General features: G+C 55.2%; 429 protein-coding genes, 4 tRNA genes, 1 pseudogene and 2 riboswitches (2 of these 436 running past the window's edge). Of the genes and pseudogenes, 209 read left to right on the top strand and 225 right to left on the bottom strand.

Annotated elements, in window-relative coordinates:
• Positions 1-761 carry the start of an antifreeze glycopeptide gene (locus tag J7395_RS08050; protein WP_247742064.1) on the bottom strand. Its footprint begins 1,225 nt before the window's first position, so only the first 761 of its 1,986 coding nucleotides appear in the window; its start codon is at positions 759-761; its stop codon lies off the left edge, out of view.
• Between the two features lies 1 nt (position 762).
• Positions 763-900, bottom strand: a complete 138-nt coding sequence (locus J7395_RS08055) for a hypothetical protein (RefSeq protein ID WP_167443535.1) — start codon at positions 898-900, stop codon at positions 763-765.
• Between the two features lie 395 nt (positions 901-1,295).
• Here J7395_RS08055 and J7395_RS08060 point away from each other — a divergent pair, with 395 nt between their 5' ends.
• From J7395_RS08060 to J7395_RS08085, 6 genes are all read left to right on the top strand, one after another.
• A complete protein-coding gene (locus tag J7395_RS08060) occupies positions 1,296-1,898 on the top strand; it encodes a shikimate kinase (protein WP_082824728.1) in 603 nt (200 codons plus the stop codon).
• Entirely contained in the window at positions 1,895-3,034 is a 1,140-nt protein-coding gene (aroB, locus tag J7395_RS08065) for a 3-dehydroquinate synthase (RefSeq protein ID WP_209221151.1), read from the top strand. The genes J7395_RS08060 and aroB overlap by 4 nt, the downstream gene beginning before the upstream one ends.
• 123 nt (positions 3,035-3,157) lie before the next feature.
• Positions 3,158-4,432 (top strand): HlyC/CorC family transporter, encoded by a 1,275-nt coding sequence (locus J7395_RS08070; protein ID WP_209221152.1) that lies wholly within the window; start codon positions 3,158-3,160, stop codon positions 4,430-4,432.
• A gap of 238 nt (positions 4,433-4,670) precedes the next feature.
• The gene (locus J7395_RS08075) at positions 4,671-5,120 is read left to right on the top strand and encodes a CBS domain-containing protein (RefSeq protein WP_062951555.1); all 450 of its coding nucleotides are present in this window, start codon (positions 4,671-4,673) and stop codon (positions 5,118-5,120) included.
• Positions 5,121-5,249: 129 nt separating this feature from the next.
• On the top strand, positions 5,250-5,840 hold the full coding sequence (locus tag J7395_RS08080) for a DUF2889 domain-containing protein (RefSeq protein WP_062958739.1): 591 nt from the start codon (positions 5,250-5,252) through the stop codon (positions 5,838-5,840).
• A gap of 74 nt (positions 5,841-5,914) precedes the next feature.
• Complete coding sequence (locus J7395_RS08085) at positions 5,915-7,249, top strand: transporter substrate-binding domain-containing protein (RefSeq protein WP_209221153.1); 1,335 nt, start codon at positions 5,915-5,917, stop codon at positions 7,247-7,249.
• Positions 7,250-7,257: 8 nt separating this feature from the next.
• Here J7395_RS08085 and J7395_RS08090 read toward each other — a convergent pair whose 3' ends face one another.
• The 3 genes from J7395_RS08090 to J7395_RS08100 form a co-directional block, all read right to left on the bottom strand.
• The gene (locus tag J7395_RS08090) at positions 7,258-7,839 is read right to left on the bottom strand and encodes a cytochrome c (RefSeq protein ID WP_209221154.1); all 582 of its coding nucleotides are present in this window, start codon (positions 7,837-7,839) and stop codon (positions 7,258-7,260) included.
• The gene (locus tag J7395_RS08095) at positions 7,839-9,092 is read right to left on the bottom strand and encodes a PQQ-dependent sugar dehydrogenase (protein WP_062958736.1); all 1,254 of its coding nucleotides are present in this window, start codon (positions 9,090-9,092) and stop codon (positions 7,839-7,841) included. The genes J7395_RS08090 and J7395_RS08095 overlap by 1 nt, the downstream gene beginning before the upstream one ends.
• Positions 9,093-9,242: 150 nt before the next feature.
• A complete protein-coding gene (locus J7395_RS08100) occupies positions 9,243-9,533 on the bottom strand; it encodes a BolA family protein (RefSeq protein ID WP_209221155.1) in 291 nt (96 codons plus the stop codon).
• 160 nt (positions 9,534-9,693) lie between these two features.
• Here J7395_RS08100 and J7395_RS08105 point away from each other — a divergent pair, with 160 nt between their 5' ends.
• From J7395_RS08105 to gluQRS, 4 genes are all read left to right on the top strand, one after another.
• Positions 9,694-10,338, top strand: a complete 645-nt coding sequence (locus J7395_RS08105) for a J domain-containing protein (protein WP_062951549.1) — start codon at positions 9,694-9,696, stop codon at positions 10,336-10,338.
• Positions 10,339-10,535: 197 nt separating this feature from the next.
• Positions 10,536-11,543 carry a cobaltochelatase subunit CobS gene (gene cobS, locus J7395_RS08110; protein WP_097051261.1) on the top strand — a complete coding sequence of 336 codons (1,008 nt, stop codon included), beginning with the start codon at positions 10,536-10,538 and terminating at the stop codon, positions 11,541-11,543.
• A gap of 55 nt (positions 11,544-11,598) precedes the next feature.
• Entirely contained in the window at positions 11,599-13,515 is a 1,917-nt protein-coding gene (gene cobT, locus J7395_RS08115; protein ID WP_209221816.1) for a cobaltochelatase subunit CobT, read from the top strand.
• A 20-nt stretch (positions 13,516-13,535) separates the two neighbouring features.
• A complete protein-coding gene (gene gluQRS / locus J7395_RS08120) occupies positions 13,536-14,375 on the top strand; it encodes a tRNA glutamyl-Q(34) synthetase GluQRS (protein WP_209221156.1) in 840 nt (279 codons plus the stop codon).
• Here the strand turns inward: gluQRS and J7395_RS08125 are convergent.
• Positions 14,353-15,294: a LysR family transcriptional regulator gene (locus J7395_RS08125; RefSeq protein ID WP_209221157.1), complete on the bottom strand. Its 942-nt coding sequence runs from the start codon at positions 15,292-15,294 to the stop codon at positions 14,353-14,355. The two genes, gluQRS and J7395_RS08125, sit on opposite strands and share 23 nt — an antisense overlap.
• A 105-nt stretch (positions 15,295-15,399) precedes the next feature.
• Here J7395_RS08125 and J7395_RS08130 point away from each other — a divergent pair, with 105 nt between their 5' ends.
• A complete protein-coding gene (locus tag J7395_RS08130; RefSeq protein WP_209221158.1) occupies positions 15,400-15,999 on the top strand; it encodes a short chain dehydrogenase in 600 nt (199 codons plus the stop codon).
• Positions 16,000-16,215: 216 nt separating this feature from the next.
• Positions 16,216-18,249, top strand: a complete 2,034-nt coding sequence (locus J7395_RS08135) for a bifunctional diguanylate cyclase/phosphodiesterase (protein WP_247742065.1) — start codon at positions 16,216-16,218, stop codon at positions 18,247-18,249.
• Positions 18,250-18,323: 74 nt separating this feature from the next.
• Here J7395_RS08135 and J7395_RS08140 read toward each other — a convergent pair whose 3' ends face one another.
• The 5 genes from J7395_RS08140 to J7395_RS08160 all read right to left on the bottom strand — a co-directional run bounded on the left by J7395_RS08140 (position 18,324) and on the right by J7395_RS08160 (position 21,390).
• Positions 18,324-18,512: a hypothetical protein gene (locus J7395_RS08140; protein ID WP_062951542.1), complete on the bottom strand. Its 189-nt coding sequence runs from the start codon at positions 18,510-18,512 to the stop codon at positions 18,324-18,326.
• 139 nt (positions 18,513-18,651) lie between these two features.
• The gene (locus J7395_RS08145; protein WP_348541216.1) at positions 18,652-19,554 is read right to left on the bottom strand and encodes a sigma-70 family RNA polymerase sigma factor; all 903 of its coding nucleotides are present in this window, start codon (positions 19,552-19,554) and stop codon (positions 18,652-18,654) included.
• The gene (locus tag J7395_RS08150; protein ID WP_062951540.1) at positions 19,532-19,996 is read right to left on the bottom strand and encodes a carboxymuconolactone decarboxylase family protein; all 465 of its coding nucleotides are present in this window, start codon (positions 19,994-19,996) and stop codon (positions 19,532-19,534) included. Before J7395_RS08150 ends, J7395_RS08145 begins: the two co-directional genes overlap by 23 nt.
• Positions 19,997-20,145: 149 nt before the next feature.
• Positions 20,146-20,568, bottom strand: coding sequence for a cupin domain-containing protein (locus tag J7395_RS08155; RefSeq protein WP_097051253.1), 423 nt, complete (start codon positions 20,566-20,568; stop codon positions 20,146-20,148).
• A 66-nt stretch (positions 20,569-20,634) separates the two neighbouring features.
• The gene (locus tag J7395_RS08160; protein WP_209221161.1) at positions 20,635-21,390 is read right to left on the bottom strand and encodes an SDR family oxidoreductase; all 756 of its coding nucleotides are present in this window, start codon (positions 21,388-21,390) and stop codon (positions 20,635-20,637) included.
• Positions 21,391-21,878: 488 nt separating this feature from the next.
• On the opposite strand from J7395_RS08160, the gene rpmB reads away from it, so the two are divergent.
• Together rpmB and J7395_RS08170 are read left to right on the top strand one after the other, a co-directional pair.
• A complete protein-coding gene (gene rpmB, locus J7395_RS08165; protein ID WP_062951537.1) occupies positions 21,879-22,172 on the top strand; it encodes a 50S ribosomal protein L28 in 294 nt (97 codons plus the stop codon).
• Positions 22,173-22,542: 370 nt separating this feature from the next.
• A complete protein-coding gene (locus J7395_RS08170; RefSeq protein WP_007089028.1) occupies positions 22,543-23,109 on the top strand; it encodes an HNH endonuclease in 567 nt (188 codons plus the stop codon).
• 63 nt (positions 23,110-23,172) lie between these two features.
• Here J7395_RS08170 and J7395_RS08175 read toward each other — a convergent pair whose 3' ends face one another.
• Complete coding sequence (locus J7395_RS08175; protein WP_209221162.1) at positions 23,173-24,096, bottom strand: MBL fold metallo-hydrolase; 924 nt, start codon at positions 24,094-24,096, stop codon at positions 23,173-23,175.
• Between the two features lie 220 nt (positions 24,097-24,316).
• Between J7395_RS08175 and J7395_RS08180 the strand changes: the two genes are divergently transcribed.
• Together J7395_RS08180 and J7395_RS08185 are read left to right on the top strand one after the other, a co-directional pair.
• The gene (locus tag J7395_RS08180; RefSeq protein ID WP_209221163.1) at positions 24,317-24,862 is read left to right on the top strand and encodes a helix-turn-helix domain-containing protein; all 546 of its coding nucleotides are present in this window, start codon (positions 24,317-24,319) and stop codon (positions 24,860-24,862) included.
• Between the two features lie 7 nt (positions 24,863-24,869).
• Positions 24,870-25,118, top strand: coding sequence for a hypothetical protein (locus J7395_RS08185; protein ID WP_209221164.1), 249 nt, complete (start codon positions 24,870-24,872; stop codon positions 25,116-25,118).
• Between the two features lie 62 nt (positions 25,119-25,180).
• Here the strand turns inward: J7395_RS08185 and J7395_RS08190 are convergent, their stop codons facing one another.
• The 4 genes from J7395_RS08190 to J7395_RS08205 all read right to left on the bottom strand — a co-directional run bounded on the left by J7395_RS08190 (position 25,181) and on the right by J7395_RS08205 (position 29,743).
• On the bottom strand, positions 25,181-27,361 hold the full coding sequence (locus tag J7395_RS08190; RefSeq protein WP_209221165.1) for a TonB-dependent siderophore receptor: 2,181 nt from the start codon (positions 27,359-27,361) through the stop codon (positions 25,181-25,183).
• Between the two features lie 109 nt (positions 27,362-27,470).
• The gene (locus tag J7395_RS08195) at positions 27,471-28,358 is read right to left on the bottom strand and encodes an AraC family transcriptional regulator (protein ID WP_209221166.1); all 888 of its coding nucleotides are present in this window, start codon (positions 28,356-28,358) and stop codon (positions 27,471-27,473) included.
• A 262-nt stretch (positions 28,359-28,620) separates the two neighbouring features.
• Complete coding sequence (locus J7395_RS08200) at positions 28,621-29,127, bottom strand: disulfide bond formation protein B (RefSeq protein WP_209221167.1); 507 nt, start codon at positions 29,125-29,127, stop codon at positions 28,621-28,623.
• 28 nt (positions 29,128-29,155) lie between these two features.
• Positions 29,156-29,743, bottom strand: coding sequence for a YqaA family protein (locus J7395_RS08205; protein WP_114111331.1), 588 nt, complete (start codon positions 29,741-29,743; stop codon positions 29,156-29,158).
• A 222-nt stretch (positions 29,744-29,965) separates the two neighbouring features.
• Here J7395_RS08205 and J7395_RS08210 point away from each other — a divergent pair.
• From J7395_RS08210 to J7395_RS08240, 7 genes are all read left to right on the top strand, one after another.
• Positions 29,966-30,051, top strand: a tRNA-Leu gene (locus J7395_RS08210).
• Positions 30,052-30,328: 277 nt separating this feature from the next.
• Positions 30,329-30,859 (top strand): sigma-70 family RNA polymerase sigma factor, encoded by a 531-nt coding sequence (locus tag J7395_RS08215; RefSeq protein ID WP_114111284.1) that lies wholly within the window; start codon positions 30,329-30,331, stop codon positions 30,857-30,859.
• A 165-nt stretch (positions 30,860-31,024) separates the two neighbouring features.
• Positions 31,025-32,059: a FecR domain-containing protein gene (locus tag J7395_RS08220; protein ID WP_209221168.1), complete on the top strand. Its 1,035-nt coding sequence runs from the start codon at positions 31,025-31,027 to the stop codon at positions 32,057-32,059.
• Between the two features lie 173 nt (positions 32,060-32,232).
• Entirely contained in the window at positions 32,233-34,530 is a 2,298-nt protein-coding gene (locus J7395_RS08225; protein WP_209221169.1) for a TonB-dependent receptor, read from the top strand.
• 78 nt (positions 34,531-34,608) lie between these two features.
• Positions 34,609-35,742, top strand: a complete 1,134-nt coding sequence (locus tag J7395_RS08230) for an ABC transporter substrate-binding protein (protein WP_209221170.1) — start codon at positions 34,609-34,611, stop codon at positions 35,740-35,742.
• On the top strand, positions 35,729-36,778 hold the full coding sequence (locus J7395_RS08235; RefSeq protein WP_209221171.1) for an iron ABC transporter permease: 1,050 nt from the start codon (positions 35,729-35,731) through the stop codon (positions 36,776-36,778). The genes J7395_RS08230 and J7395_RS08235 overlap by 14 nt, the downstream gene beginning before the upstream one ends.
• Complete coding sequence (locus J7395_RS08240; protein ID WP_209221172.1) at positions 36,775-37,572, top strand: ABC transporter ATP-binding protein; 798 nt, start codon at positions 36,775-36,777, stop codon at positions 37,570-37,572. Before J7395_RS08235 ends, J7395_RS08240 begins: the two co-directional genes overlap by 4 nt.
• Before the next feature lie 56 nt (positions 37,573-37,628).
• On the opposite strand, the gene J7395_RS08245 is transcribed toward J7395_RS08240, so the two are convergent.
• Both J7395_RS08245 and J7395_RS08250 read right to left on the bottom strand, forming a co-directional pair.
• Positions 37,629-39,377, bottom strand: a complete 1,749-nt coding sequence (locus J7395_RS08245; RefSeq protein ID WP_209221173.1) for an ABC transporter ATP-binding protein — start codon at positions 39,375-39,377, stop codon at positions 37,629-37,631.
• 275 nt (positions 39,378-39,652) lie between these two features.
• A complete protein-coding gene (locus J7395_RS08250) occupies positions 39,653-40,552 on the bottom strand; it encodes a LysR family transcriptional regulator (RefSeq protein ID WP_097052501.1) in 900 nt (299 codons plus the stop codon).
• A gap of 115 nt (positions 40,553-40,667) precedes the next feature.
• On the opposite strand from J7395_RS08250, the gene J7395_RS08255 reads away from it, so the two are divergent.
• Genes J7395_RS08255 through atzF form a run of 5 tightly spaced genes read left to right on the top strand, consistent with a single transcriptional unit; the run spans position 40,668 to position 47,732 of the window.
• Positions 40,668-42,296, top strand: coding sequence for an ABC transporter substrate-binding protein (locus tag J7395_RS08255; RefSeq protein ID WP_247742067.1), 1,629 nt, complete (start codon positions 40,668-40,670; stop codon positions 42,294-42,296).
• Between the two features lie 4 nt (positions 42,297-42,300).
• On the top strand, positions 42,301-43,326 hold the full coding sequence (locus J7395_RS08260) for an ABC transporter permease (protein ID WP_062951917.1): 1,026 nt from the start codon (positions 42,301-42,303) through the stop codon (positions 43,324-43,326).
• Entirely contained in the window at positions 43,323-44,261 is a 939-nt protein-coding gene (locus tag J7395_RS08265) for an ABC transporter permease (protein WP_209221174.1), read from the top strand. Before J7395_RS08260 ends, J7395_RS08265 begins: the two co-directional genes overlap by 4 nt.
• Positions 44,258-45,892 carry an ABC transporter ATP-binding protein gene (locus tag J7395_RS08270; protein WP_209221175.1) on the top strand — a complete coding sequence of 545 codons (1,635 nt, stop codon included), beginning with the start codon at positions 44,258-44,260 and terminating at the stop codon, positions 45,890-45,892. Before J7395_RS08265 ends, J7395_RS08270 begins: the two co-directional genes overlap by 4 nt.
• Before the next feature lie 49 nt (positions 45,893-45,941).
• Positions 45,942-47,732 (top strand): allophanate hydrolase, encoded by a 1,791-nt coding sequence (atzF, locus tag J7395_RS08275; protein ID WP_209221176.1) that lies wholly within the window; start codon positions 45,942-45,944, stop codon positions 47,730-47,732.
• Positions 47,733-47,945: 213 nt separating this feature from the next.
• Here atzF and J7395_RS08280 read toward each other — a convergent pair whose 3' ends face one another.
• Genes J7395_RS08280 through J7395_RS08300 form a run of 5 tightly spaced genes read right to left on the bottom strand, consistent with a single transcriptional unit; the run spans position 47,946 to position 52,542 of the window.
• Positions 47,946-48,989 carry an L-idonate 5-dehydrogenase gene (locus J7395_RS08280; RefSeq protein WP_209221177.1) on the bottom strand — a complete coding sequence of 348 codons (1,044 nt, stop codon included), beginning with the start codon at positions 48,987-48,989 and terminating at the stop codon, positions 47,946-47,948.
• A gap of 3 nt (positions 48,990-48,992) precedes the next feature.
• Complete coding sequence (locus tag J7395_RS08285; RefSeq protein WP_062951531.1) at positions 48,993-50,267, bottom strand: TRAP transporter large permease; 1,275 nt, start codon at positions 50,265-50,267, stop codon at positions 48,993-48,995.
• On the bottom strand, positions 50,264-50,773 hold the full coding sequence (locus J7395_RS08290) for a TRAP transporter small permease (RefSeq protein ID WP_097051247.1): 510 nt from the start codon (positions 50,771-50,773) through the stop codon (positions 50,264-50,266). The genes J7395_RS08285 and J7395_RS08290 overlap by 4 nt, the downstream gene beginning before the upstream one ends.
• A gap of 57 nt (positions 50,774-50,830) precedes the next feature.
• Complete coding sequence (locus tag J7395_RS08295; RefSeq protein ID WP_062951529.1) at positions 50,831-51,805, bottom strand: TRAP transporter substrate-binding protein; 975 nt, start codon at positions 51,803-51,805, stop codon at positions 50,831-50,833.
• A gap of 26 nt (positions 51,806-51,831) precedes the next feature.
• Positions 51,832-52,542 carry a GntR family transcriptional regulator gene (locus J7395_RS08300; protein ID WP_114111293.1) on the bottom strand — a complete coding sequence of 237 codons (711 nt, stop codon included), beginning with the start codon at positions 52,540-52,542 and terminating at the stop codon, positions 51,832-51,834.
• 127 nt (positions 52,543-52,669) lie between these two features.
• Here J7395_RS08300 and uxuA point away from each other — a divergent pair, with 127 nt between their 5' ends.
• From uxuA to J7395_RS08315, 3 genes are read left to right on the top strand one after another with little or no spacing between them, the layout of a single operon-like run.
• On the top strand, positions 52,670-53,893 hold the full coding sequence (gene uxuA / locus J7395_RS08305; protein WP_209221178.1) for a mannonate dehydratase: 1,224 nt from the start codon (positions 52,670-52,672) through the stop codon (positions 53,891-53,893).
• Complete coding sequence (locus J7395_RS08310; protein WP_209221179.1) at positions 53,890-55,341, top strand: mannitol dehydrogenase family protein; 1,452 nt, start codon at positions 53,890-53,892, stop codon at positions 55,339-55,341. Before uxuA ends, J7395_RS08310 begins: the two co-directional genes overlap by 4 nt.
• Positions 55,338-55,502, top strand: coding sequence for a hypothetical protein (locus tag J7395_RS08315; protein ID WP_348541217.1), 165 nt, complete (start codon positions 55,338-55,340; stop codon positions 55,500-55,502). The genes J7395_RS08310 and J7395_RS08315 overlap by 4 nt, the downstream gene beginning before the upstream one ends.
• A gap of 50 nt (positions 55,503-55,552) precedes the next feature.
• On the opposite strand, the gene J7395_RS08320 is transcribed toward J7395_RS08315, so the two are convergent.
• The 8 genes from J7395_RS08320 to J7395_RS08355 form a co-directional block, all read right to left on the bottom strand.
• Positions 55,553-57,337 (bottom strand): adenine deaminase, encoded by a 1,785-nt coding sequence (locus J7395_RS08320; RefSeq protein WP_209221180.1) that lies wholly within the window; start codon positions 57,335-57,337, stop codon positions 55,553-55,555.
• The gene (locus J7395_RS08325; protein WP_209221181.1) at positions 57,334-58,263 is read right to left on the bottom strand and encodes a nucleoside hydrolase; all 930 of its coding nucleotides are present in this window, start codon (positions 58,261-58,263) and stop codon (positions 57,334-57,336) included. The genes J7395_RS08320 and J7395_RS08325 overlap by 4 nt, the downstream gene beginning before the upstream one ends.
• Complete coding sequence (locus J7395_RS08330; protein WP_209221182.1) at positions 58,263-59,297, bottom strand: ABC transporter ATP-binding protein; 1,035 nt, start codon at positions 59,295-59,297, stop codon at positions 58,263-58,265. The genes J7395_RS08325 and J7395_RS08330 overlap by 1 nt, the downstream gene beginning before the upstream one ends.
• Complete coding sequence (locus J7395_RS08335; protein WP_037990613.1) at positions 59,290-60,069, bottom strand: ABC transporter permease; 780 nt, start codon at positions 60,067-60,069, stop codon at positions 59,290-59,292. The genes J7395_RS08330 and J7395_RS08335 overlap by 8 nt, the downstream gene beginning before the upstream one ends.
• Entirely contained in the window at positions 60,066-60,893 is an 828-nt protein-coding gene (locus tag J7395_RS08340; protein WP_037990615.1) for an ABC transporter permease, read from the bottom strand. The genes J7395_RS08335 and J7395_RS08340 overlap by 4 nt, the downstream gene beginning before the upstream one ends.
• Before the next feature lie 109 nt (positions 60,894-61,002).
• Positions 61,003-62,028, bottom strand: a complete 1,026-nt coding sequence (locus J7395_RS08345; protein ID WP_247742069.1) for an ABC transporter substrate-binding protein — start codon at positions 62,026-62,028, stop codon at positions 61,003-61,005.
• Positions 62,028-63,065, bottom strand: a complete 1,038-nt coding sequence (locus J7395_RS08350; protein WP_209221183.1) for a LacI family DNA-binding transcriptional regulator — start codon at positions 63,063-63,065, stop codon at positions 62,028-62,030. The genes J7395_RS08345 and J7395_RS08350 overlap by 1 nt, the downstream gene beginning before the upstream one ends.
• 276 nt (positions 63,066-63,341) lie before the next feature.
• Positions 63,342-64,931, bottom strand: coding sequence for a gamma-glutamyltransferase family protein (locus J7395_RS08355; protein WP_209221184.1), 1,590 nt, complete (start codon positions 64,929-64,931; stop codon positions 63,342-63,344).
• Between the two features lie 126 nt (positions 64,932-65,057).
• Between J7395_RS08355 and J7395_RS08360 the strand changes: the two genes are divergently transcribed.
• Positions 65,058-65,771 carry a GntR family transcriptional regulator gene (locus J7395_RS08360; RefSeq protein ID WP_062951512.1) on the top strand — a complete coding sequence of 238 codons (714 nt, stop codon included), beginning with the start codon at positions 65,058-65,060 and terminating at the stop codon, positions 65,769-65,771.
• Positions 65,772-65,817: 46 nt separating this feature from the next.
• Here the strand turns inward: J7395_RS08360 and J7395_RS08365 are convergent, their stop codons facing one another.
• On the bottom strand, positions 65,818-66,243 hold the full coding sequence (locus J7395_RS08365; RefSeq protein WP_209221185.1) for a nuclear transport factor 2 family protein: 426 nt from the start codon (positions 66,241-66,243) through the stop codon (positions 65,818-65,820).
• Between the two features lie 238 nt (positions 66,244-66,481).
• Here J7395_RS08365 and J7395_RS08370 point away from each other — a divergent pair, with 238 nt between their 5' ends.
• The 4 genes from J7395_RS08370 to J7395_RS08385 all read left to right on the top strand — a co-directional run bounded on the left by J7395_RS08370 (position 66,482) and on the right by J7395_RS08385 (position 72,412).
• Positions 66,482-67,672, top strand: coding sequence for an ABC transporter substrate-binding protein (locus J7395_RS08370; protein WP_062951510.1), 1,191 nt, complete (start codon positions 66,482-66,484; stop codon positions 67,670-67,672).
• Positions 67,673-67,765: 93 nt separating this feature from the next.
• The gene (locus J7395_RS08375) at positions 67,766-68,641 is read left to right on the top strand and encodes a branched-chain amino acid ABC transporter permease (RefSeq protein WP_247742070.1); all 876 of its coding nucleotides are present in this window, start codon (positions 67,766-67,768) and stop codon (positions 68,639-68,641) included.
• A 14-nt stretch (positions 68,642-68,655) separates the two neighbouring features.
• Positions 68,656-71,199: an ATP-binding cassette domain-containing protein gene (locus tag J7395_RS08380; RefSeq protein ID WP_348541218.1), complete on the top strand. Its 2,544-nt coding sequence runs from the start codon at positions 68,656-68,658 to the stop codon at positions 71,197-71,199.
• A complete protein-coding gene (locus tag J7395_RS08385; protein WP_062951508.1) occupies positions 71,192-72,412 on the top strand; it encodes an amidohydrolase family protein in 1,221 nt (406 codons plus the stop codon). The genes J7395_RS08380 and J7395_RS08385 overlap by 8 nt, the downstream gene beginning before the upstream one ends.
• Before the next feature lie 11 nt (positions 72,413-72,423).
• Here the strand turns inward: J7395_RS08385 and J7395_RS08390 are convergent, their stop codons facing one another.
• The 10 genes from J7395_RS08390 to J7395_RS08435 form a co-directional block, all read right to left on the bottom strand.
• Positions 72,424-73,665 (bottom strand): HAMP domain-containing sensor histidine kinase, encoded by a 1,242-nt coding sequence (locus J7395_RS08390; protein WP_209221187.1) that lies wholly within the window; start codon positions 73,663-73,665, stop codon positions 72,424-72,426.
• A 62-nt stretch (positions 73,666-73,727) separates the two neighbouring features.
• Positions 73,728-74,390 carry a response regulator transcription factor gene (locus J7395_RS08395; RefSeq protein WP_348541225.1) on the bottom strand — a complete coding sequence of 221 codons (663 nt, stop codon included), beginning with the start codon at positions 74,388-74,390 and terminating at the stop codon, positions 73,728-73,730.
• A 91-nt stretch (positions 74,391-74,481) separates the two neighbouring features.
• Positions 74,482-75,075, bottom strand: coding sequence for a nucleotidyltransferase family protein (locus J7395_RS08400; protein ID WP_114111308.1), 594 nt, complete (start codon positions 75,073-75,075; stop codon positions 74,482-74,484).
• Positions 75,072-76,067, bottom strand: a complete 996-nt coding sequence (locus tag J7395_RS08405; protein WP_209221188.1) for an XdhC/CoxI family protein — start codon at positions 76,065-76,067, stop codon at positions 75,072-75,074. Before J7395_RS08405 ends, J7395_RS08400 begins: the two co-directional genes overlap by 4 nt.
• 71 nt (positions 76,068-76,138) lie before the next feature.
• On the bottom strand, positions 76,139-78,307 hold the full coding sequence (locus J7395_RS08410; protein WP_209221189.1) for a xanthine dehydrogenase family protein molybdopterin-binding subunit: 2,169 nt from the start codon (positions 78,305-78,307) through the stop codon (positions 76,139-76,141).
• Between the two features lie 3 nt (positions 78,308-78,310).
• Positions 78,311-78,772 carry a (2Fe-2S)-binding protein gene (locus J7395_RS08415; protein WP_062951502.1) on the bottom strand — a complete coding sequence of 154 codons (462 nt, stop codon included), beginning with the start codon at positions 78,770-78,772 and terminating at the stop codon, positions 78,311-78,313.
• A gap of 106 nt (positions 78,773-78,878) precedes the next feature.
• Positions 78,879-81,599 (bottom strand): sensor histidine kinase, encoded by a 2,721-nt coding sequence (locus J7395_RS08420; RefSeq protein ID WP_062958701.1) that lies wholly within the window; start codon positions 81,597-81,599, stop codon positions 78,879-78,881.
• 2 nt (positions 81,600-81,601) lie between these two features.
• Positions 81,602-81,826 carry a hypothetical protein gene (locus tag J7395_RS08425; RefSeq protein ID WP_062958700.1) on the bottom strand — a complete coding sequence of 75 codons (225 nt, stop codon included), beginning with the start codon at positions 81,824-81,826 and terminating at the stop codon, positions 81,602-81,604.
• A gap of 24 nt (positions 81,827-81,850) precedes the next feature.
• A complete protein-coding gene (locus J7395_RS08430; protein WP_231858231.1) occupies positions 81,851-82,234 on the bottom strand; it encodes a response regulator in 384 nt (127 codons plus the stop codon).
• A gap of 68 nt (positions 82,235-82,302) precedes the next feature.
• Positions 82,303-83,886 carry a helix-turn-helix domain-containing protein gene (locus tag J7395_RS08435; RefSeq protein ID WP_209221190.1) on the bottom strand — a complete coding sequence of 528 codons (1,584 nt, stop codon included), beginning with the start codon at positions 83,884-83,886 and terminating at the stop codon, positions 82,303-82,305.
• A 201-nt stretch (positions 83,887-84,087) separates the two neighbouring features.
• Between J7395_RS08435 and J7395_RS08440 the strand changes: the two genes are divergently transcribed.
• From J7395_RS08440 to J7395_RS08465, 6 genes are all read left to right on the top strand, one after another.
• Positions 84,088-85,449: an ABC transporter substrate-binding protein gene (locus J7395_RS08440; RefSeq protein WP_062951498.1), complete on the top strand. Its 1,362-nt coding sequence runs from the start codon at positions 84,088-84,090 to the stop codon at positions 85,447-85,449.
• A 132-nt stretch (positions 85,450-85,581) separates the two neighbouring features.
• Positions 85,582-86,598 (top strand): branched-chain amino acid ABC transporter permease, encoded by a 1,017-nt coding sequence (locus J7395_RS08445; protein ID WP_062951497.1) that lies wholly within the window; start codon positions 85,582-85,584, stop codon positions 86,596-86,598.
• Position 86,599: 1 nt separating this feature from the next.
• The gene (locus J7395_RS08450) at positions 86,600-87,763 is read left to right on the top strand and encodes a branched-chain amino acid ABC transporter permease (RefSeq protein ID WP_062951496.1); all 1,164 of its coding nucleotides are present in this window, start codon (positions 86,600-86,602) and stop codon (positions 87,761-87,763) included.
• Between the two features lie 3 nt (positions 87,764-87,766).
• Positions 87,767-88,528: an ABC transporter ATP-binding protein gene (locus J7395_RS08455; RefSeq protein WP_062951495.1), complete on the top strand. Its 762-nt coding sequence runs from the start codon at positions 87,767-87,769 to the stop codon at positions 88,526-88,528.
• The gene (locus tag J7395_RS08460) at positions 88,525-89,277 is read left to right on the top strand and encodes an ABC transporter ATP-binding protein (RefSeq protein ID WP_062951494.1); all 753 of its coding nucleotides are present in this window, start codon (positions 88,525-88,527) and stop codon (positions 89,275-89,277) included. Before J7395_RS08455 ends, J7395_RS08460 begins: the two co-directional genes overlap by 4 nt.
• Before the next feature lie 217 nt (positions 89,278-89,494).
• Positions 89,495-90,277, top strand: a complete 783-nt coding sequence (locus J7395_RS08465; RefSeq protein WP_062951493.1) for a 4'-phosphopantetheinyl transferase superfamily protein — start codon at positions 89,495-89,497, stop codon at positions 90,275-90,277.
• 18 nt (positions 90,278-90,295) lie between these two features.
• Here the strand turns inward: J7395_RS08465 and J7395_RS08470 are convergent, their stop codons facing one another.
• Entirely contained in the window at positions 90,296-90,766 is a 471-nt protein-coding gene (locus J7395_RS08470; RefSeq protein ID WP_114111936.1) for an Lrp/AsnC family transcriptional regulator, read from the bottom strand.
• Between the two features lie 142 nt (positions 90,767-90,908).
• Between J7395_RS08470 and hppD the strand changes: the two genes are divergently transcribed.
• Entirely contained in the window at positions 90,909-92,021 is a 1,113-nt protein-coding gene (gene hppD, locus J7395_RS08475; protein WP_209221191.1) for a 4-hydroxyphenylpyruvate dioxygenase, read from the top strand.
• A gap of 470 nt (positions 92,022-92,491) precedes the next feature.
• On the opposite strand, the gene J7395_RS08480 is transcribed toward hppD, so the two are convergent.
• The 5 genes from J7395_RS08480 to J7395_RS08500 all read right to left on the bottom strand — a co-directional run bounded on the left by J7395_RS08480 (position 92,492) and on the right by J7395_RS08500 (position 96,319).
• Positions 92,492-92,677 (bottom strand): hypothetical protein, encoded by a 186-nt coding sequence (locus tag J7395_RS08480; protein WP_209221192.1) that lies wholly within the window; start codon positions 92,675-92,677, stop codon positions 92,492-92,494.
• Positions 92,678-92,795: 118 nt separating this feature from the next.
• Complete coding sequence (locus J7395_RS08485; RefSeq protein ID WP_209221193.1) at positions 92,796-93,077, bottom strand: hypothetical protein; 282 nt, start codon at positions 93,075-93,077, stop codon at positions 92,796-92,798.
• A gap of 337 nt (positions 93,078-93,414) precedes the next feature.
• Positions 93,415-94,728, bottom strand: a complete 1,314-nt coding sequence (locus tag J7395_RS08490; protein ID WP_209221194.1) for a TRAP transporter large permease — start codon at positions 94,726-94,728, stop codon at positions 93,415-93,417.
• Entirely contained in the window at positions 94,728-95,264 is a 537-nt protein-coding gene (locus J7395_RS08495; RefSeq protein ID WP_209221195.1) for a TRAP transporter small permease, read from the bottom strand. The genes J7395_RS08490 and J7395_RS08495 overlap by 1 nt, the downstream gene beginning before the upstream one ends.
• Positions 95,261-96,319 (bottom strand): TRAP transporter substrate-binding protein, encoded by a 1,059-nt coding sequence (locus J7395_RS08500; RefSeq protein WP_209221196.1) that lies wholly within the window; start codon positions 96,317-96,319, stop codon positions 95,261-95,263. Before J7395_RS08500 ends, J7395_RS08495 begins: the two co-directional genes overlap by 4 nt.
• 187 nt (positions 96,320-96,506) lie before the next feature.
• Between J7395_RS08500 and J7395_RS08505 the strand changes: the two genes are divergently transcribed.
• Complete coding sequence (locus J7395_RS08505; RefSeq protein WP_209221197.1) at positions 96,507-97,427, top strand: IclR family transcriptional regulator; 921 nt, start codon at positions 96,507-96,509, stop codon at positions 97,425-97,427.
• On the opposite strand, the gene J7395_RS08510 is transcribed toward J7395_RS08505, so the two are convergent.
• Positions 97,384-97,821 (bottom strand): MarR family transcriptional regulator, encoded by a 438-nt coding sequence (locus tag J7395_RS08510; RefSeq protein WP_209221198.1) that lies wholly within the window; start codon positions 97,819-97,821, stop codon positions 97,384-97,386. The genes J7395_RS08505 and J7395_RS08510 overlap by 44 nt on opposite strands.
• 79 nt (positions 97,822-97,900) lie before the next feature.
• On the opposite strand from J7395_RS08510, the gene hmgA reads away from it, so the two are divergent.
• From hmgA to J7395_RS08530, 4 genes are all read left to right on the top strand, one after another.
• Complete coding sequence (gene hmgA, locus J7395_RS08515) at positions 97,901-99,280, top strand: homogentisate 1,2-dioxygenase (protein ID WP_209221199.1); 1,380 nt, start codon at positions 97,901-97,903, stop codon at positions 99,278-99,280.
• A gap of 64 nt (positions 99,281-99,344) precedes the next feature.
• Positions 99,345-100,364: a fumarylacetoacetate hydrolase family protein gene (locus J7395_RS08520; protein ID WP_209221200.1), complete on the top strand. Its 1,020-nt coding sequence runs from the start codon at positions 99,345-99,347 to the stop codon at positions 100,362-100,364.
• Positions 100,361-101,011 (top strand): maleylacetoacetate isomerase, encoded by a 651-nt coding sequence (gene maiA / locus J7395_RS08525; protein WP_209221201.1) that lies wholly within the window; start codon positions 100,361-100,363, stop codon positions 101,009-101,011. The genes J7395_RS08520 and maiA overlap by 4 nt, the downstream gene beginning before the upstream one ends.
• 189 nt (positions 101,012-101,200) lie before the next feature.
• Entirely contained in the window at positions 101,201-102,454 is a 1,254-nt protein-coding gene (locus tag J7395_RS08530) for an SIR2 family protein (RefSeq protein ID WP_209221202.1), read from the top strand.
• Positions 102,455-102,549: 95 nt separating this feature from the next.
• Here J7395_RS08530 and J7395_RS08535 read toward each other — a convergent pair whose 3' ends face one another.
• Together J7395_RS08535 and J7395_RS08540 are read right to left on the bottom strand one after the other, a co-directional pair.
• Positions 102,550-103,704 carry an iron-containing alcohol dehydrogenase gene (locus tag J7395_RS08535; protein ID WP_209221203.1) on the bottom strand — a complete coding sequence of 385 codons (1,155 nt, stop codon included), beginning with the start codon at positions 103,702-103,704 and terminating at the stop codon, positions 102,550-102,552.
• Positions 103,705-103,781: 77 nt separating this feature from the next.
• On the bottom strand, positions 103,782-104,027 hold the full coding sequence (locus J7395_RS08540) for a hypothetical protein (protein ID WP_156484567.1): 246 nt from the start codon (positions 104,025-104,027) through the stop codon (positions 103,782-103,784).
• Positions 104,028-104,240: 213 nt separating this feature from the next.
• Between J7395_RS08540 and J7395_RS08545 the strand changes: the two genes are divergently transcribed.
• On the top strand, positions 104,241-104,678 hold the full coding sequence (locus J7395_RS08545) for an Lrp/AsnC family transcriptional regulator (RefSeq protein ID WP_209221204.1): 438 nt from the start codon (positions 104,241-104,243) through the stop codon (positions 104,676-104,678).
• 54 nt (positions 104,679-104,732) lie between these two features.
• Here J7395_RS08545 and J7395_RS08550 read toward each other — a convergent pair whose 3' ends face one another.
• Both J7395_RS08550 and J7395_RS08555 read right to left on the bottom strand, forming a co-directional pair.
• The gene (locus J7395_RS08550; protein WP_209221205.1) at positions 104,733-105,974 is read right to left on the bottom strand and encodes a saccharopine dehydrogenase family protein; all 1,242 of its coding nucleotides are present in this window, start codon (positions 105,972-105,974) and stop codon (positions 104,733-104,735) included.
• A gap of 51 nt (positions 105,975-106,025) precedes the next feature.
• On the bottom strand, positions 106,026-107,123 hold the full coding sequence (locus tag J7395_RS08555) for a carboxynorspermidine decarboxylase (RefSeq protein WP_062958678.1): 1,098 nt from the start codon (positions 107,121-107,123) through the stop codon (positions 106,026-106,028).
• Between the two features lie 521 nt (positions 107,124-107,644).
• Here J7395_RS08555 and J7395_RS08560 point away from each other — a divergent pair.
• The 3 genes from J7395_RS08560 to J7395_RS08570 all read left to right on the top strand — a co-directional run bounded on the left by J7395_RS08560 (position 107,645) and on the right by J7395_RS08570 (position 109,342).
• On the top strand, positions 107,645-108,118 hold the full coding sequence (locus J7395_RS08560; protein WP_062949580.1) for a nuclear transport factor 2 family protein: 474 nt from the start codon (positions 107,645-107,647) through the stop codon (positions 108,116-108,118).
• A 7-nt stretch (positions 108,119-108,125) separates the two neighbouring features.
• Complete coding sequence (locus J7395_RS08565; protein ID WP_209221206.1) at positions 108,126-108,728, top strand: TetR/AcrR family transcriptional regulator; 603 nt, start codon at positions 108,126-108,128, stop codon at positions 108,726-108,728.
• A gap of 128 nt (positions 108,729-108,856) precedes the next feature.
• Complete coding sequence (locus J7395_RS08570) at positions 108,857-109,342, top strand: VOC family protein (protein WP_209221207.1); 486 nt, start codon at positions 108,857-108,859, stop codon at positions 109,340-109,342.
• 13 nt (positions 109,343-109,355) lie between these two features.
• On the opposite strand, the gene J7395_RS08575 is transcribed toward J7395_RS08570, so the two are convergent.
• Positions 109,356-110,387 carry a LacI family DNA-binding transcriptional regulator gene (locus tag J7395_RS08575; RefSeq protein ID WP_209221208.1) on the bottom strand — a complete coding sequence of 344 codons (1,032 nt, stop codon included), beginning with the start codon at positions 110,385-110,387 and terminating at the stop codon, positions 109,356-109,358.
• A gap of 186 nt (positions 110,388-110,573) precedes the next feature.
• Here J7395_RS08575 and J7395_RS08580 point away from each other — a divergent pair, with 186 nt between their 5' ends.
• The 5 genes from J7395_RS08580 to J7395_RS08600 all read left to right on the top strand — a co-directional run bounded on the left by J7395_RS08580 (position 110,574) and on the right by J7395_RS08600 (position 116,579).
• Complete coding sequence (locus J7395_RS08580) at positions 110,574-112,127, top strand: sugar ABC transporter ATP-binding protein (protein WP_209221209.1); 1,554 nt, start codon at positions 110,574-110,576, stop codon at positions 112,125-112,127.
• Complete coding sequence (locus tag J7395_RS08585; protein WP_062958675.1) at positions 112,120-113,133, top strand: ABC transporter permease; 1,014 nt, start codon at positions 112,120-112,122, stop codon at positions 113,131-113,133. Before J7395_RS08580 ends, J7395_RS08585 begins: the two co-directional genes overlap by 8 nt.
• Before the next feature lie 64 nt (positions 113,134-113,197).
• Complete coding sequence (locus J7395_RS08590) at positions 113,198-114,166, top strand: ABC transporter substrate-binding protein (protein WP_209221210.1); 969 nt, start codon at positions 113,198-113,200, stop codon at positions 114,164-114,166.
• Positions 114,167-114,323: 157 nt separating this feature from the next.
• Positions 114,324-115,379 (top strand): sugar phosphate isomerase/epimerase, encoded by a 1,056-nt coding sequence (locus J7395_RS08595; RefSeq protein ID WP_062958673.1) that lies wholly within the window; start codon positions 114,324-114,326, stop codon positions 115,377-115,379.
• A gap of 36 nt (positions 115,380-115,415) precedes the next feature.
• On the top strand, positions 115,416-116,579 hold the full coding sequence (locus J7395_RS08600; RefSeq protein WP_062958672.1) for a Gfo/Idh/MocA family oxidoreductase: 1,164 nt from the start codon (positions 115,416-115,418) through the stop codon (positions 116,577-116,579).
• Between the two features lie 126 nt (positions 116,580-116,705).
• On the opposite strand, the gene J7395_RS08605 is transcribed toward J7395_RS08600, so the two are convergent.
• Complete coding sequence (locus J7395_RS08605) at positions 116,706-118,301, bottom strand: hypothetical protein (RefSeq protein ID WP_209221211.1); 1,596 nt, start codon at positions 118,299-118,301, stop codon at positions 116,706-116,708.
• A gap of 343 nt (positions 118,302-118,644) precedes the next feature.
• Here J7395_RS08605 and J7395_RS08610 point away from each other — a divergent pair, with 343 nt between their 5' ends.
• The 6 genes from J7395_RS08610 (at position 118,645) to J7395_RS08635 (ending at position 124,668) form a co-directional block, all read left to right on the top strand.
• Positions 118,645-119,610 (top strand): D-glycerate dehydrogenase, encoded by a 966-nt coding sequence (locus J7395_RS08610; RefSeq protein ID WP_209221212.1) that lies wholly within the window; start codon positions 118,645-118,647, stop codon positions 119,608-119,610.
• 202 nt (positions 119,611-119,812) lie between these two features.
• Positions 119,813-120,976 carry a TRAP transporter substrate-binding protein gene (locus J7395_RS08615; protein WP_062949560.1) on the top strand — a complete coding sequence of 388 codons (1,164 nt, stop codon included), beginning with the start codon at positions 119,813-119,815 and terminating at the stop codon, positions 120,974-120,976.
• Between the two features lie 97 nt (positions 120,977-121,073).
• Positions 121,074-121,646, top strand: a complete 573-nt coding sequence (locus tag J7395_RS08620) for a TRAP transporter small permease subunit (protein ID WP_062949558.1) — start codon at positions 121,074-121,076, stop codon at positions 121,644-121,646.
• Between the two features lie 44 nt (positions 121,647-121,690).
• Positions 121,691-123,112 carry a TRAP transporter large permease subunit gene (locus J7395_RS08625; protein ID WP_062949556.1) on the top strand — a complete coding sequence of 474 codons (1,422 nt, stop codon included), beginning with the start codon at positions 121,691-121,693 and terminating at the stop codon, positions 123,110-123,112.
• 12 nt (positions 123,113-123,124) lie between these two features.
• On the top strand, positions 123,125-124,486 hold the full coding sequence (locus J7395_RS08630) for an amidase (RefSeq protein ID WP_209221213.1): 1,362 nt from the start codon (positions 123,125-123,127) through the stop codon (positions 124,484-124,486).
• Positions 124,483-124,668, top strand: coding sequence for a hypothetical protein (locus J7395_RS08635; protein ID WP_062949552.1), 186 nt, complete (start codon positions 124,483-124,485; stop codon positions 124,666-124,668). Before J7395_RS08630 ends, J7395_RS08635 begins: the two co-directional genes overlap by 4 nt.
• Positions 124,669-124,721: 53 nt before the next feature.
• Here J7395_RS08635 and J7395_RS08640 read toward each other — a convergent pair whose 3' ends face one another.
• The 15 genes from J7395_RS08640 to J7395_RS08710 form a co-directional block, all read right to left on the bottom strand.
• A complete protein-coding gene (locus tag J7395_RS08640; RefSeq protein WP_209221214.1) occupies positions 124,722-125,909 on the bottom strand; it encodes a sulfotransferase in 1,188 nt (395 codons plus the stop codon).
• A complete protein-coding gene (locus J7395_RS08645) occupies positions 125,906-126,649 on the bottom strand; it encodes a hypothetical protein (RefSeq protein ID WP_062949548.1) in 744 nt (247 codons plus the stop codon). Before J7395_RS08645 ends, J7395_RS08640 begins: the two co-directional genes overlap by 4 nt.
• Before the next feature lie 30 nt (positions 126,650-126,679).
• On the bottom strand, positions 126,680-126,961 hold the full coding sequence (locus tag J7395_RS08650; RefSeq protein ID WP_062949546.1) for a hypothetical protein: 282 nt from the start codon (positions 126,959-126,961) through the stop codon (positions 126,680-126,682).
• Positions 126,958-128,355, bottom strand: a complete 1,398-nt coding sequence (locus J7395_RS08655; protein ID WP_209221215.1) for an arylsulfotransferase family protein — start codon at positions 128,353-128,355, stop codon at positions 126,958-126,960. The genes J7395_RS08650 and J7395_RS08655 overlap by 4 nt, the downstream gene beginning before the upstream one ends.
• A gap of 161 nt (positions 128,356-128,516) precedes the next feature.
• Positions 128,517-129,962 (bottom strand): hypothetical protein, encoded by a 1,446-nt coding sequence (locus J7395_RS08660; RefSeq protein WP_209221216.1) that lies wholly within the window; start codon positions 129,960-129,962, stop codon positions 128,517-128,519.
• Between the two features lie 73 nt (positions 129,963-130,035).
• Positions 130,036-130,461 carry an EamA family transporter gene (locus J7395_RS08665; RefSeq protein WP_348541226.1) on the bottom strand — a complete coding sequence of 142 codons (426 nt, stop codon included), beginning with the start codon at positions 130,459-130,461 and terminating at the stop codon, positions 130,036-130,038.
• Positions 130,462-130,518: 57 nt separating this feature from the next.
• Positions 130,519-131,010 (bottom strand): Lrp/AsnC family transcriptional regulator, encoded by a 492-nt coding sequence (locus J7395_RS08670; protein ID WP_209221217.1) that lies wholly within the window; start codon positions 131,008-131,010, stop codon positions 130,519-130,521.
• Positions 131,007-132,011, bottom strand: a complete 1,005-nt coding sequence (doeB, locus tag J7395_RS08675) for a N(2)-acetyl-L-2,4-diaminobutanoate deacetylase DoeB (protein WP_209221218.1) — start codon at positions 132,009-132,011, stop codon at positions 131,007-131,009. The genes J7395_RS08670 and doeB overlap by 4 nt, the downstream gene beginning before the upstream one ends.
• Before the next feature lie 106 nt (positions 132,012-132,117).
• Positions 132,118-133,299, bottom strand: a complete 1,182-nt coding sequence (doeA, locus tag J7395_RS08680) for an ectoine hydrolase DoeA (protein WP_209221219.1) — start codon at positions 133,297-133,299, stop codon at positions 132,118-132,120.
• 59 nt (positions 133,300-133,358) lie between these two features.
• The gene (gene eutC / locus J7395_RS08685) at positions 133,359-134,351 is read right to left on the bottom strand and encodes an ectoine utilization protein EutC (RefSeq protein WP_209221220.1); all 993 of its coding nucleotides are present in this window, start codon (positions 134,349-134,351) and stop codon (positions 133,359-133,361) included.
• Between the two features lie 5 nt (positions 134,352-134,356).
• Positions 134,357-135,346, bottom strand: coding sequence for a hydroxyectoine utilization dehydratase EutB (eutB, locus tag J7395_RS08690; RefSeq protein ID WP_209221221.1), 990 nt, complete (start codon positions 135,344-135,346; stop codon positions 134,357-134,359).
• A 10-nt stretch (positions 135,347-135,356) separates the two neighbouring features.
• Positions 135,357-136,139, bottom strand: a complete 783-nt coding sequence (locus J7395_RS08695) for an Asp/Glu racemase (RefSeq protein ID WP_209221222.1) — start codon at positions 136,137-136,139, stop codon at positions 135,357-135,359.
• Positions 136,140-136,235: 96 nt separating this feature from the next.
• Positions 136,236-137,519: a TRAP transporter large permease gene (locus tag J7395_RS08700; RefSeq protein WP_062949525.1), complete on the bottom strand. Its 1,284-nt coding sequence runs from the start codon at positions 137,517-137,519 to the stop codon at positions 136,236-136,238.
• 12 nt (positions 137,520-137,531) lie between these two features.
• Positions 137,532-138,116, bottom strand: coding sequence for a TRAP transporter small permease (locus tag J7395_RS08705; RefSeq protein WP_231858165.1), 585 nt, complete (start codon positions 138,114-138,116; stop codon positions 137,532-137,534).
• 154 nt (positions 138,117-138,270) lie between these two features.
• Positions 138,271-139,668 (bottom strand): PLP-dependent aminotransferase family protein, encoded by a 1,398-nt coding sequence (locus J7395_RS08710; RefSeq protein ID WP_062958660.1) that lies wholly within the window; start codon positions 139,666-139,668, stop codon positions 138,271-138,273.
• A gap of 237 nt (positions 139,669-139,905) precedes the next feature.
• Here J7395_RS08710 and dctP point away from each other — a divergent pair, with 237 nt between their 5' ends.
• Positions 139,906-140,925, top strand: coding sequence for a TRAP transporter substrate-binding protein DctP (gene dctP / locus J7395_RS08715; RefSeq protein ID WP_062949514.1), 1,020 nt, complete (start codon positions 139,906-139,908; stop codon positions 140,923-140,925).
• A 103-nt stretch (positions 140,926-141,028) separates the two neighbouring features.
• On the opposite strand, the gene J7395_RS08720 is transcribed toward dctP, so the two are convergent.
• The gene (locus J7395_RS08720) at positions 141,029-141,409 is read right to left on the bottom strand and encodes a hypothetical protein (RefSeq protein ID WP_209221223.1); all 381 of its coding nucleotides are present in this window, start codon (positions 141,407-141,409) and stop codon (positions 141,029-141,031) included.
• Positions 141,410-141,667: 258 nt separating this feature from the next.
• On the opposite strand from J7395_RS08720, the gene J7395_RS08725 reads away from it, so the two are divergent.
• Positions 141,668-142,279 carry a TetR/AcrR family transcriptional regulator gene (locus J7395_RS08725; RefSeq protein WP_097051185.1) on the top strand — a complete coding sequence of 204 codons (612 nt, stop codon included), beginning with the start codon at positions 141,668-141,670 and terminating at the stop codon, positions 142,277-142,279.
• A 75-nt stretch (positions 142,280-142,354) separates the two neighbouring features.
• Here J7395_RS08725 and J7395_RS08730 read toward each other — a convergent pair whose 3' ends face one another.
• Positions 142,355-142,720 (bottom strand): helix-turn-helix domain-containing protein, encoded by a 366-nt coding sequence (locus tag J7395_RS08730; protein WP_062958657.1) that lies wholly within the window; start codon positions 142,718-142,720, stop codon positions 142,355-142,357.
• Positions 142,721-142,844: 124 nt separating this feature from the next.
• Between J7395_RS08730 and J7395_RS08735 the strand changes: the two genes are divergently transcribed.
• Complete coding sequence (locus J7395_RS08735; RefSeq protein ID WP_097051183.1) at positions 142,845-143,429, top strand: glutathione binding-like protein; 585 nt, start codon at positions 142,845-142,847, stop codon at positions 143,427-143,429.
• Between the two features lie 243 nt (positions 143,430-143,672).
• Here J7395_RS08735 and J7395_RS08740 read toward each other — a convergent pair whose 3' ends face one another.
• The 7 genes from J7395_RS08740 to J7395_RS08770 all read right to left on the bottom strand — a co-directional run bounded on the left by J7395_RS08740 (position 143,673) and on the right by J7395_RS08770 (position 153,134).
• Positions 143,673-145,073: an aspartate aminotransferase family protein gene (locus J7395_RS08740; protein ID WP_209221224.1), complete on the bottom strand. Its 1,401-nt coding sequence runs from the start codon at positions 145,071-145,073 to the stop codon at positions 143,673-143,675.
• A 39-nt stretch (positions 145,074-145,112) separates the two neighbouring features.
• Positions 145,113-146,600 (bottom strand): NAD-dependent succinate-semialdehyde dehydrogenase, encoded by a 1,488-nt coding sequence (locus tag J7395_RS08745; protein ID WP_209221225.1) that lies wholly within the window; start codon positions 146,598-146,600, stop codon positions 145,113-145,115.
• A 176-nt stretch (positions 146,601-146,776) separates the two neighbouring features.
• Positions 146,777-147,025, bottom strand: a complete 249-nt coding sequence (locus J7395_RS08750) for a hypothetical protein (protein ID WP_209221226.1) — start codon at positions 147,023-147,025, stop codon at positions 146,777-146,779.
• A 26-nt stretch (positions 147,026-147,051) separates the two neighbouring features.
• On the bottom strand, positions 147,052-150,231 hold the full coding sequence (locus J7395_RS08755) for an ABC transporter transmembrane domain-containing protein (protein ID WP_062958652.1): 3,180 nt from the start codon (positions 150,229-150,231) through the stop codon (positions 147,052-147,054).
• A gap of 87 nt (positions 150,232-150,318) precedes the next feature.
• On the bottom strand, positions 150,319-151,098 hold the full coding sequence (locus tag J7395_RS08760) for an MBL fold metallo-hydrolase (protein ID WP_114111765.1): 780 nt from the start codon (positions 151,096-151,098) through the stop codon (positions 150,319-150,321).
• A gap of 133 nt (positions 151,099-151,231) precedes the next feature.
• Positions 151,232-152,047 carry an ion transporter gene (locus J7395_RS08765; protein WP_062949496.1) on the bottom strand — a complete coding sequence of 272 codons (816 nt, stop codon included), beginning with the start codon at positions 152,045-152,047 and terminating at the stop codon, positions 151,232-151,234.
• Between the two features lie 130 nt (positions 152,048-152,177).
• A complete protein-coding gene (locus tag J7395_RS08770; protein WP_114111766.1) occupies positions 152,178-153,134 on the bottom strand; it encodes an acetyl-CoA carboxylase carboxyltransferase subunit alpha in 957 nt (318 codons plus the stop codon).
• Between the two features lie 158 nt (positions 153,135-153,292).
• Here J7395_RS08770 and J7395_RS08775 point away from each other — a divergent pair, with 158 nt between their 5' ends.
• Positions 153,293-153,796 carry a GNAT family N-acetyltransferase gene (locus tag J7395_RS08775; protein WP_209221227.1) on the top strand — a complete coding sequence of 168 codons (504 nt, stop codon included), beginning with the start codon at positions 153,293-153,295 and terminating at the stop codon, positions 153,794-153,796.
• A gap of 12 nt (positions 153,797-153,808) precedes the next feature.
• On the opposite strand, the gene J7395_RS08780 is transcribed toward J7395_RS08775, so the two are convergent.
• Positions 153,809-154,174, bottom strand: a complete 366-nt coding sequence (locus J7395_RS08780) for a helix-turn-helix domain-containing protein (RefSeq protein ID WP_062949491.1) — start codon at positions 154,172-154,174, stop codon at positions 153,809-153,811.
• A 146-nt stretch (positions 154,175-154,320) separates the two neighbouring features.
• Between J7395_RS08780 and J7395_RS08785 the strand changes: the two genes are divergently transcribed.
• Positions 154,321-155,343 carry a zinc-binding alcohol dehydrogenase family protein gene (locus tag J7395_RS08785; protein ID WP_209221228.1) on the top strand — a complete coding sequence of 341 codons (1,023 nt, stop codon included), beginning with the start codon at positions 154,321-154,323 and terminating at the stop codon, positions 155,341-155,343.
• Between the two features lie 91 nt (positions 155,344-155,434).
• Here J7395_RS08785 and J7395_RS08790 read toward each other — a convergent pair whose 3' ends face one another.
• The gene (locus J7395_RS08790; protein ID WP_209221229.1) at positions 155,435-156,340 is read right to left on the bottom strand and encodes a LysR family transcriptional regulator; all 906 of its coding nucleotides are present in this window, start codon (positions 156,338-156,340) and stop codon (positions 155,435-155,437) included.
• Positions 156,341-156,440: 100 nt separating this feature from the next.
• Here J7395_RS08790 and J7395_RS08795 point away from each other — a divergent pair, with 100 nt between their 5' ends.
• Positions 156,441-157,271, top strand: coding sequence for an NAD(P)H-dependent oxidoreductase (locus J7395_RS08795; protein WP_209221230.1), 831 nt, complete (start codon positions 156,441-156,443; stop codon positions 157,269-157,271).
• A gap of 66 nt (positions 157,272-157,337) precedes the next feature.
• On the opposite strand, the gene J7395_RS08800 is transcribed toward J7395_RS08795, so the two are convergent.
• Entirely contained in the window at positions 157,338-158,324 is a 987-nt protein-coding gene (locus J7395_RS08800) for a CoA ester lyase (protein ID WP_209221231.1), read from the bottom strand.
• A gap of 411 nt (positions 158,325-158,735) precedes the next feature.
• Here J7395_RS08800 and J7395_RS08805 point away from each other — a divergent pair, with 411 nt between their 5' ends.
• Together J7395_RS08805 and J7395_RS08810 are read left to right on the top strand one after the other, a co-directional pair.
• Positions 158,736-159,896, top strand: a complete 1,161-nt coding sequence (locus tag J7395_RS08805; protein ID WP_209221232.1) for a GGDEF domain-containing protein — start codon at positions 158,736-158,738, stop codon at positions 159,894-159,896.
• Between the two features lie 148 nt (positions 159,897-160,044).
• Positions 160,045-161,901, top strand: a complete 1,857-nt coding sequence (locus tag J7395_RS08810; RefSeq protein ID WP_209221233.1) for a calcium-binding protein — start codon at positions 160,045-160,047, stop codon at positions 161,899-161,901.
• A gap of 12 nt (positions 161,902-161,913) precedes the next feature.
• Here J7395_RS08810 and J7395_RS08815 read toward each other — a convergent pair whose 3' ends face one another.
• On the bottom strand, positions 161,914-162,435 hold the full coding sequence (locus J7395_RS08815; RefSeq protein WP_062949479.1) for a hypothetical protein: 522 nt from the start codon (positions 162,433-162,435) through the stop codon (positions 161,914-161,916).
• Positions 162,436-162,689: 254 nt separating this feature from the next.
• On the opposite strand from J7395_RS08815, the gene J7395_RS08820 reads away from it, so the two are divergent.
• Positions 162,690-163,178, top strand: a complete 489-nt coding sequence (locus tag J7395_RS08820) for a fasciclin domain-containing protein (protein ID WP_209221234.1) — start codon at positions 162,690-162,692, stop codon at positions 163,176-163,178.
• A 71-nt stretch (positions 163,179-163,249) separates the two neighbouring features.
• Here the strand turns inward: J7395_RS08820 and J7395_RS08825 are convergent, their stop codons facing one another.
• Positions 163,250-164,002 (bottom strand): tellurite resistance TerB family protein, encoded by a 753-nt coding sequence (locus tag J7395_RS08825; RefSeq protein ID WP_209221235.1) that lies wholly within the window; start codon positions 164,000-164,002, stop codon positions 163,250-163,252.
• Between the two features lie 219 nt (positions 164,003-164,221).
• Positions 164,222-164,298 (bottom strand) — tRNA-Arg (locus J7395_RS08830).
• Between the two features lie 335 nt (positions 164,299-164,633).
• Here J7395_RS08830 and J7395_RS08835 point away from each other — a divergent pair.
• The 3 genes from J7395_RS08835 to J7395_RS08845 all read left to right on the top strand — a co-directional run bounded on the left by J7395_RS08835 (position 164,634) and on the right by J7395_RS08845 (position 166,525).
• Complete coding sequence (locus tag J7395_RS08835) at positions 164,634-165,755, top strand: hypothetical protein (protein ID WP_062949475.1); 1,122 nt, start codon at positions 164,634-164,636, stop codon at positions 165,753-165,755.
• 110 nt (positions 165,756-165,865) lie between these two features.
• Positions 165,866-166,240 carry a DUF4169 family protein gene (locus J7395_RS08840; RefSeq protein ID WP_209221236.1) on the top strand — a complete coding sequence of 125 codons (375 nt, stop codon included), beginning with the start codon at positions 165,866-165,868 and terminating at the stop codon, positions 166,238-166,240.
• Positions 166,241-166,318: 78 nt separating this feature from the next.
• Positions 166,319-166,525, top strand: coding sequence for a hypothetical protein (locus J7395_RS08845; protein ID WP_209221237.1), 207 nt, complete (start codon positions 166,319-166,321; stop codon positions 166,523-166,525).
• On the opposite strand, the gene J7395_RS08850 is transcribed toward J7395_RS08845, so the two are convergent.
• The 3 genes from J7395_RS08850 to lipB form a co-directional block, all read right to left on the bottom strand.
• Entirely contained in the window at positions 166,522-167,061 is a 540-nt protein-coding gene (locus J7395_RS08850; RefSeq protein WP_209221238.1) for a hypothetical protein, read from the bottom strand. The genes J7395_RS08845 and J7395_RS08850 overlap by 4 nt on opposite strands.
• 345 nt (positions 167,062-167,406) lie before the next feature.
• Entirely contained in the window at positions 167,407-168,426 is a 1,020-nt protein-coding gene (locus J7395_RS08855) for a diguanylate cyclase (protein WP_209221239.1), read from the bottom strand.
• The gene (gene lipB / locus J7395_RS08860) at positions 168,419-169,084 is read right to left on the bottom strand and encodes a lipoyl(octanoyl) transferase LipB (protein WP_209221240.1); all 666 of its coding nucleotides are present in this window, start codon (positions 169,082-169,084) and stop codon (positions 168,419-168,421) included. The genes J7395_RS08855 and lipB overlap by 8 nt, the downstream gene beginning before the upstream one ends.
• A 117-nt stretch (positions 169,085-169,201) precedes the next feature.
• Between lipB and J7395_RS08865 the strand changes: the two genes are divergently transcribed.
• The 3 genes from J7395_RS08865 (at position 169,202) to mgtE (ending at position 173,438) form a co-directional block, all read left to right on the top strand.
• A tRNA-Leu gene (locus tag J7395_RS08865) sits at positions 169,202-169,288 on the top strand.
• Between the two features lie 308 nt (positions 169,289-169,596).
• Positions 169,597-171,888: an NADP-dependent malic enzyme gene (locus tag J7395_RS08870; protein WP_114111776.1), complete on the top strand. Its 2,292-nt coding sequence runs from the start codon at positions 169,597-169,599 to the stop codon at positions 171,886-171,888.
• Positions 171,889-172,031: 143 nt separating this feature from the next.
• Entirely contained in the window at positions 172,032-173,438 is a 1,407-nt protein-coding gene (gene mgtE / locus J7395_RS08875; RefSeq protein ID WP_209221241.1) for a magnesium transporter, read from the top strand.
• Between the two features lie 71 nt (positions 173,439-173,509).
• On the opposite strand, the gene J7395_RS08880 is transcribed toward mgtE, so the two are convergent.
• Positions 173,510-176,107 (bottom strand): EAL domain-containing protein, encoded by a 2,598-nt coding sequence (locus tag J7395_RS08880; RefSeq protein WP_062958640.1) that lies wholly within the window; start codon positions 176,105-176,107, stop codon positions 173,510-173,512.
• A gap of 409 nt (positions 176,108-176,516) precedes the next feature.
• Here J7395_RS08880 and J7395_RS08885 point away from each other — a divergent pair, with 409 nt between their 5' ends.
• Positions 176,517-177,914, top strand: a complete 1,398-nt coding sequence (locus tag J7395_RS08885) for a methyltransferase (RefSeq protein ID WP_209221242.1) — start codon at positions 176,517-176,519, stop codon at positions 177,912-177,914.
• A 169-nt stretch (positions 177,915-178,083) separates the two neighbouring features.
• Positions 178,084-179,151: a hypothetical protein gene (locus tag J7395_RS08890; RefSeq protein WP_209221243.1), complete on the top strand. Its 1,068-nt coding sequence runs from the start codon at positions 178,084-178,086 to the stop codon at positions 179,149-179,151.
• Between the two features lie 40 nt (positions 179,152-179,191).
• Here J7395_RS08890 and J7395_RS08895 read toward each other — a convergent pair whose 3' ends face one another.
• Positions 179,192-179,704 carry an SH3 domain-containing protein gene (locus J7395_RS08895; protein ID WP_209221244.1) on the bottom strand — a complete coding sequence of 171 codons (513 nt, stop codon included), beginning with the start codon at positions 179,702-179,704 and terminating at the stop codon, positions 179,192-179,194.
• 202 nt (positions 179,705-179,906) lie between these two features.
• On the opposite strand from J7395_RS08895, the gene J7395_RS08900 reads away from it, so the two are divergent.
• A complete protein-coding gene (locus tag J7395_RS08900; protein ID WP_209221245.1) occupies positions 179,907-180,893 on the top strand; it encodes a D-glycerate dehydrogenase in 987 nt (328 codons plus the stop codon).
• A 91-nt stretch (positions 180,894-180,984) separates the two neighbouring features.
• Here J7395_RS08900 and J7395_RS08905 read toward each other — a convergent pair whose 3' ends face one another.
• Positions 180,985-183,660, bottom strand: coding sequence for a cation-transporting P-type ATPase (locus J7395_RS08905; RefSeq protein ID WP_209221246.1), 2,676 nt, complete (start codon positions 183,658-183,660; stop codon positions 180,985-180,987).
• 241 nt (positions 183,661-183,901) lie between these two features.
• Here J7395_RS08905 and J7395_RS08910 point away from each other — a divergent pair, with 241 nt between their 5' ends.
• From J7395_RS08910 to J7395_RS08930, 5 genes are all read left to right on the top strand, one after another.
• Positions 183,902-184,588: a fumarylacetoacetate hydrolase family protein gene (locus tag J7395_RS08910; RefSeq protein ID WP_209221247.1), complete on the top strand. Its 687-nt coding sequence runs from the start codon at positions 183,902-183,904 to the stop codon at positions 184,586-184,588.
• 71 nt (positions 184,589-184,659) lie between these two features.
• Positions 184,660-185,457 (top strand): exodeoxyribonuclease III, encoded by a 798-nt coding sequence (gene xth / locus J7395_RS08915; protein WP_209221248.1) that lies wholly within the window; start codon positions 184,660-184,662, stop codon positions 185,455-185,457.
• A gap of 178 nt (positions 185,458-185,635) precedes the next feature.
• Positions 185,636-186,475 carry a hypothetical protein gene (locus J7395_RS08920; RefSeq protein ID WP_097051503.1) on the top strand — a complete coding sequence of 280 codons (840 nt, stop codon included), beginning with the start codon at positions 185,636-185,638 and terminating at the stop codon, positions 186,473-186,475.
• A gap of 480 nt (positions 186,476-186,955) precedes the next feature.
• Positions 186,956-187,810, top strand: coding sequence for an OmpA family protein (locus J7395_RS08925; protein WP_114111784.1), 855 nt, complete (start codon positions 186,956-186,958; stop codon positions 187,808-187,810).
• A gap of 26 nt (positions 187,811-187,836) precedes the next feature.
• Positions 187,837-188,034, top strand: coding sequence for a YqaE/Pmp3 family membrane protein (locus tag J7395_RS08930; RefSeq protein WP_007088905.1), 198 nt, complete (start codon positions 187,837-187,839; stop codon positions 188,032-188,034).
• 84 nt (positions 188,035-188,118) lie between these two features.
• Here the strand turns inward: J7395_RS08930 and J7395_RS08935 are convergent, their stop codons facing one another.
• The 4 genes from J7395_RS08935 to htpG form a co-directional block, all read right to left on the bottom strand.
• Positions 188,119-188,349 (bottom strand): hypothetical protein, encoded by a 231-nt coding sequence (locus J7395_RS08935; protein ID WP_062949437.1) that lies wholly within the window; start codon positions 188,347-188,349, stop codon positions 188,119-188,121.
• A gap of 50 nt (positions 188,350-188,399) precedes the next feature.
• Positions 188,400-189,725 (bottom strand): deoxyguanosinetriphosphate triphosphohydrolase, encoded by a 1,326-nt coding sequence (locus tag J7395_RS08940; protein WP_209221249.1) that lies wholly within the window; start codon positions 189,723-189,725, stop codon positions 188,400-188,402.
• A gap of 128 nt (positions 189,726-189,853) precedes the next feature.
• Positions 189,854-190,633 carry an SDR family oxidoreductase gene (locus tag J7395_RS08945; protein WP_209221250.1) on the bottom strand — a complete coding sequence of 260 codons (780 nt, stop codon included), beginning with the start codon at positions 190,631-190,633 and terminating at the stop codon, positions 189,854-189,856.
• 121 nt (positions 190,634-190,754) lie between these two features.
• Entirely contained in the window at positions 190,755-192,638 is a 1,884-nt protein-coding gene (gene htpG / locus J7395_RS08950) for a molecular chaperone HtpG (RefSeq protein WP_209221251.1), read from the bottom strand.
• Between the two features lie 276 nt (positions 192,639-192,914).
• Here htpG and J7395_RS08955 point away from each other — a divergent pair, with 276 nt between their 5' ends.
• Entirely contained in the window at positions 192,915-193,241 is a 327-nt protein-coding gene (locus J7395_RS08955; RefSeq protein WP_062949429.1) for an HPF/RaiA family ribosome-associated protein, read from the top strand.
• 405 nt (positions 193,242-193,646) lie between these two features.
• On the opposite strand, the pseudogene J7395_RS08965 reads toward J7395_RS08955, so the two are convergent.
• Positions 193,647-194,071: pseudogene (locus J7395_RS08965) on the bottom strand (transposase); the annotation flags it as partial.
• 279 nt (positions 194,072-194,350) lie between these two features.
• Between J7395_RS08965 and J7395_RS20870 the strand changes: the two are divergent.
• The 8 genes from J7395_RS20870 to J7395_RS09005 all read left to right on the top strand — a co-directional run bounded on the left by J7395_RS20870 (position 194,351) and on the right by J7395_RS09005 (position 203,983).
• Positions 194,351-194,680 carry a hypothetical protein gene (locus J7395_RS20870; RefSeq protein WP_231887048.1) on the top strand — a complete coding sequence of 110 codons (330 nt, stop codon included), beginning with the start codon at positions 194,351-194,353 and terminating at the stop codon, positions 194,678-194,680.
• A gap of 217 nt (positions 194,681-194,897) precedes the next feature.
• Positions 194,898-196,613 carry a tetratricopeptide repeat protein gene (locus tag J7395_RS08975; RefSeq protein ID WP_209221253.1) on the top strand — a complete coding sequence of 572 codons (1,716 nt, stop codon included), beginning with the start codon at positions 194,898-194,900 and terminating at the stop codon, positions 196,611-196,613.
• 28 nt (positions 196,614-196,641) lie between these two features.
• The gene (locus J7395_RS08980) at positions 196,642-197,568 is read left to right on the top strand and encodes a 4-(cytidine 5'-diphospho)-2-C-methyl-D-erythritol kinase (RefSeq protein ID WP_209221254.1); all 927 of its coding nucleotides are present in this window, start codon (positions 196,642-196,644) and stop codon (positions 197,566-197,568) included.
• A gap of 78 nt (positions 197,569-197,646) precedes the next feature.
• Positions 197,647-197,721, top strand: a tRNA-Gln gene (locus J7395_RS08985).
• Between the two features lie 202 nt (positions 197,722-197,923).
• Positions 197,924-199,378, top strand: a complete 1,455-nt coding sequence (locus J7395_RS08990) for an N-6 DNA methylase (protein WP_209221255.1) — start codon at positions 197,924-197,926, stop codon at positions 199,376-199,378.
• Positions 199,378-200,583, top strand: coding sequence for a restriction endonuclease subunit S (locus J7395_RS08995; protein WP_209221256.1), 1,206 nt, complete (start codon positions 199,378-199,380; stop codon positions 200,581-200,583). The genes J7395_RS08990 and J7395_RS08995 overlap by 1 nt, the downstream gene beginning before the upstream one ends.
• Positions 200,580-202,955, top strand: a complete 2,376-nt coding sequence (locus J7395_RS09000; protein ID WP_209221257.1) for a type I restriction endonuclease subunit R — start codon at positions 200,580-200,582, stop codon at positions 202,953-202,955. Before J7395_RS08995 ends, J7395_RS09000 begins: the two co-directional genes overlap by 4 nt.
• A 26-nt stretch (positions 202,956-202,981) precedes the next feature.
• A complete protein-coding gene (locus J7395_RS09005; RefSeq protein ID WP_209221258.1) occupies positions 202,982-203,983 on the top strand; it encodes a restriction endonuclease in 1,002 nt (333 codons plus the stop codon).
• A 49-nt stretch (positions 203,984-204,032) separates the two neighbouring features.
• On the opposite strand, the gene J7395_RS09010 is transcribed toward J7395_RS09005, so the two are convergent.
• From J7395_RS09010 to coxB, 14 genes are all read right to left on the bottom strand, one after another.
• On the bottom strand, positions 204,033-204,752 hold the full coding sequence (locus J7395_RS09010) for a copper homeostasis protein CutC (RefSeq protein ID WP_209221259.1): 720 nt from the start codon (positions 204,750-204,752) through the stop codon (positions 204,033-204,035).
• Entirely contained in the window at positions 204,749-205,693 is a 945-nt protein-coding gene (locus J7395_RS09015; RefSeq protein ID WP_209221260.1) for an ROK family protein, read from the bottom strand. Before J7395_RS09015 ends, J7395_RS09010 begins: the two co-directional genes overlap by 4 nt.
• A gap of 124 nt (positions 205,694-205,817) precedes the next feature.
• The gene (locus J7395_RS09020; RefSeq protein WP_209221261.1) at positions 205,818-207,077 is read right to left on the bottom strand and encodes a pitrilysin family protein; all 1,260 of its coding nucleotides are present in this window, start codon (positions 207,075-207,077) and stop codon (positions 205,818-205,820) included.
• Positions 207,078-207,123: 46 nt separating this feature from the next.
• Positions 207,124-208,521, bottom strand: a complete 1,398-nt coding sequence (gene thrC / locus J7395_RS09025; protein ID WP_209221262.1) for a threonine synthase — start codon at positions 208,519-208,521, stop codon at positions 207,124-207,126.
• Positions 208,522-208,695: 174 nt separating this feature from the next.
• Positions 208,696-209,112 (bottom strand): cyclic nucleotide-binding domain-containing protein, encoded by a 417-nt coding sequence (locus J7395_RS09030; RefSeq protein ID WP_062948355.1) that lies wholly within the window; start codon positions 209,110-209,112, stop codon positions 208,696-208,698.
• Between the two features lie 120 nt (positions 209,113-209,232).
• The gene (locus J7395_RS09035; RefSeq protein WP_209221263.1) at positions 209,233-210,720 is read right to left on the bottom strand and encodes a carboxypeptidase M32; all 1,488 of its coding nucleotides are present in this window, start codon (positions 210,718-210,720) and stop codon (positions 209,233-209,235) included.
• Between the two features lie 112 nt (positions 210,721-210,832).
• Complete coding sequence (locus J7395_RS09040; RefSeq protein WP_062948357.1) at positions 210,833-211,555, bottom strand: SURF1 family protein; 723 nt, start codon at positions 211,553-211,555, stop codon at positions 210,833-210,835.
• A 9-nt stretch (positions 211,556-211,564) separates the two neighbouring features.
• Positions 211,565-211,933, bottom strand: a complete 369-nt coding sequence (locus J7395_RS09045) for a DUF983 domain-containing protein (RefSeq protein ID WP_209221264.1) — start codon at positions 211,931-211,933, stop codon at positions 211,565-211,567.
• Between the two features lie 17 nt (positions 211,934-211,950).
• On the bottom strand, positions 211,951-212,751 hold the full coding sequence (locus tag J7395_RS09050; protein WP_062948361.1) for a cytochrome c oxidase subunit 3: 801 nt from the start codon (positions 212,749-212,751) through the stop codon (positions 211,951-211,953).
• A gap of 82 nt (positions 212,752-212,833) precedes the next feature.
• Positions 212,834-213,424: a cytochrome c oxidase assembly protein gene (locus J7395_RS09055; RefSeq protein ID WP_114109556.1), complete on the bottom strand. Its 591-nt coding sequence runs from the start codon at positions 213,422-213,424 to the stop codon at positions 212,834-212,836.
• 7 nt (positions 213,425-213,431) lie between these two features.
• Positions 213,432-213,569: a hypothetical protein gene (locus J7395_RS09060; RefSeq protein ID WP_167443599.1), complete on the bottom strand. Its 138-nt coding sequence runs from the start codon at positions 213,567-213,569 to the stop codon at positions 213,432-213,434.
• Entirely contained in the window at positions 213,566-214,492 is a 927-nt protein-coding gene (gene cyoE / locus J7395_RS09065; protein WP_170954139.1) for a heme o synthase, read from the bottom strand. Before cyoE ends, J7395_RS09060 begins: the two co-directional genes overlap by 4 nt.
• A gap of 86 nt (positions 214,493-214,578) precedes the next feature.
• Complete coding sequence (ctaD, locus tag J7395_RS09070; protein ID WP_062948365.1) at positions 214,579-216,165, bottom strand: cytochrome c oxidase subunit I; 1,587 nt, start codon at positions 216,163-216,165, stop codon at positions 214,579-214,581.
• Positions 216,166-216,176: 11 nt separating this feature from the next.
• Positions 216,177-217,028 carry a cytochrome c oxidase subunit II gene (coxB, locus tag J7395_RS09075; RefSeq protein ID WP_062948368.1) on the bottom strand — a complete coding sequence of 284 codons (852 nt, stop codon included), beginning with the start codon at positions 217,026-217,028 and terminating at the stop codon, positions 216,177-216,179.
• 988 nt (positions 217,029-218,016) lie between these two features.
• Between coxB and J7395_RS09080 the strand changes: the two genes are divergently transcribed.
• Positions 218,017-218,835, top strand: coding sequence for a hypothetical protein (locus J7395_RS09080; RefSeq protein WP_062948370.1), 819 nt, complete (start codon positions 218,017-218,019; stop codon positions 218,833-218,835).
• Between the two features lie 259 nt (positions 218,836-219,094).
• On the opposite strand, the gene J7395_RS09085 is transcribed toward J7395_RS09080, so the two are convergent.
• The 4 genes from J7395_RS09085 to J7395_RS09100 all read right to left on the bottom strand — a co-directional run bounded on the left by J7395_RS09085 (position 219,095) and on the right by J7395_RS09100 (position 222,925).
• Positions 219,095-220,279 (bottom strand): M20 aminoacylase family protein, encoded by a 1,185-nt coding sequence (locus J7395_RS09085; RefSeq protein ID WP_209221265.1) that lies wholly within the window; start codon positions 220,277-220,279, stop codon positions 219,095-219,097.
• 105 nt (positions 220,280-220,384) lie between these two features.
• Positions 220,385-220,873: a hypothetical protein gene (locus J7395_RS09090; protein WP_097052113.1), complete on the bottom strand. Its 489-nt coding sequence runs from the start codon at positions 220,871-220,873 to the stop codon at positions 220,385-220,387.
• Positions 220,874-220,875: 2 nt separating this feature from the next.
• Entirely contained in the window at positions 220,876-221,706 is an 831-nt protein-coding gene (locus J7395_RS09095) for a DUF3100 domain-containing protein (protein ID WP_062948322.1), read from the bottom strand.
• Between the two features lie 220 nt (positions 221,707-221,926).
• Entirely contained in the window at positions 221,927-222,925 is a 999-nt protein-coding gene (locus J7395_RS09100; protein WP_247742071.1) for a LysR family transcriptional regulator, read from the bottom strand.
• A gap of 178 nt (positions 222,926-223,103) precedes the next feature.
• On the opposite strand from J7395_RS09100, the gene J7395_RS09105 reads away from it, so the two are divergent.
• Positions 223,104-224,003 carry an NAD(P)-dependent oxidoreductase gene (locus J7395_RS09105; protein ID WP_348541219.1) on the top strand — a complete coding sequence of 300 codons (900 nt, stop codon included), beginning with the start codon at positions 223,104-223,106 and terminating at the stop codon, positions 224,001-224,003.
• Positions 224,000-225,529, top strand: coding sequence for an aldehyde dehydrogenase family protein (locus J7395_RS09110; RefSeq protein ID WP_209221266.1), 1,530 nt, complete (start codon positions 224,000-224,002; stop codon positions 225,527-225,529). Before J7395_RS09105 ends, J7395_RS09110 begins: the two co-directional genes overlap by 4 nt.
• A gap of 326 nt (positions 225,530-225,855) precedes the next feature.
• Here J7395_RS09110 and J7395_RS09120 read toward each other — a convergent pair whose 3' ends face one another.
• Positions 225,856-226,227 (bottom strand): transposase, encoded by a 372-nt coding sequence (locus J7395_RS09120; protein ID WP_209221268.1) that lies wholly within the window; start codon positions 226,225-226,227, stop codon positions 225,856-225,858.
• Between the two features lie 295 nt (positions 226,228-226,522).
• Entirely contained in the window at positions 226,523-227,110 is a 588-nt protein-coding gene (locus tag J7395_RS09125; protein WP_209221269.1) for an NAD(P)H-dependent oxidoreductase, read from the bottom strand.
• A gap of 123 nt (positions 227,111-227,233) precedes the next feature.
• Here J7395_RS09125 and soxR point away from each other — a divergent pair, with 123 nt between their 5' ends.
• The 16 genes from soxR (at position 227,234) to ftsY (ending at position 252,350) form a co-directional block, all read left to right on the top strand.
• On the top strand, positions 227,234-227,725 hold the full coding sequence (soxR, locus tag J7395_RS09130; RefSeq protein WP_062949423.1) for a redox-sensitive transcriptional activator SoxR: 492 nt from the start codon (positions 227,234-227,236) through the stop codon (positions 227,723-227,725).
• 130 nt (positions 227,726-227,855) lie between these two features.
• The gene (locus tag J7395_RS09135; RefSeq protein ID WP_209221270.1) at positions 227,856-230,708 is read left to right on the top strand and encodes a helicase-related protein; all 2,853 of its coding nucleotides are present in this window, start codon (positions 227,856-227,858) and stop codon (positions 230,706-230,708) included.
• Between the two features lie 75 nt (positions 230,709-230,783).
• A complete protein-coding gene (locus J7395_RS09140; RefSeq protein WP_062949420.1) occupies positions 230,784-231,188 on the top strand; it encodes an RNA-binding S4 domain-containing protein in 405 nt (134 codons plus the stop codon).
• A gap of 175 nt (positions 231,189-231,363) precedes the next feature.
• Positions 231,364-233,079 carry an ABC transporter transmembrane domain-containing protein gene (locus J7395_RS09145; protein ID WP_209221271.1) on the top strand — a complete coding sequence of 572 codons (1,716 nt, stop codon included), beginning with the start codon at positions 231,364-231,366 and terminating at the stop codon, positions 233,077-233,079.
• Positions 233,076-235,214 (top strand): ATP-binding cassette domain-containing protein, encoded by a 2,139-nt coding sequence (locus J7395_RS09150; RefSeq protein WP_209221272.1) that lies wholly within the window; start codon positions 233,076-233,078, stop codon positions 235,212-235,214. The genes J7395_RS09145 and J7395_RS09150 overlap by 4 nt, the downstream gene beginning before the upstream one ends.
• Complete coding sequence (locus J7395_RS09155; RefSeq protein WP_097051146.1) at positions 235,211-236,563, top strand: HlyD family type I secretion periplasmic adaptor subunit; 1,353 nt, start codon at positions 235,211-235,213, stop codon at positions 236,561-236,563. The genes J7395_RS09150 and J7395_RS09155 overlap by 4 nt, the downstream gene beginning before the upstream one ends.
• Positions 236,564-236,708: 145 nt before the next feature.
• Entirely contained in the window at positions 236,709-244,280 is a 7,572-nt protein-coding gene (locus tag J7395_RS09160; RefSeq protein ID WP_209221273.1) for an Ig-like domain-containing protein, read from the top strand.
• Between the two features lie 158 nt (positions 244,281-244,438).
• Positions 244,439-244,573: a 50S ribosomal protein L34 gene (rpmH, locus tag J7395_RS09165; RefSeq protein ID WP_007091264.1), complete on the top strand. Its 135-nt coding sequence runs from the start codon at positions 244,439-244,441 to the stop codon at positions 244,571-244,573.
• 16 nt (positions 244,574-244,589) lie between these two features.
• A complete protein-coding gene (gene rnpA, locus J7395_RS09170; RefSeq protein ID WP_309471143.1) occupies positions 244,590-245,036 on the top strand; it encodes a ribonuclease P protein component in 447 nt (148 codons plus the stop codon).
• Entirely contained in the window at positions 245,033-245,335 is a 303-nt protein-coding gene (gene yidD / locus J7395_RS09175; protein WP_062950731.1) for a membrane protein insertion efficiency factor YidD, read from the top strand. The genes rnpA and yidD overlap by 4 nt, the downstream gene beginning before the upstream one ends.
• Before the next feature lie 60 nt (positions 245,336-245,395).
• A complete protein-coding gene (yidC, locus tag J7395_RS09180) occupies positions 245,396-247,111 on the top strand; it encodes a membrane protein insertase YidC (RefSeq protein WP_097051142.1) in 1,716 nt (571 codons plus the stop codon).
• A 58-nt stretch (positions 247,112-247,169) separates the two neighbouring features.
• Entirely contained in the window at positions 247,170-247,832 is a 663-nt protein-coding gene (gene yihA, locus J7395_RS09185; protein ID WP_007091260.1) for a ribosome biogenesis GTP-binding protein YihA/YsxC, read from the top strand.
• A 37-nt stretch (positions 247,833-247,869) separates the two neighbouring features.
• Positions 247,870-248,799, top strand: coding sequence for an acetylglutamate kinase (gene argB / locus J7395_RS09190; RefSeq protein ID WP_062950729.1), 930 nt, complete (start codon positions 247,870-247,872; stop codon positions 248,797-248,799).
• A gap of 153 nt (positions 248,800-248,952) precedes the next feature.
• Complete coding sequence (locus J7395_RS21060; RefSeq protein WP_209221274.1) at positions 248,953-249,978, top strand: GGDEF domain-containing protein; 1,026 nt, start codon at positions 248,953-248,955, stop codon at positions 249,976-249,978.
• 192 nt (positions 249,979-250,170) lie between these two features.
• A complete protein-coding gene (gene mtaB, locus J7395_RS09200; RefSeq protein ID WP_209221275.1) occupies positions 250,171-251,418 on the top strand; it encodes a tRNA (N(6)-L-threonylcarbamoyladenosine(37)-C(2))-methylthiotransferase MtaB in 1,248 nt (415 codons plus the stop codon).
• Positions 251,415-252,350, top strand: a complete 936-nt coding sequence (ftsY, locus tag J7395_RS09205) for a signal recognition particle-docking protein FtsY (RefSeq protein WP_209221276.1) — start codon at positions 251,415-251,417, stop codon at positions 252,348-252,350. Before mtaB ends, ftsY begins: the two co-directional genes overlap by 4 nt.
• On the opposite strand, the gene J7395_RS09210 is transcribed toward ftsY, so the two are convergent.
• A complete protein-coding gene (locus J7395_RS09210; RefSeq protein WP_209221277.1) occupies positions 252,347-253,705 on the bottom strand; it encodes a diacylglycerol kinase family protein in 1,359 nt (452 codons plus the stop codon). The genes ftsY and J7395_RS09210 overlap by 4 nt on opposite strands.
• Positions 253,706-253,821: 116 nt before the next feature.
• Entirely contained in the window at positions 253,822-254,325 is a 504-nt protein-coding gene (locus J7395_RS09215; RefSeq protein WP_062950713.1) for a DNA starvation/stationary phase protection protein, read from the bottom strand.
• Between the two features lie 221 nt (positions 254,326-254,546).
• Between J7395_RS09215 and J7395_RS09220 the strand changes: the two genes are divergently transcribed.
• Positions 254,547-255,014: a hypothetical protein gene (locus J7395_RS09220; protein ID WP_062950710.1), complete on the top strand. Its 468-nt coding sequence runs from the start codon at positions 254,547-254,549 to the stop codon at positions 255,012-255,014.
• A 102-nt stretch (positions 255,015-255,116) separates the two neighbouring features.
• The gene (locus J7395_RS09225; RefSeq protein ID WP_209221278.1) at positions 255,117-255,716 is read left to right on the top strand and encodes a VTT domain-containing protein; all 600 of its coding nucleotides are present in this window, start codon (positions 255,117-255,119) and stop codon (positions 255,714-255,716) included.
• 84 nt (positions 255,717-255,800) lie between these two features.
• Here the strand turns inward: J7395_RS09225 and J7395_RS09230 are convergent, their stop codons facing one another.
• Positions 255,801-255,974: a hypothetical protein gene (locus J7395_RS09230; protein WP_181850077.1), complete on the bottom strand. Its 174-nt coding sequence runs from the start codon at positions 255,972-255,974 to the stop codon at positions 255,801-255,803.
• A 395-nt stretch (positions 255,975-256,369) separates the two neighbouring features.
• Between J7395_RS09230 and J7395_RS09235 the strand changes: the two genes are divergently transcribed.
• The 4 genes from J7395_RS09235 to chrA all read left to right on the top strand — a co-directional run bounded on the left by J7395_RS09235 (position 256,370) and on the right by chrA (position 261,331).
• Positions 256,370-256,882: a sigma-70 family RNA polymerase sigma factor gene (locus tag J7395_RS09235; protein WP_247742073.1), complete on the top strand. Its 513-nt coding sequence runs from the start codon at positions 256,370-256,372 to the stop codon at positions 256,880-256,882.
• Positions 256,882-257,124, top strand: coding sequence for a hypothetical protein (locus J7395_RS09240; protein ID WP_062950704.1), 243 nt, complete (start codon positions 256,882-256,884; stop codon positions 257,122-257,124). Before J7395_RS09235 ends, J7395_RS09240 begins: the two co-directional genes overlap by 1 nt.
• 470 nt (positions 257,125-257,594) lie before the next feature.
• Positions 257,595-259,064 carry an AMP nucleosidase gene (locus J7395_RS09245; RefSeq protein ID WP_114111643.1) on the top strand — a complete coding sequence of 490 codons (1,470 nt, stop codon included), beginning with the start codon at positions 257,595-257,597 and terminating at the stop codon, positions 259,062-259,064.
• Positions 259,065-260,101: 1,037 nt separating this feature from the next.
• Complete coding sequence (gene chrA / locus J7395_RS09250; RefSeq protein WP_209221279.1) at positions 260,102-261,331, top strand: chromate efflux transporter; 1,230 nt, start codon at positions 260,102-260,104, stop codon at positions 261,329-261,331.
• A gap of 15 nt (positions 261,332-261,346) precedes the next feature.
• On the opposite strand, the gene J7395_RS09255 is transcribed toward chrA, so the two are convergent.
• From J7395_RS09255 to J7395_RS09280, 6 genes are all read right to left on the bottom strand, one after another.
• Positions 261,347-262,798 carry a serine hydrolase gene (locus tag J7395_RS09255; RefSeq protein WP_209221280.1) on the bottom strand — a complete coding sequence of 484 codons (1,452 nt, stop codon included), beginning with the start codon at positions 262,796-262,798 and terminating at the stop codon, positions 261,347-261,349.
• Between the two features lie 104 nt (positions 262,799-262,902).
• The gene (locus J7395_RS09260) at positions 262,903-264,072 is read right to left on the bottom strand and encodes an MFS transporter (RefSeq protein WP_209221281.1); all 1,170 of its coding nucleotides are present in this window, start codon (positions 264,070-264,072) and stop codon (positions 262,903-262,905) included.
• A gap of 114 nt (positions 264,073-264,186) precedes the next feature.
• A complete protein-coding gene (locus J7395_RS09265) occupies positions 264,187-264,762 on the bottom strand; it encodes a helix-turn-helix transcriptional regulator (protein ID WP_209221282.1) in 576 nt (191 codons plus the stop codon).
• A 66-nt stretch (positions 264,763-264,828) separates the two neighbouring features.
• Positions 264,829-265,404 carry a 16S rRNA (guanine(966)-N(2))-methyltransferase RsmD gene (rsmD, locus tag J7395_RS09270; protein ID WP_209221283.1) on the bottom strand — a complete coding sequence of 192 codons (576 nt, stop codon included), beginning with the start codon at positions 265,402-265,404 and terminating at the stop codon, positions 264,829-264,831.
• A 6-nt stretch (positions 265,405-265,410) separates the two neighbouring features.
• The gene (locus J7395_RS09275; protein ID WP_209221284.1) at positions 265,411-266,709 is read right to left on the bottom strand and encodes a pseudouridine synthase; all 1,299 of its coding nucleotides are present in this window, start codon (positions 266,707-266,709) and stop codon (positions 265,411-265,413) included.
• Complete coding sequence (locus tag J7395_RS09280; protein WP_209221285.1) at positions 266,706-267,428, bottom strand: gamma-glutamyl-gamma-aminobutyrate hydrolase family protein; 723 nt, start codon at positions 267,426-267,428, stop codon at positions 266,706-266,708. Before J7395_RS09280 ends, J7395_RS09275 begins: the two co-directional genes overlap by 4 nt.
• 263 nt (positions 267,429-267,691) lie before the next feature.
• Here J7395_RS09280 and J7395_RS09285 point away from each other — a divergent pair, with 263 nt between their 5' ends.
• Positions 267,692-268,144: a nucleoside deaminase gene (locus J7395_RS09285; protein WP_037991063.1), complete on the top strand. Its 453-nt coding sequence runs from the start codon at positions 267,692-267,694 to the stop codon at positions 268,142-268,144.
• Between the two features lie 49 nt (positions 268,145-268,193).
• Here J7395_RS09285 and J7395_RS09290 read toward each other — a convergent pair whose 3' ends face one another.
• Entirely contained in the window at positions 268,194-269,795 is a 1,602-nt protein-coding gene (locus J7395_RS09290) for a glucan biosynthesis protein D (protein ID WP_209221286.1), read from the bottom strand.
• Positions 269,796-269,981: 186 nt separating this feature from the next.
• Between J7395_RS09290 and J7395_RS09295 the strand changes: the two genes are divergently transcribed.
• Complete coding sequence (locus tag J7395_RS09295) at positions 269,982-271,343, top strand: adenylate/guanylate cyclase domain-containing protein (protein WP_209221287.1); 1,362 nt, start codon at positions 269,982-269,984, stop codon at positions 271,341-271,343.
• 114 nt (positions 271,344-271,457) lie between these two features.
• Here the strand turns inward: J7395_RS09295 and J7395_RS09300 are convergent, their stop codons facing one another.
• Together J7395_RS09300 and J7395_RS09305 are read right to left on the bottom strand one after the other, a co-directional pair.
• The gene (locus tag J7395_RS09300) at positions 271,458-271,805 is read right to left on the bottom strand and encodes an Atu4866 domain-containing protein (RefSeq protein WP_062950683.1); all 348 of its coding nucleotides are present in this window, start codon (positions 271,803-271,805) and stop codon (positions 271,458-271,460) included.
• A gap of 24 nt (positions 271,806-271,829) precedes the next feature.
• A complete protein-coding gene (locus J7395_RS09305; RefSeq protein WP_181850075.1) occupies positions 271,830-272,576 on the bottom strand; it encodes an SDR family oxidoreductase in 747 nt (248 codons plus the stop codon).
• Positions 272,577-272,744: 168 nt separating this feature from the next.
• Here J7395_RS09305 and J7395_RS09310 point away from each other — a divergent pair, with 168 nt between their 5' ends.
• The 4 genes from J7395_RS09310 to J7395_RS09325 all read left to right on the top strand — a co-directional run bounded on the left by J7395_RS09310 (position 272,745) and on the right by J7395_RS09325 (position 277,007).
• Positions 272,745-273,662 carry an AraC family transcriptional regulator gene (locus tag J7395_RS09310; RefSeq protein WP_209221288.1) on the top strand — a complete coding sequence of 306 codons (918 nt, stop codon included), beginning with the start codon at positions 272,745-272,747 and terminating at the stop codon, positions 273,660-273,662.
• Between the two features lie 68 nt (positions 273,663-273,730).
• Positions 273,731-273,928: riboswitch (cobalamin riboswitch) on the top strand.
• 210 nt (positions 273,929-274,138) lie between these two features.
• Positions 274,139-275,179 carry an ABC transporter substrate-binding protein gene (locus tag J7395_RS09315; protein ID WP_247742074.1) on the top strand — a complete coding sequence of 347 codons (1,041 nt, stop codon included), beginning with the start codon at positions 274,139-274,141 and terminating at the stop codon, positions 275,177-275,179.
• 8 nt (positions 275,180-275,187) lie between these two features.
• Complete coding sequence (locus tag J7395_RS09320; RefSeq protein ID WP_209221290.1) at positions 275,188-276,228, top strand: iron ABC transporter permease; 1,041 nt, start codon at positions 275,188-275,190, stop codon at positions 276,226-276,228.
• Complete coding sequence (locus J7395_RS09325; RefSeq protein ID WP_209221291.1) at positions 276,225-277,007, top strand: ABC transporter ATP-binding protein; 783 nt, start codon at positions 276,225-276,227, stop codon at positions 277,005-277,007. The genes J7395_RS09320 and J7395_RS09325 overlap by 4 nt, the downstream gene beginning before the upstream one ends.
• A gap of 23 nt (positions 277,008-277,030) precedes the next feature.
• On the opposite strand, the gene purD is transcribed toward J7395_RS09325, so the two are convergent.
• Positions 277,031-278,314, bottom strand: a complete 1,284-nt coding sequence (gene purD, locus J7395_RS09330; protein ID WP_209221292.1) for a phosphoribosylamine--glycine ligase — start codon at positions 278,312-278,314, stop codon at positions 277,031-277,033.
• A gap of 113 nt (positions 278,315-278,427) precedes the next feature.
• On the opposite strand from purD, the gene xseA reads away from it, so the two are divergent.
• From xseA to J7395_RS09345, 3 genes are read left to right on the top strand one after another with little or no spacing between them, the layout of a single operon-like run.
• Entirely contained in the window at positions 278,428-280,071 is a 1,644-nt protein-coding gene (gene xseA / locus J7395_RS09335) for an exodeoxyribonuclease VII large subunit (protein WP_209221293.1), read from the top strand.
• Positions 280,071-280,931, top strand: a complete 861-nt coding sequence (locus J7395_RS09340; protein ID WP_209221294.1) for a M23 family metallopeptidase — start codon at positions 280,071-280,073, stop codon at positions 280,929-280,931. Before xseA ends, J7395_RS09340 begins: the two co-directional genes overlap by 1 nt.
• 29 nt (positions 280,932-280,960) lie before the next feature.
• Entirely contained in the window at positions 280,961-282,508 is a 1,548-nt protein-coding gene (locus tag J7395_RS09345; RefSeq protein ID WP_209221295.1) for a gamma-glutamyltransferase, read from the top strand.
• A gap of 16 nt (positions 282,509-282,524) precedes the next feature.
• Here J7395_RS09345 and J7395_RS09350 read toward each other — a convergent pair whose 3' ends face one another.
• From J7395_RS09350 to J7395_RS09380, 7 genes are all read right to left on the bottom strand, one after another.
• Positions 282,525-283,010 (bottom strand): MarR family transcriptional regulator, encoded by a 486-nt coding sequence (locus J7395_RS09350; RefSeq protein ID WP_209221296.1) that lies wholly within the window; start codon positions 283,008-283,010, stop codon positions 282,525-282,527.
• 95 nt (positions 283,011-283,105) lie between these two features.
• Positions 283,106-283,711, bottom strand: a complete 606-nt coding sequence (locus J7395_RS09355; protein WP_209221297.1) for a hypothetical protein — start codon at positions 283,709-283,711, stop codon at positions 283,106-283,108.
• Between the two features lie 93 nt (positions 283,712-283,804).
• Positions 283,805-284,704 (bottom strand): lauroyl acyltransferase, encoded by a 900-nt coding sequence (locus J7395_RS09360; RefSeq protein ID WP_209221298.1) that lies wholly within the window; start codon positions 284,702-284,704, stop codon positions 283,805-283,807.
• The gene (gene lpxK / locus J7395_RS09365) at positions 284,697-285,668 is read right to left on the bottom strand and encodes a tetraacyldisaccharide 4'-kinase (RefSeq protein WP_209221299.1); all 972 of its coding nucleotides are present in this window, start codon (positions 285,666-285,668) and stop codon (positions 284,697-284,699) included. The genes J7395_RS09360 and lpxK overlap by 8 nt, the downstream gene beginning before the upstream one ends.
• Positions 285,655-286,941, bottom strand: a complete 1,287-nt coding sequence (locus J7395_RS09370; RefSeq protein ID WP_209221300.1) for a 3-deoxy-D-manno-octulosonic acid transferase — start codon at positions 286,939-286,941, stop codon at positions 285,655-285,657. Before J7395_RS09370 ends, lpxK begins: the two co-directional genes overlap by 14 nt.
• The gene (locus J7395_RS09375) at positions 286,938-287,711 is read right to left on the bottom strand and encodes a lysophospholipid acyltransferase family protein (protein WP_097051112.1); all 774 of its coding nucleotides are present in this window, start codon (positions 287,709-287,711) and stop codon (positions 286,938-286,940) included. The genes J7395_RS09370 and J7395_RS09375 overlap by 4 nt, the downstream gene beginning before the upstream one ends.
• Positions 287,712-287,731: 20 nt before the next feature.
• Positions 287,732-289,468: an ABC transporter transmembrane domain-containing protein gene (locus J7395_RS09380; RefSeq protein WP_209221301.1), complete on the bottom strand. Its 1,737-nt coding sequence runs from the start codon at positions 289,466-289,468 to the stop codon at positions 287,732-287,734.
• 258 nt (positions 289,469-289,726) lie between these two features.
• Between J7395_RS09380 and J7395_RS09385 the strand changes: the two genes are divergently transcribed.
• Positions 289,727-290,560, top strand: coding sequence for a hypothetical protein (locus J7395_RS09385; protein WP_114111622.1), 834 nt, complete (start codon positions 289,727-289,729; stop codon positions 290,558-290,560).
• A gap of 14 nt (positions 290,561-290,574) precedes the next feature.
• Here J7395_RS09385 and J7395_RS09390 read toward each other — a convergent pair whose 3' ends face one another.
• Both J7395_RS09390 and J7395_RS09395 read right to left on the bottom strand, forming a co-directional pair.
• On the bottom strand, positions 290,575-291,684 hold the full coding sequence (locus J7395_RS09390; RefSeq protein ID WP_097051110.1) for a glycosyltransferase family 1 protein: 1,110 nt from the start codon (positions 291,682-291,684) through the stop codon (positions 290,575-290,577).
• Positions 291,681-292,598 carry a UDP-2,3-diacylglucosamine diphosphatase gene (locus tag J7395_RS09395; RefSeq protein ID WP_007091217.1) on the bottom strand — a complete coding sequence of 306 codons (918 nt, stop codon included), beginning with the start codon at positions 292,596-292,598 and terminating at the stop codon, positions 291,681-291,683. Before J7395_RS09395 ends, J7395_RS09390 begins: the two co-directional genes overlap by 4 nt.
• Positions 292,599-292,815: 217 nt before the next feature.
• Between J7395_RS09395 and J7395_RS09400 the strand changes: the two genes are divergently transcribed.
• Positions 292,816-293,778, top strand: a complete 963-nt coding sequence (locus J7395_RS09400) for a diacylglycerol kinase family protein (RefSeq protein ID WP_097051109.1) — start codon at positions 292,816-292,818, stop codon at positions 293,776-293,778.
• A gap of 9 nt (positions 293,779-293,787) precedes the next feature.
• Here the strand turns inward: J7395_RS09400 and J7395_RS09405 are convergent, their stop codons facing one another.
• A complete protein-coding gene (locus J7395_RS09405) occupies positions 293,788-295,137 on the bottom strand; it encodes a TldD/PmbA family protein (RefSeq protein ID WP_209221302.1) in 1,350 nt (449 codons plus the stop codon).
• A gap of 240 nt (positions 295,138-295,377) precedes the next feature.
• Between J7395_RS09405 and J7395_RS09410 the strand changes: the two genes are divergently transcribed.
• The 3 genes from J7395_RS09410 to J7395_RS09420 all read left to right on the top strand — a co-directional run bounded on the left by J7395_RS09410 (position 295,378) and on the right by J7395_RS09420 (position 296,526).
• Positions 295,378-295,932, top strand: a complete 555-nt coding sequence (locus J7395_RS09410; RefSeq protein ID WP_209221303.1) for a hypothetical protein — start codon at positions 295,378-295,380, stop codon at positions 295,930-295,932.
• Between the two features lie 61 nt (positions 295,933-295,993).
• Complete coding sequence (locus J7395_RS09415; RefSeq protein ID WP_062950642.1) at positions 295,994-296,236, top strand: type II toxin-antitoxin system CcdA family antitoxin; 243 nt, start codon at positions 295,994-295,996, stop codon at positions 296,234-296,236.
• Positions 296,236-296,526, top strand: coding sequence for a CcdB family protein (locus tag J7395_RS09420; protein WP_209221304.1), 291 nt, complete (start codon positions 296,236-296,238; stop codon positions 296,524-296,526). Before J7395_RS09415 ends, J7395_RS09420 begins: the two co-directional genes overlap by 1 nt.
• Here J7395_RS09420 and J7395_RS09425 read toward each other — a convergent pair.
• Together J7395_RS09425 and J7395_RS09430 are read right to left on the bottom strand one after the other, a co-directional pair.
• The gene (locus J7395_RS09425) at positions 296,523-298,049 is read right to left on the bottom strand and encodes a UbiD family decarboxylase (RefSeq protein ID WP_062958585.1); all 1,527 of its coding nucleotides are present in this window, start codon (positions 298,047-298,049) and stop codon (positions 296,523-296,525) included. The two genes, J7395_RS09420 and J7395_RS09425, sit on opposite strands and share 4 nt — an antisense overlap.
• A gap of 168 nt (positions 298,050-298,217) precedes the next feature.
• Positions 298,218-298,682, bottom strand: a complete 465-nt coding sequence (locus J7395_RS09430; protein ID WP_062950634.1) for a hypothetical protein — start codon at positions 298,680-298,682, stop codon at positions 298,218-298,220.
• 262 nt (positions 298,683-298,944) lie between these two features.
• Here J7395_RS09430 and J7395_RS09435 point away from each other — a divergent pair, with 262 nt between their 5' ends.
• The 3 genes from J7395_RS09435 (at position 298,945) to J7395_RS20880 (ending at position 302,103) form a co-directional block, all read left to right on the top strand.
• Positions 298,945-299,301, top strand: a complete 357-nt coding sequence (locus J7395_RS09435; RefSeq protein WP_007091209.1) for a hypothetical protein — start codon at positions 298,945-298,947, stop codon at positions 299,299-299,301.
• A gap of 29 nt (positions 299,302-299,330) precedes the next feature.
• Positions 299,331-300,086: a hypothetical protein gene (locus J7395_RS09440; RefSeq protein WP_209221305.1), complete on the top strand. Its 756-nt coding sequence runs from the start codon at positions 299,331-299,333 to the stop codon at positions 300,084-300,086.
• Positions 300,087-300,405: 319 nt separating this feature from the next.
• Positions 300,406-302,103 (top strand): PAS domain-containing methyl-accepting chemotaxis protein, encoded by a 1,698-nt coding sequence (locus J7395_RS20880; protein ID WP_062950628.1) that lies wholly within the window; start codon positions 300,406-300,408, stop codon positions 302,101-302,103.
• A 13-nt stretch (positions 302,104-302,116) separates the two neighbouring features.
• On the opposite strand, the gene J7395_RS09460 is transcribed toward J7395_RS20880, so the two are convergent.
• Genes J7395_RS09460 through ubiA form a run of 3 tightly spaced genes read right to left on the bottom strand, consistent with a single transcriptional unit; the run spans position 302,117 to position 305,657 of the window.
• Entirely contained in the window at positions 302,117-302,827 is a 711-nt protein-coding gene (locus tag J7395_RS09460) for a 50S ribosomal protein L11 methyltransferase (protein ID WP_114111617.1), read from the bottom strand.
• Between the two features lie 37 nt (positions 302,828-302,864).
• Positions 302,865-304,709, bottom strand: coding sequence for a sodium:proton antiporter (locus tag J7395_RS09465; protein ID WP_209221306.1), 1,845 nt, complete (start codon positions 304,707-304,709; stop codon positions 302,865-302,867).
• A 51-nt stretch (positions 304,710-304,760) separates the two neighbouring features.
• Positions 304,761-305,657 carry a 4-hydroxybenzoate octaprenyltransferase gene (gene ubiA / locus J7395_RS09470; protein ID WP_247742075.1) on the bottom strand — a complete coding sequence of 299 codons (897 nt, stop codon included), beginning with the start codon at positions 305,655-305,657 and terminating at the stop codon, positions 304,761-304,763.
• A 104-nt stretch (positions 305,658-305,761) separates the two neighbouring features.
• Here ubiA and J7395_RS09475 point away from each other — a divergent pair, with 104 nt between their 5' ends.
• The 3 genes from J7395_RS09475 to J7395_RS09485 are packed head-to-tail and all read left to right on the top strand — an operon-like array spanning position 305,762 to position 308,317.
• The gene (locus J7395_RS09475) at positions 305,762-306,562 is read left to right on the top strand and encodes a 16S rRNA (uracil(1498)-N(3))-methyltransferase (protein ID WP_062950612.1); all 801 of its coding nucleotides are present in this window, start codon (positions 305,762-305,764) and stop codon (positions 306,560-306,562) included.
• Between the two features lie 11 nt (positions 306,563-306,573).
• Entirely contained in the window at positions 306,574-307,944 is a 1,371-nt protein-coding gene (locus J7395_RS09480; protein ID WP_062950611.1) for a glutamate--cysteine ligase, read from the top strand.
• Between the two features lie 10 nt (positions 307,945-307,954).
• Positions 307,955-308,317 carry a chorismate mutase gene (locus tag J7395_RS09485; protein ID WP_209221308.1) on the top strand — a complete coding sequence of 121 codons (363 nt, stop codon included), beginning with the start codon at positions 307,955-307,957 and terminating at the stop codon, positions 308,315-308,317.
• A gap of 14 nt (positions 308,318-308,331) precedes the next feature.
• Here the strand turns inward: J7395_RS09485 and glpD are convergent, their stop codons facing one another.
• The 5 genes from glpD to phnD all read right to left on the bottom strand — a co-directional run bounded on the left by glpD (position 308,332) and on the right by phnD (position 313,316).
• Positions 308,332-309,846 (bottom strand): glycerol-3-phosphate dehydrogenase, encoded by a 1,515-nt coding sequence (glpD, locus tag J7395_RS09490; RefSeq protein ID WP_209221309.1) that lies wholly within the window; start codon positions 309,844-309,846, stop codon positions 308,332-308,334.
• A 1-nt stretch (position 309,847) separates the two neighbouring features.
• Positions 309,848-310,672: a phosphonate ABC transporter, permease protein PhnE gene (gene phnE / locus J7395_RS09495; protein WP_062958579.1), complete on the bottom strand. Its 825-nt coding sequence runs from the start codon at positions 310,670-310,672 to the stop codon at positions 309,848-309,850.
• Entirely contained in the window at positions 310,666-311,478 is an 813-nt protein-coding gene (phnE, locus tag J7395_RS09500; protein WP_063093293.1) for a phosphonate ABC transporter, permease protein PhnE, read from the bottom strand. Before phnE (J7395_RS09500) ends, phnE (J7395_RS09495) begins: the two co-directional genes overlap by 7 nt.
• Complete coding sequence (phnC, locus tag J7395_RS09505) at positions 311,475-312,272, bottom strand: phosphonate ABC transporter ATP-binding protein (RefSeq protein ID WP_209221310.1); 798 nt, start codon at positions 312,270-312,272, stop codon at positions 311,475-311,477. The genes phnE (J7395_RS09500) and phnC overlap by 4 nt, the downstream gene beginning before the upstream one ends.
• Before the next feature lie 72 nt (positions 312,273-312,344).
• The gene (gene phnD, locus J7395_RS09510) at positions 312,345-313,316 is read right to left on the bottom strand and encodes a phosphate/phosphite/phosphonate ABC transporter substrate-binding protein (protein WP_247742076.1); all 972 of its coding nucleotides are present in this window, start codon (positions 313,314-313,316) and stop codon (positions 312,345-312,347) included.
• Between the two features lie 196 nt (positions 313,317-313,512).
• On the opposite strand from phnD, the gene J7395_RS09515 reads away from it, so the two are divergent.
• Entirely contained in the window at positions 313,513-314,364 is an 852-nt protein-coding gene (locus tag J7395_RS09515) for a DeoR/GlpR family DNA-binding transcription regulator (RefSeq protein WP_247742077.1), read from the top strand.
• A gap of 151 nt (positions 314,365-314,515) precedes the next feature.
• Positions 314,516-315,907 (top strand): class II fumarate hydratase, encoded by a 1,392-nt coding sequence (gene fumC / locus J7395_RS09520; protein ID WP_082832655.1) that lies wholly within the window; start codon positions 314,516-314,518, stop codon positions 315,905-315,907.
• Positions 315,908-315,956: 49 nt separating this feature from the next.
• On the opposite strand, the gene J7395_RS09525 is transcribed toward fumC, so the two are convergent.
• Positions 315,957-316,430 carry a DUF2867 domain-containing protein gene (locus tag J7395_RS09525; protein WP_170954067.1) on the bottom strand — a complete coding sequence of 158 codons (474 nt, stop codon included), beginning with the start codon at positions 316,428-316,430 and terminating at the stop codon, positions 315,957-315,959.
• Between the two features lie 120 nt (positions 316,431-316,550).
• Here J7395_RS09525 and J7395_RS09530 point away from each other — a divergent pair, with 120 nt between their 5' ends.
• From J7395_RS09530 to J7395_RS09545, 4 genes are all read left to right on the top strand, one after another.
• Positions 316,551-317,024 carry a DUF2946 family protein gene (locus J7395_RS09530; protein ID WP_209221313.1) on the top strand — a complete coding sequence of 158 codons (474 nt, stop codon included), beginning with the start codon at positions 316,551-316,553 and terminating at the stop codon, positions 317,022-317,024.
• 76 nt (positions 317,025-317,100) lie between these two features.
• Positions 317,101-317,607 carry a copper chaperone PCu(A)C gene (locus J7395_RS09535; protein ID WP_231858229.1) on the top strand — a complete coding sequence of 169 codons (507 nt, stop codon included), beginning with the start codon at positions 317,101-317,103 and terminating at the stop codon, positions 317,605-317,607.
• A 105-nt stretch (positions 317,608-317,712) separates the two neighbouring features.
• Positions 317,713-318,216 (top strand): cupin domain-containing protein, encoded by a 504-nt coding sequence (locus J7395_RS09540; RefSeq protein ID WP_062951474.1) that lies wholly within the window; start codon positions 317,713-317,715, stop codon positions 318,214-318,216.
• Positions 318,217-318,265: 49 nt separating this feature from the next.
• The gene (locus J7395_RS09545; RefSeq protein WP_209221314.1) at positions 318,266-318,913 is read left to right on the top strand and encodes a LysE family translocator; all 648 of its coding nucleotides are present in this window, start codon (positions 318,266-318,268) and stop codon (positions 318,911-318,913) included.
• A gap of 106 nt (positions 318,914-319,019) precedes the next feature.
• On the opposite strand, the gene J7395_RS09550 is transcribed toward J7395_RS09545, so the two are convergent.
• The 8 genes from J7395_RS09550 to tldD all read right to left on the bottom strand — a co-directional run bounded on the left by J7395_RS09550 (position 319,020) and on the right by tldD (position 328,788).
• Positions 319,020-320,012: a peptide ABC transporter ATP-binding protein gene (locus J7395_RS09550; protein WP_062961074.1), complete on the bottom strand. Its 993-nt coding sequence runs from the start codon at positions 320,010-320,012 to the stop codon at positions 319,020-319,022.
• Entirely contained in the window at positions 320,012-321,025 is a 1,014-nt protein-coding gene (gene dppD, locus J7395_RS09555) for a dipeptide ABC transporter ATP-binding protein (RefSeq protein WP_097051092.1), read from the bottom strand. The genes J7395_RS09550 and dppD overlap by 1 nt, the downstream gene beginning before the upstream one ends.
• Positions 321,026-321,028: 3 nt before the next feature.
• Positions 321,029-321,970: an ABC transporter permease subunit gene (locus J7395_RS09560; RefSeq protein ID WP_037991200.1), complete on the bottom strand. Its 942-nt coding sequence runs from the start codon at positions 321,968-321,970 to the stop codon at positions 321,029-321,031.
• Between the two features lie 13 nt (positions 321,971-321,983).
• Entirely contained in the window at positions 321,984-322,994 is a 1,011-nt protein-coding gene (locus J7395_RS09565) for an ABC transporter permease subunit (RefSeq protein ID WP_037991198.1), read from the bottom strand.
• Between the two features lie 116 nt (positions 322,995-323,110).
• Positions 323,111-324,718 carry an ABC transporter substrate-binding protein gene (locus J7395_RS09570; protein ID WP_209221315.1) on the bottom strand — a complete coding sequence of 536 codons (1,608 nt, stop codon included), beginning with the start codon at positions 324,716-324,718 and terminating at the stop codon, positions 323,111-323,113.
• A 400-nt stretch (positions 324,719-325,118) separates the two neighbouring features.
• Positions 325,119-326,144 carry a beta-eliminating lyase-related protein gene (locus tag J7395_RS09575; RefSeq protein ID WP_209221316.1) on the bottom strand — a complete coding sequence of 342 codons (1,026 nt, stop codon included), beginning with the start codon at positions 326,142-326,144 and terminating at the stop codon, positions 325,119-325,121.
• Between the two features lie 102 nt (positions 326,145-326,246).
• Positions 326,247-327,260, bottom strand: coding sequence for a beta-eliminating lyase-related protein (locus tag J7395_RS09580; protein WP_209221317.1), 1,014 nt, complete (start codon positions 327,258-327,260; stop codon positions 326,247-326,249).
• A gap of 94 nt (positions 327,261-327,354) precedes the next feature.
• Positions 327,355-328,788, bottom strand: coding sequence for a metalloprotease TldD (tldD, locus tag J7395_RS09585; RefSeq protein ID WP_114095566.1), 1,434 nt, complete (start codon positions 328,786-328,788; stop codon positions 327,355-327,357).
• Positions 328,789-329,013: 225 nt separating this feature from the next.
• On the opposite strand from tldD, the gene J7395_RS09590 reads away from it, so the two are divergent.
• Both J7395_RS09590 and J7395_RS09595 read left to right on the top strand, forming a co-directional pair.
• Complete coding sequence (locus J7395_RS09590) at positions 329,014-330,282, top strand: DUF3422 domain-containing protein (RefSeq protein WP_209221820.1); 1,269 nt, start codon at positions 329,014-329,016, stop codon at positions 330,280-330,282.
• A gap of 143 nt (positions 330,283-330,425) precedes the next feature.
• Positions 330,426-331,346, top strand: coding sequence for an FRG domain-containing protein (locus tag J7395_RS09595; RefSeq protein ID WP_209221318.1), 921 nt, complete (start codon positions 330,426-330,428; stop codon positions 331,344-331,346).
• Positions 331,347-331,421: 75 nt separating this feature from the next.
• On the opposite strand, the gene J7395_RS09600 is transcribed toward J7395_RS09595, so the two are convergent.
• Complete coding sequence (locus J7395_RS09600; protein WP_247742078.1) at positions 331,422-332,501, bottom strand: COX15/CtaA family protein; 1,080 nt, start codon at positions 332,499-332,501, stop codon at positions 331,422-331,424.
• Between the two features lie 245 nt (positions 332,502-332,746).
• Here J7395_RS09600 and J7395_RS09605 point away from each other — a divergent pair, with 245 nt between their 5' ends.
• From J7395_RS09605 to J7395_RS09625, 5 genes are all read left to right on the top strand, one after another.
• On the top strand, positions 332,747-333,304 hold the full coding sequence (locus J7395_RS09605; RefSeq protein WP_209221319.1) for an NAD(P)-dependent oxidoreductase: 558 nt from the start codon (positions 332,747-332,749) through the stop codon (positions 333,302-333,304).
• On the top strand, positions 333,304-334,047 hold the full coding sequence (locus tag J7395_RS09610; protein ID WP_348541220.1) for a phosphoadenylyl-sulfate reductase: 744 nt from the start codon (positions 333,304-333,306) through the stop codon (positions 334,045-334,047). Before J7395_RS09605 ends, J7395_RS09610 begins: the two co-directional genes overlap by 1 nt.
• A 267-nt stretch (positions 334,048-334,314) precedes the next feature.
• On the top strand, positions 334,315-335,646 hold the full coding sequence (locus J7395_RS09615) for a hypothetical protein (RefSeq protein ID WP_209221321.1): 1,332 nt from the start codon (positions 334,315-334,317) through the stop codon (positions 335,644-335,646).
• Complete coding sequence (locus tag J7395_RS09620; RefSeq protein WP_209221322.1) at positions 335,636-336,916, top strand: glycosyltransferase family 2 protein; 1,281 nt, start codon at positions 335,636-335,638, stop codon at positions 336,914-336,916. Before J7395_RS09615 ends, J7395_RS09620 begins: the two co-directional genes overlap by 11 nt.
• A 22-nt stretch (positions 336,917-336,938) precedes the next feature.
• Complete coding sequence (locus J7395_RS09625; protein WP_209221323.1) at positions 336,939-337,976, top strand: HlyD family efflux transporter periplasmic adaptor subunit; 1,038 nt, start codon at positions 336,939-336,941, stop codon at positions 337,974-337,976.
• Between the two features lie 714 nt (positions 337,977-338,690).
• Here J7395_RS09625 and J7395_RS09630 read toward each other — a convergent pair.
• Positions 338,691-340,130 carry a deoxyguanosinetriphosphate triphosphohydrolase gene (locus J7395_RS09630; RefSeq protein ID WP_209221324.1) on the bottom strand — a complete coding sequence of 480 codons (1,440 nt, stop codon included), beginning with the start codon at positions 340,128-340,130 and terminating at the stop codon, positions 338,691-338,693.
• 169 nt (positions 340,131-340,299) lie between these two features.
• Here J7395_RS09630 and J7395_RS09635 point away from each other — a divergent pair, with 169 nt between their 5' ends.
• The gene (locus J7395_RS09635) at positions 340,300-340,602 is read left to right on the top strand and encodes a helix-turn-helix domain-containing protein (RefSeq protein ID WP_209221325.1); all 303 of its coding nucleotides are present in this window, start codon (positions 340,300-340,302) and stop codon (positions 340,600-340,602) included.
• Between the two features lies 1 nt (position 340,603).
• A complete protein-coding gene (locus J7395_RS09640; RefSeq protein ID WP_209221326.1) occupies positions 340,604-340,999 on the top strand; it encodes a VOC family protein in 396 nt (131 codons plus the stop codon).
• 77 nt (positions 341,000-341,076) lie between these two features.
• Here J7395_RS09640 and J7395_RS09645 read toward each other — a convergent pair whose 3' ends face one another.
• Entirely contained in the window at positions 341,077-341,496 is a 420-nt protein-coding gene (locus J7395_RS09645; RefSeq protein WP_062959846.1) for a hypothetical protein, read from the bottom strand.
• Positions 341,497-341,609: 113 nt separating this feature from the next.
• The gene (locus J7395_RS09650) at positions 341,610-342,272 is read right to left on the bottom strand and encodes a LysE family transporter (protein ID WP_209221327.1); all 663 of its coding nucleotides are present in this window, start codon (positions 342,270-342,272) and stop codon (positions 341,610-341,612) included.
• Between the two features lie 163 nt (positions 342,273-342,435).
• Here J7395_RS09650 and gor point away from each other — a divergent pair, with 163 nt between their 5' ends.
• The 3 genes from gor to J7395_RS09665 all read left to right on the top strand — a co-directional run bounded on the left by gor (position 342,436) and on the right by J7395_RS09665 (position 344,787).
• A complete protein-coding gene (gor, locus tag J7395_RS09655) occupies positions 342,436-343,797 on the top strand; it encodes a glutathione-disulfide reductase (RefSeq protein WP_209221328.1) in 1,362 nt (453 codons plus the stop codon).
• A gap of 190 nt (positions 343,798-343,987) precedes the next feature.
• Positions 343,988-344,458 (top strand): hypothetical protein, encoded by a 471-nt coding sequence (locus J7395_RS09660; protein ID WP_209221329.1) that lies wholly within the window; start codon positions 343,988-343,990, stop codon positions 344,456-344,458.
• 68 nt (positions 344,459-344,526) lie between these two features.
• Entirely contained in the window at positions 344,527-344,787 is a 261-nt protein-coding gene (locus J7395_RS09665; RefSeq protein WP_209221330.1) for a hypothetical protein, read from the top strand.
• An 8-nt stretch (positions 344,788-344,795) separates the two neighbouring features.
• Here J7395_RS09665 and J7395_RS09670 read toward each other — a convergent pair whose 3' ends face one another.
• Positions 344,796-345,284, bottom strand: coding sequence for an Lrp/AsnC ligand binding domain-containing protein (locus J7395_RS09670; RefSeq protein WP_062952276.1), 489 nt, complete (start codon positions 345,282-345,284; stop codon positions 344,796-344,798).
• A 179-nt stretch (positions 345,285-345,463) separates the two neighbouring features.
• Here J7395_RS09670 and J7395_RS09675 point away from each other — a divergent pair, with 179 nt between their 5' ends.
• Positions 345,464-346,480, top strand: a complete 1,017-nt coding sequence (locus J7395_RS09675; protein WP_209221331.1) for a 1-aminocyclopropane-1-carboxylate deaminase — start codon at positions 345,464-345,466, stop codon at positions 346,478-346,480.
• Positions 346,481-346,643: 163 nt separating this feature from the next.
• Here the strand turns inward: J7395_RS09675 and J7395_RS09680 are convergent, their stop codons facing one another.
• The 4 genes from J7395_RS09680 to J7395_RS09695 form a co-directional block, all read right to left on the bottom strand.
• Positions 346,644-347,951 carry a TRAP transporter large permease subunit gene (locus J7395_RS09680; protein ID WP_114111600.1) on the bottom strand — a complete coding sequence of 436 codons (1,308 nt, stop codon included), beginning with the start codon at positions 347,949-347,951 and terminating at the stop codon, positions 346,644-346,646.
• Positions 347,952-348,100: 149 nt separating this feature from the next.
• Positions 348,101-348,736 carry a TRAP transporter small permease subunit gene (locus J7395_RS09685; RefSeq protein WP_082832751.1) on the bottom strand — a complete coding sequence of 212 codons (636 nt, stop codon included), beginning with the start codon at positions 348,734-348,736 and terminating at the stop codon, positions 348,101-348,103.
• A 183-nt stretch (positions 348,737-348,919) separates the two neighbouring features.
• Positions 348,920-349,948 (bottom strand): TRAP transporter substrate-binding protein, encoded by a 1,029-nt coding sequence (locus tag J7395_RS09690; protein WP_062952963.1) that lies wholly within the window; start codon positions 349,946-349,948, stop codon positions 348,920-348,922.
• On the bottom strand, positions 349,945-350,556 hold the full coding sequence (locus tag J7395_RS09695) for a gluconokinase (protein ID WP_062952962.1): 612 nt from the start codon (positions 350,554-350,556) through the stop codon (positions 349,945-349,947). The genes J7395_RS09690 and J7395_RS09695 overlap by 4 nt, the downstream gene beginning before the upstream one ends.
• A gap of 142 nt (positions 350,557-350,698) precedes the next feature.
• Between J7395_RS09695 and J7395_RS09700 the strand changes: the two genes are divergently transcribed.
• Positions 350,699-351,724, top strand: coding sequence for a LacI family DNA-binding transcriptional regulator (locus J7395_RS09700; protein ID WP_209221332.1), 1,026 nt, complete (start codon positions 350,699-350,701; stop codon positions 351,722-351,724).
• A gap of 25 nt (positions 351,725-351,749) precedes the next feature.
• Here the strand turns inward: J7395_RS09700 and J7395_RS09705 are convergent, their stop codons facing one another.
• Both J7395_RS09705 and J7395_RS09710 read right to left on the bottom strand, forming a co-directional pair.
• Positions 351,750-352,319, bottom strand: coding sequence for a YigZ family protein (locus J7395_RS09705; protein WP_209221333.1), 570 nt, complete (start codon positions 352,317-352,319; stop codon positions 351,750-351,752).
• Between the two features lie 48 nt (positions 352,320-352,367).
• Entirely contained in the window at positions 352,368-353,117 is a 750-nt protein-coding gene (locus tag J7395_RS09710; protein WP_209221334.1) for a sulfite exporter TauE/SafE family protein, read from the bottom strand.
• A gap of 409 nt (positions 353,118-353,526) precedes the next feature.
• Here J7395_RS09710 and J7395_RS09715 point away from each other — a divergent pair, with 409 nt between their 5' ends.
• The 5 genes from J7395_RS09715 to cysS all read left to right on the top strand — a co-directional run bounded on the left by J7395_RS09715 (position 353,527) and on the right by cysS (position 360,250).
• On the top strand, positions 353,527-354,912 hold the full coding sequence (locus J7395_RS09715) for a 3-deoxy-7-phosphoheptulonate synthase class II (RefSeq protein ID WP_062959853.1): 1,386 nt from the start codon (positions 353,527-353,529) through the stop codon (positions 354,910-354,912).
• 261 nt (positions 354,913-355,173) lie between these two features.
• Positions 355,174-355,659, top strand: coding sequence for a hypothetical protein (locus J7395_RS09720; RefSeq protein ID WP_062959854.1), 486 nt, complete (start codon positions 355,174-355,176; stop codon positions 355,657-355,659).
• 102 nt (positions 355,660-355,761) lie between these two features.
• Positions 355,762-357,438 carry an NAD+ synthase gene (locus J7395_RS09725; RefSeq protein ID WP_209221335.1) on the top strand — a complete coding sequence of 559 codons (1,677 nt, stop codon included), beginning with the start codon at positions 355,762-355,764 and terminating at the stop codon, positions 357,436-357,438.
• A 12-nt stretch (positions 357,439-357,450) separates the two neighbouring features.
• The gene (locus J7395_RS09730; RefSeq protein ID WP_209221336.1) at positions 357,451-358,803 is read left to right on the top strand and encodes a glutamate--tRNA ligase; all 1,353 of its coding nucleotides are present in this window, start codon (positions 357,451-357,453) and stop codon (positions 358,801-358,803) included.
• 67 nt (positions 358,804-358,870) lie between these two features.
• Entirely contained in the window at positions 358,871-360,250 is a 1,380-nt protein-coding gene (gene cysS / locus J7395_RS09735) for a cysteine--tRNA ligase (RefSeq protein WP_209221337.1), read from the top strand.
• A gap of 57 nt (positions 360,251-360,307) precedes the next feature.
• Here the strand turns inward: cysS and J7395_RS09740 are convergent, their stop codons facing one another.
• Together J7395_RS09740 and J7395_RS09745 are read right to left on the bottom strand one after the other, a co-directional pair.
• Entirely contained in the window at positions 360,308-360,703 is a 396-nt protein-coding gene (locus J7395_RS09740) for a carboxymuconolactone decarboxylase family protein (RefSeq protein WP_097051060.1), read from the bottom strand.
• Positions 360,704-360,730: 27 nt separating this feature from the next.
• Complete coding sequence (locus tag J7395_RS09745) at positions 360,731-361,096, bottom strand: MerR family transcriptional regulator (protein ID WP_062952946.1); 366 nt, start codon at positions 361,094-361,096, stop codon at positions 360,731-360,733.
• Positions 361,097-361,267: 171 nt separating this feature from the next.
• On the opposite strand from J7395_RS09745, the gene J7395_RS09750 reads away from it, so the two are divergent.
• Positions 361,268-362,206, top strand: coding sequence for an aldo/keto reductase (locus J7395_RS09750; RefSeq protein ID WP_085642034.1), 939 nt, complete (start codon positions 361,268-361,270; stop codon positions 362,204-362,206).
• On the top strand, positions 362,206-362,913 hold the full coding sequence (locus J7395_RS09755; protein WP_062959858.1) for a DUF6064 family protein: 708 nt from the start codon (positions 362,206-362,208) through the stop codon (positions 362,911-362,913). The genes J7395_RS09750 and J7395_RS09755 overlap by 1 nt, the downstream gene beginning before the upstream one ends.
• Positions 362,914-362,930: 17 nt before the next feature.
• On the opposite strand, the gene J7395_RS09760 is transcribed toward J7395_RS09755, so the two are convergent.
• From J7395_RS09760 to J7395_RS09770, 3 genes are all read right to left on the bottom strand, one after another.
• Entirely contained in the window at positions 362,931-363,584 is a 654-nt protein-coding gene (locus J7395_RS09760; RefSeq protein WP_062959859.1) for a LysE family transporter, read from the bottom strand.
• 146 nt (positions 363,585-363,730) lie between these two features.
• On the bottom strand, positions 363,731-364,417 hold the full coding sequence (locus J7395_RS09765) for a DsbA family oxidoreductase (RefSeq protein ID WP_209221338.1): 687 nt from the start codon (positions 364,415-364,417) through the stop codon (positions 363,731-363,733).
• 230 nt (positions 364,418-364,647) lie between these two features.
• A complete protein-coding gene (locus J7395_RS09770; protein ID WP_062952942.1) occupies positions 364,648-364,908 on the bottom strand; it encodes a hypothetical protein in 261 nt (86 codons plus the stop codon).
• A 281-nt stretch (positions 364,909-365,189) separates the two neighbouring features.
• On the opposite strand from J7395_RS09770, the gene cimA reads away from it, so the two are divergent.
• Positions 365,190-366,803 carry a citramalate synthase gene (gene cimA, locus J7395_RS09775; protein ID WP_348541221.1) on the top strand — a complete coding sequence of 538 codons (1,614 nt, stop codon included), beginning with the start codon at positions 365,190-365,192 and terminating at the stop codon, positions 366,801-366,803.
• A 59-nt stretch (positions 366,804-366,862) separates the two neighbouring features.
• On the opposite strand, the gene J7395_RS09780 is transcribed toward cimA, so the two are convergent.
• The 5 genes from J7395_RS09780 to J7395_RS09800 all read right to left on the bottom strand — a co-directional run bounded on the left by J7395_RS09780 (position 366,863) and on the right by J7395_RS09800 (position 371,570).
• A complete protein-coding gene (locus J7395_RS09780) occupies positions 366,863-367,387 on the bottom strand; it encodes a hypothetical protein (RefSeq protein WP_209221340.1) in 525 nt (174 codons plus the stop codon).
• Positions 367,388-367,391: 4 nt separating this feature from the next.
• On the bottom strand, positions 367,392-368,630 hold the full coding sequence (locus J7395_RS09785) for an agmatinase family protein (protein ID WP_209221341.1): 1,239 nt from the start codon (positions 368,628-368,630) through the stop codon (positions 367,392-367,394).
• A gap of 55 nt (positions 368,631-368,685) precedes the next feature.
• Positions 368,686-369,504, bottom strand: a complete 819-nt coding sequence (locus J7395_RS09790; protein ID WP_209221342.1) for an ABC transporter ATP-binding protein — start codon at positions 369,502-369,504, stop codon at positions 368,686-368,688.
• Positions 369,504-370,325 carry an ABC transporter permease gene (locus tag J7395_RS09795; RefSeq protein WP_209221343.1) on the bottom strand — a complete coding sequence of 274 codons (822 nt, stop codon included), beginning with the start codon at positions 370,323-370,325 and terminating at the stop codon, positions 369,504-369,506. The genes J7395_RS09790 and J7395_RS09795 overlap by 1 nt, the downstream gene beginning before the upstream one ends.
• 174 nt (positions 370,326-370,499) lie before the next feature.
• A complete protein-coding gene (locus J7395_RS09800) occupies positions 370,500-371,570 on the bottom strand; it encodes a putative urea ABC transporter substrate-binding protein (RefSeq protein ID WP_209221344.1) in 1,071 nt (356 codons plus the stop codon).
• A 106-nt stretch (positions 371,571-371,676) separates the two neighbouring features.
• A riboswitch (guanidine-I (ykkC/yxkD leader) is annotated at positions 371,677-371,784 on the bottom strand.
• A gap of 298 nt (positions 371,785-372,082) precedes the next feature.
• Between J7395_RS09800 and J7395_RS09805 the strand changes: the two genes are divergently transcribed.
• A complete protein-coding gene (locus J7395_RS09805) occupies positions 372,083-372,874 on the top strand; it encodes an RNA methyltransferase (protein WP_097051052.1) in 792 nt (263 codons plus the stop codon).
• Positions 372,875-373,069: 195 nt separating this feature from the next.
• Positions 373,070-373,687: a 30S ribosomal protein S4 gene (rpsD, locus tag J7395_RS09810; RefSeq protein WP_062952936.1), complete on the top strand. Its 618-nt coding sequence runs from the start codon at positions 373,070-373,072 to the stop codon at positions 373,685-373,687.
• A gap of 143 nt (positions 373,688-373,830) precedes the next feature.
• Here rpsD and J7395_RS09815 read toward each other — a convergent pair whose 3' ends face one another.
• The 4 genes from J7395_RS09815 to J7395_RS09830 form a co-directional block, all read right to left on the bottom strand.
• Positions 373,831-376,047: a mechanosensitive ion channel family protein gene (locus J7395_RS09815; protein WP_209221345.1), complete on the bottom strand. Its 2,217-nt coding sequence runs from the start codon at positions 376,045-376,047 to the stop codon at positions 373,831-373,833.
• A 224-nt stretch (positions 376,048-376,271) separates the two neighbouring features.
• Complete coding sequence (grxD, locus tag J7395_RS09820; RefSeq protein WP_007091305.1) at positions 376,272-376,607, bottom strand: Grx4 family monothiol glutaredoxin; 336 nt, start codon at positions 376,605-376,607, stop codon at positions 376,272-376,274.
• Positions 376,608-376,704: 97 nt separating this feature from the next.
• Positions 376,705-377,613 carry an EamA family transporter RarD gene (rarD, locus tag J7395_RS09825; RefSeq protein WP_209221346.1) on the bottom strand — a complete coding sequence of 303 codons (909 nt, stop codon included), beginning with the start codon at positions 377,611-377,613 and terminating at the stop codon, positions 376,705-376,707.
• Positions 377,614-377,811: 198 nt separating this feature from the next.
• A complete protein-coding gene (locus J7395_RS09830; RefSeq protein WP_062952934.1) occupies positions 377,812-378,045 on the bottom strand; it encodes a BolA family transcriptional regulator in 234 nt (77 codons plus the stop codon).
• Between the two features lie 328 nt (positions 378,046-378,373).
• Between J7395_RS09830 and J7395_RS09835 the strand changes: the two genes are divergently transcribed.
• Positions 378,374-378,880, top strand: coding sequence for a glyoxalase superfamily protein (locus tag J7395_RS09835; protein ID WP_209221347.1), 507 nt, complete (start codon positions 378,374-378,376; stop codon positions 378,878-378,880).
• A gap of 2 nt (positions 378,881-378,882) precedes the next feature.
• Positions 378,883-379,347, top strand: a complete 465-nt coding sequence (locus J7395_RS09840; protein ID WP_348541222.1) for a GIY-YIG nuclease family protein — start codon at positions 378,883-378,885, stop codon at positions 379,345-379,347.
• On the opposite strand, the gene J7395_RS09845 is transcribed toward J7395_RS09840, so the two are convergent.
• The 4 genes from J7395_RS09845 to J7395_RS09860 all read right to left on the bottom strand — a co-directional run bounded on the left by J7395_RS09845 (position 379,344) and on the right by J7395_RS09860 (position 382,889).
• Positions 379,344-380,480, bottom strand: coding sequence for an FAD-dependent monooxygenase (locus J7395_RS09845; RefSeq protein ID WP_209221349.1), 1,137 nt, complete (start codon positions 380,478-380,480; stop codon positions 379,344-379,346). The two genes, J7395_RS09840 and J7395_RS09845, sit on opposite strands and share 4 nt — an antisense overlap.
• 35 nt (positions 380,481-380,515) lie before the next feature.
• Positions 380,516-381,514 (bottom strand): GTP 3',8-cyclase MoaA, encoded by a 999-nt coding sequence (gene moaA / locus J7395_RS09850; protein ID WP_209221350.1) that lies wholly within the window; start codon positions 381,512-381,514, stop codon positions 380,516-380,518.
• Between the two features lie 191 nt (positions 381,515-381,705).
• The gene (locus J7395_RS09855) at positions 381,706-382,539 is read right to left on the bottom strand and encodes a hypothetical protein (protein ID WP_097051047.1); all 834 of its coding nucleotides are present in this window, start codon (positions 382,537-382,539) and stop codon (positions 381,706-381,708) included.
• Positions 382,540-382,703: 164 nt separating this feature from the next.
• Complete coding sequence (locus J7395_RS09860) at positions 382,704-382,889, bottom strand: DUF3553 domain-containing protein (RefSeq protein WP_007091313.1); 186 nt, start codon at positions 382,887-382,889, stop codon at positions 382,704-382,706.
• 303 nt (positions 382,890-383,192) lie between these two features.
• Between J7395_RS09860 and J7395_RS09865 the strand changes: the two genes are divergently transcribed.
• From J7395_RS09865 to J7395_RS21070, 6 genes are all read left to right on the top strand, one after another.
• Positions 383,193-383,801 (top strand): histidine phosphotransferase family protein, encoded by a 609-nt coding sequence (locus J7395_RS09865; protein WP_247742079.1) that lies wholly within the window; start codon positions 383,193-383,195, stop codon positions 383,799-383,801.
• A gap of 141 nt (positions 383,802-383,942) precedes the next feature.
• Entirely contained in the window at positions 383,943-386,633 is a 2,691-nt protein-coding gene (locus J7395_RS09870) for a chemotaxis protein CheW (protein ID WP_209221351.1), read from the top strand.
• 16 nt (positions 386,634-386,649) lie between these two features.
• A complete protein-coding gene (locus tag J7395_RS09875; protein WP_007091316.1) occupies positions 386,650-387,156 on the top strand; it encodes a chemotaxis protein CheW in 507 nt (168 codons plus the stop codon).
• 84 nt (positions 387,157-387,240) lie between these two features.
• Positions 387,241-387,606 (top strand): response regulator, encoded by a 366-nt coding sequence (locus tag J7395_RS09880; RefSeq protein WP_062952925.1) that lies wholly within the window; start codon positions 387,241-387,243, stop codon positions 387,604-387,606.
• A 69-nt stretch (positions 387,607-387,675) separates the two neighbouring features.
• Complete coding sequence (locus J7395_RS21065) at positions 387,676-389,391, top strand: chemotaxis protein CheB (RefSeq protein WP_209221352.1); 1,716 nt, start codon at positions 387,676-387,678, stop codon at positions 389,389-389,391.
• Between the two features lie 9 nt (positions 389,392-389,400).
• Positions 389,401-390,714, top strand: coding sequence for a protein-glutamate O-methyltransferase CheR (locus tag J7395_RS21070; RefSeq protein WP_348541227.1), 1,314 nt, complete (start codon positions 389,401-389,403; stop codon positions 390,712-390,714).
• Positions 390,715-390,825: 111 nt separating this feature from the next.
• Here J7395_RS21070 and J7395_RS09895 read toward each other — a convergent pair whose 3' ends face one another.
• Positions 390,826-391,524 (bottom strand): response regulator transcription factor CtrA, encoded by a 699-nt coding sequence (locus J7395_RS09895; protein WP_007091320.1) that lies wholly within the window; start codon positions 391,522-391,524, stop codon positions 390,826-390,828.
• A 403-nt stretch (positions 391,525-391,927) separates the two neighbouring features.
• Here J7395_RS09895 and fliI point away from each other — a divergent pair, with 403 nt between their 5' ends.
• Together fliI and J7395_RS09905 are read left to right on the top strand one after the other, a co-directional pair.
• Positions 391,928-393,427 carry a flagellar protein export ATPase FliI gene (gene fliI, locus J7395_RS09900; protein WP_097051043.1) on the top strand — a complete coding sequence of 500 codons (1,500 nt, stop codon included), beginning with the start codon at positions 391,928-391,930 and terminating at the stop codon, positions 393,425-393,427.
• A 54-nt stretch (positions 393,428-393,481) separates the two neighbouring features.
• Entirely contained in the window at positions 393,482-393,910 is a 429-nt protein-coding gene (locus J7395_RS09905; protein WP_062959878.1) for a flagellar FliJ family protein, read from the top strand.
• Between the two features lie 6 nt (positions 393,911-393,916).
• Here J7395_RS09905 and J7395_RS09910 read toward each other — a convergent pair whose 3' ends face one another.
• Together J7395_RS09910 and J7395_RS09915 are read right to left on the bottom strand one after the other, a co-directional pair.
• Positions 393,917-394,399 carry a YbaK/EbsC family protein gene (locus J7395_RS09910; RefSeq protein ID WP_209221354.1) on the bottom strand — a complete coding sequence of 161 codons (483 nt, stop codon included), beginning with the start codon at positions 394,397-394,399 and terminating at the stop codon, positions 393,917-393,919.
• Positions 394,396-395,133, bottom strand: coding sequence for a TerC family protein (locus J7395_RS09915; RefSeq protein ID WP_062952918.1), 738 nt, complete (start codon positions 395,131-395,133; stop codon positions 394,396-394,398). The genes J7395_RS09910 and J7395_RS09915 overlap by 4 nt, the downstream gene beginning before the upstream one ends.
• Before the next feature lie 208 nt (positions 395,134-395,341).
• Here J7395_RS09915 and J7395_RS09920 point away from each other — a divergent pair, with 208 nt between their 5' ends.
• From J7395_RS09920 to J7395_RS09935, 4 genes are all read left to right on the top strand, one after another.
• On the top strand, positions 395,342-396,571 hold the full coding sequence (locus J7395_RS09920) for an ABC transporter substrate-binding protein (protein ID WP_209221355.1): 1,230 nt from the start codon (positions 395,342-395,344) through the stop codon (positions 396,569-396,571).
• Between the two features lie 6 nt (positions 396,572-396,577).
• Positions 396,578-398,263 (top strand): ABC transporter permease subunit, encoded by a 1,686-nt coding sequence (locus J7395_RS09925; RefSeq protein ID WP_209221356.1) that lies wholly within the window; start codon positions 396,578-396,580, stop codon positions 398,261-398,263.
• Between the two features lie 7 nt (positions 398,264-398,270).
• Complete coding sequence (locus J7395_RS09930) at positions 398,271-398,948, top strand: ATP-binding cassette domain-containing protein (protein ID WP_209221357.1); 678 nt, start codon at positions 398,271-398,273, stop codon at positions 398,946-398,948.
• 136 nt (positions 398,949-399,084) lie between these two features.
• Entirely contained in the window at positions 399,085-399,639 is a 555-nt protein-coding gene (locus J7395_RS09935) for a 2OG-Fe(II) oxygenase (RefSeq protein WP_062959884.1), read from the top strand.
• On the opposite strand, the gene J7395_RS09940 is transcribed toward J7395_RS09935, so the two are convergent.
• From J7395_RS09940 to J7395_RS10060, 25 genes are all read right to left on the bottom strand, one after another.
• The gene (locus J7395_RS09940; RefSeq protein WP_062952913.1) at positions 399,640-400,041 is read right to left on the bottom strand and encodes a hypothetical protein; all 402 of its coding nucleotides are present in this window, start codon (positions 400,039-400,041) and stop codon (positions 399,640-399,642) included. It lies immediately after the preceding gene.
• Positions 400,042-400,144: 103 nt separating this feature from the next.
• Positions 400,145-401,743: a hypothetical protein gene (locus tag J7395_RS09945; protein WP_209221358.1), complete on the bottom strand. Its 1,599-nt coding sequence runs from the start codon at positions 401,741-401,743 to the stop codon at positions 400,145-400,147.
• A 4-nt stretch (positions 401,744-401,747) separates the two neighbouring features.
• Positions 401,748-402,536 (bottom strand): MinD/ParA family protein, encoded by a 789-nt coding sequence (locus J7395_RS09950; protein WP_062952911.1) that lies wholly within the window; start codon positions 402,534-402,536, stop codon positions 401,748-401,750.
• Positions 402,533-403,519, bottom strand: coding sequence for a GTP-binding protein (locus J7395_RS09955; protein ID WP_097051035.1), 987 nt, complete (start codon positions 403,517-403,519; stop codon positions 402,533-402,535). The genes J7395_RS09950 and J7395_RS09955 overlap by 4 nt, the downstream gene beginning before the upstream one ends.
• A gap of 24 nt (positions 403,520-403,543) precedes the next feature.
• Complete coding sequence (gene flhA, locus J7395_RS09960; protein ID WP_114121816.1) at positions 403,544-405,700, bottom strand: flagellar biosynthesis protein FlhA; 2,157 nt, start codon at positions 405,698-405,700, stop codon at positions 403,544-403,546.
• 87 nt (positions 405,701-405,787) lie between these two features.
• Positions 405,788-407,356 (bottom strand): sigma-54 dependent transcriptional regulator, encoded by a 1,569-nt coding sequence (locus J7395_RS09965; RefSeq protein ID WP_209221359.1) that lies wholly within the window; start codon positions 407,354-407,356, stop codon positions 405,788-405,790.
• Between the two features lie 58 nt (positions 407,357-407,414).
• A complete protein-coding gene (locus J7395_RS09970; RefSeq protein ID WP_062952907.1) occupies positions 407,415-408,209 on the bottom strand; it encodes a MotA/TolQ/ExbB proton channel family protein in 795 nt (264 codons plus the stop codon).
• A 22-nt stretch (positions 408,210-408,231) separates the two neighbouring features.
• On the bottom strand, positions 408,232-408,594 hold the full coding sequence (gene fliN / locus J7395_RS09975; RefSeq protein ID WP_007091338.1) for a flagellar motor switch protein FliN: 363 nt from the start codon (positions 408,592-408,594) through the stop codon (positions 408,232-408,234).
• Positions 408,584-409,702, bottom strand: coding sequence for a FliH/SctL family protein (locus J7395_RS09980; RefSeq protein ID WP_209221360.1), 1,119 nt, complete (start codon positions 409,700-409,702; stop codon positions 408,584-408,586). Before J7395_RS09980 ends, fliN begins: the two co-directional genes overlap by 11 nt.
• An 81-nt stretch (positions 409,703-409,783) precedes the next feature.
• A complete protein-coding gene (fliF, locus tag J7395_RS09985) occupies positions 409,784-411,433 on the bottom strand; it encodes a flagellar basal-body MS-ring/collar protein FliF (protein WP_082824835.1) in 1,650 nt (549 codons plus the stop codon).
• Positions 411,434-411,743: 310 nt separating this feature from the next.
• Positions 411,744-413,453, bottom strand: a complete 1,710-nt coding sequence (locus J7395_RS09990; RefSeq protein WP_209221361.1) for a flagellar hook-basal body complex protein — start codon at positions 413,451-413,453, stop codon at positions 411,744-411,746.
• Positions 413,454-413,504: 51 nt separating this feature from the next.
• The gene (locus tag J7395_RS09995; RefSeq protein WP_209221362.1) at positions 413,505-414,290 is read right to left on the bottom strand and encodes a flagellar hook capping FlgD N-terminal domain-containing protein; all 786 of its coding nucleotides are present in this window, start codon (positions 414,288-414,290) and stop codon (positions 413,505-413,507) included.
• Positions 414,291-414,311: 21 nt separating this feature from the next.
• Positions 414,312-415,910 carry a flagellar hook-length control protein FliK gene (locus tag J7395_RS10000; RefSeq protein WP_209221363.1) on the bottom strand — a complete coding sequence of 533 codons (1,599 nt, stop codon included), beginning with the start codon at positions 415,908-415,910 and terminating at the stop codon, positions 414,312-414,314.
• A 201-nt stretch (positions 415,911-416,111) separates the two neighbouring features.
• The gene (gene fliS / locus J7395_RS10005; RefSeq protein ID WP_209221364.1) at positions 416,112-416,618 is read right to left on the bottom strand and encodes a flagellar export chaperone FliS; all 507 of its coding nucleotides are present in this window, start codon (positions 416,616-416,618) and stop codon (positions 416,112-416,114) included.
• Between the two features lie 57 nt (positions 416,619-416,675).
• Positions 416,676-418,424, bottom strand: coding sequence for a flagellar filament capping protein FliD (gene fliD, locus J7395_RS10010; RefSeq protein ID WP_209221365.1), 1,749 nt, complete (start codon positions 418,422-418,424; stop codon positions 416,676-416,678).
• Between the two features lie 105 nt (positions 418,425-418,529).
• Entirely contained in the window at positions 418,530-418,907 is a 378-nt protein-coding gene (locus tag J7395_RS10015; RefSeq protein WP_209221366.1) for a flagellar protein FlaG, read from the bottom strand.
• Between the two features lie 86 nt (positions 418,908-418,993).
• Positions 418,994-420,265 carry a flagellin gene (locus J7395_RS10020; protein WP_209221367.1) on the bottom strand — a complete coding sequence of 424 codons (1,272 nt, stop codon included), beginning with the start codon at positions 420,263-420,265 and terminating at the stop codon, positions 418,994-418,996.
• 256 nt (positions 420,266-420,521) lie between these two features.
• The gene (locus J7395_RS10025; RefSeq protein ID WP_209221368.1) at positions 420,522-420,767 is read right to left on the bottom strand and encodes a hypothetical protein; all 246 of its coding nucleotides are present in this window, start codon (positions 420,765-420,767) and stop codon (positions 420,522-420,524) included.
• 635 nt (positions 420,768-421,402) lie between these two features.
• On the bottom strand, positions 421,403-422,677 hold the full coding sequence (locus tag J7395_RS10030) for a flagellin (protein WP_209221369.1): 1,275 nt from the start codon (positions 422,675-422,677) through the stop codon (positions 421,403-421,405).
• Between the two features lie 216 nt (positions 422,678-422,893).
• Positions 422,894-423,370, bottom strand: a complete 477-nt coding sequence (fliW, locus tag J7395_RS10035; protein WP_114121804.1) for a flagellar assembly protein FliW — start codon at positions 423,368-423,370, stop codon at positions 422,894-422,896.
• A gap of 80 nt (positions 423,371-423,450) precedes the next feature.
• Positions 423,451-424,680 (bottom strand): hypothetical protein, encoded by a 1,230-nt coding sequence (locus J7395_RS10040; RefSeq protein ID WP_209221370.1) that lies wholly within the window; start codon positions 424,678-424,680, stop codon positions 423,451-423,453.
• A gap of 27 nt (positions 424,681-424,707) precedes the next feature.
• A complete protein-coding gene (gene flgK / locus J7395_RS10045) occupies positions 424,708-427,119 on the bottom strand; it encodes a flagellar hook-associated protein FlgK (protein WP_209221371.1) in 2,412 nt (803 codons plus the stop codon).
• Between the two features lie 17 nt (positions 427,120-427,136).
• On the bottom strand, positions 427,137-427,598 hold the full coding sequence (locus tag J7395_RS10050; RefSeq protein WP_142994479.1) for a flagellar protein FlgN: 462 nt from the start codon (positions 427,596-427,598) through the stop codon (positions 427,137-427,139).
• Positions 427,599-427,603: 5 nt separating this feature from the next.
• Entirely contained in the window at positions 427,604-427,951 is a 348-nt protein-coding gene (locus tag J7395_RS10055; protein ID WP_062952893.1) for a rod-binding protein, read from the bottom strand.
• Positions 427,951-429,093 carry a flagellar basal body P-ring protein FlgI gene (locus tag J7395_RS10060; protein WP_209221372.1) on the bottom strand — a complete coding sequence of 381 codons (1,143 nt, stop codon included), beginning with the start codon at positions 429,091-429,093 and terminating at the stop codon, positions 427,951-427,953. The genes J7395_RS10055 and J7395_RS10060 overlap by 1 nt, the downstream gene beginning before the upstream one ends.
• Positions 429,094-429,446: 353 nt before the next feature.
• On the opposite strand from J7395_RS10060, the gene J7395_RS10065 reads away from it, so the two are divergent.
• Positions 429,447-429,890 carry a flagellar assembly protein FliX gene (locus tag J7395_RS10065; protein ID WP_209221373.1) on the top strand — a complete coding sequence of 148 codons (444 nt, stop codon included), beginning with the start codon at positions 429,447-429,449 and terminating at the stop codon, positions 429,888-429,890.
• A gap of 152 nt (positions 429,891-430,042) precedes the next feature.
• Positions 430,043-430,462, top strand: a complete 420-nt coding sequence (gene dksA / locus J7395_RS10070; protein ID WP_007092332.1) for an RNA polymerase-binding protein DksA — start codon at positions 430,043-430,045, stop codon at positions 430,460-430,462.
• A gap of 242 nt (positions 430,463-430,704) precedes the next feature.
• Here the strand turns inward: dksA and flgH are convergent, their stop codons facing one another.
• The 4 genes from flgH to flgF form a co-directional block, all read right to left on the bottom strand.
• Positions 430,705-431,478, bottom strand: a complete 774-nt coding sequence (gene flgH / locus J7395_RS10075; protein WP_082824833.1) for a flagellar basal body L-ring protein FlgH — start codon at positions 431,476-431,478, stop codon at positions 430,705-430,707.
• Positions 431,479-431,605: 127 nt separating this feature from the next.
• On the bottom strand, positions 431,606-432,490 hold the full coding sequence (flgA, locus tag J7395_RS10080; RefSeq protein WP_231858337.1) for a flagellar basal body P-ring formation chaperone FlgA: 885 nt from the start codon (positions 432,488-432,490) through the stop codon (positions 431,606-431,608).
• 223 nt (positions 432,491-432,713) lie between these two features.
• A complete protein-coding gene (gene flgG / locus J7395_RS10085) occupies positions 432,714-433,499 on the bottom strand; it encodes a flagellar basal-body rod protein FlgG (protein WP_062952889.1) in 786 nt (261 codons plus the stop codon).
• A 69-nt stretch (positions 433,500-433,568) separates the two neighbouring features.
• A complete protein-coding gene (gene flgF, locus J7395_RS10090; protein ID WP_062952888.1) occupies positions 433,569-434,330 on the bottom strand; it encodes a flagellar basal-body rod protein FlgF in 762 nt (253 codons plus the stop codon).
• 339 nt (positions 434,331-434,669) lie between these two features.
• On the opposite strand from flgF, the gene J7395_RS10095 reads away from it, so the two are divergent.
• The 10 genes from J7395_RS10095 to J7395_RS10140 all read left to right on the top strand — a co-directional run bounded on the left by J7395_RS10095 (position 434,670) and on the right by J7395_RS10140 (position 445,734).
• Complete coding sequence (locus J7395_RS10095) at positions 434,670-435,203, top strand: flagellar basal body-associated FliL family protein (RefSeq protein ID WP_062952887.1); 534 nt, start codon at positions 434,670-434,672, stop codon at positions 435,201-435,203.
• A gap of 69 nt (positions 435,204-435,272) precedes the next feature.
• Positions 435,273-436,400: a flagellar motor switch protein FliM gene (gene fliM, locus J7395_RS10100; RefSeq protein ID WP_209221374.1), complete on the top strand. Its 1,128-nt coding sequence runs from the start codon at positions 435,273-435,275 to the stop codon at positions 436,398-436,400.
• On the top strand, positions 436,400-437,047 hold the full coding sequence (locus tag J7395_RS10105; protein WP_209221375.1) for a DUF6468 domain-containing protein: 648 nt from the start codon (positions 436,400-436,402) through the stop codon (positions 437,045-437,047). Before fliM ends, J7395_RS10105 begins: the two co-directional genes overlap by 1 nt.
• A 151-nt stretch (positions 437,048-437,198) precedes the next feature.
• Positions 437,199-437,930, top strand: coding sequence for a hypothetical protein (locus J7395_RS10110; protein ID WP_062961027.1), 732 nt, complete (start codon positions 437,199-437,201; stop codon positions 437,928-437,930).
• A gap of 220 nt (positions 437,931-438,150) precedes the next feature.
• Positions 438,151-438,537 (top strand): response regulator, encoded by a 387-nt coding sequence (locus J7395_RS10115; protein WP_062952883.1) that lies wholly within the window; start codon positions 438,151-438,153, stop codon positions 438,535-438,537.
• Positions 438,538-438,572: 35 nt separating this feature from the next.
• Positions 438,573-439,220 carry a protein phosphatase CheZ gene (locus tag J7395_RS10120; protein ID WP_114111718.1) on the top strand — a complete coding sequence of 216 codons (648 nt, stop codon included), beginning with the start codon at positions 438,573-438,575 and terminating at the stop codon, positions 439,218-439,220.
• A gap of 11 nt (positions 439,221-439,231) precedes the next feature.
• Positions 439,232-440,080 carry a flagellar motor protein MotB gene (locus tag J7395_RS10125; protein ID WP_062952881.1) on the top strand — a complete coding sequence of 283 codons (849 nt, stop codon included), beginning with the start codon at positions 439,232-439,234 and terminating at the stop codon, positions 440,078-440,080.
• The gene (locus J7395_RS10130) at positions 440,080-440,802 is read left to right on the top strand and encodes a flagellar motor protein MotB (protein WP_062952880.1); all 723 of its coding nucleotides are present in this window, start codon (positions 440,080-440,082) and stop codon (positions 440,800-440,802) included. Before J7395_RS10125 ends, J7395_RS10130 begins: the two co-directional genes overlap by 1 nt.
• 2 nt (positions 440,803-440,804) lie before the next feature.
• Positions 440,805-444,329, top strand: coding sequence for a hypothetical protein (locus J7395_RS10135; protein WP_209221376.1), 3,525 nt, complete (start codon positions 440,805-440,807; stop codon positions 444,327-444,329).
• Positions 444,330-444,414: 85 nt separating this feature from the next.
• Complete coding sequence (locus J7395_RS10140; RefSeq protein WP_209221377.1) at positions 444,415-445,734, top strand: tetratricopeptide repeat protein; 1,320 nt, start codon at positions 444,415-444,417, stop codon at positions 445,732-445,734.
• A gap of 78 nt (positions 445,735-445,812) precedes the next feature.
• Here J7395_RS10140 and fliP read toward each other — a convergent pair whose 3' ends face one another.
• From fliP to csrA, 5 genes are all read right to left on the bottom strand, one after another.
• Complete coding sequence (fliP, locus tag J7395_RS10145) at positions 445,813-446,637, bottom strand: flagellar type III secretion system pore protein FliP (protein WP_209221378.1); 825 nt, start codon at positions 446,635-446,637, stop codon at positions 445,813-445,815.
• A complete protein-coding gene (locus J7395_RS10150; protein ID WP_247742080.1) occupies positions 446,634-447,053 on the bottom strand; it encodes a flagellar biosynthetic protein FliO in 420 nt (139 codons plus the stop codon). The genes fliP and J7395_RS10150 overlap by 4 nt, the downstream gene beginning before the upstream one ends.
• A gap of 118 nt (positions 447,054-447,171) precedes the next feature.
• A complete protein-coding gene (locus J7395_RS10155; protein WP_209221379.1) occupies positions 447,172-447,510 on the bottom strand; it encodes a hypothetical protein in 339 nt (112 codons plus the stop codon).
• Entirely contained in the window at positions 447,500-447,928 is a 429-nt protein-coding gene (locus J7395_RS10160) for an EscU/YscU/HrcU family type III secretion system export apparatus switch protein (RefSeq protein ID WP_209221380.1), read from the bottom strand. Before J7395_RS10160 ends, J7395_RS10155 begins: the two co-directional genes overlap by 11 nt.
• A gap of 276 nt (positions 447,929-448,204) precedes the next feature.
• Entirely contained in the window at positions 448,205-448,483 is a 279-nt protein-coding gene (csrA, locus tag J7395_RS10165; protein ID WP_062953011.1) for a carbon storage regulator CsrA, read from the bottom strand.
• Positions 448,484-448,764: 281 nt separating this feature from the next.
• Between csrA and flgB the strand changes: the two genes are divergently transcribed.
• From flgB to J7395_RS10205, 8 genes are all read left to right on the top strand, one after another.
• Entirely contained in the window at positions 448,765-449,166 is a 402-nt protein-coding gene (gene flgB, locus J7395_RS10170) for a flagellar basal body rod protein FlgB (protein ID WP_062952873.1), read from the top strand.
• A gap of 24 nt (positions 449,167-449,190) precedes the next feature.
• The gene (gene flgC / locus J7395_RS10175; protein WP_062952872.1) at positions 449,191-449,598 is read left to right on the top strand and encodes a flagellar basal body rod protein FlgC; all 408 of its coding nucleotides are present in this window, start codon (positions 449,191-449,193) and stop codon (positions 449,596-449,598) included.
• A 47-nt stretch (positions 449,599-449,645) separates the two neighbouring features.
• Entirely contained in the window at positions 449,646-449,972 is a 327-nt protein-coding gene (gene fliE / locus J7395_RS10180; RefSeq protein ID WP_062952871.1) for a flagellar hook-basal body complex protein FliE, read from the top strand.
• Between the two features lie 166 nt (positions 449,973-450,138).
• A complete protein-coding gene (gene fliQ / locus J7395_RS10185; protein ID WP_062952870.1) occupies positions 450,139-450,408 on the top strand; it encodes a flagellar biosynthesis protein FliQ in 270 nt (89 codons plus the stop codon).
• Positions 450,409-450,444: 36 nt separating this feature from the next.
• Complete coding sequence (fliR, locus tag J7395_RS10190; RefSeq protein ID WP_062952869.1) at positions 450,445-451,209, top strand: flagellar biosynthetic protein FliR; 765 nt, start codon at positions 450,445-450,447, stop codon at positions 451,207-451,209.
• A gap of 50 nt (positions 451,210-451,259) precedes the next feature.
• The gene (gene flhB / locus J7395_RS10195; RefSeq protein ID WP_209221381.1) at positions 451,260-452,330 is read left to right on the top strand and encodes a flagellar biosynthesis protein FlhB; all 1,071 of its coding nucleotides are present in this window, start codon (positions 451,260-451,262) and stop codon (positions 452,328-452,330) included.
• Between the two features lie 131 nt (positions 452,331-452,461).
• Complete coding sequence (gene bla / locus J7395_RS10200) at positions 452,462-453,343, top strand: class A beta-lactamase (RefSeq protein ID WP_209221382.1); 882 nt, start codon at positions 452,462-452,464, stop codon at positions 453,341-453,343.
• Between the two features lie 126 nt (positions 453,344-453,469).
• Positions 453,470-456,100, top strand: coding sequence for a PAS domain-containing sensor histidine kinase (locus tag J7395_RS10205; protein WP_209221383.1), 2,631 nt, complete (start codon positions 453,470-453,472; stop codon positions 456,098-456,100).
• Between the two features lie 38 nt (positions 456,101-456,138).
• Here J7395_RS10205 and J7395_RS10210 read toward each other — a convergent pair whose 3' ends face one another.
• Positions 456,139-457,035 (bottom strand): LysR family transcriptional regulator, encoded by an 897-nt coding sequence (locus J7395_RS10210; RefSeq protein ID WP_062952865.1) that lies wholly within the window; start codon positions 457,033-457,035, stop codon positions 456,139-456,141.
• A gap of 152 nt (positions 457,036-457,187) precedes the next feature.
• Here J7395_RS10210 and J7395_RS10215 point away from each other — a divergent pair, with 152 nt between their 5' ends.
• The 5 genes from J7395_RS10215 to J7395_RS10235 all read left to right on the top strand — a co-directional run.
• Positions 457,188-457,865 carry a hydrolase gene (locus J7395_RS10215; protein WP_062952864.1) on the top strand — a complete coding sequence of 226 codons (678 nt, stop codon included), beginning with the start codon at positions 457,188-457,190 and terminating at the stop codon, positions 457,863-457,865.
• A 188-nt stretch (positions 457,866-458,053) separates the two neighbouring features.
• Positions 458,054-459,916 carry an amidohydrolase gene (locus J7395_RS10220; RefSeq protein ID WP_209221384.1) on the top strand — a complete coding sequence of 621 codons (1,863 nt, stop codon included), beginning with the start codon at positions 458,054-458,056 and terminating at the stop codon, positions 459,914-459,916.
• 99 nt (positions 459,917-460,015) lie between these two features.
• The gene (locus J7395_RS10225) at positions 460,016-460,237 is read left to right on the top strand and encodes a DUF1427 family protein (protein WP_062952862.1); all 222 of its coding nucleotides are present in this window, start codon (positions 460,016-460,018) and stop codon (positions 460,235-460,237) included.
• A gap of 4 nt (positions 460,238-460,241) precedes the next feature.
• A complete protein-coding gene (locus tag J7395_RS10230; protein WP_062952861.1) occupies positions 460,242-460,406 on the top strand; it encodes a DUF1427 family protein in 165 nt (54 codons plus the stop codon).
• 12 nt (positions 460,407-460,418) lie between these two features.
• Positions 460,419-461,373, top strand: the 5' portion of a protein-coding gene (locus J7395_RS10235) for an MFS transporter (RefSeq protein WP_209221385.1). 650 nt of this gene lie beyond the right edge of the window; 955 of the gene's 1,605 nt are visible here — the first part of the coding sequence; the start codon lies at positions 460,419-460,421; the stop codon falls past the right edge of the window.

The following is a 461,373-nucleotide window of genomic DNA, read 5'->3' on the forward strand; positions in this document are numbered from 1 at the left end:
TTGTCGGTTTCACCTTCCATTTCGCGGACCAGATCGGTCGAGAACGAGGCCGATGCACGGTCATTGGCATGAAGGGCGCACATGACATTGGCCTTGAGCCAGAAAAGATCATCAAAACTGTTGCCGTAACCATCAATCGCGGCACAGGCATCGTCAAGTTTACCGGAAATCATTAGGGCATTGACTTCTGTCTGGGCCAGAAGCGAACCGCGTGCGCCTTGCGGAGTGGCACGAACAAGAGCAATTGCACCATCGAGTTCCCCCATATTGATCAGTTTGGCCGCACGCGTTTCGAGCATGCTGATTTCCTTGTGATCATCGGGAACTGCCGCGATGCTCAGTAGCAGGCGACGCGCAAGATCGCGGGCTGTGTGTGTGGCGGGTGTTGCCGGAAGATCCGTGAGCAGGCGCGCAGCAGTTTCACGGCTGGTGCCATTCCACATGTCAACGCCAAGTCCGCCACGTTCACGTCCCAGTGTGCCGACAGCTTCGGCATCGACCGCTTGGAGGGTTACTGTCTGTACGGCATCGGGGGCGCTGGGGAATGTTTCGGGTTGTGTCCCGTCACCCTGACCGAAATTGTTGTTTGTGGTGGGAGAGGACGGCGCAGATTGTGAATTTGCGTTCTGTTCTGCTTCCTGTTTCAAAAACAGTGGCACCGGTGCCTGTGCATTGGCAAAAGCCGCGGGCAAGGTGATTCCGGCGCCTGTCATCATGGTGATGAAACAGGATTGCATCAGCAGTCGAGAACGCAAGCGCATGTCAGTTAAACCTCGAATTCGGAATGGTTTCTTCCATCTGGGTTGTCGGTGACGGTATATCCCAGGTGACCAGAAATGTTGCGCCACCAACGATGACGGCAATGATCAGCAATAAAATGAGACGCGAAATTATCTTCATGGTTTCCAGACTTCAGTGCGTTGGTTCGATATGCGCAAAGATAAGTATGCGGAGCCCGGTACAGGATGCAAGACAGAGCCGAACCGATTTGGCCCTAGCCATGAATTCAGCCTGTGATTTCTCCAACCCCGTTCCCCGAACCTTTTCCCTGACATTCCAATTCGGCGATATAAAGGCAGTTTAGGGTCCGGGTCCTCACAGAGGGTTAACGCGATTGGCAAAAGTTTTCGGTCGGTATGCAAATGACCTGGCTACCCGATAGTGCGTAGATCCCCTGTGTGACGAAGGAATTTGTCGGTCAATAGCGCGGTTTGCTTGCGTTTAGACCTTAGCTGGCCTAAAGAAATGGGTAAATTGTGTGATAACCGGATTAAAGACAGGACTGCAAACCGATCATGGAGAGCAATATTGCCGAGTCGGGTTTGCGCGATGACGTGCTTGCAAATATCCGGACAAGCCTGAAAGGCAGACCGCTGGTGTTTATCGGTCTTATGGGGGCCGGAAAGAGCTGCATCGGACGGATGGTCGCCAAGGCGCTTGATCTGGATTTTGTCGATGCCGATCGTGAGATCGAGGAAGCCGCAGGCTGTTCGATCGCCGACATATTCAAACTGTATGGCGAAGAAGCCTTTCGCGACGGCGAGGAACGTGTGATCGCCCGATTGCTTGATGGCGAGCCGCTTGTACTTGCGACGGGTGGCGGTGCGTTTATTCGCGAAAAAACCCGTGCGCTTATTCTAGAAAAGTCGATCTCTGTCTGGCTGCGTGCCGACCTTGATCTATTGCTGCAACGTACCAGCGGGCGGACGCATCGCCCGCTGCTGAACAATGGTGATCCGCGTCAGATTCTCGCTGATCTGATCGAGGCGCGCTATCCGGTCTATGCCGGGGCTGACATCATTTTTGATTGTGACGAATCTTCCAAGGAAGAAACGCGCGACGGGGTTCTGGCCCTGCTCGCACGTTCATTTGATAAAGACGGGAATATAATCCGGTGAGCAATCAGACGCCCTCCGCTGCAAAAAGTCATGACGTCCTTCGCGTTGAACTTGGCGCACGCAGTTATGACATTCTGGTCGGCAGTAACCTTCTGGTAGATACAGCCGGTCATATTGCACCGTTCGTTAAAAAGGCCGGTGTCGTCATTATAAGCGATGCGACGGTCGCCGACCGTCATTTGCCAACGGTTCTGACATCGTTGAATGCTGCCGGGATTGCACATCGTGAAGTTATCGTTCCCGCGGGTGAAAAATCCAAAAGCTTTGCCGTGTTCGAGGATGTCGTTGAACAGATTCTTGCGATGGGGATTGAGCGTTCAACCCTGATCATTGCACTGGGCGGTGGTGTTGTTGGCGATCTTGCCGGTTATGTTGCCGCATCGCTTTTGCGCGGTCTTGATTTTGTTCAAATCCCGACAACCCTGCTGTCGCAGGTCGACAGTTCCGTTGGAGGCAAGACCGGCATTAATTCGAAATCGGGCAAAAACCTTGTCGGGGCGTTTCATCAACCGCGGCTGGTTCTGGCTGATACGGTGGTACTCGATACGTTGCCGCGTCGCGAAATGCTGGCCGGTTATGCCGAAGTCGTTAAATATGGCCTGATTGATGATCCGGAATTCTTCGACTGGCTTGAAAGCAATGCCGAAGCTGTTCTGAATAATGATGGCCCGGAACGCCGTGTTGCCGTAATGCGGAGCTGTGCGGCAAAGGCACGGATCGTTTCGCAGGACGAGCGCGAGTCCGGAAAACGTGCCCTGCTTAACCTTGGGCACACTTTCGGCCATGCGCTGGAGGCCGAAACCGGATACGGAGCAAAGCTTTTGCATGGCGAAGCGGTGGCGATGGGCATGGTCATCGCGCATGATGTTTGCGGTGCCATGGGGATGGCTCCGGCTGGTGAAAAAGACCGGATTGTCAGCCATCTTAAATCTGTCGGATTGCCGGTATGTGCGTCTGAAGTGCCCGGCATGCACTGGGACATCGACCGTTTGATCAGTCATATGTCACGTGACAAAAAGGTAAGCGACGGCGAGATTACGTTTGTGATGACGCGTGGAATCGGCAAGGCCTTTACATCCAAGGCGATGGATATCCAGAAAATGCGTGCAGCCATTACCCGGTCCTGCCACGCCTGATATCGGGCAGGGCTAAATAAATCGCTGTGAAGTCGATGACTTGCCGGATCGATGATTGACCTGATACCTCGCAACAGCACAATGTGATGATCTGTTGTGTGTACCCATTGGAGACGGACCTGAATGACAATCACGATTGTCGTGATTTTTATCCTGCTGATGCTTTCGGCTTTCTTTTCTGGCTCGGAGACTGCGCTAACGGCGGCATCAAAGCCTGTCATGCATCACAAAGAACAGGATGGGGATCCAAGGGCAGGTATCGTCAACCGGTTGCGTCAGTATCAGGAACGTCTGATCGGGGCGATTTTGCTGGGTAATAACCTTGTCAATATTCTGGCCTCGGCCCTGGCGACGTCGGTCATGATCGAACTGTTTGGCGAGCGCGGTGTGGTTTATGCAACTGCAGCCATGACAGCGCTTGTGCTTATATTTTCTGAAATCCTGCCGAAAACTTATGCGTTGCAACATGCAGACAGCATGGCGCTTCGCGTTGCGCGACCGATGAGTATTCTGGTCGTTGTCTTTGCACCCGTCACCCAGACCATTCAGGTGATTGTCCGTGCTACCTTGCGATTGTTCGGCAGTGGCGAAGGCCCGGGAACGGATCGCGAGCGTGAATTGCGCGGTGCGATCGAACTGCATGCAGATGATGTGGTTGTTGGCGATCACCATGCCGAACGCACAATGTTGCACGGGGTGCTTGACCTTGAAGATGTCGGGGTTTGGGAAATCATGGTGCACCGGCGCAAGGTGCAGATGATCGATATCACCCGCCCGATGGAAGAAATTCTTGATACGGTTCTCGCAAGTCCGCACACGCGTATTCCGATCTATGACAAGGACCCTGACAATATCGTAGGTGTCCTGCATGCGCGGGAGGCGTTAAAGGCGATTGTTCGCGGGGCCAAACCGAAAACTGCTGAAGATGTTCGCGCACTGAGTTCCGAACCATGGTTCATCCCTGACAGCACCACACTTGCCGATCAGCTTAAAGCGTTCAAGGAACGTCACGAACATTTTGCCATCGTCGTGGATGAATATGGTGCCTTCGAAGGCGTTGTGTCGCTGGAAGATATCCTTGAGGAAATCGTTGGCGATATCGCTGATGAAACCGATGTCGAGGTTGTCGGAGTCCAACCACAAACGGATGGCTCGGTAATCGTGCGGGGGGATGTAACCATTCGCGATCTGAACCGTCGGTTTGGCTGGCGCCTGCCGGATGAAGAAGCGGCCACCGTTGCCGGTTTGCTGCTTTACGAGACCCGTCGTATTCCCGATGTCGGGCAGCAGTTCCGTTTCCACGGGCTGGAATTCGAAGTATTGCGCCGTATTCGCAACCAGATCACCCGGATCAAATTGCGCGAAGTTCGCGAAGTCGCCACCGACGAACTGAACTAGCACCAAGCCCGCCAAAACAGACAGGCAGCACGGGAGGCCGTGCTGTCTGTTTTGCGTTATTTGGCGTAAAACTGTTCTGTTAAATCTACTTATCGGTTAAAATGATCATCAAAGGTCTTGATCGATGTGATTGCAGGGCCACTTGCAAATAAGGGCCCCAATGCGCGTTTGAAGCGCTGTTTCAGGCGATCTGATCGGGGCAGGGCACGTGGCAACAGCAACCCGCAGAGAGAAAAATATGGATACGAAAATCGTACCTGGTGTGGTCAAAGAGCAGTCGATCGCAACCTTGAATCCCGCAGACTCGGTTATGGATGCCGTCAATATGATGACCGAACGCAAGATCGGTGCCGTGATCATTGTTGATAACAGTGCCAGACTTGCCGGTATCTTTACCGAACGCGATCTTGTGAACCGGGTTGTGGCGAAGGGACTGGATGCGGCATCCACACCTCTTAAACAGGTCATGACGGCCAATCCCGATACGCTTGGTCCCGATGACACGGCAATGAATGCTCTGGAATTGATGAGTGCCCGGCGTTATCGCCATCTTCCGGTAATTGACGGAGAAACTGTTGTCGGCATGGTCTCCATTCGTGACCTTTTCAATGTCGTCAAGGCACAGCTCGAAGAGGATTTGCGGGAACGAGAGAAGTTTATTTTCGGTTCCGATTACGGCGTTGCGTAAATCAGAGTCTGTCGATGTATTATGCTTTATAGCGGCTGATGCGGGCTTGCGCGTCAGCCGTTTTGCATTTTTGAAGGTTGACAACGTAGCGGTTAATGTCTTTACGTTTACGTAAAGGAGAGATGCGCCATGCCCTTGTCCAGCCCTGCTGCTGAGCGTGAACATATCCACACCCGCAATGTCACCTGCACCGGATATCGCCGGAAGGACGGTCTTTGGGATATCGAAGGCCATATTACCGATACCAAGACATACGGGTTTGAAAATAACGACCGTGGGGAAATACCGGCGGGTGTGCCAATCCATGAAATGTGGCTGCGCATTACTGTTGGAGATGACATGGTGATTAACGCGGTCGAAGCCGTTACAGACCATGCACCATTCAATGCCTGCGATGAAATCGCCCCGAATTACGAGGCACTGGTCGGACTTCGGATCGGGCCAGGGCTGAAACAGCAAATCCGCGAGAGGGTCGGCGGCATTCACGGATGCACCCATCTGACGGAATTGATGGGACCGGTTGCAACAACTGCCTTTCAGACAATCTTTCCTATCCGTGCCCGAGAAGCCGAAGAACGGCGTAAGCAGCAGGAAAAGGACGGCACCGCATCGAACCCGCCTAAAAAACGCAGGTCCCCCTTGGTCAATAGCTGCCATGGCTGGCGCAGCGACGGTGCTGCGGTCAAGCGCATAGCCCCGGATATGTATACCGGCGACTGAACCGCGATCTTGTAACGACAATTACCAGCCACAATATCATCTGTGATGGGTTTTCGGTGAAGATCAGGTGTTGCATGGGACGCCACACGCAGTCATGGGAACGAAATATTTTCAGGCAATCGGCATTTGCCTGTATCAGCATTTCGCGACTTTGTCTGGCCGCATTCGGTTTTGCCTTAATCCTGAATAGTTCGTCCGCAGGGGCACAGGATTTCCCCGGTTCACCCGGAGAGGATGCTTTTCTGATCCTGCAAACCAATCTGCAACCCCCCTATCAGCAATTGCAGGATGGCATTCTTCAAGGCTATTCCATAACCGTATTGAATTGTGCGTTTGACCGGATCGGTGTGGGCTACGGAATTGCAATTGCACCCCGCCAGCGTAATCGGGAAATGGTTAGAAACGGGCAGGCGGATGGCTTTTTCCTAGCACGGATAAGCCCGATTATGGACGAATACGCCGATCCTACCTTGCCGCTAGCCCTTGAAAAATGGGTCTGGATTTCAGCAGCCGGGCAACAGGGCAGTTTCGCGGCAATCCCGGCACCTGAAAGCCTGCTGTCTGTTGGCGCCATCCTTGGTTCGAACGAGGCCGAGTGGCTAGTCGAACAGGGATATCATGAAATCGCCAAGGTGCCGTCGATTAACTCGCTGATCTCGCAGGTTCTGGCCGGGCGGGTGGAATATGCGCTGGTGGACAAGCAGACATTTGAAGCCGCACGCGACGACATGGGGCATCATGAAACCCAGTTCAATATTCAGTTCGAACGATATGCGCCGCTTGTTGTCTATTTTGGGCGCGAATATACCCGCCGCAATCCGGATCTGATTGCGGCCCTGAACACGGCACTTCGTACCTGTGAAACTTTGCCCATGCGGCTTGAGGATTGGGAACGCGACCTTATTACCCGCCAACAATTGCCGATGATCCGTTCGATGGCAGGTGATCCAAAGCTGATTGCAGCGGTCCGGACTGCATTGGGCGGGGCTGATGTGCGCGCAGGGGCACTTGCCGATCTGGATCGTGAATGGCGGCGGGACAGTGAACGCGGTGTCGCCAGTGCCAAGGCGGCCGAGATCCTTGAAAATCCTCTTTCCGATATGTTGCGTTCATTCCAAGAAGACGATGCCGACAATATCGCGGAAATATTTGTCTTCAACACCAAGGGCGCGGTGATCGGCATGAACCGCCTGACATCTGATTTCGATCAGTCCGACGAACCAAAATTCAAAGTCATAATCCGGCAGGACCCTGATCTGAGCCAGATCGCCGATATCTATTTTGACGGATCGACCCGTACCTTCCTGTCGCAGGTGACAGTGCCGGTTATCGATCCCGATACCGGAAATATCATTGCGGCAATGACGGTTGGCCTTGATGTCTCGGGCGCTTTGCGTCCCGATAGCTGATCGTCGGTTCAGTTCTGCTTTGCCGGGTCGATGATTTTTATTTCAATGGAACTGTACCAGTCGGCCGCTGCCTGGATATCTGCATCCGTCAGGTCAGCCGCAATCGGCGACATGATTTCATTATTTCGTTTGCCGTTCCGAAACGCTTTCAACTGGGTTTCGATATAGATATTGGTTTCGCCCGCAAGGTTCGGGGCATCCGGCATTTCCGAGATGCCGTTCGCGCCATGGCACGCCACGCAAAGTTCTGGTGCATTGTCGCCGGGTTTTCCGGTGGGGAATGTGGTGGTAATTTCAAAATGGCTGTACCAGTCGGCCACGTCTGAAATCTGCTGATCTGACAGGCCTTTGGCGACGACGGTCATCATTTCGTGTTCCCGGCTGCCATCGCGAAAGGCGCGTAACTGGGCTTTGATATATTCCGAAGGTTCGCCACCGATGTGGGGCGCAATAGGGACGCGGGCAAAACCGTCCAGCCCGTGACAGGTGCGGCACATTCCCGCAACTTTTCGACCAGCATCAAGATCCTGCGCCAAGGAGACCCCGGCGGGCAGAAGCCCGCCGAGGATCATGAAAAGCACTATCCGCATCAGGAGCCCTCGTACCAGATGCGGTAAAGTGCACCGGCAAGGTCATCGGACACGATCAGCGATCCATCCCGAAGTTGTGCGACATCGACCGGACGGCCAAGATATTCGCCATTTTCATCAATCCAGCCTTCGGCAAAGGGTTCTGTACTCGCATTGCCGTCGCTGTCGATAAAGGTCACCATTACCCGCGCGCCGACCGGTGTTGTTCGGTTCCATGAGCCGTGCTGGGCTGAGAAAATGGCATTGCTGTATTTGGCGGGAAACATCTTGCCGGTATAGAAGCTCATGCCAAGGTCAGCGGCGTGTGCCACGGTTTCCACAGCCGGCATCACGACGTCATAGGGGACTTCTTCACCGGCATATTCGTTGGTGCGAACGTCGCCACCACCATACCAAGGATGACCGAAATGCTGACCGGCTGCGGTTTGTCGGTTGATCTCACCCGGGGGAATATCATCGCCCATGCCGTCAACCTGATTATCGGTCCACCAAAGTTCACCTGTTTCAGGGTGAAAATCATGTCCGACCGAGTTGCGAACACCATAGGTGTAAACTTCGCGACCGCTTCCATCGATATTGATCCGGATGATGCCACCGATCCCGTGTTCCCGATACAGTTCCAGCTTGTCTTTGGGAGCAACGTTGAACGGCTGCCCAAGCGAGATATAAAGTTTGCCATCCGGGCCGATTTTGCAAACACGTGCGGTGTGATTGTAACTTTCTTCGGATGGCGGGACCAGTTCACCCTCTTTAACGACATTGAATGCCGCAACATCCGGGCTTTCATAGAAAAACTCGGCTGCGGGGAATGTCAGAACCCGGTTCTGTTCTGCGATATAGAGCATGCCATCTGGTGAGAAGCATGGACCGTTTGGAATGGAAAATCGTAAAGACGGGGCGAAGTCTTTTACTTCGTCCGCAACGCGATCCTTGTTGCGGTCAGTCACCGACCAGACTTTATCCTTCCGCGTGCCTACAAATGTTACGACCCCCTGCGGGCCAACCGCGATATGGCGGGCATCGGGCACGACAGCATAAAGGGCGATCTTGAAACCGGCCGGCAGGGTAATGCGTTCAAGAGTCTTTTTGATGCCGTCGGCATAGTCTCCGGTTTGTTCAATCCTGGTGAATTCAGTGGTTCCGGTCGACTGGAAGTTGGAAAGCTTTTCGAGATTGTCCGGGGCAGGGGCCTGCGCGTAGGCCGTTCCGGACATAAACAGGGCGACGCTCGCCCCGACAAGGCGTGTTTTCATCACATAGTCCTCCCGTTTGTATCGGACGCAGATTTGACCGGCGCCCGTGTTGCATGTGCAGCGAACTGGACGTGCAACTTCTGGGCAGATATTGCGCCGAAAGATAGCGGTCGTCTAAGTTGATTTCACCATGTGGAATAAACGCAATGGTTATTTTGGGGCGGGGGCAGCGGCGTACTCGGCAGGCGTCATGGTCTTGAGCGCCAGTGCATGAACCCGGTCCTTGAGAAGCTGGTCAAGGGCGATATAAACCAGCCGCTGGCGATTGACGCGATTCTCGCCTTCGAATTTTTTTGACACCACTAGCACCGAAAAATGGGATTCGCCACGCGGGTCGGCCCCGGAATGACCGGCATGTTTTGACGAATCGTCGAGGATTTCGAGTTTCTCGGGGGAAAATTCCGTGGTCAGGATGTCTCGAATCTGCTGGGCTACCTGCATGACAATGGCCTCTTGTTTCGGTGTGTTTCACATTGATGAATGCGAAAATCTAACTGTTGGCAACGTTCTGGCATGCGATGGCAGTTTTTCAAGCCTTTTATCGCATTAAATCGGCCCGTATGATATTGCGAAGCCGGATGATCAGAACATATAGACGCAGATGAACCGAGGCCAACGCAACAAGCGCAAAACCCTTTACCACGAAGAACCAGACCTGCCCGAATGCGAGTGGCCGGGCTGTGAAGGTCATGGCGAATTTCGCGCACCCAAAGATCGCAAGCTGCGCGACTATTACAAATTCTGCCTCGACCATGTCCGGGAATACAACAAGTCCTGGAACTACTACGAGGGCATGAAGGCCGAAGACATTGAAAATGATGTCCGGCGCGATACCCATTGGCAGCGTCCGACCTGGCGGTTTGGTCATATTCGCGGTGCCAAAAAGCCGTTCAACTTCAAATTCAGCGACGGTTTCGGTTTCTTTAACGAAGATGGTGACCCGACACACCATGGCCCGGGTGGCGATCCGGCCGGTGACCGGAAACGCAGAAGTGAAGACGCCCAGCGCCGAGCAGGCGCGATGGGCATGCCATCCGAACAGCAGCAGGCGATGGCGACACTCGATCTTGGCTGGCCGTTTTCGAAGGATGAGTTGAAGTCCAAATACAAAACGTTGTCGAAGAAATACCACCCTGATGCTAATGGCGGGGACAAGGGAGCCGAGGAACGGTTCAAGAAAATCAGTGCCGCCTATTCATCATTGATGAGCTATATCCGCGATCTGGAAGCACGAGTTCCCCTTTGATCTGAATACGATGCCGGAACAGATTTTGATAAAATCTGTCTTGCAATTCACGCCCTGGACCTTTTCATTGTTCGATCCATTTGCGGCGATAGACGTTTTTTGCGCATCTTCCCTTTGTCACGCGCATCTTAGCCGCTATTAATGAGCTAGTTTCAAACGAGACCGCGTCACCGGTCCGATAAAATGCGCGAGTACTTATGAGCCAAGGTTACGAAGCGACAGGTGCAGCCGCCGAACATCCGCTGGATGCACCCGACATCAAAATATCCGTCCGCGAAGCGTTCGGAATTGATAGCGACATGAAAGTCCCGGCATTCAGTCAGGGCAGCGAACATGTCCCCATGATCGATCCAACCTACCGGTTTGATCGCGATACCACATTGGCCATTCTGGCGGGCTTCGCCCATAACCGCCGTGTGATGATCCAGGGGTATCATGGGACGGGTAAATCGACCCATATCGAACAGGTCGCTGCACGCCTGAATTGGCCATGTGTCCGTGTGAACCTTGATAGCCACATCTCGCGTATCGACCTGATCGGCAAGGACGCCATTGTGTTGCGCGATGGCAAACAGATTACGGAATTCCGCGAAGGCATTCTGCCCTGGGCGCTTAAACGCCCGGTCGCAATGGTGTTTGATGAATATGATGCCGGTCGTCCGGACGTGATGTTCGTGATCCAGCGTGTTCTGGAAGTCGATGGCAAGCTGACCCTGCTTGATCAGAATAAAGTCATCCACCCGCATCCGAATTTCCGCCTGTTTGCGACGTCGAACACGGTCGGGCTTGGCGATACCACCGGTCTTTATCACGGGACCCAGCAGATCAACCAGGCCCAGATGGACCGTTGGTCGATTGTGGCAACGCTTAACTATCTCTCGGTCGCGGATGAAACCAACATCGTCACGGCTAAGGTGCCGTCGTTCGATAATGCCGAAGGCCGCAAGAAGATCGAGGCCATGGTTGCCCTTGCCAATCTGACCCGTCAGGGGTTCGTCGCAGGCGACATTTCGACCGTCATGAGCCCGCGTACCGTTATTACGCTGGCCGAAAATGTCGAGATTTTCGGGGATATATCTTATGCCTTCCGCGTGACGTTCCTGAACCGTTGCGACGAGGTGGAACGCCCGATCCTGGCCGAATATTATCAGCGTTGCTTTGGCGAGGAACTGCCCGAAGAAGCCATCAATGTGATGGTCCGTTAAGGACCATCCATTGTTAAAGCAAATCGGCGACCTGATTCCAGAAGCGAGTAGTGCGATGAAGAATGATGAAGCGCTTTCCGGATTTTTGCGCGGCACAGCGGCGACGTTTCGCGCGCTTGCCGGACGCAATGATCTTGAAGTCGGCTTTGTCAAAGGCGGCCGGGCAGGTGGCTATGGCGAACATGTGCGCCTGCCGATGCCCAAACAGGCGCTGCCGAAGGACGAGGTTGCCGATCTGCGTGGTGTTGCCGATGGCTGGGCCCTGAAACTGCGTCACCATGACGTGGCCCTTCATGCCCGGCGCATGCCCGAAACGGCCGAGGCACAGGCCGTCTACGATGCGCTGGAAACGGCGCGTTGCGAGGCGGTCGGTTCGCGTTATTTCCCCGGTGTGCGCAAGAACCTTCGGGAACATGCCGAACAGGATTGTCGTGCAAAGAACTTCCATCGTCTGACCGCGCGCGAAGATGCGCCTTTTGCCGATGCGATCGGCATGCTCGCGCGCGAGATTTTTACCGGTGAACCGGCCCCGCAATCGGCCCGTCCGCTGATCGATTTGTGGCGCGCCCATATCGAAAAAAATGCCGGTACGGATCTGGCCGACCTGCGTGACGTGCTTGACGATCAGGACGCATTTGCCCGTGGGTTGCGTCGTCTTCTTGATCATCTTTCGCTGGAAGATGATATCGACGATGCTCCGCCTGAAAACGAAGGCGAGGACGAAGACGAAAAAGACGGCGAGACCGACCCGGACGAAGAACTCGACAGTCAGGGCGGTCAGCAGGGGCAGGCCGACGAGTCCGAACCGGATGGCGACGACCAGCAACAGGATGCCGGTACCGAAGAAGCCGAAGCAGGCGAAGGCGATATCGACGACCAGCAGCTTGAAGCCATGTCGCAGGAAGAACAGCCTGCCGGACCGGGCGAACAGCCAGAATTTGATGGCCGGAACGAACCGATTGAACGCGGCTATGAGCCATTTACCCGTGAATTCGATGAAATCGTCACCGCCGACGAGCTTTGCGAAGGTCTGGAACTGTCGCGTTTGCGCGCGATGCTCGATAAGCAGCTGGCGAATTTGCAGAATGTCGTTTCACGTCTTGCCAACCGCTTGCAACGCCGCCTGATGGCGCAGCAGAACCGCGGTTGGGATTTCGACCTTGAAGAAGGCATTCTTGACGCAGCAAAGCTTGCCCGCATTGTTGCAACGCCGTCAACCTCGCTGTCTTTCAAGCAGGAACAGGATACGGATTTCCGCGATACGGTCGTGACGCTGCTGATCGATAATTCCGGTTCCATGCGTGGCCGACCGATTACGATTGCCGCCCTTTCGGCCGATATTCTGGCGCGTACCCTTGAACGTTGCGGGGTGAAGGTCGAAATTCTTGGCTTTACCACCCGGCAGTGGAAAGGTGGGCAATCGCGTGAAAGATGGGTTGAAAATGGCAAGCCGCCGAAACCCGGTCGTTTGAACGATCTGCGTCACATCATCTACAAGGCAGCCGATACACCTTGGCGGCGCGCACGCAAGAATCTTGGCCTGATGCTGCGCGAAGGATTGCTTAAGGAAAATATCGATGGCGAAGCGCTGCTTTGGGCGCATGAACGACTTCTGGGCCGTTCGGAACAACGCCGGATATTGATGGTGATTTCCGATGGGGCACCGGTCGATGATTCGACCCTGTCGGTAAATTCCGGAAACTATCTGGAACGCCACCTGCGCGAGGTTATCGACTGGATTCAGACCCGTTCGCCGGTTGAATTGCTTGCAATCGGCATTGGGCATGACGTCACACGCTATTACCAGCGTGCCGTGACGATCAATGATCCGGAAGAATTGGGCGGTACCATGTTGCGCGAATTGTCCGATCTGTTCGATGAACAGGGCGCGCGCCAACCCAAACGCCCGATGCGTCATGTGCCTGCTGATAACGCAAAGGACAAGGCGACCGGCGATCGCGACCGCTGGTAGGTAAAGGGGATAGGGCCGTCATGACAGCCATTACCCGATTTGCCCCCAGTCCGACTGGCTTTCTGCATCTTGGCCATGCGGCTTCGGCCCTGTTTTCCGCAAAACAGGCCGGGCCGGATGGCCGTTTCCTTTTGCGGATTGAGGATATCGATCAGACCCGCTGTCGTCCGGGATATATCGATGCGATCTACGAAGATCTCGGCTGGCTGGGGCTTCAATGGGAAGAACCTGTTCGCATCCAGTCGCAACATTTCAGCGATTATCAGCAGGTGCTTCATCGTTTGACCGATGCCGGTCTGCTTTATCCCTGTTTTTGCACGCGAAAAGACATCCAGGCCGAAATTGCGCGGATTGGAAATGCTCCTCACGGCCCGGATGGGGCGCATTATCCGGGAACCTGTCGCGATTGCAGCGTGTCCGAACGTACGGACCGCATTGCCGCCGGTGAAAGCTATGCCCTGCGTCTGGATATGGGGCGGGCCCTCAGGCAGGTTGGTGGCCCATTGTCATGGTATGATCGCAAGGCCGGCAAGCAGGAGGCAACGCCGGAAATATTTGGCGATGTTGTGCTTGCCCGCAAGGATACACCGACCAGCTATCATCTGTCGGTGACCCATGATGATCATTTGCAGGGCATCAACCTTGTCACCCGTGGCGAAGATCTGTTTTTCGCAAGCCACCTGCATCGGTTGCTGCAGGGATTACTGGGGTACGACGTTCCTGAATATCACCATCACGGCTTGCTGACCGGGCCGGATGGCAAACGTTTTGCCAAACGTGACAAATCCAAAACGCTGCGTTCCATGCGCGACGAAGGCATGACCGCGGACGAGGTCATTACGATGACCGGCTTTGTCTGAGCGATGCGGTTCTGGTTTCCAGAAGGTCCGGCCGTTCAACAAACCAGTTGCGGATAAAATCGATCATCAGCCGGTTCTTGACCGGCAGGTTCGCCTGATACGGATAGACCAGATAGATCGGCCGCAAGGGCGATGAATAGCCATCAAGTGCTGTTTCAAGCAGTCCTTCGGAGATTGCCGGAAGGGCAACATAACGCGGCAGTCGGGCAACACCCAATCCGCGGATTGCGGCATTGCGCAGCAGCGGATAATGGTTCAGACGCAAATTACCGATTGCCGGGACGGATTGTGCGCCGTCATCGGAAAAGAAAACCCAGTTGCCATCCTTGTAATACTGAAAGTTCAGCAGGCAATTGTGGTTTGCCAGATCGGCGGGGGTTTCAGGTTTTGGGTGCTTTGCCCAATAGACCGGGCTTGCGCATACCAGTTCGGAAAGTTGTCCCAACGGAATGGCAACCTGTTCCGGATCGTTCGTCAGTCCCGCACGGATCGCGATATCGATATGGGCCGATTGCAGATCGCGAAATGTGTTTTCCAGCTCCATCTCGATCTGGATGCGCGGATGGGTTCTTTGAAACGCGACGATGATGTCATCAAGAAACATTTCCCCAAAGGAAACAGGAACCGTGATGCGTACGGTTCCCACCGGCTCGCCACGCAGGGCTTCGACGGCCTCGAATGCGGCGTTGGCACTTTGGGTGATGTTTTGGCAATACTCCAGAAAGGTCGTACCGATCTCGGTCGGTTCGACCTTGCGGGTGGACCGGAACAGCAATTGCGCACCCAGTTCTGATTCCAGTCTTTTGACATGCTGGCTGATCAGGCCCTTGGACACGCCAAGCACCTTGGCGGCCTGCGTAAAGCCACCATTTTCTATCACGGCCGCAAAGCTGCGCATTTCGCTAAGATAATCTTTCATTGTTTAGGATATTAAACAAAATGTTTGAAAATCACCAGATTAACATCACCATTGTCCTATGAGACGATCTCTCCATTACAACATATTCCGACGATGGAGGATTAAATGAAAGTTCTGTTGGTGGGCGCATCGGGAATTATCGGACGTGGAATTGATGCCGAATTATCCCAACGTCACGAAATCGTTCGTGCGTCCCGTTCAAGCGGGGATGTCAATGTTGACCTGACCGATATTGCATCAATCAGGGCAATGTTTACCAAGGTAGGCAAGGTCGACGCGGTTGTTTCAGCGACGGGTAAGGTTCATTTCGGTGACTTTTCTGAAATGGACGATGACAAATACCGCATCGGTATCAATGACAAGCTGATGGGGCAGGTCAATCTGGTGCTGGTCGGGCGTGACCATGTGGCGGATAGCGCATCATTCACGCTGACTACCGGTATCCTGTCCAAAGACCCGATCCGTTATGGCAGCTCGGCCTCGATGGTGAATGGCGCAATCGAGTCATTCGTGCGTGCCGCAGCGATTGAAATGAAGCCGGGCCTGCGAATCAATGCTGTCAGCCCCGGTGTGATCCTTGAGGCAATGGAAGGATATGCACCGTATTTCCGTGGGCATGATCCCGTTCCGGCAGCACGTGCAGCCCTTGGTTATGCAAAGTCAGTCGAAGGTCTTCAAACCGGTCAGGTTTTCGAGATTTTCTAACGGCAGTTGAGAAAACCGGTCGGGACATCATGTCTTGGCCGGTTTTGGGCATTACAAGGGGCCTTGCTCCGAAAAAACCATACTTTCTATCTGGAATTATGCAGGGCGACTGCTTACTATCCAAACAGCTAATGTTGCGCATCCGATGGTTGAGCGTGTAAACGGCTGTAACGGAAATACCGGATGGGGCAGTTAACGGCCAGGATGGCCAAAACCTTGAAACGGTTGCTTTTGGAACCGGGACACGGGAACGAAGCAGGGCCGGCACTGCAAAAGAAGGTTCGTGGGGACCTTCTTGACCTTGCCTATCGTAACAACTGGGCGAACGTTCTTGTCAATCTGGCGGCCGGAAGCGGCCTTGCAGGGACCCTGTGGTTTCAGGGCGAACTGTCATTTGGCATGAGCATATGGGTTGCCGTTATCATTATAACGACCGCGATCCGGTTGTTTGGTGGGTATCGTTATCATGCCGAACGGCGACTGGTTTCGGCGTTTGATGATACGGATTTCCACAAATGGCTTGTCCGATACGCCTTGGGTGTTTGTTCTGGGGCAACGCTTTGGGCGTTGGCAGCCATATTTGATCTGCCAGGACAAAGCAATGAAAGCCGGTTTGTCATGCTCATCATTCTTGCTGGGCTTGCCGGCGGGGCAACCGGTATTCTGGCCCCTGTTTTCCGGGTCGGGCGGTTTTATCTTGTGATGCTGCTGCTGCCAGCCTGCATTGTATTGATCGTCATGCCCGAACCGAACTATGTGCTGGCTGGACTGGGCTTCATATTTCTGACTGTCATGATGGTTACCCATCGCAACAATCATGTGATCCTCTATCGGTCGCTTGCGCTTAAACATGAAAATGACGGTCTGGTCGATGATCTGCGCGAACAGAACCGGATCACCCGGGACTGGAATGTGACACTGGAAACCCGCGTGGCGAAACGGACGCGGGAACTTCGCAATCTTCTGGTCCGTGACACTTTGACCGGATTGCTGAACCGCGACGGCATTGTGTCCTGGTTTGAAGAAGCCCGTGCAGGCCACGGTAATCGTGCTTATGCGGTTCTGTTCATTGATCTTGACCATTTCAAACAGATCAATGACGGGTTGAGCCATGCGATCGGCGATCTGGTGCTTAAGGAAGTTTCGGCCCGCCTGCGGGAATATGTTGATGAACGTCATGCGGTGGGGCGTTGGGGTGGTGATGAATTCATCATGATCCTGACCGACCAGCCCGAAAACCTGCATCAACTGGTTGATCAGACCATCGGTGAGGTTCGTGCGGCGGTCAACCGGCCCATCCATATTGCGGGACAGACATTGCATGTCGGTTTTAGTACTGGCGTTGCTTTCGGGATGACGGAAAACCCGCAAATTGCCGAAATGATCCACTGGGCCGATCTTGCCGCAGCGGAAGTCAAACGATCAGGACGTGGCAGCGTGCACAGTTATGACAGCAAATTACTGGTCGAACAGGAACGTCGGCTTGCCATAAATCAGGCCCTGCGTCAGGCGATGCCAAGCGACGAGCTGTATCTTGAATATCAGCCAGTGGTAAGTGCAAAAACTGGGGAAATCGAGGCCTACGAAGTTTTGCTGCGGTGGGAAAGTGGCGAACTTGGGCGTATACCGCCCGACGAGTTTATCCCGATTGCCGAGGAATCCGCGCTGATTGTCGATATCGGTGAATGGGTTATGCGCGAGGCCTGCAAAACCATTCTTGACTGGTCCGGTTTTGCAGGCGGGCCTAAGGTGGCGGTTAACGTCTCGGTCCGTCAGATCGTGGTTCCGCGTTTTGCCCGTATGGTGGAGAACCTTCTGCTTGAAACCGGGTTGCCAGCCAACCGTCTGATTATTGAGGTAACGGAATCGATCTTTGATATCCGGCGCACGCAACTGATTTCGGAAGTCCTGTCTGATCTGCATGATCAGGGGGTGGAAATCCATATTGATGATTTCGGCACCGGCTATTCATCCCTTTCACGGTTGCATCAGATCCGTGTCGACGCCGTAAAAATCGATAAATCTTTCATCCTGAACATGGATATCAATGCACGTGCGGTGATTGAAGGGGCGATTTTGATTGCGCACCGGTTCGGGCTTGATGTGATTGCCGAAGGTATTGAAACAGAGCAACAGCGCAGTGAACTTGCCGCGATGGGCGTGGACGCCTATCAGGGTTATTTCTTTGCCCGGCCATCCAGCAGCCCCTGTGATGATCCGCATTGGCAGAATACGGAATCAAACGTTTAATCCTGCGTCGGATAAACAAAACGGCCCGTCCGCAATGCGGCAGGCCGTTTGTTGTCAGCGTGCAGTGCAAATGCTTAGCGGCTGAAATCCAGAAGCACAAGAAAGCAGACAGGAACCAGCGCCAGGGCGACATAAATCCAGATCGATGCGACAGGAATACCGAAATGCGCAAGCACATACCCGGCCAGATACAGAACCAGACCAATTACAGCGACAAGTAAAATGCCCAAAAGGGGCAGGGATACCTTGGAATCGGTTTTCATCTTGCGCAATGCTCCCCAAGCGTGTGCGGAATAACTATGACAGTACGCTAACACCGAATGCGCGATGATGTTTTGACAAGGATCAATCTGTGCTTCGGCGACATGGAGCAAATTACAGAGTGATCGCTACGTAACCTGTTCATTGAGCATGTTGATCAGACATATTCAGCAATCTGGCCACATGCTGAAGCTTGTCCGGATTGCGGGTGATAAAGATGCGGGTGATTTTGCCGTCCCGAATTTCAAGGGCGGTGGTTTGCAAGACATTGCCGCGCTCCAGACTGGCAAATCCAGGCAACCCGTCGATCCAAAGAAAAGACAGCAGCTTTTCAGCTTCGCCATACCGTTTGCGGAACAGTCCGGCAAACAGCCGCATGATCCGGTCGGCACCACGGATCGGGTTAAGCCACGCGTGAACTTTGCCGCCCCCGTCAGCGTGCATTACAACATTATCGGCCAGCATGGTACTTAATGTGCTGATATCGCCTTGGGTCGCGGCCTTGAAAAAGGCCAGTGTGATTTTTTCGCCTTCGTCGCGTTCGACGCTATATCGAGGTTTTGCTGCCCGGACATGTTTTCGGGCGCGCACGGCAAGTTGCCGGATGGCCGCCGGGTCACGATCCAGTGTTTCGGCGACATCATTAAGCGAGACCGAAAAAACGTCATGAAGTAGAAATGCCGCGCGCTCTAGCGGTGACAACCGTTCAAGCACCAGCATTAATCCAAGGGTCAGTTCATCGGTTTTTGGTTCTTCCTCGACTTCGACCAAAGGTTCGGGAAGCCAGTTTCCGACATAAATTTCACGTTGGGCGCGAGCGGACTTCATTACATCAAGGCATAGATGGGTGACGATGCGTTTCAGAAAAACACCGGGATTCCGGACAACACTTTGATCGGTGCGTTGCCAACGAATCCAGGCGTCCTGCACAACGTCATCCGCCTCGGCCAGAGAGCCAAGCATTCGGTAAGCCAACCGTTTGAGTTGAATGCGGTGTTTTTCGAACACCGCAATTGCATCATCAGGCGGGTACATCGGACGCATTAACCGGATGAGATGCAGCAAAGCCGATCTGGAACCGGTTCCAGCTATTGATCGCACCGATAGCCATCGTCAGATAAACCTGTTCTTCAGGGGTAAATACGCTGGCAAGGGCGGTATATTCCTCGTCAGAGGTGGCGTTGTTGGCGATCAGGGTCAAGGTTTCGGTCCAGGCAAGTGCAGCCCGTTCCCGTTCGCTGTAAAGCGATGATTCCCGCCATGCATCAAGCATATAGATACGCATTTCGCTTTCTCCGGCAGCACGGGCATCGGTGGTGTGCATATGAAGACAAAATGCACATCCATTGATCTGAGACGCACGGATTTTAACGAGTTCAAGCAGGCGATGCTCAAGGCTGCTTTCCTGAATGGCATCTTCCAATGCCATCATCGGCTTTATGCATTTTGATGCAAGTTTGAAATGGTTTTCAACACGCAGTGTCATGGTTTGTTTTCCTTGTTTTCCTTGTTTTGCTAGGGGACCGGTTGGCAGGTTCTCGGTGCAGCCAACATGCCGGATAAGGATCGCCGCACCCGGGGCGGGGAAAACTGATGCGGCGATCCGTGCCGGTGGAGGGGTTCCCCGCCGACGGGTTATTTCTCAATCGGGGTGGTCAGGACGGTCTCGTTGGTATCGACAACAAACACGGCAAGCAGTTTTGCCGGTTCGGTGTCACTGGCATTTGCGCTGACACCGTGGTGGTCGCCTGGATATTCGGAGAAGCTCTCACCGGCGCGATAGGTAATGACCGGGCCATCATTCACCTGACTGTTGATCGCACCCTCAAGAATGGTTGCGTAGATGAATGCCGATTCCGGATGGGTATGTGCCGAGGAAAAGCCGCCAGGGCCATATTCGACCAATACCGCCTTCATACTTTTGCCCGGTACATTGGGCAGTTCGTGCTCATAGACAACGGTGACTTTGGCGTCTTTGTCGTCCGAATGGGCCGCGGCGGCTTGTGCAAAAGTGATGGTCGCAAGCAGGGCGGACGCGAAGAGAAATTTCCTGATCATTTTTGCCTCCTGTCGGGGATGGGTAAACAAGCAAAGGTGGTCGTAGGTTGTGGATGTATGGGGCATTCACTGGGCTGCAATTGAATGCCCGAGCCAGTCTTCAAACCGGTTCGTGCCAAGCCGCGCATCGATATCCGGGACAAGTGCCTTTTCGGAAAGTTCAACACCGAAATAGGGGGCTTTGGGATCGGCAATGACGGTGCGAGGGTCCTGCATGGCACGCAGATATTTCGCGACCAGTTCATGCATGCGGAAACGATCCGGTCCGGCGATTTCGGCAATGCCGTTCATCGGTTTGCCAAGCGCAAAGGCCGCCATTGCATCGGCAACATCGTCCGATGAAATTGGCTGGATAAAGGCTGTTGAAAGGCGAACATCGTTTCCGATGGTGCCGGCATTGGCAATGCCGCTGACAAATTCAAAGAACTGTGTTGAATGGACGATGCTAAAGGGAATGCCTGATGCCCTGATCAGGTCTTCCTGCGCCTTCTTGGCGCGGAAATATCCGCTGTCCTGCAACTGATCTGTACCGACAACCGAAAGGGCGATGTGATGGCGGATACCGGCAGCCTTTGCGGCCGACAGAAGGTTCCGCCCAGATGTCTGGAAAAATTCCATGACCGCCGCGTCTTCAAACGAGGGAGAGTTGGCAAGATCAATAACGACCTCAGCCCCCTCAAGTGCCTCCGCAAGCCCGTCGCCGGTGATTGTATTGATACCTGTATTGGGGGAGGCCGCGATCACGTCATGGCCCTGCGCGGCAAGACGCGCGACGGTTTTGGTGCCGATAAGGCCAGTGCCACCGATAATGACGATCTTCATGTCTGAACCCTTCAAGCTGGTCTCGAGCGCTCGGACATCGGAATGACATTCCGTCGACGCTCGTAAACAAGACGAGACGGATTTTGCAGAAGTGACATGGCCCGGCATTTTTTGTGAAAAAAAAATCGACTGGCCTGTTGGAGAAGTATCCGGAGGGCGACAGAGGGAAGCCCTCACCTTGATATTATATGTGCTTGGTCGCGATCTGTCAGAATCGGGTATCCCGCAGGTATACGGAGTACCAAACTGAACCGGAGGTATGGCGGCGTGTCGGGAAAATCGCTTGATTCCGTGTGGTTGAGATGGGAAAAGCCGTTCTTGCGCGATGCAATATGAACGGAATGTGCAAAACAGGTGTTTTTGTCGTGTAAAAGCGTGGATGAAGGCTTGACGGCATCTGCCAGAGGCGGTAATAACCCGGCTCCAAGCGCGGGCCTGCATGTCAGGCCAAGCGTCCTTTTGCGAATTATAGACCAGGAGATCAGGTCATGGCACGTCGCTGCCCGGTATCCGGCAAAGGCGTTTTGGTCGGCATGAATGTGAGCCACGCCCACAACCGCACCAAACGTCGTTTCCTTCCGAACCTGCAGCCGACCTCGCTGCTGAGCGAGGCGCTCGGTCGTTCGGTGCGTCTGCGTCTGACCACCAATGCGATCCGCACCATTGAAAAACGTGGTGGTCTGGATGCATATGTGCTCGGCACTGCAGCTTCCAAGCTGTCGGCAGAGCTGGTGAAAATCAAACGCCAGGTCGCCAAGGCTGTTGAAGCAAAAGCTGCCTAAGGTACGCTTTCTGCTTTAAGAATTACGAAGGCTCGCGATTGCGGGCCTTTCGTTTTTCAAAGAATTCAGATCGCCCTGTTCCGGGGCCATAAAAGGGTCGTGCATCACCGATGCGCGGCCTTTTTGTTTGTTCGGGCGGGAGGACGCAGATACGAGTCGTCTTTGTTCATGCCGGTTTTATGCAAATGTTCGCGACTCGGCTTCAAGCGGCATTTGCGCTTTGCGAAAATTGGTCTATACTTTGCTCTATCAGTGATTTACGCGACCGCGTCGCATGGCTTGATGAAACGTCACGATATGTTCATCACCCGCGATTCGCGAACCTGCTAAATAGTGGGTGCGACTCGGTAAACACGGTGGAGCGGATGGTATGCATTTATCGCCCAATGCGTGTCCGGCACTTGTTCTTAACGCCGATTTCCGGCCGTTAAGCTATTTCCCGCTGTCCTTGTGGTCCTGGCAGGATACGCTAAAGGCAGTGTTTCTGGAACGCGTTGATGTTCTTTCAGAATATGACCGTGAAGTCCATTCCCCGTCCTTCAAAATGAAACTGCCGAGCGTAATATCGCTGAAGGAATATGTTTCGCTCAAAAGCAGCCCGGCCTTCACCCGGTTCAACGTGTTCCTCCGCGATCAGTTTTCCTGCCAGTATTGCGGGGATCGTCTGCCAACCAGTGATCTGACATTTGATCACGTTATTCCACGGTCGCGGGGCGGTCGCACGAACTGGTCCAACATTGTAACGGCCTGTTCGGACTGTAATCTGTTTAAGGGCAGTCGATCGATCCGGGAAGCCGGACTTCGGCTGCGCAGGACCCCCGAACAGCCGAGCATGCACGAACTCCAGACCATCGGACGCCGCTTCCCGCCAAACTATCTTCACGAAAGTTGGCGGGATTTTTTGTACTGGGATACCGAACTGGAATACGATTTCTGATTTTCCAATTCTGACGGGGCGGCAAAAGCCGACGAATCTTCGTCGGCTTTTGCTTGGTGTGGATCAGAATACATCCAGATCGTTGGCCAGAACGACCTTGCCATCATAACGTTCGGTTATTTCATTCAACGTGCTTTCGATCGGAGCCGCATAGTGCAGCACATGATAAAGCACCAGCAAACCCGGTCTGGTTTCGTTAGCAAGTTTTGCCAGATCGGTTGAAAGAGTATGTGCCGAAGCGTGATAAGCCTGCCAGTTCTCGGGAAGTCCTGACCAGCCTTCATGGCTTATGGCCTCGTGAAGCAGGACATCGGCACCACGTGCAACTTCGCGCAGCTTTTCATTATAGGTCGTATCACCGGAAATGACGATAATGCGGTCGGGCGTGGTGACGCGATAGGCAAAGGCATTGTCCCAGTTGCCATGTGTGATGGCGAAGGCCTCGACCGTTACATCCCCGTCTTTGAGAATGACACCATCATCCGAAAATTCGGTAACGTCGGCATAGGCAGCGTCACGATTGACAACCGGCTGGTTGCCGCCAAGACGGGTCTGCGTATCGTCGGCAAGCATTTCATATACACCTTCGCTCATGGCTTTGGTGCCGAAGGGGCCGAAGACCTTTATCTGATTGTCTCGCCGCCACCAGTAAGTCGCAATCAGCTCTGGATAATCAAGGACATGATCGCTGTGCAGGTGGGTTAAAAACAGATGATCGATCTTGGTTGGATACAGGCCGGAGATATTCTTCTTCTGTGCTGCTGCGATGGCATGCTGAACTACACCACCACCAATATCGAAGACATATGCCTCGTCATTATAGACAACAGCGATCCCGGCACCTGCGCGGTCGGTATCTGGCACGGGGGTACCCGTACCCAGCATGACGATTTTGGTTTCGGCTTGCGCTGTCTGTGTGTCAAACATGGCGATGCAGGCAAAAAGAACGGCACTAACAATGCCCGAAGTTTTTACGGATTTGTGCATATGTTTCCTCCCGATGCGAATGGATCAATATCTGCGTGTTGTTGTTTTTATGCGCATCCCAAAGGCTACGGGTGATAGGCAGCAAACCCTAGAAATTGACATTGGGGGCTGTTCTATTTTGATATCATGGGCCGCATGGCGGCCCATATGACGAAACCATTATCGTAAGGATACAATAATGATATGCGAAAACACGCATGCAATGTTGGGACCGGACGACATGAGCGAACCTGCGAAGCGTGAAAAACGTGAAGAGTTGACCAACCGTGCCCTTGCGCGCGGATTAGAGGTTGTCCGCATTCTAGATCGGGCGGGTGGATGCAGAATTGCCGATCTGATGCGCCTGACAGGTTTGCCCAAAACCACGTTGCGGCGATTGTTGGCGGTTTTGCTTGATCAGCGTTTCGTACGGCGCAGCATGGGCGATGGCCGGTATCGGGCAAATGTCAGTTGGACATCACACCCATTGCAGAATGGCATGGCCGATCTTTCAGAGTTTCTAGACATTGCCTGTGATGTGATGCGTGATTTTACTGCCCGTGTGCAGTGGCCGTCCGATGTCTTGGTCCGCAATGGCAATCATATGCAGGTGATTGAAAGTACACGATCCATTAGTCCACTTTTTGTTGCACCCGGAAGGCTGGAAGCCGTCGTGAACATGATCCGGTCCGCAGCTGGGCCAGCCTATCTGGCATATTGTCCGGCCAAAGAACGTGAGGCGATCCTGTCGGGCCTCCGCATTTCGGGGGGGGGGCAGCCGGTTTGATGGTGTGTTGGCAGAAACCCGCAAACGCGGATATGCACTGCGTGATCCGGATTATTGGGGGGATAGTGTTGTCAATGATCGCCTGCGTGCCATCGCGATGGCAATTCCCGGAAGGCAGGGTATTGCTGGTGTCATCAATCTGGTCTGGACCGCAGGGATGATTGATGAAAACACGTTCGCGGCACGGCATGCCGCAGATCTTAGAATGGCGGTTAATACAATCAGTGAACGTTATTGTAGTTTGGTAAAGGTCTGAGCAAAATGAAAACGCCGCTTTGTTTGAGCGGCGTTTCCGTTATGGTTGTTTTGTGCTGTGACTTACCAGTTCACGGTAAGCTTCAGCAGGGCGCTGCGTCCTTCAGCGTAGCCGCAGGCGGTGATAGAGCTACAACCTGCGACATATTCCTTATCGAGAAGATTAGAGACATTCAGGCTTAGGTCCCACTGATCGGCAACGCCATAGCCAATGCCTGCATCAAACACAGTGGCCGATGGCACTTCATGTTCGTTGCTTTCATCGGCATAGGAAGCTCCCTGATACCTTACGCCGCCGCCCAGACGGACACCTTCAAGCATTCCCTGACGGAACGTGTAGTCAAGACCAAGGCTGGCCATTTCGGTCGGAACAGTGACCGGTTGTTTGCCGATAACGCTTTGATCTTCATCTTCTGTGACTTCCAGATCAAAAGCGGTGGCAGCAGCCGTTAGTCTCAGTTCTTCAGTCAGGTTTGCTTTGGCTTCAAACTCGATACCGCGGGAATTGACTTCGCCCAATTGGCGCTCGTTGTTGAAGGTTCCGGTAACAACATTCTGCCGGGTAAGATCAAAGACTGCCAAGGTGAACAAACCGTCGAAACTTTGCGGTTCATACTTCAGACCTGCTTCGTACTGTTCACCTGTTTCAGGTTGAAATACGCCAAGAGAGCTCGAGCCCAAAACCGGGTTGAAGAAGGTTGAGGCGCTGACATACGGCGTCAGACCGTTGTTGAAGGCATAGGCAAGACCGGCTCGGCCGCTCCATTCGCCTTCTGTATCGCTGAAGTTATGGTAAGTTGAAATCGGGTCATTGGCATTGATCCAGATGTAATCGTACCGACCGTTCAGGGTGGTTATCCAGCCATCACCAAAGCGAATTTGATCCTGCGCATAGAACCCGAACTGGTTCATGTCGATGTCTTGGTCCAAATAAGCGGTACGTGCAGCCTGGCTTGAACCATGTATAGGATTAAGCGGATCAACATTCGTGCCGGACGCTGAGAGCTCGAGACGATTCATGTCGAACCGTTTAATGTCGATCCCGCCGAGCAAGGTGTGGTCCAGGTCTCCGGTTGCGAATTTCTGTTCCAGCTGGTTATCCAGACCAATACTTGTTAGTTCGGTCCGGTGTTCAAAGCCCCAACGTACCAGATCGTTGCTGGCCGTGGTCGGGCTGGCGGCGCCACCAGCGACATAGCCGCTTGGGTAATAGTAGACTTCATGAATATCAATATGACTGACACGGGCGTTTTGGCGGAATGTCAGGTCATCATTTATGTCATGTTCCAGTTCATAACCGACAAGCGCCTGGCGACGAATATCCTTGTCCAAGCCCGGTTCGGTGAAGTTGGTTTCAGGGTCGATCTTGCCGTAACGCGCATCGACGACAGTGCCGTTGTAAGGCAAAAAGCCAAGTCCGCCATTATGCTGGCCGTCAACAAACGTGAAGCTGCTAAGTAGTGTCAGGCTAGTGTCCTCGTTGGGGGTCCACAGGAAGCTAGGTGCAATAGATCCCTGAAATCCTTCGTGCTCCTCGGCCTGTTCTTCACCTGCCGTGAACTGGCCGGTGACGCGATAAGCTGCCTCGTCGCTCATGCGGTCGCTGAAATCAATGCCGGTGCCAATTTTTCCGGTGTCTGTCACGGACAGTTCCAGACGTCGAAGAGGTTCGGCTGTTGGGCGTTTACTGACGTAATTTACCATCCCGCCGGGATTGGTACCCCCGTATAGAACCGATGCAGCGCCACGCAAAACTTCGATGCGTTCAAGGTTATAATCATTAACAAGGAACGAACCGAAACCAAAAGCCGGACTTTGCAGACCGTCAAGATAGACGCCGCTCTGTGTCGCGTTGAAGCCACGAATATAGAACCAGTTGGTATCAGTATCCGAGCCGTAGGGCTGAGTGAAAACGCCACTGGTATAGCGCAGAGCTTCATCAACCTTGTTAACGCCCCGATTATCCATTTCTTCCCGGCCAATGACCGAAACGGATTGAGGAATTTCACTGAGCGGTGTGTCTGTTTTCGAGCCCGTAGCGCTACGCTTTGCAACATACCCTTGTACAGGTGAAGTCGGCGTTTCAGGTTGTTCGGCATTAATCACAAGAGGATCGACAACGATTTCCTTGTTGGTTTCATCCGTGGCTTGCTGGGCGCGAAGTTGTGTGGGCAAGCTGGTGCATAGAATTGCAACGCTGCCGAGAAGGGCTGTTTTGAAGCGCGTTCGGGTCAAGAACGTCATTTGAGGGGTTTCCTGCATCGGTTGTCATGTGTGACAGTCCGATAGCACGATTAGGAAAACTGGATATTGAACCCTATTTGCCCGTATTGAACGGATTTTGGTTTAATTTTCAGGCGGATTGTTCGCGTCGCCATACGCCCGGTGTGGTGCCTGTGATGCGGCGAAATACGCGGGTCAGATGGGCTTGATCCGCAAAGCCGACATGTGCTGCGACACTGGCAAGCGGTGTTGTGTTGTCGCGCAGCATGGATTTGGCACGTTCAATGCGTGCCTTCATTTGCCATTGATGGGGCGGCATGCCGGTTGTTTCGCGAAATGCCGAGCAGAAATAGGATTGTGACAGACCAGTCAGTTCCGCCAGTTCATCCAGCCGGATAACGCGACCGCAATTCTGTTCAATAAATTTGACCGATTTGCGCAGGTGGTGCGGGGCAAGTTTGCCGCGTTTGCGTGATGTTTCGCTTTCGGGAAGTGGCGTCAGCAACGCACTGGTAAGAGCCGTTACCAGACTCTCTCCGTACAGGTCGGGCGAGGCGATATCGCTGGCGAGGTCGTCTGCGATCATGTGCACAAGTGATCTGATCCGGGGATCGCAAAAACCGATCCGAGGCGTTTCAAGGATTGAGCGATCAATCTCTTGATCAAGATGCTTTTCAAGGCTGTTGATATCGAGATGGATATCAAGGTGGCGTAACCGGCATTTTTCCCGAATTTCGGCCGAAATTTCCATTCCTGCCGGAATATATGACAGGCACCCCTGTTCGCGACGAGAAGATCCAAAAGGATCTTCGGGCGTTTTGACGCGGAAGTTCGATTGTCCGCTGCAATCAAGAATGGCGACCAGTCTTGGTGCACAGGAAACGTAGGTGCCCCCGGCCTTTTCACGGCATTCGACGTGCCACAGATCGGTAATCGCAGAATTCCAGCGACGAAAACGCAGATCGTCCAGAAGCGAGATGCCCTCGATCCTGCTTGTCATTTGGGGATGGAATGTCATGTCCGGCATTCCGGGGATCGTCCTTGTTGTGTTCTGGCAGAAGCCGGTTGCCTTCAATGCCCCGATCCTGCCTGATCAATTAATGGTTGGATTGGTGGACACTATAAGAAGAATTGCATGCAAACAAGAACAATTCGCATTATCAATCTGGAAAAGGCAGAAATGGAGCAGTTTTAATCGGGGTGGGTATTAGTCGTGTTAGGTATCGGTCTTCAAACCCGCCAGATCGTTACCGGCGGGTTCGTGGGGCAGATCGCGAATGTTATTGCTTCATCCAGCGCGACGGAGCGATAAAGCACAGGATGGCAAGAATGGCGGAGAAGAAGACATTGACCGTTGGCATCGTGATGCCAAACAGGGCCCAGTCAATCTTGTCGCAGCGAACAATCGGCTGCGCCATCAACTGTGCCTTAAGGTCCGCGACCGAAGCCGCACCACTTGTCAGGCCGCCGCACATTGCCGGGCCTTCCCACCATAGTTCCTGGACACCGACGTGATAGATCGCAATGCCGGTTCCGATGGCAAATGCCATGCCACACAGATAAACAAGAACGCGTGACGCGCCAGGTATCCTAAGCAAAAGCAGGGCAAGGATGGCAAGGCCGCCCGCTACATAAAACGGAACGCGCTGATACAGGCACAACACGCAGGGTAGAAGCTTCTGCACATACTGTGCATAGAAGGCAAAGCCGAGGCTTCCCGCAGAAATCAGGAAAATGGCAACCGGTGGCAGGGCCGGGGCATAATGTGCGCGAAGCAATTTTATCATCGGGTCGTTCCGTTATCGTTTTGCGGTATTAACCGTGCGGGATCAGCTTGATGGCGGCAAATCCACCGACAAGAACCACAACAAATATGGTAAAAACGAGGCCAAGCCGTTTTTCGATAAAGTCGCGAATAGCCGGGCCGAATTTCCAGATCAGGGCTGCAATGATGAAGAAGCGCAAACCGCGCGCCAGAACTGATGCAACCATGAATATTGCCGGGTCGAGCGCGGTCACACCAGACAGAATGGTAATGACCTTGTAAGGGAACGGGCTTACGCCGGCAATAAACACCGCCCATGCACCCCATTCATTATAATAGTCGCGGAATGTATCGAACTTTGCGCCATAGCCGTAAAGCTGCAATACCGGCTGGCCGATGCTTTCAAACAGGAAATAACCGATGCCATAACCAGCAATGCCGCCCAGTACAGACCCGACAAGGCAGATCAAGGCATAACGCCATGCTTTGGTTGGTGCTGCGATTATCATGGGAATCAGCAGGACGTCGGGCGGGATCGGGAAAATTGAACTTTCCACAAAGGCGATAATGAAAAGCGCAATGGCAGCGTGGCGATGGGCGGCCAGGCCAAGGGTCCAGTCATAAAGGCTGCGCAGCACGGAAACGCCCTTTGCGGTTAAGACGATCAAAACGATGCGGCGCGGTGGCCGATATGGGGGTGATGTAACCGCATTTGGCCTTGTGCCGCAATGACCTTTTCCCGCAGAGAGTCCCATCTGGTTGACAACGCAATTTTTGCGCAAAGCCCCATTGACCGGACGAAATTTACAGCTATTATCCGCCCCCACGATGGCGGGTGCGCAACGCACCCATATATGCCTGCCCCTGTGGCGGAATTGGTAGACGCGGCAGACTCAAAATCTGTTTCTCTTTGAGAGTGGGAGTTCGATTCTCCCCGGGGGCACCATCGATTTTTCCAAGGTTCAAAAATTTCGCAATCATTCTTGAACGCGAGAATAGTCAGGCCTTTTATAGGTCTGTGTGAAGTGTAACCTATTTGGAACTTGTCCATCGATCCGTGAAACGGATGGTGAAGCACAATGATTTCCCCTTGTTTTGTGGAGCTCGAACCCTGTTTACGGTTGAATGCCGTAGTGTCTGGGGATTTGACAGCATGAAAAATTCAAAGTAAATGCAAACAATTCGCAGTTGCTTTGCTGCGGGATGTGATCTGTCGGGGGCCCATGGTTGCAAGTTGGCGCGACGAGGAATTGCTCGCCCTGTTCGTGACCAGAAGGCGCGAACTGGTCAATTACGCGCGCGCAATTGTCGGAGATCGTGCTGCTGCCGAGGATGTCGTGCAGGATGCCTATTTCCGGCTGGAACGTGCCGGTGCCGTTAAAATGGATGATAGGCTTGATGAGCCGGTTGGCTATATTTTCCGGATCGTTCGCAACCTTGCTATAGATGGCCGTCGCAAGATGGTACGCGAAAGCAACCATGTTGGCATTGATGAAAACAGCATGACCGACGCCGTTCCCGAAGATCGGCCGGACCCTGAAGCACAAGCCATCGCACGAAGCGAACTCAGGCTGCTTGAGCAGATATTGGCGGAGCTTCCGGCCCGGTCGCGCATCGCCCTTGAAATGCACCGGTTTGGCGGGTGCAAATTTTCTGAAATCGCCGCAAGGCTTGATATTTCGGTAGGTACAGCGCACGCGCTGGTGACCGACGCGATAGAGCATTGCAAAACGCGTTTGGCAAGGGAGAGGTAAGCGTGCGCAATAAATGCTGAAAAATTGAAAATTCAGCAGACTGCCATCGTTTATTCAGTAAGGAAGCAACGCAATGTGTCAGGACATGAAAAATCCCGCAAAACGGACCGCAAAGGCGGCCCCTGTCCTGCGAAGCACATGGAGAGATGCGAAGCGATGAACGATATGACGAAACCAGAGTCGGCAAGCGAGTGGATCGCCTTGCTAAGCGACGATCCCGATAACCGGGATTTGCGCGCGCGCCATGACGCGTGGCTGGAAAACAGTATGGAAAACCGTGCCGACTGGAACGAGACACTGCGTGTCTGGCAGATGCTTGATATGACTGTGCCGGTCCATGTTGCGGAATGGCAGGACAGGATAGGACAAGTACAACCGACCGTTTCGCGCGAAGATCGCGTCGTTGCGAGGCCGGATACGGATGCCGGTCCAGTTGTCCCGGTGCGCGGGCGAGGCGGGCGTTCATTCTGGCCGCGGCAGCTGTCGCTGGGGCTGTCGGGATCTGCTCTGATCGCGTGCCTGCTGGTCTTTGCCTTGCCGGGCTGGATGATTGATCTGAATGCGGATTATCAAAGCCCGATCGGGGAGATACGCGTGGTCGAACTGCCGGATGGCAGCATGTTGCATCTTGCTCCAGATAGTGCGGTTGCGCTGGCTTTTGCCGGGGACAAACGACAGATTGAACTGCTGCGAGGTGAAGCGTTTTTCGACGTTGTACCAATGACGGATCGACCGTTTCGTGTGATTTCCGGCGAAGCGGAAACAACGGTTCTCGGGACGGCGTTTGATGTCCGTCGCGGTGGATACGGTGTTGATGTCGCGGTCGAACACGGGCGGGTTCGTGTGGAACATAGCCGTGGGAGCCAGTCGGACAATGTATCCGAACTTGGTGCCGGTGACATGGTGCATGTTGACCCGGATGGTTCATTTGTTCGTCAGACGATGGCGCCCGAACTGGTGGCGGCATGGCGTGGCGGACGACTGATTGCCAAGGATCAGTCGGTTGCCGAGGTCGTTGAAACGGTTGACCGTTATTTCGATGGCTGGATTTTGATCAGCGATGATGCACTCGGAAGTGAGCCATTGACCGGGATTTATAACCTTGAAGACCCCAAGGCGGCCCTTGCCGCGATTGCAGATGCGCAAGGTGCTGTGCTTCGCGAAATTTCGCCATGGATTCTTATGCTGTCACCCGAATAGCGCTTGTCTGAAATCGCCGTGAAAACACGGCGAAGAATGATATTGCGAAAAAATCTCAACTTTTTTTGAATATCGCCACGCCCCCCTTCGTTGCTTGGTTAAAGGGTGAACTTAATTCGCATTTGCAAATCACCCATTCTGCAAAACGTAAAACCAGGCGGAGACTGAACTTTATGACGGGGGTTAATTTGTCGATGGCTTCGGGGAAATGGCGTCGTACCTTTGCGATGTCGACAGCATTATCGGCATTTACGGTTTCGGGGATCGCATTTTCGGCCGGTGCGATGGAAAATACGATGCCGGCCACGCCGGCCCAAGCCGCAACCAGTGAACTGGCGCAGGCCAGCCAGCAAAATGATTTCGATATTGCCAGACAACCACTTGCCGATGCGCTTGCCCTTTTCGGGCAGCAGGCTGGTCTTCAGATTTCGGCCCATGGTGATCTGGTGCGTGATGTTGAAACCAATGGCGTCGTCGGTCTGATGAATACCGAGGCTGCGCTACAACGTCTTCTGGCCGGAACCGGGCTTGTGTACCGGATTGCTGATGACGGCTCGGTCACGATTACAAGTTCGGCGCAAAGCAGTGACGCATCCGAAACCATGGTCAGCCCGATCCTGATCGAAGCTGCCAGTGTGGCTGATGATCGTCCGGGGGCCGCAGATCGGGCAAACTCGGTCCGTGTTACGCGAGAAGATCTTGATCGTCGTAATCCACAAGACGTCAAACAGGTTTTTGCCGGTGAATCCGGTGTTTCGGTCGGTGGATCAATCCCCTTAAACCAGAAGCTTTATGTTAACGGGATCGAGGAAACCAATCTTGCGGTTTCCATTGACGGCGCGCGCCAGAACAACAAGGTGTTTCACCATAGCGGAACAAACCTGATTGACCCCAGCCTTCTGAAGGCGGCCCGGATTGATCCGGGTGTGGCCCCGGCGGATGCCGGGCCGGGGGCGCTTGGTGGTGCGATTGTCTATGAAACTGTCGATGTTGCCGATGTCCTGGAACCGGGCCGTTCACTTGGCGGGTTTGTCAAAGGTAGTTATGACACCGACAGCGAAACCTTCAGCAACGATCTGTCATCCTATGGACGAGCCGGTGCCTTTGAATTGTTGGGCTATTTCAAATGGGCCAAGGGTGACGATTACGAGGCAGGGAATGGGGAGCAGGTCCCTGGCACTGAAGCCGACATGCGTTCAGGTCTGATCAAAACTGCCTACGAAGCCCAAAACGGTCACCGTTTCGAATTTTCCGGGGAACAGGTTCGCGACCGCGCCCAGCGTCCGTATCGTGCCAACATGACCGATCTTACCAACCGGAACCAACCGGACGAACTTGGTTATGATATGCGTCGTCGTAACTTTGCGTTCAATTACGGACAGGCCGGTGCACAGGGGCTTTGGGATCCCAAAGCGGTTCTGGCCTATAGCGAGACATATCTGTACGCGCCGTTGACTGAACAAAGTCGTGGCACGACCAGCAGTTTTTCGGGAAAGTTCGAAAACGACTTCAATTTGACGGACCGCGATACGGTTACGACCGGCGTCGATTTTTATAATGACGTTGCCGAATACGATGGGCCGGATACCGATGTAGATGAAGAGGCAACCAATTTTGGTGCCTATGCGCAGGCACGTATCCAGCCGTTTGATCCTTTGCGTCTATCGTTCGGTATGCGTGGCGATACACAGAAATTTACAGGCATTGACGGTACCGAGTTTGAAAATGATGGACTGAGCGGCAACGTATCTGCGGCGGTTGACGTTACCGATTTTCTGACAGTCAATGCAGGTTATTCCAATGTCTGGGGTGGCATCGCACTGGCTGAAAACTTTATCCTGAACCCGGCATGGGATTACAGCGACGGTATCAAGCCGGTTCGTTCGGAAAACTACACCACCGGATTTGAAGTTCATCACGAAGGGTTCAGTTTTAATGCCGGTATTTTCCGCAGTGTATTTGACAATGCCCGTGATCCGGGCTGGACACCCGGTCCTTCGGTTGTCGTCGATTTCGAAACACGCGGCTACAATCTCGGTGCCGGTTATAATTGGGGCCCAGGTTTTATCCGGGTGTCTTATACCGACAGCGAAATCACCGTGAACGGCAACCCGGGTGATTCTGACGGTACCCAATATCTTGGTGCGCCGCTTGGTCGGATCATCGCGCTCGAAGCCGCCCACCGTATCGACACGATCAATCTGACCTTGGGCGGGACGCTTGATGCCGCCTTGAAAAATACCGATACGGCCGATGCGGGTGGAACGGCACAGGAAGCCTATGAGGTCGTCGGACTTTATGCCGAATATCAACCCGAAGCAGCTGACTATCTGACGCTTCGCATCGAAGCAAACAACATCTTTGATGAAGAGTATTCCGATCGTGCATCTTACGGGCAGGACTTCACCAACGTTGTCCCGCTTTACGAACCGGGCCGGTCTTTCCTGTTGATGGCGAAGGCGCGCTTCTAGGATTTTAAAGGATTTGGATGCATTGCCTGGGACCGGTTCGCCGTTCCCAGGCTTTTCTGTTAACGGAGGCAAAGTGGTATGCCGCATGTGATGCGCGCGCTTTTTCTGACGGGTCTGGCTTTGATGGCAAGCCTTCCTGTGCGGGCTGGAACGATTGAAATAACCGACCTTGCCGGGCGACAGGTGCGCATTGAAACGCCGGTCGAACGGCTGGTAATCAGCGAGGGGCGGTATATTCCGCTTTTGGCCATGCTGCGGCCATATGATCCGGTTGGCAGTTTGGTTGGCATGATGACGCCGCTTGGCTGGACTCAGCCCGACCTTGAACAGCAGCTTTTTGCCAGTTTCCCTGAAGCAAAAAACATCCCCTTATTTGGCGGGCGCAGCGAGGATAGCGTTTCGGTCGAAAAGATTATCGATCTGGCCCCGCAATTGGCGATTTTCGGGCTGAATGACCACGGTCCGGGGGCAAAAAATGCAGAAATGATTGATCAGCTGACCGCCACAGGTACGCAAATCATCTTTATCGATTTTCGGGCTGATCCATTGAACAACACCCTGCCTTCCATCGAAATTCTCGGTCGTGTACTGGGGGCGGAGGACCGGGCAGGCGACTATATTGCCTTTTACCAAAGCCGGCTTGAGACCATTCGACAACGGGTCGCGGATGTTGATATCCGTCCGACGGTATTTTTGCAGGCCCATCCCGGTCGTTTCGAATGTTGCTGGGGTATGGCAGAGGGCATGCTGGGACCGTTTGTTGGTGAGGCGGGCGGCCTTAATATTGCCGATGCCGTCGCCCCCGGACCAACGGCCCAGCATACGGCTGAGTTTCTGCTGACGGAAAATCCGGATGTCTGGATCGGGACAGCATCGGGTACGGCCAAGGAATATCGAGACGGGGCTTTGCCGGTTGCGCTGGGGGCAGGTATGACGGCCGAAATGGCGGCCGACAGTCTCGCACGCTATCTCGCCGCGCCGGAATTTGCAGCCCTTGATGCCGTTCGAAGCGACCGGGCACACAGCATCTGGCACAATTTTTATAACTCGCCTTTTAACATCGTGGCGCTCGAAGCCTTTGCAACATGGATCCATCCAGACCTGTTTGCCGATCTTCATCCGGAAAAGACCATGCAATATATCTACGACACCTGGTTACCGTTCGACCTTCATGGTGTTCACAGCGCGACGGTACATCATGGCGCCCGCTGATCTTTCGCTTCATGACCGGTTTGGAGCCATTCATCGTCGCAGGTTGTTGATCATATCCGTAATGGTTCTGGCGCTTTTTCTCAGCCTTGGTCTTGATCTGGCGGCGGGGCCAGCCGGGCTTGATATCGGCGATATTGTCGGGGGTATTCTTGATCCGCAATCGCTGGCGCTTCGGCATCGGATCATTCTTTGGGAAGTCCGGTTGCCTGATGCACTGATTGCGCTTGCGGTTGGGGCTGCATTGGGGCTGGCAGGGATCGAAACCCAGACCATTCTTGATAATCCGCTTGCCAGTCCCTTTACGCTTGGCGTGTCATCGGCTGCGGTTCTCGGGGCCAGCCTTGCAATCGTGCTTGTTCCGGTTCTGCCCTTCCTGCCCGAAACCGCGATCTTGCCGGTGATGGCACTGCTTTTCGCGCTGGGATCTGGGATATTGATCCTGTTGATTGTGCGGTGGAGCGGTGGCGCACGCGAGACCGTTGTTCTGTTCGGGATTGCATTGGTGTTCCTTTGCAATGCCTTGACCGCCGGGTTGCAATATCTGGCCAGTGCCGAGGCGGTTCAGCAGATCGTATTCTGGACCATCGGCAATCTGACCCGTGCCGGATGGCCTGAGGTCGGGCTGGTGACAGCGTGCTTCATGATTATTCTACCCTTTTCCCTGCGACAGGTCTGGATTATGACCCTTCTGCGCGGCGGGGAAGCTCATGCGCGCAGTATGGGGATTAATGTTGCCAGGCTTCGCATGTGGGTCATTCTGCGCATTTCTGTTCTGGCGGCCTTCGCGGTTTGTTTTGTCGGGGCAATAGGCTTTATCGGGTTGGTCGGGCCGCATATCGCCCGGTTGCTTCTGGGCGAGGATCACCGTTTGCTGGTCCCGGGATCGGCAATTTGCGGGGCATTGATCCTGTCGCTGGCGTCTTTCCTGTCGAAGGCACTTGTGCCGGGCGTTATTATTCCGGTTGGCATTCTGACCGCCGTTGTCGGTGTGCCGGTCTTTCTGGGGCTTCTTGCCGGGAGGAGGAAAGCGATATGACGATCTTTTCCGCCGCCGGTATTTCCGCATCTTATGGCCGGACCCGGATATTGCATGATGTCGATCTGCCTGAATTGCACGATGACGAGGTATTGGGGCTTCTTGGCCCGAATGCATCGGGTAAATCGACCCTGATGCGGTGCCTGACCGGCGAGAAGACCCATCATGGCCGGATCGTTCTGGATGGCAGTGACCGGAATGATATGGACGTTATGGCATGGCATCGCCGGGTGGCAACCATGCCGCAAACACCGCCCAATCCCAGCGTCCTGATGCCGACCGAACTGATGTGGAGTACGGCGCGCGCTCTTGATCTTGATTTTTCGGATCGCGAACTGGCTGATCGGATAGAGGATATCTTTAACCGGCTTGGGCTGGATGATTTTGCCCTGTCGCCGCTGCATGTTCTGTCAGGTGGCAAGCGACAGCTGGTCGGGCTTGCGCTGGCACTGCTGCGTGACCCGGATGTTTTGCTGCTTGATGAACCCACATCGGCACTTGATCTGCATTGGCGAATGGTGGTGCTGGATCTTGTGCGTGAACGATTGACTGAGCGCGGTGGGGTTGTGATTGCCGCCCTGCATGATCTTGATCTGGCGGCACGTTATTGCGACCGGATTGTATTGCTTGAAGCCGGTCAAATCGTTGCATCCGGAACCCCCGGCGAGGTGTTAACGCCTGATAATCTGGCGCGCGTCTATCATGTGGAAACATCGGTTTCGCGTGATGAGCAAGGGCGACCTGCGGTGCAGGTGATCCGGCCAATTCGCTCCGGCAAACGGGTTGCCCGATAACGGCAAACATAAAACGGCCCGGCTTTGTGATCGCTGGGCCGTTTCCTTTTTACGTCTCAGGCACAGTCGGTTTTATTGTTATCGGTCCTGATGCCAAGTGATTGTGCTTCATGCAGGCGCCGATAGGTGCCACCGGCGGCAATCAGGGCATCATGGGTACCTTCTTCGGCAATGCCGTCTTGCGTGATCACGACGATCCGGTCGGCATTGCGGATGGTGGCCAGACGATGCGCAATCACCAGTGTCGTGCGGCCTTCGGCCAGTTCATCAAGCGATTGCTGAATGGCGCGTTCGGTTTCGGTATCGAGTGCCGATGTTGCCTCGTCCAGAATAAGGATCGGCGGGTTTTTTAGGAAAATACGGGCGATTGCGACACGCTGTTTTTGTCCGCCCGAAAGTTTGACCCCACGTTCACCGATCACGGTATCAAGCCCGTCAGGCATGTCGGCGATCAGTTCCCGCAAACGGGCGCGATGGGCGGCATCAATGATTTCATCTTCGGTGGCGTCAAGACGACCATAGGCAATATTGTCGCGCAATGTCCCGGCAAACAGGAAAACATCCTGCTGGACGATGCCGATCTGACGGCGAAGCGATTTCATTTTGATGTCGCGAATATCGATCCCGTCGATTGTGATCCTGCCCGCTGTCACATCATAAAAACGCGGTACCAGCGAACAAAGTGTTGTTTTGCCTGCACCGGATGGCCCGACAAAGGCAACCGTTTCACCGGATTTGATCGAAAGAATGATGTCATTGAGTACAATGCGGTCCGGGCTGTATCCAAAGCCAACCTGGTCAAATGCGATATTGCCGGAAAGGTTTTCGATATCACGAGCACCATCGCGGTCGACAATATCGGGTTCGGTGGCCAGCAATGCCTGATAGTTTTTGAAACCGGCGATGCCCTTGGGATAGGTTTCGACAACAGCAGCGATCTTTTCAAGCGGTTGATAGAACACATTGACCAGCAGCAGGAAGCCGACAAACCCGCCAACCGTCAGCCCACCGGTCACAACGAAATAGGTCCCCGTCACCAGAATGACAACCTGGACAATCCGCATGCCGAGGTAATTGATCGCAAGGCTGATCGCCATGATGCCATAGGCCTGCAATTTCACATGGCGATAAAGCTCGTTATCCTTGTGAAACAGGGCACGTTCGTGATCCTCGTTGGCAAAGGCACGCACTACGCGTACGCCACCTACATTTTCCTCGATCCGGGCGTTGAAGGCGCCGACACGGCCAAACTGGCTTTGCCAGTTGCGTGTCATTTTCCCACCGAACCGGACGACCAGCCACATCACCAGCGGCGCAATCGTCATTGCAATCAGCGCCAGTTCCATATGCACGGTAAACATCAGGATCAGCGCCCCGACAAAGGTCATGACCGCCACAAACAGGTCTTCGGGGCCATGGTGGGCGACCTCGCCGATTTCTTCCAGATCCTTGGTGATGCGTGCCACCAGATGGCCTGTCTTCTGGTTGTCGTAAAAGCGGAAGGAAAGCTTTTGCAAATGGTCGAATGCGCGTTTGCGCATTTCGGTTTCGATCGTGATACCCAGAACATGGCCCCAATAGGTGACGACGGCCATCAAGCCGGTATTGGCAAGATAGACCAGAAGCAATCCGACAGCCGCCAATCCAATCAGCAGCCAGTCCTGTTTGGGTAACAGCACATCGACAAAACCGGCAACCGCAACCGGAAAGCCAAGGGACAAAATACCCGACAGGACAGCCGACCCGAAATCGAGCATGAAGAGCCGTTTATGCGGCAGATAGTAGGAAAAGAATTCTTTGAGCATGGGGCGGATCCGGTGGCAAAGGATTAATCGCGGCAACAGGGAAATTACCAGCACATGAGATAGCGAAATTGATTACTATTATCAATTGATACGATACGAATTTTAATTGTTATTGTGCCGGGCTGCCGGATAATTGTGATCTCGGGGCCGTAATTCTGACAGAGGTGACCCAAGCAGGAATGTTCAGGCCCTTTGATCGAGGCTTCAGCTATTTATAATCACCTCCTCTTTTCATTCTGAACTCGATAGCCCGGCAGCAAGTTTTGAGACAGGCATCAGGGTGACAACTCCCCCAGCGCATGTGCCAATTGCATTGCAAATCTGGCGGATGCCACGGGCAGGGTACGCCCACGCATCTGGCCGAGAATAAGACTGCCCGCTGGCAGGTCGCGTTCCGAGATCGGACGGTTTATCAGGATGCCATTTTCTTCCGTTCGAAGGCCGATCGGAATTTGGAATCCGATCACATTTTCATGCATTACATAGTGCCGGATCAGTTCAAAGCTCTCGGTTTCAATAACAGGCGACATCTGTCTGGAATTACGGCGGGCGGCAAAATCCAGCAAGTGGCGGACACCAAACCGGTGGGTCGGTGCGACGTGGGGAATGTTCAGGCAATCGCGCAAACGAATTTCCGGTTTGGTTGCCAGGGGATGATCAGAGCGCATCACCACGTTAACCGTTTGCGGGATCGTGTGGATGACTTCGAAATCGACAAGGTATACGGGCTCAAACACCAGCGCCAGATCGCTTGAATAACTTGCCAGTTCCTGTTCGGCTTGCGCCCGATCACGGATATTGACGCTGAATGTTACGCCTGGGTGATCCCTTCGGTATTCGGCGATTTGCCGGGGCAGGAAATAGGGCAAAAGAGCCTGAGAGCAGGCAATCGAGATATGGCCGCGCCGTTCCCCGGAAAGGTCGGCGACCTGCCCTTGCACGCGTTCCAGATCGGATGCCATTGCCCGATAATGGTGCAAAAGAAGTTCGCCCGCCGGATTAAGTCTCACCCCGCTGGGCAGTCTTTCAAACAGTTCTGTCCCAAATTCATCCTCGAACCCGTTAATCCGCCGGTTCAAGGCCGAAGCTGTGAGGTTCATATCTTCGGCAGCCTTGCGCATTGATCCTGCGCGGGCAACGGCCTCAATCAATCGGAAGGTTTGCAGATGCCGCATGAGTTGCATTTTCCTGATGATGCAAATGGTGGTGCATTTTTTGCAACGGATTGGTGAAATCATAGCAATTTTCGCGAACGCGAAAAACTGCAAACTATCAGGATTACATCCAATCATGCTGCTCATGGGGGTTTTGGCGATGGTTACGAGACGCAATTTTCTAAAAGCCGGTGCTGTAATTGCAGGCACATTGCCGTTCGCGCGTTCATTGTCCGCATTGGCGGCAGGAAGCGACACGCTGGTTGCCGTGTCCGCCCAGACGGTCAATAGTCTTGATCTGCATCGCACCGGGACCAACCGTGCCAGTTACCAGATTGCGGTGAACTGTTATGACCGTCTGGTGTCTTTTGGGTCGAAGCCTGCCGAAGGCGGTGGCCTTTCCTATGATTATTCCACCATTGTGCCGGAGCTGGCTGAAAGCTGGACCTTTTCCGAAGACGGCATGAAGATCACCTTCAAGCTGAAATCCGATGCGGTTTTCACCGATGGCAGCAAGGTAACGGCAGCAGACGTCAAATGGTCGTTTGATCGTGCCGTCAGTGTCGGCGGATTCCCGACAGTTCAGATGAAAGCCGGTGGCTTTGTTCGCCCCGAACAATTCGAGGCTGTTGATGACGAAACCTTTGTTGTCATCCTTGATCAGGCATCCAAGCTTGCACTTCCCGATCTGGCAGTGCCAGTACCCTTCATCATCAATTCGAAGGTGGCCAAGGAACATGCAACCACGGATGATCCGTGGGCAATGGAATATCTGCATACCAACACCATTGGTTCGGGTGCCTATACCGTTACCCGTTGGGATGCCGGTCAGCAGGTCGTCTTCGAGCGTAATGACAAATGGGTTGGCGGGCCGGTCCCGCCGGTGCGTCGTGTGATCATGCGCGAAGTTCCGTCTGCGGCCACGAGCCGCGCCCTGATCGAACGGGGTGACGTTCAGGTTGCCTTTGATATTCCCGACAAGGATGCCGCAGAACTGGCCGGTAAAGTCACGGTGCATTCAACCCCGATTGAAAACTGTATCCATTCACTTTGCCTGAACACCAAATTTGAACCGTTCCAGGACCCTGACGTGCGCAAGGCGATTGCCTATGCCGTACCGTATGAGGCGATCTTTAATGCGGCGGCCTATGGTCGTGGTGCGCCGCTTTGGGGGGGCGAGGCAAAGGCAACCGATATCGCGTGGCCGCGCAAGTCGCCCTATGACACCAACCTGGACAAGGCCAAGGAACATATGGCCAAGTCGGGCTTTGCCGATGGATTTGAAACCAAGCTTTCCATTTCAACCGATTTGTCTTCGTGGATGGAACCGACCGCCCTGCTTGTTCAGGAGGCGGTTGGCAAGCTTGGCATCAAAGTCGAGATTGAAAAGATCCCGGGTGCCAACTGGCGTACGGCGGCACTGGTGGAAAAGCGCCTTGATTTCCATCTGGAAAACTTCGGCGGCTGGCTGAATACGCCCGACTATTACTTCTTCTGGGCCTATCAGGAAGGACATCTGTTCAACTCGTCGAACTATTCCAATGCCGAGGTTGAACAGTTGACCAATGAAACCCTGCATATGGCCATGGATGATCCGGAATATGCGCCCAAGATCATGCGCATGATTGATATCGTCTTTGAAGATTTGCCGCGTATTCCGCTGTGGCAGCCAGCCCTTAACGTCGCACTGAACGGGGCGGGTGGTTATGAATTCTGGTTCCATCGTCAGCTTGATATCCGTGGCCTGACAACGGTGGAAAGCTAAAATCATGGCAGTCCGGGGAACCAGCATTCTGACACGCATCGCACAGGCCATTCCGGTCCTGTTCGGGGTCATCGTTATCAGCTTTGTCCTGACGCGTGCCTTGCCTGGTGATCCGGCCGTCCAGTTTGCCGGGATCATGGCAACGCCCGAAACAATTGAAGAAACCCGGGCAAAGCTTGGTCTCGACAAACCGCTTCCGGAACAGTTCGTGGTCTATCTTGGTCAACTGTTTCAGGGTGATCTTGGACAATCGGTTTCAACCGGGCGACCGGTTCTGACCGAACTTACCAGTCGCCTTCCGGCATCGCTTGAACTGACGCTAAGTGCGTTGCTGTTGTCTTGTCTGGTGGCGGTGCCGCTTGGCGTTCTGGCGGCAACGCGACCGGGAAGCTGGGTTGACCAGATTTGTCGATTGCTTGTGACAATGGGGGTGTCGCTTCCGACCTTCTTTACCGGTGTGATGCTGATTTACATCTTCTATTACCTGCTGGGTATCTCGCCGTCACCCTTGGGACGACTTGATTTTATCTATCTTGATCCTCCGCATGTGACGGGTTTCTTCCTGATTGATGCCGCACTGGTCGGCGATTGGGAAACCTGGTTTGGCGCGTTCAAACAACTCATTCTTCCGGCTGTGACATTGGCGCTTTTCACCCTTGCACCGATTGCCCGCATGACCCGTGCCGCCATGCTTTCGGCCCTCTCATCGGATTACATTCGAACGGCCCGTGCTGCCGGGTTGGGATCGGGTCGCATTCTTTACGGTTATGCGTTTCGCAATGCGTTGTTACCGGTGGTGACGACACTTGGCATGGTGTTTTCCTTTGTGCTGGGCGCGAACGTTCTTGTCGAAAAGGTTTTTGCCTGGCCGGGAATCGGATCATATGCGGTCGAGGCCCTGATTGTGTCGGACTATGCCGCGGTTCAGGGGTTTGTCCTGGCGATGGCGTTTCTTTTCGTATTCCTCAATCTGGTGATTGATCTGGCTTATTCGCTGATTGATCCGCGTTTCGGGACCTCAGGAAAATGAACAAGATTTTGTCATCCGCCTCCGAAACGTCTGCTGCGGAACCTGAACTGGCCGATGCAGTTACCGACGTTACCCAGCCAGCCAAATCAAGGTCCGGTGGCTTTGCCCATCTGGTTTATGTGCTGCGCGAAAATCCGGTTACGGCATTTGCGTTTGCAATGTTCGGGGTTCTGATTTTTGCCGCCGTATTTGGCCCGTCAATCGTGCCTTACGATCCGCTGGAAACCAATGCTGCAAGTGTCCTGCAGCCACCTTCCATGGCCCACTGGTTCGGAACGGACAATCTGGGCCGTGATGTTTTTAGCCGCGTGGTTGTCGCCACCCGCCTTGATCTGGTGATTTCGGTTGCGGCGGTGGCACTTTCATTTGTTATCGGTTCATTTCTGGGGGCGATTGCAGGTTATCGGGGCGGCTGGACAGACATCACGCTGAACCGCGTTCTTGATACCATCATGGCCTTTCCACTGTTTGTTCTGGCGATGGGCGTTGTTGCGGCCCTTGGCAATTCGGTTGCGAACATCATTTACGCAACTGCGATCATCAATATTCCGTTCTATGCCCGCCTTGTCCGGGCCGAGGTCAATATTCGTCGCAATGCCGGCTTTACCCTGGCTGCCAAGCTTTCGGGCAACAGTGATGCGCGCATTCTGGCGTTTCACATTTTTCCGAATGCCTTGCCGCCAATGATGGTGCAGGTGTCGCTGAACCTTGGTTGGGCAATCCTCAATGCCGCGGGGCTGAGCTTTATCGGCTTGGGGGTCCGTCCGCCGACCCCGGAATGGGGGATTATGGTGGCCGAGGGGGCGAACTTCATCGTGTCGGGTGAATGGTGGATGGCCCTGTTCCCGGGGTTGTCATTGATGATCGCGGTTTTGACATTCAATCTGATGGGCGATGGTCTGCGCGATATCGTCGATCCTCGACGGAGGACATGAAAATGCTATCCATCAAGGGACTAGGCGTAGCCTTCCGGACGCGAAACGGCGAAGTCAATGCGGTCAAGGGGATCGATTTCGAACTGGCAAAAGGCGAACGCCTAGGCATCGTTGGCGAAAGTGGGTCGGGAAAATCGGTTACGTCCTATGCCTTGATGCGCATCCTTGATGCTGGCGGGACAATCAAATCCGGCGAAGCGGTCTATGGCGGTATTGATCTGCGCCGCGCGTCCGAGCGCGACATGCGCGACATTCGCGGCCGCGAAATCAGCATGATCTTCCAGAACCCGCGTGCGGCACTCAATCCGATCCGTAAGGTTGGTCATCAAATCGAAGACGTTCTGCGTCGTCACAGCCGCGCCACCCGTCACAATGCCAAGATCAAGGCGATTGAAGCGCTTGAGGCGGTTAAAATCCGCGATGCGGCAGCACGCTATGAAGCCTATCCGTTCGAGCTTTCGGGTGGAATGTGTCAGCGAGTTGTCATTGCGCTTGCGCTTGCTTGCGATCCGAAACTGATCATTGCCGATGAACCGACCACAGGGCTTGATATCACCACCCAGAAGGCGGTTATGGACCTGGTGGATGATCTGGTGCGTGCACGGGGCATGTCATCAATCCTGATCACTCATGATCTTGGACTGGCATCGCAATATTGCGACCGGATTGTCGTGATGAAGGACGGCCTGATTTTAGAGGCTGGTGATCCGGTCAAATTGTTCACCAATCCCCAACATGCCTATACCCGAAAACTTGTCCATGCGACCCCGCGCCGGACGGGCACCATTCGATCCCTCTTGCCCGAAGGCGAGCGGCCGGACCTTGAACCGCACGTGGTTGGTAAAAAGCCACTGATTGACGTGATCAATCTTGCCAAAACCTATCAAGGCAAAAGCGGCCCGGTTCATGCGGTCAGGAAAATCAGCTTTACTGTCCATGAAGGTGAGAGTGTCGGGCTGGTTGGCGAATCAGGTTGTGGAAAATCAACCACTTCTTCGATGCTTGTGCGATTGCTGGATTCAACATCGGGCAGCATTTTCTATCGCGGCGAAGATATCGCGACATTGCCAGCAGCAGGTTTTGCCAAACATCCGTTGCGATCAAAAATCCAGATGGTGTTTCAGGATGCGACCGACAGCCTGAACCCCCGCTTTACCGCCCGTCAGGTCATTGCCGATCCGTTGCATCGCCTGATGGGAATGCGCGGCGATGCGGTGGTCACACGCACCGAAGAACTGGCGGAGATGACAGGCTTCCCGGCGCATCTTCTTGACCGGTTCCCGCATCAGCTTTCCGGTGGGCAGAAGGCCCGCGTCGGTATTGCCCGTGCGCTCGCGACTGAACCCGATTTCCTGATCCTTGATGAACCGACAGCCGCCCTTGATGTGTCCATACAGGCGCTTGTCCTGAACCTTCTGGCGGATTTGCGTGTGCGGCTAGGCATCAGTTACCTGTTTGTCAGCCATGATCTCAACGTCGTCAGGTTGCTCTGTGATCATGTGATCGTCATGCAAAATGGCAGCATCGTTGAATCCGGTCCTGTCGCAACCGTGATGGAAAATCCGCAACACCCCTATACACGCGAATTGCTGTCCGCGGCCCCACAGGCCCCGGAACGTGAAATCGCCTGACCTTCCGACTTTTCAGAACATTCAACAACGCCACAGACGGAATACCAAAATGATTGCTGATCTTCCCTTCACACTTGCTGCATTGCGGCAGGCATACGCATCCGGTTTGCGTCCAGAGCAGGTAGTAGAAGAAGCATTTCGTCGTCTGGATGCGACCGGTGACCCGGGTATCCTGATTTATACCGCGCGTGATGAAGCGTTGGCAGCGGCCGGGGAACTTGGTGCTTATGATGGTCGTCCCTTGTGGGGCATTCCCTATATTGCCAAGGACAATATTGACGTGATGGGGATGCCGACAACGGCGGCCTGTCCGGATTTTGCATATGACGCGCTGTCAGATGCTTTTGTTGTTGCCCAATTGCGGGCTGCCGGTGCGATCTGTCTTGGTAAGGCTAATCTGGACCAGTTTGCAACCGGTCTTGTCGGGGTACGAAGCCCCTATCCCGTGCCACTTAATGCAATTGATCCTGCGATTGTGCCGGGTGGATCGTCGTCGGGGTCTGCCGTGGCGGTCGCGCACGGGATCGCGAGTTTTTCCCTTGGTACGGATACGGCGGGGTCGGGCCGTGTACCTGCCGCGCTTAACAGCATTGTTGGCCTGAAGCCTACATTGGGAACCCTGTCTGCAACCGGCGTTGTTCCGGCATGCCGGACTTTGGATACGGTTTCAATTTTTGCCCTGAATGTATCGGACGCGTGGGACGTGTTTGATGTTGCAGCACAATTTGACGTCGCGGATGCCTATAGCCGGAATTTCGTCAAAAAGGGTGGATTGTCAAAAACGCTTCCTTTGCGCGTTGCGGTGCCGGATGCTCGAACTCTCGAGACGTTTGATGACGACATTCAGCGCGATCATTTTCATGGCGATGTCGCGAAGCTTGCAGCACTTGGTTGCGAAATTACAGAGATCGATTTTACGCCCTTCTATGATGTCGCAAGCATGCTTTATCAGGGCGCATGGCTGGCCGAACGTGTTGCCGCGGTCGGCTCACGGCTGACTGAAAAGCCGGAAACCCTGCATCCAACAACACGGGCCATTCTTGAGCCAGGGTTGGATTTGACGGCGGTCGATGCTTTTAACGGATTTTACCGGCTAAAAGCCCTGCAACGTCAGTGCGAGAATGCGTTGGCGGGGATTGATGCCATCTGTGTGCCGACCATTCCGTATTTCGTGACGGTGGACGACATCACGGCTGACCCGATCGGACCAAACTCGCGTTTGGGGACCTATACAAACTTTGTGAACCTGCTTGATATGTGTGGCATCGCGGTTCCGACTGGTCCCCGCAAAGACGGTCGTCCGGGTAGCCTGACAATTCTGGCAGGCAAAGGTGAAGATGCGAAAGTTGTATCCTTGGCAGCCTTGCTTGAGGCTGGTGATGTCGGCGCAACAGGATGGGCCCGCGACAAGATCCGCTATTCCGAACCGGTCATCGGTGAAGATGAAATCGGGCTCGTGGTCTGTGGGGCACATATGTCCGGCTTGCCGCTTAATGGTGAATTGACCGGACGGGCGGCCCGCTTGATCCGTAAAACAAGGACAGCCGCAAAATACAGCTTCTATGCCTTGGCCGGTGGCCCGCCCAAACGTCCCGGTATGTTGGTCAATACCGATACCGGCGGATCAATCGAGGTTGAGGTCTGGGCCGTTCCCAAATCGGCAATCGGCAGTTTCCTTGCCGGGATTCCGTCACCATTGTGTCTGGGTACCGTTGAACTCGAAGATGGCAGTCGCAAAAAAGGGTTCCTGTGCGAAGCCGCAGGTCTGGATGGCGCCACCGATATTACCGAGTTGGGCAGTTGGCGGACATATCTTGAGAAGATGGGCAAGACGGGTTGAATATTGATCTTCCAGCCTTTCGGCGGTTGTATTGATGGTATTGCTCTTGAGGACGGATATGTCGGGTCAGTCACTGCCTGCGAACCCAATCGTTGATGATTGGGTTTTCGGGTGGCATCAGTATTCTAAACTATCCGGATTGATCATGTAGAGAAGGCTGCGACATGTATAATGTCGCAGCCTCTTCGGCATCCGGATAAACAGGAAACAGGTTCAGTTGGCGAAAGACAACTGAACCTTGACCGATTTGCTGCGATCACGTGCCACGTCAAAGGCTTCTGTGGCGGTTTCAAGCGGAAAGGTTTGGGTGATGATCGGGCTTACGTCAATTTTACCGCTATCGATCATGCGAACGGCCTCGGCAAACTCCGTATGGAAACGGAAGGTGCCGGTGATTGTGATTTCCTTGGCGACTAGCGGATTGAACGGGACCGGGATTTCGCCGGCAACGCCGACCTGAACGAGGATGCCTTGCGGGCGCAAAACGCTGATGGCGGACCGCAAGGCCGCCGGGGCGGCTGAGCATTCCAGGCAAACGTCAAACTGGCCCTTATCCTGTTCATAAGGTTTAAGGTCATCAGCAGCCGTTGCGATGTTGATGGTGCGGGTTGCGCCCATCTGCTTTGCAACATTTAATGCAAAATCCTGCAAGTCGGTCACAACGATTTCGCTGGCACCGGCAAGTTTGGCGGCCGCCGCACAAAGGCTGCCAATCGGGCCGGCACCGGTAATCAGAACCTTTTTACCTGCAAGATCACCTGCGCGTGTAACTGCATGCAGGCATACGGCAAGGGGTTCGGCACAGGCGGCCTTGCCGATATCGGTTTGATCGTTGATGACGAAACACTGGCCTTCGCGCACATTGACCAGATCGCGGAACGCTCCCTGAATATGGGGCATTGGCATTGCCGACCCAAAGAACTTCATGTTCAGGCAATGCTGCTGCAGGTTCTGTTGGCAATAACGGCACGTGCCACATGGATGGCTTGGGTTGATTGCAACCTTTTGCCCGACGGCCAGACTGGTTGCATCCGGGCCAAGTGCAACGATGGTGCCCGCGGCTTCATGTCCAAGAATGATCGGTTCGCGCACGCGGATTTGACCAATGCCGCCTTCGAAATAGTAATGCATGTCCGAACCGCATACACCACCGGCACCAACACGGATAAGGACTTCGTCACCAACAGGGGCGGTGGTTGCTTCGGTGTCGATCCGAAGATCGTCTTGGCCATACAGACGGCAAACGCGTGTTTGCATTCATTACTCCATCAGGGACGGCAGCCAGGTTGACAGCGCCGGGATATAGGAAACAAGGAACAGGATCAGGATATTGGTCAGAAGGAACGGCATCAGCGCCCTGATAACCGTGGTCACCGGGGCTTTGGCGATGTTCGCACAGATGAACATGCAAATGCCTACCGGCGGAGTCGTCAAACCGATCATCAGGTTCAGAACCGCAAACACCGCGAAATGGATCGGATCGACACCGACATTGGTGGCAAGGGTCAGAAGCGGCACAAACAGGATGATCAATGCCGCAATCGTTTCCATGAACATGCCAACAATGAGCAGAACCAGATTGATCAGCAATATCACGGCATATTTGTTATCGGTGAACGATAGTACCGCGTTTGAAATCATCTGCGGGATGCGTTCGGAAACAAGGATCCAGCCAAACACGTTTGCCAGACCGACAAGCGCAAGGATGGCGGCGGCGGTCACCGCGCTATCGATGATGATTTTCGGAACCTTGCGCAGCGGCAGTTCGCGATAAATGAAACAGCCGACAATCAGGGCATAGATACTGGCAATGACTGCGGTTTCAGTCGGGGTGACGATGCCGCTCAGCAAACCGCCGACAATCAGGGCCGTCATGGCAAGTGCCCAGAAGGCGCCGACGAAGGATCGGGCCAGTTCACCAAATCCCTGCCACGGCTGGTGAGGGAAATTACGTCGGACCGCGATGATGTAGCAGGTGACCATCATTGCAAGACCCATCAGGATGCCGGGAATAGCACCCGCAATGAACATCTTGCCGACAGAAATGCCAGACAATGCACCAACGATGATCATGGGCATGCTTGGCGGGATGATCGGTCCGACCGTTGATGATGCCGCCGTAACAGCGGCGGAAAAAGCAGGCGTGTATCCGGCGCGGACCATGCCGGGGATCATCATGCCGCCGATTGATGCCGCGTCGGCAACAGCGGTTCCGGAAATGCCACCAAACAGCATGGAACCGGTAACATTGGTCAGGCCAAGGCCACCCCGCATCCATCCAACCATCGCATTGGCAAACCGCACAATACGCGGTGTAATTCCCCCGCCATTCATCAGGTTCCCGGCAAGGATAAAGCCGGGAATACAAAGCAGGACAAACACATCCATCCCGGCAAACATTTTTTGCGGGATCACAACAAGAGGAATGCCTTCCAGCAGCAAATAGCATAGCGAGGACAGACCCAGTGTCACGGCGACCGGAAGGCCGATGACGAGGCCGAGGGCAAAAACGCCAAGTAAAATTGCGAGGCTCATGGGAAGTCCTTCGTCGTATCTTCAGCTTTTCCGTCAGAAACCCCGGCGATGACACGTATCATCCGCAGGACCGCGAAAAGACCGAGAACGGCAAGAAGAATGAAAACTGTGGCGTGAATGAAGTCCATCCGGACGCCTAAAGCGGGTGAAGTTTGAAGAACGCCGATTGAAACAAACATCCACGCAGGGGATAGCAGTATCAGGCAAAATGCCGCAGTCAGCCCGGCCGAGATGAACATCAATGCCCGCTGAATACGCAAAGGCAGCATTTCGCAAACGATGTCGACATTAACCAGTTCGCCATTGCGAAAAGACAGCCCGACGCCAAAAGCCGCAAGAAACAGCAGCGCATGACGCGTAAGTTCTTCGGTCCATACCGGTGAACTGGTCAAAAAGGTTCGCGACACAACCTGTATCAGGACCGTGCCGATCAGAATGCCGAAAGCGGCACCGGTTCCGATCCGGCAAAGTGCAATGATGGATGCGTATAATCTGGCAGAAAGCACGTTACTTCCCCGTCGAAAAAAGGTTCGGTCACGCGTACGCAACCGAACCGGTAGCAATCAGTTTGCGAAAAGGTCTTCGACGACAGGACGGATTTCGTCGGAAACATTTGCAAGAACAGCGTCTTTTGCTTTCTGGGCAAAGGCCTGCGTGTCGACTTCAACGAAGGTCATGCCCTTTGCCTGAAGTTCCTTCGTCAGACGTTCTTCATCAGCGCTAAACAGGTCGCGCTCATATGCTTGCGCTCGTTTTGCGGCTTCCATGACGGCTTCCTTGTCGGCATCCGACAGTTTGCCCCAGGTGATTTCGGAAATGGTCAGATAAATCCATGAACGGACATGCTCGGTCTTGTTCACAAATTTCTGCACTTCGTTGAAGCTTGCCGAATCAATCAGCGCCAGCGGGTTTTCCTGTGCATCGATGGTGCCTGCCTGAAGCGAGGTAAAGACTTCCGAGAACGCCATCGGTGTCGGTTGCGCACCAAGCGATTTCCAGACATCAACAAAAAGCGGTACGTTCGGAACGCGCAGTTTCAGGCCGTTCAGATCGTCCGGGCTTTTGATTTCGCGATTTGATGTCAGGTTGCGCGGGCCACGGGCAAAATAGGCAATCGGGCGGATGCGGGCTTTCTCGACGATCTGCTGTTCGATTTTGTCGCCGATTTCGCCACTGGCAACCGCATCCATGTCTTCGAGCGTCTGATAGGCATACGGAACAGCCAGAAGGGCCGCCATCGGTGCCCAGTTCTGCAGGCTTTCACCGGTAATGGTCATGTCAACCGAACCAAGCTGCATGCCGTTGATCAGGTCGATTTCTTTGCCGAGTGTTTCGTTGGGGAAGACCTGCACATCAATACGGCCGTCAGTAAGGGTCGAAAGTTCTTCGCCGAATTTCACGGCAGCTTTGTGCCAGGCATTCTGTTCATTGGCGAGATGACCAAGTTTCAGGGTTATTTCTGCGGCAATCGCAGAGTTACCCATCATCATGGCGGCTACACCGGCGATCATCAGTTTCTTGGTCGTTTTTTTAAGCATCTTTTCCTCCCTGTTCGGTTGATGCCTTAGGGCGACAACGTGGAATTTGCGTTGTCAAAAAGCTCCGTTCTGGAGCGGGCAATATCAGGCAGCGTATGCAGAATCTCACGGAGGTGCTCACGCATGGCTGCGCTGGCTGCTTCGGGATCACGGGATGTGATCGCGGAAACAATTCGGATATGCTGTTCGATGATCTCGTTCATCGGAAACTGGAAGTAACTGAGGTAGCGCACCCGGTCGAGCTGGGCGCGAACATCCTCGACGACCTTCCATGCGTATGTCTTGCCTGCCGCTTCTGCGAGGCAGCGATGGAAATCATGATCCAGTTTCAGGAATGCACGCGCATCGCCTTCCATGGCCTTGCGCTGATCGGTGATCAGTTGTTCAAGGCGTGCCAGAAATGCATCATCGGGCTTGGTTGCGACGAAACGGGCAATGTCGGCCTCGATGGCTTCGCGGACAAAACGCGCATCAAGAACGGCGGCGACGGAAATCTTTCGGACATAGGTTCCGCGTTGCGGGCGAACTTCCAGAAGGCCTTCGTCGGCAAGCTTGATGAAGGCCTCGCGGACGGGTTGGCGACTGACATTGTAATGTTTGGCAAGTTCGGCTTCGGACAGGCGCACGCCGGGAAGCAGATCCGTGCACACGATCCGTTCGCGAATAATGCGATGGATCTGTGGGCCTACGGCCTGATCGTGTGTGATTTCCCAGTCATTTTGTTCGGGATCGCCCATCAATCTCTCCTTGCTTTTCTGAGTCATGATGCATACTACCATACTAGTCAACAAAATTATGACGTGATATTATTCCTAACCGTTATAGTCGGTGTTGAAGACACCACACCAATACAGAGAGAAACACATGAAGCAAACCTGGAGATGGTTCGGCCCGCGCGATCTGGTCAGCATTGACGATATTTGCCAGGCTGGCGCACATGGCGTGGTTTCCGCCCTTCATCATGTGCCAAGTGGTGCTGTCTGGACGCCGGATGAGATTGCCAAACGTCAGGCCGAAATCGCGACCATGAAGGATGGGGCGCCTTCGGGCCTTACCTGGGATGTCGTCGAAAGTCTTCCGGTTTCCGAATCGATCAAACGGCAGGTAGGTCCGTGGCGCGATCATATCGCAGCCTACAAGCAAAGCCTTCGCAACCTTGCCGATTCCGGGATCAGCATCGTTTGCTATAACTTCATGCCGGTTCTTGACTGGACCCGAACCCATCTGAGCTGGCGTCTGTCAAACGGCGCAACCTGCATGCGATTTGATCTGGTCGACTTTGTTGCATTTGATCTGTTCATTCTGAACCGCGATGGTGCTGCCGATGATTATCCGGCCGCAATTGTTGCGGATGCAAAAAGTCGTTTCGCACAAATGTCCGAAGATCGCCGTAGTGAACTTGAACGGACGGTTGCCTTCGGCTTGCCCGGTTCGGTCGAGAATCTCTCGCTGGATGATTTGCGCGTGTTGCTCGCAACCTATGCCGATATTGATGCCGATACGCTTCGTGGCAATCTGGTTGCCTTCCTTGAGGAAGTCGTACCTGTCGCACGCGAGGTTGGTATTCGCATGTGCTGCCATCCCGACGATCCGCCCTTTGCCCTTTTGGGATTGTCGCGGATCATGTCGACCGAGGCCGACTATGCCTACATCATGCAGGCGGTGGATCTTCCGGAAAATGGTATAACGCTATGTTCCGGGTCGCTGGGTGTACATCCGGAAAATGATTTGCCGGGGATGATGAAACGCTTGGGTGACCGTGTGCATTTCATTCATCTGCGCAATACAAAACGCGAAAGCGAAGGTCTGCCATGCAGCTTCCACGAAGCGGAGCATCTGGATGGCGATACCAACATGGTCGATCTGATCGAGGAAATCCTGCGCGAAGAGGCACGTCGCAAAGCAGCGGGACGCTTAGACTGGAACATTCCCATGCGTCCGGATCACGGGCAGGATATTCTTGATGACTTGAACCGCAAGGGGCAGCCGGGTTATCCGGCGATTGGGCGCCTCAAGGGCCTTGCCGAGTTGCGCGGTGTAATGACGGCACTTTCGGCAAGGTTTGATCTGCTTGGGGTCCCAAAATGACATCTTCCGATAGTTCCGCTGCTGCACCCGGCGCAGATAGGGCAACGGCCGGTATCGTTCATATCGGGATCGGTGCCTTCCACCGGGCCCATCAGGCGGTTTATACCGACGTGGCGATGCAGGCCAAAGGCGGGAACTGGCGCATTATCGGTGTCAGTTTGCGCAGCACTGACATTGTCGATGCCTTGAATGCGCAGGACTGCGCCTTTACGGTGATTGAACGTCATCCCGACGGCCCCAAAGCCCTTAGGGTCACCAGCCTTTCAAAGGCAATAGCGGCTTCGCGTGATATTGCACCGGTTTTGGACGCGCTTACCGATCCGGCAATCGGGATCGTGACCATCACGGTTACCGAAAAGGCATACGGCATTGATCGGGTGTCGGGGGCGGTTCAGGCGGAACATCCGGCTGTAAAACACGATCTGGCAAATTCCGCCACGCCAACCGGGCTTCTCGGGATCTTGGTTGCCGGGCTGAAGCGCCGCAAACAGGCCGGCATTCGACCGTTTACAATCGTTTCCTGTGATAACCTGCCATCGAATGGAGTGTTATTGCGCAACGGTGTGATTGACTTTGCCACGCGTGTCGACCCGGATCTTGCGGGTTGGATCGAGGAAAATGTTTCCTTCCCTTCGACGATGGTTGACCGGATTACGCCAGCGGCGACAGCTCGCACGTTTGAAGATGCCAAAAGTTTGACTGGCATGGACGATCCGGCTGCGATTGAAACCGAACCCTTTTCGCAGTGGGTTATCGAGGATGATTTCCCCGATGGCAGGCCCGCCTGGGAAGAGGCCGGTGCGATTCTGGTTCACGATGTCGAGCCATACGAACTTATGAAACTTCGTATGCTTAACGGTAGCCACTCCCTGATCGCCTATTTGGGGCAAGTCGGTGATTACCGCTATGTTCGTGACGCAATGGCAAATGAGGCCTTCTCGCAACTTGTTGCGCAACATATGGAAAATGCTGCCGCAACGATGGCACCGCTTGCCGGGATTGATTTTTCCGATTACGGGGTCGAATTAGTCGAACGTTTCCGCAATCCCGAAATCGCACACGAAACCCGTCAGATTGCCATGGATGGCACGGAAAAACTCCCGCAGCGGATTTTCTCCCCGGCCTGTGACCTGCCGCGGGAAAGCAAGAAGATCGGTACGTTTGCCCTTTGTTTTGCGGCGTGGATGGCTGTGATGCTCCAGCGCGTCAATACAGCGCCAGACAGAGCCGCCGAACTGCTCAATGATCCACGTGCAAACGAAATCATGGAAGCACTGGCGGATCATCAGGATGCAACCGCGATATACGAAAAACTTTCCAGTCTTAAGGGCTGGATGCCCAAACAGTTGCAGGATAGCTCGTTCTGGCGTGAAGCCGTGATTAAACGCTTGTCGATACTAATGTCGGACGGTGCCGATGCCGCCATCAGGCACGAGATCGACGCGTGACTTTAACCCAGTTCTTTGCAATCCAGCATATGCCAAATTGGTTCCATCCGGACCTGTTTCCTGACCTTGATCCCGACGAAACATTCCGCCAATTGCATGAACGCTTCCTGCCGATCGATTATCAGCCGGGCTATTTCGCATCATTGAACCGGGCAAAGTAACACCGCATTCCCCGCTATATCATGATGGATATAGCAGGGTATTTTGCGATCTAAATGATTTCTAGAACCGGTGTGCTCAAAAGCTGCCCGGTCGTGACATCGCCGATGCCGCGGTCGGTTTGATGCGGGCCGGGGTTGCAGGCCAATGTTGCGCCGAACAGGGCCTTGAAAACCAGATAGGGCGGTTGCCAGTCGACAATTGCATCTGTCGCGGTTCGGATATCGGCAAATTGCTGCGCAACATGATCCATCGGTGCGTCGGACACCAACCCACAAAGTGGCAACGGAAGAAGCGCATCAAGTTTGCCGTTTGATGCCACCGCCATACCGCCACCGGCACGGATGACGGCATTGGCCGCCACCATCATGTCGCGCGGGTTGCCACCAAACACCGTAACGTTGTGGCTGTCATGCGAGACGGTGGTGCAAACAGCACCTTTCCAGTCACCCCATCCGGTCAGGAAGCCGACGCGTGGTTTGCTGTCTGCCTCTCCGTGGCGATGGGCAACCGCGATCATGGTCGTGCCCGAAGGTGGCACAACATAGCCGTCTTTTACATCGGTGTCAGCCGTCGCCCAGCGGGTAAAGCGCGGTCGGTCGATGATGGCAATCCGGACGCGATCCCCGGACGCAGGCACGCGAAAATCATCAATGGTCAGGACATCCATTTTCATTGTGTCCGAAAGGGGGGCGGGATCAATCGAAACGGCTTTCGCCGTCATTTTACCGGCCTCGGAAACAGTCTCGCCATTTGCGATGACATGGCGCGCCTGAAAATCAGTCAGGTCGTCAAAGACGACAATATCGGCACGCCGTCCGGCGGCAATCAGACCAAGATCTGAACGGCCAAGGCGCATTGCGGCATTCAGGGTTGCCGCCCGCAACGCCCATTCTGGCTTCATGCCATAACGGACCAGCCGACGCACTACATCATCAAGCCCGCCGGCATAAAACAGGTCATCGGGGAATACGTCATCGGTACAAAGCGTGACGGTTTGCGGCAGGAAACCCAATACATTGAGCGTCTCGACAAAGCCCGGCAGAAGGTGGTCATGCGATCCGCGCATTTCAATCGAAAGACCGGCACGCAGTTTTGCCATCAGATCATCGCTTGAAACCAGTTCATGATCGGAACTGACCCCGGCGGTCATAAAGGCGGCAAGATCGGGTCCTTCGAGGCCTCGCGCATGACCGCAGACAGGTTTCCCCGATGCAAGCCCTGCCTGCATGATATTGGTCATGCGGGGATCGCGATCAATCACGCCGCGCATATTCATGACTTCGGCAACCCCGGCGATTTCTGGCCAGGACAGCATTTCGGCCATGGCATCACCGTCAAAATCAGCACCGGATATTTCAAGGCCGGGGGCGGCGGGAACGCAGGACGGTGCCAGAACCAGAACGCGTAATGGCAGGTCACGTGTCGCATCAATCGCCCAGCGGACACCATCAAGCCCCCGCACATTGCCAAATTCATGCGGATCCCAGACGATTGTGGTGACGCCGCGGGCAACGACCGTTTCGGCATAGACCGCCGGTGTGACCATCGAACTTTCAATATGCATGTGCGTGTCGATCAGGCCGGGGCTGACATAACCGCCCCGGGCACTGACGATTTTGCGGGCGTCGCTTCTGGTTGCCGGTTCATGAACACTTGCGATCATTGGTCCGATCAGGCCGATATCGGCCTTGCGAATTTCACCGGTCACCATATCGACAAGCTTGCCACCGGTAATCAGGATATCGAACGGTTCATCGCCGCGTGCGGCGGCGACGGCACGTGTGCGCAATTTATGGCAGGTCAGATCGCCGGGTTCTGTCGTGCGGTTATTCATTTCGCTGCTTCCGCCTTGAGAGCTGAAAAGATCAGGTTGCGCGCGCGTTCCGTTTTAACAGAAACGGCATATTGCGCGTTTTTGATCGCGGTCGAGCTTGGGTCAACAATGGTTTGCCCGCGCAAAGGACCGTGGCTGGTCACGACTTCGATATGTGCATCGGCAAAGCTGATCGCATCTTCATCAATCACCGCGACCGCCGCGCAAGGATCGAAAACCGCCATCGCATCGCGCCCGCGTGACAGGGCGATATTGATGTATCCTTCGGTCAGATCGGCCAGAAGTTCCGCATTTTTCCCACCAGCATTGCGTATAGGTGCAACATCATCCGGGGTGGCAAGCACCTGTCGGCAAAGGTCGAGATCAACCATGCGCAATTGCACCTGATGGGACAGGGTAATGGCGACCGCTTCGGGGTCGGCAAAGGCATTATATTCGGCGAGGGCGGTGTGATTGCCGCGCGTTACGGCACCTCCCATCCAGGTCACGCAGTCGATTTTGCGCGCCAGATCAGGCCGCGCCAGAACCAGCGATGCAATATTGCCAAGCGGACCAAGGGCCAGAATATGGCGTTCATCATCCGGTCCGGATTTGCTTTCAAGCCAGTTACAAAGACCGTCGAACGCGCTGCATTCTGCAATCGGGCGGCAATCGGGAAGATGTACGCCGCTTGATTGCATGCCAAGGGGCCCAAGAATCCGTTCGGCGGTTTCAAGCCCACCCATAACCGCCGTTTCGCGACCGGTATAGATTTTGAAATCCCAGTCAAACTGGCGCGCGGCACTGGCAGCATTAATGCGCACGCGCTCAAGAGGGGAGTTCCCGGCAATCAGCGACATCCCGTCGATATGCTTTCTGGCATGGATGACAACCAGCACGGCGACCAAGTCGTCAAAGCCCATATCGGTGTCGATCCACAGTCCCATCAGAGGCTCCCGACGCGCGATAGGGATGCGGCCCGCGATACAGGCAGATCGAATTTCAGGACAGAACCGAATTCATGGGCCGGAAGGCTGGCATCGCATTCCGCCTTGATCGGGCCAAGCGGGGTATCAAGCAGATATTCCCTTGTTCCTCCGGCAAAAGACGTACCGCGTATCGTGCCCTCGAACGGCCCATCGCCAAGGGTGACCATGGACGGGCGCCAGGCAAGGCCTTTGGCATCAAGAGGGGCCGTGCCCGACAGTTCGACAGTCCCGGTTGCGGTTTTAAGTTTGCCGTTTTCAAGCGCGAAGACATTTCCAAACCCGACAAAGTCCGCAACAAAATCGGAAACAGGGCGGTTATAGATATCTTCTGGTGTTCCGATCTGTTCGATATGACCATCAAGCATCACGATAATCCGGTCCGCCATCGCAAGGGCTTCGACCTGATCGTGGGTGACGAAGATCATCGTGACACCACTTTCCTTTTGCACGCGCTGCAATTCGGTCCGCATTTCAAGGCGCAGGCGGGCATCAAGGTTTGATAGCGGTTCGTCAAGAAGCAGCACCTTGGGTTCCATCACCATCGAACGCGCCAGCGAAACGCGCTGCTGCTGGCCGCCGGAAAGCTCGGCGGGTTTGCGGGTGGCGAATTTGGACAGCCCGACAGTACGAAGGCCTTCCTGAACCTTGTCGTCCAGTTCCTTGCCGCGAACTCCCATCAGCTTCAGGCCAAAGGCAACGTTTTCATAGACGTTAAGGTGCGGAAAAAGGGCATAGGACTGAAACACCAGCCCGACCGGGCGTTTGTTGGCGGGGGTCCGGGTGATGTCGACATTATCAAGGATGACTTTGCCCGATGATGGCTCCATCAACCCGGCAATGGCGCGCATGGTGGTGGTCTTGCCGCAGCCCGACGGGCCAAGCAGGGCAACCAGTTCTCCCTTGCCGATATCAAGATCCATTTCCGGTACGGCAACATTTTTACCGTAAGACAGGGTCAGTTTTTCAAGACAGAGAAAGCGGGCATCAGACATAGCGGGAAAATCCTAGGAAACGTTCGGCCAGAAAGACAATGCCCAGCGACATGAAGGCAAGCAGCGCGGATAGGGCTGCGACCGACGGGTCATAGGTGATTTCCATATAGGCGAGCATGTCGATTGGAAGGGTTCGGACACCGGGCCCGGATAAAAACAGGGAAACCGGCACCTGATTGAAGCTGGTGACAAAGCCCAGAATGAAGGCGGCGAGAATACCGCCACGGATATTTGGCATCACCACGCGGAAAAAGGCACCAATCCGCGACGACCCCAAAAGCACGGCGGCTTCTTCAATGTCGGATCGCAAATTGTTCAGGCTGGCCGACACCACGCGTACCGCATAGGGCAGGATCAGCGCTGTATGCGCCAGAAACAGTGCAAACAGAATGCCGAAATTGAAAGGTACGACGAAGTAACGCAGCAGTGCCAGACCGACAATGATGCCCGGCACAATGATCGGTGACGATACGATGGTCCGTATGGTTTCCGCACCGGGGACCTTGTAGCGCGATAGCGCATAACTTGCCGGAATGCCAAGGATCAGGGCGGCAAGCGTGCCGCCGATGGCAAGAAACATCGAGATGCCGAAACTCGCACGGAAGCTTTCGACCTCGAAGACTTTCAGCACCCAGCGCAGGGACAGCCCCTGTGGTGGGAAGGCGAGCGTTTCGCCGGCCGACAGCGATGCCGCGATAATGATCAGGAACGGACCAATCAGAAAGGCCAGTACCAGTAAAAGAATGATCGGAGAAAACAGCTTGTTGGTCATCGCTTGTTCCTCGCGGTGGCAAGGCGTTTGAGCAGAAGATTGGCCGCAAATGCCATGACGATCAGGATCAGGGCGATCACACTGGCCGATACGAAATCATTGGCAACAGTCACGCGCTGATACAGCAGGGTTTCAAGCATCAGAACCTTGGAGCCGCCCAGAATGGCCGGGGTGATATAGGCGGTCATTGATCCGGTGAAGACCAGCGTACCACCGATCACAAGGCCCTCTTTGGTTAGCGGCAGGATGACTTTGGTGAAAACCTGCAACCAGTTGGCGCCAAGAACGCGAGCAGCCGGCACCGCATCGCGCGGCATGTTTTCAAGCGCACTGATCAGCGAAATGATCATCAGCGGCAGAAACAGTTGCAGCAAGCCGATGAAAACGGCTGTTTCGGTGAACAGAAAACGGATCGGTTCATCCGATAGCCCGACGGCAACCAGTGCCTTGTTCACAAAACCGGTTCGGCCAAGGATCACCAGCCACGCATAGGTCCGCGCCACCGGTGAAATCATTAGCGGCAAGACAACAAGGCCGGTGATCCGGCCCTTGCCCTTCGGCGGCAGGTTCACGATTGCAAAAGCCGCTGCATAGCCGATCACGGCTGAGGCGGCCGTGACCAGTGCCGCAAGTTTAAGCGTGCGCAAAAAGACCGTCTGATTCAGTGACTGGGAGAAGAAATCGATATAGGCCTGTATCGTCCAACTGTCGCCCGATCGAAAACCTTCGGACAGAAGAATCAGAACCGGGGCCAGAAAGACCACAGCGGCAAAGATCGCGGCAGGGAGGACCAGCGCAAAGGCTTCGGCCCGGTTCTGAAACATCTCGGCAACCTTGTCGTCGGTTAAAGTCAATAAGTGGTGGCGCGAGCGAGGCTCGCCGGATCGGGGTAAATGGCGACATGCCCCGATCCGATAATGGGTTCGGTGTCGGTTACTGGCCGACCTTGTTGTTCCATTCCGACAGCCAGGTTTCCTGATTGTCGATGGCAACCTGTGACGGGATCAGATGCAGGTTGGCAACAGTATCGGCCCCATAGGTCAGATTTTCGGCAATCTCGTCGGAAACCTTGACGTCCTTGTTTGCCGGGCTGTCGACAAGGTTTTCTGCCAATGCCGTCTGGATTTCGGTCGAAAGCCAGAAATCCATGAATTCAAGCGCAAGATCGCGGTTCTTGCTGCCTTTGGTCAGGACCATGACATTCATGCCGCCGGACTGACCTTCCTTCGGGGTTGCCCATTTGATCGGCAAATCCATTTTCGAAAAACCGGACCATGCAAAACGCCCGATGGGTGCGGCCCAGATTTCTTCCTGCTGCATCAGTTGCACCAACTGGGAAGAACGGACATAGAAGGTGACGATCTCGTCCTTCTTTTCGCCAACGGCAGCAATCGGGGTTTTCAGCGACGGGTCTTCATCGCCAAGTGCCTTGCCCAGCATATAAAGGGTCAGCGGGCCCTGTGTGGTCGTGACGTTCGGAAGGGCGACATGATCAACCACGTCATCAGCCAGAAGGTCCGACCAGCTTTCGACTGTCATCTTGTCAGAACGATAGGCGATCGAGCTGGCATAGAAGGTGTAACCAACACTCATGCCATCGCCATTCGGGTCTTTGGCAATGTCGTAAAGCTTGTCAAAGTTCGACAGCTTCGACGTATCGATCTTGTCGGTCAGGCCATCCTTGGCAGCGGCCAGTGCATCGCGCATGGAAATAACCGCAAGGTCGATGACCGGATCGGCTTTGTTGGCTTCGATTTTAGCAAGACGTTCGACCGAGTTGCCGGTTTCAACAACCAGTTCGCAACCGCATTTTTCTTCGAACGGGTCGTACAGGAGTTCCTTGAATTCATCCTGTGCGAAACCATAGACCGAAATGGTCAGGGTCTTTTCCTGGGCCTTTGCCGCACTTACGGACAGCAAAAGGGCAGCAGAAGCCATAAGCAGTTTTTTGATCGGCATCACAGCGTTTCTCCGGTTGGGAAGGGTGCGTCAGGGGAAGCCGCCGGTCCGCTTGACGCGCGGACCATCAGTTTCATCGAAACCTTCGACGTATCGGCGGTGACGGTCTGTTTTGCCGTCTTGCCATTTTGAATGGTGGATTTGCCCTGTTCGATTTCACGGACAAGGGCGGCGATGGCCAGCTCGGCAATCCGGGCCATATCCATATGCACCGTGGTTAGCGAAGGGGTCACCACGGGGGAAAAAATCAGATCGTCAAAACCGGTCACGCTGACCTGCTGAGGGACCTTGATCCCGGCGGTCTGCAATTCGGTCAGAACGCGAAGAGCATGCAAATCCGAAACGGCGGCAATCGCGGTGACACCGTTTTTAACGTGGTCAATCAGGCCAAGCGATGCCCGTTCGCCACGTTCGTGCATCAATGTTTCAAGCCAGATCGTCGTATGACGGGTATTGCGACCAAGGGCCGACTTCATGCCGCCGATGCGGTCATTCTGCACATTTGATGCCGGATCATGCCCGATCAGAAGAAAATTCTTATGCCCCAGATCGACCAGATGGCGCGCAACCTTCGCCCCGCCTTCCCAATGGTCCGCCGAAACGGTGTTTCCCGGTGTGGACGGGGTATCAACCATTGCGACAGGACATCCAACATCACCGATCCGTGTGCCACGACGCGGAATGACGACCAGACCGTCAACGCCACGTTCGATCAGGCGGCTGATGGCCTGTGTCTGGGTGGTGACCTTGCCACGCGAGTCCGCAATCAGAACCCCATATCCGATATTTGATGCTGCCGCTTCCATGGCCTGCGCAATTTGCGGGAACAGCGGATTGGAAATATCGGGAAGGACAAGCCCCAGAACATTTGATCGACCTGTGCGCAGTGCGCGACCCGCATTACTGGGAACATAACCAAGTTCGTCGGCCTTCTTGCGGATTTTATCGACCAGATCGGTCGATACCCGGCCTTTCCCCGACAGTGCGTTCGATACGGTTGCCGAAGACACGCCCAAGGCGTCGGCAATCATGCTCATATTCGGTCCGGAACGCGGTGAAGCCACTTAATACCCCCGTCAAACATCCAAAAGATGTGATCTGGCAACATTGATTAACTGGTTAATCGATTAATCATACGCTACCGGACTCTTTTTAAAGAGTCGAGGGGTAAATTTATACAATATCCGGTGGCAGACCATGCCAAAGCAACGGCATAAATGCGAAGCCTTTGAAACAAGGCGAAAAACCCGGGCGCGGAAAATTTCCGGCCTGGACGTGGTCGGGATGCTTTTTAGAGGAGGGTTGCGGGGGAATTAAATGATGCCAATGGCAGCCCCATCGCTACGTGGATCATGGGCACCGTCAACATTGCCGTCAGGCGCGATCCGGATGATACCTGCCTGTCCGGCAAGTGCGCTTTGCGCCTCGATTTCACGCAGGATGTGCCCGCGATTTTCCAGTTCGGTAAAGACGGTTGGTCCGGCGTCTGCTTCGAGTTTCAGGCTGTCACGGGAATCAGAAAATGTTTTCCCCAGAAGGAAACGGGGGCGGGAAAGCGCATCGGCCGGGGATAATCCGAAATCAATCAATCGGGTTAATAGCATGGCCAGTGTCTGGGGTTGCCCGTCGGCGCCCTGCGTTCCGTAAAGCAGGCAGGGTTTGCCGTTCCGCAAAGCCAGACCGGGGTTCAATGTATAAAACGGTCGTTTGCCTGGTTTAAGCTGGTTGGGGTGACCGTTGATCGTGCTGAATGCGGCACCGCGATTTTGCCAGACAATGCCGGTATCGCCTGCGACAACGCCGCTACCCCAATCGAAATAGGTGCTTTGCAGGACACTGGCGCAATTCCCCTGTGCATCCGTTGCCGCAAGGAAAACCGTATCGCCGTGGCGGAACGGATAGGGCCATTCCATTGCGAGGTCTGTTGCAATATCGGCTGCATTTTTGCGCAGCATGTCAGTGCCGAGCATATCACTGAAATCAAGGTTCGTACCGTCGGGATCACCAATCCGATCACGTTCCAGAAAGGCGCGTTTGATGGCCTCTACCACCAGATGGAAATGGTCCGGATTGCTTTCGTCCCAATCCTTGATCCCCAATTCACGCAGGATGCCCATGGTCATCAATGTTGCCAGCCCCTGTGTTGGCGCAGGCGGGGCAAACAGCGTAACATCCCCATATTCAAGCGAAACGGCATCCGCCGTCCGGGTGCGGGTCATTTCCAGATCGCGGGCTTGGAGAGGGGAGCCGACATCGCCAAGCCCCTTGGTAATCCGGGCTGCCAGTTCGCCTTCGTAAAAATCACGTGCGCCGTTTCTGGCAATCAGTTTCAGGCTCTCGGCAAGGCGCGGTTGAACGAACCTTTCACCCGCTTTTGGCATCCGCCCGTTCGGAGCAAAGATATCGGCAAAGCCCGCCCAGTTGCGGTAATCATCTTTTCGGAAATCCAGCCAGAAACATTGTGATTTGCTGACAGGAAAGCCATTTTCGGCCAGCGTAATCGCCGGTTCGATCAGATCGGCAAGCTTGCGCGTTCCGCCCCAATTGCGCGCCGAATGATCAAGCGCGTGTTGCCAGCTATCGACCGTGCAGGCCGTGGTCAGGGTTGATGCCGGTCCGCGCAACGCAATGGGGACGCCTGCATCACATTTGGCATCAAGCGCGGCCTGTCCGATACCAAGGAACGATGAAACCTTGCCGGTTCTGTCGGCAACCATCCAGACAGCATCACCACCAATGCCGCAAAAATGCGGATATGTCACGGCGAGAACCGATGCGGTGGTCACAACAGCTTCGATTGCGGTGCCGCCATCACGCAGGATCTGGGCGCCTGCCTCGCTGGCGGCGATACTCGGACTTGTGACCATCGCGCGATAGGGTGTGGAAATGTTGGCAGCACTCATATCGGCATCTTTCGTAATGGATGGTTGGATGTAAATGAACGATCAGATTGTGTGGATCGGCGGTGGCGCAATTGCATGCAATCGACTATACAGAGTTGCATTCATCATCATTGTTGCCGGGATCTTATGAAGGCTTCTGATAAAGCAAAGCATCGCAATGAACTGATCAGTTCGGCATTGCGGTCCGCCATTCTTGAACGTGTTCTGCTGCCCGGTATGAAGCTGCCCGAAGATTCCCTTGGTGAACGGTTCGGCGTCAGTCGCACTTTGATCCGTCAGGCGCTTGAACGGCTTGCGGCCGAAGGGCTTGTGGAACTTCGGCGCAATCGCGGGGCGATGGTTGCCAAGCCAAGCCTTGAAGAAGCCCGCGATATATTCGAGTTGCGTACCCAGATCGAGGACCTTGTGATCAGCCGTGTGATCAAGGAAATGACCCCGGAAAAGCTTGCGGAACTTGAAGCCCATCTTGCCAAGGAAGTTGAAGCCGAACATGCGTCCGAGCCGATTTCGATCCGGCTTGCGACCGAGTTTCATATCCTTCTGGCAAAGCTGGCCGGAAGCCCGGTTTTGTTGCGTTATGTCGAAGAAATCGGATATCGCTGCGGACTGACATTGTCGCTTTATGCGCGGCCGCATTCCACCGATTGCGGCATTCAGGAACACCGCCAGATTATTGATGCCCTTGCTTGCGGGGACGAGGAAAAGGCGCGTGAGTTGATGCGATCGCATCTGACGGCGGTTGCTGACCGGGCGCTGATCACGCGCAAGGAAGCCGGGCCGCTTGTGTATCTTGATGCGCTTGAACCCTATGCACGCAAAGTGCGTGACGGTCAGGAATAGACCGTCACACGGAGGTGCATCCGACCGTAAAAGCTGTGGCACCCGATTAGGCCCTTGTACCCTGACGGATCAGAATGCGTTCCGCACTTTCATTCCAGACATCCATTTTGACGATCTTGCCGTTACGAATGACAAAGCGGTCAACATAGCGGTTGCCGTCGAACGATGTTCCATCCGGCCATTCGCCATATAGCGTGCCTACACTGTAAACCACGGTTTCGGTCTTTCCCGGTGCGACGTCGAACTGCCCGAACTTCTTTTTCACCCATTTATAACGTGCCGCGTTAAAGGCGGTTGTGCCTGACGGGTGGTCGTATTTGGCGCCGTCGGTAAACGTGATGACAACATCGTCCGACATATAGGTCGCGGCCTTTTCCGGATCGGGCTTCATCGATGCGTCCAGAAAATCGCGCACAATCTGAGCGTCGGGTGACAATAGTTCCGGAGCATCCGGAGCAAGAGTGGCGGTCATCTTGTATCCTCGTTTCGTGCGATTGATCTTTGATCAGCATAATACGGCGGCAGATTTTTTGCATGCACTAATTTTATGCAATAATTGCATGCAATTTGCGTATACATGAGGCAATCCAATTTGGAAGTCTGGGTTCAAATCTGATAATGCATTGAATTAAAACGATTTTGATTCTTGGCACATGGCTTGCTGCACTGCGAAGGCCAACAGGCACTTCAAAATAATCAGGGAGTCTCACATGTCTGCTTATTCGCCTATCCCGAAACTGACACGGCGTGCCGCGCTTTTGGGGGCAGCTGCTGTGCTGATGCTTGCCAGCGCATTGCCGGTTACCGCTGTACGTGCCGAGGATACCGTGAAGCTTGGTCTTGTCGCAGCCCTGAGTGGCCAGTCGGCCAAGTCGGGTGAGGCCATCACGCGTGGCATTACCCTTGCGATTGACAAGATCAATGCCGAGGGTGGGGTCCTTGGCAAGCCATTGGAACTTGTGTCGCGTGATGATGAAAGCAACCCGGGAAAGGGCCTTGTCGCGGCGCGTGAATTGGCGCAGCGCGAAGGGGTTGCTGCCCTGATTGGTGGTCTGGATACGCCTGTATCGCTTGCCATCGTGCCGTTTGCCAATCAGCAGAAAATTCCGTTTGTCGGCCCATGGGCTGCCGGTACGCCGATCACCAAAAACGGTGCGGAAGAAAACTATGTTTTCCGTGTCTCCGCCGTGGATGAATATGTCGACGAAGCGATCACCGAATATCTGGTCAAGAAATACGGTGCTAAAAAGCCTGGCATGATCCTGATCAACAACCCATGGGGCGAGTCCAACGAGAAGGGGCTTCTAAAGGCGCTAGAAAAACGCAGCATGCCCAATGCCGGGATTGAAAAGTTTGAATCAAACGATGTTGATGTTGTCCCGCAGCTGACACGCCTTAAGGAAAACGGGGCAGATTCCCTGTTTGTGGTTGCCAACGTGGCCCCGACCGCACAGGTCGTCAAATCGCTTGATCGCATGGGTTGGGATGTTCCGATTTCATCGCATTGGGGGCCGGCTGGGGGTCGCTTTACCGAACTTGCCGGTGCCAGTGGCGAAAAGGTTCATTTCATCCAGACCTATCTCTTTACCGATGCCTCAAGCCCGATGTTTGTAAAGCTTCAGGAAAAATTCCCGGAGATCAAAACACTGGCCGACGTTACCCCAGCGACCGGTATCGCCAATGCCTATGACGCGACCCTTTTGATTGCCGCAGCTATCGAAAAGGCTGGTTCGACCGAAGGCCCGGCTGTTCGGCAGGCAATGTACGAGATCAGCGGGATCGAAGGCATGATCAAAACCTATGACAAGCCTTTCACCCCGGATGATCAGGATGCGCTTGGTCCGGAAGACTACACCTTCGCGAAGTTTGTCGAAGGCGAAATCATTCCGATCACTGACTGATTCCGATTTTCCCTGCGGCCCTGCCTTGCCTGTTGTGGCCGCAGGGAAACCGCGCGCCATTTTGCTGCGGTTTCGTGCAAAGGATAATTTGCAATGACCTTGTTAATGGCCGCCCTTATTACCGGTATCGGTTTGGGCAGCATGTATGGCCTGATCGCGCTTGGCTTTCAGATCACTTATTCGGTTTCATCGAAAGTCAATTTTGCCCAGGGCAGCATGGTCATGCTTGGGGCTGTTTTGGGTTTTGTTTTCTGTCAGCAGTATGGAATGCCGGTGATTTTAGGTTATCCGCTGGCCATTCTGTGCTGTGGCGTGATGGGGGTTCTTGTTGAATTTTTCCTTGTCCGTCCGTTTGCGGTTCGCAATTCCGAAGCGTGGCTGATGGCAACCGTGGCAGGCGGTATTTTGCTTGATAACGCGGTGCTGTTTACCTTCGGAAATGAACCCAGAACCTTGCCATCGGTTCTTGTGGAAGACAGCTGGAATATTCTTGGCACCGGGGTTTATCCGCAACAAATCCTGATCCCGATTGCAGCAATTGGTGTCGCATTGGGATTGCATGCGCTGTTTCGTCATACCCGACAGGGCCGGGCGTTGCTGGCAGTCGTGCAAAACCAGACAGCGGCGAAGCTTATGGGGATCAACACCACGGTCATGGTGACCGGATCCTTTGCCATATCATCAATGCTGGCCGGGTGTGCCGGACTTTTGATCGCACCGCTTTTTTCCGTGCATTCAGACATGGGAACGCTGTTTGGCCTGAAGGCCTTTGCGGTTGCCATTCTAGGCGGCATGACATCGGCTTATAGTGTCATGCTGGCCGGGTTCATCTATGGGATGGTCGAGGCCGCTGTGACCACCTATCTCGGTTCGTCCTATACCTTCATCGTTGTCTTTGCACTGGTGATCGCGGTTCTGACGATCAAGCCAAGTGGCCTGTTTGGCCGTGCTGCCATCAAGAAGGTGTAGGGATGAAACTGTCCGTGAAATTCAAAAATCCGATCCCGAAACTGAACAAGCCGGTAGCACTCGACAGCGTCATTGTTGCTGCGATGGCCGGGGGACTTGTCGCCGTATTGTTCACTGGCGGCTATACGCAGTTCATTATCGGGCTGGTGGCGATGACCGTCATTCTGACGGTGGGCCTGAACGTGCTTTATGGTCTGACCGGGCTGGTGTCACTGGGGCAGGTTGGCTTCTTTGCCATCGGGGCCTATGCCAGTGCGATCTTGATGCTTGCCGGGCTTAACTTCTGGGTCAGTTTGCTGGCGGCCACCATCATTGCCGGGATTGCCGGATGTTTATTGGCGATTTCTGCCGTGCGGATGGCGGGACCGTTTCTGGCAATGGTCACCATTGCCTTTGCCTTTATCGTTGAACATGGGGCGATTGAATGGCGTGACCTGACCGGTGGACAAAACGGTCTGATGGGTTTCCCGATGCCACAGATCGGATCATATGTCTTTTCTGAACGTGATCTGGTGATGCTGTGTGTGTTGCTCGGCGGCATTGCACTTCTGGCATTCCGGCGTCTGGCGGTTAGTGGCTGGGGCATGGCAATGACCAGCATGCGGGATGCGGAAATCGCCGCAAGTTCGCTTGGTTATAATGCCTTTGTGGTCAAGGCATCGGGCTTTGCCATTGCGGCGGCAATGGCCGGATTAGCGGGGGCGTTGTTTGCACCGTTAATGATGTTTATCGCGCCTTCGAACTTCCCGCTCAGCCAATCCATCCTGTATCTGTTTGCGGTTATTCTGGGCGGAGCCGGAACCGTTCTGGGGCCGTTGGTTGGGGCGTCTGTTTCCGTCCTGCTGCCGGAGCTGCTTTCGGACTTCGCCGAATACCGGTTGCTGATTTTCGGTGCACTTCTTGTTGCGGTTCTGCTGATTGCGCCGCGCGGCATTGTCGGCACGATTGCCCGTTTCATACCGCTGGTGCGGCAGAAGGTGACACCGGTTCCCCCCGAAAAGATCGAAGCCTGGTTTGCTGATTATCCCAAATCCTATGGTTTGCTGGTCGATGATGTATCGATTGCCTTTGGTGGTGTTAAGGCAGTTAATCAGGTGTCCTTCACGGCCCGACCGGGGCAGGTGACATCAATCATTGGGCCCAATGGTGCCGGTAAAACGACGTTACTGAACATCATCAGCGGGTTTTACAAACCGACCGAGGGAGCCGTTCGCATCGGTGATCGTGATATCGCAGGCAAGGCCACCGATTTTGCTGCGCGTAACGGTATTGCACGCACCTATCAGGCGACCCGTCTTTTTGAAAACATGTCGGTGGTCGACAATGTGATTGCGGGCATTTCATTGGGCCGGTTCGGGGCGCCATTTTCACGCATCGCATCAGACGAAAATCGCGATTTTGCGGCAGGGCTTTTACAGTTTTGCGGATATCTTGGTGATCCTGATGCACGTGCGGGTGATTTGCCGCATGTGGATCGGCGTCTGGTCGAAATCGCCCGCTCGCTTGCGACCAAGCCCGGTGTCCTTCTGCTTGATGAACCGGCCGCGGGTTTGATGCATGCCGACAAGGTTGCACTTGCCAGATTGCTGCGCAAGCTGGCGGATGCCGGGATTGCGGTGGTTCTGGTCGAACATGACATGGAAATGGTCATGGGCATTTCGGACCTGATCCTGGCGGTTGATGCCGGAACACCGATTGCCCTTGGCAATCCGCAGGACGTTCAGAAAAATCCGCGTGTCATCGCTGCCTACCTTGGCGATGGCAACAGCAAGGCGCATCCAAGAGCGACACCACTTGTGACCAGCGAAACACCGGTTATCGCGTCACTGCGATTGACGGCCGGTTATGGGGCGGCCCCGGTATTGAAGTCGGTGGATATCAAGGTCCGGCAGGGGGAAATGGTGGCGTTGCTTGGGGCCAATGGGGCAGGAAAATCGACCTTCCTGATGGCGCTTTCGGGATTGCTGCGCCCTGTTTCAGGCAGCATCATTCTGAATGACGAATATATCCATAATCTGGCGCCACATCAGATCGTCGAACAGGGACTGATCCTTGTGCCCGAAGGACGGCAGGTTTTCCCCGAACTGACGGTGCGTGAAAACATCGAACTGGGGACTTACAAACAACCCAAACCGGTCAGCCGTGACGAACTTGAAGCTATCCTGACCCGTTTCCCGCGACTGCGTGACCGGATCAACAGTCAGGCTGGTCTTCTGTCGGGTGGGGAACAGCAGATGATGGCAATCGCGCGCGGACTTGTCGCCAAGCCAAAGGCGTTGCTTCTGGATGAGCCATCCCTTGGTCTGGCGCCGGCCATGGTCGAAGAACTTTATACCATTCTGGGTGAATTACGGGATGACGGGGTCACGATCCTTCTGGTGGATCAGATGGCGACCATGGCGCTGTCGGTTGCCGATTATGCCTATGTCCTTGAACAGGGGCAGGTCGTTGCCGAAGGCAACGCCAAAGACCTTCTGAAAGATGAACGATTGATTGATGCGTATCTCGGTGGTGCGGATCAGTCCAAAAATGAAAAGGTGATCAGCGAACATGCTTGATTATGTGGTGAGGAACGCCTGCCTGCATGGCGAAACCGGTCTTCTTGATATTGCGATAAAGGATGGAATAATCGCCGATATTGCGGCATCGATTGCGAGCGAGGCGCCGTCCTTTGACGCCGGTGGCAATCTTCTGACCGGTGGTTTTGTTGAAAGTCACCTGCATCTCGACAAGGCCTGCATTCTTGATCGTGCCAAAAACGAAAGCGGTACGTTGCAAGGCGCAATAAGTGCTGTTGCAAAGGCCAAAAGCGGCTTTACCGAAGATGATGTTTATGCCCGCGGGGCGAAAGTCATTGAGAAAGCCGTCACACAGGGTACGAACGCCATCCGGACCCATGTTGAAATCGATCCGGGTATCGGTTTGGCCGGCTTTCGGGCGATCAAACGCCTGAAGCACGACTATGCATGGGCGATGGATGTCGAGATTTGCGTTTTCCCGCAGGAAGGTCTTCTGAATTATCCGGGGACCGAGGAGCTTCTGCGTGAAGCACTTGATAACGGTGCGGACCTTTTGGGGGGCTGCCCCTATATGGATAGCGATCCGGTCGGACAGATCAAACGCCTGTTTGAAATGGCGCGCGATTATGATGTGGATCTGGATTTTCATCTGGATTTCGATCTCGACCCGACATGGCGACATCTGGATGAAGTCGCGCGTCAGACGATTGCCTTTGGCTGGCAGGGGCGGGTGATGATTGGTCATGTGACCAAATTGTCTGTTTTGCCCAAGGATCAATTGGCCAATACAACCGCCCTGATGCGACAGGCCGGGATTGGTTTGACGGTGTTGCCATCGACCGATCTTTTCCTGACCGGACGTAATTGCGAACATTCGGTCCCGCGGGGTGTCGCCCCGGCGCACAGTCTGGCGCGTGCGGGTGTGTGCTGTACCATCGCAACCAACAATGTCCTGAACCCGTTCACGCCGTTCGGGGATTGCTCGTTATCACGGATGGCAAATCTTTATGCCAATGTCAGTCAGCTGAGCACGACCGAGGAACTTGAAATGTGCTTTGCGATGGTTGCCGATAGCCCGGCAAAGCTTCTGGGGCGGCCAACCGAAATCATGATTGGCGGGGCTGCGACTTTTATTGCATTACCTGCGCAAAGCCGGGCACAGGTGGTTTCCGAAATCAGTCGCCCGGTCTGGGGCATGAAGGATGGACGGGTAACGTTCGAACATCCGGCGCCAAGATTGCTGCATCCATAAAGATGCAGCAATCACGCGTCTGAAAGGGTGAAAATTGCGCGCATGCCGCCAGAGGCAAGGAAAGCTGTCTCGCAATGCCAGTTGCAGCGTTCGCAAATACTGCGCACCAGATGCAGGCCGATGCCTTCACCCTGATCGCGGGCGCAATCCCCGGCACAGGTCATCAGGTTGTTTTCGACAACCAGTTTGTTGGCCTCAAGCCGGACCGTAACCTGCCCTTTGGGCGTATGTTCGAACGCATTACGGATCAGGTTGGATACGACAATCATCAGCGCTGCAGGTGATGCTTCGATCTCGCCGCTTTCTGCGTCAGCACTGAATTCACATGTCAGATTCTTGCCGTCGGTCAGATAGGCAAGATCAACGATGGCCTCGCGCACGAAAGCCGGATAGTCGATCTTTTCGTGTATGCCGTTAGGCGTTGCTTCGCGCCCGAGCCAAAGCAGGGTTTCAATCAGTTGCTGCATATTGCGGTTGGCGCGTTTGATCCGTGCGGCCAGACGAACCTGAATTTCGTTTAACGGAGTTTTATCAAGCAGTTCAACATTGCCGCTGACAATCGTTACCGGGGTTCGCAGTTCATGGCTGGCCTGACGCAGGAATTCGCGTTCGCGTGTCACGAACCTGTCGACCCTTACCAGTGACTGATGCAGTTCGCTGGCGACATCATTCAGTTCGGTAAAGCCAAAATCGGGTACCGGTTGGTCAAGGTTTTCGGGTGACAGGGTTTTCGCCCAGCTTTGCAGGTTTTCCGATGGCTGCGTCATGCGTTTGCCGATCAGCCAAAGCACATAGGCAAATATCGCCATAACTCCGAGTGCAAACGGGATGGAAAGAAGGGCCAGTTTGTGAAGGCGCGCAAAATAGACGCTGTCTTCATCCCCCGCGTGATAGGTCTGTAGCAGCATGATCTGCGTGCCGTCGGCAAGAATATGGGGGAACACCAGAAAGACCGGATTATCCGGATCTTTTTGCGCAGCATATTTATCGGTGTTCAGATAATAAAGCTCGCCCGGATCAATATCCTGGGGTTTGTAGCGGTTGCGCAGAAGCTCCGGCAATTCGTTGTAGTCTGTAAAGGTTTGAATGTTAAAGCCATTGGGAAGTGGGGCCGCCGGATCATTGCTGCGCATTTCATCATATTGATCGGCAATGGTCTGCAACTGGAAACTCGCGACCATCCATTTGCCGTACAGCATGTAGAAATTAACGACACCGGTATAGATCACCAGTGTAATGACAAGTGCCAGCAAAACGTAGTTCCGCACAAAGCGGGAAAAAGTTTTCTGGATTGGTGCGCAGGAATGCATTTCTTTTACTCGCGAAGGGCCACGCCCTGGCCGGCAACTGTATGTATCAGGTTTTGATCGAATGGTTTGTCGATGCGCATCCGCAATTTGTAAAGATGCGTTTTAAGCGCATTGGTATCTGGCGGATCGCCCTGCCACAATGCCATCGACAATCGTGACCGTGTCACGACATGCGGACTGTTCTGGGCAAGAACTTCCAGAATGGTCCAGCTTGTCGGGGACAGATTGATTGCCTGTCCGGATCGCGCAACATGTCTGTTTTCAAAATCAACGATCAGATCGCCAAGCGAAAAGCGTCGGATTTCGCCACTGCGGCGGCGCGACAGAACCCTTGTACGCATCAGAAGTTCTTCAAGCGCAAAAGGTTTGACCAGATAATCATCCGCCCCGGCACTGAAACCTTCAAGTTTGTCTGCGAGTGTATCGCGCGCTGTCAGCATCAGAACCGGGGTATCGATCCCCTCGTTGCGCAAGGCGTTGCAGATGCTGATGCCATCGCGAAACGGCAACATGATATCAAGCAATATCACATCATATTCGCCAGTCAGTGCGCGCTGAAAACCCGTTTCCCCATCAAAGGCGTGATCGCATTCGATGCCTTCTATTGTCAGGTAATCGCTTATTGTTCCGGCAATATCCATGTTGTCCTCGACCAGAAGGACCATGATGTTGGCGGTTGATTTCATGTGTTTGTGGTTCCGGTTTCGGCGTTTTTGCCAGATGCTGAAGATACCAGATTGCCCTAAAAGCGGTGAAAGGTCAGCCCGGTTCGAAAAGCCGGTTGGCAAACAGTTTCAGATCATCCTGAGTGTCGATGTCGAACGCTGCATTTGGCATGGCGATCGCACTGATATCGTGACTGCTGCTATTGAGCACCTGTTGTGCGCCGCGGGCGCCGTCCAACTTGGAAAGTTCCGGGAAATATGCGTCTGGAAACAGGGCGGGGACGCCGTTCATTTCCTTATACCGCGATGCTATGACGTGGCTTCCGTCAAAGGCATTAAGAAGTTTCTGATAGTCGTTGCCGGTTAACCCGATCTGATCCGAAAGGGAGATTAGAACACCGTCATATGTTCCTTCGGCGCAAATTCCGGCAATGCCTGCTGCAATCGATGATCCCATGCCAAATTGCCAATTATCATTCGTGATGGTTTTTGCGCGATTGCCGATCACCGAAAGGATTTCATCGCGAAATGCACCCAGCACGACATAAAGATCATCGTTGAAAATGGGGCGAAGCTGATCGATGGCGTGCTCCAGCATCGGCTTGCCATCGATATCTGCAAGCTGTTTGCGTCCGCCAAATCGTGTGCTTTCACCCGCTGCAAGGATAAGACCGGCAATTTTCATCATTCAGCCGCCTGAGCGAGTGCCGGGGCGGCATCAAATTTGTAAAGTGCCACATGAATACCCGATAACATTGAAAGTGCGATGCTTTCGGGCAGTTGTCCGCCAATATCGATCCCGGCGGGGCTGGCTACCGGGAAGGGCAGGGCAGGCTCGGCAATTTCCGCACGTTCAAGAACATCGACAAAACGATGCCGCGGACCGAGCATGGAGACATGACGCAGCTGGCTGGATTTCAGAATCTGAAGCGCCTTGGCATCGATATCAATGCTGTGCGACATCAGGATTGCCGCATCGACACGATGTTGCGCAACATAATCAACCATTGTTGTGTCGATCTGACGCAGGATGGTGTCTGTCTTGGGGAAATTTTCCGGGCGGGCATTTGCCGGGCGGGGGTCCACCAATGTGGTTTTCCAGCCCATTTCATGGGCGATGGAGACGACAGGCCGGGCATCCAGTCCACCCCCGACAATCAGGATATGTGGTTCGGGCACAATCGGGGTAACAAGCCAGTCACCATCCGATCGGTTTTCGATATAGGCATTGCGTTGACCGTTATGATCCGTGCGTTTGAAATATCCACGAGTGTCGCCGACTTTCTGAAAATACAGACCGCTTTGGCGCACCATCAAAGCATCGCACAGGTCGGAAAGCCCAAGATCGTTTGAGTGGTCAAGGGGTTGCAGCATGATAAACACCTTGCCGCCGCAACCAACACCAAGCCGGAATGACAGGTCGTCTTCGTCATTGCCATCATAAACCAGCATGACCGTTTTGCCGGTAACCATGGCGCGCCTTGCGTTACGAATGATATCGGCTTCAAGGCAGCCGCCGCTCAGTAGGCCAAACTGCTGGCCATTCCCGTTAATCAGCATCATGGCCCCGGCCTTGCGATAGGCCGAACCCTCGGTGCGATAAACCGTACCCAAAACCCATTCAGTATCTGTCTTGTTTTCCTGCCAGACGCGTAGCATGGCCGATAACTGGTTACTCATGATGTGCTCCCGCAAAAGGGGCTGCCCGGGGGACGGGTGGGGACCCGAAAATGCCCCCCGGGCAACATGCCTTACACGAAGTCGAAACCGGCTTTGGTCATCGGAAGATCCGTGATCCGTTTTCCGGTTTTGGCAAAAATGGCGTTGGCAACAGCCGGAGCGGTCGGGGGGACGCCCGGTTCGCCAACGCCCGTAGGGGCATTGTTCGATTGAACAATTGCCACTTCGATGGCAGGCATTTCGGCATTTCGAAGCAGTTCGTAATCCGGGAAGTTGAACTGGTCGACTTCGCCATCCGTCAGGGTGATTTCGTTGCGGAAGGCGGCACATAATGCATAACCAGCACCGCCTTCCATCTGTGCGCGGATGACATCGGGGTTAACAGCTACCCCGCATTCAACCGCCATGAACAGTTTGTTCACATGCACACTGGTGTCCTCGACCGTGACGTCGGCAACAACCGCAACGCAGGTATTGAACGAGAGGTGCGCGGCAAAACCACGTTTGTCGCCCTTTTCCCATCCGGATATCTCGCGGACAAGCTTGATGGCTTCGATCATGCGGGCCTGATTGGTGCCTGCCGGATCAAGCATCGCAAGGCGCATTTCGATCGGGTCCTGCCCCGTTTCGGTTGCGAGCATATCCATCAGTGTTTCCATGACATATCCGGTGTGGGTATGTCCCACCGAACGCCACCACAATATGGGGGTCGGGGTCTGGAAATCGCTTAACCCGATGCCATGGTTGGGGATGGTATAAAGACTTTCGGTGACCCCCTCGACCGATGTCGGGTCGATGCCATCCTGTACCATGCCTTCCATCGGCCCACCCTTCATGATGGATTTGACAGCCATCCGGTGATCCCAGCCAATAATCTTGCCATCACTATCCAGACCGATTTTTGCCCGGTGTACGGCCATCGGGCGGTAATAACCGCCGCGAATATCGTCCTCGCGGCTCCAGACCAGTTTGACCGGAACCTTGCGGCCCGAAACGGCAAAGGCCATGGCGGCTTCGACATTATAGTCGGAGGCGCCGTTGGCACGACGACCGAACGAACCGCCGGCATAAAGCGTTCTGATCTCGACCTGTGACGGTTCCAGTCCAAGGGCGGCTGCGACCATTGGGCGGGTCAGGGTCGGGAACTGGCAGCCATCATGGAGGCGAACGCCATTTTCGGTTGGCTCGATAATGCAGTTTTCCGGTTCCAGCGGGGCGTGAGCCAGGAACGGGAAGGTGAATTCTGCGTCAATGGTTTTGGTGGCATTGGCCAGAAGCGGTTCAACGGATGCCAGCGGGACTTCATGATTGGCGTCAAACTGCGGCGCATCAAGCAGTGCCTTGTGATCGGCAATCATGGCATCCGTGCTGCGTGTTTCGGCCTGGCTGAAATCCCATTCAACAGAAAGGGCATCACGTGCCTGAAACGCAGCCCAGGTGTTTTTGCCAAACGCCACAACTCCTGCCTTGTTCGGCAGAATTTGTGCAGCAATGAACCCTGCAACATCTTTGGACGCAGTGTCGTCAAAGGAGGTGACGGTGCCACCGAATTTCGGGCTGCGCATGATCGCGGCATAGATCATCCCCGGCAGATTGACATCCATTGCAAAGATTGCGGTGCCGTTCGTCTTGTCGGTGTTGTCCTTGCGATGCAGTTTGTCGCTGCCAATCAGCTTGAACTGATCCGGGGTTTTAACGGTTGGTTTTTCAACCGCCTCAAGGGTTGCTGCAATCGCAACAAATTCTCCGAAATGACCGGAATTGCCGCCGGATTTCAGCATACCGTTTTCAACGGTGATGCTGCTGGCATCGACACCCCAGTTCTGGGCAGCCGCACGGACCAGAAGATCACGCGCTGCAGCACCAGCTTCGCGATATTGCATGAAGGAATTGGCGATGGATGTTGAGCCACCGGTTCCCTGTGCATGGAAGAACAGGTTGGCATAACGTTCATTGTCGGCAGGGGCGAATGCCGTCTGAACCGTCGCCCAATCGGCGTCGAGTTCCTCGGCAACCAGTGTCGTCAGGCCGGTGGTCGTGCCTTGGCCCATTTCAAAATGTTTGATGATGACGGTTACCGTGCCATCGGCATCGATTTTGACAAACGGGTTAAGGTCGGTTGCAGCAGCCACACTGCTGCCTGCTGCAAGAACGCCCTTGGCATTGACGCCGACCAGAAGGGCGGCGGTACCGGCAGCTGATCCGATCATGAAGCCGCGACGTGATACATTGATTGTCATGACTTATGCCTCCAGCTTTTCAGACGCCAGTTTGATGGCTTCGTTGATGCGTACATAGGTCACACAACGGCACGCATTGCCGTACATGTATTCCTTGATTTCATCATCCGTCGGTTTCGGATTTTCGGTCAGAAGGCCGATGGCCGACATGATCTGTCCGGATTGACACCAGCCACATTGTACGACGTCCTTTTCGCGCCATGCGGCCTGGACCGCTTGGGCGATCTTGTCGGTTGCGCCTTCAATCGTCGTGATTTCGCTGTCGACAGCGTCTTCAATAAAGGTCTGGCAGGAACGGGTCGGGTACCCGTCAATGTGAACGGTACAGGCGCCGCAATAGGCAACGCCACATCCAAACTTGGTGCCGGTAAGTTCCAGTCCGTCACGCAGAACCCATAATAGCGGGGTGCCAGGTTCTGCTTCGACGGTACGGGATTCTCCGTTTATTTTTAGCTGATACTGCATGACCGCCTCATCTCTCTCGATAAACAGTGATTTATCTTCTGATGAGCGGGGGTAACCGATGGGTAAACGCCAATTGGAATGGTTAAAATGAGGGGTGGGCTGCTAATCAGGCGGCGGGAACAAACACCCTGAAGGTCGCACCACGACCCGGTGGACTCTCAACCCAGATCTTGCCTTTGCAGTGTTCCACGACATGTCTGGCGATAGCCAGACCAAGGCCGGAACCGGACGGGCGGGGTTTGTCATCGGGGTATTTGCCGCCACGGGCAAATTTATTGAAGATTACCGCCTGTTCGTCTTTGGTGATGCCGTTTCCGTTATCGGTGATCGAAACAAGATAACCGCCATCCATGACTTCACCGCGGACCTTTACGCTGGGATCACGGGCTGCGGAGAATTTTGCGGCGTTCGACAACAGGTTGATAAAGACCTGTGTAAGCCGGTCGCGATCCACATGCAGCGTGACAGTCGCGGGCGACAAGTCGAGTTCCAGATCAACCCCCTTGTTGTCGAGCAACCCTTTGATTGCTTCGACGCTTTCGTCAAGGACGGACCGCGGATCAACATTTTCCGGGCGCCAGTCGGAATGACCGGCCTCAAGCCTGGCAAGATCAAGATGGTCGTCAATCAGACGTGTCAGGCGTTCGCTTTCGCGCACGATAATTCCCATGAAATGTTCGGCGCGTTCCGGATCAAGTTCCGGTGTGTCGACAAGGATTTCGGAGAAGGACCGGATCGAGGTCAGCGGCGTTCTGAATTCGTGACTGACCATGGTCAGGAATTCGTCTTTCAGGCGATCAAGTTCCTTAAGCCGTTCATTGGCAGCGCGAAGTTCGGCTGCGGCACGTTCCAATTCGTGTGATTTCTGTTCAAGGCGCTGGGAATATTCGATCACATGTGATGTTTCCTCGAGAATTTCGAGGACTTCATCAAGACTGACCATTTCCCCCTTGGCGACCGAGGAAACCATTACGCGCGCCGACGCCGCCCCGATGGACCCGGCAAGCAGCCGTTCGGTAAAGGCGATCATGTCGGCATTGGCTTCGCCTTTGCCGCGCCAGGGCGTTTCGCGCGTCCAGCCGAAATCGCGAAAGGAATGAAACGCGCGTTCACGGCCCAGAAAACGTTCAACCAGTTCATACAGATCGTCAATCGTTGCTGATGACCGCCAGATGACGGTTTCCTGACCTTTGCGCAGAAACGCATCGACAAACAGGGTGGCCTGAATGCGTTCCAACGCGCTTGGCGATGTGAACAGGCTGATCAGGACATAGGCCGCTGTATTGAGTGTGATGGACCAGATCAGGGCATGGGTGAGTGGCTCGAACCCGGTTAAACCAAACAGGCTTTCAGGTCGAAGCCAAGGGTGACCAAATGCACCATGTTCGATCAGTGTCGGGTTCATCCAGCCGCTATCGGCAAGCGATGGCAGCAGCAGGGTATAGGCCCAGATGGCAAAGCCGATCACAAGGCCGACCTGCGCACCGGTTTTGGTGCCCCCCTTCCAATAAAGGCCGCCAATCATGATCGGGATGAATTGTGCGGTGGAGGCAAAGGATATCAGGCCAATTTCAGCCAATGCATCGCTGGCTCCGGCCGACCGGTAATAGGCAAAGCCCATAAATACCACCAGCACGATGGAAGCGCGCCGGATAAAAATCAGAAGACCGGTAAGATCATCGCGTTCGGTGACGCGCAGCCAGCGAATGCGCAGCAAGGCGGGAACGACAAGGTCGTTGCAGACCATGGTCGACAACGCAATCGTTGCAACAATCACCATGCTGGTGCTGGCGGATAATCCACCGACATAGGCAATCAGGGCCAGTAGCGAATGACCTTCAAAAAGGGGTACGGAAATCACGAAGAAATCCGGATCGGCCCAGCTTGGCAAAACGCCAAGGCCCGCCAAGGCAATTGGCAGGACGAACAAATTCATCGCCAGCAGATAAAGCGGAAAGGCCCAGCTTGCGGTCGACAGGTGGCGTTCATCGACATTTTCGACGATGATGACCTGAAACTGCCGCGGCAATGTCAGGATTGCCGCCATGGACAGCATCATCAACGTCATCCAGCGTGCGCTGCCGTTTTCGGGCAGTTGCAGCAAGGATGCGGTTTGTGGATTTGCCGCGGCCTGATCAAACAGATCGCCCAATCCGGCAAACATGAAAAAGCAGACAAAAATGCCGACAGCAAGCAGGGCGAACATTTTGACAAGGCTTTCAAAGGCGATGGCTGCGACCATGCCTTCGTGATGTTCATCCGCGTCAATAAACCGGGTGCCAAACAGAATGCCAAACAGGGCAAGACCAAGGGCCGCCCAAAAGCCGCTATCGGCAAGCATGGGCACCTGATTGACGACCGGGCCGGTCATCGCCCCGCCCCAGACGGTCAGAACGGTGTAACTGGTGGCAATCGCCTTAAGCTGGAGCGCGATATATGGCGTTGTTCCGATCACCGTGATCAGGGTAACCAGCATCGATAATTGCGTGCTTTTGCCATAACGCGATGAAATGAAATCGGCGATGGATGTGATGCGATGCGCCTTGGAGATGCGTAGCATCTTGCGCAGCAAAAACCACCATCCAAGGAAAATGACCGTCGGTCCGAGATAGATCGTCAGATATTCAAGGCCGTTCCGTGCAGCCGACCCGACCGCGCCATAAAATGTCCAGGATGTGCAATAGACCGCAATGGACAGGGTATAGACAGTCGGATTGCGCACCCATGATCGTCCGTCGCGTGCCCGTTTGTCCCCCCACCATGCGATAGCATAAAGCAATCCGACATAAGCAAGCGAAACCGTGATCACCAGTTCGGAGGACAGCATGCCTATTCCCTTTCCTCCGCCTGGATGCTGTGACGAAGGGCGCGTGTGATGAGCGCACAGCAGCCGATAAGCAAGGCCCAACCGGCAAAGAAATAAACGAACAGGATGGGTAACCCGAACAGGGTTCCTTCAAGAGAAAAGACCCCGACCAAAGGCGGGATCCATGCAAAGAACGCAACAAGGGCAAGAACAAAGGCGCGTTCGGTAAGTTTCCGGGGTGGGGTCATTGGCCAGCTCCCGCCTTTTTGCGCCTAGTTCCGGTCGCCAGCCAGCATGGCTTTGACGCGTGAAACCACATCGCGGGTGGAAAACGGTTTGGTGACAAAGTCGTCAACGCCAAGCTCAAGTCCTTTGCGTCGGTCGACTTCACGGGTTTTGGCCGTCAACATCATGATCGGAACGGGACGGGTTTGCGGATTTTCGCGAACGGCGCGGACAACATCAAAACCGTCACAGCCCGGCATCATGACATCAAGCAGAACCATGTCAGGAAGGTCGCGCACAATCATTGCGATGGCCATCTGGCCATCGGTTGCAACGCTGACGTCATAGCCTTCCTTCTCCATCAGAAAGCTAAGCGATTCGACGATGGTTTCCTCGTCCTCGGCTATCAGGACCTTCGGTCTCTCCGTCACGGACGTTCTCCCCAATATTCGAATTATTATATATTCGATCCTAACCGGTTATTGCGCGAGTTTTAATGCTACTTTGGGGTGGTATGGATCTCGTGCCCTGTATCGGCAACCGCATAGGCGCGCTGCATGCATTCTTCACGTGGGCATTGTCGGCACCCAATGCCAACCGGAACAGCTGCCTGCGGGGTATCAAGCGGCAATCCGTCTGCATAAACAATGTCACGGGCAAAGGCCGTGTCGCAACCGATCATAACGGAATAAACCGATTGCGGCACCCGATACCCTCCGGCACCAGTACGCACCGCACGCGCAATAAAAAGATATTCGCTTTCATCGGGCAGGCGAACAAATTGCGGTATTACCCGTTCTGGCGTCAAATAGGCTTCGTGGACCACCCAACGGGGGCAGGCGCCGCTGTAACGTGGCAATTGCAGGCCGGATGCCGAAAAACGTTTGGAAATGTTGCCGGCAATATCGGTGCGCATGAAATGGAAAGGAATGCCTTCTGAACCCGGGCGGCGCAAGGTCGTCAGGCGGTGGCAGACCTGTTCCCAGCTTGCGGCAAAGCGTTGCTGCAGCAATTCGATGTCATGCCGCAAAATCTGGGCCTCGGCCCGGAAGCTGTCATAGGGGAACAGAAGGGCCGCTGCGAAATAGGATATCAGGGCCTCGCCTGCGCGTTGGCGGGCGGCATCGGTGCCAAGGTTGGCGCGGTCCAGGATGTCATTGACCGTATCCTCGCCTTCCAGTCGGCAAATGATCCGTGCAGCATGAAAGCGTGTCGAGGTGATCGGCATCGCGCGCGAAAATCTGAGGTGGGAATCCGCGCGGTTCCAGTCGAACCCCGATGCGGGCAAATCTTCGGGGGGCAAACGATCAACCCGGATTTGATGACGTCGTTCCAGATGCTTGATCAGGTCGGTCAGAAACAATCCGCCTGCAGGATCAATGACAGCCCGCATTTCATCGGCCCGATCTTCGAGTGTCGGGAAATAGTTGGCATTGTCATAAAGCAGGTCGTCGACTTCCTCGGCGGGGCTGGCGGCAGGGCGTCCGGCATCACCGCGTTCAAGGAAGCTGAAAATCTCGGTTGCTGATTCTGCCAGTCTTTGGGATTCCCGGACCAGTGTGGCGTTGAAGCGCGCCCGTTGTTCGGCAGGCAGATCATCGTAATCGTCAAAGATTTCGGCAACTGTCCGGATTGACGTGATGCGGGTCAGGATTGAATGGCTGGCCTCGGCCAGGAACGGATCGTGGCTGAGCCGTTCGGACAGATTGTCAATTTCCTCAAGCCCGTTGCGATAGGCGCGATAAAGCGACAGGAAGGCGGAAATCATGCCCGGTGCTGCGGCGATCATTGCCGGAAATTCACAGGGGATCAGCGGTGTTTCGCGAAAAACCGGATCAGTTGCGGCTTCGCCAAGATCGGCAAGCAGTCGGCTTTCTTCCGACCCTGACAGGGCATGGGGCTGAATTTCAAGTGCGCTTGCCAAGCGCAGCAGTAATCCACCGCCAATCGCACGGCGGTTATGTTCGATCAGATTGAGATAAGAGGGCGAAATTCCCGCGGCCTTGGCCAGGGCATTCTGCGTCAGGCCGATGTCTTTGCGGCGTCCGCGAATACGGTGTCCGATGGGTGCCTGACGGGACATGGCGTGCCCTTTTCTTGACAAAATTTACAAATTTTCATTTGAGTTGTTCATATATTTACAAAAAAACTGTTCTTGTTCAATCACATATTGATTCATTTTCAACTAGTCCCCATTGTTTTGACAGGTCGACAAAAACATTAATCAAAAAACGCGGCCTCAGATTTTTCTGAAACGCATCCCAAGACATTGGGGAGGAAAACCATGTCGGAGACCAAGAACACCCGAAATGTATCTCGTCGTACGGTTCTTAAAGGAACGGCTGCGACGACAGGGGCTGCGCTGATCGGCGCATCATTCCCGATGCATTTCATCAAAAATGCACATGCACAGACTTTCCGGGGCGACCCGGGTAGCTCGGGCAGCGTCAAGTTCGGTTTTAACGTTCCGCAGTCCGGTCCGTATGCCGATGAGGGCGCCGATGAATTGCGCGCCTATCAGCTCGCTGTGAAACACCTGAACGGCGAAGGCGATGGCGGTATGCTCAATACCATCAAACCGCTGGAGCTTAAGGGGAACGGCGTTCTGGGCAAGAAGGTCGAATTCGTGACCGGTGACACCCAGACCAAATCCGATGCGGCGCGTGCTTCGGCAAAGCGCATGATCGAAAAAGACAATGTTGCAATGATCACCGGCGGTTCATCGTCCGGTGTGGCGGTGGCCGTTCAGGGGCTGTGTCAGGAAATGGGCGTGATCTTCATGGCCGGTCTGACGCACTCGAATGACACCACCGGCAAGGACAAAAAGCGGTATGGCTTCCGTCATTTCTTCAACGCTTACATGTCCGGTCAGGCGATTGCGCCGATCCTGAAGGAAGAATATGGCACCGATCGTCGTGCCTATCACCTGACGGCCGATTACACCTGGGGCTGGACCCAGGAAGAATCGATCAAGGCCGCAACCGAAAATATCGGCTGGGAAACCGTGAATACCGTTCGCACCCCGGTTGGTGCAGGTGACTTCTCGCAATATATCACGCCGGTTCTGAACTCGGGCGCGGATGTCCTGATCCTGAACCACTACGGCAAGGACATGGTCAACTCGCTAACACAGGCGGTTCAGTTCGGCCTGCGCGACAAGCAGGTAAATGGCAAGAACTTCGAAATTGTGGTTCCGCTGTATTCCCGCCTGATGGCACAGGGTGCCGGTGATGCCGCAAAAGGCATTCTGGGGACCACCAACTGGCACTGGTCGTTGCAGGATGCCGGTTCGCAGGCGTTTGTGAAATCGTTCGGTCAGGAATACGGCTTCCCGCCGTCACAGGCCGCACACACCTGCTATGTCCAGGCGCTGCTTTATGCGAATGCCTGCGAAATGGCCGGTACTTTCGCGCCTTGGGAAGTCATCAAGCAGCTTGAAGGTTTCGAGTTCGATGGTGCGGGCAATGGCCCGACCCTGTATCGCGCAGAAGATCACCAGTGCTTCAAAGACGTTCTGGTCGTGCGTGGCAAGCAGGAGCCGCAGTCCAACTTCGACCTTCTTGAAGTGGTCAAAGAGGTTCCGCGCGCACAGGTCGAATATCCGGCCGACATGTTTGGCGGGGAACTCGGTCCGTATCAGGTCTGATCCCCTTGTAACGTAACAGGCTGGGCCGACTGTCATCTGACGGTCGGCCCAACTGCCCCGATGGGCAATGCTTTTGGCAAATGCTTTGGCTTTCTGTTCGTTAAGCCCTTTTGAACACGCGGCGGATAATCAATGGACGCTATATTTCTTCAAATCCTGAATGGTCTGGACAAGGGGGGCGCTTATGCGCTGATTGCCCTTGGTCTGACCCTGGTGTTCGGCACGCTTGGCGTGGTGAACTTTGCCCATGGTGCCATCTTCATGATCGGCGCCTTTTGTGCGGTGACGCTGGAAAAAATCCTGACGCTTTCTGTCCGGGTCAAGGACGAGTCAGTTACCTTCTTTGACGCCTACAAGGAAACGCCTTATCTCGAAGTCTGGTTTGGCGATACCGGCACGGCGATTATTGACTGGTCTGTGCCGTTATCAATCATCCTTGCCATTCCGGTTATGCTGGCGATTGGCGTGATTATGGAACGCGCACTAATCCGGCATTTTTACAAACGTTCCCACGCCGAACAGATTCTTGTGACATTCGGTCTTGCGATCGTGTTGCAGGAACTGATCAAATCCTTCTTCGGGGCAAACCCGATCCCGCAAGGCGCACCGGAAATTGTTGCCGGTTCCGCCAATATCGGGGCATGGATCGGCCTTGGGGAATCCGTGGTTTATCCGTGGTGGCGTCTGATTTACCTGCTGTTTTCGGCAACAATTATCGGTCTTGTCTTCTCGTTCCTGCATTTCACCACTTACGGGATGGTGGTGCGTGCCGGCATGGCTGACCGTGCAACGGTCGAGCTGCTTGGCATCAATATCGAACGTCGTTTTACCATTGTGTTTGGCATGGCTGCAGTGGTCGCAGGGCTTGCCGGTGTGATGTACACACCTGTCTTGCCGCCTGATTACCATCTCGGGATGGACTTCCTTGTCCTGTCCTTTGTCGTCGTTGTTGTCGGCGGCATGGGGTCGCTTCCCGGAGCGGTACTGGCGGGTTTCCTGCTTGGTATTCTGCAATCCTTCTCGTCGATGACCGAAGTGAAAGACATCTTTCCCGGTATCGACCAGATCATCATCTACCTTGTCGCCGTCGTGATTCTGCTGACCCGTCCGCGTGGTCTGATGGGTCGACGGGGCGTGATGGAGAGCTGATATGTCAAATACTCAAATCGTCTCGCCCAAGCAGGACCTGATTTACATGGTGGTTCTGTCGGTTGTGGTCCTGACCATGCCGATCTGGTTGCAGCCTTTCGGTGCGGCCTATCCCGATCTGATGCAGAAATTTATGATCTTTGGCATTTTTGCCATCGGTTACAATGTCCTGTTTGGCCTGACCGGTTATCTTTCCTTTGGTCACGCGGCGTTTCTGGGCGTCGGGTCCTACACCGCCGTCTGGTCATTCAAGCTGCTGTCAATGAATGTCCTGCCGGCAATGATCTTTGCCGTTGCGCTTTCGGGGCTGTTTGCCCTTCTGATCGGCTATGTCTCGTTGCGTCGTTCGGGGATTTATTTCTCGATCCTGACGCTGGCTTTTGCGCAGATGTCCTACAATCTGGCCTATTCGGTTCTGACGCCGATCACGAACGGTGAAACCGGCCTGCAACTGACGCAGGGTGATGCAAGGGTTCTTGACCGGATGGCCGGGATCGAAGCATCGGCGGCATTGCCGACCCCGAACCTGTTCGGAATAGAGGGGATCGGATATTCCGGCTTTTACATCTGCGCGGTTCTTCTGATCATTTCGTTCTTTATCTATCTGCGCATCTTCCGGTCCGCCTTCGGGTTGAAGTTGCGTGCCATCAAGTCGAACCAGAACCGCATGGGGTATACCGGATATAACACCCGGCCCTATCTGATGACCGCCTTTGTCATTTCGGGCATGTATGCTGGGCTGGCCGGGTCGCTTCTGGCGGTGACCGATCCGCTGGCCGGGGCGGAGCGCATGCAGTGGACGGCGTCGGGCGAGGTTGTTCTGATCACCATTCTTGGTGGTGCGGGAACACTGATCGGGCCGCTTCTGGGTGCGGGGATCATCAAGTATTTCGAAAACATCTTTTCGGCCTTTAACGATCAGGTTCTGCAAAATGCGTTTTCCTTCCTGCCCGACTGGCTTGGCCATGCGGTGGCATCGGTTGCAGGTCTGTTCGTCGGGGACGGCTGGCACCTGACACTTGGTCTTGTTTTCATGCTGATCGTGATCTTCCTGCCCGGTGGGGTGATGGAAGGGATCAATCGCCTGTGGCGTCTGATCCGGAACCGTTCAACATCCTTCGAGAATAACGAAAAAGAACAACAACCTTCGACGAGGGAGGTCTGATCGATGTCCGAATACATTCTTGATGTTACCGATGTCGACAAGCATTTCGGCGGCCTGCGGGCCCTGTCCGACATCAATCTTCGGGTCAAGGAAGGCACCGTTCATGCCATCATCGGCCCGAACGGGGCGGGGAAATCGACCCTGCTTAACGTGATTGTCGGGCGTCTTGCGCCCAATCGCGGGCGGGTGTTGCTGGGGGACGAGGTTCTGACCGGCAAAAACCCGTATGAGATCAACCAGCTTGGTGTCGCACGTGTTTTCCAGACACCGGAAATTTTTCCGGAACTGTCGTTGCTGCAAAATGTGATGGTACCGGCACTGGCCAAGCGTGATGGCGAGTTTAACCTGAGCTTTCTCAAGAGCCTGTTCTCGGAACGCGAAATTCGCGATCAGGCGGAACACATGCTTGAGGATGTCGGGTTGATCGAACACAAGGATCATCTGGCAGGATCAATGTCGCGCGGGGATAAACGCCGTCTTGAACTGGCGATGTGCCTGAGCCAGCGGCCGAAACTGTTCCTGCTGGATGAACCGACTGCCGGTATGTCGCGACATGACACCAACCGCACGATTGATCTGCTTAAACGGATCAAGGAACGCGGCATGACCAAGGTGATCATCGAACATGACATGCATGTCGTGTTCAGTCTGGCAGACCGCATCAGTGTTCTGGCGCAGGGCGCGATCATCGCCGAAGGCACCCCGGAAGAGGTGCGCAACAATCCCAAGGTCAAGGAAGCCTATCTCGGAGGGGAAACTGTATGAACGCGGTCCCGCAAACCAAACCCGTCATGAAACAGGGCGGTGATCCGGCCTTCTTCTCGGTCTATGATCTGCATGCCTATTATGGCGAAAGCTATATCGTGCAGGGGGTCAGCTTTGACATTCGCGAGGGTGAAATTCTTGCCCTTCTGGGGCGTAACGGTGCCGGTAAGACATCGACCCTGCGTGCGCTTGCGCGGATGGCCGATCCGGAACTCAAGCATGGTGAAATCTGGCTCGATCATCAGCCGCTTCACACCATGAAGGCATGGCAGGCCGCCCGCCTGGGGCTGCAGCTTGTGCCCGAAGATCGCCGCATCATTCCGGGTATGACGGTTGAGCAGAATCTTGAACTGGCCCAGATTGCCGAGCCGATTGGCTGGTCGATCCAGCGCATTTACGAGCTGTTCCCCCGTCTTGGTGAACGTGCCGAGCAGGAAGCGATCACCCTTTCGGGCGGGGAGCAGCAGATGCTGGCGATCGGGCGGGCATTGGCGCGTGATATCAAGCTGCTGTTGCTTGATGAACCGTATGAAGGTCTTGCGCCGGTGATTGTCCAGGAGATTGAAAAGACGCTTCAGAATGTCAAAAAGCTTGGCATCACCACCATCATTGTCGAACAAAACGCGATTGCCGCACTCAAGCTTGCGGATCGCGCGATCATCATGGATAGCGGTCAGATCGTGTTTGATGGTACAGCCCAGGCGGTTCTCGATGATACCGAGTTGCGTGATCAGTATCTTGCGATCTGATTTTTGACCTGACAGGGGGAGGATCCCGGCATCTTTGGGTAAGGGTGTGCCGGGATGTCAAAAGGCCGCGCCATTGTGCGCGGCCTTTTCCGTATTCATGTATTGCCGATTATATGCCAACCGCAGATAGCCGGTTCACAATTGCGGGCTCCCGGTGCACAATGGATGCTGCAGACAGGCTTCATGACGGGCTGCCAAACAGCAAGCGGAAGCACGTATGGAAAATATTCGGGTCCTCGGAACCGGGCATATTGATCTGGCGCGTGATGATATGGGCGAAGTTGATATCGCCATCGGGCTGCTGCGTGCCACGCTTGCGCATGTGGCTGTGTGTAACGAAGGCGAAGCCGGCGAGGATGCTGAAAACTGGCTCCATCCCGAAGAACTGTCTTTGGCACGTCGTATGAGCCACGATGGCCGCCGTACCAGCTATATCGCCGGGCGGGTTGCCGCCAAAATTTCCCTGACCAGCTGGCTTGCGACCGATGAGCCGGATCGTTTCTGGGTGCGGCCGGGGGTGTTCGGGCAGCCCTTTATTGATGGCACATCGGCAATCGGTTCCGGGCTGGGGCATAAGCTTCCCTGTGTCAGTATCGCGCACAGCGAAGATGCTTCCATGGCGATGGCTTATCACCGGGCCCATCCGATGGGTATTGATCTTGCGCCCATTGACGAAGATGCGATGCCATTATTGCAGGCGGAACTGACCCGCGAGGAACTTGCGGTGATGGCAAAGCTTGACCTGCCGGAATGCGATGCGGCCCAGCTTCTCTGGAGCTGCAAGGAAAGCCTTGGCAAAACGCTTAATACTGCCTTGATGGTGCCGCTTCCGGTTTTCGAGGTGGCAGAGCTGATAGAAGAACCGCCCTTTATCACGATCCATTATCGTAATTTCGAGCAATTCCGCACCATTGCCTGCCGCAATCAAACTGGCTGGTTCACCCTGACCCTGCCACGTGAAACCGAAATTACCGATACGTCATGGCTTGAATGTATCTGATTGCGTCGGCGGACGTGCCTAGCCGGTTTCAACGGCCAGCCCTTCGAAGTCCTTGAGCACGTTAAGTACAATCGATGTTTTGACATGCTGCACGGAATCGTGGGGCAGCAAAACCTCGTTCACGAAATGAGAAAGGGCGGCAAGGTCCCTGGTCACGACCTTCAGGTGATAATCCATTTCCCCGGTCAGGGAATAGGCTTCCAGTACTTCGGGAAGGTTGGCCAGCAGTTCGGAAAACCGTTTGGCATTATCGCGATTGTGGGTGGCCAGGGTCACGGAAATTACCACCATCAGGCCAAGGCCCATTTTTTGCCGGTCAATGTCGGCGCGGTATCCGCGAATGAAACCTTCGGCCTCGAGCCGGGCGCGGCGGCGCGAACATTGCGACGGCGATAATGCGATCCGTTCTGACAGATCATTGTTGGTCAGACGCCCGTCGCGTTGCAATTCGGCAAGCAGTTTCAGATCAAGTTTATCAAGTTGCGTCATTCATGCACCATTTTGATAATCTGCGCATGATATGTGTATGAAATACCGAAAATCAACCGTGAATGCACGCACATTGCGGCCGATCTGGCGCAAGATAGGTTCATAACAAGAACCTTTCTAATTCCAGATCAAGGAGCCTTCGATGGGACCGTTTCCACATGATGCCCCCCGCGCAACGATCACTGCCGATAACCCGGCCGGAACGGATGGCTTTGAGTTCGTCGAATTCGCCCATGAAGAGGCCGAAAAGCTTGAAACCCTGTTTACGCGCATGGGCTATACGCCGGTTGCCAAGCACAAATCAAAAAACATCACTGTCTGGCGTCAGGGTGACATCAACTACATCCTGAATGCCAAGCCCGGTTCGCACGGCATGAAGTTTGTTGAAAAGCATGGCCCCTGTGCGCCGTCGATGGCGTGGCGTGTAGTGGATGCCAAATATGCCTTTGATCACGCGGTTTCCAAGGGGGCGGAGCCGTATCTGGGGGGTGACAAAACCCTTGATGTCCCGGCGATTGTCGGCATTGGCGGGTCGCTTCTGTATTTCATCGATGCGTATGGTGAAACCGGTTCGGCCTATGACGCGGAATTTGACTGGCTGGGCGAACGCGACCCGAAACCCGAAGGGGTTGGTTTTTATTATCTCGACCATCTGACGCATAATGTCTATCGCGGCAATATGGATAAATGGTGGGATTTCTATCGCGACCTGTTCAATTTCAAGCAGATCCACTTCTTTGATATTGCAGGTAAAATCACCGGTCTGGTCAGCCGCGCGATTACATCGCCCTGCGGCAAGATCCGTATTCCGTTAAACGAATCAACCGATGACAAAAGCCAGATCGAGGAATACCTCAAAAAATACAACGGTGAAGGCATCCAGCACATCGCGGTCGGTACGGACGGTATCTATGACGCGACCGACAGGCTTGCGGCGAATGACCTTAAATTCATGCCCGGTCCGCCTGATACCTATTACGAAAAATCCCATGACCGCGTGCAGGGGCATGACGAACCGATCGAGCGCATGAAAACCCATGGCATCCTGATCGATGGCGAGGGCGTTGTGGATGGTGGCATGACCAAAATCCTGTTGCAGATTTTCTCGAAAACCGTGATCGGCCCGATCTTCTTTGAATTCATCCAGCGCAAGGGCGATGAAGGCTTTGGCGAGGGCAATTTCCGCGCCCTGTTTGAAAGCATCGAAGAAGACCAGATCCGTCGCGGCGTTCTGAAAGTCGATGCGGCGGAGTAGGGCAGTTGAGCAGGGCAGGCGGATTAAATTGCGCCTGCCCAAGTTATTGAAAAAAATAACATTCTAGCCGTGCTGAGCTTTGGGTGGGAATTTTTTCCGGATTTTTGTAAAAAGTTCTTGATTTGTTCTTTTTGTTGTGGCATAAAGATAAGGTCAACAGGACAAATGGGTCCGGAGACAAAACCCGCAAAGCGTGATTCGCTTTTGCGGGTTTTTGCGTTTCGGGCGGCAAAACAGGAATGGGATGATGATGGGGCAGCGATCTGATCGTCTGAAAGGACGACGGCGGTATCGCCAAAGGGACGTCAATGGCGTATGGAAAAGTCATTACGGCGGTGGTGCATCCGGGCCGTGAGGGCGTCGGAAATTTACGAAAAACGGGTGTTTATCATGACGGGAGAGATGTGCCCTTAGGGCAAGGGTGTGTGTTTGGGGCAGCGGGGGCCGGGACCAACTTCGTCCGGTCCGGTTCAGTCCGGGGCCAGTCCGGTCGGTGAAGCGTGACAATGCCGAGAATCAGCGGGCCCGAATTGCGCCCGGATTGGATCGGCACGGGATCGGCTGGCCGGGGTGCCGGGATTGGTTGCCAGCGGGCCGATGGATTGTTCGGACATGCCAAGAGGCCGATCATCGATGGCGGGACGTGGGTCTGCCATGCGGCAACGTTCTTGCCTTTGGGGTGAGGTGCGTTTTCTGTGTTCATCGAAAGCCAGAGGTGTTTGTTTGGGGCGGCGGGGACTGGGGCAAGGCCGGTCTGGTGCTGCCCGGTTCAGTTCATTCCCGTCTCGTCCTGTCCGCTTTCGTCTGGCCCACCCGGTTGGTGGCGTTTGGCGATGCCGGGGGCTGCGGGGTGGCTGGATTGGTTTGGTGGTTGATCAAAATCGTCATGCCGGGCGAAGCGGAGCGCAGACCCGGAATCCGTGCCCGATTGAAAGAGACTGGATTCCCGCCTTCGCGGGAATGACGATCTTGTTGAAAGTGCTTTGTCAGCGGGCCGATGGTGCGTTCGGAGATGCCGAAACGTGGGTTATCGATGGCGGGATTTGTGTCTGCCATGCGACAACGCCGTTGCCCTTTGAGGTGCGTTTCGGGGGGGCAACCGAGAGCGGCGGGTGCTTGTTCGGGGCAGTGGGGGCCGTCCGGTCGGTGGCGTTTGGCGATGCCGGGGGCTGCGGGGGGGCTGGATTGGCTTGGTGATTGATCAAATCGTTATTCCGGGCGAAGCGCAGCGTAGACCCGGAATCCATGGCCCATTGAAAGAGGCTGGATTCCCGCCTTCGCGGGAATGACGATCCGGTTGGGTGTGTCCTGCCATCGATGATGCTGTTGTCCTTGTCCGGGGTTGGGGCGGGTTTCCGGCGTGGGTCGAAAGCGGTTACACCGGGGTGTGAGCCTAGTAAGCGCCAAACCCCAGAAGATGCGGCAGCCACAGGACCAGACCGGGGATGGCGACCATCAGGATGACGCGGATGAAATCGGCGGCGAGGAAGGGCAGGATGCCGCGGGACAGGGTGGTGATGGTCATGTCGGATGACACGCCCTGAATGATGAACAGGTTCATGCCAATCGGGGGCGTGATCAGGCCGATTTCAACGACCGATACCAGAACCACACCAAACCAGACCGGATCATAGCCGACGCCGGTAATCACGCCATATGCCGGCACCACCGTCAGAAGGATCATGGACAGGCTGTCCATGAAGCAGCCGAGTACGACGTAAAACACCAGAAGGGCGATCAGCACGACCAGCGGTGAGTACCCTTGCGTGGTGATCCAGTCCACCAGTGTCTGGGTCAGGCCGCTGGTTTCGATGAAGAAATTGAAAAGGGCCGCCCCGATCAGGATCAGGAAGATCATCCCGGTCATGCCGGCGGTTTCGCGAATGCCGGTGCGTAAAACCGTCCAGTTCAGCCGTTTGCGCAGGAACGCAAACAGCAATGCGCCACCGGCACCAACAGCCGCGGCTTCTGTGGGGGAGAACAGGCCGGCATAAATCCCGCCGATCACCAGAACGATCAAGACGATGGCATCCCACATGCGCAGCAAGGCGCCCCAACGCTGTGACCATGGGACATAGTCGCTGACCGGGGCCAATGAAGGATTTCGCATGACCTGAATGCGGATGGATATGATGTAAAGCACGGTTGCCAGAAGGCCCGGGATCATTGCACCGGCAAACAGCGCACCGATGGATTGTTCGGTCATGAGCGCGTAAATCACGAGCAGGATCGAAGGCGGGATCAGAACGCCAAGGGTTCCGCCCGCGGCAATCGATGCCCCGGCAAGGCTTTTGGCATAGCCGCGTTGGCGCATTTCAGGAAGGGCGACCCGGCCCATGGTCGCACAGGTCGCAAGCGATGATCCGCAAATCGCGCCAAATACCGCGCTTGCCCCGATACTGGACGCGGCCAGGCCGCCCGGACGATGGCCGGAAAATGCGGTGATGCCGCGAAACAGATTGCCCGAGAGACCGGAATGGGAGGCAAACACGCCCATGAAAATGAACAGCGGCACCACCGAAAGGCCATAGGGGAATATGGCCTCGAACGGGAGGCTTGCCATGACGTAGCTTGCCGACATCCAGTCGGTCAGAAGCAGGGTGCCGATGATGCCGACAACCGCCATTGCGACCGCGACCGGTACACGCAAAAGGGCCAGTGCGAGAGCCGTCACAAACCCGATCAGTCCCGCCCATTCCGTCGCCATCAGTTCTTCTCGTCCGTTAAAAGCAGTTTTAGAAATTGCACAAGACACACCAGTGTCGATATCGCCATGCCGGTCAGAAGGAAGGCCCAGAACAGGATCATCGGGATCGCAAGGTTTTGCGATACATCGCCATAGGTCCATTGTTCCATCGCGCGGCCCCATGACAGATAAAGCAGGAAGGCCATCAGCCCGGCGCATAAAAGCGGGATCAATCGATCAATGGTTTTAAACAGGATGCGAAGGCGGTTCTTGCCGATCAGATCGACGGTGACATGGGCATGCGCGCTAAAGGCATAGGGGATCGCCCATGATGCAGCGGCCATGACGCAAAACTGGGTCAGGTCGACTGCCCCCACCAGCGATTGCCCGCCAATGCGCCGCCAGATGATATCGATCACCACAATGGCAATCGCCCCGATCAGGGCCGCCATGCCGACAAAGGCCAGAATGTCGGTCAGCCGGTTCATCAAGTGATCCATTTGGTGAACCGCGGCATAAAGCCGCGATCCACCGGATTTTTCAGCGCGATGCGTCATTTGTCGCCAGCGTGATATTTGGCATCAAATTCCGCGATCAGTTCCTGCGCGCGTTTATAGATGGCGTCGGGGTCGGACACGCCCTTTTCCTTCAGCCCGGCCAGATATTCCTGGATCATCGGCTGGGATGCTTCCTGCCATTGAGCACGGGTGGCGTCATCAATCGTGATGATTTCATTGCCGTGCTGTTCGGCGTTGGCCTTGCCAACGGCTTCCCATTTGGTCCACCAGTCGCCAAATTTGCCGACCAGGACGTCGCCGGAAATTTCGTCAATCGCGGCACGGACATCTTCGGGCAGGCTGTCATATTTTTTCTGGTTCATCACGAAATAGAAGCCGGCGGTATAGGCCGCAGCATCGGTGTGATATTTCAGAAGTTCGTTGGCCTTGACCGCGTTGACCAGATCCCAGGTGGCAACCAGACCTTCGATATTGCCCTTTTGCAGGTTTTCGTAAATCGCCGATGGCGGCAGGCCGACCGGGGATGCGCCAAAGGATTCCAGCATCGCCGAAATCGCCGGGCTTGGCGTTCTGAGGCGCAGGCCCTTGAGATCGTCAAGGGATCGAACCGGGTTATCAAGGGTGTGGATCAGGCCGCCCGGATGGGTGAACAGGGCAAGGAGCTTGAAGTCTTTATAGTCGCTGCCAAGCAGGCCTTCCTTGTAAAGCGTCCAAAGGGTTTCAGACCCGGAATCGGCATATTTCACCAGAAACGGCAGTTCAATGATCGAGGCGGCCGGATAGCGGTCACGCGGGATACCGTTCAGGCCCACGGCCATATCCATCACGCCCGCGCGGACCTGATCGGCCTGACGGTCGATTTTGCCAAAGGCCGATGTCGCGTCATAAATTTCGACTTCGACCTTGCCGTTGGTTTTTTCCGACAGTTCCTTGCCCCAGCTTTCGAGGAAGTCTTTCTGGAAGCCGTGGCTTGGCGGCAGATAGTGGCTGACCTTCAGCGTGATGTCGGCGGCCTGGGCCATGCCCGCACCGGCCAGAATGGTTGCCCCGGCCAGAAGCCCAAGCAGTGTGTTGCGAAGTTTCATCGGTTTCATGTTCCTCTCCCTGTTTTCTGATCATGTGTTTGATCGTGCTTTTGATCGGTCCGGTGCCAAGGGCGCATCACGGCCGCTGATGGGCTTTCCACTTTCTGATCATCGGTGTGGAGTGCTGTTTTTTCTTTGAATTGGAATTATGATATATATAATCAATTACGCAATATGAAATTTATGCAGGTAAATTTTGACCAAAGCCCCATCGAAAAACATCCCGGTTGCCGATAGCGACATCGATATTTCGGACGCGGTTGATGCGGCGGATACGCGCAAGGGCATTCAGTCGGTCGAGGTCAGCGGCGTGATCATTGCGGCATTGTGCGACTTCAAATTCCCGGTGCCGTTAAAGGATCTGGCGGCGGCGGTGGATATGCCACCGGCGAAGGTTCATCGCTATCTGGCGAGCCTGGTGCGGATCGGTCTTGCCTGGCAGGATGATCTGACCGGGCTTTATGGCCTGGGGCCGATGGCGTTGCGGATGGGCATTTCGGCGATTGAACGCAATGATGTTGTCATGCGCGCCGGAAGGCTTTTGCGCAATCTGGCGATTGATTTGCGGTCGTCCGGGCATCTGGCGATCTGGGGTGAACGCGGGCCGGTCCTGATCCGGACCGAACATGGCGGGCCGCCGATCATATCGACCATGGGGCTTGGTACGGTGATGCCGTTATTGAGGTCGGCCACCGGGCAGGCGTTTTTATCGACCATGCCGCGTGGGGCGATTGAGCATGTCATCCGGGCCGAGCAGGATATCCTGCATTGGGATGATGCCACGGTGGATCGGTTGATTATCGAAACGCGCGAACGCGGTGCGGCGGTGATCGAAGGCGATATCGTGCCGGGTTTATCGGCGATCAGTGCGCCGGTCTATAATCTGGACGGGGCGGTGGCATGTTGTGTGACGCTGATGAATCCCAAGGCCAATTATTTTCAGCCGGGGCAACCGGCCTTTGACGTGTTTTTGCGCGCGATTGCCGATTTCACCCAAAGCTGGGGCGGACAGCCGCGCGATGAGGCCGACGACAGTCAAACAGCAACTGTCACAGGAAATGTCACAGGGACCATCAAAGATCGTTCAGCTTTGTCAGGAGGTCGGAAAGGCGTTTGAAATCCGCATCGCCCAGAAAATCGCGGACCTTTTTGTCATAGGCAATGCCCGCCTCGCACAGTGACTGAAAGGCCGATTGGCCCTGCGAGGTCAGTTCAAGGCGATGAACGCGACGATCATTTTCGTTCTGAACGCGTCGGAGCCAGCGGCGTTGTTCGATGGAAAAAACGGCACGTGATACCTTGGTTTTATGCAAGCCCGTATGGGTGACGATTTCGGTCGCGGTAAGTCGGCCATATTGCCCAAGGGTTGCCAGAACCCGCCATTCGGATCGCGTCATCCGGTATCGGTCGCGATAGATATCGCGGAAGCCAAGACTGACCTTTTCGCTGGCGTGATGCATCAGAAACGGCAGAAAGCGGTGCAGATCGAATTCGGATTTTTCGGATTTCATGGCTTTAAAAGGCTGTTTGATAGTTACAAAAATTACAGTTACGGATGTAACTATATCGAAGACTGGTAGGAAAAAGGCAATGACGGATCACAAGGTTACGACTGGAACCGCCGGAAATGCTGCAAACGGCGTTGCGAACGATCTGCGTTACATGCCCGGTTTTGGCAATGATTTTGAAACCGAAAGTCTGCCCGGTGCCTTGCCGCAGGGGCAGAACAGCCCGCAGAAATGCGCCTATGGCCTTTATGCCGAACAGCTTTCGGGGTCACCCTTTACCGCGCCGCGCGGCACCAATGAACGGTCGTGGCTGTATCGCATGCGGCCCAGCGTTCGCCATAACGGGCGGTTCAAATCCTTTGCCCTTCCGGAATGGAAAACGGCCCCGTGCGTGAATGACCATAGCCTTGCACTGGGTCAGTTGCGCTGGGACCCGGTGCCGATGCCAAGCAAACCCACCGATTTCATTTCCGGTATGCGCACGGTGACCACGGCCGGGGACGCCATGACCCAGACCGGCATGGCAAGCCACGTATATGTGTGCAACACCGATATGGTGGATGACTATTTTTTCAATGCGGATGGCGAATTGCTGGTGGTGCCCGAAAGCGGCACGCTTCGGATTTTTACCGAACTTGGCATCATGGATGTCGCGCCGCTTGAAATCGCGTTGATCCCGCGTGGCATGATGTTCAAGGTGTCGATCCTGACCCCCGGGATTCAGGGCGGTGCACGCGGTTATGTCTGCGAAAATTACGGGGCGAAATTCACCCTGCCGGAACGCGGGCCGATTGGCGCCAACTGCCTTGCCAATCCGCGTGATTTCAAGACACCCGTGGCGGCCTATGAGGATAAGGAAACGCCGTGCCGTATCCTGATCAAATGGTGCGGGCAGTTCCATGAAACCGGGATCGGGCATTCGCCGCTGGATGTGGTGGCGTGGCATGGCAATTACACGCCGTTCAAATATGATCTTCGGACGTTTTCGCCGGTGGGTGCGATCCTGTTTGACCATCCCGATCCGTCGATCTTTACCGTGCTGACCGCCCCATCGGGCGAGGCCGGAACGGCAAATATCGATTTTGTCATCTTCCCGCCGCGCTGGATGGTGGCGGAGCATACCTTCCGCCCGCCATGGTATCACCGCAATATCATGTCGGAATTCATGGGGCTGATTTGTGGTCAGTATGATGCCAAGGAAAAGGGTTTCGTCCCCGGTGGCATGAGCCTGCATAACATGATGCTGCCGCATGGGCCCGATGCGTTCGGGTTTGAAAAGGCATCAAACGGGGAGCTTGGCCCGCAGAAGCTGGATGGCACCATGGCCTTCATGTTTGAAACCCGTTTTCCGCAGCAATTGACGAAATTTGCCGCCGAGCTTGAGACCCTTCAGGATGATTATCTTGAGTGCTGGGACGGGCTGGAACGCAAATTTGATGGCACGCCGGAAGGTCGCCCGTAAACGGCGACCGGTAAAAAGAACATCACAGGACTTAACGACAGGAATGCCGGAGGCATAAAAACCGATGAAACTTGCAACCCTTAAAAACGGCACCCGTGACGGCCAGCTTGTTCTGGTGACCAAAGACCTTGGCGAATATGTCGATGCCAGTGCGATTGCGCCGACATTGCAGGCAGCGCTTGATAACTGGGATAAAGTTGCGCCGCGACTGAGCGAACTGGCCGATGAAATCGCCGCCGGATCGACGATTGCCAAACGTTTCGCGCTTGATGAAACCAAGCTGCATTCACCCCTGCCGCGGGCGTTTCAGTGGGCGGATGGGTCGGCCTATGTTAATCATGTCGAACTGGTGCGCAAGGCGCGCGGGGCGGAAATGCCCGAAACATTCTGGACCGATCCGCTGATGTATCAGGGCGGTTCGGACAGTTTCCTGGGGCCGCGTGATGATATCCGCATGGCCGATACGGCATGGGGCATTGATATGGAAGGCGAGATTGCCGTCATCACGGGTGACGTGCCGATGGGCGCATCGATTGATCAGGCGCGTGATGCGATCCGTTTGATCATGCTGGTCAATGATGTGTCTTTGCGGGGCCTCATCCCCGGCGAGCTTGCCAAGGGGTTTGGTTTCTTCCAGTCCAAGCCGTCCTCGGCCTTTTCGCCGGTGGCGGTCACGCCGGACGAACTTGGCGATGCGTGGGATGGGGGCAAGGTTCATCTGCCGCTTTGTGTTGATCTGAATGGCAAACCGTTTGGGCGCGCCAATGCCGGGGTCGATATGACCTTTGATTTTGCGCAATTGATCGCACATGCGGCGAAAACCCGCCCGCTTTGTGCCGGATCGATCATCGGGTCGGGCACGGTTTCCAACAAGCTTGACGGTGGGCCGGGCAAGCCGGTGGCACAGGGCGGGGCGGGATATTCCTGCATTGCTGAAATCCGCATGATCGAAACCATTGAAAACGGCAAACCGGAAACGCCGTTCATGCAGTTTGGCGACCGGGTGCGGATCGAGATGCTTGACGCCAGCGGCCAATCAATTTTTGGCGCGATTGACCAGAGCGTTGTGAAGTACGAAGCATGAGCGACGTCATCCTGTATGATTATTGGCGGTCTTCGGCCAGCTATCGGGTCAGGATTGCGCTTTCGCTGATGGATATGGCGTATCAATCCGTTGCGGTTGACCTTTTGGCGGGGGCGCATAAAGCGCCTGATTTCCGTGAGCGTAATCCGCAGGGGTTGGTACCGGCCCTTGAGATTGACGGGCTTGTGCTGACGCAGTCACTCGCAATCATCGAATATCTGGATGAGACCCGCAGCCATGCGGGTTTCCTGCCGAAGGATGCGGTGGGGCGGCAACGGGTGCGGGCGTTGTCACATGCGATTGCGATGGATATTCACCCGGTCTGTAATCTGGGTGTTGTCGGCAATATCATGAAGCAGGCCGAAGCCCACGGGGAAGACCCGGCGAAGGTGCGGCTGGCATGGATGGGGAAATATATCGGCGAGGGGCTTGAAGCGTTTGAACGGCTTCTGGACCATCCGGGCACGGGCAGCTTTTGCCATGGGGATCGGCCATCAATGGCCGATATCTGTCTGATTCCGCAGATTTATAATGCGCGGCGGTGGGAGGTCGATTTAAGCCACCTTCCGATGATCAACCAGATTGCCGAGCGCTGCCTTGCGATGGACGCGTTTGCACGCGCCCATCCAGACCGCTGCCCGCGATAACTTGTTCCAGTTTTAGAAATCTGCATTTCATCGGATAAGTGACATTTCACAGTATCCGTGATGAAGTACGCTGAATTGGCGCCACAGGTCGGGAGAACCAATTTGGCGAGACATCAGAAGGTATGCGATTGCGTTGAATGTCAGCGAAAGAAAGACGTTAGCCTCCCCGAAGACTTAGTCGAGGAAGTCTTGAGTGGAAAGGTAACTCTTTTTGCTGGGGCTGGTATTAGTACAGAATCTAAAAACGTTCTACCGTATAGCTTGTTCGAAAAAATTCGAAGTCAGCTTGGGCTAGAAGATGAAGAACTGAGCTTTCCAGAGGTAATGCAACGGTTTTGTCAAAAACCGAATGGAAGGATTAAGCTCCTTCAAGAGGTCCGAGATCGGTTCAAGAATGTTGATGCATTTCCAGAGATTCAGGGGTGTGCAACACGATTTCACAAGGAAACTGGTACGCTATTCACAATCTCAAATATTGTTACAACAAATTGGGATAGTTACTTCGAGCAATTCAGCCACGCTACGCCATTTGTACTCGATCAAGATCTAGCATTTTGGGAAGTAGCAGAACGGCGAGTGTTGAAAATTCACGGCTCGATTGAGAACCTCTCAACTATCGTGGCCACCGAAGATGATTACAAAGCGCGAGCAGAGTCTCTTGGTAAGGGGTTGATCGGTGGTTTGTTAAAGACCTTATTAGCGACCCAAACTTTTATCTTTGTTGGATACTCGCTGCGCGATAGCGATTTTCAAGAGCTATACGGCTTTGTAAAGAAGCAGATGGCTGATTTCCACCGTCAAGCATATGTAGTTACCCCGTTCGAAGATGAGGCTGAGAAGTTTCTCAAGGATGGCCTGATACCAATTGTGACTGATGGCACCTACTTCATTGAGCTTCTTAAAGAGCGGGCTATTGAAGAAGGGATTTTGATACCAGACGAACATTATTTATCGTCAGCAAATAATTTATACGAGTTCCTAGAAGAGCACGACAATGCATGTAAAAATGTTAAGCCATCAGTTCATCCGCAAATTATATACTCATTAACGTATCAAGATGGTGTGATTCATGCACTTCAGCGAATCATGAAAATGCGCTTTTCTGGTGAGTATTCTAACTTCGCAAGGGTGTGCTCCCTTGTTGAAAAGTATGAGCAAATACTCTTGGAAAATGAGGAGCATAACAACTTTTCAAATGTTGCTTACATCACAGGCTACATTAATGGTCTAGTTTCACATCTCGAAGCAGGAGACGAGGGGGTGAAAATCCCAAAGTATTTTGCTTTTGATTGTGAGAGAGAATTGCTTTTGCTGGATGATTTCTTGGATTTTGTGACGAATAACCCTGATGCCCATCCTCAATCCATGAGGGTTGCGAAACATCATCTCTCAGATCTAGAAGACGCTGACAGTGTCGTGTTCCACCACAGTCCATGGCTTTAGGTCACCTGACCATAATCAATCCCATTGCCGAACGGTGCCTGGCGTTTGCCCGCGCCCATCCCGATCTTGCAAAGCCGAAGGATTAGAGGCAGCCCCTAAAGAACGCGGGCGTAAATCGCGCGGGCATCGTCAAACGTGACCTCGCGCGGGTTATTGATCAGCAACCGTTCGACTTTCATCGCATCGGTCGCAAGCATATCAAGGTCGGATTGTGCGACACCGACATCGCGCAGTTTTTGCGCAAACGGCATGCGCGCGACCATTGCCGCGATAAAGGCGATGAAGGCGTCGCAGGCCTCGGCATCGTTGGAAAAACGCTGGTCCGGCATGACGGCAGTGGCGAGTTCGCCATAATGCTGCATCGCAGCATCGCGGTTGAATTTAAGGACCTCGGTCAGGACGAGGGCATTGGATAATCCGTGCGGCACGTGAAAATGCCCGCCCAGCGGATAGGCCAGCGCATGGACCGCCGCCACCGGGGCATTGGCGAATGCCATTCCGGCCATCATGGATCCCTGCAACATTGCCTCGCGCGCGGCACGGCCGGGATTGGCCGAAACCGCGTCGTCGATATGGGCTGTCATCAGTTGTAATGCCCGGATGGCGAGGCTGTCGGACAGGGGATTTTTTTTGTGTTTTGTCGTATAGGCCTCGATCGCATGGACCATGGCATCAATGCCCGTGGCCGCCGTGATCGGGGCTGGTAACCCCATGGTCAGTTCGGCATCAAGCAATGCAAGATCGGGATAAAGCAGGGGGGAGACGACACCCTTCTTTTCCGATGTCGGCGTGGTGACGATGGAAATCGGGGTGACTTCGGACCCGGTGCCAGCCGTCGTCGGGACCTGTATCAGACGCAGGCGCGGGCCTGTCGCCAGACCGATCCCGTAAATATCGGCAAGGTTTTGCGGTTTGCCGCATAGAAGTGCCACCAGCTTGGCGGTATCCATCGAACTGCCGCCGCCCAGCCCGATGATAATATCGGCACCGAATTCCTGTGCGTGGCGGGTGGCTTCAAGGATGCTTTCCTCGGGCGGGTCGGCCTGCACACCGGTCCAGAGGAGATAATCAATCCCGGCCTTGCGAAGCGACGCACAGGGGCCCGATGTCAGCCCGGCCTTTTCAAGGCCGGGGTCGCTTAGGATGAAGGCGCGTTTTGCCCCGGTTTCGGCACACAGTTTACCAAGTTCCTGTGCACCGCCAAACCGGCAGATCGCACGCGGGGTGGTTTCGAAGATGAAATCGGACATCTGGCTTCCCTAGCTTCCCTGACTGATCATTTATTTTGACAGCAAGGGTGCCGTGGATCCGGCCCGGCAGCAAGACGCTATTTCAGGCGGCCATGTCGGCAGGTCTGATCAATCTCGTCGCGATTGATGCCGATATCGCGCAGAATGGCGTTCGGGGACTGGCGCAGCCATGCGGCGTCACGCGCGATTTTGCGCTGTGTTGCGATATGGCGGATCGAAAGGACGAGCCAGCGCCAGACAACATTGCCGAACGACGCATTCGCGGTCGACCCGGCATGGGGGGCGGTGGCGGCGAGGGAGTTGGTCGTGATGTGCATTGTCATGATGCTGGCTCGCTAGTTTGCTTTGCTAATGAGGTTCGAAATCGGTTTCGAACACAGGTAAAAACTAGCCCGCCTTTGACGACTTCGGTGCGCAAAGATCGCAAAAGCGTGCGAAATTTCCGCAAATTTTGCGTAAAAACGATTTTTCTTATCGGCCCGGTTCGGTCATTGTTTCGGGCGTATTGACGACCATGCGTTTGGGGCAGGGGCATTTTGACTGAACTTGATAAATTCGACTATCGCCTGCTGGAACTGTTGCAGCAGAACAGTCGTCTGACGGGAACCGAATTATCGGCACAGGTGGGGCTGTCATCGGCGGCGTGTCTTCGCCGGGTGCAGCGTTTGCGCGAAACCGGTGTGATCGAACGCGACGTTGCGATTGTGTCGCCCAAGGTATTTGGCAAACGGATGATGATCATCGTGTTGCTGACCATGGATCGCGACCGGCCGGATCGCTATATGCTGATGCGCGAGGAATTCGGCAAAATGTCCGAAGTCGTGCAATGCCATCACGTGACCGGGGCGCATGATTTTGTCCTGCGCATTCAGGTTGCCGACATGGATGAATATAGCGCGTTCGTGGACCGGGTTTTTCATGAACCCTATATCAAGCGCTATGAGAGCCTCGCGGTTCTGGGGTCGCTTAAATAAAAACGGCGGGCATCAAAGCCCGCCGTTCGCATTTTGGATCATCAGGATTATGGCTTAGGCGAAATCAAGCGCACGGTCGCCATTGGCGTCCTTGATGCGGGTCGGAAGACCCATGTTGTTCAGAAGGTTCAGGAACGGTTTGGATGGCAGTTCTTCGACATTGGCCATCTTTTTCACATCCCATTCGCCGGTGGCGATCAGCATGGCGGCTGCGACCGGCGGAACGCCAGCGGTATAGGAAATGCCCTGGCTTCCGACTTCCTCGTACGCGTCCTTGTGGTCGGCAACGTTATAGATCAGGACTTCGGTTTCCTTGCCGTCCTTGCTGCCCTTCACCAGATCGCCGATGCAGGTTTTGCCGGTATAATCGGGTGCCAGCGAGCTTGGGTCCGGCAGGCAGGCCTTGACGACCTTGAGCGGCACGACTTCGAGGCCCTCGGCCGTTGTGACCGGTTTTTCCGACAGCAGGCCGATATTGTTCAGGACCGTGAAGACATTGACGTAATGATCGCCAAAGCCCATCCAGAAACGGACATTGGGGACGTCAAGGTTCTGTGACAGGGAATGAACCTCGTCATGGCCGGTCATGAAGGTCTGGCTTTCGCCGACAACCGGCATGTCCCAGATTTTCTTGACCTCGAACATCTTGTTTTCCTGCCAGGCGTTGTTTTGCCAGGAATAAACCGTGCCGGTAAATTCGCGGAAATTGATTTCTGGGTCGAAGTTGGTGGCAAAATATTTGCCGTGGCTGCCGGCATTGATGTCGATGATGTCAATCGAGTCAATCTTGTCGAAGTAATCCTCGACCGCCAGTTTGGCATAGGCATTGACCACGCCCGGGTCAAAACCGACGCCCAGAATCGCGGTGACACCGGCCTTTTCGCATTCTTCACGGCGTTTCCACTCGTAATTTGCGTACCATGGCGGGGTTTCGCAGATTTTGTCCTGTTCTTCGTGGATGGCGGTATCGAGATAGGCAACGCCCGCCTTGATGCAGGCCGACATGACCGGCATGTTGATGAAGGCGGAGCCGACATTGATGACGATTTCGCAGCCGGTTTTCTTGATCAATGCGACGGTGGCATCGATATCGGTTGCGTCAAGCGCATGACCTTCGAGCGTGCCGGCATTCTTCAGGTTTTTCTTTTCATGAATGCTGTCGATGATTTTCTGGCATTTTTCCGCAGTACGCGACGCAATATGGATATCGCCAAGCACATCATTATGCTGTGCACATTTATGCGCGACCACCTGTGCGACGCCACCTGCGCCGATAATCAGAACATTCTTCTTCATTTCGGGCCAAAAACTCCCTTTTTACGAATAGATGAAACCCAAAGCGCCTTTTTACGAAAGGCTCGAAACATAATCATCGAAGGTGAACTCACGTACAACGCGTTCGCTGCCGTCGAGTTCCTTGATCACGATGGACGGCATGCCGACACCGTTGAACCAGTTCTTTTTGACCATGGTGTAACCGGCGGCATCCTGTACCGAGATACGGTCGCCGACCTTGATCTCGTTTGCGAAATTGAATTCGCCAAAAACGTCACCGGCAAGGCAGGACTTGCCGCAGATCATATAGGCATGATCGCCCGTGTTCGGCTCAATCTTGGCGGTTTCGCGATAGATCAGAAGATCGAGCATGTGGGCTTCGATGGAGCTATCGACAATCGCAAGGTTCTTGCCGTTAAACAGCGTATCAAGCACGGTGACCTCAAGGGTGGTGCTTTTGGTGATCGAGGCTTCGCCCGGTTCGAGATAAACCTGAACGCCGTATTTTTCCGAGAAGGCCCTGAGGCGGGCGCAGAATTTATCAAGCGGGTAATTGTCACCGGTGAAGTGGATGCCGCCGCCGAGGCTGACCCATTCAACGCGCGAGAGAAGCGATCCGAATTTGGTTTCGATATCGCCCAGCATTTTGTCGAACAGATCGAAATCGGCGTTTTCGCAGTTATTGTGGATCATGAAGCCGGAAATGCGGTCCATGACGGCCTCGACCTTGGTGACGTCCCATTCGCCAAGACGCGAAAACGGGCGGGCCGGATCGGCCAGATCGAAGCTGGAACTTGAAACCTGCGGGTTCAGGCGAAGACCGCGCACGATGCCGGACGCAGCATCGGCAAAGCGGTTAAGCTGGCTGATCGAATTGAAGATGATCTTGTCGGCGTTTTCGATCACTTCGTCGATTTCGGAATCGGCATAGGCCACGCTATAGGCATGGGTTTCCTTGCCGAATTTCTTGCGGCCCAGTTTGACTTCGTGCAGCGACGAGGACGTCGTGCCATCCATATAGTCCGACATGAAATCGAAGACCGACCAGGTCGCAAAGCATTTCAATGCCAGCAACGCCTTTGCGCCGGAATGTTCGCGCACATAGGCGATCTTTTCCATGTTGCGCAGCAGTTTCGATTTATCGATCAGATAATAAGGCGTATGCGGCATCGTATTCTGGTTCCTCGACCGAAGGCCCTGTTTTCAGGGACCGAAAAGACAACACGGAAAACGTCCGTCGACCGGCAAACATTCCCCGCAAGGTTCGGCATTCAAGCCCGGTTTGCGCCAACGAATTTCATACCATCGATGCGAAGGCACTTTGTGCCTGTATCGCATGCGCCGCGACCCAATAGCAGCGGGGCGCATACGGGTCAACAGTGTGACCACATTGTCTGATCGCGTGGCCTTTAAATTACCGGGGCCTTTGGGCCTTTTGATGCAGGATTTGCAAGGGTAACAGTTTGATTCCATAGGGAAACAGGCGGCGATCAGATGCAGGTTTCCGTTTCGTGAAACTTGGGCCTGCCCGGTGGGGCTTTGCGCAAGCCGGATTTCCAACACTATCACCAAATCACGGATTTTGCATGGTTGCGGGGCAAAAAGCCCGCGATGGCATCTGTGCTATTGCTTTTTTGTACCGAATGGATAATTGTTTACCGATTGGTACAATAAAGCTGATGGAGCCGACGATGAGTGAGCTACGCCAACCCCTGCCGCCCTTTACGCGGGAAACCGCAATCCAGAAAGTCCGCATGGCCGAAGATGGCTGGAACAGCCGTGATCCGGCGCGGGTGTCGCTGGCCTATACGCCCGATACGATCTGGCGGAACCGTGCGGAATTTGCCAATGGTCGTGAGGAGGTCATTGCCTTTCTGACCCGCAAATGGAACAAGGAACTGGAATATCGATTGATCAAAGAGTTGTGGGCGCATGACGGCAACCGGATCGCGGTGCGTTTTGCCTATGAATATCGCGATGATTCCGGGAACTGGTATCGGGCCTATGGCAACGAGAATTGGGAATTTGCCGAGAATGGCCAGATGCATCGCCGGTTTGCCTGCATCAATGACATGCCGATCCGCGAAGAAGACCGCAAATTCTTCTGGGACCGTTCGGGGCCGCGCCCGGCCGATCATCCGGGCCTGTCTGATCTGGGATTATAAGTAAGCCATGCCAAAGATTATCGCGGAGCGTTCCGATGTTATTCCCGTCCTTGCGGAGATTTTCCGCGAGTATGGCTATGAAGGGGCGAGCCTTTCGCTGATTGCCAGCCGGACGGGTCTGGGAAAGGGCAGCCTTTATCATTTCTTTCCCGGTGGCAAAGAGCAGATGGCATCCGAAGTGCTTCGCGAGATCGATGGCTGGTTCGAGGACGCGGTTTACAAGCCGCTGCGTGACGGGGATGACCCACGGGCGGCGATTTTGGAAATGTGCCGTTCGGTTGCGACCTATTTCTGGTCGGGAAAGCGGGTATGCCTGATCGGGGCGTTTGCGCTTGATAATGTGCGTGACCGTTTTTCAGACGCAATCCGCGATTATTTTGCGGTCTGGCAGCGTTCGTTGCAGCAGGCGCTTGTGCGGATCGGGCATGATGCGGACCGGGCATCGGACATTGCCGAAGATGCGATTTTATCGATCCAGGGGGCGCTTGTTTTATCGCGCGCGCTGGACGATACGGCGGTGTTTGAGCGCACCATGGCGCGGGTTGAAACCGGGTTGCTGGCGGGGCCGGATCAGGGGCGCGATCTGGGAAACGGGCACACGGGATCCTGACGGGGTGTGATACCATCACGGTATCAAAAAATGACAAATTGCCGACCGTGCGGCCCTTGATCATCGGGATGCGATGACTAAGTTTTATAATGATTTAAATCACCCAAGCGACAAATGAGGAGGCGTCCATGCCTGCACCCGTCAGTGTCGATCACTTGGCCTTTCCGACCCGCGATCTTGCGGCGACGGATGATTTTTATTCCCGTGTTCTGAAGGCCCGGCTGGTTCATGCCGAAAGCGGTTACAGTCCGTCGTGGAAAAGCGATTTTCTGCTGATCACCTTTGCGCTTTCTGATGGAACGCGGCTGTCATTCTTTGACTGGCCAGCCGATACGGGACCGTATCCCGATGATCCCGACATGCCCAATGACGTGTTTCATATCGGGCTTCGGTGCGATACGCCGCGTGATGTGATTGCCTGGCAGAACCATTTGTTCCAGCACAAGGTGGTTTACCATAACGAGGATGACGGGAAATCGCGCCGGTTGTTCATCCGTGATCCGAACGGCATCCGGTTTGAAATCTTTGCCGCCGATCAGCCGAAATACAGTGACGATCACGAAGATCGGGCACGTTCGGTTTATGAAGAATGGCAGAAGATCGCCAATCGCTGATCCGGTTTTGTGATCAGGCGGGGCAGGGGCCGGTGCTTTGGCGGACGATCAGTTCGGTTGGCACAATGACCGGATTTTCCGCCGGTTCCGGGATGGTTCCGGTTTTATCAAGCCGGGCAAGCAGCAGCGAAATCGCCTGTTCACCCAATCGTCGGCGCGGCTGACGCACGGTTGTGAGCGGCGGGTCGTAATTGGCGGCCAGATGAATATCATCGAAACCAACGACGGATACATCGTGGGGCACGCGAAGGCCGAGTTCCTTGGCCGCGACAATGACGCCGATTGCCATACCGTCCGATGAGCAGAAAAATGCCGTCGGGCGGTTTTTGCTGTCTTTAAGCAGGGCACGGGCCGCCGAAATCCCCGATTCAATCGAAAAATCGCCGCGATAGATCAGGGACGGGTTGACTTCGATGCCACTGCTGGAAAGCGCGCGGCGATAACCGGCAACGCGGTCGGTCGTCAGGATGTTGCTGGCGGGGCCTGCGATATGAGCGATGCGGCTGTGACCAAGGTCCAGCAGATGTTTTGTCGCGCTATAGGCGGCCTTTTCATTGTCGATGATCACGGTCGGCAGGTTGCAGCCCGGAATGCGTTCGCAGGCAATGACCACGGGCGGAATGATCCCGCGCGGCGTATTGGCAAGCGGTGCCGGAAGGCGCCCGTTCAGCAGAATCATGGCGTCGGCCTGATTGCTGCGCAGATAGGCGGCATAGGTGGCTTCGCGTTCGGGTTCGTTCTGGGTATCGCCGATCAGGACGTTGTAGCCCGCCTTGCTGGCGCCCTGTTCGATTCCCGACAGAATTTCCGAAAAGAAGGGGTTTCCGATATCGGGGACCAGCAAAAGGATCATGCCAGACCGGTTCAGGCGGAGGTTTCGGGCCATGACATTGGCGGTATAACCGGTCGCGGCGATGGCGGTTTGCACTTTTTCGCGCGTGCTTTCGGAAACCACATGGGGTTTGTGCAAGGCACGGCTGACGGTGGCAATGGATACCCCGGCATGTTCGGCAACATCTTCAATCGTCGCGATTTTTTCGATCATTCTTCTTCCTACTCTGCCGCTTGCAAGCTGTCCAGCGGCATTGATGGCGCGGTAATGGCCCTGATAACCGGTGTGATTTTCATCACCATATGAAAAATGTAAAGGTTTACATAATGAATGAAAACGTTTACACAAGAGGCAATCAAAAGTTGATCGCATCAATGCGACGCTAGGGAGGCTACATAAATGACGGATGCGGCTGTTCATGCCGTTAATCCCGGTATCGGGGGCGAGGTACGTCTTTCCGGCCGGAAGATTTGCAAATCATTTGGCCCGGCGCAGGTGCTTTTCGATGTGTCCATCGATCTGCATGCGGGTGAGGTGCACGCGCTTTTGGGCGAAAACGGTGCCGGCAAATCAACACTGGTTAAAATCCTTTCGGGCTATCACGAACCGACCGAGGGCGAGCTTGTCCTTGATGGCAAATCCATCAGTTTTGCCGATAGCGAGGCGGGTGAAGGGCATGGGGTGATCCTGATCCATCAGGAGCTGAACCTTGCCGAGCAGCTTACCGTTGAAGAAAACATTTTCCTGGGTCGCGAAATCAAACGCGGCTGGTTCCTTGATAAAACCGCGATGCGCGCCGAGACCAAAAAGCTTCTGGAGCAGCTTCAATGCGATGTCGATCCGCGTACCCGTATTCGTGATCTTTCGGTATCTGATCGCCAGATGGTCGAAATTGCCAAGGCGCTGAGCAAAAAGGCCGATATCCTGATCCTGGACGAACCGACCGCGGTTCTGACCGGGCGCGAGGTTGAAATCCTGTTTGATCAGATCCGGCGTTTGCGCGAACAGGGTGTCGCGATCCTTTATATTTCCCACAAGCTTGATGAAATCAAAGCCATTGCCGACCGTGTCACCGTGCTGCGCGATGGCCGCCACATCGTGACCGAGCCGGTGGTTGACCTGAGCAAGGATGACATGGCGCGCCTGATGGTCGGACGCGACATCAAACAGATGTTCCCGCATCGGGTATCGGATACCAGCGCGCCGATTGTTTTATCGGTGCGCGATCTTTCGGTGCCCGGACAGGTGCGTGATGCGAGTTTCGACCTGCATAAGGGCGAGGTTCTTGGCTTCGCCGGGATCGTCGGGGCGGGGCGGACCGCCCTGATGGAAGCCATCATCGGCCTTCGCGAAAGATCGTCGGGGACGATTGAACGCGATGGCAAGCCGGTTCGGATCACAAGTTTGCAGGATGCCAAAAACAGCGGCATCGCCTATCTGACCAAGGACCGGAAAGGCAGCGGGTTGTTGCTGAATATGGATATGCGGCCCAACCTGACATTGCTGGCGCTGGAAAAATTCGGAAACGTGATCGTTGATCGCAAGGCGGAAGAAGCCGCGCTTGAAAAAGCGATTGAGGCGTTTGATATCCGGGCGGCGGATCGCAAGGCAAAGGTCGGTGATTTTTCCGGTGGCAATCAGCAAAAGCTTTTGCTGGCGAAGGTCATGGAAACCGATCCGGATATCGTGATTATCGACGAGCCGACACGCGGCATCGATATCGGCACCAAAAGCCAGATTTACCATTTTATTGGCGGTCTGACCGATCGCGGAAAATCCGTCATTCTTCTGTCGTCGGAAATGCCAGAAATGCTTGGCCTGTCGGACCGCATCGCGGTCATGGCGGCCGGACGCATTACCGGCATTCTTGAAGGAAACGACCGCAACGAACATGAAATCATGCGGCACGCGACAGGAATATCAGGCCAGGAGGGAGTGTCTGTTCATGAGTAGCCTTGAGCGCCGCGAGGCAAGTGCCTCGCCCCGTTTTTCCATCGATTTCAAGGCACTTGGCCCGTTTATGGCCCTTGTGGTGCTGTTTGTTCTGGGAACGGCGATCAATGACGCCTTCCTGAGTGGTGGCAACCTTTCGAATATTTTCACCCGTGCGGCTTTCATCGGCATTATCGCGGTCGGGGCGACCTTTGTGATCACGGCGGGCGGGATCGACCTTTCGGTCGGGTCGATGGCGGCGTTCATATCCGGTGCGATGATTGTCGTGATGAATACGCTGGTCGAAACGCTTGGACCGGGGCTTGAAACCGTTCTGATCGGGATCGTGTTAAGCATCATTCTTGGCATCGGGGCCGGGGCGGTCAACGGGCTGGTCAGTACCAAGGGCAAGATCGAGGCCTTTATCGTGACGCTTGGCACGATGGGGATTTACAGATCGCTTGTGACCTATATGGCCGACGGCGGCACGCTTTCGCTGGATTTCGAGGTGCGCGGGACCTATCGCCCGGTTTATTACGGCGAATTGCTGGGCATTCCGGTGCCGGTTCTGGTGTTCCTTGCGGTGGCGGTTGCCGGTTATGTGTTGCTGAACATGACGCCGTTCGGGCGGAAATGTTTTGCCATCGGCTCGAACGAGCAGGTTGCGCGTTATTCCGCGATCCATGTCGACCGGGTCAAGACGATGACCTATGTCATTCAGGGGCTTTGCGTGTCGATTGCGACCATCATTTATGTGCCCCGCCTTGGTTCCGCATCCAGTTCGACCGGTGTTCTTTGGGAACTTGAAGCCATCGCAGCCGTGATCATCGGCGGCACGATGCTCAAGGGTGGTTATGGCCGCATCTGGGGCACGGTGGTTGGTGCGATCATGCTGACCACGATTGGCAATATCCTTAACCTTACTGACGCGATCAGCAATTACCTGAACGGGGCTGTTCAGGGCTTGATCATTATCGTTGCCGTGTTCCTGCAACGCGGGGACTGGCGACGCAAGAAAAGCAAATAACCGGCGATCAACGTCCGGCTCAAGATGACGTACAGAATCATTTTTTGATCAGGAGGAAGCTTGAATGAAAACGATTACAAAGTTTCTCGGGGCGGCCTGCGTTGTGGGTCTTGGTCTTGCATCGACCTTGGCATCGACCACGGCACTGGCACAGGAAAAGGTAAAGATCGGGGTTTCGATCCCGGCGGCGACCCATGGCTGGGCCGGTGGTCTGAACTACCACGCGGAACAGGCCGAAAAGCGCCTTGAAGCGACCTATCCGAACCTTGATATCATCGTTGTTACCGCCAATGGTGCGGGCGAACAGGCCAACGATCTCGAAGATCTGGTATCAGTTCAGAATATCGATGCACTGGTGGTTCTGCCGTTTGAATCCGATCCGCTGACCGTGCCGGTCCAGCAGGTCAAGGAAGCGGGCAAGTTTGTCACCGTGGTTGACCGTGGTCTTTCCCTGCCGGGGATCGAGGATGTTTATGTTGCGGGTAACAACCCGGAACTCGGCCGTGTGTCGGGCGAATACATCAAGGATCGTCTGGGTGGCAAAGGCAAGATCGTTATCCTGCGCGGCATTCCGACCGTGGTTGACGAAGAACGCGTCGAAGGTTTCATGAAGGAAATCGAAGGATCGGATATCGAGGTCCTTGATATGAAGCACGCCAACTGGAACCGCGATGACGGGTATGAAGTCATGCAGGACTTCCTGTCGCGTTTTCCGGAAATCGATGCTGTTTGGGCGCAGGATGATGACATCGCGCTTGGCGTGATCGAAGCCGTCAAGCAGGCCGACCGGACCGATGAAATGTTCATCGTGGGTGGGGCTGGCATGAAGGACATCATCAAACGCGTGATGGATGGCGATGAACTGACCCCGATTGACGTTCTGTATCCGCCATCGATGATCGCAACCGCGATGGATATTACTGCGATGAAGTTCGTTTCCAATGCGGCGGTCGAAGGCCGTTACATTCTGGGCGCGACCGTCGTGACCCAGGAAAATGCCGAGAACTTCTATTTCCCGGATAGCCCGTTCTGATCCGGCCGTTCTGATGCGAATTGGCGTTGTTGAATAAACGCGAGCAAGCAGAAGGAACCCCGCCCTGTCACGACAGGCCGGGCGGGGTTCGAATTTTACATCACTTTCGTCACCAGATGACATCCGGGCCACCCGGAAAAAACCACACGAGGTCAGTATGAAAACGCTTAAGGGACCGGCGATTTTCCTTGCCCAGTTTGCCGGGGACGAGGCCCCGTTTGACAGCCTTTCCAATATCGGACGCTGGGCGGCGTCGCTTGGCTATAAGGGGGTGCAGATCCCGAGCTGGGACAAGCGCCTGTTCGATGTCGAAAAGGCTGCCCAAAGCAAGGATTACTGTGACGAGGCCAAGGGCATTCTGGCCGAGCATGGTATCGAGATTACCGAGCTTTCGACGCATCTGCAGGGGCAGCTTGTGGCGGTTCATCCGGCCTATGACGAGATGTTTGACGGTTTTGCCGCCCCCGAAGTGCGCGGCAACCCGAAGGCGCGCCAGGAATGGGCGGTCAATCAGGTCAAGGCCGCGATCCGGGCGTCACGCCATCTGGGCATTGGCGATCATGCGACATTTTCAGGTGCGCTTGCCTGGCCTTATGTCTATCCGTGGCCGCAACGCCCGGCCGGGCTGATTGAAACCGCGTTTGATGAGTTGGCAAAACGCTGGTTGCCGATCCTTGATGTGGCCGAGGAAAATGGCGTCAATGTCTGTTATGAAATCCATCCGGGCGAGGACCTGTTTGATGGCGTGACGTTCGAGATGTTCCTTGAGCGGGTCAAGAACCACGCGCGGTGCAACATCCTTTATGATCCGAGCCACTTTGTTTTGCAGCAGTTGGATTACCTGGATTTCATCGATATCTATGCCGACCGGATCAAGATGTTCCACGTCAAGGATGCCGAGTTCAATCCGACCGGGCGGCAGGGCGTTTATTCCGGTTATCAGGGCTGGGTCGGGCGTGCCGGGCGGTTCCGGTCGCTTGGCGACGGGCAGGTTGATTTTGGCGCGATCTTTTCGAAGCTTGCGGCGATTGATTTTGATGGCTGGGCCGTGCTGGAATGGGAATGCGCGCTTAAACATCCCGAAGACGGTGCCCGCGAAGGGGCGGATTTCATTCGCAACCACATTATCCGCGTGACCGAAAAGGCGTTTGACGATTTCGCCGATGGCGGTGCTGACGAGGCCACCAATCGGCGTCTGCTGGGGCTTGATTAAGTCGGGGGCAGAAAACCATTCAGGACGGAGATTGACATGACTGAGACGAAAAATCCGGCGCGGCGCATCCGCCTTGGCATGGTTGGCGGCGGGCAGGGGGCGTTTATCGGCGCGGTGCATCGCATTGCGGCGCGTCTGGATGACCGGTATGAACTGGTTGCGGGGGCGTTGTCGTCCAAGCCCGATATTGCGCGCGCGTCGGCGGCGGAACTGTTTATTGCACCGGACCGGTCCTATGACAGTTTTGCCGACATGGCCAAACAGGAAGCCGCGCGCGCGGATGGCATTGATGCCTGCGCGATTGTCACGCCAAACCACCTGCATTTCCCGGCCGCCATGGCGATGCTGGATGCCGGTATTCATGTGATTTGCGACAAGCCGCTTTGCCTGAATGTTGAAGAGGCCGAATTGCTGGCGGCCAAGGTGCGCGAAACCGGCCTTCTGTTCGCATTGACGCATAATTACACCGCCTATCCGATGGTGCGCGAAGCCCGTCAGATGGTGCGTGATGGCAAGCTTGGCGATATCCGTCTGGTGCAGGTTGAATATCCGCAAGGCTGGATGGCAACGCGTGTCGAGGATACCGACAACAAGCAGGCCCATTGGCGTGCCGATCCGGCCAAGGCCGGGATGGGCGGGGCGTTGGGTGATATCGGAACGCATGCCCATAACCTTGCCGATTTTGTCACCGGGCTTGAGATTTCGGAACTGTGTGCGGATATCGATGCCATCGTGCCGGGCCGCAAGCTTGACGACAATGTCCAGATCCTGCTGCGATACGACAATGGCGCGCGCGGGATGCTTTGGGCAAGCCAGGTGGCGATTGGCCATGAAAACGGGTTGCGGCTTCGGGTTTATGGCGACAAGGGCGGCATTGAATGGGCGCAGGAACATCCGAACCACCTGCATTTCCGCCCGCTTGATGGTCGCCCGGAGCTGATGACCCGCGGCGGGGCGGGAATCGGATCGGCAGGTTTGCGCGGCGTGCGTGTGCCGCCGGGCCACCCGGAAGGTTATCTTGAAGGCTTTGCCAATCTTTACACCGATTTCGCCGATCAACTGATCGCGCGGATTACCAATGGCAAGGCCGATCCGGCATCGATGCTGATCCCGGGCATTAATGAAGGTGTCAAAGGCATGAAATTTGTCGAGGCAGTGGTACGTTCTGCAAAGAGCGGCGCGGTCTGGACCAAGATTTAAACGGTTATTGCCCGGGTATTATCCGGGAAAATAAACCAGACATTCTGTTTCCGTTTTTGGGTTCTTCCCGTCTGATCCTGTGCCAGGCTATCGGGCCGCCGCCAGCATGGTAGCGGCCCATATTTTTCAGTTCTGCACAAATTCCTTGCCATCAATGGTCAGAATGCGGCCATTGAAGCTGCATCGTGCACTGCCGCCGGGGATCGAGGTGCGTTGCAGAACCGCGCCGCTTGATGCATCGCGATATATGCCCTCATCATATTGGAAGGTGATGCTGTCCGGGGTCGTATCAAATCGAAAATCGATATCAAATTGATACTGTGCTCCGCCGCCATAGGTGAATTGCCGGAAATGCCCGCTGCCGCTGCCCGATCCGTTCATGGTGTAGGTGGTCAGGTTGCCATCGGCGCTAAAGGTGCCGGTGGCGGTGGTGCAGTCATCAGCCTTTTGGGGCATGGCGGCTTCGCGCGCGGCCTGTTCAGCAGCGGCTTTGCGTTGTGCTTCTGCTGCCGCAGCGGCGGCGGCCATTTGAGCCTTGCGCTGTTCTTCGCGTTTCTGGCGTTCAATTTCGGCAAGGCGTTTGTCTTCGGCAATCTTTGCGTTGAGTTCGGCTTCTGATGCCAGTTCCTTGCCCTTGTAATATGGACAGGTTCCATCAGGCTGCGAGACCGAACCACAGGGCCGCAATCCGATGAAATTTTCTTTCATTTCATAATTGTCGTATTCAACCCAGTGACCATCGGGGGCGGTCATGCGGCCCTTGCCCGTCGGGTTGCCCTTGGCGATCTCGCCTTCCCAGACCGAGCCGCTTCGGCGGGTAAGTTTTCCTGATTTGGGCACAACAACATCAAATGTGCCTTCGAAAGTTTCCCCATTCTTCCATTTTACGATGGGGCTGGGGTCCAGCCTGAATTCTGACTGGTCAAAGCTTCCCTCAAACCTGCCGCCATCGGACAGTTCGAACGTGCCCGTGATGCTTTCGGGGGTGACTTCAGCCTCGATGATGCGGGCTTCTTCATTGCCATCCTTCGATATCCGAACGGGTCCGGGGCCGTTGACTTCACCATTGAGTTGCGGGCCGAAAAACTCGAACTTCCATTGCCCGCTCCAGGCAACGACGACAGGCAGAAAGATGTCTTCGGCCCTGTTGAGTACAGTGGCCAACAGGAGCTGGTTTTCGTTGTAAAACGGAAAGCGTTCGGATTCTACGGAGTTGGAGAAATAGCCGTATTCCCCGGTCAGGCGCAGCGTTTCTCCGGCCGAAATCGTAACGACCTTGTCGAATTTATCGACCGTATTATGTCGGACGATGACACGATAATCGCCGGGCCATAGTTGAACGCTATGCGTATTGGCGATGGTCAGCATTGGCCCGTTGACGCCAACAAAATTTTGGGTGTTGGCGGTGGGATAGACAAAAAGATACCAATCGTCCCCACTTGGTCCTCCCCCGCCAACGAGGAGGGTCAGTAATCCCCATTTGTATGGCGACTTTTTTATCGTGTTTTCAGGCGTTGCAGACGCGGCAGTCGATTCACCGGAGGCCGCCCGCTTTGTTGCAGGCGCAGTGCCTGAAGTTTCGCTCGCATTGGTGAGCGTACTGAAAAAGTCGCTGGTCGCAGTGGTGATGTCGGTCGTCTGGCAGCCGACAAGGGCAATGAGTGCGACAAGCAGGGTGCCTGCATGTGACATACGGCGTGCTTTGAAAACAGCTTTCTGCATAGATCCCCCCCAATGCAGATCGAACATATCAATATTTGTGCATAGAAGGGTGAATTGGGGAAGAGGCAAAGGCAAACACAACGACATGAAATTTGTCGAGGCCGTAGTGCAGTTCAGTTCAGCCAGTGATCCTTGTGATCGACCGCCTGCTTTTTTTGGGCCGGGTGCCGTTACGGAAAGGGGGCGTCCGGGGATTTTGCGATGACGGGCAAGGCGGTCTGGTATTCCATCTGGTGGAAAAGTCACCCTGTTGGGTTGATATGCTATTGTTCTATCTGCCGCGAAAGTGTTTCAATGCGGTATAAAGAAAACTGCAATCCATGCAGGAAACAGGGAGTAGACGATGGCGGAGAAGCCTGTGCTACTGATCACCCGGCGCCTGACCGATGCGGTCCAGGCGCGTGCGGCGCGTGATTATCAGGTCATTCTGAACGACGCGGATCACGTCTTTTCGCGTGATGAGCTGATTGCGCGCTGTCAGGATGTTGACGCGGTTCTTCCCTGCCATTCCGAACATTTCAGTGCCGATGTCATTGCCGATCTTGGTGATCGGTTGCGGATCATTGCCAATCATTCGGTCGGTGTTGACCATGTTGATCTTGAGGCGGCAAAGAAGGCCGGGATCACGGTCACCAATACCCCCGATGTGCTTTCCGATGCGACGGCCGAGATCGCCATGCTGTGCATGCTGGGTGCGGCCCGGCGTGGTGCGGAAGGTGATGCGATGGTGCGGGCCGGGAAATGGGATTTCTGGTCGCCGGCCTTTATGGTCGGGCGGCAGGTGACAGGCAAGCGGTTTGGCGTTCTGGGCATGGGCCGCGTCGGGCAGGTTGCCGCCGAGCGCGCACGCGGCTTTGGCATGGAAGTGCATTATCACAATCGCACCCGTCTGCCGGGTCACCTTGAAAAAGGGGCTGTTTTCCACGACACGGTCGAGGGGCTTCTGGCGGTATCGGATGTCTTGTCGCTGCATTGTCCGGCGACGCCCGATACGACCGGCATCATCAATGAGAAAACCATCGCATTGCTGCCGGATCGGGCCATTCTGGTCAATACGGCGCGCGGCAATCTGGTTGATGAGGATGCCCTGATCAAGGCGCTTCAAAGCGGGAAGCTGTTTGCGGCCGGGCTTGATGTGTTCCGCAAGGAACCCGGTGGAAACCCCGATCTGTCGTCGTTGAAAAACGTCTTCCTGTTGCCACATATAGGCTTTGCGACTGAAGAAACGCGTGATGCCATGGGCTTTCGGGCGCTGGATAATCTTGATGCCTTCTTTTCCGGCGGGCAACCGCAGGATCGCGTTGCCTGACGGCGCGCCAAAAACAAGAACTTGCTAAATTCCGGAACACGTCATGTTTCGGAAAATAATAATCGAAAAAAGTTTTCCACATGGTGGAAGGCCAAATATTCGATGTCCCTTGTATCAGGTCAGGGCCTATGTAAGGCTGAAAATCATCGCCTATTTTCCGCCAATTAGTTGTCGGGTGCGGCGATAATTCTGGGAGGAAGTAATGAAAAAGATACCTACGCCTGAAGACGTGAAGTCGAAGCAAGTGTCCCGCCGTTCGTTCCTTACCAAGGGTGCTACCGGTGTTGTTGCCGGTGGCGCTGCTGCTTCGGGGCTGTTCGCTGCCCCGGCAGTTCATGCACAACCTGCACCTTTGGTCGTCAAAATGCAGACGTCCTGGCCGTCATCCGATATCTGGATGACATTTGCCAAGCAATATGCGGATCGTGTCGAAGCCATGTCGGGTGGTCGCCTGAAGGTTGACCTTCTGCCAGCCGGTGCCGTTATCGGCGCGTTCCAGGTTCTCGATGGCGTCAATGACGGCGTGATCGATATCGCCCATTCCGTGCCGGTTTACTGGTACGGCAAGAACAAGGCGGCGTCGCTGTTTGGTACCGGTCCGGTGTTTGGTGGTTCTGCAACCACCATGCTGAGCTGGTTCTATGCCGGTGGCGGTGAAGAATTCTATCGCGAACTGACCCAGGACGTTATGGGGCTGAACGTGATTGGTCTTCTTGGCTTCCCGATGCCGGCCCAGCCGTTCGGCTGGTTCAAGGGTGAGGTCAATTCTGTCGCCGATATCCAGGGCTTCAAATACCGTACCGTGGGTCTGGCTGCCGATCTGCTGCAATCGATGGGCATGTCGGTCGCACAGCTTCCGGGTGGCGAGATCGTCCCGGCGATGGAACGCGGCGTGATTGACGCGTTTGAATTCAACAACCCGTCTTCGGATATGCGTTTTGGCGCGCAGGATGTGGCGAAGAACTACTATCTGTCGTCCTATCATCAGGCATCCGAAAGCTTCGAGTTCATCTTCAACCGTGATTTCTATGAAGACCTCGAACCTGATCTGCAGGCGATCCTGCGCTATGGCGTGGAAGCGGCTTCGACGTCGAACACCGCACTTGCGATGGACAATTATTCGTCCGACCTGCAGAAACTTGCAGACGAAGGCGTTACCATCCATCGTACCTCGAAGGAAATTCTGGCTGCCCAGCTTGATGCCTGGGACAAACTGATCCCGCAGCTTGAAGAAGATCCGTTCATGAAGAAGGTTCTTGATAGCCAGCGTGCCTGGGTTGAGCGCGTGACCTATTATGAACTGATGAACTCGCCTGATTATCAGCTTGCCTATGACCACTACTTCCCGGGCAAACTGAAACTGTAATGAAACCTTCTGGTTTCATACGGTTTGTCTGACCCAAAGGCTGCCCCGGAGGCCATATGGCCTCCGGGGCGGTTGCTACGGTAACGGAAAAGACTTCATGATCAGCTTTATTGAATTCGCGGACAAGCTTTCGGCCTGGTTTGCCAAGGCTTTCGGGTGGCTCATCATCCTGATGACGTTGGGAATGAGTTACGAAGTGATGGCGCGTTATGTTTTTAATGCGCCGACGACATGGTCGCTCGACGTTTCCTTCATCATGTATGGCTCGTTATTCATGATGGGCGGGGCTTATACGCTGTCGCGCGGGGGCCATGTGCGGGGTGATTTCCTTTACCGTCTCTGGAAGCCAAGAACACAGGCGACTGTCGACCTTGTGCTTTATATCTTCTTTTTCTTCCCCGGCATTACGGCCCTGATCCTGACGGGCTGGAAATATTCATCGCGGTCCTGGGGATACGGGGAAGTCAGTGTGAACAGCCCGGCGGGCGTTCCGATCTTTCAGTTCAAGGCCATTATGGTGGCTGCGGGGATTCTGCTGTTCATTCAGGGGATTGCCCAGGTCATGCGCTGCATCATGTGCATGCGCGAAGGATACTGGCGCGGTGCCGATGACGATGTCGAAGAAACCGAAGAATTGCTGATGAAGCAGCATGTCGCAAAAGACAACTAACCAAATCGAAACCCGCGATAACCGGTCCGAACGGAGCTGCAAACGTGATTGACGCACATGTCGCCCTGATGATGCTTGGCATCTTCATTATGCTTGTTTTCCTTGGCTTTCCCGTCGCGTTTACGCTGATGGCGCTGGGGATTGGTTTTGGTTACTACGCGTATTTTGACGCAGGACGCATGTGGCGTGCCTTTGACCGTCTGGCCGAGGACAGCGATACCCTGACATCGGCGATAACCTGGATCGAAGGGGCGGTGAATAACCGAATATTCGATCTGTTTATCAACCAGACATACACGGTGATGTCGAACGAGGTCCTGACCGCGGTTCCGCTGTTCCTGTTCATGGGGTACATCGTTGAACGCGCCAATATCGTCAACCGGTTGTTCTCGACACTGAATATCGCGGCGAAGAATGTCCCCGGGTCGCTTGGCGTTGCCGCCCTTGTGACCTGTGCGCTGTTTGCGACCGCGACCGGGATTGTCGGTGCGGTGGTGACCCTGATGGGGATGCTGGCACTGCCCGCGATGATCAAGGCCCGTTATGACAAAAGCTTTGCCACCGGCATCATCTGTGCCGGCGGGACGCTGGGCATTCTGATCCCGCCATCGATCATGCTGATTGTGTATGCCGCGGCATCGGGTGTGTCGATCGTGCGCCTTTATGCCGGTGCGCTGTTGCCGGGCCTGACGCTGGTCGGGCTTTATCTGCTTTATGTCGTGGGGCGTGCCTTGTTGCAGCCAAAAGCCGCACCGCGTCCGACATCCGATGAAATTCCTGATGTGCCGCTGCCCAAGGTTCTGTGGATGCTGGGGACGTCGTTCTTCCCGCTGGCGTTCCTTATTCTGGCGGTTCTGGGGTCGATCCTGTTTGGTCTGGCAACCCCGACCGAGGCGGCATCCATCGGGGCGCTGGGCGGGATGGTTCTGGCGCTGGCGTATCGTGCGCTGACCTTTGACCGGCTGCGCGAGTCCGTTTACCTGACGGTGCGGACATCGGCCATGGTGTGCTGGCTGTTTGTCGGGTCCTATACGTTCTCGTCGGTGTTCTCGTATCTTGGTGGCGAGCATGTCATTGCCGAGTTCGTTGGCGGGCTTGACCTGACGCCGCTTCAGTTCCTGCTGCTGGCGCAGTTGATCATCTTCCTGCTTGGCTGGCCGCTGGAATGGTCGGAAATCATCATCATCTTTGTGCCGATCTTCCTGCCGCTGCTGCCGCTGTTTGATATTGATCCGCTGTTCTTTGGTATCCTTGTTGCGCTGAACCTGCAGACATCCTTCCTGACGCCGCCGATGGCGATGTCGGCCTATTACCTTAAGGGGGTTTCGCCTCCGGGTATTTTGCTGACGGATATCTTCAAGGGGATCATGCCGTTCCTGTTCATGGTGATTGTCAGCATGGTTCTGATGTATACCTTCCCCCAGATCGTGTTCCATCTGCCGGATCTGTTCTATGGCGCACGTTAGGAGGCCGTCGGTATGACACTTAATCCCCTGCTTAACCTTGACGTGGTCGAACTGCGTGACCGGCTGGCATCCGGTGCCGTGAGGGCCGTCGAGTATGCCGAGGCCTGCCTCGAGCGGATCGCGGCACTTGAACCGGAAATTCAGGCGTGGGCGTATCTTGATGGTGACTATGTCCTGGCACAGGCACGTGCGCTTGACGCGCGCCGCCAGTCGGGCATGCCGATCGGCCCGTTGCATGGTCTGCCGGTTGGGCTGAAGGACGTTATCGATACGGCCCGGATGCCAACCGAAAATGGCACGCCGCTTGATAAGGGACGGGTGCCGACAGAGGATGCGGTACTGGTTGAAAAGCTGCGTGCGGCGGGCGCGATCATCATGGGCAAGACGGTTTCGACCGAAATGGCCTTCATGTGCCCGTCCAAAACACGCAACCCGCACAACACATCCCACACACCGGGGGGATCATCGGCCGGATCGGCGGCGGCAGTTGCCGCGGCAATGGTGCCGCTTGCCGTAGGAACACAAACAGGTGGGTCGGTTATCCGGCCGGCATCGTTTTGTGGTGTGGTCGGGTTAAAGCCGACCTTTGGCGCGATTTCGCGCACCGGGGTTCTGGCCCAGTCACCGTCGCTTGATACCATTGGTGTGTTTGCCCGTTCCGTCGAAGGGGCGGCGATGATTGCCGAAATCCTGTTCGGGCATGACGCGCGTGACCGGGCGACGACATTGCAACCCACCCCGCGTTTGCAGGAAGCGGCCAAATCGACGCCGCTGGTAACGCCAACATTGGCCTTTGTACGCCCGCCACAGTTTGACAGTGTGGCCGATGACGATACCGTCATGGCATTTCGCGAATTGACGAGTGTTTTGGGCGAACAGTGCTTTGAAGCACCCCTGCCCAAGGCATTTGATGATGCCGCCGACCTGCGGGCAAAGATCAATTTCGCCGAAATGGCGAAATGTTATTACAGCTATGAAAAGCGCGGACGCGATCAATTATCCCCGCAGATGACAGAGGCGCTTGACGCGGGGAACAAGGTCACGGCGCGGGACTATCTTGCCGCACTGGACTGGCGCGATCTTTACAATGTTGCGCTTGATGAAGTGTTCCAGCGTTGTGATGTGATCATCACCCCGGCGGCACCGGGCCCGGCCCCCGGAAACCTTGATACGACCGGGAATGCCATTTTCAACGGTCTTTGGACGTTGTGCGGGACGCCTGCGATTACGCTGCCGTTGCTTTGGGCGGAAAACGGGTTGCCGATGGGCGTGCAGCTTGTCGGGCGGCGCGGTGATGATGCCCGGTTGCTTCGAACGGCGCGCTGGCTCGTTGAATTTGTTACGAATTCTGAAAATGAAGGAGCATCGTCATGATACCGTCACGTCTTGATCAGGCAATGGCGATTTTGGCCTTTATCGTCTTTGGGGGCTTTCTTGGCATTCTGTTTGGCTATGTCACGCGCTGGGATCTTGGCATCATGGTAGGGATCACGCTGGCGCTGTGTGCGTGGGATTTCTGGCATATGGCCACAGGGCGAAAAAGCGACCATCACTGATCGCTTTTAATTCACGCCAATTGTTTCGGGACGCGCCGGGGATTTCAAAATCCCTAGGCGCGTTTTGTTTTGGCCATGTGGGCAGCTTGTTCCGGTTTGCTGTCATATCCGAAACGGGCGGCCGCAATTGCCGTGACATCACGGATCAGATCAATTTCTTCGTCGCTGAATTTCGGCCGGTAATAGGTCGGCGCGTGAATGGTCGGGGCGACTTCATTGATGATCGGTTCGGCGTCGGGCAGGTCGACATGATCAAACAGGCGGCGTAACTGATTTGCCGGGTCGGCGACGAAATCCTCGTAACGGACCACCAGCGTCGCATCGCCAAGCGCCTTGTTCACGGTCATGCGATCCGCGATGTAATGGTGAAGGTCGCTCCAGTAATGGGCCCAGCCGGCGACTTCGTCGCCTTCGTTCCAGTGTTTCATGATCTGGCGGGTGGCGTGCAGATCGCCGGTATTGATCGGACGGCGATCAAGGCCAAATTCGTAATGGCCGACACGCTGCATATGGGCAACTGCGCGCGGGTTATCCTGTTCGCCCTTGCAGAACAGGTCGTGCTGCTTGGCAAGGGATGCGATATGCCAAAGCGGATCACGCACCGGCAGAACGAACCTGGCATCGGGGAAAATCGACAGCAGATATTCCATCCGAGTGACCAGATAGTTCGCCTTGGAGATATAGCGTTTGCCGCCGCGCACATGGATCAGTTTGCGGATGTGATCGCGATAGAACTTCTCGAATGCCGGGTTGCTTATCTGACCGTCCAGGACGTTGCTTTCATTGACGTCATGCAGATGACGGAAAAACGCCATCCAGATCATTTCCTCGAACGCTTCGGGGCTTTCAGGCGTGATGTTGATGCCATCCGCATGGGTGCGTTCAACCGCAACTTCCTTGCCCTTGGGGGCAAGATCGACAAACTTGTTCCACAGATAGGGCGTGAAAACCGGCGGATAATCGCGGTAGCGATGGGTTGCCGCATCGGAATGCCGTGCAAGCGTTTCCAGAAGGATCGTGCTGCCGGATCGGGCGAGCCCTGCGACAAAGACCGGCTTTTCTATTTGGACATCTTCAATCGTATCACCGGCAAGTTTCGTTTCGAAATTGCCAAGTCTGATCCATTGCATCGGATGGCGGGCAATCAGGCCGCTTAGCCAGTTATCCCAGCCCGATACATGGAAGGCTGCGCCATTAGACGCGGGTGTGGTTGATTTTTCGGATGTCGTTTGGCCAGTCATTCGATGCGAAATCCTTTTTTGATCGCCAGCGACCCCAATACGAGGGCAAGGAAGAAAGTCAGTTCCCAGCCACGTGCCCAATCCGGGCCGGCGCTGATGATTTGTTGGGTTGGCAATTCGAAACGAAGCTGTGTTACCGGGCTGTCGTCGGGCAGATAGCCCGCCGGATTGCCGATAATCAGGTTCCACCACTGTTTTTGATGGATCACGGGAATGGCGGCGGCCGGTGCCACCAGATAGGTTTCTCCGTCACTGGCACCGGGCACCTGAACAACAGGACAGGCACCGTCTTCCAATCCGGTCGGATTGATGCCGACCTGTTCGATGGCGACATTTTCCGGCTGGGCGCTGATGGAGACCTGCTGCCCCGGTGCCGGGCAGCTATAACCGTATTGCCCGTCCAGCCAGACGATCATCGCAAGGGCGGGCAGGGATGCGACAACCGCCGGGCCGATGACGAAACCGACAAGTTTCAGCGACTGGGCAAGCTGTGCCTTGGCCAGCTTCATGCCTTCGCCGAAATCCTCGCCATCGTCTTCGGCCATGGCCTTGCGGGCTTCTTTCAGCCGTTCCTTGATCGCCTTGATGCGTGTTTGCGGCGACAGCACCTTATAAAGCAGCATCGAAATCACCGCACAGACCAGCGCCCAGATCAGGACGCGTCCAAACGGTCCGAGGGCATCTGCCATCAGGGCATCAAGGGTGCTAAAGGCGGGGGCGGGCCAATCGAGTATTCCCATGCGTCATCGTTCCTGTTGGTCGTTGACCGTTCAGGCTTTCGGCTGGTGCGAATGCGCCGAATGCGTTGAATGCGAGGTGGTGCCAGAGCCGTTTTGCTGCGCACGTTTGCGGTTGCGCATCATTTTGCGGATCGGCCACAGCAGGACAAAACCAACCGCGACAAATACGGCGGCCAGAACCGCCCACAAAGCAGACAGAAGGCTAAGACCGGCACCCGGTCCGACATATGCCTGTGCAGGCAGGGCCGTCAGAAGTGTTGCGGCGGCAATGGTCGCGGTTCCAATCGAAAGCAGTTTCATGTTCTGTTTCATTGCTTTTCTCCATCAGGGGAGGTCGGGGTGAAGTTGGTATCGCTGTAAAGGGCTGCGCGTTCATCGCTGATGCGCTCGGCCTGCGATACGACGGGGATCAGTTTTTGGCCGGGGTTGTCGGGATCATCACGGCGGATCGGGTTGTGGTATTCCCAGACAATCTCGCCTTCCGGGGTGACTTCGAAAAGGCGTCCGCCCGATGATTCGGTAATCAGCGTATTGCCATTGGGAAGGCGTTGCTGATCAGCACGGATGTTGCTGTCAAACCTGTGTTCGGCAGTGCCCTTGTATTCCCAGGTGATGCCGTTGGTTGCGGGATCAATCTGCAGCACGCGGGATTGACCGGCGTCCGGGTCGGCAAGCTGGCCCTGATTGTCAAACAGCAGGATGTCGCCGTTTGGCAGGACATCCGGGTCATGTTGCCCCAGCCAGGGGCCACGGGTTGCCCAGACGACTTTTTCGGCATCCATATCGAGCACGGCAATGATGCCAAGATCACGGAAGGACAGAACAACATCGCCCGCCTTGCCCTGTTCAAAGTTTTGCGCCGTTTCTTCGGTAATCAACTGGATCGTGTTGGTGTGCAACACATCCTCGTTCGAGAAATAGGGCGCGAAATCGACCATGTTGGCGTAGCTGGAATTGATCAGCGCATCGAGGATTGAGACACGTTTGATTTCCTTGCCTTCGGGCGAGAGGATCACCGCGAAATCATCAAGCCGCGGCGGGGTGAGCTGTTTGCGGTTGTCATATGTGTTAAAGCGGAATTCCTGGGTCAGGGCATAAACCCGGCCATCGGGCGCAATCGAAAAATCGTGATGTGCGGTTCCCAGATATTTCCAGACCGGTTTGGAATCCTGGTCGATCTTGGCCATGCCATAGCCATATGGCGTGTCGCCCGCCGCGGTATATTGCACGATCAGGTCACCATCAGGTGCCATCTTGGCGGTATGCCAATGCATGAAATCGTCTTTTTGCGGGTTGGGGATAGGCGATGTTTCATCGTGGATTTCGCTGAACGGCATGCGCCATTCATGGACGACGTTGCCGTCCATATCGACCAGCACCGCATGCGGCCCATCACCCGATGAATACAGGGTCAGACCTTTCTGGGTCTTGTCGGCTTTATTGATCGTGACACCGGTTTCTTCGGTCCGGGCGGGGGACCAGAAATCAAGCCGTTCGACACTGCTGTATTTGGTGCGTTGTTCCCACAGGGCCGTGCCCGCACGCCACGCGTTTTTCATCGACTGATAGGGCGGTACTTCGGCCAGTATGACAAACGCACCAATACCGAAGCTGATCGCGGCAACGCCGGTCATGAAGGCAGCAAAAAAGATTTTATCGCCGCGGTTGTTTTCCGCAGATTCATCTGTCTGTTGAGGTGCAGGCACGCGGTAATCTCCTTGTCATCTGACAAAAAGGTTACGCGGGCCTCCGGGCAAATTTACGGCCAGTATCAAGGGGATTGGGGCGGTTTGGCCGCTTTTCGCCTTTGTTTCGCCCAAGAGTTTAATTGTAAGTAGGGATGTTTTTCGGCGGTTTGTTTGTTTGATTACTGCCGGTATTCCACCCCGTCCATGACCAGAAGATTACCGTCAAACCGGCACGAAACAGTGCCTGACGGTGCACTCATGCGTTGCAGAACCTGTCCGGTTGCCGCATCGCTATAGGTCCCGTTGCCATAGGTGACCGAAATGCTGTCGGGCGTGGTGACATAGGTGAAGCCGATTTCGAACCGGAATTTTTGCGCGCTGCCATAGGTGTAACTGACGAAATTACCATTCCCCTGACCGGGCGAGTCGAGTTTAAGGGTGGAATTACCGGTATTGTCGCGGAATGTGCCACTGGCATTGCGGCAGCCGCTTTGGGCGGTGGCCTGCGGTTGGGTGGTTTCGGATACGGCTTTCCGGGCGGCTTCTTCGGCAGCGGCTTTTGCGGCAAGCTGGCGATCACGTTCCATCAGGGTGGCCAGTTCATCCGGCCCCGAAAGCTTTTTGCCGCCATAGTAATAGCAATCACCGGCCGCGACCGTTTCACCGCCGCAGACGAATTGGCCGGTCTGGCTTGGGAATACCGATCCTTCGGGCAATTCCATCCAGCCGCCTTCCCACCAGGTCAGGCGACCCTGACCGGCGGGCTTGCGTTCGCGTACCGGCCCCTGCCAGACATTGCCGTCCGCCATGCGTAATTCACCCTCACGCGGATCGAATACGCGATAGGTGCCGGTAAAGCTTGTGCCATCGGGCCATTTTGTCGTGCTGCCCGGTTCGATCTGGCGGCTGTCGCTTAGATATTCGCCGTTCACCTCGCGGCCATCGGCATATTCGATGTCACCGGTGATTTTGTCGCCGGTAATGTCGGCATTGTCGATTTCGGCAAAGGGCTGTTCGTTGCGGGTGATTTCGACCGTGCCGGTGCCGACCGGATTGCCGTTATTTTGCGGGCCGGTATATTCCGCTCGGTAGCCGTCATGGGCAAACATGACTTCGGGGCCATAGGTGGTGGTGATCGGTATGCGCCATATCGTGGTGTCGATATTGGGGTCAATCCGGGCGGGATCGGGTTCGCGGCTTATTTTGACGTCTTCGGAAAACAGGCCGTAATCGGCATAGACCACTGTGACCTCGCCGGGGAAGACATCGACCCAGCTTTCCGATTTCAATTCGCCCAGTCGAGAGACCCTGACCAGGTAGCTGTCTGGCCACAGGGTGTATTCCTTCATTTGTCCGGCGGAAAGCTGTTCGGTGGTGAAGGGCTTGAACCCCTTGTTGCGGGAGGCCTTTACGACCTGCATCTGCCAGCCGTAATAAGCGCCGTTACCTGATGGGTTGATCCGGAATGCGATGCTGCCGGGATCGGAAACACTGGCCGGGGCAAGGGATGTTTGCGATGGTGCGGGCGAGGGAGCGGGCGCTGTATTGACTGTCTGGCAGGCAGAAAGGCTTATGCCCAGAATGCCAATCGTCACGGTCCTGATCATGGTAACGCCCGGTTTCATCACCCATTCCCCCATAGGCCAAATGATAAAACCGATTTCGCCACAACTTTGGCAGGTTGGGAAGCGTTTAAATTTAGCCTTTCCAGGCAATAAGCGCGGCACCGGTGCCGATCATCACGACGCCAAGCCAGCTTGCGGGGGACAGTTTTTCACCAAGAAATGCTGCGCCGAAGATCGCAACCAGTACGACGCTGAGCTTGTCAATCGGGGCGACCTTTGCGGCCTCGCCAATCTTGAGTGCGCGGAAGTAACATAACCACGATGCCCCGGTCGCAAGCCCGGACAGGATCAGGAACCACCATGTTTTGGCCGATACGGTTGCCGGGTTTTGCCAGTGACCGCCAATCATCAGGATGGCAAAGACCATGATGAAAATGATTGCGGTGCGGATAAAGGTGGCAAAGTCGGAATTGATGTTTTCAATCCCGACCTTGGCAAAAATCGCGGTCAGTGCAGCAAAGCAGGCGGCAAGGGCAGCCCATAATTGCCAGCTTTCCATCACATCCTTCATGCCAATGACCCCCGTTTTGCCTTTCCGGATGCTGCCAGTCGGCCGTTATTTCCGGATCGAGGGATCCAAAAGGGCGTCGATTGGCGGGACCGGTGTGGTTTTGACCTTTTTTGTCACGATATAGGTAAAATATCGGTCAATACCGATGCCTGCGATCAAAAGTCCGTCGATCAGGCGTTGATAGGCATCGACATCACGACAGAGTATCTTGAGCATATAATCGACCCCGCCGCCAAGGGCATAGCATTCGACGATTTCGGGGATGTCCTGAACGGCCTTTTCGAAAATCGCGAAATCCTCGTGCTGGTGATGGCGCAATGTTACCTCGGTCATCACAAGGGTCGGTTTGACCAGCATTTCCAGATTGATATGGGCGTGATAGCCCGAAATGACACCAAGGTCCTCAAGGCGTTTGAGCCGTTCCCAGCACGGGCTTGGCGAGAGGTTCACCGCCTCGGCCAGTTTGACCTTGGTGATGCGCCCCTCGCGTTGCAGCGTGAGCAGGATTTTCAGATCCTGATCATCCAGCCTGATCATTTCCCGACCACCTCGGCAATGACGGCAAGACAATCACCGGTTTTGATCAGGCCGGGGAAATGGCGACAGGCGACGATGCCATCACGCGGTGCCTTGTATTCCGTTGGCACCCCGCCGGTCCGGTTGGCATCGTAAACGCGCGCAATCAGATCGCCGCGCGTGACCATCTGCCCCAGATTGACACAGGGTTCGAACAGGCCGCCTGAAACCGACGCAACGAAACAGTTGCCATCCGGCATATCCAGCATGATGCCGCTATCGTCGGGGACGTCCGGTTCACCGGTCAGAATACCGGCATGGATCAGAAGGTTGCGCACCCCGCGATCGGCAATTGCCACCCGTTCGGCCGTGGTCGACCCGCCGCCACCCAGTTCGGTGGTGACGAATGTTTTGCCTGCTTCCTCGACCACGGTGTCAAACATGCCGACCGAATCAAGTTCGAGCATCATCATCGAATAAGGGGCGGCAAAGGCCTTCATCGCGTTTACGCAACGGGCTTCCTGTTCCTTGTCGCCAAGGACGTGGACGGCGGCAAACGGGATGAAGTCCAGCGTCTTGCCGCCGGAATGCAGATCAAGGACGATGTCGGCTTCGGGCACCAGATGGCGCAGGACGTAATCGGCGATTTTCTGTGTCACCGTGCCATCGGCCTTGCCGGGGAAGCTGCGGTTAAGGTTGCCCTTGTCAATCGGGGATGTCCGCGACGCATTGAGGAATGCCGGGAAATTCATCGCCGGTAAAATGATGACCCGCCCGGTGATTTCAGCAGGCGACAGCTTCCCCGCCAGTTTGAACAGCGATACCAGACCTTCGTATTCGTCACCGTGATTGCCGCCGGTCAGAAGGGCGGTGGGGCCATTGCCGTTGCGAATGACCGTGATCGGGATCATCACAGCCCCCCACGCGGAATCATCACGCGAATAGGGCAGCTTTAAAAAGCCGTGATGAACACCATCCTGATCGAACGGGATCGTTGGCGTAATCGGGGATTTCTTTGTCATGGCCGTTTCCTTGCATAAAGGCAGGATACCGCGACCGTCGATATCCTGCGTGGCAGTCTTGCACCGGCATATATCTGCGATGCGATTTTGATCGGCGTTGTTTGCGTCAGTTTTTGACGAATAACTGCCTTGGATAACTGGTCAGTGTCTTGCTGCCGGTTTCCGTGATCATCATGCTTTCGGTGATCTCGATCCCCCAGTCATCAAACCAGAGCCCGGGCATGAAATGGAATGTCATGCCCGGTTCAAGAACCGTGCGATCACCGGGGCGCAGGCTCATGGTGCGTTCGCCCCAGTCGGGCGGATAGGAAAGCCCGATGGGATAGCCACACCGGCTGTCTTTATGGATGCCGTATTTTTGCAGCACGCCAAAGAAGGCAACGGCGATATCTTCGCAGACATTGCCGGGTTTGGCGGCTTCTAGCCCGGCCTGAAGGCCTTCGATCAGGGCACTTTCGGCATCAAGGAAACGCTGTTCGGGCTGCCCCAGATAAACCGTGCGCGATAGCGGCGCATGATAGCGTTTATAGCAACCGGCAATCTCGAAAAACGTCCCGGCATCGCCCGGTATCGGTTTGTCATCCCAGGTCAGATGCGGCGCACCGGCATCGGCACCCGATGGCAGCAACGGCACAATCGCCGGGTAATCCCCGCCGATCCCGTCAATGCCGGCAATCCCGGAGCGATAGATTTCGGCAACCAGTTCGTTTTTCTTCATGCCCGGTTCGACAACTTCGAAAATGCGTTCATGCATGTTTTCAACGATGCGGGCCGCCTGACGCATATAGAAAATCTCGGTCTCGGATTTTACAGCGCGCTGCCAGTTTACCAGTGCCGTGGCGTCATGGAACTTTGCATTGGGCAGATGGGCCTGCAATTGCGCATAGCATCTAGCCGAGAAATAGTAATTGTCCATTTCCACGCCGATATTGCGCGTGCCCCAATTGCGATATTCGATCACCTCGCACAGGTAATCCATCGGATGATGGGTGGTGGATTGCACATAATAATCGGCATAGGGGATGATGCGGTCATGGGTCATATAGACCGTGCGCTTTGCCCCGTTTGCATCCTGCGACCGGCCGAACCAGATCGGATCATCTTCGATCGGAACGAGGACGCATTGGTGAACATAAAACGACCAGCCGTCATAGCCGGTCAGCCAGGCCATGTTTGATGGATCGGTCACGATCAGAAGATCGAGCCCCTTTTCCACCATGGCTTTTTTTGTTTTTTCCAGACGCTCGGCATATTCCTCGCGCGTGAAATTCAATTCAACCTGGCTCATCGCAGGCCTCCAAAAAAAGGCGGGGTTTCAGTTTTTCCTGACCCTGTTTCCCTTTGTTATTACGACGTGATCTCGGTCCCGGCCTTGGCTGCGTCGCAGCGGGCGCGGGTGAGGGTGGCGATTGCGGTGTCCTGGACACCCGTACCGGTCAGATCGGCAACCGTGATCGCATCATCGGACGTACGTCCAGATGCCGATCCGGCGATAACCTGACCCAGTTCTGAAAATGTGCGGTCGGCCTTGATGATCCGGGCATCAATGGCGTGATGCAGTTCGCCCAGAATCCGGCATTGCGAAAGGCTGTCGCACACATAGAGGTCTGCCCGGCCAATCAATGCCGGGTCGATTTCGTTTTTATGTTCCGCATCCGACCCCATGGCGGTGATATGGGTACCGGGTTTGACCCAGTCCGACAAAAGGACGGGTTCGCGGGCAGGCGTGGTGGTGACAATAATGTCGGCATCCTGTGCCGCGGCCCGGCCATCTGGCGTTGCGGTTACGGAAAGGCCAAGTTCGCTGGCGCAGGCGGCGGCACAGAGTTCGGCCTTGGCCATGTCGCGTGCCCAGATGGTGGCCGATGTGATGCCGCGTACCAGTTTAAGCGCCTTGAGCTGCAATTTCGCCTGCACACCGGCCCCGAAGATCGCGGCATGTTTTGCATCCTTGCGTGCCAGATGTTTGGCGGCGACACCACCCGCCGCAGCCGTGCGCACATCGGTCAGATAACCGTTATCGAGCATCACGGCTTCGAGCAGGCCGGTTTTGGCCGAAAACAGGTTCATCAATCCGTTGACCGATGGCAGGCCGAGTTTCGGATTGTCAAAGAAACCGGGGCTGATTTTGATCGCAAAGCTGTCCAGTCCGGGGACATAGGCGGTTTTGACATCGACCTCGCCATTGTGGTCGTCGATATCAAGCCGAAGGATCGGCGGCATCCGCACATCCTTGGTCGCCAGGGCCAGAAAGGCATTTTCGATACAGGCAATCGCATCGGTATCAAGGGTGATCACGTTGCGAAGGTCGGTTTCGGTCAGAATTCTGATGTTGGGCATGATGATTACTCCGCCATCAGGTCGACGTCTTCGCCGCCGACAATGCGTTTATGCAAATCCATATCGATATTGCAGCCGGTCGACAAAACGACCGTGGTGCCCGGATTGTCGATCAATCCGGCGCGAAGGGCCGCGATACCAACGGCAGCGGCCCCTTCGATCACCTGCTGGTCATCGTGATAGGCCGCGCGAATGCCGTCCGCGATCTGGACTTCGTTCACCAGAACAAAGTCATCTGTCAGATCGGCACACATATCGAATGTGTATTGATTGTTTTGTCCGATGCCGCCGCCCAGACTGTCGGCCAGTGTCGGCAGTTCTTTAACCGCGGTCGGTTTGCCTTCCTGCAGGCTTGTGATCATCGCACAGCCGCGTTCCATCGAAATGCCGACAACCCGGATGGCCGGATTGATCGACTTCGCCGCCAGTGACACACCGGCCAGAAGCCCGCCCCCCGACAAGGGCACTAGAAGCGTGTCGGTTTCGGGAAGCTGTTCAAGGATTTCAAGGCCAAGGGTTCCCTGACCGGCGATGATGTCGGCATGGTCAAAGGGGGGCAGCATGGTCATGCCCTTTTCCGATACCAGACGGTCGACTTCCTTTTGCGCCTCGTCCTGAGAGGTGCCGGAAATGCAGATTTCAGCCCCTTGGGCGCGGATGCCTTCGACCTTGTTTTTCGGGACCAGTTCGGACATGCAGATGACGGCGCGCACCCCGGCATTGCGTGCCGCATTGGCAAGAGCGCGGCCATAATTGCCGGTCGATACGCCGACAACGCCCTTTTCCTTCTGTTCGGGTGACAGTTTCAGAACGGCGTTTGCCGCCCCGCGCAGTTTGAAGCTGCCGGTATATTGCTGGTGTTCGCATTTCAGCCACACGGGCGATCCGATCTGCTCAGACAGGCTGGCAGACGGGCGCAGTGGTGTATGGATCACGTGGCCCGCGATGGTTTTGCGGGCAGAAAGCACATCACCAAGCGTGATGGGTTCCTTCATGGCGACCTCGTTACGATTTGTGTGGGGCGTGGTCAAACAGGGTTCCGAACCCCGCGACCGGTTTGTCGTATTTCATCAGATGCAGCGCGTGCCAGATCATGGCCTGGTTGCTAGTAATCACAGGCTTGCCCAGAAGCTTTTCCGCACGTTCGGCAATCTCGGCAGACCGGATGGCGGTGCATGAAATGAACACGGCGTCGGCATCCGGGCTATTGACCTGCAGGGCCGCAGCCAAAAGGGCGTCGGGCGGGATTGCGGTCATATCAATATCGTTTTCAAGCCCGAACCCCATCAGCCGGGTCACATCGAAACCGCGCGCGATCAGTTGTTCGGCAACGGATCGGGTGACATCCAGAACATAGGGGGCGACCACGGCGATTTTTTGCGCACCGATTGTTCGCAATGCGACATCTGTTGCCAGCAATGGATTGGTCACGGCTGTGCTCGGCATTCCCTTGTTGATCAGGGCTTCGATCCGGTCCGATCCATTGACCGCCGTTCCCGACGTACAGCCAAAAATGGCGACATCCACGCCATAGCCCGGCAACAGTGTGCGTGCGGCACGCGGCAGATCGTCGGCCATGCTGCGCAGGGTGTCGACGGTGATGGGATTGGCATTTTCAATGCGGGTGGTGAACAGGCCAACATCATCGGGAATGATGCGGCGCAGGTCATCCTCGCTGTTGAAATCGGTGGCGAGCGTAATCAGCCCGATCCGCCCGGCCGGGGCAACCGGATCGGGCAAATAGGACAGGTCTACCGGCTCTGGCGTGACCGCGGGGGCAACGGACATCGTCCTGAACTCCTTGATGGGGCGGGGCAATGAATGCCCGCACCCCGGTTTGATATTGTGGTTGTTCTTTCCGGGACGATCCCGGTTACCTGCCGATTAACGGAAAGCCATGGTCGGCAGGAACAATGCGATCTGCGGAACAAAGACCAGAATCACGGCGGCCAGCAGAAGCATGAAGATAAAGGGCGGCGTTCCGCGGATGACCTCGTAATAAGGTCGCCTGAAGATCGCGATGGCGGTGAAAATATCGCAGCCAAATGGTGGCGTTGCCGACCCGATGGCGACCTGCAGGGTCACCAATGTACCGACCAGCACCGGATCAAGCCCGGCATCACGTACCAGCGGCATGAAGATCGGTGTCAGCACCAGAATGACAACAATCGGATCAACGAACATGCAGCCAATGAAGAAGGCGATGCAGATTGCGGCAAGGATCAGATAGCTGTTCGCGCCTTCAAGACCCAATGCCCCGATCACGTGCTGCGGAATCTGGGCAAAGGAAATCACGAAGGAGAAAGTTGTGCCCGCGCCGACAAGGATGAAGACCACAGCGGTAATCAGGCCGGTCGAACGGGCGATTTCCAGCATTTCCGACCATTTCACCGACTTGAAGATCAGAACCTCAAGAATGATGGCATAGACCACGGAAACGGCGGCGACTTCGGTCGGGCTGACCCAGCCGAGATAGATGCCGCCAACAATCAGAACCGGGAACATGATGGCCGGGCCGGCATTGATAACGGCCTTGCCGCGTTCCGCCCAGCTCATGCGCGGGATGGTCGGGATGTTGTTCTTTTTTGCGTAATAGACGCAATAGGCCGAAAACATCAGAAGGATCAGAATGCCCGGGCCGATCCCGGCCAGGAACAGTTCGCCGATGGATACCTTGCCGACCACGCCAAACACGATCATGCCGATGGAGGGCGGGATCAGAAACGCGATGTCACTGGCATTGATGATCAGGGCCATGGCAAAGCTGTCTTTGTAGCCTGCCTTAAGCATTTTCGGGCGCAATGGTCCGCCCATCGCCACCACGGTTGCCTGTGTCGAACCCGATACCGCGCCAAACAGCGTACAGCCAAGGGCGGTGGTAACCGCAAGGCCGCCGCGCACATGACCGACAAAGGTCATGGCAAGATCGATCAGCCGGTTGGCCGTATGCCCCTTTGTCACGATATCGGCGGCAAAGATGAACATTGGCACGGCAATCAGTGCCACCGGTGAAATCCCGGTCACCATTTGCTGGATCAGAATTTTGGGATCAATCGGCATGTAGAAGGTAAAGGCGACGACGCTGGCCATGGTCAGCGGCACCATCATCGGGAAGCCCAGTACCAGAAGGACGAGCATCACAATGAGAATTGTGGTTCCAAGATCCATTTTTCCGTCCCCCTACAGATGATGGTCGTCAGCTTCGGAGAACGTATCTTCAACCCGGTACGACAGATGCGTTCCGGGTCTGACGATATTCGTTACCGCGGCAAGTACGAACTGGATCCCCGTGACGGTCAGGCCAAAGGGTACGATGAGGACGGTCAGATAGTATGGGATGCGAAGGGCAGGCGTCAGGCGGTTGGACTGGATCAGCGATGAAACATAGCCGATAGAATACCATGCCAGAAGAAACAGAAGGGCCGCCGTGCCCAGCGTGATGATGATCATCATGATCTTGCTGGCCTGTGGGCCCAGCATATCGGTAAAGGCCGACATGCGGATATGGCGCCCCATGCGGGCGGCCTCGCTGATGCCGACGAATGTGACAAGAATGATCAGAAATTGATTGAGCTCTTCGGAAAAGAAGATGCTCGAACTGAAACCCAGACGCATGATCACATTGGCGACCGTATTGACGGCCATGATCACGATGCTCCACCCCAGCAACTGACGTTCGACGACAGATAATCCATCATCGAGCCGTTTCAGCACCGACAGCACCCCGCCTTTCGGCGCGGGAGCCTCCCCGTTAGAATCCGACATACGACCTCCATGATGCGCGTGCGAGACATTCTTGCTGAACGTTGTGTGTGGTTGTTGGTTCCCTCCCACACGTTTTCCTGCTCGCTTCACGCCAGACTGCCAGAATAAAAACGGTTTGTGACGGTTCAATCAGATTTTTGTCATGAGACAAAAATCAATACATAACGTCGAAGGCATGCACACCCGGCATCTGTTCCATCGTGTGACGGATCTGCATCAGGCCGTGATGCAGTGACGGGGTATCAACCGCCCCGCCAACACAAATCCGGATGGCATTCGGGCGGGGGACCTTGACGGTCATGAAGGGATCGGAAATCGTCACGGCAACCCCGTTTTTCCGCAGTTCCGAGGCAAACCATTCTTCCTGCCAGTGATGCGGAATACGCACCCAGGCGCTTAGCGAGGTGGGGTGGTGGCGAACCACGGCATCGCCCAGTATTTCCGCAACAAGGGTCTGTCTTTCGCGCATCAGGGCGCGTTGGACCGTTACGGCCTGATCGACGGTGCCATCGGCAATCCAGCGTGCGCCGATCTCGGCCATTAATGGTGTGCCCATCCAGCCGGTGACTCGCAGAACGCTGCTGGCACGGATCGACAGATGCTGCGGCACGATGAGAAAACCGGTGCGAAGCCCCGGCATGACAATCTTGGTCAGGCTGGAAACATGGAAGCCCAGACGCGGCAGGAAGCTTGTGATCGGCGGCAGGTTTTGTTCGAGAAGCGGGCGGTATACATCGTCTTCGATGACGTAAACGCCGTAATGTTCGGCGATCTCGGCGATTCGTTTGCGCCGTTCAAGCCCCATCAGGCAGTTGGTCGGATTGGTATAGATCGGCGTGACGACTAGGGCGCGGATATGGCGCGCGCGGCATTCGCGTTCGAACGCGTCAGGCAGGATGCCCTCGTCATCGGTGGGCAACGCGCCCAGCTTGAACCGCAGGATGCTGGCGGTGCCGATAACCCCATGATCGGTCAGGCTTTCGGTCAGGACGACATCATCTGGCTGAACCACCGTTGCGAGGGCGGTAAACACCCCCTGGGCGGCACCATTGGTGATCAGGATATTGGGAAGATCGGCCGAAATACCCATGGATTCCAGCCACTTGCTGCCGATTTCGCGGTGATATTCAAAACCGGCAACCGGGCGGCAGCTTTCCATCCAGTTATGGTGGGTTTCTTCGGCCAGTCTGCTGTGTATCTGGCGCGACAGATCATTGTGGAAATCGGTATAGGCCGTGCGCACGATCGACAGGTCGATCAGGTCGGGCTGACGGTTATCCAGAATAAAGGTCGATGCGCGATCTGTCAGGCGTGCCTGAACGAATGTGCCCCTTCTTCGTTCCGATCTGAGATAACCCTGTCGTTCTACTTCCTTGTAGGCCGCACTGACGGTTTGCACGCTGACATGCAGCCGATAGGCCAGTTCACGATGGGTCGGCATCCGGACATCGTGCCGAAGGCGTCCGGCCTCGATATCCGTGATGATTGCTTCGACAAGGGCCTTGTATTTAGGTCCCGTATCGCCGCTCAGGTCAATATTTGGCAGCCACATCCTGTCGATTCCTACCCTTGTCTACCCTCGTGCCCCTTGGGGGTTTTTCCGACCCTAACATGACCTGTGGGTTAATGTGTAGACGTCAATGTTATTTTGTCATGATACAAAACTAACATTGACCTGATGCAGGAACATTTCAACACTTTGCGCGTTCATGACATTGATGTGCCAACTAATCGCCGCCGGTCCAGGGTTCAATCCCGGTCGTCGCGGCATAATAAGGGAGACTTCGATATGAGTTTGAACAAGCTCTTCAAGGCGACCCTGTCTGCCGCCGCAATCTTTGCGGTTGCCGGGACAGCCGCCCATGCCGAAGAATGGAAATTTGCGCATGAGGAAAGCCCGGGCGATGTGCAGGATCTGTATGCACAGGAATTCAAACGCCTGGTTGAGGAAAAAACCGATGGTGAGGTCGAAGTCACCATCTACACCTATGGCCAGTTGGGTACCGAAAACGACATTACCGAGCTGACTGCGGCGGGGGCTGTCCAGTTCTCGAACGCGTCGCCGGGCCACCTTGGCACCTTTGTTCCGGAAATCCAGGTTTTCGGTGTTCCCTATCTGCTGTCGCAGGATAACGAGGTGAACAAGGAAGTCCTGTCGAGCAGCCCGACGATCTATGATGGTCTGGCGAAGGATTTCGAGTCCAAGGGGCTTAAGCTTTACACCATGTATCCGGAAGGCGAGATGGTCTGGACCACCAAGAAAAAGGTGACCCAGCCGTCCGAATTTGACGGGGTTAAATTCCGTGTCATGACATCGCCGATCCTGATCGAAAGCTATGAATCTTTCGGTGCCGATCCGGTGGCATTGCCGTGGGGTGAAGTTTATTCCGGCCTTCAGACCAGCGTGATTGACGCACAGGTCAACCCGATCTTCTTCATCGAAAGTGCCAAATTCTATGAAGTGACCGACTATCTGATCTATGCCGGTCAGCAGCAATACACCACCACCGTGGTGTCGAACGCGGCCTTCTATGAAGGTCTGTCGGACGAGCGCAAAGAGATGCTCAAGGAAGTGAAATCCGAACTGGACGACTTCATCTATGAAGCCCAGGAAAAGGCAAATGCCGAGGCACTTGACCGTATCAAGGAAGCCAAGCCGGGCATCGAAGTCATCAAGCTGAACGAAGAACAGCGCGCTGCCTTCAAAGAGGCATCGGCCGGTATCGGCGACAGCCTTGTCAGCGAAGTCGGTGGTGACACCGAAGAAGTGCTGAATGCGCTCCGCAAGGAATTTGGCACCGAGATGTAATCGTCTCTGACGCCATTCCCCTTCGCGGGATGATATCTGAAACCCCTGCAATGTTGGCCGCAGGGGTTTCTTTTTGCCTGCTTTTGGCGGGGTGGGGTGCCGGTCACAGGCCGCTATTGATCCGAAGCGGACGCTGGAATGTGATGGCGGCAAATAGCCCACCCGCCGCCAGTGTGAGGAGCGATCCGATGATGGCGATGGCTTCGGTGCCGCCCTGATGGGCGATGGGAATACCGATGCCCATAATGACCGATCCGACGATTGCGCAGCCAACCTGTATGCTGGCGACCTTAGAGCGTGTCAGTCCGATCAGCCGGTAATAGGTGCCATACAGCGCCAGACCGACCCAGCCCAGAAGATTGAGATGGGCGTGCGCCGCAAGATTGCTGTGATCGCTGCTTCCGGCCATCTGCATGCCCCAAACCATACCTGCAAGCCCCAGACAGGCGGAAACTGTCCAGCAAATGCGTGGCAAATTATTCATCGCGGTTTCCCCGACATATGTTAAGAATGATCCCTCAAAACGAAACTGTACGGTACAGTTTCAATTTTGACAAATGAAAAATGTGGTCTGATCGTGTCCAGGGATTTACAAAGCGGATAGCTGTGAAACGAAACCGTACAGTTCTGTTTGGCGGTTCGCCGCGCTTGGGGAATTTCCGATACGGAATGAGCCCGCCCGCTTGATGTCTGTGACGATGCCGATGACGATGACGAAACCAGCAACAAGGAACCCGGTTATATGTCTGCCGAACGCCTGACCCCAAAGCAGCAGGAACGCCGCACCCGGATCCTTGAGGCGGCCGCAACCGAACTGCTTGATATGCGTGATGACAGCACGGCGGTGGATCGGATAGCCACGCGAGCCGGGACGTCAAAGGCGACCATCTATCGGTATTTCGGGGACAAGATCGGGCTTGAACGCGCCATGGTAGCGTGGCTGTGCGAACGTGCCCGCGATCCTCTGGAAGGGGTCACCGTCTGGCCATACAATCCGCGCGCGACCCTGATCGCCATAGCCACGGCCTTTGCGGATGGCATTTTACGTGCTCCGGTGATGGATTTGCATCGTTATGTTGTTGCGCGCACCCCGACCCACCCGGAACTGGGGGAAATCTTCTGGAATGCCGGGCCGGAGGCAACCTATGAAAAAGCGGCCAAGCTGATGACGCAAACCCATTTGCCGTCAAACCTGCGCGCGATTGCCCCGCGACAGTTTGCCGAACTGTTCATCAACATGCTGACCGGCAGCATCCAGCTTGGCTATTTCTGCAAAGGCCCGGTCGTGCTTGAGCAGGATGACATGGCCAAACGGATCGAGGACGCGGTAAACGCGGTCGGTTTTCCGCCGTGATTTAAAGCGGGCCAGACAGACTTGCGGGCCGCTGTGTATAAAAAACAGAGGCTGGCATGGGACTATGTCTCATATTCAGCGTCGTTTATCGTAGGCGAGCCGGCTTTCCTCGATTAGTTTCCGGTTGGTTTTCGCCCACTCCGCGAGTTGCCGCACGGTCTCTGACAAGGACAGTCCAAGCGCCGTTAGCTTGTATTCCACCTGCGGCGGCGTACTGTGGTGAACTGTCCGTTCGACCATCCCATCACGCTCCAAGGCCTTAAGCGTTCTCGTCAGCATCTGCTGCGAGATACCTCGAACCTGCCGTTTAATGGCGTTGAAACGCAGCGAACCCAGCCGAAGTGCAACGACCACTTGAATCGTCCACTTGTCGCCAACACGGTTGAGGACTTCACTTACGCCTCTGCAGTCGGCTTCCGCGTGGGACATAGTCACATCCATCTGACCAACTCCCAAAGATATGCTTTTGACGGGTATTTTTAAGCCTCATAAATAGATGTGGTCAATAAAGTAGACTTAAAATTTCGATAGAAATTCGTGAGGTCTACGCAACACGGAGACCACCATGATCCTCTTTTACTATCCGGGCGCTTGCAGCTTGGCTAATCACATCGCCCTCATCGAGACCGGACTTCCCTACGAACTGGTCAGTATCAATCATGAGAAGAAGACCGCCGACGGCCGTGACTTCCTCGCGATAAATCCAAAGGGTTATATTCCGGCTCTTGAACTGGAAGACGGTACTGTCCTTACGGAGAATCCAGTTATTCTGAACTATATTGCCGAGAAGAGTGGCAAGCTTCTTTCAAAAAAGGAGGGCATTCGATGGCAGGTGCTCGAGGTTCTCGCCTTCATGGCATCCGAAATACATGGGAGTTATCAGCCGTTTTTCAGAAACTTCTCGGAACCAGAGAAAGAGCGCGCACGCGAAAAGCTGAAAAAGGCTTTTTCCATTCTATCCGACCAGATAGGAGGCAAGATGTTTTTGGTGGGCGACGAGATCACGATCGCCGACTGCTATCTGTTTTGGGTGCTCATGGTCGCGCCCAGGAGTGGCGTCGAGTTGCCGACACCACTGCGGAACTATTTTGATCACATGAAGATACGACCTGCCGTAGCTCAAGCGCTTTCCGAGGAACACTTGGATTGACTGACCTTTTCATTGAACCTGTTGGATATTTACTTTGATAAAGTCAGTGGATGTTGGCATCTCGTGGCGAAATGGTTTCCAGTCCCCTGTTGAGTAATCCCTGGGCGTAATTATGGTCGGGCGGGGCTTCGGTGAATAGCGCCGCCTAATATAGACACAGGGGTCGGTCATGGGCCCGGCCCCTGTGTGCACCGCGTCGGGAAGAAGGTATGACGCGGTGGAGATCAGAATAGCGCGCGAGATTTAATTGCCAGCGGCAACTTCGTCGGCAACGGCATCGACGGCCTGTTTGGCGATGTCGATGACCTTGTCGATTTCGGACTTGGTGATGCAGAGCGGCGGGGCAAAGCCCAGAATATCACCATGCGGCATCGCACGTGCGATCATGCCGCGTTCAAGGCAGGCGGCCGAAACGCGCGGGCCGATTTTCGCATTCGGATCGAACCGTTCCTTTTTGGTTTTATCAGCGACAAATTCCAGTGCCGCCATCAGACCAACACCGCGCGCTTCGCCAACCAGCGAATGCTCGTTAAAGGTTTCGCGCAGGCGTTTCTGGAAATAGCCACCGGTATCAGCCGCATTGCCCGTCAGGTTTTCACCATCGACAATATCAAGGTTGGCATTGGCGGCAGCGGCACAGACCGGATGCGCGGAATAGGTCCAGCCATGGCCAATCGGCCCCATTTTATCGGACCCCTGTTCCAGAACTTTCCAGACGCGTTCGCCGATGATCACACCCGACAGCGGCAGGTAGCCCGAAGACACGCCTTTGGCAATCGTGATCAGGTCGGGTTTGATGTCGTAATGGTGCGAACCGAAATAGGACCCGGTGCGGCCGAATGCGGTGACGACCTCGTCGGCAACCAGAAGCACATCATATTTGTTCAGCACCTTCTGGATCGCGGCCCAGTATCCTTCGGGCGGGGTGATGATGCCGCCCGTGCCCATGACCGGCTCGCCGATAAAGGCAGCAACAGTTTCCGGGCCTTCGCGCAGGATCAGTTTTTCGAGATCATCGGCACAGCGTTTGGCAAATTCGGCCTCTGTCTCGCCCGCGTCGGCATTCCAGTAGTGATGCGGGCAGGTGGTGTGCAGGATCGGCGCGCGTGGCAGATCGAACGCGTTGTGGAAGGCGGCAAGGCCGGTCAGGCTGCCGGTCATGATGCCGGAGCCGTGATAGCCACGCCAGCGCGAGATGATTTTCTTTTTCTGCGGCAGGCCGCGGATATTGTTGTAATACCAGATCAGCTTGATGTTGGTTTCGTTCGCATCCGAACCCGACATGCCGTAATAGACGCGCTGCATGCCTTCTGGTGCCGATTTGACGATACGATCCGACAGGCGGATGACCGGCTCGTTCCCATGCCCGACATAGGTGTGGTAATAGGCCAGTTCCTTGGCCTGGGCATAGATCGCATCGGCGATTTCGGTGCGGCCATAACCGACATTCACACAGTAGAGACCGGCAAAGGCATCAAGCGACTCTTTGCCTTCGGTGTCATGGATATAAATGCCCTTGCCGCCATTGATGATGCGGTTGGGGGTTTCACCCGCCGCGTGCTGGCGCATATGGGTCGAGGGATGCATGAAATGGGCGCGATCCATTTCCTGCAGATCGGCGGTGGTGTTTTTGATGACATTCATTGTGCTTCTCCCATGTGAATGCGGTGGCCACTGCGCGCGTTACGGTTTGAATGCGGCGCAGACATATTTAAGCTCGGTGAATTCTTCGAGGCCGTGGCGCGACCCTTCGCGGCCAAGGCCGGACTGCTTGACCCCGCCAAACGGGATCGGGGCGCCGGTAATCTTCACGCAATTCAGCGCGACCATGCCGTATTCAAGTGCGTTCGAAACACGCGCTGCGCGATCATGGTCGCTGGTATAGACGTAAGCTGCAAGGCCATATTCGCTATCATTGGCGCGGCTGATCACTTCTTCTTCGGTATCGAACGGGATCACCGGTGCAACCGGACCAAAAGTTTCCTGATGATAGATGTTCATATCCTCGGTCACATCGGCCAGAAGGGTCGGGGCATAGAAAAGCCCGCCCATTTTCTTGCCACCGGTCAGAACACGGGCACCCTTGGCGCGGGCATCTGCAACATGCTCATCACATTTGGCAACCGCCCGGTCATGCATCAGCGGACCGATTTCGGTGGTTTCATCAAGTCCGTTGCCAACGCGGAGTTCGCCAATCGCCTTGGCATATTGATCAAGAAAAGCGTCATAGATGTCGCGATGGACAAAGATGCGGTTTGCCGCAAGGCAATCCTGCCCGCTGGTGGCGAATTTGGCACCAACCGCGTGTTTGACGGCTTCATCCAGATCGACATCGGGGAACAGGATAAAGGGTGCATGTCCGCCCAGTTCCATCGACATCTTTTTGACGGTCTGTGCGCCCTGCGACAGAAGCAACCGGCCCACTTCGGTCGAACCGGTAAAGGACAGGGCGCGAACAACCGGATTGCCGCAAAGCTCGCCGACCACCGGATTGGGATCACCGGTCACGACGTTAAACACACCGGCCGGAATACCGGCCCGTTCGGCCAGTTCGGCAAGGGCGGTGGCCGAAAACGGCGTTTCGGTGGCCGGGCGGACAATCATGGTGCAACCCGCCGCCAGTGCGGCGGCGGCCTTGCGCGTGATCATCGCACAGGGGAAGTTCCATGGTGTTACTGCTGCGGTGACGCCAACCGGTTCGCGTTTGACGGTCATATTGCGACCCGGGAGATGAGACGAAATGTTTTCGACATTCACCCGTTTGGCTTCTTCGGCGAAGAATTCAATGAAGCTTGCGGCGTAGTCGATTTCGCCACGCGATTCTGAAATCGGTTTGCCCTGTTCAAGCGTCATCAGAAGAGCCAGGTCTTCCTTGTTTTCGATCAGAAGGTCAAACCAGCGGCGCAGACGTGCCGAACGATCCTGCGGCAGAAGAGCCGCCCATGCCGGAAAGGCCGCATGGGCCGCGGCAATCGCGTTACGGGTTTCGGCAATGCCCATATTGGGCACGGTTCCAAGAAATGCACCGTCAAACGGATTGGTGACTTCGATAACCTGGCGATTGTCGGCCGAGCACCAGCGCCCGTCGATATAGGCATGTTCGCGCAGAAGCCGAAGATCGGACAACTGGCTTAACGACACGCAGCGCTGTTCTTTGAGTTGTGCCGTCATGAAAACCTCCTTGAAACAAGGCCGCGCATAAGGCGTCAGCCTGTTTGTTGAACTGCCAGCAGGCTATCAACAAGCTGGCAGAGGAGGTTTCCGAACTCGATGCGATTTGATGCGGTTTTTTTGGCAAGCCGTAGTCGAAAGCAGATGTTTTTTCTGCTGGCCAACCGTGGGGATATTCAATCGTCGGCGTTATCTTTGAGAAAAGCCCGCATTTCGCGGCGTTCGCGCCGTTTCTGGATGACGGTGCGTATGATGATCACGGCAAAGAACAGGACAACGATGCTGGTTGACATCGGAAAGGCGACCGGGATGCCGATGATGAAGACAATTGCCCCCAGAAGGCCGCCACCGATCATTGCCGCCATTCCGCCAAGCAAAGCGATGGCGAAAACGGCGGCGATAATGATGGAGGCAATCTTGTTCATGACGGATCAGACAGGGCGAAAATCAATCAGTTATTCCGGCTGGTAAGCTGTTTGGTGGTGACATCAACGCGGTGTGCCAGAACACGGATCAACTGGACGGCAACCGCCTGGTCCTGTCGGACAAGGCCAAGGAACTCGTTTTTATCGAGTTTCAGGACTGTCATTTCCTCGACCGCGCGAATGGTTGCGGAACGCGGCGCATCGACCAGAAGGGCGATTTCACCAATGACTTCCTTGGGTTCGACATCGCGAAGCTTGATGGTCTGGGCTTCCTCGGTCGTCAGCCAGATTTCGCCCCGACCGGAAATCACGATATAGGCCGCATCCCCCGGATCACCCTGTTTGACCAGTACCTCGCCACGTTTGAAGGTCAGGCGCGGGCTGGTAAAGGCCAGCAGCTTGATCACGCTCGGGTCAAGACCGGCAAACAGCGGAATGGTCCGAAGCAACCGGACTTCTTCCTCGATGCTGCCATCGCTTGTATCGGGTGCGGCTTCGGCTGCTTCTTCCTCGGCCTCTTCGGCGGTGGCGTCGTCGATTGCATGGCTCTGGCGTTTGACGATCTTGCCGTTCGCCATGTGCAGATAAGTCCCGAAACGCTGACTGTCGGTGTCATCGCCATCGACCCAGATAACGCTGCGATGCTCGGCCTGTCCGGTCAGCCAGGCGATGACCTGTTCGCGTGTTTCACGGTCCAGTGCCGAAAGGGCTTCGTCCACGACCATCAGGTCGGGATTTTTGATCAGGGCACGGACCAGCGCAATTTTCTGGCGCAGGCTTTGCGAAACGCGGCTGCCACCAACACCGACCTGGCTTTCAAGGCCGAGTGCGACAAGCGCCTCGTAAAGGCCGCCTTCATGGGCGATTTCAAACAGTACTTCGCCGACGCGTTCTTCGGAATTTGCACGGCCATAGGCAAAACGACCGAACAGAAGGTTATCGATGACCGGGGCGGCGGCGGCATATTCATCGACCTTGAAGAAATCGATCATTTCAGCGAGATCGTCGGGCAGATTGCCGTAGAATTTCGGTCGTGCTTTCAAAACCAGTTGGCGGAATTCGTCATCAATCACGCGCAAACGATGGCGTGCCGGGGTCAGGTTCATGGCGACGTCAAGGAGCTTCAGCTTATCCTCGGCACGCATATCCTTGATCGCGACCCCGTCGGTCCGTTTCAGCATGTTTTTGACCTCGGGCAGTTCGTCGGCCGAGATAAAGCTGTAACGGTCAAAGAATTCGTGTCCGGGCGGCAGGCCGGTAAACAGTTCGATCATCAGATCAAGCGTATCGCGACCGATGCTGATCATGACTTCGTAAAGCCCGGTTTCGCGCAGGGTTTCCTGCATATAGGGATGCGACAGGAATGCCGTGCGTTCGAAATCGGATCGGGCCGGGGCACCAAAAAGAATGTTTACACCGACCGGCGCGTTGTCGTTGTAAAGGTCAATGTCATAGGGTTCGACCAGATCAGACAGGCCGCGTTCCGCAAGAATTTCCTTCAGTTTCGGGCGCGCAACCAGAACGGCCTCGACCAGATCGGGGCGTTCCTTCGGATCAATGCGGCGTTGCAGACCGATGCGGTAAATGTCGCGATCAAGCTGAACAACTTCGAGCAGGCGCATCAGTTCGGCCTTCAATTCATCAATCGAATTGAAGCCGGGCCCGACATAGTCGATCCATTCCGCTGCCGGGTCATAGGGGATATTTCCCGAACGCTTGATTTCGTCGTACATCTCGTCGGTCAGACGCCATGGCAGATCGGCCGGGTCGGCAAGTTCGACATTATCGACGAATTTCGGCAATGGCAGTTTCAGGTTTTCCGAGCCGTCATCGCCGTCATCTGATCGGGAGGCAAGGATCGGGCGATGTTTCAGCCCGTAAAACAGGTTGTCGGCGATGGTACCATTAAACAGATAGGCGTCATTGCCGATATAGGCCAGGCGTTGCCCCAGTGTCGATGCCGGAAGGTCTTCGGCGTTGCGGTCATTAAACTGAATGCGGCCACCGGTCGGTGTCAGCAACCGGGCGATCAGGCGGGCGAGTTGTGACTTTCCGCTATCGGCCGAGCCCGTCAGAAGGGCCGTCCCCGGCAGTGCCATGTTGAAGGACACATTTTCAACAACCCGGGTGCCGTCATCATCAACCCACGACAGGGCCGCGACATCCAGCGGTCCGGGCAGGTGTTCGGATTTCGGCGCGATCAGTTCGTGTTCACGGCCAAGATCGGGCAGTTCAAACTGTTCATGAAGCTGTTCGTATTTGATCCGGGCATCGGCAAGGCGCTGGTAATATGCCAGAAGCTCTTTCCAGGGGGCGGACATATCCTTGTAGGCGGCAAGGGCTGCGACCAGCGCACCGAAGCTGAGATCCCCCATGATCACCAGATAGCCACCGATGGAATAGAAGAAGAACGGCGTGATCTGGGCGATGAAGTTGTTCAGGAACTTGATAAAGAATTTGCGGAAATAGATTTCCTTGCGGATTTCAAAAATCCGGCCCATCCGCTGTGTGAAATGGGTAAGTTCGTATCCTTGGGTCTCGTGGGCGCGGATATCGGTCGCACCGGCGACGACTTCGCCGATATGTTCGGACATCCGGCGCACATTCTGCACGCGCTGTTTGCCAAGCTGGTTTACGCGACGTTGCAGTTTCGGGATCAGGTAGCCTTGCAACGGATAAAACGAAATCGCGGCCAGCCCCATCAACGGGTCCTGGATAAAGATAAAGGCCGTGATCGTGACCAGAATACCGCCCTGATACAGCGGCAGCGAAAACGCTTCGCCAAAGAAACCGCCAAGCGGTTCTGCTTCGGCGGTGATCATTGAAACGATTTCGCCCTGGCTGGTTTTCCGGAAATGCGGCAGCGGAAAACGCAGAACCCGTTCAAACAGGGTATAGCGCAACCGGCGCAAAAGCCGTTCGGACATCACGCCGACATAGACGTTGATGAAATATTTGAACCCGCCATTGATGAAAACCAGCGCAAGGAAAATACCAGACAGGGTGAACAGGTATTCGATCTGGTTCAGTTCGATCCCGAGAACGTCATAAGGTTCGCCTGCGCCACCGATCGCCTCGTTGACGATCAGTTTCGGCAAATCCAGCGAGTAATACAGAAAAGGAAAGGAGATCATCGTGACCAGTGTCAGGATGATCTGCTGCATACTGCTGTGGCGCCAGATATAGGCAAAAACCGACTTCGGCATTCACGGGTCCCATATTTTTGTCGGAACGCGCGTTATCGCATGTTCCTATTGCTCGTTTGGCGCAAAATGTACCCGGCCTGTAAGGCGTTAGCCAAGCTCGAAACTTTGACCGGGCTCGATAAATCCGCAGAAGCCGTCAGAAACCGCATCGGGCCTCGGATAGGCCTGATAGTGATAGAGCCACATTTTGGCTTTGATATCGGCGGGCAGGGTCACAAGTTGTTCGTAATGTGCATGAACGCCGGAATGGCGGGGGCCAAGTTCGCAATCCTGAAAGATGATATCTGCTTTTTGGTACAACGGCATATGGGCATCAGGATTGAAAATCGCATCTGTCGTCAGGAAAAAGCTTTGTTTTTTTCCATGTCCGAAAAGCGCATAGGACAGCATGGTGTTTTGCGCGGTAACGACATGTTCAACCGGGATGACATCGAAATGCACACCCTGCCAGTCAAATCCCGTGGCGGGGCTGAGTTCCTTGATGTCGAAATAGGATGACAGGCTGCTATTGCCCGTATCACTGATTTGCAGGCCGCCGCGCAGGCTGTGTTCCCAAAGCGGTTCGATCAGGTCGTGAACCGCAAGCAGTTTGACCCGGTGGCCTTCGAAAATGAAATAATTGGCAAGCGCCATCCATTCGAGACCGCCAATATGGTCCGAATGCAGGTGGCTGATATAGACAGCATCAAAGTCATTGGGCATATGACCCAGATTGCGCAACGAGTGCCGCGCATCTGAACCGCAGTCAATCAACATGCGCGCCGGTTGGTCACTGCCGGGCTGAACTGCTTCCAGAACCATGTTGCTCTGGAAATTGTCAGCCGCCATGCAGAATGCCGAACCTGTCCCCGCAAAAGTAAGCTTCATTCCCCGATCTCCCGACATTTTGCCGAAAGATTAGACGAGGTTTGGGGCAAAGAACCACCCCCTTTGATAGAGAAATGCTAATTTTCCCGATAAAAGCCGCGGGATGACCCGTCGTTCAGCAAGATATTATGCGCTATTCGCCGGGTTGGCGAACCGTGTCGACGTCTTTTTTGCCATCGGCAAGCCGGGTGACTTCGGCGCGCAATTCCCGCAGTTCTGCAAGGATTTCATGGTGATCAAGACCAAGTTCGCTGCGAGTCTGCGTTTCTTCGACGTCAACATGGGTCGCCATCGCATCGACGACAATGGCGATGAACAGGTTGAGGACGGCAAAAGTCGTAACCAGGATGAAAGGCACAAAAAACATCCACGCCAGTGGATAGATTTCCATAACCGGGCGGACGATTCCCATTGACCAGCTTTCCAGCGTCATGATCTGGAACAGGGAATAAAGCGATGCGCCGATTGTGCCAAACCAGTCGGGGAAACCCGATCCGAACAGCTTGGTTGCCATGACGGACGAAACGTAAAATACTAGCGACAGCAGGGTCAGAACCGAAACCATGCCGGGGATGGCTTTCATCAGGGCTTCGACGACTTTACGCATCGACGATACGGTCGAGATCAGCCGGAAGGCACGCAGGATGCGAAGCGCACGCAGGACCGATACACCCTGTCCCATCGGCAGCAGGGTGATGGCAACAATCGTGAAATCAAAGATGTTCCAGGAACGCCTGAAAAAGCCCAGTCGATATACGGCAAGTTTCATCAGAAGTTCGACAACGAAAATCGCAACCGCGATCTGATCAAGCAGATGCAGGATCGATCCGGCAGCATTCATAACAGTCGGGGATGTTTCAAGTCCGAGAATAACGGCATTGATCGCAATCACGGCCGTGATGAAATTCTGGAACTTTGAAGATTCGACAATCCGGCGCAGCTTTTCCATTAGGCCCTCCCGGCGGGTGCCGGTTCAAAAGGCGCAGCGACCGGGGTTTTCACCGACGGGCGGGACAGCGCCGGAAAGAAAACACAAACAGGGCGCAGGTCAGACGTGCTGATGACTGCGCCCTGCGAAATCAGTTCAGGCCGTGACGGCCCATATCGAGGAATTTGTCACGACGACGTGCCTTCAGCACACCGCCTTCGACATTGTCCATCGATTCAAGTGCCTTGATGATGGCATCGCCAACGCGTTTGCAGGCATCAACGGGTGAACGCTGTGCGCCGCCAAGCGGTTCGGTGATGATTTCATCAATGACGCCAAGCTGGTGCAGATCCTGTGCCGTCAGGCGCAGTGCATCAGCAGCGGTTTTGGCTTCGTCACCCGAACGCCACAGGATCGAGGCGCAGCCTTCCGGCGAAATGACGGAATAGATCGAATTTTCAAGCATCATGACGGTGTTGGCAACGGCAAGTGCAATCGCCCCGCCAGAACCACCTTCGCCGATGATGATCGAAATCAGCGGCACCTTGATATCAAGGCAGGCTTCGATCGACCGTGCAATGGCTTCGGACTGGCCACGTGCCTCGGCGTCGGCACCCGGGAAGGCACCGGCGGTATCGACCAGCGTCACAACCGGAATTCCGAAACGTTCGGCCATCCGCATCAGGCGGATCGACTTGCGATAGCCTTCGGGTTTGGCCATGCCGAAATTGTGTTTCACACGCGATTCAGTATCGCGGCCTTTTTCGTGGCCGATCACCATCACGCTACGCCCTTGCAGGCGCGCCAGGCCACCAATGATGGCCTCGTCCTCGCCAAACAGGCGGTCGCCGGCAAGCGGGGTGAAACCCTCGAACAGGTGGGCGACATAGTCGGTGAAATGCGGCCGGTCGGGATGACGGGCGACCTGTGTTTTCTGCCACGGGGTCAGCTTGCCATAGGTGCTTTGCAGCAGCTTGGTCAGCTTGTCCTGCAGGCGCGCAACCTCGTCGGCGATGTTGACTTCATCATTGCCGGTCAGGTGGCGCAATTCTTCGATCTTGCCTTCGAGTTCGGCGATCGGCTTTTCAAAATCCAGAAAGTTATGCATCAGGGCATCATATCCGGCTGGGAAACAATGAGGCGGAACATAGTAGATCACCCCGTCACGTCAAGGGTTGAGGTCCGATACGCATATAAATTCCATCGATACACGGGTTATATCGTATATTTCATCCTGCACAGTGACAGTTTTGCATACGGAAATCCATGACATCCAGTATCGAGATCACATCGCCCCGCGATCCAGCCCTTGTTCCGTTCGACCGGCTTGTTGAAATCCTGCTGGCCGCCTTTGCCTTTCAGGACGATATCGTCGATCCGCCAAGTTCGGCAAAATCGGTCAATATTGCCGAACTTCAATGGCGGTTTGCCCGTGATACGCTGTTTCTGGCGCATGATTCAGCAGGCCGTGTTATCGGTCAGGTCTGGGTCGAGGATGTCGGTAAGGACGCCTATCTTTATAAATTGTCGGTCGATCCGTCCATTCAGGGTGGTGGCATCGGCAAGGCGCTGGTCGAGGCTGCCTGCGCCCATGCCGGAAGTGCGGGCAAGGAAAACATGCGACTTCATGTTCGGGTCGAACTGACTGGCAATATTGCCTTTTTCAAATCGCGCGGTTTTGAAATCGCCGGTGAAGGCGTTCATGATGGATATGATCGCACGACATTCTGGAAAATGGCGCGGCCCTTACAGTTGGCAAAAACGGCCTGATCACACCGGTAATCAGGCGACGTCTGTTTGGGGTTTGATTGCATAATAGGGCACGTGGCTTTCGCCCCAATCCTTTAGCGCAAGGATGATCTGGCGAAGCGTTTCGCCCTTTGCGGTCATGCTATATTCCACGCGTGGCGGGACTTCGGCATAGACTTCGCGATGGATCAGGCCGTCGGCCTCCAGCTCGCGCAGTTGGCGGGTCAGCATACGTTGTGTGACACCGGGCATCAGACGGTGCAATTCATTGAACCGCTTGGTGCCGTCGAGCAGGTGAAACAGGACGACACCCTTCCACTTGCCACCAATCACATCAAGCGTACCTTCGACCGGGCAGCCGGGGCTGCGATTCGGTGGGCAATTGAATGTCGTTGCCATTCATTTATTCCTCAAAATCCGCAGAAAACGTCAATAGTATACAAATTGACACTAGTGGCTTGAATTGTGCGTACTTACGTTTGTCGGTATTATGCGTTAGATCTTGGGCATTCGCAAATCAAACCTTTTCACAAAGGATGCCGACAATGAAAGCTATCGGACTTTATAAAGCTGCCCCCGTCGAGACGGACGGGTTGTTTAGTGAAATTGATATGGAAGTTCCAAAGGCCGAAGGCCGGGATATTCTGGTTCGGGTCAAAGGTGTTGCCGTCAACCCGGTTGATTTCAAGGTGCGTCGTGGCAAGGCGGATGACGGCAATTTCAAAATCCTTGGCTGGGACGCGGCTGGTGTCGTTGAAGCTGTTGGCGCGGATGTCACCCTGTTTCGTCCGGGCGACGAGGTCTGGTATGCCGGGGATGTTACCCGGTCGGGCAGCAATACCCAGTTCCAGCTTGTCGATGAACGCATCGTTGCGCCAAAACCCAAGTCGCTTGGCTTTGCTGATGCGGCGGCATTGCCATTGACTGCGATTACGGCATGGGAAGCCCTGTTTGACCGTATGATGATTGATCGCAATGCCAAGGATGCCAATGCGGGTAAGACACTTCTGGTGATTGGCGGTGCAGGCGGGGTTGGATCGATTGCGATTCAGCTTGGCAAACTGGCCGGTTTGACCGTTATCGCGACCGCATCGCGCCCGGAAACCATCGACTGGGTCAAAGATCTTGGTGCCGATCAGGTGATCAATCATCGCAACCCGTTGAATGACGAGCTGAAGGCAATTGGCATTACCCATGTCGATTACATTCTGTGCACGTCGGAAACCGATCAGTATTTCGATGTCATGGCCGAAATCATCACCCCGCAAGGCCGGATCGCGACGATTACCGAAGCCAAGGAAAACCATAATATCGATCTGCTGAAGGCAAAATCGGCCAGCTTTTCCTACGAGTTCATGTTTACCCGTTCGATGTTCCAGACCCCCGACATGATCGAGCAGCACAAGCTGCTGTCGATCGTTGCTGATCTGATTGATGCCGGAACCCTTAAAAATACTGCCAATGAAAGCTTTGGGGCCTTAACACCCGAAAGCCTGCGCAAGGCGCATGCGTTGCTGGAATCCGGCAAGGCGATTGGCAAGATCACGTTTGACGGTTTGGGCGCATAACGGCCACGGCCCTGTTGATCAAACAAACGAAGGCCGCCCCGCTTGAATGCGGGGTGGCCTTTTTCATGTACCTTGCGACCTGTTTTGATCGCTATTGGGTCTGTTTTACCAATGTGATCAGTCTGTCACGCAGCCAACGGTGCATGGGGTGGGTGGTGGTCCGATCATGCCAGACCATTGCCATGTCAAACCCGGTTACCGGCAGGGGTGGTGCAAATTGCTGCAGTCGGTCTTCCCGGTTCAGGGCAAGGCGACCGGGCACAAGCGCGATCATGTTGCTGTGTGCGACAATTTCCGGGACAACCAGAAAACCGGGGGCGGAAAGCATGACCCGTCGTGTTTGCCCCAATGTGCTGAGGGCTTCGTCGGCAGGCCCATAAAAGCCGCCGCCCCGGGGCGACACGATCACATGATCGAGTTGGCAGAATGTTTCAATATCAAGACCATTACTAATGGCAGGATGGTCGACCCGGGCAATCGTGACATATTCCTCGCGATAGATTTTGCGCATGCGCAGGGTTTCCGGGGCTGTTTCCGGCGTGGTCAGGGCAAGACCGACATCCCCGCGGATCATCTGTGTTTCGAGGTTTGCCGTATCAATCGTGCGCCATGCCACCCGGATGCCCGGTGCTTCGGCGCGCAGAACATCAAGCAGCGGCATCAGCACCGAATACTGGACATAGTCACTGGCCGCAATGGCGATGGTTGCCGTGATGGATGATGGATCAAACCGGCTGTTTTGCAGAACGACCTGACGGACGCCTTCAAGGGCGGCATGCAGGGGTTCCTGTAATTCAAGCGCGTGTTCGGTCGGGATCATGCCGCGCTGGGAGGGCAGCAATAACGGATCGCCCAGTTGATCACGCAGACGGGTCAACCGCGTTGAGAGGGCCGGTTGGCTGATGCCAAGGCGCTGGGCCGCGCGTGTCACATTGCGTTCGACAAGCAGCGTATCAAGGGTGACCAGGAGATTGAGATCAAGCTTGTTGACATCCATTTGATTTATACCAAAACAAAAATTTTTGAATTTCAAAGATACCACATGCCGGGTCCATGATCACGCATCGAACATGATCCATAGGAAAAGGACTGGTATCATGCCCAATATTCTGATCGTTCATGCCCATCCCGAACCCAAATCGTTGACCAGCGCGTTGAAAGACGTTGCTGTTGAATACCTGCGCGAGCAGGGGCACGAGGTTAAAGTCAGTGATCTTTATGCAATGAAGTGGAAGGCCGTCGCCGATGAGGCGGATTTTACCGAACCGAAAGATCCGGACCGGCTGATCTATGTAGCCGAATCCAAGCATGCCTATGCCGGTGGCACCCAAAGTGCGGACATCGCCGCCGAGCAGGAAAAGCTTTTATGGGCTGATGCGGTTCTGTTGAGCTTTCCGATGTGGTGGTTCGGGATGCCCGCCATCATGAAAGGCTGGTTTGACCGGGTGTTTGCTTATGGCTTTGCCTATGGCGTGGGGGAGCATAATGACAAGCACTGGGGAGACCGGTATGGCGAGGGAACCCTTGCCGGGCGGCGCGCGATGGTGATTGTGCCGATTGGCGGCCGTGCACCGCATTACAGTGAACGTGGCGTGAATGGCAGTCTTGAAGACATTCTTTGGCCGATCCATCACGGGGGTTTGTTTTATCCGGGGATGGATATCATGCCGCCATTCGCGGTTTATCACACTGACCGGATGGATGAGGCCGGATGGCATGATGCGGTGAAGGATTTAAAGCAGCGCCTGCAGGGCCTGTTTACCGATGCGCGGATCCCCTATCGCGCGCAAAATGGCGGTCACTATGACGCGCAACAGCGCCTTAAGCCCGGATTGGGACAGGGGGCGGGCGGCACGGGCATGCATCTGGTGCAATCTGGTGATCCGGAAGAAATCCTGCGCGGGACGGTCCGGCGTCTGGCATCGTGATCATAATGTATCAAAGGGCCGAGGCAGCGTGTTCGGCCCTTTGATCAATCTTGTCTGGCTTTGGGCCTAACCCGCGTCGCGTGCGGCAATCGCTTCGGCCTGCCGGACCATGACTTCGGCCTGTTTGATCGATGCGATATCGATCAAACGACCATCAAGTGCGACGGCACCGGCACCTTCGGCCTGTGCCTTGGCCATGGCTTCAAGGATGCGTTTGGCTTTGGTGACTTCGGCCTCGGACGGGGAATAGACATCGTTGGCAAGGGTGATCTGGCTGGGATGGATGGCCCATTTGCCTTCGCAGCCCAGAACCATGGCGCGCGCGGCCTGTGCACGATAGCCATCCGGATCGGAAAAGTCGCCAAACGGGCCATCAATCGGGCGCAGACCATTGGCGCGTGCGGCCACCACCATGCGGGCAATGGCGTAGTGCCACATATCGCCCCAGTGATAATCGCGCGGATTATCGCCATCCTTGTCGGTCAGCACACCATAATGCGGGTTAGGTCCACCGATGCCGGTCGTCATTGCCTTGGTCGAGGCGGCGTAATCGGCAACCCCGAAATGCAGGCTTTCATTGCGTTTGGATGCGCCTGCAATTTCGTGGATATTCTGCATGCCAAGGGCGGTTTCAATGATCAGTTCGAACCCGATGCGTTTTTTGCGGCCCTTGGCGGCCTCGATCTGGGTTGCCATCATATCAAGGGCATAGACATCGGCGGCCGTGCCGACCTTGGGGATCATGATCAGGTCAAGCCGGTCACCGGCCTGTTCGAGCACATCGACGACATCACGATACATATAATGTGTATCAAGGCCGTTGATGCGGACCGAAAGCACCTTGTCGCCCCAGTCGATATCGTTGATCGCGGCAATGATGTTCTTGCGCGCCTGTTCCTTGTCGCTTGGCGCGACGGCGTCCTCAAGATCAAGGAAGATGGCATCGGCCTTTGATCTGGCGGCCTTTTCAAACAGTTCGATGCGGCTGCCCGGAACGGCCAGTTCGGACCGGTTCAGACGTGCTGGTGCCGGGGTCGGTGTGGTGAAGCTCATGGTAACGTCTCTCCAAAGCCTGTCATTCTGGAAGGATCGGCCTGTTTGTGTTTGGGCCAAGCTTCCGGCGTTAAATGATTTTGTCCCGTTTTCGGGATCGTACCGTGGCCGCCGTGACAGAATTCTGCGCCTGCGATCATTGTGCGCCGCAGTGAGATAGAGCGAATTTGATCCAATTTATGGTGCGTATGCTAACAGATGCAAGCCATTTTGCGCACACGACCATTGTCTGATGCCTATCGGAAGGCAACACCGAAACGGGTCTTTGCGGCTGAATTAGAAAAAACGCAGAAACACGGCATAAAGCAATGGCCCCTTAAGCATGCAGTGGTTAGATTACCGGCGATATTGCGGATCGGGCCTGCCCGATACCGTATCCTTGGGGGAATTTCAGGCAGAACCAAACGGCCCATGCGTCGCGCTTATTCCATTCTTGTTTCGGCCGGGCTGGCACCCTTTCTGATATTGGGGGCCTGTCTTGTGCTTGCGCTGTCACCCGGACTGGTTCCGGGTGAACTGGCGGGGCTTGTGCGATACGGGCCGTTCATCCTTGCGGTGCTTGGCGGTGCAATCGGGTGGTGGTTTAACCGCGGGCGGGCGGTTTTCGTCATGATCCTGCTTTTGGTCTGCTACTGGCTGCTGGTGTGGAATGGTGGCGGTTTTTCCGCCGATGGCCTTGCCTTCATGCGCATTGCGACGCTTTATCTGATCCCGGTCAATCTGCTGGTGCTCGGTTTTACCAAGGAACGCGGCGTTCTTAATCCGCGCGGAATTGCCCGGATGCTGGTGCTGGGATTGCAGCTTTTTGTCATGCTGATGCTGGCTGGCAAGGCCGATGTTGGCGCGGCGCTTTATCAGGTACTTAATTACCGGCTGGTCGACACCGGAACCTTTATGGCCGATATGCCGCAGCCCGCACTGATTCTGGCGGTTGTTTCGGTCGGTATTCTGCTTGCGCTGCATCGGCCGCTTGAAACCAGCTTTGCCGCCGCGATCATTGCCATTGCGGTGGCGACCGTTATGGGCCCGGGTTTCATCAAGTTCGGTTATCTGGCGGCGACGGGTGTGGTTCTGGCCGGGTTGGCGCAGGAAGCGTGGCGGATGGCGTTTGTTGATGATCTGACCGGTTTGCCCGGTCGTCGGGCATTAGGCCATGCCTTGGCCGAACTTGGCAGCCAGTATGCGATTGCCATGCTCGACGTCGATCATTTCAAGAAATTCAACGATACCTATGGTCATGATGTCGGCGATATCGTGTTACGCAAGGTTTCGCGCGAACTGGCACGCGTTGGCGGCGGGGGAAAAGCCTTCCGTTATGGTGGCGAGGAATTCACCGTTGTCTTTGCCGGGCGGAGTGCGGAGAAAACCCACGAACCGCTGGAAGCCCTTCGCAAGCGGATTGCCGCAACCAAAATTGCCCTGCCCGACAAAAACAAGACCGTTTCGGTCACCATCTCGGTCGGTCTTTCGGAACGGGATGAGGATACTGATGATCCCTGGGCGGTGCTGAAGCAGGCGGATGAAAAACTTTATGCCGCCAAACAGGCCGGGCGTAACCGGGTTGTGGTTTAGGAGGGCAACGGCCCGGCGTTGCTGTTCTTTGCAGAAGATGTGCATTACCAGTTGAAAATAGAACTATATTTTAGGTTTTATTTTTCTTTTTTGAATCACCTATAGGGCGTATCGTGGGGTCGTTTCATTTAACGACAGGAGGCCTTCTATGGCACGGATCATCGGTACAAACGAAGACGACGTGTTGAACCATACCTCTCGTGGTCGTGATATTATTTATGGGCTGGATGGTGATGATGAAATCCATTTCAGCCAGTCAGATACGGTGATTGGTGGGGCCGGGGGCGACAGCTTTTTCGTCAGTGGGCTATCTGACGATTACGTGCTGTCATATGCGACCTCTGAGGAGCCACTGACATTCAAGTTTTACAATAATGAAGATGCCCCATCAGGCGAACAGGTCGCGCAGCTTGACGTGAGTGGTGGTGACGCGGATGGCGATCAGCTGATTGTTGGGGAGTATGGCGACCATGTTTCCCAGAAGTTGGGCGTGATTGGTACTGACGGAGGCGACTATTTTGAAGGAGAAATAAGTGCGGTCGAAGGTGGCGGCGGTGCCGATACCATCAACTTTGATTTTCGCGATATATTTCCCAGTTCCTACTCCCGCTATGCGCCGACTGTTGCGTATGGCAGTTCGCCCGAAGCTATTTATTTCGATCAGGACAGCATGATCGGTTATGGCGGGGATGCCGAGGGGGATGTGATTTCCTTTACCGATGATAGCGAGTTGCGCGATCTGAATATACGCGGATCAAATCATGATGATCTGCTGATTGGCGGTGAGGAGCGGGGCGGAACGCTGTTTGGTGCCGGTGGTGACGATATGATGATCGGCCGGGGCGGTGATAATACAATGTCCGGGGATAGCGGTAACGATACCCTGATGGGACGTGCCGGTGATGATTTTCTGACAGGGGGCAGCGGTGCTGATTTCCTTGATGGCGGCAGTGGGCAGGATACTGTCAGCTATCAGACTTCGACCGAAGGTGTGCATATCGACCTTGGTGCTGGCATTGCTGAAGGCGGGGATGCGGACGGGGATGTGCTGACGGATGTCGAGGGCATTTTCGGAACCAGCCACAACGACCTTTTGATCGGTGATGAACAGGATAATAATATTGATGGCTATTTCGGCTACGACACCATCTATGGCAATGGCGGTGACGACACGTTAACCGGCATTACCGCCTATGGTGGCGATGGTAACGATACTCTTTCGGGTTCGGAGTATGGACAACCTGATCGCGATTACCTTTACGGTGATGGCGGTGATGACACCATTCTGGGCAATGAAGGTGGCGACCGTCTGTATGGCGGAGAGGGGAATGACACAGTTCTCGCCGGTTACACATATTACGGGGACGATCTCTTCCCGCCGGATGGCACCCATGCCGATGGTGGTGACGGTGATGACATTGTCAAAGGCAATAATGCGGATGACTTTCTTTATGGCGGTGCCGGGGACGACCTTATGGAAGGTGGTCTTGGTGACGACGCGATGTATGGCGGTGATGGCCAGGACATCTTGCGGGGTGGGCAATGGGAGGATCTGCTATCGGGTGGCTCAGGACGTGACCTTCTGGAAGGTGGCCGGGATGATGACCGGATGTTGGGGCAGGACGGTCATGATGTCCTGAGGGGAGAGCATGGCGAAGACCTGTTGTTTGGTGGGGATGGCAATGATCTTCTGACGGGCGGCCAATCGTCGGACAGTTTCGTCTGGGCTACGTTCGAAGGCGGGGCGGAACGTGACCGTATTACCGATTTTGAAGCGGGCGAAAACGGCGATCGCTTTCTGCTTGGCAAAACATTCCAAGAAAAAAGCGGCATCGACGATTTTGGTGATTTCATCAATCACGCAGAACAGAACGACACGGGTGTTTATGTCGATTTCAGTGGCGGCCGACATTACAGCTATGGCGTTCAGATCGACGGGATTGAGATCGGCGATCTGGTCGCTGATAATGTGGTCTTTGACGTAGATGATTACGGGACTTTGTAACCAGCTACACTGTTAAAGTTCTTCAAACCGGAACAGCATGCGCATTGACCCGGCAGTGTTGGCAAGGGTTGCCAGACAGGCGGCAGCACGGTCAGCCGGAATGGCAATCGCAAAGCGGGTGGTGTAGATGCGTGCATCCTTTTCATCGGTTGCCGATGCCGCCAGTTGCACGATATTGGCGTTGAATTCGATGAAAATTTCCGACAGCCGGGCAATCAGGCCGGGCTGATCAATGCCGGAACACTCAATCATATGGGTTGCCCCCGGTGCGCGGGTCAGGAGTGGGGCGGGCTGAATTTCTTCGACCGTGATTTCGGCCTGTTCCATCGGCAATTCAAAAAGGGCGGCTTCGCATTCGGTGATCGGGCAGGTGTCGGGAAGTTCGCAGGTGGTAATGAAATTTGCGCGTCCCTGATCAAGCATGAAACTGGTCGGACCAAGATTGGCCCCGATATCAAACAGACGACCGGATATATCCGATACCAGGCCGACACGATCGGTGCAGGAAATGGTGATGCGCGTATTGGCGTTCATGCGTGGGGCTCCTTGAGGCGGTCGTCAGATGGCATCAAGCATAGCATTCCTTGCCACTTCCGGGCACGGGCTTTTTCCCATTTTCAACTTGCACAAGCGTTCCTGTACGCAAGCCAGCCTGATGTGGATGTCAGGGCGGCTATCACAATTAAATGAAGCATCACGATGGATCCGTTTACCGGCCACTGCGCGTAGTTTTTTCGACAGCAGAGATGTCGGGCACATCCGACAATATATGGACAGGAGTTCGAAACATGACTGCTTTGAAGAAAACCGTGATCGCAACCGTTGCCGCAGCGGCATTTGCATTGGCAAGTCTTCCGGCAAAGGCGGCTGACATCGTTGATACGGCGGTATCTGCCGGATCTTTTAAAACGCTTGTTACCGCGGTTCAGGCAGCCGGGCTTGTCGATACCCTTAAGGGTGAAGGACCCTTTACCGTGTTTGCGCCGACCGACGAAGCCTTTGCCAAGCTGCCGGCGGGCACGGTCGAAGACCTTCTGAAGCCGGAAAACAAGGAAAAGCTGGTCGCCATTCTGACCTATCACGTTGTACCGGGCAAAGTGATGGCAACCGATATCGCGGGTAAGGAAATGGAAGTTGCCAGCGTGCAGGGCGACACCATTGATGTGAATGCCACAAGCGGCGTCATGGTGGATGGTGCGACAGTAACCCAGGCCGATATCGAAGCCGACAACGGCGTCATTCACGTGATTGATACGGTCATCATGCCTGCGATGTGAGTCGGGCTGACAGGATATTGCAACTGCAGGCCCGAACGATACTGTTCGGGCCTGTTTTTCGTTGTCTGAGCTTAAGCCTTTGCGAATTCCTGCCGCGCACCTTCGGCCTGCGTATCAAGGTGGGTGCGCAATTCATCGGGCAGGCCAAGACATCCGGCAAGCCTTGAAAGATATTGCTGTTCAAGTTGATCATCGGGATCAATCGACAGACTGGATGCCAGATAGATTTCCGCACCCTGTTCGCTGGTTCGGGCCAGACGGGCAATCGCCAATGGGTCGGCATCGGCGGAAAAGGCATCAAACAGAAAAGCCTTTTCCGATGCACCCAGTTCGAATTGTTCGATCTGGGCTGCAATGCGTTTGTGTTCGGTCTGATCGATATGACCATCCGACTTGGCAGCAGCGATCATCGCGCGCACCAATGCAAGGCGGAAATCAACATCATCTTCGCCGCGTTCCTGTTCGGGGGCAAAACCGCTATCGGCAGGAATGCTGGCAAGATCGGTATCACGGGCATGGCTTTGCGGTTTCTGGCGGTTGCTGTAATCGCGCCATGCCTTGTAGGCGAGGCCTGCAACCAGTGCGGTGCCGCCGTACGCCAATACCTTGCCTCCCATCTTGCGGCCCTTTTTCGACCCGAGAACCGCAGACATCAATCCGCCGCTTAGCGCGCCGCCGACAAGACCGCCACCAAGGCCGCTATTACCCAGTGCCTTGCCGATCCCGCCGGACGATCCGCCGGAAGTGGCTTGCTTGATCCGGTCGCCGATCTGGCCGGTACTGCCGGAGCCGAGTACGCCACCGAGAATTTTTCCGATATCCATTCCTGTCTCCTTGCGGGTTACGGGGCCGTTCCCCTGATATGTTTGAGGGATCGGCAGGGGCAAGGATGGCGGGGAAAAGTTGCACGATAAGGGCGGGGAATTGGCCAAAAGGTGTAATCCGGTTCACATTTCGGCGGTTTTATCGGATGAAAGCGGGGGCGCGTTGCGGCATGATCCGGAAATGGCAAAGGCCCGACGCGTTAACGTCGGGCCTTTGAATGGCGCGCCCGGAAGGATTCGAACCTCCGGCCTTCTGATTCGTAGTCAGATGCTCTATCCAGCTGAGCTACGGGCGCTTTGCCTTGGTTTCCGCCGGTTTGCGTTTGGTGCTCCCCGTCGGCGGAGCGGAACTTATGCAAACGAGCGGGGCATTGCAAGCGGTAAATTTCAAAAAACCGTATTTTTTCCGACAGCAGGTTTTTTCACGCTGCTAGGGCCTTGTTCTGCCCCGGTTTGTTGCGTTTGACACGGATATGACAAACTATGGCTAAAAAAGGGGCAAATGCGTCTTGTTCCACACGTGGTCGTGGACTAAGATGCATTCAATCCCGGGGGAGCAGGGGCTTGTTTCAATTCATAAAAAAGCAGGCCCAGGGAGATTCGCTTATTCCTACTTAGGTAATAGATCGAAATGGCCGTTCGTAAAACCTACCTCGCCGTAATCGGCGCCGCCCTTTTGCTGGGGGGATGTTCTTTTTCTTCAGAGGCCCTTTGGCCGACTTTGGCTGGCGAAGAGAATGCCGGCACTGAAAACTCGGCCGCGATGGCTGATACAAGCGGGGCAGATGCTACGACGTCGACTGATGTTGCGCGCAGCTCTCAACCGTTGACCGGCATGTCGCAGACCGGGACCTTTGTCGGGTCCAAGGTCGAAAACATGCAGGCCGAACTCAATCGCCTGAAATCGGCGCTGAGTGATCACAGCAACGAATTGCAGCAGCTTCGTGCGCAGACCGTTCGCAACTCGCAGGCCTATCACGGGACTGTGGCAGCGATCAGCGCGCGGCTTCAGGTTGGTACCACGCCGGGCAACCCGGTTCTGGTGCAGCAGTGGAATACTGCACAGCAGGAACTTGATCGTGTGAATGACGATATCGCGGCGATGAATTCGCTGGCCAATAAAGTGGCCGCTGATTCGACGCTGTCGACTTTCCTTCTGGAATCTGTCCGGTCTGCCTATCAGGTTTCCGGCGCGGTTGACGAAGATCACCGTCAGCTCGCTCTGCTGGAAGATGAAACCAACCGCACCACAGTGCTGATTGATCGTCTTCTCAATGAAATCAGCGAAGGCCTTGCCCGTCAGACGTCTTATGTCAGCAACGAGCGTGCGAACCTCAATGCGCTGGCACTGGCTGTCAAGAATGGCGAGATTTTCGGTGACGCGCTTTCCAAGCGTGTCTTCCAGTCGCAGGCTGCACCGGCATCCGCCGGTAGCAGCATGGCATCGACCAGCGATCGTCCGCTGGTCGTTATCCGTTTCGACAGCCCGAGCGTGAAATACGAGCAGGCGCTTTATAACGCGGTCAACCGCGTTCTGGAGCGTCGCCCGCAGGCCAGCTTTGATGTTGTTGCGGTAACGCCGAATCGCGGGACCCCGGCGCAGGTTGCGCTGAACAGCAACAAATCAAAACGCAATGCACAGTCGGTTCTGCGTTCCCTGACAGATATGGGAATGCCTAGCGCGCGTGTTCGTGTTTCTGATGCGACCAGTGCCTCGGTTTCGGCCAACGAGGTCCACGTCTTCGTCCGCTAAGACGGATTGAGGCAGGTTTTATCAACGGTTTGCCAAGCTTCTAGGCGGGTGCCCTGATCAATCGGGGTGCCCGTTTGTCATTTTGGACCGGGATGAAAGGGGACGTTCGCATGGGCGATCTTGTCAATCTGCGGCAGGTGCGCAAGCAGAAGAAACGCAGTGCCAAGGAAAGGCAGGCCGATGCCAATCGGGCCCTGCATGGCCGCACGCGGGGCGAGCGTACGAAAAAGGACGCCGAGGACCGTAAGGCCGACAGGCAGCATGACGGCCATTATCGAGGTGCCGTGTCGCCCGCCGATGATACCAAGCCCCATGGAACGGACGATAACATCGAAGCGGCCAAGCGCGGCGAAGATGCCGGTGATAGTGAGCGCGCCGATGACGGTGCCGGTGCCGGTGCTTCCGATGCCGCGTCGTCCGATACGGATAATGTGGTTTCATTCTTTCGGGCAGCCAATCCGAATTCCAAACCCGACAACGACTAGAAATGGCGACACCGTGGCCGGGTTGATTCGCCTTGCCACGCGATAACATCACAAGCATCGTATTATCGGGAAAACAGGGTGACGAGGGTACGTTGCCCGGCTGTTGGCTGTGGCGGTACGGATGCCACAGTCGGCGGGCAAGTCAGTGGCCATCGGACGGGCATCCGGGCCGACCGGATTGATACCGGTCTGGTCAATTCCGGCACCGCCCTGGTTCCCCCAAATGGTGCCGGTCCGCAAATCTTTCATGCCGGATCGCCTTGGGCGTCCGGGATGCTCCCCTAGCTTACGAGCGTTTCGGCTTCGCGTTTGCTTTGGTCAAGGGCCTCGTCCCAGCCCATCAGCCAGTCTTCATGGTCGCGACTGTCTGATGGATAGGGGTTTTCGGTCAGACGATGGGAACCCAGTCCCGCCGAAAAGCCCGATCCATAAGCAGGATTGGGGAGATGGCGTTCATGCACAACCGGCGCATTGGTGTCGTAAATCTGATTACGGAATGCCGGTAGCGAACACAATACCCCGTCATCAATGCCCATTGGATAGGCCATCATCATGGCACGGCCAAGAGACGTGATGGACAGGCTGCCATCCGTTTCGGTGTGCACCAGACCAGCAATTTTCAAATGTGAAATTGCTATGCTGATCCGCCGCCTAAGATCGGGCGTGTCTTCGACAATGACCTGGTTGCCATCATCATCAGTGCAAAACAGGGATAAAATGCGTTCAAGAAGGACGCTTTGGTCAAGGTTGCCTTCGGCACCGCGTAGTACCGTCAACATCAAGGCGGGATCGCCAGGCACGAAATCAGTCGCAGTGGACATCAGGAGCCTCCGTTCTGTCCGAACCGAATTCCCTCCCATTGGCAGCTTCTCTCTCGTTTTCAGGCCCGTCGCCGGAACCCTGCTGCCTTTTATTATTATAGTTTGCAGATATGTTTCCATCTTGTGAAGACAAGATTGCGCTTTAGTAGAATTTTTTGTTTCCCGGACGGATTTTTGCCACGGGTTACGCGTTAGCCGATGAAAAATATGGAAAATTTTGTGAAGTGCCTGCGATTTGATGCTAGTTGGGAAGGTGATCACATTTTCGATATTGTGAGGTGGTTTGGGCTATTCCCCGCGACAAGGGGCCTTTCCTGCGCTGGAAAACGCAAAGGCGTGTCGGGTTCAGTCGCGGGATTTTGATTTGTCGGGCTTGCCGGTGTCTTTTTCACCATCGGGATTGCGCCAGACCCGGACCTTGTTCCGCCCGCCTTCCTTGGCGGCATAAAGGGCCTGATCGGCCTTTTCGATGATCTGTTCGATGGTGCGGGTTTTCGTCATCGGGGCGGCCCCGATGGAGGCGGTGACAGGCAAAATCGTGCCGTCATTAAGCGTAACCGGGGATGCTTCGATGACGCGACGCAGGCGTTCAAGGACACGTGCGCATTGCTTCATATCGGCATTTGGCAGGCAAATCAGGAATTCTTCGCCACCGTACCGATACACCTTGTCGAACGGGCGGACATGGGATTGCAGGATACCGGCAACTGATTGCAGAACCAGATCACCGGCCTGATGGCCGTGGGTATCGTTGACCGCCTTGAAATGATCCAGATCGACCAGGGCAATTGCGGTTGGTGTATTGGTTCGCACCGCGCGTTCGCGTTCGGTGCCAAGATCGCCCAGCATGGTTTGCCGGTTGTAGGTCCCCGTCAACGGATCAACATCGGAGCGCGCCGTTCGGAACGCACGTTCAAGGCGGCGAAGCTGCGCAAAAAACGATTCGGCGCGCAGGGACAGCATTTCAAATTCGGCTTCGTCGACATCGCCGTCGATCTCGTGGCCTTCCAGAAGCCGTCTGGCAGATGCGTGAAGCTGTTCATGAGTGGCGGCAAGCGCATGCATCGCAGGCTGGTCTATGAGCCTGTTGTGGCGATTAAGCGCATACCATGCCCCGAAGTCACAATCGTGATCATCGCTGTGGTCGTGAAGGGGGGCTGGACCAGTCTTGCCAGCAGGCAGGGTAAGGCGACGGCTCCATCCCAGCAGAAGCGAGATATGCTCGCTTAACGCCTTGTCGAGTTCGGCCAGAATATCGCGTTCCGCGTCGGCCATGCCGACTTCGGCGATGCTTTCGCCCATCTTCCGGGAATTGCCCGGTTTGGCTTTGCTGTTTTTGGCAACCTTTTTCGGGCTGTCACTCATCTGCGAATCCGGGGAACACTTCGACAAAGGTCTGTTTTAACAGTCTATCGAGTTCCGCCATAGAAATATCGACGCCAAGATCGGCAAGGCTGGTGACGCCGTGATCGGAAATACCGCAGGGAACAATCCCGCCGAAATGCGACAGATCGGGGTTCACATTGATTGCAATGCCGTGGAACGTGACCCAGCGGCGCACCCGCACACCGATGGCGGCGATTTTATCTTCGCGTCCGCCTTCACGGGTAACCCATATTCCGACCCGGCCATCACGGCGTTCGCCGGCAACGCCAAGCAGTGCCAGCGTGCGAATCACCCATTCTTCAAGGTTATGGACATAGGCCCGAACGTCGCGACCGCGCTTTTTCAGGTCCAGCATCAGGTAAACAGTGCGCTGTCCGGGGCCGTGATAGGTATATTGGCCGCCGCGTCCCGCGTCATAGACGGGGAAGCGATCCGGATCGACAAGATCTTCGGCATGCGCGCTGGTTCCGGCCGTATATAGCGGCGGATGTTCCAGAAACCATACGAGTTCCGTGGCTTTGCCTTCATGGATGGCTTCGGCGCGTGCTTCCATTTCGGTCAGTGCTTCGGGGTAGGAAACCAACCCGGAGGCGGTGCGCCAGTCGGGAATTTGCGCGGCAGGGGCGATGGTTTGCATTTTTCCTGTCAAATAAGTGAAATGAGCCCTTGATCAGGGGTAACCTTTTTGCTATCTCCCTTTCCGCACCAAGGCAAGCCCGCAAAATTACCTCATGGGTTTGCAGACAAGACATATGCGGTCGTGGCGGAATTGGTAGACGCGCAGCGTTGAGGTCGCTGTGGGCTAACCCCCGTGGAAGTTCGAGTCTTCTCGACCGCACCATTATCTGGATCTTTCCTTCGGGAAGGGTCACGAAAAAGAACCCGCCAGAGATGGCGGGTTTTTTCGTTTCGGATGATCCCCATATGAAACGGGACCGCTATCGGGTCGGGAACGTGGAAAGTTGCGGTGTGGCGTTGAAAATTATGCAATGCTGACCCTTGTCGTGTTTGGGTACTTCTTTGAACTGAATGCTTCAAACCGGCTTGAAAGTGCTCTACGCTGTGCGCCCCACTTAAAGACAAAATAATCAGGATTTAACCAATTTAAGGTTAATTTGGCTCAAATACCTGAAATTAAAAGGTATTCTTATGGCAAACAGAAATGACAAGCTGCGCGAAGCGGCTTTGGACTATCACCGGTATCCCACCCCGGGGAAGCTGTCCGTTACGGCAACCACGACGCTTGCAAACCAGCGTGACCTTGCGCTGGCCTATTCGCCGGGTGTTGCGTTCGCCTGCGAGGAAATCGTCAAAGACCCTGAAACCGCTGCCGAATATACCGCGCGCGGCAATCTGGTTGGCGTGATTTCCAATGGTACGGCGGTTCTGGGTCTTGGCCCGATTGGTCCGCTGGCATCCAAGCCGGTGATGGAAGGCAAGGCGGTTCTGTTCAAGAAATTCGCCAATATCGATGTCTTCGACCTTGAGGTAAACGAGACCGACCCGCAGAAATTCATCGATATCGTTGCGGCACTTGAGCCGACATTTGGCGGTGTTAACCTGGAAGACATTAAGGCGCCGGAATGCTTCATTATCGAGAAGGCATTGCGTGAACGCTGCAACATTCCGATTTTCCACGATGACCAGCATGGCACGGCGATTTGCGTTGCCGCAGCCGTGCGCAACGGGCTTCGGGTTGTTGGCAAGGATATCAGCAAGGTGCGCCTTGTTGCATCGGGTGCCGGGGCTGCGGCACTTGCGTGTTTGAACCTTCTGGTTTCCATGGGCATGCCGCGTGAAAACATTACCGTAACCGACCGGTTCGGTGTTGTTTACAAGGGACGCAAGGAAGAGATGGATCCGTGGAAAGCGGAATATGCCATCGATACCAATGCCCGTACCCTGAATGACGTGATCGAAGGGGCCGATGTGTTCCTTGGTCTTTCGGCACCGAACATCATGGGCGAGGAAGAACTGCGCAAGATGGGGGAACGCCCGATCATTATGGCGCTGGCCAACCCGACCCCGGAAGTGTCACCCGAACTGGTCAAGGAAATCCGCCCGGATGCCGTGATGGCGACCGGACGTACGGATTACCCGAACCAGGTTAACAACGTTCTTTGTTTCCCGTTCCTGTTCCGCGGGGCGCTTGACGTTGGTGCGACCGAGATCAACGAGGAAATGAAAATCGCCGCGGTCGAGGCCATTGCCGATCTGGCAACTGCCGAGGTTTCCGACATTGTGGCGGCTGCCTATGGCGGGCAGGAACTGCGTTTCGGGCCGGAATACCTTATTCCGAAGCCGTTTGATCCGCGCCTGATGCTTGAAATTCCGCCGCGGGTGGCAAAGGCCGCAATGGATAGTGGCGTTGCCAAACGCCCGATCACGGATTTCGACGCGTATCGTCAGCAGCTTGAAGGCTTTGTCTTCCGGTCCGGTCTGGTGATGAAGCCGGTCTTTGACATGGCACGCGCGCACAAGAAACGCGTTGTCTATCCCGAAGGCGAATCGCGCCGTGTTCTGCAGGCCTGTCAGGTTCTGGTCGATGACGGTGTGTGCCATCCGGTCCTGATCGGTCGTCGTGATGTGATCCTTGAACGTATTGCCGAACTTGGCCTGCGCCTGATCCCGGACGAGCAGGTTGAAATCCATGATCCGGAAGACAATCCGCATTTCGAACAGGATTGGCAGGATTTCCACAACATCATGGGCCGTCGCGGTATCAACCCGGAATATGCGCGTTCCATCGTGCGGACCCGGCCGACCGTGATTGCCGCCCTGATGCTTCGCCGCGGCGAGGTGGATGCGATGTTGTGCGGTTGCCAGGGTGGTTTCCTGCGTCATCTGCGCTATGTGCGGAACCTTGTTGGCGTGCAGAAAGGGGTTACCGACTTCTCGACCGTCAATATGATGATCATGAAGCAGGGTACATTCTTCCTGACCGATACTTATGTGTCGGTTGATCCGACGCCGGAACATGTTGCGGAAACCGCGATCATGGCCGCCGACGTGGTCAAACGTTTCGGGATCACGCCGAAGGCAGCCCTGATTTCGCATTCGAACTTTGGCAGCCATGAAAACAAATCGGCCTGCAAGATGCGCGATGCGTTGCAGCTGATCCGTACTCTGGCACCGGACCTTGAGGTTGAGGGTGAAATGCATGCCGATGCCGCGATTTCCGAAGAAATCCGGTCCCGCATTTTCCCGAATTCGATGCTGAAAGGTTCTGCAAACCTTCTGGTGATGCCGACGCTTGATGCGGCGAATATCTCGTACAACATGGTCAAAATGCTGGGCGATGGTTTGCCGGTTGGTCCGATTCTGGTCGGTGCGGCCAAACCGGCCCACGTCGTCAGTCCGTCGATCACCGTGCGCGGTATCGTCAATATGAGTGCGATTGCCGTGGTTGATGCCATCAATCGCAGTCAGGAATACAATTAACCGCACATTGCTATCGCGCGGCCCTTGACCGGGCCTGACCGATAGCGCAGAAACAGCCGTGTCGGGCAAAATGGCCCGGCACGGCATTTTTAATTGAAGTGCAGGAACGAACTTAGCGCGCAACACATTCAGAGGAGGGGCAGATGACGGATCAGGTCGAAGAACTGGAACGTCCGGCGGAAAATACGTCGTCTGGTGACGAGTATGTCGATCTTACTCCTGAATATGCGCGCGAGATTCTTGATGCACTGGGCGACGATGACGTATCGCGCGCCGAAGAACTGATTTCCGAACTTCACTTTGCCGATATCGCCGACCTTCTGGGGTGGGCGAGCAGCAGTCAGCGCGTCAAACTTGTTGATCTGATCCGCCCGGATTTTGATCCGGAACTTCTGACCGAGCTTGATGACGAGTTGCGCGAAGAGGTCATTTCGCTGCTTGGTACCGAGGCGGTGGCCGAAGCGATTTCCGAACTCGATTCGGATGACGTGGTCGAGGTTGTCGAATATCTGGAAGAAGAGGACCAGAAAGAACTTCTGGGGGCCCTTTCCGATATCGAACGTGCGCGCGTTGAAGAAGCGCTGTCCTATCCGGAATATACCGCCGGCCGTATCATGCAGCGCGAGCTGGTGGCGATTCCGGATTACTGGTCGGTCGGCCAGACCATCGATTTCCTGCGTTCGGCGAAAAATCTGCCGGATGACTTTTATGACATCATCGTGGTTGATCCGCGCTACAGCCCGGTCGGGATTGTTCCGCTTTCACGGGCTATCCGCACGAACCGCCCGGTTCTGATCCGTGATGTCATGGATTCTGAGAACATGCGCACGGTCGTCGTGACCGAGGAGCAGGAAAACGTCGCCCATCTGTTCCGTCAGCGCGACCTTATTTCGGCGCCGGTAGTTGACGATAGCGGTCGGTTGGTCGGTGTGATCACGGTCGATGACGTGGTTGACGTTATCGATGAAGAATATGAAGAAGACATGATGCGCCTTGCCGGTGTTGGTGAGGAAGACGACCTTTCAAGTGCGATTTTTGATACCACCCGATCGAGATTTACCTGGTTGCTGGTCAATCTTTTTACCGCCATTGCGGCATCGATGGTAATTGGCGTTTTTGAGGGAACCATCCAGCAGCTTGTTGCGCTGGCGGTTCTGATGCCGATTGTGGCTTCGATGGGGGGCAATGCCGGGACCCAGACCCTGACGGTTGCCGTACGCGCGATTGCCACGCGTGAACTGACCAGCACCAACGCCTGGCGTGTTATTCGCAAGGAGGTCGCAGTTTGTGGTCTGAACGGGCTCGCGTTTGCGGTGTTAACCGGGGCTGTGACATGGTTCTGGTTTGACAGTGGTTTGCTGGGTGCCGTTATCGGGGCTGCCATGATCATCAATCTGCTGTTTGCGGGATTGTTTGGCGCATTGATCCCGCTTGGCCTGGAGCGGGCCGGGATTGATCCGGCCGTGTCTTCATCGGTATTTCTGACGACGATTACCGATGTGGTTGGCTTCTTTGCCTTCCTGGGATTGGCCGCGACCTTCCTGCTGTAACAACGTGAAAAAAAGGCCGGGTATCTGACCCGGCCCTGTTGTTTGTGGCTTATCCTGAAAGTCCGCGAAATTCAGCTTCGCGCTGGTGATTTGTCCGTCGGGTTCTGATGGCTGAGCAGTGCGGTCGTTTCAATCGCATCGACTGGCGGCGACAGCAGGAAGCCCTGTAATTCATCACAATCGGCGGATTGCAGGACGGCAAGCTGGTCCTCGGTTTCGACCCCGACAGCAACCACCTTGCGGTTAAGGCTTTTGCACAGCCGGATGGCTGGTTGCAGGATGCTGTTTTCGGGTTGTTCATCAAGGGCGATATTGAACAATGCCTTGGACAATTTGATCCGCTGTACCGGGAACCGTTTCAGATATCGGAGTGAAGTGTTGGCCGCGGCAAAATGATCCAGCGTCAGACCAATGCCCGCCTCGGCAAAGCGATAGAACTGGCCAAGTGCCCGTTCCGGGTCGCGCATCGCAATTTCTTCGGATACTTCGATTTCGATCATTGCGGGATCGATTTCGTGGGCCTTGGTGAATTCGACAATGCTTTTGAGCAAGTCTGCCTGAATGAACTGGCGGCTTGATACGTTCAATGCGACCGGAACCGGGATGTAGCCGTCATCCCGCCATTGAGCGATCTGTTTGCAGACCGTTTCAATGATCCAGCGCCCCAATGGGGATAGCAGGCCCGTGCGATCAGCAACGGCAATGAAATCGGGCGGCAGGCGTCGCTTGCCGCTTTCATCAATCCAGCGCAGCAAAGCTTCGAACCCGGTCAGTGTCCTGTCCGACGTGCGATAGCGCGGCTGGAATTCCAGAATAAATCGTTTTTCATCGACTGCACGACGCAACTGCGTTTCCATCGACAGGCGCGCATGCATGACGCTGTTCATCGTTTCCACAAAGAAGCAATAGGACGATTCCGCGGATTTTTGTGCGCGGTACATCGCGGCATCCGCATTGGCCAGCAATTGTGACGGTGCCCGCGCATCGTTGGGATAAAGGGCAACCCCGACACTGACATGCAGGCGGATTTCATCGTTGCCACCCGCCTGAATCGGCTGGGACATGGCTTCGACGATCCGTTCCGCGACAAGGGCGGCACCTTCGGCCTCGGACAGATCGGTTGCGATCACGGCAAACATATCGCCCGAAAAACGCGCACAGCTATCCTTTTCCCGAACGGTCGCCCGCAGACGGCCAGAAACGGTACGCAGTGTTTCATCACCGATATCAGAACCAAACCGGTCATTGATCGCACGGAAATTGTCGATATCAACGACCAGAACAGCCAGAAGTTTTTCATAGCGTTTGGCGTGGGCAACAGCCTGGTTAAGCCTGTCGTCAAAAAGGGCCCGGTTGGGAAGGCCGGTCATCGGGTCATGCGTTGCCAGATAGCGCAGGCGATTGACCGATGCGTTGGCCGCCGGATTGTGATGCAGGGTGATATCCACGCAATCGTCATGATTGACCGACGGACGCATGGAAAGATCGCAAACGACATGGACGCCTTCGGCACTGCGAACCACCCATTCGCGGCGGATTTCCTCGTCACCGCGGCTGAGTGCCAATAACATCTTTTCCTGTGCCCGGCGTGATGCGGTGCCGTCGGACTGGAATTCCGGCGCCAGATTATAGAACCGTATGAAACCGTAGTCTTCTTCACGCAGGTCGAAGAAATCTGCGGTTTCGGGTGTCATGGATTTCAGATGACCGTCCAGTCGCGTGATGGCAAGCGACAGGTCGCTGATATCATCAGGAGCACGCATGTGATGGATAATGCGGCCCGAGGATCGCGGTTGCCGGTTGGCAAGAACAAAGACCACGATGGTCATGATGATCGTGATGACCGCCCCGATAAACAGAACCATTTCCGGGCTGAACATGGCCTGATTTGCTAGAGCCGGATCAGCCGTGACATCGACATGCCACTGGCGACCGGCAATGTCGACGGCGGTGGTCTGTTCCAGCCTGGGATCATCACCTTCGCCCTGAAGGTCAAACAAGACGGTATCGCCTTCGCGGACACGGACCGAATAACCGATGATACCCTCGTCATCGATAACCGATGTCAACATGGTCCGGATGCGTACAACACCGTTGATCACGCCAATGATCTGCCCATCCCGGCTGAGTACGGGGGTATAGACGGCAAAGCCGCGACCACCCTGCAGCAATTCAAGGGTCGGGGTGATCTGTGTGCGGCGCTGATCAAGTGCGATATCAAGAACCGGACCGGCAAGCGGATGGCGTTTAAGATCCGCACCCATTGCCGGAACATTCCCCTTGATCGGGGCGACATACATTATGATGTAATTGGGCGTGACCCAGTTTACGGCCTGAAGGGCAGGGAAGCGGGCCTGCAGTGGGGTGGCGAGGCTCAGATAGTCGCGTTCTTCCGTTGGTGCGCCGTCCTGCCAGTTATCGGCGAAAGTTTCCAGCACATGCAGGTTGTTATCGACGATCTGTTTGACCTGCCGTGCGATGCTAAGAGACATGATCCGCGCAGACGACAGCAGCATTGTATCGCGGTTCTGAAGCGCGTTGCTCCAGAGCAGGAAGGTCGAGAGTGCCAGCAGCACAGCGGTCATGAAGCTGGCAAGAAGGGCCTGCTTGCGAATGCCTGTTTTACGCTCGGTTGCTGTTTCTTCGGTTGGCCGGTTATCGTCTTCCATGTCTTCCCCAAGTCTCACGGTTATGGCGGACCGTGATATTATTCTGCGTCTCGACCGCAAGGGACAGATTGCACCTATGGGCAACTGTCACAATGATTGCACTGACGGGACGGCGTTCTTGTGATTATCGAAAATAGCCTCACCGCGCTTTGTGGCCACCAGATTAATCCACTACGCTGTTTATGGGGGCATTCTTACACGATTTTAAGGGTTTGAGCGTGTGCAAAAGACAATAAAAGCCAAATTTCAACTGACCGGCAGGTCACTTGCCGGAGCGAAAGGCGGATTTCCGGCCTTTGGGCAGCCATGCATTGTGCGGGTCTGTTCGCCATAGCATATCTGGTGTATGTCGATGCCCGACGCGCCATCCCGCAAGGTGCTTAGAAATATCGATCCAAAGAGAGAGTTCATGAAACATCATCACCGTAATCCACGTGCCCGCGGTGGGCGTCGTAAGTCCGCGCCGCGTCGCGATCCGTTGATCGGGTTTGAGGCGACGACGACTATCCGTGAAATCGGTGCGCGGGGTGATGGTATTGCAAGCATCACGGGGCCGGATGGTTCCAGTATCATCGCCTATGTCGATTGCGTGCTGCCTGGGGATGAAGTGCGTGTGGCGCTGCGCCAAAAACGCGGTGACGGATATGGTGCGGAACTGGTCGAACTGATCGCGCGCAGTGCGCCTGCCAGTGCCCCGCGGTGCAGCCATTATGAAAGCTGCGGCGGATGTGCGCTTCAGCATCTTGATGATGACAGTTATCGCGACTGGAAGCGCCAGAAGGCAATTATCGCAGTTCAGCGTGCCGGAATTGATCCCGACGAGGCAGAGGAACTGGTGGGGGCTGTCGAAATTTCGCCGCCGGCAAGTCGCCGCCGGGCCGGTTTTGCGGTTCATGTGGGGGCAACCGGTGTTCATGTTGGTTTCCATGGCCGGTTCAGCCACACTGTTGTCAACATTACCGACTGCGCGGTTTTGCATTCGGACCTGATGGCGTTTCGTGATGCCTTTGAAACCTTTCTTGGTAAATGTGATCCGGATGCTGCCAAGACGATCAAGGAAGTGTTTGCGACCCGTGCCGATAACGGCCTTGATGTGGTGATACATGCGGGGGTCGAGCCGGGGCTCGATATGCGGCAGGATCTGGCCGAGTTTGCCGAAAATCTTGATCTGGCAAGGCTAAGCTGGAAAGTCGGCGACGCAAATGATGAGCCGGTTGCCGCACGCCGTACGCCGATCGTGGCATTCGAGGGGATTGATGTCCCGGTTCCGCCCGGTGGTTTCCTTCAGGCGACGCAAAGTGGCGAGGCATCGCTTGTCAATGCCATCAAGACGGCCTTGCAACGCATTCCGACCCGCCATGTTGCCGATCTGTTTTGCGGCATTGGCAGCTTTACCTTTGCGCTGGCACTCGGCGGGGATCGACGCAATGTCGTGGCGGTCGAGAGTGATCCACGTGCAGTGCGCAGCCTTCAGTATGCTGTGGGGCAATCGTCGAGTCCGATCAAGGTTGTCGAACGCGATCTGTTCCGGCGGCCGCTGGATAAATCCGATCTTTCGGGGCTTGATCTGGTGCTGTTTGATCCGCCGCGGGCAGGGGCGTTGGCGCAGTGCGAGTATCTTGCTGTCGACGGGCCGGAATGGCTTATTGCGGTATCCTGCAATCCGGCAACTTTTTCGCGTGATATCAGGGTGTTGCGCAATGGTGGCTATGAGCTGAAACAGGTGGTGCCGGTAGACCAGTTTTTATGGTCATCGCATCTTGAATTGTTTGCTGTTTTGCATCGCCCGAAGTCGGCTTTGTTGTGAACATCTTCAGTTGCTTGTTTTGGTTTAATATTTAACCTCAAATACGCTATACTTGTGTCAGGTTTTTCCGCCGGACTTCCAGGATGGGCTGCCCGGATTTGAACCATTGTGGTTCGGACCGGCGCGCGGCATGTAGCTGCATAACCGGCTTGTTTGTGCGGAAACGGTATTGCAGGCAGTTGGTAGTCCCTATCCGGTTTATACTGACACCGCGCGCGCGATTGCGCCGCAGAACCGTCTGCTTGCGTCCGTCGACAGCATCCAAAGCAGTACTTCCCAGAATACCAACCGCAGCAATGATGCCCTGCGTCATAGCAGTTCGGCATCGCAGGATTTGCGCGGATCACTTGGGCGAGCAGATGATCTTCTTGATGTCGCTGCCAACGATCTTTCGCGGATCGGTTCGGTTCTTGATGAGATTGATACGCTGGTCACCAGCGTTGAAAACAATTCATCGCTTTCGCGGACCGAGCGCGCATTTATTTCATCACAGATTCAGGATTATCTCGAACAGACCGACGATATTGCGGCCAGCAGCAATTACGCTGGTCAAAATCTGCTCGATAGTGATCGGACAATTGAATTGCAGATCGGGTCCGGCACGACATCCAGTGATCGCCTGAATGTCGAACTGTTTGCATCTGGTACCGAGGGACTGACCACCGGCTTATCCGCCATTGGTGTTTCGGATGATGCGGCAGTTTCGAATGCGCGTGATCTTGTCGATGCCGCGCAGGAAGCGCTTTCCAGCCGGGAACTGTCATTACAGGCGGATCGTCAGAGCATTGCCGGTGCCGCAGATCGCAGCCGCGTTTCGCAGGTCGCGGGGGATAATATCCTGCAGGCGCAGCTTGCCGCCGCCGAGCCAAACATCACCGATCAGGCACGATCAGGAATTATAGAGGCATTCCAGGGCTATCTTGGCGAGGTATCCGCACGGTTGCAGGACCAGACCGTGACCGTTGGGGGCATCAGCCTGCCAGAACCGCGGCCAGAACCTGTTACCGAACGGGATGATCCGTTTGCCTATGATCCAAATGCGGATCCGTTTGACCGGGATGATACGGAATACTTCACGCCGGATGCGCGAACAAATAACAGTAATCCGCCTCTATCCACCGGATTTGGTGGCTATGACAGCAACGGTGGTGGCACTGGAATTGGCGGGGCTTCGTCAGGCGGCGGGGCAGGTGGTGCGAGTGGGACCAGCGGATCGCGTGTGTCGATAGAAGCCTGATGTTCTTGTCCTTGCCCCTGACAGAGACGTAAAAAGACCTCTATTCGATATATTCCCCGTCATAGATGCCCCAGTAACCCTGTCGTGGTGCCCATCCCTCGAAGTCGCCAAACTGTAACTGGCACCAGTCAACAGAACGCGGGCAGGTTTCGATCTTGCCGATGACCGAATTGGAAATCAGGGCGATCTTGCGGGCATTTTCATCGGCGGCGGAATAAAGCGTGATGGTATCGGCGGTAACAATCACATGACGTGATCCCAGCAAAAGACTTTGATGTACCCATCCTTCGCTGCCTTCCCAGTCGCGAACCTTGCGCCAGGTATCAAATTCCGAAATGACTTCCATCGGCATGTTGCGGCGCTGATAGATCCAGACCTTTGGATATCGCAGACCGGGTCCGGATCGCAGGTGAACCTTATCTGATCGCAACGCAACAAAGCGCGGGATCGGCAGACCTGACTCCTGTGCGCTGGCGACAATCGGCGCGACAAGGCTGCCAAGGATCAACATGGCGATAAAAGTATGAAGGAATTTACGGCTGATCCGCGGCATTGTGACGGTTTTCCCTGCTCTTTCTTCTGCTGCCGGAAATCGGCGAACCTCAGTCTTTAAGAAATAAAATTACAAAAATGACGTCAAAATTCTTGCTTTAATACCCTGTGCCGTGGCATCACTGCATTGCGGCAAGAGCGCATTTGGCGCATGAAACCCATCTTGTCAGCAAAAGAGTTAAAAGACCGCATAGGAACGGCAGATGACCAAGAAAAAACCGCTCGTCATCGTGACCCGCAAACTGCCGGAAGCGATTGAAACCCGCATGATGGAACTGTTTGATGCGCGCCTGAACATCGACGATGTGCCGATGTCCAAGCCCGAACTGATCGAAGCGGTCAAACAGGCAGATGTCCTTGTCCCGACGGTAACCGACCGGATCGATTCCGCCGTGCTTGCCCATGCGGGGCCGAATTTGCGCCTGATCGCCAATTTCGGGACGGGTGTTGACCATGTCGATCTGCAAACCGCACGGTCGCGCGGCATCACCGTGACCAACACACCCGATGTCCTGACCGAAGACACCGCCGACATGACGATGGCGCTGATTCTTGCGGTATCGCGCCGCGTGGCCGAAGGCGAACGCATGATCCGCAGCGGCGAATGGAGTGGCTGGGCGCCAACATCCATGCTGGGGCATCGTATCTGGGGCAAGCGGCTTGGCATTGTTGGCATGGGGCGCATCGGCCGGGCATTGGCGCGCCGTGCCAAAGGTTTTGGCCTGTCGGTGCATTACCATAACCGTCGTCGTGTTCATCCCGATACCGAGGCGGAACTGGATGCGACCTGGTGGGAAAGCCTGGATCAGATGTTGGCCCATGTTGATGTTGTGTCGGTCAACTGCCCGCATACACCGGCAACCTATCATCTGCTGTCGGCCCGTCGCCTTAAACTGATGCAGCCGCACGCCATTCTGGTCAATACGGCCCGTGGCGAGATTGTCGATGAACCGGCATTGACCCGGATGCTGGCCGATCGTGAAATTGCCGGGGCCGGGCTTGATGTGTTCGAACATGAACCGGCCGTGAACCCGAAACTGCTTGAATTGCAGAACGCCGTTCTGTTGCCGCATATGGGGTCGGCGACCATTGAGGGACGTGTCGATATGGGCGAAAAGGTCCTGATCAATATCAAGACCTTTGTTGATGGTCACACGCCGCCGGATCGGGTGATTGAAGGGCTTCTGTAAGGACCTGATATATCCTTTGGCGATACCTGTGGGGGAATTGATGTGCCGGGTACTGTTATCCGGCACATTGCGTTTCGTAGGGTGATTGGTCTTAAAACGACACAGGTTGCTTTGCCGGTTTGGCGAATATTTTCGCGGCCTGCCCGATAACCAGCGGCACCAGACTTCCCCCGATAACCAGAAGCCATCCCGTGCCGCTTGGTGGTGCAATCATGAGCAGCCGGGACAATGCGGGAACATAAAGCGTCAACCCGATCAGGAGTACGCAAATTCCCAAGGCAATCCAGATGAAAGGGTTGCGGGTAACATCGTTGAAAATCCAGCCGGAAGATCGGGCCCGCATGTTGAAAACATGCAGCAACTGTGCCGTTGCAAGGGTCAGGAACGATACTGACAAAGCTTCCTGATCCCCAAGGTTGAAAACATGCAGTGCCATGGCAAAAGCACCAAGTACTCCGACCGTAATCAATGCGCCGTAAAAAAGAATGCCGCCCCAATCCTGTTTGGTCAGAACCGGTGTTTTGGGATCGCGCGGGGGCTGGTTCATGACATGCCGGTCTCCTTCGCCAATACCAAGTGCGAAAGCCGGAAACACGTCCGTTACAAGGTTTAGATACAAAATCTGCAACGGCAGAAGCGGTAAGGGAAGCCCGCTTGGCACGGCAAGGCCGATCACGAGTATCTCGCTGAGATTGCATGACATCAGATACAGCACAAAGGTGCGTATATTGGCAAAAATAACCCGTCCCTGATGCATCGCGGTTACGATTGACGGGAAGGCATCGTCACGCAGAACCATGTCTGCGGCTTCGCGGGCGACGTCTGTGCCTCTTTTGCCCATGGCGATGCCGATATCGGCCTTTTTAAGCGCGGGGGCATCGTTAACGCCATCGCCGGTCATGGCAACAATGGCACCTGCCTGCTGGTGAAGGGAAACCAGATTTAATTTTGCTTCGGGGCTGACCCTTGCAAAAACGGGGGTGGCAAGAATGCGGTCACGTTCTGTTTTCTGTGTCAGGTCGGTTGCCTGAAGCATCCTGCCTTCAAGTCCGGATGCCGTTGCATCGCAAAGTCCGACTTGCGCCGCAATATTCCTGGCGGTGCCGATATGATCGCCCGTTACCATGATGACCCGAACCCCTGCCGCATGACAGGCCTGTATTGCGGTAGGAACATCTTCCCGCGGGGGATCAAGAAGGGCGATCAGGCCAATCAGGATCAGATCCTGATAGGGGGGCGTATCGACCGCAGGGGCATTTTTCATGGCGAGGGCAAGAACGCGCAAGCCCTTTTGCGTCATGTCATTGCTTAAATCCGACCAGCGCCGCCGGGCTTTTTCGTCCATTTCACGCGGGCCATTATTTTCAAGGAAGTCGGTGCTGCCTTTAATGACGGCCTCGGGGGCACCCTTGATCGCAACAAAAAGGTTATCGGGGGCGTTTTGATCGCGATGAAAGGTTGCCATCATGCGGGTCTGCGCGCTGAAAGCTTCCTTGGCGATTTCGGGGTATCTGGCTTGTTGTTCTGTCTGGTCGATGCCTGCATTCCGGGCGACTTCAAGCAGGGCCAGTTCCATCGGGTCGCCAATATGCTTTTCCGTGCTGCCGGATGGCAGCAGAATTGCGTCGTTGCACAAAACGGCGATCCGCATCGCCAGTTCTTCCGGGCTGTTTGCTGCCAGCAATGCGCCAGGAGATGACGTAAAATCAACCTCGTTTTCCGAGGTCCTGAGGGCTACGACCGTCATTCGGTTTTCGGTAAGCGTTCCGGTTTTATCGGTCATGATAACCGTGGTCGCACCCAGCGTTTCAACGGCTGACAGGTTCTTGATCAGGGCATTGCGTTTCGCCATCCGCCACATCCCGCGGGCAAGGGCAACCGTTGCAACAATCGGCAATCCTTCGGGGACGGCGGCAATCGCAAGGGCGATACCGGTCTTGAGCATCATCACCATGTCTTTGCCGACATAAATGCCGACAATGGCGATGCATATGGTCAGTCCCAAAGTGGCCCAGATAAGATGACCAGCCAGCGTATCAAGACGTTTTTCAAGCGGTGATGTTTCGGCTTCTGCCATTTCGGTCATCGCCGCGATATGACCAAGTTCGGTTGTCATTCCGGTGGCAACACAGACACCCGATCCGTCCCCGCGGCTGATGGCTGTGCCCTTGAACACCATATTCGTGCGATCCCCAAGCGGCAGGTTTTCATCGCTTGTGGCATCATCGGGCAGGTTGATGGTTTTGTCCGTCGGAACGGATTCCCCTGTCAAAGCAGATTCATCTGCCTGCAGGTTGCTGCATTCTATCAAACGGATATCAGCCGGAATAACGTCGCCCGCTTCAAAGATAACAATATCGCCCGGTACGATGTCTCGAGCCTCCAGCACGTGGATTTGCCCATCCCGCCTTACCTTGGCGTGAACACTTGAAAGCTTTCGCAATGCCTCCATCGAACGGATGGCCCTGAATTCGGATGTAAAGCCGATGGCTGCATTGATGATCAGCACCACGACGATGGCAATGCCCTCGGTCAGGTCGCCGAAATAAAATGAAAGGGCCGCGGCACCGGCCAGCATATAGACAATCAGCCCCACAAATTGCCGGATCAGGATGGTCCAGAAAGAGACGTGCTTCTGGTCCTTAAGGCTGTTCCTGCCGTATTTCTTCCGGCGTTCTGTGGCGTCCGTTTCCGAAAGGCCGATCTCGGGGGAAACATTCAGATGTGCAAGGATTTCCGGTAATGGCTGAATATGATGATCGGACATGCAGAAACCCTTGCAACCAGCAACGAGCAGACGGGCAGGCACCAGCAAACTAGGTCACTAAATCAGTGACCGGTCAAGCAACCGGCCATTTGAGGTCACCTGATTTGATGGTGCAGTATCCTCCTGACAGCTTCTGACAGGGAGGCGGATTAAATCCGTACTCAAAGCATTTCAATTTATCAGCAGCTTGGGTATCAGTAAGGACAATATTACCATCAGGATTTCCTTCAAGGGGGCCACCATGAGTTTCGTCTTTTCTGCTGCCAAACCTGTTACCGTTCCGGTGCAGAATTCGGATCAGCTTTTTCCGGTCAATCGCATCTTCTGCATCGGCAAGAATTACGCCGACCATGTACGCGAAATGGGTTCCGACCCCGCCGATACCCCGCCCTGCATTTTCATGAAGCCGACCGACTGCCTCAAAGTGGGGAATGGAGATCTTGCCTATCCGTCGGGGACCGAAGACCTGCATTACGAGGGCGAGCTGGTTGTTGCCCTTGGTGCGGGGGGCAAGAACCTTGATCGTGCGGCGGTTGAAGCCGCCATTTTCGGATATGCTGCGGGCCTTGATATGACCCGCCGCGATGTGCAGGCCGGTCTTAAGGACCGTCGTTTGCCATGGGATATGGCCAAATCCTTTGACGATTGTGCCGCGATTTCGGCAATTCGCCTCAAGGCAGATGCAGGCAATCCACAGGCAACCAATCTAAAACTGTCGGTCAATGGCGCGGTCAAACAGGATGATACCACGGCCAAGATGATCTGGCCGATGGTTGATGCGCTGGTGCATCTTTCGACACTGATCGAACTTAAAGCCGGCGACCTGCTGTTTACCGGAACGCCCGAAGGTGTCGGCCAGGTGGTTCGCGGTGATCGCATGGATGTTGTCATTGCTGGTGTTGCGGAACTGTCGGTCACGCTGAAATAGCATCAGGATATCGAGATACCGGGATTAAAGGGTCAGGGCCCAATTCACCCCATCAGGAAACGGAGTCCGTTTTGAAAATCGTCAGTTGGAATATCAATTCCGTTCGATTGCGCATCGAACAAGTCATAAAATTTTTAGAAGAACAACAACCCGATGCGCTGTGTCTTCAGGAACTGAAATGCCCGGACGAGCATTTCCCCCACGAAGCATTTGAAGCCGCTGGTTACGTCCATCGTCATAACCACGGCATGAAAAGCTATAACGGTGTCGCGATCCTGTCGCGGTTACCGTTTGCGGAAGTCGACATCAAGCATTTCTGCGGCAAGGAAGACCGCCGTCATTGCATGGTGGCGTTTGAAAACGGGGTCGAGCTGCATAATTTCTATATCCCGGCCGGGGGCGATGAACCGGATGTGACGATCAATGAAAAGTTCGCCCACAAGCTCTCCTTCCTTGATGAAATGACCGCTTGGTGGGCGGACCGCCGGGTTGCCAATCCGGATCGCAAGGCCATTCTGGTTGGGGATTTCAATATTGCCCCGTCGGAAAATGACGTCTGGTCGCACAAGCAGCTTTTGAAAGTTGTCAGCCACACCCCGATTGAAGTTGAAAAGCTCGAAGCATTCCGTAAATCCGGTGATTTCGTGGACTCGGTGCGTGAAATCGTTGAAGAACCGGAAAAGCTGTTTAGCTGGTGGAGCTATCGTTCACGCGACTGGCGGGCAAGCAACAAGGGACGTCGTCTGGATCATGTCTGGATGACGCCGAATATGGCCGGAACGGTGCGCACGGCATCGGTCTATGACCTTGCCCGGGATTGGGAAAAACCATCCGATCATGCACCGGTGGTTGTCGAATTTAATATCTGAATACCGTTTTTCTCAGCATCAAACAGCGGGCCGGATTTATCCAGTCCGCTGTTTTTTCATCTAAAATGACTTGATCAGGGAGCTTGCCGGGGTGAATCTTCCGATTGAAACAGGACACAACCGTCCCCAATTCTTTAAGCAATTTTATCCCGATGAAACAAAAAGCAGGATACGGGCAATGAAGAAGATCCTTATCGCGTTGGCAGCCATCATTTTGCTGGTCGTTGCCGGGCTTGTTTATGTCTATGTCAATCTCGACAGTATCGTCAAAGCAACCATTGAAGAGGCGGGCACACGTGTGACGCTGGCCGATGTGACGGTGGACAACGTCAAGATTGAAACCACCCAGAACACGGCGTCGATTGGCGGGCTGGTTGTCGGGAACCCGGATGGTTTTGAAACCGACTATGCCTTTTCACTGGGCAATATTTCGGTCCGGCTGGATGGTTCAACCCTTACCAGCGATACCATTCGTATTATCGAGGTGATCGTTGATGAACCAAGCGTGACCTACGAATTGGGGCAGGGATCGTCAAATATTGCGACCATTCAGCGTAATGTCGAAAGCTTTGTCCAGCGTATGTCCGGCCCGACGGGGGCGGGCGGTGCCGATGGCGGTAACGCGGATACGGCGGCGGATGATGGCACCGGCACCAAGGTCGTGATCGACAATGTTTATGTTCGCAATGGCAATGTCAGCGTATCGGCTGCGATGCTGAAGGGCAAAAAGCTGTCCTCGGGGCTTCCGGAAATTCACCTGAAGGACATTGGCAAGGAAGAAGGCGGGGCAACCCCGGCGCAAGTTGCAGAGGAAATCATCACTGCCCTTAACACTGCGGTGTTCAAATCGGTTGCCAGCCTGAATGTTGATGGGCTTTTGCAAGGGGTCGGAGACCTTGGCAAAGGTGTCACCGGGTTGATTGGTGGTGCTGCCACCGGAACTGGTGGCGTGGTCAAGGACGGTGCGGGTGCCGTTGGTGATGCGGTCAAGGGACTGTTTGGCGGTTCGTCCGAATAACGGGACTCGGGACTGGAATTACGGGATATTTCAATAATATCCGTATAATCAATGTCTTGGCGGAAGGAGCGATTATCGCTTCTTCCGTTTTCTTTTTAGGAACGAATTCATGGCCTGACCGCACGGCATAAGGATAGTCCGCATATTACTGATGTGCGATTTTCTCTATCCCCCTGCTTTTTTTCATGAATTTGGTTTCCATATATTTTGGGGTGTGGAAACATTTCACCAAAGGCCGGTGTCGTCTTGGGGAGCCCTGTTCGGTAAAACGCACCGAACAAGGTTATTTTCGGGGTCAGGTCACTTTTCCGATCTGGTTATCGACAACGATTTACACCGCCAAATACGGACCGGCATCTTGCGCCGGTCACAGGGGCGTTTGCCATCAAGCCGGATAAACCGGTTGGTTGCGCATCCTGAAAACAAAATGATTGGGATTGGGATCATTATTGTCGTCATCCAGACAAGGAGTGAAGACCAATGAGAGCTAAACTGCTTTTCGCTGTTTCCGCTGCGGCATTTCTTGGTGCCTGCGCGAATATGGACATTCCGGGCGTTCGCGGGATGGCCGATGAAGGTTCGGCATTCGACGCAGCCCTTCATCAGGGTTATTCCGATCTTGCCCAGGCAGAATATGAAGAGGCGGACTGGGTGGATGCACGTTACTTCACCAACCGCGCGAAAATGGCGGCAATGGGACAGGATACAGGTCCACAGCCGCTGGCAGACCGTGATCTGCCGGAAAATGGCCTGTCAGAAATCAGCGTTGCACGTGCCGATATGATGGCAGCATTCGACGCCGGCGGTCGCGACAAGTCGCCACAGGCGGCCGGGCGTACGCAGGTTGGGTTCGATTGCTGGATGCAGGAACTTGAAGAAAACATCCAGCAGGAAGATATCGACAATTGCCGTGCGGCTTTCTATCAGGCACTTGCCATCGTTCAGGCCGATATAGCCCCATCGGAAAGCATGGCCAAAGCCGCGCCAATGATGATGCCCGAACCGATGAATATCTATTTCGCGTTCGACAGCGCTGTTCTGGGTGACAAGGCAATGCCGGTCGTGACCGGAATTGTCGAGGCATATGAAAAATACGATCCGAAAATGATCAGTCTGACGGCATATGCTGACCGTGCCGGGGATGCGATGTATAACGATATGCTTGCCAAATCGCGTGTCGATGCGGTGGTCAAGGCATTGCGTGATCATGGTATCAGCCCAAGCAAGCTTGCCATCAGCATCAGTGGTGAGGCCAATGTACCGGTTCCGACGGCCGATGGGGTCGCCGAACAGGGCAACAGGGTCGTTACAGTCAAATTTGAAGACGGCATGTAAGCCGACACAACAAAGAGGATGAATTCATGCGGTTACTCATCGCACTTCTGCTGCCGTGGTTGTTGTTCTTTACCATCGGGCGGCCAATCGCCGGCATCATCTGCCTGATCCTTCAGATTACTCTTCTGGGCTGGATTCCGGCGGCGATCTGGGCAGTTTATGCGCTGAGCCAGTACAATACCGACAAAAAAATCAGTCAGGCCATGGGCGGTGGGCAGGGTTAATCCCGGCAACGCGTTCAGGTGTTCTGATGATTGGCGGGTAACCGCATTGCATCTGAAAGGCAGGCCTTCGGGCCTGCTTTTTTATTAATGCATGTGGCGGCGAACACCGCCGATAAACCGGGATATCAGTTGTGAGACGGTAAAGCGTGTGATCACAAATGTGACAAAGCCAGCAATTCCGGGCCAGTACCATGCCTGCACTTCCGGTCGGGTGCTTTGTTCAACCAATCCGTAAACGATGGCTGCCAGTCCTGCGCCCGCCAGAAAAGCCAGACGCCTGCGATAGCGGCCGATAAAAGGTGCAAATAACCACATCGCCCCGCTTTCCTATGCTTTCGACCGGCAGTCAGGATTGCTGCCGGGCATCAATGCTGCCCGCCGCCGATATCGCGCGCAAGGCGGGCGGCAAAGTCGTCCGTCATGCCCGATATGTAATCAAGGATCGTCAGATACAGGTTGTAAAGCGGTGCGCCGACCGGCATCGAGTCATTGCCGATCAGTTCGCGAACCCGCCCGGTCCGATAGGAAAGCTCTGCGTCATCCTTGGCCTGATGGATTTCAAGGGCTGTCTTGCAGAAGGTATCAAGCAACGTTTCAAGGCAGGCAAATGCGCCGACCTCGATCTGGACTTTGCGTCGGTTCAGAATGATCTGCTTTTCGGAAAACTGTTTGGCGGTCGCGATCATTTCGTTGAACGGACCATCGGCACAGGACAGAAGATCACCATCGACGGCCCCGTTCAGCAACTGCTCCTCCCGCAAGACAAAGGCATCGGTCAGGGCATCGAGCAGGCCCGTGATGATCTTGCCGCGCAGGAAGGTCATCTTGCGCCGGATGTTGGTTTCACGGTGATATTCTCCAGGAATGTCGCCCAGTATGCAGGGCAATAACAGATTTTCAAAGACGCTGAAATCGACGAGTTCCAGTTCGACGCCGTCTTCTATATCGATCAGTGCGTAACAGACGTCATCGGCCGCCTCGACCAGATAAACCAGCGGATGGCGGCAAAATGATTGTGCACCGGTTCGGATCAGCCCGGTGGCATCGGCGACTTCGGTTAACAGATCCATTTCACGCTGAAACGCGCCGAATTTCATTTTTTCGGGATAAGGGCTGCCAATCGCCGACCATGGATATTTTACAAAACTTGCCAGCGTCGCATAGGTCAGACGCATGCCGCCGTCATAAAGGCCGCTTCGTTTATGGGTCAGCAATCGGAAACCCTGTGCGTTGCCTTCAAAGGTGGTCAGATCGGCGCGTTCGGCCTCCGACAACGGCGCAAGATATTTGGGATCGGCATCCAGAAACCACTGACGAACGGCATATTCCCCGGCATGGCCGAATGGCGGGTTGCCGATGTCATGGGCAAGGGCGGCGGCCTGAACAATGGCGGCCATATGATCGGGTTCAATCCCGTCGGGCAGGTGGCCTTTTTCGGCCAACTGATGGCCGACCATAAGTCCCATGGACCGTGCAACACAGGATACTTCAAGGCTATGGGTCAGGCGGGTATGGACATTGTCGTTTTCAGGCAGCGGATGAACCTGCGTCTTGCGTTGCAGACGCCGGAAAGCCGACGAAAAAATGATCCGGTCATAATCCTTGTGAAAATCGGATCGACCGAACGCACCGACGCTTGAATGTCGTGTGCCCAGACGTTCAGGCGACAGCAATTTTTGCCAGTTCATCATCGGTTTTGCATCCTGAGGCTATCGGTCCCATACATGTTCGTGTCGCACTATGGCGCAAACTTCATGACATAATCGTAAAGTGACGGGCTTAAAATGTCGGACGATGCTTCATTTCATGCACGTTTACATTATCCCGGCGTTGCCGCCGAACCGGCCAGCAATCCACCATCAATTGTCAGTTCCGTTCCCGTCATGTAAGCGGCTTCATCCGATGCCAGCAAAACGGCAAGTGCCGCGACTTCGTCCGGGGTGCCGAAACGCTTGGCCGGTGTATCAGCGACAAGGGCTGCCATGCGGGCGTCGCGATCCGGACCGTTGCCAAGCATCGGTTCCCACATCGGTGTCAGAATGGCGGCGGGATGGATTGAATTGCAGCGAATATTGTAACCCTGTTGTGCGCAATATAGCGCGACAGTTTTGCTGTGATTGCGAATGGCCGCCTTGGACGAGGCATAGGCCGCCGCAGCCGGAATGCCAACCATTCCCGAGCGCGACGAAATATTAATGATCGAGCCCGATTTACGCTGGCGCATGGCCCTGATGGCGTAGCGACACCCCATAAATGTACCGTCAAGATTAACCTGATGGACTGCGCGCCAGTCGGCAAGTGATGCATTTTCCGGATCATGTGCGACGATGCGGTCTTCAAAACCAGTAATGCCGGCATTGTTGACCATGACATCAATGGCCGGATAGGCATCGGCAAGCTTTTGCCAGTCATCCTCGTTGCCGACATCAAGGCGCATGGTTTTGCAACCTGTCTCCTTGGCAAATGCCAGAAGCGCGGCTTCGTCTCGGTCAGTCGCTATGACGTCAGCACCTTCTTTGATAAAGGCTTTTGAAATCGCAGCACCAATGCCACGCGCCGCACCGGTTATGATGCAAATCCGGTTTTCAAGTCGTTTCATGGTCGCTTCGTTCCCTGTTCGGCCTTTGATGGCCTTTGCCGGTTTCGGTGTTATAGCCAAAAAGAAAGCGGCGCGTCCATCGACGCGCCGCCATCTTTTGTACGGTGTGGGCAGGGAAAGCCTAGCTACCGAGACCTTTTTCCATCACGAGATCAAGGCGACGGGCAAAGCTGACCGGATCGGGCAGGGCTTCGCCTTCCAGGATGCGAGCCTGATCAAGTAACAGGAGGGCGGCGTCATTAAGGATCGGGGCCTTGGCGTCCTTGATGGCAATGTCCGACAGCTTTTTGATCAGGCTGTGTTTCGGATTGATTTCAAGGATGCGCGGGCTGATTTCGTCAACACGGTTGTGCTGCTTCATCAGGCGTTCCATCCGCAAATCCATACCGGTTTCATCGGCAATCAGGCAGCAGGCAGAACTGGTCAGGCGATCTGATTCACGGACGTCCTTGATGCTGGTGCCAAGTGCGATCTTGATCGAGGCAATCAGGGCATCAAGTGAGGCATCGGATGCCGCGTCGTCTTTCTTGTCGTCTTTGGCATCATCCTTGTCATCGGATTTGACGTCGGCAAGGTCTGCACCGCCACGGGTGACCGATTTGAAGTCTTTTTCTTCAAACTGGCCAACAGATGGCAACCAGAATTCATCCACCGGGTCGGTCAACAGCAGAACTTCGATCCCCTTGGCGGCAAAGCCTTCAAGCTGCGGGCTGCGTTTGAGAGCATCGACGTCTTCGCCGCTGATATAGTAGATCGCCTTCTGGCCATCCTTCATGCGGGTGACATAGTCAGCAAGCGTTGTCCAGCCATCGGAATGCGTGGAACGGAAGCGTGCCAGTTTCAGGATACGGTCGCGGTTGGTGTAGTCCTCATACAGGCCTTCCTTGACCACAGAACCGAAGTTTTCCCAGAAGGTTTCGAAACCTTCCGTGTCTTTCTTCGATGCGGTTTCAAGTTCGGACAGCAGTTTTTTGGTCAGGCCGTTTTTGATTTTCGTCAGGACCGGGTTGTGTTGCAGCATTTCACGCGAAATGTTAAGCGGCAAATCTTGGCTGTCGACAACACCGGACACAAAGCGCAACCAAGGCGGCAGCAGATCATCCGCGCCCTCGGTGATGAAGACCTTGCGGACATAAAGTTTCAGATGGCCTTTGCGCGCCGGATCATAAAGATCGAACGGGCGCATGGTCGGCAGGAACAGAAGGCCGGTATATTCAATCGCACCTTCGGCCTGATAGTGGATGGTTTTCCACGGATCGTCGAAGGCATGCGAATTGTGTTTGTAGAATTCCTTGTACTGTTCGTCGGTGATGTCGGACTTCGGACGGGTCCAGAGTGCCGATGCCTCGTTCAGGGTTTCGTCATTGCCGTCCGCCTTCATCAGCACAACCGGGATGCCGATATGATCGGAATAGGTTTTGACGATATGGCGCAGACGATGTTCTTCGGTGAATTCCTTGAAATCATCGGTCAGATGCAGGGTGATCTGGGTGCCATGGCCTTCCATTTCGGCTTCGGCGATGGTGTATTCGCCCTTGCCATCCGATGACCATTTCCACGCCTGATCTTCACCGGCCTTTTTCGTGACGACTTCGACCTGACCCGCGACCATGAAGGCAGAATAGAAGCCGACGCCGAACTGACCGATCAGGTCTACATCCTTGGCCTTGTCAGATTTCGACAATGCTTCGACGAATTTTGCCGTTCCGGAATTGGCAATCGTGCCAAGGTTTTCGATCAGGTCGGTCTTGTTCATCCCGATCCCGTTATCGGCAATCGTTAGAACATTGCGGACATTGTCGGTCAGCAGGCGGACCTTGAATTCCGAATCACCGGCGAGCAGTTCCGGCTTGGCAATTGCTTCGTAGCGCAGCTTGTCGCAGGCATCCGATGCATTCGATATGAGCTCGCGCAGGAAGATGTCCTTGTTCGAATAAAGCGAATGGACAACGATATCGAGCAGGCGGCTGACTTCAGCCTCGAACCGCATTTTTTCTTCCGTCATGACCTCTGTGTTCTCCTGTAATTTCAATCCACTATGTGCAATTTGCGCTGTTGGGTCCCGATTTGGCAACCGTCAGGCAGTGCTTGATATGCGTCAACGCATCTTGCAGCGCAAGCCCTGTATCCTAAGTATATAAAAAGACGGTTTCATTACAGGGCGCGAGGCTTGCGGAAGTTGTCTTGGGTCCTGTCCTGCCCCGAAACGGCAAACGTTTCGGATAATTGCAAGGTGCAATGCCTTGTGAATGTCTCAGGCTCTATAACAGGAGGCCGCAATATGAAGGTTCCCGTTCAAATCACCTACCGTGATGTTGATCAATCAGATGCATTGGACGAGCGTATCCGCTTCAAAGTGCAAAAACTGGAAGAAACCTTCGACCGCATGACAAGTTGTCATGTCATCGTGGAAAGACCCCATGCATCCCACGCACAGGGAAACCGCTATGCGGTTCATTTCGGAATTAATGTGCCGGGTAAGGAGATTATGGTTAAGCGCGATAGTGCCGATCATGCCCATGAGGATGTCTATATCGCGCTCAAAAACAGCTATCAGGCCGCGCGCCGCCAGCTCAAGGAGTATGTCGACCGGATGCGCGCCCACTAGGTCCCTGTTAACAACAGCGAGTAAATGAAATGACGGAGCGGTCGGCTGACCGCTCAGACTGCGGACGGACCCCGTTATTTTTGTCGGGGTTCGTTTTTTATGAGACCGTGTTTTTGGGAGAGGATGTTCTATCGTCCCCCGGTATCTCTCATAAATCCGTTTTCCCCAAGGGCTGAGCCGGTTGGCAGGGATCTTTTCAAGGCTGTGCTGCAAGGCATGGCCTGTCACGACTTTGGTGTGAGTGCAGCTTTGCGTGCAGGCATCGCGTAGCGGACAGGTTTCGCAGATCGAAGGAGCGCTCTTGTATTCTTGATATGCGGACCTGTTGGTGGTGTTGTACCGAGGATTTTCCCTTGCGAGCATCGATGGGCATTGATCCTGGGTGGATATTCAAGTTGTTTACTGAGCTTTAAGGTGTGAGTTGTCACTGTAAAGCACGGTGCCATCAATCAGGCCTGCCCGGATCCCCTGTTCGACAGTCTCGTCGAAAATCTCCTGACAGATATCGCTGTCGTTGAAGCGGTGCCCCGGTTCTGACTGGTAGTACTGGCATCGGGAACCCTCTCGGTCACGCGAAGATACAGGAAACAGCAATAGGACGGATTGACCTTGATCTCGCGCATCAATTGCCGCTCTGATCGAATGCCAAACAGATAGCCGATAAACAGCATCTTGAACAACATCACCGGATCAAGAGCCGGTCGCCCGTTATCAGCACAGTATAAATGCGCGACACAGTCATGGATGAAATCGAAATCAATCACCACATCAATCTTGCACAGCAAATGATCCGGCGGCACCAGAAATGAAAGTGTGATGGAAATCGCGATTGTAACGCTTGATGGTTTTAACGAACTCGACAGTTTTGTCGCGCTCTCGATCCTGAACCGGGCCAGGGGCAATGGCCTTCGTGCCGTCATTACCGGCACGGGCCAGTCCGTGACCTCGATGAACGGGGTCGAAGTCAGGATACAGGAACCGTTATCCTTTACCGCGACGGCCGATGTCGTCCTGTTTGGCAGCGGCATCCACACCCGCGATCATATCAATGATCCCGACCTGATGGCACAGATCAACCTTGATCCGTCACGCCAGATGATCGGCGCGCAATGTTCGGGGTGCTGTTCCTGCATAAACTGGGCCTTCTGCCCGCAACCATCACGACGGATACCAAAACCCGGTCCCTTCTGGCGCGCACCGATACGGTCCTTGAAGACCGCCCGCTGGTCGCGCAGGGCAATATCGTCACCAGTGGCGGCTGCCTGTCGTCGCAATATCTGGCCGGATGGGTTCTGGCGCGTGCGCTTGGCACCGACAGGGCAATGTCGATCCTGGAATATGTCGCCCCGGTCGGCCAGAAATCGCAATTCACCAAACAGGCGCGCGACATCATCGTGCCGCAGCTTGATGTTCCGGCCAAACGCCCGCTTTACTGCTAGGGTCAGGACCCATCACGAGAACGTTTCTGGCTTTGCGCAACCACCTGTGGGAAGTCATCGTACAATCACGTATGCTGGCGCATGACCGGTTGCGCGAAATGGCAAATGTTTTGCCTTATATTTGCCGACTAGTTAGGGTTAGCTCAACAAAAGTTAGTGGCCCGCATTGAAGGCAAAAAATGCGGCCGGTTGCGAATTGCAGACGCAGGACAAGTTTTTGAAACGCCATCTGTTAAACATCGTCATTCCGATGACGGCTCTTGCCCTTTCGGCCTGTGGCACCATGTCGCAGCGCGCCGACCGTGCCGAGTTCGATTATCCGCAAAGCAACAGCTTCTCTGGCAACTTCCTTGCCGGCAAGGCCGCCCAGATTGAAAACCGCACGGATTATGCTTCGCGCTATCTGCTGCGCGCCCATGAAATCGACCCGGGCAACGATGATCTGCGCCGCCGCGCCTTTCTGGCCCTGATCGCCGAAGGCCGCATTGCGGACGCCGAACCGATTGCACGCATTCTGGTCGATGAAAACCCCGAAGATCTGTTTGCCGTGATGGCCGTCATGGATGCCGAAATCCGCGATCAGGATTATCAGGCCGCCCTTGATACCGTATCAACCCTGCCGCAACGCGGGATCACATCGCTGATTGTGCCGCTCGCCAAGGCCTGGCTTTATACCGGCCTTGATCAGCCGCAAAACGCCATGACCGCCCTTAACGAATTGCAGGGCAACGGCTCGCTCAATCCGCTGTCGGAATATCATCGCGGTCTGATTCTGGCCTATTTCGATGACCTGAACGCCGCCGAAGTCGCCCTTGCCAGTGCCTATGGCGACCCGGCCGATGCACCCTTGCGTGCCGCCGAGGCACTGGGTGCCGTTTACGAGCGCAAGGGACAAACCCAGAAAGCGTCGCTTCTGTATGAAAGCTATATGGACCGCCATCCGCAGTCCCTTGCGATGCCCTATCACCTTGACCGTCTGGCAAAGGGGGAGCCCCCCACCAGCGTCATCCTGACCCCGGCATCGGGTCTGGCCGAGGCCTATCTTGATATCGCGACCCTGCTTAGCCAGGAAAACGCGGTTGATCCGGCCTTGCTGATGGCGCGCTATTCGCTGTCGCTGCGTCCCGGTGATGACATCACCCGCCTTCTGGTCGGCGAAATCATGGAAATCCAGGAACGCTTTGACGCCGCCGTCATTGTGTATGAATCGATCCCCAAAGACTCCCCGCATAGCTGGAACGCGCGCCTGCGCGCCGCATCAAGCTACGAACAGCTTGGCAAAACCGACGATGCGATTGCCCTGCTCGAAACCATGGTCAATGAACGCAGCGACCGTCCCGATGCCCTGATCCAGCTTGGCGATATCCTGCGCATCGATCAGGACTTTGCCGGGGCGGCCAATGCCTATGACCGGGCGATTGAACGTCTGGGCGGCACGGATGCTGTCGGCTGGCGTCTGCTCTATCGTCGCGGCATTGCCTATGAACGCGCCGGAAACTGGCCAAAGGCCGAGGCCGACTTCCTCAAGGCCCTCGAACTTGAACCCGATCAGCCCTATGTCATGAACTATCTTGGCTATAGCTGGGTCGATATGGGCAAAAACTTCGATCAGGCCGAAGACATGCTCAAACGTGCCGTCGAACTGCAACCTGATGACGGTTACATCATCGATAGCCTTGGCTGGGTCTATTACAAGCTCGGCCGTTATGACGATGCCGTCGAACAGCTTGAAAAGGCGGTTGAACTCAAACCCGATGATCCGACCATCAATGATCATCTGGGCGATGCCTACTGGCAGATCGGCCGCTTCCACGAGGCCCGCTTCCAGTGGCACCGTGCGCTTTCGTTCAACCCGACCGACGAATTGCGCGCCGATGTCGAGGCCAAGCTTGACGGCAAAACACCCCATGCCGGTGACGTTGCCGCAAACTGATTGATCGGGGATAAAGGGCATCCGCATCATGTCTTCGACCCATACCGAACCGGCCCCGGCCAAGCTCAACCTGTTCCTGCATGTCACCGGCAGGCGCGATGACGGCTATCACCTGCTTGATAGCCTCGTCTGCTTTGCCGATTGCGGCGATGTGATTACCGCAACCGCCCGCGATGATGCCGAACTGACCCTTGCGATCACCGGCCCGATGGCGGGTGACCTTGGCCATGGCAATATCGAAGACAACCTGATCCTGCGTGCCGCCCGCCTGCTCCGGGCGGAGGCGAATGTGACACAGGGTGCAGACCTCACGCTTGAAAAAAACCTGCCCGTCGCATCGGGCATCGGCGGCGGATCGGCGGATGCGGCCGCCGCCCTTCGCGTGCTGTGCCGGGTCTGGCAGCTTGATATCCCGACCGACGCCCTTGAAAAACTCGCCCTTAAACTCGGGGCCGATGTGCCGGTGTGTTTGCGCGCTAAAACCGTTTTGATGCAGGGGATCGGCGAAAAGCTGATTGACCTGCCGGAATTGCCCAGCCTGTCACTGGTGCTGGTCAATCCGGGCAAGGCGGTTTCAACCCCTGAAATCTTTGCTGCGCGCGATGCCGGTTTTACTGATGAAAACCTGTGGGATCGCACGGCAAAGTTTAACAGCGGGGCATCGCTTGCCGCGGCCCTTCAGGACTGCCGCAACGACCTCACCCTTCCGGCATCGGGCATTTTGCCCGAAATCTGTGATGTGCTAAATGCGCTCGCCCGCGAAGACGGCTGTTTACTGGCCCGCATGTCGGGCAGCGGGGCGACCTGCTTTGCGATTTACGACACCGAAAATCAGGCGGAACGTGCCGCAAACGCGATTGCCGAAAGCCAGCCCGACTGGTGGGTACAGGCCACCGGAATTCAAACCGCGGACGATCGCGCACGCGCACAAATCGGCGCATCCTTCCCGGCCTAAATCCCCGGCAAAAAAAGGTTCAAATAGAGGGTTGCACTCCGGCGCGGGGAACGCTATTTTCCGCGCCACACACGCTGATGGGGCGTGGCCAAGTGGTAAGGCATCGGTTTTTGGTATCGTGTACCGTAGGTTCGAATCCTACCGCCCCAGCCAAGACAAACCGCTTTGAGGTTTTCCTCAAAGCGGTTTTCTTTTTTCTGGTGATTGCCCTCGATCTCTGCCGCAAAACATCCCCCCGATACGCATCTTAACGCTGGCAAAGTGATGATCGCTTTGGCATTGTTTCCCCAACAATAATTTCGCTTTTACGTTGCCGCCACGGCACCGCATCGGCCGACCCAAGATTTGAGAAACCATGTTCGAACAAACCTTCAAACGCCTTGATGATGTCCTGTGGAAAGAAGCAGGCTGCACGACGGAACTGGACTATACGGAACAATCATCATGGATGCTGTTTCTCAAATATCTTGATGATCTGGAACGCGACCGCGCGATGGAGGCCGAACTCCTTGGCAAGCCCTACAGCTTCCTGATTGACGAAGCCCATCGCTGGGGCACTTGGGCGGCCCCAAAGAACGCCGATGGCGAATTTGATCATGACAAGGCCGTCACAGGTGATGACCTGATCGCCTATGTCGATAATGACCTGTTCCCCTACCTTGCCGGGTTCAAGCAACGGGCCGAAAGTGCCGATACCATCGAATACAAGATCGGTGAAATTTTCGGTGAAATCAAAAACCGCTTCCGCAGCGGCTATAGCCTGCGCGATGCGCTGGAACTGGTGGACGAGCTTAAATTCCGCTCTCAGGCGGAAAAGCACGAAATGTCCATGCTCTACGAAGAAAAAATCAAGCGCATGGGCAATGCGGGCCGCAACGGGGGCGAGTATTACACCCCACGTTCCCTGATCCGGGCGATGATCAAGGTGATTGATCCGAAAATTGGGGAACGCATCTATGACGGTGCTGCCGGGTCTGCGGGCTTCCTGTGTGAAGCCCACGATTATCTGCGCAAAGATAACCTGAGTGCCAATCAGCTTGAAACACTTCAGCGCCGAACCTTCTATGGCAAGGAAAAGAAGTCACTGGCCTATGTCATCGCCATCATGAACATGATCCTGCATGGCATTGACGCACCCAACATCACGCACACCAACACGCTCGCAGACGTCAACATCACCGACATTCAGGATAAAGACCGCTATGACGTCATCCTTGCCAACCCGCCCTTTGGCGGCAAGGAGCGAAAGGAGGTTCAACAGAACTTCCCGATCAAAACCGGCGAAACAGCCTTCCTGTTCCTGCAACATTTCATCAAGTCGCTAAAGGCTGGCGGTCGTGCGGCCATCGTTATCAAAAACACGTTCTTAAGCAACTCTGACAACGCATCCAAAGCCATCCGCAAGGAACTGCTCGAAAGCTGTGATCTGCATACGGTGCTCGATTGTCCTGGCGGCACATTCCAAGGGGCCGGGGTCAAAACCGTCGTCCTGTTCTTCACCAAGGGCACGGCGACCCAAAACGTCTGGTTCTATCAACTTGATCCGGGCCGCAGCCTTGGCAAAACCACGGCCCTTACCGATGCTGATTTTGAGGATTTCGTGAAGCTTCAGGCGACCAAAGCCGAGAGCGAGAAATCTTGGACCCTGAACATCAGTGATGTTGATAAGGCAAGCTTTGACCTATCCGTCAAAAACCCCAGCAAGGCTGAAGAAGCCCCCTTGCGCGACCCTGAAGAGATTTTGGCCGAAATCGCTGCACTGGATGCGGAAAGCGCGGAAATCCTCAATGGTATTCGGGGGATGCTTTGATGACTTGGCGCAGAACTAAAGTTGGCAATATTGCTTCTGTTAGCTATGGCTTCACCGCGAAAGCGTCATTTGAAGTCTCTGGTCCAAAATTCCTGAGAATTACCGACATTCAGAATGACCGAGTAGAATGGACCGATGTTCCCTACTGTTCGATAGGCGACAAAGACCACTCAAAACAAAAACTGTTGAATGATGACATCGTGTTTGCGAGAACCGGTGCGACGACGGGTAAGAGCTATATCGTAAAAGCGCCACCCAATGCCGTGGCCGCTTCTTATCTTATCAGGTTGAGAGTCAAGGACCCTCAAGTGCTACCTGATTTCGTAGCGAAGTATTTTCAAACAGAAGAATACTGGAGGCATGTTAATGCTGGGGTCAGTGGGAGCGCACAAGGTGGCTTCAACGCCTCGAAGCTGTCAAATTTAGCGATCTCGCTACCCCCTCTCCCCGAACAAAAACGCATTGTCGCCATCTTGGACGAAGCGTTTGAGGGGATCGACGCGGCCATTGCCAACACCCAAGCAAACCTCGCCGCGGCCCGCGAGTTGTTTGATAGTTATCTTGGGCGTGTCTTTAACAATCCAGACGAAAGTTGGATAAAAGACAAGCTAAATAATAACGTTCGCTTTATTGACTACAGAGGCAAAACACCGCCCAAAGTGGAAAAGGGCATACGGTTGATAACCGCAAAAAACGTAAAAATGGGATTTATCAAAACCGACCCAGAAGAATTTATTGAGCCATCAGCATATGATGACTGGATGACACGAGGGTTCCCACAAATGGGAAATGTCTTGTTCACCACAGAAGCCCCTCTTGGAAACGTTGCTCAGTTAGATACATCAGAGACAGTCGTGATTGGCCAGAGGTTGATAACCATGCAGCCTGATCCGAGCGTACTCTCCGAGAAATTCCTCAAATACCTTTTGATGTCTCATCCAATTCAAAAGGAGATACTCTCAATGGCGACAGGGGCAACCGTGTTGGGCATCAAAGCAAAACTACTTAAGCAGCTACCAATCTTTTACCCCCGCTCAATTGAGGACCAAAACAAGATTGCCGCAAATATCGAGGATGTCGAAAAAAGCAGCGACCGTCTAGCGGCCCTTAGTCAGCAAAAACTCGACGCCCTTCACGAACTCAAACAATCCATCCTTGCCAAAGCCTTTCGGGGTGAACTGACACAAGAAGAGATTGCTGCATGAATGAAGCCGAAACCCGTGCGGAACTGATTGACCCGGCCCTGAAATCTTCAGGCTGGGGTGACGTTGAAAACAGCCGCATCGGGCGGGAGTTCACCATCAATAATGGCCGCTTGCAGGGCGGCGGGCAGCGATCCCGGCGCGACATTGCCGATTATGTGCTGTTCTATCGTGGCAAGATGCTGGCGGTGATCGAGGCCAAGCGTCGCGACCTGCCCGATACCGAGGGGGTCGGACAGGCCAAAGCCTATTCGGACAAGCTTCAGGTACGCTTTGCCTATTCGACCAATGGTCGCGGCATCTATCAGATTGACCGGGAAACCGGGCAGGAAACCTATATCGACGCCTATCCCGGCCCGCAGCAGCTTTGGGATATGACTTTTGCCACCGCCAATGCGTGGCGCGACCGGTTTGCCGCCATCCCGTTCGAGGATAAGGGCGGCACATGGCAGGCGCGATATTATCAGGACATCGCGATTGACCGGACGCTAGAAGCCATAGCAGCGGGGCGAGAACGCATCTTGCTGACCCTTGCGACCGGCACCGGGAAAACCTTTATCGCGTTTCAACTGGCATGGAAGCTGTTTCAAAGTCGCTGGAACCTGTCGCGCGAACCCAGCCACCGCCCGCGCATCCTGTTTCTGGCAGATCGCAACATCCTTGCCGATCAGGCCTATAATGCCTTTTCTGCCTTCCCCGAAGATGCGCTGGTCCGTATTGCGCCCGATGTGATCCGCAAGCATGGCCGGGTCCCGAAAAACGGCAGCATCTTCTTTACGATCTTTCAGACCTTCATGTCTGGCACGGATGAGGATGGCGAACCCGCGCCAAGCTTTGGCGATTACCCACCGAACTTCTTTGATTTCATTGTCATTGATGAATGCCATCGCGGCGGTGCCAATGACGAAGGCAACTGGCGGAAAATCCTTGAATACTTTTCGCCCGCTGTTCAACTCGGTCTAACGGCAACCCCAAAGCGCAAGAACAATGTCGATACCTACGCCTATTTTGGGGAGCCGGTTTATACCTACAGCCTCAAGGAAGGGATCAATGACGGCTTCCTGACCCCGTTCCGGGTCAAGCAGATCAGCACGACCCTTGATGAATATGTTTACTCCCCGGAAGATGAAGTGATTGAGGGTGCTGAGGAGCTAAAAGATAACCATCGTTATCGCGAAGGCGACTTCAACCGCATCATCGAGATCGAGCAACGCGAAGCATATCGCGTCAAAATCTTCCTGAATGCGATCAACCCGTCACAGAAAACGCTGGTCTTTTGCGCGACACAGGACCACGCCCTTGCGGTTCGCAATCTGATCAATCAGATGAAACAAAGCCCCCATCCTGATTACTGTGTGCGTGTGACGGCAAATGACGGGGCCTTGGGCGAACAACACCTTCGCACTTTTCAGGATAACGAAAAGACCATCCCGACGATCCTGACCACATCGCAAAAACTTTCGACCGGTGTGGATGCGCGGAATGTGCGCAACATCGTCCTGATGCGCCCGATCAATTCGATGATCGAATTCAAACAGATCATTGGCCGGGGAACGCGCCTGTTTGATGGCAAGGACTATTTCACCATCTATGACTTCGTGAAGGCCTACGAGCACTTCAACGACCCCGAATGGGATGGGGAGCCGATGGAACCACCAGAACCGATCATCCCACCAGAAGGCGGTGGCGATGATGAGGATGAAGGCACTATCGTAGATCCCCCCGGTGGCGATGGTTCAGGCGAAGGAGGCCCCGGCGGCGGTGGCAGAGGTCGCGGAGGCGGTGGAGGGTCCGGCCCGCAAAAGATCAAAATCAGGCTGTCGGACGGGAAGGAACGCACCATTCAGCACATGGCAAGCACCATGTTCTATGGCCCCGATGGCAGGGTGATGTCGCCCGCTCAGTTCATCGAACTGCTGTTTGGCAAGCTGCCAGAGCTGTTTCGTGATGAGGACGAGCTTCGCAAGCTTTGGGGGCAACCCGACACACGCACAGCATTGCTAGAGGGTCTTGCAGAGCGCGGCTTTGGCAATGATGAACTGTCCGAGATCAAGAAGATGGTTGATGCCGAGGACAGCGATCTTTTTGATGTTCTGTCTTATATCGCCTATTCATCCGTTCCGATCAGCCGCAAGGAACGTGTAGACGCGCACAGGGCAGACATCTTTAGCGAACATGATGAAAAGCTTCAGGCTTTCCTTGATTTCGTCCTGTCGCAATATGTCAAGGAAGGCGAGCGTGAGCTTGATAACGAGAAACTGCCAACGCTGCTCAAGGCGAAGTATTACAGCATCAATGACGGCGCAACGGCCCTTGGCGGCATCCAGCGCATTCGTGATGCCTTTATCGGCTTCCAGCGCCGTCTGTATGAATAACGAATAAGGTTTGGGGGAGTTTTCGAATGGGTCGAGCACTTTGGGGCCTGCATATGTCGAACGCACACGGCACAGCACCGATTGATCAAGGCTATATCACCATTGGCTGGCCCAATATGGGCGACCTGACAAAGCTCGCCGCAACGCGCGAAGCTTTCAAAGAACGCTTCAAACAGGTGGATACGGTTGCAAAAGAAGGAGCCGTTCCTGTTAAAGCCGGTGTTCTTTATCGCTTTGCCCACGAAATGCAGGTTGGTGATCTGGTTGCATACCCATCCAAACTGGACCGCATGATCCATATCGGCAGGATCACAGGCGATTATCAATTCCGACCTGACGCCCCAAATCGCTGCCCGCATCGCCGGGAAGTAGAGTGGATCAAGCATGTTCCTCGCTCCGAATTCTCCCAATCCGCACTTCACGAGATCGGATCGGCCATCACACTCTTTTCTATCAGCAACAACACCGAAGAATTCATGGCAACCCTTGCCGGTGAAGCGACAGGTGCAAACGATGTGGACGATGAAAGTGTCGAAGAAGTCTCGACACAGGTTGAAGAATCCACCGAGGACTTCATCATCAAGCGCCTGAAATCAAAACTGACCTCGTATGAGTTTGAAAAATTCGTTGCCCACCTGCTCACCCGCATGGGCTTCTTTGCGCGGGTTACATCGCAATCAGCAGATGGCGGCATTGATATTATCGCGCACAAGGATGAACTCGGCTTTGAACCACCCATTATCAAAGTTCAATGCAAACAGACGCTTGAAACCGTTGGACGCCCCAAGGTACAGGAACTTCATGGCGCGATTGAAACGGGTGAACATGGTCTGTTCGTTACCCTTGGCACATATACCAACGACGCCAGAACCTTTGAACGCGGCAAACCGAACCTGCGCCTGATTGATGGCCCCGGTCTGGTGGATATGATTTACAACCATTATGAACGGTTCGAACCGCGCTATCAGATGTTATTACCGCTCAAACGCACCTATATCCCCGGCCCGTCGATCAGCGCAGCGGAATAACCGGCCTGAACAAAACGGCGCAGCCTGAATAGGGTAGCGCCGTTTTCATTTATACCGCAAACCCCGCCATCACCGCTTTAAGCGCCCGGACGTTTTCCCCATCGGTCGCCACCCGTCCGGCGGCATAACCGTCCCCCGCAGGGCTGGCTTTTTTGCAGGATGCATGCAGTTCCGTTGCCCCGGTTGTGCGCAGCAATTTTGCCGCATTTTCCGGTGTAATACCGGATCCGGGCAGGACCGTGATCCGACCGTCTGCCTGCGTGATCAGGCGCGCAATCATGTCCGCCCCCTGTTCGGCGGTCGGCTGCTGGCCCGATGTCAGGATACGGTCAAAGCCAAGGCCGATGGCACCTTCAAGCGCGTCAAACGGATCGGGCACCGCGTCAAACACCCGATGCAATGTTGCGCCAAGCCCGCCCGCCACGGACAGAAGATCGGCCAGCATGTCGCGATCAAGCCGCCCGTCTGGCGTCGCCGCGCCAATCACGATCCCCTCTGCCCCGTGGTCGCGGGCAAGGGCGATGTCGCGTTTCATGATCGCCACGTCAGCCGCGCCATAGATGAAATCACCGGGCCTTGGCCGGATCATCACCCGGCAGGGTACGGGAATATCGCGCAAACGGGCCATCGCCCCGGCACTTGGCGTCAACCCGCCGACCGCAAGGGCCGCGCAATATTCAATGCGGTCCGCCCCGGCGCGCGCGGCCACCATCGCATCGTCAAAGCTTTCAACACAGATTTCCAGAAGCGGCTTTTTTGCGGTTGTCATACACCCGCCCCGCCATCCAGAAGATGCAGCATCGCCGCCCCGCGAAGCCCGCCATCGCGGCTGTAATGGCCCGGCACCACCAGGGGCGCGTCATAGCGGCCCAGAACCCGTTTGCGGACCGCGTCATCGATCATCGCAATCAGGCGGCTTTCAGATGCCAGCCCGCCGCCGACCGGCACACAATCGGGGTCCAGCACATTGACCATCAATGCAAGCTCCCCCGCGATCAGATCAACAAAGATTTCCAACGCGCGGGTCGCCAGTGCATCCCCAGCCTGCCAGCCATCGGTGATCTCGTAACTTGGCCGTTCCTGCCCGGCACCAGGTCCGGCACCAAGCCCGGCAATCTGCGCGTAAATCCGTTCAAGCCCGCGCGCCCCGCCCCAGGCATCAAGGCACCCGGTCCGGCCACAGCCGCACACAACACCCGCAAGCCCATGGCGGATCAGCGCACCCGAAACATCATTGCCATGGCCCCATTCGCCGCGAATGCCGCTGCGCCCGCCAATGAACTGCCCATCCACCACAATGCCGCCGCCGACCCCGGTGCCAAGGATGATGGCAAAAACCGTCCGCGCGCCCTTGGCCGCCCCGCCGCGTGCCTCGGCCAGGGCAAAGCAATCGGCATCATTGGCGACCCGCACGTCACGATTGAGGATTTTCGAAAGCTCCGGGCCAAACGACCATCCCTTGATCGCCGGAATATTGGCCGAAATCACCGCCCCCGTCTTGGGGTCAAGCCCCCCGGCAAAGCTGATACCGATATCGGCATTCTCGCCAAATTCGCGGTCCGCATCGGCAATCAGCCCGGCAATCGCCGCGACAAAGGCATCGCGATCCTGCGTTGGTGTCGGCACCTTGATCTGGGACCGGATGTCACCACTGGCGTCAAACGCCCCGAATTCGATTTTCGATCCGCCAATATCAAATGCGTAATGCATGCCAGTCTGCCCAAAACCCCGTGATCTTTCCTATCGGATACACCACAGGATCATCTGCCGCAAAAAGAAACGGCGCCCCCCCAAAGGCAGCGCCGCATTCCTTCATCTTCTTAAAACGCCGTTCTCAGGCACGCAGCCGTGCCGCAAGGTCATCATAACCCGGCATGCCCTTGACCGGGCCAAGGGCCGTCACCGTCGGCGTCCCGCCCAGAAGCGACTTGCCCGCCGCACGCACGCGTTCAAGATCAACCGCGTCAACCTTGGCAACGATTTCCTCGATGGTTTGCGGGCCACCGAAAATCTGGATTTGGCGCGCAAGCGTTTCGCAACGGCCGGAATTGCTTTCCATGCCCATCACGACCGATGCCTTAAGCTGCGCACGCGCCCGGTTCACTTCTTCCTCGGTGAGGTCGACCGTGGCACGCACCAGCTCGTCACACATCACCGGCATCAATTCGCCAATGTCGTTCGGCCCGGTGCCGGCATAAATCGAAAACAGCCCGCCATCGACATAGTGTGACGAGAAGCTATAGACCGAATAAACCAGTCCGCGCTTTTCACGGATTTCCTGGAACAGCCGCGAAGACATGCCGCCACCCAGCAACGTGTTGAACACCTGCAGATCATAGAAACTGTCATCGGTATAAGACACCGTCGGCAGGCCGAAAATCACATGCACCTGTTCAAGGTCGCGCTGCTCGATCCGGTTGCCGCCTTCATAGCGAAGGGCTTCCATTTCATGATCTTCATGCGTCGGAAGGTTATCGAACTTTTCCGACACCAGATCGACAATCTGCTGATGATCAACCTTGCCCGATGCCGAAAACACCATGCGTTTCGGGCTGTAACGGCGCGACATGAAATCAAACAGATCATCACGCGACAGCGACGATACATTTTCCGGACTGCCCAGGATCGACCGGCCAAGCGCCTGATCAGGCAGGGCCGTTTCCTGAAAATAGTCGAAAATGATGTCATCGGGCGTATCGTTGGCCTGCCCGATTTCCTGCAAGATCACCTGACGTTCGCGTTCAAGTTCCTTCGCATCAAGGGTCGAGTTCTGCAGGATGTCGGCAATCACATCAATCGCCAGTTCCTGATCTTCATGCAGGACCTTGCAGTAATAGGCCGTATTCTCGCGCGAGGTATAGGCATTCATCTGCCCGCCGACATTCTCGATTTCCTCGGAAATCTGAAGGGCGGAACGACGCCGCGTACCTTTGAACGCCATATGTTCGAGCATATGGGAAATGCCGTTGATTTCAGGCGTTTCGTTACGCGCACCCACATCAACCCACGCACCAAGTGCCACGGATTGCACATGCTCAAGGCGGTCGGTCGCAACGATCATCCCGTTGTCAAGCCGGGTAAGCTCGACTGTCATATGGTTATACTCCTGTGTTTCACATCATGTCCGAAGTCGCACGTCATCAGGCCGCACGTCGCTTTGCGCGAACATGCGCCATCAGGGCGCTGACATCATTGGACATGGTTTCGGCCTTCTCTGGCCGGTCATATAGGTCAGACAGCCGTGCCGGCAAGTCCGGATAAATCCCCGATGCCTGTTTGACCGCATCCGGGAACTTCGCCGGGTGTGCGGTTGCCAACGCCACCATCGGAACCGATTTGTCACGATTGCAGTGACGCCCGGCGACTATACCGATCACCGAATGCGGATCGACAAGCTCGCCACTGGTCGCCAGCACATCCCTGATCGCCGCCCGGGTTTCATCGTCACTTAGCCGATAGCCGTCGAAATGTTCCTGTGCACGGGCAAACTGCCCCTGCGACATTTCCATGACCCCGGTTTCGCGGAACTTCGTCAGCATCTCGGCAATCGCAAGGCCATCGCGATCATAAAGATCAAACATCAGACGTTCGAAGTTCGAACTGACCTGAATATCCATCGACGGGCTGATGGACGGCTCGACACCTTCCATCTTCATCACCCCGCTTTCGAAAAAGCGGGCGAGAATGTCGTTGCGATTGGCCCCGACCACAAACTGCTTGATCGGAAGCCCCATCTGCATCGCGGCATATCCGGCATAGACATTGCCGAAATTGCCCGATGGCACCGAAAACGACATTTCGCGTTCCGGCGATCCAAGCTGCACACCCGCCCAGAAATAATAGGCGATCTGGCACATGATCCGCGCCCAGTTGATCGAATTGACCGCCGAAAGACCAACCTCGTCACGAAACGCATGATCATTGAACAATGCCTTCACCAGGTCCTGGCAATCATCAAACGATCCCTCGACCGCGATGTTATGCACATTGTCCGACAGGATGGTCGTCATCTGGCGACGCTGGACTTCGGAAACGCGGCCTTTCGGATGCAGGATGAAAATATCGATGTTTTCCCGGTCCCGGCAGGCTTCAATCGCGGCTGACCCGGTATCACCCGACGTCGCACCGACAATCGTGATCCGTTCGCCGCGCTTGGCCAGAACATGGTCAAACAGCCGCCCGACCACCTGCAACGCATAATCCTTGAACGCCAGTGTCGGACCATGGAAAAGCTCCATCACCCAGTCATTGGCACCAAGCTGTTTAAGCGGTGCGACCGCTTCGTGATCAAACCCGGCATAGGTTTCTTCAAGGATGGTCTTAAGCGCCGCATCATCGACCGAACCGGTCGTGAAGGGCTGAATCACCTTATAGGCAACTTCGGCATAAGTCAGGGTTCGCAGCGCACGGATGTCATCGGCAGTGAAGGTCGGCCAGCTTTCGGGCACATACAATCCACCATCACGGGCCAGACCGGCCAAAAGGACATCATCAAACTGCAAAACGGGCGCGGTTCCCCGCGTGCTGACATAACGCAACGACCTGTGCTCCTGAACTGGGCTTTCACAACATTCAGGCGACTTTGTCCCTAACGGACAAAGACACTCCAAACCGAAAGTTAGTGAGGGGAACAGCCGCCATAGTCAAGGGTCAATCAGGCAGATCAGGCGTGCTTTGCGCAATATCGCGTAACCGGCTGGAATGACGGCCTGTCAATCAAGCGTGATCCCGTGTTCCTTGAGCTTGGCCTCGGCCACGGCGGCACGGCGCACCACGGTGCGATAGTTATTCAAAAGAATCCGCAGGACCGCCTTGATGAAGCGGTCGGACGCCGCCATTTTTTTCTCGAACATCTGGCGATTGATCGCAATCAGGACCGTCCGTTCGCAGGCGCGCGCCGATGCCATCCGCGGCTCGTTATCGACAAGCGCCAATTCGCCAAACAGGCCACCGGCTTCTATCCTGCCCAGAATGACTTCTTCGTCGCCATTCATGGTCTTATAGATTTCAACCCGGCCTTCCTGCACGACAAAGGCCGCACTTCCCGGTTTTCCTTCCCGAAAAATGACCTGACCGGCGGCATAAACATGCCGGTCCATGACTTTCTTGTTGCCGTCGGTTATTCCCATGACGCTTCCGGGAAAATGGACATTAAATCAAAATATCCTGATGTGGGGCCGGATGCCTGCCGTCACCTGTGCCGGAAGGATGATTGATGCTAGCAGATACCTATCGCCAATCAATCAGTTTCACCCGCCATACCTGTTTTCCATATGGGCCTTGAAGGCCGCCACGCCAAGCGGTTGACCGGTTGCCTCAATCAGAATCTCGTCGGTTGATTTGCTCGATGCCTTGCCATGGATATTTTCGCCAAGCCACCCCATCAAGGGGCTGAAATCACCGCGCGACAATGCCGCGGGGATTTCCGGCCGGGCCTTTTTCGCCGCGGCAAAAATCTGGGCGGCGGCCATCGCACCCAGCGTATAGGTCGGGAAATACCCCCACGCACCTGATGGCCAATGGATATCCTGCATGCAGCCATCCCTGTCATCGGGCGGCGTAATGCCCAGCAACTTGCCCATCATCTCGTTCCAGGCACCCGGCAGATCGGCAAGCTTCATGTCGCCTTCGATCAGGGCGCGCTCCAACCGATACCGCAGGATCACATGCGCCGGATATGTCACCTCGTCCGCATCCACACGGATCAGACCCGGCTCGACACGGGTATAAAGCCGATGCAGGTTGCTGGCCGTCCACGCCCCGTCATCGCCCCCGAATGCCGCCTTGAAGACCGGCCCGGCATAGGTCAGGAATTCTTCCGACCGGCTGGCCTGCATTTCCACCAAAAGCGACTGGCTTTCATGCATGGTCATGCCGCGTGCCTTGCCCACCGGCTGATTGCGCCATGCGCCGGGTAATCCGCGTTCATACATCGCATGGCCGGTTTCATGCAGAACCCCCATGATCGCCGATGTGAAATCATTTTCGTCATAGCGCGTCGTGATGCGCACATCATCGGGAATGCCGCCACAGAACGGATGATGCGAAATATCCAGACGGCCATGCTCGAAATCAAAACCGACCGCCTTCATCAGGTCCAGACCGACCTTGTTCTGAACCGATACCGGGAACGGCCCGGTCGGACTGATCGGCGCTTCCTCGGATTTCTGGCGTTCGATCACCTGGGCGGTAAAGGACGGCAGGAACGCTTCAAGTTCGGCAAACAGGCTATCGATCCGATCTGACCGCATCATCGGATCATACTGATCCAGCAACGCATCATAAACCGACGTACCCAGCGCCTCGGCCTTGGCCTTGCCCGCCTCGATCGACAGGTCCAGCACGGTCTGAAGCTTCGGCAAAAGCCCGGCAAAGTCATTATCCGCCCGCGCACCGCGCCACGCGACCTCGCATGATGTCGCCGCCAGTGACATTTTCTCCACCAGATCGGACGGCACCGCCGTGCCATGCACCCAGTTGCGTTTCATTTCCGCCAGATTGGCCTTCTGCCATGCATCAAGGTTTTCACCCCCCGCCGCCTCGATCAGATCGCCCATATCGGGTGCATTGACCAGTTCGTTTGCCATGACATCAAGGGTCGCCAGTTGCTCGGACCGGGCATTGGCTCCGCCATTTGGCATCATCGCCGCCATATCCCAATGCAGCATGCCGCCGATATCGGACAGAACATTGATCCGGCGAAAACGGGCTTCAAGCGATTTATAGGCGTCAGTCATGGGAACTCCTGTTCGACGGAACCGGAAAAATCTGGCAAACCGGGCAAACGAAACGCCGCAACCGGTATCGGGCAGCGTTCCGTCAGGCAGTCGGAAATATCTTCAGAAAGGATCAGCTTTCGGCGTCATCTTTCTGCGGGCGGCGGTGATACAGAATAAAGATCACAATCAGCGAAAGCGCAAGGCTGTACCAGGTGATCGCATATTCAAGATGATTGTTCGGCAGATCGATTTTCGCCTGCCCGCCAATCGGCAAGCCGCCGGGGATTTCGGTTTCATCAAGTTCAAGATAATACCGGCTGGCAAGATCCGCCCCGCTATCCTCGGCCATCGCATCGACATCGACAAAGAACCACTGGTTTTCCAGCGGTTCGTTTTCCGGCTGAACCCAGTGGCGGGTCTGCGGCAGGCGCAGAACGCCGGTTACCCGGACATTGCCCTCAATCAGGCTGTCGGGCCGGGTCGAAGGATCGCGAAAATCCTGCGGCACCCAGCCGCGATTGACCAGAATGATCCGGCCATCTTCCTGTTCAAGCGGTGTGATCAGATGAAACCCGATATTGCCCCGCCGGGTCCGCGCCATCAGATACATTTCCTGATCGTTCAGGAAATGGCCTTCGGCATAGGCGGCCCGAAATGCCATCGCCGGGTCGGGCGCAACATCTGTCGGCACGGCAATAGGCGGCTGGGTCGCCTGCGCCTGGCGTTCCGCGATCAGGTTCTGTTTCCAGAACAGGCGATCCACCTGCCAGGACCCAAGTCCCAGAAGGATCACAAGGGCAAGACCGGCACAGATTTTGATCGCGGGGCTTGGGCGTGTCGTCAGAAGCGGCATCTATTCAATTCAATCCTGTTCGGAAGTCGACCGGTGGCGATATTGCAGCGCCACCATGAGGCCTTTTAACGGTCGCAGCAAGACAAGTGTTACCCCGATGATGGTCGGGAACCATAACACCGCATGCAGCCACAAAGGCGGCATATAGGTCATCTCGACCCACAGCGCCATCGGCACCACGATAAAACCGAGAATGAAGATGATAAAAACGGCCGGGCCATCACCGGCATCATGACCGCGAAGATCAAGACCGCATTGCGAACAGCTTTCGCGAACATTCAGAAAGCCCGAAAACAGCTTTCCCCCGCCACAGCGGGGGCATTTGCATGCCAGCCCGGTGCGGATGGGGGAAAGTGCTGGATAGTAATCCATGGTCATTGGCTGACCGGTATCCTTTATTCGCCGCCCCAGATGTAAACGGCAAAGAACAGGAACAGCCAGACAACGTCAACGAAATGCCAGTACCATGCGGCGGCTTCCAGACCGAAATGATGGTCGGGTTTAAAGCCGTCCTTGATCGCCCGCACAAGGCAGACCGCAAGGAACACGGTGCCGACAAACACGTGGAAACCGTGGAAACCGGTCGCCATGTAGAAGGTCGACGAATAAATGCCATCGGCAAAGCCGAATGCGGCATGGCTGTATTCATAAGCCTGCAGGCCCAGGAAGATGACGCCAAGGGCAACCGTAATCGCCAGCCCCTGCACCATGTCCTTTTTCTTGCCTTCAAGGCAGCCATGATGCGCCCAGGTCAGGGTGCAGCCCGACAGAAGCAGGATCAGGGTGTTGAGGAACGGCAAATCCCACGGATCAAGAACTTCAACACCTGCGGGCGGCCATTCGGTCACACCGGGGCTGAAAATAATGAACGCGTTGTGGAAGAACGCCCAGAAGAAGGCGACAAAGAACATCACCTCGGACGCGATAAACAGCGACATGCCGTACCGCAAGCCGATCTGCACAACCTTGTTGTGGTAGATGGTGGACTCGCTGATCACGTTGCTCCACCAGCGGAACATCACGAACAGGATGCCCGCCAGTCCAAGTCCGGCCAGCCAGAAATCTGTCGGCGCACGATCCGAATGCATGAACATGACCATGCCACCGGTAAACAGTCCCGCAGACAACGCGGCCACCAACGGCCACGGGCTCGGGTCTACCAGATGGAACGGATGTTTCTGAGCGTGATCACTCATTCCTCGCCCCCCTCAATCCTCACAAATGAAACCTTCAAAGCTCTCTTCATTGGAAACGCGGAACCTGCCAACCGGTCAGGCCCTAGCCTCCTTTTCCTTTATCCCCGCCCGGACCTTCAACCGATGCCTCGGTCTTATAGAAGGTATAGGACAGGGTAATGGTCTTCACGTCTCTGGTATTCGGGTCTTCTGCAATCGCCGGATCGACATAGAAACTGACCGGCATATCCACGCGCTGACCGGGTTCAAGCGTCTGCTCGTCAAAACAGAAACAGGCGATCTTGCTGAAATACTGCCCGGCCTTAAGCGGCGTTACATTGTAAAGCGCCTGACCGGTGATCGGTTTGACCGACATGTTTTCGGCCATGTAATAGGCAAGGTTGTCCTCGCCAAGCTTCACGGTGATTTCACGCTGTTCGGGCTTGAACTGCCACGGCAGGCGGGAATTCACATCGGCATTGAACCGGATTTTGATGGTCTTTTCCGAAACATCGCGCGGCGCATCGGTGGCGACCTGTGTGGTGCCGCCATATCCCGTCACCTGACAGAACAGCGCATAAAGCGGGACCGAGGCATAGGACAGACCAATCATGCCGCCAACAATGGCAACACAACTCAGCAATACGCGCTTGTTGCGCGCCTTTGTTTTGTCCGCATGCTTCTGATCAGCCATATATGCCCTAGCTCATCTTAAGAATGGTGATGGCGAAAAACAGGACCGCCAGCCCGCCAAGAATGGCAAGAAACGCCCAGTTCTTCTTGCGCCGTTTGGCGTAAAACGCATCCAGTTCGGCTTTGCTCATTTTGGGTTCGGTCATGCCAGATATCCTTTGATCCAGACATCGGCGACCATCGCACCAAACAGGACGAACAGATAAAGGATCGAATATCCGAACATCTTGTGCGGTGCCTTTTCCTCGGCATTGCGCAGCACGCGAACCGCATGGCGCAGGAACCACAAACCGGTCAGAACCGCCGTCACACCGTAAAACACGCCCAGCAACCCGGTCGCAACCGGCACAAGCGTGATCGGCAGCAGCAGGATCGTATAGATCAGCATCTGCTTCTTGGTCGCGGCCTCACCGGCAACAACCGGCATCATCGGCACGCCGACCTTGGCATAATCGCCACAGCGAAACAGGGCCAGCGCCCAGAAATGCGGCGGCGTCCACATGAAGATAATCAGAAACAGCGCAATCGAATTGATATCGATCCCGCCGGTCACCGACGCCCAGCCGATCATCGGGGGGAATGCCCCGGCGGCACCGCCAATGACAATATTCTGTGGCGTGCTGCGTTTCAGCCACATGGTGTAAACGAACACGTAAAACGCAATCGACACCGCCAGAAGCGCGGCGGCGGCAAAATTGATCGCAACCGCCATGACGGTCACGGAAAGGATGGATAACGCAATCCCCAGCGAAAGCGCCTCGTCGGCGGGCACGCGGCCAGCCGGGATCGGGCGGTTCTGAGTGCGTTTCATGTGGATGTCGATATCGCGGTCATACCACATGTTGATCGATGCCGCCGCACCGCTGGCAACGGCAATGCAGGCAATCGCAACCAGCGCCAGAAACGGATGAAGCGTTCCCGGTGCAATCAAAAGACCCACGGCACCGGTGAACACCACAAGGGTCATCACACCGGGTTTCAGCAACGCAATATAGTCGCGCACTTCCGATACCGGTAATGCGGCGATGTTATCGATTGCAAGGGTCTGCTGGGCGGCCTGCTTGGTCATGTAATTCTGGTCTTCTTTTCTCGGGGCGGTCATATGTTCCCCGCCGGGACCGGCTGGTCACGGCGGGGAACGCAAGATCGGATCAATTACTTGATGCGCGGCAGTTCGTCAAAGGTATGGAACGGCGGCGGCGAGCTGACGGTCCATTCCAGTGTATCCGCACCTTCGCCATATGGGTTGGCTTCGGCCTTTTTGCCACGGATGAAGGCATGCGCCACCAGCCCGACAAAGAAGATCGTCGCCGCGAACGAAAGATACGCGCCATAGGACGAAACCAGGTTCCAGCCCGCAAACGCATCCGGGTAATCGGCATAACGACGCGGCATGCCGGCCAGCCCCAGGAAGTGCTGCGGGAAGAAGGTCAGGTTCACACCGATAAAGAACAGCCAGAAGTGGATTTTACCGCCGAGATCGGAAATCTCGTAACCCGACATCTTGCTGAACCAGTAATAGAAGCCCGCAAAGATCGAGAACACGGCACCCAGCGACAGCACATAGTGGAAATGCGCCACCACGAAATAGGTATCGTGCAGCGGCAGATCCATGCCGGAGTTCGCAAGGATAACCCCCGTCACACCGCCAACGGTGAACAGGAAGATAAAGCCGATCGCCCACAGCATCGGTGCGCGAAGCTCGATCGAACCGCCCCACATGGTCGCGATCCACGAAAAGATCTTAACCCCGGTCGGCACCGCAATCACCATCGTTGCCGCGGTGAAATAGGCACGCGTATCAACATCAAGGCCGACGGTATACATGTGGTGCGCCCACACGATGAAACCGACAACACCGATTGCGACCATGGCATAAGCCATCCCGAGATAGCCAAAGATCGGCTTGCGCGAGAAGGTCGAAATGATGTGGCTGATGATGCCAAAGCCCGGCAGGATCATGATGTAAACTTCCGGATGCCCGAAGAACCAGAACAGGTGCTGGTACAGGATCGGGTCACCGCCACCGGCCGGATTGAAGAAATCCGTGCCAAAGTTGCGGTCGGTCAGAAGCATCGTGATCGCGCCACCAAGAACCGGCACCGCCAGAAGCAGCAGGAATGCAGTCACCAGCATCGCCCATGCAAACAGCGGCATCTTGTGAAGCGTCATGCCCGGTGCGCGCATGTTGAAAATGGTGGTGATGAAGTTCACCGCCCCAAGGATCGAGCTCGCACCGGCAAGGTGCAGGGCAAAGATCGCCATATCAACAGATGCGTCCGGGTGGCCCAGCACGCCCGATAGCGGCGGGTAAACCGTCCAGCCGGTCCCGGCACCGCTGCCGACAACGGCAGACAGCATCAGAAGCACGAAAGCCGGAACGATCAGCCAGAACGAAATATTGTTCAGACGCGGGAACGCCATGTCCGGCGCCCCGATCATGATCGGAACGAACCAGTTGCCAAAACCGCCAATCATGGCGGGCATGACAACAAAGAACACCATGATCATGCCATGTGCGGTGACCAGAACGTTAAAGAACTGGTGATCTTCGATGATCTGGGTGCCCGGATGGGCCAGTTCCATACGGAACCAGACCGAGAACGCCCCGCCGATCAGACCGGCAACCAGCGAGAATGCAAGATAAAGCGTGCCGATATCCTTGTGGTTGGTCGAAAGGAACCAACGGGTAAAGAAACCGGGCATGTGATCATCATGCGAATGTGTGTCAGCGTGAGCCATAAATCTCTCCCTCACTCTGCCGAGGCCACGGAAACCGCCGACGGCAGGTCAACCGACGCGAATTTCTCCTGGGCCTCTGCGACCCATGCCTCGTATTCTTCCATGGTCACGGCTTTCACCGCGATCGGCATGTAGGCGTGGTTCACGCCACAAAGTTCCGAACATTGCCCATAGAAGGTGGTGCCTGCATATTCGCCCGGAATGCGGGTCCAGGTTTCGTTCAGGCGGCCCGGCACGGCATCCAGCTTGATGAACAGCGACGGCATGGCCCAGTTATGGATCACATCGTCCGATGTCATGATCAGGCGGATATTGGTGTCAACCGGCAGAACAACGGGGTTGTCCACATCCAGAAGGCGGATCTTGCCTTCTGCAACGGCGGTTTCCTCGTCGATCATAAGGGAATCGAACGTGAAATTGCCATTGTCGGGATATTCATACGTCCAGTACCACTGCTTGCCGATGATCTTGAGCGTCATATCGGCATCTTCGACGTGATCTGCATAATACAGCAGACGGAACGACGGGATCGCGATGATCAGAAGGATCAGTACCGGCGCCACGGTCCATACGATTTCAAGAAGCGTATGGTGGGTGGTCTTGGACGGGACGGGATTGCGTTTCCGGCTAAAGCGGAAAAGAACATAAAGCAACAACAGCAGGACGATCACCGTAACGGCGGTCATCAGCCATGTCAGAAGAATAAAGAAATCATGGCCCTGTACAGCCACCGGCGAAACCGGGTGCTGAAGACCCAGTTGCCATGGCTCAGGCTGACCAACCGCGGCAAGCGCGGCACTATCCAGTCCGGTCAGAACTGCCAATCCCAGCAAAAGAATGGGAAACAGCATCTTGATCGACATGCGAATCTGCCCCCTCGCATTACATCTCAAGGCAATTTGTCCAAAGGAAAGCCACATCGTGACCATCGACACTTACGAACATAACGGGTTGTTCGTTCATCGAAAAGGCATGCCGTGATGACTCAACCATAAATCGGCACGCCATCAGGATCACAACACAACATCAGACAAACCTGATTTTTAAACCCGCATGCACTGCGGCACAACGGTATGGCAGGCAAATAGCCTATCTTCACTACCTGTTCCAGAAAAAACCTCGCTGCGTTGCACAAAAATATTACTTGTCCTTTCAGGAATTTAGCGCACTGGTTCAATTTTTTTCTAAATCCAGAGCCCTACCCCTGCGATAGAAATCCTGCCATTCCTTATCGCGTCGGGCCATCATAGCCCCGATTGCTGCCACGCAACAGACAGCAGGAAATTATCCTTTAGACGATACAAACCGCAGGTAAAATAATCATTTAGGTACGGATTTATCGGCATCCCCCGAACGACGCGACTTTGATCCCGAAACCGGCCCCGGTTCCGGCAAGTTATCCACAGGCAAAGCCATCGCAATCAATCATTTACCGCAACACCGAGTCGTAAAACCCGCCCGCCCCGATCTGCTTCCACTGTGGTCCCAGCCTGCCACCGGTCTACCCCCGATCTGCTGGTTTCGATCATCAGGAACCGGATCGCGCATGAAGTTTTTCGAATGCACCGCACAAAGGTTGATAATCGCCGCGATCTCTGTGATTGTTGGCACAAGGAACCTGCCGGATCACTTGCGCACCGGGCTTCCGCTTTCGGGACACGAAACCTACATAAAAACGCGCATATGCCTTTAATTGCGGGATTTTTTCCCAATATCAGGAGAATGGTATCAGCAACCTGACCGGTTGGCTGGAACTGTTCTATTCGAAAGTATTATTTTTCCTGTCCTTCCGATAATTCTCGATTATCATCCGGGCAGGATTACCGTGACGTTTCAGATCGAGGTTCGCTCATGTCCCGCCAAGGAAGCAAAAAGCTTTTCACCGCAGAGCTCCGGCTGCTCAACAAGCTGGAAAGTATGAGTGATATCGTATCCATGCCGTTACCGGCACCGGCCGCCGATGGCGGTGCCACCGGTGGTGCGGATATGTCCTCACTCCATAATGCGATCGAGGATCTGAAGGTGGAACTTCTGTCCGACATCCGCATCATGATGGAAGAACAGAAAAAGCTGAATGCGCGCGCCGATGACGAAGATCAGGACGACGCACGCAACGAGCTTCGCATGCTCAAGACCGAAATCCGTGCGCTGGCCAATTCCATTCAGGAAACCAAGCGCGAAATCGCCGCCCTCTATACCGCACCGGATGATAGCAGCGGCACGCGGCTTAACATCGTCAAGGGCGAGCTTGATTCCGTTGTCGCCGCGACCGAGGATGCCACCGCCAACATCCTTGAAACCGTCGAGAAAATCGATGCGGTCGCCCACAATATCCGCTCCGCCGCCCCGGATGACTACACGCAGGGGCTGGCCGACGATATCGTTGATCTGGTGGTCAAGGTGTTTGAATCCTGTAACTTCCAGGACCTGACCGGGCAGCGCATCACCAAAGTCGTCAACACCATGAAATATATCGAGGAACGCGTGACCCGCGTGATCGAAATCTGGGGCGAGGATGACTTTGGCGAGTTCGATCTGCCCGCCGATCCCAAAGGCCAGGACAATCTCGATAAAACCGTCACCCGCGCCCCACAGAATGTCGAGCGCGTCAGCCAGGACGAAATCGATCAGATTTTCTCGCAGGAAGAAATCGACGCCCTGTTCGACTGATCCGTTTATTGGCCTGAAACGTCACCAAAACAACAAAGCCTGCCGGAAACGGCAGGCCGCTGGCGAAGTGCTCTCATTAACGGGCTTTGCCAGCAGAGGGACATGCTTTGTGCCAGCCTAAAATACGCTATCACCTACAGTAGATGGCAATGTCGAGTTCAGCAATAGTGCGGAGTATGCGGATGCAACGAGATTACAATATGGGCTTTAAATTGGCCGTTGTAGATCAGGTTGAAAATGCGATATTTCCGTCAGAAAATCATGCGGAAAGGCATTCCTCGACCAGTGATATCCAGTAACTGACGCCATAAGGGATGGCAGCGTCGTTGAAATCGTAGGCAGCGTTATGCAAAAGGCAGTTGCCATCGGTCGGGCCATTGCCAAGCCAGACGTAGCTTCCGGGTTTGGCATTGAGCATGAACGCGAAATCCTCGCTGGCCATGGAGGGTTCGGGGTTCTGGTCGATCTGATCGGCGCCGACGACGCGTGAGGCGGCAGCAAAGGCGGTGCCGGTTTCGGCTTCGCTGTTAATCGTGGCGGGGTAGCGGCGCTGATACATGACGCGCGCGGTGCAATCAAAGGCACGCGCGGTGGCATCAGCAACGGTTTTAAGGCGTTCTTCGACCAGATCCTGAATGTCGGGTGCGAATGTGCGCACCGTACCGCGGATGGTGGCGGTATCGGGGATGACATTCCATGTGTCGCCCGCAAAAATCTGGGTGGGCGAGATCACCGCACTTTGCAGCGGATTGACATTGCGCGCCGGAATGGTTTGCAGGGCAAGAAGCACCTGACCGGCAGCGGTAATCGGATCACGACCCAGATGGGGCATGGCGGCATGGCAACCGCGGCCATCAATGGCGATTTCAAAAATATCGTAGCTGGCCATCATCGGGCCTGGCTTCATTGCCATGGTGCCGACATCGCGACCGGGCCAGTTATGCATGCCGTAAACCGCATCGGCGGGGTGGCTGTCAAACAGGCCTTCTTCGACCATTTCGCGCCCGCCGCCTTCGTTTTCCTCGGCAGGCTGAAAGATGAAATCGACCGTGCCGGTGAAATCGGGATTTTCGGCGAGGATTTTGGCCGCACCGAGTAGCATGGTCATATGGCCATCATGACCACAGGCATGCATTTTGCCCGGATGTTTCGAGGCATAGGGCAGATTGGTGGTTTCGTGGATATCAAGCGCATCCATATCGGCACGAAGGCCAATACGTTTACCGGGTCCGCCTTTGCCTTGAAGGGTGGCGACCACGCCGGTTTTGGCGATGCCGGTCTTGACGTCCAGCCCGAAGGATTGAAGCTTTTCCGCGACGAAGGCGCTGGTCAGCTTTTCCTCGAACGCGGTTTCGGGGTGAGCATGCAGATGATGTCGCCAGGCCGTAAATTCATCAACGAGTTGGGTGGCACGAGGATGAAGGGAGGAAGCGGAGACTGTCATCTGCATACTCTGTCGTGTGTCATATCAAAAGCGGGGGTCTTATCGTGGGCATCGGAGCCCCGCGATAAACGGGGACGTGGTCGCCCCCGTTCATATGGTGTCTGATCAGGCGCCTTGCAGGCGCAGGATCAGTTCGGCCACCAGAACCGAACCGGCATAGGTGCCAAGGAAGACAAGGCAGGCAACCAGTGCCAGTTTCCAGCCGGAATGCCTGGCGACCTCGATTTCCTTTTTGGCAATCGCAAAGCCGGCATAGGCAAGGGCCGGGGTTGCAAGGGCCAGGAAGTTGACCGATTTGGCCTGCTCGACGATCCATTCCGAACCCGGGGTCCAGGGCAGGGTCGCGAGGATACCGACCAGCGAAATCCATGCGACGCTTGGCAGATAGAAAGGTGCAAAGCGGGTCAGAAGCAGGCCGACCATGGTGATCAGATAAATCACCACCATGCCGACAAACCCATCGGCAAGCGGGATGGCCGGACCGACCGTATTCATCACCAGCCCGACAAGGCAGACAATGACAAGGGTAACGGCGTGATCTGTCAGATCAATGTTCGGACGGGTACGTTCCATTGCAATTGCGTTCTCGGACATGATCAGGCCTCCTTCTTGTTTGCGGTGGCGATGTCGTTTTTGCCAGCCGTCGCGTTATAGAGTTTTTCAACAATCGGAAGGGCGATGAACAGGCCGGCATATAGCCCGGTCGCATAGGTCAGCAGGTTGCTGGCCCCGGCAAGGGCAAGGATTTCGTCCTTCATGGATGGAATGACTTCGGTCAGGGCGCCGGTGCAGGCCGCCATCATCGAGCCGCTGCCGATGCCACATGCCATGGCAAGGGCACGCGGATCAAAGATGTCTGCACTGGCGAAAAGGGACGCCAGAATGGCAAAGATGAACGTGCCAAACAGGGTGCCGATCACGTAAACGCCCATCACACCCGTGCCCTCGGGGCTTTTGAGGGTATAGCGGTCGGCGATGATCGCAAGGTTGGGTTCACGCGCAATAGAGAAGGTTGCGCCAATGGCCTCGCGGCCCATTTTCAGGCCCCAGACCGCGAGCGGGAAGGCCAGAACGATGGTGCCGAGATTGCCCAGTTCCTGCAACAGAAGGGCCGGGCCGGCTGCGATGATGGTTTCGATTGCCGGTCCGATGGTGGTGCCGAATTTCGCAATGAAGGGCATGATCGCAATCACGATCAGCGGCGATGCGGCGGCAACTTCCTTCTGGCGGATGAATTTTCCGAATTTCGGCATGACATTCGGGTTCATCAATGCCGCCATGACGAAGGCATAAAGCAGCGGCAGCAGCAGGATCGCGCCGATGCCCAACGGAATTTTCTGAATGCCGATCAGTTCGGCGATGGCGCCGAGTACGATAACGGCGAGGTGGAGCCGCCAAAGCTCCAATTGTCCCCGAAGCGCGTTCATTTCCCAATCTCCTTGACGTGGCGTGTTCGACGCAACCATGGCCACGGTCAAAAAGGCCAGACTGTTGCATCATCCCTGCGGTATCCCGGCATTGGCAGATTTCACAATTTTGCCATTTTTGGCGCCGGGGATTTTGTCCGACAATGAAAACTCGACCGGGGTGGAGCAAGTGCCATTTTGGGATGCTTTTGTTGCCGGAACGGCAACAGGTGCCTTGATGCTATGCGTGTTCTTCGGGATACCAGGCGGAGCCGAAGGCCTCCATCCGGTCGCGGATCATGCCGGTAACCGCCCGCACGGCGGCGGTTTTCGGGCGTCCCTTGCGCACCAGAAGATGCGATGGAACGCGGGCCAGAAAATGGTCGGTCAGGGGGATCGCCACGACCTCGCCCCTGCGTAATTGTCGCGATACGGCAAAGGCCGGAAGAAAGGTGATGCCGCCCCCAGATAGCACGAAATGGACGGCGACATTGATCGAATCGGCGGTCAGGAACGCATCACGCGCTACCCGGTTGCCGTGATCGACATTGGCCAGAAGCTTGGCAACGCCAAAATGCGGGTTCAGCAAGGCAGCCGGGTAATTCAGCGTATCGGAAAGCGTGCAGGTTTCCTTTTTCGCCAGATCAAATCCGGGCGGGACAAGGGCGCAAAGCGGTGCGTGATCCTCGGCCAGCAATTCCAGATCGGGATTGCGCGGCGGGTTGAAGACAAGCCCCATATCGTAATCATCACGCAGGATGCCATGGGTGATTTTTTCAGTACCCGCGACATCAATTTCAAGGCGGATATCAGGGAATTCATCGCGAAGCGGGCGGACAACGTGATTGACCAGATCAACCACAAATCCTTCGCCGGTCGCGATGCGCACCGTTCCGGCGATGGCGCCACGTGCGGCGGCCAGATCAACCGAAAAGGCCTCGTCCATTTCAAAGCGGCGTCGGGCATGGGCGGCAACCATATGGCCCGATTCCGTGAAGATGATGCCGCGTTTGGTGCGTTCCATCAGAAGCGTTTCAAGATGGGCTTCGAGGGATGCGATCTGGCGGCTGATGGCGGATGGGGCAATGCGCAGGTTTTCTGCCGCGGTGCGGATGGAGCCGGCCTCGAACACGGCAAGGAAATAACGCAGCGGCTTATCGTCGATCTTCATGGTGGTGGTGCCTGATTGGGGTGGCGGATATTTGGTGCTTGTGAAGCTGATCACGTAATCAGACCACATGTGTTGCTGTTTCGGCAACAACATGTTCCGGCAATTGATCTTGAGTTCACCCGATATCCACCGGAAAGTCGGGGGGGCAAAATCAAAAAATCACATCGGACCGCATTGGTGCCGTGACGGGAAGGCGCGTGCCTTCACCGGCTGAGCCCGGCTGTCTGAAAGCAAAGAGGCATTTATCGTGAGTAATCCAGAAACCGGCACAATTGGTGTCGTTGGTCTTGGCAATATGGGGCTGGGCATGGTCCGTACCCTGTTGCGGGATGGCTTTTCGGTGGTCGGGTTTGACCTTTCGCCGGAACGTCAGGCCGAAGCTGCCGCCGCCGGGGCGACCATCGTTGCCCGCCTGCCCGAACTGTTTGAAGCGTGCCAGACGATTGTCCTGTCGCTGCCGACGGCGAACCATGTGCGCACGGTTCTGACCGGTGATGAGGGCCTTGGTGCACGCGATATGGACCCAAGGCTTGTGATCGACACCACGACATCGGAACCCGATGTAACCCGCGAGCTTGATGCGGTGCTGCGGACACATGGGCATATCCTGATTGATGCGCCGGTCAGCGGCGGACCGGCCGGTGCCAATAGCGGCAATCTGACCATGATGGTCGGCGGCGGGGATGCCGATGTGGCGCGTGCGATGCCGGTCCTGAATTCGCTGGGCGGGAAGATTACCCATGTCGGGCCGGTCGGTGCGGGTCATGCGGTCAAGATCGTCAATAACATGTTGGTGGCAAGCCACCTTCTGACCATGAGCGAGGCGGTGCGTCTTGGCAATGCGGCAGGCGTGACGACGGAAAACCTGATTGCGGCATTGAATGCCGGATCAGGGCGGAGTGCGATCAGCGAGGTCAATTATCCGAAATGGGTGATGAATGGTGCCTTTGACAGCGGCTTTACCATGGGACTGATGCGAAAGGATGTGCGGCTTGCCATGGCGCTTGCCAAGGAAAAAGACGTTTCCCTGCCAGTTTCGGGATTGGCCGGACAGATTTGGGCGGCGAGTGCCGAAGTGCTTGCCGATGACGCTGATTTCAACCGTATCACCGAATGTGATCCTGCCGACAAAGGAGCCAAATCATGAGCAGTGATTCCAAAATGATGGCGCGTGACTATCACAAGGCCATGGCGCCGTTTTTTGGCAGCGATGAGATCGGAAGCTGGGTCAATGGGGCGATGATGCCCGGACGCGGTGATATGTTCGAACTGATCGATCCGGCAACCGGCAAGGCATTTTTGACGCTTAAGGATGCCGGGGCGGAGGTTGTTGATGCGGCGATGCAGGCGGCCAGTGCCGGACAGAAAGTCTGGTGGGGCATGACGGCGGCTGAACGTGGCCGCATCCTTTGGCGGATTGGGCAGCAGGTGCGTGATCATCTGGAACAGCTTGCGTTGCTGGAAACGGTGACGGCGGGCAAGCCGATCCGCGATACCAAGGTCGAGGTGCTTAAAGTCGCGGAGATGTTTGAATATTACGCCGGTTGGGCCGACAAGCTGCATGGCGATGTGATCCCGGTGCCGACCAGCCACCTGAACTATACCCGTCCCGAACCGTATGGCGTGGTGACACAGATTACGCCGTGGAATGCACCGATCTTTACCGCCGGGTGGCAGTTGGCCCCAGCCCTTTGCACCGGCAATGCGGCGGTTCTGAAACCATCCGAAATGACGCCTTTGACCTCGCTGGCCCTTGGGGTTTTATCGAAAAAGGCCGGATTGCCCGATGGGGTGATCACGGTTCTGACCGGGCTTGGCACCACGACCGGGGTTGCGGCGACCACCCATGACGTGACGCGCAAGGTGGTGTTTGTCGGGTCGCCGCGCACAGGGGCGATTATCGCCGCTCAGGCGGCCCAGAACATTGTGCCCTGCGTGCTGGAGCTTGGCGGGAAATCGGCCAATATCGTGTTTGGCGATGCCGACCTTAAACGTGCGGTGCTTGGTGCGCAGGCCGCGATCTTTAGCGGCGCGGGGCAAAGCTGTGTCGCGGGATCGCGTCTTCTGGTGCAGCGAAATGTGGTTGACCGGTTCCTTGATATGCTGGTCGATGGGGCCAATCGCATTCCGGTCGGGGACCCGATGGATAGCGCAACCCAGATCGGCCCGATCAACAATGACGCGCAATATCAGACGGTGCGTCGGTTGGTGGCAGCAGGCCAGAAAGAAGGCGCGGAACTGCTGGCCGGCGGCGTTCGCCCGGAAGGGTATGACGAGGGTTATTTCCTGCGTCCGACGGTGTTGGGCAATGTGCGCAACGACATGGCGATTGCGCGCGAGGAAATCTTTGGCCCGGTGGTTTCCGTCATCCCGTTTGATGATGAGGCAGAGGCGGTTGCGATTGCCAATGACAGCAAGTTTGGTCTGGCCGGGGCGGTGTGGACGCAATCGGTGGATCGGGCGCACCGGGTGGCGGCCAATGTGCGGGCCGGGACCTTCTGGATCAACAGTTACAAGACGATCAATGTCATGTCGCCCTTTGGCGGGTTTGGGGCCAGTGGTTATGGCCGATCCAGCGGCAAGGAAGGGTTGATGGAATATATGCAGCCCAAAAGTGTCTGGACCGAAACGGCGGCCAATCCGCCTGCCGCATTCGGATATGCACCGGAATAGGGCGCATATCGATCATCAGTATCTCTCATAAATCCGTTTTCCCCAAGGGCTGAGCCGGTTGGCAGGGATCTTTTCAAGGCTGTGCTGCAAGACATGGCCTGTCACGACTTTGGTGTGATTGCAGCTTTGCGTGCAGGCATCGCGTAGTGGACAGGTTTCGCAGATCGCAGGAGTGCTCTTGTATTCTTGATATGCGGACCTGTTGGTGGTGTTGTACCGAGGATTTTCCCTTGCGAGCATCGATGGGCATTGATCCTGGGTGGATATTCAAGTTGTTTACTGAGCTTTAAGGTGTGAGTTGTCACTGTAAAGCACGGTGCCATCAATCAGGCCTGCCCGGATCCCCTGTTCGACAGTCTCGTTGAAAAGCTCCTGACAGATATCGCTGTCGTTGAAACGGTGCCCCGATTCTGACTGGTAGTACTGGCATAGGGAACCCTCTCGGTCAGGCGAAGATACAGGAACCAGCAATAGGACGCATTGACCTTGATCTCGCGCATCAATTGCCGCTCTGATCGAATGCCAAACAGATGGCCGATAAACAGCATCTTGAACAACATCACCGGATCAAGGGCCGGTCGCCCGTTATCAGCACAGTATAAATGCGCGACACAGTCATGGATGAAATCGAAATCAATCACCACATCAATCTTGCACAGCAAATGATCCGGCGGCACCAGAAATGAAAGTGTCATCATCTCAAGCTCTTCCTGATGAGCTTCTTTGTTTTAAGCATACCCAAAATCAAAAGTCCCGACAAAGTCCAGTCGTCGAAAACGACCCAATATTCATGGGATGCTCTAGAATCAGGACAAGAACAAATCGGGTTTAAAAGGTGTTTTATGAAATGGTATACTCATTGCCTTAAAAAGTAGTGAGTTTATCACCTCTCTGGAGGGGCAGTTGATCGCTCCGTTCACGTGATATGGTTGAGGTTACTACACATTGCTCGACCGCCAGAGAGGTATATACCGGTAGGGAAGGCTCTATTGTTCACGATGCCGTCCTCCAGCAATTCGGTTGTGACTTGGGGTAACGGCCATCGCGCAATGTGCGGGCCCACCATTTCAGATCGGTGACCATGTTTCTCAGGGCTGTTTCGCTTCCTGCCTTGTCGATTGGGTAGCCGTCCGGATCAAACAGGTTCCATACATTGGCGAAACTGACGACGTCGCGCATCGTCACGACGTGCAGTTCGGCAAAAACATGCCGCAGATGTTCAACGGCACGCAAACCACCCGACATTCCGCCATAGGACACAAAAGCCACAGGCTTTCGCCGCCATTCGGCTTTGGCTGAATCGATCAGCAGTTTCAGTTCGCCGGTAAAGCTGTGATTGTATTCCGGAGTTACAACCAGAAAGGCGTCGGCTTCAGCCAGACTGGCTTGCAATTCGGCAACGCCGGGATGCGTATTGCCAACATGGCGTGAAGGCAGATCAAGTTTGGCGGGATCAATCACATCAATGGACAAGTCGGGATCACTTTTCAGGATTTCGACGGCCCATCCGGCAACCGTATCGCAGAACCGGTTTTCACGGGCACTGCCATAGATCACGGCAAGGTTAAAAGACTCTTTCATGGCGTGGCTCCTTGATTATTTCGCAACAAGGAGTCATTCTATAGAACCTTAACATTGGTTTAGGTCAATAGCAGATTTCGAATGCAGAAATGCATCACAAAAGAATGACAAAAGGGCAGGGAAATGGAAAAGAGCGGGGTATTGCATCGCTATCTGAGTGTCGGGGAGGTCGCAAAAAGAAGCGGACTTGCGGTATCGGCGATCCATTTTTACGAGCGCAAGGGACTGATTTCCTCGATCCGGACGGATGGCAATCAACGACGTTTTCCGCGCGGTGTCCTGCGCCGGGTCGCGATCATAAAGGTGGCGCAACGCACCGGCATTCCTTTGGCGGAAATAGGCAATGCGTTATCAGGACTGCCAAATAACCGGGCGCCGACAACACAGGACTGGGAAAAGCTTTCGTCGCGGTGGCGTGATGATCTGGATAGCCGGATCGAACAATTGACCCTGCTGCGCGATCAACTGGGTAAATGCATCGGGTGTGGCTGCCTTTCGATCAACGACTGTCCGCTTCGCAACCCGTCGGATGAACTGGCAACGGATGGTCCCGGGGCACGTTTGCTTGAACTTGATGACATACAGGATCACGAACCCTCAGATGGAACGTCTTGATCCGTAACGGAATGCATTGGGATACTCTGACCGATACGGCAGAATGCTTGACATTGTGCGATGCGGCGTGTTGAAAAGCGCATTGAACTAGGCGCGCGAGATCATCCGCGATGCCTGCTGGAAAAGTTTGATGCAGATTTCAACCCGAACCGGTCCCCGTATCCTTGCCATACTGGGCCCCACCAACACCGGCAAGACCCATCTGGCCATGGAACGGATGTTGGCGCATACCTCGGGTATGATCGGTTTTCCGCTTAGGCTTCTGGCACGGGAAAACTATGATCGCGCGGTCGCCCGTGTTGGCAAGGGGGCGGTGGCGCTGATCACCGGTGAAGAACGCATTCTTCCGAAATCAGCACGCTATTTCCTGTGCACCGTGGAAGCCATGCCGATCAACAAGCAGGTTGATTTTCTGGCCATCGATGAAATCCAGATGTGTGCCGATCCCGAACGCGGGCATGTCTTTACCGATCGGCTGTTGCATGCGCGCGGTATGAGCGAAACCATGTTCATGGGGGCGGAAACGATCCGCCCGGTGATCCGCCAGCTGATCGACAATGTCGAATTTGATACGCGCGCACGATTTTCGACTCTGACCTATAACGGATCGAAAAAGATCCAGCGCCTGCCATCCCAGTCCGCCGTCGTGACATTTTCCGCACAGGAAGTTTACGCGGTTGCCGAGCTTGTCCGCCGCCAAAAGGGCGGGGCGGCTGTTGTGCTTGGCGCGCTTAGCCCGCGCACGCGTAATGCCCAGGTCGAGATGTTCCAGAATGGCGAGGTCGAACATCTGATTGCGACCGATGCCATCGGCATGGGCCTTAACCTTGAACTGAACCATGTGGCCTTTGCGGCTCTTCACAAGTTTGACGGTCAGTTCAATCGCGGGCTTTCGGCGGCTGAAACCGCCCAGATTGCCGGGCGTGCCGGACGTCATATGAATGACGGGACCTTTGGCGTTACGGGTAATCTTTCAGGGATTGACCCCGATATTATCGAACAAATCGAAGCCCACGAGTTCGAACCGCTTGCCAAAGTCTTCTGGCGCAATGCGCGACTGGATTTCAGAACCGTCGATGCCCTGCAGAAATCGCTGCGCAAGAGGTCGGACAATCCGACGCTTGTTCTGGCGCGCGAACCGGTCGATGAAGTCATGCTGGCGCATTTATCGCAGAACGAAGACGTCGCGCGGATCGCATCGGCCCCGGATCGGGTGCAGTTATTGTGGGAAGTCTGCCAGATTCCGGACTTCAGAAATATCCATACCGATGCCCATCCAAGGCTGCTAACATCCATCTATCGCTATCTGGCAAAACCAAATAGCAAACTGCCGGTCGACTGGTTAGGAGAACAAGTCTTGCGCCTGGACCGTTATGATGGTGATATCGATCAGTTGTCATCACGGTTGGCGGGTATTCGCGTCTGGACTTATGTATCGCACAAGCATCACTGGCTCGAAGATGCCAATCATTGGCAGGAACGTACGCGGGCCATTGAGGATAAGCTCTCTGATGTGCTACATGAACGCCTGACCCAAAGGTTCGTTGACAGACGAACTTCGGTTTTATTGAAAAGTCTCAAGGACAAGTCTGAACTCATGTCTACCATCACTGCGAATGGTGAAGTCCAGGTCGAAGGTGAATACGTCGGCCGACTGGAAGGATTCCGTTTCATCGCCGATGAAACCGATGCTGCGTTTGAAGGCAAGGCTATCGCCAGTGCTGCACGTCGTGCACTGACTGGCGAAATTGCCCAGCGTGTCAAACAACTGGAAACCGATGAAGACGATAAATTCGCGGTGAATGGCCAACTAGAAGTCCTGTGGAACGGGGCGGTTGTTGGTGGACTGAAAAAGGGCGACACCGTCCTCAGCCCTGATGTCCAGGTCATTGACAGCGAGTTCTTTGATGGTCCGACCCGCGAACGCGTGCGTACCCGTCTTCAGAATTTCGTCAACGCCCATATCGAAGCGCGTCTGAAAATGCTGACCCGCCTGCGCGATTGTCAGTTGCCAGGCCCGATTCGTGGTCTTCTGTTCCAGTTGAACGAAGGTTTGGGCTGTGTGCCGCGTGCCGATCTTGAAAGCCTGATCAAGGATCTTTCAGACGAGGATCGCAAGGCGCTGGCCAAGCTTGGCGTGCGTCTGGGCGTTGAAACGGTTCATGTGCTGGATGCGCTGAAACCCGATCCTGTGGAACTGCGGGGTATTCTTTGGGCGATTTCGCGTGAACTGGATGCGCTTCCGGAACTGCCGCCGGCAGGCCGGACGTCGGTTCCAAATGATCGCAGCAATTCCAAGGGCTTCTATCTGGCGGCAGGTTACATGCCTGTTGGCCCGCTTGCCGCACGTGTAGACATGCTGGAACGTTTTGCTGCGTTGCTGCGCCAGAAGGCACGCGAAAATGATGGCAAGGTCAAACCGGATCCGGATCTGCTGTCGCTTCTTGGCTGCACGGTCGAGCAGGCAGAAGGTGTGTTCACCGCCCTTGGCTGGCGTGCAGAGGTGGTCAAGGTCAGCAAGGCTGAACTTGATGCCAAGGAAGCTGCGAAAAAGGCTGATCCTGCTGCAGTGACCGCCGATGGCCCTGCTGAGACCGAAGCTCCGGCGGAAGTCGCGGAAGAAGCTCCTGCCGAGACTGCAGAAGAAGTCAGTAAAACGACAACTGAAGCTGCACCGGAAGCCGGAGAGGCCGAAGCTGAGCCGGAATTCGTTGAGGTGAAATATTTTGTCCGTGTTGATCGCCGCAAGCGCGGTGGTCCCAGCGGCAAAGGCCAGCGTGGTGGACCACGTCAGGACGCGCGCGGCAAAGGTGCCCCGAAAGGTAAAGGGGGGCAGCGCCCGAATCGTGGCGGCCCGAACAAGGGTGACGACCGTTCCGGCGGCAGGCAGGGACGTCCGAATAACGCCCCGGCCAAAAACAACCAGATCAACGAGGATTCACCTTTCGCCAAGCTGAAGGAAATGCTGGCCGCAAAGGGGTAACCCCGAACTGTTTTCGGCACCACGGCGACCCTTTGCGGGGTCGCCGTTCTGCTTTGGGGATGGTAAAAACAATCCATGACAATTGATCAGACAGGCGGCAAGGTCCGTATAGACAAATGGCTATGGTATGCGCGGTTCTATAAGACCCGCTCGCTTGCCAGCAAGGCATGCCAGTCGGGCCATATCGTGCTGAACGGGCAATCGGTGTCCAAGGCCAGTGTGACGGTTGTGGCCGGGGACAGGCTGCAATTCTTTCAGGGGCCGCATTTGCGGGTGATCGAGGTGGTAGCACCGGGGGAGCGTCGCGGACCAGCCCCCGAAGCCCAGTTGCTTTATGTTGATCATTCCCCGCCGCGTGTGGCGAAAAAGGAAGTTGCATCGGATATCCGAACCGCCCCGATTGCCGAACGTGAAGCCGGAAGCGGTCGTCCGACAAAAGCCGAAAGGCGCGCAACAGACCGGTTGCGTGGCGATGAATAGTATTTTACACGCAGTAATCTGATCTAACGCCAGGTACGGCGCGAACAATATATCGGGTTGTAGAACCTTCAGGATTTTCTTGCCTCGGGCTTAGGCTTGGGTTATTGATCCTATATTAAGGTATAATATACCCACTTTAGTATGGTTTCGCTCGGACTTGGAGAATAACGGCGTTATGAAACGCAAGCCTGGCCTGCATATAGGGACGTTGTCGCATCTGGGCGCGGGCCGTTTTACCATTCTGCTCGCGGCACTTGTGATCAACCTTTTGTCGCTGGCTTTGCCCGTGACCCTGTTGCAGGTCTATGACCGCGTGCTGCCACACAATGCCATTCCGACTTTGACCCTGCTGGTGCTGGGGGTGTTTGGTGCGCTGGCGCTTGAGGCCATCCTGCGTCTGGGACGTGCCTATATTTCATCGCTGTCCGCAGCAAAGTTCGAACATAGAAGTTCGCAATCTGCCGTTGGCCATCTGTTGGCGACCAGTCTTTCAGACTACGAGAAAACAGCGCCGGGTCTGCATCTGCAGCGGTTGAACAGTCTGAATGTCCTGCGTGATTTCTATGCCGGGCAGGCTATCGGGGCCGTCATTGATCTGCCATTCATCGCTCTGTTCCTTGGTCTGATCGCGATTATCGGGGGCAAGCTTGTCATTGTTCCCCTGGTTATTCTGATGGCCTTCATGTTGACGGCGATGGTGCTGGGGCGGCGATTGCGCCAGGCTCTTGATGAACGCAGTCAGGCCGACGAGCGGCGTTACAATTTCATCATCGAAACCCTGACCGGTATTCACACCATCAAGGCAATGGCGATGGAAAACATGATGATCCGTCGTCATGACCAGTTGCAGAACCAGTGTTCCGAGGATGACCTTTCCGCGGCGCGCTGTGCCCATGCCGCGATCAATTCCAGTGCCAGCTTTTCGATGATCACCATGATCCTGGTTGCCGGTGTTGGCAGTCTTCTTGTTATTGATGCCGATCTGACGGTCGGCGGTCTGGCGGCATGCACCATGCTGGCCGGGCGTTCGATCCAGCCGCTGCAACGTGCCATGGGGCTTTGGACCCAGTTTCAGAATATTCGCGTTGCACGTGATCGTTGTCGCGAACTTTTCCGGTTACCCCCCGAAGACGCCGAAGATGCTGCTGAAATGCCGCCGCTTGACGGACGTATAGAGCTTGACGATGTCAGTTTCTCGCATACTGGCGGGGAGAAAATTTTTGAAAATCTGACACTTTCGATCCAGCCGGGCGAGTCAGTGGCAATCACCGGTGAGAATGGAACCGGCAAAACCACTTTGCTGTGGCTTCTTATGGGGGCCTTGCGCCCCGATAGCGGTACGGTGCGGCTTGATGGCCGGGATCCTCAGAAATATGCATCGGAATCGATCCGCAAGCAGATTGCCTATCTGCCGCAACATGGTGTGATGTTCAAGGGAACGATCCTTGAAAACATCACATCTTTCCGCAAGGAAATTGGCAGTGATCGCGTAGTCGAAATTTCCAAACGTCTGGGGCTTGATGAAATCGTGATGCGTATGCCAAGTGGTTATGACACCGAGGTGGGCGGACAGGCATCCGAAACCCTTCCGCGCGGTGTCAAACAGCGTATCGCAATTGCCCGTGCACTGATCGACTATCCGCGGATTGTACTGTTCGACGAAGCCAACAGTTCGCTTGATATTGCTGGCGATAACATTCTGGCTGGTCTGCTGATTGAACTTCGCAAGCATTGTACGCTGGTGATGGTTTCGCACCGCCCATCGTTGATCGCCCTTGCCGACAGGCAATATCGCCTGATTGAAAAACGTCTGGTGCCGGTTTTGCGGCGAAGCGGGACCCAACCGGTGATCGAGGCGGAAGAAGTCGAACGCGCGGAGGCCCGGTCATGAATATCGAAAACATGGATTTCGCGCTGAACTACCGTATGGGGCTTGCGAGCCACGACGCCCAGTCGGATTTCGATGCCTGTCTTTGGCCGCTATTGCAGGCGCTTGGCTGGCGCGGGCTGCCCCGTCAGGTTGCCGAAGCATTGCCGCATATGGATGAGGCACTTGATCTTACCGATTTTCGCAATGTGCTGGCGAACCTGAATTACCGCTCGCGCGAGATTGATACCACATTTGACCGGATTGATGATCGCCTGATGCCCTGCCTGTTTGTGCCCGATAACGGCACAGCCCTTGTGGTGATCAAGCCGGAAAATGTTGGCATCCGTGTCTTTGATGGCGGCACCAGCCGCGAAAAGGTGATCCAACCTGGCAATCTGCCCGGACGGTTGTTCCAGTTCACCCAAGCAGGCAGGAACGAGCGATTCTTTGAAGATGACAAGCGTGGCTGGTTCGGCGGAATTACGGACAGGTTTTCTGCTCTTGGTGGACAGCTTTTGCTGATTACGCTGACGCTCAATCTTATGGCCTTGGCCAGCCCGCTGTTTGTCATGGGGATATATGACCGGGTTATCGGCACGCGATCCATCCCGATGCTGATCCAGTTCGGGATTGGCATGGGAATTGTTCTGATCCTTGACTGGGTCTTGCGCAATTTACGCAGTCAGATGGTCTGCCATTTTGGTGCGCGCCTTGATACCCTTGTCAGCAGTGCCATTTTCGAACGTCTTTTGTCCCTGCCTCCGGCCTTTACCGAACGGGCACCGGTCGGGGTGCAGATATCGCGCATTCGTGATTTTGAAAGCGTGCGTGAATTCTTCAGCGGACCAATGGCGCTTGTCATTCTTGAAATGCCGTTCCTGCCGATCTTCCTGATCGTGCTGGCAATCCTTGGGGGCTGGCTTGCCCTTATTCCGATTGGGCTGATTGTTGTTTTTGTCCTGATCGGCATGGTGTCCTTCCCGGTCGTATCGCGACGGGTTTCGGAACTTGGCCGCAATGGTGCGAACCGACAGGAATTCCTTGTCGAGACAGTCGGTAAAATGCAGGCGCTGAAATATACCGGTGCAGAACATCGCTGGTTGTCGCGGTTTCGTGATATTTCGGCCGATACGGCCTATGCCGGATTCCGGGTGGCGATGGTCAATAATGTGATCAACACGTCTGCCCAGATTTTGATGATTTCTGCCGGTGCTCTTATTCTTGCCTTTGGTGCAGCGCAGGTGATGGCCGGTTCAATGACTATCGGTGCGCTGGTGGCATCGATGATGCTGGCGTGGCGTGTTCTTGGTCCGATCAATCAGGCATTTGTCGGCATGCCGCGGCTTGCCCAGTTGCGAGGTTCCGTTCGCCAGATCAATCGCCTTATGACCCTTGCGCCGGAACGCGACCTGGTGCCCCGTACAGTCGGGCAACGCCGGTTCGAAGGCAATGTAACCTTCTCGCGTGTCAGTTTCCGTTATACGCCGGACTCCGATCCGGCACTTGTTGGCGTGAATTTCGATATCAAGGCCGGGCAGGTGGTTGCGATTGTCGGATCGAACGGGGCCGGCAAGTCATCGCTGATCAAATTGATCGCTGGCATGTATCAGCCACAGGCCGGGGCGGTCCTGATTGACGGGGCGGATATTCGCCAGATGGACCCGCAAACCCTGCGTCAGTCGATTTCCTATGTGCCCCAGGATGTTGAATTTTTCCGCGGATCAATTGCGCAAAACCTGCGCCTTGCCAACCCGATTGCATCGCCGGATGAATTGCGGATGGCCTGTATGTCCGCAGGCATTCTTTCCGAAATCGAGGCATTGCCGGATGGTTTTGAAACCCGGATCGGGGATCAGCATTCATCGCGCTTTTCGGCGAGCTTCCTGCAGCGACTTGCGCTGGCACGTGCCTTTGTCCGCGAAGCTCCGATCATCCTGTTTGACGAGCCGACCAATGGCCTTGACCAGAAAGCGGATCGGGCGTTCCAGCATGCGATCAACCGCCTGCGCGGTGGATCGACGATTTTCCTCATTACCCATCGGCCCAGTCACCTTGATCTGGCCGACCGCATAATTGTTCTTGAAGCCGGGCAGGTACGTGCTGATGCACCGCCTGCACGCATCAAGCAGCAGGTGCTTGACGGAGGTTTCCTATGAGCGAAGCAGTTCAGAACACAGCAATAGAACGGTTCCGCCAGTCGCGCCGCATGGCACGCTATCTGTCACATGCTGTATTGCTGGAAGAAGGCGGAATTTCTGTCTTTGTCCGTTCGGCAATGGTCATGCTTTCGGTTGGTTTCATCGCCCTGGTCGCGTGGGCGGCAACCACCCAGATCAAGGAAACGGCAACCACCTTCGGGCAGGTGATGCCGACCGGTGCGGTCAACAAGATCCAGCATCTTGAAGGCGGGATCATTTCCGAAATCATGGTGCGTGACGGTGATCTGGTCGAGAAAGATCAGGTTCTGATGCGCCTGAAACCCGAGGCATCGCAGGCAGAATTGTCGCAGGCCGAAACCAAACTGGCCAGCCTGCGTCTTGAAGCCGAACGTTATCGCGCACTTGCAGAATCGCGTGAACCCGATTTTACCCTTCTGATAGACCGGTATCCTGAACTGGCAAAGAATCAGCAGGAAATCTATCGGATCAAGACCGACCTCGATAGCAGCCAGCGTGAAATCCTCGAAGTCCAGATCAAGGAGCGCAATGCCGAACTGGCCCAGCTCCAGCAACAGGAAGCCACATTGCGCCGTTCTGTCGATCTGCTCAATCAGGAAGTAACGATGCGTCGTTCGCTCTATGAGCAGGGCCTGAACTCCAAGGTGCTGTTCCTGAATATCCAGCGAGAACTGAACGAGGCGCAGGGCAATCTTTCGGGCGTGGTTGCGGAAATGGCACGTGCACGCGAAACCATCGCCGAAGCCAACTTGCGTCAGAATGAATTGGAACACAGTCAGCGCGAGGAAGCGCTAAGTGAACTCGGGCGGCTTGGTGGTGAAATTGCCCAGGCTGATGAGGCCCTGCGCAAGCTTAAGGACAGGGTCGCGCGACTTGAAATTCGCGCGCCATCCAAAGGTTATATCAAGGGGCTGCAATTTACCACGATTGGTGGGGTTATTGCTCCGGCACAGGTGGTCATGGAACTGGTGCCGACTGACGAGGCGCTGGTCGCCGAAACCCGGATTTCGACCGAGGATATCGGCCATGTCCATTTGGGGCAGCCGGTGACTGTTAAAGTCAGTGCGTTTGATTATATACGATATGGTAGTATCAGTGGTGAATTGGTATCGATATCGGCCTCTACTTTTGTTGATGAAGAAGGCCGACCGTATTATAAAGGAAGGGTGGCGCTTGATTCCGACCGTGTCGGTGAAGGTGCACAGGCTCAGCCGATTATCCCTGGCATGACGGTTCAGGCCGACATCCAGACGGGGGAAAGGACGTTGCTGCAATATCTGCTCAAGCCGGTTTATGTCTCGCTTGATCAGGCATTTAGCGAACGCTGAGTTTTGATAATGGTCCCGCTGGAAATGTTTGTTTCATTTCTACTGCCTGGCCGCAAGTTTCTCTGGTAAAACAGAGAATTCTATACTTTTGTATAGAAATGCGGATCAGGGATTCCCTTCCCGCATTTCTCGGAGAATGGGTTAGATGGCGGACGATCCTCGCGACGCAGAAGACACTCGCAATGAACTGGGCGGCAACCGGTCAGACACCGGTACCGGCGGTGATGATCTTATGCGTGATGATCGCGGTGACGATGATGCGGACGAACATGTCGAACTGCATGGCGATCAGGATGGTGACGGGGCCGGTTCCAACGAACAGCTTGGCAATGTTCATTACGGCAATCAGGTCAATAACCCGCAAGGCGAACAGCAGCGCGAGTTTCGCCGACGTAATGCCGGTGACAAGCGGGCAGAGGAAACAATCCAGGCCGAGGCGACCGAAAAGCAGACTCTGGCCGAGTCCGAGCGCACAGAACTTGAAAACAACATAGACACGGTTGGCGAGGGATCTGAAACCGCTGATGGCAGTTCCGGCCGGGACCCGATCTCCCTTCGTGGTGGTGAAACAGGCAATCCGCAGAACCTGCAACCGGTTTCCACGCCGGACACAACAGCGGTTCCCGGCGCGCGCGAAGGTGGTCGAGGCCGATCGGGAGAAAATTTTGAACCCGATTTCGTTGCGCAGGCAACGCCAGAAGCTTCCGAAAACGCGACACCTGCAGGCGCGGTCGCCTCTGGCGACGCAAATGACGCTCTGGAGGAGGAGCCTCAGGTCGAAGTAGCAAAAGTTGCCGATGCACCCAGCCTGTCGGCAGCAGATGTTATCGGCGATGAAGACAGCGCGATCTCGCTTGACGTGTCCGCAGCTCTTCGTGACCTTGATGGTGGAAACGAAACACTCTCGATCACGATCTCGGGTGTGCCTGATGGCGCGGTTTTGTCAGCGGGCACGAATAACGGTAATGGTATCTGGACGCTGACGCCGGGGCAGCTCGCGGGTCTTACGATAACGCCGGGCGAAAATTACAACGGCAGTTTCGATCTTTCGGTGACCGCAACCAGCACCGAGGCAAACGGCAGCAAATCCTCCACAAGCACATCCTTCACGGTTGATGTCGCGGCTGTTGCGGATGGTGCGACGCTGGATGTCAGTGATGCATCTGGCTTGGAAGACAGTGCGATAGCGCTGTCGATTGATACCGAACTGCTGGACGCGAACGAGGGCATCTCGATCACCATCTCAGGCGTGCCCGATGGTGCAACCCTGTCTGCCGGAACCGATAGTGGTGATGGAACCTGGACCCTTGATGTCGCCGACCTCGACGGCCTGACGATCACACCGGGCGAAAATTTCAGTGGCAGCTTCGATCTGACCGTATCTGTCTCGACAATTGACGGCACGGATAGCGCAGTCGTAGTCGAAGAGATTACGGTTGATGTTGCCGGTGTCGCGGATGCGCCGACATTGGAGTTCTCTGACGCAAGTGGTTCCGAAGATTCGGCTATTGCGCTGGATATTGATGCGGGTCTCACGGACGGCTCAGAAGTCCTGACTGCGACAATTAGTGGTGTTCCAGACGGTGCTACCCTGTCTGCCGGAACCGATAATGGTGATGGAACCTGGACTCTGTCTGCCGAGGAACTGAAGGGTCTGACGATCACGCCAGCGAATGATTTTAGCGGTTCGTTTGATTTGACGGTGACCGCGCAGTCTGCAGATGGCGACGATGTTGCGACCACAACGGGCAGCATTACTGTTGATGTTGCAGGTGTTGCTGACACTCCGACGCTGGGAGTTTCGAACCCCACTGGTTCCGAAGACAGCGGCATTGCACTGGATATCGACGCGGGTCTGACGGATTCCAGCGAAGTCCTGACTATCACGATTAGCGGTGTTCCTGACGGAGCAACCTTGTCAGCCGGTACCGATAACGGTGACGGAAGCTGGACGCTGTCAGCAACCGACCTGAACGGTCTGACGATCACGACAGCAGACGATTTCTCCGGCAGCTTCGAGCTTGGTGTGACCGCAACGTCGGCAGATGGTTCTGATGTAGCAACCACGACCGGTTCAATCACGGTCGTGGTTGCCGGTGTCGCCGATGCTCCGACATTGGATGTCTCTGACGCCAGTGGTTCGGAAGATTCTGCGATTGCACTCGACATTGATGCAGGCCTGACGGACAGCAGCGAAGTCCTGACGGTGACCATCTCCGGTGTTCCGGAAGGTGCGAACCTGTCTGCGGGTACTGATAATGGTGACGGTAGCTGGACTCTAAGTCCAGATCAGCTTGCAGGACTGACGATTACCCCGGCGGATGATTTCAGTGGGTCGTTTGATCTGGCTGTGACGGCGCAGTCAGCGGATGGTGAAGATGTTGCCACCACAACGGATACGATTACGGTTGATGTCGTAGGTGTCGCCGATGCGCCGACATTGGAGATTTCTGACGCCAGTGGTTTGGAAGATTCGACTATTGCGCTGGATATCGATACCGGTCTGACGGACGGTTCCGAAGTTCTCTCCATCACGATCTCTGGTGTTCCGGAGGGGGCAACCCTGTCTGCTGGCACCGACAATGGTGATGGAAGCTGGACGCTGAATTCGACGGAGCTTGAAGGGCTTGCAATCCGACCGCCAGAAAATTACAGCGGCAGTTTTGATATCGATATTACCGCAACATCTGTTGATGGTGTTGATATTGCGACGGTTTCCGACACGATTATGGTCAACGTTGCCGCGGTTGCCGATTTGCCGTTGCTTGAGGTACTTGATGCGTCGGGTGATGAAGGTACGGCAATCGCCCTTGATATCGACGCGATCCTTACGGATGCGTCCGAGACACTTTCTGTCACAATCGCAGGCGTGCCGGACGGTGCGGTTTTGTCTGCGGGCACCAACAATGGTGACGGGTCATGGACATTGAGTGCAGCCGATCTTGAAGGTCTGACAATAACACCGGGCAACAGTTATTCCGGATCGTTCGATCTGAGCGTTACCGCGACTTCTGTTGATGGCGATGACAGCCAGAGTGTTTCGCAGAACCTGACCGTCGAGGTGATCGACAACCCGAATGATACGGTGATCGGCACCGGTGGTCGCGATACGATCATTACCGGTGACGGCAACGACTATATCGATGCGGCCGGCGGCAATGACAAAATTTCGTCAGGTGCAGGTGATGACACGATCCATGGCGGTAGTGGCAAGGATATCATTGATGCGGGTTCCGGCGATGACTATGTCGAAGCCGGGGACTCTGACGATATTGTCTATGGCGGGGCTGGCAACGACACTATTTATGGTGGCGGCGGCAAAGATACGATTTCGGGTGGCGACGGTGATGATTACATAGAAGCCGGGAACGCCAATGATATCGTGAATGGTGATGCGGGCAATGACACCATTCTGGGTGGTTCGGGCAAGGATACCCTTGATGGGGGAGACGGCACGGATACGCTTTATGGCGGTAGTTCGGACGACAGGCTGACAGGGTCGGGCGATGACAGGCTTTATGGCGAGGCCGGAAATGACGAGATCAATTACACCGTCGATCTGAGGGCAGAGGGAACCGGCATTGTCGATGGTGGTTCAAACACCGATACATTGAAGCTTTATCTGAGTTCGGATCAGCTTTCAGGCGATGGTGTTCTTGAAGCATTGCAGGACCTCAAAGCCCATGTCGAAAGCGGTGAGGGCGGCAGCCTGATGCTTGACGCACTCGGGGTCGAGGTCAGCAATATCGAGAATCTCGAAATTTATGTCGATGGTGCGTCCTATAACCCGGCGGCAGAGGCTCCGGCACTGGATGTCGCTGATGCCACGGGTGCCGAGGATGGCGGCGCGATTGCCCTTGATATTGATGCGTCGCTTGGCGATGCAACCGAAATCCTGAGCATCACCATTTCTGGTGTGCCCGAAGGTGCCACCCTGTCTGCCGGAACCCATAACGGAGACGGTAGTTGGACGCTGGAGGCCGCAGACCTTGAAGGTTTGACGATTACGCCAGCCGATGATTACAGCGGTGCATTCGATCTTGCCGTTACGGCAACTTCAAGTGCTGGCGATGACAGTGCATCGACCAGCCAGGTCATCAATGTTGATGTCAGTGCAGTTGCAGATACACCGACTTTGACCGTGTCGGATGCATCGGGCAGCGAAGACAGCGCGATTGATCTGGATGTCGATGCGGGGCTGACAGATACCAGCGAAACGATGACCATCACCATCAGTGGTGTTCCCGATGGGGCCAGCCTGTCGGCCGGGACCAATAACGGCGATGGCAGCTGGACATTGAATGCGAGTGATCTCGAAGGCCTGAGCATTACCCCGAGTGGTGATTACAGCGGCAGCTTTGATCTTACCGTCACGGTAACATCGCAGGACGGGAACGACACGGCATCGATCAGCGATACCATTACCGTTGCTGTCGCCGGTGTTGCAGACCAACCCGCACTTGATGTGTCAAATGTGTCCGGCACCGAAGACAGTGCCATCACGCTTGATATCGATGCTGGTCTAACAGATAGCTCTGAAGTCCTGACGGTTACGATCTCTGGCGTTCCGGAAGGTGCGACCTTGTCCGCCGGTACCGATAATGGCGATGGCAGCTGGACATTGTCGGCTGCGGACCTGAACGGCCTGACGATTACGCCAACGGATGACTTCTCTGGCAGCTTCGGGCTTGGTGTGACGGCAACGTCTGCAGATGGCGACGATGTTGCCACCACAACGGGCAGCATTACTGTTGATGTTGCAGGTGTTGCTGACACTCCGACGCTGGAAGTTTCGAACGCCTCGGGTAACGAAGACGGTGCTATCGCACTGGATATCGATACGGCTCTGGCGGATGGTTCCGAAGTCCTGACGGTCACGATCTCTGGTGTTCCGGATGGTGCTACCCTGTCGGCGGGTACAGACAATGGTGACGGTACATGGACGCTGGGTTCGGATGACCTTGACGGTCTGACGATCACGCCTGCGAATGACTTCAGCGGATCGTTTGACCTGACGGTCACCGCGCAGTCTGCGGATGGTGAAGATGTTGCGACAGCGACGGATACGATTACGGTTGATGTTGCAGGTGTTGCAGATGAACCGACGTTGGATGTTACGGATGCATCTGGCAACGAAGATTCTGTCATTGCGCTGAATATCGACGCGGGTCTCACGGACTCCAGCGAAGTTCTAACCGTTACGATAAGTGGCGTGCCAGAAGGTGCGACGTTGTCTGCCGGTACAGATAACGGTGATGGCAGCTGGACTCTGTCATCTGCCGACCTGAACGGTCTGACGATCACGCCAGCGGACGACTTCAGCGGAACGTTCGATCTGACGGTAACCGCGCAGTCGGCAGATGGCAGCGACATTGCGACAGCGACGGATACGATCACGGTTGATGTTGCAGGTGTTGCCGATGAACCAACGTTGGATGTTGCGGATGCATCTGGCAACGAAGATTCTGTCATTGCGCTGAATATCGACGCGGGTCTCACGGACTCCAGCGAAGTTCTAACCGTTACGATAAGTGGCGTACCAGAAGGTGCGACGTTGTCTGCCGGTACAGATAACGGTGATGGCAGTTGGACTCTGTCATCTGCCGATCTGAACGGTCTGACGATCACGCCAGCGGACGACTTCAGCGGCTCGTTTGATTTGACGGTGACCGCGCAGTCTGCGGATGGCGACGATGTTGCCACCACAACGGGCAGCATTACTGTTGATGTTGCTGGTGTGGCAGATAATCCGACACTTGATTTTGCGGATGCCAGTGGATCCGAAGACAGTGCGATTGCTCTCGATATTGACGCGGGCTTGATGGACTCCAGCGAAGTTCTTTCGGTCACGATTAGCGGTGTTCCTGACGGAGCAACCTTGTCTGCCGGTACGGATAACGGTGACGGAAGCTGGACGCTGTCTGCTGCGGACCTGAACGGTCTGACGATCACGCCTGCGAATGATTTCAGCGGATATTTTGATCTGACGGTGACCGCGAAATCTGCGGACGGTGAAGATGTTGCCACTGCGACGGATACGATTAGGGTTGATGTTGCCGGTGTCGCCGATGCGCCGACACTTGATCTGTCTGATGCCGCTGGGGACGAAGGCAATGCCGTTGCGCTTGATATCGACGCAGGCCTTACCGACAGCAGCGAGACCCTGACGATTATCATCAGTGGTGTGCCAGGTGGGGCGAGCCTGTCTGCCGGGACTGATAACGGGAATGGTACCTGGACGCTGAGCGTGGCCCAGTTGAGTGGCCTGACCCTGACACCGGCAAGTAACTATTTCGGCACGTTCGAACTGACGGTATCGGCCCAGTCGCGTGATGGTAGCGATACGGCCACAACGACCGCGATCCTTCTGGTTACAATCGAGGAAGAAGTCGCCGATCCGAATGAAACCCGCTGGGGCACGGAAGCAAACGAAACATTCCAGACCGGTTCCGGCAATGACACCATCGGTGCGGGGGGCGGGAATGACACCATCTGGACCAACGCTGGCAACGATACGATCTGGGCCGGGAACGGTAATGACGTGATTTATGCCGGTGACGGTGATGACAGCATTACCGGCGATGGCGGGAACGATTATATCAATGCCGGTGCAGGCAACGACACCGTTCATGGTGGCGAAGGCACAAATACGATCTATGCCGGTGAGGGGAATGACTATGTCACTGGCGGCAGCGGCGATGACAAGATCCATGCCAGCGGCGGTGACAATATCATCTATGCCGGTGAAGGCGCGAATACCGTTCAGACCGGTGCGGGCAACGACACCATATATACCGGCAGCGGCAATGACACCATTGTCGGCGGTGATGGCAACAACATCGTCAATGCCGGGGAAGGCGATAACCGCATCTGGACGGGCACCGGCAATGACACGATCAGTGTTGGCAGCAAGGACGACTATGTTGATGCCGGGGACGGCAACAACACGATCACGGGTGGCGAAGGCCGGAACACCATCCTGAGCGGCAGTGGTGATGACAGCATCACGACCGGTAGCGGTAAAGATACGGTCGCATCCGGTGACGGGAATGATCGTATTGATGTTGGCGGCGGGGACAACACTGTCTGGGGCGAAGGCGGTAACGACTCCATTCATGGTGGATACGGTGATGACACCTTCCTTGGCGGCGACGGTAACGACATCCTGAACGCGGACGGCGGGTCGAACTATTTTGACGGTGGATCGGGCAACGATACGCTAACCACCGGCTGGGGGCGCGATACGCTGTATGGCGGGTCGGGTAACGACACGATTGATGGCGGTGGCGACAAAGACCGTCTTTACGGTGACGATGGAAATGACACCCTGACTGGTGGTGCCGGGAACGATACCCTGTTCGGGGGAGCCGGAAACGATATGCTGCTGGGCGGGGATGATGACGATACCCTGATCGGCGGCACCGGGGATGACCGGCTTTACGGCGGTGGCGGGTCGGATCTGTTTATTTTCAACATGGGTGATGGTTCTGATCATGTGGATGGCGGAGCCAACGGATGGACTACCGATACCATCGAATTGCATGGTGCGGATGGCGGTAATATCGATTCGAGTGACTGGACCCTTGTTCTTGATGAAGGAAGCATTACGAAATCGAAACACAACTATATGGAATTATCCACCGATTCGTCGGGAACCATTGTGTTTTCTGATGGAACCGAGTTGACATTTTCCAATGTCGAACGTATCGAGTGGTGACGAAAAGACGATTTGGATGCCGTCGGGACGCAATCTCGGCGGCATTGCCGGTTTTCTGGGGGAATTCACCCTGTCGCGATTGACAGCCATGGTGTGAAGTCCTATACAGCGGACCTCGAATTTTATCGGATTACCTTTATTAGAACGGAGTAAGTGCAGTGAAGCGCACCTACCAGCCAAGCAAACTCGTACGGAAACGCCGCCACGGCTTCCGTTCCCGCAGCGCGACCGTCGGTGGCCGCCGTGTGCTGACCGCACGCCGCGCCAAGGGCCGCAAGCGTCTGTCGGCCTAATGTTGTGACCGTTTCGGTGGAACGCTTGAAAAAGCGCGCAGAATTTCTTCGCGTCGCAGGCACCCGCCGGAAATGGGTTACACAGGGATTGATCCTTCAGGGCGCTCCGCGTCCCGGGATCAAACCGGACACAGAATACGCCGGTGAAGATCGACTCGCACGAGTCGGATTTACCGTCACCAAAAAGGTGGGCAAGGCCGTCGTTCGCAATCGCGTTCGGCGGCGTTTGCGTGCTGTGGCGGACCAATTGATGAGCGAAATGGCATTGCCCGGTTGGGATTATGTCGTGATCGGTCGTCAGCAGACCATTGACCGGGATTTTGAAAAACTGGTCGATGATATGCGGTTTGCCCTGCGGCGTATCCCTGATGCCAAACCTTCCGCCCCGGATGGTCAGCGCCCCCGCAAGGGACGCGGATCAAATTCCGGTGGTGCGACGAAGGCAGGAGACTCTGCCAAATGAGTAACCTTCCCGGATCGAATGTAGGCCCCTTGGCGCGTCTTCTTCAAATCGCGGTTCGCGGCTACCAGCTCTTTTTATCGCCCTATATCGGGTGGTCCTGCAGATATCAGCCGACCTGTTCGGCCTATATGATGGAGGCCCTTGCCCGCCATGGGGCAATAAAAGGCGGCTGGATGGGTTTTAAGCGGATAATGCGTTGCCATCCATGGGGTGGTCATGGTTATGATCCCGTGCCCGGATGTGGCTGTGAACAAAACAAAGCGCCGTCGGAGGATGAACTCCGGTTAACGGCGCTTTAGTCATGTAAATAGAATACCGGTCAGGCGTTCTTCGCCGCCGGACGAAAGCGGAAAGAGGCGATGAACGAACAACGTAACCTGTGGATTGCGATTGCAGCTTCGGTCGCAATCCTTGTCGGGTTCCAATTCTTTTTCGCTCCCGAACCTGCGCCGCAGGATCGAGAAGCGCAAGTTCGCGAACAACTTGACGTCAATGGCAATACTGCACCGCAGACTGCCTCGAACGTGCCCAGCGTACCGGGTGGTGCTGCGCCGGCGGCTCCGGTCGTCAACCGCGATGCCGCGCTGGCAAAAGCTCCGCGTATCAAGATCGAAACCCCGCGTGTCGAGGGTTCGATCCGTCTGGTTGGTGGCGTGATTGACGACATCCAGTTACAGGATTACCGCGAAACCGAAGAACCGGACAGCCCGCTGATCCACGTTCTGAACCCGACCGGTAGCGACAATGCATACTTCGCCGAATTCGGCTGGGTTGCCGCCGACAAATCTGTCAGCGTTCCGAACAGCGATACCCAGTGGACTGCAAGCTCCAACGAACTGACGCCGGCAAAACCAGTCACATTGAGCTGGGATAATGGCAGCGGCCTGACCTTCAATCGCGAGATTTCGATCGACGAGAATTATATGTTCTCGATCAAGCAGTCGGTCAAAAACGATAGCGGTTCGGATGTCACCCTGTATCCCTACGGTCTGATTTCGCGCAAGGGCAAGCCGACTACGGCAGGGTTCTACATCCTGCATGAAGGTCCGCTTGGTGTCATTGACGGTACCCTGACCGAAATCGATTATGACGATCTTGCCGAAGACGGTGCCGTGGAAAAGAAAACCACCGGCGGCTGGCTTGGCATTACCGACAAATACTGGCTGGTTGCGCTTGCACCGTCCTCTGACGAGGCACTGACCACCCGTTTCAGCCATCACGTTGCTGAAAATGCCGACAAATATCAAACCGACTATCTTGGTGCGGCCCGCACGGTTGCGGCCGGTGCCGAAGCTGCTTCGGAAACCCGTTTGTTTGCCGGTGCCAAGGAAGTGTCGCTTCTTGATCAGTATGCCAATGACTATGGCATCAAGAATTTCGATCTCGCGATTGATTTTGGCTGGTTCTACTTCCTGACCAAACCGTTCTTCCTGTTCCTGCAGTGGCTGAACCATCTGGTTGGCAACTTCGGTGTTTCCATCCTGATCTTCACGGTTCTTGTGAAGGCAGTGATGTACCCACTTGCCAACAAGTCGTACAAATCCATGAGTGCGATGAAGAAACTGCAGCCGCAAATCACCAAGATGCGCGAGCAGTTCAAGGATGACCGTCAGCGTCAGCAGCAGGAAATGATGGCGCTTTACAAGCGCGAAAAGATCAACCCAGCTTCGGGTTGCCTGCCGATCGTGGTCCAGATTCCGGTGTTCTTCGCACTTTACAAGGTGCTGTTCGTGAACATCGAAATGCGCCATGCGCCGTTCTTTGGCTGGATTCAGGACCTTTCGGCACCTGATCCGACTTCGTTGTTCAATCTGTTTGGTCTTATCCCTTGGGATCCGCCGCAGATGCTGATGATCGGTGTCTGGCCGCTGATCATGGGGATCACCATGTTCCTGCAGCAGAAACTGAACCCGGCACCGGCTGATCCGACGCAGGCCAAGATCATGATGTTCCTGCCGCTGATCTTTACCTTCATGCTGGCAAGCTTCCCGGCGGGTCTTGTGATCTACTGGGCATGGAACAACCTGCTGTCGATCGCGCAGCAACGTTACATCATGTACAAGATGGGGGTCTGATCCCCCCATCCTCCTCGCAGGGCGTGCGAACGCCCCTGCGGGGTGCCAAGGAACGACAATGACCGAAGAAAAATTGCCATCGGCAACCGCAATTCCGACATTTGAATCGGCTCAGATCGAAGCCGGGCGGAAACTGTTTTCCCGCCCGGTTACTTTCATGTTGGGGGTGGCGCAACTTGAACAGTTGCCCCCCGAAGACAAGATCGAAATCTGCCTTGCCGGGCGGTCCAATGTGGGAAAATCTAGCCTTTTTAATGCCATAACCGGTCGCAAGGATATGGCCCGGACGTCGAATACGCCCGGCCGTACCCAGCAGTTGAACTATTTCGATCTGGATGGTGCGCTTAATATCGTCGATTTGCCGGGCTATGGATTTGCAAAGGCGCCCAAGGACATCGTTGATACATGGCAGAATGTGATCAAACAGTATCTGCGCGGCCGGGTAACATTGCGGCGTGTATTTGTTTTGATCGATTCCCGGCACGGCTTCATGAAAGCCGATCTTGAAATGATGAAGATGCTTGATGAAGCTGCCGTGTCTTATCAGATTGTGCTGACCAAGGCTGACAAGCTTAAAAAAGGCCAGATGGAAAAGCGCATTCGCGAAGTGGTCGAAGCGGTAAAAAAACATCCCGCGGCCCTGTCGCAGCTTTTCGCGACATCAAGCGAAAAAGGCACCGGCCTTGAAGCGCTTCGCGCAGAAATCGCAACGCTGCTATAATCACCCGATAGCGCTCGTATAACATTGGGGAAAAGACATGAACGAAGAAGTCCGTTCTGACGAAGAAAACTCGGAATCCAGCGCGTACCGTACGCTGGCACGTGCCAAGGTTCTGTCCGAGGCCCTTCCCTATATGCGACGCTATAATGGCCAGACGATTGTGGTGAAGTATGGCGGGCACGCAATGGGTGACCCGGAACTGGCCCGCCTGTTTGCCCAGGACATGGTGCTTTTGAAGCAGGTCGGCATGAACCCGATTGTGGTCCACGGCGGTGGTCCGCAGATTGGCCAGATGCTTAAAGAACTTAACATCCAGTCGGAATTTGTTGATGGCCTTCGCGTGACGGACCAGCAGACAATTGATGTTGTCGAAATGGTTCTGGCCGGCAAGATCAACAAGGAAATCGTCTCGAACATCAACCGTGCCGGGGGGGTCAGTGTTGGTCTGTGTGGCAAGGATGCCCATCTGATCAAGGCGCGCAAACTTCAACGCACCAAACGCGATCCCGAAAGCAATATCGAGAAGGTTCTTGATCTTGGCTTTGTCGGCGAACCGGTCGAAGTCAATCCGCATGTGCTGGATTGTTTTATCAACACCGACATTATTCCGGTAATTGCACCGATAGGGGTTGGTGAAGACGGTCAGACATACAATATCAATGCTGATACGGCTGCCGGTGCGATTGCAAAGGCCGTTGGTGCCCGCCGTCTTTATATGCTGACCGACGTCAAGGGGATCCTTGATGGTGAAAAACAACTGGTCCGGGATGCGGATATCGACAGCATCAATGCAATGATCGCCGATGGTACGATCCAGGGCGGCATGATTCCCAAAACGGAAACCTGCATGGATGCGGTCCGCAACGGGGTCGAGGCCGCGGTAATTGTCGATGGTCGTGCCCCGCATGCGGTATTGCTGGAACTGTTTACCGAACGCGGTGCTGGCACAATGATCAGGGGCGGCTGATTTCAGCCGCTCAAGGTGTAGACTGCCGACAGTTTACCATTACGGATGAGTGGTCCAGCCCCGCAGATTAGGCTATGTTCTTCACGAGCAAACGCCTCTGCGGGCCTAGGGCTCTGAAATATAATGGTTAAATAAAAAGGCGGAGCACCCGTTGTGACAACGACGGATCATCATGTTTCCAAGCACTGGGACTATGCCAAGGCAACGCTTGATGCCCTGCGCGATCATGGCCTGAGACCAACCCCCGAACTTTATCATGTCTGGTTTGTCTATTACGCAGAAGAAAACCCCGAAATTCTGCGGGTTATCGACGCGGTAAAGGCAAGTGGGGAGGCAATCAGCGAAGAAACGCTGCTGCAACTTTATTACCGGTATATCTTTGACCGTCAGGCAGCCGATTTTCTTCAGCGCGGCATGGAAGATTTTTCCGATGTTGTCGAAAACAGCGATGCCAGCCTGACAAGTACGCGCGACGAACTGCGCGTTTATGGCGATGTGCTGGGCAAAGCCGAAGAATCTCTGCTGGCTGGTGAAAAGGTCGCGGAGGTCATTCGCAATGTTGCACTACATACCGGACGGATGCAAACGACGGTCGAAAGCCTGCATGAACAGCTTGGCGACTATCTGAACAAGATTGCCAATCTGCAGCGTGAATTGCATGAAACCCGTGAACGGTCCTACACCGATGGCCTTACCCGGGTTTCCAATCGCATGCATTTCGAGGAAACACTGGCCAGTTGCTGTGTTGAATTTGATACTGGCAGCATTGACGAACCATTTTGCGTGATGATGGTCGATCTTGATCAGTTCAAGATGGTGAATGACAAATATGGTCACCGGATCGGTGATGAAATCCTTGTCCTGATCGCTTCCATGATCAAGGCAAACACCAAGGGCCGCGATCTGGTGGCGCGCTATGGCGGGGACGAGTTTGCAATCCTGTTGCCCCAGACACCGCTTAAGGATGCGATGATGCTGGCCGATGATATGAGCAAGCGCATCGCCGCGCGCGAGGTGCGTGCCAAATCCAGCGGAACGTCGTTCGGTCACATGACGGTTTCGGTCGGTGTGGCCGAATATGTGAAGGGCGAAGGAGCTGCCAAGGTCGTTGATCGTGCCGATAATGCGCTCTATCGGGCGAAAAAGAACGGTCGCAATCGTAACTTCGCTGCCGAATAGCCTGCCCGTCCCGTTCGGTGCATGCGTGCCATGAACCGGCCAGACTTGCATTAAAACCGCTAAAAGCGTATGAAACCAGCGCCCGGCAAGGAGGTTGAACTTGCCGGACTTTCCGTACTGGCAGCAGGTCAATAAGTGTGCCGCGCCGACGGAAGTGTTTTCCAGACCGGAATTGATCGTAAAAGGGCGAGCATGACAGAGCCGCGCGTTATTACATTTGGTTGTCGCCTTAACACCTATGAATCCGAGGTGATGCGCGACCATGCCAAAAACGCCGGTCTTGACGATGCGATCATCATCAATACATGCGCGGTTACGACCGAGGCAGAACGTCAGGCGCGGCAAAGCATCCGCCGCCTGCGCCGGGAAAATCCCGATGCCAAGATTTTTGTCACCGGCTGTGCTGTTCAGGTCAATCCCGACAAATTCGCCAAAATGACCGAGATCGACCGTATCTTTGGCAACGATGCCAAGATGAAGGCCGAAACCTTCCGGATGCCCGAGCATGAACGTGTTGTCGTCAATGACATCATGTCGGTCGAGGAAACCGCAAGCCATCTGGTTTCAGGCTTCGAAGGCCGCGCACGCGCCTTTGTGCAGGTTCAGAACGGCTGCGATCATCGCTGCACATTCTGCATCATCCCGTTTGGTCGCGGCAATTCGCGCAGCGTACCGATGGGCGAGATTGTAACGCAGGTGCGTGAACTGGTTGCCAACGGTTACGGCGAAGTGGTTCTGACCGGGGTGGATATCACCTCCTATGGTCATGATCTGCCGGGCAAGCCGACATTGGGGCAGATGGCGCGCCGCCTTCTGGCCCAGGTGCCCGAACTGCCGCGCCTGCGGATTTCATCCATTGATCCGGTCGAGGTCGACGAGGATATCTTCCGGCTGATCGAAACCGAACCACGTCTGATGCCGCATATGCATATCAGTCTTCAGGCCGGTGACGACATGGTGCTGAAACGCATGAAGCGTCGCCATCTGCGGCAGGATGTGATCAATTTCTGCGACAAGGTGCGCGGACTTCGGGCTGATGTAACATTCGGAGCCGACATCATTGCAGGTTTCCCGACTGAAACCGATGAAATGGCGGAAAATACCCTACGTCTGGTTGATGAATGCGGGCTGATTTACCTGCATGTTTTCCCCTATTCGTCGCGTCCGGGGACACCGGCAGCCCGTATGCCGCAGGTGCCAAAAGATATTCGCAAGGAACGCGCCGGCGCGCTTCGCGATGCCGGGGAAATTCAGCTGAACAATTTCCTGAAATCACGGATCGGCATGATCGAGAGTGTTCTGGTGGAAAAGGAAAATACCGGCCACACCGAACATTTTGCACCCGTTCTGCTGGATCGCGTGATAGAACCGGGCACAATTGCAAAGGCCAAGGTCATCGGCCTTGAAGACGGAAAACTGAAAGCGGAGCTTGCGGGATGAGCGAAGAGGGGAAAAAAAGCTGGTTTACCCGACTTAAAGACGGGTTGAAACGCTCCTCCTCGAAACTGACCACCGGGATTGCTGATATCTTCACCAAGCGTCGTCTTGACGATGACGCGCTTGAGGAATTCGAAGATCTGCTGATTACGTCCGATCTGGGTGTGACCACTGCGGCAAAACTGGGTGCGGAACTGTCGCGCACCCGTTTCGACAAGGAAGTCGAGCCCGCTGAAATTCAGGAATTCATCGCCAGCGAAGTCTCCAAAATCCTCGAACCCGTGGCAAAGCCGCTGGTGATTGATACGACCAAAAAGCCCCATGTGATCCTTGTGGTTGGCGTTAATGGATCGGGTAAAACCACCACAATCGGAAAACTTGCCAAAACCTATCGCGATCAGGGGCTTAAGGTCATGATGGCGGCGGGTGATACATTCCGTGCCGCCGCTGTTGAACAGCTCAAAGTCTGGGGCGAACGGACCGGATGCCCGGTGATTGCGCGTGATACAGGTGCCGATGCCGCCGGGCTTGCCTTTGATGCGATTGATCAGGCCAAGCGCGAAGGTTATGACCTTTTGCTGATTGATACGGCCGGGCGTTTACAGAACAAGGCGCATCTGATGGACGAACTTAAGAAGATCGTCCGGGTGATCCACAAGCGCGATGAAACCGCCCCGCATGATACGTTGCTGGTGCTTGATGCCACCACCGGACAGAATGCCCATTCCCAGGTCGAAGTCTTTTCCGAGGCAACCAATGTTACCGGCCTGATCGTGACCAAGCTGGATGGCACGGCAAAGGGCGGCGTTGTTGTCGCATTGGCCGAGAAATTTGGCAAACCGGTTCACGCGATCGGTGTTGGCGAAAGTGCCGAAGACCTTCGTCCGTTTGATGCAAAATCATTTGCGCGAAGTCTTGCCGGGCTTGAGGACTAGGGCTGAAAATCGTTCAGGCCCGCCTGCAAGTCACGGATCAGACTTTTCATATCCATGAGTGGTGTGGATATATCGTCAGGGGTTTTGTCAATTGCACAGGTTCCCAGTGCATTTTCGATAAGGGATGCCTGATTTTTCAGGCCACGTGCAAGACGTTGATCCGCATCGGCGAGCATCCATGACATTGCCCGGTCACGTAACTGTTCCAGACTATGTAAATCCGGATCTGGTGACGATGTCGGCAGGTTATAGGGCCGAAGTGCCAATTCCAGGCGGCGATTGATGTCGCGCAGGCGATTGGCGGTATCGTGGCATATGGCCTTCAGGCCACTATCGGTGGCCATGGGATATATGGCCGACAGCCGCAGCGAAAGGCCAAGTGCATCCAATGCAATGTCATTGACGATTTCCTGATCCTGGAATGATGCGGACCGGTCTGTTTCGCCGTGAAAGGCATTTGGTGCAAAGACAGGCAGTGTTTTTGCTTCCAGTGTGAAGCGCGCAGGCAGTTTGCTTATGATTTCACCATCGGCCAGCACGGGTTCGCCATCGGCACCTTCAATGAGAATCTCATCGCATTCCTGACTGATGGCATAATTGCTGTCATCGATTGATCCAAACAGCAGTTCGGCAGCGATATCCATACCTGACAGAGTATCGACATTGGCCTGAATGGCGAACATATGCAATTTACCGTCATCAAGGCGCTTGTTCTCGCGCGGACGCAAACCGCCACCAAAATACTGTCCGTTGGTTACGGTCAATTGACGCAGTTTAAGGTTTTGTGGCGGGTTTGATCCACAGGTAACACTAAGTTCCAGCGGCTTCATTTCGTGCCAGCTTTGCCAGTTGGCCACGGCATAGCTGATCGCACCTGTCCAGCGTTTCAGGTTCGGATCAATACGTTTCCGGGCGTCGGCCGGGACCCCGATGCTGGCGGCATTGACAAAGCTTTGTCCGTTGACCCGCCCGATATCAAGCATGGCAATCTGGCCATTGATGGCAGCGCGCGCAGCCTGAAGGGTATCATCGGGAACATAAAGGCTTCGGGCAAAATCGTTTGCGGTTCCAAGCGGCAACGGAACCATAACCACACCAGCCTTGATAACGGTATCGAGAACGGCGTTGATCGTGCCATCACCGCCGCCAATCGCGACAACGTCGCCGGGCGCGCAGGATGACGTGATAAAGGTATTCATGGCGACAGGATCATCACAGAGTTCGAGTTCTGCTGTATAGCCGGCTTCCTCGAAAATGCTGCGCAACGGCTGTGCGCCGTTGTCACGCCATTCGTCGGGCATCTTGTGACGTGTCAGAAGGATGCAAACCTTGCCGGTAAGTTCGGTCGATTTCACCTGAGAGCCTCCGCCATGGGGATCGGGAAGTCTTGCCTTACAGGATGCGTAAACAGAACGGCAAGATTGAGACACAAAACCGGCGCCAATCTGGCACCGGTTTTGGTTGTGATCGATCAGGAAATGGTTGCGCGAAGCATCCATGCCGCTTCTTCATGAACGCCAAGGCGTTCTGTCAGAAGATCGGCTGTTTTGACGTCATCGGCGGCTTCGGCCTCGGCCACGCCTTCGCGCAGCAGGCGCGACACATGATCGTGATCCTCGACCAGTTCCTTTACCATATCGTTGGCCGGAAGAAGCTTGGTCTGATCCTTGACCACCGAATTTTCAATCATTTCCGAAAGACCGGTCGGTGCCTGAAAGCCGATTGCGCGAATGCGTTCCGCCATATCGTCAATCGCTTCGTTCAGATCTTCATACTGCTCCTCGGTCATCTTGTGGAGCGAATAGAAGGCCGGACCGACCACGTTCCAGTGGACGCCACGAATTTTGGCATACAGTACGTGCGACGAGCCAATGATCTTGGTTAGCATCTTGGCCAGTTCGCGACGGTCTTTGCGGTCGACACCGGTTTTGACCGGAAATTCTTTCGCAATGCTCTGCATACTGCTGTGTGCCATTTTGTAACTCCTGTATTTCTTTTCACGTTCATTCGCTTTGATCCTGAACCAGCATATGGCTGCCGGTCATATCCCGAACGCTTGTTTGAAAAACGTGACCAGGAAACAAAAGTTCCAGAAATTAAAATCAACACAATTGGAACATTCTTTTGCACCACCCGTTTGAAACGATAAGCAGTGCCAAAGAAAAAGCGCTGCTGTTCAATAACTAGGAGGTTGTGATGCTTAGCAAGACTGTTCTGATGGCTGGTACTATTATGATGTCTGTTGCGGTGGCTGCACCGGCTTATGCAGATGCACAGAAAAGCTCGGATCAGGCAGGCTCGATGGCAACCGACGACGCAATGAAATCGGATGCTGAAAAAATGGGTGATAAAGCCAAGGCCGAATATGAAAATGCCAAGGATTTCACCTATGAGGAAAAAAATGAATTCCTCGCCTGGGTTGAAGAAAAGTCCAATCAGCTTGGCGAAAAATATGACGAGGTATCCGCACGTGTAAGCGATGACAGCGAAGATGCAGTCGATGAGCTCGCAGAAGCATGGGATGGTGCCAAGGAAAACCTGAACGAGGCATATGAAGATTCCAAGGATGCTTCGGCTGAAACCTGGGAAACCGTGAAGGCCAAAACTCTTGAGGCGCTTGATAATGCCGAGCAGGCGCTCTCGGATGATCACGCCACCGAATAAGACATCACAACCTTAACTCGGTGAAGTGGTGTTCCGGGTGTCGGCGGCCCGCCCATATGGGCGGGCCGTTGCTCGTTTGACCCTGTTCCGTCAAGGGTGTCTATGGAAAAAGAACAAAAAAATCGCCGGAAAAGCGGGATTGCACGGTGGTGGCGTGCCTGGCAACTGCGGTTGGAAAAGCTGGCCGCCGGCCGCAAGGGACTTGGGGGTATTGCTGTTGCGTCGTTTCTTGAAACCACCATCATTCCTGTTCCGATCGAAATCCTTATTGCCCCCATCATGGCCGCATCGCGTCGGCGCGGTATCATCGTTGCGACGGTTACCCTGCTTGGCAGCATTGCGGGTGCCGTTTTTCTATACCTGATTGCTTATGGGCTTTCGGATGAATTTATCCGGCCCCTTGTTGAAATGGCAGGCGGGCAACAGGAGTTCCAAGAGGTGGAGCAACGGTTCGAGTCCGGTGGTTTCTGGGTTGTTTTTGCGATCAGTATTACGCCAGTGCCGATGCAGCTTGCAGCCTTGGCTGCGGGGGCCACGACTTATCCCTTCTGGCTGTTTGTGGTTGCCATCGGGATTTCACGCGCCTTGCGTTATTACGGTCTCTGGGTGCTGGTTCTTGGTTTTGGTGCGGGGATTGCCCGGATTTTTGAAGGCAAGAAGCCCTCAAAAGGGCCGGGTGGCGATAGAAAACCTGCCCCGTAATCTGGCAAAACATGAGCACATGAATAACAAAGCCCGGCAATTGGCCGGGCTTTTTTTACAAGATATCCGAGAATTTTCTTTGAATTATTCCGGTTCGATACGGAAATCGGTGGTGGTTTTACCTTCGGTTTCCGGATCTTCCACGTCCTCGGCGACCAAGCCGCGGCGAATCAGCTCACGAATAGCTGCTGCCCGGGTTGGCATGCGATGCTCAAATCGCCAGTCGTCGATGAACTTCAGTTCATCGTCGTCGAGCATAATCTGAAGCTTTTCAGTTCTTTTCGAGGTTGGCACGCGGGGGTCCTTATTAAGTTCAGACGTTCCAATATGCGTCTGAAACCATTGATATGCAACGCATCCGAGAATTTTGGAGTAACTTACGTTACCTGCGTTTTCTCCATATTACAACTGCCTTGCTCAGTTGCATCATTTTGCGCAACTTGCGCAAGTAATGTAAAGTAATGATTAAATGTTAAGTGCGTATTATGGGCATGTTGATGTGATTATGTTTGTTGTGTTTGTTGATGTTGTTGTGCACGTTAAGTCACTTCATTGTATTGCCTAAGTGAACCATACGATTTTACTTTAAATATTATTTTCTTTTGTTACGGTGAAGACATCCAAAAACGGAGGTTGTGATGTCTGAGCAAGTGATGAACGAAATTGAAGATCACGTACCCGCGCTGCGTCGCCATGCATATCGGCTGACGGGCAGCATGGATCGTGCACAGGATCTCGTGCAGGACACTTTGTTGAAAGCCATCAGCAAAAAAGATCAGTTCGAAGAAGGCACCAGTCTTAAGGCATGGCTGCACCGGATTCTGTTCAACACATTCATCTCGTCCAAGCGTCGCGAGAAGACCCGTGGACATCATGTCGACTGGGATGATCTTGGTGACGTCTACGGTCATGGCAGCAATCAGATGGCCCGGTTGCAGCTGCGTGATGCGGATCGCATCTTGGGTGAGCTTCCCGAGCAGGAACGTCAGGCGATCCTTCTTACCGCCGTTGACGAAATTTCCTATCAGGACGCCGCCGAGCGGATGAATGTCGAGATTGGCACGGTCAAATCCCGCGTAGGTCGCGCACGCCGGAAGCTGCGTTCTTCCGTCGGGCGGATTGAAACACGGGAGCACGCGTCGCGGTTCGTGGCGGAGGCAGCTTGATGACCCATGTGCTTGCTGTTTATGGCAAGGACGACATTGTAAATTACGTGCGCGGATCGATTGATGACGAGGACAAGAGCGATATCGAAAGTCTTGTCCAGTCCGATCCGCGTGCAGCAGGAATTGTCCAGGATATCGAAAAAGGTCATTTAGGTGACGGAGGGACAGTTGACCTGCTGTACTACCGTCGTCTCAGGAAGCTGAAATCGTTGGCTTCCAGTGCCGGGTTCCTGCAGGAATGATGCGTCAAACGCAAGACTGCATTGATTCGAAATTTTATTGACTTTGTTGACCAATGGTCAGATAAAGTCTGTATCGGAGTTGATCGTCTTTTCCCTCAACGTCTAAGGCCCTTCTCCGAAATAGGCCGAAACCTCTTGGTTTCGGCCCTTTTTTTATTTTGGTGCCGGATTTCCTGCTTGGCGAATCGATTATGTTCATGTCGGTTGGCAAGGAAATATCGCGTCATGGTTATGACCCGCGCATCAAAACTGTCATTTGGATTTCTTGAAAATAATCCCGACATATACAGCAGTCATGATGCTGTGCTGCGCGGGTTTATGCGCTTCGTGTGTCATGATCCGCCATATTGTGTATGGCTGATATGCTGCCTGTGTGCCAAGCCATGCATGAATTGGGGGTTGCCAGAGTCCGGGCAGGCGGTGATAAATCTCCCGCTCAATACAACAATAAGAAAAAGGAGCAACTTATTATGGTTTCCGGAGTCCACGGATCGGTTCGCGATCTGTTTGAATTTACTGACGCCGACAGGGCACTTGCCCGCATCAAGGATATTTATACCACTGGTGCCGAGGCAGTCCGTGAAGCATTCACCCGGTTTGGAAACGGTCAGCAATCCTCGCCTGTGCGCGCCTATTACCCGTATCTCGGGATTGAGGTGCCGCCCGAGAAGTTGCATGTCGAAAGTACATTGTCGTATGGCGCGCCGCGCGACCCGGGCATTTACGGTACGACCCTGACGCGCCCGGATCTGTTCGAACAATATTACCGAGAACAGATTGAACTGCTGCTTAAAAACCATGACGTCCCGGTCGTGGTCGGTGTTTCGGATCGTCCCATTCCGTTACCGTTCCTGGTTGAAACCGCAACCGATAATATCGGCCCAACCGATATTCGCCAGCTTCAGCTGGTGTTTGACATGCCCGATCTGGCGCGGACAGATGACGATATCGCCAACGGGGTACATTACGGCATTACCGAAGGACCCAAGCCGCTTTCTCTGTTTTCCGGGGAAAGGGTGGATTACTCGCTGGCACGTTTGCGCCACTACACGGCGACATTGCCCGAACATTTCCAGAAGTTCGTGCTGTTCACCAACTATCAGCGCTATGTCGACGAGTTCATCGAGTTTGCCAAATTGCAGCTTGAAGACCCCAAAAGCCCATATGTTGCTTTTGTCGAGCCGGGGCCAAAAGTCCATGTACGCAAGAATGCCCCCAAGGCATGGCAGGAAAGCGGAGAAGCAGTCAAACAGCTTCCGCAGATGCCTTCCTATCACCTGATCCGTGAAGACGGCCTGGGGGTGACGCTGGTCAATATTGGGGTCGGCCCGTCGAATGCGAAAACCGCCACCGACCATATTGCGGTTATGCGCCCGCATTGCTGGCTGATGCTGGGGCATTGTGCCGGACTTCGCCGAAGCCAGCTTCTGGGCGATTACGTTCTGGCGCATGGTTATGTCCGTGACGATCATGTTCTCGACTCGGACCTGCCGCTTTGGATTCCGGTGCCGCCAATTGCCGAAGTACAGGTCGCCCTTGCCAATTCCGTGACCAAAATTACGGGACTTAAAGGGCGCGAAATGAAGGCGCGCATGCGTACCGGTACCGTGGCAACCACAGACAACCGGAACTGGGAACTGCGTTACAGCGAACTGTTCGTACGTCTTAACCAGTCGCGGGCGATTGCGGTGGATATGGAAAGTGCCACGATTGCCGCCAACGGTTTCCGTTTCCGTGTGCCTTACGGCACGTTGCTGTGCGTTTCCGACAAGCCGGTGCATGGTGAATTGAAACTGCCGGGCATGGCCAACAATTTCTATCGGCAGCGTATCGGGCAGCATCTTCAGGTCGGTCTTGATACCATCGATACCCTGCGAAACGAGGTCAATCAGCTGCATTCGCGCAAACTGCGTTCCCTTGACGAGCCGGCCTTTCGCTAGGTTATCCTGACATTCACGAGAACGCCCGTTGCCTCACGGCGGCGGGCGTTTCAGACCGCTGACACAGCCCTCCCAACCAGATCGCCATTACGTTTCGATGGGATGTGGATTCCGGCTCTGCGCCCCGAATGACGATTTGACCGACCGTCCGGCCAACCCAACCAACCTCGCTGCCCCCGGCATCGCCAAACGCCACCGACCGGACGGACCAATCAAACGCCCGTCGCTCTCGGTTGGTCCCAAAACACACCTCACCCCAAGGGCCACAGCGTAGTCGCATGGCAGACACAAATCCCGCCATCGATGATCAGCCTTCGGCATCTCCGAACGCACCACCAGCCCGCTGTCAACCGATCCTGCCAGCCAACCCGGCACCCGCCTTCCGACCCCGTGCCTATCCAATCCGGGCGCAATTCGGGCCCGCTGATTCTCGGCATTTTCACGCTTCACCGACCGGACTGGCCCCGGACTGAACTGGAGCGGGCCAAACTGGCCCCGGCTCTCGCTGCCCCGAACAAACGCCCTTGCCCTAAAGGCACATTTCTCCCGTCATGATAAACCACAGTTTTTTGTAAATTTCCGACGGCCTCACGGCCCAAAGGCACCACCGCCGTAATGACTTTTCCATGCGCCATTGATGGCCCTTTGGCGATACCGCCGCCGTCCTTTCAGCCGATCAGATCGCTGTCCCGTCATCGTCTCATTCCTGTTTTTGCCGCCCGAAACGCAAAAAACCCGCAAAAGCGAATCACGCTTTGCGGGTTTTGTCTCCGGACCCATTTGTCCTGTTGACTTTATCTTTATGCCACAACAAAAAGAACAAATCAAGAACTTTTTCCCCAAAAACCGGAAAAAGTTCCCAGTCAAAGCTCGGCGCGGAAAGAATAGTATATTTCTCAATATCTTAGTCGGGCGTTTTGTGATGGTTTGATGAAGTCGACAAAACCGGCTGCTTTGGGCTTTGGCCGCGCCAGTGCATCCATTATCCTTCGCGCTTGGTTCCATCGGGAACGCATTGATCTGAGCACGGGAAAAGCATGACCGACCAAAACCTGGCCAAGCCCGATTTAAGCCTTTGGCAGATTTTCCTGATTTTTCTGCGTCTGGGGTTAACCAGTTTTGGCGGGCCGGTCGCCCATATCAGCTATTTCCGTGAAGAGTTCGTAGTCCGCCGCAAATGGCTTTCTGATGCGACTTACGGCGATCTGGTCGCGCTTTGCCAGTTTGTGCCGGGGCCTGCCAGTTCGCAGGTCGGGATGGGAATCGGCATGTCGCTGGGCGGATTTCCCGGTGCGTTTGCCGCATGGATCGGTTTTACGATGCCATCGGCAATTGTTCTTGTAGCACTTGGGCTTGGGTTAGCTGGCGGCAACCTCGCCGCCACGGGCCCCATGATATGGGGGCTCAAACTGGTTGCGGTTGGTGTTGTCACACACGCTCTTTGGGGCATGGCGCGAAGCCTGTGCCCTGATATTCCGCGTGCGGTTGTTGCCATAATTGCAGCCGCACTGATGATCGCATTTAGTGGTGCAGGCATGCAGGCCATCGTCATTGTCGGTGGGCTGGTTGCCGGGACGCTGTTCCTGCAGGCTGATCTGGTCAAGCTGGACGGGAAGCTGGCTGCCGGTATTTCCCCGAAGTTGGCGGTGTTCGCGTTGGCAATCTTTGGTGTACTGCTGATCGGGTTGCCGTTACTGGTACAGGTCACATCGTCATCATGGCTTGCCGTATTTGACGGATTTTATCGCAGCGGGGCGCTGGTTTTTGGTGGCGGCCATGTGGTGCTGCCACTGCTGCAGGAAGCCGTTGTCGCGCCCGGTTGGGTCGATACGGATACGTTCCTTGCCGGTTACGGCGCAACGCAGGCAGTACCGGGGCCGATTTTTACCTTTGCTGCCTATCTGGGTGCCGTGATGCAAACCGATACAGGCGGGATCGCAGGGGCGATGATTGCCCTGATCGCCATTTTCCTGCCTGCGTTTCTTCTGGTGATCGGATTATTGCCGTTTTGGGATCGTATCCGGCATATGCCCAAAATGCGTGCGGGGCTGGCAGGGATCAATGCTGCGGTGGTGGGTTTGCTCGCATCGGTTCTGTACGATCCGATCTGGACCGGATCAATTCATGACGTGAAGGACGTGGTGATTGCGATCATTGCATTCACAATCTTGCAATGGCGGCTGATGCCTGTCTGGGCATTGGTTCTTGCGGGGGGAACCGGTGGTATCGTGATGGGCTATTTCGGCGTTGCCGGTACGATTGTCTGAATGGCAGGCCGGGGTTTATTCGGCTGACTGTGCGGTATTTTCCACTTCGACAGTGGTATCACCATTGCGGGCGACAATATCGGGGAACAGTGCAGAAATTGATCCGACAAAGCGATGTTGGTCAAAGGCGCTGCCATCTCTGGTCAATCCAAGTCTTACAATCACCAGTTCCTTTGACGGGATGACGCTGATGATCTGGCCATCATGACCAAGTGCAAAGAACGCATCATCCGGGATCGTTGGGCCATTGACGCGTGCATTACCGTCTTTGTCACGTGAACCGGGCAATTGAAGCCACCAATGGGCACCATAGATACCGTTTGGGGCGGCTGGCGCGGGCGTGACCGAATATTTCACCCAGTCTGGCGGTAGCAGTTGTTCATCGTTCCAGACACCATCCTGCAGGAATAACTGACCAATTTTTGCCCAGTCACGAGCCGAGGCATGCATGAAGCTGGAACCGATGAAATAGCCATCCTGATCGGTTTCGATTACCGCATTGCGGATGCCAAGCGGCCGGAACAGCATATCAAACGGGATATGATGATAGCTAAGGATTGAGCCGCTGATATTGCGCATTGCCGCCGACAGAACGTTTGTCGCCCCGGAATTATAGGAGAAATATTCACCCGGTTTGTGTTCAAGCGGGCGGGCCACGGCAAATCCGGCAGTGGCGGGTTCGACAAACAGCATTTGAACCACGTCCGATAGCGGATTCCAGTAGCTTTCATCAAATTCCAGCCCGCTGCTCATATGCAGAAGCTGGTCATAGGTGATGACAGCACGGGGATCGTTTGTCCGGGATTGCCATTCGTTGATCAGAACCGGACTGTCAATTCCGGGGATCATGTGTTCCTGTTGCATCCGGCCCAGCAGGGCATTGAACACGCTTTTGGTCATCGACCAGCCCGGCAAGGGGGTGGTGGCATTGATCCCCGGTGCATAACGTTCGGCAATGACCTTGCCACGATGCAACACAACAATTGCCCGGCTACGTCGCGAGATATCCGTGCCCGGTTCATCCATCGCATCGGCAAGAATATTGTTAAAGGCCCGCCGGTCAATATTGCCTGGCACGGATGCCGTTCGCAGCGGTTGTGCCGGGATCGGACGAATTAGCGGGCTTGTCGCGCGCAACTGTTCAATCCGCGTCGGATCATCGGAAAGTGTGCAGCCAAGATTTGGGCGAAAAACCGCGATACGTGTACGAAAACCGAATGCATGCGCGCTGACCGTTTGATGGCGCAAATCAACATTCGCGGTAATCAGCGACAGCAATGGATTGTTATCGGCAAGTACATCCTCGTCACGGGCGCGGTCCGAGGACAGGCCATTTACAAAAATGGCTGAACACATGATTTTGGCCGTATAACCTGCCCCCACAGGTGCCAGCCAGATAAAGAACGCGGAAATTACCAGAATGCCAAGCAATATCAGGCCGATAAAGGTGGCTTTAATCCAGGTCATTCCGTTTCCCTTGTGCAGAGCGTTATTTGCCCCTTGCATTTGATCCGGCAAGGAGGGTCGCCTGCTTTACGGGATAGGTCAAGACAGCGGATTGTATAGGCGGACTAACCCGCTGTTACGATACGGACCTGACGGTACCGAAGCGAAATGACAAATCCGGCAAGGTAGAAACCGGCCAGAAGAAATGCCGCCCCCTTCCAGTTTGCCCAGTCGATCATGGCACCTGCAACGGGTGGAACAATTACAACGAAAATCTCGGCAAACTGGGCAAGCATCCCCTGAAGGGCAGGCATCGAAAGATTGCGATCTGCAATACGGGGTAAAAGTGCAAAGCATGTACCGGCAACGACACCCTGCCCGATATTGAACAGGACCAGCGCCAATACACTGATGGTGATGATCTGGCTGACAAACAGGATGAAGATCGCCGCCGCCATGACCGGTAATCCGATCGCAAGCATGATGCGGCCGGGCATCTCGCGACCCAGTGCCATCCCTGCGCCGACGCTACCGATGATGTTTCCGGCAATTGCCGTAATGCCAATGATTGCGGCGGCAAGGGGAATGCTCATCGCAAGATTGTCTGCCATCATGGCGGGCATGAAGGCAAGAGATGCGGATGTTGCCCCGGCAAAGGCCGCAAAGGTAAGTGCGATTTGCATCGCCGGGCGGGATTTAAGGACGCCGGAAATACCCGATGTCAGGGACCGGTTGAAACTTTGCTCGCGCGGTTTGGTCAGCAACATCAGGGCAGGCAGAAGAACGGCAACCGGGACGGTGCAGGCAACAACCGCCATGCGCCAGTCAAGCCACGCAACAATCGCGGCACTGGTCCAGTTCCCCATGGCAATGCCGACCGGGATGAACGTGCCCCAGATGCTCATGGCCATGGCAATGGTTTTGGCATTGCCCAGGTTGGCCATCCAGCTTGGCGCACCCACCACAATCAGAAGATATCCGACACTGGTGACAAGACGCCCGACATAAAGCATCCCGCTGCTGGATGCCGTTGCAAAGAGTGCAGCACCAATGATCATCATCAGGCCGCCCAGAACCAGCGAGCGACGCAATCCGGCCTGTGCGGCCCAAACCCCTGCGGGAATGGCAAACAGCGCACCCGCCGCCGTGATCAGCGATGCGACAAGACCGAACTGCGCCTGGCTAAGATCAAAACCGGCACGAAGATCGGGGGCAATCGGCCCAACCAGCCCAACCTGCATCGAGGCCGTCAGTCCAAGACCGTAAAGAACACAAATGGCAAAAATCGGTGGCATGAGGGCGCAATCCGTCAATTCAATAAACGATTTGGTCGGGGCAAACCAAAATAGCGGGTTCCTTTTACCGGAAACCCGCTTGGGCGATCCACGTATGAAATATGCGTGAAGGGGTTAGACGGGCGATGTATCAAAACCGGTGGTCAGACGAACGGCGGTACCGTCGGACAGGAAAAAACGTTCCCACAGGATGAATTTATCGACAATCGGCATCGGTGGGCCGTCGCGCCCGGATGTTTCGAAAGTCAGATGATCGGCCTGATCTTCGTGCCAGCCCATATGATGCAGGCGTTTTTCCGCCTGTGCGATTTCCGGCGTGGCAAAGCGCCAAAGGGATGTGCCAAGAAGATCACCAGAATCCCGTTGCCATTCCTTTTCACGCGGTCCCGATGCGCACAGCAAACGATGGCTGCGATCCTCGATCAGATGAACACGTTGCCGAGAATGGATCACCAGCCGTTTGATCGCCTGATCCAATCGGAAATTGCGGTTGCGCGTCATCATCTGATGCAAAAGGTCGATCTGAAGCGGGGCGGGCGTTTGCAAACCCTTTTCCCAACGTGACACGGTTGCCTGTGTGACTCCGACAATATCGGCAAGACGCGATTGCTTGATCTCGCTTTCGCGGCGCCATTGGCGCAGGCGGCGACCAAATTCAGGATCGGGTGCTGTCGGGGTCAGTAACTTCATCACTCAACACGGCCTGACTTTTCGAAAGGCAGACCACCATAACACAGCCGGGAATTCAATAAAGGCTCAAGCCGCTGCGCCAAGGCGGCAAATATCGATCTGGCAACGGCCATATTTGCGGCTGTCGAGGATTTCAAGTCCATCAATTTCGGGCACTGGATCGCGCGGATCGCGTTCGGCAATGATCAGCGTTTCCGCATTGATCCATCCTGCATTTGCCAGTCCCGTAATGCTTGGTCCCAGCAATTCCCTATGATAGGGCGGATCAAGGAACACCATACTGGCGGGTTCTGGCGCGCGCGGTGGCTTGGTTGCATCTGCGCGCTGAACGCGGGTTTTGTCACCCAATTTCAAATCGGCAATATTCTGTTCGATGGCGGCAAGCGCACCTCGATCAAGGTCAAAGAAAACCGCCTTTTGCGCGCCACGTGAAATGGCTTCAAGTCCCAGCGCGCCGGAACCGGCATAGGCATCAAGAACCAGCCCGTCATAAAGCGGGTTCTGGTCGTCCTCGTACCAGCGCGATGCATGTGTCAGGATGTTAAACAGGGCTTCGCGAACGCGATCCAGTGTCGGGCGCGTATCGCGCCCGGTTGGTGCGGTCAAAAGCCGCCCGCGAAGACTTCCGCCAACAATCCGCATTCTGCCTTAACCTTTTTTGCCGCGCGGACGATTGCCCGCCGGTTTCGATCCGCTGCGCCCTGCAGGGCGGTTGCCGGGTTTGCCATCGGCAATGCTGCCGCGGTTGCCAGACGGCTTGCCGCGACCGGCAAACGACTTTCCTCCATCGTTGTTACGTTCACCACCGGCTTTGCCACCGGGCGCATAACGCCCGCGGCCTTTGTTGGCCGGGCGGTTTGTATTGTCGCGATCATCAAAACGATTGTCCCGGTCGTTTCGTGTGCTGCGGTCGTTACGATCTTCGCGGTTTTCACGATTTTCACGTGCGGGACCACCACGCGATACCTCTCCGCGTGCGACGGCCGGTCTGGCGCGGTTGCCCGGACGTGTCCGGTTTTCAAAGCTGTTCTCAGTCCGGGTGTCATCGGTGACGGCGTTCGGGTTGTTGCCTTGCTGGCGACGGCGCGGCGCGGCTGGTTTGCCAAACACTGTGCGCGGTGCCTTGGGGCGGCCGGTACCACCGCGTGCGACCGATTTCTTTTCGGAAACCTTGCTGTAATCGCCTTTGAAGAACGCAGCCAGCTGTTCCTTCATCACCTTGCCGGTGATTTCCTCGCAATCGCCGGGTGCCAAGTTACCCAACTGGAACGGGCCATAGGACACACGCATCAAACGGGTTACCGGCCAGCCAAGATGTTCCATCACGCGACGGATTTCGCGGTTTTTACCTTCGCGAAGGGTTACGGTCATCCAGGCATTGCTGTCTTTCTGAACATCAACTTCGGCCTGTATCGAACCGTAATTGATACCGTCAACCGTAACACCGTCTTCAAGCTGTTTGAGTTTTGCCTCATCAATCCGGCCATGGACGCGCACCCGATACCGGCGTGCCCATCCGGTGGCGGGCAGTTCAAGATAACGGGCAAGCTCGCCATCATTGGTCAGCAGCAAAAGGCCTTCGGAGTTCAGATCAAGACGGCCGACCGAAATCACGCGCGGCATATAGCTTGGTAGATGTTCGAAAACCGTATCGCGGCCCTGTTCGTCACGGTGGCTGGTGACCAGTCCGCGTTTTTTAAACAGACGCCAAAGGCGCGGCTTTTCCTTTTGCGGCAACGGTTTGCCATTGACGTAAATTTCGTCCTCGTCGGTGACGGTTACGGCTGGGCTGTCAAGCACCTTGCCGTTCAGCTTCACCAGACCTTCCTCGATCATGCGTTCGGCATCGCGACGCGAACAAACGCCGGAACGCGCTATGCGTTTGGCAATGCGTTCGGGTTTGCTTTCTTCGGTATCTTCTGTCGGGTTCGGGGTCTGGTCGCTCATTTGCGGGCCTCGGAAATCAGGGCGTCGAAGATTTTCGCATCGCCCGAACTGATATGAAATTCGGGATGCCACTGCACCCCAAGACAATAACGATATCCCGGATGTTCAATCCCCTCGATCACGCCATCAGGGGCAAGGGAATTGATGATCACATCCGGGCCGACCTTATCCACGGCCTGATGATGGGCGGAATTGACCGACAGGCTTTTGACATCGCCGACAATGCGCGAAAGCAGGGTACCTGCTTCGACAGTCACATCATGCCCCGGCTCGTTACGCGGGTTGGGTTGTTCATGCGGCAGGCAGTTTTCAACACTGTCGGGAATATGCTGGATCAATGATCCGCCAAGGATCACGTTTAGCAATTGTTGCCCGCCGCAAATGCCCAGAACCGGCATATTGCGTTTCAGCGCACCTTCGGCCATCGCCCATTCAAACTTGGTGCGGCGGTCTTTGGTCACCACGGTATCATGGCGTTCTTCGGCACCAAACAGGCTGGGGTCGACATCAAATGCGCCACCGGTGACCACAAGCCCGTCAATCAGCTCCAGCAGATCGGGAACCAGTTCAACCTCGTGGGGAAGGGGCATGGGAATGCCACCCGCCGCCGTGACCGCACCGGCATAGTTTTCACGCAGCGCATACCATGGAAATTTGGAATAGCCACCGGGTTCCTCGGAATCAAGGGTAATGCCGATGATCGGTTTTCTGGCACTCATGGTCTGTCAAATCCCGTTGGTGGTGGCTGTGTCAGTATATGATGCAGCGAATTTGGCCGGAAACTAACCCCGGTGCGTTAGAAGGGCAACGGCAATTCACGCATATGTGCAATCGGCCATGATCTTATCACCGCTTGACCGATCCTTGCACAGATTGCAATCTCATATCCTTTAAACTCAAGAAAAACAGTCAACAGACAGTGCGATGGGCCGGGTATGATGATGCTGTGGCCAACTCATTATTCCGGGATGGAAAGCAAATCATGAGCGCAGACAGCTATATGGATATGGCGCTGGAAGAGGCGCGCGCCGCCGCAAGGCGTGGTGAAGTGCCGGTCGGTGCGGTTCTGGTCGATGCCGATAGTGGCGAGGTGCTTGCACGTGCCGGTAACCTGACCGAGGAACTCAATGATCCGACGGCCCATGCCGAAATCCTTGTGATCCGTGCCGCTGCCGGGGCCAAGGGCGAACCGCGTCTGCCCAATTGCGATTTGTATGTCACGCTTGAACCCTGCCCGATGTGTGCCGCCGCAATTTCGTTTGCCCGTCTGCGGCGGGTATATTTCGGGGCCTATGACCCCAAAAGCGGTGGCATTGATCATGGTCCGCGGGTGTTCGAAAGCACAAGCTGCCATCACCGCCCGGAAGTTTACGGCGGGATCGGCGAGGTCGAGGCAGGCAAGCTTCTGAAGGAATTCTTTGGGTCACTACGCTAAGGCCCAAGATAAAAAGTAAAAGGCCCGCCAAAATGACGGGCCTTTGTTCTTATTCGCGTGTCTGTCCGCGCAATCCCGGCAGATGCTGATACATCCAGGTTTCGCTAAGCGGTGCATCGCCGCGTTTCAGATACATCCGCAAATCAACCGGCTCGGTGCCCTCGACTTTAAGGTCAAACGCCGCACGCCAGATACGGGTATCCATGATCGGCTCGATCTTTGTACGGACAATTTCCCCGCGCGAGGTTGAAACAATGACTTCCGGGAACTCGCCATAGGCAAGGGTTCCAAGGATTTCACCTTCGAACTCGACCGAGAATTTCAGCTCATCCTTCGGACGGACCGTGCCGGGATTGCCGCCGCGCCCCATACGGGTGGCTGTGACATGGGCAAGCTTGTCCATCGGGAACGGGTTATTGGCCTGCCAATACAGGCGATAACGGAACTGATAGCTGTTGCCTGCCTTGGCCGGGGCATTTGGCACCCAGAAAGCGCCGATATTGTCGTGAATTTCGTCATCTGTCGGAATTTCGACAAGCTGCACGGCACCGTCTTCCCACGCGCCAAGCGGTTCGACCCACAGGCTGGGGCGGCGGTGATAACGCACACCGTCAAGATAATGGCTGACTTCGCGATCCCGCTGCATCAAGCCAAACCCGCGCGGGTTTTTATCGCCAAATGCCGATGTACGGATGATTTCCGGGTTGTTCAGCTGACGCCAGATGCGTTCGCCATTCCCGGTCCAAAGTTCCAGCCCGTCACTGTCATGGACTTCCGGGCGCCAGTCAAAGCGGAACGATTTGTTCTGTTCGGAATACCAGAACATGCTGGTCAGCGGGGCGATGCCGAGGCGTTCGATATCCTTGCGCAGGAACAGGTGTTTTTCGACATCCATCGTCACACCTTCGCCGCGCGTCAGATAGAACCGATAGGCACCCGTGATGCTGGGACCATCGAGCAGGGCATAGACCGTGACCGGGGCGTTGGCCGATTTCGCGGGCTCGATATAAAACTCGCGGAAATCGGGAAATTCTTCGGGCTGGGACGTTGCCGTATTGACGACAATGCCGCGCGCCGACAGGCCATATTGGCCTTCATCGCCAATCGCACGGAAATAGGAGGCGCCAAGAAATGCCGCCCAGTCCTGGGTCTTCCAGTCATCACGTTCGACATTTTCATGCAGACGGAAACCGGCAAAGCCGCTGTTTTCCGAAAGCTTGCGCGCGATACTGTCTTCGGGCATGTCGAAATAGTCGGGCGTATAAACCACTTCGCGCGATTTGCCACCGTCAACCAGATGCATGTGAACCGGTTTGGCGAAATACATGCCCAGATGGAAGAAAGTCAGCGGGTAGGTGCCCGAACCATCGGCATAGGGCGAAAATTCGCGTTTATAATGCAGCTTGCCGTGGATGTCGTAATCGATCTTGCCGACAATTTCGGGATCGGGGGCGACAGGCGGTTCATAAGGCGATTTTGACATGGCTTCGGCGCGTTTGATCAGGGCGTCAAAGCTGAAGCTTTGCGGTTCGCCAAGATCAAGTTTTTCGTTGGCCGCCGATGCGCCATTGACCAGCGACATACCCGGCAGGATCAGCCCGGCAGCGGCCATGGATTTCAGAAATCGTCTGCGTTCCACAGAAGTCGTCATCAATCAGGTCCCGTTAATTTAAGATGTCCGGAACTATACCGGACAGTGTGGACGTAATCGGGATAAAACATGGCGAATTCAAGATCGTAATATCTGCATTTTTCGCATAGCGGTATGTTCGATGTCTGCCTAAATAAACTTGCAATCATTAAAATGGCGGGATCGCCATCGCAGAAAGGCATGTTCATGCAGCAAACTGTTATGGGAAAGCCCGAGCAGAAAGCCATTTTCCACGAGGCGGAACAGAAAGGCCTGCGACTGGCGATCAAGGGGCGTCTGGTCGCGCTGATCCTGATGGGGGTCTGGCTTGTGGCGTCGCGGTCGGGCGACCCGTTACGTGCCATTGAATATCTGATTGCGCTTGGTGTCTTTGCCGGGTTTGGCATTATCCATTACCGGATTATCGGATCATCCTATGATCGGAACTGGATCAAGTATCTGTTCATTGCGCTTGATATCGGCTTCCTGTCTCTTCTGATTGCGACGCAGCCGGTGTTTGATAATGTCGATCTGCCCCAGGCGGTGATTTTCCGCACACCGATCTTCCCGTTTTATTTCATCATTCTTGGTGTTGCCGCATTCAGCTTTTCACCGGGGCTTGTTTTATGGGCCGGTATTTGCGGTGCCGCCGGATGGCTTGGCGCGTTCCTTTATGCCATCCGCGATATGACGCAAACCTATGACTGGCAGGATATTGGTACATCGCCCGATACCCAGACCTTTGTGACCTATTTCTTCAGCCCCGATTTTATCGGTGCCTGGAGCCGCGTACAGGAAGCTCTGGCACTGGTTATTGTTGCTATTCTGATTGGTTTGGTCATGTGGCGGGCGCGCCATACGGTTCGCCGGCAGATCGAGGCAGAGCAGGAACGCAGCGCCATTTCCGATATTTTCGGACAATATGTGCCGCCCGCCGTGGCCGAGGTGCTGATTTCCAAACGCGGGACACTGTCCCCGATTGAGCGTGAGGCAACCATCCTGTTTGCGGACGTGGCCGATTTCACCAAGCTGACAGAAACTATCGGGCCAAAAGGAATTGTCGAAGTCCTGAATGCATATTTCGATGCGGTGTCACAGATCATCACCCGTCATCATGGCGTGATTACGCAGTTTCAGGGTGATGCCGTTCTGGCGACATTCAATGTCCCGGTCGAGGATGACGACCATGCCGGATGTGCCATCCGGGCCGCACGCGAGATCAATGATCTTGTTCATCAGCGCGATTTTGCCGGTATTCGCATTCAAACCCGGATTGGTATCTGTACTGGAACGGTGATTGCTGGAAGTGTCGGTGGTGGTGGGCGGCAAAGCTACACCGTGCATGGTGATACGGTGAACCTTGCCGCAAGGCTCGAAGTCATGAACAAGGAACTCGGGACCGATGTTCTGATTTCGGGGACAACGACGAAGTATCTTGCTACGGATAATTTTCGCAAAATCGGGCAAATGGATGTGCGCGGGCTTTCCGAACCGATTGATCTGTTCACCTTTGCAGCCGCTGGCGAATTGAATGTCCCGACCGGTAATGTGCCCGCGACAGCGAGCTGATCATCGTTAAAGATTTCACCCATGAAAAAGGAACGGCATCCATTCATCGGATACCGTTCCTTGCGGGGTCTGCATCGGGTTAACCGGTGCAGTGGGGCTCTGAAATCAGAATATCTATTGCAGCGGCTGGCGATACATCACCATTCCGGCGTGATACAGAACACCATCTTCGAAATAGCCATCTGCGGTGAAGCCGGTATCATCCCAGTAATCGATGTGATTGCCTGAAATTTCGTAACGTCCCTGATAGGCGGACTGACGATTGCCGCGCGCCTCGTCATAACGCCCATTGGCCAGCAATTCCTGACGGATGTTACCGTCTGCCGTGACCCACATGCCGACATAGGGATGCGGATCGTTCGACGCGGTACCGGACATGACGGTATCCTCCTGTGCGGTGGCTGTGCTGGAAAACAGCATCAGAAGACTGGTGATGGAAGACGCAAACATATGACGTGCCATGCGGGCCTCCTTGGGCGGTACGGATCAATATGCCGATGCCGTCGGGCGTACGATGATCTCGTTGATATCGACGCTGTCGGGCTGGGCGATTGCATAAAGGACAGACCATGCAATCGAAATCGGACTAAGGGCGGTTTTGCGCAATTCACCGAGGAACCCCTTGGCGCTGTCATCGGTGATATCGTTGCCAAGTTCGGTTTCGGTAACACCCGGCGAAACCATGGTAACGCGGATATCCCGGCTTTCCTGACGCAGACCGTCTGAAATGGCCCATACGGCATATTTGGTGGCGCAATAAACCGCGGCGGTCGGCGATACCAGATGCGCCCCGATCGATGCGGTGTTGATGATATGACCACCGCCCTGTTCCTTGAACAATGGCAGGGTGGCGGCAATACCGTTTAGAACGCCACGGATATTGACATCGATCATCTTGTTCCACTCGTCGATTTTCAGTTCGGCAAGTGGCGACAGGGGCATGACGCCGGCATTGTTAAACATCACATCAACGCGGCCATAGGTGTTTTTGGCGAAATAGACCAGTGCTTCGACATCGTCGGCATCGGTGACATCAACCGCGCGGCATGTGGCGGTGCCGCCTTCGGCTTCGATCTCGGCGACGATGGAATGGAGTTTGGCCGTGCGGCGGGCGGCCAGAACGACCTTTGCACCATTTTCAGCCAGAAGTTTTGCCGTGGCTTCGCCAATCCCGCTGCTGGCACCGGTGATAACGACGACCTTGTTTTCAACATTGCTGGACATAAGCGACATGACATCCTCCGTGTTTGGTTGATGGCGCTCAATGTGAGTGCAAACAGCAATTTGATGAATACACAGAACTCTTGATCAATTGCCTGATCCTCCGAACGGTACGAAAACCGCTTTTCAGTACAGTCCGGATCGGTATAGTTCATATTAGAGAAACAAAGGAGTTTGGTGATGTCTGTATTCGAAGAGATGTCTGAACTGATTGACAAATACTGCGAAGGAGAAGGCGTTGCCCAGACGCCGGTGAGTGCGATGCACCTGTATCGTGCAACCGGGCCATCGATGAAAGTCCCGACAATCTATAAGCCATGCCTTTGTATTATCGCGTCAGGTGCCAAAGAGGTCACTCTGGGCGAGGCGGTTTTCAGTTACGCGCCCGGAAAGTATCTGGTGGCGTCGGTTGACCTGCCCATTGTCGGCTGTGTGACAAATGCCAGTGCAGCACTTCCCTATCGCAGTTTGTCGATTGAACTTGACGGCCAGATGCTAAGTGACCTTGTAACCCAGATCGATCTTCAGATCGGATCCGCATCCGAAAGCGATTGTGGGCTTCATGTCGATGATGCCAGCGATACCTTGCTGGATGCCGTGATGCGCCTGTTGAGCCTGTGCGATCAGAAAGACGATATTTCGGTGATGGCGCCGATGCTTCTGCGCGAAGTGCATTATCGCCTGCTGCGTGGCCTTCAGGGGGCACGGATTGCACAAATCGGAATGGGCGGCAGCAACATGCAGCGCATTTCCAAGATCATCCGTCTGATGAAGGACGACTTTGCAGCACCACTGCGGGTCGATGATCTTGCGGCACAGGCAAATATGAGCCCGTCTTCCTTCCATCATCATTTCAAGCAGGTAACATCCATGAGCCCGCTTCAGTATCAGAAACGCCTTCGCCTGACGATGGCGCGCCAGATGATGCTGACGGAAATGAAGGATGCGGCGACTGCGGCCTATGAAGTCGGATATGAAAGCGCATCACAGTTCAGTCGCGAATATGCCCGCATGTTTGGCGCACCGCCCATGCGTGATGTATCGGCCATCCTTGGACGACTGGGCGGGGATGGTACGGCGGCAGCGAACGCCTATTAGGAAACCAGATCCTGACCCTTGATGATTGCGACCGGTTTGCAATTCTCTTGACGGGTCTGTGTGACTATGTGACATCAATTGATGTCAGTATCCGACAAGGATAAAGGGAATTCGAAGCCGTCTGCTAGGACGGTTAACCGAAGCTGCCCCCGCAACTGTAGGCGGTGAGTGTTTTTCTTCTGAAAGCCACTGGGATATTTCCCGGGAAGGCAGGAAAGCACAGCGACCCGCGAGCCAGGAGACCTGCTGACATGACGACGACGGACCGGGCGGGGTGCCCCGGAGGATGTCGGTACATGTCACCGTCTCACGCAGGTTGCAATGCGTTCTGCCTGCTTTCGGGTTCTGACATTTCCCGCCATTTTTCAGCACCTTTGCAAGTCTCTTGACCATAGTAACTTTGTTGTTATGTTATAACATAACATTTATTGGTTTGATATGCCCGATCGGGAATGAAATTCCGGATCGGTATATCCATGAAAGGACGCAAAGTGATCGAACTTAACAAACGGGTTCTTGCAGTCGGGGTGTTTGCTGCAGGACTGGCTTCTTTCGCGCAATACGCATCTGCGACGGAATATCCGCTTACACTGGAAAATTGTGGTCGGACTCTGACCTTTGATCAGGCCCCGAACCGTGTCGTATCGCTGGGCCAAAGCAGCACCGAACTGCTTTATCTTCTGGGGCTGGCCGACAGGGTGGTTGGAACGGCCGTATGGCTTGGCCCGGTGCAGGAACAGTTTCGCGACGTCAACGCCACCATTCCGCGTCTGGCAGACAACGATCCCAGCTTTGAAAGTGTGGTCGGCCAGAAACCCGATATGGTCACAACCCAGTTCCAATGGCATATCGGCCCGAATGGCAAGGTCGGAACGATTGACCAGTTCGCCGAACTTTCAATCCCGGTCTATACCGCACCAGCCGATTGTATGGGCAAGGACAACACTACGGGCGGCGACGGAACCCGAATCGATGCCTTTTCCATGGATCAGATCTATCAGGGGATAGATGACCTTTCGAAAATCTTCGATGTCGAGGAACGTGGCGCCGAACTGATTGCCGATTTCAAAGCCCGCGAAAAAGCCGCACGTGAAAAAGTCGCCGCCGTCAACGGCAAGGGCATTTCGGCCCTGTTCTGGTTCTCCAGTGCTGAAATCGATGTTGATCCGTTTGTCGCCGGTCAGAAAGGTGCGCCGGCCTATGTCATGTCGATCCTTGGTGTCGACAATGTCATCGACAGTGACGATGAATGGCCCACAGTCGGGTGGGAAACCATCGCACGAACCAATCCCGATATCATTGCGATTGGCAAAATGGATCGTCGCCGTTTTCCGGCCGATGACTGGGAACTGAAAATGCAGTTCCTGAAAGCCGATCCGGTAACCAGCCAGATGAGTGCCGTCAAAAGCGGAAATATTGTCGTCATGGATGCCCAGTCGATGAACCCGACCATGCGGACAATCGAGGGCATTGAAACGCTGGCCAAGGCAATCGAGGCGTTCGAGGCGACCCAGTGATCGGGCCAATGATCGGGAATATCATTTCCAGCCCCGTTTTCTTGAAACGCATCAGCGTGGCATTTGCCGCGCTGATGTTGCTGGCTGCGGTCCTGGCGGTTGCCGCATCGGTGGGCGAAACAGCGATCCCGGTGGGCACGGTGATCAATACGATTGCCAATCATTTGTGGGATGCCGGGTATCCGGTGGATGCGATTGATGCCGGTATTATATGGAACTACCGACTTAGCCGCGCAATCGTCGCCGCAAGCTGCGGGGCGGCACTTGCTTTTTCCGGGGCGGTCCTGCAGGCGCTTTTGCGTAACAGTCTTGCCGATCCTTACTTGCTGGGCATTTCAGCCGGTGCCTCGACCGGTGCGGTCAGCATCGTGATCCTAGGTCTTGGGGCCGGGATGCTTTCACTGTCACTTGGGGCATTTATCGGCGCAGTGGCGGCATTCGCCTTTGTGACCCTTCTGGCATTACAGGCCGGGCGCGGTACGGGGGCGATCATTCTGGCCGGGATTGCCGGATCGCAGATGTTCAATGCCCTGACATCCTTTATCGTCACCAAATCGGCCAGTGCCGAGCAGGCGCGCGGCATCATGTTCTGGCTTCTGGGCAATCTTAGCGGCGTGCGCTGGCCCGATGTGTGGCTGGCTTTACCCGTGGCTCTTGTCGGGCTTGTCGTGTGTCTTTGGCATGCACGCGCACTTGATGCCTTTACGTTTGGTCGTGAATCCGCCGCATCGCTTGGTGTTCCGGTCAGGCGGGTTTATGCGATCCTGATTGCCGCGGCCGCGATGATGACGGCGGTAATGGTCAGTATCGTTGGTTCCATCGGCTTTGTCGGGCTCGTGATCCCGCATGCGGCGCGCTTTTTTGTCGGAACGCGCCATGGGCTGCTATTACCGCTATCGGCATTGATTGGCGCACTGTTTCTGGTCTGTGCCGATGTCATCTCACGCGTGATCGTTCCGGGGCAGGTTTTGCCAATCGGGGTGATTACCGCCCTTGTCGGGGCCCCGGCCTTTGCCCTGATCCTGTGTCACGGAAGGATTTTGCGATGAGTTTGGAACTGTGCGATGTCGTCTGGTCTGCCGGTTTTCGCAAGATCATCAAAAATGTCTCGCTCCGTGTTGAACCGGGCGAGTTTCTGGGCCTGATCGGGCCGAACGGATCGGGCAAAACAAGTTTGATGTCGGTTTTGGCCGGTATTCGTCCACCTGATCAGGGGCGCGCGATGTTGGCAGGGCAGGACATGAAAAAGCATGGCCGTCGCAAACTGGCCCGGCAGATCGGCTTTGTCGAACAGCAGGCCGATACCACGGACCGCCTGACCGCGCGCGAGGCAGTCGCACTGGGGCGCACACCATATCTCAGCATGCTGTCACCCTGGTCTGAACGGGATGATGCGATTGTTAACCGCGCCCTTGGTGATGTCGACATGACCCATCTGGCCGACCGGTTCTGGCATACACTTTCGGGCGGCGAGAAGCAGCGGGTTCATATTGCGCGCGCGCTGGCGCAGGAACCGAAATTCCTTCTGCTGGACGAGCCGACAAACCATCTGGATATCCGCCATCAGCTTGGATTACTGGAACTGGTGCGCGAATTGCCGGTTACCGTGGTCGCAGCCCTGCACGATCTGAACCATGCCGCGATGTATTGCGATCGGATTGCCATGATGCGTGATGGGGAACTGGTGGGGATTGGCAGTCCTGCCGACATTCTGACATCGGAAAATCTGCGCGATGTGTTCGGTGTCGAGGCAACCATCGAGCATGGCCCGAATGGTGAATGTGCGGTGCGCTATCACGCAGGCATGAAAAAAGACCGGGCTGCATGACCCGGTCTTTTTAATTCAAAGGCTTACTTCTGTTCGCGGGCAATCGCGCGCCAGCCGATATCACGGCGGCAGAAACCGCCCGGCCAGTTAATGGCGTCAACGGCTTCATAGGCGCGTTTCTGCGCCTCGGTCACCGACGTGCCACGTGCGGTAACGCCAAGAACACGACCACCTGTCGCGGTCAGTTTGTCACCATCCATTCTCGTTCCCGCATGCAGGACCTTGACCTTGTCCATCGCATCCGCATCGGCGACGTTTCTGATCTCGGTGCCTTTTTCGTAGCTGCCCGGATACCCCCTGGCGGCCATGACAACGACCATGGCGGTTTCATCATGCCATTCGGGTTTGACGGTATCGAGTTTGCCGGTGGCCGCCCCATCAAGGATATCCAGTACATCCGATTTCAGGCGGGTCATCAGAACCTGGCATTCCGGATCGCCAAAACGGATGTTGTATTCGATCAGTTTCGGATTGCCCGCATCGTCAATCATCAGACCGGCAAACAGGACGCCCTTGAACGGATGGCCTTCGGCGGCCATGCCCTTGACGGTCGGAACAATGATCTGTTCCATGACCTTGCCTTCAACAGATTTGGTAAAGACCGGGGCCGGGGAATAGGCACCCATACCGCCGGTATTCGGGCCGGTATCGCCTTCGCCAACGGCCTTGTGATCCTGTGCTGCAATCAGCGGGATGACGTTTTCGCCATCGCAGACGGCAAAAAAGGATGCTTCTTCGCCAGTCATGAATTCCTCGATCACCAGCTCCGCACCGGCATCGCCGAACTTGCCACCAACCATGCATTCGTCAATGGCAGCAAAGGCTTCGTCAACTGTCTGGCAAATCGTCACACCCTTGCCCGCGGCAAGGCCATCGGTTTTGACAACGATCGGCGCACCGTGCTTTTCAACAAAGGCCCGCGCATCGTCAGGCGTGGTGAAACGGCCATAGGCCGCAGATGGCACGCCAAACTTTGCGACCATGTCCTTCATGAAACCTTTGGAGCCTTCAAGCTGTGCGGCAGCCTTGGAACAGCCAAACGATTTGATGCCAACCGCATCCAGCGCGTCTACAAGGCCCGCGACCAGCGGGGCCTCGGGGCCGACAACTACCAGATCGACCGCATTGTCGGTGGCAAATTTCACAAGGCCGTCAATGTCGCTATCGGAAATGGCAACACATTGCGCGGAATCGGCAATCCCGGCATTGCCCGGCGCGCACCAAAGTTTGGTCAGCCGCGGGCTCTTGGCAATTGCCCAGCACAATGCATGTTCACGTCCGCCACCGCCAACGACCAGAACCTTCATGATTTTAACCTCGATTACGTGTCCGACTGCTTGATGGTCCAGACGGGATGAACTAGGCTTGCACCCCATCCCGCTTGAAAATTTATGCGGGCTTTTAGCATAAAGTGCCCTTGATGACGCAAGATTTGTTCGACCCGTTCGCTCCCATGCCCGAAGAACCCGCGAAACCGGGAAATCTGCCGGAATTTTCGGTCTCTGATCTTTCCAACGCGCTTAAACGCACGGTCGAGGATGCGTTTTCGTTTGTGCGTGTGCGCGGCGAAATTTCCGGCTTCAAGCGCGCAAGCAGCGGTCACATGTATCTGGCCCTCAAAGACGATCAGGCCGTGCTGGATGGTGTTTGCTGGCGCGGGCAGGCATCCAAGCTTGGCCTTGCACCCGAAGACGGCATGGAAGTCATTGTGACCGGGCGACTGACGACATTCCCGGGCCGGTCGAAATACCAGATTGTCATCGAAACGATGGAAGTCGCGGGCGAAGGCGCGCTTCTGAAGCTTCTGGAAGAACGCAAAAAGAAACTTGCCGCCGAAGGACTGTTTGATGCGGATCGCAAAAAGCCGATCCCGTTCCTACCTGATGTCATCGGGATTGTAACATCCCCAACCGGGGCGGTTATCCGCGATATCATGCATCGGCTGCGTGAAAGGTTTCCGCGCCGTGTTTTGTTATGGCCCGTGGTGGTGCAGGGAACCGGTGCCGCCGAACAGGTCGCGCAGGCCGTGCGCGGTTTCAATGATCTTTTGCCCTATGGCAATATTCCGCGCCCCGATGTCCTGATCGTCGCGCGCGGTGGCGGATCGCTGGAAGACCTTTGGGCGTTTAACGAGGAAATCATTGCCCGTGCGGTGGCGGAATCCGGCATTCCGGTGATCTCGGCGGTCGGTCATGAAACCGATACCACCCTGATTGATTTTGTGTCCGACCTGCGCGCGCCCACCCCGACGGGGGCCGCGGAAAAGGCCGTTCCCGTGCGGCTTGATCTGATCGGTCAGGTCGAGGAAGACGGCCTTCGTCTGACCCAAGCCGTCCGTCGGCTTGGCGTGGAAAAACGCACAGCCCTTGAAAGCCTTGCGCGTGGTCTTGGCGATCCGCGCCGGATGCTTGAAGAACGCAGTCAGGCCCTTGATAACTGGTCGGATCGACTGCCGCGTGCGGCAGGCAGTGTTTTACAGCAGGCGCGTGCACGTCTGAACGAAGCTGGGGCACGGCTGGTCAGTCCGCGCGAACAGCTTTCGGAAAAACGCGGACGGTTGGAAAATGCTGGTCTGCGGCTGGATGGGGCGATCAAGTCCGCCATCCAGATGCAAAGGGCCCGCCTTGATCAGGCCGCAGCCGGACTTCGCCCGGCAAATGCCAAACGCGATATCGCACGTGATCACAAACAGATCGGCGATCTGGCTGGTCGGATGCAGGCGGCGGTTAAAAATATCCTGAACCGCGAAGCCGAAGGTCTGGCACGTTATGACCGTCTTCTGGAAAGCTATTCCTATCGCAATGTTCTGAAACGCGGTTTTGCCGTGGTGCGCGGTGCGGACGAGGGATTGATCGGCAGGGCGTCGGATCTGATTGCCGGGCAGGGTTACATTCTGGAAATGCAGGATGGACGTGCCGATGTAACAGCAGGGACGTATTCCTCTGGAGAGCCCGAGGCGGCACCGGTTGCCACAGTCGCGCCGAAATCCGCATCCAAACCGAAACCGGCCCGGAAAAAAGACCCGGCCCCCAAAGATGATGACAGGCAAGGGAGCCTTTTGTGATGCGTTTCGGAATGACCACGTTTCTGGCAACAACCGGTTTGATTGTATCGTGTTTCGGTGCTATCGCGGCCGAGCCAACCTATGAGGGCCAGTTTGTTCAGGGCGGCATCGTGTTCGGGCAGGCCGAGCCCGGAAGCAGCATCCTTCTGGATGGCAAGGCGATTGATACGATCGGGCCAGATGGGGCCTTTATCCTTGGCTTTCCACGCGATTACGAAGGCTCCGCCAAGCTGACCCTGCGCAAGGCTGATGGGGCAGTCGAAGAATACGCCTATGATATCGGGGATCGCGAATTTGATATCCAGCGGATTGATGGCCTGCCGCCCAAGATGGTGACACCGGACCCGAACGTTATGGAACGGATCAAGGATGATTCGCGTCAGGCCCGCGAAGCACGTGTCGAACGATTTACCCAGGAATTTTACAAGAACGGCTTTATCTGGCCGGTTCTCGGCCCGATCAGCGGTGTATACGGATCGCAACGCATCTTGAATGGTGAACCGCGTGCCCCGCATTGGGGGATAGACATTGCCGTTCCGACCGGAACACAGGTTGTCGCACCGGCTGACGGGATTGTGACGCTGGCGCATCCCGATATGTATTTTTCCGGGGCGACCCTGTTTATTGATCACGGGCTTGGCATGGTTTCAGCCTTTTTGCATCTGTCGGAAATCGATGTGAAAGTTGGTGATGTGGTTCGTCGGGGTGATCCTATCGCCAAGGTCGGGGCAAGCGGCCGGGCAACCGGGCCGCATCTGGATTGGCGGATCAATGTCGGGGATGCGCGTGTTGACGCGGCCCTTCTTGTGCCGCCGATGGAAGACGCACAAAAGGCCGCAAAGGCAAAGGCCAGCAATTGATGATGGATAAACAATAGGGAACGTCTGCCATGAAAAAGCACGGAGCCGTCGCCGCAGGACATGATGTCACAGCACGCGCGGCTGCCGATGTGCTTGAGGCTGGCGGCAATGCCTTTGACGCGGTGACCGCCGCGATGTGGACGGCATGCGTGGCGGAGCCGGTTCTGGCGTCGTTTGGTGGGGGCGGGTTTGTCATGACCCGTCCGGCGGGAAAACCGCCTCGGCTTTATGATTTCTTTGTCGAAACCCCGCTTGCCAAACGCCCGCGCGAGGAACTTGAATTTGAAAGCCGGTTTGCGACATTTGCCGGTGGCGTCACCCAGGAATTTCACGGTGGATACGGTTCGGTTGCAACGCCGGGTGTGGTTGCCGGTATTTTCAAGCTGCATGACGATCTTGGATCATTGCCGATGGCGATGCTGGCCGAACCGGCAATTACGTCGGCTCGCGACGGGGTCAGGCTGGATGCGTTTCAGCGATACGTCATGGGGATCGTAACCCCGCTTCTGGCCTTTTCCAAAGACAGCCGGGCGGTTTTCGGTGCGCCGGAACATCAGGATGAAGACCGATTTGAATTGCCGGATGAGGGCTCCATTCTTCGTCAGGCAGATATGGCCGACAGCATCGAATATCTGCTGCGAACCGGTTCGGACGGTTTTTATCACGGCGATCTTGGTCATGCGCTTGTGACCGAATGCCGGGAATATGGTGGCTATCTTACGGGCGCTGATTTGGCGGCATATCGGGTTCTGGTCCGTGATCCGCTATTGATTGCCGGACGCAACGGACGGTTTGTTTTAAACCCGCCGCCTGCATCGGGCGGGGTTCTGGTCGGGTTCGGGCTTAAGCTTGCGCGCGAAATTGAGCTCGGGGCATTTGGATCGGCCCGTCATCTTGAAGCGATTTCGCGCATTCTTCATGCCACGGGGCTGGCACGTAGCGAATATGGCGCAAGCCCCGCAATCCTTGCCGACGAGTTCTGCGAATCCTACCGGTCGATGATCGGCGAACGCCCGCTTAGCCAGAATGGCACGACCCATATTTCCGTGGTTGATGGCGATGGCAATCTTGCCGCCGCGACAATTTCGAACGGGTCCTGCTCCGGGCGGATGGTGCCGGGCACCGGGATCATGCTCAACAACATGCTGGGCGAAGCCGATCTGTCGCCTGACGGTTTCCATCACTGGCCGTGCGGTGTGCGCATGACGTCAATGATGACCCCGGCCCTGTATCTGGCGGGCAATGGTGATGCGATTGCACTTGGCTCTGGCGGGTCAAACCGCATTCGTTCGACCATGTTGCAGGTGATGCTGAATATCGATGCCTATGACATGACCCTGCATGGGGCTGTGGCGGCACCGCGACTTCATGTCGAAGACAGTCTTTTGTCCGTCGAACCGGGATTTGACGGTTCGCTTCTGGATGGGCTGAGCCTGGAAGACCAGCAGCGCTGGGATGCGGAGGATATGTTCTTTGGCGGTGTTCACGCCGCCAAGGTCAGTGGTGATGGCACAAAATTCAATGCGGTGGGGGATGCCCGACGCAATGGCCATCAAGTTGTGATTACCGATCTGTAATCCGGCTTGAACCAGCTTAACGCGGAATTTCGTCTGCAGGGCGGACGTCAAGCAACGGAGCCGCATCAATCTTTTCCGCATTCATCATTGTCGCGACCCGCTGCATGGATGACAGAAGCTGCGTCTTTTCCCAATCTGGCAGGGCATCGAACTGCGATATGAATTCTTCGTGCAGCATGGTGGGGGCTGCTTTTAATACGTTCTGACCTGCCTCTGTCAGAACCGTATTGACCACACGCTTGTCCGTGGTGCTGCGGCGACGCTCTGCGAGCCCGCGCTGTTCAAGGCGGTTCAGGATTGTTGTAACCGTCGCTTGGCTAAGGGACACATGATTGGAAATGCGACGCACCGTGACGTTCTGCAATTCGTCAATCGCGCGCAGGACCATCACCTGCGGGATGGTCAGGCCACAGGCTTTCATCATTCTTTTGGAATGCAGATCGGTTGCGCGGATGATCTGGCGCAATGCGACCAGAATGTCCTGCCAGTAGGCCTGTGTCATTATGGTTTCCTCGGGCGATAGCTCTTACGCCACTCGGTAAAGGGGATTGATCGCATTATCAATGCAATTTGTCCTGCGACAAATTATGATCGCTGTTAATTTCCCCGAATGCGTCGTGTGGCAAAAAAAATCATCGCGAAAATGGCAATCAGGACAAGTGTCACACCTGCAATCAACATGGCCTGATTGAGGCGCAGATCATATTCCTGTTTGCGTTCGACATAGGCGATAACCTGTCGGCGCAACTGGTCCATTTCCGGTGTGATATCGAAACTCGTTCGATACATCTTTGCCCCGGCACGGGACAGAAGATCGTTGGTTTTGTTCATGCGTTCGATGAACACCGCAAAGCGTTCTTCGGTCGCGGCGAGCTCGTCAAGCGGGCCGTCTTTCACGTCGCCATCTTTGGTGCGCGCGATTGACAGTCTGGTTTGGGTCAGATCATCACCGTCTTCGGCAATGCAATCAGACAGCGGCTTTTTCTCGGCACTCTTGCCGCACTCGATCTGGCGATCCCCGAACTTCTCAACGGCTTCTCGCAGATGTGTCTGCAATTGCAGATCAAGTTCGGCAATCCGTATCCGCACATTCTTTGAACTGCTTTCTATCTTGCCAACATCACCTTCCAGCGCGAATGACGGCCAGACGGCAAACATTGAACCAACAAAAATCAGAAAAAGCGGGACGACGAAACGCAGCAAAAGGGAACTTCCCCCGGACAAGGTGGAGAGGTATCCACCAGTCTGCTGCAAGGGTGTTCCCATTCGGTTAATGCCAAGTGCGATTAACGATGATCAGTTCGGCCAGCGTCTGTGAAGCCACAACCATTGCGCGGGTCGGTCACGAATCCAGCTTTCCATGATCGCATTAACTTCGGTCATGATGCGCAGAATATCGGCATGACGGTCATCGGTCGGGACAATTTCGAGTGCCGGATAAAATGTCATGCGGAAATAGGCACCGCCCAGTCGTTCCACCCTGACCGGTACTACCGGGCAGTCATATTTTAGCGCAAACTGCGCCAATGCCGGGGCTGTCATGGCATCACGACCAAAAAACGGGACGGCAATGCCGTCATTCATTTTCTGGTCGACCAGCATCGCGACATGCCCGCCTTCTTTCATGTATTTGGTAATCTGGCGGGCACCCTGTGCCCCTTTTTTTACCAGTTGACCGCGGAAAGTCTTGCGGGCACGAATGAATAACTGATCAACCCACGGATTATCCGGGGCGCGATAGACACACATCATGTCCATATCCATCGCGGTTGCCAGCGTCATGCCGATTTCCCAGTTGCCGATATGGCCGGTAAAGAAAACACCCGGTTTGTCATCATCTTTCGAGGCCATGCCGTTTTCAAGGCCGACAACCTCGATCCTTGGGCCTCCCGGGCGCAATTTATGCAGATGCGGGATTTCAGCCGCGTTACGTCCCAGATTTTCCCACATGTCAAAGATGATCGTTTCGATCTCTTCCGGGGATTTTTCCGGAAATGCGCGTGTCAGGTTGTTTCGTGCCTTTTTTGTCTGGCCGAGTTTGGGGCCAAACTTTCGCAGTAATGTACCACCCGCGTTTGATGCCATATCAATCGGCATGGCAGCAAAAAGCCAATAAATCAGATGCGCTGCCAATCCCTGCAACGGGTGGGAAATATATTTCTGTCGTGCTTGGTAAAAGGCACTGCGTTCAGGCATCGGACAACACCGCCGTAATTATTTTCTCCAGCTGGTCCGGGGCTTCGAATTCCAGCACAATATCAAGGGTGCTTATGCCGTTCCGCTGCCCGGCAGGCAAGCGCATCAGGTCTTTTTCTGTCGTGACCAAATCGGCATTCAACGCCTTGGCTTTTTGATGCAGCTCCGCCAATTCGGCCGCACGGAACGGATGATGATCCGCAAAGTCGACGGTCGCAACAATATCGGCACCGACTGCGCGCAGACTATCATGGAATTTGGCCGGGCGGGCAATCCCCGCAAAGGCGAGAACCCTGCGACCGGCAAATTCGGCGCCGTTGCAGGGAACAATGCGGGCGCGCAAAACCGGAACCGACGCGGGCAGGTTTCTAAGAAACGGCGGATTGCCATCACCGATCAGAATGATCGCACGAACTTTGGCCAATCCCTGTTCAAGGGTTTCGCGCATCGGGCCTGCGGGAATGACGCGACCGTTTCCAATCCCGAAAACGCTGTCGACAACCGCAAAGCTGCAATCCTTGATCAACGATGGATTTTGCAGTCCGTCATCCAGAATGATGGCCTCGGCACCCGCATTTCTGGCCGTTTCGGCGCCCATGCCCCGGTCCCGCGAAATCCATGCCGGCGCCGTTCGCGCCAGAAGCAGTGGCTCGTCCCCGACATCGGCTGCTGTGTCCTTCATCGGATCAACACGATGCGGGCCGGTTTCCCGACCACCATATCCACGGCTCAGGAAATGGGCCTGAATGCCCATTTTGTGCAACGTGTGATACAGCGCGATTGCGGTCGGTGTTTTACCGGCCCCGCCGATGGTAAAGTTGCCAACGCAGAAAACCTTGCATCCCGGATGGCGCATGGTTGTTGTCATCGCCCGAATGCCTGCACCTGCGCGCCACAGCAGGGAAAAAGGCGACAGTGCCTTGGCCATGCAGCCGTCTGCCAGCCAGAAATCAGGCGCGCGCATTGGCAACCTCCCCGGTTAAAAGCGGGGTGATCGCATCAATGGTTCGTTCGAGAACCTCGGCCTTTGAATTGGCATATGCCAAGGCGGCATTTGCCAGTGCGCTCGCCTTTTCCGGTTGGGTCAGAAGAATATCAATCTGCCTTGTCAGGTCGTCACGATCAGCAACCGGTCGGCAGGCGTGTGCTGTAAGAAGTTCCTGACTGATCTCGCTAAAATTGCTCATATCGGGGCCATGCAGAATGGCACATCCAAGCCGTGCCGGTTCAAGCGGGTTTTGCCCGCCGGACGCACAAAGGGATTTTCCGATCAGGCAAACCGGTGCAACCCGGTAATAAAGCCCCATCTCGCCCATCGTATCGCCAAGATAGATGTCGATATCTTCGGTGATTTTGTGCTCCAGGCTTCGGCGGGCAACGCGCAATCCCTGGGCAATCAGATCCGCTTCGATTTCATCAGCACGATCCGGATGGCGGGGAACAATAACTGTCAAAAGGCCGTGATGCTTTGGGGAAAGCGTTTGATGAACCTGTGCGCAGGCCAGTTCCTCGCCCTCAAACGTACTTGCCGCAAGCCATATCGGGCGGGTGCCGATCTGCGATTGCAGTTCGGTTAGGGCGTCGGCTTCGACCGGCAGCGGGGGGGCTGCAAATTTCAGGTTCCCGACGGCGCGCACATCCTTGCCGCCAAGGGAAACGAACCGTTCGGTTTCCTTGCTTCCTTGCGTCAGGATCAGGTCAAATGCGGAAATGACCGGCGTGATGAAGGATGGAAATCGTGAATAGCTTTTAAAGCTTCTGGCCGAAATGCGGCCATTAAGCAGTGCCAGTCTTGTCCCTGCCTTCTTGGCCTTGGTCAGAATATTGGGCCAGAAATCACTTTCAAGCCAAAGAGCCGCATCCGGTTTCCAGTGATGCAGAAAACGCGCAACGCAAACCTGCCGATCAATGGGGATGAACTGATGGATCACCCCTTCCGGAAGGCGCTGATACATCATTGCCGCCGACGTAACGGTGCCGGTGGTGACAAGGATCGAGGTTTCGGGAAAACGCGCACGAATGGCATCAATCACCGGCAGGGATGACAGGGATTCGCCAACACTGGCACCATGTATCCAGACGAGCTTCCCCTTCGGGCGCAATGCACTGGCATGACCGAACCGTTCACCGATCCGTCCTGCATCTTCCTTGCCGCGTTTTTTGCGCCGTTGCAGATAAATGCCAAGTACCGGACCCAAAAGCCGTGTCGCCACGCGATAGGCGTAAAACAGGCTCATTTGGCGCTTTCCTGTTCTGCCGCTGCCATGGCCGAACGCTTCTGTTTGGGAAGTTCATCCGGTCCGGCGGGCTCAATCACGTCAAGGCCAAGTTTGCGGTCGCTTTCCTGTGTCAGCTTAGTCAGGGCCGCTTCAAGCTCCAGCCGCTTTTCCTCCAGCCCGGCATCATCCAGATCCCGTCCGATATGGATCGGATCGCCCCAGCTAAAGACGCCTTTTGAAAACGGAAGCGGCAGCACGAACCGGTCCCAACTGCCAAAGACGCGCCGGTTTGATGCCGAATAGGTCAGCGGGAAAATCGGAACGCCTGCAAGCTTTGCCGCCTGCACAATGCCATCCGAAATCCGCATACGCGGTCCTCGTGGTCCATCCGGGGTCATGCCAACGACTTCACCGGATTTAAGCGCCTTCAGAATGCGCCGCAACGCTGCCGCACCACCTTTGCCCTGCCCGGTTGACCCTGCAATCGTGGCAATCCCGAAATGACCGATGGTGCGGGAAATGATTTCACCATCGCGATGCGATGAAATCAGCATGTTAAACGGGCGGTCACCGGCAACCGAACGCCATGTATAGGGCATCATCAGCAAACGCTGATGCCAGAAAGCCACGATAAATGGTTTGCCCTCTGTCAGGAAATGGGCGGGATGATCCCCGCCTTCAGTATGCCAGCGGCCGGTGAGCCGGACGAACCGGATATAGGCTGCCGCAAGCCAGCACAAAGTGCTACGCGCCTGATCGCTTTTTATGATCCGCTTATGCAACTGCACGCCAGTTTATCCCGAATGTTTTAGGCCTGATTTTCGGTTTCTTCCGAGAATTGCAGATTATAGAGATTGGCGTAAGCCCCTCCCAGTGCAAGCAATTCTTCATGACGTCCCTGTTCCGTGACGCGTCCGTTCTGAATAACGCAAATCTTGTCAGCATCAATAATTGTCGACAGGCGATGCGCAATAACAAGCGTTGTGCGACCCTTCATAAGTTCGGTCAGGGCACCCTGAATATGGCGTTCCGATTCCGTATCAAGGGCCGACGTCGCCTCGTCCAGAAGCAGGATCGGGGCATTTTTCAACATTGCCCGCGCAATCGCAATACGCTGGCGCTGCCCACCCGAAAGCTTCACACCATGTTCTCCGACAATGGTGTCATAACCGTTTTCAAGCTGCAGGATGAAATCATGCGCTGCCGCGTGGCGGGCGGCTTCCTCGATTTCGGCGTCGGTCGCACCAAACCGGCCATAGGCAATGTTGGACCGGACCGTATCATCAAACAGCGTGATTTCCTGACTGACCAGTGCGGTTGCCGAACGCAGGCTTTCCAGTGTCACATCGCGGATATCCTGACCGTCAATGGTGATCGCACCTGCATTGATGTCGTAAAATCGCGGGATCAGGTTCAAGATCGTCGATTTACCGGCACCCGAGGGCCCGACAAGCGCGATCGTCTGACCGGCTTCGATATCAAGGCTGATATCGTGTAATGCCGTCGTTTCATCGTTATAGGAAAACGCGACATCCTTGAAATGAATGGCGCCGCCCTTGACCTCAAGCGTTTTGGCATCATCGGCATCGCGAATTTCCGGTTCGATATCAAGAACCGTAAACACGCGCTGGGATGCCGCAAGACCGGCCTGCAGGTTGATATTGATATTGGCAAGGCGCTTGACCGGTTCATATGCCAGCAACAGGGCGGTGATGAACGAAAAGAAACTGCCCGGGTCGCTTGCCCCGTCAATGACGCGGCTACCGCCATAGATGATGATGGTCGTGATCGCGGCCCCGCCGAGTGTTTCCATGATGGGGGACGAACGTGCGCTGACTTTCTGGGCCTTGAAGCTCAGATCGAAAACCGTTTCGACAAGCTTTTCCATCCGTGAACATTCATAGGGTTCCATGCCATAGGCTTTGACATGACGGACACCCTGAAACGTCTGTTCCAGAAGGGTCGCAAATTCACCGATCTGCTGTTGCGTATTGGCCGAAACCTTGCGCATCCGCCGACCCAGACGGGCAATTGGCAGGATGGCGGCGGGAAAAACGGTAAAGGCAATGATGGCAAGCTGCCAATCCTGATAGAACATGACGCCAATCAGAACGACGGCGGTCAGAAAGTCCTTGCCAAAACCGGTCAGCGATACGGAAACGGCCGCACGCATTGCGGTGATATCACTGGTAAAGCGCGTGATCAGTTTGCCGGTGTTGGTGCTGTGGAAAAAGCCGATATCAAGCCGGATGACATGCTCGTAAAGCTTGTTCTGAATATCGGCAAGAATACGGCCGCCGACATAGCTCATCAGAACCGATTGCCCGTAATTGGCAAAGCCTTTCAGCGCGAAGGCTGCAAGGACGGCAACCCCAACAGGAACCAGCATCGCCGGGTTCTTTTTGACGAAGACCTCGTTAATCACCGGGTCCATCAGATAGGCATAGCCGCCGGTCGCCGCCGCCATAAGCGCCATGCAAACCAAAGCCAGAACAATCTTGCCGAAATAGGGGGCAACCGCATCCTTAACGATGCGTTTGATCATTGGCAATGTGTTCCAATGTTCTGTCGTGCGATCTAGCGAATGCTTTGGCAATGAATTCTTCCCGGTCGTGCGACGCCATTTCCGATTGTGTCAGCCTGACACTATCTATATGGAGTAAGCATCATGAATGTCTTAATCTTTCCGGGCTGTTGCTAGCATGCCCGGGCAGGTGCGGCAAGCCGCAGCAACTTGACTTGACTGATACTAATAGGGCCTGCCGGAAAGCAGGCCACGAAAAACGACATATAAGATAAAAAAATGACAGAGCAACTCCACGTGTTTGTGGAACAGACGATTGCGCAAGGTGTGGGCGCACGTGTTTTTCCGCTGCGTTGGGCCGGGCGCCGTATCTGGGTCAAGCAGGCCGTTCCACCAAAGGAAAAGGGCTGGCATCGCCTGCAGCGGTTGATCGCGACCCTGACGCGGATACCGATGTTGCGCCCGACCGTATCGCCCGGCGGCAAGACCGGTCTGGCGAGCGAGGCTGAAATCATTCATGCCTTGACGAAGGCGGGGGTTCTGGTTCCCGATCTTCTGGCGGTCACAGATAACTGGATTGCAATCGGGGATAACGGGGCCATTTTGCAAACCGTCATCAGCGATGCGGTAAAGGCCGGTGATGAAGACCGTGTTGCCGAACTGATTGCCAAGGCCGGGGCCGCCTTGGCCGATTTGCACATCAGCGGCTTTACCCATGGCGCGCCCCTTCTGCGCAACATGACCATCCGTGATGATGGCAGGATCGGCTTCATCGATTTCGAAGAAGATCCCAACAAACGCATGCCATTGCCCGATGCGCAGGCGCGCGATGTCCTTCTGTTTCTGTTTTCCATCCAGCGCGGCTTCAAACGTCGTCCTGATCTTTTGCGTGCCGGATGGCGGGCATATCTCGTGGTAACCGGCATGACCGCGCCGCAAATGAAACCGCTGTCTCATATCGTGCGGGTTATTCGACCGGTTTACATCGCACTGAAACCTTTCCGTCGCTGGCTCGGGACGGATGCGATCAATGCGATGCTGGCATATGGCGTTCTGCGTCGAAGCCTGCGCGGGAAAGACGCCTCACAGGACGTTTCCCTAGTCGCCAAATAAAACACCGGCGCAGATTACTGCGCCGGTTGTTCCACGGGCATGGCGATTGCCGGTTCCACCGATGCTTTCACCTCGGTGATGTCTTCAACAGTCAGACGTTTTGCCGCAGCCCCGTCAAATCCGCCCGAAAACGGTGCCAGATTGTGCAGGAACTGGTTGGCTGAATTGCGCCAGCTATATTGTTCCGCCAATGCACGGGCGTCTTTACCGTCAAGCTCAAGGGCTGCCATGGCGGCTTCGCGAAGGTCGGCGTCAATGGCGCCTGCTTTTGTTCCGCGCACGATATCGGCTGGTCCCTGAACCGGGAATACCGCAACCGGGGTTCCCGATGCCAGGGCCTCAAGGATAACAAGGCCAAAGGTATCGGTTTTGCTCGGGAAGACAAAAACATCGGCTGACGCAAAGGCGATTGCCAATTCCTCGCCGATTTTTTTGCCAAGGAACTGCGCATTCGGATATTTCGATTTCAGTTCCGTCAGTTGCGGCCCGTCACCGACAACGAATTTTGTCCCCGGCAGGTCAAGATCCAGAAAATGTCCGATATTCTTTTCAACCGCCACCCGGCCAACAAACAGCCAGTGCGGTTTGGGGAAATCCCCGAAACTTGCATCCGGTCGCGGCTTGAACAGGTTAAGATCGACACCGCGTGACCAGATATTCAGCTTGTTAAAACCGCGATCCGCCAGTTCTTCGCGAAGCGTTTCCGTGGCCACCATGACCGATTGTGATTTGTTATGGAACCGCCGCATCCCGCGATAGGAAATCGAAAGCGGCAGGCGCGTCCGCGCATGCAGATATTCCGGGAACCGGGTGTGATAGGCCGATGAAAACGGCAATTCGCGTTTCAGGCAATAGGCGCGTGCCGCCTGACCCAGCGGGCCTTCGGTTGCGATATGGATGGCAACCGGCTGCAGGGCATCAATCATCCGGGCAAGCTTGCGTTTGGCAAACAGCGCCAGTCTGATTTCCGGATAGGTAGGGCAGGGGATCGTCCGGAATTGATCGGGCGAGATGATATGGACATCGTGCCCCATCTCGCCCAGTTCGTTGCGCACGGTTTCAAGGGTGCGCACTACTCCATTTACCTGGGGGTACCAGGCATCGGATACGATCAATATTCTCATGCGGTCTTTCCAATCGGCGTGCCGCTGTTCTTTTTTGAACTGCGGGACGCGGTGCGGGTACTTTCCCCGGCAATCCGGAACAGCGACATCAGCTTGCCAAGTCCAAGGGACGGCGCACTGGCAGCATCGCGGCCGGGTTGGGAATGTGTCATCGCCATCTGGCGCATATCCGCCCAGTAAAGCAGTTCAAGTTTTCCGGTCTTGTCTTCGACAAGCGCGGTGCAGCTTTCGACCCAGTCGCCGTCATTGCAATACAGCACATCGCCAATCATCCGCTTTTCGGCGTGATGGATATGGCCGCAAACCACGCCATCCACCTTGCGTTTGGCGGCTTCGTGCGCGACGGCATTTTCGAAATTGCAGACGAACTGGACCGCGTTCTTGACCCGGTTTTTAAGATAGGCCGATAGCGACCAGTATCCGTAACCCAATCGGCGGCGAATGCCGTTGTAGTAACGGTTCAGGACAATCGCGAGGTTGTAGGCCGTATCCCCAAGATAGGCGAGCCACTTGGCATATTTGACGACACCATCAAACTCGTCGCCATGAATGATCAGAAGCTTTCTGCCATCTGCCGTCTCGTGAATGTCGTTCATCTTGACTTCGACATGCCCGAAGGTCATGTCGACAAACTCGCGGGCGAATTCATCATGGTTGCCGGGCACAAAGATGACCTTCGCACCATTTTTGGCCTTGTCCATGATTGTGGTGATCACGGCATGGTGGCTTTCGGGCCAGTACCAGCTTTTCTTAAGCCGCCAGCCGTCAATGATATCGCCAACCAGATAATAGGTATCTGCCGTTACTTCATTGAGGAAATCCAAAAGAAGATCTGCCTGACATCCACGTGTTCCGAGATGGACGTCTGAAATCCAGACCGTGCGGTAATGCGGTTGCAGCGTCATCGCTGTCATTGCCGCTCCTCCGTATCCTGCCATAAGGACGGCTGGAATCCGACGGTTTTACATGCCGGATACTGTCCCCAACCAGTAATTGTTTAAAACAAATGGCGCGAATATATAACCCGTTCATATAAATTTATCGGTTCTGTCAATATCCTGTTACATATTTCATTTTGTATAAAGGGAACGCGAAAGTAATGTTTCATTTTTATTTCGAAAGTTTTTCGCAATGACCCATGACGGGGTAACGGTCATCTTCAATCCGCGTGCAGGCGGAAACAAACAGCGTTTCCTTTCAAGCATTTTACAGAAGGCTGGCATAAAGGTTGAATTGTTACAGACAACCCATCCCGGCCATGCCCGTGAACTGGCGCGCAAGGTTCGTGCCCATCAACGGCTTTTTGTTGCCGGCGGGGATGGGTCGCTGAACGAGGCCCTGAACGGTTTGCTGGATGCGCAGATCGAAGGCCACGAAGTCCCGCCGCTTGGCATCATTCCGCTGGGAACGGCCAATGTTCTGGCGGTCGAGGTCGGGCTTGAAATCCGCGCGCAGGCAATTGCCGATTACATCAATAACCCGGCCCAGGTCTGGGTGCGGCCCGGTCTGGTCAATGGCCGTGCGTTCTTTTTGATGGTCGGCATGGGCGCGGATGCCGATACCGTCGCAAACGTGTCGCTAAAACTTAAAAGACTGATCGGCAAGGGGGCATATGTTATCGAAGGGCTCCGGAATATCATCTTTCCGCATCACCGCGATTTCGAGGTTAATATCGGGCGCGAACAATATCGCGTCGCCGGTGTGGTTGCGACACATGCCAAGCATTACGGCGGGGCGTTCGTTATTTCACCTGATGCCAAACTGACCGATAACAGCCTTGATGTTGTGCTGATGCCCGGAAGCGGCTTTATGGCGTTGGCGCGATACGGGATTGCTTTGACCCTGAACCGCTTGCACGCGCAAACCGATGTATCGGTCGTACAGACCGAACGACTGACCATCACCAGCCACTGCGGCCCGGCACCCTTGCAGATTGACGGCGAAAGTGCCGGCAAGCTGCCATGTGAAATCAGCCTGTCGCCCTATCCGGTTCGGGTTATGGTGCCTCAGGCCTATGCCGACCAATGCAATGGCCGCCAAAACGAAAACAGGGATGCGCCAAACACACCCCTGTTGCAAATCGCCGCAGATTGATTTTCGGGCTTATTGCCCGGCCAGCGTCATGCCATCAATCCGGATTGTCGGGGCATTGGTGCCGTATTTAAAGGTCAGGTCATTGGCCGGTACGGCCGTTTTGAACATGTCCTTAAGGTTACCGGCAACCGTGATTTCGGAAACCGGATAAGCCAGTTCACCATTTTCGATCCAGAAGCCCGATGCACCCCGCGAATAATCGCCGGTCACACCGTTGACGCTGCTGCCGATCATCTCGGTGATGTAAAGGCCCTGTTTGATGTCCTTGATCATGTCGGCGGGCGATATGGTGCCCGGTTCCATGTAAAGGTTGGTGGTCGACGGTCCCGGCAGGCTTCCGGCACCGCGCGATGCGTTGCCGGTTGATTTCAGGCCAAGCTGGCGGGCGGACCGCAAATCCATGATCCAGGTTTTCAGAACGCCATTTTCAATCAGATGGCGCTTTTCGTTGGCAACACCTTCGGCGTCAAACGGTTTGGAACGCAGGCCACGTTTGCGGTGCGGATTGTCAATGATGTTGATCCCCGGCGCAAAGATTTCCTTGCCCATGGCATCCAGAAGGAAACTGGTGCCGCGCGCAATGCCCGATCCGTTGATTGCACCTGCCAGATGCCCAACGAGGGATGCGGAAACGCGTGGATCATAGATTACCGGGACCTGCGTGCTTTTGACCTTGCGCGGGTTCAAACGTTTCAGGGTCTTTTCGGCGGCCTTAAGGCCGATATCGACCGGATCGCGCAGATCGGTCGAAAAGACCGCACTGTCATAGTCATAATCGCGTTCCATGCCGGTGCCGGTTCCGGCAAGGACGGATACGGAAATGTGGCTGCCGCTGCCGGCATAGGAATTGGCAAAGCCGTTGGTCGCGGCAAGCGTGATCTGATGGGTTCCCCAGCCTGCATCTGCGCCCTCGGAATTGGTGATGCCTTCAACCGACCTTGCGGCTTCTTCACAGGCGGTGGCCCATGCAATCAGCTTTTCCTGGCTGACTTCACCCGGCTCGCAAAGCTCAAGTGCCTCGACGTCAAATGTTTCGGCCAGTTCGGATGGGTCGGCAATGCCGCAGAACGGGTCCTCGGGGGCGTTTTTCGCCATGGCGACGGCGCGCTCGACCAGTTCTTTCAATGCGCTTTCGCTGGTGTCGGATGACGACACAACTGCCTGCTGCTTGCCGATCAGAACACGCAGGCCAAGATCGGCACCTTCGGATCGTTCAAGCTTCTCCATCTTGCCCAGTCGCTGCGATACCGAAAGTGACGTGCCTTCGACATAAACGGCATCCGCATCGTCGGCACCCGCCTTTTTTGCACGCGCCAGCAGGTCGGTGATGCGATCGAGTGTCATGTCGGTTTTGGGCATGGAAGCTCCCTTTGATCGGAATGTGGTTTCCTATGGTTATAGGCAGGCTGATCGCTTTTCGCAAAGGGCAAGAAGAGGCAATCGCCTGAAAGACCCAACCAGATACCGTCTGACGCACATTTGAATGAACCATTGAGCGAAAGCCGATCTTTGGTCATTTTTTCTTCGCAAGTTGCTATTATGACCTGAAATCCGAACCGGGAAAAACCGGAAACCTGTAAAAAATGACGGGAAACACACGTGCGAAACCTGTTTGTGGCAACACTGCTTCTGGGCACTTCCCTGACGATGTTGCAAGCTGATGCGCAAGAAGCCGAAACTGCGGCACCAAACGATATGGCGGCGGCACCGGTAACGGCCAATGATCTTTATCGCGAAATGCGCATTCAGGCTGGACAATATGCCGCGCAAAACCGTCATCAGGTTCTTGTCGGGGATTTTACCTCTGACGATGTCAATGACCAGATCGTCGGCTGGGTGGATCGTGACAATCCCGAAGGACCCTTCTTCGATGTCCTGATGGTTACCAGGCACAATGGTGAACTACATTCCGAATTCAAACAAATCCCTTTTGTGCAATCGGAACAATACGCCCTTTGCATTGACGATAAAACCGCCCCGCCGGTCATGAGCTGGCAGGTCAACGATCCCGAATATATGCGCGATGTCATTGGCAATGGCGACCTTTGCAATATCGCCGTGCGGGTCGATGATTTCATGTGCGATGCGCCGCAATTCTTCTGGTCGGAAAAGCCGGGCGAAAGCGGCGAACACTGGATGTTCTTCCGGAATTGAGGCAAGAGACTATGCGTGATATAATGCGCACATGTGATGCACATGGATGATGGGCGGAATTATGGGCGCTGTTACGAACAAACATACCCGCAAGGCGACCAATGTCAGTCTTGATTCCGAACTTCTGGAAACGGCAAAGCAGCTTGGAATCAATATTTCACGTAGTGCCGAGGCCGGACTAAGAGACGCTGTCACGAAACGACAGGCCGAAATCTGGAAAAAGGAAAACAGTGCGGCGATACAGGCCAGCAATGACTATGTTGAAACGCACGGTATTCCACTGGCATCGCATCGAAAATTCTGATGGCACGTTATGACATTCATAAATTCGCCAACGGATATGTTGTGGATGTGCAGGCCGATCTTCTTGCCGATATGACCACGCGTGTGGTTGTACCGCTTCGTCCGCATTCGGAAATACCAAAACCAATCGGGCGTTTGAACCCGGTCATCCTGATTGGCGATACCCGATGGGTTTTGCTTCCGCAGTTCATGGCGACAGTCGCGGTTGCCGAACTCGGAGAGGTGGTCGGTGAGTTTTCTGAAAAATTTGCTCTCACCGACGCACTGGACATGGTGTTTCAGGGAATTTAATCCCGCCAGATTTTCTTGCCCGATCCCGGCAATCCGTACCGGTCCCATTTGGCATCAACCCGATCAATAATCTCGTCTTCCATGAAAATCTTTTCGCCCCATTCCCGATGGGTTTCGGGGGGCAGCTTGTTGGTCGCGTCAAGGCCAAGCTTGCCGCCAAGGCCGCTTTCGGGCGATGCGAAATCAAGATAATCGATCGGTGTTTCGGTCACGGTGGTGATGTCGCGCACCGGGTCCATGCGGGTTGAAATCGCCCACATCACGTCTTTCCAGTCGCGCACATCAATATCGTCATCCACGACAATAACAAATTTCGTATACATGAATTGCCGCAGGAACGACCACACACCCATCATCACGCGCTTGGCATGCCCCGGATAGGCCTTCTTCATCGATACGACCGCGATGCGATACGAACATCCTTCGGGCGGCAGCCAGAAATCGACGATTTCGGGGAATTGCTGCTGCAATAGCGGCACGAAAACATCGTTCAATGCCTCGCCAAGGACCGATGGCTCATCTGGCGGGCGGCCGGTAAAGGTCGACAGATAGATCGGCTTTTTGCGCATGGTAATCGCGGTCAGGGTGAATACCGGGAATTCCTCGACCGAGTTATAATATCCGGTATGGTCGCCATACGGCCCCTCGGGCGCATATTCATCCAGCGACACATAGCCTTCCAGAATGATTTCCGCCGTCGCCGGGACTTTCAGCGGAACGGTCTTGCAATCAACCAGCTCGACCTTTTCCCCGCGCAGCAATCCGGCAAACTGATATTCCGAAAGCGTATCGGGAACCGGGGTCACCGCGGCAAGGATCGTACCCGGATCGGCACCAAGCACGATGGCGGCAGGTAACGGATCGCGCTTTTCCTTTTTCCAGCGCGCATGATGCTGCGCCCCGCCACGATGTTTCAGCCAGCGCATGATCGCCTTGTTCTTGCCCAGAACCTGCATGCGATAGATACCAAGATTGAACACATCGCGTTTGTCACCGCCCTTTTCGTTGGCGGTCGGGCCTTGGGTCACAACCAGCGGCCATGTGATCAACGGTGCCGGTTCCCCCGGCCAGCATGACTGGATCGGCAATTTTGAAAGGTCAATGTCATCGCCTTCAAGGACGATTTCCTGACACGGGGCCTTGGAAACCGTTTTGGGCTTCATCGCCATCACGGTCTTGGCCAGCGGCAGCATTGAAAATGCTTCCTTGAGGCTTCCGGGTGGTTCGGGCTGTTTGAGAAACGCCAGCGTCTCGCCGACTTCGCGCAATTCTTCGGGCTTGCGGTTCATGCCGGCCGCCACGCGGTCCACGGTGCCAAAAAGGTTCACCAGAACCGGCATGTCGTATTTCTGGCCATCTTCGCCAATGACATTTTCAAACAGGACCGCCGGGCCACCTTCGGCCAGAAGGCGTGTCTGAATTTCCGTCATCTCAAGATAGGGGGAAACCGGTTCGCTAACCCGGACCAGACGGTCTGTCTTTTCAAGCTCGTCGATGAAGTCGCGAAGGGATTGATAGGGCATGGGCACCGCAATCTGTGAAATCGGTCGGTCAAAGCTGGCAATAGCCTAGCCAGCAACAAACCGTGCCAACAATAAATCTGTTGTTTCACGAATTAATACGGTGCAGACGCGATGTCCAGCATCCACTCCCTTCCGGGAGGCAAAGGGAGTGGATGCCAGACCGGAAAATTACGAGGAACGATTGGTGTAATAGGCGACGTTTCCATCATTATCGATGGTTGCCAGCTGCCCCGCCTTGGTCAGGACGGACATGCAATCATCTTCCTCATCCTGGCCCCAAAGGCACAGATATTGCCCCTGTTCGATGGTCCAGAGTTTTTCGCGCATACCGCGATCACCGTCCTCGTCAATCCAGGTGATTGATGCCATGCCATTCTGGAAATAGGTGACATTCACATTGGTTTCCTTGCCCTCGTCACGATAGGAAAAGGTCTGATCATTGATCGTATTGACCAATGCGGTGCCGGTTAACGGGCTGTATCCCGACGCAACAACCGTCGCGGTGGCTTCTTCCATGTCGTCACTTTGAACATCAATATCCGGGGTCGCCGATGGTGTTCCGCAGGCAGACAGGGCCGCGGTGATCGAAATAACGCCAGCAAGACCGGCACGCTTGATATGTGTTATGTTCATTTTGTTTTCCTTTTGCTCTTTGTGCCCACCAAATCATTTGGGATATCTGCCGTCCAAAGCGGCGATCCGGCAGAGCGAACAGTCAGAATAAAAAGGAAAATTGTCGCCTTCTGGTCGTCTATGCGTCGACTGAATGGCAATATTGACCAAATTGGTGGTGTCGGTTGCAGACGGATTTGGTTATACAGGGGCAAGAAACCGGGTTGCGCAGCACCACCCTGTGCGGCCTGTCGACATTCACCAAAGCATGAAGGACGCACAGATGGCCAAGTACTGGGTTATCGGGGGCACCTATCAGGATACCGGTTTTGACAAGCCGATCGGCGAAGAAACCAAAGTCGGTCCGTTTGGCAGCTTCGAAGACGCGGAAAAAGAATGGTCCAAGATGGCCTGGCAGTCGGTTGACGACGCCAATTCGCGTTACCGCATCGAACGTCTCGAAGAATACTGGGTTGTCGGTGGCGAATACGAAACCACCGATTTCGAAAAGCCGGTCGGCGGCGAAGAAGAACGCCACGGCCCGTTTGCGACCTTCAAGGATGCCGAAAAGGCGTGGTCGAAACTGGCTTGGCAGCACGTCGATAACTGCAATTGCCGTTATCGCGTCGTTGAAGGCTGAACCGGCCTTAAAACCGGAACCGATTGACGATGTTTTCTGTTTCTGATGCGCAGGCGATCCCGGATCGTTCCTTGCGCGAACAGATTGAAAAACACCCACGCGCGCAGGATCTCCTGCGCGCGTTTTTATATCCCTATAGCGCGCCGGATCATGACTTCCTGTTTGTCGATGGTGGGGTTATGGCCCTTCCGGGCGACAGTATTAAGGATGCCATCGCCGGACGAATGCCTGTTCTGGCGGTGGGGTCCAACTGGGCACCGGTTCAGCTGGCGCGAAAATTTGCCGCCCCGCGTCATCTGGACCCGGTTCCGGTCACGGTTGGCTGGATGGATCATCACGATATCGTCTATTCCGCGCATATGACCGGCTATGGCGCGATCCCGGCAACATTGGCCCCGTCACCCGGAACCCGTGTACGGGTTGCCGTGACGTGGCTGAATGCGGTGCAACTGACCCATATGCACGCAACGGAATCTGTTCCCGATCATTACCGGTACCAGCAGATTGACGGAAAAAACCTGCATCTTGATTGCGGGGTATCGGTTGATCTGATTGGCAGCTATCAGTCGACTGCCGGGCATGTTTTTGATGCGAATGATATCTTTGCCCTTGCGGGGATCGCAGCAACGAAACGGCGGTTCAGGTCCCTGAACCAGTGGGAAATGATCGCCCATATCGCAATGCGCGCGGGGCAACCGATGCATCCCGATTTCGTGCTTTGGTTGACTGATAATATTGTAATGCGGAAAAAACTGGTCGGCCGCTATTTAAAACCGGTGGAATGATCCCACATCAGAACTATCGTTCCATTACGTTGTTGCTTTCTTTTTCATGTTTTGTAACCATTTGAAATTGCTTTTATTTTGAATGCAATTCGCAAGGGGGAAAGCAGCCTGAAGCCAAAAAGACTTTGATGACTGCAATTGGGTGAACCAGAAACATCCGGTTGTATTCGTTGAAAATACAATTCCGATGCTCGGGGTACAACAGAGGTATCGGAATGGGAAAAATCAAAAGATCCTTTGGGGGGATTAACTGGCGCAGTTTTTCTGCAGCCAGCATTGCTGCGTTTTGCAGCAATGACCATTTCGTGGGGAGGATGAAATGTTTAGTGCGCGGTCCGACGATGCGCATATCGTCGAAGCGATCAAAAGATCCCAGGGTACTATCGAGTTCACGCTTGATGGCAAGATACTGGATGCGAACCAGAATTTCCTGAACCTGATGGGTTATGACCTGTCAGAAGTTCGCGGCAAACATCACAAAATGTTTGTCGATGAAGAATACGCCCAAAGTTCCGAATATAGGGATTTCTGGGAAAAACTGCGTGCGGGTAAATTCTTTACCGCCGAATTCCAGCGATTTGGCAAGAATGGCAAGGAAGTCTGGATACAGGCAACCTATAACCCGGTGCTTAATCATCGGGGTGTCCCTTACAAGGTTTTCAAGGTTGCAACAGATATCACCGATCGTAAACTGAGATCGGCGGATTATGCCGGACAGGTCGATGCCATCGGAAAATCCCAGGCTGTGATCGAATTTGCCATGGATGGTACGATCCTGAAGGCCAATGAAAACTTCCTTTCTGCGATGGGATACGAGTTGTCCGAGGTGCAGGGCAAACATCACCGGATGTTTGTTTCACCCGAATTTGCCCAAAGCCGCGAATATGCCGATTTCTGGGCCAGGCTGCGCGACGGCAAATATATGTCGGCCGAATATCAGCGCTTTGGAAAAAACGGGAAGGAAGTCTGGATACAGGCCAGTTACAACCCGATCATGGATATGTCCGGGCGCCCGTTCAAAGTTGTAAAATACGCAACCGACATCACAGCCGAAAAAATACAAAGAGCCGATTTTGCAGGCCAGATCAATGCCATCGGCAAATCGCAGGCGGTTATTTCGTTTGAAATGGACGGCACGATCATTGATGCCAATGACAATTTCCTGAATGCAATGGGCTATTCCCGCGAGGAGGTCAAAGGAAAGCATCACAGCATGTTTGTCGATCCGGAATATGCCAAAAGCGACAAATATCGTGATTTCTGGGCAGCCCTTGGACAGGGGAAATATCAGGTCGCGGAATTCAAACGCTTTGGCAAGGGCGGCAGGGAAATCTGGATTCAGGCCAGCTATAATCCGGTGATAGATATGAACGGTCGGCCGTTCAAGGTGGTCAAATATGCCACCGACATCACCAAACAGGTTCAGACCCGTATCACGGCCGAAGAACTTGCAGAAGGATCAAGCGCAAGTGCCGAAGCCGTCGCCAGCGCATCCGAGGAAATGCTGTCAGCCATTCAGGAAATCAGCGAAAGCATGCAGCGTTCCCAGATCGCCGTGACGGACATTGTTTCAAAAATCCAGATGGCCGATGAAATCCGCGGAGAGCTGGAAACAACATCCGAGGCAATGACTGGCGTGGTGCAGATCATCCGTGATCTGGCTGAACAGGTAAACCTGCTGGCCCTGAATGCAACGATCGAAGCCGCACGCGCCGGCGATGCGGGCAAGGGCTTTGCCGTGGTTGCGGGGGAAGTCAAAAACCTTGCGACCCAGACTGCCAAGGCAACCGATCAGATCGAAGTGCAGATCAGCTCGATGCTGAGCATCACCAAACGTGTCGTCAGTTCGACACAGCAAATTTCAACATCCGCCAACGAGGTCAGCGATTACGTCAATGCGGTGGCTTCGGCAGTGGAAGAACAAACCAGCGTGACACAGGATATTTCAAAGAATATCCAGTTCGTGTTCACCGGCATCAGCGAACTGAATGACTGCGTCAAACAGATCGCAAGCTGAATAGATCCCGCCCCTAATTCTCCCGGTCTGGCAAAAGCTGCCAGATCCGGGTGAATTTGTTTTCAACATCCTCGACCGCAACATCCACCGGCACGTCATAGGTTTCAAGTTCGTCGATATTGTGTGTCGGGGCATATGTCCGGCCCGGATCGGCAAGGATCACACGCGTGCCAAGTCGTGCCTCGCTCATCAGCCATTGCAGAACGGCGTTGGCCATTTGCTGCTGATAACAGACATCACCGGCAAAAATCACATCCCAGCGCCGGGTTGCCGATTGGGTGCCGACAAAGTTTTCGGTCGTGGTTTCAAATGCAACGCCATTGCGCTTGGCATTCAGTCGGGTGGCGGTAATGGCCACCGGGTCAATGTCGTTTGCCAGAATGCTGTCCGCACCGGCCATGACGCAGGCAATCGCCTGCATGCCGCCACCGCACGCAAAATCCAGAACCTTTTTACCGCGGACCAATTCCGGATGATCAAGGATGTATCGCGTAATCGCCTGTCCGCCCGGCCATGCAAACGCCCAATAGGGCGGCGGAATATCCAGCACGCCAAGAATATCCTCGGTCGCCTGCCAAAGTGGCGTGATATGGGTGGCCAGATACATTTCGACCTCGGGCGCCAATGGCACCCGTGCCGGTACGGTAAAGGTATCGATCAGATCGGCAAAACGCGGATCGTCGACTTCGGGGACCAAGGCATCGGCGAAAACATTATCGGTCATGATCGGCCCATATCAGGGTGAATTTGATTGCCGGGGCTTACTTGCTTTGTGACCCGGGTGCAAGCGAAGTCGCATCCGGGTTTTCGTCGGGCTTCTGGCTGTTTTGGGCATTGCGACCAAGATACAGCAAGATATCACGCGGCTTTGCCTTGGGAATGTCAGGCCCCATATGAAGCTGCGCCCCGCGGACAAGGGCAATGACCGGCGGTTCGGCGCCCTGAACCTCAATAAAATCACTCCAGCCGAATTCTTCGGTCAGACGGGTTTGCCGAATTTCGGCCCCGTGCCGGAAATCCTCCCGGATGTCGTCGGTTGTCATCGGCTCGGAAAACAGTGGCAGCCCGCCAAGTGTCTGGCTATGGCGTTTCGGGTCTTCGGGTGATCCGTGCATGCCGGTCTGGAAAACGGCGCGACGGCCAAATTCCGGCGCAAAATCGGTACAGACCAGCGTGTTATAGGCATCGTTATCCGTGGTCGCGATCAGCTTGCCAAGCGATGAAGTATCAAGGTGATGTTCGAAAACTTCCGAAAGCACTTCCCCGTAATAGGTCTGCAATCCGGCCTCGCGCGCCAGACGCATGCTGTGCCAGCGGCTATCGGCAACCACGACCGGAATGTCGAGCTCGACAAGACGCCGGGCAAGATCAATCGTCCAGCGATGCGCACCGACGATCAGAACACCGGGTGGGCCTTTAACGGCCAGATCAAGTTGGCGGGCCATGGGCCGGATGGAAAAGCCGTGCAGCACCACGGTCGAAAACACCATGGCAAAGGCCAGCGGGATCAAAAGCGCCCCATCGGCATAGCCAAGTTCGACAAGCTCCGCTCCAAACAGGCCGGAAACCGCGACCGCCACAATCCCGCGCGGTGCGATCCAGCCGACCAGTAACCGCTCTTTCCAGGTCACCTTTGAAAATGCCAGCGACCCGATCACCGAAACCGGTCGCACGACAAACAGCATGGCCAGAACAAAAAGCCCGTGACCCCATGTCAGTTCGGCAATCATCGACCATTCAAGCGTTGCGGTCAGGATGATGAACACGCTGGAAACCAGAATGACGGTCAGGGTTTCCTTGAACCGGCGGATTTCATCAATCGCCATCAGATGGGCATTGCCAATCGTCAGGCCCAGCACCGTTACAGCCAGCAAGCCGCTTTCTTCCTGAATTTCATTGGCCCCCGCAAAGCAGGTCAGAAGCACGCCAAGAACAAGCGGGGCTTTCAGGAATTCCGGGATCCAGCCGCGTTTGAAAATCTGAACCGTCCCCAATCCGAATGCCAGACCGATCAGGACTGCCAGCAGGATATTAAGTGCCAGATGACCAACGGCTGCGCCAAACCCGTTGCCATGCTGGCTGGCGACAATGACTTCGTAGGCAAGTACGGCAAACAGCGCCCCGATCGGGTCATTAACGATGCCTTCCCATTTCAGAAGCGTCGCCGGGCGTTTTGACAACCGTGCATGACGCAACAGCGGCGCAATCACCGTCGGGCCGGTCACGATCATGATCCCGCCAAACAGGGCCGCCACCGGCCATGACAGATCTGCCAGATAATGTGCGGCACCTGCACCCAGCAGCCACGCGACAAGCGGGGCAATCGTCGTCAGGCGGATCACGCCGCTGACACTATGCGTCAGTTCCCGGAAATCAAGCGCAAGCCCGCCTTCAAACAGGATCACCGCAACCGCGACGGCAACAAGCGGCTGCAACAGTGTACCGAAATCATTGACCGGATCAATCAGGTCGGTTCCCGGTCCCAGCAGCAGCCCGACGATGGACAGCAACACGATTGCCGGAATACCGGCCCGCCATGCAAACCATTGCGCCCCGACACCCGCAAGGATCAGTCCGGCAATCATCAGGGCAAGTGGTGCGATCATGGGCGGCCTTTCAATGGTGCAGATGAGAGATGGATCAGTCCGTATGTGGGCCTAAAGTCCGGTGCCGACCAGATTGGCAATGATGATGGCCGCCAATACCATCAAACCGAAATCACGGTTTGATTTAAACCGTTTCAGGCAGTTTGCGGCATCATCAAGTTTGACCGTGGCAACCTGCCACGCCAGATGCAAACACGCCAGTGCCAGAAGCGGGAAATAAATCCAGTGCAATCCGGCCAGCATACCCGAAACACCCAGAAAAAGGGTCGTCACGGTATAAAATCCCATGGCCCATCGCGGGGTTGCATCGCCAAGCCGAAGGGCAAGCGACTTTACCCCGATCTTGATGTCGTCATCCTTGTCCTGATGGGCATATATGGTGTCGTAACCAAGTGTCCAGAAGAAGCCTGCAACATACATTGCAACCGCTGCCGGTGCGACGGTGCCGGTGACCGCCGCCCAGCCGACAAGCGCCCCCCAGTTGAATGTCAGCCCCAGAACCGCCTGCGGCCAATAGGTAATGCGCTTCATGAACGGATAGGTAATGACAAGTGGCAGGGAACAGATGCCAACAATGATTGCTTCGATCCGGAACTGCACCAGCACGGCAAGCCCGATCAGAAGCAGCAGCCCCAGAAACGCCATCGCCTGCCAGACCCTGACCTGACCGCTGGGGATCGGGCGGGTTGCCGTGCGTTCGACCCTGCCGTCAAAATTGCGATCCGCCAGATCGTTGACCACGCAACCGGCCCCGCGCATGATCAATGCACCAATGGCAAAATAAACCATCATCAACAGGCTGGGCGCGCCGTCACTTGCCATGGCGGTTGACCACCAGCAAGGCAAAAGCAGAAGCCATGTGCCAATCGGACGGTCAAGTCGTGCCAGTTTAAGGTACGGGCGACTTGCCAACGGAGCGAACCGGTCGATCCAGCTATCGGCTGGCATATCGTTCTTCGTGTTCTGTATCGGTTGGTTGACCTGTGACATAATTGGCCTATGTAACTCTTTAACAAACTGAACTTCGCCGAATAACCGGCCTGGGGACATATATGACAGATGACGCCACCCGCGCCCGGCAACGCCTATTCGTTTCCGATCCTATCACGCCGGGATGCGAGATCGAACTCGCACCTGAACAGTCTCATTACCTTGAACATGTGATGCGCCTCAAGCCCGGAACGCCAATCAAGATATTTAATGGTCTTGATGGTGAATGGCTGGCGACCATCGATCACCTTCGCAAAAAGAAGGGCACGGTGACCGCTGAACGGCAATTACGTGACCAGATTGTCGAACGCGGCCCGATCCTGGCTTTTGCCCCGATCAAAAAGCAGCGCCTTGATTTTCTGATCGAAAAGTCGGTCGAAATGGGGGTTGGCACCCTGCAACCGATTGTCACCGCACACGGCATTACCGACAAGGTCCGCCTTGACCGTCTTCAGGCCCAGGTGATCGAAGCCGCCGAGCAATGCGAACGCCTCAGCGTGCCGGAAATTGCCCCACCGGTAAAATTGCTTGATTGGCTCGCAGACTGGCCGGAAAACCGGCATTTACTGTTCTGTGATGAGACGGGATCGGGCTCACCAATTGGTGAAGTGTTAAGTCAGCTATTGGCAAAGGGCGCTGGCTCGGCTATCGACAACGACAATGTTGTTAACCATGCAATCGTGATTGGACCCGAAGGCGGCTTTAGCGCCGACGAAATTGAACGCATCCGCAAACAGCCTTTTGCAACGCCTGTAAGTCTTGGTCCGCGCATCTTGCGGGCCGAAACCGCGGCAATTGCTGCTTTGTCCGTGTTTCAGGATCGCATCGGCGACTGGTCGATACCTCCGGTCACGAGAGATTAGGGGAAGCCCTTATGACTGTCAGCGCCTCCACCGGCGACAGCCCGGTCATCGAAAGCCGTCGTCAGCTTGTCGAATGGTTCGAGTCCGGATGTACACCGAAAAAAGACTGGGCCATCGGCACAGAACACGAAAAATTCGCCTTTACCCGTAACGATCTTCGCCCGATCCCTTACGAAGGGGAGAGGGGGGTAAAGACCCTTCTGACACAACTTGCCGAACGCTTTGATTGGGAACCGATCATTGAAAACGGCAATGTGATTGCGCTCACCAAGGATAACTGTTCCGTCTCGCTTGAACCGGGCGGGCAGATCGAATTGTCCGGTGCGCCGCTTAAAAACATTCACCAGACCTGTGGCGAAGTGCATCAGCACCTTCATGAAATCCGCGAAATCTGCGGTGATCTTGATATCGAAATGCTGGGTGTCGGCCATCAGCCGAAATGGAAACGCGACGATATTCCGTGGATGCCCAAGGGGCGCTACGCGATCATGCGCGACTATATGCCCAAGGTCGGCAATCTTGGCCTGGACATGATGCTTCGCACCTCGACCATTCAGGTCAATCTGGATTTCGCCTCCGAAGCCGACATGATCAAGAAATTCAGAACGTCGCTGGCACTTCAGCCGGTTGCGACCGCGCTGTTTGCCGCATCCCCGTTCGTGGATGGCAAACCAAGCGGCTATCTGTCTTCGCGATCCCACGTCTGGACCGATACCGACCCGGACCGTTGCGGCATGCTGCCCTTCGTGTTCGAAGACGGATTTGGCTTTGAACGTTATGTCGATTACATGCTCGATGTGCCGATGTATTTCGTTTATCGCGATGGCAAATACATCAATGCCGCAGGCAAATCGTTCCGCGATTTCATGGCCGGAAAGCTTGACGTTCTGCCGGGTGAACGCCCGACGATGAATGACTGGTCGGATCACATGACGACCGCCTTCCCCGAAGTGCGCCTCAAGAAATTCCTTGAAATGCGCGGCGCGGATGGCGGCCCGTGGAAACGCATCTGCGCCCTTCCGGCCCTTTGGGTTGGCCTGCTGTATGACGATGTCGCACTCGATGCCGCATGGGATCTCGTCAAGGATCTCAGCCATGCCGAACGCGAAGCCCTTCGCGACGATGTGCCGCGTACCGCCCTTGCCACGAAGTTCAAAAACGGCACCGTTCAGGACCTCGCCAAGGACGTTCTGGCCGTCTCCAAACAGGGGCTTAAGGCGCGTGGTCGCATGGATGCCTATGGCGACGATGAAAGCCACTTCCTCGAAAGCCTCGAAGACGTCGCCGAAAGTGGCCGTACCCTGGCCGAGGAATTCCTCGACAAATATGAAACCGAATGGAACGGATCGGTTGATCCGCTGTTCCGGGAATATGCCTATTAAACATTGTGAAATGGCGGTGAATAATCGCCGCCATTTTTCATTTTTCGTGAATGATGAAAGTTCTGCCGTGATGACGACCAAAGCCAACCCTTGCGAAACCATGTCCGATGTCCGTGCGAATGTGGATCGGGTGGACAGGCTTCTGGTGGCACTGATGGCGGAACGGTTGAACTATATCGAACAGGCCGCGCGCATCAAATCGACCCGCGATGCCGTGCGTGACGAAGACCGGATCGAGGACGTAATCGCCAAGGTCCGTGCCCAGTGCCGCATCGATGGCTTTGACGAAGACATGGCCGAACGGATGTGGCGGGCGATGATGGAAGATTTCATCGCCCACGAATTCGTCAAATGGGATGATCTGCGCAAGTAACCGGTTGCCGGTTCTTACTGTGCGGCAAGTTGATCCGCGCTGCTTGCAAACCAGTCCCGAACAGCGTTGATATCGCTTTCTTCCATGCCAAGGCCAAGCTTGGTCCGCCGCCAAAGGACATCCTCGGCTGACCGGGCCCATTCCTGCGTCATCAGGAACCGTAGCTCTGCCTCAAACAGGTTGGGCGCAACTTCCGGACCCAGATCACCAATGGCCTTCGCATCCGGTGCAATATCAAACAGGCGTGTGCCATAACAGCGTGCCCAGCGATGGGCGATCTGTTCGGGCAGCCAGCCGAACTTTGTCCTGACACCAGCCAGGAACCGTTCGAAATTGCCATCACTCATATCCCCGCCCGGCAGAACCGATGTCGCGGTCCAGTCGGATGCGTGATTGCCCAGAACCGGACAAAGCTTTTGCAGGGCATGTTCGGCCAACCGGCGATAGGTGGTGATCTTCCCGCCATAGATCGACAGGATCGCCGGGGCATCGCCGTCCCCGGTATCCAGATCGAACACATAATCACGCGTCACCGCCGATGCGTTGCTGTTCTTGTCATCATAAAGCGGCCTGACACCGGCATAATCCCAAACGATATCGGCCCGCGTTAACGGCGTCGCCAGATAACCATTGACCAGCTCAAGCAGGTAATCGATTTCACCGTCGCTGATCTTCACATCGGCCGGATCACCGTCATAGGGCACATCCGTCGTCCCGATCAGGGTGTAATCCTGCTGATAGGGGATGGCAAAGGCAATGCGACCATCCCCGTTCTGGAAGATATAGCAATGATCATGCGGGTGAATGCGCGGCACGATGAAATGGCTGCCTTTGACCAGCCTTAACCCTGCTGCCTTGTCGCCAAGCCCGGCACGGTTGACCATTTCGGTCACCCACGGGCCTGCGGCATTGACCACGGCCCTCGCCGAAATGCTGGTTTCCTTGCCGTTTTCGGATTGCAGTGTCGCGGTCCAGCCGTCCGTTCCGCGCACAAGGGCGGCACAGCGCGTCCGGGTTTTGATCATCGCCCCGCGTGCCTGCGCATCAAGGGCATTTAAAACCACAAGCCTGGCATCATCGACCCAGCAATCGGAATAGGAAAAGCCGCTGGTGAACTGGTCCAGAAGCGGTTTGCCCTCGTCCGTGCCGTTCAGGGACAGGGCACGTGAAGCGGGCAAACGTTTACGCTTTGCCAGATGGTCATACAGAAACAGTCCGGCACGCAGCATCCATTTGGGCCGAAGCCCCTTATGGTGCGGCAGAACAAAGGTCAGCGGCCAGATGATATGCGGGGCGGCAGCCAGAAGAACCTCGCGTTCCTGCAAGGCTTCACGCACCAGCCGGAATTCGTAATGTTCAAGATAGCGCAGGCCGCCATGGATCAGTTTGGTCGATGATGAAGATGTGGCCGAGGCAAGGTCGCGCTGTTCGACCAGAAGGACGGACAGACCGCGACCGGCGGCATCACGGGCAATACCCGCACCATTGATGCCGCCGCCTACGACCAGAAGGTCGTAATGTTCAGACACGTCAGATCACCTTTTTGCGCAGCCAGGCCGCCAGGGCCTCGCCCACGATCACAAGACCGATGATCGCCAGAAGAATGGTGGCAACCGTCTGCCAGGCAAAGGTGTCAATCGCGCCTTGCAGGACAATACCGATCCCGCCAGCCCCGACCAGACCCAGAACCGTACTTTCACGCAGATTGATGTCCCAGCGCAGGATCGAAACCGCAAAGAAAGTCGGCATGACCTGTGGCACAACCCCATAAATCAGGATTTTGAACCGCGATGCGCCGACGGACTCAAGCGCCTCGATCGGGGCCCGGTCGATTTCCTCGATCGCCTCGCCCAGCAATTTGCCGATAAAACCGATCGAACGGAAAATGATCGCCAGAATACCGGCCATCACGCCGGGGCCGAAAATCGCAACAAACAGCAGCGCCCAGATGATGGTATTGACCGACCGCGAAGACACCAGAATAAACCGGCCGATCCACAGGGTCAGCTTGTTGGGCGTGGTGTTCTGGGCCGCGATAAGGGCAATCGGCAACGAAAGGAACACCGCAAAGAACGTTGCAATCGTCGCAATATTGACGGTTTCAAGCAACGTGATGGCGATCATTTCCCAATCATTGAGGGACGGCGGATACATGCGCGAAAAAAGATCGCCCATTTGTTTCGGGGCATCCCAAAGCCACGGCCAGATGATGTTGATCGTCGAAAGCGACCAGACCGTTGCCAGAACCACGCCGCCATACATGGCAAAGCGCAGCCAGCGTTGTTTGGGGGTATAGCGTGACCATTCGCGTTCGGCGATGGCGTCCGGTCCGGTGTTTTGTGTTGTCGTTACCATATGTTCCTCCGGATCCGGCCGCTTATGGCTTCGCTGATCAGGATGACGCCGATGATGCAAAGCGTGATCGCAAGCGCGAAGTCATAGTCATAGCGCCGAAACGCATTCATCAGGGTCGATCCGATCCCGCCCGCGCCAACAATGCCGACCACGGCAGATGCACGCAGGTTGCTGTCAAGCTGATAGATCGAAAGACCGATCTGGCGGGGCATGATTTGCGGGATCACGGCATAAAGCATGGTGATGAATGTCCCGCCCCCGGCCGCCCGGATGGCTTCAACCTGGCCCCAGTCGATTTCCTCGATCCGCTCGGCCAGCATTTTGGCAACGAAACCGATGGAATAGATCGTCAGGGTCAGAATCCCCGCCAGCGGACCAAAACCAACCGCCTTGACGAACAGGATGGCAACGATCACCGGATGGAAACTGCGCGCGATAATGATCGTGGCACGCCCGATGTTATAAAGCCATTTGGGTGCAATATTGGATGCGGCGGCAAAGGCAATCGGCACGCTCAGCATCACACCGGCAAGGGTTGCAACGATGGCGATCTTGATGCTTTCAAGAAAGCCCTGCAACACCAGTTCGCCCCGGATCATGTCCGGCGGAAAGGCGCCCTTGAAAATACGGATGGCGCGCGGAATGCCTTCCTGAATACGTTCCCAGTTAAAGGGCAGGCTGGTGACCGCCCACACGACATAGGCCAATACGCCAAGGATGATCGCCCAGCGTATCGCCGGATTGGCGATAAAGGGCGGCTTTTTCCAAGTGCGATGGCCCGTTGTTTTTTCAACGGAGCTGGTCATTGCGATACAACCTCGCGCAGGGGTTCCGGATCGCCGGTTTCGCCACGTTCTTCTGCCGGAACCCCGGCATAGATTTCATCCATGGCATCCTGGGTCAGGTCGGTCGGCACACTGTCAAAGATGATGCGACCAAACCGCATGCCGACGATGCGCTGGGTATATTCCTTGGCCTCGGTGACATTGTGGATATTGATCAGGACCGGCAGGTGCAGCTCGGATGCCAGTGCGCGCAGCAATTCCATGATCTGTCGGGATGTTTTGGGGTCAAGCGACGCCGTCGGTTCATCGGCCAGCAGGATTTCGGGTTCCTGCATCAAGGCGCGAACCACGCCGACGCGCTGGCGTTCGCCGCCCGATAATTCATCGGCGCGTTTGTTGGCATAATGGGCAATGCCGACACGTTCCATCAATTGAAACGCACGATCAATGTCGCTTTGGGGGAAATTGCGCGTCATGGCGCGCCAGGCCGGAACATATCCCAACCGTCCCGACAGAACATTTTCCATCACCGTCAAACGGTTGATCAGGTTGAAACCCTGAAAAATCATGCCGATACGACGACGCGCCAGACGCAACTCGCCACCCGACAAAGTCGTCAGTTCTGTGCCGTTAAGGTCAATCGAGCCCGATGTCGGTTCGACCAGGCGGTTAATGCAGCGCAAAAGCGTGCTTTTACCCGCGCCCGATGCCCCAATGATGGCAACGACGCTTTCGCCCGGAACTTCAAGGTTCAGGTCCTTCAGAACAGCCTCATCCTTGCCATAGCGTTTGACCAGATCTTTGATACGCAGCATCACGATACCTTGAAAAAAAAAGACTACCGGGACCGAAAAGCGATCCCGGCAGAAGCAGTTTGAAAGAAGGGATTACTTCAGGTTGTCCGGGGTGTATTTCACACCGTTGGCAGCCTGGATTTCACGAATAACGTCCCAGTCTTTCTGATAGGTGACAGGTACGAATTTCGACACGCCTTTGAACTCTTCGCCAAGGGCGGTGCCCTTCATGTCGAAGGTAAAGAAGGCTTCCTTGATCTTTTCGATCAGTTCCGGCTTCAGGTTATAGGCATAGTTGAACGAAGTGGTCGGGAAAGGCTTGCTTTCATAAAGGATTTTGACGTCAGCCGGATCGTACAGATCGCGCTGGGCCATACGTTCAACCACTTCGGATGCGACCGGGGCTGCGTCATAGTCACCGGCAACAACGCCCAGCATCGACTGGTCGTGCGAACCGGAATAGACGACTTCGTAATCCTGTTCCGGGACGATGCCCTGACCCGGAAGCAATGCGCGCGGTGCCAGGTTGCCCGAGTTCGAGGTCGGGGACGTATGGGCGACACGTTTGCCCTTAAGATCGGCAAGCGAATTGATGCCGCTGTCAACGCGGGTATAAAGCTGCAACGTGTAACCAAAACGACCGTCATCCGCACCCATCAGGGCAAACGGAACCGCACCGGCAAGGTTAACCGCAAACGGGGTCGGCCCGGTCGAGAAACCGGCAACATGCAGACGGCCGCTGCGCATGGCTTCGACTTCGGCGGAATTCGACTGAACCGCAAAGAAGTGAACATCCTTGCCGGTTACTTTTTCAAGATGTTCAAGGAACGGCTGCCAGATATCGGCATAAACCGCCGGGTCTTCGACCGGGGTATAGGCAAACACGAGGGTGTCGGGATCAACCTGCTGATCGGCAGCCGGTGCATCGGCGACCAGATCGCCATCCATGTCGCAATACATCTGATCAAGATCGCCGCGTGCGATGCAATCATCGGCCTGTGCAAATGCCGTGCTGCTGCCAAAGCTCATCATGCCGATGGCGGCAAGCACCGTAGAAACTTTCAAAAAGTCTGTTTTTTTCGCATGTGAAAACATGTGATCGAGCCTTTCTTCCCTGTAAACGCTGGTAAAGCGCCATTTTTTAATGTGGTTTTGTTGGTCTTATTGTTGCTTTTATCAACATTATAGAAGGTCAAAAAGTTGGAAAAGCAACACAAAACTGTAACAAACGGTTACAAGGATAGCTGATAGCCTTGCCGGAATGGGGTGCGATCAAAGGTATTCAGGGGAGAGAGCGTCTTTGCGTATCGGAAAAAAAGAACGGCAGCAGCGCATTCTTCAGGAGCTGCAAGTCCATCCGCATGTGAGAGTTGCCACATTGGCGGAGCGATTCGATGTGGCAACTGAAACAATTCGCCGCGATCTTGATGCGCTAAGCGAAAATGGCCTGATTAAGCGTGAATTTGGCGGCGCATCCGCACAGCCAATGGGCCATCAACCCGATCTGGCGCAGCGACAGATGACTGCGGTTGCCGGGTTCGAACGGATCGGCATCATGGCGGGGACCATGATCCGCCCGGGTGACGTGATCATGATTGATGCCGGGTCCACCGTTAGTCAGCTTGCCCCCTATATGGCCCAGAATCCCGGCGCATTGCGGCGCACGGTTCTGACCAATTGCTATGCGGTGGTGCATGGCATGGGCGAGCAGGCGGTGATTGACGATGTCATCATGTGTCCCGGGCAGTTCGACCCGCGTGAAAATGCGGTTTACGGCAATGATACCGTCGAATTCCTGCGCCGTTTTCACGCCAACAAGGCCTTTATCGGGGCGTCGGGCGTTGCATGGCAGGGGTTCAGTGACGTTAACCGTCGGGCGGTTGCGGTCAAACGCGCGATGATGGAACGGTCCGATGAAACCTGGCTGATGGTCGATCACACCAAGTTTGATCAGCGTTACCTTGAAAACATCGCACCGCTTGAAGCACTGACCGGGGTGATCACCGATCGTTTGCCACCCGAAAAACTGCTGTCCCATCTGGATCGCATCGGCGTTCAGATTGTCGCATGGCAGGACAATGTTTCCGCAGATCACGGGGCAATCGCCGGCTGATATTTTATCGCTGGCGATAAAACTGCATTTTTTCAACACAGTGACTTTGCGCGAACGATCATTTGCGCCCATATTCGGGGTCGGCAAAACGTAATTGCCAGCCGGGTTCCCGCCCCGGTCAGTATGTTTTCTGACACGGAGGATTTCTATCGTGACCAATCCAGTGACCACCCGCACCGAACAGGACACCATGGGCAGCATCGATGTGCCCGCGGACCGGTATTGGGGGGCGCAGACCCAGCGATCAAAACAGAATTTCCGCATTGGGGGCGAACGGATGCCCGATGCCCTGATCCGGGCGTTCGGGATACAGAAACTGGCTGCCGCGCGCGCCAATGCCGCCCTTGGCAATCTGGATGCAAACCTTGCCGAGGCAATCGAGGCCGCCGCGCGCGAAGTCGCCGATGGCAAGCTGCTTGATCACTTCCCGCTTGTCGTCTGGCAGACCGGCAGTGGCACCCAGACCAACATGAATGCCAACGAGGTCATCGCCAACCGGGCCTGTGAAATCCTTGGCAAGCCGATGGGCAAACGCGATCCGGTTCATCCCAACGATCACGTCAATCGCGGACAGTCATCCAATGACAGTTTCCCGGCAGCCATGCATATCGCCGCCGTGGTCGAGATCGAGGAAAACCTGAAACCGGCCCTGGCCCATTTGCGAAGTGCCCTTGATGCCAAGGTCAAGGCCTTTGCCGATATCGTCAAAATCGGCCGTACCCATATGCAGGATGCGGTGCCCCTGACACTGGGGCAGGAATTTTCGGGCTACGCCGCCCAGATCGCCCTTGGCCTTGATCGCATTGATGATGCGCTGGTCCGGCTTCGCAAACTGGCGCAGGGTGGGACTGCCCTTGGCACCGGCCTGAATGCGCCAAAGGGCTTTGATGTCGAATTTGCCAAACAGGTTTCGACGATCACGGGGCTTAAATTCGAAACGGCGGCGAACAAGTTCGAAGCCCTTGCCGCCCACGATGCCTGTGTTGAAATGTCGGGTGTGCTGAACGTTCTGGCGACGTCGCTGATGAAGATCGGCAACGATATCCGTCTGCTGGGTTCCGGTCCGCGTTGCGGGCTTGGTGAACTGGTCCTGCCCGCGAACGAGCCGGGATCATCGATCATGCCGGGCAAGGTCAACCCGACCCAGGCCGAAGCCCTGACCATGGTCTGTGCTCAGGTGATCGGCAACCATGTTGCAGTCACGGTCGGTGGTTCAAACGGTCATCTGGATCTGAACGTGTTCAAACCGGTGATCATTTATAACCTGCTGCAATCGATCCGCCTGATTGCCGATGCCTCGGTCAGCTTTGCCGATAACTGTGTTGTTGGTCTTGAAGCCGATCAGGAAAAAATCGATCACTATGTCGAACAAAGCCTGATGCTGGTGACCGCCCTTGCACCGCATATCGGGTATGACAATGCCGCCGCCGTCGCCAAAAAGGCACACAAGGATCGCAGCAGCCTCAAGGAAGCAACCATTGCCCTTGGCTTCCTTGACGGGGCGAAGTTCGATGAACTTGTCCGCGCACGCGATATGATCTGATTTGATGTGATGATGCGGGCCGGTTTTGACCGGCCCGTTCTTTATCCGCCTATCGGGATGCGAACGCCCCGTTCAGCATCGCGGGCACGATTGCCTTATGAAACGGCATGATGGTGCCAAGATACATCCGGCCCAGCATATTATGCCGCCGGATCAGGGTGCTGGACCGGATCACCGTCTGCCCGCACTGGAATTTTTCGACCTCGACCGTCAGGCGAAAATCAAGATGTCTGTCATCCATGCCCAGCACGATGAAATCGTCCCCGCGCTCAATCACCGGGAAAAGGCCGATGACATCGGCATCGGGTTCCGGCGCGGTTTTAAGCCCCAGTGGACGGACCATCGCGTTGCGCAGTGCCAGCAGATACCCCATCCAGACCGGCCGGCCATCCATGATCTTTTGCGCGGCGCGTTCGGGGGTGATGTCGGGATCGTCAATCGTGATCGCAAAACTGTCCGCCCAATCGGCATCGACCATTGCAGGATGGGGCAGGGATATCGGAACAGCCATCGCGTAGGGCAAAAACGTATCCTTTCGATCAGCCTGGATCAGCTTTTTCGGCGGTGATCGTGCCCCAATTGTCACCCTGCGGCAATGATATATCTCATTGTCGCGGGGGGTAAATTCAGGCATACCCAATCCATGCGTATTCGTACCAAATCGATGCTGTCACATATGAATATCCGGGCTGCGGGCAAACTCCTGCGGGTCTGGATGCTGGCATTCGTCATCCTGATGACCGGGGTGACGCAGTCGGGTTTCGTAAGCGCGATGTATGGCGGTGCCAATGGCGGTGGGTTAACCGCCATTACCGGGGCCAATGCCGCCCCCGGTGGCGATCTGATTTTCATCTGCACGGCGGATGGGGTGCGCGCCATATCGTTTGGCAACGCCGGCCCCGATGCCGCGTCACAAAATTCCGGCGGGCATTCTGCCGGTCATGGTTTCTGTTCGCTATGCGCATCCCATCATGGGGCGATGGCAAGCCTGGACGTGCCGTTTGGCGCGCCGGTTTCAATCATCCATGATGCCGAATACGCGCAAGCCCGCCTGCTTGCCGCCACGATCACCGTGCCGCGCACGCGCTATTCCCGCGCACCCCCGCATTCCATCTGATTTCCCGATACACCCGAAATCAAATCACCGGTGTGATGCGCCCAATCCACACCGGACAAGGATGGAAACAAAGATCATGAAAAAACTGTTTGCTGTTATTGCGACCCTGGCCGGTCTGTTTGCCGCGACCCAGGCGTTTGCTGCTGATATCGAAATCAAGGATGCCTGGGCCAAGGCGTCGCTTGGCAAGGTGCCGAATGGCGCGGCCTTCCTGACGGTGGAAAATACCGGCATGGCGGATCGCATTGTCGGGGTGAAATCCGATCTGGCCGATAAAACCGAACTGCACACGCATATCATGGAAAATAACGTCATGAAGATGCGCCCGGTCGAAGGCGGGATCGATGTGCCGATGCATGGTGAACTGATGTTCAAACCGGGCAGCTATCACGTCATGCTGATCGGCCTGCACAAGCCGCTGGTCGAAGGCGAAAAAATCGACGTAACGCTGACCTTTGAAAAGGCGGGCGACATACCGGTGACCATTGATGTGATGGGGTCAATGTCCAAAGGCCCGCACGGCGATGCCGGTATGGATCACGGCGACATGAAAATGGGCGATCAGGAACACAAGGGTCACTAGGTCCTCGTTTCGCATATGTCCAAATTATACGGGGGAACGGTTTGCACCGTTCCCCTTTTTTGTCATGATGGTCGGCCATCATCCATCCCATGCAGGGAGTGCGCCATGTCCCGCGATATCACGATTGAAAACCTGATCGAAAAACTCGGCCTGCAACCGCATCCCGAAGGCGGCTTTTATGCCGAAACATTCCGCGCGCTGGAAACCTGCAATCCGGGCAATCGGTATCTTGGCGTGCGATCAACGGGGACCGCGATCTATTACCTGCTGACCCCTGATACCTTTTCGGGCATGCATATCCTGACCAGTGACGAGATTTTCCACCATTATCTTGGCGATCCGGTCGAACAGCTCCAACTTTATGCCGATGGCAGCCACCGGCTGGTTGAAATCGGCAATGACCTGCTGGCGGGGCAGAAACCGCAAATGATCGTGCCGAAAAATGTCTGGCAGGGCGCGCGCCTGAAACAAGGTGGCAAATTTGCCCTTCTGGGCTGTACGGTGGCACCCGGTTTTGATTTCGCTGATTTTGCGATGGGCAAACGGGCGGACCTTTCGTCGAAATGGCCGGCTGCGGCAACGATGATTGCCGCCTTGACGCGCGACTGAATTTCGGGCGCAATCAGCCGGTCACCCATTTTTCACAGGACTTCCCCAAATGCAGCTTGATACATGGTTGCTGTTTTCCGGCGCGGCCTTGGCGCTTTCGATGGCCCCCGGACCGAATAATCTTCTGGCGATGTTCAATGGCGCGCGCCACGGCGTTGCGTCGGCCGCCATCGGCGGGGCGGGACGACTGCTGGCTTTTGCCCTGATGATCGTTGTGACGGCCATGGGGCTTGGCGTGGTGCTTGCCGCCAGCGAAACCGCCTTCATGATCATCAAGTGGGGCGGGGCGATCTATCTGGTTTATCTGGGCCTCAAAAGCTGGCGAACCAAAGTTGCCGAGCCCGAGATTCCCGGTGATACCGTCGGTTTTGTCGCCCATCCCGGGGCGTTGTCATTGGCCCGGACGGAATTCCTGACGGCAATCGGCAATCCCAAGGCGATCCTGATCTTTACCGCCTTCTTCCCGCAATTCCTTGATCAGGCCGGTTCATACGGCCCGCAATTTGCTATCATGGGCGTGACCTTCATCGCGATGGAGGCTTGTGTTCTTCTCGGATACGGGCTTGTCGGCGGGCAGGTAAAGGGGCTGATCCGCTCCGCCCGTCACATGCGCTGGCTTAACCGCATCAGCGGCAGCCTCCTGATCGCCGCAGGGGTGCTGCTGGCCCTGACGGACCGGACGCGCAACGCGACCTGATCTGAAATTCGGTAAAAATTCAGCCTGAAAGGCTCAGGGGCGCAGCTTGTTAAAGCGCGCCCCCTTGCTCCCTTGTCTACCCGGATATCCGGGCGATCGCCTGTTTTCAGGCGATTTCTTCGACCCGATGGCAAGCCACCTCGCGGCCTTCATACATGCGCAATTCAGGACGAACCTGTGCGCAATGGTCGGTCGCGAACGGGCAGCGTTTATGAAACGCACAGCCCGACGGCGGATTGATCGGTGAAGGCAGTTCGCCTTTAAGCGGCTCTGCCTTGACGCGATGCGCCGGATCGATCTTTGGTGCCGATGCCAGAAGCGCCCTTGTATAGGGATGCAGCGGTTTGGCAAAGATTTCTTCGGTCGGTCCCTTTTCAGCGACGCGCCCCAAATACATCACCATGACGTCATCTGCAATATGGCGAACGACAGAAAGATCGTGCGAGATGAAGACATAGGCGACATTCATCTCTTCCTGCAGGTCCATCATCAGGTTCAGAACCTGTGCCTGGACCGACACGTCAAGGGCGGAAACCGGTTCATCGGCGACGATGACTTTCGGTTCAAGGATCAGCGCACGCGCAATCGCGATACGCTGACGCTGCCCGCCCGAGAACATATGCGGATAGCGCCCGTAAAATTCGGGGCGCAGGCCAACCTTGGCCATGGTTTCGCGCACACGTTCCTCGCGCTCCTTGCGACCCAGATCCATGTTAAGCAATACCGGCTCGCCAAGGATCTGACCGACTTTCTTGCGCGGGTTCAGCGACCCGTAAGGGTTCTGGAAGATCATCTGAACCGTGCGACGGAACAGTTTTGCTTCCTTGTCACTCAGATCACCAACCGCTTCGCCGTTGATTTTAAGCCCGCCTGCGCTGGGCTTTTCAATCAGGGTCAACTGACGGCCAAGCGTGGACTTGCCACAGCCGGACTCGCCAACAACCGCCAAGGTCTTCTTGGCTTCGAGCGTAAAGGAAACACCATCAAGCGCCTTGACCATCGCACTTGGTTTGCCAAGGCCACGGCTGACTTCGTAGTGACGGACAAGATCATCGGATTCCAGCAGCGGAACACCGGGTTTTGTATCAAGGAAGCTCATTACACGGTCTCCCCGGTTGTCTGGCCCGTTGTTTGGCCGGTCGGCTGGCCGTGGTCGTCAAGCGGATAGAAGCAACGCACATCGCGCCCGTTATAGGCACCAACATCGGGGCGTTCGACAACGCAACGATCATTGGCATAACGGCAACGCGGCGCCAGAAGACAGCCCGCCGGGCGGTCATACTGACCCGGAACCACACCGGGGATGGTGCGCAGGCGATCATGGCCTTCGGAACGTTCCGGCAATGCCTCAAGCAACGCCTGGGTATAGGGATGGCGCGGGGCAGCAAAGATGCTGTCAGCCGGGCCACTTTCAAAAAGCTGACCGGCATACATCACCTGAATGCGATCAGCCGCTTCCGATACCAGTGCCAGATCGTGCGTGATCAGGATCAGGGCCATGTCGCTATCGTCCTGCAATTTCAGCAGCAGGTCTATGATCTGGGCCTGAATGGTCACGTCAAGGGCGGTGGTCGGTTCATCGGCAATCAGCAGGCGCGGATTGCACGCAATCGCCATCGCAATCACGATACGCTGGCTCATCCCGCCCGAAAGCTGATGGGGATAGGCGGTCATGCGTGATTTCGGATCGGGAATGCCAACCTGGTTCAGAAGGTCAAGCGTACGTTCACGCCGCTCCTTTTTCGAACCACCCTCATGGACTTTCAGGGCTTCCATGATCTGGGCTTCAACCGTAAAGCACGGATTAAGCGCCGACATCGGATCCTGAAAGATCATGCCGATATCCTTGCCCGTAATCGCACGGCGTTTGCCGGGCGACATCGTCAGCAGGTCCTGCCCATCAAAGGTCAGGCTGTCGGCGGTAACACGACCGGGGAAGTCGATCAGGCCCATAACGGCAAGCGAGGATACGGATTTACCCGAACCCGACTCACCAACGATGCCAAGGACTTCGCCGCGATCAACGGAATAACTTACATTGTCAACAGCACGGAACGGCCGGTCTTCGGAGCCGAACTCGACTGTCAGGTTTTTAACTTCGAGAAGAGCCATGACTTACCGCTTCATCTTGGGATCTAGGGCATCGCGCAGACCATCACCCATCAGGTTGAAGGCAAGCACGGTGACGAGGATGCAAAGGCCGGGGAAGGTGATCACCCACCATGCCGATCCCACGAATTCGCGGGCTTCGGCCAGCATGGTGCCCCATTCCGGCAGCGGCGGCTGCGCGCCAAGGCCAAGGAAGCCAAGGGCAGCAGCATCAAGGATGGCACTGGAAATGCCCAATGTGCCCTGAACGATCAGGGGTGCCATGCAGTTCGGCAGGATATTGACGAACATCTGGCGGATATGACCGGCACCGGCAATCTGCGATGCGATGACATATTCCTTGTTCAGTTCGGACACCACCGAGGCACGCGACAGGCGCACATAATGCGGCAACTGGACAATCGCAATCGCCAGCATGGCGTTTTCAAGCCCCGGGCCGAGGATCGCGACAATCGCCATCGCCATGATCAGGCTGGGCAGGGCCAGCATGGTATCCATCATGCGCATGATGCCGACTTCGATCCAGCCGCGGAAATATCCGGCAACCAGTCCAAGAACGATACCGGCGATCATTGAAATGATCACGACGAAGACGCCGATGGTCACCGAAAGCTGCGCACCATGGATCAGGCGCGACAGGATGTCGCGGCCAACCGCGTCGGTGCCAAGGATATAGCGCGGATCGGCACCTTCCATCCAGATCGGCGGCTTCAGGAACGCGGTGCGGTCCTGTGCAATCGGATCAAACGGGGCAATCCACTGGGCGAATGCCGCCATGAACAGGATAAAGCAGATAACGATCAGCCCGACATAAGCGCCACGGTTCTTGCGGAAATAATTCCACGTTTCCATAAACGGGCTGGGCGGATTGATCTTCTGGTCTTCGACGGCCACCACTTCGGCTGCTGCCGTTTCGGGGGTGGTCGATTGGGTATTCTGGTTTGTCATTTCCCGTGCCCCCTTAACGCTTGTGCCGGATGCGGGGATTGATCACCCCATACATCAGATCGACGAACAGATTGACCCCCATAACCACGAAGGCAATCATCAGGATGCCGCCCTGGATGGTCGGGTAATCGCGGCGGTTCAACGCCTCGACAATCCATTTGCCAATACCGGGCCACGAGAAAATGGTTTCAGTCAGAATTGCACCGGCAAACAGCACACCGACCTGAAGGCCGATCACCGTAATCACCGGGATCAGGGCATTACGCAGCGCATGAACCATGATCACCCGCATCGGGGCCAGGCCCTTGGCACGTGCCACCCGGATATATTCCTCGCCCAGAACTTCAAGCATCGAGGAGCGTGTCATACGCGCAATCACGGCCATCGGAATGGTGCCAAGCGCAATCGTTGGCAGGATCAGATGACGGAGCGCACTGATAAACGCGCCTTTTTCATCGCTGAGCAATGTGTCGATCAGCATGAAACCGGTGGTCGGCTCGATGTAATACATGATCGACAGGCGACCGGATACCGGGGTCCAGCCCAGCGTCGTCGAAAAGAACATGATCAGTAACAGCGCCCACCAGAAGATGGGCATTGAATATCCTGTCAGCGATAAACTCATGGTCAGGTGGTCAAGCCACTTTCCCCTGTTGATCGCGGCAATAACCCCCAATGGCAGACCGACAATGATCGCAAACAATATCCCCGCGATGGAAAGCTCGATCGTTGCCGGGAACAGGGTTGCGAATTCTTCGATCACCGGACGCTTGGTGACGAAGGATTCACCAAGATCACCCTGCAAAACGCCGCCAAGATAGTCGAAATACTGAACGACAAGCGGTCTGTCGAAACCATATTCCTTTTGCAGTTCGGCGTATCGTTCGGGACTGATACTGCGTTCACCTGCGCGCATCTGGATCGGGTCGCTCGGGATCAGGTGAATCATCAGAAACACCAGAATGGTAACGCCAAAGAAGGTCGGTATGACGTCACCCAAACGGCGTAAAAGGAAACCTAGCATGCCATTGGGCCTTTTTAGCATCCGCGCGCAATGTCTGCGGGCGGACATCTCTCTCTATTGCGGAATTGCAAAGAGGCCCGGAAAACCGGGCCTCTTCGGCAAGGTGTAGGGGCGTCTTATTCTTTGATATCTACGCCGTAGAAGATGTGACCGCCAAACGGATCGATCTTGTAGTCGACAACTTCGTTACGGATCGGTTCGAAAACGATCGAGTGCGCGATGGTTGCCCACGGTGCTTCACGTTTGAAGACGGTCTGGGCTTCTTCGTACAGACGGGTACGTTCAAGAACATCCGAAGTGGTTTTCGCCTGCTGGATCAGGCTGTCGAATTCCTCGTTGCACCACTGTGCACGGTTTGCACTGCCAACGGCATCGCAACCCAGCAGAACAGCAAGGAAGTTGTCGGGGTCACCGTTGTCGCCGGTCCAGCCGAGCATGAAGCTGCCCTGTTCACCATTTTTGGTGCGCTCAAGGTATTCGCCCCACTCGTAGGAAACGATTTCGGCATTCACGCCAATCGCGGCCCAGTCAGCCTGAACGAGTTCAGCCATACGGCGTGCGTTCGGGTTGTAGGGACGCTGTACCGGCATGGCCCAGATATCGGTGGTGAAACCATCCGGATAACCGGCTTCTGCCAGCAATTTCTTGGCTGCTTCCGGATCATACGGATCGTCAACGGTATCGTTGTTGTACGACCAGATGGTCGGCGGAATCGGGTTTTTGGCGGCAACGCCTGCACCCTGATAAACACCCTCGATGATGGCGACTTTGTTGATCGCCATGTTCAGTGCCTTACGGACACGTGCATCGGTGAACGGCTCTTTCTTGGTGTTGTAACCAAGATAACCGACGTTCAGACCTTCCTGGCTCATCAGGTTGATGTCGCCATCGGCTTCCATCGCTTCCAGATCAGCCGGGTTCGGGTACGGCATGACATGGCATTCGCCGGCTTTCAGCTTCTGGTAACGAACCGTGCTGTCCGGGGTGATGGCAAAGATCAGGTTATCAATCGGTGCCTTGCCTTCCCAGTATTCCGGGAACGCTTTGTAACGGATGACCGCATCTTTCTGATACTGGACAACCTGGAACGGACCGGTACCGACCGGGTTCAGGTCGATCTGTTCCGGCGTACCGGCAGCCATCAGCTGATCGGCATATTCACCCGACAGGATGGATGCGAAATCCATCGCCATGTTGGCAATGAACGGTGCTTCCGGACGGTTCAGAACGAATTTGACGGTGTAATCGTCAACCTTGACGATGTCCTTGATCAGTTCGCCCATGGACATCGAGTTGAAATACTCGTAACCGCCACCGGAAACCGCATGGTACGGATGATCTTTGTCCCACTGGCGACGGAACGAGAAGATCACGTCGTCTGCGTTGAAATCGCGGGTCGGGGTGAAGGCATCGGTGGTCTGGAATTTAACGCCTTTACGCAGGTTAAAGGTGTATTCCGTGCCATCGGCCGATACGTCCCAGCTGGTTGCAAGGCCCGGAACGATGGTGGTCGTGCCGCGCTTGAACTGTACCAGACGGTTGAATACCTGACGCGAGGTGGCGTCAAAGGTGGTACCCGCGGTGTAAAGCTGCGGGTTGAAGCCTTCCGGGCTTCCTTCCGAGCAATAAACCAGGGTTTTTGCCGAAGCGGCAGTCGGAGCAGCAAGCGCAGTCGCTGCAAGCAGACCTGCACCGATCGCCGCTTTGACGAAATTCGCTTTCATATAAGATGCCTCCCTCAAGGCTGGCCCAAACAATTTGCACGGGTGGCTGCTGGCCTTGAACGGCTCATGCATTGCAATTTGTGCAAAGGGTCGGGCGGGTTTACCCGATCCAACAGTTATGTTGGCAATCGACGAGGGAAAATAATCAGGGTTTCTGCGTATCGTCAACGTTTCCTGCGGGGTTCTACGTAGGACGACCTGATCGGATGAATGATGAATTTATGTCAAGTGTCTGTTATTTTTATGAAATTGTCCCCCACAATCGGGTATGGGAGCCGTGCATTTTTTTCGGGGCTACTGATGACCGAACGGAAAAACACATAAAGCTAACGTGCTTTTCCGTCCGATCTATCTTCTTGAAATTTCTAGATTCGTTTGATTGCTGAACCACTTACACGGATCAATTGCGCGTAATGCGATCATTAAGTTCACTGATTTGCGCGATATCCGTGTTCCACGCCGTCACAAATCGGTAAATATCCGCCCCCAATGACGGCCACGGATGGAATAACGCCCCGGCATCACGCATCCGTTGCGAAAGCTCCGGCGCAAGCTTCACAAAAAGCTCGTTGCCCTCGGCGGCATGCGCCAAAGTCGCCCCATGCGACACCAGCATGTCACAAAGGGTTTGGGCCGCCCCGTTGGCATGGCGCGCATTGCGCAGCCACAGATCATCCTTCACATAGGCCAGAAGCTGTGATGCCAGATAGCGATGCTTGGAATAAAGATGTCCGCTGCGTTTGCGGGCCTGTTCGACCCTGCCGCGCAGTGACGTATCAAACAGGACAATCGCATCAACCGCCTGCGCACCGTTTTTGGTTGCGCCAAAGCTGATCGCATCAACACCGGCCTTCCACGTGATATCAGCCGGGTGGCAGCCCAGATGGGCAACCGCATTGGCAAACCGCGCCCCATCCATGAACAGGCGAAGGTCACGGCTTTGGCAGATCGCGCCGATGGCTCCGACTTCATCGGCGGTGTAAACCGTGCCCAGTTCGGTCGCCTGCGTGATCGCAACGCATTCCGGGGCCACCGAATGCACCCCGCGATCCACCCGGCTTGCCAGAAAGGCATCCAGATTGTCGGCCTCAAGCTTTGCCGCCGGACCATCAACCGGCATCAGCTTCGCCCCGCCGGTAAAGAAGGCAACGCCCGTGCTTTCATCTTCGTTGATATGGGCCTCGTGATGGCAGACGATCCCGCCAAACGGCGATACCAGTGCCGACAGGCTGATGCAGTTTGCCGCGGTCCCGGTGGCAACCGGAACAACCGCGACCTCCCTGTCAAACAGTTCGGAAAAAGCCGCGTCAAGCTGACGGCTGGTTTCGTCCGCCCCATAGGCAGGCGCATTGCCATAGGCTTCATGTTCTAGCGCGCTCAGGATTTCCGGGCACAGGGGCGATACATTGTCAGAGGCAAAATTCATCGAACGGGTCCGTGTCTTGTGGTGGCGTCCATAGGCTTCGGGGACTGCCCCGCAACCTGACCAACCTTTATCACACGCGATCCGTTCGAATGGCAATGATGCCTATAGTGTTTCCGGTAACGCGCGGATCGCCTCAATCGGGCTGTTCCAGCCGCTAACAAAGCGAAACGCATCCACCCCAACCGCGGGCCATGGCCGAAAGACCAACCCGGCCTTGCGCAGCCGTTCAGCCAGATCGTCATCCATATGCACAAACAGCTCGTTGCCCTGCGGGGTGAATGCCGCCCGCGCACCAAGGGTTTCAAGCGACTGGCAAAGGGCGCCTGCGGCCTGATTGGCATGGCGCGCATTACGCAGCCACAGATCATCCTTCACATAGGCCAGAAGCTGTGCGGCGAGATAACGATGCTTGGAAAACAGATGCCCGCCACGCTTGCGCGCCTTTTCGACCCTTGCGCGCAATGACGGGTCAAACAGGATGATCGCATCCACCGCCATCGCCCCATTCTTGGTGGCCCCAAAGCTTAAAACATCAAGCCCCGCCTTCCAGGTGATATCCGCCGGATGGCAGCCAAGGGCGGCAATGGCATTGGCAAATCGCGCCCCGTCCATGAAAAACTTCATGCCATGCGCCTTGGCGACCTTCCCAATCGCCTGCACCTCATCAACGTCATAGATCGTGCCGAATTCGGTCGCCTGCGTGATGGCCACACATTCCGGATCAACCGAATGCATGCCATGGGTGTTTTCGCGGGTTAAAAACGCATCAAGCGTTTCGGGCAACAGCTTTGCCGATGGCCCGTCCATGGTCATCAATTTTGCCCCGTTGCCATAAAATGCCACCCCGGTCGATTCCGTCCGGTTGATATGCGCCTGATGATGGCAGGCCACCCCGCCAAACGGCGATACCAGTGCCGACAACCCGACAAGATTGGCCGCCGTCCCCGTCGCTACCGGCACCACCGCAACCTCTTTGCCAAACAGGTCCGAAAACGCGCCATCAAGCTGCTGGCTGGCCGCGTCCGCGCCATAGGGCAGGGCGGGATCGCTGGCCTCGGCAATCGCGGCAAGGATTTCCGGGCAGATCGGCGACACATTATCAGACGAAAAATTCATCGGGGCCTCGTTATCAATGGTGGCGATGGGCAAATAAAAAGCCTGCTTACGGTTTAACGCAAGCAGGCTTTGAAATTAACATGATATCCGGCCTTTAAACGGCCGTGCCACCAACAGTCAGACCATCAATGCGCAAGGTCGGCTGACCAACACCAACCGGCACACCCTGGCCATCCTTGCCGCACGTGCCGATCCCGTCATCAAGCTTCATGTCGTTGCCGATCATGGAAACCTTGGTCAGGCTGTCGGGGCCATTGCCGATCAGGGTCGCACCCTTGACCGGCGCGCCAAGCTTGCCGTTTTCGATCAGATAGGCCTCGGATGCGGAAAACACGAACTTGCCCGATGTGATATCGACCTGCCCACCACCGAAATTGACCGCATAAATGCCCTTCTTGACCGACGCCAGGATTTCGCCCGGGTCCTTGTCACCGCCCAGCATATAGGTATTGGTCATGCGCGGCATCGGCGCATGGGCATAGGATTGACGCCGTCCGTTGCCGGTGGACTTCACCCCCGTCAGGCGCGCATTCAGGCGATCCTGCATGAAACCCTTCAGGATGCCATCCTCGATCAGGACCGTGCGCTGGGTCGGGGTGCCTTCATCATCAATCGAAAGCGACCCGCGCCGATCATGGATCGTGCCGTCATCAACAACCGTGACACCCGGCGACGCAATCCGCTGGCCAAGCAAACCGGCAAAGGCCGATGTGCCCTTGCGGTTGAAATCGCCCTCAAGCCCGTGACCGATGGCTTCATGCAGCAAAATGCCCGGCCAGCCCGGACCAAGCACCACGGTCATCTCGCCCGCAGGGGCGGCAACCGATTCAAGGTTCAGCGTCGCCTGACGCAAGGCTTCGTCAACCGCCGATTTCCAGCTTTTTTCTTCAAAGAACCCGTCATAGCCAATGCGTCCGCCCTGACCATGCGATCCGGTTTCCATGCGGTCGCCCTGCTTGACGACGACCGATACGTTAAACCGCACCAGCGGGCGGATATCGCCAATTCGTTGCCCGCCACTGCGCCAGATCTGCACCGCCTGCCAGTTGCCCGAAATCGATGCGGAAACCTGCACCACACGGGGGTCCTTCCCGCGCGCATAGGCATCGATCTTGCCCAGCAGATCAACCTTCGCCTCAAACGTTGCCTCGCCCAGCGGATTGACATCGGAATAAAGCGACACATTGGTGCCGATCGACCCCAGATCGACCTTGCCCGACCTTCCATTGCCAACCGCCTTGACGGTCTCGGCCGCACGGCCAACCGCATCATTGGAAAGCTCGTTGGAATGCGAAAAGGCGGTGGCTTCATCGGCAACAGCCCGCAGGCCAAAACCCTGTGCGGTGTCGAAATTGGCACTACGCAGGCGGCCATCATCCCATGTCAGGCTTTCGGACTGCCGGTATTCAAGGAAAAGTTCCCCGTCTTCCGCCGCACCCAGCGCATCATTGACCTGCTTTTCAAGCCGGTCGCGATCAAGGTCGCCATTGGCGAAAAACAGGCTGTCGGTTTTGCTCAGATCGGTCATGAAACCTCCTTGCGGGCGTGCCGGATGGCAACAGATGGGCGACGGGCGGCCGGTTTTGGCCAAGCGGGCGATTTTCGCCTGTAAGTTAAAGCATTTGTGACAGTATTTTCCCTTACGTTTTCAGGGCTATCTGCCACCTTGGACTTTCGTCTATACAGAACGTGTCGGGGCGTGCCCCGAAGGCTCTATATAGACCGCAATGGCCAATTATGAAAGCCCGTGGCAATGTTTGTTGAACATCCCCAGCGTGTCGCCCTTCATAACGAAATCCATGCCCGGCCGTTCGGCGGGGTACAAAGCCCGGCCCGCTGCACCTGCATCGCCTTTCATGCGGGTGAAGAACTTGATACCGATGTCCGCGATCATTTTCAGGGCTTCTGTCAACGATACAGCCTGACACCCCCGGCACCCGACCAGAAATATTACGAAGCCCAGTGCGACGGCTTTTCCGTCATCTGGGAACGCCATGCCGAATTCACGGTCTATGTCTTCAAACGGCAGGCCGCCTTTGATCATCCGTTTGATGACCCGGTCATCAACCTGATCCCGCAGGACTGGCTTGAAGCCACCCCGGGGCAGCTTCTGGTTGGCTTGCACATCGCCATGGACCGCGATGAACGCTCGTCTGATGAAGTATCGCGCCTGTTTGATCATAACGGCCTGACCGGCAGCCGCGTTTTGGGCGGCACGGCAATGGTCTGGACCGATTTTCGCCTGCATGGCGATGGCTTTGGCCGCATCCTGATCCGTGATCAGGGTCTTGAGGTCCTGCAGGCCGGGCGCCTGATCCAGCGCCTCAAGGAAATCGAGGTCTATCGCATGATGGCCTTGCTGGCCTTTCCGCTGGCCCATTGCGCAACGCCCAAGGTATCGGAAATCGATACCCGCCTGTCATCGATCACCGCTGAAATGGCCAGCAAATCGCACACCGACGACGAAGGCACCCTGCAAAAACTGACCGACCTTGCCGCCCAGACCGAAGAAATGGCCGCATCGCTGAATTACCGGTTCAGCGCGGCACGCGCCTATTACCGCATCCTGCAGGCTCGCCTTGTCGAACTGCGCGAGGAACGCGTCGAAGGCCTGCAAACCATTACCGAGTTTATGGAACGCCGTCTGGCACCAGCAATGCGCACCTGCCAGAATATCGGTGATCGCCTCGAAGTCCTCTCAAAACGGGTTGCCCGCGCCAACAACCTGCTGCGCACCCGGGTCGATATCCTGCTCGAAGCCCAAAACCGCGACTTGCTGGCCAGCATGGACCGACGCGTGAAACTGCAACTGCGCCTGCAACAAACCGTCGAGGGCCTGTCTGTGGCGGCGATCACCTATTACGCCGTCGGGCTTCTGGGATATCTGTTCAAGGCGCTAAAGGATATCGGCCTTCCAATCAACGACCGCGTCGCCACCGGCCTCGCCGTGCCGGTCGTCCTTGGTACGATCTGGATATCGATGCGCCGGATCAGGAAGGCGCTGCACCGGGATGAAGGGTGAGGGGCTACCTCATCGAGTTCTGATAGACTATGGTATCGTCGATCGAAGACTAAGAGAATAAATAGTTTGATTGTTTAATGTAATGGCTACAAATTTTTTGTTCGGAGAATAGCTTGGTGTCGGTATGGTTTTAGAGCATTTAAATGGATAAATGGCAGCTTGTTCAAACAGAAAACTTTGACAGTGCAGAAAGCTTTGTTCATGCGCTTGTTGATGTGGCTGACGAACAGTTCATATTTCGGGGGCAAGGCTGCTCCAGTTGGGGATTAAGCCCCTCTATTCGGCGCGTTAAACAGTTTCCAGCGCGACAGTCAAAAAGTAGTGACGAGACAAACTTGAACGAGTCAGCGCTTCTTCGGGAATTCCTTAAACTTAAGGAATACGTGGAAGCCTGTGATACCGCTGGTCTCAGAATTTCAGGAGATTGTGCTGACCTAAGGTTGGATATTAAATATCTCTCGATACTGGATAATAGTGGTCGTCGGGTTGACCCGTTTGCCGATGTAAACTCGTGGCCTGGGACCGTTGATTATCGTTTCCAATTGATGGCTCAAGCTCAACATTATGGTGTTGCCACCAGACTGCTTGATTGGACGAAATCACCTCTAGTTGCTGCCTATTTTGCCATTCAGCAGCTTATTGAAAATCTAACTGATATATTCGATCCAAAGAAAGATTTTTCTGATGTACTTCACAATAGGAGGATTTCGGTTGTTTTGCTTGATGTGAAAAAGTCATTGTCGGGAAGTCAATTTCAAATCCGGACAGCGCCGGGTTATTCGAGCAGGAATATTGCTCCACAGAGGGGTGTTTTCTCTTTTGTCGATGGTTTTAAAGTGCCTGATCTTGATATCTTAAATCTCAAAGACAGTCATATCTATTTAAAAAGATACACAATATCTGCACTGCATGCTTATCGGTTGTACGACAAATGTTACCAGCTTGGTGTTAGTGCTGCTACAATGTTTCCAGGCTATGCCGGTGTGTCTCGGCAAATCGCCGAAAGAGCGGTTATCAACACATTTAATCACCGCCTTCAGAACAATCGGCTAGCAGTAAATTAGCAAGTTATAAAGTAAAAAGGAGATATGAGCCTTTTTCGATTGTCGACTATCAAAAAGTGGCGGCTAATTATCAAACTAGCTAGCACCCCGATCCCCGGACAACCTGTAAACCGCATAAGTCATCGCCCCGACAAGCACCACTGCCCCCGCCTGATGCGCCACACCCAGCGGTAACCACACAACACTCAGCAGTGTTGAAATCCCCAATGTCACCTGAAGGCAAACCGCCGCCAGCACCAGATGCGTGGCAAGGCGTTGCTGCGGTGTCAGGTTCCATTTCCCGGCCCGCCACCAGAACAGAAGCACCATGACAAAGGTCAGTTTCGCCAGCCACCGGTGATCCCACTGCACCGTCATATGGTCCTCAAACGGGGCCAGCCATGCCGGGCTATAGACAAACAGCCCGTCGGGGATCAGTTGGCCGTCCATCAGCGGGAAGGTGTTATAGGTATGTCCGGCATTGATCCCGGCAACAAAGCCGCCCGAAAGCGCGGTAAACACGATCAGCGCCAGAAGCTGCCAGCCGCGTCTGGAGGCATGGGTTGAAATGCCGCGCGGGGCATATTGATTAAACCCGACCCACATCAACGCGATGAAAATCACCAGCGCCAGACCGAAATGCGCGGTCAGGCGGTACTGGCTGACATCGGGGCGGTCGACAAGGCCGCTCATGACCATGTACCAGCCCATTGCTCCCTGCAAGCCGCCAAGGATGAACAGGCCCCAAAGCTTCCATTTGGTCGCGCCATCAATGGATTTTTTGGCAAGGAACCAGACAAACGGCACAAAGAACACAACACCAATCAACCGGCCCCAAAGCCGGTGAATGAATTCCAGCCAGAAGATCGATTTGAAATCCTCGACCGACATCCAGGCATTGATCTTCTGGAATTCCGGATACTGGCTGTATTGCTGATAAAGCGCCATCCAGTCCGCCTCGTTCATCGGCGGGATGATCCCGGTAAAGGGCCGCCATTCCACGATGGAGAGCCCGGACTCGGTCAGCCGCGTCAGGCCGCCAATCACCACCATGATGAACACCATCGCCGCCACAAAAAACAGCCACATCGCAACATTCCTGTGCGGGGTGGGGGCGAAGGAACCGGTGGCCGGGGCGGGGGATGATACGCTGCTGGTTTGCTCAATCGAGGACATCGGCGGGATCTCTTTGTCATGCGAAGCGCTTAAATTCGCGCCCAATATAGGGTGAAATTTCAAAAAGTGCAGGAAAAGCTTCACCGCAACGTTTCTACGTCCGGCATCGGGGCCGGATCATGGTTTTATTAACGCAATAAATAGTGTTCTATAAATATAAAACACATAAAAAATGTATTGAATTATCCGATATACACACCCATAGTCTTAATCAACCAACAGAAACTTTCTTTTGAGGATCGACGATGTTTCCCATCAATCTGGACCTTGCGCGGCTTTCGGTCGCGCTGGTGGGCAACGGTCAGGCAACCCTGAACCGTTTGCGCCAGCTTGACGGTGATGGGGCGAGATACGTCACCGTTTATGCCGAAGACCCGATTGCCGAACTGGTGGACCAGGCCGGCGACCGGCTGCACCGCTATCTCCCGAATTCGGCCGACGTCAACGCGGCCGCGATCCTATTTATTGTTGATTTGCCGCATGAAAAGGCCGCCGAACTGGCCGCCATCGCCAAGGCCGTTGGCACGATCGCCAATGTCGAGGACGTCAAGGAATACTGTGATTTTTTCTCGCCGGCGCGGGTCACGCGCGGTGATCTGATGATTACGGTTTCGACCAACGGGCACAGCCCGCGTCTGGCCGGCCGTATCCGCCATGCGATTGAAAACTGGCTGGTGCCCAAATGGGATCAGCGCCTGCGCGAGCTTTCCGATCAGCGTGAAAAATGGAAGGCCGATGGGGCGGATATGAAGCAGCTTCTGAAAATGACGGACGATTATATCGACCGTCGGGGATGGTTGTGATGACAGTCATGCGCGAAGAAGACATTGTCACCGGCGGCTCGATGTCGGTCGAGGAGGCCGAAGTCCGCGCCGCCGACCTGCTGTCGCGATACGGCCACTTGCAGGGGATTTCCCTGATCGAACCGATGGTGCATGAAGAATTCAATGGCAAAATCACCATGACCTCGTCCTTCGGGACAGAGGCCGCGGCTCTGCTCGCCCTTGTGTCCGAGGTCGATCCCAACCTGCCGGTGATTTTCCTTGATACCCGCAAGCTGTTTGGCGAAACCCATCGTTATCGTGAACAGCTCGTTGATCAGCTTGGCCTGACCAATATTCAGATCATGCGCCCGGATGAAAAGCTTCTGGCGGCCGATGATCCCAACGGCATGCTGTTTGCCACGGATACCGCCAAATGCTGCTATCTGCGCAAGGTCGAACCGCTGCAACGTGCGCTTAAGGGCTATGACGCGTGGCTGACCGGGCGCAAGCGTTTCCACGGTGGCGAACGCGGGCAACTGCCGGTGATCGAAACTGCCGGAACCCGGATCAAGATCAATCCGCTGGCGGGCTATAACCGGTCTGACATCGAAGATATCTTTGACAACCGCGCCTTGCCGCATCACCCGCTGGAGGCCGAAGGCTTCCTGTCCATCGGCTGCATGCCATGCACCGATCGCGTTGATCCCAATTCAACCGATGTCCGTGCCGGTCGCTGGGCCGGGCAGGACAAGACCGAATGCGGCATCCACTACATCATCTGATCCCGTTCGGTTCAAACGGATCATTAAAAAACGGCTGCCCCGAAACGGGCGGCCGTTTTGTTTTGGTGCGGACTTGTGACGCCCAATGATTGGAATTCGTCAAATTTGTTCCTTATTTACCTGAAAAATAAAAAGGAAGTTCTTTTTGCTTGGGTGAACCAGACGCGATCCTGATGCGTAAGGACATGTAAATCCGGTCGCCTGACGTGAACCGACACGAAGTTTGCGCAGGCGGAAACAGAGATTTGGGACAAAAGGGCACATCATATGACAGCAGATCAGGCCAACGTGCTTGAAGTTCTGCCCATTGGCATGTTCGAAGACCTCCCTGAAAACATGCACCGGGTGGAAACGCCAAAAAACTTTTCCGTCATTCTGTGTGACGAACACGCAAATCTGAGCCGTGATGCGCTGATCACCCTGCGCGCGGCTGCCCGGCACGATCTTTTTCCCGTTTACTGGTTCGGGGCCAATCCCCCATCCTTTGCCGATGCCGTCTTTCCCGAAATTTCAATGCAGACCCTGCAACTCGCATACCGGGATGCACAGGAACAATACCGCCGGATCGGGCAGGTTGCCGCCCCCCATAATGACGAGGATCGCGGTGCGCTGAACCTTCTGGGGTATCTGGTGACGCGCGATATTGATGCCGTGCCCTCCTGGCATCCCGGCAGCCGCAGTTCGGTGACCTATGCCCGGTTGCGGCCAGATCTGGCATCGCGGTCGCTATTATCGCAACTGCATCGGCAGGGGATGCTGGAACGCACCTTCTGGCGCAAGACCCATATGTGCCGCAAATGCAGTTCGGCCCGGCTGAATGTGGCTGAACATTGCCCGGAATGCCGGTCTTCCAATCTGGTGGAAATGGATATCGTCCATCATTTTGCCTGCGGTCATCAGGGGCCACAAAACGCCTTCCAACTGACGGCTGGCGGACGGATGATCTGTCCGTCCTGCGAACAGATGCTTAATCATTTCGGGGTGGATTACGATAAACCCGGCCGGGTCGAACTGTGTCAGAACTGCCAGACCGTGACCGAGGAACCCGAAGTCAATTTCGAATGCCTTGATTGCAAAACCCTGACGCCAAGCGACGAAGCGCCGCAGAATAACTGGTACCAATACAGCCTGACCTCGCTCGGGCGTGAAACCGTCATATCGGGGCGTTTGCCCGTGCCCGGTCTTGAAACCGCATTGGGCAGTTTCGAACCGTCAAAGGATTACGCAACCTTTGTCGCACTGCTTGATAACGGGCTTAGCACCGCACAGCGTTATGGTCGCCCGTTTGGCATTTGCGCCATGCGCTTTGATCAGGGGCAGGATGACGATCACCAGCCCCGCCCTGTCAATGCCGCAAGTCGCGCAACCCTGATCAAGCTTCTGCGCGAAATCCTGCGGGATTCCGATTTCCTGTATGCCGAAGGCGAACAGATCGTTTTTGTCTTCCCCGAAACCGACGCCGGGCAGCTTGATGCCATCATCAGACGGATCGAAGACGGCCTTCGCAAAAACATGACCGATCAGCCCGAATGCCGGTTCGAAGACTGGTCGGATCGGACGGTTCGCGACATCTTGCGCGGGATACGTGATGTTCGTTGATGGTATCAATTATCTCCTGTCCCTAAGCTTCCCGGCATTCTTTGCCATGTTCTGGCATTTCTTTCTGCTGGAATTGCCGCGCTTTGTGATCGCCGGGATTGCGGTCTGTGTCGCGACGATGGTGCGGCGCCGCTCGGTCGCGCCGGGCCTGCCATTGGTGCGACCGCGCATCTCGGTCCTGCTGCCCGGCCATAACGAGGCGGAAAACCTGCCGCGCGCCATCATGTCGATGCGCGAACAGACCATACCCCCCGATCAGATCGTCGTGGTCGATGATGGTTCGACCGATGACAGTGTTGCGGTGGCGACCGCCCTGCAAAAGGACGGCCTGATTGATGTGGTCCGCAGCACCCGGGTTCGCGGCGGCAAATCGGCGGCTGCCAATCTTGGCCTTGCCGAATGCAGTGGCGATATCGTGATCATCGCGGACGCCGATACCACCTATGACTGCGATGCCTTTGAAAAGCTGATCGCCGCTTTCAATGATCCCAAAATTGGTGCGGTTGCCGGTAACCTTGGCGTGCGCAATCCCGATATCTCGCTTGCGACCCGCTGGCAGGCGATCCAGTACCAGATTTCCATCGGACTTGGCCGGCAGGTTTCCGACATGCTTGGTGTGTTGTTCATCGTTTCGGGCGCGTTTGGCGCGTTCCGTCGGCAGGCGCTTGAACAGGTCGGCGGCTGGTCTGTCGGCCCGGGCGAGGATGCGGAACTGACCAACAAGATCCGCCGTGCCGGGTGGCAGGTGCAATTTGCCCCCGAAGCCTGGTGCCTGACCGATGTGCCCGAAACATTTGCCCAGCTTGCCCGGCAACGCCTGCGGTGGGATCGGTCGCTGGTGCGGATGCGCTGGCGGCGGTTCCGTGTGTTTCTGGACCCGACCGATGCGCAGTTCCGCCTGTCCAATGCGCTTGGCGCCATCGATATCCTGTTCTTTCAGGCCCTTCTGTCGCTGTCTTTCGTGATCTATCTGATCTGGCTGTTTGATGTTTACGGAAGCTTCGGCTGGATCATCGCGGTCGTCAATCTGCTGGCCTATTCGCTGTTTGGCATTGCCGGTTTTGCCATGGCCCGGATCGCCGCCCCCAATGCGCGGGTGGCGGGGCTTTGGCCCTATGTCCTCGGTTACGGTGTGTTCAATTCGCTGTTTCTGCGTTTCGTCCGGCTGGTCGCCTGTTTTGATGAACTGATTTTCCGCCGGTCCTTTGATGACAATTATGTCCCGCGCCGGGTGCGTCATGCCGCGCGCAGGTCCCGCGTCGATAATTGAAAATCAATAAGAACGAGGCTCCATGAAACTTAAAAATCATCGACCTTCAACCCGCCTGATCCGCGAACCGCGCGCGATGCCCAAAAAACGCAATCTGGGGCGCTGGATTTATATCGGCCTGCTGATGCTGATCGGTCTTTGGGCCTTCGATGTGTTTTTCGGCCAGTTCTTTTTCCTGCGCGGCAATGGACTGGTGGTTGCGCGTCCCTATGTCGTGGCATCGGAATATATCGGCACCGTACAGGATATCTCGGTCCGACAGGGCGAGGCGGTCAATGAAGGCGATGTCGTCGCCTTTCTGAAATCCAAACAATATGACGAGGAACTCGCGCGTTCACATTTCGAACTTTCGGCCCTGTCGGCGGATCGCGCCCGCCTGACGAGCGAGCTGAACGGGCAACGCGAACTGATTGAGCTTGCGAAAAAACGTCTGTCTTCCGCTAGCAGTTTCCGCGACCGCCTTGAAACCGGTCTTGCCAACGGTGTTTCCACCGGTACGGCGCTAAATACCGCATATGAACGGGAATACACCGCGCGCGAGGACCTTGAACGGATCACATCCGATATCACGTCACTGCGTGCCGAACTGGCCGCGCTCTATCAGCAAATTGATCAGCGTCGCGTTCTGATGCAGAAAATCGAAGCCGCCTATGACGGGGGCCGCCTTGTCGCCCCGGCAGGCGGTATCGTGACCGAGGTCAATGCAATCGAAAGCAGCGTGATCCGCCCCGGCGATCCGATCATGACAATTGCTGCCGGGACGCCCTATGTGCTGGCCTATTTTGAAAACGGCTCGCTTTACGATATCGAACCGGGGCAGCAGGTAACGATGTATTACGGCACCAGAAACCTGACCGGGATCGTGACCGCCCTTCTGCCGGTATCCGAACAGCTCCCCGAAGAATTCCAGCGATCATTCGAGCCGACCGACCGCGCCCAGATTGCCGAAATCCGCATCGCCAATCCCGAAAACTTCCCGCCCCTGTTTGCCAAGCTTGATATTGGCGGCGGCCTGTTTTCATCGATCCATCGCCTGTTTGACTGGATGCTGGAAGCCTGATGCGAAAACGCATCATCACATCGCGGTCCGTCATGCCGGAAACGCACCTCACCCCAAAAGGCAACAGCGTTGTCGCATGGCAGACACAAATCCCGCCATCGATGACCGGCCTTTCGGCATGTCCGAATGCACCATCGGCCCATCGCCAGGCCAATCCAATCAATTCAGCCAGCCGATCCAATGCAGACGCAATTCGGGCCTGCTGATTCTCGGCATTGCCAGACTTCACCGACCGGGCTGGCCCCGGACTGAGCTGGACCGGACCAACTTCACCTCGCCCCGGCTCTCTGCCCCGAACAAACACCCTTGCCCCAAGGGCACATCTCTCCCGTCATGATAAACCATAGTTTTCGTAAATTTCCTGCTGCCTCACGGCCCGGACGCACCACCGCCGTAATGACTTTTCCATGCACCCATGATGGCCCTTTGGCGATACCGCCCCCACCATGTCATCGCGTCAGATCGCTGCCCCATCATCATCCCATTCCTGTTTTTGCCGCCCGAAACGCAAAAAACCCGCAAAAGCGAATCACGCTTTGCGGGTTTTGTCTCCGGACCCATTTGTCCTGTTGACTTTATCTTTATGTCACAACGAAAAGAACAAATCAAGAACTTTTTCAAAAAAACCGGAAAAAGTTCCCAATCAAAGCTCGGCACGGAAAGAATGGTATATTTATCAATATCTTGGGTCGGCGAACCTGCCGGGCTTTTTTCTTAAATCGTAATGCCCTGAAGTTTGCGAAACAGCGTCACCGCATAACGGTCCGTCATGCCGGAAATATAATCCATTACCCGCATGATCCGGGCATAAAGCCCGTCGGCTTCCGAAAGCTTGCCCGACAGAAGCTTGTCGATCCGGTCGGCCTGCGGCGGCAGGCGTTTGCCGTGTTTCTGATGTTCTTCGATGTCAATCGCGGCCCGCACAAAGCTGTCAAGCAGACCGTTGATCACCTCGAACCCGGCCATTTCAATCGGCAGGACGTGGGGTGCATTATAAATCCGTTCAACCGCCAGCATCTTGCAGTTTTTGGCATCCTTGCCAAGCGGCGTATTGGCCAGCAGATCGCCTTCCAATGTGCCCGCAAGCAACGCGTCCTCATGCTCGATAAAGGCATCAACCGCTGCCTTCACCAGATTGCCAATCGCCTTGCCACGCAGAAAGCCGATCCGGTCATCTTCGGATTTTTCCGCATACCACGGTTCGGCCCGCAAATCGGCCCAGCGTTTTTCGGCGTCGCCTTGGTATTTTTCCGGATGGCGGGCAATCGGGGCCAAGGCGCGTTCGACCTGCTCGAAACTGACACAGTTAAGTTCCCAGCCATCTTCAAGATCGACCACCGAATAGCAGATGTCATCGGCCGCCTCGACCAGATAGACCAGCGGATGGCGTCGCCACGCCCCGTCAAACCCGTCAAGTGGCGACAGCCCGCAAACATTGGCAATCGCATGGGCGATTTCGCGTTCTGCCTGATAATATCCGGGTTTCTTAAGCCCGGTATATTCGCGACGGCGCGCATCGGGCACCGATGTGCTGCGCGGATATTTGATGAAGCTGCCAAGTGTGCCGTAAGTCAGGTTAAGTCCACCGTCAAACCGCTTCATTTCAAGCTGGCTGATGATGCGCAACCCCTGCGCATTCCCTTCGAAATGCCGCAAATCTTCAAGTTCCGGCCCGGTCAAACGTCCGGTCAGTTCTTCCTTGGCAAGGCGCGATGTGGTGAACCATTCATTGATGGCATCCTCGCCCGAATGGCCGAATGGCGGGTTGCCGATATCATGCGCCAGGCAGGCGGCCTGCACCATGTATCCGATATCGGCAATGGTGATCGGGCTGCCTTCTGGCAGATGCTTGACGATATGCGCGCCCGCCATAAGGCCAAGGGATTGCCCGACCGATCCGACCTCGATCGTGTGGGTCAGGCGGGTATGCACATGGTCGTTATCCGATAGCGGATGAACCTGTGTCTTGTTCTGAAGACGCCGGAACGACGATGAAAAAATGATCCGGTCAACATCGATCTGGAACGGGCTTCTGCCGTCCGGGCTTGGATGCGGATCGCCATCGGGTAGGCGGATCTTGCCATCCCGAAAATCAAGCCGGTGTGGTGAAAGCAGATTTTCCCAGCGCATTTTGGCCGGTTGCATCGAACCCATGGCGATGCGACTCCCTGTCCGTGTCGTTTGTACGTCCGCAAACCCGACTTTAACGGGGTGGGGAGTCGGGCGCAATCGGGCAAAACCGATTGCCTTCAAAAGAGTTCGTATCGGGCTCCTAACATAGCCCAATATTGACATGCAGTAATTCTACTGCATATAGTTTCCCATGCAGGATGATCAGACAGACCTCATATTCAAGGCGCTTGCCCACCCGGAGAGACGCCGTATTCTGACTTCCCTGCGTCAACGCCCGGGCCAATCCCTGTTTGAAATCTGCGCTGCCTCTATGACCGAAACCGGTCATGGACTGTCCCGGCAAACCATTTCCCAGCATCTCGACGCGCTTGAACGTGCTGGATTGCTTGAAATCTTGTGGAAGGGGCGGACCAAGACCCACGCGGTACGTCTGGCCCCGTTGCAGGCGGTAACTGCGATTACCAAAAAAATCTGTGATGAGGAAGGAGCCTGAAATGCGTATCTGGATCACCAGCATCTTTGTCGATGATCAGGCAAAGGCCCTTGAGTTTTATACACAAAAACTGGGGTTCGTGCTGAAAATAGATGTTCCTGCCGGCGAAGCCCGCTGGCTGACACTTGTTTCCAAAGAACAACCAGCCGGCACCGAACTTCTGCTTGAGCCTGACGGTCATCCGGCCGTCAAACCTTTCAAAAGGGGATTGGTTGCCGATGGTATCCCGGCAACATCGTTTCAGGTCGATGACCTTGATGCCGAATATGACAGACTTGCATCCTGCGGGGTAACTTTCACGATCGACCCGATGGATGCAGGGCCGGTCCGCATCGCCGTATTTGACGATACCTGTGGCAACCTTATCCAGTTGATCGAAATGAAAAAAGCCGCCTAATTCAGGGCTGCCCGAAAACAATGACCGGCCTCGTTTCCGAAGCCGGTCATGCAAATCTTCTTGCCGTTCAATCAGGCCTAGCCAAAGAACCAGCTTTTCGGATTATCAATCGGGCTGCCGTTAAGGGCGCGCAAAACGCCAATCACGTTGCGTCCGATAAACCACGCGGTGGTATAAAGCGCCATCAGGCCGACAATCGCCCAGCCCAGAAGCGGCACCCATCCGATCACGAAGGTGAAAAAGCCCAGAATGATCGCATAAAGGATGCTGATCCAGAATGTGCGGATGATGAATGTGTAATGGCTGTTGGTCCAGTGATCATCATCCTCGCGCGCGACATAGGCAATAATCAGCGCGATCAAACCGGTGGCAAAGGCGGTAAACAGGGTCGCGATCATCAGGCCGTAGCAGACGACAGCCGTATTGCCGCCGCGCGTATCTGCATATTGCGGGGCATTGTCAAACGATGCGTCCTGACCTGTCATCCGGTCACTCATGGGCGTTGTTCCTGTGTTGTGTGTCGTGCAGGTTTACTTGCGCGATCATTCTTCTGCATATAGCGACAAAGTTGCAATTCGCAAAGGCCCTTACCCGGTTGACCGTGCTGATCCTATGGCCGCAATCCATCGGTAATCAACCGCAGGCCAAGCGCGCCAAGCACCAACCCCGCAAAGCGGTCAATCCATGTTTTCCCGCCAAGATAGGCACGTTTGGCATGCCGCCCGGAAAACACAATGGCGACAATGGCATACCATCCGGCCTCGATCATGAAAATCAGCGGCGGCAGGATCATCAACATCCAAAGCGGCGGATTGGCAGGCAAAAGGCTTGCAAAAATACTGGCATAGACAATTGCGGTTTTCGGATTGCTGATCTGGGTCAGCATCGCCAGCCCGAATGATTTCCTGAATGATTTATGTGCCGGTCGCGGGGGTATTTCCTGTGGTCCGGCATTCATCGCCGCCGTATCCATGATCAGGGGTTCTGACGCATGGCGCCATATCTTGATGCCCAGAAACACCAGATACGACCCGCCGGCAATTTTAAAAAGCAGATAAAGCCAGCTTACCTGCGATAAAAGCGCCGTCAGGCCAAGCACAGCAAGGCTGGCAAATAATGCCCCGCCAACCCCCATACCAAGGCTTGCCGCCAGTCCATCACGGCGCGATGACGTCACCGCAATCCGGCTGACCATCACAAAGCTTGGTCCCGGACTGACTGCCCCGATCAAAAGGGCGCTTAGGATTCCAAACAGAACAAGACCGTCATGCATGGCAACCTCTTTTGCTTTGGAAGGGGAAGGACCGCCAGATTGCCAATAATGATATCACAGTCCGGTGAAAACGGAATTTTTCTCGGCTTTTGCCTCGACTCTTGTGAATTCCGCCTTACATTTGGCGCCATATTACCAAATGACCAAGAATAAGGAATTCCGCATGTCGGACTATGATTTTGACCTGTTTGTCATCGGTGCCGGATCGGGCGGCGTGCGGGCCGCGCGCGTTGCATCTGGCTATGGCGCAAAGGTCGCGATTGCCGAGGAAAGCCGCGTTGGCGGCACCTGTGTCATTCGTGGCTGTGTGCCCAAAAAACTTCTGGTTTACGGCGCACATTTTGCCGAGGATTTCGAAGACGCGGCAGCCTATGGCTGGACCCTTCCGGGGGAGCCCAGCTTTAGCTGGAAAAAGCTGATCGCCAACAAGGATGCGGAAATCGACCGCCTGAATGGTATCTATCACAAGCTTCTGGCCGGTTCGAACGTCAAGCTGTTCGAACACCGTGCAACCTTCAAGGACGCCCATACCGTTCTCGTGGGGGGCGAGGAAGTCACTGCCGAACGCATCCTGATCGCGGTTGGCGGTCATCCGACGCTGCCCGACATTCCGGGCATCGAACACGCGATTTCCTCGAACGAGGCCTTTCACCTCGAAGACCTGCCAAAACGCATTGTCGTCGTTGGCGGCGGTTACATCGCGGTTGAGTTTGCCGGGATTTTTGCCGGGCTCGGATCGCGCGTCACACAGCTTTATCGCGGTGATCAGATTCTGCGCGGTTTTGATCACGATATCCGCAGCCATCTGGCCGGGGAAATCGTCAAAAAGGGTGTCGATCTGCGCTTCAACACCAATGTCACCGCGATTGAAAAGCAGTCCGATGGCAGCCTGAAACTGACGCTGACGGGCGGGGGCGACATGGAAGTCGACGCCGTGATGTTCGCCACCGGTCGCGCGCCCAATACCAAGGGCCTCGGGCTTGAGGCTGTCGGGATCGAAACCAACGATAACGGCGCGGTCAAAATCAACAGGGGCCTGCAAACCAGCGTTCCGAACGTCTATGCGGTTGGTGACGTGACCGACCATGTGCAACTGACCCCGGTCGCGATCAAGGAAGGCATGGCCTTTGCCGATACCGTCTTTGGCGGCAAGCCGTGGTCGATGTCCTATGCCGCGATCCCGACCGCCGTTTTCAGCCAGCCCCCGGTCGGCACTGTTGGTCTGAGCGAGGAAGAAGCCCGCGCAAAGGGCGGACCGGTTGAAATCTACAAATCAACCTTCAAACCGATGCGCCATACCCTTTCGGGCCGGGATGAAAAAACGCTGATGAAACTCGTCGTCGATAAAACCACCGACGTCGTCCTTGGTGCCCACATGGTCGGCCCCGACGCCGCCGAAATCATCCAGGGCATCGGCATCGCGGTGCGCCTTGGCGCAACCAAGGCCCAGTTCGACCAGACCGTCGCGGTGCATCCGTCGGCAGCGGAAGAATTCGTCACCATGCGGTTCCCGGTCGCGGATTAAACATAGAGCATAACTACCTGCACCCTGTCAGACGCAATCATGAAGGCAGTGTCATTTTGGCGCTGCCTTTTGTTTTGTTTGGACTTCTCACAAGAAATTCCGGGTTCCGTCTTCATTAGGCGTGTCGCAGGCAAGTTTAACAAAAATGTTGGCTTGTCGTTGTGCCGCTTACAACTCTATGAGGATTGTAATGATCTCTAAATTCGGAATGAAGAAGGCCTTCGTCGCAGTTTGGATGTTGCTGGCAGCAATAGCCACTGTTTCTCAGCCAGCATTTGCCTACTACGGCCCGAATGACTTTGCAGGGATTAATTGCAGCAATGCAATTGATCCCGACGAGGTGCGTTTCAGTCAGGACAGTATCTCGCGGAACTTCTCAGACGGCCAGACAGTTCAAAGTCTGATTGATGGTCTCAACAACGGCACCGTAACAGCAGCAGATGTTCCACCAATTCGTTTGGTGAAGGTTGATCCGTCACAGGCTGTTCGCAATGGTGGTCATGTCGTTGCCGCGGGCGTTTATACGCTTGATAATCGTCGACTGTATGCCTTCAAACAGGCTGGGGTGAATATCCGCTGCACCAAAGTAGATCCAATTCCTAATGATCAGCGGTTCAAATTCACGACGGATAATGATGGTACGGCAATTGTCGTCCGCTAATGCTATCCTGCGCAGGAGTAATTGCACTCTTGCGCAGGTTTCAGTTTACCTAAAATCAGGAGAAGAAATTGTCTGATGATGAACTAATTGATCTAGCTCATAGGGTGCGAACCAAAAAAGATTTTTTGAGCTTTATGTTGGAGCTGCAAAAAAACTATGGCGTCCAGGACGGCACTTGGGAAAACGATAACCTACGTGCTTATCTGGAAGGCTTCCATGGATATGCTGTTGATACCGTCGATATAACGATTCTGTCTAATGAAGGTCATGAGTTGCTAAGTTGGCAGCGGCTTGCCGAGATGATGCTGGCGGCTCGGGTATACGAGTAACCTGTTAACTAAAACGCCAGCGGCGCATTGTCCACGACCTCTTTCATCACAAAAAACGTCCGCGTTTGCCGGACACCGGGAAGCGCGATCAGCTGATCGCCATGCAGGTGATTGAAGTCCGCCATGTCGCGGACCCGGATTTTCAGGAAGTAATCGAAATCCCCTGCCACCAGATGGCAATCAAGGATGAAGGGCAGCTTCCGGCACGCGGTTTCGAACGCGGCGAAGCTGTCTGGCGTTGATCGGTCCAGCACCACGCCAACCATCACCAGTGCGGCACGATCCACCTTGTCCGGGGCGATCTGGGCGCGGATGGAGGTGATGTATCCTTCCTCGAACAGGCGTTGCATCCGGCGGTGGCAGGTGGCCGGGCTGACATTGACCCGTTTGGCGATATCGGCATTGCCCATTCGCCCGTCAGTTTGCAGCAGGCGCAGAATCTTTTGATCAATGCGATCTATCGGGGCGGCATTCGCGGGGCTGGCAGGCTGCGTCATGAAAGAACCTTCCGGAATTCTGTAAATTTTCGAAATTCTAGGCACATTTTTTCATATGATGAAAGCTTCGCGTGAAAAATTGGCACGAAGTTCGAGCGCACCTTTCACGCGCTTGGCGCTAGCATTTCCCCTTCATGAGGTTCGTTTCCCATGTCGTTCTGCAAATCAGGGAGTGCGCGATGCGCCTGGATAAATTTGAAAAATACAAACTGACCTTTGGCCCGACCCCGATCGAGGCACTGCCGCGTCTTTCCGCCCATCTTGGTGGTGATGTCGAACTTTATGCCAAGCGCGAGGATTGCAATTCCGGGCTGGCCTTTGGCGGCAATAAAGTCCGCAAGATGGAATATATCATTCCCGATGCGATCAAATCCAGGGCCGATACCCTTGTCACCATCGGCGGTGTGCAATCCAACCACACAAGGCAGGTCGCGGCCATCGCCGCCAAGATCGGCATGAAATGCCGTCTGGTGCAGGAAAGCTGGGTGCCGTTCAATGATGCGGTTTATGACCGGGTCGGCAACATCCTGATGAGCCGCGTCATGGGGGCGGAGATCGAACTGGTCGATGAGGGTTTTGATATCGGTATCCGCGAAAGCTGGGAAGCCGCCCTTGAGGATGTGAAGGCCAAGGGTGGGGTGCCTTACCCGATCCCGGCCGGGGCATCGGTGCATAAATATGGCGGGCTTGGTTTCGTCGGCTTTGCCGAGGAAGTCCGCGCCCAGGAAGCCGAGCTTGGCTTTAAATTCGATTATGTCGTGGTCTGCACCGTGACCGGTTCCACCCATGCTGGCATGGCGGTCGGTTTTGCCGCCGATGGTCGGGCGGACAAGGTGGTCGGCATTGATGCATCCGGTACGCCTGAACAGACCCGCGCACAGGTTCTGGCGATTGCCCAGAAAACCGCTGATCTGGTTGAACTTGAAGGCGGTATTTCGGATCGCGACCTTACCCTGATCGAAGATTACGCCTATCCGGCTTATGGCGTACCGTCCGATGAAACCAACGAGGCGATCCGCCTGTGTGGCCGTCTCGAAGGCATGATGACCGACCCGGTTTACGAAGGCAAATCGATGCAGGGCATGATCGATCTGGTCAAAAAGGGCTATTTCCCCAAGGGGTCGAAAGTCCTTTATGCCCATCTTGGCGGTGTGCCTGCGATCAATGCCTATAGCTATCTGTATCGCAACGGCTGATTGCTCCTGCGCAAAGCCTGCACCCTCACCACGCCGTCATTCCCGTTCTGGCGGGAATTTGGTCTCCCACAGCTCTCCCTAGAGGACGGGGTGGTGCAAACGCAAAGGGGAAGCCGTTATGGCTTCCCCTTTGTCGTTTCTGTTTCCAGCGGCTTTGGCGAACTTACCGTCCGGTAATCCCCGGGAAGATGATCAGAAGGGCCACGGCCAGCACCTGCAGGCAGATGAACGGCACCAGCGCCTTGAAGATCGTGCCAAGCGTTATATCCGGTGGTGCCACCGATTTCAGATAGAACGCGGCGGGCCCGAATGGCGGGGAAAGGAAGCTGACCTGCATGTTCATCGCAAACAGAACCCCGAACCACACCGGGTCATAGCCAAGCTGTTTGATGATCGGCACAAAGATCGGCATGGTCAGAAGCGCGATCCCGACCCAGTCCAGGAACATGCCGAGCACAAACAGGATCAGCATCATGAACAGGATGATGATCGTCGGATCATCGGAAATGCCGGTGATCAGGGCCGATACAAACTTGATACCGCCCATGAGGTTGAACACCCCGACCAGCGCCGATGCGCCAATCCCGATCCAGACGATCATGCCGCAGGTCGACAGCGTCTGAAGCGAAGCGGCTTTCAGCATCGACAGCGAAAATTCGCGCCGAACGATGGTCGATGCAACCACACCGGCAACGCCAACGGCGGAGGCTTCGGTGACCGATGCAATCCCACCATAGATCGAACCCAGAACGCAGATCACGACAAGGATCGGCAGGAACAGGCCCTTGAGAAGGCGGATTTTTTCCTCGGTCGGGATTTTTTCGGTGCGCGGCGGCGGGGCGATATTATCCCCCGTATAGCTTCGGAACAGCACATAGGCGACATAGAAACCCGCCAGCATGAAGCCCGGAATGAAGGATGCGGTAAACAGATCGCCAATCGATACGTTTGCCGTCAGGCCATAGATGATCAGAACGATCGACGGCGGCACCATCGTACCCAGCGACCCGCCGGCACAAACCACACCGATGGCAAGGTTTTTGTCATATCCCTGACGGAGCATCTGCGGCAGGGCCAGCAGGCCCAGCAGCACGATCTCGCCGCCGATGATGCCACTCATGGCGGCCAGAATGACGGCGACAAAAATCGTCTGGACCGCGACCCCGCCCTTAAGCCGCCCGCCAAACAGGCGCATGGCTTCGAACAGGTCCCTGGCGATGCCGGATCGATCAAGGATCGCCGCCATCATCACGAACATCGGGACCGAGACAAAGACAAAGGATGAAACAAACGAATAGACCCGGCTGGTGATCAGCGGCACCGCCATCGGCCCGAACCAGCCAAGGGTGAATATCAGGGCAATCAACAGTGTTACAAATGCCAGCGGCATGCCGGTTATCAAAAAACCAAGCAGCAGCACGAACATCGCAAGCGTGCCATATTCAATGCCAAGGGACTGCAAATCAAACATCGGGATTTATCCTGTTACGCCGGATATAATTGTTTCCATGCCGTGCATGAGCGGACCCGTTCATCGGTGATGCTGCCGGGCAGAATGACGGGGCCAAATTCACACGTAATATGATGTGGCTTTTAAGGTGTTCCGGGATGTTTCGCAGGTCAGTCATGGCCTGTTCCCGTACCGGAATTTGCACCTGCATAATCAGGTTTTGCGCGCATATAATTGATCGTCAGAATGACAAACTGGATCGTCAGGGCGATCAGAACGAACAGCATGAAAATCTTGAGCAAACCCGGATAGGGCGCATTGAACGCGCTGCCGGTGGTTTCCAGATGGATATCCCCGCCCGGTTTGAATGCCGCGCGTTTGACCATCAACCATGCCGCCCAGGCAAAGAAACCCGACGAGATCGCGCAAACGATTGAAATGCCGATATCAAGTGCGCGCCGGAACCGCGGACCGGCGATGTCATAGATGATGACAACCCGGATATGCTTGTTGCGCGATGCGCAGTAAAGCCCGCCAAACACAAAGCCGACGGCTGATAAAAACGTCGTGGTTTCATGGGCCCAAAGGGTCGGGCTGTTGAAGACATGACGCATGAAAATTTCGAAAATCAGGATGCCCATCGCCAACAGGAAACCGAGCGCGAAGATCGAACTGATTTTGTCGACAGCCCGGCCAAACAGGCCGGAAACAGTCGGGACCGGCTCGGGGGTGCCATCGGGCTCTATCGCCAGATCCGGGGTGGGCGGGATGTCGCTATGTGCCGGTTTTTCCGGTGTCGGGGCCATTTTCGCAATCCTTGCAGGGACAGGGAATACAATCCGGCAACGGGGAGGACCGCATCGCCCCATATCGTCTCTTATATCGGGCTTGGCCGGATTGTATCAGCTTGTCACCGGCGGGCCCGAAAGGCCGGGCACCGCCGGTGACAGGGTTTATTTTGCCGTGATCCTATGACCGTGCGGTCACAATCAGATCATGCCTTGCGCGGTCAGATACTTGATCAGTGTATCATAAACCTTCTGGGCATTTTCCGAACGACCGGCGACTTTTTCCCACTGGCTGGTGGCGATTTTACGGAATTTGTTGCGCTCCTCGGCCGACCAGTTGTGGATGGTCACACCGCCCTCGGCACGTGCCTTGGCAACGGCTTCCATGTCTTTCATCGCAAGCTGTGCGTCCATGTCGCGCGCCATATCGCGGACCGAAACCTCAAGGATGGTCTGAAGGTCTTCGGGCATGGAATCCCATTTCGCCTTGTTGACCGAAACTTCAAGCATCGGCATGGAATGGAAGCCCGGATAGACCGGATGTTTGGCAACGTCATGCAGGCCCATTGCCTGGTTGGTCGAGAACACGGTCGCATCCGCAGCATCAATCACTTTTTTATCAAGGGATGTGAAAACCTCGGACTGCGGAATGTTCACCGGCGACGCACCGGCTGCGGCAAAGACTTCCTGCACCATGCCTTCGGGGGCGCGCATTTTAAGGCCTTTAAGGTCGGCAACACCGTCAAGTGGCTTGGACGAAACAAATGCTTCCAGGCCTGGGGTTACAGCCCCGATGAAATGCAGGCCATAGGGTTCAAGCATTTCATTCATCAGTTCCTTGCCGCCGCCATATTCGACGAAACGCAGCATTTCGGACGGTGCCGACCATGCGCCAACCGGGTTGGCGATCAGGCCGAATGCCGGGTCCTTGCCGGTGAAATAGCTGGTGTCGGTGATGTGGCCATCGATGATGCCTGCGGCAATCGCGTCCTGGGTTTCGGCATGTTCGACGACTGAGTTGACCGGAAGCATTTCAACAGCAATACGTCCGCCCGACATTTTGCCAACGCGTGCGGCCCATTCCTGTTCGATGACGAAGTTCGGCACACCGGCCGCATCGCTTGACTGGACTTTAAGGGTGAATTCCTGTGCATTTGCGGCCAGCGGCGATGCCATCATCAGGCTGGCGGCAAGTGCGGTTCCGGCGAGTGTCTTGAACGATAGGGTCATTTGTCTTCTCCCTGGGTTACCGGTTTTCCGGCGGTCTTATGCGTTTTGGTGGATGGACTGTCGATTTCGCCTGCTGCAAGACGCGCAGCAATGGCCGAAACCACGGCTTCAATCGGGGCATCGATGGAAACAGTCACGCTGATCTCGTCCGGCCCCAGCGGTTCGAGATCGGCCAACTGACTGTCAAGCAATCCGGGCGGCATGAAATGGCCGACCCGGCGATCCAGCCGGGACCGGATCACTTCGCGCGAACCGTCCAGAAAAACGAATGTTGCAGGTTCCATATGGTCCCGCAGAAAATCGCGATAACGCCGTTTCAGTGCCGAGCAGGCGATAAAGATTTTCGGCGTGACGGAACCGGTATCAATTCCAAGTGCGGCCTGTTTGGCCGCCGCACTGAGCGACGCCAGCCAAGGCCAGCGCATCTCGTCATTTAGCGGCATGCCGTTGCGCATGTTTTCGACATTTTGCGGAGGATGATAATCGTCGGCGTCAAGCCACACACCATTGCAGGCGTTGGCAAGGCGTTGCGCGACCTCGGTTTTGCCCGATCCGCTGACACCCATCACGATGAGAAATTCGGCTTTGATGGCTGTTCCTCCCGCCACTTCATTTTCGACTTTTCTTTATGCGGGTCTTGCCCGTCATTGTTTGTTAGCGCTAACATAATGATAGCGCTAACATCGAGTCAACAGATATTGTGAAACCTGCGGATCGCGGATATGAGGAAGAAGGTATGAGAAGGGAAACATGAGAAAACGCAGAGGGGCCGGACGGCCGACCATCGCTGATGTAGCCGACAGGGCCGGTGTCAGCACGATCACCGTTTCACGGGCCTTGCGTGATCCGGCCAAGGTTTCCGAAGCATTGCGTGAACGCATTGATGCCGCGGTTCGCAAGCTTGATTACGTTCCCCATTCCCATGCCAGTGCGCTGGCATCCTCGCGTTCCAACATTGTTGGCGTGATCGTGCCGTCGCTGACCAACAACGTGTTTGCCGATACCCTGCGTGCGATTTATGACGAGCTCGAACAGGGACCGCTTCAGGTACAGCTTGGCAATTCGCGCTATGTCGCCGCCGAGGAAGAACGCCTGATCCGTATATTCCTGAGCCAGCGTCCGGCTGCCCTGATCGTTGCCGGTGGCGATCAAACCAAAGCAGCGCGCGCCTTGCTTGAAAAGGCAGATTGCCCGGTGGTCCAGATCATGGAAGTCGATCCGGACCCCATTGATATGATGGTTGGCTTTTCGCATTTCGAAGGCGGGCGGGCGGCTGGCCTTCACCTGTTGCAGCGCGGCTATCGCAGGATCGGTTTCATCGGCGCACGGATGGATCCGCGGTCACGTCGCCGTATGGAAGGTTTTGCCGAAGCATTGCGATCATCGGATCGGTATGACCCGGAACTTTTCATGACAACAACCCGGTCATCAAGCACGTCGCTGGGTGCGGAGTTGATCGGGGCGTTACGCGAAAAAAGGCCCGATATAGAAGCGGTTTTCTGCAACAACGATGACATGGCGCTGGGTGTTCTGTTCGGCTGCCAGCATGCCGGGCTGCGCGTGCCCGAAGACCTCGGCATCATCGGTTTCAACGATCTTGAAATGATGGCGGCGGCCTGTCCGTCACTGACCAGCATCCGGACAAACCGCTACGGGATCGGCAAAACGGCAGTTGATATGATCAGCGCAAGACTGGACGGGGAAGGACCGGAAAACCGCGTTGTCGATCTTGGTTTCCAGTTGCAGGAACGTCAAAGCACCGCAAGGCGGGCCTGATATCCTGTTCTGACCGCGCCAGTTGCTAATCCCGATGGATCGGGAAACGCCCGGCAAGCTCGGCCACGAGTTCCTTTGGTCCCGAAATCCTCATACATGTGCCTTCGGCATCGAACTGTCGGTCCAGAACGGTGATGCCATCCTGTGCGCAGGCCTGCTCCAGCGTTCCGGCATCGGAAAAACCGGCAAACAGGTCGGCTTCACCCTGCGGGACATAATCGATGACGTCGGCAACACTGCAAACCGCATTGGCAGCACCGCTATAAGCCCGCACCAACCCGCCGGTACCAAGTTTTACACCGCCAAAATAACGGGTGACGATCACCGCGACATTAATCAGGTCGCGCCCCTGAAGAACCTTGAGGCACGGAACACCGGATGTGCCCGATGGCTCCCCGTCATCCTTGCCATGCTCGATCAACTGGTTTTCGTCATTCAGATACCGATAGGCCGTGACATGGTGATTGGCCTTGGGGTGGGCGACGCGCAGTTCGGCAAGCCTTGTCGCGAGATGGTCATAAGGGACCAGTTCGGCCAGAAAGCGCGATTTCTTTTCTTCGGTTTCGGCAAATGCGGGGCGGGTGACGGTTTTCATCACGACTGGATAGCAAAGGCAGGCGCATTGCACCAGCGCGGCATAGTGTTACGGGTGAGACAGCGCGAATTTGCCGATCAATATCGCCCCGAAAATAATCAGCATGACCAGAACCACCTTGCGAAAGGTTTCGGCATCCATTCGGTTGCGCACTACACTGCCAAGTTTGGTGCCCGCGTAAACCGGAACCAGCCCGGCCAAGGATATCCAGACGGTTTCAAGCGTCATCAACCCCATCCGTGTCAGGCCAAATGCCATCACGATGCTTGAAAGGCTAAACGAGATATTGATGGCTTGGATAAAGCGTTTGGGATCAAGCCGCAATGACAGCAAAAAGGGCAGGACGGGCATGACCTGGGAACCGGTAATGCCATTCACCAGTCCCGTGGCAAAACCGGAAACCGGCGCCAGATAGCGCGCGACTTTATCTGATAAAGGTTTGCCATGACGAAACAGCGTGATGGCCCCGTAATTCATTAAAACCAGCCCGAGCACCGCACCGGCCAGTACGCTGTCAACCATGCCAAGCACGGCAAGACCAATCAAAAGCCCCGGAATGGTTGCCGCAAACATCGGCCAGAACCGGTTGACGGTTTCGCGGAAATGTCCGGCCTGAGCCATGATGATCGAATTGCTGACAAGCGACGGAATGATCACAAGCGGCATCCCGGCCTTGAGCCCAAGTCCAAGGGCCAGGATCGGCAGTGCGGATGTCGAAAACCCCAGGCCGGTTGCGCCCTTTACAAAGGCGGCCACAAAATAGGCGCAGGCAATAATCGCGATTGTTTCAATGGACATGGGGCTTCCGCAATGAGGTGTGGCGGGCGCAGTGTGCCGCGATATGGGGGATCGCGCAATTGAATGCTGATGACTATTTGTTCTTACAGTATTGGGCGTGCCTGCTGTGTCGTTTGACGGGATGTCCGGATTCGAAGGATTTCCATCGTCCTTGCGGGAACGGGCTACTCCTCAAATCCATCTGCAATTGGTAATTTGGGGTGGAACTTTGCGTGTTATTTGCGGCGATTGGCAAAAATTTGCGGGTTTTTCTTTGCGAATTGCACGGAAGGGGTGGAAATGCGGTTGCAAAACCCGTATCAAGTTTGGCCCGGTTGACAGCGCCGGTTGAATGGGCGGAAATCCGCTGTGACGCTGATTATATGGTATAGTAACGGCATGATGAACATGCCGGATTGAGAGGAAGCAAATGAGCAAGAGCTGGAGCATTGATAGCTGGCGCAACCTGCCTGTGAAGCAGATGCCGACTTATCCGGATGCACAGGCCCTCAAGGCCGTAGAGCAAGAGCTCGGCAGCTATCCTCCTTTGGTATTTGCTGGCGAAGCGCGCGCGTTGAAAGAAAAGCTTGGCGAAGTTGCCGAAGGCAACGCATTCCTGCTGCAGGGCGGGGACTGTGCCGAAAGCTTTAAGGAATTTCATCCGAACAACATCCGCGATACCTTTAAGGTCATGTTGCAGATGGCGGTTGTTCTGACCTATGGCGCGGCATGCCCGGTGGTCAAGGTTGGCCGTATGGCCGGGCAGTTTGCCAAGCCGCGTTCGTCGGATACGGAAACCATCGATGGTGTCGAACTGCCAAGCTATCGCGGTGACAATATCAACGGCATCGAGTTTACGTCCGAAGCCCGTGTTCCGGACCCGCAGCGTCAGATTCGCGCCTATAACCAGTCGGCATCGACGCTGAACCTGCTGCGTGCTTTCGCGCAGGGTGGTTTTGCCGATCTGAGCAAAATCCATCGCTGGAACCTGTCATTTGTCGATAACAGCCCCGCGGGGGAACGATATCGCAAGATGACGACCCAGATTGATGAGGCCGTTGCCTTCATGCAGGCCTGCGGCATTACCGCCGAAACCGCACCGCAGATGCGCGAGACGGATTTCTATACCTCACACGAGGCGCTTTTGCTGGGTTACGAGCAGGCCCTGACCCGTCAGGACAGCCTGACCGGCGACTGGTATGACTGTTCGGCGCATATGTTGTGGATTGGCGACCGTACCCGTCAGCTTGACGGGGCGCATGTTGAATTCATGCGCGGTGTGAACAACCCGATTGGCATGAAATGCGGACCGACCACCGAAGAAGACGATCTGATCCGTCTTATCGATGCGTTGAACCCGAAAAACGAAGCCGGTCGTTTGACCCTGATCGCGCGTATGGGCGCAGGCAAGGTCGAGGATCACCTGCCCCGTCTGGTGCAGCGGGTCAAGGCAGAGGGCCGCAAGGTTGTCTGGTCCTGCGATCCGATGCATGGCAACACGATCAAGGCGGCGAACGGGTATAAAACCCGTCCGTTCGATGCGATCCTGTCGGAAGTCAAATCGTTCTTTGACGTGCACAAGGCCGAAGGTACCCATGCCGGTGGCGTTCATTTTGAAATGACCGGCACGGATGTGACCGAATGCATTGGCGGCGCACGTGAAGTGACCGTCGATAGCCTCTCGGATCGTTACCACACCCATTGCGATCCGCGCCTGAATGGCGGACAGGCGCTTGAGCTTGCGTTCCTGATGGCCGAAATGATCAAAAAAGAACGTGACAGCGTTCGTGCAGAACAGCTTGCTGCGTCGGCATAATTGACCATCTGAATGTGTGAACTGATAAAGGCGTCCGGGCAACCGGGCGCCTTTATTTATAGGGGATGCGTCCTTTGAGGGTTGAATATAAGAGTTGTTCTATTTAAAGGGAGCGCATTCGGGGACTGTTTCGTTAATTCTGTCCCGATGTATGCATTTTGCCCCTACACTGATGCGGGCAACATCCTTAAGTATAGAGAATCGCGCGGCATTACTGTGCGCTGACAAGACATGATGTGAAACAATGAGGTCGCACAGAACATGGTGGATGAGGCGGATTTCGCCGAATGGCAGAAGAAAGTGGAGGGAACAAACATTTCCTCGACGACACTGCTTGCGACCGATTACCTGAACCATTTCAACGAAATCGTGATGCTTCTGGAAATGGTTCCGGACATGCCCGACATGCTTGAGGACTGCAAGGAATGGGCACCCAAAAGCTATCAGGACCATTTCCGCGACAGTGCGTTTTCCGACAAGGAACTGGCGATAGAGGCTTATGACCATGTGCCCGAACGGTTCCGCCGTCCGTTCGAGGAAACCATCGAACATATGAATGCCATCGTGTTTCGTGCCAACGAGCAGCTTGAAGTGCTGATTGCCGAGGGTAACGAGGGGCTTCTGCGTGAAACAGCAGGCACAGTGACGTTGTCATTGCAGCGTTTCATGGATGTCGCCAGCGGCATTATCCATGGGTCGGCCAAAACCATGAGCCAGGACGAAATCGACGCGGCGCTTGCCCTGTGATATGGGATGAAATGATGTTCCGGTCTGTTGTATCGATGTGGTTTGCCCTGCTTTGCGCATTCGGCAATTGACACCAAACCGGGCGCCTCCTATTCCAACATCATGACAAATATGCTTGCCATCGCAATTGCCCAGCTTAACCCCATTGTCGGCGACGTTGCCGGGAATGCCGAGAAAGTTGTGGCTGCCTGGGAAACTGCGGCTGATCAGGGCGCGGATATTGTCCTTTATTCCGAACTGGTTCTGTCGGGCTATCCGCCCGAGGATCTGGTGATGAAGCCTGCCTTCATGCGCCATCTGCGCCATGCGGTCGATGATATCTGCGAACGCACCAAGGCCCTCAAAAACGGCCCGGCCCTGTTGTTGACGACACCGTGGGATATTGACGGGGAACGCTTTAACGCGGTTCTTCTGATCGATCAGGGTAAGATCGAAACGGTTCGGGCGAAAAACGACCTGCCGAATTATGGCGTGTTTGATGAAAAGCGCGTCTTTAGCGCCGGACCGATGCCCGATGTCGTGTCCTTCCGCGGGGTGAAACTTGGTGTGCCGATCTGCGAGGATGTCTGGACGCCAAGGGTTATCGCCCATCTGAAAGATCGCGGGGCGGAAATTTTCCTGGTGCCGAACGGATCACCGTTCGAGGCCGACAAGGGTGATCTGCGTCGCAACCTGATTGCGGATCGGGTACGTGAATCCGGCGTTCCGATGATTTACTGCAACGAGGTTGGTGGCCAGGACGAACTGGTGTTTGACGGCGGTTCGTTTGGCCTTAACGGTGACGGTTCCTTGGCCGTGGCCCTGCCGGGCTTTGCCGAGGATGTCGTCAGCAGCACATGGTCGCGCGGTGAAGACGGCGCGTGGCGGTGCGATGCAAATGCACCAAAGGCCGATTATCCAAGCGGGCTTGATGCAATTTACCAGACACTGGTTCTGGGGCTTCGGGATTATGTGAACAAAAACCGGTTCCCCGGTGTCGTGATTGGCATGTCGGGCGGGATCGATAGCGCGCTTTCGGCGGCCATTGCTGTTGATGCGCTGGGGGCGGATAGGGTGCGGCTGGTGATGATGCCGTCGCCCTATACGTCCAAGGAAAGCCTTGAGGATGCCGAACAATGTGCCGGGATGCTGAAAACCGGGATTGAAAGCATCAATATCGGGCCTGCCATGGGTGCATTCGAACAGATGCTTGGCCCGGCATTCGAAGGCCGTGACCCGGACATTACCGAAGAAAACATTCAGGCCCGTTCACGCGGAATCATCCTGATGGGGCTTTCAAACAAGTTCGGCCACATGGTTCTGACGACGGGTAACAAGTCGGAAATGTCGGTCGGCTACGCCACGCTGTATGGTGACATGTGTGGTGGCTATTCGGTTTTGAAAGACCTTTACAAGACAACGGTGTTTGCGCTTTGCCATTGGCGCAATGCCCATCATCCGGCGGGCGCGCTTGGCCCGGATGGTATGGTGATCCCGGAACGGATCATTACCAAGCCGCCATCGGCCGAACTGCGCCCGGATCAGAAAGACGAAGATAGCCTGCCGCCTTATGACGTTCTTGATGATATCCTTCATCAGATGATTGAAGGCGAACGGTCTGTTTCCGAGATTGTCGAAAGCGGCCATGACGAGGCCACGGTGCGCCGGGTCTGGCGGTTGCTGGACCGGGCGGAATATAAACGCCGACAAGCACCACCCGGGGTCAAGATCACCCCGCGTGCCTTTGGCCGCGACCGCCGCTATCCGATTACCAACGGTTTCACGAATTTAGTGACCTGAAAAAAGTTTGAAATGACAAAACCTGTCCTGCGATTTGCACCCAGCCCGACCGGGCTTCTTCACGTCGGTAATGCCCGCGTTGCCATGATGAACTGGCTTTATGCCCGTAAACATGGCGGCGAGTTTATCCTGCGCTTTGACGATACCGATCCGGTCCGTTCCAAAGACGAATATGTCGATGCGATCCGTGAAGACCTGAAATGGCTTGGTATCGACTGGGACCGCGAAGAACGTCAAAGCCTGCGTCAGGATAAATATGACGCGGCAATTGACGACCTGAAATCGCGCAACATGCTTTATCCGTGCTATGAAACCGAAGGCGAACTGAACTGGAAACGCAAGGCCGCCCGCCAGCGTCACCAGCCCTTCATCTATGACCGCAAGGCATTGACGCTTTCGGATGATGAAATCGCCCATCTTGAGGCGGAAGGGCGCAAACCGCACTGGCGCTTCCTTCTGACCGATGGTGTGGTTGAATGGGATGATCTGACGCGCGGGATTTGCACGTTTGATACGGAACATGTGTCCGACCCGGTTCTGATCCGCGAAGACGGGTCGCTGCTTTATATGCTGGGTTCCGTCGTTGATGACCTTGAAATGGGTGTTACCCATATCATCCGCGGCGAAGACCATGTGACCAACACGGTGTCGCAGATCCTGCTTTATATGGCGATGGGCGGTAAGCCAGGTGCGCTTGAATTTGCCCATATGCCGCTTCTGGCGGGGCCGGGTGGTTCGCAGCTGTCGAAACGTCTGGGCAGTCTTTCGCTGCGTGAATTGCGCAATGACGGGTTCGAGGTCGCATCACTTGTCGGGCTTCTGACCGGGCTTGGCGCATCGGACAAGATCGAACCGGCGACACTGAACGAGGTTCTGGGCAAATTCGATCTGTCGCATTATGGCCGTTCTACCCCGAAATTCGATCCGGCGGAACTGGCCAGCCTGAACGAAAAAGTCATTCATGACATGTCGTTTGAAACGGCAAAGCCAAAGCTTGAGGCCCTTGGCCTGGGCGACGCATCCGAAGAATTCTGGAATGCGGTGTGCGGTAATTGCTGGCGCGTGGCAGAAGCGGTTGAATGGTGGGATGTGATCACCAAACAGGTCATCCCGCAGATTGACGACGCCGATGTGGAATTTTTAAAGCAGGCGGCCGATATGCTGCCCGAAGGCGACCTTGACACAACCAGCTGGAAAGCATGGACCGGTGCGATCAAGGATGCGACCGGCCGCAAGGGCAAGGATCTTTTCATGCCGCTGCGTAAGGCGTTGACGGGGCGTGAACATGGCCCGGAAATGTCGGCGATGCTGGTTCTGATCGGACGTGAAAAGGCGTGTGAGCGGCTTTGTGGAAAGGCGGTCTAAAGCAAACAGCTTTGACCGCCGGAAATATCCCGCAAATCCGAAAACACAAGCCATATGGACCGAAAACATGACCAAGACGACATTGCGTATCTATGACACATTAAGCCGCGAAAAGCAGGTGTTCGAGCCGATTGATTCCAACCATGTCCGGCTTTATGTCTGCGGCCCGACGGTTTACGACTATGCCCATGTCGGTAATGCTCGGCCTGTTGTGGTGTTTGATACGCTGGTGCGTGTATTGCGCCATATCTATCCAAACGTGACCTATGTGCGCAACGTGACCGACGTTGATGACAAGATCAACGAACGTGCCCGCCAAAGTGGCGAGCCCATTTCGGAAATCACCAAACGTACCCATCAGGCATATCTGGATGATATGGGCGCGCTTAATGCCGCCAAGCCCGATATCGAACCGCGCGCGACCGAACATATCGCAGAAATGATCGCGATGTGTGAAAGCCTGATCGAACAGGGCTTTGCCTATGCCGCCGAAGGGCACGTACTCTTTTCCGTCGGCCAGTATGAAGAATACGGCAAACTGTCGCGTCGCGACCGCAAGGAAATGATCGTCGGTGCCCGGGTTGAAGTCGCCCCCTATAAAAAGGACCCGGCGGACTTTGTGCTTTGGAAACCGTCCGATGACGAGACGCCGGGCTGGGAAAGCCCATGGGGCCGCGGACGTCCGGGCTGGCATATTGAGTGCTCTGCCATGTCGACGCGCTATCTGGGCGCGAATTTCGACATTCATGGCGGCGGATCGGATCTGGTTTTCCCGCATCATGAAAACGAAATCGCGCAAAGCTGCTGCGCAAACAAGGGTTCTAGTTACGCCAAATACTGGATGCATAACGGCCATCTGATGGTCGAAGGTGAAAAGATGTCCAAGTCGCTTGGCAACTTTGTCACCGTGCACGAGTTGCTCGAAAACTGGCCGGGCGAGGCGATCCGTCTTGCGATGCTGGGAACCCACTATCATCAGCCGATCAACTGGACCGAAGAAAACCTGCGTCAGGCCAAAGAGGCGCTGGATCGGTTCTATACTGCCCTTCGCCAGACCACGGATATCGAACCGGAAAACACTCCGGTGCCGGAATCTGTTCTGAATGCGCTGTGTGATGATCTTAATACGCCGCTTGCGATTTCGGAATTCCATGAACTGGTGACCGAACTTAACAAGGCGACGAAGAAATACGACAAGGCCGAAGCCAAGGGCCGTGTTCTGGCGGCGGCAATGTTGCTGGGGATTCTGGAAAATGATCCGGAAGCCTGGTTCACCGGTTCTGCCGATGAAGATGAAGCTGCCGAGATTGACAGTCTGATCCAGCAGCGTGCCGAAGCGAAGAAAAACCGCGACTTTGCCACCGCCGATCAGATCAGAAATGATCTTTTGGCGCGTGGTATCCTGCTTGAAGACTTCAAGGACGGTACGAACTGGAAGCGCGTTTGATCCGTCGGATTTGAATTGGAAAAGGCACCGCCGGGAGACCTGCGGTGCCTTTTTGCTTTAATTGGCGGTGGCGTCCAGTTCGTCAAACAGTTCCTGTGCGGCATTCAGGCCGTTGATCGCGGCAGGAAGACCGCCATAAACCGCCATCTGCCAGATCGCTTCGATGATTTCTTCGCGTGTCGCCCCGGCAGCAAGAGAATGTTTGATATTGACCTTAAGCTGCGGTGCGGTTTGCCCGCCCAGAACCGTCAGGGCGGAAATCGTGCAGAGCTGACGGGTTTTCAGATCAAGGTTGGGCCGCGCGTAATGACGGCCATAGGCCCATTCAACAAGACTTTCGGCAAATCCGGGCACCAGGGTATCGTATTTTTCGGCTAAGGCGCCTTCAAGCGGTGGGTTCAGACGTGCGACAACATCGCGCCCGGCGTCGAGCGCGCTTTTCTGTTCAGCCATAAGGGGCTCCTGTAAGGTATTTTGGGGTCAGGCCGTTTTCTTGCGACCGATTTCGTCGTAATTGGCGATTTTGTAATCGAGCACTTCGAGGGTTTCGGTCAGTTCGGCGATTTTTTGGGCCAGCCCGGTCCGATAGATTTCAAGAAGTTCGCGCCGTTCGCCAACCGTTTGTTCGCCTTCGCTGCGCAGACGGGCAAACCTGACCCGGTCGCGGATCGGCATGCCAAGATCCTTGAGTCGGCTTATGAAAGTCAGCCAATCGAGAATTTCCGGGTCATAGTACCGTCGGCCGCCCGCATCGCGTGACGGTTTGGGCACGAGACCGATTTTTTCGTAATAGCGCAGCGTGTGAATGGGCAAACCGCTTTTGGCCGAGACTTCACCAATCATCATGTCGGTCACCTTTCAGCTTGGGGAACTTTCAAAAGGCTAGCTGCTGGAGTGTACTTTAGGTCAAGCGTAAATTTTTTGCCAGTTTGTGCAACAGCTTGCAGTTGCGCAGCCATGACATTCTGACCACCTTCTATCCTGTGACCGGTTCGAAACGACAATGTTGGGATTGCGATGTTTTTACTGGGTCGACGGAATTTCCTGCGCGGTGTGACGGCGATTGGCGCAACAGCGGGCCTTGGCGCGATCAAACCGCTTTGGGCGCAAACGCTTGATAATCGTGCGGTTCTTGATGTGATCAAAAAGCCGATCCCGTCAACGGGTGAAATGATCCCGGCGGTTGGTCTGGGTAGCTGGATCACGTTTAATGTCGGCAATGATCCGGTTTTGCGCGACCAGTGCGCCAATGTCATGCAGGCCTTTTTTGACGGAGGCGGACGTATGATCGACAGTTCGCCGATGTATGGATCGTCCCAGGATGTGATTGGTTACGGGCTTGATAAACTGGGTGCGCGTGATCGGGTATTTTCAACCGATAAGGTCTGGACGTCGGATGACGGTGCAGAACAGATCGCCGAAACATCTGATTACTGGAACATCGAAAAGTTTGACCTGTTGCAGGTCCATAATCTGGTGGGGATCAATGACAATCTGCCGCTTCTGTTCGATATGAAGGATGCCGGACGACTGCGTTATGTCGGCGTGACGACGTCGCATGGCAGACGCACCGATGATCTGATCGCGGTGATGAAAAACACGCCGCTTGATTTCGTACAGGTCACCTATAACCCGGTGGATCGCAAGGTCGAGGATTACCTGCTGCCGCTGGCCTCGGAACGCGGAATTGCCGTGATCGTCAACCGACCGTTTCAGGGCGGCCATCTGATTGATCGGCTTGAAGGTGAAAAACTGCCGGACTTTGCCGCCGAGATCGAAGTACGAAGCTGGGCGCAGTTGATCCTGAAGTATCTGATTTCCCATCCGGCGGTGACCTGTCCGATCCCGGCAACGACACAGCCGATGCACGCCATGGAAAACATGCAGGCGGCCACCGGCCCAATGCCCGATGACGACATGCGCCAACGTATTGCTGCCGTGATCGGGGTTCTGTGATGAGCGAGTGGTGGAGCTACAGTCTGGCAGATTTTCTGCTGTTTTCGCCGCGCGTTTATTACCGGCTGTTTGAAACGCTGAATACCACATGGTGGCTTGCGGTTACCGCCGCATTGGTAGCAGGGATCATCACCTTTGGCCTTTCCATCCGGCACGGCAATCGCGGCAACCGGGTGGCGCTTGTACTGTTGGCGATGATCTGGGGCTGGGTGACTGCGGGCTTCCTTTGGTATTATTACCAGCCGATCAACTGGATAATCCCTTATTTCATTCCGGCATTTATCACAGAGGCATTGTTGATGGTGATGTTTGCCGCGCGCCGGATGCCGTTGCGATTTGGCTGGCGCGGTGATTTTTCCAGCATTGCCGGGGTGGTGATGATCGTGATTGCGATTTTCGTCTATCCCTTTGTCGGTCTGATCGAAGGGCGTGACCTGATACAGGCGGAACTGTTTGGTAGTGCCGCCGATCCGACGGCAATCGGAACACTTGGCTTTATCCTGCTGGCGCGCGGGTCGTGGCGCTGGGTCCTGTTGCCTGTGCCGTTGGTGTGGTGTGTACTGTCCAGCGGGACATTATGGGTGATGGACCAGAATATCGCGCTGCTGCCCCTGATTGCTGTCTGGTTGACGGTGCTTGGCGGCTGGATGGATCAGAAAAGCGGAGTCACCCGCCGGTCATTGCTTGATACCGGCGGGGATGACTAGAGTTCGTGTCGCGCGATTTAACGCCCGGCAAGCAGGCGAATACCAACCGCGGCAAAGAACACACCCAGCAAACCATTGATCCAGCGCGCCGCGCGACGATACAGCGAAATCGCCGGTGCGGTCGAAAAGGCGGTGGCATAGGCGAAATGCACAAGTGTTGAAATCGTGCCACAGCCAATCACGATCACCCATCCTACCCAAAGTGGCGTGCCATCGGCAAAGCCGATGGAGATGATGGCAATCCATGTCAGGATTGCCTTGGGATTTGTCAGGTGAAGGCTCAGTCCACGACTGAAATACCCGACCGGCGAGATGGTTTTATTGTCGCGCGCAATGGCATCGCCAGCCGGTTGGGCGGGCCGGAATGCGGAACGAAATGCCTTGAAGGCCAGCCATAAAAGATAAATCCCGCCGGCAATGCGAATGATGGTCATGGCATCAGCCCAGCTTGCCAGAAGGGCGGACAGACCCGTCAGGGTCAGAATGCCGATGCAAAGCGAACCTGTTCCGATCCCGATGGCAAAGCAATGACCGGCACGGCGACCGCGTTCAAGCGAGACACCCATCAGACCCAACAAGGCAGGGCCGGGGCTGATCAAGCCCATCAGAAGGGCGGCATAGGCAAGAAATATTCCCGGCAAATAGGGGGCGATATCGGCAAAGTCGATCATGGGGCGATCCTTTGTCAAACATGGTGGCAAACATGCCATGGTGGCGGTATGAAAACTGTACGCCCCGGTTGTAGTTCTGTCGATAATGCAAAAGCCCCGGTGCAAAAGGCAACCGGGGCTTTGGATGATCATATCCGCTGACGGTATCAATCGTCAAAAATGACTTCGTCGTCGGCAACCTCGACCTGACGGGCGATTTCGGACAATGCCTGTTCGAAAACTTCGGGCGGATGGCCGCCGGAAATGGCGTATTTGCCGTTCACAACATAGGTCGGAACCGATGATATACCGGCATTGCGGAATTCTTCCTCTTCGGCGCGGACTTCCTTGGCGAACATGTCGCTACCAAGAATTTCGTTTGCCTTTTCCGGTGACAGACCAACCTCCTCGGCGGCGCGTTTGATCACGCCGTGATCGCCGGGATTTTCGCCTTCCTGGAAATAGGCGCGGAACAGGGCCAGTTTCAGTTCGGTCTGTTTGCCTTCCTTGCCCGCCCAATAAAGCATCCGGTGCGCATCAAAGGTATTGTAGATGCGGCTGTCCGAGCTAAAGCGGATGTCAAAGCCGACATTTTCACCCATCATCGAGATACGGTCGCGATTTTCCGCACTCTGATCCGGGGTCAGGCCGTATTTTCCCTTGATATGTTCCGACAGGTTCTGGCCTTCGGGACCCATATCCGGGTTCAGTTCGAACGGGTGCCAGCGCAGTTTGATGTCGACCTGACCGTCCAGACGCTCAATCGCCTGTTCAAGGTTTTTGTAGCCGATGATGCACCAGGGGCAGACAACGTCGGAGACGATATCGATCTGCATCGGGATGCCGTTGCTCATGAATTGTGCCTTGTCTTATGAATATCTGGATGGGTCACACATAAGCGGTATGAAGCCAAACGCAAGGACAGAAATGCGCGGGCTTAAAAGAAACGGCCTGTCCGGGGGAGACAGGCCGTCATATGTGCAACAACTCGGCGGGGGGAGGTAGATTAATCATCTAATCCGAGTTTCGGGGTGTGCACGTGGGACGCTTCTGATGGCAGCGCGGCCAACAGGGGAGGCGAATTTCAATCCATGCCGTCGATATTCTGGCGACGGGCGTTGTCGACCATATATTCGGCAAAGGTTTCAAGGGTAGGACAGGACCAGTCTGCCGCCGTTTTTTCGCCGTCACGTTCCCATTGACCGTACCAGCGGTCATCAGGTTCGAGAAAGATCGTGTAAGCGGCGAAACGGTCGGACGCCGTCCAGCTGTTTTTGCCAGCACGGTGCCAGGTCAGACCCGCAAGCAGCATAACGTCAAAATCTTCGGCGGCTTTCAATGCCATCTTGGTGTCCCTATCCATGCGAAGCCCGAAGAAATGGAGGGTGTATTCCCAGTCACTTCACAATGTATGGTAGAGTTAATCATTACTACCATGCCTTTACAACCATTCAGGGGGACAGGTTTGCTATCCTAAAGGTGGGCAATTAGGCGATTTTGGGCAAAAAGCAGCGCATAATTGGCATGTCTTGTAATGCGGTTGCGTAAATGACGGTTTTGCGGCAATTTGCCAGACCGTCCGGCACATGCCGGAACAAGAGAAGATCGATCAGTTTTGGAATGAATATGTCAGACAAGCGCGTCTATTTATACGACAGTACCTTGCGCGACGGGCAGCAGACCCAGGGCGTGGATTTTTCGGCAGCGGACAAAACCGCAATTGCCAAGGCACTGGACGAGCTGTCGATTGACTATATTGAAGGCGGCTGGCCAGGTGCAAACCCCACCGATGACGCATTCTTTGCCAATCCACCGAAACTTAAAAATTCGAAACTGACGGCATTTGGCATGACGCGGCGCGCGGGGCGTTCGGCATCAAACGATCCGGGATTGACGACGCTTGCACAAAGCGCGCCGATTGTTTGCATGGTCGGTAAAAGCTGGGATTTTCAGGTGACCGAGGCGCTCGGGATCGAGCTTTCGGAGAACATTGCGATGATTTCGGAATCCATCGCACATCTCAAAAGCCAGGTTTCCGAAGTCATGTTCGATGCCGAGCATTTTTTTGATGGCTACAAGGCCAACCGCGATTACGCCCTTGCCGCGATCAAGGCGGCCTACGAGGCCGGTGCGCGCTGGGTTGTCCTGTGCGATACCAATGGCGGTACCCTGCCTGATGAGGTTTTCGACATTGTCACCGATGTTTGTTCCCATGTTCCGGGTGGAAATGTCGGCATTCACTGCCATAACGATACCGAGAATGCGGTGGCGAACTCTTTGGCGGCGGTCCGCGCCGGGGCACGGCAGGTGCAGGGCACTTTGAATGGCCTGGGCGAGCGGTGCGGCAACGCCAACCTGATTTCGATCATCCCGACATTGATGCTGAAGATGGGCTATGACGTTGGCATTTCACACGAACAGCTAGCCCATCTCCGCCGGATTTCGCACATCCTTGATGAACGACTTAACCGCGAGCCGACCCGTCAGGCGGCCTATGTTGGGGATAGTGCATTCGCGCATAAGGGCGGATTGCATGTGTCCGCCGTGGAAAAGAATCCGGCCTGTTACGAGCATATCGAGCCGGAGCTTGTCGGAAACCAGCGTCATATCCTTGTGTCGGATCAGGCGGGGCGTTCAAACATTCTGGCCCGGTTCCGTGAAATCGGGGTCGAGGTCGATCCGAAATCCGATGCGGTTGGCAAGCTTGTCGAAGCGGTCAAGCAACGCGAATTTGATGGTTATGCCTATGACGGTGCCGAAGCAAGTTTCGAACTTCTGGCGCGCAAGGCACTGGGCGAGCTTGACCGCTATTTCCGTGTGACATCGTTCCGCGTGATTGACGAACGCCGCTGGGTGGACGAGCAGGACGAACAGGTCATCACCATGTCCGAAGCGACCGTCAAGGTCGTGGTCGGCGATGGACAGTTCATGTCCGTGGCCGAGGGCAATGGCCCGGTCAACGCGCTTGATGCCGCGTTGCGCAAGGTGCTTCTGACCGTGCCGGAATATGTCGAAGCCGTGCAGCAGATCGAACTGATTGATTATAAGGTCCGCATCATAACACGTGGTGATGGCACGCGCGCAGTCACCCGCGTCATGATCGAAAGCCGCGATGCCGAGGGCAATAGCTGGTCAACGGTTGGTGTTTCAACCAACATTATCGAGGCGTCCTATAACGCGCTTCGGGATTCGATTACCTATAAACTGTTCAAGTCCGGCGTGCGTAGCCAGCATGCGTGACTGTTGGTTTAGGCGATAAAATTGCAAAAGGGCGCGGTTTGATCCGCGCCCTTTTTGTTTTAGCTGTGATGGTGATGCAGGTGGTCATGATTGTGCGCATGTCCGAAGCGTTCGGCCATGAAGCTTAGCAGGTCGATATCGGCGCGTTCAGTCATCGACACATAGGTAAATGTCATGGTTTCGCGTTCCTCGATCATACTGCCGGGAAATGGCAGATAGGCCAGTTCGCGGGTGGCAAAGGCCGGGCAGGCGGTGCCGATTTGCCAGTGCGTGGTGATTTTGGCATCGACCAGATGCATGGTCAGGCCATCCTTGCCAGTCTTTTGAAACGGGATGTCGGCAAGGCGAAGGTAGCTTGCCTTGTCATCGGCCTTGCGGAAGCCTTCGACGAAGCTTGAGGACAGGACCCGTAATTCCTCGGCATGGTCGGCGTCACTTTGGCCATGGACATGCGAATGCAGGTGATCGTGGTCCGGGGCGTGATTATGCCCCGGTCCGTGTGAGTGGTTGTGCCCGACATCATGATGATGGTGGTCGTGATCATGTTGATGATGCGTGTGGGTGTGGGGATGATCATGGGGCATCGGGTTACTCCACATCCGGGCCGGCGGGGATGCTTACCGGTTTGTCGATGATGCCGCGATGCGATCCCATTTTGCCGTGCGACACCAGTGTGCCCAGCACATCGACAATCACGCGCGTTGCCAGCAGGGCGGTAATGTCCGAACAGTCATAGGGCGGGGAAACCTCAACGACCTCAAGGCCGCAAATGCCTTCGGCGGCGACGAGCGATACAAGTTCCAGTGCCTCGCGCGGCAGGAAGCCGCCAGGTTCCGGCCAGCCGGTGCCTGGAACGAACCCGCAATCGACACTGTCGATATCAAACGAGATATAGACAGCATCCGCATCCTTCCATGCCATTTCAAGCGCGCGCGCCGCGGTTTCGGCCAGTCCGAGTTCCTCGACATCGCGCATGGTGAAGATGTTGGTATTGCGTTTGCGCGCAACTTCGACTCCTTCGCGCGGGACCTGCCAGCCACCAATGCCGACCTGCACAAGGTTCACCGCCGGAACATTGACCAGATCGGTGGCATGGAACCACGGCGTGGTGTGCATGCGTTCATCAAGGTCCTTTTCCTGAATGTCGATATGGCGGTCGAAATGGACGATGCCGATGCGTTTGGATGTGCATTGCGCAATGCCGCGCACACACGGGAAACCAATGGAATGATCGCCGCCGATCATGATCGGAAGTGCGCCGCTGGATGCGACGTGGCTGACCGCGCGCGTGATCTGATCAAAGGTCTTTTCGATATTGGCCGGGATGGTGAAAACATCGCCGACATCGCACAGCGTCATCTGTTCGCGAAGATCAACCCCCATTTCATAGTTATAGGGCGTGTAAAGGGCGGATATTTTGCGAACCCCCTGCGGGCCGAAACGCGTGCCGGGCCGGTATGTCGTGCCACCGTCAAACGGGATACCGATCACGGCTGCATCATAGGCGCCGACCTTGGTAACGTCTTCGATATAGGGCGCCTTCAGAAACGTGTTGATCCCGGCATAGTGGGGCAGTTCGCCCCGGGCAAAGGTCGGGATTGATTTATCAGTCAGGCAATCGGACCCGGTCAGACCCATGCGAAGCGCCCACTGCTTTTCCTTTTCCCAAGCGGCTGATGGCAGCAGGGCTTCTTTTTCCGCCGATTTCCAGCCGCGCAATTGCAGCTTGTCGAAATTCGGGTGGTGGTGGCGGGTTGCAGTGGGGGCGGGCAATGTTCCGGCCACGCGATGTCGGCGGACATTTTGGGGGGCAAAGAAATCGCGCATGGTTGTTTCCTTCGGGTTGCGTCAGTCTTTGTTGGGTTGGCTTTCGGGTTCGAGATCAGGGATCGGGTGTGGTCGCCATCAGTGCGGCCGAGAAATTCATGCCGTCGGTTTCATCGGTTTCGCCATTGGTACCGGGAGGCGGTGCCGCAGACAGATCAATCGGCAGGTCATATGTGATGGTCGCGCCATAGGCTTCGGGTGTGACCGGATCGTCGCGCAGCTTGTCAAACACCAGCATCCTTGTGCCGAGCTTGAACGCCTCGTGGATGTCGTGCGTGACCATGAAAATCGTCATGTCATGCGCCTTCCAAAGGCCCAGCAACAATTCATGCATGTCATTGCGAATACCCGGATCAAGCGCGCCAAACGGCTCGTCGAGTAACAGCACGCCGGGCTTCATCGTCAGGGCCTGCGCAATGGCAAGGCGTTGCTGCATGCCACCCGAAAGCTGGCTGGGATATTTGTTGGCCGCCGGTGACAGGCCGATGGTTTCAAGCAGGTCGGCAATGTCGTCGCGGGCCTTTTTGCGGGCACGGCCAAACAGGCGGCCGGTCAATTTGCGTGCGGCAAATTCCGCCCCGATCATCAGGTTTTCGGCAACGGTCAGATGCGGAAAAACCGAATAACGCTGAAATACGATGCCGCGATCCGGTGTCGGTTGTTGCGGCAATGGGGCGCCATCCATCAGGATATCGCCGCCACTTGGCAGTTCTTGGGACAGCAGCATGCGCAAAAAGGTTGATTTGCCACAGCCCGATGCCCCGACCAGCGTGCAAAACGCCCCGGCTTCGATATCCAGATTGATGCGTTCAAGTACCGGATATTCGCCGTAAGACTTGCTCAGGTTGCGGATCATGAATTTCGGGTCGCGCATCACAGACTATCCCCCGAAAGGTGGTTCCACGGAAAAGCCCTGCGCGATGCCATCAACAGCAACCGGTCAAGGATGAAGGCCAGAAGCGTGATCCAGGCTACATAAGGCAGGATCACATCCATCGCCAGGTAACGGCGGACCAGAAAGATGCGATAGCCAAGGCCGCTCGTGGATGCGATGGCCTCGGCCGAAATCAGGAATATCCACGCCGGGACAAGGCCAAGCCGGATGGCGGTGATCAGTTTGGGCATGACTTGCGGCAGTACTACACGGGTGATCATTTGCCATGTTGATGCGCCCAGCGTTTCTGCCTTGATGATCAGTTCGCGCGGGATTTCCATCACCGCCTGCGACACGCAACGGATCATGACGGGGGCGGTGCCGATCGTAATCAGCATCACCTTGGATGTTTCGCCCAATCCGAAAATGATGAACAGGATCGGCAGAATGGTAATCGGTGGGATCAGTGACAGGGTGGCGACAAAGGGCGCCAGACCGCGCCTGATATGCGGAATGAAGCCGATGGAGATGCCAAGCCCGATGGCAAGCAGGGTGGAAATGAAGATACCAACCGCAAGGCGCGACAGGCTATCGACCGTATCAAGCCACAGCAGATAATCGCCCGACCGTTTGTCGGCCTCGAACCCCATGCGCCAGATCGCATCCCCCATGCTGCTTAGTGACGGCAGCAGTTTGTCCGCCGGGTTATCGATCCGGCGCAGATGGCTTGCGATGGCATAGGCCCCGATCAAAAGCGCAAACGGGGTCGAACCCAGCAATATAGCCGCGCGTCTTGAAAGAGTGCGATTGATGATACGCATGGCCGTCACCTTGCAATTGCAAAAACGGTGTAGGTGTCAAAACGGGGCAAAGTTCACAAAGGTCGGCCATCCGAACCCGATGCAACCGGTGCAATGAATGTTACCGGGCCGGATGGCCGACAGAGTTAAACAGCATTAATCAGCAAAGCGCGTGGTGACGCGAACACGCTGCGCTCAAAGTTCGCCCTTGGCGGCCATTTCCATATAGGTCGTGTCGAATTTCAGTTTCACATTGGTGCTGTCGCCATAGATGCTGCCGTCCGGGAAGCTGACGCCGACAAATTCCGGGCTTGGTGCACCTTCGCCAAGGATGCCCTTGTCGAACAGGAACTCAGCGACGAATTTCATGGTTTCGGGAAGCTCGACCGATTTGGTGAATTCAACGGCCTTGTCCGGGGTAAAGAACATCGCCGTGCTGGCAAGCTGGGCGTCATATCCGGCAAGATCGGTTCCAGATGCTTCGGCCATGGCGGTGCGTGCGGCAATGCCTTCGTCCGTGTCGGATGCCATGATGCCCATCAGTTCATACCATGCACCGACCAGTGCCTTGCCAAATGCGGGGTTGTCGGCAAGGGTTTCGGTGCTGACCATCATGATATCGATGATTTCGCCGGGAATGCCCGCACTGTCAAAGACAAGCGTTGCATTATCGTTGGCGGCGATTTCCGACAGAAGCGGGTTCCACGTCACGACTGATGTGACATCATCGGTGGCATAGGTCGCGATCATGTCGGCATCGGATGTATTGACGACGGTGACGTCCTGTTCGGACAGACCTACTTTCTCAAGGGCGCGTGCCAGTAGATAATGAGAAACGGAAAGTTCGACCAGATTGACATTCTGCCCCTTGATGGCGGCAAGGTCGGTTGCGTCTTTCAGGATGATGCCGTCATTGCCATTGGAATAATCGCCAACAATCAGGGCGGTGGTATCAACCCCGCCACCGGCCGGGATCGAAAGCGCGTCCATATTGGTCATGGAGCAGCCGTCATATTCGCCGGCGGTATATTGGTTGATTGATTCAACGTAATCATTGATCTGCACGATATCGACCGAGATGTCGTATTTATCGGCCCATTTTTTCATGATGCCGCTGTCTTGCAGATAGCCCCACGGCATCCAGCCGACATAGATCGACCAGCAGACTTTGAATTCGGATTTTTCTTCGGCGTGGGCGGGCAGGGAAGCCAGAGAGGCAGAAAGGACGGCGGCAAACGAAAGTGTTTTAAAAAACCTCTTTAACATGTGTGCGCTCCTGCTTGTTTTGCGGATCACTTCGGATCAGTCAATTCAAGAAAGGCTCTTGCACACAAACCGGGAGAAGGCTTGTGCGCGACAAACCTGTGCAGTTGTCTCCCGGGATTTTGGCCCGCCGTGTCACCGGTCTATGAAACGTTGACCGGCTTGCGCCTCTCGGACCAGCATTCCTTTCGGAACCGGAACCCTAGGCGCGCTGCACAATCAAACAGAAGCAATGTATATGCCAGTCACCTGAAATGTATCTTCGGATGACGGTAATGCTATGGAAATAAAGGATAATATTGGAGTTGGCGGCGCTGCCCCTCGTGCGAAATGCATATATGCACCGCACAATTTATGATTAAAAAATCACCACAAAAATAAAAATGTTTAAAATGTGTGCATTGTTCGTGTGTGTAATGTGTACTGGCATCGTGCATTGGCTTTTGGTAAAGAAACGCCAATATTGACGGGCATGCCCGCACTTCACCCTATGCAAAGACCGGAGAATTCAAGCGATGAGCGACGTCGCAGACGCGGCTATGCCGGATGGCGCAAGACCCGAAACCGGCGGTATCGCCAATCCGCCTGTCATCATCCTGATTGAACCGCAGCTTGGCGATAATATCGGCAAGGCGGCGCGAGCCATGCTTAATTGCGGATTGGTTGACCTGCGTCTGGTGCGGCCGCGTGATGGCTGGCCCAATGAACGGGCGACGGCCAATGCATCAGGGGCTGATATTGTCATCGACAATACCAAGGTGTTCGAGCGTGAAGAAGATGCGCTGGCGGATCTGAACCGGGTTTATGTGACGACCGCGCGGACGCGCGACGCGATCAAGCCGGTCTTTACCCCAAAGGGGCTGGCGCCTGAAATGCGCGCCAATGTCTCGCGCGGGGAAAAGGTCGGGGTGCTGTTCGGGCCGGAACGCACCGGTGTGCGCAACGAACATATTTCGATGGCCGATGCGGTTGTAACCGTACCGCTTAACCCCGGTTTCACGTCGCTTAATCTGGCGCAGGCGGTGTTGCTGATCGGGTATGAATGGTGGCAGGCCGGTGTTGATGTGCCCGACTACCAGATGATGATGAACGATACCTTTCCGGCCACCCGGGACGAGTTGGATCGTCTGTTCGAACATCTTGAGGCGGAACTGGACAATTCCGGCTTTTTCCGGGTGGAGGCAAAACGCCCGAATATGGCACGCAATATCCGCAATATTTTCAACCGCGCCAACCTGACCCATCAGGAAGTTCAGACACTTCGCGGCATGATCGTTGCTATGCGGGGCGGCAAATTCAAAGCGTGACGCTCGCGGACATGGCGGCAAGGCTGGTGTTTGGGTGATTCTTTTCGTTTGACTCTGCGGTCTTGATCTCTATATTGCGCCTCACTTCCGAGAAAGTGGGGCGAAACAGGTGTTTTCGTCCCCGTTCCTGTTTGGGGTAACCGAAACAGGAAACTATCGGGACAATAAAGTGATCTTAAAAAAGAGAGTTACAAAATGTCGAAACGTATTGCTGCAAAGCATAAGATTGACCGCCGCCTTGGCGTGAACCTTTGGGGCCGTGCAAAATCGCCGCTGAACAAGCGCGAATATGCACCGGGCATGCACGGCGCGACCCGCCGTAAAAAGCCGACCGATTACGGCACCCAGCTGTTCGCCAAACAGCAGCTTAAAGGCTACTACGGCTCCATCTCCGAAAAACAGTTCCTGCGTTACTACAAAGAAGCATCGCGTCGTCCGGGCGATACTTCCGAAACGCTGGTCGGTATTCTCGAGACCCGTCTTGATGCCGTTATCTACCGCATGAAATTCGTTCCGACCGTGTTCGCAGCGCGTCAGTTCGTTAACCACGGCCACATTCTTGTCAACGGCAAGAAAGTCACCATTCCTTCTTACCTTGTTAAAGAAGGCGACGTTGTTGAAGTCAAACAGGCTTCGCGCGAAATCCCGATGGTTATGGAAGCTGCCAACCTGAACGAACGCGACGTTCCGGAATATCTCGACGTTGACGCGAAGGCCTTCAAAGGCACCTTCGTTCGCGTTCCGAAATTCGCAGAAATTCCGTACCCGGTTCAGATGCAGCCGAACCTGGTCGTCGAATTCTACTCGCGTTAATCCTTTATCGGATTTCGCGAAGACGAACACAGAACGCCCGCTGGAAACAGTGGGCGTTTTGCTTTTTCAGCCTGTATGAAAAGCCCCGCACGGTTTTCCTGTGCGGGGCTTTTGATTTGTATCGCGTGCGAAGGCCTTAGGCTTCAGGGCTTTGGCTGGGCGATCTGTTCGGATGCCTGCTGTGCTGCTGCGGCAATCGCTTCTTTTTTCTGTTCCGGTGTAGCGTCGTCGGGCACATCGACCTTCACATTGCGGGATGCCATGTGGATGCCGTTTTCCTTGAACATCGCCAGAACGCTTTGATAGACGGTTTTGCGGATGGTGAATTGTTCACCGGGCTTGGAGGTATATTTAAGCCCGATCACCATGTTGAATTCTTCCATCCGACGGACGCCCTGCGATTTCAGCGGTTCGATAAAGCTGTCACCGATCAGCGGATCTTCCAGCAGTTCGGCAGACAGCTTTTTGACCAGTTTCTTGATCTTGTTGACGTCGGTTTCGAACGGTACGCGGAATTCAAGTTTGACGATCACCCAGTCGCGGCTGTGGTTGATGATCGATTTGATTTCGCCAAAGGGCACGGTTTGGAGGGGGCCACGGTGATGGCGCAGTTGCATTGACCGGATCGAGATATTTTCGACCCGCCCGCGCAGGTTATCGACCTCGATATATTCACCAAGCCGGAAGGCATCATCAAGCAGGAAGAAAACCCCGGCGACCACGTCACGTACCAGTGCCTGGCTGCCAAAGCCGATGGCAAGGCCAACAACCCCGGCACCGGCGATCAACGGGCCGATATCAACGCCGAGTGCTGACAATGTCACCATCACCACCATGATGACGATGACGGTAAGCGCGAAGTTTTTCAGAAGCGGTAGAAGGGTTTCAATCCGGGATAACCCGGTACCGCCACCTTCGCCGTCGCCATGTCCATCTCCAGCACCGCTTTGGCTCATGCGTTCGTCAAGGAATGCCTTGATCAGGGACCAGACGAGATCGGCAATCAGCAGGATCATAATGATCTCGGTCGAGGCATCAAGCGCACGCGCAATGATCCCGGCATCCTCGGCCAGCGCAAGGCGATCAAATCCCCAGATGCGCCAGAAGCTGGCAAGGACAAAGACGATGGCGAGTAACCGCACACCACGTTTCAGAACCGGGGTAAAGACCGGAAGGTCCGGCTGAACTGGTTTGAATTCTTCCTCGGCCTCCACCGCGGCGGCTTCGGCACGGGCATTGATCGCATCTGCTTCGGCTTCGGCCAGTCGGGCTTTTTTGCGATGCTGGCTTTCGATGATGTTGCGGAAAATCGCATCAAACAGGCAGGCAATGCCAATCGCCAGCAGGCACTTCATGAAGCGGTCTGCCGCCAGAATGGTCGTCGCGCCGAGTGCAATCAGATAGGCGCAGACAATGACGGGCCATAAACGGGCAAGCGATACGGGCAGGGCAATCTTTTCAACTGCGCCCGTGAGCTGGTGAGTGGCGAAATAACGTGCCAGCGAAACCGTTGCGAGGCAAAAGGCCAGGACACTGATCACGACCGCGATATCAAAAAGGATGATGTCGCCATGTACCATTGCCGGTGATTGCCGAAAAACCCCCGCCAGCGCAAAGGCAGATAACGAAACGCCACTTGCGATGGTGATGGTGCGCGTCAGTGTTGCTGCAGTCTGTGGGTCGACATTGATCATCCGAAGGCCTTCGGCCTGTGGCGCAAACAGGAATTGCAGCACGATCATGACGAGACGCAGGACAAAGAACGCGGCGAGCAGTGACAGGAGTGCTCCCTTCATCAGGGGGGGCCAGTCAAAGATCATGAAGGCACCGATCGAGCCGATGGCAAAGACCGTCAAAGACAGCAGCGACAGGACGGATAAAAGCGCCATTTGACGCAGCCGGTCGAAAAACCGGGTGGGGTGCTGTGCTTCAAGATAGCTGCAAAGCGGGGCCGCAGCGCGGCGATACAGGAATTCGACGATCAATCCGACACCGACAAAGATCACGGTAAACAGCGCAAGGCGCATCAGTCCCCTGCGGCCGATGTCCGATGCCAGGAAATCACCGGTTCGTGCCATTTCATCGGGAAAGGTTTCAAGACCGGTAAAGGTATCTGCGATCTGTTCGCGGGTTCGTGCAACCCCGGCATCAAGAAAGTCGTAATAGCTGAAGGTCGTTTCAGCCGTCTCGGACAAGGCATCATCGGACGGATCGGTTGTTTCCGTGGTCTGTACTTCGTTTTGGGCGGCGATTGTAGCCAAGGCAGCTTGTGCATGTGCCCTGTCTGCCATAGCCGACACAGTGCCCGCCACCAGCAGCCAGAGCCCGAGGCACATCAGGATTTTTGTTGTGATTTTCATAATGTCCCGCCCAACGTCCTGTTCGTAAAAACGAATTCCCATCTGGAAGATGGTACAGGCAAACAGGGCCTTCAAGGAATAGTTTTACGACGTCAGCCCATATGCACGCAGGGCTTGAGGTGATGGAAATCGCAGCAGGGCAATAAAAAACGCGCCGGGCATCCGCACGGCGCGTTTCATATCTTCGGCTGTCAGGCCGGATCGGGTCTGTGTCATCCGCCTTTTCAGGCAGCGACAGCAACGCCCTTGTCTTTTAGGTGCTGGGCCAGTTCGCCCGAGGCATACATTTCACGAACGATGTCGCAACCGCCAACGAATTCGCCTTTGACGTAAAGCTGCGGAATGGTCGGCCAGTTCGAGAAGTCCTTGATGCCCTGGCGGATTGCCGGGTCGACCAGAACGTTGATGTCCTTGAACGGCGCGCCGAGTTCGGCAAGGACCTGCACGACGGCGGCCGAGAAACCGCATTGCGGGAACATCGAGGTGCCCTTCATGAACAGAACGACGTCGTTATCGTTGATGTCTTTCTGGATGCGATCAAAAACCGGATTGTCGGTCATGTTGGTTGTCCTTGGCTGCAAAGGCGGCGATCTCTCTGCCGCGATATTTCAGGTTATGGTTTTATGGCCGAAGATATGGCTGGAAGGGGCGGTTCTGTCAACTCTTGCGGCGCAATTGCCGTGCGGTCCGCAGATTATCCCATGTAAAAATGCCAAGTCCTACCCAGACCAGCGCATAGGTTATCATATGTGCCTTGGTAAAGGTTTCGCCAAGCAGCAACACCGCGACGAAGAACTGGATCGTCGGGTTGAGATATTGCATCAGCCCAAGAGCGGAAAACTTCATGTTCCGGGCAGCAAAGGCAAACAGCACCAGCGGAATTGTCGTTACCGCGCCAAGCGATATCAGCAAAATATCATTGCCGATTCCCAGATTGCCGAAGGCCATATTGCCCGACATGCTGAGCCAAACCAGATAGCCAAATGCCATTGGGGATAGCAGCAGACATTCGATAAAAAGCCCGGCAATCGGGTCGGCCGGGACAAATTTGCGGATCACCCCGTAAAAGCCGAACAGCAAGGACAGGCTAAGCGCGATCCAGGGCAGGGAGCCGAAAAACACCAGAAGGTTCAGAACCCCGGCAAAGCAGACCAGTACGGAGACAATCTGTATGCGATTGAGTTTTTCGCCAAAGAAGATGCGGCCAAGGATCAGCATGATCAGCGGCATGATATAATAGCCAAGGCTGGCCTCAAGCGCATGCCCGATATGAACCGACCAGATATAAATTACCCAGTTCCCGGCAATCAGCAGGCTGCTTAGAAACAAAAGCCCCATGGTGCGCCTGGATGACAGCAGTTCCCACAACCGGGCGCGACGTTTCAGAACAAAAACCAGCGTTAATGTCAGGATCGCGGACCATAGAATGCGATGGGCGAGAATTTCAAACGGGCTCGCGAAATCGATGATTTTGAAATAGAAGCCCAGAAAGCCCCAGATGACAAAGGCACCAAGCCCGGCCAGTGGTCCGGCACCGATCAAAGCCGGTTTTTGGGATGATGTCATCGTTATTGAACCATGGTCATTTTGTGGGGCCAAATGGCATGTGCCGGTACTGGCAAAACAATTGTTAGTCGGCAGGGCCGACCGGAAGTCGCGGGAAGATCGGAATATCTGGGGCGCCGAAGGTCATCGGTGCCCGTCATGCTTCTGGCCGGATGCGATCAGGGGTGGCATTCGCAAGCGGTCATTCTCAGCCGGAATTCATTCCGGTGCAGATGTCTGCAGTGCAAGGGCGTGCAGTTCGCCGCCCATTTTGCCCTTGAGTGCGGAATAGATCATCTGGTGCTGCATCACGCGGGTTTTGCCGCGGAAGGACTCGGATACAACGATTGCAGCATAATGGTCGCCATCACCGCGCAGGTCCTCGATGCGGACCTGTGCATCGGGAAGGGCTTCCTTGATCATCGTTTCGATTTCGTGGGCTTCCATCGCCATGGCGTTAATTCCTTATAATTGGTCGGACACCCTTGCGCCCTGTTTTGCGCATCCATCCGGGTGCCCGGCGATATTTGTTAATTCTGGTATATGTTGTCCCTGTGGGGGCTGTCAATTTCTGCAAGCCGCGAAGTGCTTCACAAGGTCAAAGATGCGGCGATGCTTGTGTTTCGCGGCAGATTGCGCTAGGAAAATCGCGGTTGCTCACACCGGCCGTCCGCCGGGCATCTGCCCATGGTAAAGTGATGCAGACGGTTTTATCGGTTCCCCGTTTTCTTTGACGCCGGACCGGCAATGCGGACACCCGGCCTCCTGTCAGGAGACGAAAATGAGCCAAACTTCTCAAAACCTGTCCGCAAAACCGGAGCAGACATCAGCCGATTTCGCGAAAATTGGATCGGATGATTCCGCCGGTATGCTCAAGGCACAGGCAAAACGCCTGCGCAACGCACTTGCCAGCCGTAACCTGACGGTTTCCCACGCTGGCAGCCTTGAACTTCTGGCGCAAAGCCACGGTTTTCGTGACTGGAACACTGCGATTGCAATGACGCGCAAACGCGAACCGGTTCGTATCGCCGATCTTGGTATCGGCAAACGGTTTGCCGGGTCCTATCTGGGGCACGCGGTGTGCGGGCAAATTCGTGGTGTCACCAAAACCCCGGTCGGCGGTGTCTACCGGATAGAAGTCCATCTGGATCGACCGGTTGATGTCGTGTCGTCGGAGCGTTTTAGTGCCTTGCGACAACGCATTGCTTCGCGGATCAACGAGGATTGCGAACCCGTACTTGCCAATGGTACGCGCGGCCCCGGTCTTTCGGTTGATTTGCTGCTGTGACAGTGACTGAGCTTCTTGCGGACATAAATCCCGAAACCCTCCGGCAGCTTCCCAAGGTTGCCGGAGCCTATATTCTCCTGATTGAACTTTCTGCTGATCTGGCTTTACGGAACAAACGCTTCGCGGGAGCGATCCTGCGTCAGGGAACTTATTTTTATTGCGGTTCGGCCAACGGGCCGGGAGGCATTGCGGCTCGTGTCAAACGTCATTGCCGGTTGGATAAAAAGCCGCACTGGCATGTCGATGAATTGACCATCGGCATCGGGCGGGTGGTTGCGGCATTGGTGGTGCCCGGCGGATGCGAATGCGATTTGCGTATGGCATTGGCGGCTGTGAAGGGCATCAATGCGCCAATCGCGGGTTTTGGCAGTTCAGACTGCATAAGCTGTCCGGCGCATTTGCTGGTGGCGGAAAGCCATGCCGCCGGGGTGGCGGCAATGGTTGATGCCAGTAATGTATCGGCTTAGTCCTTTTGCGTGCCCGCCGTGCCGTCAATAAGGGGGCGGAAACCCGACGCAACAATCTTTGGGCCAATCTTGCACATCAGGGTATTGCGCAACCAGACAGCTGCCTTGCCACGGATTTTGGCAAAACCCATGCGTTGCAGGGATTGTTGCTGCACCCAATGTGCTTCGGGCAGGCGGGTCGATTGCCACTCGGCAAGGGCAGCTTTGATATCGGGTTGTGTGCGAAGGGCATCCGCCAGTGCCAGGCCATCCTTGATCGACTGGGTTGCCCCCTGTGCCATGGTCGGAAGCGTTCCATGTGCCGCATCCCCGATCAGGATCACACGGCCCGTAACCCATTCGGGCATGACCATTTGCTGAAGACGGCCTTCGTGAATGAAGGTGCCCGTGCCGATTGCGCCTAGCATCTCGCGCACCGGGCCCTCAAACCGGGCAAAATGCGCGGCAAGTTCGCCTGCCGGCAGGTTGCGTATTCTTTCGCCCGGGTCATAGGTGCTGGCATAAATGTAAAACCTGTTGTTCCCCACTGGCATCACCAGAATAACCTGCCCGTAACCAATAATGAATTTGGGCGCGGTCAGGCCAAACGGGTAATCCGTGATCCAGCGCCAGCAGATATAACCGGTTGGCTGCGGCATATGTTCTGCGCCAAAAGCCAGACGCCGAACGGCTGAATTGATGCCATCCGCACCGATCACAAGATCAAAGCTGCTGCTCGCGCCGTCGGTAAAACTTACCTGCGCTTGATCGGGTTCATCGTGAATGGCGGATACGGAAAGACCAAACCGGATGGTTGGTGTTGTCAGTTTGGTGCACAGGATTTCGTGAAAGTCGCTGCGCGTCAGGGCCTGAAATGTTGGCCAGCCGAGCTGTTCGGTTTCAAGCGCAAACAGTTTCCCGTCACGATGATCGAAATAATCCAGTCGCGGAAAGGCGCAGGATTTGGCCGCAACATCCTGATCAATGCCAAGTGCACGAAGGGCCGCCATCGCATTGCCCGGCAGGTGCAACCCCGCCCCGGCCGGTTTCCAGCCATCATGGGTTTCGACAATCGTAATGTCGTGTCCGTCGCCTTGCAGGGCAATGGCCGCAGACAAACCGGCGATACCGCCGCCGACAATCAGAATTTTCATTGTATGCCTGTGACTGGAATGGAGTGATGTCCGGATCAGCCGCCGGTCATGCTCATATGACGGCCGACTGCCGGTTTCTGACCTTTGCGGTCGATGACGAAATCATGCCCCTTGGGTTTAAGCAGCATGGCTTCGTCAAGCAGCCGGTCAAGGGCTTCGGCCTCGCCCGAACGCAGGGCTGCGCGCAGATCAACGTGGTCTTCCTGCCCAAGGCACATGTAAAGTGTGCCGGTGCAGGTCACGCGCACGCGGTTGCAGCCTTCGCAGAAATTATGGGTAAGCGGCGTGATGAAACCAAGACGCCCGCCGGTTTCCGCCACCGTGACATAGCGTGCCGGGCCGGGGGTGACATGGTTGCTGGGCACCAGAGTATATTCCTGTTCCAGCCGTTCACGAACAGCGGTCAGTGGCAGATACTGATCGGTGCGATCCCCGTCGATATCGCCAAGCGGCATGGTTTCAATCAGGCAAAGATCAAAGCCTTCCTTGCCGCACCAAGCGACAAGACGGGAAATTTCGTCTTCGTTAAAATTGCGAAGGGCGACCGTGTTGATCTTGATCTTGAGCCCGACCTGTTTGGCGGCTTCAAGCCCGCTTAACACCTGTTCAAGGCGGCCGCGGCGGGTGATTTCGGCGAATTTCTGATGATCAAGGCTATCAAGCGAGATGTTGAGCCGTTTGACACCAAGGCGCGCCAGATCATCGGCATAGGTGGCAAGCTGGCTGCCATTCGTCGTCATGGTCAGTTCGTCAAGCGCACCGGATTTAAGATGGCGCGACAAATCCCCGATCAGGTCCATGATGCCACGGCGCACCAGCGGTTCGCCACCGGTCAGGCGCAATTTGCGCACTCCGCGCGCGATGAAGGCCGAACAGAGCTGATCGAGTTCCTCAAGTGTCAGGACTTCGGATTTTGGCAGAAAGATCATGCTTTCGGCCATGCAATAAGTGCAGCGGAAGTCACAACGGTCCGTCACCGATACCCGAAGGTAGGATACGTGACGGCCATATTTGTCGATCAGCGGTCTGGTCATGGCAATGGCGCTTGTTTCTGTTTTGCGGGTCCGGAAACGCTATGTAGTGCGCAAGTTCGACTTTTGCACAGGGGGGATCGATTTGGCCACCCCGATTTGCGATGAAATCATCACCTTTCCGTCAGATAGGACAAAAAACCGCGGGGAATATCCACCGCGGTTTTTTTGGTTGTCGGGGAATGACCGGTTGCCTATTTCCAGTTATCGGCTTCGCGGATATGAAGGGCTGCGATATCGCGATCAAGGGCTGCCATGACATTGCGCAGGGTTTCGACATTCTCGCTGCCAAGCTTGGCCACCAGTTCGGCTGAACGCTCCGGCTTGGACAGGGCAGCGCGAACATCGCGAAACAGCGAGCGCAGCAGACGTGCACAGTGCTCTTCGGTAAAGACCCAGGCATGATCGCCATGCGGCAGATTGTCGTTAATAAGCTGGATCATCCACTGTTTACGGCGTTCGTAATCCTTGAAATGCAGCGCCATGCGCGCAAATACCAGATTAAGCCGGTTGGCGACTTGTGGTTCTTCTGCCAGATGATCCCAGTAATCAGTTGGATCACGAAGTTCGTCATCCTCGTCGGCATGCTGGTCGATGATGGTCTGGATTTCGCCGTCGATTTCCTGAAGCATATCCATGCCGACCATCATGCGGATGACCTTGAAGAAAGGCTGCAGGATTTCGCGTGACAGTGCGCCATGTTCAAGATCGCCTGCTTCGCGGCCTTCAAGCTGATGGGCAAAGCGACTGACCAGAAGGCGGCCCAGCGGATCGTGGCGCACAGCCGCATTCTGACGGGCCTTGACGGTATCGACATCGGTTTCAAGTGTCATCCATGCCGCATCAAACAGGTTGTCCTGTCCGCGCAGGGTTTCAAGCGCGCTTGAAATCTGATCAGTGCTAACGGTTCCACCGTGGGCTTTGGCTTGTTCCATGAGGCTGGCGGCAAATTGTTCGAGCACAGAGAATGCAGCGGTATAGTGACGCTGTTTGAAGCTGTCCCGCGGTGGTTTGACGATTGCAATCATTTCCCGTTCCGACCCTGTTATCATTGAAGCCAGTGCGCCCGGGGTGGCTTCGCCCGGTAGCCTGATGCATGCGACCTTGCGTATCAAATTTCGTTTAATACGCCGAAATGTTTAACATTTTCGTTTCAGCAAGTTCCATGCCATGCGCAAGCATGATGGTGAACCTATTCGTAACCGACCGCAGCCTCGACAATTTCAAGCACGACATGGCGCGGACGGATGATCTGGCGCCCGGCTTCTTCGAAATTCACCGCGATCCTGTCGCCGTCGACTGCCTGAATACGCCCGAGGCCCCAATCGGGTTGACCGGGATGGCGGACAATGGTGCCAGGGGTCAGCAGGAAATCCATGATCATGCTCTTTTGTCTGATGTTGGTATCTTCAATATAGTCAGGCAATACGCCGGGAACAAATGCTGTGCAATGATGGCAGTCACATATTTTGGAACCGGGTAAAATTTGCCGGTTTGCAAATGCGGCAAAAATCCGGGGGCTAAAGAAGGTTTTAACACATCTGGCTGCAATCTGGGCGGGGATTGCAGTTGCCCGGTCCGGTTCGTCCCGAATATCGCCGGAAGGTACTGTGCAAACCGCGCATTGCTTTGGGGAAGCGGTGCGGACCTGTTGAACAGAATTCTTGGAGATACCCGTTATATGGAACAGGACAGAGCAGTGGAACTGATCCTGATCGAGCTGATCAGCTCGCGCATTTGCCACGATCTTGTCGGGCCGGTGGGGGCTGTGAATGCCGGTGCAGAACTGATGGGGGAAGCTGGTGTTGCCGATGACGAGGCGCTTGCGCTGATGCGCAAAAGCGGGCTTGAGGCCGCGCGTCGTTTACAATTGTTCCGGCTGGCATTCGGTCGCGCGGGCAACAGTGTTGATACAAAATCGATGCGTGATGCGGTTGCCCAGAGTTTCGAGGCCGAAGGCAAGGTGACCTTGCAATGGGACGAGATTGGAATTGATCCAGCTCATGGACGGCTTGTGCTTAATATGGTGATGTTGGCCCGTGAAGCCCTGCCGTTTGGCGGGGATATCCGTGTGACGCGCGAATCCGAAGGCAGAATTACGGTTGATGCGGCGGGTAAACGGGCGGCATTCCGGCCGGATATCGAAAATGTCATGAAAAACGAAGTGTCGCCGGAAGAGCTTGATCCCCGGACCGTGCATGGCTTTTTCCTGCGAAATCTTGCGCATCGGACCGGTGGTGCGCTTTCGGTCTTGCAAGACGACGGAAATGTTGCATTGATCTATGATTAAAAAAAAGACCTGCGGGTCTGGTAATACCGTGTGCTAGGTTCTACGTAAGTAACGGATTGAACGTGTGTTTCGCGCACTGGTCGTAGGGATGGGCGTTCCTGTTCCGGCAGCGTCTGACTGTCGGAGATGTGGAGGGGGTATATGGACGATCTTTTAAGTGAATTCCTGACAGAGACTTCGGAAAGCCTGTCGACGCTTGACGTCGAACTGGTGAAACTGGAGCAAAATCCGAATGATCCGGATATTCTGTCGAATATTTTCCGCCTGGTGCACACCATTAAAGGGACTTGCGGGTTCCTTGGTTTGCCACGACTGGAAGCTGTTGCGCATGCCGGTGAAAACGTGCTCGGCAAAATTCGCGACGGTGAACTGGTCGTAACGCCGGATGCGGTGACGCTCGTTCTTGAGTCCATCGACACCATCAAATATCTGCTGAGCGAGCTTGAGCAGAACGAAACAGAACCGGACGGCAACGATGCCGATCTGATCGCGCGGCTTAACCATTTTGCCGATACCGGCACGATCATGGGAGGCAGAGCCGCACCGGCAGCAGCCGCCCCGGTCGAGGAAGCACCCGCCGAAGAAGTGCCGATGACTGACGACGAACGGTTACAGGCAATTTTCGATGCGACCGAAGTCGATCCCGATATTCAGGAACCGGAGCCAGAGCCCGAGAAACCCGCACCGGCGGCAGCCCCGCCAGCAGCGGCGAAGTCACAGGCCGTTGCACCGGCAAAGGCCGCAGCATCCGAGGGACCAAAAGCCGAAGCGCCACGTGGCGAGGCCAAGGAAAGTTCCGTTGCAGCCCAGACGATCCGCGTCAACGTTGAATTGCTTGAAAACCTGATGACACTGGTTTCCGAGCTTGTCCTGACCCGTAACCAGCTTCTGCAGATGGTTCGCGGCAAGGATGACAGTGAATTTACCGTTCCTTTGCAGCGTCTGTCGCACATCACCACCGACCTTCAGGAAGGTGTGATGAAGACCCGAATGCAGCCGATCGGCAATGCCTGGGCGAAGCTGCCGCGTATTGTTCGTGACCTCGCGCTCGAGATGAACAAGAAAATCGATCTGCAGATGATCGGTGCCGATACGGAACTTGACCGTCAGGTGCTTGAACTCATCAAGGATCCGCTGACCCACATGGTTCGCAACTCTGCCGACCACGGTCTGGAAGATATTCCGGGGCGCCGGGAAGCAGGCAAGCCGGAAACCGGTACTGTCACGCTGAACGCCTATCACGAAGGTGGTCACATCATCATCGAGATTTCCGATGATGGTCGCGGGCTTAATATCGAACGGATCAAGGCCAAGGCGATTGCCAACGGTCTCGCAAGCGAGAGCGATCTTGACGGTATGGCGGACTCGCAAATCCACCAGTTCATTTTCAAGGCCGGTTTCTCGACCGCCGAAAAGGTGACTTCGGTTTCCGGACGTGGCGTTGGCATGGACGTTGTCCGTACCAACATCGAAAAGATTGGTGGTACGGTCGAACTGAAATCGGTCGAAGGCCGCGGGTCGACCTTCATCATCAAGATTCCGCTGACCCTTGCCATCGTTTCGGCACTGATCGTTGAAAGTGGCGGCGAACGCTTTGCCATTCCGCAGATCAGCGTTCTGGAGCTGGTTCGTGCTTCAAGCAATTCCGATCATTCGATCGAACGTATTCACGATACGCCGGTCCTACGCTTGCGCAACCGTCTGCTGCCACTTGTCACTCTCAAGAAAATTCTTGGCCTTGATGATGGTGAAACGACGGTCGATGACGTGGATGAAGAAGCCTTCATCGTCGTCACGCAGGTGGGTACCTATTCTTTCGGTATCATCGTTGACCGCGTATTCGACACCGAGGAAATCGTGGTCAAGCCGGTTGCACCGATCCTGCGCGATCTGTCGCTGTTCTCGGGGAATACCATCCTTGGCGACGGCAGTGTGATCATGATCCTTGATCCGAACGGCATTGCTACCCGGACCGGCGAAATCACTGTTGGCGGTTCGCAGGGTGTCGAAAGCAAGGCGCGTTCTGATACCGGTGATCGCGAAACGACTTCCATGCTGGTCTTCCGGGCTGGCGGGTCCGAAATTCGTGCAGTGCCCCTTGCACTTGTCGCCCGTCTCGAGGAAATCGATGTCGAAAATATCGAATACTCGAACGGTCGCCCGCTGGTGCAGTATCGTGGCAAGCTGATGCCGCTGGTCTTTATCGATGGTTCCTATCAGATGAAGAGCGAAGGTCGTCAGCCGACCTTGGTATTCCAGGATCGCGAACGGACCATGGGGCTTGTGGTGGACGAGATCGTCGACATTGTCGATGACGTCCTGAACGTTGAACTGACAGCCGATCAGGATGGTCTGGTCGGTTCGGCGGTGATTGATGGCAAGGCAACCGATCTGATTGATGCCGGTTACTATCTGGAACTGGCGTTCTCGGACTGGTTCGGCCACGAGGATACTGGCGGCGAGAAGAAGCGTGTTCTTCTGATCGATGACAGCCCGTTCTTCCGCAACCTTCTTACGCCGATGTTGTCGGTGTCCGGTTTCCGTGTCATTGCGGTCGAGAATGCCGAACAGGCGCTTGATCTTAAAAATCGCGGGGAAATTTTTGACGCGATCATTAGTGACATCGAAATGCCGGGCATGAACGGCTTCGAATTTGCCGAAAGCCTGCAGAATGATGAACATTGGGGCGATACCCCGATCATCGCGCTGTCCTCGCACACCAGCGAGGAAGACTTCGAACGGGGTCGTCAGGTTGGCTTTAGCGACTATGTCGCGAAATTCGATCGAGATGCGCTGGTATCGACGCTGATCCAGACGCTGAGCGCAGTGTAAATCGGGGAAAAGTCCAATGAGCGATAAAAAGGCACTCGTCCCGAGCAAAGAGCAGAGCACGGCCCTTGACCTTGGAGGGGCAACGAAGGATTTCGTTACCGCCTATATCGGCAAGCAGTTGTTCGGTATTCCGGTTCTGACGGTTCAGGATGTTCTTGGTCCGCAGCGTATTACCCGCATTCCGCTTGCCCCGCCAGAAGTGGCAGGGTCGCTGAACCTGCGCGGTCGTATCGTGACGGCAATCGATGTTCGCAAACGTCTTGGTCTTCGTGAACGCGAAGATGATGTACCGGGCATGAGCATTGTGGTCGATCAGGGTGGCGAACTTTACAGCCTGATGGTCGATCAGGTTGGCGAGGTTCTGAGCGTTCCGCAAAAGGCATTCGAACAGAATCCGGCGACGCTTGATCCGCGCTGGCGTGAATTTTCCGATGGCATTTTCCGCCTCGACAAGAAGCTTCTTGTCATTCTGGACGTAACCCGTCTGCTTGATTTTACCGTTTCGGTAAAACAGGCGGGCTAGGTATGATAGTATGTGCCGGGTGCAAAATGCATCCGGTACAATGCCGGTATTGGCTTAACGATCTAATTTGCGAGAAGGAAGTCGATGAAGAGTTGTCTCGTCGTCGATGATTCGAAAGTCATCAGAATGGTGGCACGCCGTATCCTTGAAGAAATGGGATTTGCGGTCATTGAGGCTGTGGATGGGCAGGAGGCAATTGATCGATGCCTTGAAGCCATGCCAGACGCGGTGTTGCTTGATTGGAACATGCCGGTGAAAAGCGGGATTGATTTCCTGCGGGAACTGCGCGCAGCACCTGGTGGCGATGAGCCCGTCGTCGTGTTCTGCACCACAGAAAACGATCTCGAGCACATTCAGGAGGCCATTACGGCCGGTGCGAACGAGTATATTATGAAGCCGTTCGACAGCGAGATCATCCAGGCAAAATTTGAGCAGGTGGGTCTGATTTAAGGTTCCTGTCAGCGTCGCTGTGCATTTGCCTTGGTTTTGGTCCGGTTGCTCTAACGGGAACGTCGGTACGTGGAAGACACGCCAATCCATCCGCCCTATAAAGTCCTGATTGTCGACGATTCCGCAATCGTGCGTGGTCTGGTAACCCGTATGTTGCAGGAAGACGACGATATCGAGGTCGTCGGTTCCGTCGCCAATGGCGAGGATGCCCTTGTGGTTATGCGCAAGGAAATCGGGATCGAGGCTGTCGTTCTTGATATCGAAATGCCGGTCATGGATGGTCTGACGGCATTACCCAAACTTCTTGAAATTGATCCGACGGTCCGGGTGATCATGGCATCAACCCTGACCAAGCGAAATGCCGATATCAGTTTCCAGGCGATGACGCTTGGTGCGGTGGACTACATTCCCAAGCCATCATCGGCCAAGGACCTTAATGTTGGCGAAGGCTTCCGGGCCGAGCTGCTGGACAAGGTCAAGGCATGGGCCGAACAGCGTCGCAAGATGCTTGGCGCCGAGCAGGTCCGTTACGAGGATCAGGCCGAGAACGTCGTGCCGGTTCCCGAAAACCCGGATGCCGCGCCGGAACACGATGTTCCACCAGCCAGCGATGAAGATGATCATGGCAATGCAAAGCCGGATGGGACGGATGCCCCTGCGCCGTTCCGGGCCGAGCTTTCGGTCGAACATCAGACTTTGCATAAACCGGGACGGGTACAGCGAAAGCGTTTCACCGCCGAACTGCGCCCGCGACCGACGCATCAGCCTGGTCGTCACGGACCGATGTCGACCCGCCCGATGCCCCAACCACAGCATCAGCCGCCGCAACATCCGCAACCGGCTCCAGCAAATACCGACGCCAAGGCTGCCGGTGCATCGGCTTTGACGCGTGATGCTGCCCCGTCTGCAGCCGCGACGCAGCCGCGTGATCCGGGTCGGTTGATCCGTGAGGCAGCCATTGCTGCAGGCGATACCAAGGCCGTTAATGCTGGTATCAAGCCATCTCGTCCGGGCAGTACCATTGTTTCCGGCGGCGCAACCGCACGCAATGCACCGGTTAAACCGGCTCCCCAGCGTGCCGCTCCGGCCGCACGCAGTCCAGCAGCTGCGGCTGCGGCGCGTGCCAAGGCACCTGCCGGTGCCGCCGCACCGGCGCCAGCACGACGCGCGATGACAACGGGGCAGATCAGTCTTCTTCCGGAAAAACGCATCAATGTCGAAGTGATTGCGATCGGCAGTTCGACCGGTGGTCCGCAGGCTTTGTTTGAAGTGCTACGCGGGCTTGCCGGTGTGCGGCAACCGATTTTCATCACCCAGCATATGCCTGCGACCTTTACCACAATCCTTGCAGAACACATCACGCGTTTGACGGGGCTTAAATGCCAGGAAGGCCAGACTGGCATGCCAATTCAGGGTGGGCAGGTTTACCTTGCCCCCGGGGATTACCACATGGTGGTAGAGGGCCGCGGTAACAGCAGGAAAATTGTTCTGAACCAGAACCCGCCTGAAAATTTCTGTCGCCCGTCGGTTGACCCGATGCTGCGCAGCCTTGTTGAAAGCTATGGTGGTAATATACTGACGGCTATCCTTACAGGTATGGGGCAGGATGGTATGTTGGGCGGGCGTGCTGTTGTGGGTGCCGGGGGAATGGTTGTTGCGCAGGACGAGCAGACAAGCGTTGTGTGGGGAATGCCGGGTGCCGCAGCGCATGCAGGCATTTGTTCAGCGGTTCTCCCCGTGGGTGGCATCGCGGCCTATATCAAAAAATTTGCAGGGGGTCGTTAAGCCGAGATGATGAGGCCGGAAGACTTCGATTTCGTTAGCAGACTGATAAAGTCAAAATCCGGGCTCGTTCTGAGCCAGGACAAGACGTATCTGCTCGAAAGCCGGCTGATGCCGATTGCGCGCAAGCGCGGGCTCAAGGACCTGACTGAACTGATCGCGGCGTTGCGCGGTGGTGACCGTGTGCTTGTCGAGGAAGTCGTCGATGCGATGACGACCAATGAAAGCTTCTTCTTCCGCGATACCAAGCCGTTCGACCAGTTTCGCCATGTCGTTCTGCCGCACATGATCAAGGAACGTGCTTCCAAACGCCATCTGCGGATCTGGTGTGCTGCTGCGTCCTCGGGGCAGGAACCTTATTCGCTGGCGATGATCCTTGATGAATTCAAAACCCAGCTTTCAGGCTGGCGGGTTGAAATTATCGGGACAGATATTTCGCGCGAAATCCTGACCAAGGCTCGTGCGGGTCTTTATTCCCAGTTCGAAGTCCAAAGGGGCCTTCCGATCCAGCTTCTGGTCAAGTATTTCCAGAAGAAAGAGGACCAGTGGCAAATCTCGCAGGAAATCCGGTCCAAGGTTCAATACAAGGAATTCAACCTGCTCGATGATTTCCGTCCTTTGGGGCAGTTTGACATCGTCTATTGCCGCAACGTGCTGATTTATTTCGATCAACCGACCAAGACCGATGTACTGGCGCGCATTTCCGCATTGATGCCCGATGACGGTTTCCTGTTCCTTGGCGGGGCGGAGACGGTTCTGGGCATTTCCGACAAATTCAAACCGCTGGCCCGTCAGCGCGGCATTTATCAGCTGAACCGTCCGGGAGCCCCGGATGTGGATGTTTCTGCGCTGGAAAAAATTCAGGCAGGCGGCGCTGCTGCGACGGCCGGGGCGGGCGCGGCGACGGGGGGCTTTGCCTTCCCGAAACCAAAGCATATGCAGAATGCAGCGGGTGGAACGACTGCTGGTGCAGGTGGCGGAACCGCAACGCAGCCGCGTCCGGGGCCTTCGACCGGAACCGCCGCGCGCCCGGCAACCACCACGGGCACCGGTTCAACCGGGACAGCGACCCGACCGTTGACAACTGGAACAACCGGTACTGCAGGCGGCACATATTCGCGCCCATCTTCGACCGGGACCAGCAGCACCGGTTCCGCCGGCACAGCCGGATCAACGTATCGTCGTCCATTGGGAACGGCCGGTTCGACGGGAAGCACACCGCCTGCACGACCATCCAGCGGAACAGGCAGTACGGGAACCGGTACAACGCGGCCGTCGACCACATTTGATCGTTCGCGTTTCGGTAAGCCCGAAGACAAGAAATAGAAAACCGGTACTTCTCGGTAAGCCATAAAGTACAAAGCAAAACGCCCCGATGAAGCATCGGGGCGTTTTTGACTTTGGGCACAGCGGAACGCGACGGCAGATGCGTTGCGATCAGGCGGCTGCGCTACTGTTGACGTCCGGGTCGCGCAGGACATAGCCCCGGCCCCAAACCGTATGGATGTAGTTGTCACCCTTGGTGGCTGACTGGATTTTCTTGCGCAGTTTGCACACGAAAACGTCGATGATCTTGAGTTCCGGCTCGTCCATCCCGCCATAGAGATGGTTCAGGAACATTTCCTTGGTCAATGTCGTGCCCTTGCGCAGCGACAGCAATTCAAGGATGCCATATTCCTTGCCGGTCAGATGCAGCGGCGACCCGTCAACATCAACGGTGCGTGCATCAAGGTTCACATTGAGCCTGCCGGTGGCAATCATCGATTGGGCATGGCCGCGCGACCGGCGAACGATCGCCTGAATACGTGCCAGCAATTCGACCTTGTCAAACGGCTTGGTCAGGTAGTCATCCGCACCGAAACCAAGTCCTTTGACCTTGTCTTCGGTTTCGGTCAACCCCGACAGGATAAGCACCGGGGTTTCAACGCGTGCGTCGCGCAACCGTCTGAGAACTTCATAACCGTCGATATCCGGCAGCATGAGGTCTAGAAGAATAATATCGTAATCATAAAGTTTACCGATCTCGAGGCCATCCTCCCCAAGATCCGTGGTATCGACAACCATGCCTTCTGATTTCAACATCAACTCGATGCTGTCAGCAGTGGCATTGTCGTCTTCGACAAGCAGCACCCGCATGTTCCGCTCCGTTACCGTGTTCCGCAAAAATTCCGTGTTGATCCGGCTTATTCCGACAAGCGCCCCAACGATTGCCGTGTGGAAATTTTATTCCATTCCGTTAACGATACGTTGCTTTGCGACTCGTGGCAAGCAGGCGAGTCGCATCTTGTTAACTTTTTTTCACCGATAAAGGCGACTCGGTTCCGGAATGTGAAGTTTCCCAACGGTTTGCGCCGTTAACGACCATGCATGCCGATACCGGATTTTTAATGCCGATTTGGCATATACGGGTTTTTAATACCGTTTATGACACTTATATCTGGTGCGACGCGGACGAATTTGCCACCCTTTGACAGGATGGTGACGATAAAATTCCGGATCGCATCACGTATCGACACCCGTCAGACAGAAAAGTGCAAACGTGTTTCAGATTGGCCGAAACATCATCGCCGAACTTCGCCGCATTCCCGATTACAGGATTGTCGGGCGGGTTACGGCTGTTTTGGGGCTGCTGGTCGAGATTGGCGGGGTCGAAGGTGCCCTATCGGTTGGGGATCGTTGCAAGGTCAAACGTCGGGATGGCGAGGCCGTCATTTGCGAGGTTGTCGGTTTCCGGAATGAACGCGCTCTTTTGATGCCGTTCGGGATGCTTGACGGCATCGGTATCGGTTGCGAGGTCGAACTGGCCGACACCCAGCCACAGGTCTATCCCGATGAAAGCTGGCTTGGGCGTGTGGTCAACGCGTTCGGGCAACCGGTCGACGGCAAGGGTCCTCTGACCGAAGGTCCAACGCCCTATCCGATCCGCAATGCACCGCCATCCGCCCATTCGCGCCAGCGTGTTGCCGGAAAGATCGATCTGGGTGTGCGCGCGATGAACACCTTCCTGACCTGTTGCCGGGGGCAACGTATGGGGATTTTCGCCGGGTCGGGTGTGGGTAAATCCAGCTTGCTGTCGATGATGACCCGCCACACGACATCCGATGTATCGGTCGTCGGTCTGATTGGCGAACGTGGCCGCGAGGCACGCGAATTCATCGAAGACGATCTGGGTGAGGAAGGGTTGCGCAGGTCTGTCGTCGTCGTTGCCACATCGGACGAACCGCCTCTGATGCGTCGTCAGGCAGCCTATATGACGATGGCACTGTCGGAGTTTTTCCGCGATACCGGGCGCGATGTCCTGTGCATGATGGATTCTGTAACCCGTTTTGCCATGGCCCAGCGTGAAATCAGCCTGTCGGTGGGCGAGCCACCCGCGTCAAAGGGCTATACACCGACGGTATTTGCCGAATTGCCACGACTGTTGGAGCGTGCCGGGCCGGGGGGGCCGGGGCAGGGATCGGTCACTGGCCTGTTCACGGTGCTGGTCGATGGCGATGATCATAACGAACCGATTTCCGATGCGGTGCGCGGTATTCTTGACGGGCACGTTGTGCTGGATCGCGCAATTGCCGAACAGGGACGATATCCGGCCATCAATATTTTGCGCAGTGTGTCGCGTACCATGCCGGGCTGCAATAACGAGCATGAAAACCAGATCGTTTCGCGTGCCCGCCAGTTATTGGCGACATACGAGGACATGGCCGAACTGATCCGTCTCGGGGCCTATCGTCTGGGGACGGACCCGAAGGTGGACGAGGCTATCCATTACTTCCCGCTGATCGAGGAATTCCTGAAGCAGCGCAAAACCGAATGCACCCGTCTGGCCGACGGTTACGCTGAATTGGCACGTCGTCTTGATCTGGCACCCGCGCAGCAGGAAGCCCCTGATGGAGCTGGTCAACCGGCAGCCAATCCGCAAGGCGCAACCGTCATGGAACGCAATCGTCTTCGGCCCCAGGTTAACAGCCGTTCAACCGCCGCAAATACGGGGAATGATCTGAATGCAGCGAAGCGTGCGCTTCGGCGTGATCAGCAATGAGATCATGATCATGCTGAAATGCCGTGCCAGCGATATTTCGGGTAACTGACAGCGATGGCCAAGGATTTCAAAACCCTGATACGTATGCGCAAATGGGCGCTGGATGACAAACGCCGTGAACTTGGCGAGATGCAGGGTGTGCTGAATAATCTTCTGGCGGAAAAGGATGCACTGGAAAAAGCGGTGGTCGAAGAGCAGAAGGTAGCGGCCGAAAACCCCGAACTTGCCGGTTTCGCCTATGGCTCTTTTGCCAGTGCCGTCATTGCCGAGCGCGCGGCACTGGTCAAACGAATATCCGATCAGGAAGCCAAAATTGACGCGTTCCGTGACGAGGTTGCCGATGCGTTCAAGGCCGTGAAGACCGCTGAAATTGCCGAACGCAACCGCGTCGAGGCGGAGCGTGCGGAAGAAGACCGCAAGGAGCAGGCCGAACTTGACGAAATCGGGGCACGTTCCGCCACCCGTGATGATGGCCTGATTTAAGTTGGGTCAGGCCGAGATCGAAACACCTGTTTCAACGCCGGTTACCCGGCGGAGTTCATCCGGGGTCATGGCAAAGACCGTCTTGGGTGTTCCTGCCGCCAGCCAGATCGTTTTTTTCGACAGCAGTTTTTCATCAATCAGGGTTTCGACCGGTCCGACATGGCCAAAGGGCGGCACGCCGCCAATGGCATAGCCGGTCGAGGTGCGGACATCGTCCGCCGTGGCCTTGCGGATCGAAAGACCGCCAATCAGACCGGCAACGCGTTTTTCATCGACCTGATCGGCACCGTTCATGATGATCAGGATTGGTTTGTGGCGTTCGGTCATGAACACCAGCGATTTTCCGATATCACTGATATCGCAGCCGATTGCCGATGCGGCATCCGCAGCTGATCTGGTGCCATCGGGAAATTCCAGCACCTTGATATGATCAAGGCCATGCTTGTCGAAAGCATTTTGCAGGCACGAAGGAGGTGCGACCTGTTTCATTTGGTGGCTCCGAGCTCTTTGGCTTTGCGTTTACGCTTCTGATTGATCAGGTTCAGCGTTTCGACCCCAAGGCTGAATGCCATCGCGAAATAGATGTAACCTTTGGGGACATGGATTTCGACACCGTCCAGTAGCAGGACAAATCCGACCAGGATCAGGAAGGCCAGTGCCAGCATTTTGACCGATGGATGTTTCTCAACAAAATCGCCAATGGTTTTGGCCGCAGCCAGCATGACGAGAACCGACAGAACAACCGCGATCATCATGATCGATATATGATCGACCAGTCCAACGGCGGTAATCACACTATCGAGCGAGAAGATGATATCAAGCAGCATGATCTGGGCTATGGTCATCGCAAAGCCCGACATGATCTTGCCCGGTCCGTGTTCTTCGGGTTCGTCGATTGTGTGATGAATTTCCTTGGAGGCCTTGGCAATCAGGAACAACCCGCCGACAATCAGAATAAGGTCCCGGCCACTGACTTCCTGCCCGAAGGCGGAAAACATCGGGGCGGTCAGTTCCATCACCCATGCGATACAGGCCAGAAGCACAAGCCGCATGCCCATCGCCCCGATCAGGCCGATACGGCGTGCCGATTTCTGCTGATTTTGCGGGAGTTTGGATACGATCACCGACAGGAAAACAATATTATCGATGCCCAGCACGATTTCGAGCGCGGTCAGGGTGGCAAGCCCCATCCACATATGCGGATCCGTGACCCATTCAAACATGATCTGTTCCCGTTTCTGTGTTCCTGACCGCGATTTCCGCAGCACCGATAAGGTGTAATCACCAGCCATCTAACGCAAGCGTGAATTGATTTTAGTCTGCCAAGATTGGAAAAATGATGGCAACAAAAACAAACAGGTAACGCGGATGACGCCCGATTGTTTCAATCGGCTGTTATTTGTGGCCCATCCAGTAACAAGGATTTCCAAGATGCGCGTTTTTCTTGCCGGTCTGAGCATTGTCGCCGGTCTCGCGACAGCAGCGGTTGCCATCCCTGCCAAGGCCGACCCGGCACCCGATATCGGCAACTGGCAATCGGTTCTGGATCAGGCGCGCGGCCAAACGGTTTACTGGCATGCCTGGGGCGGGGAGCCGCGTATCAATGATTACATCGCATGGGCTGGTGCGCAGGTGCAGGAACGTTATGGCGTAAATGTCGTACAGGTAAAACTTTCCGACACTGCCGATGCGGTGGCAAAGGTGCTTTCGGAAAAGACGGCTGGCGTTGATGACGGCGGGGCGGTCGATATGATCTGGCTGAACGGTGAAAACTTCGCCGCCATGAAGCGCAATGATCTTTTGTTCGGTCCATGGGCGGAACAGACGCCGAATTTTGCCTATGTCGATGTCGAAGGCAAGCCAACCGTCATCAATGATTTCACGATACCGACCATGGGTCTTGAAGCACCGTGGGGCATGGCGCAGGTCAGTTTCTATTATGACACCGCGCGCCTTGATAGCGTGCCTAGATCAGCACAGGAACTTCTGGAATGGTTGGTTAAACATCCGGGGCGCTTTACCTATCCTCAGCCGCCAAACTATATGGGGTCGACCTTCCTGAAACAAATCCTGACCGAACTGGTTGAAGACCCCAAAGTTCTGCAACAGCCTGCAAATCAGGTAGATGCCGAAAAGGTATTGGCACCACTTTGGGGATATCTTGAAGATTTGCAGCCGCTATTGTGGCGCAATGGACAAGCCTACCCGCAAAACGGCGCGTCATTGCGCACGATGATGGCCGATAACGAGATCGATATCGCGTTTTCGTTCAGTTCCGGCGAAGTATCATCTGCGATCGAAGCTATGGAGCTGCCCGATACAGTCCGGTCCTATGTGTTTGGCAACGGCACGCTTGGCAATACCAACTTCGTTGCCATTCCCTATAACGCATCGGCCAAGGCAGGGGCGGTTGTGCTGGCCGATTTTCTGATGTCGCCCGAAGCCCAGTTGCGTAAACAGGATCCGCAATATTGGGGGGCCGATACGGTACTGGCGATGGATAAACTTCCTGCGGATATGCAAAAGGCCTTTGCCGATCTTGATCTCGGCATCGCGTCGCTGTCTCCTTCCGAACGTGGGAAGGTTTTGCCGGAACCGCATCCAAGCTGGATGGAACTGGTTGAAACCGAATGGCAGAAACGTTATGGCGTGGCCCAATAGACATACATGCTGCGGTTTTTTCCGGCTTTCACCCTTATTCTGATGATCGGTCCGGTTTGCGCCGGGCTGATCGGGACGATGTTGCCTGCATTCGGGTATCTTCCGGCGCTTGGTGGTGACGGAATATCGATTGATCCTTGGCGTGATTTGTTACGTCAGCCTGGATTGGCGATTTCTGTGCGGCTATCGCTTGTGAACGGACTTGTCGCCACCCTGATCTCGTTTTCACTTGTCATGCTGTTCTGTGCGGCGTGGCAGGGCACGCGGATTTTTGCGGTGATGCAGCGGTTATTGTCACCAATCTTGTCCGTGCCGCATGCTGCTGCGGCTTTTGGTTTGGCGTTTCTGATTGCACCAAGCGGCTGGATTGTTCGGGCGGTGGCACCGTTTGCTGGATGGGATCGACCGCCTGATATCGTGACCTTGCATGACCCGATGGGAATTGCCCTTATTGCCGGGCTGGTTGCCAAGGAAATTCCGTTTCTGTTGTTGATGACACTTGCCGCCTTGCCGCAGGCAGATGCAGACCGGACCCGTCAGGTGGTTCTGACGTTTGGCTATGGTCGTGTGGTCGGCTGGCTGAAAGCCGTATTGCCCCGAATCTATCCGCAAATCCGTTTGCCGGTATTGGCGGTGCTGGCTTATTCAACCTCTGTTGTTGATGTCGCGATGATCCTTGGCCCAACGACACCGGCCTCGCTGGCGGTACGTATTCTGGGCTGGTTGTCCGACCCGGACCTGTCGCATCGTTTTCTGGCCTCTGCCGGGGCGATGTTGCAGTTGATCCTTGTGCTTATGGCGATTGTGATCTGGTGGGGAGGGGAAAAGCTGGCCGGATTTTGGGGGCGTGTCTGGGCCGAAGGCGGGATGCGTGGGCGACGGGATGGAACCCTTCGCCGTTTTGCTGCGGGTGCGGCGATCCTCTCGGCAGGGGCCGTGTTCCTTGGGCTGGCAAGTCTTCTGGTCTGGAGCTTTGCCGGATACTGGTCGTTTCCGGAATTCCTGCCACGCAGTTTCAGTCTGCGTCTCTGGATACGGGAATACGACATGCTGGGCGCGATACTGTGGACGACACTTGTGATTGCAGTCTTATCGGTGATGGTTGCGATCGCACTTGTTCTTGGATGTCTTGAAAACGAAACCCGTCGGTTCCGAAAACCGGGGCAGGGGGCGATGTTATTGATTTATCTGCCGCTTTTGATGCCGCAGATCAGTTTCATGTTCGGACTTCAGGTGTTTTTCACTGGCATCGGGCTGGAACGTACGTTGATTTCCGTCGTGATCGTTCACTTAATTTTTGTGCTGCCCTATGTTTTTCTATCACTTGCCGATCCGTTTCGCGCCCTTGATCCGCGATATGGACAAACGGCCCTTTGCCTTGGAGCATCACCGGCACGGGTGTTCTGGCGGGTCCGGTTGCCTTTGCTGACCCGTGCGGTTCTGACGGCTTGTGCGGTCGGTCTTGCGGTCAGTGTCGGGCAATATCTGCCATCCCTTTTGATCGGGGCGGGGCGGTTTGCTACGGTAACGACCGAGGCGGTTGCACTGGCGTCGGGCGGAGACCGGAGGATGATCGGGATTTACGGGCTTTTGCAAATGATCCTGCCTTTTGCCGGTTTTGCTCTGGCTCTTCTGATCCCGGCTGTTGTGTTCCGTCAGCGGCGCGGCATGGCTGACCATAACAGGGTATAATGGTCATATGAGCAGAACCCTCAACCCCGATAGCACCACATCCAGCGGACTTGAATTGCGCCGGGTTTCCATTCGCCTGAACGGGCGGGGGCTGGTTGATATTGATATCGTGATCAAGCCGGGCGAGATCGTGACGCTGATGGGGCCAAGCGGTTCGGGTAAATCATGCCTGCTTGCGCATATTTGTGGAACATTGCCATCGGGCCGTGCCGCCGGGTTTGAGGTTGGCGGGCAGGTCGTGTTGAACGGAATGTCGCTGGATGGTTTGGCACCACAGGATCGTCATGTCGGTATTCTGTTTCAGGATGACCTTCTTTTTCCGCATTTATCGGTTGGAGGTAATCTGGCATTTGCCCTGCCGTCGACCATCTGCGGGCGCGACGAACGCAGGCATCGGATTGACGAAGCACTTGAAAGTGCCGGGCTGGGTGGCTTTACCGACCGTGATCCTGCGACATTATCCGGGGGCCAACGTGCGCGCGTGGCCTTGATGCGGGTGCTGCTGTCCGAACCCGATGCGCTTTTGCTTGATGAACCGTTTTCAAAGCTCGATACTGAATTGCGCGACCAGATCAGAACCTTTGTTTTTGATCAGGCACGTTTGCGCGGTCTGCCGACCCTTATGGTCACCCATGATCCTGAGGACGGGGCTGCGGCGGGTGGCAGGATCGTGAATCCGGTATAGCATGCAGGCGGTTTCTGCATGATTTTCACGCTGGTCAATCCGGGCGTTTGGTCCTAAGAGAAACGAACCGCAAAGAATTGTCTTGGGTCCGGGATACAAAATCAGAAGGCCCATGCGGCATCGGAGAATGTCGTGAATGTTTCCAGAAGAAATGTATGCAATCGTTCCGGATGCGCTCGATACCGCAACCTGCGACCGGTTGATTGACGGATTTTCGACCGAGCTTGATGACGGCGGCCTTGTTCAGGGACAATCGGCAAGTCATATCCGCCGCTCACAGATCACCTGGTTCAACGAAACGCAGGAACCGGTCGTGATGCGGCGCATTATCGACATGGTCGCGGACGTCAACCGCAATGTGTTTGATTTTTCTCTGTCGGAATTTGCCGAAGATGCCCAGATTGCCTGCTATGCTGGGGATCAGCGCGGACATTACGACTGGCACAGTGACGTTGGCGCGTCCGATATTGCACGTCGTCGCAAACTGACCATGGTCATCCAGCTTTCCGAACCTGATCAGTATGAAGGCGGCTTGTTGCAACTGAACCCGGCCGGACATGTTTTTGATGCGCCGATGGAACGTGGTACGGCGATCTTTTTCCCGAGCTTCGTTCTGCACCGCGTCGCTCCGACGACAGCGGGCCTGCGCTATTCCCTGACCCAATGGGTGCACGGAACACCTTTCCGCTGATCAGTAGCGTTCCAGCCGGTCGAGCAGGCGCGGATTATGCCATTTCGGCTGGCGGTCTTCGAGTGCGGCTTCGTGGTGCTGGACGCTGGCATTGTCGGCCTTTTGTTTATCAAGGCGCAAATTGATCCAGCGCGGAATGATCTCATTGTTGAAATCTTCCATCAGAAGCACGGCGGCTGTTTCGAAATTGTCGAACGGAATACGGGCGATTTCGGCAAAGTATGCCGCCAGACAATCCGGTCTGAGGATCAGCCGGTCAGGAACATAACGCAGCGTCATGCGTGCGGGAAAAACGGTTTCGCATCCGGTCAGCTCGCTTTGTAACGTCACGACATAGTCAAGCTGCGCCCCCGGATTATGTTCGGTCAGCAACAGGTTTCGACGTTCAAATATTTCCAGCATCGGCGCGACCTGTGATTATTCAGATGAATATTCAAGATTACTCCTGCCCGGCAGGAACGAAAAGGCTTCATTTCAAGGACATATCCCGGCATAGCCGAAAAGCTTATGCTTCGATCCCGTGATGGGAACCCGGCTTGGGTTCGTTGGCCGGTGGGGCGATTTCGACGAAGCGGCTACCATCCTGAAAAATCAGGTGGCCCTTATAGCCGGAAATCTGCAATGCCTCGCGGAAGATACCGCGGATGTCGTCACGATTATTCGATTGCAGCGGATTTTCAGTGCGCACGATCAAATCGAACTTGCTGTCTTCGCCTTTGACCAGACCGTCAAGCTGGGTGTGGCCCACCTCGCTAAAAGACAGATCAAGCAGGAAACGCGTACCGGGTTCTTCCTTTTCGCCCTTTTCGTTTTCACCGTCGCCATGTCGCCACGCAAGGCGCACCTGTTCGATCCGTTCGCCCATCTGAAACGGCATCGGCATCACACGCCAGCCATCGGGGCGTTCATCGGCGGCCATACCGCGCAGGGTGGCAAAATCACCTTCAAGCTTTTTGAGGATATCACTGCCACGGCCGTCGATTGATGACAGGCTGTTGCTGGCACGGTCCCCCATCCAGCCGCGTGCGGTGGCACCAGGGCCGGTCATGGCCGCGAAAAAGAACATCATGGTGGTGGTCAGTTTCGGCCCAGCCTGCGGGATGCTGTTTAACAGGGCTGCTGCCGCACCGGGATCATGTTGTGCCAGTGCCGTAACGGCCTGCTGCAGGCTGCTCCAGTCACGCGACAAGGCAGCATTCTGGCCGCGTGCAATCAATTCCGCCTCGGTCATTTGGGGGATTTGGGGGGGGCGTCCGGTCGTGGTGCTGGCATCAATGCTGAATGAAAGGGTCGCACCAACGGGCGCTGGAACCGGCAATCTGATTCCTACGACACCAGCAGATGTGCGAAGGGCAGTAAAGCCATTTGGTAACATGCGGGCTTCGGCGCTGTCAGGGGGCAGAACCGTCCCTGTCAGAACCAGCGGTGTCGGGGCCGTGCCCCCAGACCCGCCTGCAACGACCTGACCGGCAAGACCCGCTGTCGAAGGCCCTGTCAAAGTACCACCGGTAGCAATGGTCGGGGGGGTGACGGTTGTTCCCGCGGAAGTCATATTTGCAATCTGGGCGGCTTTCCCGGCGCTGACGGCACCTTGTCCGACAAAGATAACCTGTGTCTGGCTTCCAGCAGGCAACTGGCTGCCATTGGGCAGCGTCAGGCTGCTTGTTGTGATGGCGCCAAAGGTTTGACCGGGGATCAGCGGATTGCTGTTGATGCCCGCAGTTGGCAAACCGCTGCCAGTTCCGGTTGCCCCCGGTGTCAGTGTTTGCGGCAGAACCTGAAGACGAAGGGATGCTGCTGGATCGGCTCCCTGCTGCGCCTGGGGCATGATACGAACCCACAGGAAGTCACCAAGATTGGCTGGAAGTGGTGTCGGCAGCTTTATGTTCACCTGACCCAGACTGGTCAGAAGAGTCAATTCATTGCCCGAACGTGATTGGACAGACGCCTGAAGCAGGCTTTCGACCGGCAGTTTGGCAATGGCATTGGCGACCTGCTGTGCGGCACTGACCTGTGCCGGTGGCGTGCCTGTCCCACCTGCCGCCGAACCACCCTGACCGCCGACTGCGGTACCGGGTGTTATGGCCTGAGGCGGGAGTGTCATGGCATCAGCCCTCCAGCAGTTTTTGCGTGATCGCTTCCATGTCTTGGGCAGCATCGCAATTGGGGTGGCGCATCAGAAGCGGGGTTTGCGAACGAATGCATTCCGAAACACGTGGATCAGCACGTACAACGCCCAAAAGCGGCGGACTGATCTTCAGGAAACCTTCGCAGGCTTTGAGAAGCTTGTTATAGATCGCCTCGCCTTCCTTGCGGTCCTTGGCCATATTCACCACCACACGGATATCGGTTTTGGGCCGGGCCATATGGGTGACCTTGATAAAGGCATAGGCATCGGTCAGCGACGTCGGGTCACCGTTGGTAATGACAATGACCGTGTTGGCAAGGCTGGTCATCTGGCGCACGCCCTGATCAACGCCTGCGCCGAGATCAATCAGCACCTTGTCATAGCTTTTGCCGGTCTGGATCAGATCGTCGGAAAGGGCCTGAAGGCGGGTGACCGGCAGATTGGCAAGGCTGCCCGATCCGCTGCGCCCCGCAATGATATCAAAGCCGCCATCAGGGAACGGAGTTACAGCTTCGCGCAGGCCGATCCGGCCGGAAATCACGCCGCCCAGATCATGTTTGGGCATCAGGCCAAGCTGGATATCAATGTTGGCAAGGCCAAGGTCACCGTCAAACAACAGGGCCTTTTTGCCTTCACGCACCAGCGAATGGGTCAGGGTAATGGCAAACCATGTCTTGCCCACGCCCCCCTTGCCCGATGCAATGGCAAGGACGTTGCGGCCTTTGGCACGCGGAGCAGTTTTGGATACTTCATCAGACTTGGCAGTCATTTCACGACCTCGGAGAAACTCGGTTTCGCGTTCTCGGCGCGATGGGACGGTATCAGAAGTTTGGCCAGAGCGACGGGGCTGATCGCGGTCAGTCCGTCTGCAACCTGTGCGGTCATACTGACATTGCAAAGGGAAAGATTTCCTGAATCTGCACCGTATAGCGCGCCGCCAAGGCGCGATGCAACATCCAGTCTGGAAATCACCATGCGCGAAACACCGCAATCGGCAAAGGCACTGGCGATATCTGCACATTCATCGGCGTCGATCCCTGCGGGATTGACCAGCACGGGTTCGCTGGGAACGGCAGTCATGAAATCGCCCAAAGCCTTTATGTCAGCATCGACATAGGGATTACAGCTTGCCGTGTCGACCAGAACCATATCGGCATCCCGCATGCGGGAAAATTGCGATTTGAATTCTTCGGGGGTTCTGACCAGTGACAGATTGATGTTCAGAATACGCGTGAAGGCCTCAAGCTGTGCGACACCACCCGCGCGTTTGTAATCGGTGGTCAGTACCGCAACCTTGCGTTTTTTCATCACGGCACGTGCAGCGGTTTTGGCAACGGCCAATGTTTTGCCACAACCGGGAGGCCCGACAAAGGCAAGAGCGCGCGGTGTGTTTTTTTCCGGTAGCGGTGAAAAATCGAAAATCTCGTCAAGGGCGGATGCCAGAAGCTGCTGGGCATTGGTGGCACCGCTTTCACGGCCCATAAGATCGGTCAAACGCAGTCGCAGTCGTTCAGGCAGATTATGGCGCAGCAGGGCCTTTTCGGCGTGATCAAGCAGTTCCTGATGGCCCGGCGGGCCCGCATCGACAATATCGAAATCAAGATCGGGGTCCCGGTCAAGGGCCGCGGTAAGGCGAACACCCGTGCCCGGGATATCCTGTGTCGACACGATAATGGCATCCGATCCCATATGCTCTTTGACCAGTGCCATCGCCTCTGTCATGGTCGGGGCGCTGAAGGTCTTAAGGCGCATATGCTGTCCCCTCGCAACGGATCATCATATTTGCCCCATGGTTTTGAGTTGAGCCTTGGGATGGATTTCGTTCTGGGACATCACAACCGTGGTTGGCCGGAACCGTTCGACAATGGACCGGACATAGGGACGAATACCCGGGCTTGTCAGCAGAACCGGACTTTCGCCCATCATGCCTAGCCGCTCGAACGTGGTACGCACTTTGTTGATGAATTCCTGAAGTTGGCTTGGCGGGATCGACAGTTGTTTTTCCTCGCCAGAACCAACCAGACTTTCGGCAAAGATCTGCTCCCACTGCGGCGAAAGGGTCACAAGCGGGATAACGCCATCATGGTTGGTATTCACATCCGACAATTGGCGCGCCAGACGGGACCGCACATGTTCGGTCATGAAGGTCGGATTGCGGGTAAAGGCGGTTGATTCCGCAATCCCTTCGAGGATGGTCGGCAGATCGCGGATCGATATGCGTTCGGTCAGAAGGTTTTGCAGAACGCGCTGAACCCCGCCAACGGAGACCTGACCCGGCACGATATCCTCGACCAGCTTTTTCTGGTCGTCGTCGAGTTCGTCCAGAAGCTTCTGTGTTTCGGCATAGGACAGCAGTTCGGGCATATGGTCCTTGATCACCTCGGTAATGTGGGTGGTGATCACGGTTTGCGGGTCCACAACGGTATAGCCGCGGAACATGGCCTCTTCTTTCATGCCCTGTTCGATCCACATGGCCGGCAGGTTGAAGGTCGGTTCCATGGTCTTTTCACCGGCAAGGGTGATTTCCTCGCCGCGCGGGTCCATGACCAGCAGCATATTGGGGCGAAGGTCGCCACGGCCGGCCTCGATCTCCTTGACGCGCAGCACATAGGTATTGGCGGGCAGCTGCATATTGTCCTGAATGCGCACGCTGGGCATGACAAAGCCCATATCGGTGGCAAGCTGCCGACGCAGGGCCTTGATCTGATCTGTCAGTTTCTGGCCGCGTTCGGTACTGATCAGCGACAGCAGGCCGTATCCCAGTTCAAGCCGCACATAATCCATGCGAAGCGCATTGGCGATCGGTTCTTCGGGTGGCGGGCCTGCGGCGTCGGCTGCGGTCTGGGCTTCTTCCATCTGGGCGTTGGCAGCGGCTTCTTTCTGCTTTTTGCCAAGATGCCATGCCAGATATCCGAGCACGATCGCCAGACCAAGGAACCAGACCATCGGAATGCCGGGCAAAAGCGACATGCCCGCCATCATCGCGGCCGCAACACCAAGGGCGGCGGGGTAATTGCTGACCTGTCCGAAAACGGCTTTTTCGGTTGCGCCGTCAAGGCCACCCTTGGTGACCAGAAGGCCCGCGGCCGTCGACACGATCAGGGCGGGGATCTGGGATACCAGACCGTCACCAACGGTCAGGATGGTATAGGTTTCGGTGGCCTCGGCCAATGACAGGCCCATCTGGGCGGTACCGATGATGATACCACCGATCACGTTGATGAAGGTGATCAGGATACCGGCAACCGCATCGCCGCGCACAAATTTGGAGGCACCATCCATGGAACCGAAGAAGGAGCTTTCGTCTTCCAGTTCCTTGCGGCGTGCCTTTGCCTGGGCTTCGTTGATCAGACCCGATGACAGATCGGCGTCAATCGCCATCTGTTTGCCGGGCATGGCATCAAGGGTAAAGCGTGCCGCGACCTCGGCAATACGTCCCGAACCCTTGGTGATAACGACAAAGTTGATGATCACGAGGATGGCAAAAACAATAATCCCGATTACGAAATTGCCCGAGATCAGGAAACTGCCGAACGCCTCGATCACGGCACCAGCGGCGTGAGTACCTTCGTGGCCATGGCCCAGAATCAGGCGCGTGGTTGCGATGTTCAATGCCAGCCGCAGCGACGTCGCCACCAGCAGGATCATCGGGAAAGAGTTGAATTCAAGCGGCTTCTGAATGAACAGGGATGTCATCAGAATCAGCACGGAGAAGCTGATCGACAATGCCAGCAGAAAATCGAGCAGCCAGGGCGGCATTGGGAACATCATGACCACAAGGATCAGGATGAAGCCAAGCGCCATGGCGATGTCGCCGCGTTTCATGGCCGAGCGGACGCGCGACTGGATACCGGCCATATTCAGGCCGCCTGCGCCACCCGATCCTTCCGATCCGTCAGATCCTGCCGGTGTGATGTCTCGACCGTCGGCCATGTTGCCTGTTGGTTACCCTATTGTTGTTCGATCCCGGGAATGCATCCCTTAGTTCTGATATGGGGTGCACCGGTCGTTTTGTAATATTCAGTCCTGGCCATTGCCGGGTTGTGGCACGGCAAGACCTTCATCGGTATATTGACGCAGTTTGTTGCGTAGCGTGCGGATCGAAATGCCCAGAATGTTGGCCGCATGCGTGCGGTTACCAAAGCAATGTTTCAGCGTATCAATAATCAGATCGCGTTCGACATCGGCAACAGTTCGACCGACCAGTGCCGCGGTTACCGAAGAGTCTCCGTAGGTTTGATCTGTGGAACCGGCATCATGATCGACAGGCTCAGCCGGGCAGGGCGATGCGTAATCTTCGTGATGATGAGGCTGCGGCGCAGGCGGAACCGGACGATAGGCGGCACCACCATAAGCTGCGTTGGCATTGGCATAGGCCGAACTCGCGCGTGACGGGGTACTTGGTGCCGGTTGTGACGGGACAGGGGCCGATGTCGGCGCGGGTGCTGCTTCGGGTGCCGGAGCTGATTGCCAGCCCGGTTCGCTGCTACCGGCGCCGGAAAGCATGATGGCTTCGGGGCCGATTTCGGTTGGACCGGCAATCAGGACCGCTCGATGCATGGTGTTTTCCAGTTCTCGAACGTTACCGCGCCAATGGTGGCTGCGCAAACGTGCGATTGCCAACGGGCTGATCGGTCGGATCGGCACGTCATTGGCTTCGGAATATTTTTTCACAAAGAATTCCGCCAGAACCGGAATATCGTCGGGCCGCTCGCGCAGCGAGGGAATATCAAGATTGACGACGTTCAGTCGGAAATACAAATCCTCGCGGAAGTTGCCGGCATTGACTTCGGCCTCGAGATTACGGTTGGAGGTCGCCAGAATTCGGACATCGACCTTCACCGGGCTTTTACCGCCCAAACGGTCGATTTCCTTTTCCTGAATGGCGCGCAGCAGTTTTGCTTGCAGGCGGACATCCATTTCGCTGATTTCATCAAGCAAAAGGGTGCCGTTATTGGCTTCTTCGAACTTACCGATACGTCGGGCCTGTGCGCCGGTAAAGGCACCTTTTTCATGACCAAACAGTTCGGATTCCAGAAGGTTATCGGGAATGGCCGCACAGTTGACCGCAACGAACGGTTTATCGGCGCGGTTGGATTTCCGATGTACGAAGCGCGAGATGATTTCCTTGCCGGTTCCGCTTTCGCCCGTGATCAGGATGGATGCACTGCTTTTGGCGACCTGTTCGGCAAGACGCAGGGTTTCGGCCATGCGGGCATCGCGATGGATTAGGGCATGGCTTTCTTCGGTAACGGCTTCGAGGATGGCGGCAATCAGGTCTGCTTCGGGTGGCAGCGGGATGAATTCCTGTGCACCGGCCTTGATTGCATTGACCGCACCATTGACGTCATTTCCGATACCGCAGGCCACCACCGGAACATTGATCCGTTCACGGTGCATTGCCTCGATCAGGGCGGCGACATCAAGGGTGATGTCGGCCATGACCAGATCAATACGGTTGCCTGCGCGCAGGATATTCAGCGATGTCGTGACACTTTCGGCCAACTGGACTGTTGCGCCGCGTGCCATCGCGATCTTGCTGGCTGCGCCGATCTGACCGCCCAGTCCACCAACGATCAATACCTGCATAGTCTCATCTCTTTCCACTTCGTTCCCAATGGCAATTTCAATTGGCGGCTTTCACCGATCAATCGAAATAGCTGACCCGTTTTGACGGGGGCAGGATGGAGTTGATCAGCATTTCCAGACGACGGGGGTTTTCCTGTCGCCCGATGGAGACGGCCCCCACCATATAGACCGAATTCAAAAGTTCTTCTTCGCCCGAGTTGCGTTCGAGTTTGGCCGCAAGCGGCATAAACACCATGTTTGCCAGAACCGCACCATAGAAAGTCGTCAGAAGCGCAACCGCCATGGACGGGCCGATCGAAGACGGGTCATCAAGGTTGCCGAGCATCTGCACCAGACCGATCAGCGTCCCGATCAGGCCCATGGCCGGCGCGATATCGCCAGCCTTTTTCATGATGTTCGCACCTTTCTGGTGGCGTCCGATGGTGGCGTTCATGTCCTTGCGCATGATGGCTTCGACTTCTTCGGGGGGCGTGCCGTCGACAACAAGTGACAGACCCTTCCAGAGATATTCTTCGCTTTGCAGGCTATCAAGATGGCCCTGAAGCGACAGAACCCCGCCTTTACGCGCAATTTCAGCCAGTTGCAAAATCTGTAGGGCGGCATCGGCCGGGTTGCGCGATCTGTGAAAAATCGTGCGCATCAGGACTTTGCCGGCGCCAAGAAATTCGCCCAAAGCAAAACAGACAGCGGTAATCGCAGCCGTCCCGCCGATCACGATCAGAACGGACGGAATATCGATAAATGCCCCGGGCGATCCCCCCAATACGATCGCCGCAATCACAAGTGCGAAGCCGATAGCCAACCCCGCAACCGTCGCGATATCAAACGACGTTTTAGTCCCCCCGTCCGCCATACCCGCTCATCCTCTCAAAAGACTAGTTTTTCTCGGACTTGATGATTTCCGTCATGGTTACCCCCAGACGGTCTTCGACAACCACCACTTCGCCGCGTGCGACCAGACGGTTGTTTACATAAATATCAATAGCTTCCCCAACCTTGCGGTCAAGCTCTACGACGGCACCACGCCCCAGTTTTAGCAACTGGCTCACCTGCATGGTTGCTTTTCCAAGGACTGCCGAAACCTGAACGGGAATATCATAAACCGCTTCGAGATCCTTGGAAGTCTTCATGGCATCGCTGCCGATCTCGGCGGCGGCCAGAAGTTCGGTGCCTTCGCCCTCTAGCTCGATATCGTCATTGTCGAGTTCCGAGAGTTCAAGATCGTCATCATCGGCCATTTTCGTCTCCTGGTCCTTGAGCTTCCTGCGTCACATCGACTTTTGTTTCGTTTTCGACATCGGGTTTGTGATCCGGCTGCAACGGGTCCCCATCCTGTTGTAGCTGATCATCTTTATCGTTGATCCCGATTTCTGTGTGCGACGCATCATCCTGGGGGGATGTTGGCATATTAACCCGTTCTGTGCCATGACCTTCTTCGGTCTGACCGGTCGATACAGGTGTGTCGTGTGATCCTGTTCCCTCGGCGTCAAGCCGGTTTCCAGGTGCCGGTTCCGGATCGGAAGCCGGTACCTCGGACCTTGCCGGGGGCTGTTTGGGCGGCAGGTCGGCCAGACTGGTGTCTTGTATGACAGGATCGCCCATATCGCTGCCGTCGAGCTGATGCTCGTCACCATGGCTTTGAAGGGCGCGTTCCACGATATCGTTAATCTCGGCCCAGATGCGCTTGGTATCGCGGACAGCCGTCCCGTCGCCCCACGAAACATGGCAGTCACCCAGATCGATATCTGGTTCGCCAACCACACCGACCTTGCCCGAGAAACCCCGCGACTGCGCGATTTTTTCAACACTTTCCGAAACCATATCGCTGATATCGGGATGGACCTGCACAATCACCTTGGGCGCGTCAAACAGGTTTGCCAGACATTGACGTACGATGCTTTCGATTTCGGTGAGTTCGAACTGTTTCGACCAGGCAGGCGCAATTTTGCGCATCACGCCAATGGCGACATGAATGGCGTCCTCGTTGATGCGGGCGTTGGCGCGTTTTTGCTGTTCGTCAATCCGGGCAAGGGTCTCGGCAAGACGTGCCGAAGTATCTGCCATCGCCTGTTCAAGGGATGATCGAATTTCAGCATGTCCCTGTTCAAGGCCGCGGGCGAAGCCTTCGGCATCGGCGGCTTCACGGGCCGCGGCCTCAGCTTCGGCTACCATCTGGGCGGCTTGTTCTTCGGTGTAAATTGCCGGAGGAGGGGGCGGGGCCTCCTCCTCTTTTTTCTTTTTCTTTTTGCGCAGAGAATAATGTTCATCATCCGAACCGGACGAACGAATGACGTTATCGGCATCATCGAAACTGAGCGAGAATTTGAATTTTTCAATGGCCGTCATATCGAACCGCTGGTTTGGTTTGGGCGACAAGCGGGCCGGTGGCCTTACGCCACCCTGCCCATGATTGGACCGTCAGGCAAATCAGGTTTCCTGATAAAGCCAGTTGCGAATGATCGACAGAGCCTCTTCCGGATGCTTCTCGACAATCTCGCCGATCTTCTTGACCGAGGAGGCTTTCACACGACCTTCGACCTGCGACAGGTTGATCAGTTCTTCGCCATCTTCCATGCCCGGTGCCATCGGAACCGGTGATGGTCCTGTCAGGGCAGGGGTGCCTTCTGCCGTCATGTCCTCGGCCAGCAGCTGACGCTGTGCCATATCGGCGGCACTTGGCAGTGTTTCGAAGGCACGGGTCAGAAGCGGGCGAACCACCAGAAGGATGACCAGGATCGCAACGATGGCAAGGACCAGCATCTCGGCGATACGGAAGATTTCGGCTTTGTCGAGACCAAGGAACGTTTCGACATCTTCATCCGGGAACAGGTCTGCCGTGTCGGCAAATCTCATATTGATCACTTCGACCTGATCGCTGCGTGCAGGGTCATAGCCGATTGCACTGCGAACAAGGGCCGCGATCTTCTCCAGATCCTCCGGGGAACGTTCCTGATAAAGCCGTTCACCGTTTTCATCTGTCGTATAGGTACCATCAACCAGAACCGCAACGGTCACACGGGAAATTTCGCCAATTTCCTTGACCTTTGTCGTGGTGGTTTTGGAAATCTCGTAGTTGACGGTTTCCTCGGACCGGGTTTCCTGGCTGCTGGTGCCTGCTCCCTGGCCGGCGTCAAAGTTGGCGTCAGGCAGATTGTTTTGCAGCGTTACCGGGTCGGTACCCTCGGTTTCGCTGTTGGTGGAATTTTCGTCAATCGTCTGGCTGGAGCGTACAACCCGTTCGTCCGGGTTAAACCGCTCATCCGCCGTTGTGACCTTGTTGAAATCCATTTCAACCGAAACTTCGGCGCGGACTTCGCCATAACCAAGGGAACGCGACAGAAGATCTTCGATCGTATTGCGCAGGCGCGTTTCGTTGCGGATGCGCATTTCATCGGCGGTCTGGGTCAGGAAGGTTGATGATTGCTCTTCACCCTGACCGCGAGCCAGAAGGCGACCGCGTTCATCAATGATCGAAACCTTGCTTGGGGTCAGTTGGGGCACCGCCGCTGCAACAAGATGCTGGATGGCAATGACCTGTTCGGGTTTCAATTCTCCGCCAGCCATTTTAACGGCGATGGATGCGCTTGCTTCCTGTGTTTCACGCGAGAACATCTGGCGTTTGGGCAACACAAGATGAACACGCGCCTGCTGGACGGACTGTATGGCCGTGATGGTACGTGCCAACTCGCCCTCAAGGGCGCGGACATGGTTGATGTTCTGCTCAAAGCTGGTCGCGCCAAGGCCGCTGCCATTGTCGAAAACTTCATAGCCGACGGAACCACCTGTCGGCAAACCGCTTTCGGCCATCGACAGGCGCATGCGGTTGACCTGATCGGCTGGGACCAGAATTTCGGTGCCGTTATTCAAAAGCTGGTAGGAAACCTGCTGTTCTTCGAGCCGGTTGACGATCTGGCTGGCGTCCGCAGGATTAAGATCGCGATAAAGCAATTCCATATTCGGTGCCGAGACACGCAGAATAAGGAATGCAAAAAACACAAGCAGCAACACCCCGACGCCACTGATGGCCATCAGGCGTGTCGGTCCAAGACCTTTAAGCGTTTGCAATAAACCGCCCACGTTCGACTGCTCCGGATCGATTGTTACCACTGTCCCCAACACCGGCAGATGTCCGCACAATAGCTACCGGTATCATCAACGAATAGAAGCGCATATTGAAGAACAGGTTAACGACCGGCAATTATTGCCCAGTAATGTGTCCAAAATTCGCCAGTGATTTGAATCATTTGCATCTTTGGCGAGATCAATATGCTGCCCATTATGTAGGTATTTCGTGCCCCAAAAAGAAGCCCGGCTGAAAAAGCCGGGCGAGTCCCTGTAAATATGCAGTCCATCGGGGCGGAAAGCCCGCCCCGATGGTATCAATCAGTTACCGTTTGATCCGGATCAGCTCGTCGAGCATTTCGTCAGTCGTGGTGATCGTCTTGGTGTTCGCCGAATAGGCGCGCTGGGTGATGATCATGTTGGTGAATTCCTCACCAAGATCGACGTTCGACCCTTCAAGAGCAGAAGCCACAACGTTACCCGCACCGTTCAGGCCCGGTTCACGCAACAGATAGTCCCCTGACTCACGGGTTTGGCGATAAACGTTACCAGTGTGGTTTTCCATTTCATCAGGGGCTTCGAAGGTAGCAATCGCCAGTTTGTAGACCGGACGTTTCACGCCGTTGGCGAATTCAACCTGAAGGAAACCTTCTTCGGTGAAGGCATAGTTCACCATGGTGCCGGCCTGAGCGCCATTCTGGTTGATGAAGTGAGTGGTGTATTCGACCAAGTTGCCGTTGGCATCCGAGCCGGCTGCAAACTGGGTGATGCCGTTACCAAGACCCAGTGTCCCGAAATCAAGGGTAAAGGCGGAGTTTGCCGAACCGTTGGTCCAGGTGGCCGAGATGTCCTGATCGACAAGGCTGGTACCGGCGTCATCGGTAAAGGTCTGAAGGTTGCCCGCACCGTCAAAGGTCATGATACCGGACTGGATCAGGCCATTCGGATGTGTTGCGGCATCAAGTTCACCGGTGCCGGTGGTGCCGATAAGTTCAAATGCCCAGCGATTCTGACCGAGTTTAAGGACCTGAAGGTTGACGGTATGGGCCGAACCCAGCGAGTCATAGATCGTGACCGGCATGGAGTTGTTTTCGGCGGTCGCACCGGAAGCCAGATCACCACTGTTATAGGTTCCGGCCAGCGTCGCCGGGAAAGGTCCGGTGAAGCCAAGTGCGGTCAGCGGGGTATTGGTGTTGTTGGTAATAACAACGTCTTGATCCGCGAACGAACCGGTAATGGTCAGGGTGTCGTTGGTGCCGGTGGTCGTCGCAGTTGCTGTAACGCCTGTGACGGCGCTGATTTCAGCTGCGATATCGGCAAGTGTTTCACCCGCGTTGATCGTGATTGTTGTGGTGGTACCGTTATAGGTGATGTCGAAAGAATCTCCGGCAGCAATACCAGCCTGACCTGCAAGAGCGGCTGTGCCGTCAACACCAAGCGTTGTCGAAACGTTGGTTCCGCCCGCCAAAGGTGTTTCATCCGAGTTCAGGTTTGCACCGAATTCGATCGTCGTCGTCGACGCGGCTGCGGTCAGGATTGAGTTGATATCAAGAACCTGAAGGTCGGTAACGGCTGAGCTGTTCGAAGAGGTAACAACACCGTTCCGGTTCAGAAGCTGCCCGTCACGGTCGGTTGCCCAACCCTGAACATAATAACCTGCCGTGTTGCGCAGGAAGCCGTCATCGTCAGGCTTGAAGTCGCCAGCACGGGTAAAGAACAATTCGTCATTGGTTCCCGGCGCGGCGGTATCGCGCACGATGAAGAAACCGTCGCCGGAAATTGCGGCTGCTGTATTTGACGAGGTCGCCTGCAGCAAGCCTTGCTTGCTGATCAATGCGGTCGGGTGAAACCGAACACCACCGGGGGTGTAACGGGTGTCGGTCGCGGATTCCGTAACAAGCGTCGAGAAACGCCCGATTGTACCCTTGTAACCGATCGTGTTGAGGTTCGAGATGTTGTCTGAAATGACGCCCAGGTTTTGCGACTGGGCATTCAGGCCGGATACACCGGAAATCATAGCACCAAAAAGGCTCATTGTATTTCTCCTGCACCTACAGGGTGTTGATCAAAATCCGGATGAAAGCCCTCAGGCTGCTTCGTCCTGTTCGTCAGTTCCGGGATTATTATTGTCGCCATTATTATCGCCGGTCTCGGTTCCGGTATCCGTACTGTTCGCGCCCAGTTTGACGTTGGTCAGGGTTCCGAACGGTACAGAAACGTCACCGATACGCAGATAAATGTCGTCATCACCAATATCGACACTGTCGACATTACCGATGATGCCAATCGCCATTGAGGCCGGTTTACCTTTGTCGTCCTTGAAGGTGTCACCGTTCGCGGCCATCGGCTTAAGCACAAGGGTGTAGGCCCCCTCGGCCTGTGCGACGCCACTATTGTTCTTGCCGTCCCAGGTAAAGTTCTGGAGACCGGAAACATCGGTGAGATCTTCGGAATAAACCGTCTTGCCGCTCTGATCCCGAACCTGCAATTGCAGACGCGGAACTTCCGGCGAGATATTGTATTTGTATTTGAGCTCGCCACCATCTTCGAGCCAGTTGGTGTCGCCAACCGCCTCGATCTCGGCCCCGACATAGGACAGGGCGGAAAGCTGTCGCTGCTGGCTTTGCATCGCAAGCAGGTTTTCAAGGTTCTTGTTGCTCTGAATCCCTTGCTCGACCTGGGCGAACTGGCTCAACTGGTCGGTGAATTTGTCACTTTCCATCGGCGAGGTCGGGTCCTGGTTCTTGAGCTGGGTGGTCAACAGCGTCAGGAACGTGTCGAAGTTCTGGGCCAGCTGGCTGGCGGAGCTGCTGGAGGCAGCATTCGTATTGTTTCCAGCCACGCCAATATTGGTAGTTGATGAAACGGTCATAATCCTGTTCCTCTACCTTTCCTAAATCCGGATATCAACGAGGCCGTTGGGATTAACCCCATAGCCAATCGCGACATGTTCTGCGAGTTCGGTACCGCTCATGACGTCACCTTCGTCAGGCGTGCTGCCAGGATTGTTTGCCATGCGGGATTGGCCGTTGCCTTCTTGGCTTTGGCCACCTTCGTTCCGATGTTCGAAGGTAAAGCTTTGGCTATCCGCATTCAGACCTGCATCTTTGAGGGCCTGCTGCAAAGCACGTGAATCCTGTCGCAGCATATCGAGAGTTTCACGGGTATCTGCCTGGATAACACCCTGAACGCGACCGTCATGGCTGATTTCCAGTTTCACATCGACCCGACCAAGATGTTCAGGGCGCAGTTGAACAGAAATTTTGTCCACACCCTCGCTGGCGGCATTGCGGATATGCACCGCGACCTGCTGCTGCAACTGCTGGGCGGGGGCATGGCGTGCTGTATGTGCTGTCTGACCAGCGGCATTGCTCTGGGTCAGGGTGTTGTTGCCGGCAAGCTGGCCATTACCAGCCTGCACAGTGCCATCGGTCGTGCCGGTTGCGCTAACGATGGACGTTGCCTTGCCGTTGGTTGCAGTTTGAGGTTGGGCACCTGGCTGCATGTTTTGGAGATTGGCCGCGCCGGCCATGGCCTGCTGTGCTGCCTGATTGGTCGTGGCTGTCGGGTTTGCATTCGCCGAGGTCTGGTTGCCGGTACCTGAATTGGCATTCGCAGTATTGTTACCGGTCGTACCCTGTGCGGTTTCGCTAACCGATTTAACTGTGCGTTCACCACTCATGGAGTCAACGATCTTCGAGAGGAAACTGTCGTTATCTCCGACACCTTCGGTGCTGCCATCAATGCCGTTCAATGCCGACTTCGCTGCTGCACCTGCCGCCGGTTGGGAGAGGGCAGTAGAACTCATCAGGCCGTCGGTTGTTCCGTCGGCATTCTGTGCGGGTGTAGCAGAACCAGGCTGAGTAGCAGCCTGTGCTGCCGAGGCTACGACCGCGCCAGTTTGAGTTGCCAAGTTCGGATTGGTTTGCTGAGCCGCCGGATTTATAACGGGGATAGCTGCCAAATCAGGATCAGCGACTTTATCACCTTGTGGTGTTTCTGCTGCGGTATCGTCTTTTGCTGCAACTTGCTCATTCGAGGTGACTTCTTCTTCTGAGCCAGGGACAGACTCTGAATGATCATTCGGGGATGTCATATCACGTTCGTTCCGGTCATCCATTGCCGGATCGCTATCTGCCACGTCAGTACTGTCTTTTGTGTCATACGCATCGTCATGCTTGTCCGCGGCATCCCGGTGATCATAATGGTCATCGTGATCGGTGCGTGTCTCGTTCTGCGGGCTATCGGGTTTGCTGTAATTGTCGCGCGACGACGAATTTGCTGTGTCGCTGCGCTTTGCATCCTCGTCATGACGAATTTGTGTCTGGGCAGTTTTTGCCGCGTCATGACGGATTTGGGAATTGCGTTCTGCCCAGTTGTCTGTGACCTGATCCATCACGTCGCCAAAGGACACATCGCTGCTGACAGACGCGGTCTGGCCCGGGATGGATATGGTAGGTGATGCCGATCTGATAATCGCAGAGCTGTTCATGACATGGTCCTTCTCAAAACAGTGTCAGAACATTTGCAAAAGGCGGGCCAGTTTTGAGTGTTATGGATTCATATAAAGAATCAGCAACTTAATCGATGATTGTGGGCAAAGGCATTTTTTGCCGGGCCTTTCATGCTCTATCGGCATGAAAAAAGCTCCCGTCAGAAAAGACGGAAGCTTTAGCATTTGAAAATTTATGGTTCAGGCAGAAATCGAAAGACCTGATTTGGGACGTTGTTCTTTGTCTTCTGCGTCCCGTCGATCTGCTTGCGGATAGGATTGCGCACGAGGCTGCTGAGTCTGTTGTGCTGCAAGGACTGCCTGGCGCATTTCGTTCTCGCTTCTTTCGGCAAGTGTTGCCCAAGAATCGCGAAGAGGCGTCAAAAGCTTGATAACATCAAGTGCTGCCTGCGGATCGTTATGGCGGTCAACATCCATTAACCGCAGCATGCAATGGGTATAAAGCCGTTCCAGATTAGTCGCGATCTCACCGCCCTGATCCATATCCAATGTATTGGAGAGATGAGCAATCAGGTCAAGAGCACGACAATTGGCATTACAGCGGCTTTGGATATCACGGGCATCAATTGCTCGCAGGGCCTCCTGCAAGCAGGATAGCGTCTTCTCGTACAGCATGAAGACCATCTTAGCCGGCGAGGCTGTATTGACTTGCTGGTTTCTGTATATGTGTGCTGCATGCTCTTTCACGCTACACTCCTTGGTCTGCTAGGCATCGTGTCAGTGTGCATGTCTGGATATTAAATGTTAATCACTATTTTTGCCTGCAGCCATCAATTCATCGAGAGAACTCTGGATATTTTTCATCCGTGCGAGTGCTGCTTCCATGGCAATGAAGCGATCCATAAGGTTTTCGCGCTGCCTTACAAGGCGTTCGTCAATGCGGTCAACTTTGTCTTCATAGGATGCATTCTGCGTTTCTATGGACTCGATTTCCTGCGAAAGAACACCTTCATCCTCGTCAAGGAAGCTATCGAGTTCAAAATAGAACTGGGTGCCAAGACCAACACTGGTATTTATCGTTGCGTTTTCGACAGCAGTTCCGTCGCCAGTGTAAACTAGGCGCAAACCATCCGCGGTTGTGATGCTGTTGCCTGAGACAGTAGCATTCTTTCCGGATGTGGTAACACCATCAATCGTAACGTCATAAGTCACGCTGGTAATGGTTCCGCCAGCAGCATTGATCGTAAAATCATACTGACCGCCACCTGTTTTACCGTTGAAACCGGTCATGGTCAGGTTGGCGTTATCGGTTTTAGCCTGGAAATTAAAGAGCTCCATAACCTCGGTCGATTGATTAAGAAGCGCCTCATCAAGCTTGGTTTCATCAAGCTCCAGCGTTTTATTCAACAGCGGATCTTCCGATGTTCCATAAGGAACAAAGTCGATACCAATTTCGGCCAGAACCGAATAATCGGTCTCTCCGGCACGGTCGGTAACGTTTTTGGCAAACGAACCGGCGATCTGTTGCAGGGACGATTCGATATTCTTGACAGCCGAGTTGCCAAGCAGAATGGCATCTTCGGATTTTTCGCCGGTTATCGGGTCAACGAACGTCTTCTCGTTTACAAATGTCTGGACAGCATTATAGGCCTCGACAAATCCGACAATGGCAGACTTTGCCTGATTAAGATCCTGTTCTACTTCTATTTTGATCGTTGTGCCCGGTTCGGCATCATAAAGGCTGATGCTCAGCCCGTCGATCAGATCGGAAATTTCGTTTGACGACCGAGAGACAGCAATACCATCAAGGGTAAATTCGGCATTATTACCCGGATCAATTTCATTTGCGCCAAGATCGGTCAATACCGTCCCACTGACATCGGTCAATGTCATGCGGTTGTCTTCACCTTCTGCGGTCGAGGTGAAGATAAGCGTAGACTGGCCGTCGGCAACTTTGACAACAGATGCCTGAACGCCGGTATTCGATGTCACTGCGTTAATTTTATCGCGGATATCAAGCAGCGAATCATCAGCAGCAACCGTGATATCGGCATTGCCGGTAGCCGTTGAGATGTTGAAAGTGCCTGCGCCGACAGGAGCATCGTCGGTCGGGTTTACGGCTTGGGTGTTGCTGGCGATTTTGTGCTTTGATGCGACTTGGCTGATTTCAAAACTATAGGTACCAGCCGCAGCCGCATTTTTGGCAGTCACGCCCATCAACTGTCCGACGGGGGATGCGGTACCTGCACCGTTGGACGCGGATGCGAAAATCTGTTTGGCTTCGAAGATGTTTTTCGATTTGTCGAAACTTGTGGCTCCATAAAGGTTGGCCATCGCATCCTTGAGCGTGCCGACAAGGGTCTGCAATTCTTTTAACGCGGCAAGCTTCTCATCGTTGGCTTCAACACGTTTTTCAAGGGAATCTGCGGGCAAACGACGTGCGGCGATCATTTTGTCGACGACATCGACGAAATCGATATTCGAAGAGCCGCCCGAAAGCTGAATTCGGCCGTTTTCTCCGACATAGATGTTATTAAGGTTTACGCCGCTCATTTGCCTTGCTCCCTGGGCTTTGTCGGTCGGCAACTTTTACACGTCTTGCCTGAACACGATCTTTTACGCAAGAAGCGTGCCTTTCCGAAAGGCCCAAATGCTAAATCAGATTTCTTCGTCCACGACACTGCCAAGATATTCGCGAATTTGCGCGAAAAGATTTTGCAGTTCCTTGGACGGAATTTCCCTAAGAATTTCGCCGCTGAAACGGTCTGTAACCTTGGCGATAACCCGACCGGTATCCTGATTGAAGTTCAGTTCGATACGGGAATTCTGCTCGGACAGTTCGGGAAGATCCAGCTTGGCCAGTGCCTGCTGAAGTCTAGCTCCGGCATCGGCCTTGTAACGGTTTGCGTCAGACGATGTGGTCGCACTTTTAATTGTTGCAGATTGACCTGTCGTATTGAGTGACGCAGAAACTTCAGAACCCGAAGAGGAGCCTGAAGAACGCTGGGATTGATATGCGCCGATTACGATTTCCATCTGACCCTCCTATGCCGCCTTTGCGGCAAAGGATAATCCGGATGAAGGATGGGAGGTTAACTCCCATCCTTCCTCGGATATCCGGATTACTGCAGCAGACGCAGCAGGTTCTGCGGCATCTGGTTAGCCTGTGCCAGCATGGCGACACCGGACTGTACCAGAATCTGCTTCGAGGTGAAGGCGGTCATTTCAGACGCGACGTCAAGGTCGAGCAGAACGGACCGGGCAGATTCGGTGTTTTCCTGAGTGGTTGCCAGGTTCTGGCCAGCGAAGTCGAGACGGTTCTGGAACGTACCGATCGATGCACGGGCAGCCTGCAGGGTATCAATTGCAGAGTTGACGTTTTCGATCGCAGTCTGAGCGCCAGCCTGGGTGCTGATATCGTCGGCATCAATGCCAAGGCTGGTCAGGTCAACACGGCTAAGCGTAATCGACAGGCGATCAGAGGCAGTGTTGTTCGAGCCAATCTGGAAATCGACACCAGCGTTGAAGCGCTGACCATTGTCAGCGAGCATATCAACGGTTGTGTTCTCACCGTTTGCTGCACCCCAATCAGCGCCACCAACTGCGGCATCAATGGTCGCGGTCAGGCCAGAGTTGATCGAGATCGACAGGCCAATTTCGTCGAAGTTAAGCGAAGCTTGCTGGCCAACGCCGACTTCATTAGCACCACCAGTCTGATAGCTGGTGAGGTCAATGCTCTGAGTATAGGCACCGGTCGGATCATCAACGTTTGCAGTGACAGTCATGATAACCGAGTTACCAGGACCTGAAGTGATGTCGATGACGAAGTTGTTATCGGCAACGCCGTCACCCGTGTCATCTGATGCCCAGAAATTGTTGTCAGTGATGGCAAAGCCAGAGAAGCCATTGGCATTGGTCAGATCAGCGCCAACACCGGCACCAACAGTTGCGAAGTCGATATCAACATCGCCACCATCGCCCAGCAGTTGAATGCCGTTGAAGTTGGTCGAGGATGCAACGCGATCAATTTCTTCCTGCAAAAGTCCGAATTCATCGTTCAGGAAGCCGCGTTCGGTGTCCGACAGGTTGCCAGAAGCAGCCTGGGTTGCCAGCGTTTTCATGCGAACGAGAACATCGTCGATCGTTGCCATGGAACCATCGGCAATCTGCAGCATCGCGTTGGCCTGGCCAACGTTGACGGTTGCCGTTTTAAGTGCCTGGGTGGTTGCGTTCAGGCGGGCACCGATTGCCATCGAGGCAGCATCGTCACGAGCCGAAACAACACGGGTACCCGACGACAGTTTCGAGAGAGAACGCGTCGCTGCTTCGTCTGAAGCAGACAGGTTACGGTGTGCAACGTTGGCAGCATAGTTGGAAATGATATTGAGAGCCATTTTATATCTCCTACATGGATAGCTCAAACGGCATCATGCCGTTCTGTAACCTGGCAACATCGCCAGATATGCTTCTGATGTTCTTCCTGATCAGCAGAAGCAAAACTTTGTATCACGAAATATACCTATGGATGATATGTATGTCCAGTAATTTGTTTATTGGTAAAAATGCATTTTAAATCAATATGTTAATATGGATATACCGTTGATATTCCGAATATTTTAAGTTGTTTTCAGTGGGGGGATGATAGCGTTTTCATCCTGAAAGTGTTGAAAAGCGCGAATCGGTTCGAATCGAAAGTGCCGGAGTATCATCAAAGAAAAAAAACAGCGGCTCTGGAGGTCGCTCCCCGGATTGTTGACCAAGCGCGGAATCGAGCAAAATCGTCATTCCGGGCGAAGCGTAGTGCTGAGTATAGGCGGATATCCAATTGAAATATAATGGACTATTTCCTTCGCGGGAAGGACAGACTGCTTGGGAATGTTTTGCCTGCTGACTCATGCTGTTTTTTCAATAAAGTTCTTGATTTGTTCTTTTGTTTGTGGCATAAGAGAAAAATCAACGGGAGAAATGCACCCGGCCCCAAACCCGCAAAGCCAGATGCGCTTTGCGGGTTTTTGCGTTCGGGGTCGGATCAGAGAGGTCATTAGGGTGCAGGGAGACAGACAGGGATGGGGACGGGGCGGGGAGGCGATCCGCAGGATACTGACCGGCGGATGGCGGAGCCATTATGGGGGCATTCTGCGCTGCTTCTAATACGTTTCAAAATGCTTGTTGGTCATGACGGGAGAGGTGCGTCTTTTCGGGGAAGGGCCCCCGTATTTGCAGCAAGCGACAGCAATGGCCGCAGTGGATTGTGGTCCGCCGGTGGTGGAGAGCTGGTGGCCGTAAGCCCGAAGTTTGTCCGGCTTCATCGGTTGTTGGGCGTGCCGCCATGGCCGAAAGGGGCCGGAGCGGGCAACGGGGCCGTGGACCCGAAGTTCGTCAGCCCGGTCGGTGGGGGGGGCCGCAATGCCAAAAGGCCTCGGATTATTGACAAAGCCTGAAATGACGATCTGCTTTGGAAATGCCTTATCGGTCGCAAAAGGTGCGACCTCATTAGAGGCGCACCTTTTGCGGACTGCCTTGCAGATAGTTTACTGTTGCAGCAGACGCAGCAGGTTCTGCGGCATCTGGTTAGCCTGTGCCAGCATGGCGACACCGGACTGCACCAGAATCTGCTTCGAGGTGAACGTGGTCATTTCAGACGCGACGTCAAGGTCGAGCAGAACGGACCGGGCTGATTCGGTATTTTCTGTTGTGGTTGACAGGTTCTGACCAGCGAAGTCGAGGCGGTTCTGGAACGTACCGATAGACGCGCGGGCAGCCTGCAGGGCATCAATTGCCGAGTTTACACTTTCGATACCCGCCTGTGCTCCTGCCTGATCGCCGATTATGGTTGTCGCAAGACCAAGAGTGTCAAGATCCACACGGGTCAGGGTGACTGAAAGACGGTCGGCGGCGGTATTGTTTGCGCCGATCTGGAAGTTCACATCGGCTTCAAACCGCTGGCCATTATCAGCAGCCATATCAACGGTGGCATTTTCACCGTTTGCTGCACCCCAATCAGCACCACCAACTGCGGCATCAATGGTCGCGGTCAGGCCAGAGTTGATCGAGATCGACAGGCCAATTTCGTCGAAGTTAAGCGAAGCTTGCTGGCCAACGCCGACTTCATTAGCACCACCAGTCTGATAGCTGGTGATGTCAATGCTCTGAGTATAGGCACCGGTCGCATCATCAACGTTTGCTGTAATCGTCATAATCACGGAGTTGCCCGGTCCTGCGGTAATGTCGATTGCAAAGTTGTTGTCAGCGACACCATCTTCGGTATCGTCAGACGCCCAGAAATTGTTGTCGGTGATCGCAAAGCCAGAGAAGCCATTGGCATTGGTCAGATCAGCGCCGGTACCGGCACCGACGGTTGTAAAGTCGATATCAACATCGCCACCATCGCCCAGCAACTGAACGCCGTTGAAGTTGGTTGACGATGCGATGCGATCAATTTCGTCTTTCAGAAGCTGGAATTCATCGTCTAGGAAGCCGCGTTCGGTGTCTGACAGGTTGCCAGAGGCAGCCTGGGTTGCCAGCGTTTTCATGCGAACAAGAACATCGTCGATGGTTGCCATTGCACCATCGGCAATCTGCAGCATCGAGTTGGCCTGGCCAACGTTGACGGTTGCCGTTTTAAGTGCCTGGGTGGTTGCGTTCAGACGGGCGCCGATTGCCATCGAGGCAGCATCGTCACGAGCGGAAACAACACGGGTACCCGACGACAGTTTTGAAAGCGACCGGGTCGCCATGGTGTCGGATTCCTGCAAGTTGCGGTGTGCAACGTTTGCCGCATAGTTCGAGATAATATTAAGAGCCATACTTCCCTCCTACATGGATGGCTCCATCGGAGCCTGTGTAGTCTGAAAAAATGCTCTCGAAGCCCGTGTCCCATCACGGTTATCGTGTGTTTCGTTTGCTCGAGAGCCTGAATACCAGAGTATTAAGCAACGAGCGTGCCAGTTTTGTGCCGTGATTTGAGGGGAATAAAAGCATTGCCCGGCAATATCTGCCGGGCAAGTGGGCAACTTCCGGTTTTACAGATCGTGCTGAACGGAATATTTGTCGTTGGGAATAATGTGCTGCCAGGCAATCTGGCGTTCCGTGTCAATAAAGACCGGAGCCCGCAGATTGGTCGACATGGTGATGCCTTTGCCATCCGGTGCACTGCGCACCGTGACAACCATCAGGACTGCCAGGTTCTTTGCCTCGATTGCAAGGCTGGAAAGTGCAAGATCAATGTCCTTTTGATCGATCATCTGGCTATCCATATTGTAAGGTGCCACGATGAAGGACAGGTTTGCATCGGTCAGGCTCTGATAAAGCTTGAACTGATCCAGATTGGTATTGGGGATGTTTGCCAGACCAAAGACATGATGGTCAGGAAAACCCAAAAGGCCAATCGGCATATAGATGCCCTTGTCCCAGCTGAACTCGATATTGCCAAACCGGGTTTCAACAACCACGGACTCGGGTACGGTCTTGTCGGTGGCCTTTTCGGGGTCCATTGCCATTCTAACTCCGGCGCGCTGATGTTTGACTGATTGCATGTGTGTGTATTTGAAGGGCTGAATACAAGAAGGCTTTTCGCAAATTATCTCAGATAGTTCACCAAGCTTAGGTCGGATGAACGCGAAATGGTCATGAAGCTTGCCTGTAATGCGGTCTCGTGCTGGGCCAGTTCGGCAAGGGTCAGAGGAACGTCAACGCTTTCGATTTCCGTAATGGCCTGACTTGCGAAAACCTTGAAATCAGCGTGATTGCCTTCAAAGCGTTCAAGGTTGGCGATATCAAGACCGATTTCGCCCTGAATATTGGGCAGGCTTTCAATCGCATCGTTGATATGATCAAGCGCCTGACCAAGCGCTTCCTGATCGGTTGTGCCTGCGGCAATTCCCAGCCCCTGAATAAGGCTTTGGAACGCGGGGGCATCAGCAAGGATACCGTATGATATATCATAATCCTTATCTACGCGAGTATTCAGAACCTGTTGGTCCCCGGCATAATAGGCCGTATCGTTTCGCGGATTCGGGATTTTGGTCAAACCAAGGGCTTGCAGTATATTCCCGCCACCGATTTCGTTAAGAGTAATCGATCCGTTGCCAACATTTTCGATATTCAGTCGGGGCGATCCACCAGATGAAACCGGACGAAGGCTTGACGTTGCGCCATTGGCGGTATTGCCATTGATGGCATTGATCAAATCACCAACGGTCGTCGTTGCCGCCGGGGCATAGTTGATGTTTGTCGTAACCGTATTGCCATCGCTGTCGGAGCTGACAATCTCGATCGTGCCGTCGGTAACCCCCAGTGAGGCGAGCGTATCGGTTGCGCTGATGGAGGTTTCTCCGCTGGCATAGTTATCCGCAGGATAGATTTTGTCGATATCGACCGCGGGCTGATCGGATCGTCCGCCAGCAAAGAGGAAACGCCCATCCAGATTGGTGTTAAGCAAACCGGCAAGCTGTTGCATCGCCTGTGTGGCTTCATTGTCAAGATTGACATCGTCGGATTGCTCGGCGCTGAGCGCCTGAATGAGCAGGGTCTTCATCTTGACGGCAATGGATGTCATTTCATCGACGGCTGTTTCCATCGATTGCAGGCGGAGCTTGGCCTGAGTCGTATTTCGCAGATATTGTTCTGTGCGGGTATACTCCGCTTCAAGATTCAGTAAACGCTGTGTGCTGTCTGCAATACCCGAATATTGGCGCGATTTATAACCGCTTGATGCCTGGGTATTCAAATCCGCGACCTTTGATGCGTTCTTCAACGCCAAGTTCGCGAGCAATGTGTGGCTTGTGTAAGTTGCAACGCGCGTCACCATCTTACTGTCTCCATTTCATGCGGTAGTTTAAACCGCATTCAGCAGCGTATCAAACAATTCATCCACGGTCGAAATAACCCGTGCGGATGCACTGTAAGCCCGCTGGAAAATGATCAAATCGGACATTTCTTCGTCAAGGTTGACCCCGGCCTCATTCTGGATGCGGGTATCGAGATCCGTTACCAGAGAGGACTGGAACTCATAGTTGCTCGCGGCAACGGACGCCTTGGTCGCAGAAGTTGCAATAATCCCGGCAGCAAAATCGGTCAGTGATGTCCGTTCGGCAGATAGGCCGCCCGCAGATTCGAAATCGATATCGGTACGTTCGAACGTGTTGCTAAGTGCAAGGGCGGCACTATTGTCACCTTCGTGAATACCGTAATTGATACCCAATCCCAGAACCGTTGTCAGGCTGTCTGCAGAAGGAAGGCCGCTATCCTGGAAAAAGAACGGATCACCATCGGCGTCGGTTACCTGCAATTTATAACCGCCGATGCTGCTGTCATAGATAACGTCGGCCGTGATATTGTTGTCGGACAGGATTGCGCTGTTATTAATCGCATTTGCAATATCATCCAGTGACGAACCGCTGTCATAATCGATATTAACGTCGGAAAAAGGGCCGCTGACGGTCAGCGTATAGTTTAGCGGCGGCGGTACCAGTGGGCCCAGATTGGGGATAGCTGCCGAAGAATCCACAACCGCATTTGATGTTCCATAGACATCGGCATTCATCTGTCCGCGTACGATGCGGGCCGGATCGTTTTTGATCACACTGTCGACATCCATATTGCCAGCCAGTGTAGGCATGTCTTCGGTCATGCCGATTGTTTGGGCCATGTCACCATTGTCGGTTATCGTCATGTTTGCCGTATAGCTCAGCACCAGACGAGAACGATCACCGTCTTCGACAATATATGCCATTTCGGCAGCATCTTCTGCGGTCATGCCCGCACCTTCCAGAGCGGTGCGGATGGCATCGCGCACGTCGGTTAGGCTGTCGGTTGCCGCATAGTTGACGGTAATGCCCGGTGTTGTCAGAACACCGCTACCGGCACTGATGACCATTGAATTCGCCGTCACATTCAACGCTGCTGTTGCACTGTCGCGCGGGGACGACGTCATAGTGTCGGAGCGTTTCGTCGTGGAAATAAAGTCGTTCAGACCGAAATAGTGGGAAAATCCCTGTTCTCGACCGTCGCTGGTGGTGATGGCGCTGGTCATTTCATTAATTGAAATGCGGCTGCCGTCGATGCCTTCGATTACCATCTGGCCATCAACCAGTGATGCGATTAGATAGCCGCCTGCATCGGATGCGTTGATCGCATCGATAACGCCCTGCACTGTCGCGGGCACTGTTGGCAAGGTGATGTCGGCCCAACTGTCATCCGCAGATAATTCACCATTGGCAGTTAACGCTGCGATCCGAAATGTGCCGGATGCCGTCAACGGGTCCGATCCCGCGACCATACGATTACCTGACAGGTTGGTTGGTGGTGGGAAGGCAGTGCCCTTGTTGTGCTCTTCGTTGATGGCATCGCGCAATTCACCGGCCAGTTCGTTGATCTGGTCGTTCAGGCGCGGCAATTCCGTGTCGCGCATTTCAAGCAGACCTTTGATTGTGCCGGTTTGCATGACATCGGTAATATCCTCGCCATTCAGCATTATGCCCGATCCGCCTGTGCCAGGTTCAAAGCCGGCAGTCGGGCTGAATGTCAGGCTTGCCGGGGTTCTGTCCAGAAGGGTCCGGTTACCATTGGCTGTAAACAGGACCATGGATCCGTCGCCACGATTATACGTGGTGACGTTCATGATCTTGGACAGTTCGTTAATTTTCTGGTCGCGCTGGTCTTCAATCTCGGTCGTCGGCTGCCCAAGGTTCTTCTGGCGGACGACATCCGTATTGAGTTCGGCGATTTCGTTGAGCAGGGCATTGGCGCGGTCGACTTCGTCAGAGATTTTTTTGTCGATATCGCTGCGCATATGCTGAATCTGCTCGGATAGGTTTTCGAACGCATCCATAACCTGAATGGCGCTTTCGATAACTTCCACCTTCGGGGAGTTCTGTTCAGGGGTGTTGCCAAGCTGTTCGAAGGCATCGGCAAGATCGCTGATACGCTGGCTTATGGCGGCGTCTGACTGCGGTGTTCCGAACAGGGTCTGGATGCGCTGAAAGAATTCAAAGCGTACTTCTTCCCGGCCTGCTTTTCCCAGTTCACCGCGCATTTCGCGCACAAGACCCTCGTTGACATTTCGATAAATGTCACCGATCTGCGAACCCGAACCGACCCCGTCAAGCACCAGGGTTTCCTGCCCGGCGATCTTTTTCGAATAGCCGGGGGTATTCACGTTCGAGATGTTCGAAGACGTGATGGAAATGCGGGCCTGTGCGGTATTGAGGCCGGAAATTGCGCTGTTAAGTGCCTGGGTCAGTGACATGATCTTCGCCTTTACCCCTAGAGCGTTTCGTTAACGCTGTAAGACGTGCCGGGTTTGCTGGTCGGGCGGCCGTAGCCACCAAGGGATGCCTTGCCGGTCTGGCCGGAACGGTTATAGGTCGTGCAGTCTTCCTTGGCCTTATCGTTCACCGCACGAACGATGGCATTGACCATGCGTTCGTTGGTGGCCTTGGCTGCCTGGAGGGCGGTCATGTTGCGGCGGGCGGCCTGCTGAAATTCGGCTTGCAGGTCTCGAAGCTCAGCCTTGTCGTCCTCGGGCAACTGGCGCAGCTCGGAACCGCGTGCACGCAATTTGACGACAAGCTGTTCGTACTGCATCGACAGGGCAGATTTTTCCGACACGAATTGCTCATACTCGGCAATTTCGAGCTTGCGCAGCCCCTGGGTTTCACGCTCCAGCAGGGAAATAAGATCATATGTGACGCTTTTAAGCTCGATAACCATCTGTTCGGTGGTCATGGTCATTATCCTTCCTGCACCTTGAGAATTTCGCGTGTAACGGCATCTGCAATTCCGATGCCACCTGCGCGGGTCATTTCTTTGGCGTATTCGTCAACCAGCAGGGAGCGCATCATGGTCTCGCCGTGACCGCCGCCAAACATTTCGTTGGTTTCGATCCCGGCAAACATGTGGCTCAGCATCTGGCCAAGAAACATGGACTCAAATTCTTCACCGGCTTTACGGGCCTGTGCTTCGGTTTTGATGTGACCATCCGTCAACTGGCTGGCACGGCTGGTTACGTTATTCTGTGCGCCATACTGGGCGGAGGCCTGGGCTTGCGCCATCAGGGCGCTGGTGCTGTCGATCATCATCACATCACCTCGATTTCGGCCTGGAGGGCGCCGGACGTTTTGATCGCCTGAAGGATGGTGATCATGTCGCGCGGGCCAACACCAAGACTGTTCAGGCCGTTGACCAGTTCCTGCAGGCTGACGCCACTTTCAAGCACGCCAAGCTGGTTATCCTCGCCTTCATCCACTTCGATATTGGTCCGGTCGACAGTTTCGGTCGTGCCGGTCTGGGAGAACGGGGAAGGTTGCGATACCTGCGGGGTCTCGGTGACACGGATGGTCAGATTGCCCTGTGCGATTGCAACGCGGTTGATGCGTACATTTTCGCCCATCACGATCGTGCCGGTGTTTTCGTCAATGACAACACGTGCGATCTGATCCGGTTCGACGCGAAGCTGCTCGATGTCGGTCAAAAGAGCCACAACATCCTGATTGTAGCGTTCCGGAATGTTGATGCGAACGGTGCCCGGGTCGCTTGGACGGGCTGCGACTTCACCAAGATAGGCATTAACGGCTTCGGCGATGCGGCTGGCCGTTGTGAAATCTGGGTTGCGAAGAACAACGGACATGTTCTGCATGGAATTCAGGTTGAAGTCGATTTCGCGCTCAACGATACCGCCATTGGCGATGCGTGCTGATGTCGGAACTCCCTTGACCACAGTCTGCGCATTGCCGCCGGCAGAAAATCCACCAACTGCAAGATTGCCCTGGGCAACAGCGTACACTTCGCCATCGGCGCCCACCATCGGGGTGACAAGAAGCGTTCCGCCCTGAAGACTTTCGGCGGTGCCGATTGCGCTGATGGAAACATCAAGGCGCGAACCCTGACGAGAGAAGGGGGGCAGGGTGGCGGTGACCATTACTGCCGCGATATTTTCGGAATCAATGTCGTCGATCTGACTGCGTACATTGATACCAAGGCGTTCAAGCATGGCCACAAGGCTTTGGCGGGTGAAGTCGGCATCGCCAAGGTCGTCACCTGTGCCGTTCAGGCCGACAACAAGGCCGTAACCGACCAGCATGTTGTCACGAACGCCTTCGAAGTCCGCGATATCCTTGATACGCGACTGGGCATTCGCCGGAGCAACCTGTATCAGGGCAACCATGCCAAGAATGCCAAGTACTGCTGCCTTCACTACATATTTGCCAAGACCTGTGATCATATTCTTTGTTCCGCTTCCGGGGATGGGAGCCATCCGATACAATTCGGAAACCACTTCTGCGAAAACCGTGCCAGATGACAGAAAGCGGTCGCTTTGGATCGTGGATTGCGCAAGTTGCCGGAAAATCGGTGCTTTTTTGATGCGCAGAAGAGCTGCACGGCGATAGAAGCATGACGACCGGGCATTTTTTTCCCGTTGCGCCAGGCTGCGCTTTGAGGGAGACTCGAGCCGGCCCGGTTCACTGCCAAAAGGCTATCCGGATCGGGCCTACGAGCTTTGCAGTGTAGATTGACATTACCAAGGCTGCAGGTTCGACCCGGGAAAGCTTACCACATAGCAGGCGGAAGTTAAAAATGAAGGTCAGCGGATCCAAGGCAACAGGTACAAACAGCACGTCACGCAAGAAAACATCTGGCGGTGGCGGTGCTGGTGGTTTTGCCGATGCCATTCGCTCCCTCGATTCCAGCGGCGGAGCAAGCGGAGCCGGTGGTGTGCATAGTGCGGGCACTGTCAGTGCGCTTGATGCCCTGCTGGCTTTGCAGCAAAGTGGTGATGCGCTTGACTCCCCGAAAAAACACGCGGTTCTAAGGGCCGAAAGCCTGCTTGAGCAGCTTGAGGGAGTGCGTGACGCTCTGCTGAGCGGGACTCTGCCTACCAACCGGTTGCGCCAGCTTGTCGGGCTGCTGGATCAACAACGCGAAAACATTTCCGATCCGGCTCTTTCTTCTGTGCTGGACGAGATTGATCTGCGTGCGCAGGTGGAACTGGCAAAGCTTGAGGTTTCGGGATTAGCTTGAAATCAGCGGTTTCGAGAATGATTTTGGTCGTGAAACCCAGGGTTTCGAAGGCTTTCTCACTAATTCAGATTTATTTGTTCAATCAGCTTGCACCCATTGCGCGCGCCCTCTATATTGCCGCGCGTTCGATGAGTCCTGTATAGAGGGCGTACATGACTATCACGCTACCACCAGACTATCGTCCTGCTGAGGACGAAGAGTTTATGAACCCGCGCCAGCGGGAATATTTCCGGCAGAAGCTTTTGGCCTGGCGGGCTGAACTGCTGCAAGAATCTTCGGAAACATTAGCGAGCCTGCAGGATGGCGGGGGACTTCAGGAACCGGATCTGACCGACCGTGCTTCGGCCGAAACAGATCGGGCCTTGGAACTCCGCACTCGTGACAGGGCGCGTAAGCTGATTTCAAAAATTGATGCTGCTTTGCGTCGAATTGAAGACGGATCATATGGTTACTGCGAAGAAACCGACGAGCCGATCAGCCTTAAAAGACTTGAAGCTCGTCCGATTGCGACCCTGAGCATTGAAGCCCAGGAACGCCACGAACGGATGGAGCGCACTCGCCGCGACGACTGATCGCGTCGGGAACAAACAAGGGTCGCGCTTGCGTAGATCCGGCCAAAAGGCAAAAGCCAAGGCTCTGTGGGGGAATACTGGTTAGGGATAACCAAAATCAAAGGTCCGGTTGCGACGCGCAGCCGGACCTTTTTTCTTTTCGGCATGTCTGGGAACAATAAAACCGGCCTTCGGGAAGGCCGGTTTTGATTGATGGGGACTGCCTGCGGAAACCCAGGAAAAATGCAGGCGATCAGGTTTGGTCAGAAGGGCAGGATGACATCCATGATTTCGCTGCCGTAGCGCGGCTGTTGAACATCGGAAATCGTACCGCGCCCACCGTAAGAAATACGTGCTTCGGCGATTTTGTCATATTCGACTTCGTTAGCGGAGCTGATGTCGGCTGCGCGGATAACGCCCGCGATCTGAACTTCGCGAACTTCGCTGTTCACCCGGATTTCCTGACGGCCATGAATGACATAGTTGCCGTTCGGAAGAACCTGAATAACGATGGCTGCTACACGCAGATCAATTGCTTCGTTACGGTCAAGCGTGCCACTGCCTCTGTTGGATGTCGCGCTGTCCATATCGAACATTGACGACGGGTTGATCGTTTCCGGCAATACTTTGGTGAATTCAGACTCGAGGCCGAAAAGGTTCGGTACTGCAAGGTCCTCGCTATTGGTGCGCGACCGTGCGGTTGTGTTGGCCAAGGCGGCACTATCCTGCATGTCTACGACAACTGTCAGGATGTCACCGACCTGGTTGGCGCGCTGATCCTTGAAGAATGAACGCGCACCGGACCGCCAAAGCGAGTTCGGGTTGCTTTCCGCGACCTGCGGGGCCGGCATTGGCAGGCTCACCGGTCGGTAGGTCTCGGATTGGGTCGGGTTATCGATTGCCGACAGTTTTGGTGCTTCGCCAACTTCGGAAAGACGCTTCATGGCATTGCAGCCAGAAAGCAGTGCTGTTGCACCAACCAAACTGGTTACGAGCACCAGACGGCGCATCGAAATCTGGAAATGATTACCGGGCATTTATTCCTCCTGGGATTCCTGCCGGTAATTACGCAATCCTCATGCCAGATTTCTTGGGTGATTAGGGCAAAGCTTGCCGGGTGTGCAAGTCTTTGAATTTGATCGGGATTGGTTGGTAATTATCTCGTTACTGCGACATTGCGGGCAGGGCGCGAACCTCATTCTCGGCAACAACTTCCACCTGAATGGTTTTGTTGCTGGTCATGTTCATGACGCGAATGACTGATCCTTTTGCACCATCTTCCAAGGCCTTGCCCCGCGCCGTCAGGGACATATTTTCTGTCACCAGCCGGATTGTGACCAGTGCCCCGCGCCTGACCAGGATCGGGTTGGAAAAATCGCGAAACATCAGGGGTTCGTCGGGTTTGACCGGGCGTAATGCTTCCTTGCCGACGACATCATCAATGTCACTGATGGTACCGGCGGGAAGACGTTCAGTCCGGATATTCCTGTATTCAACCTGATCGGGGCGAACGACAGCGCCCCGCCGGATTGGTTCCACAACAACCGGTATCTGGGCCAGCGGGAAATATCTGCCGCTCATACGGTAGGTGCGGCGCTGTGCGGTTTGCGAACCGGTTGTGACATTCGCGATAAACCGATTGGTTCGCTGATTGACATCCAATCCGGTAATTTCGACTGCGGCCGGGACGTCAACAGGCAGGTGGATTTGAAATGTTTCGCCCGAGAGGTCAACATTAAAGGGGGGCTTTATACCGTGATCAACGAGGGCATCTTTGATGGCATCGGCAATCTCGTCTATCGAGATTGTCTGGCTGGCACGTGTGATCACGATCTGGTCGGCTGCTGTGCGCGGGCGCCATTGCACCTTGTGCCGTTGGGCAATTCCATAAAGCCAGCGATAATCAAGAACGGTTTGACGTCCCGGTTGCGGAGAGTGGGCGACAGGAATGTCGCTTTGTTCAAGGTCGATGCCGCTGAAAATATCCCCCAGGGTTACATATTGCCCCTCAACGATCGCATCCGGACGCAACAGGATATTTACATCCATTTCCCGTGTGCCAGATGATGATTGTGCGTGCGGCTGTCCGGGATTGCTAAGCAACACCGGGAGCAGCAATGCAAGGATAGGGAATATTTGCTGTATTTTCATGCGACGACCATAGCACGGAACTGTGTAAATCGCGTAAATGCAGTTTGCGCGGGCAACCGGTTTTTCGGTAACCCGCGCAATTTCTGTCCGAACAGTCCTGTTATCCCTGAGACGAACCGAATTAACGCAGGTTACTGACCGCGCTCATCATTTCGTCGGTGGTCGAAATCGATTTCGAGTTCATTTCGTAAGCGCGCTGTGCCTTGATCAGGTTGGTGATTTCCTGAACCACGTTGACGTTTGACGATTCCAGATAACCCTGTTGGAGGGTGCCAAAGCCAACCCCGCCGGGAACACCGGTTGCCGGGTTACCGGAAGCCTCGGTTTCAAGGAACAGGTTGTCACCCAAAGCATCAAGACCTGCCGGATTGATGAAGGTGGCAAGCTGGATCTGACCTAGGTTCTGAAGTGCAACCTGACCATCGATTTCTGCAAATACTTCGCCAGATGTATTGATTGTGACAGAGGTTGCATTGTCCGGCACAGTGATGCCGGGCTGCACGGCAAAGCCGTCTTTGGTGACGAGCTGGCCATCGGCGTCGAGTTTCAGTGTACCATCCCGGGTATAGGCCGTTTCACCGCTTGGCAAATCAATCTGCAAATAGCCGCGGCCCTGAATGGCAACATCAAGTTCGTTTTCGGTGAGTGTCAGTGTGCCTTGTCCCATATAGCGGCCAATTGCGGCAGTTTTTACGCCGAGACCAACCTGGATGCCAACGGGTACAATTGTACCGGTATCCGACGATGGAGACCCGGCGCGACGCAGGTCCTGATAGAGCAGATCCTGAAATTCGGCGCGCTGGCGTTTGTAGCCGGTTGTGGTCATGTTGGCGATGTTGTGCGAGGTCACATCCACGTTGGTGGACTGTGCCTGCATGCCAAGGGCTCCAATATCAAGTGACCGCATCTTCTGTCTCCTGGGTCTGCGCCGATGGCGCATTTGAATTCTTTATTTCGGGGCGAGGGGCCCGGTTAATCAGGCGCGAACATCGCCCAGTTTGCTGATCATGTTGCGTTGACGCTCGTTCTCGCTCTCGAGCGACCGCGTCACTGACTGATAGGTGCGCAACACATCAATCATCTGGGTCATCGAACTGATCGGATTGACGTTGGATTTTTCCAGAGCACCCTGAACTACGCCGGGATTGTCAACCGGCTGGGCGCCATCGGGATCATTCGGATTGTCCTTGACGACGCTGTAGAGCGAGCTGCCGGTTACATTCATTTCCTGAACGTTGTCGAAAGTAACGACCTGCAGCTTGCCAATCTGGCCGATATCGGTCGAGATGCTGCCGTCACCTTTGATTTCGATCAGATTGTCGGCTTCGTTAAAGAAGATCGGTTGACCGGCATCACTCAGGACGGGGTACCCTTCATTGGTAATCAGCTGACCGCCCGGATCGAGGCTGAAATTGCCATTCCGGGTATATTGGGTTCCGCTTGGTGTCTGGACGGCAAAGAACATATCCGGCTGGCTCAATGCGACGTCCAGCGGCCGTTCGGTATTTTCAATGTTACCCACGCGTGTATCGCGGAATTGCGCGATATCCTGGACAAGCGAGATTTCACGCTCGCCCCGGAACGGCGCATCCTTGTTCTTCGCGATCCAGTCCGTGAACATCATTTTCTCTTCCTTGTACCCGGTCGTGTTCATGTTCGCCAGGTTCTGGGAGATGTTGTTCATCATGCTGCGAAGCGTCTTTTGGCGCGACAAAGCGATGTAGGTAACGTTTTCCATATTCTCAGTTTCCCAAATCGGGTCAGTGATCTGGGCAAGCTATTTGCGAAAGGTGTGCCAGTTGATATAACATGTTGAAATTATGTAAATAATTTGGGGTCGGCATTTGTTGCCCTGCGGAAAGGTTGGGCTTTTTGGAAGAACTTGCCGTGCTATCAGGTCGGGTTGGTCCCCTGAAGGGGTGGCAACCCTAGGTCCGTATATTAGATTGATAACTATGCCCGCTATTCTGTTGGATGCGGGAAACGGAATTTTAACGTCGAGGCGTTATGCCTCATCATTCCGGCATAGTGTTTGCTGGACATTGTAACGGGTGTGAAGACGGGATAGTGCAGGCCGATGGGTGATGATGTCGACGAAATAGAAATGGATGGTGGCGGCGGGCGCAGTAAAAAGCTGCTCGTTGTTGTTATCTTGCTGGTATTATTGCTTTTGGGTGGTGCTGCGGCTGCGTATTTTACCGGGCTTTTGCAGCCGGTGATCGATATGCTTACCGGTGGTGGAGGCACGCAGACCGAGGAAGTCATTTCGGAAAGCGCAATCGAGGAAGCACCGGGAGTTCCGGAAAATGTCGGCTTTGTTGATCTTCCTGAAATTCTGGTGAACCTCAATGCCGGTGGTGGCAAGCAAAGCTATCTTAAAATACGTGTCAGTCTGGAAGTGGCCGATCAGGCCATGTTGCCGCAGATCGAACAGATGATGCCGCGTATTGTCGACAACTTTCAGGTTTATCTTCGCGAGTTGCGCCCGGAAGACCTGGCCGGATCCGAGGGGATGTTCCGCCTGCGCGAGGAATTGCTGATCCGGGTTAGTGCCGCCGCCAAGCCGGCAAAAATTAACGACGTTCTGTTCAAGGAAATGCTGGTACAATAGGGTGCCGGCGACAATGCCAGAGCTACCATCAAGAAGGTAACGGGCCAAAGAGCCAGGGACAAATCGCCGATGGCAGATGAAGATGATGATGACGCACTCGCCGCCGAATGGGAAGCCATGGCCGGTGGTGACGATGATGGAGATGACGGCGGCGAGGATATGGCCGCCGAATGGGAATCCATGCTTGGTGACGAAGATGGCGGTGGCGAAGACGAAGATGTCGGCCCCGGATCCGCGCGTGTTCTGAACCAGGACGAAATTGACAGTCTTCTGGGCTTTGATGACGGATCAGGCTCAGGCGACCAGTCAGGTATTCAGGCGATCATCAACTCATCAATGGTCGCCTATGAACGCCTGCCGATGCTCGAAGTTGTTTTCGACCGGCTGGTCCGCATGATGTCAACTTCGTTGCGTAACTTTACATCGGATAACGTTGAAGTGTCGCTCGATAACATCCTGTCGCTACGCTTCGGAGACTATCTGAACTCGATCCCGTTGCCCGCGATGCTGGGTGTTTTCAAGGCCGAGGAATGGGATAACTATGGGCTGCTGACGGTCGACTCAGCGCTGATTTATTCCATCGTGGACGTGTTGCTTGGCGGACGTCGCGGGACTGCAGCAATGCGTATCGAAGGCCGTCCCTATACCACGATTGAACGCAACCTTGTTGAGCGCATGATTCATGTGGTTCTTGGGGATCTGTCGGCTGCGTTTGATCCGCTGAGCCCGGTGACGTTCCGGTTCGAACGCCTTGAAACCAACCCGCGTTTTGCGACCATTGCACGACATGCCAACGCCGCCATCGTGGCGAAGCTGCGCATTGATATGGAAGATCGTGGTGGTCGTCTGGAGCTGCTGATCCCATATGCAACACTGGAGCCGGTTCGTGAACTGCTGCTTCAGATGTTCATGGGGGAAAAGTTCGGTCGTGACTCGATTTGGGAAAACCACCTGGCGAACGAGTTGTGGCAAACCCACGTCAACCTTCTTGCCGTACTTGATGAACAGATCATGTCGCTGGGTGATGTGATTAATCTGGAAGTTGGCAACCGTTTGGTTCTTAATACCAGCCCGACGTCGCCTGTCGAGGTACGGTGCGGCGATGTGCCCCTGTTCAAGGGGATGATGGGGCGCAAGGGGGACAGGATCGCGATCCAGGTACGTGACCGGGCGCGGCATAATGAGGAAGACAGTTGATGGACTATGCCATCTATCTTGATCTGGTAATGATTGTCCTGCTTGTGGCAACAATCATATATGCCATGATCCTCAGCCGTCGTTTGGCGGCCTTCCGCCGTAATCGTGAGGAAATGCAGAATTTTTTGACGGCTTTCAACGCTGCCAACGAACGTGCCGAAATATCGATCCGCGCATTAAAGGAAATGGCAGAGCAATCCGGTGAGAAACTGCGCGAGGATATTGAAAAGGCAAATGCGCTGAATGAAGATCTTTCTTTCATGGTCGACCGTGGAGAAAGCATTGCCAACCGGCTGGAAAAGGCGGCAAGTGATGCCAATGCAACCCGGCGTGGCGGGGGCGGGGCAAAGTTTGCCGGGGCAGGAAATTCCGCCGGACATGAACGCAGTGATGTGGTTGATGACCGGCAGGGTGTCGAAACCCGCGCCGAAGAACTTGCCGCCCGTCTGATGCGTGATGTCGAACGCGGCACGGGGCCGACAGCGTCTTCGCCAGCCGAACCGTCAGGTGACAGATATGGTTCAGGTGCGCGTTCTGGCGGATCATCCGTACCGGAAACTGAGACCGATCCTTACGGGCAGGATGAGGATGCGGGGCGGTCGGAAGCCGAACGCGAACTTCTTGCCGCGTTACGTTCTGTTCGGTAAGGGCGCATCTGTATCGAGAAACAGATAAGATCGTTATGTTTGCGGAAAAACAGTATTGGCGTCTTTTTTCGACAAATTTGGTACCTACCTGTTAGTATATGATTTGAAATTCAATGTGGACGCGAAAGCGTTCCGTCTACCGGGTGAATGAATGTCTGCTGTGCGTATCCTGCCGTTGGTGGTCGTAGTCGGTTTTATCGTTTTGACGGTCAAAATCGTCGGGCTGTTTTCGGATGAACCGAAAGGCAATGACGCCACTGATGCCTCAGGTGTCAGTGTGATGCAGGTTGCGCGTGCGCAGGCCCAGGAGCAGCCGGCACCAGCAACCGACCCGGCGACCACGGAAGGGACTCCGGGCCCTGGACTGGACGATCCTCTGGGGATGATGGAAGGCGACGGTGCTTCCGGTCTGCCTGAAGATGCGGGTGATACTCCGCCGATGCTTGGCGGGGACCCGACCCTGTTTACCCAGGAAGAGATCGATCTTTTGCAGAACCTGTCCGTCCGGCGTTCAGAGCTGGATCGCAAAGAGCAGCGCCTTGATGAACGCGAGAGCCTGCTGGCAGCCGCCGAAGCCCGGATTGATGCCAAGATCGAGGAAATGAAATCGCTGAAAACGGCCATCGAAGGTCTGGTCGAGACGAAGGAAGAGCAGGAAAACGAACGGATCACCAAGCTGATCAGCGTTTATGAAAAAATGAAACCAAAGGATGCCGCTCGCATCTGGAACGATCTTGATATGGATATATTGTTGCAGGTCGCACTTGGCATGCGCGAGGCAAATACTGCCGCTGTTCTTGCTGAAATGTCCGCAGACCGCGCCCGTGCCCTGACAACAGAACTGGCCTACAAGCAGGATATCAACATGTTGCCGCTTCAATAATACCTAATATGCAGCTTCGGGTAAAATCCCGTCTGTATCAAAGGCTGTCAGCCGGGGGATTATTCAAGCATCATCAACATGATGGACGTTATTAGGGAATTGTGAAAAGCCTTGATTAACCATTGTTAAATAGGTACATCACGATTATAGGGGCCTTACCCTTATGCACAGGGAATACAGGGGTAAGGGTGAGAGATTTGATAGCATGATGGAGTGGTGAATGGCCGTCGATCCGAATATGCCGATCCTGATTGTGGATGACTACAAAACCATGTTGCGTATCATCCGCAATCTCCTGCGGCAGCTGAACTTTACCAATATCGAAGAAGCGACGGATGGCAGCATGGCGTTGCGCAAACTGCGCGAAAAGCCGTTCAGCCTTGTGATTTCCGACTGGAACATGGAGCCGATGACCGGTCTTCAGCTTCTGAAGGAAGTTCGCGCTGATACAAAGCTGAAGGATCTGCCCTTCATCATGATCACCGCTGAGGCGAAAACCGAAAACGTTGTCATGGCAAAAAAAGCCGGCGTTTCGAATTATATCGTCAAGCCGTTCAACGCAGAGACGTTGAAGGGCAAACTCACCACCGTTATCGGTGAGTTCTGATTAGGGGCGCGGGGCATTAGTCCCGCGATACCATGATGTCCAAAACGTCCAAAGACGAACTGCGGCAATTGTTGCTGGACCTGAAGGCGCGCCTTGATGGTGATGATCTTAAGGTCGAACAATTGTCCGATCTGATGGATCAGCTTTCCCGCTTTGTGTCGGAAGGTGACAAGCCATCGGATGACCAGAAACGCCTGTTTGGTGAACTGGATGAACTTTCGGGCATCATTCGCAAGATGAAATCCGAAATTGCATCTTTGCGGCCGGACGATATCAAGGCGGAATATATCCCCAATGCCACGGACGAGCTCGACGCGATTGTCGATGCGACAGCCGGGGCAACGCATGAAATCCTTGATGCGATGGATACGCTTGAGGAGTTCGCGGCAACTCTCCCCCCCGAGCAGGCAGAAATCGTCACCAGCGCAACGATGCGTGTTTATGAAGCCTGTAACTTCCAGGATATCACAGGTCAACGTACCACCAAGGTTATCAAAGCCCTGAAATCTATTGAGGAACGGGTCGAAGGACTGGTCAAGGCATTTGGTGACGAGATTGCCAAATACGCCGCGTCCAATCCCCGGAAGAAGAAGGAACCCGAAGGCGAAGCGGCCTTGCTGAACGGGCCGCAGCTCGACGGTAAAGGTGTCTCGCAGGCTGACATCGACGCGATGTTTAGCTAAATGGGACGGTTATGGCGGAAATAGAGGACGACGGACCAAGACCACCAAGCCCGCCTACAAACGGGGCGGTTGCGCTGTTCCTCGCTCTCTATCTGCTGCTACTGGCTTTCTTTATTCTGCTGAATACCATTTCGACCTTCGAGGAAGTCAAAACCCGCGAAGTTCAGGAAAGCCTCTCTTCGGCCTTCGCCGCCATTCTGCCACCGACCACCAGCCTGCAAACCGTCACCTCAATCGAGGGACCGGTTGTTGCGGCCGAAGATACCCAGGACAAACTGGGTTCCCTGTTCCAGACTGCAATCAAGGTTGTTCGTGTTCAGGTCATCCAGCCGGGCACGCTGATGGAAGTCATCATGCATGTCGAACAACTGTTTGATCCAAATTCCATTTTGATCCGAGAACGCCAGAACGAATTCATGGACCAGCTTGCAGAAGTGCTGGCCGATGAAAGCGGTTATGCGTCTTATGAGATGGAAATGGTGATGGGCAGCGAAGTCGGGTCAAAGGGGACCGTCGAGATTGAAAACAATCTTCAGATCGGTCGCGCAGGGGCGTTTGCCCGGGACCTGATTGATCGCGGTGCACCTGAAAACAATCTTTATGTCGGTATTGATCCCGGGGCTGATCCGTTCATCGTCACCTTCCGTTTTTTCTGGGATTTCGGCCCGAAAGAGCCACCTGTTCCGATCACGACACCGGCGCAATCGGATAGCACGGATAACGGCGCGATACCTGCACCGGCATCAAGTGGTACGGGGAATGGAAATAGTGGCAAAATGCTGATCCCGCTTCCGGGGGGCAATCGACCGGGAATTAACGCGCCCATTCCGTTGGCTCCGCAAACGGGGGGGAATGGCTGATGGACGAGATGAAGCGTAATGATAGTCCGAAGGGGCCGCCGCCGTGGATGCTAAGCCTTGCGGATCTGATTTCGCTGTTGCTGACATTCTTTGTGATGTTGTTTGCCATGTCCAAGGTCAAAATTGACCGTTGGGACGAGGTCGTCGACTCTTTGTCGCAATCAATCAAGCCATCCCCGGTCGAAGAGAGTGATGAACCAACCGCGCAGCTGAACATTCCACGGGTCTATCGCAAACCTGCGATGAACCTTGATTACCTCAGTGCCGTGATTGATGACGCGATTGATGACAACGATGTTCTGGGCGACGCCACACTTAGTCGTGATGCAGACAAACTTGTCATTTCTTTGCCGGGCGATATCCTGTTTATCAGTGGTAGTTCCGATATGACGGATAAGGCCCGTCAGGCTTTGTTTGTTCTAGGTGGTGTCCTGAGGAATATCGGAAACCGGATTGGCGTTCAGGGGCATACTGATCCCCGACCGGTCAGCGGGCGGGGCCTTTATGCCTCCAACTGGGAACTTTCCCTTGCCCGTGCTGCCGCCGTTGCCAACGAACTTAAAAGATCCGGTTACACGGATTACATAAATATTTACGGATTTGCGGCATCAAGATACGACCAGCTTCCGATTATGGCAGACGAGCAAGCACGTTTTACAATGGCTCGTCGGGTCGACATTGTGATTGAACCCCATAGCGGAAGCGGGATCGGAGGTTCGTAAGAATGCTTTTGGTCGTAGCGCGTCTCCTGCTGGCTGCCGTTATTGTGGTAGCCGGTCTGGCAGTATTGCCGGTCATGGGAACGCGCCCCGCACTCGCCCAAGCGGCAGATCCGGTGATCATCCGCTCGGGCGCACATAGTGGCTATGGACGTATCGTTCTGCAATGGAACAAGCCCGTCAATTACACCGCTGAAATCATCGGTGATCAACTTGTTGTGCGTTTTGACCAGCCGCTTGTTGCCTCAATGCGTGGGGTTCTTGGACCTGTTTCCGACTATGTGAGTGACGGTTTTTTTGATCCTGACGGACGTACTGTTGCTTTTGTTCTGCGTGACGATTTTGAAGCCCGGGTTTTTAATGTCGGGAACAATGTGGTTCTTGATATTCTGGATAAACCAGCCCCAGCCCCCGTACAGCCTGCATCGCCGGAACCGACACCACCCCGTCCGGCACCCAACCCCCCGGCCGAAGTTGCATCCGAACCGTTGCCCACGCCGCAAGCCCGACCAAACACGTCATCGGCACCAGAGGCTGCGGTCACACCGGCTGCCGCCACACCTGACCTTGAAGTCCGGGTCGGGCGGCATCCAACATTTTATCGACTGGTCTTTGATTGGCCCAATCGTACTGACTACGCGTTAAATGGTGATCAGGGCAACCAGACACTGGCCTTTACCAGTCCTGCCCGTATTGATGCGACTGGCGTGACACGCCGTTTACCCGAAGGGGTCACGCTTCGCCAAAGTGCAACAGATCCCTTATCTGTTGGTATCGAGACCAATCCGCCGCGCGCGTTAAGGCATTTCAGGTCCGGCAACAAAGTCGTCGTTGATTTGATGGGCGTTCAGGGTGATCCCGCCGATACGGGAGGCTCCGGAACAACGACGGCGACCCGGTCTGCCTCCCCGACGCCATCTGCCCCGGTGGCACCTGCGGCACCACCAGCACCAAGCCAAACTGCATCCGATGCATCATCTTCCGTTGGTTCACCGCGTACCAGCGCGGCTTCAGAAAGCGCATCGGTACCTTCGCCGACCGCACCAACGGATGATCCGATTGCACGCGGACTTTCAGAACAGGCCGGTACCTCGGCTTCACCAGAGGCCGTTGCACCGGCGCGCGAAAGCATCGGGACTTTGGAAGTCACGGTGATACAGGACCCGACGAGACTTACACTTGGCTTCCCGTTCGGGCAGCCGGGGGGAGCCGCAATTTGGTCGCGAGCCGGTTTCCTGTGGATGGTGTTTGATGTGCGGGCAAATCTTGATCTTGATGCCGTGCGTCAGGATGCAGCCCAAATCGTCGGGGTCATAGAGCAGATCGACAGCCCCTATGCGACGGTGTTGCGCATGACCATCCCGGAAGGGATTGGGCTTTACACCACACCTTCTGAAAACGGCGACTGGAACGTCACCCTTCAGCAAGGAACCATGCAGCCGATAGAACGGTTAGGCCCGTCCATCGAACTGGATAATCAAACACGTGCCCGTCTTGTCGTGCCGCTGATCAATATCAGCCCGACAATTCCGATCGAAGATCCGGAAGTCGGAGATTCGCTGCGTGTCGTGCCAACCCGCGAGATGGGTTACGGTATCGAGACGGCCTTGCGCTATCCCGATTTCGAAGTTCTGCCGTCCGTCCAGGGGGTGGTTGTTGCTCCGGTCAACGAAACCGTCCAGGTTACCAATCGCGATGATGGTCAGGCTGTTGTGGTGACGGCGGCGGATGGTTTGAACATTTCGCCGGAAGGTGCCCGTCTTCTGGCTTCTGCGACCGGCGTGCGCGCCCGTGCGGGAGAGGGCCGCGAAGGTCTAATTTTCGAGCTTGATGACTGGCGTCGCGGTGGTCTTGATAATTACAACAAGGCGATCCATCAATTGCGTCGGGAACTGGCGCAAAGCGGTGACGAACACCGCAACAAGGCCCGCCTTGAACTCGCGCAATATTACATGGCCAACGGGTTGGGCCCCGAAGCCGATGCGGTTGCTTCGACCATGGAAGATGACGACCCGCTGATCGCACAGAAACTGCAATTCCGCGCCCTCAAGGCGGCGATCAAATTCCTTGACCGAGAATATGATGAGGCAGCCCGTCTGCTGGAGGACGAGCGCCTTCGCGCCATTCCCGAAATGCAATTGTGGCGGGCGGTCACGTCGGCCGCACGCGGTCGACCGAATGATGGTGCGCGGGATCTTCTTGAAAGCGTGCATATCCTTGATAATTATCCGCCGGAACTGCTGTCGCGACTGGGGCCACTTGCTGCGGAACAGGCTCTGATCGTCGGCAATCCCGAAGCCGGCATGGACCTGATCGAAAAAATGCTTGTGGCCAAGGGACTTGGCGAAAGCAAGATCAAGGATGTCGAATATCTGAAAGGCATCTTTGAAGAAGAAGCTGGCGAGTTCGAACAGGCCGTCGCCACGTGGGACGAGGTTGCCGAAGGCGACAATCGCAAGGCACGCGCGCATGCCATTTTTGATCGCACCGAACTTTTGATGCGTCTTGAACGTTTGACCCTTGATGACGCCATCGAGCAACTGGAAAAGCTGCGCTTTGCGTGGCGCGGGGATGGCTTCGAAATGGCGCTGTTGCGCCGTTTGGGCGAATTGCAGATCAAAAACAAGCAATATCGCGAAGGGTTGAATACCTTGCGTCAGGCGGCAATTTTCTTCCCCAATAGTCCATCGGCGACAGAAGTCACCGACATGATGCATGACACGTTCGAATCGATTTATCTTGGTGACGAGATCAACAATATTTCAGCTATCAAGGCGGTTGCGCTGTATGACGAGTTCCGCGAACTGACACCGGCAGGCGAAAAGGGTGATGAACTGATCCGCCGTCTGGCCGACCGTATGGTGGATGTTGAATTGTTTGACCGGGCTGAAACTCTTTTGGAACATCAGGTTGATTTCCGCCTGAACGGCACGGAAAAGGCGCGTGTCGGGGCCAGGCTGGCGCTGGTGTATCTGCTTGACAGTAAGCCCGAAGAAACCATTCGCGTGCTTGATAACAGCGAGGTGGCTGGCATGTCTGAAGAGCTGGAAACGCAACGCCGGCATCTGCGCGCACGTGCCTTGCTTGATACTGATCGCGGTCCCGAAGCCATGGCATCCCTTGAAGGCGATCTTTCGAAGGATGCGGAATTGCTGCGTGTGGAATATTACCGGGATACCCGTGATTATCTGTCGGCGGCCGAAACCTTCCAGCGTCTCGTTGGTGAGGATCAGGGCAATATGATCGAGAATTTTGGCGACGAACGTGCGCGCTATGTCCTGAACTGGGCAGTAAATCTTGCGATGGGCGGGCAGGAACGGACGCTTAATATGCTCAAACGCCGCTATGGCATTGTCATGGCGCAAAGCCCTTATGCCGAAGCATTTAGCCTGATCACATCAAGCCCGTCTCAAGGTTTGATCGACTACCGGACCCTTGCAAGCAAGGTTGACGAGGTCGAGAGTTTCCAGGGATTTTTGGGCAATTATCGTGATCAGTTGGAAAAGTCGCAGCTTAGTGCTATAAACTAATAGTCATATTTATGTTTTGATTGGATTGGTGCGCCCTTAAGGTGTAAAAATTCAGTATTTTTCTATTGGTGGAAGCAGTGCTGTGATGGATCGTGCACTTAAAATGGTCTATTACGATGAGGCGAAGGTCGAGCGTGATATCTTCGCGCAGCTTTCGCTTGCGCTCAGGCATTTTCGTGGCGTTGGCATGCCGCGGGATGAGGGCGCCACGCGCAAGATCCTTGACCAGATTCACCGTCAAAGCCGCGCCTTTGCTGCCATCTGCTATGGCTTCATGCGTTCCAAGGGGATCGGTGTTGCCGAGGATCAGGGCGAAGGTGATCAGTGGTACCGCGAGGCAGCTTACTGGTTCCGCGAAGAGGCACTCGGCGGCGAAGGTATTTCGGCCAACAATCTCGGCTATCTGTATGCCAAGGGGCTGGGGGTGCCGGAAAACCCGGAAACTGCGGCCGAATGGTTCGAGCAGGCATCTGAAAACGGATCAATTGCCGCCCTTTATAACCTTGGGGTGTGTTACCTCAATGGATGGGGCGTGGATCAGAGCGACGAGATGGCGGTGGAATATCTGCGCCGCGCGAGCGAGGCCCATGATCCCTCTGCTGCCAGCGTACTTGCCTATCTTTACCTTGAAGGGCGCGGTGTAAAACGCGATCCGTCAAAATCGTTTGAATATAATCTGCGCGCGGCCCGTGCCGGCAGTGTCGAAGCGGCATCTGCTCTTGGCTATGCCCTTGGTGTTGGCTTGGGGGCAGAACGCAATATTGCCGAAAGCATCAGCTGGTTTGAAATGGCAGCGAACGAGGGCGATACCTATGCTCAGGCCAATCTGGCGATGTATTTCTGCCATTCATCCGATTTGAAGCTGTTTAACCGCGGCTGGACAATGTTGATGAATGCGTGTGATCAGGGCGATATTTCTGCCAAATACCAGATGACGCAAATTCTGATCTTTGGTGTTGCGCATCGCGAACCCGATTATGCTGCAGCACTCGATCTTGCGATGGATTTGGCCGAACTCAGCCATCCGGGCGGATATCACCTGATTGGTGTGATGTATGAACATGGCCTTGGCGTGCCGGTTGATATGGTCCGTTCAGCAAGCTGGTATGAACGGGCGGCGCGTAAGGGATCAGCCAATGGGCAGGCTGCCCTGGGACGGCTTTACGCGATTGGTAGCGGGGTCGATCAGGACAATATCATGGCCTATTACTGGCTCAGGATGTCAGCGCCGTCGGCGGGAAGCCAGGCATACCGAGAAATGGAAGCTGTGCGGGCGCGTATGAATGACCGTGAACGTCAGCAGGCCGATCGTTATGTTGCGGATAATCCTGCACCACGTCGTGGCGGCTTTGGCCTGAAGCCGCTTGAAAAGAATGTTTTCAAGACGGGTAAAAGGCCAGTCTGACCTGAAAGCCGTGATAATCAGAAAAGCCGCCTGCTTATGCAAGGCGGCTTTTATTTTTGGAGTTTGCGCTAATGGTCGCTAACCGCCGAAACTCTCTACCAGCGATCCCGATATCAGATACCATCCATCGACCATCACAAAGAAAATCAGTTTGAATGGCAACGAGATGATGACCGGTGGCAACATCATCATACCCATTGACATCAGGATACTGGCAACCACCATGTCGATGATCAGGAACGGGATAAACAGCAGGAAGCCGATTTCAAACGCACGGCGCAATTCGCTTATCATGAAGGCCGGAATCAGTGCGCGCAGCGGGATGGTTTCCGGGCCTGTTACTTCGACATTGGCAAGATTGACGAACAGCTCAAGATCGCGGTCGCGCACCTGCGTCATCATGAAATCATGAACCGGTCTGACGGATCTTTCCATACCTTCGAATTCGTCGATATCGCCGTTGATCATCGGCTGCAGGCCTTCGTCCCAAACGCGTTCCATCGTTGGCATCATAATGAACAATGTCAGAAACAGCGCCAGACTGACCATGACCTGGTTAGGTGGTGATTGCTGAATGCCAAGGGCTGTGCGCAGCAGGCTGAGTACCACAACAATCCGGGTAAAGGACGTCACCATCATCAGGATGGCAGGGGCAAGGCTCAGTACCGTGATCAGGCCAATAAGCTGGATCATCCGACCCGATGAAGTCACGCCGGGTCCTTCGCCAAGATCGAAATTGAATGTTTGGGCATGGACAGTGTCGCCGCCAAATCCGATAGCGATCAGTGGTACCAGCGACCACACAGCCGATAGTACCAACCAGCGCGGCACGTTACCGCTGTGCGCGGTTTGTTTATGCTTGACCTGTTCTTGTCGGGAATGTGAAGCGGGCGCGATGCTCATGCGGGTTGTTTCCCGTTGGTCTTTGTCGGTTCTGTCTCGCTGGTCGAAAGCGGTGTTTCTTCGGAGAGGCCATCATCGCCGTGAATGCGCATATCGTTGCCAAGGACTTCGGAAAAATGTGTGCCGATATTGCGCTCTATCACGCAATCGCCGGCAGGGCCCAACAAAACCAGATGTTCCGTATCGTCACGTTTGAAAAGAACCAGTCGACGTTTGGTATCAACCGGAACAACTTCGACGATTGAAAGTCGGCGTTCCTTATTGCGGCGATTGATATTTCGCGCGCCGGGAATAAAACGCCGTGCAACCAGCGCCAAAATCCCGATCATGCCTAGGACAAAGACCAGGGCAGCCACAAACCGGAAATAAGCGCTAAATTCCATCAGGTTAACTTCCCCGCGACGGACCTGTTGCATTGTCCGGTTCTACAATCCCGAACCTTTTCTGTTTACCGTGCACAGGCCATGCAGGCAAGTAACCATCGGGCGCTTTGCGATCTGGCACCGCATCGCAAAACATTTTGTTTAGCTTTGCTCAGCGGGTGGTCCGGGCTGCATGCGCATAGGCATTGGTTGCCTGTGCGTTATTGCTAAGGCCGCGCAACTGGCGTTGCAGTTCGGAATATTCCTTGTGCATCGTGGTTTCGAGACGTGCCAGATCGTCGGTCAGAGCCGCCAGAAGTGGTGCGACCTCGCGGCGCTGTTCACCATTCATTGCACGTGCCTGCACACACAGATCGGAAATTTTGGTTTCCAGTGTGTTCAGCTCGACCACTTTGCCGTCATCGACAAATCGCTGACTGGCCATGATCAGGGACAAAACACGCTTGAGATCTTTTTTGAACTGATCGGGTTTGAATTGTTCAGGGCTCATTTGGATCTTCCCGGTTGCGATCTGCAAAACTGTTTGCCGACTCTTGGTCGATATTCGACGTTGTCGGTCGTTTCTTCGCCGGATCACCGTAAATCCGGTTGATACGGTATATATAGTTCAGAATCTCGGCGACGGCAGCGAACGCTTCGAGCGGTATCTCGCTATCGACGTCCACAGCCATCAGAATTTCCGCAAGATCGCTGTCTTTGCGGACTTTGATCCCGTTGGCAAAAGCGAGTTGCAATATCTGTTCCGCAACACTGCCTTCGCCCTTCGCGCTTAATATCGGCGCGTTATCCCGGCCATGGGCATAGCTTAGCGCCACGGCTTTTTGGTCGTTGGAACCGGGCGCGGCAAGATTTTCCGTGCGGATTTCGCGCGGATCGGTGATGTCGACCTTGGGTCGGTTACCGGTCATTCTTGCCCATCTCGTCAAGTTCCCGCGTTTTGCGCGGCTCTATCGCCCTTCACAAGCCTCGACCATAGCCAGAAGATGGTCAACAAATCGTTGCCGTCACCTGCAACCGGTCAGAATGTTGATGATGCTGTAACGGAGCAGGTAGGGGACGGCATAGGCAAACCCGACAGATGGGGTCAATATCCCGGCTACCTGCCAGGAGGATGACGAGTTTGCCTGTCGTATGTCGGTAGTCTTGCATCCCCGGCCCATGCCGGTGATTGCGCGACCGGAAAATCAGTCTTTACCGTCGTCTTTGTCGGCGTCAGGACTGTTTTTCATATTGTCGGCAACCGCATTGGCCACCTGCCCCAACTGACGCACAAGATCCGCACTGGCCGCAGCGGAACGGTTTTCTTCCTGAATGCGATCATAAAGTTCGCGCCGCAGGACCTGCACATCTTCGGGAAAGGTGAAGCCCAGCTTCACGGTTTTGCCGCGAACCTCAACGACGGTAACTTCGATGTTGTCGTCAATAACAACGGAGTCGCCAACTTTTCGTGTGAGATAGAGCATGAAATGTCCCGGTTTCGATAGATGGCGAAAGAAATTCGCCAGACGCGACACAATATGCCCGCTTTGTCCGTCGCGGTCCAGTGCCACCGATAGTAACCCGGCCTGGCATTGTAATTTAACGCTTTTCCGGCTTTTGGCACGCCTCATGCAGTGTAGTTTTCAGGATTGAGCAGGGCGGCAAAAATCACCGTTCGCAAGATCCGGGGCCCGATCCGGGCACGGCGTTAACTTCGACTTTACCGGCCCGCCCAATACTGGGGTCGCGATAACAGGAGCAGGCAATGGATATCGGCAAACTTGGCATGTTCGCCAATCTGAAAGAAAAGATGGACTGGCTGACGCAGCGTCAGGAAGTCATCGCGCAGAATATTGCCAACTCCGATACGCCGAATTACCGCGCCAACGACCTTAAAGAATTCGACCCGAAGACCATCGGTCGCGACCGCCAGTTCATTCTGGCGATGCAGGCGACCGCGCCGGGTCACAGCCAGGGCCTGCACAAACCGCAGAACTTCAAGGACGAGGAAGTGCGCAAGAACTATGAGGTCGCGCCCGGCAAAAACGCAGTCATCCTTGAAGAGCAGATGGTCAAGATGAACGAAAACCAGGTCGATTATCAGACCATGACCCGACTTTATGCCAAGCATAAGTCAATGATGATTTCGGCTTTGGGCCGCGCATAAGCAGCGTTGAAGGAATAAGCGATCATGGAACTTTACAAAGCTTTTAAAATTTCCGCTGCCGGCATGCGCGCACAGGGTACTCGACTTCGTATCGCGGCTGAAAACGTTGCCAACGCAGACAGCCTTCCGACCGCACAGGGGCAGGACCCGTATCGCCGCAAGCTGCTGACTTTCAAGAATGTGATGGATCGCGAAATCGGCGTCGAGCTGGTCAAGGTGAATAAAGTCATGACGGACAAGTCCGATTTTGGTATGAAATACGAACCGAGCCATCCGGCCGCTAATGATCAGGGTTATGTTCAAACCCCGAATGTTGAAACGCTGGTCGAAATGATGGATTTGCGCGAAGCACAGAGAAGTTATGAAGCCAACCTCAATGTGATACAGTCTTCGCGCAGCATGCTGCTCAAGACCCTTGATATTCTGCAGTAAGTTACAAAATATCAGGTCTGCGAAGGCCGCTTTAAGGATACGAACCGATGGTTGCCAGTTTCAACGATGCCATTTCTGCCTACCGTAACGCTGCAAGCGGTAAAACCGCGAGCGTGGCCGAGCGTGTTGGCGGTAACGGTCAGACCGTCAACCCGGGGGAAAGTTTTGCCGACATGGTGAAGGGGGCGGCAATTGATGCCCGTGCAACCATGGTGAACAGCGAACAGATGACCCAGAAGGCCATCGTTGGTGACGCGGAACTGCATGAAGTGGTGACCGCTGTTTCGGCTGCCGAAGTCACGCTTCGTACTGTGGTCAGTGTTCGTGACAAGGCCGTTGAAGCCTATCAGAGTGTATTGAGCATGCCGATCTGACGGTTGATTGAATTGTCAGATGGATGTTTTGGACAAGCCGCACGATATTCGTGCGGTTTTTTGTTTTTGCGGCGACCGAATTGAAATTGCAGGAAATCATGGCCCATCACCGGTCTTATCCTGTATGAATGATGTAACGTGACGGAAGACGAGGCAGGAAGACCAGATGGATCAAGCGGAAATCATGGACGTGGCCTATGATGCCGTATGGACTCTTCTGAAAGTCAGTACACCCTTGATGCTGATTGCATTGGGGGTTGGTTTGGTTATCGCGCTGTTTCAGGCTTTGACCCAAATCCAGGAAATGACCCTGACTTTTGTACCCAAAATCCTCGTGATTTTTATCGCGCTGCTGGTGCTTTTGCCGTTCATGATGACGGAAATGACCGAATTCATGGGTCGAATGGTCGATCATTTTATTGGCCTGCCGAATTAGCGAAACAAACCCAATAACAGGACATCCTGAAAGAAGATGAATCTCGATGATCTTCTGACACTTAATGTCTATGTGGTCCTGATGAGCTTTGCCAGGGTCGGGGCGGCCTTTGCCTTTATGCCTGGAATCGGGGCAAGGGTTGTACCCGCAAGGGTTCGGCTGGTTTTTGCTTTTTGGGTGGCAGTGGTGATTTCACCGCTGGCGGGTCCGTTGATACCCGAACAGCCTGCTGATGCGCCGACGCTTTTTGTCCATCTGGCCTATGAACTGACCATCGGAGCATTTTTTGGTCTGTTTGGGCAGGTCATGATGGCGGGTTTGCAAACGGCCGGTTCGATTATTGCCTATAGTTCTTCGATGGCAAACGCCTTCAGCGGTGATGCGCTGTCGGGGGCGCAAAGTGCGGTAACAGGCAACTTCATTACGCAGATCGGCATGGTTTTGATTTTTGTAACCGGCCTTGATCATCTGATGATACAGGCCGTGTTTGAAAGCTATTCCCTGTTTCCGCCGGGTGGCGCCTTGCCGGTTGGTGATATGAGCGAATTTTTCGCACGTGCGATCAATGAGAGTTTTGTCATCGCGATGAAAATCTCGGCTCCGTTCCTGATCGTTGCGATCGTGCTGCAGGTGGCGTTGGGCATTTTGAACAAGCTGATGCCCCAGTTGCCGGTGTTCTTTGTCGCCATGCCGGTTCAGATCGGGTTGGCTTTTGTGCTTCTGGCACTGGCATTGCCGACCATGATGATGGTATTTTTGGAATATTACGAGAACGGGTTGGAAAGTTTCGTCAACCCCTAGGGACCGCCAACCTTTCGGCATAATGCCGGGCAATCCGGAATGGTATGGGAATGGCCGACGAAGACGACAGCCAAAAGACAGAAGACCCCACAAGTAAAAAGCTTGAGGACGCCCGAAAGAAAGGGCAGGTACCGGTTTCCAAGGAAGTCGGTAACTTCATGTTGCTATTTGGTGGTGGTCTGGTGATGACCATGATGGCGCCCGGTATGGCGCAGTCCGTCCGGGATCTTGCGGTTGGATTTATCGAACATCCGCATATGTATGATGTCAGCCAGGCAGGCCTGCCGGTACTTATGAAGGATGTGCTGTTGGGAATGCTTTATGTGTTGGGCATTCCTTTTGTTCTTTTGATGTTTTTTGCTGCTGCCGGGCATTTGCTGCAAAACGGCTTGGTCATCGCCGTTGAGCGTATTTCTCCCAAACCGGATAAACTTAACCCTCTGAATGGGGCGAAGAACCTGTTCTCGATGAAGAACATGGTCGAGTTCGTCAAAAACGTTTTCAAGATTGTTCTGGTCGGTGCAGTCCTGGGGTTTGTGATTGTTCCCGAACTGATGGATGTTGAGCTTTATCCTCAGATGTCGATCGAAATGGCGCTGGAACGGCTTTACGATATGATCATTATTCTGATGATCGCAGCCATTTCGCTGACAGCCGTGATTGCGGGGCTCGATTTTGCCTATCAGCGCTATGAATTCACCAAGCAGATGAAAATGTCCAAGCAGGAGATCAAGGACGAATACAAACAGACCGAGGGCAGCCCGGAAATCAAGGCCAAGGTCCGCCAGATCAGGATGCAGCGCGCCCAGCAGCGCATGATGCAAAACGTGCCCAGTGCCGACGTCGTGATCACCAACCCGACGCACTATGCGGTGGCGCTGAAATATGATGTCGGTGTAATGGAAGCCCCGATGTGTGTCGCCAAGGGGCAGGACAATATCGCGCTTAAAATCCGTGAAGTGGCCGAAGAAAACAACGTCACCATTATGGAAAATCCACCAGTTGCGCGTGCCTTGTTTGCAACAGTGGAAGTCGATCAGGAAATCCCGCCCGAACATTACAAGGCGGTTGCCGAAATCATCTCGTTCGTTTTCCGCCAGCGCGGCAAGAAGCTGGGTTGAGTGCAGGCCCAGATGGCCACTCGCAAGTTCGACCTTTCGACATTATTGCGCCAAAATTCGGCCGTTAATCCCGGTAACAAGCAGCCTGCCTCGTTATCTGTTTGTTTTTGTTTCCGGGAAGTCTGCAAAATATGTCTGCGTTTAAAAAAGCCGTTCTGGTATCTGCTACTGTTCTATCGTTGCTGGTGCCGTTCGGGATGCCGATGGCTGCATCGGCTAATGATCGCCTGACGGATGCCATTCACGCGGTTGAAACCCGGCTTGATGCGAGGGTTGGCGTCAGTATTCTGAATGTGGAAAACGGCCGGGAATGGCAATATCGTGCAGATGAACGTTTCCCGCTGACAAGCACGTTCAAACTTCTTGCCTGTGCGGCGATACTCCACAAGGTCGACCTTGGAACAGAAACGCTTGATCGCCGGATTATCTACAGCGTCGAAAATCTGGTGACTTATTCACCGACAACCGAAAAGCACGTTGATAGCGGGATGACGATCGGAGAATTGTGCGAAGCGACCCTGCATCTGAGTGATAATACAGCAGCCAACCTGATCCTTGATGCTTTGGGCGGGCCGGATGAACTTACCGCCTATTTGCGTGATATTGGCGATGATGTGACCCGACTTGACCGGATCGAACCCGATCTGAATACCGCAAAACCGGGCGATCCGCGCGATACCACGACACCCGATGCCATGCGCGCTTCGCTTGCCTATCTATTGCTTGGCGATGCCCTGTCCGCAGATTCCCGCCAGCTTCTTGAAGACTGGCTAACGGGTAATCAGGTCGGTGGTCCGTTGCTGCGGGCTGGTTTGCCCGACGACTGGAAGATTGCGGACCGAACGGGGGCAGGCGGGTTTGGATCGCGTGCGATTGTGGCAGTGATCTGGCCGCCGGAACAAAAGCCGGTGATTGTTGCGATCTATATAACCCAGACATCTGCATCAATGGATGAACGCAATGCTGCGATTGCCGATTTGGGGCAGGAAATTGCGGCTGCGATCATGCGCTAGGTCTGAGGTCCGGGCAGAGTACATTATGTCTTCCGACTAATGTAAAACTTGCCGGTAGCCAGTCAGCCCAATAGCAGCTAAAAGTATAGAGCAATATTGTAAGTTATTGGCGTTAAAGGCGGTCGCGTGCTGTTTCGGGGAATTATCCTTGCTGTAAGTGTCGCATTTGTCGCTTTTGTTTATGTCCTGTTGCAGGTCATGGCAAAGGCTGGCCTTGATGTGCGTATCATGTGGATCATCGGGTCCATGGTAACGGGGGTGGCGATCGTTGCGGTGGCCGCCTTGTCACTGTCTGCACGCTGGCGATCAGCCGGTGATCGTGATCTGGCACCATTACTGAATGGTCTGGCGCATTCCGATATTGGTGTTGCTCTGATCGATGCCTATGGCCGCACGCTTTATGCCAATCCTGCCTTTCCCCGCAAACTCGGTATCGAACCGGGCGAAGACATGCTTGCCGCACTTGAGGCACGCCTGAGCTATCTGGATGTCGGCAGTTCCGAACTGGCCGATTTGCGTACGCGTGCAATGCGCGGCGAGGCCGGTGAGATTTATGTCGATTTTTCCAAGTCCAAAAAGCCCGAGCAACTGGCCCTTGCGGCTCCTGACGAGCCTGCTGACAGTGATGCAATCGGGAATGATGCCGGTAACGACGACGCATCGTCAGAAGACATTGCTGAAGAAACCTACGAAGCCGGAACGGCCTGTCTTCGCATTTCAGTAACGGCGGCAAATGCCCGTGCGGGTCAGATGCTTTGGACTGTTGACGGTATTGATCCCTCTGCCATGCCAGAACCGGGTCGTTCACTTGTTATTGCAGAACAGTCTGCTGCTTTTGGTGCGTTTGTTACCGGTTCGGATGATGAAATGACCGTCGGCGGAGTGGCCTCGAGAATGGCTGATGGTGCCGGAAGCGAACAGGCCGACCAGATGATTGAACGTCTGCCTGTCGGTGTCTGCGGTCTGGATGAAGAAGGGCGCATTCTTTACCTGAACCGGCGTCTGGCAAGCTGGCTTGGCGGTGAACCCGAAGATTTTGCCAGCGGCACGCTGGAACTGGCTGATCTTATTGTCGGCGATGGCATGAATGGCGAGGTAAAGCTCAAGGTCAAGGGCGGCGAGCCCATCAAATGCTTTGTCACCCATTCGATCAATGCACCTGGCACTGGCCCGATCCGAAGCCAGGCGGTGGTCTTCCCTGATCCGATGCCGGCTCATGAATGGGAACATGCGCTTGCGGAAACTGAACGGCGGGTGCGCTGGTTCTTTGATGACAGCCCGCTTTCGATTGTTCTGGCTGATATGTCCGGTACCGTCACCGACGCGAACCGTGCCTTTATCGAAACGGCAGGGCAACGTCATGAACGGGTGATCGGTCGATCCATTCTTGAACTGATCGTTCCCGAGGATCGTGACGAGGTTGCCCGTTATCTGTCCAAGGCCGTTATGGGCATGGGCAAAGGCGGTCAGATCGAGGCCCGTCTGCAGGGTTCGCGCGGGGTGGCCGCACAGATTTACCTGCAGCGTGTGGCCGGACGGTCGGGCGAAGCAGGTGCGCTTCTGCTGAACTTCCTTGATACGACCGAACAAAAGAACCTTGAGGAACAATTTGCCCAGTCGCAGAAAATGCAGGCCGTCGGCCAGCTTGCGGGCGGGGTTGCGCATGATTTCAATAATCTGCTGACTGCGATGATCGGTTTCTGCGATCTGTTGCTGTCGCGGCATGGGCCGGGTGACCCCAGCTTCGCCGACATCATGCAGATCAAACAGAATGCCAATCGTGCTGCCAATCTCGTCCGGCAGCTTTTGGCGTTTTCGCGCCGTCAGACATTGCAGCCGAAAATCATCAATATTACCGATGCACTGGCAGAAATGTCGAACCTGCTGCGTCGCCTGATTGGTGAAAAGATTGATCTGAAGGTCAGTCACGGGCGCGATATCGGGTTGGTAAAGGTTGACCCGGGGCAGCTTGACCAGGTGATTATCAACCTTGTCGTCAATGCGCGCGATGCCATGGCGGCCAATGGCGGGACATTGACGGTTCAGACCGGTACCGAGATTGTCGACGAGGCGCGTAATACCGGCACCGAACTGATCCCGCCGGGGGATTACATCCGGATCGAGGTTTCCGATACTGGTATCGGTATTCCCAAGGATAACCTGACGCGTATTTTCGAACCCTTCTTCTCGACCAAACAGCGCGGCGAAGGAACGGGGCTTGGTCTTTCGACCGTTTACGGGATCGTCAAACAGACCGGTGGTTTCGTGGCCGTTCAGTCGGAACCCGGTGTTGGAACGACCTTTACGATCTATCTGCCGCGCTACGAAGCGACCGAGGAAGAACTGGCCGAAACCCGCGCGGTGGCAGAAGAAGCCCCGTCACGCGATCTGACCGGTACCGGTGCGATCCTTCTGGTCGAGGACGAGGATGCCGTGCGGACATTCGGCGCTCGTGCACTTCGCGGCAAGGGTTATGACGTGCTTGAAGCCAATAATGGCGACAACGCGCTTGAGGTTCTGGCCAAAACCGACAAGACCATCGATCTGGTCATTTCCGATGTGGTGATGCCGGGGATCGATGGCCCGACATTGATCCGGATGCTGCGCGAAAAGCGTCCGGATTTGCGGGTCATCTTTATTTCGGGCTATGCCGAAGATACCTATCGTGACGAACTTGACGAAGAAAACGGTGTTCACTTCCTACCCAAACCCTTTTCGCTCAAGGATCTTGCGACCAAGGTCAAGGAAGTCCTGTAATCGATATTCCGTTGGCTTGTTTACACAGTCTTTTGGTCTCAGAAGTGAACAGCTGAGTATTCCTCGGCGACCATATCGGTGAACAGGCGTACTTTTGATGACAGATGCCGGGTCGGCGGATAGATGACCTGCAGGCAAAGCTTCGGCAGTTCGTAATCCTCAAGCAGCTTGACCAATCTTTTGTATTTGAAAGCATCGCGAAGGGCATATTCCGGAAGCACGGATATGCCCAGACCGTTTTCGACCCAGACCATCAATGCTTCCATATTGTTGGTCTTCATCGCAGATTCTGCTTTGATTTCGACCCGGCCATTGGCTGTCTGATAGACCCAGTTCCGCATGCGATTGCGGTTTGCGTAGACAATCAGCTTGTGATTGCGCAGATCGGCCGGGGTTTGTGGCATTCCGTATTTCCGAACATACATCGGCGCCGCACAGGTGACATATTTCAGCGTCGCGATGCGGTGATCAACCAGATTGGTTTCTTCATCCGGGCGGGCGATTCGCACGATCAGGTCATAGCCTTCCGATACCGGATCGACCAGTCGGGTTTCCAAATCCATTGAAACCGTCATATCCGGATAGACTTTTACAAAATTCGCCACGGTTTGGGCGAAGTTGATGCCCTGAAAGGGCAGGGGCGCACTAATGCGCAAATGTCCTGACGGTGTCGAAGACGTTGTCGTAACGGCAAGGTCAATCTCGTCAAGATCATCAAGCACCTGCCGGGCACGTTCATAATAAACCTGACCCGTGCTGGTGGTTGCGACACTTCGTGTCGATCGCTGAAGAAGCTGCGTATTCAACCTTTCTTCAAGACCCATAACCAATCGGCTTACTGTAGACCGGGGCAGGCGTGATGCCCGTGCCGCTGCGGTAAAGCCGGAATTCTCAACCACTGCGACAAAAGCGCGCAGTTCAGCAAAACGATCCATCGTTAATTTGTCTCAAATTTGGGATAATTTGTCTCAAAATAACAGAATTGTTCCATTTTTAAAAGATGTCATTATCTCCTCATCACCCGAGCACAGATGAAAACGGGTGGGGATCAACAGGCAAGACTTACGTCATTAACAGGAGAATTATCATGTCAAAGCTCGAACTTCTTACTCCGAAAAATTCGCAGATCATCTTCATCGATCACCAGCCGCAAATGGCATTCGGCGTTCAGTCGATTGACCGCCAGGTTCTGAAAAACAACACCGTTGGTCTGGCGAAGGCTGCCAAGATTTTCAACATCCCGACCACGATCACGACCGTCGAAACAGAGAGCTTTTCGGGCCATACCTATCCGGAACTTCTGGCAGTATTTCCTGAAAATCCGCTTCTTGAACGGACCTCAATGAATTCCTGGGACGATCAGAAAGTACGCGATGCACTGGCTGCAAACGGCCGCAAAAAAGTGATCGTTTCTGGCCTGTGGACCGAAGTCTGTAACAACTCCTTCGCGTTCTGTGCAATGCTTGAAGGCGGTTATGAAATCTATATGGTCGCCGATGCATCCGGCGGTACGTCGGTCGATGCGCATAATTATGCGATGGATCGTATGGTGCAGGCCGGTGTCGTACCGGTCACCTGGCAGCAGGTTCTGCTGGAATGGCAGCGCGACTGGGCACACCGTGAAACCTACAACGATGTAATGGCACTCGTGAAAGAACATTCCGGCGCATATGGCATGGGCGTCGATTATGCCTACACCATGGTTCACAAGGCACCGGAACGTGTCGAACACGGTCCGCGCCTCGCACCGCAGGCTGCTTCCTGATGTGAGGGCACGACGGAAAGGGGATCTCCGTCGTGCCTTTTCTTTTTGGCAGTGGACCGGTCAATCGCTTGTCTCAGGCTGCCTTTTTTGCAGGGATCAAATCAATGAAACGCCGGACTTTCGTGAAAGGTGTTGCCGCCACGGCCGCCTTGTCGACTTTGCCGATTACAGGGATCAGGAGCCAGCAAATGAAAGACACCGCCGACACCATCATTTACAACGCCAAGGTCACGACACTCGACCCAAAGACTCCGGAAGCAGAAGCCATCGCGATTGCCGATGGCAAGGTTCTTGCGGTCGGTGACGAAGCCGGGATACGCAAACTGGCCGATCGCAAAACCAAAATGATCAATGGCGGCGACCGTCGCATCATTCCGGGGCTGAATGACAGCCATACCCACCTTATTCGCGGTGGTCTTAACTTCAACATGGAATTGCGCTGGGAAAACGTGCCGTCCGTTGCCGACGCGCTACGCATGCTTAAAACGCAGGCGGCTGTCACGCCAGCCCCGCAATGGGTGCGTGTTGTTGGCGGCTGGTCGGAATTCCAGTTTGCCGAACGCCGGATGCCAACCCTTGATGAAATCAATGCTGCCGCACCAGATACGCCGGTTTTCATCCTGCACCTTTATGGGCGTGCTTTATTGAACCAGGCCGCAATCAAGGTTCTTGGTTTTGATAAAAACACACCAAACCCGCCCGGTGGTGTCATTGAAAAGGATGCCAAGGGTAATCCGACCGGTTTGTTGCTGGCGAAACCATCTGCCTTGATTCTGTATTCTACGCTGGCCAAGGGTCCCAAGCTTCCGATTGAGGATCAGATCAATTCCACCCGTCACTATATGCGCGAAATGAACCGTCTTGGCATCACCAGCGTCATTGATGCGGGCGGCGGCGGGCAGAATTATCCCGAAGATTACGATGTCATTCGCCGTCTGCATGATGACGGGCAGATGACTGTCCGCATCGCCTATAATCTGTTTGCGCAAAACGCCGGAAACGAGCTTAGCGATTATGAACGCTGGGTAGGAATGACCGAACCGGGTGCTGGCGATGATATGTTGCGGATGAACGGCGCCGGTGAAAACCTTGCCTGGTCGGCAGCAGATTTTGAAAACTTCCTTGAACCGCGCCCCGATCTGGCACCGGTCATGGAAAGCGAACTCGAACCTATCGTCGAATTGCTGGCCGAACGCGAATGGCCATTCCGCATTCATGCGACCTATGACGAAACCATCGACCGTTTCCTTGGTGTGTTCGAACGGGTGAATGGCAAACAGCCGTTCAAGACGCGGTTTATCATTGATCATGCAGAGACAGTTTCCGAACGCAATATCGAACGGATCAAGGCACTGGGCGGCGGGATCGCGATCCAGCATCGCATGGCATTCCAGGGCGAATATTTTGTCGACCGTTACGGCAAGGATGCCGCCATGGCGACCCCGCCTGTCTCCAAAATGCTGGAATATGGTCTTCCGGTCGGGGCGGGAACGGATGCGACCCGCGTTGCATCCTATGACCCGTGGGTCGGTCTTTACTGGCTTACTACCGGCAAGACGGTTGGCGGTATGTCGCTTTACGACAATGACAACGTTCTTGATCGTGAAACTGCGCTCATGCTGTGGACAAAAGGGTCGGCATGGTTCTCGGGCGAGGCGGATGTCAAAGGTACGCTGGCACCTGGACAATATGCCGATCTGGCCATCCTTTCCGCTGACTATCTAAGCGTCCCGCCCGAAGAAATCCGCCGGATCAACTCGGTCATGACCATGGTTGGCGGAAAAGTGGTTTACGGCGAAGGCAACTATCAGTCCCTTTCACCGGAGTTGCCACCAGCATCGCCATCCTGGAGTCCGGTTTTGCATCAACAAAGCCCCGGACAGCGCCCGGAATCCCATGCTCATCACGCGGAGCGCGCATGCCATGACGCATGTAACCATGGTTGCGGTGTCCACGGACATGATCACGGGATTGCCTGGAATAATCCTGTGCCGGTTGCGGATGCGAAATCGTTCTGGGGCGCGCTGGGTTGCTCCTGCTTTGCCGTCTAGCGCCGTTATGGGCCGGGCGGGTCACGTTACCCGCCCGGTTCACTGAAAGACAAACAGGCAGGGCTTCGATGGGCCGGATGCCGCAACGGATTGAAAATCATGAAAATCGTATTTGGACTTTTGCTGGCGATCCTGATTGGCATCGGTTGCCGGGTGATCGATATCCCGGTTCCTGCCCCGCCTGCCATGACAGGTGCGCTTCTGGTACTTGCCATGACGATTGGCTATCTGGCGGTGGATCGCTGGTTCCCGCATCGTCGCTGCGACAATCGTAAAAATTGCGCTGGTCCGATTGGACACGTGCCCAAGGCTGGAGAGTAGGACCATGTGGCAACTTCTGACCGGGATTGGACTGGGACTTGCGATTGGTGGCGGATGTCGCTGGCTTGATTTGCCTTTGCCGGCTCCTCCGAAAATTGTCGGTGCACTTTTGGTGGTAGCGATGACGGCTGGGTTTGTGATTACCGATCACATCCTGACCGTGCAATAGGGGAAGCTTAAGATGAATACGCAAAAATCAGAAAACACCCCCGGAACCGCAGCGGGCCCGTGGTCGCCTTTCCGCCATCGTGCTTTTGCCTTCCTCTGGATCGCAACCGTTGTTTCAAATATCGGAACATGGATGCATGACGTTGGTGCGGGTTGGTTGATGACGGAACTGTCACCATCCCCCTTCGTCGTCGCACTGGTACAGGCGGCAACCACCTTGCCGGTGTTTCTGTTCGCGATATTTGCCGGTGCTCTGGCCGATCTGATGGATCGTCGCAAGTTGCTGCTTGCGGTCAACCTCGTGATGGCCGGATTGGCGGCGGCTTTGTCATCACTTGTTTATCTGCAACTGGTAACGCCGTCGATCCTGATTGCCTTTACCTTCATGATGGGAACCTGCGCTGCACTTATGGCACCTGCCTGGCAGGCAATTGTCCCGTCGCTGGTTGATAAATCGCGTTTGGCACCTGCTATCGCGCTGAATTCGATGGGGATCAATGTCAGTCGTGCAATCGGTCCGGCATTGGCCGGCTTCCTGATTGTGTCTGCCGGGCTGGTTGCACCTTTTGCACTTAACGCGATCAGCTTTGTCGGCATTCTGGTTGTGTTGTTCTTCTGGAAACCGGCAAAGCCCGAACAGATTATGCCGCGTGAAAAGGTTTTCGGGGCGATGCGCGCGGGGCTTCGTTATGTATTTAACAGCCCGCCGGTCATTGCAACGCTGGTGCGCGCGGTGGCGTTCTTTGTCTTTGCAAGTGCCTATTGGGCGATGCTGCCGCTGATTGCGCGTGAAGTGTTGTCAGGTGGCCCGCAGCTTTATGGCATCCTGCTTGCCAGTGTCGGTGCCGGGGCGGTTATCGGGGCCGTTGTTTTACCCCGGATCAAGGCGCGTCTGGGGGCTGATAAAACCGTCATGGCCGGAACGGTTGGTACGGCGTCGGTTCTTGTTGCCTTTGCCCTGATCCAGC

Origin of the sequence: Thalassospira sp. A3_1 (assembly GCF_017744215.1) — a bacterium.
Classification (GTDB): Bacteria; Pseudomonadota; Alphaproteobacteria; order Rhodospirillales; family Thalassospiraceae; genus Thalassospira; species Thalassospira lucentensis_A.

Excerpts from the sequence above, each read along its gene's own strand:
- J7395_RS08055 (WP_167443535.1), bottom strand. The coding sequence starts at position 900 with ATGAAGATAATTTCGCGTCTCATTTTATTGCTGATCATTGCCGTCATC.
- J7395_RS08060 (WP_082824728.1), top strand. The coding sequence starts at position 1,296 with ATGGAGAGCAATATTGCCGAGTCGGGTTTGCGCGATGACGTGCTTGCA.
- J7395_RS08070 (WP_209221152.1), top strand. The coding sequence starts at position 3,158 with ATGACAATCACGATTGTCGTGATTTTTATCCTGCTGATGCTTTCGGCT.
- J7395_RS08075 (WP_062951555.1), top strand. The coding sequence starts at position 4,671 with ATGGATACGAAAATCGTACCTGGTGTGGTCAAAGAGCAGTCGATCGCA.
- J7395_RS08080 (WP_062958739.1), top strand. The coding sequence starts at position 5,250 with ATGCCCTTGTCCAGCCCTGCTGCTGAGCGTGAACATATCCACACCCGC.
- J7395_RS08085 (WP_209221153.1), top strand. The coding sequence starts at position 5,915 with ATGGGACGCCACACGCAGTCATGGGAACGAAATATTTTCAGGCAATCG.
- J7395_RS08090 (WP_209221154.1), bottom strand. The coding sequence starts at position 7,839 with ATGCGGATAGTGCTTTTCATGATCCTCGGCGGGCTTCTGCCCGCCGGG.
- J7395_RS08095 (WP_062958736.1), bottom strand. The coding sequence starts at position 9,092 with ATGAAAACACGCCTTGTCGGGGCGAGCGTCGCCCTGTTTATGTCCGGA.
- J7395_RS08100 (WP_209221155.1), bottom strand. The coding sequence starts at position 9,533 with ATGCAGGTAGCCCAGCAGATTCGAGACATCCTGACCACGGAATTTTCC.
- J7395_RS08105 (WP_062951549.1), top strand. The coding sequence starts at position 9,694 with ATGAACCGAGGCCAACGCAACAAGCGCAAAACCCTTTACCACGAAGAA.
- cobS (WP_097051261.1), top strand. The coding sequence starts at position 10,536 with ATGAGCCAAGGTTACGAAGCGACAGGTGCAGCCGCCGAACATCCGCTG.
- cobT (WP_209221816.1), top strand. The coding sequence starts at position 11,599 with ATGAAGAATGATGAAGCGCTTTCCGGATTTTTGCGCGGCACAGCGGCG.
- gluQRS (WP_209221156.1), top strand. The coding sequence starts at position 13,536 with ATGACAGCCATTACCCGATTTGCCCCCAGTCCGACTGGCTTTCTGCAT.
- J7395_RS08125 (WP_209221157.1), bottom strand. The coding sequence starts at position 15,294 with ATGAAAGATTATCTTAGCGAAATGCGCAGCTTTGCGGCCGTGATAGAA.
- J7395_RS08130 (WP_209221158.1), top strand. The coding sequence starts at position 15,400 with ATGAAAGTTCTGTTGGTGGGCGCATCGGGAATTATCGGACGTGGAATT.
- J7395_RS08140 (WP_062951542.1), bottom strand. The coding sequence starts at position 18,512 with ATGAAAACCGATTCCAAGGTATCCCTGCCCCTTTTGGGCATTTTACTT.
- J7395_RS08145 (WP_348541216.1), bottom strand. The coding sequence starts at position 19,554 with ATGCGTCCGATGTACCCGCCTGATGATGCAATTGCGGTGTTCGAAAAA.
- J7395_RS08150 (WP_062951540.1), bottom strand. The coding sequence starts at position 19,996 with ATGACACTGCGTGTTGAAAACCATTTCAAACTTGCATCAAAATGCATA.
- J7395_RS08155 (WP_097051253.1), bottom strand. The coding sequence starts at position 20,568 with ATGATCAGGAAATTTCTCTTCGCGTCCGCCCTGCTTGCGACCATCACT.
- J7395_RS08160 (WP_209221161.1), bottom strand. The coding sequence starts at position 21,390 with ATGAAGATCGTCATTATCGGTGGCACTGGCCTTATCGGCACCAAAACC.
- rpmB (WP_062951537.1), top strand. The coding sequence starts at position 21,879 with ATGGCACGTCGCTGCCCGGTATCCGGCAAAGGCGTTTTGGTCGGCATG.
- J7395_RS08170 (WP_007089028.1), top strand. The coding sequence starts at position 22,543 with ATGCATTTATCGCCCAATGCGTGTCCGGCACTTGTTCTTAACGCCGAT.
- J7395_RS08175 (WP_209221162.1), bottom strand. The coding sequence starts at position 24,096 with ATGCACAAATCCGTAAAAACTTCGGGCATTGTTAGTGCCGTTCTTTTT.
- J7395_RS08180 (WP_209221163.1), top strand. The coding sequence starts at position 24,317 with ATGAGCGAACCTGCGAAGCGTGAAAAACGTGAAGAGTTGACCAACCGT.
- J7395_RS08190 (WP_209221165.1), bottom strand. The coding sequence starts at position 27,361 with ATGACGTTCTTGACCCGAACGCGCTTCAAAACAGCCCTTCTCGGCAGC.
- J7395_RS08195 (WP_209221166.1), bottom strand. The coding sequence starts at position 28,358 with ATGACATTCCATCCCCAAATGACAAGCAGGATCGAGGGCATCTCGCTT.
- J7395_RS08200 (WP_209221167.1), bottom strand. The coding sequence starts at position 29,127 with ATGATAAAATTGCTTCGCGCACATTATGCCCCGGCCCTGCCACCGGTT.
- J7395_RS08215 (WP_114111284.1), top strand. The coding sequence starts at position 30,329 with ATGGTTGCAAGTTGGCGCGACGAGGAATTGCTCGCCCTGTTCGTGACC.
- J7395_RS08220 (WP_209221168.1), top strand. The coding sequence starts at position 31,025 with ATGACGAAACCAGAGTCGGCAAGCGAGTGGATCGCCTTGCTAAGCGAC.
- J7395_RS08225 (WP_209221169.1), top strand. The coding sequence starts at position 32,233 with ATGACGGGGGTTAATTTGTCGATGGCTTCGGGGAAATGGCGTCGTACC.
- J7395_RS08230 (WP_209221170.1), top strand. The coding sequence starts at position 34,609 with ATGCCGCATGTGATGCGCGCGCTTTTTCTGACGGGTCTGGCTTTGATG.
- J7395_RS08235 (WP_209221171.1), top strand. The coding sequence starts at position 35,729 with ATGGCGCCCGCTGATCTTTCGCTTCATGACCGGTTTGGAGCCATTCAT.
- J7395_RS08240 (WP_209221172.1), top strand. The coding sequence starts at position 36,775 with ATGACGATCTTTTCCGCCGCCGGTATTTCCGCATCTTATGGCCGGACC.
- J7395_RS08245 (WP_209221173.1), bottom strand. The coding sequence starts at position 39,377 with ATGCTCAAAGAATTCTTTTCCTACTATCTGCCGCATAAACGGCTCTTC.
- J7395_RS08250 (WP_097052501.1), bottom strand. The coding sequence starts at position 40,552 with ATGCGGCATCTGCAAACCTTCCGATTGATTGAGGCCGTTGCCCGCGCA.
- J7395_RS08255 (WP_247742067.1), top strand. The coding sequence starts at position 40,668 with ATGCTGCTCATGGGGGTTTTGGCGATGGTTACGAGACGCAATTTTCTA.
- J7395_RS08260 (WP_062951917.1), top strand. The coding sequence starts at position 42,301 with ATGGCAGTCCGGGGAACCAGCATTCTGACACGCATCGCACAGGCCATT.
- J7395_RS08265 (WP_209221174.1), top strand. The coding sequence starts at position 43,323 with ATGAACAAGATTTTGTCATCCGCCTCCGAAACGTCTGCTGCGGAACCT.
- J7395_RS08270 (WP_209221175.1), top strand. The coding sequence starts at position 44,258 with ATGAAAATGCTATCCATCAAGGGACTAGGCGTAGCCTTCCGGACGCGA.
- atzF (WP_209221176.1), top strand. The coding sequence starts at position 45,942 with ATGATTGCTGATCTTCCCTTCACACTTGCTGCATTGCGGCAGGCATAC.
- J7395_RS08280 (WP_209221177.1), bottom strand. The coding sequence starts at position 48,989 with ATGCAAACACGCGTTTGCCGTCTGTATGGCCAAGACGATCTTCGGATC.
- J7395_RS08285 (WP_062951531.1), bottom strand. The coding sequence starts at position 50,267 with ATGAGCCTCGCAATTTTACTTGGCGTTTTTGCCCTCGGCCTCGTCATC.
- J7395_RS08295 (WP_062951529.1), bottom strand. The coding sequence starts at position 51,805 with ATGCTTAAAAAAACGACCAAGAAACTGATGATCGCCGGTGTAGCCGCC.
- J7395_RS08300 (WP_114111293.1), bottom strand. The coding sequence starts at position 52,542 with ATGGGCGATCCCGAACAAAATGACTGGGAAATCACACACGATCAGGCC.
- uxuA (WP_209221178.1), top strand. The coding sequence starts at position 52,670 with ATGAAGCAAACCTGGAGATGGTTCGGCCCGCGCGATCTGGTCAGCATT.
- J7395_RS08310 (WP_209221179.1), top strand. The coding sequence starts at position 53,890 with ATGACATCTTCCGATAGTTCCGCTGCTGCACCCGGCGCAGATAGGGCA.
- J7395_RS08320 (WP_209221180.1), bottom strand. The coding sequence starts at position 57,337 with ATGAATAACCGCACGACAGAACCCGGCGATCTGACCTGCCATAAATTG.
- J7395_RS08325 (WP_209221181.1), bottom strand. The coding sequence starts at position 58,263 with ATGGGACTGTGGATCGACACCGATATGGGCTTTGACGACTTGGTCGCC.
- J7395_RS08330 (WP_209221182.1), bottom strand. The coding sequence starts at position 59,297 with ATGTCTGATGCCCGCTTTCTCTGTCTTGAAAAACTGACCCTGTCTTAC.
- J7395_RS08335 (WP_037990613.1), bottom strand. The coding sequence starts at position 60,069 with ATGACCAACAAGCTGTTTTCTCCGATCATTCTTTTACTGGTACTGGCC.
- J7395_RS08340 (WP_037990615.1), bottom strand. The coding sequence starts at position 60,893 with ATGTTTCAGAACCGGGCCGAAGCCTTTGCGCTGGTCCTCCCTGCCGCG.
- J7395_RS08345 (WP_247742069.1), bottom strand. The coding sequence starts at position 62,028 with ATGCCGATCAAAAAACTGCTTATGGCTTCTGCTGCCCTTTTGCTGTCC.
- J7395_RS08350 (WP_209221183.1), bottom strand. The coding sequence starts at position 63,065 with ATGAGCATGATTGCCGACGCCTTGGGCGTGTCTTCGGCAACCGTATCG.
- J7395_RS08355 (WP_209221184.1), bottom strand. The coding sequence starts at position 64,931 with ATGAGTGCTGCCAACATTTCCACACCCTATCGCGCGATGGTCACAAGT.
- J7395_RS08360 (WP_062951512.1), top strand. The coding sequence starts at position 65,058 with ATGAAGGCTTCTGATAAAGCAAAGCATCGCAATGAACTGATCAGTTCG.
- J7395_RS08365 (WP_209221185.1), bottom strand. The coding sequence starts at position 66,243 with ATGACCGCCACTCTTGCTCCGGATGCTCCGGAACTATTGTCACCCGAC.
- J7395_RS08370 (WP_062951510.1), top strand. The coding sequence starts at position 66,482 with ATGTCTGCTTATTCGCCTATCCCGAAACTGACACGGCGTGCCGCGCTT.
- J7395_RS08375 (WP_247742070.1), top strand. The coding sequence starts at position 67,766 with ATGACCTTGTTAATGGCCGCCCTTATTACCGGTATCGGTTTGGGCAGC.
- J7395_RS08385 (WP_062951508.1), top strand. The coding sequence starts at position 71,192 with ATGCTTGATTATGTGGTGAGGAACGCCTGCCTGCATGGCGAAACCGGT.
- J7395_RS08400 (WP_114111308.1), bottom strand. The coding sequence starts at position 75,075 with ATGATGAAAATTGCCGGTCTTATCCTTGCAGCGGGTGAAAGCACACGA.
- J7395_RS08405 (WP_209221188.1), bottom strand. The coding sequence starts at position 76,067 with ATGAGTAACCAGTTATCGGCCATGCTACGCGTCTGGCAGGAAAACAAG.
- J7395_RS08410 (WP_209221189.1), bottom strand. The coding sequence starts at position 78,307 with ATGACAATCAATGTATCACGTCGCGGCTTCATGATCGGATCAGCTGCC.
- J7395_RS08415 (WP_062951502.1), bottom strand. The coding sequence starts at position 78,772 with ATGCAGTATCAGCTAAAAATAAACGGAGAATCCCGTACCGTCGAAGCA.
- J7395_RS08420 (WP_062958701.1), bottom strand. The coding sequence starts at position 81,599 with ATGCTGTCCTCCGAACTGGTGATCACGGTTTCGCTTGCTTATGTCGGA.
- J7395_RS08425 (WP_062958700.1), bottom strand. The coding sequence starts at position 81,826 with ATGACCCCACCCCGGAAACTTACCGAACGCGCCTTTGTTCTTGCCCTT.
- J7395_RS08435 (WP_209221190.1), bottom strand. The coding sequence starts at position 83,886 with ATGTCCCGTCAGGCACCCATCGGACACCGTATTCGCGGACGCCGCAAA.
- J7395_RS08440 (WP_062951498.1), top strand. The coding sequence starts at position 84,088 with ATGTCGGAGACCAAGAACACCCGAAATGTATCTCGTCGTACGGTTCTT.
- J7395_RS08445 (WP_062951497.1), top strand. The coding sequence starts at position 85,582 with ATGGACGCTATATTTCTTCAAATCCTGAATGGTCTGGACAAGGGGGGC.
- J7395_RS08450 (WP_062951496.1), top strand. The coding sequence starts at position 86,600 with ATGTCAAATACTCAAATCGTCTCGCCCAAGCAGGACCTGATTTACATG.
- J7395_RS08455 (WP_062951495.1), top strand. The coding sequence starts at position 87,767 with ATGTCCGAATACATTCTTGATGTTACCGATGTCGACAAGCATTTCGGC.
- J7395_RS08460 (WP_062951494.1), top strand. The coding sequence starts at position 88,525 with ATGAACGCGGTCCCGCAAACCAAACCCGTCATGAAACAGGGCGGTGAT.
- J7395_RS08465 (WP_062951493.1), top strand. The coding sequence starts at position 89,495 with ATGGAAAATATTCGGGTCCTCGGAACCGGGCATATTGATCTGGCGCGT.
- J7395_RS08470 (WP_114111936.1), bottom strand. The coding sequence starts at position 90,766 with ATGACGCAACTTGATAAACTTGATCTGAAACTGCTTGCCGAATTGCAA.
- hppD (WP_209221191.1), top strand. The coding sequence starts at position 90,909 with ATGGGACCGTTTCCACATGATGCCCCCCGCGCAACGATCACTGCCGAT.
- J7395_RS08480 (WP_209221192.1), bottom strand. The coding sequence starts at position 92,677 with ATGGCAGACCCACGTCCCGCCATCGATGATCGGCCTCTTGGCATGTCC.
- J7395_RS08485 (WP_209221193.1), bottom strand. The coding sequence starts at position 93,077 with ATGGCAGACACAAATCCCGCCATCGATAACCCACGTTTCGGCATCTCC.
- J7395_RS08490 (WP_209221194.1), bottom strand. The coding sequence starts at position 94,728 with ATGGCGACGGAATGGGCGGGACTGATCGGGTTTGTGACGGCTCTCGCA.
- J7395_RS08495 (WP_209221195.1), bottom strand. The coding sequence starts at position 95,264 with ATGACGCATCGCGCTGAAAAATCCGGTGGATCGCGGCTTTATGCCGCG.
- J7395_RS08500 (WP_209221196.1), bottom strand. The coding sequence starts at position 96,319 with ATGAAACCGATGAAACTTCGCAACACACTGCTTGGGCTTCTGGCCGGG.
- J7395_RS08510 (WP_209221198.1), bottom strand. The coding sequence starts at position 97,821 with ATGAAATCCGAAAAATCCGAATTCGATCTGCACCGCTTTCTGCCGTTT.
- hmgA (WP_209221199.1), top strand. The coding sequence starts at position 97,901 with ATGACGGATCACAAGGTTACGACTGGAACCGCCGGAAATGCTGCAAAC.
- J7395_RS08520 (WP_209221200.1), top strand. The coding sequence starts at position 99,345 with ATGAAACTTGCAACCCTTAAAAACGGCACCCGTGACGGCCAGCTTGTT.
- maiA (WP_209221201.1), top strand. The coding sequence starts at position 100,361 with ATGAGCGACGTCATCCTGTATGATTATTGGCGGTCTTCGGCCAGCTAT.
- J7395_RS08535 (WP_209221203.1), bottom strand. The coding sequence starts at position 103,704 with ATGTCCGATTTCATCTTCGAAACCACCCCGCGTGCGATCTGCCGGTTT.
- J7395_RS08540 (WP_156484567.1), bottom strand. The coding sequence starts at position 104,027 with ATGACAATGCACATCACGACCAACTCCCTCGCCGCCACCGCCCCCCAT.
- J7395_RS08550 (WP_209221205.1), bottom strand. The coding sequence starts at position 105,974 with ATGAAGAAGAATGTTCTGATTATCGGCGCAGGTGGCGTCGCACAGGTG.
- J7395_RS08555 (WP_062958678.1), bottom strand. The coding sequence starts at position 107,123 with ATGCCGCATACGCCTTATTATCTGATCGATAAATCGAAACTGCTGCGC.
- J7395_RS08560 (WP_062949580.1), top strand. The coding sequence starts at position 107,645 with ATGAGTGAGCTACGCCAACCCCTGCCGCCCTTTACGCGGGAAACCGCA.
- J7395_RS08565 (WP_209221206.1), top strand. The coding sequence starts at position 108,126 with ATGCCAAAGATTATCGCGGAGCGTTCCGATGTTATTCCCGTCCTTGCG.
- J7395_RS08570 (WP_209221207.1), top strand. The coding sequence starts at position 108,857 with ATGCCTGCACCCGTCAGTGTCGATCACTTGGCCTTTCCGACCCGCGAT.
- J7395_RS08575 (WP_209221208.1), bottom strand. The coding sequence starts at position 110,387 with ATGATCGAAAAAATCGCGACGATTGAAGATGTTGCCGAACATGCCGGG.
- J7395_RS08580 (WP_209221209.1), top strand. The coding sequence starts at position 110,574 with ATGACGGATGCGGCTGTTCATGCCGTTAATCCCGGTATCGGGGGCGAG.
- J7395_RS08585 (WP_062958675.1), top strand. The coding sequence starts at position 112,120 with ATGAGTAGCCTTGAGCGCCGCGAGGCAAGTGCCTCGCCCCGTTTTTCC.
- J7395_RS08590 (WP_209221210.1), top strand. The coding sequence starts at position 113,198 with ATGAAAACGATTACAAAGTTTCTCGGGGCGGCCTGCGTTGTGGGTCTT.
- J7395_RS08595 (WP_062958673.1), top strand. The coding sequence starts at position 114,324 with ATGAAAACGCTTAAGGGACCGGCGATTTTCCTTGCCCAGTTTGCCGGG.
- J7395_RS08600 (WP_062958672.1), top strand. The coding sequence starts at position 115,416 with ATGACTGAGACGAAAAATCCGGCGCGGCGCATCCGCCTTGGCATGGTT.
- J7395_RS08605 (WP_209221211.1), bottom strand. The coding sequence starts at position 118,301 with ATGCAGAAAGCTGTTTTCAAAGCACGCCGTATGTCACATGCAGGCACC.
- J7395_RS08610 (WP_209221212.1), top strand. The coding sequence starts at position 118,645 with ATGGCGGAGAAGCCTGTGCTACTGATCACCCGGCGCCTGACCGATGCG.
- J7395_RS08615 (WP_062949560.1), top strand. The coding sequence starts at position 119,813 with ATGAAAAAGATACCTACGCCTGAAGACGTGAAGTCGAAGCAAGTGTCC.
- J7395_RS08620 (WP_062949558.1), top strand. The coding sequence starts at position 121,074 with ATGATCAGCTTTATTGAATTCGCGGACAAGCTTTCGGCCTGGTTTGCC.
- J7395_RS08630 (WP_209221213.1), top strand. The coding sequence starts at position 123,125 with ATGACACTTAATCCCCTGCTTAACCTTGACGTGGTCGAACTGCGTGAC.
- J7395_RS08635 (WP_062949552.1), top strand. The coding sequence starts at position 124,483 with ATGATACCGTCACGTCTTGATCAGGCAATGGCGATTTTGGCCTTTATC.
- J7395_RS08640 (WP_209221214.1), bottom strand. The coding sequence starts at position 125,909 with ATGACTGGCCAAACGACATCCGAAAAATCAACCACACCCGCGTCTAAT.
- J7395_RS08645 (WP_062949548.1), bottom strand. The coding sequence starts at position 126,649 with ATGGGAATACTCGATTGGCCCGCCCCCGCCTTTAGCACCCTTGATGCC.
- J7395_RS08650 (WP_062949546.1), bottom strand. The coding sequence starts at position 126,961 with ATGAAACAGAACATGAAACTGCTTTCGATTGGAACCGCGACCATTGCC.
- J7395_RS08660 (WP_209221216.1), bottom strand. The coding sequence starts at position 129,962 with ATGAAACCGGGCGTTACCATGATCAGGACCGTGACGATTGGCATTCTG.
- J7395_RS08665 (WP_348541226.1), bottom strand. The coding sequence starts at position 130,461 with ATGGAAAGCTGGCAATTATGGGCTGCCCTTGCCGCCTGCTTTGCTGCA.
- J7395_RS08670 (WP_209221217.1), bottom strand. The coding sequence starts at position 131,010 with ATGATCAGGCTGGATGATCAGGATCTGAAAATCCTGCTCACGCTGCAA.
- doeB (WP_209221218.1), bottom strand. The coding sequence starts at position 132,011 with ATGACAAAGAAATCCCCGATTACGCCAACGATCCCGTTCGATCAGGAT.
- doeA (WP_209221219.1), bottom strand. The coding sequence starts at position 133,299 with ATGAGCCAGGTTGAATTGAATTTCACGCGCGAGGAATATGCCGAGCGT.
- eutC (WP_209221220.1), bottom strand. The coding sequence starts at position 134,351 with ATGCCCAACATCAGAATTCTGACCGAAACCGACCTTCGCAACGTGATC.
- eutB (WP_209221221.1), bottom strand. The coding sequence starts at position 135,346 with ATGAAGGAACCCATCACGCTTGGTGATGTGCTTTCTGCCCGCAAAACC.
- J7395_RS08695 (WP_209221222.1), bottom strand. The coding sequence starts at position 136,139 with ATGTCCGTTGCCCCCGCGGTCACGCCAGAGCCGGTAGACCTGTCCTAT.
- J7395_RS08700 (WP_062949525.1), bottom strand. The coding sequence starts at position 137,519 with ATGGATCTTGGAACCACAATTCTCATTGTGATGCTCGTCCTTCTGGTA.
- J7395_RS08705 (WP_231858165.1), bottom strand. The coding sequence starts at position 138,116 with ATGTCGGATTCTAACGGGGAGGCTCCCGCGCCGAAAGGCGGGGTGCTG.
- J7395_RS08710 (WP_062958660.1), bottom strand. The coding sequence starts at position 139,668 with ATGTGGCTGCCAAATATTGACCTGAGCGGCGATACGGGACCTAAATAC.
- dctP (WP_062949514.1), top strand. The coding sequence starts at position 139,906 with ATGAGTTTGAACAAGCTCTTCAAGGCGACCCTGTCTGCCGCCGCAATC.
- J7395_RS08720 (WP_209221223.1), bottom strand. The coding sequence starts at position 141,409 with ATGAATAATTTGCCACGCATTTGCTGGACAGTTTCCGCCTGTCTGGGG.
- J7395_RS08725 (WP_097051185.1), top strand. The coding sequence starts at position 141,668 with ATGTCTGCCGAACGCCTGACCCCAAAGCAGCAGGAACGCCGCACCCGG.
- J7395_RS08730 (WP_062958657.1), bottom strand. The coding sequence starts at position 142,720 with ATGGATGTGACTATGTCCCACGCGGAAGCCGACTGCAGAGGCGTAAGT.
- J7395_RS08735 (WP_097051183.1), top strand. The coding sequence starts at position 142,845 with ATGATCCTCTTTTACTATCCGGGCGCTTGCAGCTTGGCTAATCACATC.
- J7395_RS08740 (WP_209221224.1), bottom strand. The coding sequence starts at position 145,073 with ATGAATGTCATCAAAAACACCACCGCCGATCTGCAGGAAATGGATCGC.
- J7395_RS08745 (WP_209221225.1), bottom strand. The coding sequence starts at position 146,600 with ATGACGGCACAACTCAAAGAACAGCGCTGCGTGTCGTTAAGCCAGTTG.
- J7395_RS08750 (WP_209221226.1), bottom strand. The coding sequence starts at position 147,025 with ATGAACAAGATTGCCTCCATCATTATCGCCGCCGTTTTCGCCATCGCT.
- J7395_RS08755 (WP_062958652.1), bottom strand. The coding sequence starts at position 150,231 with ATGCCGAAGTCGGTTTTTGCCTATATCTGGCGCCACAGCAGTATGCAG.
- J7395_RS08760 (WP_114111765.1), bottom strand. The coding sequence starts at position 151,098 with ATGAAGCTTACTTTTGCGGGGACAGGTTCGGCATTCTGCATGGCGGCT.
- J7395_RS08765 (WP_062949496.1), bottom strand. The coding sequence starts at position 152,047 with ATGGAAAAGCTGCGCCGGATTGTCGAATCTTCAAAGTTCCAGAATTTC.
- J7395_RS08770 (WP_114111766.1), bottom strand. The coding sequence starts at position 153,134 with ATGCATAACTTTCTGGATTTTGAAAAGCCGATCGCCGAACTCGAAGGC.
- J7395_RS08775 (WP_209221227.1), top strand. The coding sequence starts at position 153,293 with ATGACATCCAGTATCGAGATCACATCGCCCCGCGATCCAGCCCTTGTT.
- J7395_RS08780 (WP_062949491.1), bottom strand. The coding sequence starts at position 154,174 with ATGGCAACGACATTCAATTGCCCACCGAATCGCAGCCCCGGCTGCCCG.
- J7395_RS08785 (WP_209221228.1), top strand. The coding sequence starts at position 154,321 with ATGAAAGCTATCGGACTTTATAAAGCTGCCCCCGTCGAGACGGACGGG.
- J7395_RS08790 (WP_209221229.1), bottom strand. The coding sequence starts at position 156,340 with ATGGATGTCAACAAGCTTGATCTCAATCTCCTGGTCACCCTTGATACG.
- J7395_RS08795 (WP_209221230.1), top strand. The coding sequence starts at position 156,441 with ATGCCCAATATTCTGATCGTTCATGCCCATCCCGAACCCAAATCGTTG.
- J7395_RS08800 (WP_209221231.1), bottom strand. The coding sequence starts at position 158,324 with ATGAGCTTCACCACACCGACCCCGGCACCAGCACGTCTGAACCGGTCC.
- J7395_RS08805 (WP_209221232.1), top strand. The coding sequence starts at position 158,736 with ATGCGTCGCGCTTATTCCATTCTTGTTTCGGCCGGGCTGGCACCCTTT.
- J7395_RS08810 (WP_209221233.1), top strand. The coding sequence starts at position 160,045 with ATGGCACGGATCATCGGTACAAACGAAGACGACGTGTTGAACCATACC.
- J7395_RS08815 (WP_062949479.1), bottom strand. The coding sequence starts at position 162,435 with ATGAACGCCAATACGCGCATCACCATTTCCTGCACCGATCGTGTCGGC.
- J7395_RS08820 (WP_209221234.1), top strand. The coding sequence starts at position 162,690 with ATGACTGCTTTGAAGAAAACCGTGATCGCAACCGTTGCCGCAGCGGCA.
- J7395_RS08825 (WP_209221235.1), bottom strand. The coding sequence starts at position 164,002 with ATGGATATCGGAAAAATTCTCGGTGGCGTACTCGGCTCCGGCAGTACC.
- J7395_RS08835 (WP_062949475.1), top strand. The coding sequence starts at position 164,634 with ATGGCCGTTCGTAAAACCTACCTCGCCGTAATCGGCGCCGCCCTTTTG.
- J7395_RS08840 (WP_209221236.1), top strand. The coding sequence starts at position 165,866 with ATGGGCGATCTTGTCAATCTGCGGCAGGTGCGCAAGCAGAAGAAACGC.
- J7395_RS08850 (WP_209221238.1), bottom strand. The coding sequence starts at position 167,061 with ATGTCCACTGCGACTGATTTCGTGCCTGGCGATCCCGCCTTGATGTTG.
- J7395_RS08855 (WP_209221239.1), bottom strand. The coding sequence starts at position 168,426 with ATGAGTGACAGCCCGAAAAAGGTTGCCAAAAACAGCAAAGCCAAACCG.
- lipB (WP_209221240.1), bottom strand. The coding sequence starts at position 169,084 with ATGCAAACCATCGCCCCTGCCGCGCAAATTCCCGACTGGCGCACCGCC.
- J7395_RS08870 (WP_114111776.1), top strand. The coding sequence starts at position 169,597 with ATGGCAAACAGAAATGACAAGCTGCGCGAAGCGGCTTTGGACTATCAC.
- mgtE (WP_209221241.1), top strand. The coding sequence starts at position 172,032 with ATGACGGATCAGGTCGAAGAACTGGAACGTCCGGCGGAAAATACGTCG.
- J7395_RS08880 (WP_062958640.1), bottom strand. The coding sequence starts at position 176,107 with ATGGAAGACGATAACCGGCCAACCGAAGAAACAGCAACCGAGCGTAAA.
- J7395_RS08885 (WP_209221242.1), top strand. The coding sequence starts at position 176,517 with ATGAAACATCATCACCGTAATCCACGTGCCCGCGGTGGGCGTCGTAAG.
- J7395_RS08895 (WP_209221244.1), bottom strand. The coding sequence starts at position 179,704 with ATGCCGCGGATCAGCCGTAAATTCCTTCATACTTTTATCGCCATGTTG.
- J7395_RS08900 (WP_209221245.1), top strand. The coding sequence starts at position 179,907 with ATGACCAAGAAAAAACCGCTCGTCATCGTGACCCGCAAACTGCCGGAA.
- J7395_RS08905 (WP_209221246.1), bottom strand. The coding sequence starts at position 183,660 with ATGTCCGATCATCATATTCAGCCATTACCGGAAATCCTTGCACATCTG.
- J7395_RS08910 (WP_209221247.1), top strand. The coding sequence starts at position 183,902 with ATGAGTTTCGTCTTTTCTGCTGCCAAACCTGTTACCGTTCCGGTGCAG.
- J7395_RS08920 (WP_097051503.1), top strand. The coding sequence starts at position 185,636 with ATGAAGAAGATCCTTATCGCGTTGGCAGCCATCATTTTGCTGGTCGTT.
- J7395_RS08925 (WP_114111784.1), top strand. The coding sequence starts at position 186,956 with ATGAGAGCTAAACTGCTTTTCGCTGTTTCCGCTGCGGCATTTCTTGGT.
- J7395_RS08930 (WP_007088905.1), top strand. The coding sequence starts at position 187,837 with ATGCGGTTACTCATCGCACTTCTGCTGCCGTGGTTGTTGTTCTTTACC.
- J7395_RS08935 (WP_062949437.1), bottom strand. The coding sequence starts at position 188,349 with ATGTGGTTATTTGCACCTTTTATCGGCCGCTATCGCAGGCGTCTGGCT.
- J7395_RS08940 (WP_209221249.1), bottom strand. The coding sequence starts at position 189,725 with ATGATGAACTGGCAAAAATTGCTGTCGCCTGAACGTCTGGGCACACGA.
- J7395_RS08945 (WP_209221250.1), bottom strand. The coding sequence starts at position 190,633 with ATGAAACGACTTGAAAACCGGATTTGCATCATAACCGGTGCGGCGCGT.
- htpG (WP_209221251.1), bottom strand. The coding sequence starts at position 192,638 with ATGACGGAAGAAAAAATGCGGTTCGAGGCTGAAGTCAGCCGCCTGCTC.
- J7395_RS08955 (WP_062949429.1), top strand. The coding sequence starts at position 192,915 with ATGAAGGTTCCCGTTCAAATCACCTACCGTGATGTTGATCAATCAGAT.
- J7395_RS20870 (WP_231887048.1), top strand. The coding sequence starts at position 194,351 with ATGTTCGGGGTGCTGTTCCTGCATAAACTGGGCCTTCTGCCCGCAACC.
- J7395_RS08980 (WP_209221254.1), top strand. The coding sequence starts at position 196,642 with ATGTCTTCGACCCATACCGAACCGGCCCCGGCCAAGCTCAACCTGTTC.
- J7395_RS08990 (WP_209221255.1), top strand. The coding sequence starts at position 197,924 with ATGTTCGAACAAACCTTCAAACGCCTTGATGATGTCCTGTGGAAAGAA.
- J7395_RS08995 (WP_209221256.1), top strand. The coding sequence starts at position 199,378 with ATGACTTGGCGCAGAACTAAAGTTGGCAATATTGCTTCTGTTAGCTAT.
- J7395_RS09000 (WP_209221257.1), top strand. The coding sequence starts at position 200,580 with ATGAATGAAGCCGAAACCCGTGCGGAACTGATTGACCCGGCCCTGAAA.
- J7395_RS09005 (WP_209221258.1), top strand. The coding sequence starts at position 202,982 with ATGGGTCGAGCACTTTGGGGCCTGCATATGTCGAACGCACACGGCACA.
- J7395_RS09010 (WP_209221259.1), bottom strand. The coding sequence starts at position 204,752 with ATGACAACCGCAAAAAAGCCGCTTCTGGAAATCTGTGTTGAAAGCTTT.
- J7395_RS09015 (WP_209221260.1), bottom strand. The coding sequence starts at position 205,693 with ATGCATTACGCATTTGATATTGGCGGATCGAAAATCGAATTCGGGGCG.
- J7395_RS09020 (WP_209221261.1), bottom strand. The coding sequence starts at position 207,077 with ATGACAGTCGAGCTTACCCGGCTTGACAACGGGATGATCGTTGCGACC.
- J7395_RS09030 (WP_062948355.1), bottom strand. The coding sequence starts at position 209,112 with ATGGGAATAACCGACGGCAACAAGAAAGTCATGGACCGGCATGTTTAT.
- J7395_RS09035 (WP_209221263.1), bottom strand. The coding sequence starts at position 210,720 with ATGACTGACGCCTATAAATCGCTTGAAGCCCGTTTTCGCCGGATCAAT.
- J7395_RS09040 (WP_062948357.1), bottom strand. The coding sequence starts at position 211,555 with ATGCCGCTTCTGACGACACGCCCAAGCCCCGCGATCAAAATCTGTGCC.
- J7395_RS09045 (WP_209221264.1), bottom strand. The coding sequence starts at position 211,933 with ATGACCATGGATTACTATCCAGCACTTTCCCCCATCCGCACCGGGCTG.
- J7395_RS09050 (WP_062948361.1), bottom strand. The coding sequence starts at position 212,751 with ATGAGTGATCACGCTCAGAAACATCCGTTCCATCTGGTAGACCCGAGC.
- J7395_RS09055 (WP_114109556.1), bottom strand. The coding sequence starts at position 213,424 with ATGGCTGATCAGAAGCATGCGGACAAAACAAAGGCGCGCAACAAGCGC.
- J7395_RS09060 (WP_167443599.1), bottom strand. The coding sequence starts at position 213,569 with ATGACCGAACCCAAAATGAGCAAAGCCGAACTGGATGCGTTTTACGCC.
- cyoE (WP_170954139.1), bottom strand. The coding sequence starts at position 214,492 with ATGACCAAGCAGGCCGCCCAGCAGACCCTTGCAATCGATAACATCGCC.
- ctaD (WP_062948365.1), bottom strand. The coding sequence starts at position 216,165 with ATGGCTCACGCTGACACACATTCGCATGATGATCACATGCCCGGTTTC.
- coxB (WP_062948368.1), bottom strand. The coding sequence starts at position 217,028 with ATGTCGATCAAGATGCTGTTTCCCATTCTTTTGCTGGGATTGGCAGTT.
- J7395_RS09080 (WP_062948370.1), top strand. The coding sequence starts at position 218,017 with ATGTCCCGCCAAGGAAGCAAAAAGCTTTTCACCGCAGAGCTCCGGCTG.
- J7395_RS09085 (WP_209221265.1), bottom strand. The coding sequence starts at position 220,279 with ATGACAGTCTCCGCTTCCTCCCTTCATCCTCGTGCCACCCAACTCGTT.
- J7395_RS09090 (WP_097052113.1), bottom strand. The coding sequence starts at position 220,873 with ATGTCCGAGAACGCAATTGCAATGGAACGTACCCGTCCGAACATTGAT.
- J7395_RS09095 (WP_062948322.1), bottom strand. The coding sequence starts at position 221,706 with ATGAACGCGCTTCGGGGACAATTGGAGCTTTGGCGGCTCCACCTCGCC.
- J7395_RS09100 (WP_247742071.1), bottom strand. The coding sequence starts at position 222,925 with ATGTGGTCTGATTACGTGATCAGCTTCACAAGCACCAAATATCCGCCA.
- J7395_RS09110 (WP_209221266.1), top strand. The coding sequence starts at position 224,000 with ATGAGCAGTGATTCCAAAATGATGGCGCGTGACTATCACAAGGCCATG.
- J7395_RS09120 (WP_209221268.1), bottom strand. The coding sequence starts at position 226,227 with ATGATGACACTTTCATTTCTGGTGCCGCCGGATCATTTGCTGTGCAAG.
- J7395_RS09125 (WP_209221269.1), bottom strand. The coding sequence starts at position 227,110 with ATGAAAGAGTCTTTTAACCTTGCCGTGATCTATGGCAGTGCCCGTGAA.
- soxR (WP_062949423.1), top strand. The coding sequence starts at position 227,234 with ATGGAAAAGAGCGGGGTATTGCATCGCTATCTGAGTGTCGGGGAGGTC.
- J7395_RS09135 (WP_209221270.1), top strand. The coding sequence starts at position 227,856 with ATGCAGATTTCAACCCGAACCGGTCCCCGTATCCTTGCCATACTGGGC.
- J7395_RS09140 (WP_062949420.1), top strand. The coding sequence starts at position 230,784 with ATGACAATTGATCAGACAGGCGGCAAGGTCCGTATAGACAAATGGCTA.
- J7395_RS09145 (WP_209221271.1), top strand. The coding sequence starts at position 231,364 with ATGAAACGCAAGCCTGGCCTGCATATAGGGACGTTGTCGCATCTGGGC.
- J7395_RS09150 (WP_209221272.1), top strand. The coding sequence starts at position 233,076 with ATGAATATCGAAAACATGGATTTCGCGCTGAACTACCGTATGGGGCTT.
- J7395_RS09155 (WP_097051146.1), top strand. The coding sequence starts at position 235,211 with ATGAGCGAAGCAGTTCAGAACACAGCAATAGAACGGTTCCGCCAGTCG.
- J7395_RS09160 (WP_209221273.1), top strand. The coding sequence starts at position 236,709 with ATGGCGGACGATCCTCGCGACGCAGAAGACACTCGCAATGAACTGGGC.
- yidD (WP_062950731.1), top strand. The coding sequence starts at position 245,033 with ATGAGTAACCTTCCCGGATCGAATGTAGGCCCCTTGGCGCGTCTTCTT.
- yidC (WP_097051142.1), top strand. The coding sequence starts at position 245,396 with ATGAACGAACAACGTAACCTGTGGATTGCGATTGCAGCTTCGGTCGCA.
- yihA (WP_007091260.1), top strand. The coding sequence starts at position 247,170 with ATGACCGAAGAAAAATTGCCATCGGCAACCGCAATTCCGACATTTGAA.
- argB (WP_062950729.1), top strand. The coding sequence starts at position 247,870 with ATGAACGAAGAAGTCCGTTCTGACGAAGAAAACTCGGAATCCAGCGCG.
- mtaB (WP_209221275.1), top strand. The coding sequence starts at position 250,171 with ATGACAGAGCCGCGCGTTATTACATTTGGTTGTCGCCTTAACACCTAT.
- ftsY (WP_209221276.1), top strand. The coding sequence starts at position 251,415 with ATGAGCGAAGAGGGGAAAAAAAGCTGGTTTACCCGACTTAAAGACGGG.
- J7395_RS09215 (WP_062950713.1), bottom strand. The coding sequence starts at position 254,325 with ATGGCACACAGCAGTATGCAGAGCATTGCGAAAGAATTTCCGGTCAAA.
- J7395_RS09220 (WP_062950710.1), top strand. The coding sequence starts at position 254,547 with ATGCTTAGCAAGACTGTTCTGATGGCTGGTACTATTATGATGTCTGTT.
- J7395_RS09225 (WP_209221278.1), top strand. The coding sequence starts at position 255,117 with ATGGAAAAAGAACAAAAAAATCGCCGGAAAAGCGGGATTGCACGGTGG.
- J7395_RS09230 (WP_181850077.1), bottom strand. The coding sequence starts at position 255,974 with ATGCTCGACGACGATGAACTGAAGTTCATCGACGACTGGCGATTTGAG.
- J7395_RS09235 (WP_247742073.1), top strand. The coding sequence starts at position 256,370 with ATGAACGAAATTGAAGATCACGTACCCGCGCTGCGTCGCCATGCATAT.
- J7395_RS09240 (WP_062950704.1), top strand. The coding sequence starts at position 256,882 with ATGACCCATGTGCTTGCTGTTTATGGCAAGGACGACATTGTAAATTAC.
- J7395_RS09245 (WP_114111643.1), top strand. The coding sequence starts at position 257,595 with ATGGTTTCCGGAGTCCACGGATCGGTTCGCGATCTGTTTGAATTTACT.
- chrA (WP_209221279.1), top strand. The coding sequence starts at position 260,102 with ATGACCGACCAAAACCTGGCCAAGCCCGATTTAAGCCTTTGGCAGATT.
- J7395_RS09255 (WP_209221280.1), bottom strand. The coding sequence starts at position 262,798 with ATGACCTGGATTAAAGCCACCTTTATCGGCCTGATATTGCTTGGCATT.
- J7395_RS09260 (WP_209221281.1), bottom strand. The coding sequence starts at position 264,072 with ATGCCACCGATTTTTGCCATTTGTGTTCTTTACGGTCTTGGACTGACG.
- J7395_RS09265 (WP_209221282.1), bottom strand. The coding sequence starts at position 264,762 with ATGAAGTTACTGACCCCGACAGCACCCGATCCTGAATTTGGTCGCCGC.
- rsmD (WP_209221283.1), bottom strand. The coding sequence starts at position 265,404 with ATGCGGATTGTTGGCGGAAGTCTTCGCGGGCGGCTTTTGACCGCACCA.
- J7395_RS09275 (WP_209221284.1), bottom strand. The coding sequence starts at position 266,709 with ATGAGCGACCAGACCCCGAACCCGACAGAAGATACCGAAGAAAGCAAA.
- J7395_RS09280 (WP_209221285.1), bottom strand. The coding sequence starts at position 267,428 with ATGAGTGCCAGAAAACCGATCATCGGCATTACCCTTGATTCCGAGGAA.
- J7395_RS09285 (WP_037991063.1), top strand. The coding sequence starts at position 267,692 with ATGAGCGCAGACAGCTATATGGATATGGCGCTGGAAGAGGCGCGCGCC.
- J7395_RS09290 (WP_209221286.1), bottom strand. The coding sequence starts at position 269,795 with ATGACGACTTCTGTGGAACGCAGACGATTTCTGAAATCCATGGCCGCT.
- J7395_RS09295 (WP_209221287.1), top strand. The coding sequence starts at position 269,982 with ATGCAGCAAACTGTTATGGGAAAGCCCGAGCAGAAAGCCATTTTCCAC.
- J7395_RS09300 (WP_062950683.1), bottom strand. The coding sequence starts at position 271,805 with ATGGCACGTCATATGTTTGCGTCTTCCATCACCAGTCTTCTGATGCTG.
- J7395_RS09305 (WP_181850075.1), bottom strand. The coding sequence starts at position 272,576 with ATGTCGCTTATGTCCAGCAATGTTGAAAACAAGGTCGTCGTTATCACC.
- J7395_RS09310 (WP_209221288.1), top strand. The coding sequence starts at position 272,745 with ATGTCTGTATTCGAAGAGATGTCTGAACTGATTGACAAATACTGCGAA.
- J7395_RS09315 (WP_247742074.1), top strand. The coding sequence starts at position 274,139 with ATGAAAGGACGCAAAGTGATCGAACTTAACAAACGGGTTCTTGCAGTC.
- J7395_RS09320 (WP_209221290.1), top strand. The coding sequence starts at position 275,188 with ATGATCGGGAATATCATTTCCAGCCCCGTTTTCTTGAAACGCATCAGC.
- J7395_RS09325 (WP_209221291.1), top strand. The coding sequence starts at position 276,225 with ATGAGTTTGGAACTGTGCGATGTCGTCTGGTCTGCCGGTTTTCGCAAG.
- purD (WP_209221292.1), bottom strand. The coding sequence starts at position 278,314 with ATGAAGGTTCTGGTCGTTGGCGGTGGCGGACGTGAACATGCATTGTGC.
- xseA (WP_209221293.1), top strand. The coding sequence starts at position 278,428 with ATGACGCAAGATTTGTTCGACCCGTTCGCTCCCATGCCCGAAGAACCC.
- J7395_RS09340 (WP_209221294.1), top strand. The coding sequence starts at position 280,071 with ATGCGTTTCGGAATGACCACGTTTCTGGCAACAACCGGTTTGATTGTA.
- J7395_RS09345 (WP_209221295.1), top strand. The coding sequence starts at position 280,961 with ATGAAAAAGCACGGAGCCGTCGCCGCAGGACATGATGTCACAGCACGC.
- J7395_RS09350 (WP_209221296.1), bottom strand. The coding sequence starts at position 283,010 with ATGACACAGGCCTACTGGCAGGACATTCTGGTCGCATTGCGCCAGATC.
- J7395_RS09360 (WP_209221298.1), bottom strand. The coding sequence starts at position 284,704 with ATGCCTGAACGCAGTGCCTTTTACCAAGCACGACAGAAATATATTTCC.
- lpxK (WP_209221299.1), bottom strand. The coding sequence starts at position 285,668 with ATGCGCGCGCCTGATTTCTGGCTGGCAGACGGCTGCATGGCCAAGGCA.
- J7395_RS09370 (WP_209221300.1), bottom strand. The coding sequence starts at position 286,941 with ATGAGCCTGTTTTACGCCTATCGCGTGGCGACACGGCTTTTGGGTCCG.
- J7395_RS09380 (WP_209221301.1), bottom strand. The coding sequence starts at position 289,468 with ATGATCAAACGCATCGTTAAGGATGCGGTTGCCCCCTATTTCGGCAAG.
- J7395_RS09385 (WP_114111622.1), top strand. The coding sequence starts at position 289,727 with ATGACAGAGCAACTCCACGTGTTTGTGGAACAGACGATTGCGCAAGGT.
- J7395_RS09390 (WP_097051110.1), bottom strand. The coding sequence starts at position 291,684 with ATGAGAATATTGATCGTATCCGATGCCTGGTACCCCCAGGTAAATGGA.
- J7395_RS09395 (WP_007091217.1), bottom strand. The coding sequence starts at position 292,598 with ATGACAGCGATGACGCTGCAACCGCATTACCGCACGGTCTGGATTTCA.
- J7395_RS09400 (WP_097051109.1), top strand. The coding sequence starts at position 292,816 with ATGACCCATGACGGGGTAACGGTCATCTTCAATCCGCGTGCAGGCGGA.
- J7395_RS09405 (WP_209221302.1), bottom strand. The coding sequence starts at position 295,137 with ATGCCCAAAACCGACATGACACTCGATCGCATCACCGACCTGCTGGCG.
- J7395_RS09415 (WP_062950642.1), top strand. The coding sequence starts at position 295,994 with ATGGGCGCTGTTACGAACAAACATACCCGCAAGGCGACCAATGTCAGT.
- J7395_RS09420 (WP_209221304.1), top strand. The coding sequence starts at position 296,236 with ATGGCACGTTATGACATTCATAAATTCGCCAACGGATATGTTGTGGAT.
- J7395_RS09425 (WP_062958585.1), bottom strand. The coding sequence starts at position 298,049 with ATGCCCTATCAATCCCTTCGCGACTTCATCGACGAGCTTGAAAAGACA.
- J7395_RS09430 (WP_062950634.1), bottom strand. The coding sequence starts at position 298,682 with ATGAACATAACACATATCAAGCGTGCCGGTCTTGCTGGCGTTATTTCG.
- J7395_RS09435 (WP_007091209.1), top strand. The coding sequence starts at position 298,945 with ATGGCCAAGTACTGGGTTATCGGGGGCACCTATCAGGATACCGGTTTT.
- J7395_RS09440 (WP_209221305.1), top strand. The coding sequence starts at position 299,331 with ATGTTTTCTGTTTCTGATGCGCAGGCGATCCCGGATCGTTCCTTGCGC.
- J7395_RS20880 (WP_062950628.1), top strand. The coding sequence starts at position 300,406 with ATGTTTAGTGCGCGGTCCGACGATGCGCATATCGTCGAAGCGATCAAA.
- J7395_RS09460 (WP_114111617.1), bottom strand. The coding sequence starts at position 302,827 with ATGACCGATAATGTTTTCGCCGATGCCTTGGTCCCCGAAGTCGACGAT.
- J7395_RS09465 (WP_209221306.1), bottom strand. The coding sequence starts at position 304,709 with ATGATCGCACCACTTGCCCTGATGATTGCCGGACTGATCCTTGCGGGT.
- ubiA (WP_247742075.1), bottom strand. The coding sequence starts at position 305,657 with ATGCCAGCCGATAGCTGGATCGACCGGTTCGCTCCGTTGGCAAGTCGC.
- J7395_RS09475 (WP_062950612.1), top strand. The coding sequence starts at position 305,762 with ATGACAGATGACGCCACCCGCGCCCGGCAACGCCTATTCGTTTCCGAT.
- J7395_RS09480 (WP_062950611.1), top strand. The coding sequence starts at position 306,574 with ATGACTGTCAGCGCCTCCACCGGCGACAGCCCGGTCATCGAAAGCCGT.
- J7395_RS09485 (WP_209221308.1), top strand. The coding sequence starts at position 307,955 with ATGGCGGTGAATAATCGCCGCCATTTTTCATTTTTCGTGAATGATGAA.
- phnE (WP_062958579.1), bottom strand. The coding sequence starts at position 310,672 with ATGGTAACGACAACACAAAACACCGGACCGGACGCCATCGCCGAACGC.
- phnE (WP_063093293.1), bottom strand. The coding sequence starts at position 311,478 with ATGACCAGCTCCGTTGAAAAAACAACGGGCCATCGCACTTGGAAAAAG.
- phnC (WP_209221310.1), bottom strand. The coding sequence starts at position 312,272 with ATGCTGCGTATCAAAGATCTGGTCAAACGCTATGGCAAGGATGAGGCT.
- J7395_RS09515 (WP_247742077.1), top strand. The coding sequence starts at position 313,513 with ATGGGGTGCGATCAAAGGTATTCAGGGGAGAGAGCGTCTTTGCGTATC.
- J7395_RS09530 (WP_209221313.1), top strand. The coding sequence starts at position 316,551 with ATGCGTATTCGTACCAAATCGATGCTGTCACATATGAATATCCGGGCT.
- J7395_RS09535 (WP_231858229.1), top strand. The coding sequence starts at position 317,101 with ATGAAAAAACTGTTTGCTGTTATTGCGACCCTGGCCGGTCTGTTTGCC.
- J7395_RS09540 (WP_062951474.1), top strand. The coding sequence starts at position 317,713 with ATGTCCCGCGATATCACGATTGAAAACCTGATCGAAAAACTCGGCCTG.
- J7395_RS09545 (WP_209221314.1), top strand. The coding sequence starts at position 318,266 with ATGCAGCTTGATACATGGTTGCTGTTTTCCGGCGCGGCCTTGGCGCTT.
- J7395_RS09550 (WP_062961074.1), bottom strand. The coding sequence starts at position 320,012 with ATGAGCTTCCTTGATACAAAACCCGGTGTTCCGCTGCTGGAATCCGAT.
- dppD (WP_097051092.1), bottom strand. The coding sequence starts at position 321,025 with ATGGCTCTTCTCGAAGTTAAAAACCTGACAGTCGAGTTCGGCTCCGAA.
- J7395_RS09560 (WP_037991200.1), bottom strand. The coding sequence starts at position 321,970 with ATGACAAACCAGAATACCCAATCGACCACCCCCGAAACGGCAGCAGCC.
- J7395_RS09565 (WP_037991198.1), bottom strand. The coding sequence starts at position 322,994 with ATGCTAGGTTTCCTTTTACGCCGTTTGGGTGACGTCATACCGACCTTC.
- J7395_RS09570 (WP_209221315.1), bottom strand. The coding sequence starts at position 324,718 with ATGAAAGCGAATTTCGTCAAAGCGGCGATCGGTGCAGGTCTGCTTGCA.
- J7395_RS09575 (WP_209221316.1), bottom strand. The coding sequence starts at position 326,144 with ATGAATTTTGCCTCTGACAATGTATCGCCCCTGTGCCCGGAAATCCTG.
- J7395_RS09580 (WP_209221317.1), bottom strand. The coding sequence starts at position 327,260 with ATGAATTTTTCGTCTGATAATGTGTCGCCGATCTGCCCGGAAATCCTT.
- tldD (WP_114095566.1), bottom strand. The coding sequence starts at position 328,788 with ATGACCGATCTGAGCAAAACCGACAGCCTGTTTTTCGCCAATGGCGAC.
- J7395_RS09590 (WP_209221820.1), top strand. The coding sequence starts at position 329,014 with ATGTTTGTTGAACATCCCCAGCGTGTCGCCCTTCATAACGAAATCCAT.
- J7395_RS09595 (WP_209221318.1), top strand. The coding sequence starts at position 330,426 with ATGGATAAATGGCAGCTTGTTCAAACAGAAAACTTTGACAGTGCAGAA.
- J7395_RS09600 (WP_247742078.1), bottom strand. The coding sequence starts at position 332,501 with ATGTCCTCGATTGAGCAAACCAGCAGCGTATCATCCCCCGCCCCGGCC.
- J7395_RS09605 (WP_209221319.1), top strand. The coding sequence starts at position 332,747 with ATGTTTCCCATCAATCTGGACCTTGCGCGGCTTTCGGTCGCGCTGGTG.
- J7395_RS09610 (WP_348541220.1), top strand. The coding sequence starts at position 333,304 with ATGACAGTCATGCGCGAAGAAGACATTGTCACCGGCGGCTCGATGTCG.
- J7395_RS09615 (WP_209221321.1), top strand. The coding sequence starts at position 334,315 with ATGACAGCAGATCAGGCCAACGTGCTTGAAGTTCTGCCCATTGGCATG.
- J7395_RS09620 (WP_209221322.1), top strand. The coding sequence starts at position 335,636 with ATGTTCGTTGATGGTATCAATTATCTCCTGTCCCTAAGCTTCCCGGCA.
- J7395_RS09625 (WP_209221323.1), top strand. The coding sequence starts at position 336,939 with ATGAAACTTAAAAATCATCGACCTTCAACCCGCCTGATCCGCGAACCG.
- J7395_RS09630 (WP_209221324.1), bottom strand. The coding sequence starts at position 340,130 with ATGGGTTCGATGCAACCGGCCAAAATGCGCTGGGAAAATCTGCTTTCA.
- J7395_RS09635 (WP_209221325.1), top strand. The coding sequence starts at position 340,300 with ATGCAGGATGATCAGACAGACCTCATATTCAAGGCGCTTGCCCACCCG.
- J7395_RS09640 (WP_209221326.1), top strand. The coding sequence starts at position 340,604 with ATGCGTATCTGGATCACCAGCATCTTTGTCGATGATCAGGCAAAGGCC.
- J7395_RS09645 (WP_062959846.1), bottom strand. The coding sequence starts at position 341,496 with ATGAGTGACCGGATGACAGGTCAGGACGCATCGTTTGACAATGCCCCG.
- J7395_RS09650 (WP_209221327.1), bottom strand. The coding sequence starts at position 342,272 with ATGCATGACGGTCTTGTTCTGTTTGGAATCCTAAGCGCCCTTTTGATC.
- gor (WP_209221328.1), top strand. The coding sequence starts at position 342,436 with ATGTCGGACTATGATTTTGACCTGTTTGTCATCGGTGCCGGATCGGGC.
- J7395_RS09660 (WP_209221329.1), top strand. The coding sequence starts at position 343,988 with ATGATCTCTAAATTCGGAATGAAGAAGGCCTTCGTCGCAGTTTGGATG.
- J7395_RS09670 (WP_062952276.1), bottom strand. The coding sequence starts at position 345,284 with ATGACGCAGCCTGCCAGCCCCGCGAATGCCGCCCCGATAGATCGCATT.
- J7395_RS09675 (WP_209221331.1), top strand. The coding sequence starts at position 345,464 with ATGCGCCTGGATAAATTTGAAAAATACAAACTGACCTTTGGCCCGACC.
- J7395_RS09680 (WP_114111600.1), bottom strand. The coding sequence starts at position 347,951 with ATGTTTGATTTGCAGTCCCTTGGCATTGAATATGGCACGCTTGCGATG.
- J7395_RS09685 (WP_082832751.1), bottom strand. The coding sequence starts at position 348,736 with ATGGCCCCGACACCGGAAAAACCGGCACATAGCGACATCCCGCCCACC.
- J7395_RS09690 (WP_062952963.1), bottom strand. The coding sequence starts at position 349,948 with ATGACCCTATCGTTCAAGACACTCGCCGGAACCGCACTTGCCGCCAGC.
- J7395_RS09700 (WP_209221332.1), top strand. The coding sequence starts at position 350,699 with ATGAGAAAACGCAGAGGGGCCGGACGGCCGACCATCGCTGATGTAGCC.
- J7395_RS09705 (WP_209221333.1), bottom strand. The coding sequence starts at position 352,319 with ATGAAAACCGTCACCCGCCCCGCATTTGCCGAAACCGAAGAAAAGAAA.
- J7395_RS09710 (WP_209221334.1), bottom strand. The coding sequence starts at position 353,117 with ATGTCCATTGAAACAATCGCGATTATTGCCTGCGCCTATTTTGTGGCC.
- J7395_RS09715 (WP_062959853.1), top strand. The coding sequence starts at position 353,527 with ATGAGCAAGAGCTGGAGCATTGATAGCTGGCGCAACCTGCCTGTGAAG.
- J7395_RS09720 (WP_062959854.1), top strand. The coding sequence starts at position 355,174 with ATGGTGGATGAGGCGGATTTCGCCGAATGGCAGAAGAAAGTGGAGGGA.
- J7395_RS09725 (WP_209221335.1), top strand. The coding sequence starts at position 355,762 with ATGACAAATATGCTTGCCATCGCAATTGCCCAGCTTAACCCCATTGTC.
- J7395_RS09730 (WP_209221336.1), top strand. The coding sequence starts at position 357,451 with ATGACAAAACCTGTCCTGCGATTTGCACCCAGCCCGACCGGGCTTCTT.
- cysS (WP_209221337.1), top strand. The coding sequence starts at position 358,871 with ATGACCAAGACGACATTGCGTATCTATGACACATTAAGCCGCGAAAAG.
- J7395_RS09740 (WP_097051060.1), bottom strand. The coding sequence starts at position 360,703 with ATGGCTGAACAGAAAAGCGCGCTCGACGCCGGGCGCGATGTTGTCGCA.
- J7395_RS09745 (WP_062952946.1), bottom strand. The coding sequence starts at position 361,096 with ATGATGATTGGTGAAGTCTCGGCCAAAAGCGGTTTGCCCATTCACACG.
- J7395_RS09750 (WP_085642034.1), top strand. The coding sequence starts at position 361,268 with ATGTTTTTACTGGGTCGACGGAATTTCCTGCGCGGTGTGACGGCGATT.
- J7395_RS09755 (WP_062959858.1), top strand. The coding sequence starts at position 362,206 with ATGAGCGAGTGGTGGAGCTACAGTCTGGCAGATTTTCTGCTGTTTTCG.
- J7395_RS09760 (WP_062959859.1), bottom strand. The coding sequence starts at position 363,584 with ATGATCGACTTTGCCGATATCGCCCCCTATTTGCCGGGAATATTTCTT.
- J7395_RS09765 (WP_209221338.1), bottom strand. The coding sequence starts at position 364,417 with ATGAGCAACGGCATCCCGATGCAGATCGATATCGTCTCCGACGTTGTC.
- J7395_RS09770 (WP_062952942.1), bottom strand. The coding sequence starts at position 364,908 with ATGGCATTGAAAGCCGCCGAAGATTTTGACGTTATGCTGCTTGCGGGT.
- cimA (WP_348541221.1), top strand. The coding sequence starts at position 365,190 with ATGTCAGACAAGCGCGTCTATTTATACGACAGTACCTTGCGCGACGGG.
- J7395_RS09780 (WP_209221340.1), bottom strand. The coding sequence starts at position 367,387 with ATGCCCCATGATCATCCCCACACCCACACGCATCATCAACATGATCAC.
- J7395_RS09785 (WP_209221341.1), bottom strand. The coding sequence starts at position 368,630 with ATGCGCGATTTCTTTGCCCCCCAAAATGTCCGCCGACATCGCGTGGCC.
- J7395_RS09790 (WP_209221342.1), bottom strand. The coding sequence starts at position 369,504 with ATGCGCGACCCGAAATTCATGATCCGCAACCTGAGCAAGTCTTACGGC.
- J7395_RS09795 (WP_209221343.1), bottom strand. The coding sequence starts at position 370,325 with ATGCGTATCATCAATCGCACTCTTTCAAGACGCGCGGCTATATTGCTG.
- J7395_RS09800 (WP_209221344.1), bottom strand. The coding sequence starts at position 371,570 with ATGTTAAAGAGGTTTTTTAAAACACTTTCGTTTGCCGCCGTCCTTTCT.
- J7395_RS09805 (WP_097051052.1), top strand. The coding sequence starts at position 372,083 with ATGAGCGACGTCGCAGACGCGGCTATGCCGGATGGCGCAAGACCCGAA.
- rpsD (WP_062952936.1), top strand. The coding sequence starts at position 373,070 with ATGTCGAAACGTATTGCTGCAAAGCATAAGATTGACCGCCGCCTTGGC.
- J7395_RS09815 (WP_209221345.1), bottom strand. The coding sequence starts at position 376,047 with ATGAAAATCACAACAAAAATCCTGATGTGCCTCGGGCTCTGGCTGCTG.
- grxD (WP_007091305.1), bottom strand. The coding sequence starts at position 376,607 with ATGACCGACAATCCGGTTTTTGATCGCATCCAGAAAGACATCAACGAT.
- rarD (WP_209221346.1), bottom strand. The coding sequence starts at position 377,613 with ATGACATCATCCCAAAAACCGGCTTTGATCGGTGCCGGACCACTGGCC.
- J7395_RS09830 (WP_062952934.1), bottom strand. The coding sequence starts at position 378,045 with ATGGCGATGGAAGCCCACGAAATCGAAACGATGATCAAGGAAGCCCTT.
- J7395_RS09835 (WP_209221347.1), top strand. The coding sequence starts at position 378,374 with ATGAGCCAAACTTCTCAAAACCTGTCCGCAAAACCGGAGCAGACATCA.
- J7395_RS09845 (WP_209221349.1), bottom strand. The coding sequence starts at position 380,480 with ATGAAAATTCTGATTGTCGGCGGCGGTATCGCCGGTTTGTCTGCGGCC.
- moaA (WP_209221350.1), bottom strand. The coding sequence starts at position 381,514 with ATGACCAGACCGCTGATCGACAAATATGGCCGTCACGTATCCTACCTT.
- J7395_RS09855 (WP_097051047.1), bottom strand. The coding sequence starts at position 382,539 with ATGATTGCAATCGTCAAACCACCGCGGGACAGCTTCAAACAGCGTCAC.
- J7395_RS09860 (WP_007091313.1), bottom strand. The coding sequence starts at position 382,889 with ATGGATTTCCTGCTGACCCCTGGCACCATTGTCCGCCATCCCGGTCAA.
- J7395_RS09865 (WP_247742079.1), top strand. The coding sequence starts at position 383,193 with ATGGAACAGGACAGAGCAGTGGAACTGATCCTGATCGAGCTGATCAGC.
- J7395_RS09870 (WP_209221351.1), top strand. The coding sequence starts at position 383,943 with ATGGACGATCTTTTAAGTGAATTCCTGACAGAGACTTCGGAAAGCCTG.
- J7395_RS09875 (WP_007091316.1), top strand. The coding sequence starts at position 386,650 with ATGAGCGATAAAAAGGCACTCGTCCCGAGCAAAGAGCAGAGCACGGCC.
- J7395_RS09880 (WP_062952925.1), top strand. The coding sequence starts at position 387,241 with ATGAAGAGTTGTCTCGTCGTCGATGATTCGAAAGTCATCAGAATGGTG.
- J7395_RS21070 (WP_348541227.1), top strand. The coding sequence starts at position 389,401 with ATGAGGCCGGAAGACTTCGATTTCGTTAGCAGACTGATAAAGTCAAAA.
- J7395_RS09895 (WP_007091320.1), bottom strand. The coding sequence starts at position 391,524 with ATGCGGGTGCTGCTTGTCGAAGACGACAATGCCACTGCTGACAGCATC.
- J7395_RS09905 (WP_062959878.1), top strand. The coding sequence starts at position 393,482 with ATGGCCAAGGATTTCAAAACCCTGATACGTATGCGCAAATGGGCGCTG.
- J7395_RS09910 (WP_209221354.1), bottom strand. The coding sequence starts at position 394,399 with ATGAAACAGGTCGCACCTCCTTCGTGCCTGCAAAATGCTTTCGACAAG.
- J7395_RS09915 (WP_062952918.1), bottom strand. The coding sequence starts at position 395,133 with ATGTTTGAATGGGTCACGGATCCGCATATGTGGATGGGGCTTGCCACC.
- J7395_RS09920 (WP_209221355.1), top strand. The coding sequence starts at position 395,342 with ATGCGCGTTTTTCTTGCCGGTCTGAGCATTGTCGCCGGTCTCGCGACA.
- J7395_RS09925 (WP_209221356.1), top strand. The coding sequence starts at position 396,578 with ATGCTGCGGTTTTTTCCGGCTTTCACCCTTATTCTGATGATCGGTCCG.
- J7395_RS09930 (WP_209221357.1), top strand. The coding sequence starts at position 398,271 with ATGAGCAGAACCCTCAACCCCGATAGCACCACATCCAGCGGACTTGAA.
- J7395_RS09935 (WP_062959884.1), top strand. The coding sequence starts at position 399,085 with ATGTTTCCAGAAGAAATGTATGCAATCGTTCCGGATGCGCTCGATACC.
- J7395_RS09940 (WP_062952913.1), bottom strand. The coding sequence starts at position 400,041 with ATGCTGGAAATATTTGAACGTCGAAACCTGTTGCTGACCGAACATAAT.
- J7395_RS09945 (WP_209221358.1), bottom strand. The coding sequence starts at position 401,743 with ATGACACTCCCGCCTCAGGCCATAACACCCGGTACCGCAGTCGGCGGT.
- J7395_RS09950 (WP_062952911.1), bottom strand. The coding sequence starts at position 402,536 with ATGACTGCCAAGTCTGATGAAGTATCCAAAACTGCTCCGCGTGCCAAA.
- J7395_RS09955 (WP_097051035.1), bottom strand. The coding sequence starts at position 403,519 with ATGCGCCTTAAGACCTTCAGCGCCCCGACCATGACAGAGGCGATGGCA.
- flhA (WP_114121816.1), bottom strand. The coding sequence starts at position 405,700 with ATGGCCGACGGTCGAGACATCACACCGGCAGGATCTGACGGATCGGAA.
- J7395_RS09965 (WP_209221359.1), bottom strand. The coding sequence starts at position 407,356 with ATGCAGGTATTGATCGTTGGTGGACTGGGCGGTCAGATCGGCGCAGCC.
- J7395_RS09970 (WP_062952907.1), bottom strand. The coding sequence starts at position 408,209 with ATGGCGGACGGGGGGACTAAAACGTCGTTTGATATCGCGACGGTTGCG.
- fliN (WP_007091338.1), bottom strand. The coding sequence starts at position 408,594 with ATGGCCGATGATGACGATCTTGAACTCTCGGAACTCGACAATGACGAT.
- J7395_RS09980 (WP_209221360.1), bottom strand. The coding sequence starts at position 409,702 with ATGACGGCCATTGAAAAATTCAAATTCTCGCTCAGTTTCGATGATGCC.
- J7395_RS09990 (WP_209221361.1), bottom strand. The coding sequence starts at position 413,453 with ATGAGCCTTTTTGGTGCTATGATTTCCGGTGTATCCGGCCTGAATGCC.
- J7395_RS09995 (WP_209221362.1), bottom strand. The coding sequence starts at position 414,290 with ATGACCGTTTCATCAACTACCAATATTGGCGTGGCTGGAAACAATACG.
- J7395_RS10000 (WP_209221363.1), bottom strand. The coding sequence starts at position 415,910 with ATGAACAGCTCTGCGATTATCAGATCGGCATCACCTACCATATCCATC.
- fliD (WP_209221365.1), bottom strand. The coding sequence starts at position 418,424 with ATGAGCGGCGTAAACCTTAATAACATCTATGTCGGAGAAAACGGCCGA.
- J7395_RS10015 (WP_209221366.1), bottom strand. The coding sequence starts at position 418,907 with ATGGAAATCGTAATCGGCGCATATCAATCCCAGCGTTCTTCAGGCTCC.
- J7395_RS10020 (WP_209221367.1), bottom strand. The coding sequence starts at position 420,265 with ATGGCTCTCAATATCATTTCCAACTATGCTGCCAACGTTGCACACCGT.
- J7395_RS10025 (WP_209221368.1), bottom strand. The coding sequence starts at position 420,767 with ATGAGTCAGCAGGCAAAACATTCCCAAGCAGTCTGTCCTTCCCGCGAA.
- J7395_RS10030 (WP_209221369.1), bottom strand. The coding sequence starts at position 422,677 with ATGGCTCTTAATATTATCTCGAACTATGCGGCAAACGTTGCACACCGC.
- fliW (WP_114121804.1), bottom strand. The coding sequence starts at position 423,370 with ATGGCAATGGACCCCGAAAAGGCCACCGACAAGACCGTACCCGAGTCC.
- J7395_RS10040 (WP_209221370.1), bottom strand. The coding sequence starts at position 424,680 with ATGGTGACGCGCGTTGCAACTTACACAAGCCACACATTGCTCGCGAAC.
- flgK (WP_209221371.1), bottom strand. The coding sequence starts at position 427,119 with ATGTCACTGACCCAGGCACTTAACAGCGCAATTTCCGGCCTCAATACC.
- J7395_RS10050 (WP_142994479.1), bottom strand. The coding sequence starts at position 427,598 with ATGACCACCGAACAGATGGTTATCGAGCTTAAAAGCGTCACATATGAT.
- J7395_RS10055 (WP_062952893.1), bottom strand. The coding sequence starts at position 427,951 with ATGATGATCGACAGCACCAGCGCCCTGATGGCGCAAGCCCAGGCCTCC.
- J7395_RS10060 (WP_209221372.1), bottom strand. The coding sequence starts at position 429,093 with ATGATCACAGGTCTTGGCAAATATGTAGTGAAGGCAGCAGTACTTGGC.
- J7395_RS10065 (WP_209221373.1), top strand. The coding sequence starts at position 429,447 with ATGAAGGTCAGCGGATCCAAGGCAACAGGTACAAACAGCACGTCACGC.
- dksA (WP_007092332.1), top strand. The coding sequence starts at position 430,043 with ATGACTATCACGCTACCACCAGACTATCGTCCTGCTGAGGACGAAGAG.
- flgH (WP_082824833.1), bottom strand. The coding sequence starts at position 431,478 with ATGCCCGGTAATCATTTCCAGATTTCGATGCGCCGTCTGGTGCTCGTA.
- flgA (WP_231858337.1), bottom strand. The coding sequence starts at position 432,490 with ATGGATGTAAATATCCTGTTGCGTCCGGATGCGATCGTTGAGGGGCAA.
- flgG (WP_062952889.1), bottom strand. The coding sequence starts at position 433,499 with ATGCGGTCACTTGATATTGGAGCCCTTGGCATGCAGGCACAGTCCACC.
- flgF (WP_062952888.1), bottom strand. The coding sequence starts at position 434,330 with ATGGAAAACGTTACCTACATCGCTTTGTCGCGCCAAAAGACGCTTCGC.
- J7395_RS10095 (WP_062952887.1), top strand. The coding sequence starts at position 434,670 with ATGGGTGATGATGTCGACGAAATAGAAATGGATGGTGGCGGCGGGCGC.
- fliM (WP_209221374.1), top strand. The coding sequence starts at position 435,273 with ATGGCAGATGAAGATGATGATGACGCACTCGCCGCCGAATGGGAAGCC.
- J7395_RS10105 (WP_209221375.1), top strand. The coding sequence starts at position 436,400 with ATGGACTATGCCATCTATCTTGATCTGGTAATGATTGTCCTGCTTGTG.
- J7395_RS10110 (WP_062961027.1), top strand. The coding sequence starts at position 437,199 with ATGTCTGCTGTGCGTATCCTGCCGTTGGTGGTCGTAGTCGGTTTTATC.
- J7395_RS10115 (WP_062952883.1), top strand. The coding sequence starts at position 438,151 with ATGGCCGTCGATCCGAATATGCCGATCCTGATTGTGGATGACTACAAA.
- J7395_RS10120 (WP_114111718.1), top strand. The coding sequence starts at position 438,573 with ATGTCCAAAACGTCCAAAGACGAACTGCGGCAATTGTTGCTGGACCTG.
- J7395_RS10125 (WP_062952881.1), top strand. The coding sequence starts at position 439,232 with ATGGCGGAAATAGAGGACGACGGACCAAGACCACCAAGCCCGCCTACA.
- J7395_RS10130 (WP_062952880.1), top strand. The coding sequence starts at position 440,080 with ATGGACGAGATGAAGCGTAATGATAGTCCGAAGGGGCCGCCGCCGTGG.
- J7395_RS10135 (WP_209221376.1), top strand. The coding sequence starts at position 440,805 with ATGCTTTTGGTCGTAGCGCGTCTCCTGCTGGCTGCCGTTATTGTGGTA.
- J7395_RS10140 (WP_209221377.1), top strand. The coding sequence starts at position 444,415 with ATGGATCGTGCACTTAAAATGGTCTATTACGATGAGGCGAAGGTCGAG.
- fliP (WP_209221378.1), bottom strand. The coding sequence starts at position 446,637 with ATGAGCATCGCGCCCGCTTCACATTCCCGACAAGAACAGGTCAAGCAT.
- J7395_RS10150 (WP_247742080.1), bottom strand. The coding sequence starts at position 447,053 with ATGCAACAGGTCCGTCGCGGGGAAGTTAACCTGATGGAATTTAGCGCT.
- J7395_RS10155 (WP_209221379.1), bottom strand. The coding sequence starts at position 447,510 with ATGAGCCCTGAACAATTCAAACCCGATCAGTTCAAAAAAGATCTCAAG.
- J7395_RS10160 (WP_209221380.1), bottom strand. The coding sequence starts at position 447,928 with ATGACCGGTAACCGACCCAAGGTCGACATCACCGATCCGCGCGAAATC.
- csrA (WP_062953011.1), bottom strand. The coding sequence starts at position 448,483 with ATGCTCTATCTCACACGAAAAGTTGGCGACTCCGTTGTTATTGACGAC.
- flgB (WP_062952873.1), top strand. The coding sequence starts at position 448,765 with ATGGATATCGGCAAACTTGGCATGTTCGCCAATCTGAAAGAAAAGATG.
- flgC (WP_062952872.1), top strand. The coding sequence starts at position 449,191 with ATGGAACTTTACAAAGCTTTTAAAATTTCCGCTGCCGGCATGCGCGCA.
- fliE (WP_062952871.1), top strand. The coding sequence starts at position 449,646 with ATGGTTGCCAGTTTCAACGATGCCATTTCTGCCTACCGTAACGCTGCA.
- fliQ (WP_062952870.1), top strand. The coding sequence starts at position 450,139 with ATGGATCAAGCGGAAATCATGGACGTGGCCTATGATGCCGTATGGACT.
- fliR (WP_062952869.1), top strand. The coding sequence starts at position 450,445 with ATGAATCTCGATGATCTTCTGACACTTAATGTCTATGTGGTCCTGATG.
- flhB (WP_209221381.1), top strand. The coding sequence starts at position 451,260 with ATGGCCGACGAAGACGACAGCCAAAAGACAGAAGACCCCACAAGTAAA.
- bla (WP_209221382.1), top strand. The coding sequence starts at position 452,462 with ATGTCTGCGTTTAAAAAAGCCGTTCTGGTATCTGCTACTGTTCTATCG.
- J7395_RS10210 (WP_062952865.1), bottom strand. The coding sequence starts at position 457,035 with ATGGATCGTTTTGCTGAACTGCGCGCTTTTGTCGCAGTGGTTGAGAAT.
- J7395_RS10215 (WP_062952864.1), top strand. The coding sequence starts at position 457,188 with ATGTCAAAGCTCGAACTTCTTACTCCGAAAAATTCGCAGATCATCTTC.
- J7395_RS10220 (WP_209221384.1), top strand. The coding sequence starts at position 458,054 with ATGAAAGACACCGCCGACACCATCATTTACAACGCCAAGGTCACGACA.
- J7395_RS10225 (WP_062952862.1), top strand. The coding sequence starts at position 460,016 with ATGAAAATCGTATTTGGACTTTTGCTGGCGATCCTGATTGGCATCGGT.
- J7395_RS10230 (WP_062952861.1), top strand. The coding sequence starts at position 460,242 with ATGTGGCAACTTCTGACCGGGATTGGACTGGGACTTGCGATTGGTGGC.